Origin of the sequence: Chryseobacterium suipulveris (assembly GCF_022811685.1) — a bacterium.
Taxonomy (GTDB): Bacteria; Bacteroidota; Bacteroidia; order Flavobacteriales; family Weeksellaceae; genus Kaistella; species Kaistella suipulveris.
Genome location: NZ_CP094532.1, coordinates 1,954,301 through 2,415,673 on the forward strand (window position 1 = coordinate 1,954,301; position 461,373 = coordinate 2,415,673).

Annotated in this window: 419 protein-coding genes, 5 tRNA genes, 9 pseudogenes and 1 riboswitch (1 of these 434 running past the window's edge); of the genes and pseudogenes, 215 read left to right on the forward strand and 218 right to left on the reverse strand. The window is 39.6% G+C overall.

Annotated elements, in window-relative coordinates:
- Window positions 1-174: 174 nt before the first annotated feature.
- The 3 genes from MTP09_RS09185 to MTP09_RS09195 form a co-directional block, all read right to left on the reverse strand.
- Complete coding sequence (locus MTP09_RS09185) at window positions 175-2,508, reverse strand: ATP-dependent helicase (protein ID WP_243548119.1); 2,334 nt, start codon at window positions 2,506-2,508, stop codon at window positions 175-177.
- A 90-nt stretch (window positions 2,509-2,598) separates the two neighbouring features.
- Window positions 2,599-2,964: a response regulator gene (locus MTP09_RS09190; protein WP_243548120.1), complete on the reverse strand. Its 366-nt coding sequence runs from the start codon at window positions 2,962-2,964 to the stop codon at window positions 2,599-2,601.
- Between the two features lie 6 nt (window positions 2,965-2,970).
- Window positions 2,971-4,845: a PAS domain-containing sensor histidine kinase gene (locus tag MTP09_RS09195; RefSeq protein ID WP_243548121.1), complete on the reverse strand. Its 1,875-nt coding sequence runs from the start codon at window positions 4,843-4,845 to the stop codon at window positions 2,971-2,973.
- 210 nt (window positions 4,846-5,055) lie between these two features.
- Here MTP09_RS09195 and MTP09_RS09200 point away from each other — a divergent pair, with 210 nt between their 5' ends.
- Together MTP09_RS09200 and secG are read left to right on the forward strand one after the other, a co-directional pair.
- Window positions 5,056-5,310: a hypothetical protein gene (locus tag MTP09_RS09200; RefSeq protein WP_243548122.1), complete on the forward strand. Its 255-nt coding sequence runs from the start codon at window positions 5,056-5,058 to the stop codon at window positions 5,308-5,310.
- A 271-nt stretch (window positions 5,311-5,581) separates the two neighbouring features.
- Window positions 5,582-5,941: a preprotein translocase subunit SecG gene (secG, locus tag MTP09_RS09205; protein ID WP_243548123.1), complete on the forward strand. Its 360-nt coding sequence runs from the start codon at window positions 5,582-5,584 to the stop codon at window positions 5,939-5,941.
- 57 nt (window positions 5,942-5,998) lie between these two features.
- On the opposite strand, the gene MTP09_RS09210 is transcribed toward secG, so the two are convergent.
- The 3 genes from MTP09_RS09210 to recR form a co-directional block, all read right to left on the reverse strand.
- On the reverse strand, window positions 5,999-7,000 hold the full coding sequence (locus tag MTP09_RS09210) for a CgeB family protein (protein ID WP_243548124.1): 1,002 nt from the start codon (window positions 6,998-7,000) through the stop codon (window positions 5,999-6,001).
- A gap of 130 nt (window positions 7,001-7,130) precedes the next feature.
- The gene (locus MTP09_RS09215; protein WP_243548125.1) at window positions 7,131-7,949 is read right to left on the reverse strand and encodes a glycosyltransferase family 2 protein; all 819 of its coding nucleotides are present in this window, start codon (window positions 7,947-7,949) and stop codon (window positions 7,131-7,133) included.
- Between the two features lie 3 nt (window positions 7,950-7,952).
- Entirely contained in the window at window positions 7,953-8,564 is a 612-nt protein-coding gene (gene recR, locus MTP09_RS09220; protein ID WP_243548126.1) for a recombination mediator RecR, read from the reverse strand.
- A gap of 127 nt (window positions 8,565-8,691) precedes the next feature.
- Here recR and MTP09_RS09225 point away from each other — a divergent pair, with 127 nt between their 5' ends.
- Both MTP09_RS09225 and MTP09_RS09230 read left to right on the forward strand, forming a co-directional pair.
- Complete coding sequence (locus tag MTP09_RS09225; protein ID WP_243548127.1) at window positions 8,692-10,137, forward strand: aminoacyl-histidine dipeptidase; 1,446 nt, start codon at window positions 8,692-8,694, stop codon at window positions 10,135-10,137.
- A gap of 72 nt (window positions 10,138-10,209) precedes the next feature.
- Window positions 10,210-10,749 carry a DUF4256 domain-containing protein gene (locus tag MTP09_RS09230; protein WP_243548128.1) on the forward strand — a complete coding sequence of 180 codons (540 nt, stop codon included), beginning with the start codon at window positions 10,210-10,212 and terminating at the stop codon, window positions 10,747-10,749.
- 94 nt (window positions 10,750-10,843) lie between these two features.
- On the opposite strand, the gene MTP09_RS09235 is transcribed toward MTP09_RS09230, so the two are convergent.
- Together MTP09_RS09235 and MTP09_RS09240 are read right to left on the reverse strand one after the other, a co-directional pair.
- Window positions 10,844-11,179, reverse strand: a complete 336-nt coding sequence (locus tag MTP09_RS09235; RefSeq protein ID WP_243548129.1) for a 2Fe-2S iron-sulfur cluster-binding family protein — start codon at window positions 11,177-11,179, stop codon at window positions 10,844-10,846.
- Between the two features lie 102 nt (window positions 11,180-11,281).
- Window positions 11,282-12,334: an NAD(P)/FAD-dependent oxidoreductase gene (locus tag MTP09_RS09240; RefSeq protein WP_243548130.1), complete on the reverse strand. Its 1,053-nt coding sequence runs from the start codon at window positions 12,332-12,334 to the stop codon at window positions 11,282-11,284.
- Between the two features lie 145 nt (window positions 12,335-12,479).
- Between MTP09_RS09240 and MTP09_RS09245 the strand changes: the two genes are divergently transcribed.
- Window positions 12,480-13,247 carry a DUF3108 domain-containing protein gene (locus MTP09_RS09245; protein ID WP_243548131.1) on the forward strand — a complete coding sequence of 256 codons (768 nt, stop codon included), beginning with the start codon at window positions 12,480-12,482 and terminating at the stop codon, window positions 13,245-13,247.
- Between the two features lie 322 nt (window positions 13,248-13,569).
- Here the strand turns inward: MTP09_RS09245 and MTP09_RS09250 are convergent, their stop codons facing one another.
- The 4 genes from MTP09_RS09250 to MTP09_RS09265 all read right to left on the reverse strand — a co-directional run bounded on the left by MTP09_RS09250 (window position 13,570) and on the right by MTP09_RS09265 (window position 16,851).
- Window positions 13,570-14,199: a hypothetical protein gene (locus MTP09_RS09250; protein WP_243548132.1), complete on the reverse strand. Its 630-nt coding sequence runs from the start codon at window positions 14,197-14,199 to the stop codon at window positions 13,570-13,572.
- Window positions 14,200-14,324: 125 nt separating this feature from the next.
- A complete protein-coding gene (pheS, locus tag MTP09_RS09255) occupies window positions 14,325-15,332 on the reverse strand; it encodes a phenylalanine--tRNA ligase subunit alpha (RefSeq protein WP_243548133.1) in 1,008 nt (335 codons plus the stop codon).
- A gap of 46 nt (window positions 15,333-15,378) precedes the next feature.
- Window positions 15,379-15,951 (reverse strand): RdgB/HAM1 family non-canonical purine NTP pyrophosphatase, encoded by a 573-nt coding sequence (gene rdgB, locus MTP09_RS09260; RefSeq protein ID WP_243548134.1) that lies wholly within the window; start codon window positions 15,949-15,951, stop codon window positions 15,379-15,381.
- Between the two features lie 66 nt (window positions 15,952-16,017).
- Window positions 16,018-16,851: a CPBP family intramembrane glutamic endopeptidase gene (locus tag MTP09_RS09265; protein ID WP_243548135.1), complete on the reverse strand. Its 834-nt coding sequence runs from the start codon at window positions 16,849-16,851 to the stop codon at window positions 16,018-16,020.
- A gap of 141 nt (window positions 16,852-16,992) precedes the next feature.
- On the opposite strand from MTP09_RS09265, the gene MTP09_RS09270 reads away from it, so the two are divergent.
- The 6 genes from MTP09_RS09270 (at window position 16,993) to MTP09_RS09295 (ending at window position 24,569) form a co-directional block, all read left to right on the forward strand.
- Complete coding sequence (locus tag MTP09_RS09270; RefSeq protein ID WP_243548136.1) at window positions 16,993-18,588, forward strand: peptide chain release factor 3; 1,596 nt, start codon at window positions 16,993-16,995, stop codon at window positions 18,586-18,588.
- A 190-nt stretch (window positions 18,589-18,778) separates the two neighbouring features.
- Window positions 18,779-19,948, forward strand: a complete 1,170-nt coding sequence (locus MTP09_RS09275; protein WP_243548137.1) for a DUF4349 domain-containing protein — start codon at window positions 18,779-18,781, stop codon at window positions 19,946-19,948.
- A gap of 147 nt (window positions 19,949-20,095) precedes the next feature.
- A complete protein-coding gene (locus MTP09_RS09280) occupies window positions 20,096-20,953 on the forward strand; it encodes an alpha/beta hydrolase (protein WP_243548138.1) in 858 nt (285 codons plus the stop codon).
- Between the two features lie 297 nt (window positions 20,954-21,250).
- A complete protein-coding gene (locus MTP09_RS09285) occupies window positions 21,251-22,930 on the forward strand; it encodes a GEVED domain-containing protein (protein WP_243548139.1) in 1,680 nt (559 codons plus the stop codon).
- 89 nt (window positions 22,931-23,019) lie between these two features.
- On the forward strand, window positions 23,020-23,784 hold the full coding sequence (locus MTP09_RS09290) for an alpha/beta hydrolase (RefSeq protein WP_243548140.1): 765 nt from the start codon (window positions 23,020-23,022) through the stop codon (window positions 23,782-23,784).
- A gap of 227 nt (window positions 23,785-24,011) precedes the next feature.
- The gene (locus tag MTP09_RS09295; RefSeq protein WP_243548141.1) at window positions 24,012-24,569 is read left to right on the forward strand and encodes a 3'-5' exonuclease; all 558 of its coding nucleotides are present in this window, start codon (window positions 24,012-24,014) and stop codon (window positions 24,567-24,569) included.
- A 120-nt stretch (window positions 24,570-24,689) separates the two neighbouring features.
- On the opposite strand, the gene MTP09_RS09300 is transcribed toward MTP09_RS09295, so the two are convergent.
- Window positions 24,690-24,857, reverse strand: a complete 168-nt coding sequence (locus MTP09_RS09300) for a hypothetical protein (protein ID WP_243548142.1) — start codon at window positions 24,855-24,857, stop codon at window positions 24,690-24,692.
- Between the two features lie 415 nt (window positions 24,858-25,272).
- Here MTP09_RS09300 and MTP09_RS14455 point away from each other — a divergent pair, with 415 nt between their 5' ends.
- Entirely contained in the window at window positions 25,273-25,467 is a 195-nt protein-coding gene (locus tag MTP09_RS14455; protein ID WP_317618757.1) for a type II toxin-antitoxin system RelE/ParE family toxin, read from the forward strand.
- Window positions 25,442-25,774 carry a helix-turn-helix domain-containing protein gene (locus tag MTP09_RS09310; RefSeq protein ID WP_243548143.1) on the forward strand — a complete coding sequence of 111 codons (333 nt, stop codon included), beginning with the start codon at window positions 25,442-25,444 and terminating at the stop codon, window positions 25,772-25,774. Before MTP09_RS14455 ends, MTP09_RS09310 begins: the two co-directional genes overlap by 26 nt.
- 853 nt (window positions 25,775-26,627) lie before the next feature.
- Here the strand turns inward: MTP09_RS09310 and apaG are convergent.
- From apaG to MTP09_RS09340, 6 genes are all read right to left on the reverse strand, one after another.
- The gene (gene apaG / locus MTP09_RS09315; protein ID WP_243548144.1) at window positions 26,628-27,014 is read right to left on the reverse strand and encodes a Co2+/Mg2+ efflux protein ApaG; all 387 of its coding nucleotides are present in this window, start codon (window positions 27,012-27,014) and stop codon (window positions 26,628-26,630) included.
- 241 nt (window positions 27,015-27,255) lie between these two features.
- Complete coding sequence (gene odhB / locus MTP09_RS09320) at window positions 27,256-28,515, reverse strand: 2-oxoglutarate dehydrogenase complex dihydrolipoyllysine-residue succinyltransferase (protein ID WP_243548145.1); 1,260 nt, start codon at window positions 28,513-28,515, stop codon at window positions 27,256-27,258.
- 32 nt (window positions 28,516-28,547) lie between these two features.
- A complete protein-coding gene (locus MTP09_RS09325) occupies window positions 28,548-31,355 on the reverse strand; it encodes a 2-oxoglutarate dehydrogenase E1 component (protein ID WP_243548146.1) in 2,808 nt (935 codons plus the stop codon).
- A gap of 398 nt (window positions 31,356-31,753) precedes the next feature.
- Window positions 31,754-32,770 carry an SRPBCC family protein gene (locus MTP09_RS09330; RefSeq protein ID WP_243548147.1) on the reverse strand — a complete coding sequence of 339 codons (1,017 nt, stop codon included), beginning with the start codon at window positions 32,768-32,770 and terminating at the stop codon, window positions 31,754-31,756.
- A 181-nt stretch (window positions 32,771-32,951) separates the two neighbouring features.
- The gene (locus MTP09_RS09335; protein WP_243548148.1) at window positions 32,952-34,220 is read right to left on the reverse strand and encodes a glucose-1-phosphate adenylyltransferase; all 1,269 of its coding nucleotides are present in this window, start codon (window positions 34,218-34,220) and stop codon (window positions 32,952-32,954) included.
- 186 nt (window positions 34,221-34,406) lie between these two features.
- The gene (locus MTP09_RS09340; protein WP_243548149.1) at window positions 34,407-34,640 is read right to left on the reverse strand and encodes a hypothetical protein; all 234 of its coding nucleotides are present in this window, start codon (window positions 34,638-34,640) and stop codon (window positions 34,407-34,409) included.
- A gap of 303 nt (window positions 34,641-34,943) precedes the next feature.
- On the opposite strand from MTP09_RS09340, the gene MTP09_RS09345 reads away from it, so the two are divergent.
- Window positions 34,944-36,155, forward strand: coding sequence for a site-specific integrase (locus tag MTP09_RS09345; protein ID WP_243548150.1), 1,212 nt, complete (start codon window positions 34,944-34,946; stop codon window positions 36,153-36,155).
- Window positions 36,156-36,216: 61 nt separating this feature from the next.
- On the opposite strand, the gene MTP09_RS09350 is transcribed toward MTP09_RS09345, so the two are convergent.
- Window positions 36,217-36,498, reverse strand: coding sequence for a helix-turn-helix domain-containing protein (locus MTP09_RS09350; protein ID WP_243548151.1), 282 nt, complete (start codon window positions 36,496-36,498; stop codon window positions 36,217-36,219).
- Between the two features lie 170 nt (window positions 36,499-36,668).
- Between MTP09_RS09350 and MTP09_RS09355 the strand changes: the two genes are divergently transcribed.
- Window positions 36,669-37,304, forward strand: coding sequence for a metallophosphatase domain-containing protein (locus tag MTP09_RS09355; protein WP_243548152.1), 636 nt, complete (start codon window positions 36,669-36,671; stop codon window positions 37,302-37,304).
- Window positions 37,305-37,406: 102 nt separating this feature from the next.
- Here MTP09_RS09355 and MTP09_RS09360 read toward each other — a convergent pair whose 3' ends face one another.
- The 7 genes from MTP09_RS09360 to MTP09_RS09390 form a co-directional block, all read right to left on the reverse strand.
- On the reverse strand, window positions 37,407-38,411 hold the full coding sequence (locus MTP09_RS09360) for a nucleotidyl transferase AbiEii/AbiGii toxin family protein (protein ID WP_243548153.1): 1,005 nt from the start codon (window positions 38,409-38,411) through the stop codon (window positions 37,407-37,409).
- A gap of 1 nt (window position 38,412) precedes the next feature.
- Entirely contained in the window at window positions 38,413-39,015 is a 603-nt protein-coding gene (locus MTP09_RS09365; RefSeq protein WP_243548154.1) for a DUF6088 family protein, read from the reverse strand.
- Between the two features lie 222 nt (window positions 39,016-39,237).
- The gene (locus MTP09_RS09370) at window positions 39,238-39,828 is read right to left on the reverse strand and encodes a tetratricopeptide repeat protein (RefSeq protein ID WP_243548155.1); all 591 of its coding nucleotides are present in this window, start codon (window positions 39,826-39,828) and stop codon (window positions 39,238-39,240) included.
- A 64-nt stretch (window positions 39,829-39,892) separates the two neighbouring features.
- On the reverse strand, window positions 39,893-41,140 hold the full coding sequence (locus MTP09_RS09375; protein ID WP_243548156.1) for an McrC family protein: 1,248 nt from the start codon (window positions 41,138-41,140) through the stop codon (window positions 39,893-39,895).
- Window positions 41,133-43,214, reverse strand: coding sequence for an McrB family protein (locus MTP09_RS09380; protein ID WP_243548157.1), 2,082 nt, complete (start codon window positions 43,212-43,214; stop codon window positions 41,133-41,135). The genes MTP09_RS09375 and MTP09_RS09380 overlap by 8 nt, the downstream gene beginning before the upstream one ends.
- 311 nt (window positions 43,215-43,525) lie before the next feature.
- Window positions 43,526-44,461, reverse strand: coding sequence for a hypothetical protein (locus tag MTP09_RS09385; protein WP_243548158.1), 936 nt, complete (start codon window positions 44,459-44,461; stop codon window positions 43,526-43,528).
- Window positions 44,458-46,281, reverse strand: a complete 1,824-nt coding sequence (locus MTP09_RS09390; protein WP_243548159.1) for a hypothetical protein — start codon at window positions 46,279-46,281, stop codon at window positions 44,458-44,460. Before MTP09_RS09390 ends, MTP09_RS09385 begins: the two co-directional genes overlap by 4 nt.
- A gap of 184 nt (window positions 46,282-46,465) precedes the next feature.
- On the opposite strand from MTP09_RS09390, the gene MTP09_RS09395 reads away from it, so the two are divergent.
- The gene (locus tag MTP09_RS09395) at window positions 46,466-47,104 is read left to right on the forward strand and encodes a restriction endonuclease subunit S (RefSeq protein WP_243548160.1); all 639 of its coding nucleotides are present in this window, start codon (window positions 46,466-46,468) and stop codon (window positions 47,102-47,104) included.
- Here MTP09_RS09395 and MTP09_RS09400 read toward each other — a convergent pair.
- The gene (locus MTP09_RS09400) at window positions 47,043-47,573 is read right to left on the reverse strand and encodes a restriction endonuclease subunit S (RefSeq protein WP_243548161.1); all 531 of its coding nucleotides are present in this window, start codon (window positions 47,571-47,573) and stop codon (window positions 47,043-47,045) included. The two genes, MTP09_RS09395 and MTP09_RS09400, sit on opposite strands and share 62 nt — an antisense overlap.
- On the reverse strand, window positions 47,573-48,523 hold the full coding sequence (xerA, locus tag MTP09_RS09405) for a site-specific tyrosine recombinase/integron integrase (RefSeq protein ID WP_243548162.1): 951 nt from the start codon (window positions 48,521-48,523) through the stop codon (window positions 47,573-47,575). Before xerA ends, MTP09_RS09400 begins: the two co-directional genes overlap by 1 nt.
- Before the next feature lie 232 nt (window positions 48,524-48,755).
- Here xerA and MTP09_RS09410 point away from each other — a divergent pair, with 232 nt between their 5' ends.
- Window positions 48,756-49,322, forward strand: coding sequence for a restriction endonuclease subunit S (locus tag MTP09_RS09410; protein WP_243548163.1), 567 nt, complete (start codon window positions 48,756-48,758; stop codon window positions 49,320-49,322).
- Here MTP09_RS09410 and MTP09_RS09415 read toward each other — a convergent pair.
- The 18 genes and pseudogenes from MTP09_RS09415 to mce form a co-directional block, all read right to left on the reverse strand.
- Window positions 49,261-49,911 (reverse strand): restriction endonuclease subunit S, encoded by a 651-nt coding sequence (locus tag MTP09_RS09415; RefSeq protein WP_243548164.1) that lies wholly within the window; start codon window positions 49,909-49,911, stop codon window positions 49,261-49,263. The genes MTP09_RS09410 and MTP09_RS09415 overlap by 62 nt on opposite strands.
- A 168-nt stretch (window positions 49,912-50,079) precedes the next feature.
- Complete coding sequence (locus MTP09_RS09420; protein WP_243548165.1) at window positions 50,080-50,517, reverse strand: hypothetical protein; 438 nt, start codon at window positions 50,515-50,517, stop codon at window positions 50,080-50,082.
- Entirely contained in the window at window positions 50,517-51,209 is a 693-nt protein-coding gene (locus MTP09_RS09425) for a DUF3800 domain-containing protein (protein WP_243548166.1), read from the reverse strand. Before MTP09_RS09425 ends, MTP09_RS09420 begins: the two co-directional genes overlap by 1 nt.
- 2 nt (window positions 51,210-51,211) lie before the next feature.
- Complete coding sequence (locus MTP09_RS09430; protein ID WP_243548167.1) at window positions 51,212-52,846, reverse strand: HsdM family class I SAM-dependent methyltransferase; 1,635 nt, start codon at window positions 52,844-52,846, stop codon at window positions 51,212-51,214.
- A complete protein-coding gene (locus MTP09_RS09435; protein ID WP_243551629.1) occupies window positions 52,847-55,270 on the reverse strand; it encodes a DEAD/DEAH box helicase family protein in 2,424 nt (807 codons plus the stop codon).
- A gap of 177 nt (window positions 55,271-55,447) precedes the next feature.
- A pseudogene (locus MTP09_RS09440) lies at window positions 55,448-55,915 on the reverse strand (type I restriction endonuclease); the annotation flags it as partial.
- 233 nt (window positions 55,916-56,148) lie between these two features.
- Window positions 56,149-57,378: pseudogene (locus tag MTP09_RS14460) on the reverse strand (Shedu immune nuclease family protein).
- Window positions 57,379-57,669: 291 nt separating this feature from the next.
- A complete protein-coding gene (locus tag MTP09_RS09450; protein ID WP_243548168.1) occupies window positions 57,670-59,688 on the reverse strand; it encodes a UvrD-helicase domain-containing protein in 2,019 nt (672 codons plus the stop codon).
- A complete protein-coding gene (locus MTP09_RS09455) occupies window positions 59,672-61,435 on the reverse strand; it encodes an ATP-dependent nuclease (RefSeq protein WP_243548169.1) in 1,764 nt (587 codons plus the stop codon). Before MTP09_RS09455 ends, MTP09_RS09450 begins: the two co-directional genes overlap by 17 nt.
- A gap of 341 nt (window positions 61,436-61,776) precedes the next feature.
- Window positions 61,777-62,331 (reverse strand): hypothetical protein, encoded by a 555-nt coding sequence (locus tag MTP09_RS09460; protein ID WP_243548170.1) that lies wholly within the window; start codon window positions 62,329-62,331, stop codon window positions 61,777-61,779.
- Between the two features lies 1 nt (window position 62,332).
- A complete protein-coding gene (locus MTP09_RS09465) occupies window positions 62,333-63,244 on the reverse strand; it encodes a relaxase/mobilization nuclease domain-containing protein (RefSeq protein ID WP_243548171.1) in 912 nt (303 codons plus the stop codon).
- Window positions 63,237-63,719: a plasmid mobilization protein gene (locus MTP09_RS09470; protein ID WP_243548172.1), complete on the reverse strand. Its 483-nt coding sequence runs from the start codon at window positions 63,717-63,719 to the stop codon at window positions 63,237-63,239. The genes MTP09_RS09465 and MTP09_RS09470 overlap by 8 nt, the downstream gene beginning before the upstream one ends.
- A gap of 160 nt (window positions 63,720-63,879) precedes the next feature.
- The gene (locus MTP09_RS09475; protein ID WP_243548173.1) at window positions 63,880-64,812 is read right to left on the reverse strand and encodes a toprim domain-containing protein; all 933 of its coding nucleotides are present in this window, start codon (window positions 64,810-64,812) and stop codon (window positions 63,880-63,882) included.
- Window positions 64,813-65,084: 272 nt separating this feature from the next.
- Complete coding sequence (locus tag MTP09_RS09480) at window positions 65,085-66,239, reverse strand: virulence-associated E family protein (protein ID WP_243548174.1); 1,155 nt, start codon at window positions 66,237-66,239, stop codon at window positions 65,085-65,087.
- Between the two features lie 5 nt (window positions 66,240-66,244).
- Entirely contained in the window at window positions 66,245-66,595 is a 351-nt protein-coding gene (locus tag MTP09_RS09485; RefSeq protein ID WP_243548175.1) for a helix-turn-helix domain-containing protein, read from the reverse strand.
- Between the two features lie 255 nt (window positions 66,596-66,850).
- On the reverse strand, window positions 66,851-67,456 hold the full coding sequence (locus tag MTP09_RS09490; protein ID WP_243548176.1) for a hypothetical protein: 606 nt from the start codon (window positions 67,454-67,456) through the stop codon (window positions 66,851-66,853).
- Window positions 67,457-67,890: 434 nt separating this feature from the next.
- Window positions 67,891-67,964 (reverse strand) — tRNA-Ile (locus MTP09_RS09495).
- A 200-nt stretch (window positions 67,965-68,164) separates the two neighbouring features.
- Complete coding sequence (gene mce / locus MTP09_RS09500) at window positions 68,165-68,566, reverse strand: methylmalonyl-CoA epimerase (protein ID WP_243548177.1); 402 nt, start codon at window positions 68,564-68,566, stop codon at window positions 68,165-68,167.
- Window positions 68,567-68,655: 89 nt separating this feature from the next.
- On the opposite strand from mce, the gene rbfA reads away from it, so the two are divergent.
- The 6 genes from rbfA (at window position 68,656) to dnaJ (ending at window position 74,997) form a co-directional block, all read left to right on the forward strand.
- Window positions 68,656-69,018 (forward strand): 30S ribosome-binding factor RbfA, encoded by a 363-nt coding sequence (rbfA, locus tag MTP09_RS09505; RefSeq protein WP_243548178.1) that lies wholly within the window; start codon window positions 68,656-68,658, stop codon window positions 69,016-69,018.
- 15 nt (window positions 69,019-69,033) lie between these two features.
- Window positions 69,034-70,248: an ABC transporter permease gene (locus tag MTP09_RS09510; RefSeq protein WP_243548179.1), complete on the forward strand. Its 1,215-nt coding sequence runs from the start codon at window positions 69,034-69,036 to the stop codon at window positions 70,246-70,248.
- A gap of 76 nt (window positions 70,249-70,324) precedes the next feature.
- Complete coding sequence (locus MTP09_RS09515; RefSeq protein ID WP_243548180.1) at window positions 70,325-71,422, forward strand: endonuclease; 1,098 nt, start codon at window positions 70,325-70,327, stop codon at window positions 71,420-71,422.
- A gap of 108 nt (window positions 71,423-71,530) precedes the next feature.
- The gene (locus MTP09_RS09520; protein ID WP_243548181.1) at window positions 71,531-72,862 is read left to right on the forward strand and encodes an Nramp family divalent metal transporter; all 1,332 of its coding nucleotides are present in this window, start codon (window positions 71,531-71,533) and stop codon (window positions 72,860-72,862) included.
- 411 nt (window positions 72,863-73,273) lie between these two features.
- A complete protein-coding gene (locus MTP09_RS09525) occupies window positions 73,274-73,813 on the forward strand; it encodes a nucleotide exchange factor GrpE (RefSeq protein WP_243551631.1) in 540 nt (179 codons plus the stop codon).
- Window positions 73,814-73,884: 71 nt separating this feature from the next.
- On the forward strand, window positions 73,885-74,997 hold the full coding sequence (dnaJ, locus tag MTP09_RS09530) for a molecular chaperone DnaJ (protein ID WP_243548182.1): 1,113 nt from the start codon (window positions 73,885-73,887) through the stop codon (window positions 74,995-74,997).
- Between the two features lie 577 nt (window positions 74,998-75,574).
- On the opposite strand, the gene MTP09_RS09535 is transcribed toward dnaJ, so the two are convergent.
- The 5 genes from MTP09_RS09535 to glgP form a co-directional block, all read right to left on the reverse strand.
- Complete coding sequence (locus MTP09_RS09535; RefSeq protein WP_243548183.1) at window positions 75,575-76,255, reverse strand: DedA family protein; 681 nt, start codon at window positions 76,253-76,255, stop codon at window positions 75,575-75,577.
- Window positions 76,256-76,302: 47 nt separating this feature from the next.
- Window positions 76,303-77,286, reverse strand: coding sequence for a sterol desaturase family protein (locus tag MTP09_RS09540; RefSeq protein WP_243548184.1), 984 nt, complete (start codon window positions 77,284-77,286; stop codon window positions 76,303-76,305).
- Between the two features lie 346 nt (window positions 77,287-77,632).
- Entirely contained in the window at window positions 77,633-78,745 is a 1,113-nt protein-coding gene (gene prfB / locus MTP09_RS09545; RefSeq protein ID WP_243548185.1) for a peptide chain release factor 2, read from the reverse strand.
- Window positions 78,746-78,961: 216 nt separating this feature from the next.
- A complete protein-coding gene (locus tag MTP09_RS09550) occupies window positions 78,962-80,068 on the reverse strand; it encodes an NAD(P)/FAD-dependent oxidoreductase (protein ID WP_243548186.1) in 1,107 nt (368 codons plus the stop codon).
- Window positions 80,069-80,467: 399 nt separating this feature from the next.
- Entirely contained in the window at window positions 80,468-82,126 is a 1,659-nt protein-coding gene (gene glgP, locus MTP09_RS09555) for an alpha-glucan family phosphorylase (protein ID WP_243548187.1), read from the reverse strand.
- A 226-nt stretch (window positions 82,127-82,352) separates the two neighbouring features.
- On the opposite strand from glgP, the gene MTP09_RS09560 reads away from it, so the two are divergent.
- Window positions 82,353-83,150, forward strand: a complete 798-nt coding sequence (locus MTP09_RS09560; protein WP_243548188.1) for a hypothetical protein — start codon at window positions 82,353-82,355, stop codon at window positions 83,148-83,150.
- A gap of 21 nt (window positions 83,151-83,171) precedes the next feature.
- Here MTP09_RS09560 and MTP09_RS09565 read toward each other — a convergent pair whose 3' ends face one another.
- Window positions 83,172-84,578 (reverse strand): glycogen synthase, encoded by a 1,407-nt coding sequence (locus MTP09_RS09565; RefSeq protein WP_243548189.1) that lies wholly within the window; start codon window positions 84,576-84,578, stop codon window positions 83,172-83,174.
- Window positions 84,579-85,038: 460 nt separating this feature from the next.
- Window positions 85,039-86,940, reverse strand: a pseudogene (gene glgB, locus MTP09_RS09570) (1,4-alpha-glucan branching protein GlgB); the annotation flags it as partial.
- 242 nt (window positions 86,941-87,182) lie between these two features.
- On the opposite strand from glgB, the gene MTP09_RS09575 reads away from it, so the two are divergent.
- From MTP09_RS09575 to MTP09_RS14410, 6 genes are all read left to right on the forward strand, one after another.
- Window positions 87,183-87,920, forward strand: a complete 738-nt coding sequence (locus tag MTP09_RS09575; RefSeq protein WP_243548190.1) for a shikimate dehydrogenase family protein — start codon at window positions 87,183-87,185, stop codon at window positions 87,918-87,920.
- Between the two features lie 66 nt (window positions 87,921-87,986).
- On the forward strand, window positions 87,987-90,080 hold the full coding sequence (locus MTP09_RS09580; protein WP_243548191.1) for a DUF349 domain-containing protein: 2,094 nt from the start codon (window positions 87,987-87,989) through the stop codon (window positions 90,078-90,080).
- A 4-nt stretch (window positions 90,081-90,084) separates the two neighbouring features.
- Window positions 90,085-90,678 (forward strand): hypothetical protein, encoded by a 594-nt coding sequence (locus tag MTP09_RS09585; protein ID WP_243548192.1) that lies wholly within the window; start codon window positions 90,085-90,087, stop codon window positions 90,676-90,678.
- Between the two features lie 187 nt (window positions 90,679-90,865).
- Window positions 90,866-91,867 (forward strand): bifunctional diaminohydroxyphosphoribosylaminopyrimidine deaminase/5-amino-6-(5-phosphoribosylamino)uracil reductase RibD, encoded by a 1,002-nt coding sequence (gene ribD, locus MTP09_RS09590; protein ID WP_243551633.1) that lies wholly within the window; start codon window positions 90,866-90,868, stop codon window positions 91,865-91,867.
- A gap of 18 nt (window positions 91,868-91,885) precedes the next feature.
- Window positions 91,886-92,116 (forward strand): hypothetical protein, encoded by a 231-nt coding sequence (locus MTP09_RS09595; RefSeq protein WP_243548193.1) that lies wholly within the window; start codon window positions 91,886-91,888, stop codon window positions 92,114-92,116.
- 126 nt (window positions 92,117-92,242) lie between these two features.
- On the forward strand, window positions 92,243-92,374 hold the full coding sequence (locus MTP09_RS14410) for a hypothetical protein (RefSeq protein ID WP_263008865.1): 132 nt from the start codon (window positions 92,243-92,245) through the stop codon (window positions 92,372-92,374).
- A 24-nt stretch (window positions 92,375-92,398) separates the two neighbouring features.
- Here the strand turns inward: MTP09_RS14410 and MTP09_RS09600 are convergent, their stop codons facing one another.
- The gene (locus MTP09_RS09600; protein ID WP_243548194.1) at window positions 92,399-94,126 is read right to left on the reverse strand and encodes a tetratricopeptide repeat protein; all 1,728 of its coding nucleotides are present in this window, start codon (window positions 94,124-94,126) and stop codon (window positions 92,399-92,401) included.
- A gap of 198 nt (window positions 94,127-94,324) precedes the next feature.
- On the opposite strand from MTP09_RS09600, the gene MTP09_RS09605 reads away from it, so the two are divergent.
- The gene (locus tag MTP09_RS09605) at window positions 94,325-94,636 is read left to right on the forward strand and encodes a hypothetical protein (protein ID WP_243548195.1); all 312 of its coding nucleotides are present in this window, start codon (window positions 94,325-94,327) and stop codon (window positions 94,634-94,636) included.
- Window positions 94,637-94,823: 187 nt separating this feature from the next.
- The gene (locus MTP09_RS09610; RefSeq protein WP_243548196.1) at window positions 94,824-95,432 is read left to right on the forward strand and encodes a YigZ family protein; all 609 of its coding nucleotides are present in this window, start codon (window positions 94,824-94,826) and stop codon (window positions 95,430-95,432) included.
- Window positions 95,433-95,497: 65 nt separating this feature from the next.
- Here the strand turns inward: MTP09_RS09610 and MTP09_RS09615 are convergent, their stop codons facing one another.
- Window positions 95,498-96,184: a zinc metallopeptidase gene (locus MTP09_RS09615; protein ID WP_243548197.1), complete on the reverse strand. Its 687-nt coding sequence runs from the start codon at window positions 96,182-96,184 to the stop codon at window positions 95,498-95,500.
- Between the two features lie 111 nt (window positions 96,185-96,295).
- Between MTP09_RS09615 and MTP09_RS09620 the strand changes: the two genes are divergently transcribed.
- From MTP09_RS09620 to MTP09_RS09760, 30 genes are all read left to right on the forward strand, one after another.
- Window positions 96,296-97,420 (forward strand): GNAT family N-acetyltransferase, encoded by a 1,125-nt coding sequence (locus tag MTP09_RS09620; RefSeq protein ID WP_243548198.1) that lies wholly within the window; start codon window positions 96,296-96,298, stop codon window positions 97,418-97,420.
- 262 nt (window positions 97,421-97,682) lie between these two features.
- Window positions 97,683-97,871: a hypothetical protein gene (locus tag MTP09_RS09625; RefSeq protein WP_243548199.1), complete on the forward strand. Its 189-nt coding sequence runs from the start codon at window positions 97,683-97,685 to the stop codon at window positions 97,869-97,871.
- Window positions 97,872-97,991: 120 nt separating this feature from the next.
- Window positions 97,992-98,363 (forward strand): NADH-quinone oxidoreductase subunit A, encoded by a 372-nt coding sequence (locus tag MTP09_RS09630; RefSeq protein WP_243548200.1) that lies wholly within the window; start codon window positions 97,992-97,994, stop codon window positions 98,361-98,363.
- Between the two features lie 49 nt (window positions 98,364-98,412).
- The gene (locus MTP09_RS09635) at window positions 98,413-98,970 is read left to right on the forward strand and encodes an NADH-quinone oxidoreductase subunit B (protein ID WP_243548201.1); all 558 of its coding nucleotides are present in this window, start codon (window positions 98,413-98,415) and stop codon (window positions 98,968-98,970) included.
- A gap of 122 nt (window positions 98,971-99,092) precedes the next feature.
- Entirely contained in the window at window positions 99,093-99,587 is a 495-nt protein-coding gene (locus MTP09_RS09640; protein ID WP_243548202.1) for an NADH-quinone oxidoreductase subunit C, read from the forward strand.
- 47 nt (window positions 99,588-99,634) lie between these two features.
- Complete coding sequence (locus MTP09_RS09645) at window positions 99,635-100,858, forward strand: NADH-quinone oxidoreductase subunit D (protein WP_243548203.1); 1,224 nt, start codon at window positions 99,635-99,637, stop codon at window positions 100,856-100,858.
- A gap of 97 nt (window positions 100,859-100,955) precedes the next feature.
- On the forward strand, window positions 100,956-101,465 hold the full coding sequence (locus tag MTP09_RS09650; RefSeq protein ID WP_243548204.1) for an NADH-quinone oxidoreductase subunit NuoE family protein: 510 nt from the start codon (window positions 100,956-100,958) through the stop codon (window positions 101,463-101,465).
- Window positions 101,466-101,519: 54 nt separating this feature from the next.
- Window positions 101,520-102,875 carry an NADH-quinone oxidoreductase subunit NuoF gene (nuoF, locus tag MTP09_RS09655; protein ID WP_243548205.1) on the forward strand — a complete coding sequence of 452 codons (1,356 nt, stop codon included), beginning with the start codon at window positions 101,520-101,522 and terminating at the stop codon, window positions 102,873-102,875.
- A 19-nt stretch (window positions 102,876-102,894) separates the two neighbouring features.
- Window positions 102,895-103,041, forward strand: a complete 147-nt coding sequence (locus MTP09_RS14560; RefSeq protein ID WP_396022218.1) for a DUF2281 domain-containing protein — start codon at window positions 102,895-102,897, stop codon at window positions 103,039-103,041.
- Between the two features lie 396 nt (window positions 103,042-103,437).
- Entirely contained in the window at window positions 103,438-104,283 is an 846-nt protein-coding gene (locus MTP09_RS09660) for a hypothetical protein (protein ID WP_243548206.1), read from the forward strand.
- A 57-nt stretch (window positions 104,284-104,340) separates the two neighbouring features.
- Window positions 104,341-105,360, forward strand: a complete 1,020-nt coding sequence (locus MTP09_RS09665; RefSeq protein ID WP_243548207.1) for a 2Fe-2S iron-sulfur cluster-binding protein — start codon at window positions 104,341-104,343, stop codon at window positions 105,358-105,360.
- A 57-nt stretch (window positions 105,361-105,417) separates the two neighbouring features.
- Window positions 105,418-106,479: an NADH-quinone oxidoreductase subunit NuoH gene (gene nuoH, locus MTP09_RS09670; RefSeq protein WP_243548208.1), complete on the forward strand. Its 1,062-nt coding sequence runs from the start codon at window positions 105,418-105,420 to the stop codon at window positions 106,477-106,479.
- Between the two features lie 56 nt (window positions 106,480-106,535).
- Window positions 106,536-107,084: a NuoI/complex I 23 kDa subunit family protein gene (locus MTP09_RS09675; RefSeq protein ID WP_243548209.1), complete on the forward strand. Its 549-nt coding sequence runs from the start codon at window positions 106,536-106,538 to the stop codon at window positions 107,082-107,084.
- A 1-nt stretch (window position 107,085) separates the two neighbouring features.
- Window positions 107,086-107,580: an NADH-quinone oxidoreductase subunit J family protein gene (locus MTP09_RS09680; RefSeq protein ID WP_243548210.1), complete on the forward strand. Its 495-nt coding sequence runs from the start codon at window positions 107,086-107,088 to the stop codon at window positions 107,578-107,580.
- 4 nt (window positions 107,581-107,584) lie between these two features.
- Window positions 107,585-107,914 carry an NADH-quinone oxidoreductase subunit NuoK gene (nuoK, locus tag MTP09_RS09685; RefSeq protein ID WP_243548211.1) on the forward strand — a complete coding sequence of 110 codons (330 nt, stop codon included), beginning with the start codon at window positions 107,585-107,587 and terminating at the stop codon, window positions 107,912-107,914.
- Window positions 107,915-107,921: 7 nt separating this feature from the next.
- On the forward strand, window positions 107,922-109,817 hold the full coding sequence (nuoL, locus tag MTP09_RS09690) for an NADH-quinone oxidoreductase subunit L (protein WP_243548212.1): 1,896 nt from the start codon (window positions 107,922-107,924) through the stop codon (window positions 109,815-109,817).
- A 3-nt stretch (window positions 109,818-109,820) separates the two neighbouring features.
- A complete protein-coding gene (locus MTP09_RS09695; RefSeq protein WP_243548213.1) occupies window positions 109,821-111,314 on the forward strand; it encodes a complex I subunit 4 family protein in 1,494 nt (497 codons plus the stop codon).
- A gap of 125 nt (window positions 111,315-111,439) precedes the next feature.
- Window positions 111,440-112,819: an NADH-quinone oxidoreductase subunit N gene (locus tag MTP09_RS09700; RefSeq protein ID WP_243548214.1), complete on the forward strand. Its 1,380-nt coding sequence runs from the start codon at window positions 111,440-111,442 to the stop codon at window positions 112,817-112,819.
- Window positions 112,820-113,537: 718 nt separating this feature from the next.
- The gene (locus tag MTP09_RS09705) at window positions 113,538-114,488 is read left to right on the forward strand and encodes a T9SS type A sorting domain-containing protein (RefSeq protein WP_243548215.1); all 951 of its coding nucleotides are present in this window, start codon (window positions 113,538-113,540) and stop codon (window positions 114,486-114,488) included.
- Window positions 114,489-114,708: 220 nt separating this feature from the next.
- Window positions 114,709-115,305, forward strand: a complete 597-nt coding sequence (locus MTP09_RS09710; RefSeq protein ID WP_243548216.1) for a TetR/AcrR family transcriptional regulator — start codon at window positions 114,709-114,711, stop codon at window positions 115,303-115,305.
- Window positions 115,306-115,351: 46 nt separating this feature from the next.
- Window positions 115,352-116,599 carry a TolC family protein gene (locus MTP09_RS09715; RefSeq protein ID WP_243548217.1) on the forward strand — a complete coding sequence of 416 codons (1,248 nt, stop codon included), beginning with the start codon at window positions 115,352-115,354 and terminating at the stop codon, window positions 116,597-116,599.
- 119 nt (window positions 116,600-116,718) lie between these two features.
- Window positions 116,719-117,690, forward strand: a complete 972-nt coding sequence (locus MTP09_RS09720; protein WP_243548218.1) for an HlyD family secretion protein — start codon at window positions 116,719-116,721, stop codon at window positions 117,688-117,690.
- 269 nt (window positions 117,691-117,959) lie between these two features.
- Complete coding sequence (locus MTP09_RS09725) at window positions 117,960-118,886, forward strand: ABC transporter ATP-binding protein (protein WP_243548219.1); 927 nt, start codon at window positions 117,960-117,962, stop codon at window positions 118,884-118,886.
- Window positions 118,887-119,007: 121 nt separating this feature from the next.
- On the forward strand, window positions 119,008-119,736 hold the full coding sequence (locus MTP09_RS09730) for an ABC transporter ATP-binding protein (RefSeq protein ID WP_243551635.1): 729 nt from the start codon (window positions 119,008-119,010) through the stop codon (window positions 119,734-119,736).
- Window positions 119,737-119,903: 167 nt separating this feature from the next.
- Window positions 119,904-121,004, forward strand: coding sequence for an ABC transporter permease (locus MTP09_RS09735; RefSeq protein ID WP_243548220.1), 1,101 nt, complete (start codon window positions 119,904-119,906; stop codon window positions 121,002-121,004).
- A gap of 73 nt (window positions 121,005-121,077) precedes the next feature.
- A complete protein-coding gene (locus MTP09_RS09740) occupies window positions 121,078-122,199 on the forward strand; it encodes an ABC-2 transporter permease (protein ID WP_243548221.1) in 1,122 nt (373 codons plus the stop codon).
- Window positions 122,200-122,216: 17 nt separating this feature from the next.
- A complete protein-coding gene (locus MTP09_RS09745; protein WP_243548222.1) occupies window positions 122,217-122,627 on the forward strand; it encodes a hypothetical protein in 411 nt (136 codons plus the stop codon).
- Entirely contained in the window at window positions 122,614-122,988 is a 375-nt protein-coding gene (locus MTP09_RS09750; protein ID WP_243548223.1) for a hypothetical protein, read from the forward strand. The genes MTP09_RS09745 and MTP09_RS09750 overlap by 14 nt, the downstream gene beginning before the upstream one ends.
- Window positions 122,985-123,479, forward strand: coding sequence for an HMG-box domain-containing protein (locus MTP09_RS09755; protein ID WP_243548224.1), 495 nt, complete (start codon window positions 122,985-122,987; stop codon window positions 123,477-123,479). Before MTP09_RS09750 ends, MTP09_RS09755 begins: the two co-directional genes overlap by 4 nt.
- 91 nt (window positions 123,480-123,570) lie before the next feature.
- Window positions 123,571-123,948, forward strand: coding sequence for a hypothetical protein (locus MTP09_RS09760; RefSeq protein WP_243548225.1), 378 nt, complete (start codon window positions 123,571-123,573; stop codon window positions 123,946-123,948).
- Here the strand turns inward: MTP09_RS09760 and MTP09_RS09765 are convergent.
- The 6 genes from MTP09_RS09765 to MTP09_RS09790 form a co-directional block, all read right to left on the reverse strand.
- Window positions 123,895-124,254 carry a hypothetical protein gene (locus tag MTP09_RS09765; RefSeq protein ID WP_243548226.1) on the reverse strand — a complete coding sequence of 120 codons (360 nt, stop codon included), beginning with the start codon at window positions 124,252-124,254 and terminating at the stop codon, window positions 123,895-123,897. The two genes, MTP09_RS09760 and MTP09_RS09765, sit on opposite strands and share 54 nt — an antisense overlap.
- Before the next feature lie 35 nt (window positions 124,255-124,289).
- Complete coding sequence (locus MTP09_RS09770; RefSeq protein ID WP_243548227.1) at window positions 124,290-125,588, reverse strand: glycosyltransferase family protein; 1,299 nt, start codon at window positions 125,586-125,588, stop codon at window positions 124,290-124,292.
- A 66-nt stretch (window positions 125,589-125,654) separates the two neighbouring features.
- The gene (locus MTP09_RS09775) at window positions 125,655-128,207 is read right to left on the reverse strand and encodes a YfhO family protein (RefSeq protein WP_243548228.1); all 2,553 of its coding nucleotides are present in this window, start codon (window positions 128,205-128,207) and stop codon (window positions 125,655-125,657) included.
- Between the two features lie 49 nt (window positions 128,208-128,256).
- The gene (locus MTP09_RS09780) at window positions 128,257-128,481 is read right to left on the reverse strand and encodes a hypothetical protein (RefSeq protein ID WP_243548229.1); all 225 of its coding nucleotides are present in this window, start codon (window positions 128,479-128,481) and stop codon (window positions 128,257-128,259) included.
- A gap of 15 nt (window positions 128,482-128,496) precedes the next feature.
- Window positions 128,497-129,549: a DUF6263 family protein gene (locus tag MTP09_RS09785; RefSeq protein ID WP_243548230.1), complete on the reverse strand. Its 1,053-nt coding sequence runs from the start codon at window positions 129,547-129,549 to the stop codon at window positions 128,497-128,499.
- A gap of 306 nt (window positions 129,550-129,855) precedes the next feature.
- Window positions 129,856-130,326 carry an SRPBCC family protein gene (locus MTP09_RS09790; protein ID WP_243551638.1) on the reverse strand — a complete coding sequence of 157 codons (471 nt, stop codon included), beginning with the start codon at window positions 130,324-130,326 and terminating at the stop codon, window positions 129,856-129,858.
- 142 nt (window positions 130,327-130,468) lie between these two features.
- Here MTP09_RS09790 and MTP09_RS09795 point away from each other — a divergent pair, with 142 nt between their 5' ends.
- Window positions 130,469-132,610: a M3 family metallopeptidase gene (locus MTP09_RS09795; protein ID WP_243548231.1), complete on the forward strand. Its 2,142-nt coding sequence runs from the start codon at window positions 130,469-130,471 to the stop codon at window positions 132,608-132,610.
- Between the two features lie 16 nt (window positions 132,611-132,626).
- Here MTP09_RS09795 and MTP09_RS09800 read toward each other — a convergent pair whose 3' ends face one another.
- The 3 genes from MTP09_RS09800 to panD form a co-directional block, all read right to left on the reverse strand.
- Window positions 132,627-132,869 (reverse strand): VF530 family protein, encoded by a 243-nt coding sequence (locus MTP09_RS09800; protein WP_243548232.1) that lies wholly within the window; start codon window positions 132,867-132,869, stop codon window positions 132,627-132,629.
- Between the two features lie 187 nt (window positions 132,870-133,056).
- Complete coding sequence (locus tag MTP09_RS09805; protein WP_243548233.1) at window positions 133,057-134,085, reverse strand: lysylphosphatidylglycerol synthase transmembrane domain-containing protein; 1,029 nt, start codon at window positions 134,083-134,085, stop codon at window positions 133,057-133,059.
- A 10-nt stretch (window positions 134,086-134,095) separates the two neighbouring features.
- Window positions 134,096-134,446: an aspartate 1-decarboxylase gene (gene panD, locus MTP09_RS09810; RefSeq protein WP_243548234.1), complete on the reverse strand. Its 351-nt coding sequence runs from the start codon at window positions 134,444-134,446 to the stop codon at window positions 134,096-134,098.
- Between the two features lie 397 nt (window positions 134,447-134,843).
- On the opposite strand from panD, the gene MTP09_RS09815 reads away from it, so the two are divergent.
- On the forward strand, window positions 134,844-135,134 hold the full coding sequence (locus tag MTP09_RS09815; RefSeq protein ID WP_243548235.1) for an HU family DNA-binding protein: 291 nt from the start codon (window positions 134,844-134,846) through the stop codon (window positions 135,132-135,134).
- Between the two features lie 491 nt (window positions 135,135-135,625).
- On the opposite strand, the gene pdxH is transcribed toward MTP09_RS09815, so the two are convergent.
- Window positions 135,626-136,270: a pyridoxamine 5'-phosphate oxidase gene (pdxH, locus tag MTP09_RS09820; protein ID WP_243548236.1), complete on the reverse strand. Its 645-nt coding sequence runs from the start codon at window positions 136,268-136,270 to the stop codon at window positions 135,626-135,628.
- A 55-nt stretch (window positions 136,271-136,325) separates the two neighbouring features.
- Here pdxH and MTP09_RS09825 point away from each other — a divergent pair, with 55 nt between their 5' ends.
- Entirely contained in the window at window positions 136,326-136,874 is a 549-nt protein-coding gene (locus MTP09_RS09825) for a YqgE/AlgH family protein (protein WP_243548237.1), read from the forward strand.
- 234 nt (window positions 136,875-137,108) lie between these two features.
- On the opposite strand, the gene MTP09_RS09830 is transcribed toward MTP09_RS09825, so the two are convergent.
- From MTP09_RS09830 to MTP09_RS09865, 8 genes are all read right to left on the reverse strand, one after another.
- The gene (locus tag MTP09_RS09830; protein ID WP_396022254.1) at window positions 137,109-137,915 is read right to left on the reverse strand and encodes an aminotransferase class IV; all 807 of its coding nucleotides are present in this window, start codon (window positions 137,913-137,915) and stop codon (window positions 137,109-137,111) included.
- Window positions 137,916-137,986: 71 nt separating this feature from the next.
- Entirely contained in the window at window positions 137,987-138,373 is a 387-nt protein-coding gene (locus tag MTP09_RS09835; RefSeq protein ID WP_243548239.1) for an START-like domain-containing protein, read from the reverse strand.
- 281 nt (window positions 138,374-138,654) lie between these two features.
- Entirely contained in the window at window positions 138,655-139,830 is a 1,176-nt protein-coding gene (locus MTP09_RS09840) for an aspartate aminotransferase family protein (RefSeq protein WP_243548240.1), read from the reverse strand.
- 160 nt (window positions 139,831-139,990) lie between these two features.
- Window positions 139,991-141,736, reverse strand: a complete 1,746-nt coding sequence (locus MTP09_RS09845) for an OstA-like protein (RefSeq protein ID WP_243548241.1) — start codon at window positions 141,734-141,736, stop codon at window positions 139,991-139,993.
- Window positions 141,737-142,108: 372 nt separating this feature from the next.
- Window positions 142,109-142,582: a Fur family transcriptional regulator gene (locus MTP09_RS09850; RefSeq protein ID WP_243548242.1), complete on the reverse strand. Its 474-nt coding sequence runs from the start codon at window positions 142,580-142,582 to the stop codon at window positions 142,109-142,111.
- Between the two features lie 77 nt (window positions 142,583-142,659).
- The gene (locus MTP09_RS09855; RefSeq protein ID WP_243548243.1) at window positions 142,660-144,654 is read right to left on the reverse strand and encodes a KUP/HAK/KT family potassium transporter; all 1,995 of its coding nucleotides are present in this window, start codon (window positions 144,652-144,654) and stop codon (window positions 142,660-142,662) included.
- Between the two features lie 118 nt (window positions 144,655-144,772).
- Window positions 144,773-145,756, reverse strand: coding sequence for a pyruvate dehydrogenase complex E1 component subunit beta (locus MTP09_RS09860; RefSeq protein WP_243548244.1), 984 nt, complete (start codon window positions 145,754-145,756; stop codon window positions 144,773-144,775).
- Window positions 145,757-146,020: 264 nt separating this feature from the next.
- Window positions 146,021-146,665 carry a DUF6266 family protein gene (locus tag MTP09_RS09865; RefSeq protein ID WP_243547723.1) on the reverse strand — a complete coding sequence of 215 codons (645 nt, stop codon included), beginning with the start codon at window positions 146,663-146,665 and terminating at the stop codon, window positions 146,021-146,023.
- A gap of 481 nt (window positions 146,666-147,146) precedes the next feature.
- Here MTP09_RS09865 and MTP09_RS09870 point away from each other — a divergent pair, with 481 nt between their 5' ends.
- The 16 genes from MTP09_RS09870 (at window position 147,147) to MTP09_RS09940 (ending at window position 163,258) form a co-directional block, all read left to right on the forward strand.
- The gene (locus MTP09_RS09870; protein ID WP_243548245.1) at window positions 147,147-147,452 is read left to right on the forward strand and encodes a helix-turn-helix domain-containing protein; all 306 of its coding nucleotides are present in this window, start codon (window positions 147,147-147,149) and stop codon (window positions 147,450-147,452) included.
- 381 nt (window positions 147,453-147,833) lie between these two features.
- The gene (locus tag MTP09_RS09875) at window positions 147,834-148,310 is read left to right on the forward strand and encodes a hypothetical protein (RefSeq protein WP_243548246.1); all 477 of its coding nucleotides are present in this window, start codon (window positions 147,834-147,836) and stop codon (window positions 148,308-148,310) included.
- 4 nt (window positions 148,311-148,314) lie between these two features.
- Window positions 148,315-154,893, forward strand: coding sequence for an RHS repeat-associated core domain-containing protein (locus tag MTP09_RS09880; RefSeq protein ID WP_243548247.1), 6,579 nt, complete (start codon window positions 148,315-148,317; stop codon window positions 154,891-154,893).
- 3 nt (window positions 154,894-154,896) lie between these two features.
- Window positions 154,897-155,457: a hypothetical protein gene (locus tag MTP09_RS09885; RefSeq protein WP_243548248.1), complete on the forward strand. Its 561-nt coding sequence runs from the start codon at window positions 154,897-154,899 to the stop codon at window positions 155,455-155,457.
- Window positions 155,458-155,513: 56 nt separating this feature from the next.
- A complete protein-coding gene (locus MTP09_RS14565) occupies window positions 155,514-155,672 on the forward strand; it encodes a TNT domain-containing protein (RefSeq protein ID WP_396022255.1) in 159 nt (52 codons plus the stop codon).
- Entirely contained in the window at window positions 155,635-155,790 is a 156-nt protein-coding gene (locus tag MTP09_RS14570; RefSeq protein WP_396022219.1) for a glycohydrolase toxin TNT-related protein, read from the forward strand. The genes MTP09_RS14565 and MTP09_RS14570 overlap by 38 nt, the downstream gene beginning before the upstream one ends.
- Before the next feature lie 172 nt (window positions 155,791-155,962).
- A complete protein-coding gene (locus tag MTP09_RS09890) occupies window positions 155,963-156,235 on the forward strand; it encodes a hypothetical protein (RefSeq protein ID WP_243547757.1) in 273 nt (90 codons plus the stop codon).
- A 192-nt stretch (window positions 156,236-156,427) separates the two neighbouring features.
- On the forward strand, window positions 156,428-157,033 hold the full coding sequence (locus MTP09_RS09895; protein ID WP_243548249.1) for an REP-associated tyrosine transposase: 606 nt from the start codon (window positions 156,428-156,430) through the stop codon (window positions 157,031-157,033).
- Between the two features lie 176 nt (window positions 157,034-157,209).
- Entirely contained in the window at window positions 157,210-157,503 is a 294-nt protein-coding gene (locus MTP09_RS09900) for a hypothetical protein (RefSeq protein ID WP_243548250.1), read from the forward strand.
- A gap of 228 nt (window positions 157,504-157,731) precedes the next feature.
- Window positions 157,732-158,160, forward strand: a complete 429-nt coding sequence (locus tag MTP09_RS09905) for a hypothetical protein (protein WP_243548251.1) — start codon at window positions 157,732-157,734, stop codon at window positions 158,158-158,160.
- Window positions 158,161-158,356: 196 nt separating this feature from the next.
- Complete coding sequence (locus MTP09_RS14465) at window positions 158,357-159,277, forward strand: hypothetical protein (protein WP_317618780.1); 921 nt, start codon at window positions 158,357-158,359, stop codon at window positions 159,275-159,277.
- A 2-nt stretch (window positions 159,278-159,279) separates the two neighbouring features.
- On the forward strand, window positions 159,280-159,717 hold the full coding sequence (locus MTP09_RS09915; protein ID WP_243548252.1) for a hypothetical protein: 438 nt from the start codon (window positions 159,280-159,282) through the stop codon (window positions 159,715-159,717).
- A gap of 468 nt (window positions 159,718-160,185) precedes the next feature.
- Window positions 160,186-160,626, forward strand: coding sequence for a hypothetical protein (locus MTP09_RS09920; protein WP_243548253.1), 441 nt, complete (start codon window positions 160,186-160,188; stop codon window positions 160,624-160,626).
- Window positions 160,627-160,811: 185 nt separating this feature from the next.
- Window positions 160,812-161,666: an RHS repeat domain-containing protein gene (locus MTP09_RS14470; protein WP_317618759.1), complete on the forward strand. Its 855-nt coding sequence runs from the start codon at window positions 160,812-160,814 to the stop codon at window positions 161,664-161,666.
- A 267-nt stretch (window positions 161,667-161,933) separates the two neighbouring features.
- On the forward strand, window positions 161,934-162,209 hold the full coding sequence (locus MTP09_RS09930) for a hypothetical protein (RefSeq protein WP_243548254.1): 276 nt from the start codon (window positions 161,934-161,936) through the stop codon (window positions 162,207-162,209).
- Between the two features lie 116 nt (window positions 162,210-162,325).
- Window positions 162,326-163,258, forward strand: coding sequence for an IS256 family transposase, variant Zn-binding type (locus tag MTP09_RS09940; RefSeq protein WP_456237123.1), 933 nt, complete (start codon window positions 162,326-162,328; stop codon window positions 163,256-163,258).
- Between the two features lie 776 nt (window positions 163,259-164,034).
- On the opposite strand, the gene MTP09_RS09945 is transcribed toward MTP09_RS09940, so the two are convergent.
- The 3 genes from MTP09_RS09945 to MTP09_RS09955 all read right to left on the reverse strand — a co-directional run bounded on the left by MTP09_RS09945 (window position 164,035) and on the right by MTP09_RS09955 (window position 165,342).
- Complete coding sequence (locus MTP09_RS09945; protein WP_243548257.1) at window positions 164,035-164,211, reverse strand: hypothetical protein; 177 nt, start codon at window positions 164,209-164,211, stop codon at window positions 164,035-164,037.
- Window positions 164,212-164,367: 156 nt separating this feature from the next.
- Window positions 164,368-164,655, reverse strand: coding sequence for a hypothetical protein (locus MTP09_RS09950; protein ID WP_243548258.1), 288 nt, complete (start codon window positions 164,653-164,655; stop codon window positions 164,368-164,370).
- Window positions 164,656-164,922: 267 nt separating this feature from the next.
- On the reverse strand, window positions 164,923-165,342 hold the full coding sequence (locus MTP09_RS09955; RefSeq protein ID WP_243548259.1) for a DUF2147 domain-containing protein: 420 nt from the start codon (window positions 165,340-165,342) through the stop codon (window positions 164,923-164,925).
- A gap of 313 nt (window positions 165,343-165,655) precedes the next feature.
- Here MTP09_RS09955 and MTP09_RS09960 point away from each other — a divergent pair, with 313 nt between their 5' ends.
- Window positions 165,656-166,033, forward strand: a complete 378-nt coding sequence (locus MTP09_RS09960; protein WP_243548260.1) for a GxxExxY protein — start codon at window positions 165,656-165,658, stop codon at window positions 166,031-166,033.
- A 529-nt stretch (window positions 166,034-166,562) separates the two neighbouring features.
- Here MTP09_RS09960 and MTP09_RS09965 read toward each other — a convergent pair.
- Entirely contained in the window at window positions 166,563-168,485 is a 1,923-nt protein-coding gene (locus MTP09_RS09965; protein WP_243548261.1) for an LTA synthase family protein, read from the reverse strand.
- 340 nt (window positions 168,486-168,825) lie between these two features.
- Between MTP09_RS09965 and MTP09_RS09970 the strand changes: the two genes are divergently transcribed.
- The 4 genes from MTP09_RS09970 (at window position 168,826) to MTP09_RS09985 (ending at window position 171,579) form a co-directional block, all read left to right on the forward strand.
- Entirely contained in the window at window positions 168,826-169,542 is a 717-nt protein-coding gene (locus MTP09_RS09970; protein ID WP_243548262.1) for a CDP-alcohol phosphatidyltransferase family protein, read from the forward strand.
- 76 nt (window positions 169,543-169,618) lie between these two features.
- Complete coding sequence (locus tag MTP09_RS09975; RefSeq protein WP_243548263.1) at window positions 169,619-170,383, forward strand: 3'-5' exonuclease; 765 nt, start codon at window positions 169,619-169,621, stop codon at window positions 170,381-170,383.
- Between the two features lie 94 nt (window positions 170,384-170,477).
- Window positions 170,478-171,086, forward strand: a complete 609-nt coding sequence (locus MTP09_RS09980) for a fumarylacetoacetate hydrolase family protein (protein WP_243548264.1) — start codon at window positions 170,478-170,480, stop codon at window positions 171,084-171,086.
- Between the two features lie 58 nt (window positions 171,087-171,144).
- Window positions 171,145-171,579 (forward strand): universal stress protein, encoded by a 435-nt coding sequence (locus MTP09_RS09985; protein WP_243548265.1) that lies wholly within the window; start codon window positions 171,145-171,147, stop codon window positions 171,577-171,579.
- A 163-nt stretch (window positions 171,580-171,742) separates the two neighbouring features.
- On the opposite strand, the gene MTP09_RS09990 is transcribed toward MTP09_RS09985, so the two are convergent.
- Entirely contained in the window at window positions 171,743-171,979 is a 237-nt protein-coding gene (locus MTP09_RS09990; protein WP_243548266.1) for a hypothetical protein, read from the reverse strand.
- A gap of 42 nt (window positions 171,980-172,021) precedes the next feature.
- On the opposite strand from MTP09_RS09990, the gene MTP09_RS09995 reads away from it, so the two are divergent.
- The 3 genes from MTP09_RS09995 (at window position 172,022) to MTP09_RS10005 (ending at window position 174,272) form a co-directional block, all read left to right on the forward strand.
- Window positions 172,022-172,930, forward strand: coding sequence for a DUF6427 family protein (locus tag MTP09_RS09995; RefSeq protein WP_243548267.1), 909 nt, complete (start codon window positions 172,022-172,024; stop codon window positions 172,928-172,930).
- Window positions 172,931-172,935: 5 nt separating this feature from the next.
- The gene (locus tag MTP09_RS10000) at window positions 172,936-173,520 is read left to right on the forward strand and encodes a DUF3109 family protein (protein WP_243548268.1); all 585 of its coding nucleotides are present in this window, start codon (window positions 172,936-172,938) and stop codon (window positions 173,518-173,520) included.
- A 98-nt stretch (window positions 173,521-173,618) separates the two neighbouring features.
- Window positions 173,619-174,272 (forward strand): MgtC/SapB family protein, encoded by a 654-nt coding sequence (locus MTP09_RS10005; protein ID WP_243548269.1) that lies wholly within the window; start codon window positions 173,619-173,621, stop codon window positions 174,270-174,272.
- 61 nt (window positions 174,273-174,333) lie between these two features.
- On the opposite strand, the gene MTP09_RS10010 is transcribed toward MTP09_RS10005, so the two are convergent.
- The 4 genes from MTP09_RS10010 to MTP09_RS10025 form a co-directional block, all read right to left on the reverse strand.
- Window positions 174,334-175,668 carry a trigger factor gene (locus MTP09_RS10010; RefSeq protein ID WP_243548270.1) on the reverse strand — a complete coding sequence of 445 codons (1,335 nt, stop codon included), beginning with the start codon at window positions 175,666-175,668 and terminating at the stop codon, window positions 174,334-174,336.
- Window positions 175,669-175,745: 77 nt separating this feature from the next.
- Window positions 175,746-176,297, reverse strand: a complete 552-nt coding sequence (locus MTP09_RS10015; RefSeq protein WP_243548271.1) for a hypothetical protein — start codon at window positions 176,295-176,297, stop codon at window positions 175,746-175,748.
- 122 nt (window positions 176,298-176,419) lie between these two features.
- Entirely contained in the window at window positions 176,420-178,804 is a 2,385-nt protein-coding gene (locus tag MTP09_RS10020) for a TonB-dependent receptor (protein ID WP_243548272.1), read from the reverse strand.
- Window positions 178,805-179,047: 243 nt separating this feature from the next.
- A complete protein-coding gene (locus MTP09_RS10025) occupies window positions 179,048-179,404 on the reverse strand; it encodes a hypothetical protein (RefSeq protein ID WP_243548273.1) in 357 nt (118 codons plus the stop codon).
- Between the two features lie 94 nt (window positions 179,405-179,498).
- On the opposite strand from MTP09_RS10025, the gene pfkA reads away from it, so the two are divergent.
- Both pfkA and gap read left to right on the forward strand, forming a co-directional pair.
- Window positions 179,499-180,485: a 6-phosphofructokinase gene (gene pfkA, locus MTP09_RS10030; RefSeq protein WP_243548274.1), complete on the forward strand. Its 987-nt coding sequence runs from the start codon at window positions 179,499-179,501 to the stop codon at window positions 180,483-180,485.
- A gap of 42 nt (window positions 180,486-180,527) precedes the next feature.
- Complete coding sequence (gene gap, locus MTP09_RS10035) at window positions 180,528-181,532, forward strand: type I glyceraldehyde-3-phosphate dehydrogenase (protein ID WP_243548275.1); 1,005 nt, start codon at window positions 180,528-180,530, stop codon at window positions 181,530-181,532.
- Between the two features lie 314 nt (window positions 181,533-181,846).
- Here gap and MTP09_RS10040 read toward each other — a convergent pair whose 3' ends face one another.
- The 3 genes from MTP09_RS10040 to MTP09_RS10050 all read right to left on the reverse strand — a co-directional run bounded on the left by MTP09_RS10040 (window position 181,847) and on the right by MTP09_RS10050 (window position 182,864).
- Complete coding sequence (locus tag MTP09_RS10040) at window positions 181,847-182,092, reverse strand: type II toxin-antitoxin system RelE/ParE family toxin (RefSeq protein ID WP_317618781.1); 246 nt, start codon at window positions 182,090-182,092, stop codon at window positions 181,847-181,849.
- 34 nt (window positions 182,093-182,126) lie between these two features.
- Complete coding sequence (locus tag MTP09_RS10045) at window positions 182,127-182,351, reverse strand: hypothetical protein (RefSeq protein WP_243548276.1); 225 nt, start codon at window positions 182,349-182,351, stop codon at window positions 182,127-182,129.
- A gap of 207 nt (window positions 182,352-182,558) precedes the next feature.
- On the reverse strand, window positions 182,559-182,864 hold the full coding sequence (locus MTP09_RS10050) for an SIMPL domain-containing protein (RefSeq protein WP_243548277.1): 306 nt from the start codon (window positions 182,862-182,864) through the stop codon (window positions 182,559-182,561).
- A 658-nt stretch (window positions 182,865-183,522) separates the two neighbouring features.
- Between MTP09_RS10050 and MTP09_RS10055 the strand changes: the two genes are divergently transcribed.
- Both MTP09_RS10055 and MTP09_RS10060 read left to right on the forward strand, forming a co-directional pair.
- On the forward strand, window positions 183,523-184,038 hold the full coding sequence (locus tag MTP09_RS10055; RefSeq protein WP_243548278.1) for a DUF488 domain-containing protein: 516 nt from the start codon (window positions 183,523-183,525) through the stop codon (window positions 184,036-184,038).
- 395 nt (window positions 184,039-184,433) lie between these two features.
- Window positions 184,434-185,243 (forward strand): oxygenase MpaB family protein, encoded by an 810-nt coding sequence (locus MTP09_RS10060; RefSeq protein WP_396022256.1) that lies wholly within the window; start codon window positions 184,434-184,436, stop codon window positions 185,241-185,243.
- 59 nt (window positions 185,244-185,302) lie between these two features.
- On the opposite strand, the gene MTP09_RS10065 is transcribed toward MTP09_RS10060, so the two are convergent.
- On the reverse strand, window positions 185,303-188,164 hold the full coding sequence (locus MTP09_RS10065) for an alpha-amylase family glycosyl hydrolase (protein ID WP_243548280.1): 2,862 nt from the start codon (window positions 188,162-188,164) through the stop codon (window positions 185,303-185,305).
- Between the two features lie 111 nt (window positions 188,165-188,275).
- The gene (locus MTP09_RS10070; RefSeq protein ID WP_243548281.1) at window positions 188,276-188,992 is read right to left on the reverse strand and encodes a DUF4230 domain-containing protein; all 717 of its coding nucleotides are present in this window, start codon (window positions 188,990-188,992) and stop codon (window positions 188,276-188,278) included.
- A 149-nt stretch (window positions 188,993-189,141) separates the two neighbouring features.
- On the opposite strand from MTP09_RS10070, the pseudogene MTP09_RS10075 reads away from it, so the two are divergent.
- Window positions 189,142-189,441, forward strand: a pseudogene (locus tag MTP09_RS10075) (aquaporin); the annotation flags it as partial.
- 116 nt (window positions 189,442-189,557) lie between these two features.
- Here MTP09_RS10075 and MTP09_RS10080 read toward each other — a convergent pair.
- The 6 genes from MTP09_RS10080 to mutY form a co-directional block, all read right to left on the reverse strand.
- On the reverse strand, window positions 189,558-190,547 hold the full coding sequence (locus tag MTP09_RS10080) for an NAD(P)H-dependent flavin oxidoreductase (RefSeq protein ID WP_243548282.1): 990 nt from the start codon (window positions 190,545-190,547) through the stop codon (window positions 189,558-189,560).
- Between the two features lie 205 nt (window positions 190,548-190,752).
- Window positions 190,753-192,117 carry a peptidylprolyl isomerase gene (locus tag MTP09_RS10085; RefSeq protein WP_243548283.1) on the reverse strand — a complete coding sequence of 455 codons (1,365 nt, stop codon included), beginning with the start codon at window positions 192,115-192,117 and terminating at the stop codon, window positions 190,753-190,755.
- Window positions 192,118-192,183: 66 nt separating this feature from the next.
- Complete coding sequence (locus MTP09_RS10090; RefSeq protein ID WP_243548284.1) at window positions 192,184-194,013, reverse strand: peptidylprolyl isomerase; 1,830 nt, start codon at window positions 194,011-194,013, stop codon at window positions 192,184-192,186.
- Between the two features lie 612 nt (window positions 194,014-194,625).
- Window positions 194,626-195,546: a PfkB family carbohydrate kinase gene (locus MTP09_RS10095; protein WP_243548285.1), complete on the reverse strand. Its 921-nt coding sequence runs from the start codon at window positions 195,544-195,546 to the stop codon at window positions 194,626-194,628.
- Between the two features lie 78 nt (window positions 195,547-195,624).
- Window positions 195,625-196,179 carry a gliding motility lipoprotein GldD gene (gene gldD, locus MTP09_RS10100; RefSeq protein ID WP_243548286.1) on the reverse strand — a complete coding sequence of 185 codons (555 nt, stop codon included), beginning with the start codon at window positions 196,177-196,179 and terminating at the stop codon, window positions 195,625-195,627.
- 218 nt (window positions 196,180-196,397) lie between these two features.
- Window positions 196,398-197,429 (reverse strand): A/G-specific adenine glycosylase, encoded by a 1,032-nt coding sequence (mutY, locus tag MTP09_RS10105; RefSeq protein ID WP_243548287.1) that lies wholly within the window; start codon window positions 197,427-197,429, stop codon window positions 196,398-196,400.
- A 47-nt stretch (window positions 197,430-197,476) separates the two neighbouring features.
- On the opposite strand from mutY, the gene MTP09_RS10110 reads away from it, so the two are divergent.
- The 15 genes from MTP09_RS10110 (at window position 197,477) to MTP09_RS10180 (ending at window position 212,317) form a co-directional block, all read left to right on the forward strand.
- Complete coding sequence (locus tag MTP09_RS10110; protein ID WP_224135415.1) at window positions 197,477-197,767, forward strand: HU family DNA-binding protein; 291 nt, start codon at window positions 197,477-197,479, stop codon at window positions 197,765-197,767.
- A gap of 435 nt (window positions 197,768-198,202) precedes the next feature.
- Window positions 198,203-199,759, forward strand: a complete 1,557-nt coding sequence (locus MTP09_RS10115) for an Rne/Rng family ribonuclease (RefSeq protein WP_243548288.1) — start codon at window positions 198,203-198,205, stop codon at window positions 199,757-199,759.
- Between the two features lie 426 nt (window positions 199,760-200,185).
- Window positions 200,186-200,926, forward strand: coding sequence for an NUMOD4 domain-containing protein (locus MTP09_RS10120; RefSeq protein ID WP_243548289.1), 741 nt, complete (start codon window positions 200,186-200,188; stop codon window positions 200,924-200,926).
- A gap of 62 nt (window positions 200,927-200,988) precedes the next feature.
- Complete coding sequence (locus tag MTP09_RS10125; protein ID WP_243548290.1) at window positions 200,989-201,618, forward strand: NUDIX hydrolase; 630 nt, start codon at window positions 200,989-200,991, stop codon at window positions 201,616-201,618.
- A 26-nt stretch (window positions 201,619-201,644) separates the two neighbouring features.
- On the forward strand, window positions 201,645-202,445 hold the full coding sequence (locus tag MTP09_RS10130; protein WP_243548291.1) for a lysophospholipid acyltransferase family protein: 801 nt from the start codon (window positions 201,645-201,647) through the stop codon (window positions 202,443-202,445).
- A 120-nt stretch (window positions 202,446-202,565) separates the two neighbouring features.
- Window positions 202,566-203,015 (forward strand): hypothetical protein, encoded by a 450-nt coding sequence (locus MTP09_RS10135; RefSeq protein WP_243548292.1) that lies wholly within the window; start codon window positions 202,566-202,568, stop codon window positions 203,013-203,015.
- A gap of 5 nt (window positions 203,016-203,020) precedes the next feature.
- Entirely contained in the window at window positions 203,021-203,563 is a 543-nt protein-coding gene (locus MTP09_RS10140; RefSeq protein WP_243548293.1) for a hypothetical protein, read from the forward strand.
- Between the two features lie 536 nt (window positions 203,564-204,099).
- A complete protein-coding gene (locus MTP09_RS10145; protein ID WP_243548294.1) occupies window positions 204,100-205,287 on the forward strand; it encodes a homogentisate 1,2-dioxygenase in 1,188 nt (395 codons plus the stop codon).
- Between the two features lie 245 nt (window positions 205,288-205,532).
- A complete protein-coding gene (locus MTP09_RS10150) occupies window positions 205,533-206,813 on the forward strand; it encodes an acetyl-CoA hydrolase/transferase family protein (protein WP_243548295.1) in 1,281 nt (426 codons plus the stop codon).
- A 335-nt stretch (window positions 206,814-207,148) separates the two neighbouring features.
- Window positions 207,149-207,391 (forward strand): hypothetical protein, encoded by a 243-nt coding sequence (locus MTP09_RS10155; protein ID WP_243548296.1) that lies wholly within the window; start codon window positions 207,149-207,151, stop codon window positions 207,389-207,391.
- 216 nt (window positions 207,392-207,607) lie between these two features.
- Window positions 207,608-208,738 carry a 4-hydroxyphenylpyruvate dioxygenase gene (gene hppD / locus MTP09_RS10160; protein ID WP_243548297.1) on the forward strand — a complete coding sequence of 377 codons (1,131 nt, stop codon included), beginning with the start codon at window positions 207,608-207,610 and terminating at the stop codon, window positions 208,736-208,738.
- A 30-nt stretch (window positions 208,739-208,768) separates the two neighbouring features.
- Window positions 208,769-209,230 carry a hypothetical protein gene (locus MTP09_RS10165; protein ID WP_243548298.1) on the forward strand — a complete coding sequence of 154 codons (462 nt, stop codon included), beginning with the start codon at window positions 208,769-208,771 and terminating at the stop codon, window positions 209,228-209,230.
- Between the two features lie 60 nt (window positions 209,231-209,290).
- The gene (gene fahA, locus MTP09_RS10170) at window positions 209,291-210,538 is read left to right on the forward strand and encodes a fumarylacetoacetase (protein WP_243548299.1); all 1,248 of its coding nucleotides are present in this window, start codon (window positions 209,291-209,293) and stop codon (window positions 210,536-210,538) included.
- 24 nt (window positions 210,539-210,562) lie between these two features.
- Window positions 210,563-210,967, forward strand: coding sequence for a GxxExxY protein (locus MTP09_RS10175; RefSeq protein ID WP_243548300.1), 405 nt, complete (start codon window positions 210,563-210,565; stop codon window positions 210,965-210,967).
- Between the two features lie 528 nt (window positions 210,968-211,495).
- Entirely contained in the window at window positions 211,496-212,317 is an 822-nt protein-coding gene (locus MTP09_RS10180) for a flavin reductase family protein (protein ID WP_243548301.1), read from the forward strand.
- Here the strand turns inward: MTP09_RS10180 and MTP09_RS10185 are convergent.
- Window positions 212,309-213,160: an alpha/beta hydrolase family protein gene (locus tag MTP09_RS10185; RefSeq protein ID WP_243548302.1), complete on the reverse strand. Its 852-nt coding sequence runs from the start codon at window positions 213,158-213,160 to the stop codon at window positions 212,309-212,311. The two genes, MTP09_RS10180 and MTP09_RS10185, sit on opposite strands and share 9 nt — an antisense overlap.
- Before the next feature lie 107 nt (window positions 213,161-213,267).
- Here MTP09_RS10185 and MTP09_RS10190 point away from each other — a divergent pair, with 107 nt between their 5' ends.
- On the forward strand, window positions 213,268-213,756 hold the full coding sequence (locus MTP09_RS10190; protein WP_243548303.1) for a hypothetical protein: 489 nt from the start codon (window positions 213,268-213,270) through the stop codon (window positions 213,754-213,756).
- 140 nt (window positions 213,757-213,896) lie between these two features.
- On the opposite strand, the gene MTP09_RS10195 is transcribed toward MTP09_RS10190, so the two are convergent.
- The 11 genes from MTP09_RS10195 to MTP09_RS10245 all read right to left on the reverse strand — a co-directional run bounded on the left by MTP09_RS10195 (window position 213,897) and on the right by MTP09_RS10245 (window position 227,993).
- Entirely contained in the window at window positions 213,897-215,975 is a 2,079-nt protein-coding gene (locus MTP09_RS10195) for a M13 family metallopeptidase (RefSeq protein ID WP_243548304.1), read from the reverse strand.
- A 316-nt stretch (window positions 215,976-216,291) separates the two neighbouring features.
- Complete coding sequence (locus MTP09_RS10200; protein WP_243548305.1) at window positions 216,292-218,382, reverse strand: M13 family metallopeptidase; 2,091 nt, start codon at window positions 218,380-218,382, stop codon at window positions 216,292-216,294.
- A gap of 523 nt (window positions 218,383-218,905) precedes the next feature.
- Window positions 218,906-219,307 carry an HIRAN domain-containing protein gene (locus MTP09_RS10205; protein WP_243548306.1) on the reverse strand — a complete coding sequence of 134 codons (402 nt, stop codon included), beginning with the start codon at window positions 219,305-219,307 and terminating at the stop codon, window positions 218,906-218,908.
- Entirely contained in the window at window positions 219,288-220,076 is a 789-nt protein-coding gene (locus MTP09_RS10210; RefSeq protein ID WP_243548307.1) for a J domain-containing protein, read from the reverse strand. The genes MTP09_RS10205 and MTP09_RS10210 overlap by 20 nt, the downstream gene beginning before the upstream one ends.
- A 367-nt stretch (window positions 220,077-220,443) precedes the next feature.
- Window positions 220,444-223,581 (reverse strand): type I restriction endonuclease subunit R, encoded by a 3,138-nt coding sequence (locus tag MTP09_RS10215; protein WP_243548308.1) that lies wholly within the window; start codon window positions 223,579-223,581, stop codon window positions 220,444-220,446.
- A gap of 42 nt (window positions 223,582-223,623) precedes the next feature.
- Window positions 223,624-224,340, reverse strand: a complete 717-nt coding sequence (locus MTP09_RS10220; protein WP_243548309.1) for a transposase — start codon at window positions 224,338-224,340, stop codon at window positions 223,624-223,626.
- Between the two features lie 51 nt (window positions 224,341-224,391).
- Entirely contained in the window at window positions 224,392-224,538 is a 147-nt protein-coding gene (locus MTP09_RS10225; RefSeq protein ID WP_243548310.1) for a hypothetical protein, read from the reverse strand.
- A 17-nt stretch (window positions 224,539-224,555) separates the two neighbouring features.
- Window positions 224,556-224,753 carry a restriction endonuclease subunit S domain-containing protein gene (locus tag MTP09_RS10230; protein ID WP_243548311.1) on the reverse strand — a complete coding sequence of 66 codons (198 nt, stop codon included), beginning with the start codon at window positions 224,751-224,753 and terminating at the stop codon, window positions 224,556-224,558.
- A gap of 9 nt (window positions 224,754-224,762) precedes the next feature.
- On the reverse strand, window positions 224,763-225,863 hold the full coding sequence (locus MTP09_RS10235) for a restriction endonuclease subunit S (protein ID WP_243548312.1): 1,101 nt from the start codon (window positions 225,861-225,863) through the stop codon (window positions 224,763-224,765).
- On the reverse strand, window positions 225,847-227,445 hold the full coding sequence (locus tag MTP09_RS10240; protein ID WP_243548313.1) for a type I restriction-modification system subunit M: 1,599 nt from the start codon (window positions 227,443-227,445) through the stop codon (window positions 225,847-225,849). Before MTP09_RS10240 ends, MTP09_RS10235 begins: the two co-directional genes overlap by 17 nt.
- 314 nt (window positions 227,446-227,759) lie before the next feature.
- Window positions 227,760-227,993 (reverse strand): hypothetical protein, encoded by a 234-nt coding sequence (locus tag MTP09_RS10245; RefSeq protein WP_243548314.1) that lies wholly within the window; start codon window positions 227,991-227,993, stop codon window positions 227,760-227,762.
- 4 nt (window positions 227,994-227,997) lie between these two features.
- Between MTP09_RS10245 and MTP09_RS10250 the strand changes: the two genes are divergently transcribed.
- From MTP09_RS10250 to MTP09_RS10305, 13 genes and pseudogenes are all read left to right on the forward strand, one after another.
- Window positions 227,998-229,329 carry an MFS transporter gene (locus MTP09_RS10250; RefSeq protein ID WP_243548315.1) on the forward strand — a complete coding sequence of 444 codons (1,332 nt, stop codon included), beginning with the start codon at window positions 227,998-228,000 and terminating at the stop codon, window positions 229,327-229,329.
- Window positions 229,330-229,735: 406 nt separating this feature from the next.
- On the forward strand, window positions 229,736-230,611 hold the full coding sequence (locus MTP09_RS10255; protein WP_243548316.1) for a pirin family protein: 876 nt from the start codon (window positions 229,736-229,738) through the stop codon (window positions 230,609-230,611).
- Between the two features lie 240 nt (window positions 230,612-230,851).
- Window positions 230,852-232,363, forward strand: coding sequence for a catalase (locus MTP09_RS10260; protein WP_243548317.1), 1,512 nt, complete (start codon window positions 230,852-230,854; stop codon window positions 232,361-232,363).
- Window positions 232,364-232,487: 124 nt separating this feature from the next.
- The gene (locus tag MTP09_RS10265) at window positions 232,488-233,150 is read left to right on the forward strand and encodes an NAD(P)-dependent oxidoreductase (protein ID WP_243548318.1); all 663 of its coding nucleotides are present in this window, start codon (window positions 232,488-232,490) and stop codon (window positions 233,148-233,150) included.
- Window positions 233,151-233,247: 97 nt separating this feature from the next.
- Window positions 233,248-234,291, forward strand: a complete 1,044-nt coding sequence (locus MTP09_RS10270; RefSeq protein ID WP_243548319.1) for an Atu2307/SP_0267 family LLM class monooxygenase — start codon at window positions 233,248-233,250, stop codon at window positions 234,289-234,291.
- Between the two features lie 130 nt (window positions 234,292-234,421).
- Window positions 234,422-235,318, forward strand: a pseudogene (locus tag MTP09_RS10275) (pirin family protein); the annotation flags it as partial.
- Between the two features lie 99 nt (window positions 235,319-235,417).
- Complete coding sequence (locus MTP09_RS10280) at window positions 235,418-235,624, forward strand: GNAT family N-acetyltransferase (RefSeq protein WP_396022258.1); 207 nt, start codon at window positions 235,418-235,420, stop codon at window positions 235,622-235,624.
- 104 nt (window positions 235,625-235,728) lie between these two features.
- On the forward strand, window positions 235,729-237,294 hold the full coding sequence (locus MTP09_RS10285) for a sodium:solute symporter (protein WP_243548320.1): 1,566 nt from the start codon (window positions 235,729-235,731) through the stop codon (window positions 237,292-237,294).
- Between the two features lie 72 nt (window positions 237,295-237,366).
- A complete protein-coding gene (locus tag MTP09_RS10290; protein ID WP_243548321.1) occupies window positions 237,367-238,374 on the forward strand; it encodes an NHL domain-containing protein in 1,008 nt (335 codons plus the stop codon).
- 131 nt (window positions 238,375-238,505) lie between these two features.
- Window positions 238,506-238,643 carry a T9SS type A sorting domain-containing protein gene (locus MTP09_RS14575; RefSeq protein WP_396022220.1) on the forward strand — a complete coding sequence of 46 codons (138 nt, stop codon included), beginning with the start codon at window positions 238,506-238,508 and terminating at the stop codon, window positions 238,641-238,643.
- A 99-nt stretch (window positions 238,644-238,742) separates the two neighbouring features.
- Window positions 238,743-239,594: a transketolase gene (locus tag MTP09_RS10295; protein ID WP_243548322.1), complete on the forward strand. Its 852-nt coding sequence runs from the start codon at window positions 238,743-238,745 to the stop codon at window positions 239,592-239,594.
- A 113-nt stretch (window positions 239,595-239,707) separates the two neighbouring features.
- Entirely contained in the window at window positions 239,708-240,655 is a 948-nt protein-coding gene (locus tag MTP09_RS10300; protein ID WP_243548323.1) for a transketolase family protein, read from the forward strand.
- A 177-nt stretch (window positions 240,656-240,832) separates the two neighbouring features.
- Window positions 240,833-241,006: a hypothetical protein gene (locus tag MTP09_RS10305; RefSeq protein ID WP_243548324.1), complete on the forward strand. Its 174-nt coding sequence runs from the start codon at window positions 240,833-240,835 to the stop codon at window positions 241,004-241,006.
- A 54-nt stretch (window positions 241,007-241,060) separates the two neighbouring features.
- Here the strand turns inward: MTP09_RS10305 and MTP09_RS10310 are convergent, their stop codons facing one another.
- Window positions 241,061-242,089 (reverse strand): asparaginase, encoded by a 1,029-nt coding sequence (locus MTP09_RS10310; RefSeq protein ID WP_243548325.1) that lies wholly within the window; start codon window positions 242,087-242,089, stop codon window positions 241,061-241,063.
- Window positions 242,090-242,129: 40 nt separating this feature from the next.
- On the opposite strand from MTP09_RS10310, the gene MTP09_RS10315 reads away from it, so the two are divergent.
- A complete protein-coding gene (locus tag MTP09_RS10315; RefSeq protein ID WP_243548326.1) occupies window positions 242,130-242,804 on the forward strand; it encodes a TrmH family RNA methyltransferase in 675 nt (224 codons plus the stop codon).
- A 163-nt stretch (window positions 242,805-242,967) separates the two neighbouring features.
- Here MTP09_RS10315 and MTP09_RS10320 read toward each other — a convergent pair whose 3' ends face one another.
- Together MTP09_RS10320 and tsaD are read right to left on the reverse strand one after the other, a co-directional pair.
- On the reverse strand, window positions 242,968-243,663 hold the full coding sequence (locus MTP09_RS10320; protein WP_243548327.1) for an RsmE family RNA methyltransferase: 696 nt from the start codon (window positions 243,661-243,663) through the stop codon (window positions 242,968-242,970).
- A gap of 55 nt (window positions 243,664-243,718) precedes the next feature.
- The gene (gene tsaD, locus MTP09_RS10325; RefSeq protein ID WP_243548328.1) at window positions 243,719-244,771 is read right to left on the reverse strand and encodes a tRNA (adenosine(37)-N6)-threonylcarbamoyltransferase complex transferase subunit TsaD; all 1,053 of its coding nucleotides are present in this window, start codon (window positions 244,769-244,771) and stop codon (window positions 243,719-243,721) included.
- 2 nt (window positions 244,772-244,773) lie between these two features.
- On the opposite strand from tsaD, the gene MTP09_RS10330 reads away from it, so the two are divergent.
- The 21 genes from MTP09_RS10330 to MTP09_RS10430 all read left to right on the forward strand — a co-directional run bounded on the left by MTP09_RS10330 (window position 244,774) and on the right by MTP09_RS10430 (window position 273,337).
- The gene (locus tag MTP09_RS10330; protein WP_243548329.1) at window positions 244,774-249,552 is read left to right on the forward strand and encodes a translocation/assembly module TamB domain-containing protein; all 4,779 of its coding nucleotides are present in this window, start codon (window positions 244,774-244,776) and stop codon (window positions 249,550-249,552) included.
- A 132-nt stretch (window positions 249,553-249,684) separates the two neighbouring features.
- On the forward strand, window positions 249,685-250,155 hold the full coding sequence (locus MTP09_RS10335; RefSeq protein WP_243548330.1) for an Lrp/AsnC family transcriptional regulator: 471 nt from the start codon (window positions 249,685-249,687) through the stop codon (window positions 250,153-250,155).
- Between the two features lie 68 nt (window positions 250,156-250,223).
- Window positions 250,224-250,598: a hypothetical protein gene (locus MTP09_RS10340; RefSeq protein ID WP_243548331.1), complete on the forward strand. Its 375-nt coding sequence runs from the start codon at window positions 250,224-250,226 to the stop codon at window positions 250,596-250,598.
- Between the two features lie 11 nt (window positions 250,599-250,609).
- Window positions 250,610-251,041, forward strand: a complete 432-nt coding sequence (locus MTP09_RS10345) for an RrF2 family transcriptional regulator (protein ID WP_243548332.1) — start codon at window positions 250,610-250,612, stop codon at window positions 251,039-251,041.
- A 404-nt stretch (window positions 251,042-251,445) separates the two neighbouring features.
- Complete coding sequence (ric, locus tag MTP09_RS10350; RefSeq protein ID WP_243548333.1) at window positions 251,446-252,165, forward strand: iron-sulfur cluster repair di-iron protein; 720 nt, start codon at window positions 251,446-251,448, stop codon at window positions 252,163-252,165.
- Between the two features lie 370 nt (window positions 252,166-252,535).
- A complete protein-coding gene (locus MTP09_RS10355; protein ID WP_243548334.1) occupies window positions 252,536-253,036 on the forward strand; it encodes a type 2 periplasmic-binding domain-containing protein in 501 nt (166 codons plus the stop codon).
- A 66-nt stretch (window positions 253,037-253,102) separates the two neighbouring features.
- Complete coding sequence (locus MTP09_RS10360; protein ID WP_243548335.1) at window positions 253,103-253,825, forward strand: tyrosine-type recombinase/integrase; 723 nt, start codon at window positions 253,103-253,105, stop codon at window positions 253,823-253,825.
- A 2-nt stretch (window positions 253,826-253,827) separates the two neighbouring features.
- Window positions 253,828-254,565, forward strand: coding sequence for a hypothetical protein (locus MTP09_RS10365; protein ID WP_243548336.1), 738 nt, complete (start codon window positions 253,828-253,830; stop codon window positions 254,563-254,565).
- An 81-nt stretch (window positions 254,566-254,646) separates the two neighbouring features.
- Window positions 254,647-254,922 carry a helix-turn-helix domain-containing protein gene (locus MTP09_RS10370; RefSeq protein ID WP_243548337.1) on the forward strand — a complete coding sequence of 92 codons (276 nt, stop codon included), beginning with the start codon at window positions 254,647-254,649 and terminating at the stop codon, window positions 254,920-254,922.
- A 10-nt stretch (window positions 254,923-254,932) separates the two neighbouring features.
- Window positions 254,933-256,171: a primase-helicase family protein gene (locus MTP09_RS10375; RefSeq protein ID WP_243548338.1), complete on the forward strand. Its 1,239-nt coding sequence runs from the start codon at window positions 254,933-254,935 to the stop codon at window positions 256,169-256,171.
- 220 nt (window positions 256,172-256,391) lie between these two features.
- Entirely contained in the window at window positions 256,392-257,303 is a 912-nt protein-coding gene (locus MTP09_RS10380) for a toprim domain-containing protein (protein ID WP_243548339.1), read from the forward strand.
- A gap of 148 nt (window positions 257,304-257,451) precedes the next feature.
- On the forward strand, window positions 257,452-257,901 hold the full coding sequence (locus MTP09_RS10385) for a plasmid mobilization protein (protein ID WP_243548340.1): 450 nt from the start codon (window positions 257,452-257,454) through the stop codon (window positions 257,899-257,901).
- Complete coding sequence (locus MTP09_RS10390) at window positions 257,894-259,036, forward strand: relaxase/mobilization nuclease domain-containing protein (protein ID WP_243548341.1); 1,143 nt, start codon at window positions 257,894-257,896, stop codon at window positions 259,034-259,036. Before MTP09_RS10385 ends, MTP09_RS10390 begins: the two co-directional genes overlap by 8 nt.
- Before the next feature lie 25 nt (window positions 259,037-259,061).
- Entirely contained in the window at window positions 259,062-259,592 is a 531-nt protein-coding gene (locus MTP09_RS10395; protein ID WP_243548342.1) for a hypothetical protein, read from the forward strand.
- Between the two features lie 269 nt (window positions 259,593-259,861).
- Window positions 259,862-262,900 (forward strand): metallophosphoesterase, encoded by a 3,039-nt coding sequence (locus tag MTP09_RS10400; RefSeq protein ID WP_243548343.1) that lies wholly within the window; start codon window positions 259,862-259,864, stop codon window positions 262,898-262,900.
- A 179-nt stretch (window positions 262,901-263,079) separates the two neighbouring features.
- Window positions 263,080-263,238 carry a hypothetical protein gene (locus tag MTP09_RS10405; protein ID WP_243548344.1) on the forward strand — a complete coding sequence of 53 codons (159 nt, stop codon included), beginning with the start codon at window positions 263,080-263,082 and terminating at the stop codon, window positions 263,236-263,238.
- A gap of 64 nt (window positions 263,239-263,302) precedes the next feature.
- The gene (locus tag MTP09_RS10410; RefSeq protein WP_243548345.1) at window positions 263,303-266,005 is read left to right on the forward strand and encodes a class I SAM-dependent DNA methyltransferase; all 2,703 of its coding nucleotides are present in this window, start codon (window positions 263,303-263,305) and stop codon (window positions 266,003-266,005) included.
- Between the two features lie 50 nt (window positions 266,006-266,055).
- Complete coding sequence (locus MTP09_RS10415) at window positions 266,056-267,894, forward strand: hypothetical protein (RefSeq protein ID WP_243548346.1); 1,839 nt, start codon at window positions 266,056-266,058, stop codon at window positions 267,892-267,894.
- A 37-nt stretch (window positions 267,895-267,931) separates the two neighbouring features.
- The gene (locus tag MTP09_RS10420) at window positions 267,932-269,389 is read left to right on the forward strand and encodes an ATP-binding protein (RefSeq protein WP_243548347.1); all 1,458 of its coding nucleotides are present in this window, start codon (window positions 267,932-267,934) and stop codon (window positions 269,387-269,389) included.
- A 290-nt stretch (window positions 269,390-269,679) separates the two neighbouring features.
- Window positions 269,680-272,118: a DEAD/DEAH box helicase gene (locus MTP09_RS10425; protein ID WP_243548348.1), complete on the forward strand. Its 2,439-nt coding sequence runs from the start codon at window positions 269,680-269,682 to the stop codon at window positions 272,116-272,118.
- Window positions 272,119-272,137: 19 nt separating this feature from the next.
- A complete protein-coding gene (locus MTP09_RS10430) occupies window positions 272,138-273,337 on the forward strand; it encodes a GIY-YIG nuclease family protein (RefSeq protein WP_243548349.1) in 1,200 nt (399 codons plus the stop codon).
- 72 nt (window positions 273,338-273,409) lie between these two features.
- Here MTP09_RS10430 and MTP09_RS10435 read toward each other — a convergent pair.
- The 9 genes from MTP09_RS10435 to MTP09_RS10475 all read right to left on the reverse strand — a co-directional run bounded on the left by MTP09_RS10435 (window position 273,410) and on the right by MTP09_RS10475 (window position 283,922).
- Window positions 273,410-273,496: transfer RNA gene (locus tag MTP09_RS10435), tRNA-Ser, on the reverse strand.
- A 91-nt stretch (window positions 273,497-273,587) separates the two neighbouring features.
- A complete protein-coding gene (locus MTP09_RS10440) occupies window positions 273,588-274,622 on the reverse strand; it encodes an NAD(P)/FAD-dependent oxidoreductase (protein ID WP_243548350.1) in 1,035 nt (344 codons plus the stop codon).
- A 51-nt stretch (window positions 274,623-274,673) separates the two neighbouring features.
- A complete protein-coding gene (porN, locus tag MTP09_RS10445; RefSeq protein ID WP_243551644.1) occupies window positions 274,674-275,555 on the reverse strand; it encodes a type IX secretion system ring subunit PorN/GldN in 882 nt (293 codons plus the stop codon).
- Window positions 275,556-275,795: 240 nt separating this feature from the next.
- Complete coding sequence (porM, locus tag MTP09_RS10450) at window positions 275,796-277,370, reverse strand: type IX secretion system motor protein PorM/GldM (RefSeq protein ID WP_243548351.1); 1,575 nt, start codon at window positions 277,368-277,370, stop codon at window positions 275,796-275,798.
- A 50-nt stretch (window positions 277,371-277,420) separates the two neighbouring features.
- Window positions 277,421-278,107: a type IX secretion system motor protein PorL/GldL gene (porL, locus tag MTP09_RS10455; RefSeq protein WP_243548352.1), complete on the reverse strand. Its 687-nt coding sequence runs from the start codon at window positions 278,105-278,107 to the stop codon at window positions 277,421-277,423.
- Between the two features lie 56 nt (window positions 278,108-278,163).
- Window positions 278,164-279,591, reverse strand: a complete 1,428-nt coding sequence (gene porK, locus MTP09_RS10460; RefSeq protein WP_243548353.1) for a T9SS ring complex lipoprotein PorK/GldK — start codon at window positions 279,589-279,591, stop codon at window positions 278,164-278,166.
- A 105-nt stretch (window positions 279,592-279,696) separates the two neighbouring features.
- The gene (glmS, locus tag MTP09_RS10465) at window positions 279,697-281,550 is read right to left on the reverse strand and encodes a glutamine--fructose-6-phosphate transaminase (isomerizing) (RefSeq protein WP_243548354.1); all 1,854 of its coding nucleotides are present in this window, start codon (window positions 281,548-281,550) and stop codon (window positions 279,697-279,699) included.
- A 31-nt stretch (window positions 281,551-281,581) separates the two neighbouring features.
- On the reverse strand, window positions 281,582-283,135 hold the full coding sequence (locus MTP09_RS10470; RefSeq protein ID WP_243548355.1) for a DUF4270 family protein: 1,554 nt from the start codon (window positions 283,133-283,135) through the stop codon (window positions 281,582-281,584).
- A gap of 16 nt (window positions 283,136-283,151) precedes the next feature.
- Window positions 283,152-283,922 (reverse strand): glycogen/starch synthase, encoded by a 771-nt coding sequence (locus MTP09_RS10475; RefSeq protein ID WP_243548356.1) that lies wholly within the window; start codon window positions 283,920-283,922, stop codon window positions 283,152-283,154.
- A 190-nt stretch (window positions 283,923-284,112) separates the two neighbouring features.
- On the opposite strand from MTP09_RS10475, the gene panC reads away from it, so the two are divergent.
- Window positions 284,113-284,961, forward strand: coding sequence for a pantoate--beta-alanine ligase (gene panC / locus MTP09_RS10480; RefSeq protein ID WP_243548357.1), 849 nt, complete (start codon window positions 284,113-284,115; stop codon window positions 284,959-284,961).
- Between the two features lie 98 nt (window positions 284,962-285,059).
- Here the strand turns inward: panC and MTP09_RS10485 are convergent.
- The 3 genes from MTP09_RS10485 to MTP09_RS10495 all read right to left on the reverse strand — a co-directional run bounded on the left by MTP09_RS10485 (window position 285,060) and on the right by MTP09_RS10495 (window position 285,428).
- Window positions 285,060-285,132: transfer RNA gene (locus MTP09_RS10485), tRNA-Lys, on the reverse strand.
- Between the two features lie 104 nt (window positions 285,133-285,236).
- Window positions 285,237-285,319 (reverse strand) — tRNA-Leu (locus MTP09_RS10490).
- A gap of 36 nt (window positions 285,320-285,355) precedes the next feature.
- Window positions 285,356-285,428, reverse strand: a tRNA-Lys gene (locus MTP09_RS10495).
- 127 nt (window positions 285,429-285,555) lie between these two features.
- On the opposite strand from MTP09_RS10495, the gene MTP09_RS10500 reads away from it, so the two are divergent.
- A complete protein-coding gene (locus MTP09_RS10500) occupies window positions 285,556-286,092 on the forward strand; it encodes a shikimate kinase (RefSeq protein WP_243548358.1) in 537 nt (178 codons plus the stop codon).
- Here MTP09_RS10500 and MTP09_RS10505 read toward each other — a convergent pair.
- A complete protein-coding gene (locus MTP09_RS10505; protein ID WP_243548359.1) occupies window positions 286,058-286,492 on the reverse strand; it encodes an RNA-binding S4 domain-containing protein in 435 nt (144 codons plus the stop codon). The genes MTP09_RS10500 and MTP09_RS10505 overlap by 35 nt on opposite strands.
- 57 nt (window positions 286,493-286,549) lie before the next feature.
- Between MTP09_RS10505 and MTP09_RS10510 the strand changes: the two genes are divergently transcribed.
- A complete protein-coding gene (locus MTP09_RS10510; protein ID WP_243548360.1) occupies window positions 286,550-287,275 on the forward strand; it encodes a hypothetical protein in 726 nt (241 codons plus the stop codon).
- 58 nt (window positions 287,276-287,333) lie between these two features.
- On the opposite strand, the gene recO is transcribed toward MTP09_RS10510, so the two are convergent.
- The 4 genes from recO to MTP09_RS10530 are packed head-to-tail and all read right to left on the reverse strand — an operon-like array spanning window position 287,334 to window position 291,977.
- Window positions 287,334-288,026 carry a DNA repair protein RecO gene (recO, locus tag MTP09_RS10515; RefSeq protein ID WP_243548361.1) on the reverse strand — a complete coding sequence of 231 codons (693 nt, stop codon included), beginning with the start codon at window positions 288,024-288,026 and terminating at the stop codon, window positions 287,334-287,336.
- Window positions 288,026-290,260, reverse strand: coding sequence for a type IX secretion system anionic LPS delivery protein PorZ (gene porZ / locus MTP09_RS10520; RefSeq protein ID WP_243548362.1), 2,235 nt, complete (start codon window positions 290,258-290,260; stop codon window positions 288,026-288,028). The genes recO and porZ overlap by 1 nt, the downstream gene beginning before the upstream one ends.
- A gap of 3 nt (window positions 290,261-290,263) precedes the next feature.
- Window positions 290,264-291,214, reverse strand: a complete 951-nt coding sequence (locus MTP09_RS10525) for a bifunctional metallophosphatase/5'-nucleotidase (RefSeq protein ID WP_243548363.1) — start codon at window positions 291,212-291,214, stop codon at window positions 290,264-290,266.
- Window positions 291,207-291,977: a 5'-nucleotidase C-terminal domain-containing protein gene (locus MTP09_RS10530; protein WP_243548364.1), complete on the reverse strand. Its 771-nt coding sequence runs from the start codon at window positions 291,975-291,977 to the stop codon at window positions 291,207-291,209. Before MTP09_RS10530 ends, MTP09_RS10525 begins: the two co-directional genes overlap by 8 nt.
- Window positions 291,978-292,088: 111 nt before the next feature.
- Here MTP09_RS10530 and dapA point away from each other — a divergent pair, with 111 nt between their 5' ends.
- Window positions 292,089-292,961, forward strand: coding sequence for a 4-hydroxy-tetrahydrodipicolinate synthase (gene dapA, locus MTP09_RS10535; protein WP_243548365.1), 873 nt, complete (start codon window positions 292,089-292,091; stop codon window positions 292,959-292,961).
- Window positions 292,962-293,067: 106 nt separating this feature from the next.
- On the opposite strand, the gene MTP09_RS10540 is transcribed toward dapA, so the two are convergent.
- From MTP09_RS10540 to MTP09_RS10550, 3 genes are read right to left on the reverse strand one after another with little or no spacing between them, the layout of a single operon-like run.
- The gene (locus MTP09_RS10540) at window positions 293,068-293,802 is read right to left on the reverse strand and encodes an ABC transporter substrate-binding protein (RefSeq protein ID WP_243548366.1); all 735 of its coding nucleotides are present in this window, start codon (window positions 293,800-293,802) and stop codon (window positions 293,068-293,070) included.
- Window positions 293,803-293,855: 53 nt separating this feature from the next.
- On the reverse strand, window positions 293,856-295,208 hold the full coding sequence (gene mgtE / locus MTP09_RS10545; protein WP_243548367.1) for a magnesium transporter: 1,353 nt from the start codon (window positions 295,206-295,208) through the stop codon (window positions 293,856-293,858).
- 48 nt (window positions 295,209-295,256) lie between these two features.
- Window positions 295,257-295,862 carry a pyruvate decarboxylase gene (locus MTP09_RS10550; RefSeq protein ID WP_243548368.1) on the reverse strand — a complete coding sequence of 202 codons (606 nt, stop codon included), beginning with the start codon at window positions 295,860-295,862 and terminating at the stop codon, window positions 295,257-295,259.
- Between the two features lie 144 nt (window positions 295,863-296,006).
- On the opposite strand from MTP09_RS10550, the gene rpsO reads away from it, so the two are divergent.
- On the forward strand, window positions 296,007-296,276 hold the full coding sequence (gene rpsO / locus MTP09_RS10555) for a 30S ribosomal protein S15 (protein ID WP_243548369.1): 270 nt from the start codon (window positions 296,007-296,009) through the stop codon (window positions 296,274-296,276).
- A 99-nt stretch (window positions 296,277-296,375) separates the two neighbouring features.
- On the opposite strand, the gene MTP09_RS10560 is transcribed toward rpsO, so the two are convergent.
- Complete coding sequence (locus MTP09_RS10560; protein WP_243548370.1) at window positions 296,376-296,621, reverse strand: GlsB/YeaQ/YmgE family stress response membrane protein; 246 nt, start codon at window positions 296,619-296,621, stop codon at window positions 296,376-296,378.
- Between the two features lie 233 nt (window positions 296,622-296,854).
- Here MTP09_RS10560 and MTP09_RS10565 point away from each other — a divergent pair, with 233 nt between their 5' ends.
- A complete protein-coding gene (locus MTP09_RS10565) occupies window positions 296,855-299,065 on the forward strand; it encodes a polyribonucleotide nucleotidyltransferase (RefSeq protein ID WP_243548371.1) in 2,211 nt (736 codons plus the stop codon).
- A 91-nt stretch (window positions 299,066-299,156) separates the two neighbouring features.
- Here MTP09_RS10565 and alaS read toward each other — a convergent pair whose 3' ends face one another.
- Both alaS and MTP09_RS10575 read right to left on the reverse strand, forming a co-directional pair.
- Window positions 299,157-301,814 carry an alanine--tRNA ligase gene (gene alaS / locus MTP09_RS10570; protein WP_243551646.1) on the reverse strand — a complete coding sequence of 886 codons (2,658 nt, stop codon included), beginning with the start codon at window positions 301,812-301,814 and terminating at the stop codon, window positions 299,157-299,159.
- 325 nt (window positions 301,815-302,139) lie between these two features.
- Window positions 302,140-302,799, reverse strand: coding sequence for a YceI family protein (locus MTP09_RS10575; protein ID WP_243548372.1), 660 nt, complete (start codon window positions 302,797-302,799; stop codon window positions 302,140-302,142).
- Window positions 302,800-302,875: 76 nt separating this feature from the next.
- On the opposite strand from MTP09_RS10575, the gene MTP09_RS10580 reads away from it, so the two are divergent.
- The 3 genes from MTP09_RS10580 (at window position 302,876) to MTP09_RS10590 (ending at window position 307,386) form a co-directional block, all read left to right on the forward strand.
- The gene (locus MTP09_RS10580) at window positions 302,876-303,811 is read left to right on the forward strand and encodes a sulfate/molybdate ABC transporter ATP-binding protein (RefSeq protein WP_243548373.1); all 936 of its coding nucleotides are present in this window, start codon (window positions 302,876-302,878) and stop codon (window positions 303,809-303,811) included.
- Between the two features lie 304 nt (window positions 303,812-304,115).
- Entirely contained in the window at window positions 304,116-307,016 is a 2,901-nt protein-coding gene (locus MTP09_RS10585) for a proprotein convertase P-domain-containing protein (RefSeq protein WP_243548374.1), read from the forward strand.
- Window positions 307,017-307,083: 67 nt separating this feature from the next.
- Window positions 307,084-307,386, forward strand: a complete 303-nt coding sequence (locus tag MTP09_RS10590; RefSeq protein ID WP_243548375.1) for a hypothetical protein — start codon at window positions 307,084-307,086, stop codon at window positions 307,384-307,386.
- Between the two features lie 32 nt (window positions 307,387-307,418).
- Here MTP09_RS10590 and MTP09_RS10595 read toward each other — a convergent pair whose 3' ends face one another.
- Entirely contained in the window at window positions 307,419-307,751 is a 333-nt protein-coding gene (locus tag MTP09_RS10595) for a zinc ribbon domain-containing protein YjdM (protein WP_243548376.1), read from the reverse strand.
- 707 nt (window positions 307,752-308,458) lie between these two features.
- Between MTP09_RS10595 and MTP09_RS10600 the strand changes: the two genes are divergently transcribed.
- The 5 genes from MTP09_RS10600 to eptA all read left to right on the forward strand — a co-directional run bounded on the left by MTP09_RS10600 (window position 308,459) and on the right by eptA (window position 312,780).
- On the forward strand, window positions 308,459-308,794 hold the full coding sequence (locus tag MTP09_RS10600; protein ID WP_243548377.1) for a hypothetical protein: 336 nt from the start codon (window positions 308,459-308,461) through the stop codon (window positions 308,792-308,794).
- 65 nt (window positions 308,795-308,859) lie between these two features.
- Window positions 308,860-309,036 carry a hypothetical protein gene (locus MTP09_RS10605; protein ID WP_243548378.1) on the forward strand — a complete coding sequence of 59 codons (177 nt, stop codon included), beginning with the start codon at window positions 308,860-308,862 and terminating at the stop codon, window positions 309,034-309,036.
- A 180-nt stretch (window positions 309,037-309,216) separates the two neighbouring features.
- Window positions 309,217-310,422: an RsmB/NOP family class I SAM-dependent RNA methyltransferase gene (locus MTP09_RS10610; RefSeq protein ID WP_243548379.1), complete on the forward strand. Its 1,206-nt coding sequence runs from the start codon at window positions 309,217-309,219 to the stop codon at window positions 310,420-310,422.
- A 20-nt stretch (window positions 310,423-310,442) separates the two neighbouring features.
- Entirely contained in the window at window positions 310,443-311,276 is an 834-nt protein-coding gene (locus MTP09_RS10615) for a phosphatase PAP2 family protein (RefSeq protein ID WP_243548380.1), read from the forward strand.
- Window positions 311,263-312,780, forward strand: a complete 1,518-nt coding sequence (eptA, locus tag MTP09_RS10620) for a phosphoethanolamine--lipid A transferase EptA (RefSeq protein WP_243548381.1) — start codon at window positions 311,263-311,265, stop codon at window positions 312,778-312,780. Before MTP09_RS10615 ends, eptA begins: the two co-directional genes overlap by 14 nt.
- A 95-nt stretch (window positions 312,781-312,875) precedes the next feature.
- Here eptA and MTP09_RS10625 read toward each other — a convergent pair whose 3' ends face one another.
- Together MTP09_RS10625 and MTP09_RS10630 are read right to left on the reverse strand one after the other, a co-directional pair.
- A complete protein-coding gene (locus tag MTP09_RS10625) occupies window positions 312,876-313,658 on the reverse strand; it encodes a T9SS type A sorting domain-containing protein (RefSeq protein WP_243548382.1) in 783 nt (260 codons plus the stop codon).
- On the reverse strand, window positions 313,625-313,795 hold the full coding sequence (locus tag MTP09_RS10630; RefSeq protein WP_243548383.1) for a hypothetical protein: 171 nt from the start codon (window positions 313,793-313,795) through the stop codon (window positions 313,625-313,627). Before MTP09_RS10630 ends, MTP09_RS10625 begins: the two co-directional genes overlap by 34 nt.
- Window positions 313,796-314,138: 343 nt before the next feature.
- Here MTP09_RS10630 and asnB point away from each other — a divergent pair, with 343 nt between their 5' ends.
- The gene (asnB, locus tag MTP09_RS10635) at window positions 314,139-315,809 is read left to right on the forward strand and encodes an asparagine synthase B (protein WP_243548384.1); all 1,671 of its coding nucleotides are present in this window, start codon (window positions 314,139-314,141) and stop codon (window positions 315,807-315,809) included.
- Between the two features lie 805 nt (window positions 315,810-316,614).
- On the opposite strand, the pseudogene MTP09_RS14580 reads toward asnB, so the two are convergent.
- From MTP09_RS14580 to MTP09_RS10675, 8 genes and pseudogenes are all read right to left on the reverse strand, one after another.
- A pseudogene (locus tag MTP09_RS14580) lies at window positions 316,615-316,795 on the reverse strand (YkvA family protein); the annotation flags it as partial.
- Window positions 316,796-316,862: 67 nt separating this feature from the next.
- The gene (locus tag MTP09_RS10645; RefSeq protein WP_243548386.1) at window positions 316,863-318,110 is read right to left on the reverse strand and encodes a CinA family nicotinamide mononucleotide deamidase-related protein; all 1,248 of its coding nucleotides are present in this window, start codon (window positions 318,108-318,110) and stop codon (window positions 316,863-316,865) included.
- Window positions 318,111-318,357: 247 nt separating this feature from the next.
- Complete coding sequence (locus MTP09_RS10650; protein WP_243548387.1) at window positions 318,358-318,900, reverse strand: lipocalin family protein; 543 nt, start codon at window positions 318,898-318,900, stop codon at window positions 318,358-318,360.
- Between the two features lie 14 nt (window positions 318,901-318,914).
- Complete coding sequence (gene pdeM, locus MTP09_RS10655; RefSeq protein ID WP_243548388.1) at window positions 318,915-319,559, reverse strand: ligase-associated DNA damage response endonuclease PdeM; 645 nt, start codon at window positions 319,557-319,559, stop codon at window positions 318,915-318,917.
- Between the two features lie 168 nt (window positions 319,560-319,727).
- Window positions 319,728-322,178, reverse strand: coding sequence for a ligase-associated DNA damage response DEXH box helicase (locus MTP09_RS10660; protein WP_243548389.1), 2,451 nt, complete (start codon window positions 322,176-322,178; stop codon window positions 319,728-319,730).
- Between the two features lie 323 nt (window positions 322,179-322,501).
- Window positions 322,502-324,082 (reverse strand): ATP-dependent DNA ligase, encoded by a 1,581-nt coding sequence (locus MTP09_RS10665; protein WP_243548390.1) that lies wholly within the window; start codon window positions 324,080-324,082, stop codon window positions 322,502-322,504.
- The gene (locus MTP09_RS10670; protein ID WP_243548391.1) at window positions 324,079-325,137 is read right to left on the reverse strand and encodes a ligase-associated DNA damage response exonuclease; all 1,059 of its coding nucleotides are present in this window, start codon (window positions 325,135-325,137) and stop codon (window positions 324,079-324,081) included. Before MTP09_RS10670 ends, MTP09_RS10665 begins: the two co-directional genes overlap by 4 nt.
- A gap of 1 nt (window position 325,138) precedes the next feature.
- Window positions 325,139-326,344 carry an NAD(P)/FAD-dependent oxidoreductase gene (locus MTP09_RS10675; RefSeq protein WP_243548392.1) on the reverse strand — a complete coding sequence of 402 codons (1,206 nt, stop codon included), beginning with the start codon at window positions 326,342-326,344 and terminating at the stop codon, window positions 325,139-325,141.
- Window positions 326,345-326,661: 317 nt separating this feature from the next.
- Here MTP09_RS10675 and MTP09_RS10680 point away from each other — a divergent pair, with 317 nt between their 5' ends.
- Window positions 326,662-327,171 (forward strand): pyridoxamine 5'-phosphate oxidase family protein, encoded by a 510-nt coding sequence (locus tag MTP09_RS10680; protein WP_243548393.1) that lies wholly within the window; start codon window positions 326,662-326,664, stop codon window positions 327,169-327,171.
- Window positions 327,172-327,243: 72 nt separating this feature from the next.
- Here the strand turns inward: MTP09_RS10680 and MTP09_RS10685 are convergent, their stop codons facing one another.
- From MTP09_RS10685 to MTP09_RS10695, 3 genes are all read right to left on the reverse strand, one after another.
- On the reverse strand, window positions 327,244-328,080 hold the full coding sequence (locus MTP09_RS10685) for a dienelactone hydrolase family protein (protein WP_243548394.1): 837 nt from the start codon (window positions 328,078-328,080) through the stop codon (window positions 327,244-327,246).
- Between the two features lie 179 nt (window positions 328,081-328,259).
- A complete protein-coding gene (gene lipA, locus MTP09_RS10690; RefSeq protein WP_243548395.1) occupies window positions 328,260-329,126 on the reverse strand; it encodes a lipoyl synthase in 867 nt (288 codons plus the stop codon).
- Window positions 329,127-329,172: 46 nt separating this feature from the next.
- Window positions 329,173-329,730, reverse strand: a complete 558-nt coding sequence (locus MTP09_RS10695) for an RNA polymerase sigma factor (RefSeq protein ID WP_243548396.1) — start codon at window positions 329,728-329,730, stop codon at window positions 329,173-329,175.
- Window positions 329,731-329,897: 167 nt separating this feature from the next.
- Between MTP09_RS10695 and MTP09_RS10700 the strand changes: the two genes are divergently transcribed.
- Entirely contained in the window at window positions 329,898-330,194 is a 297-nt protein-coding gene (locus MTP09_RS10700) for a hypothetical protein (protein WP_243548397.1), read from the forward strand.
- Between the two features lie 48 nt (window positions 330,195-330,242).
- Window positions 330,243-330,383, forward strand: a complete 141-nt coding sequence (locus MTP09_RS10705; protein ID WP_243548398.1) for a DUF2683 family protein — start codon at window positions 330,243-330,245, stop codon at window positions 330,381-330,383.
- Between the two features lie 191 nt (window positions 330,384-330,574).
- On the opposite strand, the gene MTP09_RS10710 is transcribed toward MTP09_RS10705, so the two are convergent.
- The 6 genes and pseudogenes from MTP09_RS10710 to MTP09_RS10735 all read right to left on the reverse strand — a co-directional run bounded on the left by MTP09_RS10710 (window position 330,575) and on the right by MTP09_RS10735 (window position 335,537).
- The gene (locus tag MTP09_RS10710; RefSeq protein WP_243548399.1) at window positions 330,575-330,988 is read right to left on the reverse strand and encodes a cytochrome C; all 414 of its coding nucleotides are present in this window, start codon (window positions 330,986-330,988) and stop codon (window positions 330,575-330,577) included.
- 40 nt (window positions 330,989-331,028) lie between these two features.
- Window positions 331,029-331,289: a hypothetical protein gene (locus tag MTP09_RS10715; protein WP_243548400.1), complete on the reverse strand. Its 261-nt coding sequence runs from the start codon at window positions 331,287-331,289 to the stop codon at window positions 331,029-331,031.
- Between the two features lie 9 nt (window positions 331,290-331,298).
- Window positions 331,299-332,291 carry a cbb3-type cytochrome c oxidase subunit II gene (locus MTP09_RS10720; protein WP_243548401.1) on the reverse strand — a complete coding sequence of 331 codons (993 nt, stop codon included), beginning with the start codon at window positions 332,289-332,291 and terminating at the stop codon, window positions 331,299-331,301.
- 8 nt (window positions 332,292-332,299) lie between these two features.
- A complete protein-coding gene (locus MTP09_RS10725; RefSeq protein WP_243548402.1) occupies window positions 332,300-334,051 on the reverse strand; it encodes a cbb3-type cytochrome c oxidase subunit I in 1,752 nt (583 codons plus the stop codon).
- A gap of 48 nt (window positions 334,052-334,099) precedes the next feature.
- Window positions 334,100-334,534, reverse strand: a complete 435-nt coding sequence (locus tag MTP09_RS10730) for an RrF2 family transcriptional regulator (protein ID WP_243548403.1) — start codon at window positions 334,532-334,534, stop codon at window positions 334,100-334,102.
- Between the two features lie 125 nt (window positions 334,535-334,659).
- A pseudogene (locus tag MTP09_RS10735) lies at window positions 334,660-335,537 on the reverse strand (DUF72 domain-containing protein).
- Between the two features lie 149 nt (window positions 335,538-335,686).
- Between MTP09_RS10735 and MTP09_RS10740 the strand changes: the two are divergent.
- Complete coding sequence (locus MTP09_RS10740) at window positions 335,687-335,950, forward strand: DUF2024 family protein (protein ID WP_243548404.1); 264 nt, start codon at window positions 335,687-335,689, stop codon at window positions 335,948-335,950.
- 88 nt (window positions 335,951-336,038) lie between these two features.
- Here MTP09_RS10740 and MTP09_RS10745 read toward each other — a convergent pair whose 3' ends face one another.
- The 3 genes from MTP09_RS10745 to MTP09_RS10755 form a co-directional block, all read right to left on the reverse strand.
- A complete protein-coding gene (locus MTP09_RS10745) occupies window positions 336,039-338,375 on the reverse strand; it encodes a fibronectin type III domain-containing protein (protein WP_243548405.1) in 2,337 nt (778 codons plus the stop codon).
- A 242-nt stretch (window positions 338,376-338,617) separates the two neighbouring features.
- The gene (locus MTP09_RS10750; protein ID WP_243548406.1) at window positions 338,618-340,273 is read right to left on the reverse strand and encodes a ribonucleoside-diphosphate reductase subunit alpha; all 1,656 of its coding nucleotides are present in this window, start codon (window positions 340,271-340,273) and stop codon (window positions 338,618-338,620) included.
- Between the two features lie 475 nt (window positions 340,274-340,748).
- Window positions 340,749-341,723, reverse strand: coding sequence for a ribonucleotide-diphosphate reductase subunit beta (locus tag MTP09_RS10755; protein WP_243548407.1), 975 nt, complete (start codon window positions 341,721-341,723; stop codon window positions 340,749-340,751).
- Between the two features lie 422 nt (window positions 341,724-342,145).
- On the opposite strand from MTP09_RS10755, the gene MTP09_RS10760 reads away from it, so the two are divergent.
- The 4 genes from MTP09_RS10760 to MTP09_RS10775 all read left to right on the forward strand — a co-directional run bounded on the left by MTP09_RS10760 (window position 342,146) and on the right by MTP09_RS10775 (window position 347,142).
- Window positions 342,146-342,838 carry an ABC transporter ATP-binding protein gene (locus tag MTP09_RS10760; protein WP_243548408.1) on the forward strand — a complete coding sequence of 231 codons (693 nt, stop codon included), beginning with the start codon at window positions 342,146-342,148 and terminating at the stop codon, window positions 342,836-342,838.
- A 164-nt stretch (window positions 342,839-343,002) separates the two neighbouring features.
- The gene (locus MTP09_RS10765; protein ID WP_243548409.1) at window positions 343,003-344,232 is read left to right on the forward strand and encodes an ABC transporter permease; all 1,230 of its coding nucleotides are present in this window, start codon (window positions 343,003-343,005) and stop codon (window positions 344,230-344,232) included.
- 322 nt (window positions 344,233-344,554) lie between these two features.
- The gene (locus MTP09_RS10770; RefSeq protein WP_243548410.1) at window positions 344,555-345,826 is read left to right on the forward strand and encodes an ABC transporter permease; all 1,272 of its coding nucleotides are present in this window, start codon (window positions 344,555-344,557) and stop codon (window positions 345,824-345,826) included.
- 119 nt (window positions 345,827-345,945) lie between these two features.
- Complete coding sequence (locus tag MTP09_RS10775; protein ID WP_243548411.1) at window positions 345,946-347,142, forward strand: efflux RND transporter periplasmic adaptor subunit; 1,197 nt, start codon at window positions 345,946-345,948, stop codon at window positions 347,140-347,142.
- A 16-nt stretch (window positions 347,143-347,158) separates the two neighbouring features.
- Here MTP09_RS10775 and MTP09_RS10780 read toward each other — a convergent pair whose 3' ends face one another.
- From MTP09_RS10780 to lptB, 5 genes and pseudogenes are all read right to left on the reverse strand, one after another.
- Window positions 347,159-347,770, reverse strand: coding sequence for a hypothetical protein (locus MTP09_RS10780; RefSeq protein WP_243548412.1), 612 nt, complete (start codon window positions 347,768-347,770; stop codon window positions 347,159-347,161).
- Between the two features lie 179 nt (window positions 347,771-347,949).
- A complete protein-coding gene (locus MTP09_RS10785) occupies window positions 347,950-348,594 on the reverse strand; it encodes an HD domain-containing protein (protein WP_243548413.1) in 645 nt (214 codons plus the stop codon).
- 70 nt (window positions 348,595-348,664) lie between these two features.
- Entirely contained in the window at window positions 348,665-349,240 is a 576-nt protein-coding gene (locus MTP09_RS10790; RefSeq protein WP_243548414.1) for a hypothetical protein, read from the reverse strand.
- 100 nt (window positions 349,241-349,340) lie between these two features.
- Window positions 349,341-351,068 carry an ABC transporter ATP-binding protein gene (locus MTP09_RS10795; RefSeq protein ID WP_243551648.1) on the reverse strand — a complete coding sequence of 576 codons (1,728 nt, stop codon included), beginning with the start codon at window positions 351,066-351,068 and terminating at the stop codon, window positions 349,341-349,343.
- Between the two features lie 664 nt (window positions 351,069-351,732).
- Window positions 351,733-352,458 (reverse strand): annotated as a pseudogene (gene lptB / locus MTP09_RS10800) (LPS export ABC transporter ATP-binding protein); the annotation flags it as partial.
- Between the two features lie 127 nt (window positions 352,459-352,585).
- Here lptB and MTP09_RS10805 point away from each other — a divergent pair.
- Window positions 352,586-353,080, forward strand: coding sequence for an RNA polymerase sigma factor (locus MTP09_RS10805; RefSeq protein WP_243551650.1), 495 nt, complete (start codon window positions 352,586-352,588; stop codon window positions 353,078-353,080).
- Window positions 353,073-353,744, forward strand: a complete 672-nt coding sequence (locus tag MTP09_RS10810) for a beta-carotene 15,15'-monooxygenase (protein ID WP_243548416.1) — start codon at window positions 353,073-353,075, stop codon at window positions 353,742-353,744. Before MTP09_RS10805 ends, MTP09_RS10810 begins: the two co-directional genes overlap by 8 nt.
- A gap of 215 nt (window positions 353,745-353,959) precedes the next feature.
- Here the strand turns inward: MTP09_RS10810 and MTP09_RS10815 are convergent, their stop codons facing one another.
- The 13 genes from MTP09_RS10815 to MTP09_RS10875 all read right to left on the reverse strand — a co-directional run bounded on the left by MTP09_RS10815 (window position 353,960) and on the right by MTP09_RS10875 (window position 367,603).
- The gene (locus MTP09_RS10815; RefSeq protein ID WP_243548417.1) at window positions 353,960-354,391 is read right to left on the reverse strand and encodes a CBS domain-containing protein; all 432 of its coding nucleotides are present in this window, start codon (window positions 354,389-354,391) and stop codon (window positions 353,960-353,962) included.
- Between the two features lie 71 nt (window positions 354,392-354,462).
- Window positions 354,463-355,572, reverse strand: coding sequence for a 5-(carboxyamino)imidazole ribonucleotide synthase (locus MTP09_RS10820; RefSeq protein ID WP_243548418.1), 1,110 nt, complete (start codon window positions 355,570-355,572; stop codon window positions 354,463-354,465).
- A gap of 86 nt (window positions 355,573-355,658) precedes the next feature.
- The gene (gene gloA2, locus MTP09_RS10825) at window positions 355,659-356,036 is read right to left on the reverse strand and encodes an SMU1112c/YaeR family gloxylase I-like metalloprotein (protein WP_243548419.1); all 378 of its coding nucleotides are present in this window, start codon (window positions 356,034-356,036) and stop codon (window positions 355,659-355,661) included.
- A gap of 14 nt (window positions 356,037-356,050) precedes the next feature.
- A complete protein-coding gene (locus MTP09_RS10830; RefSeq protein ID WP_243548421.1) occupies window positions 356,051-357,031 on the reverse strand; it encodes a chorismate-binding protein in 981 nt (326 codons plus the stop codon).
- 140 nt (window positions 357,032-357,171) lie between these two features.
- Window positions 357,172-357,603 carry a PaaI family thioesterase gene (locus MTP09_RS10835; RefSeq protein ID WP_243548422.1) on the reverse strand — a complete coding sequence of 144 codons (432 nt, stop codon included), beginning with the start codon at window positions 357,601-357,603 and terminating at the stop codon, window positions 357,172-357,174.
- Window positions 357,604-357,770: 167 nt separating this feature from the next.
- Complete coding sequence (locus tag MTP09_RS10840) at window positions 357,771-358,343, reverse strand: 1-acyl-sn-glycerol-3-phosphate acyltransferase (protein WP_243548423.1); 573 nt, start codon at window positions 358,341-358,343, stop codon at window positions 357,771-357,773.
- Between the two features lie 334 nt (window positions 358,344-358,677).
- A complete protein-coding gene (locus MTP09_RS10845; protein WP_243548424.1) occupies window positions 358,678-360,351 on the reverse strand; it encodes a PspC domain-containing protein in 1,674 nt (557 codons plus the stop codon).
- 5 nt (window positions 360,352-360,356) lie between these two features.
- A complete protein-coding gene (locus tag MTP09_RS10850) occupies window positions 360,357-360,692 on the reverse strand; it encodes a PadR family transcriptional regulator (protein WP_243548425.1) in 336 nt (111 codons plus the stop codon).
- Between the two features lie 121 nt (window positions 360,693-360,813).
- Window positions 360,814-361,089 carry a PspC domain-containing protein gene (locus tag MTP09_RS10855; RefSeq protein WP_243548426.1) on the reverse strand — a complete coding sequence of 92 codons (276 nt, stop codon included), beginning with the start codon at window positions 361,087-361,089 and terminating at the stop codon, window positions 360,814-360,816.
- Window positions 361,090-361,302: 213 nt separating this feature from the next.
- A complete protein-coding gene (locus MTP09_RS10860; RefSeq protein ID WP_243548427.1) occupies window positions 361,303-363,666 on the reverse strand; it encodes a GEVED domain-containing protein in 2,364 nt (787 codons plus the stop codon).
- A gap of 178 nt (window positions 363,667-363,844) precedes the next feature.
- Window positions 363,845-366,205 carry a GEVED domain-containing protein gene (locus tag MTP09_RS10865; protein WP_243548428.1) on the reverse strand — a complete coding sequence of 787 codons (2,361 nt, stop codon included), beginning with the start codon at window positions 366,203-366,205 and terminating at the stop codon, window positions 363,845-363,847.
- 172 nt (window positions 366,206-366,377) lie between these two features.
- Window positions 366,378-366,677, reverse strand: a complete 300-nt coding sequence (locus MTP09_RS10870; protein ID WP_243548429.1) for a chaperone modulator CbpM — start codon at window positions 366,675-366,677, stop codon at window positions 366,378-366,380.
- Window positions 366,674-367,603, reverse strand: coding sequence for a DnaJ C-terminal domain-containing protein (locus tag MTP09_RS10875; protein WP_243548430.1), 930 nt, complete (start codon window positions 367,601-367,603; stop codon window positions 366,674-366,676). Before MTP09_RS10875 ends, MTP09_RS10870 begins: the two co-directional genes overlap by 4 nt.
- A 387-nt stretch (window positions 367,604-367,990) precedes the next feature.
- Between MTP09_RS10875 and MTP09_RS10880 the strand changes: the two genes are divergently transcribed.
- Window positions 367,991-370,024 carry a TonB-dependent receptor gene (locus MTP09_RS10880; protein WP_243548431.1) on the forward strand — a complete coding sequence of 678 codons (2,034 nt, stop codon included), beginning with the start codon at window positions 367,991-367,993 and terminating at the stop codon, window positions 370,022-370,024.
- 246 nt (window positions 370,025-370,270) lie between these two features.
- On the opposite strand, the gene MTP09_RS10885 is transcribed toward MTP09_RS10880, so the two are convergent.
- The 4 genes from MTP09_RS10885 to MTP09_RS10900 form a co-directional block, all read right to left on the reverse strand.
- Window positions 370,271-372,787 (reverse strand): M1 family metallopeptidase, encoded by a 2,517-nt coding sequence (locus MTP09_RS10885; protein WP_243548432.1) that lies wholly within the window; start codon window positions 372,785-372,787, stop codon window positions 370,271-370,273.
- 9 nt (window positions 372,788-372,796) lie between these two features.
- On the reverse strand, window positions 372,797-372,985 hold the full coding sequence (locus tag MTP09_RS10890; RefSeq protein ID WP_243548433.1) for a hypothetical protein: 189 nt from the start codon (window positions 372,983-372,985) through the stop codon (window positions 372,797-372,799).
- Between the two features lie 93 nt (window positions 372,986-373,078).
- Complete coding sequence (locus tag MTP09_RS10895; RefSeq protein ID WP_243548434.1) at window positions 373,079-373,306, reverse strand: hypothetical protein; 228 nt, start codon at window positions 373,304-373,306, stop codon at window positions 373,079-373,081.
- A 72-nt stretch (window positions 373,307-373,378) separates the two neighbouring features.
- Window positions 373,379-374,173 (reverse strand): thymidylate synthase, encoded by a 795-nt coding sequence (locus MTP09_RS10900; protein ID WP_243548435.1) that lies wholly within the window; start codon window positions 374,171-374,173, stop codon window positions 373,379-373,381.
- A gap of 442 nt (window positions 374,174-374,615) precedes the next feature.
- Between MTP09_RS10900 and MTP09_RS10905 the strand changes: the two genes are divergently transcribed.
- A complete protein-coding gene (locus tag MTP09_RS10905) occupies window positions 374,616-374,870 on the forward strand; it encodes a DUF2683 family protein (RefSeq protein ID WP_243548436.1) in 255 nt (84 codons plus the stop codon).
- Window positions 374,870-375,142, forward strand: a complete 273-nt coding sequence (locus tag MTP09_RS10910; protein WP_243548437.1) for a Txe/YoeB family addiction module toxin — start codon at window positions 374,870-374,872, stop codon at window positions 375,140-375,142. The genes MTP09_RS10905 and MTP09_RS10910 overlap by 1 nt, the downstream gene beginning before the upstream one ends.
- A gap of 25 nt (window positions 375,143-375,167) precedes the next feature.
- On the opposite strand, the gene MTP09_RS10915 is transcribed toward MTP09_RS10910, so the two are convergent.
- From MTP09_RS10915 to MTP09_RS10935, 5 genes are all read right to left on the reverse strand, one after another.
- Entirely contained in the window at window positions 375,168-375,608 is a 441-nt protein-coding gene (locus MTP09_RS10915; protein ID WP_243548438.1) for a GreA/GreB family elongation factor, read from the reverse strand.
- 255 nt (window positions 375,609-375,863) lie between these two features.
- Window positions 375,864-377,216 (reverse strand): alpha-amylase family glycosyl hydrolase, encoded by a 1,353-nt coding sequence (locus tag MTP09_RS10920; protein ID WP_243548439.1) that lies wholly within the window; start codon window positions 377,214-377,216, stop codon window positions 375,864-375,866.
- 115 nt (window positions 377,217-377,331) lie between these two features.
- Window positions 377,332-377,913 carry a plasmid pRiA4b ORF-3 family protein gene (locus MTP09_RS10925; RefSeq protein ID WP_243548440.1) on the reverse strand — a complete coding sequence of 194 codons (582 nt, stop codon included), beginning with the start codon at window positions 377,911-377,913 and terminating at the stop codon, window positions 377,332-377,334.
- Window positions 377,914-378,359: 446 nt separating this feature from the next.
- Window positions 378,360-379,394 (reverse strand): sensor histidine kinase, encoded by a 1,035-nt coding sequence (locus MTP09_RS10930; protein WP_243548441.1) that lies wholly within the window; start codon window positions 379,392-379,394, stop codon window positions 378,360-378,362.
- 36 nt (window positions 379,395-379,430) lie between these two features.
- Window positions 379,431-380,108: a response regulator transcription factor gene (locus MTP09_RS10935; protein ID WP_243548442.1), complete on the reverse strand. Its 678-nt coding sequence runs from the start codon at window positions 380,106-380,108 to the stop codon at window positions 379,431-379,433.
- A 190-nt stretch (window positions 380,109-380,298) separates the two neighbouring features.
- Here MTP09_RS10935 and MTP09_RS10940 point away from each other — a divergent pair, with 190 nt between their 5' ends.
- Window positions 380,299-382,851, forward strand: a complete 2,553-nt coding sequence (locus tag MTP09_RS10940) for a TonB-dependent receptor domain-containing protein (RefSeq protein ID WP_243548443.1) — start codon at window positions 380,299-380,301, stop codon at window positions 382,849-382,851.
- A 43-nt stretch (window positions 382,852-382,894) separates the two neighbouring features.
- The gene (locus tag MTP09_RS10945) at window positions 382,895-384,064 is read left to right on the forward strand and encodes a hypothetical protein (protein WP_243548444.1); all 1,170 of its coding nucleotides are present in this window, start codon (window positions 382,895-382,897) and stop codon (window positions 384,062-384,064) included.
- Between the two features lie 83 nt (window positions 384,065-384,147).
- Here the strand turns inward: MTP09_RS10945 and MTP09_RS10950 are convergent, their stop codons facing one another.
- The 4 genes from MTP09_RS10950 to MTP09_RS10965 form a co-directional block, all read right to left on the reverse strand.
- Entirely contained in the window at window positions 384,148-384,435 is a 288-nt protein-coding gene (locus MTP09_RS10950; RefSeq protein WP_243548445.1) for a barstar family protein, read from the reverse strand.
- Between the two features lie 140 nt (window positions 384,436-384,575).
- Complete coding sequence (locus MTP09_RS10955) at window positions 384,576-385,106, reverse strand: ribonuclease domain-containing protein (protein WP_243548446.1); 531 nt, start codon at window positions 385,104-385,106, stop codon at window positions 384,576-384,578.
- 77 nt (window positions 385,107-385,183) lie between these two features.
- A complete protein-coding gene (gene nadE, locus MTP09_RS10960; protein ID WP_243548447.1) occupies window positions 385,184-385,972 on the reverse strand; it encodes an NAD(+) synthase in 789 nt (262 codons plus the stop codon).
- 6 nt (window positions 385,973-385,978) lie between these two features.
- On the reverse strand, window positions 385,979-386,512 hold the full coding sequence (locus tag MTP09_RS10965) for a GNAT family N-acetyltransferase (RefSeq protein WP_243548448.1): 534 nt from the start codon (window positions 386,510-386,512) through the stop codon (window positions 385,979-385,981).
- 44 nt (window positions 386,513-386,556) lie between these two features.
- On the opposite strand from MTP09_RS10965, the gene gldB reads away from it, so the two are divergent.
- Window positions 386,557-387,537 (forward strand): gliding motility lipoprotein GldB, encoded by a 981-nt coding sequence (gene gldB / locus MTP09_RS10970; RefSeq protein WP_243548449.1) that lies wholly within the window; start codon window positions 386,557-386,559, stop codon window positions 387,535-387,537.
- A 78-nt stretch (window positions 387,538-387,615) separates the two neighbouring features.
- Window positions 387,616-387,942, forward strand: coding sequence for a gliding motility protein GldC (gldC, locus tag MTP09_RS10975; RefSeq protein WP_243548450.1), 327 nt, complete (start codon window positions 387,616-387,618; stop codon window positions 387,940-387,942).
- Window positions 387,943-388,015: 73 nt separating this feature from the next.
- On the opposite strand, the gene MTP09_RS10980 is transcribed toward gldC, so the two are convergent.
- On the reverse strand, window positions 388,016-389,458 hold the full coding sequence (locus MTP09_RS10980; protein WP_243548451.1) for a GLUG motif-containing protein: 1,443 nt from the start codon (window positions 389,456-389,458) through the stop codon (window positions 388,016-388,018).
- A 176-nt stretch (window positions 389,459-389,634) separates the two neighbouring features.
- On the opposite strand from MTP09_RS10980, the gene MTP09_RS10985 reads away from it, so the two are divergent.
- The 3 genes from MTP09_RS10985 (at window position 389,635) to MTP09_RS10995 (ending at window position 393,165) form a co-directional block, all read left to right on the forward strand.
- A complete protein-coding gene (locus tag MTP09_RS10985; RefSeq protein WP_243548452.1) occupies window positions 389,635-390,777 on the forward strand; it encodes a cystathionine gamma-synthase in 1,143 nt (380 codons plus the stop codon).
- Between the two features lie 136 nt (window positions 390,778-390,913).
- Window positions 390,914-391,834, forward strand: coding sequence for an ABC transporter ATP-binding protein (locus tag MTP09_RS10990; RefSeq protein ID WP_243548453.1), 921 nt, complete (start codon window positions 390,914-390,916; stop codon window positions 391,832-391,834).
- A gap of 14 nt (window positions 391,835-391,848) precedes the next feature.
- Window positions 391,849-393,165, forward strand: a complete 1,317-nt coding sequence (locus MTP09_RS10995) for an ABC transporter permease (protein ID WP_243548454.1) — start codon at window positions 391,849-391,851, stop codon at window positions 393,163-393,165.
- Between the two features lie 84 nt (window positions 393,166-393,249).
- Here the strand turns inward: MTP09_RS10995 and MTP09_RS11000 are convergent, their stop codons facing one another.
- The 8 genes from MTP09_RS11000 to MTP09_RS11035 form a co-directional block, all read right to left on the reverse strand.
- Window positions 393,250-393,906, reverse strand: coding sequence for a porin family protein (locus MTP09_RS11000; protein WP_243548455.1), 657 nt, complete (start codon window positions 393,904-393,906; stop codon window positions 393,250-393,252).
- 18 nt (window positions 393,907-393,924) lie between these two features.
- Complete coding sequence (sucD, locus tag MTP09_RS11005) at window positions 393,925-394,797, reverse strand: succinate--CoA ligase subunit alpha (RefSeq protein ID WP_243548456.1); 873 nt, start codon at window positions 394,795-394,797, stop codon at window positions 393,925-393,927.
- A gap of 85 nt (window positions 394,798-394,882) precedes the next feature.
- The gene (locus tag MTP09_RS11010) at window positions 394,883-395,785 is read right to left on the reverse strand and encodes a UDP-3-O-(3-hydroxymyristoyl)glucosamine N-acyltransferase (RefSeq protein WP_243548457.1); all 903 of its coding nucleotides are present in this window, start codon (window positions 395,783-395,785) and stop codon (window positions 394,883-394,885) included.
- 93 nt (window positions 395,786-395,878) lie between these two features.
- Complete coding sequence (efp, locus tag MTP09_RS11015; RefSeq protein ID WP_243548458.1) at window positions 395,879-396,442, reverse strand: elongation factor P; 564 nt, start codon at window positions 396,440-396,442, stop codon at window positions 395,879-395,881.
- A gap of 207 nt (window positions 396,443-396,649) precedes the next feature.
- A complete protein-coding gene (gene lpxA / locus MTP09_RS11020; protein WP_243548459.1) occupies window positions 396,650-397,438 on the reverse strand; it encodes an acyl-ACP--UDP-N-acetylglucosamine O-acyltransferase in 789 nt (262 codons plus the stop codon).
- Complete coding sequence (locus MTP09_RS11025) at window positions 397,439-398,836, reverse strand: bifunctional UDP-3-O-[3-hydroxymyristoyl] N-acetylglucosamine deacetylase/3-hydroxyacyl-ACP dehydratase (protein WP_243548460.1); 1,398 nt, start codon at window positions 398,834-398,836, stop codon at window positions 397,439-397,441. It lies immediately after the preceding gene.
- Complete coding sequence (gene lpxD, locus MTP09_RS11030) at window positions 398,829-399,860, reverse strand: UDP-3-O-(3-hydroxymyristoyl)glucosamine N-acyltransferase (RefSeq protein WP_243548461.1); 1,032 nt, start codon at window positions 399,858-399,860, stop codon at window positions 398,829-398,831. The genes MTP09_RS11025 and lpxD overlap by 8 nt, the downstream gene beginning before the upstream one ends.
- A 183-nt stretch (window positions 399,861-400,043) precedes the next feature.
- On the reverse strand, window positions 400,044-401,255 hold the full coding sequence (locus MTP09_RS11035; protein ID WP_243548462.1) for an HD domain-containing protein: 1,212 nt from the start codon (window positions 401,253-401,255) through the stop codon (window positions 400,044-400,046).
- Between the two features lie 370 nt (window positions 401,256-401,625).
- Between MTP09_RS11035 and porX the strand changes: the two genes are divergently transcribed.
- From porX to MTP09_RS11055, 4 genes are all read left to right on the forward strand, one after another.
- The gene (gene porX, locus MTP09_RS11040) at window positions 401,626-403,167 is read left to right on the forward strand and encodes a T9SS response regulator signal transducer PorX (RefSeq protein WP_243548463.1); all 1,542 of its coding nucleotides are present in this window, start codon (window positions 401,626-401,628) and stop codon (window positions 403,165-403,167) included.
- A 444-nt stretch (window positions 403,168-403,611) separates the two neighbouring features.
- Window positions 403,612-404,382, forward strand: coding sequence for an exodeoxyribonuclease III (locus MTP09_RS11045; RefSeq protein ID WP_243548464.1), 771 nt, complete (start codon window positions 403,612-403,614; stop codon window positions 404,380-404,382).
- Window positions 404,383-404,417: 35 nt separating this feature from the next.
- Window positions 404,418-404,981, forward strand: coding sequence for a hypothetical protein (locus tag MTP09_RS11050; protein WP_243548465.1), 564 nt, complete (start codon window positions 404,418-404,420; stop codon window positions 404,979-404,981).
- Entirely contained in the window at window positions 404,978-405,205 is a 228-nt protein-coding gene (locus MTP09_RS11055; protein ID WP_243548466.1) for a hypothetical protein, read from the forward strand. Before MTP09_RS11050 ends, MTP09_RS11055 begins: the two co-directional genes overlap by 4 nt.
- Before the next feature lie 199 nt (window positions 405,206-405,404).
- Here the strand turns inward: MTP09_RS11055 and MTP09_RS11060 are convergent, their stop codons facing one another.
- A complete protein-coding gene (locus MTP09_RS11060; protein WP_243548467.1) occupies window positions 405,405-405,788 on the reverse strand; it encodes a c-type cytochrome in 384 nt (127 codons plus the stop codon).
- Between the two features lie 144 nt (window positions 405,789-405,932).
- Between MTP09_RS11060 and MTP09_RS11065 the strand changes: the two genes are divergently transcribed.
- From MTP09_RS11065 to MTP09_RS11100, 8 genes are all read left to right on the forward strand, one after another.
- Window positions 405,933-406,427, forward strand: a complete 495-nt coding sequence (locus MTP09_RS11065) for a c-type cytochrome (protein ID WP_243548468.1) — start codon at window positions 405,933-405,935, stop codon at window positions 406,425-406,427.
- Between the two features lie 67 nt (window positions 406,428-406,494).
- Complete coding sequence (nosZ, locus tag MTP09_RS11070; RefSeq protein ID WP_243548469.1) at window positions 406,495-408,489, forward strand: Sec-dependent nitrous-oxide reductase; 1,995 nt, start codon at window positions 406,495-406,497, stop codon at window positions 408,487-408,489.
- Window positions 408,490-408,629: 140 nt separating this feature from the next.
- A complete protein-coding gene (locus MTP09_RS11075) occupies window positions 408,630-409,217 on the forward strand; it encodes a hypothetical protein (RefSeq protein ID WP_243548470.1) in 588 nt (195 codons plus the stop codon).
- A gap of 22 nt (window positions 409,218-409,239) precedes the next feature.
- On the forward strand, window positions 409,240-409,650 hold the full coding sequence (locus MTP09_RS11080; RefSeq protein WP_243548471.1) for a nitrous oxide reductase accessory protein NosL: 411 nt from the start codon (window positions 409,240-409,242) through the stop codon (window positions 409,648-409,650).
- 90 nt (window positions 409,651-409,740) lie between these two features.
- Window positions 409,741-410,985, forward strand: coding sequence for a nitrous oxide reductase family maturation protein NosD (nosD, locus tag MTP09_RS11085; RefSeq protein WP_243548472.1), 1,245 nt, complete (start codon window positions 409,741-409,743; stop codon window positions 410,983-410,985).
- A 74-nt stretch (window positions 410,986-411,059) separates the two neighbouring features.
- On the forward strand, window positions 411,060-411,773 hold the full coding sequence (locus MTP09_RS11090) for an ABC transporter ATP-binding protein (RefSeq protein WP_243548473.1): 714 nt from the start codon (window positions 411,060-411,062) through the stop codon (window positions 411,771-411,773).
- Window positions 411,770-412,537 carry an ABC transporter permease subunit gene (locus tag MTP09_RS11095; protein WP_243548474.1) on the forward strand — a complete coding sequence of 256 codons (768 nt, stop codon included), beginning with the start codon at window positions 411,770-411,772 and terminating at the stop codon, window positions 412,535-412,537. Before MTP09_RS11090 ends, MTP09_RS11095 begins: the two co-directional genes overlap by 4 nt.
- A 163-nt stretch (window positions 412,538-412,700) precedes the next feature.
- Complete coding sequence (locus tag MTP09_RS11100; RefSeq protein WP_243548475.1) at window positions 412,701-413,255, forward strand: fasciclin domain-containing protein; 555 nt, start codon at window positions 412,701-412,703, stop codon at window positions 413,253-413,255.
- Between the two features lie 89 nt (window positions 413,256-413,344).
- On the opposite strand, the gene MTP09_RS11105 is transcribed toward MTP09_RS11100, so the two are convergent.
- The gene (locus tag MTP09_RS11105; protein ID WP_243548476.1) at window positions 413,345-414,559 is read right to left on the reverse strand and encodes a hypothetical protein; all 1,215 of its coding nucleotides are present in this window, start codon (window positions 414,557-414,559) and stop codon (window positions 413,345-413,347) included.
- A complete protein-coding gene (locus MTP09_RS11110; RefSeq protein ID WP_243548477.1) occupies window positions 414,559-415,155 on the reverse strand; it encodes a Crp/Fnr family transcriptional regulator in 597 nt (198 codons plus the stop codon). Before MTP09_RS11110 ends, MTP09_RS11105 begins: the two co-directional genes overlap by 1 nt.
- 189 nt (window positions 415,156-415,344) lie before the next feature.
- On the opposite strand from MTP09_RS11110, the gene ppk1 reads away from it, so the two are divergent.
- The 3 genes from ppk1 to MTP09_RS11125 all read left to right on the forward strand — a co-directional run bounded on the left by ppk1 (window position 415,345) and on the right by MTP09_RS11125 (window position 420,674).
- Window positions 415,345-417,405 (forward strand): polyphosphate kinase 1, encoded by a 2,061-nt coding sequence (gene ppk1 / locus MTP09_RS11115; RefSeq protein ID WP_243548478.1) that lies wholly within the window; start codon window positions 415,345-415,347, stop codon window positions 417,403-417,405.
- A gap of 148 nt (window positions 417,406-417,553) precedes the next feature.
- Window positions 417,554-417,757, forward strand: a riboswitch (cobalamin riboswitch).
- A 30-nt stretch (window positions 417,758-417,787) separates the two neighbouring features.
- Window positions 417,788-419,614, forward strand: coding sequence for a TonB-dependent receptor plug domain-containing protein (locus tag MTP09_RS11120; RefSeq protein ID WP_243548479.1), 1,827 nt, complete (start codon window positions 417,788-417,790; stop codon window positions 419,612-419,614).
- 10 nt (window positions 419,615-419,624) lie between these two features.
- On the forward strand, window positions 419,625-420,674 hold the full coding sequence (locus tag MTP09_RS11125; protein WP_243548480.1) for an NHL repeat-containing protein: 1,050 nt from the start codon (window positions 419,625-419,627) through the stop codon (window positions 420,672-420,674).
- Between the two features lie 97 nt (window positions 420,675-420,771).
- Here MTP09_RS11125 and MTP09_RS11130 read toward each other — a convergent pair whose 3' ends face one another.
- Together MTP09_RS11130 and MTP09_RS11135 are read right to left on the reverse strand one after the other, a co-directional pair.
- On the reverse strand, window positions 420,772-422,193 hold the full coding sequence (locus MTP09_RS11130; RefSeq protein ID WP_243548481.1) for a CCA tRNA nucleotidyltransferase: 1,422 nt from the start codon (window positions 422,191-422,193) through the stop codon (window positions 420,772-420,774).
- Between the two features lie 381 nt (window positions 422,194-422,574).
- On the reverse strand, window positions 422,575-422,829 hold the full coding sequence (locus MTP09_RS11135; protein ID WP_243548482.1) for a hypothetical protein: 255 nt from the start codon (window positions 422,827-422,829) through the stop codon (window positions 422,575-422,577).
- A 217-nt stretch (window positions 422,830-423,046) separates the two neighbouring features.
- Between MTP09_RS11135 and MTP09_RS11140 the strand changes: the two genes are divergently transcribed.
- The 5 genes from MTP09_RS11140 (at window position 423,047) to MTP09_RS11155 (ending at window position 427,053) form a co-directional block, all read left to right on the forward strand.
- A complete protein-coding gene (locus MTP09_RS11140; protein WP_243548483.1) occupies window positions 423,047-423,505 on the forward strand; it encodes a GtrA family protein in 459 nt (152 codons plus the stop codon).
- Window positions 423,498-423,620 carry a hypothetical protein gene (locus tag MTP09_RS14415; RefSeq protein ID WP_263008866.1) on the forward strand — a complete coding sequence of 41 codons (123 nt, stop codon included), beginning with the start codon at window positions 423,498-423,500 and terminating at the stop codon, window positions 423,618-423,620. The genes MTP09_RS11140 and MTP09_RS14415 overlap by 8 nt, the downstream gene beginning before the upstream one ends.
- Window positions 423,621-423,783: 163 nt before the next feature.
- Entirely contained in the window at window positions 423,784-424,521 is a 738-nt protein-coding gene (locus MTP09_RS11145; RefSeq protein WP_243548484.1) for a lysophospholipid acyltransferase family protein, read from the forward strand.
- A 29-nt stretch (window positions 424,522-424,550) separates the two neighbouring features.
- A complete protein-coding gene (locus MTP09_RS11150; protein WP_243548485.1) occupies window positions 424,551-425,999 on the forward strand; it encodes an MFS transporter in 1,449 nt (482 codons plus the stop codon).
- Window positions 426,000-426,081: 82 nt separating this feature from the next.
- On the forward strand, window positions 426,082-427,053 hold the full coding sequence (locus tag MTP09_RS11155) for a DUF3810 domain-containing protein (RefSeq protein ID WP_317618760.1): 972 nt from the start codon (window positions 426,082-426,084) through the stop codon (window positions 427,051-427,053).
- A gap of 588 nt (window positions 427,054-427,641) precedes the next feature.
- Here the strand turns inward: MTP09_RS11155 and MTP09_RS11160 are convergent.
- The 5 genes from MTP09_RS11160 to MTP09_RS11180 all read right to left on the reverse strand — a co-directional run bounded on the left by MTP09_RS11160 (window position 427,642) and on the right by MTP09_RS11180 (window position 433,972).
- Window positions 427,642-428,247, reverse strand: a complete 606-nt coding sequence (locus MTP09_RS11160; RefSeq protein WP_185226546.1) for a hypothetical protein — start codon at window positions 428,245-428,247, stop codon at window positions 427,642-427,644.
- Window positions 428,237-431,437 (reverse strand): HsdM family class I SAM-dependent methyltransferase, encoded by a 3,201-nt coding sequence (locus MTP09_RS11165; RefSeq protein WP_185226547.1) that lies wholly within the window; start codon window positions 431,435-431,437, stop codon window positions 428,237-428,239. Before MTP09_RS11165 ends, MTP09_RS11160 begins: the two co-directional genes overlap by 11 nt.
- Window positions 431,438-431,549: 112 nt before the next feature.
- A complete protein-coding gene (locus MTP09_RS11170) occupies window positions 431,550-432,815 on the reverse strand; it encodes a site-specific integrase (protein ID WP_185226548.1) in 1,266 nt (421 codons plus the stop codon).
- Between the two features lie 15 nt (window positions 432,816-432,830).
- Window positions 432,831-433,520: a hypothetical protein gene (locus MTP09_RS11175; protein ID WP_185226549.1), complete on the reverse strand. Its 690-nt coding sequence runs from the start codon at window positions 433,518-433,520 to the stop codon at window positions 432,831-432,833.
- A gap of 2 nt (window positions 433,521-433,522) precedes the next feature.
- Window positions 433,523-433,972 carry a hypothetical protein gene (locus tag MTP09_RS11180; protein ID WP_088264813.1) on the reverse strand — a complete coding sequence of 150 codons (450 nt, stop codon included), beginning with the start codon at window positions 433,970-433,972 and terminating at the stop codon, window positions 433,523-433,525.
- A 133-nt stretch (window positions 433,973-434,105) separates the two neighbouring features.
- Here MTP09_RS11180 and MTP09_RS11185 point away from each other — a divergent pair, with 133 nt between their 5' ends.
- The 10 genes from MTP09_RS11185 to MTP09_RS11235 all read left to right on the forward strand — a co-directional run bounded on the left by MTP09_RS11185 (window position 434,106) and on the right by MTP09_RS11235 (window position 442,774).
- A complete protein-coding gene (locus tag MTP09_RS11185) occupies window positions 434,106-434,390 on the forward strand; it encodes a DUF3853 family protein (RefSeq protein WP_185284395.1) in 285 nt (94 codons plus the stop codon).
- On the forward strand, window positions 434,390-434,641 hold the full coding sequence (locus MTP09_RS11190; RefSeq protein WP_024564041.1) for a DUF3853 family protein: 252 nt from the start codon (window positions 434,390-434,392) through the stop codon (window positions 434,639-434,641). The genes MTP09_RS11185 and MTP09_RS11190 overlap by 1 nt, the downstream gene beginning before the upstream one ends.
- A gap of 2 nt (window positions 434,642-434,643) precedes the next feature.
- The gene (locus MTP09_RS11195) at window positions 434,644-435,354 is read left to right on the forward strand and encodes a ribonuclease H family protein (RefSeq protein WP_185226163.1); all 711 of its coding nucleotides are present in this window, start codon (window positions 434,644-434,646) and stop codon (window positions 435,352-435,354) included.
- Window positions 435,355-435,405: 51 nt separating this feature from the next.
- The gene (locus MTP09_RS11200) at window positions 435,406-435,633 is read left to right on the forward strand and encodes a hypothetical protein (protein ID WP_024564043.1); all 228 of its coding nucleotides are present in this window, start codon (window positions 435,406-435,408) and stop codon (window positions 435,631-435,633) included.
- Window positions 435,634-435,683: 50 nt separating this feature from the next.
- On the forward strand, window positions 435,684-436,808 hold the full coding sequence (locus MTP09_RS11205; RefSeq protein ID WP_024564044.1) for a hypothetical protein: 1,125 nt from the start codon (window positions 435,684-435,686) through the stop codon (window positions 436,806-436,808).
- A gap of 63 nt (window positions 436,809-436,871) precedes the next feature.
- Window positions 436,872-437,108: a hypothetical protein gene (locus MTP09_RS11210; protein WP_123903502.1), complete on the forward strand. Its 237-nt coding sequence runs from the start codon at window positions 436,872-436,874 to the stop codon at window positions 437,106-437,108.
- A gap of 115 nt (window positions 437,109-437,223) precedes the next feature.
- Complete coding sequence (locus MTP09_RS11215; RefSeq protein ID WP_024564046.1) at window positions 437,224-438,063, forward strand: toprim domain-containing protein; 840 nt, start codon at window positions 437,224-437,226, stop codon at window positions 438,061-438,063.
- Window positions 438,064-438,915: 852 nt separating this feature from the next.
- The gene (locus MTP09_RS11225) at window positions 438,916-440,454 is read left to right on the forward strand and encodes an IS1182 family transposase (protein ID WP_243548486.1); all 1,539 of its coding nucleotides are present in this window, start codon (window positions 438,916-438,918) and stop codon (window positions 440,452-440,454) included.
- 377 nt (window positions 440,455-440,831) lie between these two features.
- The gene (locus MTP09_RS11230; RefSeq protein ID WP_035572951.1) at window positions 440,832-441,611 is read left to right on the forward strand and encodes a tyrosine-type recombinase/integrase; all 780 of its coding nucleotides are present in this window, start codon (window positions 440,832-440,834) and stop codon (window positions 441,609-441,611) included.
- Entirely contained in the window at window positions 441,608-442,774 is a 1,167-nt protein-coding gene (locus MTP09_RS11235; protein ID WP_024564049.1) for an IS91 family transposase, read from the forward strand. Before MTP09_RS11230 ends, MTP09_RS11235 begins: the two co-directional genes overlap by 4 nt.
- 250 nt (window positions 442,775-443,024) lie before the next feature.
- Here MTP09_RS11235 and MTP09_RS11240 read toward each other — a convergent pair whose 3' ends face one another.
- Window positions 443,025-443,579 carry a hypothetical protein gene (locus tag MTP09_RS11240; protein ID WP_024566454.1) on the reverse strand — a complete coding sequence of 185 codons (555 nt, stop codon included), beginning with the start codon at window positions 443,577-443,579 and terminating at the stop codon, window positions 443,025-443,027.
- 132 nt (window positions 443,580-443,711) lie between these two features.
- Window positions 443,712-444,851: a prolyl oligopeptidase family serine peptidase gene (locus MTP09_RS11245; protein ID WP_069148669.1), complete on the reverse strand. Its 1,140-nt coding sequence runs from the start codon at window positions 444,849-444,851 to the stop codon at window positions 443,712-443,714.
- Window positions 444,852-445,192: 341 nt separating this feature from the next.
- On the opposite strand from MTP09_RS11245, the pseudogene MTP09_RS11250 reads away from it, so the two are divergent.
- From MTP09_RS11250 to MTP09_RS11260, 3 genes and pseudogenes are all read left to right on the forward strand, one after another.
- Window positions 445,193-445,321: pseudogene (locus MTP09_RS11250) on the forward strand (tyrosine-type recombinase/integrase); the annotation flags it as partial.
- A gap of 159 nt (window positions 445,322-445,480) precedes the next feature.
- Window positions 445,481-446,062 carry a tyrosine-type recombinase/integrase gene (locus tag MTP09_RS11255; protein WP_243548487.1) on the forward strand — a complete coding sequence of 194 codons (582 nt, stop codon included), beginning with the start codon at window positions 445,481-445,483 and terminating at the stop codon, window positions 446,060-446,062.
- Window positions 446,046-447,152, forward strand: coding sequence for an IS91 family transposase (locus MTP09_RS11260; protein WP_243548488.1), 1,107 nt, complete (start codon window positions 446,046-446,048; stop codon window positions 447,150-447,152). Before MTP09_RS11255 ends, MTP09_RS11260 begins: the two co-directional genes overlap by 17 nt.
- A 246-nt stretch (window positions 447,153-447,398) precedes the next feature.
- On the opposite strand, the gene MTP09_RS11265 is transcribed toward MTP09_RS11260, so the two are convergent.
- The 11 genes from MTP09_RS11265 to MTP09_RS11315 all read right to left on the reverse strand — a co-directional run bounded on the left by MTP09_RS11265 (window position 447,399) and on the right by MTP09_RS11315 (window position 460,023).
- On the reverse strand, window positions 447,399-448,262 hold the full coding sequence (locus MTP09_RS11265; RefSeq protein WP_003013318.1) for an aminoglycoside 6-adenylyltransferase AadS: 864 nt from the start codon (window positions 448,260-448,262) through the stop codon (window positions 447,399-447,401).
- Window positions 448,263-448,414: 152 nt separating this feature from the next.
- A complete protein-coding gene (locus MTP09_RS11270) occupies window positions 448,415-449,386 on the reverse strand; it encodes an aminoglycoside phosphotransferase family protein (protein ID WP_015431540.1) in 972 nt (323 codons plus the stop codon).
- A 178-nt stretch (window positions 449,387-449,564) separates the two neighbouring features.
- Window positions 449,565-451,151, reverse strand: a complete 1,587-nt coding sequence (gene abc-f, locus MTP09_RS11275) for a ribosomal protection-like ABC-F family protein (protein ID WP_243548489.1) — start codon at window positions 451,149-451,151, stop codon at window positions 449,565-449,567.
- Between the two features lie 302 nt (window positions 451,152-451,453).
- The gene (gene estT / locus MTP09_RS11280; protein WP_006744646.1) at window positions 451,454-452,368 is read right to left on the reverse strand and encodes a macrolide hydrolase EstT; all 915 of its coding nucleotides are present in this window, start codon (window positions 452,366-452,368) and stop codon (window positions 451,454-451,456) included.
- Between the two features lie 191 nt (window positions 452,369-452,559).
- Window positions 452,560-453,696, reverse strand: a complete 1,137-nt coding sequence (gene tet(X) / locus MTP09_RS11285; RefSeq protein ID WP_396022221.1) for a tetracycline-inactivating monooxygenase Tet(X) — start codon at window positions 453,694-453,696, stop codon at window positions 452,560-452,562.
- A gap of 23 nt (window positions 453,697-453,719) precedes the next feature.
- The gene (locus MTP09_RS11290) at window positions 453,720-454,097 is read right to left on the reverse strand and encodes a hypothetical protein (protein WP_044502095.1); all 378 of its coding nucleotides are present in this window, start codon (window positions 454,095-454,097) and stop codon (window positions 453,720-453,722) included.
- 570 nt (window positions 454,098-454,667) lie between these two features.
- Window positions 454,668-456,161 carry an IS91-like element ISCR2 family transposase gene (locus MTP09_RS11295; RefSeq protein ID WP_001120888.1) on the reverse strand — a complete coding sequence of 498 codons (1,494 nt, stop codon included), beginning with the start codon at window positions 456,159-456,161 and terminating at the stop codon, window positions 454,668-454,670.
- 111 nt (window positions 456,162-456,272) lie between these two features.
- Window positions 456,273-456,551, reverse strand: coding sequence for a LysR family transcriptional regulator (locus tag MTP09_RS11300; RefSeq protein ID WP_001100557.1), 279 nt, complete (start codon window positions 456,549-456,551; stop codon window positions 456,273-456,275).
- 54 nt (window positions 456,552-456,605) lie between these two features.
- Window positions 456,606-457,829, reverse strand: a complete 1,224-nt coding sequence (floR, locus tag MTP09_RS11305) for a chloramphenicol/florfenicol efflux MFS transporter FloR (protein WP_243548490.1) — start codon at window positions 457,827-457,829, stop codon at window positions 456,606-456,608.
- Window positions 457,822-458,736 (reverse strand): macrolide hydrolase EstT, encoded by a 915-nt coding sequence (gene estT, locus MTP09_RS11310; RefSeq protein ID WP_005842214.1) that lies wholly within the window; start codon window positions 458,734-458,736, stop codon window positions 457,822-457,824. The genes floR and estT (MTP09_RS11310) overlap by 8 nt, the downstream gene beginning before the upstream one ends.
- Before the next feature lie 120 nt (window positions 458,737-458,856).
- Window positions 458,857-460,023, reverse strand: a complete 1,167-nt coding sequence (locus tag MTP09_RS11315; protein WP_008651082.1) for a tetracycline-inactivating monooxygenase Tet(X2) — start codon at window positions 460,021-460,023, stop codon at window positions 458,857-458,859.
- Window positions 460,024-460,386: 363 nt separating this feature from the next.
- On the opposite strand from MTP09_RS11315, the gene MTP09_RS11320 reads away from it, so the two are divergent.
- Both MTP09_RS11320 and MTP09_RS11325 read left to right on the forward strand, forming a co-directional pair.
- Window positions 460,387-461,298: a tyrosine-type recombinase/integrase gene (locus MTP09_RS11320; RefSeq protein ID WP_243548491.1), complete on the forward strand. Its 912-nt coding sequence runs from the start codon at window positions 460,387-460,389 to the stop codon at window positions 461,296-461,298.
- Window positions 461,282-461,373, forward strand: partial view of an IS91 family transposase gene (locus MTP09_RS11325; RefSeq protein ID WP_243548492.1) — the beginning only. The gene runs 1,015 nt beyond the window's last position; 92 of the gene's 1,107 nt are visible here — the first part of the coding sequence; the start codon lies at window positions 461,282-461,284; the stop codon falls past the right edge of the window. The genes MTP09_RS11320 and MTP09_RS11325 overlap by 17 nt, the downstream gene beginning before the upstream one ends.

Below are 461,373 nucleotides of genomic sequence, written 5' to 3' on the forward strand. Positions count from 1 at the left end.
CAATATCTCGGTGTAAACACTACCACTCCCAAAAGCACACTGGATATCACCGCAAAAGACCCCACATATTTACACAAATTTAAACTAAAGGAGAAAAAAAGCCACGAACAAATGTTAGTAAAAAGGTCATTTTTCTAACATTAGTTTGTTAAAATCGAAATTCAAAAGCAAGCGCTAAATCTTCGTCAGTTTCGCAAACTTCAGGATCAAATTTTTCTCACCTTCGTGCTGGAATTTTACTTTTGCCTTGATGTTCTGCGGATCGGTTCCGTCGAGGAAGATGACTTCGCCGACACCGAAACGGTCATGGCGCACTTTGTCGCCCACTTCAATGTCCTGAGAGCTTTCGCCACTCGGATTGATGATTCTTGCGGTGGAAACTGGTTTGAGGTTTTTCCTGATTTTTGGTTCAGAATCGGTGCGCTCGATTTTCTTTTTGGGGTCGAGTTTTCTGAAGCTTCGCGCTTCAATCGGTGCATCGTCAAAAATATTTGACTTCAAACCGGAATGATTCACGAAACGGCTTTCTACAGCGGGATTGATGAACTCCAGATATTCTGCATCGACTTCGCTTAAGAATCTTGACGGTTCTGCATCGGTGATTTTGCCCCACTGAAAACGGGAAACGGCGTAAGTGAAAAAGGCCTGTTTTTCGGCTCTCGTCAAAGCCACGTAAAACAAGCGCCGTTCTTCTTCTAATTCTTCGCGGGTAGAAGAACTCATAAAACTTGGAAAAAGATTTTCTTCAAGTCCCACCAAATGCACAACAGGAAATTCCAAACCTTTAGAAAGGTGAATGGTCATTAATGAAACTTTGTCGGTTCCGTCATCTTCTTTATCCTTTTGCGTATCGGCAGAAAGCGCGATGTTCTCCAGGAAATTACTCAAACTCGGATCGCCTTCCTCCAACTGGTGCTGTTCCTCGATAAAACCCTGCATCGAGTTCATGAGTTCCTGCACGTTTTCCACGCGTGAGATTCCTTCGGGAGTTTGGTCGTCTTTCAGGAATTTAATCAGTCCGCTTCGTTTGGCGACTTCCATTGCGACTTGATAAACATTTTCAGTTTTCAGTAAAATCTGAAACGCCTTGATCATCGACCAGAAATCGGAAAGCTTGGTCAAAATCCCATTGTTCAGACCCAATTGCGGAGCATAAAAACCGAGATTGTTCAGAACCTGCGAAACAGAAATATTCTGCGAATCGGCAAAGACGATCAGTTTGTTTTGCGTGGTTTCGCCAATTCCACGAGCTGGATAATTGATGACTCTGAACAGCGCCTCACTATCGTTTTCATTGACTAAAAGCCGAAGATAGGCGATCAGATCCTTTACTTCTTTTCTTTGGTAAAACGACAGTCCGCCGTAAACTCGGTAAGGAATATTTTTCCGGCGGAGTGCGTCTTCAAAAGCTCTGGTTTGGGAATTGGTTCGGTAAAGAATTGCAAAATCAGTAAATTTTCTCTGTTGCGAATGGTGGAGTTCCCAGATATTTCCTGCCACGAAATTCGCCTCATCCGCATCGGACAATGCGCGGTAAACTTTGAGCTTCTCCCCTTCCTCATTATCGGAAAATACATTCTTCTTGAACTGCTGCACGTTTTTAGAAATAACCACATTTGCAGCATTCACGATGTTTTGGGTGGAACGGTAATTCTGTTCCAAAGAAACCGTTTTCGCGTCGGGATAATCTTTTTTGAAGTTAAGGATATTATAAATATTCGCACCACGGAAGGAATAAATCGACTGCGCATCATCACCTACGACACAAATATTTTCGAATTTCGAAGCCAAAGCTTTCACGATCAGGTATTGTGAATGGTTCGTATCCTGATACTCATCCACCAAAATATATCTGAAGCGATCTTGGTATTTTGCGAGAACCTCAGGAAATCGAGTCAGCAATTCATTGGTTTTCAATAATAAATCATCAAAATCCATCGCGCCGTTTCGGTAGCATTGCTCCACATATTTTTGGTAAATAATCCCTATGTGTTTCATATTCGTCCTTTCGTCCGCCTCGATGAGTTCGGGATTGTTGAAGTAGGCCTTTACGGTAATCAGATTATTTTTGTAGGTCGAAATTCTAGCTTGAACTTTCTTAGGTTTGTAAAGGTCAGAGTCGATGTTCAGCTCCTTCATCACCTTTTTGATGACGTTCAGCGAATCCTGGGAATCGTAAATCGTGAAGTTGGACGGGAATCCCAGATAATGTGCTTCCGCCCTCAGAATTCTCGCAAACACCGAGTGGAAAGTCCCCATCCAAAGTGATTTCGCCTCACTCTCTCCCACAACTTTTGCGATACGCTCCTTCATTTCCTTTGCTGCTTTATTGGTAAAAGTGAGCGCAAGAATATTGAACGGATCCACCAGATTGGTAATCAAATGAGCGATTCGCATCGTGAGAACGCGGGTTTTGCCGGAACCTGCCCCTGCAAGAACCATCAAAGGTCCTTCGAGAGTGGTTACGGCATCGTATTGGGCGTCATTGAGTCCTTTCAGGTAATCCATCTGTAATTTCGAATAAGCTACAAATTTAGGAAATTATACTGCGAACTCAAAGCAGCATATTTAGGGATGATGGATTTTGGCAAGAGTAATTTATGCAGTCAAATGCTGGATTTTGCTTACGATATCGTCGATATTGAAAGGTTTCGACACAAAAGCGTTCGCTCCCGAATCGATCGCCGTTTTTTCCAGACCGCGGCTTGCAGACATGATGATTACAGGAATATTTTTTGTGGCTTCTTTATTTTTAAGGGCTTTACAGATTTCGCGGCCGTCTTCATTATTCAGCCACATATCAAGGATAATCGCATCAGGTTTTGCGTCTTTCTCAACCCAGCTGAAAATTTCGGATCCCCTTTCGAAAGCCGTAACCTCAAATCCCTCAATATCGAGCATCAATCCCAAAGAATCGAGAATTGCCACATCGTCATCTACTATGATTATTTTCTTTGATTTCATTTTTTTCTAATTTTCCCTTTCACTTAACGGAAGTGAGAAAAAGAATGTTGAACCTTTACCTAATGTACTTTCTACCCAGATTTTTCCGTTGGATCGCTCGATAATCTGGGCGGCGATGAAAAGTCCCAATCCCAAACCGGGAATCGTGCTTTGTTCTTCTCCGCTTACTCGGTAATACTGTTCAAATACTTTGTCTTTTTTGTTGTCGGGGATTCCCAATCCGAAATCTCGAACGCTGAAAATCATGTTGGCTCCATCGTTTTCTGAACGTACAATGACTTCATCCGCATTTGGCGAATATTTCACCGCATTGGTTAAAAAGTTGGTAATCACCTGACTTACACGATGTTTGTCTGCATAAACCGTTCCAACGGAATTTTTTTCCACGGTAATTTTGTGTCGACTTGTGAGTTGCTGCTCTTCGACAATCTCATCTACGAGTTCAGCGATATTGAAATTATCCTCATTGAGCTGTATTTTTCCGCTGTTGATTTTGGTCACATCGAGAAGGTCGCCGATCAGCGAAGTGAGTTTCACCACCTGTTCATCCATTTTTTTCGCGTATTCGGCAGTTTTCGAATCGCCTTGCTTTGTCAACATGCGGTCGAGAACCTGAGCGTAAAGTTTAATACTGGTGAGTGGTGTTTTCAGTTCGTGGCTTGCAATTCCCAGGAAGGTGTCTTTTTGTGCCTGTAGAATTTTCAGTTCGTTGATATCGATACTGGTTCCGATCCACTGGTTCACGTTTCCATCCTCGTCGAGATCCGGAACAGCACGGGTCAGAAGCCAAATGTATTCGCCGCTTTTGTTTTTCGCGCGGTATTCAATTTCATAGTGGCTTTTTTTCTTTACGGCTTTTTTCCAAACTTTTTCAACTTTAGGCAAATCCTCGGGATGGATGAATATGCTGAAATTCTTAGCGCCGATAAAATCATCGGTAATATCGAAATACTCTTTCGCTCTTTCATTAAGGTAACTGAAGTTCCCGTTTGCAGCGGAAGTCCACACAATCTGTGGCATCGCTTCGGAGAGTCCTTTATATTTTGCTTCCGACAACCTTAGCTTCTCAGATTTTTCCTGAAGTTTCTTCCGCGAGTTCACCATGTCGGTTACGTTTACTGCCATATTCAGGATGGCATAAACTTCATTCCTATTGTTGCGGATGGGTTTATACGAAAAGTTATAAAAATAGGTTTGCAACTTCCCGTCAACTATCAAATCTGCTCGGTCTTCGGTTGCAGAATAGGTTTCACCTGTCGTGTAAACTTTTCGAAGCAAATCTATAAAAGGTTGTCCTTCCAGTTCGGGCACTGCTTTTTCGAGCGGCATTCCGATTACGGATCTGTCTTTACCCCAAGTTCGAAGCATTTTGTCGTTGGCAAGCTCCACGATCATATCTAACCCGCGATAGATCGCGATGGAATAATCGGCATTAAGAATGAGGTTTTTGAAACGGAGCTCACTGTCGGCAAGTTGTTCTTCAGACTTCACCTGCGACGTCACTTCGGTTGCTACAACACTTACTCCAATAATTTGATTTGCGTTATCATACACTGGCGAATAGACAAAATCGAAAAAATATTCCCCTAAAACCCCTTTTCTTTCAAGAAAGCAGGACACTTTATAGCCACGAAATGGTTTGCCTGTTTCGTACACTTCCAGCAAAATATCCGGAAACGCCTGATCTTTAATTTCGGGAAGTGCTTCAACCAAAGGAAGCCCAATAACCGAATCGTCTTTTCCCCAAATCTGGAGTATTTGCTCATTGGCAGACTCGATGACAAAATCTTTGCCCATCAACATCGCCAACGCAACAGGTGCCTGAGAAAACAGATTGATCAGCGATTCGGGTTTAATCTTTTCGTAATATTGATTATCCATATCCTTTTCTGCAAAAACAACCAAAAATACTAAAAAATTAATTTTATGAGAAGTTTTGTAGACAATATTACGTTGAAAAAATACGATTATCAGAACCGTGAACGATGAATTTACTGTTTCCTTATCAAACAATATAGAAATTTACCAACAACCAGCAAAAAAGGCACAGAAATTGTAAAAACAATTAGCATAACGCAAAAACACTTCCTTATGTCTGAAAATATACTTTCTGTAGAAGATCTAAGATTTTTAGAGAACCTGCATTCCCGCTTTGGTTTGGAATTTTTGAGATATGACGATTCCGGAATCCGCATCAACAATGATGAAATAATCGCAGACGATCTTTCAAAAGCAGACCATTATAACTTGTTAACAGAGATTTCTAAGAAACTGAAGTACCGCCTGAACTCGAATTTCCAAATGAATTTCTCAAGCGGTTTCCATTTCGATGTGGTTAGAGTTTAATGCTACAAAATTTCAAAACAAATGCCTTTTCAAACTTTGAAATCAGGCATTTTTTCGTTCTTGTTGTCATCAATAAGAATGCATTCAGAAATTGCCACGAAAAAACATTAGGCAAATAGGACTACTTGCCGGCATAACAAGTTTTCATTTAAGTAAGGATTATTTCCGTCTCTGAAATTTACGCAACATCATCAAGACTCAAAATTTTGTAGCGAGTAAAGAAATTCCGAAAAAATAACCTATATTTGCAAACTAAATTTCAGACTATACAATGAGTACAATATTTACACTGTTCATGGTTTTGATCATGATTGCGAGTATCCTACTAATTATCATCATTATGGCTCAAAACCCAAAAGGAGGTGGACTTTCCGGAACTTTTGGCGGAACTTCCTCTGCACAGTTTGGGGTACAGCGAACCAATGACTTCATGGAAAAAGCAACGTGGACTTTGGGAATCGTGATCGTAGCATTAATTTTGCTAAGCGTAATTTTGACTGCAAAACCAGTTCATACTTTCCAGCAAACAGCGCCCGCTAAAAAGGAAGCACCAGCTCCTCAAACAGCTCCTGCGACAAACAGCACAACAACTGCTCCCGCAAAAGAAGCTCCTGCAGCACCAGCAAAGTAAACACAACACCTATACATACAAAGAAGGCCTGATTTTTCAGGTCTTTTTTGTTGAAGGTTACTTATGTATCGTGGATTTGATTTTCCAGAATTCGTCCTGCTCTTTCAGAAAAAGACATTCAATCCAGGAATCAAGCGTCATCATTTCAAGGATTTCCGGTGAAATATTTACAAAGCCAGTTTCGAAAAACGCTTTCGGAATATTGATTTGATCCCTGTCTATAACCAAAATATTCTGGTCAGAATAAAACGGATAGTTTACAATATCATTATTAGTAGTAATGAGTTTTTTTCCGGAAGCCAATGCCTCAAAGGTCCTCATTGTCAAACCGTTTTGAAATGGCTTATTGACGTCCAGAACTGCAAAAGAGTCTCTATAAATTTCTGCAATTTCCTTGTGAGCAAGCTTTTTGAACTGTAATTTATTTACATCAAACTTCTTCAAATTCTTATCAAAAATCTTTTTTAACAGGAAAGCTGTTTTTCCCGGTGCGTAATAATAAAAGAATGTTTTCAGCCCCAACTTCTCACAAAAACGATTTACCTTTTCACCGATAAGGTAACGGTCTGTATGTGCGCTTCCAATAAAAGATAAATCAAATTTCGGTTTACCTGCCGGTTGCATTTTACCATAATCAGGTATGAAAAAAAGCGGTCTGAAATGGAGACCGTACTTTACCGCATCCTTTGGCTCGAAAGTGAAGTTTCTGTCGAAATAGGGATAAAGCTTCAATAATTTTGGGTATTCTTCAGCGGCATCATACGAATAAAAAATCTTGACGGCATTTGAATTCTGTCTCGAGAATTCATCCAGAAAGAAAAAAGGCACGGTCTCTCCTTTGATCAGGAGTAAAAAATCGTAATCCTTATTCCTGATCCGCTTCAGAATATTTTGGTAATAGGACTTGATTTTCGTATGGTACAAACTGCTTTTTACACGGATGATTCCTTTCGTGAAAACAGAATCCGACGGACGTTCGTTAAAGAAATCGACTTCCGCACCGAGTTCCTTCAAACGTTTTATCACGGCAATTTCGTAACTGAAAAAATTTGCCGTCAAAAAAAGTATTTTTTTCCCTTGAAGATTCATGATTTCCGAAAACGCTAATTTACCGGCAACGAAAGATTGCTTATGAAAACCCTATTCTTCCGGTAATAAGTATTCATTTTATTAAAGATTTATTTTGATTTTATTTCCCCAAAAATCTCAGGTAAGCATTTCTAATCAATCTTCCTATATATTTTGCACGGTAAAAAAGCCGATACAGCAAATATTCGACGGAGCTGATTCTTTGTTGCAAATACATTTCTTTTAGGTTTTTGATGAAACCTTTTTCCATTTCAGGAAGATTTGCAGAAAGTCCCGAAACCCCAAATGTTCTTTTTCCGCCTCCTGCAACGATCAATTCTTCATCTAAGATAAACATTTTATTGTGCCGGGAAACTTTCAGCCAGTAATTGATGTCTTCCGCATACCTTTGATTTCCATCAAAAAAGCCGGTATTTTCAAGCACATTTCTTTTGAACATAACAGTTGACGGTTGTGCTTCATTTCTGATCATCAGCTTCCTGAACGTAATTTCCGCCAATCCATTTTCGTTTACTTTATATGGGTAAAGGATTTTGTGTTTGCCTCGTTTTACCGCCAGGAAATCAATTCCCAATTTTTCATCCTCAAGAAAATAAATTTGTCTCTCCACCTTTTTCGGAAGCCATTCATCATCAGAATCCAGGAGCGCAATATAATCACCAGTTGCAACTTGGAGCGCAGTATTTCTTGCAGCTGAAACTCCTTTGTTTACCTGATTCTTGATTACAATATTTAGCTCCGGGTGATTCTTCTGGTAATCGGAAATCAGGACTTCACTCCCATCCGAAGATCCGTCATTAATAATAATGATTTCGAAATTCTCCGCACCATAGGTTTGATTGCGGACACTTTCTATCGCCTTGATAATTGTAGATTCCGCATTGTACACCGGGAGAATTACAGACACCAACTTCTTCATACCTTATCCTGCTTCATTATACGGCAACCTGTTCTGGATCGATCTTCCCAGGGAAATCTCATCTGCATACTCTAGCTCATCACCCACCGAAATTCCTCTCGCTATAGTTGAAAAAACCACATCGAAATTCTTGAACTTTTTATAAAGATAATAAGCAGTGGTATCTCCTTCCATCGTCGCGCTCAAGGCAAAAATCAGTTCTTTCACTACTCCTTCCTGCAGTTTTCTTTCAATGGACGAAATATTCAGTTGGTTGGGCCCGATTCCTTCCATCGGCGAAATTTTTCCACCGAGCACCAAATATTTGCCGCTGAATTTATTGGTATTTTCAATTGCCATGACATCGCGAACATCTTCTACAATACAAAGTATTTCATCAGTCCTTCTCGGGTTGCTGCAGATCTCGCACACTTCAGAATCGGAAAAATTATGACATTCTATGCAATAATTAATTTCCGTAACCAGCTTCACCAAAGAATTTCCCAAAGCAATCGCCTGGCTTTCCGGCTGTTTTAGAAGATGTAGCGCCAAACGCAGCGCAGATTTCCTGCCGATTCCCGGCAAACCGGAAATTTCCTCAACAGCTTTCGCCAAAACCTTACTCGGATAGTCCATCCTACAAAGGTAAAGATTTTCGCCAAGTCCAAAAAAATCTCACCACTCTGTTTTCATTAACGAAGAAATTTCCCAAAGATTTTTCAACCGTATTTTTTATTCTTAAATTTGAGGAAATAATTTAGAAATGGACATTACACAACTCGAACCCCAAATAATCTGGAAAAATTTTTCGGCATTAAACGCTGTTCCCAGACCTTCAAAAAAAGAAGAAAAAGTGATCGAATTCATCAAAAATTTTGGCGAGAATCTCGGACTCGAAACCCGTGTTGACGAAGTCGGGAACGTAATCATCAAGAAACCGGCGACTGCAGGAATGGAAAGCAGAAAACCGGTCGTGATGCAGTCGCACCTCGATATGGTTTGCCAAAAGAATAGCGATGTGAATTTTGATTTTGAAACCCAGGGAATTGAAATGGAAGTTGAGGGAGATTGGGTGAAAGCAAAAGGAACCACTTTGGGAGCAGACAACGGTTTGGGAGTTGCCGCAATTATGTCGGTTTTAGAAAGCAGCGATATTCCGCATCCCGCTTTGGAAGCACTTTTCACCATTGATGAAGAAACCGGAATGACCGGCGCGATGGGTTTGAAAGCAGGTGAACTACATGGTGAAATCCTGCTGAACCTCGATACCGAAGAAGATGACGAAATCGATATCGGTTGTGCAGGCGGAATCGACGTTACAGCCAGTCAAAACTATCCGCTGGAAGACGTAAAGGGAATGGTGGTGAGAATCGACATCAAAGGTTTGCAGGGAGGTCACTCCGGAATGGACATCCACAAAGGTTTCGGAAATGCCAATGTGATTTTGGGAAGACTGCTTTTCACCGGAGTGTACAACCAAAATATCCAGATGATTTCTATTGATGGAGGTGGTTTGCGAAACGCGATTCCGAGGGAAGCCAACGCAGTTCTTTCCGTAAGAAATTCCGTGGAGTTTATTGAGACTGCCAATGTTCTGAGAAAGGCAATACTGGAAGAATTTGCCGAAATTGAAAAGGATCTGCAGATCAATATCGAAACATTTTCGACTCCCGAAAAAGCAATTTCCGAAGAAGATTCAAAGAAAATTATTTTTGCGTTGAAAGCCGCACACAACGGAGTTTATCGAATGTCGCCCGATGTTGCCGATTTGGTGGAAGCATCGAACAATGTTGCTAGAGTTGAGCTGCAACACGGCGAATTGAAAATCCTCAACCTTTCCCGCTCATCGGTGGAATCTACGAAATTTGCAGTTGCGGAACAGTTGAAATCCGTTTTTGAATTGGCGGGAATGAACGTTGAATTCAGCGGTTCCTATCCGGGATGGAAACCAAGACCAGGTTCCGAAATCGTAAAATTAATGGAGAAAATCTACGAAAAAGATTTCGGCGCAAAACCTCATGTAGTCGCTTGTCACGCCGGACTGGAGTGCGGAATTATCGGCGCCAATTATCCTGAAATGGAAATGGTGAGTTTCGGACCGACCATTCGCGGAGCACACTCACCGGATGAAAAAGCGAATATTCCTTCCGTACAGAAGTTCTGGGGATTTTTGAAAGAGATTTTAGCAGATATTCCTTCGAAGAATTAATAATGAAAAATTAACAATGAAAAATGCAGTTGAAATTTAGTTTTGAACTGCATTTTTTTTAACAAGATAATTATGAAAACGTTAAACGAATTGCTTTCTATCCTAAAATCCCGTTTCGAGAACAACATGAACCGCCACCCAAAAATTAAATGGGAAGATGTCCAAAAGAAACTGGAACAAAACCCAAAAAAGTTGGAATCCCTTCAGCAAATGGAGGAAACCGGCGGCGAACCAGATGTTGTGGATTTTGACGAAAAATCGGGATCATTCATCTTTTTCGACTGTTCGGCTGAAAGTCCGAAAGAAAGAAGGAGTTGGTGCTATGACCGCGAAGCACTCGACAAAAGAAAGGAACACAAACCTAAGAATAACGCGGCGGATGCTGCAAAATCAATGGGAATCGAAATTCTGGATGAGCAAGATTACCGTTTTCTTCAAACTTTGGGCGCGTTCGACCAGAAGACTTCAAGCTGGCTGAAAACGCCGGAAAACATTAGAAAATTGGGAGGTGCGATTTTTGGAGATTACCGTTACGGAACCGTTTTCATTTACCACAACGGTGCGGATTCCTATTATGCGGCAAGAGGTTTTAGGGGAAAATTGTTGGTTTGAGAAACCATAGGAATAAATTCCAATGTAATAATATCTGTCGTTGCGTTTTGGAATGAATTCCAAAGCTATAATATCGGTCGTTGCTCCGCAACTGTTATGGATAGGGAGCGATTTCCACTTCGAGTCCGTCGAGTTCTTCGCTGATGTGGATTTGGCAACCGAGTCGGGAATTGTCCTGAACATGGAATGCTTCCGCCAACATTGCGTCTTCCTCCGCTCCCATTTCGGTTAGTTTTTCGCCACCATTCACTACATAAACCTGACACGAAGCACACATCGCCATTCCGCCGCAAACTCCAATGGTTCCTTCTTCCGCCAATTCGTAGGAACGAATGACTTCCATTAAGTTCATCGACATATCGGTCGGCGCGACAACTTCGTGCAGTTCGCCGTTTCGGTCAATGATTTTGAGATTGATATCTAAAGACATTTTTTTTAGGTTTGATGTTTGATGTTTGGTGTTTGAAGTTGAATACTCACAAAAATTCACCCGAAGGAATTCTCTCGAAGGAAATTCACTTATTCACATGTATTAATCAATTTTCATCACCACAGCTTTCTCGGCTTCTTTTCTGCTGCCGTCGAAACCGTCAACTCCGCTTACCGTGGTATATTTCAACACATATTTTTTACCCGGATTCAGCATGTTGTACACACTTTGACACATCAAAGTCGCTTCGTGAAAACCGCATAAAATCAGTTTCAGTTTTCCAGGGTAGGTATTTACGTCGCCGATTGCGTAAACTCCCGGAATATTGGTTTGGTAATCCAGTGCATTATTAACTACGATCGCGTTCTTTTCAATTTCCAGACCCCAGTTTGCAATATCGCCCAATTTTGGAGTAAGCCCGAAAAGTGGAATGAAGTAGTCGGTTTCTACATCGAAAGTTTCGCCTTCTTTTTCTACGGTAATGGCGGTAAGTTTTCCTTCACCTTTTAAACCAGTCACTTCAGCCGGAGTAATCAAATTGATTTTCCCCTGATTCTTCAGTTCCTGTACTTTTTCTACAGAGTCCAAAGCACCACGAAATTCATTTCTACGGTGGATTAAAGTTACTTCATCAGCAACATTGGCCAGGAAAATACTCCAGTCGAGTGCGGAATCTCCTCCTCCTGCGATTACCACCTTCTTTCCACGGAAATTCTCGGGTTCCTTCACGAAATACTCTACCCCATTTTCTTCGTAATCACCAATGTTTTCGATCGTCGGTTTTCTTGGCTCAAAAGTTCCGAGTCCTCCTGCGATTGCGACGGCTTTTGCACGGTGAACTGTTCCTTTGTTGGTCACCACCTCGAAAGTTCCGTCTTCCAGTTTGGTTAAAGTTTGGGCAGTTTCCGCCAAAGTAAACCCGGGTTGGAACTGCTTGATCTGCTCCATTAGATTATCGATCAATTCACCCGCATTAATTGAAGGATAACCGGGAATATCGAAGATAGGTTTCTTGGGATAAAGTTCGGTAAGCTGACCTCCAGGTTGTGGAAGTGCGTCGATAATATGGCACTTCATCTTCAGTAAACCCGCTTCAAAAACGGCGAAAAGTCCGGTTGGACCGGCTCCTATAATCAATATATCTGTGGAAATCATTTAATGGTTCTTTAGCAAAAATTAATCGTGCAAATTTAATAAAAATAAAAGAACGGCGGACTGCATAACACTGACAATTCTCAATATGAAGACCAATGTGGTGAATGATTTATATTTGTGGCAAATTTTTTGCAAAACTATGACCATGAGAAAGATTTTAAGTGTTTTAGCGGCTTTGTTTTTCGCTTTGGGATTTTCCCAGAAACTCGACAATATCCAATCCGGTGAAGAGTTAAATTACCGGATTCATTATGGTTTGCTTAATGCAGGTACGGCGACTTTGACCACTTTGCAGACGACTTACAAAGGACAGCCGCATTTTTATGTTCGCGGTTATGGCAAGACAACGGGTGCAGTCCGTGCTTTTTTCAAAGTTGAAGATGTTTATGAAAGTTTCATCAACACCAATACCGGTTTACCGAGCTTTTATGTGAGAAATGTAAAAGAAGGCGGTTACACCCAACATTTGGAAACGGTTTTTAACCACAACAACCAAACCTTGATTCTGACAGATAAGGAAACTAATGTCTCTAAAAATTTAAACTCTGTAAAAGGAGTCCAGGATATGCTTTCTGCATTTTATTACCTGCGAAGTTTGGACAGGAGTGACCTGAAAGTGGGAAGTGTAAAAAAACTGAATGTTTGGATTGACGACGAGATGTTCCCGTTTCAGCTGCGGGTTGCAGGAGTTGAAAACGTGCGAACCAAATTTGGCACAATCAGCGCTTTGAAAATCGTGCCGCAAGTAATCAGCGGGAGGGTTTTTAAAGATAAAGAAGGCGTAACATTATGGGTGACCAACGACCGGAATTATGTGCCGGTTCTTATCCAGGCGCAATTGGCGGTCGGTTCCCTTAAAGCGAGCATTGATTCCTACAAGAATGTGAAATATCCTCTAAATTTTTCGAGATAGTTAAAATAACAAAAATCCGTTTCAGTTTAAGAAACGGATTTTTTTATTTAAGGACTGGTCTTTTAAAAAAATTACAGAATAGAACTCTGTAATTTTCGTTTAAATGACCGTTTGTGTTTTTAGAATCTTTTAGTGATTTCTTTGGTACAAAGTAACGGCGGATTTATCAGTTAACAATACAAATTCTCTGGAAATACTTCGCTATCCTTGTAGAGATTTGTCTACAAGAACTAAGCGTACACGAAATAAAATGATACGGCACAATGCTGAATAGTGGTTGTTTACCGTATTTACAATACTGTCTATTTCTTTTTTAAACAAATCAGGAGTGATGGTTCTCCCGTGTTTTTACAATAATTACGGTGCTGTCTTTCACTGCTTCTTTTCCCTTGATCGCATCACCAATTCTCCCAAACAGCCCTTTCTTTTTTACGAAATCAGTATAAACCATAGTTTCTACCTTAAACGGCTCAATACTTGGAACAAAATCATACTTTGTCAAGGTTGGAAGCTTTTCACGGATTTTGAAATCAGACTTTGTTGAAACCTGTTGAGTGGAATCAATCTGAACTTTCAGTTGTTCAAATTGTGCTGAGTCTCTCTTGATCTTCGTAACAACATTTTTCAGCCGAGGGTTCTTGTTTTTTAGAATTTCAATGCTGTCTAAGTTTTTGGTAAACTGGTTTACCGACTGAAAAAATAATTCCAGGTTTTTCTTGTCTTTGCTTTCAAGATATTTCTGATAATGGCCGTGAGAATGAAGAAGCTCTTTTTGGGAATTGTCGGTCAGTTTCTGCAGCAATTGCAGGTTATTGAGTTGGCTATGGATAAAGGAAAGGTTTTTCTTACCGAGATACTCGTTATAAAACAAGCCCGCTAAGACAATCTGAATGAGCAAGATACAAACGATTAAGGAATAATGTACTACCCTCCTGTACTTAAAACTCTGCATTTATTAAAACAGCAATTTTGAACCTCTTTCTACAAATTAAAGAAAAAAAACAATTAATAAAGTAAAAATAAAAAAAATCCTGCATGTTTTTTATTTGCAGGATTGTAATTATTATGAAAATCATTCTAAAAGTTAAACTGTTCCAGCATCCGCTTGTCGTTTTCGAAGAACATTCGGATGTCGCTCATTTGGTAAAGAAGCATTACGATTCGCTCGATTCCCATTCCGAAAGCGTAACCCGAATATTTATCGGCATCGATGTTGACATTTTTCAAAACAGCGGGATCCACCATTCCGCATCCCATAATTTCAAGCCAACCCGTTCCTTTGGTGATTCGGTAATCGGTTTCGGAATTCAGTCCCCAATACACATCGACTTCCGCACTTGGTTCTGTGAATGGGAAATAAGAAGGCCGCATTCTGATTTTTGACTTCCCAAAAAGTTCGGTGGTAAAAAACTGTATGGTCTGCTTCAAATCTGCAAAACTCACCTTCTCATCGATATAAAGTCCCTCAATTTGATGGAAGATGCAGTGTGACCTTGAAGAAATTGCCTCGTTTCGGAAAACCCTTCCCGGGGAAAGAATCCTGATCGGCGGTTGGTTTTCTTCCATATAACGAATCTGCACCGAAGAAGTGTGCGTCCTGAGCAAAATATCGGGATTCGTTTCGATAAAGAACGTGTCCTGCATATCTCTCGCCGGATGATATTCCGGAAGATTCAGCGCGGTAAAATTATGCCAGTCGTCTTCGATTTCGGGTCCGTCAGCAACTGCGAAACCAATGGATTTAAAGATTTCGATGATTCGGTTCTTCACCAAATTGATGGGATGCCTTGTTCCTAATTCCGACGGAAATCCAGGTCTCGTTAAATCCTCTTTTTCAACGATAATGTTAGAAGCGGTCGCGTTTTTAAGCTCGTCGAGTTTGGATTCCACTGCCTGTTTCAGCGTATTGATTTTCTGACCGAATTCCTTTTTCTGGTCATTCGGAACCTCTTTGAACTTGGCAAAAATATCGTTAAGGATTCCTTTTTTTCCATTGAACTTAATGCGGAACTGCTCAATCTCCTCTTTATTCGAAGAAGTAAAGTTGGCTACCTCAACCAATAATTCGTCAATCTTTTCTAACATTTCTTTAAATAATTGAATGGCAAAAGTACAATTTTTCGCACGAAATTTAGTGCTTGATAAAGTCTAAAAATTGGTCGATCGCATTTTTCCTATGACTTATTTTGTTTTTTTCTTCCGGCTTCATTTCCGCAAAAGTGATCTCGTGATCTTCGGGTACAAAGATCGGATCGTAGCCGAAACCTTTTTCACCACGGATGTTTTCGGTGAGGTTGCCGTAAACTCTCCCCTCGAAATAATGTGTTCCGGATTCGTCAACAAGACACATCACCGTTACAAAATATGCTTTTCGGTTATTTTCGTCTTTAAGCTCATCCAGAACTTTTGCCATATTTTTTCCGAAATCGTGATTTCCTGCGTAACGGGCAGAATAAATCCCTGGTCTTCCATCAAGAGCTTCCACCACCAAACCTGAGTCGTCGCCGAGTGAGGGTTTCCCTGTTTTTTCGAAACAGTATTTCGCCTTGATCAAAGCATTTTCGTGAAAAGTAGAACCGTCTTCAACAATCTCGTCGTGAATATCGTAATCCGTGAGCGAAGTAACCTTGAATTCATTTCCCAGAATCTGCTGGATTTCTTCTTTCTTGTGTTCGTTGTGGGTAGCGATGAGAATTTCCTTCATTTATAGTGAATAATTAAGAATTAAAAATGAATAATTTGGGGATCGGTAGTTTCGATTTTGGCAACATCAACTTTCGGAATAATGAACGCGGTATTTCTTCATAAAGAGATAGCAGAAAAAGGAAAATAGCACAATTCCAATTGCTAAAATCGCATACTGTGAAATGTGGAAAGTCTCGGAAAAACTCTCAGTATTTCCATAGAAAATCAAAATTGATGAACAGAGGTTATTGAAAGCGTGCAGCAAAATCGGCATCAGTAGAGATTTAGTCTTATAATAAACCAATCCCAAGACGCAGCCCAGAAAAACCGCGCCCACAAATTGCCAAGGATTTCCGTGCACAATCCCGAAAACGACAGACGAAATCAAAATTGCAGACATCGGTTTCATCCCTTTGTTAATGAGCCCTTTCTGGATAATTCCCCTGAAAACGATCTCTTCAAAAACTGGCGCCATAATCACTGCAAGCACAATCATTGTGGCTTTGTCTTTCGTCATCTGTTCCATCATCCTCGAGAAAAAATCGTAGTACGGACCGAAGAATGAACCTGTTACTGGAATCTGCGAGGTAATGAATTCCGCGATAAACATCATTCCGAGCATCATCGGAAAAATAAGCAGATAGGTGACGAAATTGGTTGATGATAAATTAAAGTTCAGCTTCCTACCCGTTTGCGGACGGTACACAAAATAATCAAAAGCGAAGATCGCCCCCAAGAATCCGGCGGCGTTCGCAATCATTAAATATAAATCCTGGTACTGAAAATTCTCTTTAAATACAAACATCGCGAAAACGTTGAAAGTCGCAACAATCACGCTTCCCACGATCATTCCGCCGATTAAAGCCATTGCACCTTTCCAGTCGAAGATGAATTTTTTGTTTGGAGAAACCTCTGGCATTGAAAATAATTTCCCACAAATATAATTTTTTTTAACCACCCCGTCAATTCCTTCGTCATTGACACCCCTCGAATGGAAGGGAATGAAACCCGCTTTCAAATCTCACAAAAAAACACGATTTTTGCACCCATAAAAATCAGTATGTCAGATTTAATCAAAGAAATAGAGAAAAGGAAAACTTTCGGAATCATCGCGCACCCCGATGCTGGAAAAACCACTTTAACCGAAAAATTGTTGCTCTTCGGAGGAGCGATTCAGGAAGCGGGCGCAGTGAAATCCAACAAAATAAAAAAGGGGGCGACTTCCGACTTTATGGAAATCGAGCGACAGCGCGGAATTTCTGTGGCAACCTCGGTTTTGGCGTTTGAATATAAAGGAAGAAAAATCAACATCCTCGATACTCCCGGTCACAAGGATTTTGCGGAGGATACCTACAGAACTTTAACTGCGGTAGATTCCGTAATCGTCGTGGTGGACGTTGCCAAAGGTGTGGAGGAACAAACCGAAAAACTCGTACAGGTTTGCCGGATGAGGAATATCCCGATGATCGTCTTCATCAACAAACTCGACCGTGAAGGAAAAGATGCTTTCGATTTATTGGATGAGGTTGAACAGAAATTAGGTTTGACAGTGGTTCCGCTTTCTCTGCCGATTGGGATGGGAAGCGACTTTCAGGGAATTTACAATATTTGGGAAAACAACATCCAACTCTTCCTGGAAGAGAAGAAACAAAAAGTTGGTGAATCCATCAAGTTTGACGATCTCAATGATCCGAAAATTGACGAACTGATTGGCGAAAAAGCCGCTTCAACTTTAAGAGAAGAACTGGAGCTGATCCATTCCGTGTATCCAGAATTTAACCGCGAAGATTATATGAACGGTGATTTGCAGCCCGTATTTTTTGGTTCGGCGCTGAATAATTTTGGAGTAAGAGAATTGCTTGATGCCTTCATCGAAATCGCACCAATGCCGCAACCAAAGGAAAGCGACGCCAGAATTGTGAAACCAGAGGAAAAAAACTTCAGCGGTTTTGTGTTTAAAATCCACGCGAATATGGATCCGAAACACCGTGACCGTCTCGCTTTCGTGAAGATTGTTTCGGGAACCTTCAAGAGAAATGAAAATTATCTTTTGGTAAGGGAAGGCAAAAAAATGAAGTTCTCCTCTCCTAACGCTTTTTTCGCGGACAAAAAAGAAATTGTTGACGAAAGTTTTCCGGGAGATATTGTGGGACTTCACGACACCGGGAATTTCAGGATCGGCGATACATTGACAGCTGGAGAAAAAATCCAGTTCAAGGGAATCCCGAGTTTCTCGCCTGAACATTTCAGATACATTAACAACGATGATCCACTAAAGGCGAAACAGCTTGCGAAAGGAATCGACCAGTTGATGGATGAAGGTGTGGCACAGCTTTTCACACTGGAAATGAACGGCAGAAAAGTGATCGGAACAGTTGGCGCGCTACAGTTTGAGGTGATCCAATACCGACTCGAACACGAGTACGGAGCGAAATGTACGTATGAACCGCTCTCCATCCACAAAGCGTGTTGGATCGAGGCGGACGAAAAATCGGAAGAGTTCAAAGAATTTGCCCGCTTGAAACAGCGATTCATGGCAAGAGATAAATATGGACAACTGGTTTTCCTCGCGGATTCGTCATTTACCATTCACATGACCCAGGAGAAGTTTCCGAATGTGAAGCTGCATTTCATCAGCGAATTCAGTTATGAGTGATTTGATGGGTGATGAGCGATATTAAATAAATGAAATCTTCAAAGTCTTTTGGAGATTTTTTTTGTAAACTTCAGGCAAAACAATTTCCAAAACGCTGCTTTCCTGAACATTGAAATCAAAGGATTTACTTTTCATGATGGATGGGAATACATTTTGATTCCTTAATTTAGTTTTAACATTAAACCAAAAAATGAAGAATTTTTTTCTAATACCCGTCGTTGCTCTTGCAGCGGTTTCTTGCGACAAAACCACGATTCAGCAAACGACCGACAATATTAAAAGAGCCGATTCCCTTTTTACCAAAGCCAATGACGGGCTGAAAACATTGGACTCCATCTCGAAAACCATCAACAAATCGGATGGAATCACCAGAAAAGTTATCATCCCAGAAATCGAAAAGCAGAAAAAAGCGATCGATTCCACAATCAAATCAGGGGGCTGGAAAATTGATTCCATTAATAAAGAAATCGAGAAAATCACCAAAAACGTAAAAACCGGAACCGCGGTGGTAAAAACTTTGGACTCTGCGAAAAATGCTTTGAACAAGGGAGAAAATCCGCTCGTCGTACTGACAAAAACTGCCGACAAGATTCTAAAACAGACGAAGACTACAGAGCAAACTCCTCAACCTCAACCTCAACCTCAACCTCAACCTCAATCTCAACCTCAATCTCAACCTCAACCTCAAGTTCAACCGCAGGTTCAACCGGAGAAAAATCCTTTGGTAAAAAATGCGAAACTGGAAGTTCAGATAGAAAATCTCTCGGACTCGAAAGCGATTTTAAGACAGAGAATCCGTGACAACAATGCTGATTTGGTTTCTGAAAATTTCAGCCAGAACGAGGGAATCCAGAAAGAATTCATTACCGTGAAAGTTCCGCTTCAGAATTTTGAAAACCTGGTGAGCGGAATTTCGGGATTGGGCGAAGTTCGGATGAAAAATACCTCCACCGAAGGAACAGACTATGTTTACGGACAAATGTGCGATGTGGAAATCACCTTGACTCAGAACGAAAAAATCGCAGACATTCCTCCTGCGAAAGAAGAAAAAACCGAAACTTTCGGCGACAAATCTTCGGGCGCGTTCATGAGCGGCTTCAAAGTACTCGGCGACGGATTACTCTTTCTGCTCCCTTTTTGGCCGCTGTTCCTCATCGTCGGACTCATCTGGTTTTTCATCAATAGAAATAGAAGGAAAAGGGAACAGAGGGAATTGGAAAGGCAGCAAAAACTGCGTCGCGATCACTCTTTTGACACAGCTGTAAAGAACGATTCACCCGAAACAACTTCGGAAAACACGACGGAAAATAAAGGAGAAAACGACGAACCCGACTACTCGAAATATCTGCCGAAAAAATAAACATTATGGCTTTCCAAAAAAGGAAAGCCATTTTTGTTGAAATTGGGAAATAAATTTTTCATTTCATATCTTCGTTACTGATTTTGCCGAACGTCGCAATTGGCTCGAAATATAATTCGGAAAAATATTCGTCCGGAAAAGACCTTTATGAAAATAGATCTGTACACCGTCATTGCAATTATTGCCTTTATCACCCTTTTTATTGGGTTGGTTATCTATTTTTTTCAGCATAAATTTTTCTTTCATCCCGAAAAACTTCCTCCCGATTTTAAATTTGCATACGACCACCTTAAAGCCGAAGAAGTCACTGTCGAACCAGAACCGGGAGCGAAAATCAATTATCTTCACTTTATTGTTGACCATCCGAAAGGGGTCGTTATTTACCTGAAAGGCAATACCAAAAGCATCAAAGGTTGGGGAAAATTTGCCATCGATTTTACACGGCTCGGTTACGAAGTGATTATGATGGATTACCGCGGATTCGGGAAAAGCACCGGCAAACGTACTGTTGAAGCCATGAAGCGAGACTCGCAGTTTATTTACGACCTTGCCAAGAAAGAATACTCAGAAGAAAAAATAATCGTTTATGGGCGAAGTCTTGGTTCTGGTTTTGCTGCACGACTCGCTTCCAGGAACAATCCGCGAATGTTGATTCTCACCTCACCACTTTATTCACTGTTGAGGACAATTCATCGCTATCTTCCATTTATGCCTGCAAAACCGTTCCTTAGATACAATATTCCGACCTTTCAGTATTTGAAAAGTGTTCGCTGCCCTATCAAAATCATTCACGGAAGCGACGACAATCTGGTTCCTCTCAGTACTGCAGCAGATTTGTCAGAAATCAATCCCGAACTGACGCGACTTTACGTCATTCTACGTGCGGGACATATCAACATTCATCAGTTTGAGGAATACCATCGGGTGATGGAGGAAATTTTCGAGGAGCGAAAAGTAATCATCGATGCAGAAAAAACGAGTCTGGGTTATTCGCACCGAAAATAAGCTGGAAAACCATAATTAATTTTGTTCTTTCGTAGGTACTATTTCTTATTACAGGTACTTATTTCTATTTTTTTGGTACTTGAGATTACGCTCTCAATAACCTCATTCAAGAATATATTAAAATTATTCAGAAATCAATAGAAATTTTCAATATTAAATTTTCACAATACCTTACTTCGTATTATAATTTATTGTACTTTTATCATTAATTCTCAGAAAAAAATATTCTTTTTTAAACAATCAAGGGAAGATGCCGAAAATCCCGAAAAGAGTAGGTAAAACCAAATTACTTGTTTTATGAAAAATTTTTTACTTTCGATGAAGTCGTTACTTCTCATGGTCTGCATTTCAATCTTTGCAGCCAATTCTGTAAATGGGCAGGTCCTGCTACATGACAATGGACCTGTATTCAATGTACCCGGCCCACCGCAATTAAGTGTCTTACAGACAAACATCGGACTATCTGTTTACGGGCCAAATGCATCAAAAACTGCTGGATATACTGTAGCAGATGATTTCGTTCTGACCGCCGCGACGGACATTGGTCATTTTGAGTTTTACTCTTATCAAACTGGCGCAACCTCTGCAACAATTAATGCGGTTTATCTCCGAATTTACAATGGAAGTCCGGCAAGTGGAGGAACAGTAGTTTGGGGCGATCTTACGACCAATAGACTTTCATCTGCTGTATTAACTGGTGGATACAGAGTTCTGGACACCAACCAAACTGACACAACAAGACAGCTTCAACTGATCAAAGCAAACACTCCCGGACTAAACTTGGCAGCTGGAACTTATTGGGTGGAAGTACAATTTGGGGGATCAGCAACCAGTGGTCCATGGGCACCGCCAATCACCATCACAGGACAAACTACCACCGGAAACGGACTGCAATACGATCCGGCTGCAGCCACTTTTAATCCGTTAAATGACGGCACTTTCCAACAAGGGTTACCATTTAGAGTTTATGGACCTATGACAGCATGTACAGGTGTTCCAAATGGTGGTACTGCAGTTGTGACTCCAACTGAAGGAATGCCTGGCTCTGCCTACGTCGTTTCTGCGACCGGATATTCAGAAAATCCCGGACTTTCTTACCAATGGCAGTCCAATACCAACAATGCCGGTTGGATTAATGAAGGATCGGCAACCAGCTCTTATGCTGCTTATAATGCTACCGCACCTGCAAACATGGGCGATGCAGTGCAATGGAGATTGCAGGTAACCTGTACCGCAACCAGTGATGTTGCCTACTCTACAGTAGCAAATTTCACTGTTGCCCTCGTTTATTGTACACCAACCGCGACTACTAATGACGCAACAGGTTTGACCAATGTGACGTTCAATACTATCAATAACACTACTGCTTCTACAGCAGCTTATTCCAATTATTCGGCAATGACCACTACGGTAATGCCTGGATCTACCCATAATTTAAGTGTCCTGGTAAATACCGCGGGTAATTACACTGTAAAGACAAAAGCATGGATAGACTGGAGCGGAAATGATCAAAACTTCACCAGTGCAACTGCTTATGATTTAGGAACCATTGTAAATAATGCTAATGGAGCTCCGAGTTTGAGTCCGGTTGCCATAACAATTCCTGCGGGACAAGCTGCCGGTTCGTACAGAATGAGAATCCGTGCTGTATATGGTTCAACCGCTGTTCCTGTTCCTTGTGGAAATCAAAACTGGAGTGAAGCGGAAGACTACACCATCATCGTTGGTTCACTTGCAGTGAATGACAGTGGACTAAATCAAGCCGTTCAAATTTATCCTAACCCAGTTGTCGATGTGCTCAACGTGAAAGGATTTAATTTGAAAACTGTTCAGATATTTGACATCAGTGGTAAAAAAGTTGATGTAAAAATTGACGGAAACGTGATTAACACTAGTAAACTTCAAACCGGAGCATATGTGATTCAAATGACAGATGCTAACGGAAATGTAGTTACCAGAAGGTTTAACAAAAAATAAATTTCTTTCAATTATCAATTCTCAACATGCGGCTTTGTGCCGCATGTTTTTTATTCCCATATTTCTCAATTCTTCCGTAAATTTGTCAAATGTCCGAACTCATCAAATATTTTCAAGAGAAGGTGGTTTTTTTACCGGTAGTTTTGCCGGATCACCACACTTTCGATTTTGATGAAAACTTCGAAGAACATCTTCTCGAAACCCCCTTTGACGGAAAAATAAACATCCTTCATTTTAAGATTAATGAGCCAAAAGGTGTGATTCTCTATTTCCACGGAAATGCAGATAACCTCCACCGTTGGGGAAGAATCGCAGTAGAGTTCACCAAGTTTGGCTACGATGTTCTCGTGATGGATTACCGTGGCTACGGAAAAAGCACCGGTCCCAGAAATGAAAAATTCCTGTATTCCGACGCACAGTTTTTCTATGATTTTGGTAAAGAAAAATATGGCGAAGAAAACATCGTTGTGTACGGAAGAAGTTTAGGTGGTGCATTTGCTACAAAAGTTGCTGGTGAAAACTACCCGAAAATGGTGATTCTCGAAGCAACTTTCTACAATCTTCAAGACATTGTAAACCGATGGTTACCCGGAAAAGTAACGGACCGAGTTTCGCCGAAAATGACTTACCATTTCCTTTCAAATGAAAATATCCTTAAAGTAAAAGTTCCTCTATATCATTTTCACGGAACGAAGGATTTCACCGTACCACTGAAATCGGGCAGAAAACTTTTTGAAGCTTTTAAAAACAGACATCCAAAAATCCCCAAAAAATTTATCGAAATCAAAGGTGGAACCCACGATGATTTAATTAAATTTGAAGAATTTAAAACGGAACTGGGAAAAATCCTTTAGAAGTACGAATTACGGAATACGAATAACGAAATAGAAAATACGAGGTACGAACTTGAAACCTGAAACCTGAAATGCGAAGCATTCACGAACTCAAATAAAAAAAATAAGAAAATTGTGAGTAAACTCGAAACTCGAAACAAACTTCAAACAACTTCAAACAATTTCAAATATTATCAAATATTATCAAACAATCTCAAATAACCTCAAATAACCTCAAACCCCCTCGAATGCTCGATTTCTGCGCCATCGATTTTGAAACCGCCACTCAAGAACGGAATTCCGCCTGTGAAATGGGAATCTGCGTCGTGGAAAACGGCGAGATTGTGAAGACAGAAACCTGGCTGATCAAACCGCCGAGTTTCCCTTACTTTCACCCACGAAACATCGAGGTGCACGGAATTACTCCAGAAGATGTTGTGGATGCACCGACTTTTGAAGACATTTGGCACGAAGCCGAAAATTTGATGTACGGAAATTTGATGATTGCGCACAATGCCGCATTTGATGCGGGGGTTTTGCGTGGGTGTCTCGATTATTACGGTTTCTTCAAACCGAAACTCAATTACCTTTGCTCTATTTCTTTGGCGAAAAAATCCTGGAAAAACCTACCAAGATATGGACTGAAAACTTTAGCAGATCACCATCACATTTCCTTTAACCACCATCGTGCAGGAGCCGACGCCGAAGTCTGTGCAAAAATCTCACTTCTGGCGTTCCAAAATTTAATGGTTACCAGAAATGAGGAAGTTCAGGAAGTGATGAAGAAAAGCGTGAAGTTACTTTAGTCCAAATTGTTATATTCAATATTTTCCGGCTGAAGCACCTCTTCGTTTTTCACCTGGTAAGGAATATTTTGCAGGATGTATTCCAGCTATAATGGCCACTTTTTTTCCGGTGCACTGGATTCAGTTCTGCAGATTCACGAGTTCGCCCTGAAGCAATTTCAGCTCTTCCTCGTAATAATACTTTTCGAGTGCCGCGTCGTATTCTGGATTACTTTCGCGATTTCTTTCCAGAAAATCCAACAGTTCCGTCTTCGAGCTGATGTTTTGAAAATCTACTTTTCCTGTCATTTGTATTTCTTTTTTACCTATTTAAAGTTAGTCAGAAATCAAAAAAAATCGGAAACAGAAGGAGATGATTTTTGGCATTTTTCAAGAGAAAAAAGTGGATAGGAAAGTTTTGCGCAATTCTTAATTTCGGAATTTTAATTAAATAGCTGATTGCTTTTGAAACACCTTCTATAAAATAGATTTACCTGTTAGCAGAAATCGCATCCAAGAACAACGCTAAAAAATCTCAAAAAAAAATTGTATTCAGATAACTTTTAAGTTAACTTTGCATGATGAATTTTGAGAGGCAAATAATTTTCCATAAACAGTATTTTGTTGAGTTTTATTTGGAACAAGACGAAAAAGTGCAGGAGAAAATTGAATTTGTTTTCAAAATTGTTCGAACAGTTCAAAATGTTCCAAAGAAGTTTTTACTATGGCTGAAACTGACGGACTTTATGAAATAAAGGTTGAATTCAAAAGCAACATTTACCGAATTTTTTGTTGTTTTGACAAAGGTAATTTAGTCGTTTTGTTCAATGCTTTTCAAAAGAAAACTCAAAAGACACCAAAAAAAGAAATTGCTTTGGCTCTTAAACTGAAAGATGAATATTTTAATTCAAAAAATTAGAAAAATGGAAAATAAGATAAAACAAGCGAAAAGTTTTGATGAATTATTGGACATCAAATACGGCAAAATTGGAACTGAAAAGCGTGATCATTTTGAGGAAAAAGCACAATATTTTGTGATTAGCGAAATGCTTAAAGAATCTCGCAGGGAATCAAAAATGACTCAAGAACAACTCGCTGAGAAAGTGGGAACCAAAAAAAGTTACATTTCAAGATTAGAAAACGGAAAATGCGACATTCAACTTTCTACGCTTTACAGAATTTTTGAGTTTGGACTTGGAAAAAAAATCAATTTGCTAATTAGCTAAAAAAAGGACTTCTGCAAATATCGTAACTGTTGCCGACGCTCCTCCCCTCTCCGAAGTTTGCAACTTCGGAGGTTTAGTTTAGTATTTGACAATTTTCGCACGTGGGAGTTGGGAAACTTGTGTATATTTACATATAGATGGCAATCATGTACAGATCAATTACCAAATATCAATTGAATAGCTTAGCGCTCCTCGCCATAATAATTTCTTGCAGCCCATTAGTGAAACAAGAAAAGAAATTTTACGTAACAGAAATTTATGAACAAGGATTTTTACTTACAAAAGATGATTCAATACAGATCGAGAACATAAAATTCAAAACAAGAAAATTGCTGATAGCTGCGAGCTTCATAAATTAAGTTGCATTATAGACGGAGGATATCAAAATGCAGAATTTAGGAACGGAATAAATAATTTTCGAAATATTATTTTCAATAATTTCAATCTTCCAAAAAACAGCAAGGAAAGTTCAAATAAATTACATATAATCATTGGAAAAAATGACAAAATAGTCATATGCCATTGAAAACACGAAAGATGAAAGAGTCAGAAATGAGCTCGAAAGAATCCTTAATCTGCCTGAAACAAAGCAATGGCAATCGGCAAGTTTTAACCGTAAGAATTTAGAATATAATCTTAAACTAAGCGTAGAAATAACTAATAAATAACCTTATAGCAACATGGAGTTACAAGAGTGGACAAAATCATACGAATATATTATTTTGCTACCTTCAAGTTCGAGGTGAGAAGATAAAGTAATAAAAATGCTAAAAAAACAACCTCCCCAGAATCACTTCCGAGGAGGTTTATATTTTTTTGGCCAATAGTTTTATGGAGCAACGAATTCCAACCATCAATTACTCAAAACCTCCGCAACCAAATTGAATTTCGGGATTTCGATTTCCAGATCTTCGTTGGTTAGAAGGTTTTTGCAGTAGTAGGTTCCGCTCATGCTTCCGACGCCGGAACGCAGCATCACGTTTGAGAAATACCGGAACTTGTCACGGGGTCTGATTTCGGGAGTCATGCCGATTACGCCTTCACCGGTAACTTCGGTAAAGCCGAAACCAACATCGTAAATGAGCCACTTTCTCCTAAGAAGTCGGATCGGTGTGTCGCCCAAATTTTCGATCGTCACATTATAACGAAAAACGAATCGGTTTTCTGCCGGAAAACTGTTTTTAAAATCATACTCGGGAATCACGGAAACTCTGATGTCGAAAGTAGTGGTTGAGAACATGTCTTTGCGTTTTCAGGTATCAATACAAAAATCCCGCCTTTTTGGAGCGGGATTCAAAATATTTAAAAAAATCTTAGAGCCAGTTTAAATTTTCTAAATAAACCTAAATTTGATTACCCCGACCCTAAAAGGCGCAAATTTAGGTTTATTTTGCATGAAATTTTCCCTCCCTTTAGGGATGGGGTAAAGGAAATTTCCAAAATAATATTCTAAACTAAATTTAGACTGGACTTAATTTTTGTTAAAGTTCGAGCGCTTTTCTTTCGTCGCCACCCATCAAAATCTCAACCGGATTGTCGATTCCTTCTTTCACTGCAACCAGGAAACCTACGGATTCTCTGCCGTCGATAATTCTGTGGTCATAAGACATTGCAACGTACATCATTGGTCGGATCACCACTTGTCCGTCCACTGCAACCGGTCTTTGGATAATGTTGTGCATTCCCAAAATCGCAGATTGCGGCGGATTGATAATCGGCGTTGAAAGCATGGATCCGAAAACGCCACCGTTGGTCACGGTGAAAGTTCCGCCGGTCATTTCGTCCACCGTGATTTTTCCGTCTCTCACTCTTTCCGCAAGTTCTTTGATATTAGCTTCTACCCCTCTGAAAGACATTGTTTCGGCGTTTCTCAAAACGGGAACCATCAAACCTTTCGGCCCGGAAACCGCGATGGAGATATCGCAGAAATCATAATTGATTTTGAAGTCGCCGTCGATCGAAGCGTTTACATCTGGATACATTTGGAGCGCTCTTGTCACCGCTTTGGTGAAGAATGACATGAATCCCAAACCAACTCCATGTTTAGCGGCGAATTCGTCTTTATATTGTTTTCTGATTCTGAAGATTTCAGACATATCCACTTCGTTGAACGTTGTCAGCATCGCAGTTTCGTTTTTCACGGAAACTAATCTTGCTGCCAATTTTCTTCTCAGAACTGAAAGTTTGGTCGTGGTAGAAGCTCTGGAACCCGAAGTTGCAGAAACCGCTCCCATTGCAGGAACTGCCGCAGTTTGAGCATCTTCCTTAGTGATTCTACCATCTCTTCCCGAACCAGAAACCTGTGCTGGATCGATGCCTTTTTCATCCAAGATTTTCTTAGCTGCAGGTGAAGGGGTTCCCGTTGCATATGTCGCCGGTTTCTCTTCTTTCTTAGCTTCCTGCACGATGGCTGGTTTTTCCACCACTTTCGCTTCCGCTTTCGGAGCTTCCGAATTTTCAGTTTTCGGAGCTTCCTTGGTTTCTGCTGTCGTAGGTTTTGCAGCGTCCATATCGATCAGGCAAACAACCTGACCTACCTGCACCACTTCGCCTTCTTCGGCTTTCAATGTGATTACACCGCTTTGTTCTGCCGGAAGTTCGAGGGTTGCCTTGTCGGAATCAACTTCTGCAATTGGCTGGTCCTTTTCAACGTAATCGCCGTCTTTAACCAACCATGATGCGATTTCAACTTCTGTGATGGATTCTCCCGGTGAAGGGACTTTCATTTCTAATATTGACATCGTGAATATTTTTGTTTAAAATTTAATGTTTATTAAGCTGTTACCGGTCTTTTTGCGGGAGCATCGTTTGTGTCGAAAACTCTGTTGATGATCGCGTTTTGGTTTCTTTCGAACATCTTGTGGCTTCCCGGAGCTGGAGATCCGCTCGGAACCGGTGCGATTACCTGGATATCGGTATTTCTGAAATTCTTCAGGATATAGGTCCAAGCTCCCATATTTTCCGGCTCTTCCTGAACCCAAAGCAACTGTTTGCGATTACCGTATTTTGCAAGGACTTCCTCAATCTTATCCATCTGAAGCGGATACAGCTGTTCAAATCTTACAAGTGCGATCGTATCGCAGTTCAGCTCCTCTCTTTTCGCGAGAAGTTCGTAATAGATTTTACCCGAACAAAGCACCAGTTTTTCAACTTTATCCGGATTTACTGCGGTATCGTCGAGGATTGGCTGGAATTGTCCGTTTGCAAAATCTTCCAATGGAGAAACCACTTTCGGATGACGAAGCAACGATTTCGGAGTCATCACCACCAAAGGTTTTCTGAAATTCCACTTCATCTGTCTTCTCAACAAATGGAAATAGTTTGCAGGAGTGGTCGCATTTGCCACGGTCATATTCTCGTTCGCACAAAGCGTAAGGAATCTTTCCAAACGTGCAGAAGAGTGTTCCGCTCCCTGTCCTTCAAATCCGTGCGGAAGTAGCATTACCAAACCATTCTGGATTTTCCATTTTTCTTCTGCGGCAACCAAATACTGGTCAACAATAATCTGAGCGCCGTTCATAAAGTCACCGAACTGCGCTTCCCAAATCGTCAAAGTGTTTGGTGAAGCCATCGCGTAACCGTAATCAAAACCAAGCACACCGTATTCTGAAAGGTGCGAGTTGAAGATATTGAAACGGCTTTCGGAAACGTGTTGCAGAGGAACATATTCTTCCTCCGTATCTTCAGTTTTCACCACTGCATGACGGTGAGAGAACGTACCTCTTTCCACATCTTCCCCGGAAATACGAACGTTGTTTCCTTCGTTTAATAAAGTTGCATAAGCCAACCATTCTCCTAAAGCCCAATCCAAAGCATTGGTTTCGATAGCTTTCAATCTTGCTTCGAAAAGACGGGTGATTTTGCTGATGAATTTTTTATCTTTTGGTAAAGTTGACATCTGTACCGCCAACTCTTTCAGTTTGTTCAGATCGAAACCTGTGTTGACAGGATTCAGCATTTCTCCTTTCGGACACATCGGGAAATCCTTCCAGTTGTCTGCCATGAAGATATCCATCGTGTTTTTCTCGATTTCTTTGGAAGCATCGAAATCCGCATCCAGCAAATGCTTGAACTTGGTTTCCATTTCCCTCAGAATTTCATCGGAAACTACGCCTTCCTTAATCAGTGCAGTTTTATAGATTTCCCGTGGATTCGGGTGTTTTGAGATTACTTTGTAAAGGTTCGGCTGGGTAAATCTCGGTTCGTCACCTTCGTTGTGGCCATATTTTCTGTAGCCCAACAAATCGATATACACATCCTTACCAAAAGTCGCACGGAAATCCGCAGCAAATCTGATCGCGTGTACCACCGCTTCCACATCATCCGCATTCACGTGCATCACAGGAGATTCGGTTACTTTCGCGATGTCGGTACAATAGTTTGACGAACGTGCATCTAAATAATTGGTGGTGAAAGAAACTTGGTTATTCACCACGATATGAACAGTTCCACCAGTTTTGTAACCGTCGAGCGTCATCATCTGTGCCACTTCGTAAACGATTCCCTGTCCAGCAATCGCACCGTCTCCGTGGATAACGATCGGAAGAACTTTTTTGTAGTCTTTGTATTTGTCGTCAACTTTTGCACGGCAAATTCCCTCAACCAAAGCCGCAACCGTTTCCAGGTGCGATGGATTCGGAGTCAGGTTAATTGCAACCTGTTCGCCGTTTTCGGTGGTAATGATTTTTGATGAACCCAAATGGTATTTCACGTCCCCAGAAAATACATCTTCCTCGAATTCCTTTCCTTCGAATTCAGAGAAAATCTGCTTGTAGGATTTCCCGAAAATATTGGTCAGAACGTTCAATCGACCTCTGTGCGCCATTCCGAGTACGACCTCATCAACTCCCAATTGCGAAGATCTGGTGATCAACTGATCCAATGCAGGGATTAATGATTCATTCCCTTCAAGTGAAAATCTCTTCTGCCCAACAAATTTGGTATGAAGATAATTTTCGAAAGCTACCGCCTGATTAAGTTTTTCAAGGATTTCGGTTTTTTCTGTAGCACTTAGCTGTGGTCGGTTTTCATTGACCTGAAGCCATTTTCTGATGTAGAGTTTTTCCTCCACATTGTTAATGTGCATGTATTCCGTACCAATGGATTTGCAATAGATTTTTTCCAGTCGGTTTACAATTTCCTGCAAAGTTGCTGCAGCAGGCATTCCGATTTCTGTGGCGGAATTAAATTTGGTGTTTAAGTCAGCTTTGCTGAGCCCGAAATTTTCAATAGCCAAAGTCGGTTCATAATGTCTTCGCTCACGAACAGGATTGGTGTTGGTGAAAAGGTGACCGCGGTGTCTGTATGCCTGAATCAGGTTCAGAATATTGAATTCCTTCTGGATATCGTTTGGAATTTGTCCGCTTGCAGCTTGTTGGTTGGCAAACTGAACTGCATTTTGCGGGGCAGAAACGGTTTTGTTTTCCCCAATTTCGTCACCGTAGCTCTCTAAAGCAAAATCAAATCCCTGGAAAAATGCTTTCCAGGAAGGCTCTAAAGAATCGGGATATTTTTGGTATTGTTGGTATAAGTCCTCTATTAACTGCGAGTGAGCAGCATTCAGAAACGAAAATTTGTCCATTACATTCTGGTTAACCGTTGAATTTTATTTAAAACACAAATTTAACAAAAAAAAGTGAAGTACTAAAGCCGAAAACGGGCTAAATAATTGGGATAGATTTTAGGTATGAAATCGAGGAAAATTGTTTCTTCAAAATTGGATGCTTCGGAATTTTTCATCGCAACGACGCAAAGAAAATTTTATTATAAACTTCATACTTTAAAGGAACGCAAAGACACTTCGTTTAGCAATAGTTCATTTCTTTTCTATTTAAAGAGATTCGTTTAATCTTAAAATAAACCTGAATTTGATCACCCCGACCCTAAAAGGAGCAAATTCAGGTTTATTTTGAAGGTAATTTTCCGCCCTTTAGGGTTGGGGTAAAGAAAATTTCCGACATAATTACAATTATTGAAATTCTATTTGAAAACAGGGAGCGACAGTTTCATTACGGTTTGATTTTCAGTGTCTGGTTCTTCGAGGAAGGTCTGCTGCAAATCGCCAGTTCTCATCGTATCTCTTTTTGCTTTGAGAAGGAGTTGCTGGATGGATTTTATTCTTCCTGCGTAGTTTCCACGGTAATAAAGGACGTAGTTTTTGGAGCCATTCAAAGTTCGGAAACTGAAACTGTTGTCGGAAACGCCCTCTCTTTTCGAAAGCGGAATTCCGTAGAAATATGACACCTCTTTGTCCTTGAAATTGTCGGCATCGGTGATCAGCACGGGTTCTCCGTATTCGTCGTCGCGTTTTCCCAAATCCATCGTCACATAGTTTTTCACCTTATTGTGGCTCATCACGATATTTTTGAAGAGGGCATCTTTGGCGTTTTTGGTGGTGACATTAATTCCGAGCAGCAACTGGCTGTCCTGGTTTTCGACCATCAAACTGTCGAATTTCAGGTTTTGTCGCTGCTCCTCTTTATCGACTTTATTTCCTAAAAGAAGATAGAGGTTCTTCATACTTTTCCCGATGTTGTCGGCAAGATAATCTTCGGTAAGCAAATTCAGCGACCTTTTCAGAAGCGGTTGTTTCGGAGTGTGGATGAACCAAATCACCCTGGTTTTGTTGTTTTCTGGTTTGAATTTTACATCAATTAGATAAGGTGTGTTTTTCCCGCCCTCGAAAAGCTGATAACGGATGGTCTGAAGCGGATTCTCGTATCTCAGGAAAAAATCGCCGAAACGGTCGTTATCTTTCCGGTCCTTATAACTTAGCGAACTCCCCTTTCCTTCATAAGGTGAAAAATACTGGATCGACAAATCGGGATTATCGGAAAAAAAAGTGTTCCATCGTGTAAAATTCTGCAGATTGCTGAACTGCGGAAAAACCTTCTCCACAGGATAAGCGATTTCTTTCTCGACGGTAAAGTTCTTACTTTCATCGACAAAAGTCATGGAAACCGTGTAAGCAGCCGCAAGTAAAAGGAGAATGAGCACCCCAAATTTGATCCAACGCATGCGCAAAAATAAGCAAAACTGAGCGAAAAAAAGTATAAAGTAGGAAGACCGAAGACGGAAGATGGAAGACGAAAGCGTATAAAACGAAAAAATAAACCTGAATTTGTCACCCCGTCTAAAGCGAGCAAATTCAGGTTTAATTAGTTGATGCCTCTTAGATTTACGGAATAATCGTTCCAGGTGTGATGACTGCGTTTTTCTTTACGACCACGATGCCGTCCTTGATGGAGTGGGTTTCGAAATCACCGTCGGGAATATGTTTTCCACCGATGATACGCACATTATCGCCAATGCGGCAGTTTTTGTCGAGGATGGCTTTTTCGATATAGCAGTATTTGCCGACACCGAGATTCGGTTTCCCTTCTTTGTCGTTTTCGATAATCTCATTGGTGTCTTGATAATAATCGGCACCCATCATATAAGAATTGATGATGGTACTTCCACGATCTACCCTGCTTCGGTTTCCAACGATGGAGTTTTCGATTTTGTCGGCCATCACGATGCAGCCGTCGCCGAAAATGGCCTTGCTCACGTACGAACCCAAAATTTTCGATGGCGGAAGCATTCTCGCTCTCGTGTAAACAGGCGCTTTCGTGAAAAGGTTGAATTTCGGAAAATCCCTTGTCAGATCAAGATTGGCGTCGAAGAAAGATTGGATGGTTCCAATGTCCGTCCAATAACCGTCGTATTGAAAGCTGAGTGTTTTGTATTTCCCGATTCCGTTTGGAATGAGTTCGCCACCGAAATCGTCGCCCGGATCTTCGGCAAACATTTTCTTCAAAACGTTCTTGCTAAAAACGTAGATTCCCATTGAAGCAAGGAATTCCTTCCCTTCGTTTCGGCTTTTTTCAGAAACTTCAGATTTCCAGTCGCCCAACAAATCGGCTGAAGGTTTTTCGATAAAGGAAGTGATATTTCCCTCGTCGTCGGATTTCAGGATTCCGAAACCGGTCGCGTCGTGTGCGTTCACAGGAATCGTCGCGATGGTAATGTCGCCATCGTTTTTACAGTGGAAATCGATCATTTCGCGGAAATCCATCTGGTAAAGCTGGTCTCCCGAAAGAATCAAAATATAGTCGTAATCGTACTTGTCGAGGTGTTTCATCGACTGTCTCACAGCATCCGCAGTTCCTTGGTACCACTGATCGTTTTCCACGTTTTGTTCAGCTGCCAAAATATCCACAAAACCTTTACTAAAGATATCGAAGTGAAACGAATTCTTAATATGCGAATTCAAAGAAGCCGAGTTAAACTGAGTTAAAACCAAAATCCTGTTGTACCCCGAATTGAGGCAGTTGGAAATCGGAATATCGACCAACCTGTATTTTCCCGCAATCGGAACGGCTGGTTTGGAACGTGAATAAGTAAGTGGAAAAAGACGAGTACCTCTTCCACCGCCGAGAACTATTGAGATTACGCTGGGTTTCATAAAAGTTTCTTTGTGTTTAGCGTGCAATTTTTACGCATAACAATATTACTGAATTTTACGTCGCAATCAAAATATATTGTCTCATAAAATTGGAATAAGTGGGAAGATTAAGGAAAGTTAATGTGAGAGTGGAAAGGTTGAGCTTGAGGTTGAGCTTGAGCTTGAGGTTAAGCTTTAATAGAAGCACTAAAACAAAGCTTGATAGTTTTTCTTTTCCAAAATATTTCTAAGTACGATCACAAAATCAGAATTGGCTTCGGTACGTTGTTCCCAAGACATTTCGGGGTCTAAAAGAATTTCTTTTACCATTACAATCATCTCGGGCGCATTATCATATTTCCCAGAAAAAAAGTGTACAGCATTTACTTTTCTAAATCCATGAAAAGAGCCATCTTCTTTCTTAATGGTCAACCGATCCACATAATAATCTTTGAATGATCAGTTTTGTTCTACTCATGTTGCATTCGACCAAAAATAAGAAGACACCTACATCGCTGCAAGTGTCTGATTTAGAGAGCGTGGCCCAGCTTGGGCTCGAACCAAGGACTTACTGATTATGAGTCATTTAATTTATTTTTTATTATACTTTACATTGTTTTATTATACTTTATTTTTAACTGATTTTCAATACTTTACAAGATATTGTTTCTTATTCTAATTTACTTTTCTTTATATTTGCAGTGCAAATGTTCGTCAAATGTTCGTCAAAAAAAAGTATAAATAATGACCACTTTTCAGTTTACTTTAAAGAATAATGCTAAATCAAATGGTGAAAAAAGTATCATTATCTCCATCATCAAAGACCGAAAAAACACAAGTTTGTCCATCAGACATTCCTGTAAAGAAGAACAGTGGAGTTATGAAACGGAACGCGTCAAAAAAAATCATCCAAATTCTGAGAAAATTAACAAGTTTATTGACAAGTATAAGGTCATCATTTCAAATGCAATTGACAATCTTGAAGATGAAAACATCCCATACACTTTGCAGGATGTGATCTATGAAATCAAAAACTACAAAGGCGATGTAAAAGCGGTTTCTTATACCGATTTTCAGGAAAACATTATTGAAAATTTGAAAAAATCGGACAAGATTGGAACTGCGAGAGTAGAAAGAGATACGCTTAATTCTCTGCAAAATTTCTTTGGTAAAGATCAAATCGGATTTAATGAAATACGATATCTGTCACTTAAAAATTACGAAGCCCATTGCATTGCTAAAGGCAACAAGCCAGCAACTATTGGAATCAGAATGCGAACTATCCGAAATGTGTTCAATCAGGCAATCAAAGGAAAAGTAATCAAAGAAAAGCAATACCCTTTCAAAGATTACAAAATCTCTCAAATAAAAAGCACGAGCAAGAAAGAATTTCTCACCAAAACGGAAATCAAATCATTGAACGCCTATGAACCAGCAGATCAATATGAAGAGTTCGCAAAAGATATGTTCCTTTTCAGTTATTATTCAAGAGGAATAAATTTTATCGATTTGATACAGCTTGAAAAAAACTCTGTAGCAAACAAAATCATATCATATTACAGAGAGAAGACTGGCGTTGCGGTAAAATTCAAGTTAAATGATACGACAGAAAAAATTATTGAAAAATACATGTCTGAACAGGAGTCAAAATATATTTTCAACATCCTGAAAACCAATAATCCTTCAAAGACCTATTTGAAAAATAAATCACAGAAATACCTCACTGTTTACGTCAATAAATATCTGAAAAATATAATGACGAAGTTAGAAATTAATAAGAACATCACCTATTACTGCGCCAGACATTCGTTTGCCACAGCCCTAAAGTTTGAGAATGTTTCAATTGAAATCATCCGGGAAGCACTTGGACATAAAGACATTAATTCAACTATGTCTTACTTAAATTCTTTACCGGATGCGAAACTGGATAAGATTATTGAAGATGTTATCAAGTAGAAAATTAAATTATCTTTTGCGAAATTTACTCTTGAAATTTCGTGAAGCTTCCTCAAGAATTTCAACCATTGTTTTTAGAACGGTAATTATTTAACCAATTGTCAATATCTTTTCGGCTAAACAATAGCATTTTTCCTATTTTTATGAAAGGCATATCGAGTGTTGATTTCATTTTGTAAACGGTGGATCTACTGACACCAAAATACATAGCTAATTCTCCAGTTGCCATCAATTGATCAGTGTAATTTTCTTCAATCGCTGTCTGTGTTTGTTGAAGTAATTGTTGAAGCAAGACTTCGATTTTTTGTAATCGTTCGTTTATTAACTCAAAAGAATTTTCCATAATTTATTTGATTTAGATTGATTAATTATAATGACTACTCCATTCTGTACCATACTGCCGTCATTGGTTCTCATAACAAAATTAGCAGATATTTGCGACAAAAAGCATTTGTAATAATGTTCTTTAATCCAGAACGCTTACATTTGATTTTTCTTCTTTATTTTAGACCTATGAAGTTCCTTTTTATCTCCGATACGCACTCAAGACACAGAAGACTAACCAGTTTGCCTGAAGCTGATGTAATTATTCATGCCGGAGATATTTCGAAAGTTGGCAAAGAATACGAAGTGGAAGATTTTGTGGACTGGTTTTCTAATCTGAATTATCAGCACAAAATTCTCATTGCCGGGAATCATGATTTCTTTTTTGAAAGGGAAACGAACGAGAATATTCAGCATATTCTGAATGACAATATCATTTACTTGCACAATTCGCAGGTTGAAATTGAAGGAATAAGAATTTGGGGATCTCCCTATACTCCAAGATTTTTCAACTGGGCTTTTAATCTCCACCGGGGAACTGATCTTGAAAAGAATTGGCAACAGATTCCAATTGATACGGATATTTTAGTAACGCATGGTCCACCATTTGGAATTTTAGACCGAACAGTTTCCGGGTTGAATGTCGGTTGTAAAGAGCTGATGAAAAAAGTTAAAGAAGTTCAACCAAAATATCATTTATTCGGGCATATTCACGAAGGCTACGGAATGCTACAAAGTGAAAAAACCACTTTTATCAATGGCAGCGTTTTGAATGAGCGATATGAATTGGTAAACTCACCGATACTGTTTGAATTGGAGAAATAAAGCGGTTTTCAAAATTTTCCAGTTTTTCACTACTTGACAAGTTCTGTTCAAAAAATTTGGGCGTTCAATGACAATGAACAGGTAAAAATATTGAACATTAGTTTAATTTTTATGGTTATTCAGTTTGTCATTAATTTCATTCATCGTTTCAATTAAAACTTGAAAACTGGGGCTTTCGCCGACAATCATATTGACTTGCATGATTCTGTAATCATTTTCCCAATCAGCAATTACATCATCAGGTGGAATAGTGTTGATAAATCCTTTTTTGTGGTTTTCATAATTAATCCATTTGGAGCGATTCATTTTCTCTCTGAAAACAACTATCTTTTCAAAAAGTTCATCATCCTCTAAAGCGTTTTTTCCAAATTCGGTGTGATATAACTGAAATAAGTCGAATAAATGACGGCTCATTCTTTCAGTTCTTATTTTTTCAGTTGGTTTTGAAAACTCCTCGTGAAGCAAAAGAATTTTTTCTAAAAATGTTTTTGTCGGGACAGTAACTAAAACTTCAAATGGTGGTAATAAAAACGGAGCATCTTTATAATAGTTTTCGATAAATGATTGCACTACTTTTTTCTCGGAAGGTTCGGTCAATGCTCTCGCCCCCATTTCAATCAGGACTTTCTGTTGAACATAACTTTCTTGGGGAATTACACTTTTATAGACCAATTCTAAATGATTGGGATCACTGAGATCATCCACTATTTCTGAAAATTTGATTTCGTAATCCGAGTCGTTAATACCCAATTTTTCAAGTTGGTGAATCAGTTCTTCTCGAAAATCTGAGATTACAAATTTTCCTGCCGTTTTACGCAGTTTCTTCATTTGCGTTTTTGTTTCGGGATCATCTGTAAATCCTAACAGATTTTTATCTATAATCAAATCGACATCTTCAGAAAATCGCTCAATAATCTGATATGCCTTGCTTAACGATGTTCCCCCTTTGAAAATAATTTGGTCTTTATATTTCGACTGAAAAACTGCGCGTAAAACCATACAAACCCACCAATCTTTCTCTATCGCAAATGGCGCATAACCTGTATATAAAGCCAATTGGTTTAGCGTTTCAATCCTTTGTTCTTTGGTAAGTTGCTGATGCCACATTTTATGATTGATATATATTCTTTATTCTTTTTTGAATCCAAACGGGTGCGTATTTTAATTGAGAAAGCAGGACTTTTTCATCTAATTTCTTAATATAAACAGTGAGTTTTTCTTCAAAATCGTCCGAAATATTTTTTTCACCCGTAATTTTGTATGCCTGAATAATAAGTTGAAGTAAATCATCCTTAACTGCCAAATTCCTTGGCGCTGTTTTTTTGAATTTTATGATACTTTTACCGATCTTTATCTCTCTTTGAGCACCGTCTGTAAGATAAACTGCGTGAAGCGGAATTTGGGTAGAAAGTCCCAATAAGTACATCGCCATAATTCCTGTAGGTGCAATTCTGGCCTTATCTCTTTTGGCGATTTCTTTGGCAATTTCTTCAATACTTGGATATATTACTCCCAAAAGTTTGTCCACCTTCGGAACCAAATAAATTCCGTGCGCCAAACGTTGCAATTTTCCCTGCTCCTCCAAACGACGAAGAATCTGCCGAATATTTTCAGCAGAACCAAATTTTTGAAAATCTTCTGCGAAATATATTTTTCCCTTTGAAGATTTTCTTATCTTATTTTCTATTTGATTATGAGTGTTTTGTATCACTTTCTTCAAAATTATCTGTCACAAATTTAGTAAATATTAGTGACAAAACATGAAGGTTATTTAGTGTAATTTACCATACAATTAATCTAAAATGGAAAATCCAGGAAAAAGATTTCCCAAAGGATAAAGATGTAATGAACTCGCCTGACATAGCACTGAAAATAACAATCTATAAATGGTCATAACCAATCATTTTTTTTTGATAGACTACAATAAATTCTACTAAAATTCTTTTTTGAGTTCCCGTAATTGGTTTAACAAAATACCTCGAAGTTCCCTATCCTCCTCTTTTTTAAGCAATTTCTGAATCTCGATAAATTTTTGACTTCCATTCTTGAATTTTTCCGAATTTACAAATTCTTCCAACCAACAGGAAAAATCAGAAAGATTTGCATTATTACTTCTATACTTGAAATCTACCAAGTACTCCGGTATATCAATATTTGAGTTTTCATATTTTTCAATGGGAATGAGTGCTTTATCAAAAAACTTATCAAGAATGTAAGTGTTGGAGCAAAATGATCTAAAAATCATTTGTTCTGCTTGTTTGATTTTTCCAGATTTTAAGAGAATGATTGCCAGTTCAAACAGGAAATCAGGAAAACCAGCATCATCCGGAAAATTCTTGTGGAACCAGTTCAAATATCTAAGACCGCCTGACCAATCCTGAAGCTTAATATAATATTGTGGCGGCAAATACCGAAGACCACGACTGTCATCATAGAAACCTCCCCATCTTCTTTTGTCTGCCGACAATTCTGATTTTATTTTTTTAATTTTTAGCTTTATTTTTTCTGCTTGTTTTTCTGTCATGCTGTAAAAACTTTTTATTGATAAATGCTTTGCCAAGTAATACTGCTTTCTAAAGAAAAATTTATTACGGACAATTCAAAAAAGCATCTACCGTTGAGTGAATTTTGTTTTGCCAATCAGTAACTTTCTGAATTGGTTCAATAAATATTAAACTACAGTTCTTTTCTGACATTAAATCTTCCTCTTGACTGCTGACATAATTGCCACTTTTGATTGTTGTAGAATGTCCTGGATAAATCAAACCAGTTTTCGATCCATTGTAGTAGCGGTGGTAAACATACATTTGTCTTAAATCATTTGGGGAAGGATTGAAATCGCCTAAATTCTTCCATTTCGTATCTAAAATTGCCACCTCTTCCGTCACTTTATTCTTAATTATTATGTCCGCCTGCATTTTACTGTAATATCCATCTGATGGTTTCCAGAATTTTCGTGATTTTTGGGCTGAGACAGAACAGTTTTTTAATCTTCTTTTTAATGTAATAAAAACGAATTGCTCCCAAAGCACATTCATATTAAACATTAGGGCTATTACATCATTTCTGCCTTTGCTTATATCCGGATGCCAATTCAACAGGAGAAGCTGAGCTATTTTTACAGCAGTTTTATAATCTGCATTTTTTCTGTCGAATCTAATTCTCTCGAATGTAATTTCAGTAACCTTTATATCATCCAACTCAGGAAAATTCAGAAATAATGAACCAATTCTACTTTGCAAAGCCACATTCGAATTGAGTTTAGAAATAAGTTTTAATCCCTTATACAGAATTTTTAGGATAAGGTGGTCATTACTGTAATGAGTATGTTTAGTGTAAAACCTTTCTTGATGTGAAAGATTATGACTGATATTTTTCGCAAAATGAATCTGACCTTTTAACGCTCTAATATTGCCTTCAGTATGGACATATTTTTTTATCAATCCTTTTTGCAACAGTCTTTCAAGCTCATTTACGAACAATTCAAAATACAAATCCAAAATAGAATTTTTTCTTACTGACAATGTTGAGCTACCGCTTTGTTTTACTTCAAATCCCCAAATGGTTTGAATCATTCCGATCAGAATTGCTCTCCATTCTTCTTCACCGTCTTTATCAGCTTTAGGTAAAACTTCAATTGAATATTTTCCGACCTGCAAAACACCAACATATTCATTAAACTGCACACCATCCCTGATCAGAGAAAAGAACGGGCTATAGCTTCCGTAATATTTCTCTAACTGCAAATGAACATTTTTCGGCAATCGGTTTGCACCTGAATGAACGAAAATTTTCTCATGTTCAAAAACCGTTATTCTATTGATATCGCTAATCAATGTCTTGTTTCATTAACAGTTTAATTGCCTTCTCAAAATCCATTATTACCCGGTTACCTTTCCACATTATTTCATAATCTGGATTAATACGGTAATCCACTATTTCAAAACTTTCTTTTTCAGCATAGTTCTGAAAATCCGCATAATCGAAATCCGCAAATTCGGATACTTCTTTGTCACTTCTAACAAATCCCTGTCCTAAAATTAATCCGATTTTTCCGTAATCACCAAAAAAATACTCCTGTAACAAAGGAATTATATTTTTGTAGAATGACTCCAACAATGTTTCTTCATTTTTGTTTAGAAAATAAGCATGACCAATGCTGTGATCCCTGTCAATCAATTTTTCAATCCTATTATTGATGGTGTGCATGATTCTGTACAATTCAAACCCATGAACAACATCCTGCAACCCCGCTAAATCATATTTTGGAGGCATTTCTTCAAATGAAAATCTTCGTCTCAATGCAGTATCAAGGGCTTCAACACTTCTATCTGCTGTATTCATTGTTCCAATAATGTAAAGATTGCCCGGAACACCAAATTTGGACTTACTATACGGCAAAGTAACCTGCAGGGCTTCTGTATTTCCAGCTCTTTTATCTTCCTCAATCAAAGTTATTAATTCTCCAAATATCTGGGATACATTTCCTCTGTTAATCTCATCAATAATCAAGACAAATAATGGCACACTTTCGACAGATGCGCTTTGATTGCTTTGATTGTTTTTTAGTTTGTTATTTATATAATTTAAAACTGCCCAATATGCCGTGGAATTGGAACCACCAATAGCTCCCCTGAATTCTTTATCAATATTTTTTACTGCAGACAAATCAGGTAATGCCAGATATAATTTCTTTACGCGATTGTAGGATACAGTATAATCCCTGCTATTTGATTTAGAAGGTTGGACTTTTAGATTTCCGTTTGCTGTAACATCTAACATTTTCATACCCATTCCTGCGGTTTGTATTGGGAGGACAAGAACTTTATCTTTTGAAAGCATCGCTGTTGTTTCAGAAATTAGCTCTGCCCAAGCATCATCAAACCCATATTCGGCTGTTTGAGCTCCTGAGTCCGGTTTTGCTTCGGCTGCTTTCTGTGCGAGCTTCTTGAAAATACCGTCCTGTATTTCATACACAATACTGCGTTTTCCATCTTCATCTTCCTCTATTTCCGGTTTTATTCCTTCTATAAAATCTTCATAACTCATACTCTGGTGAAAGGTTGTAAAAACTATTTTACCTTCTTTCACCAATCGGTCGTATTCTTGCTTTACCGCTCTTCTTTCTTGTGAAAAATCAAAATCAGGTGATATGATTTGGATTGCTTTATTAATGCTATTGTACGTTTTACCAGTTCCGGGTGGTCCAAAAAGAATTTGATTCAGCGGTTGCTTTTCAATAATTCCCTCTTCAATTTCTTCTGGTTTTACATCCTCTTCTTCTTCCAGGTCTTCTTCAAGTTTTTCTAGCGGTTTGTATTTTTCGAAGCGCTCATACATTTTCTTAATCATCTGCTCCTGTTCATGCAGTGTGAAACGTCTTGCAACAAAATCCGGATACTTCTCTTTCATCTTGTCAATTGCAGATTCTACGATTGGAAAAATCTTTTCTAAAGTCGCACTCATATCATCTTTGAACTCATCAAATTCAGAGTATTTTGCACCGGAATAAACTCCAAAGAATTCCATTTTATTAGTATCCGGTCCAATATAGACTAAAGGAAAAGTGTCTTTTACCTCTGCTTTAATGCTTCTTATCAGTTCAAGTGCATATTCGTTTTGCTTATCATGCGGTTTCTTCGTTTGGTTAAACTGCACATAAAACTCAATCTTTTTAGGACGCATATCAATAACAAGATTGATGAGATCACCCGAAGAACCGGGATATGCAACAGGAATAAACCAAAAAGTAGTGGAAAAATATTTTGATTTTTCGGTACCAATGAAATAGTTCAGCTCCGCTCCTTTAGTTGCTTTCTGTCTGACTGAAAAGGTGAAATTTGGATCTGCTTCATTTTTACTTTTCAGATAATTAAAAAACTGTAGCTGAAGGTCTTTGTATTTGCTCATTTTTGTAATTTCAATTATTGCTTATTTCTTGATTAGGATACCGATAGTTAATAACAAACCTAAAGCAGGAGAGTGAGTAATGTGAACATATGCTCTAAAACTTTTAGTTGCAAAATTATTCAATTCAACATTCGCATTGTAAACCTGCTTTAAATCCATTTCCCATTCTTTATTAGTTGAACTTCTAATAAACCAAATAATGATTTTACGACATATTCATAACCTGCCAGACTGTAAAAATTGGCAACAGGTGATACAAGTTGTATAAAATCTAAAAAATTGATTTGGGGCTTAGTTTTTTTGTACATATATTAAATGATTCCTAATTCAGTAAGTATATCTTTTTTCATTTTACTTAAAGGTCTTCTGTCAAAATTAGCTTCGTCAACATAAGTTCCAAAAGCTAACCTATAAATTTCTTCTCGATCTACCTTTCTATTCAGTATTTGGTTGTAAAGGATTTCTAAATATTTATCAGAATAAATGTCCTTCAATTTCTTAAGATCTTTGATTTCATCTTCATGAGCTTTATAAACTTCTTCTATTTTAAATGCTTCTATACTTTTTTCTGTTAACGGATTATTAGCGATTACCTTGAAGGAAAAGTTAATTAGATCTTTATAATCATAACTAAATCTGAAATCTAATTTCTCTATTTGAGGATTATTTAAATATGGATGAAAATGCTCCGAAATATTAAACTCTTTATTTCCCTTTATTCCACTATTACAAACATTACAACTGGGTATTAAATTAAAAAACGATACAGCAAAGAGTGGAAAATCAGATTGAGAGAACCAATGATCAAAAGTAGGCCTTGTTATTTGTTCATGATTAGTACCCAAAACGGTCTTAGTATACATACGATTACAATAAGGACATGTTGGAATGTCTAAATTTTTAGCTAAATCATAACGATTATAAAAAGAATAATTATCCCAGCTTTCATAATCACAGATCTTCCTAATAGAGTCTTTCTGTTTCTTAGATTTAAACAAATATTTAAGCGAGTCTAATTCTGCTGGATTCCCAATCAAAACCTTTCTTAAATTATCTTCATTGTTGAGAAAAGCCTTAACAACACTATGGATACCATCGACATGTTTTACGAACGTAATGTTTGAAAATGGTTTGGTATCGGTAAACCATCTCCCATTTAATTTTCTTTTAATTATATAACGCCAATATTTATAATGTATCTCTTTTGCATACTCTATTTTGGCTAAACTGACATCAATATAATTCATAAATTCTCTAACTTGTTGTTGAGCAAATTAATTTCATTGCTTATTATTCTCTTTTGGAATTCGGAATCACCTTCGAGTTCGGAAATCATCTCTGATAACTTGATTTTCAAAATTCTTTCATCAATGATTTCAATAATTTTTTTATAAAAACTAAGTTTTTCATAATAATCTTCATTTCTCCTTTTTGTTTTCTTATTAACGTTTATCCAGGCAATAATTTCCTCTATTTTATTCTTTGCAAAATCTCCCATTAATCCGTCATGAATAAAGAAAGACTCTGCAAGCAATTCTGAAATATTTGCCCCAAAAGTATTCTTATTAAAATTCGTTGATAATTCTGTAAATCCATCTGAATTTTTATCAAGAAAAATAATATTATCCGCTGGCAAGTCTGACAAAGCTAATGGATCATGTGTAGTAAATATTATTTGAAGATTCTTATCTTGAAAAATTTCTGGAATAATTTCAATTAAAAGGTTAACATATTTTTTCTTCCATGTTGGGTGAAAAGCAATATCAGCTTCATCTAATAGTATAATATAATCGTTTATTTCGTTGAATTTATTTCTCCCTTGGTAATCAACATATATATTGTTTCCGATGTTAAAAGCGATTTGATTCAACTGCGAAAATAATTCAAACATTGTTTGTTCGCCAGTGCTTAATTGAATGTTCGTACTCAATTCTAAAATTGGATAATCTTCGTAAGTAAAATATTTTCTAAAGGAAAAAATAAAATTTTGAAAAAGATCAAGAAACTCAATAGCATTCTCTCTTGGAATATAAAATTCTGTCCAATTTTTGTAATTTTCTTGTTTGTCAATAATACCAATCAAGGATTCTGTAAAACTTTTTATTTCATCAACTGGTAACAAGATAGGATCTGAATTCGATGTCGGTTTTATATATGCATTGTCTAAAAACCAATAAAAAGCTTCTTTGTACGATTCTTGCTCAATCATTTCAGAAACATTTCCGTTTACATAACCTTCACTTAAATATTTATTACCAGAATAATCTAGTATTTGTTTGATTTTTAAAATCACACAATTAATTATTTCAGCTTTTAACCTAATTCTATATTTAAGGAGATTGAATTCATCATTTGTTCTAATTTCATCAACCTCTGTTAAATTAAGTCTGTCTAATTCTAATTGTTCAAGAGTTTGAACTTCTTTATTTTTTATATTATCAAGTTCTCTAAAAAATTGTAAAAAAGCCCTTGAAATATTCCAATCGTCATCTTTCAGTTTAAGTAATTTTACTTTAACAAAATTTAGATCAGGCAATCCTAATTCAATTAATCGATAATAAAGGGACTCTCTCTTATGCAGTTTGAATAGATTTTTTAAAAATTCTGAATGATGAATTTCAAGCATTTCATTAAGCCCAACTTGATCATGTCTTAATTCCTCGCTGATCTGTGAATATTTAGATATATTTAAGACTGTATCTTTAATATTATTTTCTGGATCATAACTTAAAAAAGGTGTATAATATATTTTAAGATAGTTTGTTGTGGATACTTCTTTTCCATCGTTATCAATTCCATTAAGATCACTATCTCTAATGGTTTTCAATAAGGTAGTCTTTCCTGCACCATTTTTACCGACGATTGCAGAAACCAAATGAATTTTTCCAAACAGGTTTTCAATATAGTTTTCATTGATTTCAAGTGTTGCCGAATAATCATAAGGATCACTCTCATTATATTCAATTTGTGAAAAATATTGTCCGCCAAAATTCAAATTTATTTCGGTATGATTCTCTCCGAAAATGTATGGAAGGCTGTTTGGATAAATTGAAATTGAGGAAATCATTATTTTTATTATTTGCAGCGTGAATTCGAAAATAAGAAAAACAAGCAACATTTTTAAGTTTTAGTTCAAGAATCGTGTAAATGATAATTTAGAAGCTCTGGCGAAAACCATTTACGATTATTGGTTTGTTCAGTTCGATTTTCCTGATGAAAATGGAAAACCATACAAATCGTCTGAAGGAAAAATGGTTTATAATAAGGTTTTGAAAAGAGAGATTCCTGAAGGATGGGAGGTTAAGACAATTGGAGATTATTGCAAATCTACTGGTGGATTTGCCTTTAAATCCAGCTGGTGGACAGATCAAGGTTATCCTGTCATTAAAATTAAAGATATTCAAGAAAATTACAAAATCAATCTGGAGGATTTAGCGTATGTTAATTTAACAGATAAGCGTATTGATGATAAATTTAAAGCTAAACCTGGTGACATCCTTATTGCAATGACTGGAGCAACCGTAGGAAAGTATGCTATGGTTCCTTTCACCGAAATGCCATTGTATGTTAATCAGCGAGTTGGTTATTTTAATTTGGGTGATAAGCCAGAAGAAAACCTACCGTTTTTAATTAATTCCTTAAATCAAAGATACTTTAGAGAAGCGGTTTTTATGTTAGCAAAGGGAGCAGCACAGCCAAATATCAGTAATGAACAAATCAATAATATTCAATTAATACTTCCAAAAGCGGATATTATTAAATCATATAATAAAATATTTGAGTCTTACTACTTAAAAAATCTGCTCAATCAGCAACAAAACCAACAACTTACGCAACTTCGAGACTGGCTTCTCCCAATGCTGATGAATGGTCAAGTTTCAGTGAAGTAAAAGTTTTTCTTTGTGGTAAATTATCATTTAGCTGGTTGTTTGCAGAAATTTTCTTGTCAATTTTCTCTAAAATATCTGAAATGAGTTTTTGTATCTTAATTTCTGGCAGTTGTAATTCGAGATCGTAATAACTGTTGAAAGTCATACTTGGAACGCCAGTTCCTGTATTTAGATTTTCCAAGTTAAGACCTTTTAAATAGTAATACAAAAAATAGGGAGCAACTAATTCTTCGTTGATTTCAGTATAATAAAGAGTATCAACGGTCCAAAAAGGTTTGTTTGTATATTGTATGTTATGCAATGACCCCTTTCTTGGAAGTAGAATACTTGGCTTATCATAAACATATTCATCAACATACCGCATTAATCCACCGCTACCATAAACAGGAATTTTTCCGTCAGCTAATGATTTGTGGTCTTTGCCGTTTTTTATTTTTAGCAATTGGCTAAGTTTATATTTTTTCATCATTAGCCAATAAATTTACGATGAGCAATTTTTACATTTCCCTGATTTACCATTGCGTAATGCAATGTGGTGTCAATCTTCATATGCCCAAGCAACTTTTGCACTTGTTCAATGGGCATTCCTTTATCAATAGCTAATGTCGCAAGTGTTCTTCTGAATTTGTGGGGATGAACTTTCTCAATATTACATTTAATTCCGAGCTTTTTAAGCCGGGTTTCAATAGCACCAATTGTAAGTCTGGTGTGTGGTTTTGCAAGTGATACAAAAAGTGCATTATTACTGTCAGCACGACTTTCAAGATATTTTTTGAGATGGATTTTGGTGCGAGCGTCAAAATAAACAATTCTTTGGCAATTTCCTTTTCCTAAAACAATACATTCTCGCTCATGGAAATCAATGTCGGTAATATTCAGTCTTACCAGTTCGCCAACACGCATTCCTGTTGAACTGAGTAATTCTATCAATGCCAAATCCCTTATTTCTGTACAATTATCGCGGAGCGTTTCTATTTGCTCGTCAGACAAAATTTCCTTTACCTGTCTTCCGCTTTTTACTTTGTGAATCCTTCGTACAGGGCTTTTTACGATGTAATTTTCATCCTCAAGCCATGAGAAAAAAGAAGAAAATATCCTTCGTATATTATCAATGGTAACTTTGCTTGAATTTTTAAGTTCCTGATAATTTGCAAGATAGAATCTCAAATCATTGGTTGAAATCTCAACCACATTTTTCTTGATTTCATTGAATAGATGCCCAATAGTCGAAGTATAATATTTTAATGATTTTTCAGAACATCCTTCAACTTTTTTTGAAGAAATAAAAAGTGATAGAAGTTTTGGATTGTCGAGGATTTTGTTATCGTATTCAGGATGATAATTACTGATTGTTTTATTTTGAAGTATCGAGCAAAGTACCTGATTAAGAATTTCCATTTGTTGTTCGTTGATAATCATTTGCATCGCATTCTTAATCTCGTTGATAAAATTGTTGTTCATAAAGTTGGGTTAAAATCCCGCAAATTGCATGAACGCTTATAATATTTTGTCTGTTTTTGGATATAGTTATCAACAAAGATAGATAAATGATAATTTAGAAGCCTTGGCAAAGACTATTTATGATTATTGGTTCGTCCAGTTCGATTTTCCCGATGAAAACGGAAAGCCTTACAAGTCTTCGGGTGGAAAAATGGTTTATAATAATGTTTTGAAAAGAGAAATTCCCGAAGGTTGGGAAGTTAACACAGTTGGTGAATTTTCAAATGTAAAAAAAGGAACCCTGATTACGGAAAAAAACGCAAAAACAAATGGTAGTGTAAAAGTCGTTTCAGCAGGGATTGGTTTTTCTTATTTCCACGATAAAAGTAATTTTCCGGCAAATACAATTACTGTCAGTGCTTCAGGAGCAAATGCGGGTTTTGTAAATTTTTGGAGAGAGCCAATTTTCGCATGCGATTGCACAACTATCAGAGGGGAGAATGATTATGCAACCTTTTATATTTTACAATTTTTAAAATCAGTGCAGGAGTTTATTTATTCGCAAGCGCATGGCTCAGCACAACCACATGTTTATCCAAAAGATATTGAGAATTTGGAAATTGTTTTGCCGACAAAAAAAATATTGGAGCAATTTGGAAAAGCCATTATTCAAATGAATGACAAAATAACAAATGACCAGCAACAAAACCAGCAACTTACGCAGCTTCGAGACTGGCTCCTTCCAATGCTGATGAACGGACAGGTAACAGTGAAGTAAAAGCAGAATTTGTCTTTTTCATTTGCGATAAATTATCATTTATCTTATTATTTACTTCAATTTTTTTCTCTAAAACTGATAAAATAGAGCTGATTTTCTTTTGAGTAGAGAGGGCTGGCAAATGAAGTGGAAAAGCTTTAATAATATCAATTGGCAAAGTGCATCTTTGTCCACTACCACCTGCATTGTTCTCAAAATATTCTTTTGCTTGCTTCGTTTTAAACCAATAATGAAGAAATCTACCGTCCAGTACATCTTCAAAAGGTGTAATTAATGAAAGATGATAGCCTAAAACAACATCGTCAAAATCTTGTGAAATAAAAGTTGAAATACCAATATCATCTCTTTTTTCACTATCCTTTGTTATTGCAACTTGTCCTTTCCTTAAAATAAACTTTTCAAATTCGTTTTCGTTGCACGAAGCAATCATAAAGTTTTCAGCTTTGTCCGCATCAATGAACGAATTTTTGTAAACATCGGTATAATTGCAGAGACGAACGGAAATTTCGTCTGCTTTCGTTTTCTTATCAACATTGCTTAATTTGACATCTGCAACTTCACCGAGTTTAACCGCTCTCCATCTATTCATAATTACACTAATATTGTTTTTAATGCTGATAACTTGAATGTTATATAATTAATTAAATGTTAAAGTTATTGTTTTTGCACAAAGTTTGCATATATTTGCAGTGTTCTTTACCCTTGGTCTGGAACCTACAAAGGTCTTAAACGTTGAACCAGTTAATCAACGTTTTTTTTATTTTCGATAATCAGGACTTGCCAAAATCTTTTCAAGATTCTCGTCATTGTTTACTTCATAAGCCGTTACAAATCTCGCTTTCAAAGGATTAAAAATAATAATTACCACAATGTAATTATTCTTTACCAATGCTACTCTTCTGCTGCTTTCATAACTTCCCGTTTTGCTGTTCCAGCCTTCCTTTAGTATGGCGTCGGGATCTTGCAAGGTGTCTTTTATCCAAAAAATTTTTTCCAAACGGTTTAGCGACAGAATAGATTTGTCTTTCTTCCTCCTATTGTCACTTTCGAAAAAGCAATGATCAAACATTTGGTCAAAAAACTGAACCAAAATCCCATCAAATGTCATAATCTTTTTTTGACAGTATTCTGTCTTCCAAATCTCGCGCAGTTCTTCTTCAGAGAAATTCTGAGGTTTAATTTTTTTGTATTTCATCACCAACCGCCCTGCAAATTAATCTTAAACACATTAAATTTCTCTTCATTTTTTGGTGTATGCTGTATTGTATATCTTAAATGAGATTCTACATACTGAATCAGGGCATTTTTCGCCTCGCTTTGTGTTTTTTGGTTCACTTTCGCTGTCGCAATCCCAGTCAATAAATCAGCGAGCTGAATACCCAAGCTTTGATTGGAAGGCAATCCCTGAACCAATCTCACATCGGAAAAGAAATTGGCTTTGTCCAGAAATCTTTCAAGTTCTTTTAGTCTGCCTTTATTACGATTCTTTTTTAGGTCTAAATAGACATCATATAAGTTGAAATCATAAATCCATGTCTTAATCATCTGATAATAAAACTTGTAAAAACTCAATTCAGCATCGCTATTATGAAACTTTATTAAATCCACTTTATCAGATTGTACAAGGATTACACGAAATCGGAGATATTTTGAATCAAAAAAATAATCGATAATTTCTTTGTAAAGCGGTAAATATTTTGGTGTCACCTTATTCCATTTCAGTTCTCCCTTTACACCGTATTTTCTTTTTATAGAGTTTACGTCTTCTTTAAACTTTGTCCTCATTTCCGATGGAAGCCAAACACCACCAATACCGATAAATGAATGTTCATCTTTTTTATTTAGTGCCTCAAGACAACTTTCGTCACAATAAATTTCGAAATTCATATCTACTTATTGAATTTGATGTTCTGTAAATTTTTTTTAATCTCCAAATCCAACGCATTACCTTCCGCAAAGAGTTCGTTCAGTTTGGTTTCAAAACCATTCAGTTTTTCTGCGAATTCTTCGGCGGTAATTTCGATATACTCAATCTTTACTTCAAAATATTGTCCTGCGGAAAAACTGTAGTTTTTAGCTTTTATTTCTTCTACAGAAACCACAACGCTTAAATCTTCTACCGCTTCTTTTGCATGGAAAGTTTCTACAATTTTTCTTTCTTCTTCACGGGTAAGAACGGTACGCTGGTTTTTTCCGTCTTTAACAGTTTCGCCCAACTTACTGGCATCCATCAAAACAACTTGGTCTTTACCAGCTTCCTTGTCAATAAAAAGAACAGATACATTGGTTCCTGTACTTGCGAAAATATTACTCGGCATACTTACGACACCGCGCAACCAACCTTTATCAATCAATCTCTCGCGGATTTTCTTTTCTATGCCACTTTGCGCAGTAATAAATCCTGTAGGAACTACAATCGCCGCTTTTCCCTGATCATTCAGGCTGTACATAATGTGCTGAATAAAGAGAAGATAAATCGCCATAGATTCTTTCTTAGTCTTTGGCACATTGGGAATTCCCGCAAAAAAACGCTCTTTGAAACGGTCGGTATCCAAATCTTCCCTGAAATCTGAAAAATCTAATTTAAACGGAGGATTTGAAACAATATAATCGAACTTATGTTTTTCCAGATAATAAGGTTCTGCTATAGTGTTGGTCTTGATTACATTGGGAATACTATGCGTAAGGTTGTTCAAAATGAGGTTTAGACGCAACATCGTGCTCGATTTTTGCGAAATATCTTCAGAGTAAATTGTACAACGATCTTCGCCAATGTTGTGCGCCAAAGACATTAATAGCGAACCTGAGCCAACACTCGGATCGTAACACTTTACTTTTTTCACATCGCCTTCCACCAAAATATCTGCAATAATTCTGGAAACAGCATTTGGCGTATAATATTCGGCATATTTTCCACCAGAATCCGAGTTGTAATCTTTGATTAGGTATTCGAAAATATCTTTGAAGAAATCATACTTTTCCGTGAAATAATTTTCAAAACTTTCTTCAAAACTAAATTCAAATAATTTATTGATTAATGCTTTGCAGAATCCATCTCGTTGTGAAGAATCGGTAATGTAATTACTCAGCTCATCAAAAAGTTTGTCTTTCGCTCCTGAAAATGACTTAATGGAGAATACATCTGCATTCTCTATACTGATGTCTCGCAAAGTATCATCAAAGGTTTTTGCAAAATCTTCGCTGTTTTGACTGTTGTACAGATGCGAAATGAGTTGATGAGGCTTCAATCGTGGCACATTTTCATCCAGCAAATCCATTAATAAGTCGTAATGTTTCGCTTGGATTGCCTTTAGGTTTTCATAAAATGAATTGTTATCGCCGAGTTCAGGTTTTAGTTTCTTTACCTCAAAGCGGAATTTGTCATTCAAGAATTTATATAAAAAAACTTGTGTAATAATTTTGAATTCGTTTCCATCGTTACCCAAACCATAGTTTGCACAAACACTTTTCAGGCTGTCGATTAGCTGTTTGGTTTTGGTAGTATATGTAATATCCTGTGTCATTTATCTATTTCCGTAAAGTTGAAAGTATTCCCTTCCAATTAAATTGCTAATATTTTGTCTGGTTGTTGCATCAATATCCAGTTTTTCTTTTACAACAAACTGTTCTGCAACCAATCTTACAAGGTATCTGTCGAACCAGGCTTCATTATCAATAATATTTTCCTGTCCATCCAGTTTTTCTTCAATTTCCTGTCGCACTTGCATCAACGCTCGGTGCAATTGCATTTCTTTGATGCTGAGATTCCCTTTTTCCGTAAGGCGTTTATGAATACGCACATACTTGTCATCATTTTGGTATTTTGCCTTTAGCAGGCTATTTTTACGATTAAGTTCTTTTGCTTCGTCATAAATCTTACGAAGCAACTGCATATTTTCTACCATGTCTTCCTGATTGGTTTCAGAAAGGTTTTTCTTTTTGAAAATTCTTTCGAGCTCTTCCTTCAGATTAATGAAGTGTGGATCTGCTGTGTCTATATTCTGCACCAAAGCTTCGCGTGTTTTCCTTAGTTGGTCTTTATATTCATCAGCAAGTTTAAGTTCCTCTTCTCCAACTTTTATGAATTGAAATACAATGTCTTCTAAAGCCGTGTTCAGCAAGTTTTGAGTTTCATTGCCGCTGTCAAGATTTTCGATCAGGTTCATGTTGTCCAAACGATTCTGAGCTTCAATCAATAAACTGTTCAGAATTTGGAAATCAACAAGTTCGCCGAAACCCTCAAATCCATTAATTGCGATTAGATTTTTAAGTTCTTTTGCAGTTCGAAGAGCTTTTACTAACGCCAAAAGTTCCTTCTTATCGGTAATTTGCTCTATCTGTTGTGAGAAAATTTCGCGATTTTCCGTTTCATAGTGAAAAAGCGTTTCTTTAATTTCATTGATTTCTGCCCGTATTTCATCTTCCGATTTGAAGAGAAACGAATACATTTCCATTTCATCTCCCAACTGTTCCTGTAATTCTTGGAAATACAGATGGTTTGTACGGTCAAAAGCTTTTGAAATATCCGCAAAATCTACCACATAACCATATTGATAGTTTTTGTAAGGCCTGTTTACTCGTGTTAAAGTTTGCAACAAATTATGATCCTGAATTACTCTTGCCAAATACAACTTTTTTAAGCGCTTTGCATCAAAACCTGTGAGCAACATATTGTAAACAAAAAGCAAATCGATCTTTCCGCTTTTATATGCTTCAATAAGGTCTTTTCTTATTTGTTTATCATTTTCATCATGTAGAATTAGCGCAGCTGTAAGTTTTTCTTTTTTTCGTTTTCCATAAGGTTCTCTCTCATCTGCAACCATTGGCAGCTTATCTGCTTCAATTTCCTGTACTCCGTATTTTTCCTCAAAAAGTTGAAACAACATTTTCGCCTGTTTTGAAGAATCACAAACCACCATTCCTCCCAAAGTTTCATCTTGCCAATAATCTCTGAAAGAAGTCAGATCATCCGTAATATAATCCAATAAACCTTGGGCGAAGCGACGGTCGGCATAAACATCTGACGCTTTTACATCACCTTTCAAAACTTTAATTTGCTCCATTACGGCTTTCATTTCCATTTTGAAAGTTCCTTCAATTTCCTCCCGAATTAACCGCAAAGTATATCCATCGGCAATTGACCTGTTGTAATAGTATTTATGAAAATAGTTACCAAAAAGTAATTTTGAATCATATTCTTTCGCAACTTCCCTCAGCAATGGTGTTCCAGTAAGAGCAATCTTAACAGCTTTCTTATCTGAATTAATAAGGTTTGCGAGATAGTTTCCTTTTGGATTGTAACTTCGGTGTGCCTCATCTAAAAAGAAAACTCGCTGTATATTAATGTCATAACCGATTGCTTCTGCAACAGTTGCGTCCTCACTAAATTTCTGAATATTTACAACCGTAATTTCAGACTGACCACTATCATTATGAATAGCGCCAACTACTTTTAAATCTGCAATAAACTCCTGACGTGAATTTACCTTATTTACCTTTAAACCACGTTTTATAAATTCATTTGAAGCCTGAATCAGCAAATCCAAACGGTCAACAATAAAATAAAATTTGGGAATTATATTTTGCTTCTGATAATAGTCTGTAAGATGTTTTACATTATAATAAGCAAGTGCGGTTTTACCCGAACCTTGTGTATGCCAAATGATTCCTTTTGTTTTCCCTTCATCTAATTTTGAAGCTATTGCCATCGTTGCAAATACCTGCGGATAACGCATAATATGCTTTTGCAGTCCACTTTCTTCACGGACGTAAGCAATAGAATAACGCAACATAAAAGCAAAACGTTCACGGCTGAACAGAGAAGTTAGAATGCGGTTTGTCGGAGAATGCGGTTCTTTGTTAATCTTAAACTCAGGGCTATGCTTGATTACCAGTAAGTTATTATCTTTTAGAACATGAGTTTCCTGTTCATCAGAAATATCTTTCAATGGTTGCTTTACAGGATATTCAGGATCTTCCCTGAAATAATTGAAATGAAGATCTGAGTACGTAGAAGTTGCATAGAAAGCTCCAAAAACAGGTTCTACAATACCATCTTCGTAATTCATGTTGTTGGAAAACACCATTAACTGTGTGATGTTGGCAAACTTCCTGAAATGCTTTCTCTTAAACCGAGAGTTTATTCGGCTTCGTTCTGCTAAAACTCCTTCTTTATTATGGGGTTTCTTGACTTCCACAAAAGCTAAAGGCAAGCCGTTTATCAGAATGGTAATATCTGGGCGAAATTCTTCATCTCCATTTTTGCAAGTCAGTTCAGTTGTGACATGAAAACTATTATTATTGAAATTCTTGAAATCGATAAGCTTTATTCCCGAAGTTGCAGTTAATCGCTGATAAAATTTTTCGCCGATGTCTTCATAATCCAGTTCAAGGCTGATTTCATCAAGCAACCTCTTTAATTCTTCTACAGAAGCATTTGGATTGATTCTCGAAACACTCTCAATAAAAATTTCTTCAAAAATATTGGTATCTTCTCTTCTGATCTGTTTGGAAAACGGAATATATTTGTATCCCAACTTTAGCAGATGAAGCAAAGCAGGAATTTTTACGCGTGAATTTTCGTTGAAAGACATCCGTTTTTCTAATGATTAAAACGATAAAGATAAGAAATTCTAAGAATTCTTTTGCAAAGCTCGTTAAGGGAAAATTACTATTGAAAAGTAGGTATTTCTTCTTGTTTAAATACCTCCCATCATTGTAATAAAAAAACCTAATAAATAACTATAAAAGAGATTGAATATTGTGGTTTTTTACAAACATTTCATAGAAATCGAGGGTTCTGCAACGGCTAATGTTACCAGCCGTTTTATTTTTCAATTTTTATTGTGTCTAATAGGTTTTTCAATCTTTCAAGCAATTCGTCATATAAAACAAATTCAATATCCTTAAGACTTTCTCTTAGATTTTTAAATTGATTTCGCTTCTTGTTGGTGTCAAGTTGGTTAGTGTGCCCAATTACTATTATGGCTCTTGGATTAATAATATTCACATTCAGCCCCTCTTAAGTTTCTGTTTCTGTTTCGATTTTTATCGCTTTGGCATAACTCAACGCATTTTCCTTTGATTTTTGTAAGTAATCAGATACTTGCGATATAACCATAGAAACTTCTTTGCTCCAAAACCAGGTTTTGTGACTATTGTCATGTTGTATTAGGGGTGTACCACTTTTCTTAAGTTCATAAAAGTCAATATAACCATAAATGTCAACTAACACCAAGTCTGGATATTTTGTAATTCCAGTTGCAATATTTTTATAGTCAATTTTGTGAACATATCTAGTGTCAAATAAAGTAATGTAATCATCAAAGAATTTTTGCCATTCACTTTCGGCAGGATTGTCGTTTAATAGTTTTTCGTATTTCTGAATTATCTCTTGCAAGCTCAAGATTTGTGCATTTTTCAACAAACCTGCAGTCATTTTTTTTACTATATGACTTGCCTTAAACTTTCTGGTCGCCTTTACGTAAAAATTGCCTATTAGTTCAATTTCAGTTGATGTAAGCTTTTCAATCAGCTTGTCATTAAGATTTCTAAGAATTAAATCTTTGTTATTGTTAGTTTCTGTGAAATCAAAATTTATTGCAGGAAAAATTTCAACGATTAAATTTTTTATTAAAATCTTTTTAGTGTCATTGCAAGCTCGTTGTTCCTGGTTAATGCTTGTCAGTAGTTGTTCTAAATCAGCATAATTAATAACTAATGTTTTATTCTTTTTTTCAGACTTTTTATCTTTTGATAAAAGCAGGGCATCTATTTCTTTATTTTTAAAATTATACTTAAAAAAGTTGTTTAAACTATTTTCTGAAAACCCATAACCAAAAGGACTTATAAAGTTTGGAAAATCGTTAATATTGTCAATTATTAGTTTTTTTATTTCTTCGCCTTCAAATTCGTATTCAATTTGTTTACTATTCTTTTTGTAGATAAGTATTTTTTCATTTTTATCGTCTTCTTTGTTTTGTCTGTAAACGCTTGTAACTTTACCCTTAATGTCTTCAAAGATTAAAAGTTTTTTAGTTTCTTGGATTTGCTTCATTTGTTAGACGCTGTTTGTGTAGTGTCCTGAAATAGGATGCCATTTTGGTTAGTAATTAATTATATTTTCCATTTCTTAAAGTTAAAAAATTGTGATTGAATGTGAAAAACTCTTTTCCACAACTTACTTAACATGGATATTAGCTCGACAAAAAGCAACATCATTCGACGGACAATAAATAAAAACCACTATTAAATTACTTCAAAAGAAGTTGAATTTGTGTTTTTCTAGAGTTTCAAAAAAACAGAGGATTGCGCAACGATTACCCTTGTTGTTAGCAGCAGCTGTTATTTATTCAACTTTTTTTATTATCCAAGTATCAGTACATAATCCATTTAGTTGCGTATTAATTCTGTCTTGATGGATAGCAATGCAAAGCAAGTCTGTTGGTCTTGAAAAACCGACATAAACCATTTTTGTAGATTGTTTAACTCTATCACTAACAGTCGATTGTATTTGCGTTCCTAGGAATTGATCTTTTAGTCGTTGAGATTCATATGATTTAGCATTTGTACCTCGTCCATCTTGTTGAAAATATGATTCCAAATATAAAGTCGCACAATGTGTTTGTCCTTTTACTGCGTGAACGCTTGTAATTTCAATTTCAAGACCATCTTCTTTGTAATGATTGGTAAGGGTTGAAAAATCGTTATTTTCAACAGAAACATCTTCTATATCATTGTTAATAAAGTCATTACTTGCAGAAATGTTTTTATCAAAAATAGCAAGTAAAGTCGGAATGTATTCTCTTATGCTACTGCAAACTTCATCTGTTTTTTCTTGGATTATACCGATACACCAATTGTAAAGGTTCAAGTTTAGTTCATCGTATTTTTTAATATCTTCTTCGTGAATAAAATCAATTAATTTTTTCTTTGTGTATAGTCTGTTGTCTACGGTATTGATGTTTTCCAAACGCAAAATTTTCAGGAAAGCGTTCAAAATATTTTTACGCAAAGGTTCTAATGTAGTCTTTTTCTCATAATACATTAGATAACTTTTCAAATTATTATAATCTTGCTTTGGTTTACCTTTCTCTTTGTTGAAACCTTTGTAATAATCTTCTAAACGTAGCTTAGCTACATTATTTCTACTATCTACATCTTCTTTCCATTCTGTATTCCAACAGACAACTTTGATAGGCTTTTCTGAATTGACTAAATTATTTTCACGTACAATTTGAGCAAAATAAGGAATGATGTTTCCGATCGTATTATCTTCAAAAACCAAAATATGTGGTTTTATACTGCACTCGTACTTTCCAACAATATCAAAAGTAGAATCGCTGTACAAAGCAAATTTTTTGACTACATCTGCAATAGGCTTGCTCAATCTCTGACTCCCGTTAAGTCTTAAAACCTCTGTTCTGTCTTGCCAAATATCTGTTGCTTTAACTGAATTGTAGATTGCTTGGTTTTTATCGCCTATTCGCTGAATTTTAGAACCGCAGTTTCCTTCTTCAAAAAATACCTTTTCCAGCAAATTGTATTGATGTTTGTCCATATCTTGCATTTCGTCCACAAACACGATAGCAAAACGTTTTTTCAAAATAGTTTTGATATGAGGAATTTTATGCAAATAAATATCCGCTAAAAAATAGGCATCATCAAAATGTAAAGCGCCTTCTTTTTGCATTATATTATACTTGAATTTAATAAGCCATTCCCGTATTCTGTTTTTCTCATTGTCTGAGAAGTCTTGCCAATTTCTCCCTCTTCTCGGTTTTGTAATTTGTAAATTATTTCCATTTATAGAACTTACCAATTTGGTTTCATTATTCTGAAAAGATAATCTGAACGAAAATTGACACTTATTTCCAATTAGGAAATACTTGGCGTTTTTTTGCTCCTGAACTGTAAAATTGCTTAGGTTGAATTTTAAATATTTTGTTATAGCCTCATCGTAAATCTCATTATCAATTCTATTTGGTTTCTTCTTGAATTTTGAAACGTAATACGGAATTGCCAAAAATTCATCAACGAAACTTTGAATTGTTCCAATGAAATTGGGATATGAAAAAAGTTTTGGGCAATGCTTTTGTATTTTTTCTTTAATCTCGTCAATAGCTGCATTGGTATGCGATAAAACCAAAATACCAGAACCATCGGTAAAGGGAAGTTTTTTTTCTAAAATAATCAACTTTGCTAATAATGCTGTTGTTTTTCCACTTCCTGGGACAGCCTGTAAATCTATGGTGTTGAGATTGCGAATAAATGCCCTGCGTTCATCGTCAAAAGTTTTGCCCGCAGGTAAAAGTAGCTGTTCGGCATATTGAATATCCTCTTCTGTTATGTTAACATCTTGCGGCATATTTTATCGCTTTTACAAGGTAATTAACCGTTTCGTTAGTATCGTCAATATTTAGAATTGTACGAACTTCTTTTGTCAAATCTTCATCAATAACATTTGCAATCTGATAAGCAATTTCAGTTTTTTTTAATCCTTTGTTGATTAACTTTTTTGCCAACTCTAATTCAAAATCCGCTTCCCAATCCGTTCCTGTGTGTTCAGCTTTTACTGAATTCTTAAAAACAGTTGTTAAACTTGCTGACTTAAACAATGAATATTCCAACGTCCAATTTGGCGCAGTAAAATATTGTACGTTGTTTTCAGATTTACGATCTTTTGCTATTAGTGCGGTTTGGATTTCTTGTTGAATGGTATTTATATTTCGCTTTACAAAATTATCTCCATTTTTTTCGTATTCTCTAACATCAGAATCAGTAATTACAGCTACTGGAATTTCCATATTGGGTTCTGCTTGGCGCAAGTAAATTTTTGCATAGTGGTCAAATCCTGTGTGTCCAATGTTCACAATAGAAACACCTTTTTCAGTCAAATTTATTCCCAGTGCTTTTGCAATACTTGGGATTAAAATTTCTTCCGCCCAACCCTCGACTAAAATCACACCTTTGGCAAAAAACATATTGGATTTTGTGGTATCCAGAAACTTTTCCAAGAACTTGTAATCGTCTGGATTTAATTTAGTGTAATCTTTACCCATTGGGAAAGCATTTGTATTATTGCAAATAATTAAGTTCTCCAACTTTACTTTGGAAGCCAAATTCGGACTATGGGTTGTAAGAATGAGTTGAATGTTTTCCTGCTTTTGAAGTGCTTCAATCACCTGCATTTGTGCTTGCGGATGTAAATGTGCTTCCAATTCTTCCACCAAGCCCAAACGTAAACCACTCCAATTTGATTTGTTCAAATGAAGTAATTCTGCAGCCATAAACAAACGGTTCAATGTCCCTAAGCCGGGGTTTATTTCTTCTTTTAAAGACAAAGCAAGTTTTTCAAGTATGCTTTTTATATCGTTTGATGTTGCACCAAACTCGGTTTCGTAATCAATTCCGTAAAAATCTTTGATGTAGCCGTCAATTTTATCTTTTATCTGTTTACCAACTTTTGGTTGCCCTTCTTCATCAAGTTCGTTGAAAAAGCTTTCTAATTCAGTTTTAAGCCCCGAAAAAATTTTCAATAACTCGTTATCGTTTTCTTTCCCTTTAAACGCTTCATCACCCAATAGAATTTGAGATAAACGGGAATTTCGTTTTGCAATCAATTCATTTTCGGCATCTCGTAAAGGTTTTAAGTACGTGGCTTTCAGATATTCTTTAGCTTCTGCAGTCAGTAAATAGCCCTCTTCATCAACACCTGCTTTTACATCGCTTGGCAAAATTTTATCCACTTGCCGTTTTACATCGTAATTGAGTTTCAAAAATGGTTTAGCTTCTTCACCTGTGCCGTTCCAGCCCAACCATTCTGTAAAATTCTTAGCTTCATTGGGCGTTAAACTGTCAAAAATTAGTTCAATGCGGAAACGAGATGAGTTAGTGTAAAAGTCTTTGTCGTCAACTCGTATATAATCGTAGCTATGAGTTTTCAACACTAATTTTATTGCATCAATTATGGCAGTTTTGCCCGAATCGTTTTCGCCAATTATTACATTCAAACCTTTGGTTAGGTTTAAATCTAAATGGGGTGAGGAGAGGTCTATTTCGCCAGTTGTACCAAATTTTCTAAAATTCCAAAGTTTAATATTCGATAAATGCATTTTTTGATGAAAAATTTTCACTTGATTTATAGGTTAATATACTTGCTGCTAACATTAGACTAAGTTCCGTTACTACAATTCATTCGTTTTATTCAAAGATAATTTTTTATCAATAAAACTGAAGCAATGAACTTTAACTTAATAAAGTGTTTTTGTTCTGTTAAATTTGCTGCAACGCCATCTGCTTCATAATTCGGAAAATCAAAATACTCTAAACTTACATTCGTGCTTAACAAATACAAACAAAAGAATGAGGACTTTCATCCTCATTCCATTCGTAGTCTTAGGTATAGCAGTTCCTCAATGTTATGTAAAGATAATAATTTTTGTTTATACAAGGATCACCTACTCTCAAACCCCTTCTTAAACTTCATAAACTCTCTACCTTCTTTCGGATAAGCCTTCATCCATTTATTCATCATATCGGTGTTATACTGTAGTTGCTCAAAATCTTTCACTTTGTAAATCGAACGACCATCATCCCTGATTTCCTCCAGGATCTGCTGTCGGATTTCGGTTTTGGTGCGAATGCTTTCAGAAAACCATTTTCTTGATATTGTGCCTAAACCAACTATAGTCAGTACCGTTAGAACCATCATCACTGAAGAATAATATTTCCGAAAATCTTTCCTGTTGAGTTGATCTTTCAGACCATCAACCGAGGCTTGCGTTTCAGGGGAATGCACTAAATAAACCGTCTTAGGAATTTCGTCCGCTATTTGTTTGATATGGGTTTCCACTTGTTTGAGTTCGGTCAATAATCCGTTCATAACCGTTATGATTTCCGTTTGTTTTTTGACAAATTCTTGGATGCTTGAAGCGTTTTTCTCATTAGACTGAATTACTTTATTCAGTAATTCAAATCCATCATTTTGTGGTGTATCTTTATTTTCCATTTTATCTGAATTTTCGTTTTTTCTTTTTTAATAATTCATCGTCGGGTGCTGCAGTGTAGGTGGGTTTCATGAATTCTCCTATCATGTTTTCAATCTGTTTTATTGCTGATGGTGATTTCTTCGATTCGTCATTTTGAAAATCACGGCCTGTATTCTGACCGAAACTCCGTGATTTCTCAAAGTTCTCTTCAAGTTTCAGTTTGATGTCTTTTATCTTGAGTTTGTTCGTGATTTCAGAAAGTTTGTAGCCGGGTTTGTAAATCCGTTCGGTTTGGTGGTTGATGTCTTCAAACCTCACAATCCGCATTCCCGAAATTCCGTCTTTTACATTGTTTGAAAGCGTCACTCGGAAACCGAGATTTCTCATATTCTCAATCAGTTCTTCAAAGTTTTTTGATTTTTGAAGACAAGAATTCAGCGCATTAAACATCTGCCGTTTCTTTTCTATCCCGATTTCAATATCGGTTTTAAGATTAAGTTCCTTGCAGACTTCGCGAACCGCTTTTCCAAAGATTTCTCCAACCTTGTGCGCTTTTATGGTATTGATGCCGTCCGTATTTACTCTGTTCACGATGAAATGAATATGCTTTTGCTTGGTGGAAGAATGAATGTCCAATACCATCTGATTATCATCTGTCACGCCGATTTTCTTTAGTGCTTTTAATGCGATGTCGGTCAGTTGATCGTTGGTGAGTTTGTCGCCAATCGACTTCTCGGGAGAAATATATCCGGTCAAAGCCCAGTTCTTGACATTTTTGTTTCTGTCTGCGACGGCTTTCATTTCCTTGAACTGCAATGCAGGATCCCGACTCATCAGATTGTTCTGATACACGCGTTCCGCAGTTCCCTTGTCATTGCCGTTATATTCAATGGCAATTTTGGTGATTCGTCTCGTGGTGGCACTGTTATTCATTGGAACTTTGATTTTCGGTTTCTTCAGAATTTTGCCTGTTCATTTTCTCATAGAGGTATCGGTAAATCAAATCCGTGACTTCTTCAATTTTCCGAAGAACGACTTTCGTATGATCCAGTTTTGAAAACTCACGATGTCGGAGAAGATTTTTAATTCTGATGAAATTGTTACCGTATTCAAGCAATAACTTGTCGGTTGCAAATTCCTTGATTTTAAGTTCTGTTTCGGTCAAAATTAAGCGGACATATTTTGAAATTCTCAGATTGTATAGCGTGGCTTTTTTTTCAATTTCCAGAAACTCTTTTTCCGTTAATCTTGTCGAAATTGTTCGGGTTAATTGATTGGCAGTTTTCTTTTTCAGACCACCTTTTCTGCCGATGGTCTGGAAGTATTTTTTTCTTTTTTCTAAAGCAGATTTCTGTTCCTCCTGTTTGGTGATTTCACGGATGAAATCTTCCCACGGGTCTTTTTCCATTTTGTGTTGTTTAATTTTTTTGTGTTAAATATTGTTGTGTTGTTTATTTCAATTGAAGCGGTTTTAAAAACGTTTTCGACGACAGGAGAAAACCAAAAAGTTCCAATTTTGCAGTAAGTGCGCAGCGCTTATTGTAAACATTGGGTAATTTTTGCACTAACTATCTGCCGATTTTACGTGCACTATTTTTATGCAGGTCTTCAATTTCTCTACCTGCGTTTATTTTACGTATGTTCCCAACAGTTATAAACTCGTTCAGGTCTTTATGATTCGGGTAAAGAATGCGGCAGTCTTCGGCTTCAGGAAATCTTCTGTTTAATATTTCGGTGACTTCATTTCCGGTTCGGTCGTTGTCCAAATAGAGTTCAATATTGGGATACGATTTGACCAAATCTGTCGCCCGGTTAATCATCGAAACGGAGTTTAGTATCAGGTAATCTGATGTTGATTTTTCAAGATGCTGTTCCAGAATTTTGAAAGAAAGATAATCGGTGAAGCCTTCAAAAATTCGTAAAGTTTGGGATTGATTTTGTGAAGTTTCTGACTGACTTTTGATGGAGGTAATGTCTTTTTTACCAAGGCAGACTTTGACGTGAGGGTTTCGGATTTCATATCCTCCGGAATCATTTTTGAATCCGATTCCGAAATAATTTCTTTCGTTGAGTTCGTAATGGATTTCTTTCAGTTCCGAGATTTGCGATTCCAGTTTTCTGCTTTTCAGGTAGTGAATTAAAGATGGATTCTCTACCGCTTTTAGTTCCAGAATCTGATAGTTGGATTTCGGAGATTGATTCACATCTTTTTCAACTCGTTGAATTGGTTTTGAATAATCAAACCGTTCCAGATATTCAAGTGCTTCGGAAACGCTGCATCGCTTTATGGATTGAACAATGGAAACATTGTCGTATTTCTTTCCGGTCCCGAAATCGAACGCCGTATTTTTGTTGTAATCTACCGAAAGACTTGGCGTCCGTTCTTCACGGTCAATGGCAAAGTAAAAAGCAGTTCTGTGGTTTTCTTTGCTTGGGAAAAGAGAAAAACTTTCAAGGATTTCTCTGATGCTGATGTTGTCGTTGGCTTTTTTGCAATTCATAATGTTGTGTTTTTGTGTTTTGATTTAATTCTATAGAGTTTTTTTCATTTTTGGCTACCTACTTACCTAAGTCTTTGTTCATCAAAGATTGAAGGCATTTTCTTCCTTACCTTTAGTTACCATCCTACCTTCTTTCTTTTTAATCTTATGTTTAGGTAATTAGGTAAGAAGAAATAATTGATACCTACCTTATATAAATGCTTTATTAATGGGGATTTGAGGCTGTTTTAGGTAACAGGTAAGAGAATGTGTGATTTTTGAATTTTTTATAATTATTCCTTTTTTCTTCGGATGAGATAACCGTAAACTTGCCGTTTAGGATGTTTGATTCTTTCATATTTCAAACCTGTAAGTGCTTTTCCGATTCTGATAATGTTCAGTCGAACACCGAGCGCGTTATTCATTGCGAGCATAATGTCGGAAGGTGTGAGGAATTCGCTTTGCAGTTCCGATTTTTCAAAATGAGTCAAAATGATTTCCTGTTCGAGCGTCACTTGCTTGAACCAGTCATTACGTTTTTCGTTTTCTAAAATGTCTTCCGCCGTGAGTTCGGGGTTGTAATTTTTTCTTTCAAAAGCATTGTAGTATGCTTGAGCCCAAACTTTTTCAATATCAATTTCCGTGGAATAGTTGAAATCGATACTTAAAACTTCAAAAATCTGCCATCGGACACTCCCTGTTTCGTCGGTCAGAAAATCAAAACGGTTCGTGGATCCGCAGAACGAAGCTGTTCGGTGCATCAGCGAAGATTTTCGGTCATAGGGTAATCTCGCATTGACTGTGTTTTTTGAAATGAAGGATTTCAGAATATTGACATCAGTTTTCGACATCACCGAAAGTTCATCGATATTGACCAATATATTTTTGCAGAGCGCTATCAGTCCGTCTTTATCTACGCCGATATCTTCAATGAAATATTTTTCCAAACTTGCCGGAATAAGGAATCTTAAGTAAGTGGTTTTTCCACTATTCTGCGCGGTGTTGTACAAAACTAAACACTGCTTGTTGATATAGCCTGTCTTTAAGGCGCAAATCACCGTTCTTGTAATCCACTTTTCAAAATGTTTCTGAAAGAAAATGTCATCCGTAGTTTTGACGAAACTGCTCAGTTTTTTGATATGATCTTCTCCGTCCCATTTTGGTAGATTTTCAAAATATTCCTGCAATGGATTGTATCTCAAAATCAAATGGCTGCGCATCAGGATTTCCAGTTTGCCCAGCGTGATGTTGATTCCGGCCTGAATCAGTTCGATATACAGGGAATTGAGATTAAGTTCCGTCCAGTCTGTATTTTCCGTTCTGATTTCGAATTCGAGCGCAATCTCGTTGTACCTGATTTTGTATTTCTTTTCAATATATTTGATGATGCGGTCGAAAACAGTGGTGGAACTTGAACTGGATTTATACAGGTCGCTGTCGTTTTTCATACCAGTTATTTTTTCCACTTTTCAACAATCTCGTTTTCGAAATCATCGTAATCAGAATTTTCATCAATGTTTTTGTCTTCAGTCGAATTTGACAGAAGATAGGCTTCCAAATCTTCCTTTCGGAAGTATAGTTTCTTTTGGCCTTTCTTCTTAAAGGCTTTCAGTTTTCCGTGAAATTTCAACTGATATAAGTAATCAGGATCGAGGTTTAGAAAAAGTGCGGCTTCTTCTTTAGAATAAATTGTCTTTGCACTCAGCGCTAACAACTGTAAAACTTTTGTGGTAAATTCCTTTTGCGAATCTACCAGCACGGAAACTTGGGTTTCCAATAAATGTAATCTTTCTTGGTCTTTCATGTTGTTGAATTTTGTTGTGACCAAGATATCCTGAGAGCATTGCCATGCCTAAAAGCAACTTAAATAGTTTTTGTAAAATAAAGAATCCTAAAGAAAAATGCTTTCAATAGGACATTTAGGTTTATGATATTTTAGAATGATGGAGATTAAAAGCGATGAAAATTTACTTTTATACATCTGTATTCCAAGACAATGGAAAAATAAAAATTAATGAAGAAAAGGATTTGTTGAATTAAATTTTGTCAGTAAAGCGACTCAACTCACGTATTTTGAAAAATTTTGAGCATTAATAGGATTCTCAACAGGATTGTTGTGCTTGTCTTTTGCTACAACCAATTCGTTGATAATCTTAACTGCTTCGACTTGGGAAATAGAAATTTCACCGTTCTCTTTCTCTTTACATTTCTCCATCAAATTAGTATAGATAGAGAAAAAATCGAGAATTGGCTGAACACTTACCCCATTTCTTGCAGTTTTAGTAAAAGTGATTTTACCACTTTTTCTTTTACGAAGCAGAAAATCTTCCAGAATGCTTTCAGAGTCTTTACTGATGAAATAATTACTCATTACATCTGCCAGAATTAGATTAGAGTTATTCTTGATATCAAAAATAAAATCTGATTTTTTCAGAAGTTCATTGCTTTCCTTTGTAAATTGATGAATTTCACCTGCTACTTCTTTGTGCTGCTGCAACTCTTCTAAAATGATTCCTTTAGAATCACGAATCTCCCTTTTTAATTCTTCAGTCTGAAGTACACCTGCTTCATCGGAAGCTTCACTAAAAACAAAGCGTTCATTATATTTCTTTTTCTGAAATATTTTATAAGCAGAATAAGGTTTAAAAGGGTGATCCATCTTCACTTCAAACAGAATCAGACAAATTACCTGAAGTATGATGTAAAAAAATATCGAGGTCAGCTGGAGATTACTTTGCTTAATTTCTTCCAATAAGGATAAACCCCAAAAAGACGAAAGCAGAAAAGAAGCGATGCACAAACTAAAAACGATAATGAAACGGTCGTTGTTCCAGTCGTTATACCAGTTTCTTTTCTCAGTAGCAAAATAGTTAATGAAAAAAGGGCTTATTGCAAACCAAAGTCTTCCTAAAATGTAAATCGGAAAAAAAATGGTAAGCAAGAGAACCAATAAATAAGCAACTAAATATAGAATACCCAATTTTCTTTACTAAAAAATAATACCACAAAAATATGTAGAAATAAACCTAAAATGTTCGTCAAATGTTCGTCGATTTAAAAAATAAGGGATTCTACATTGCTGCAAAATCCCTTAAAAAGTGGCCCAGCTTGGGCTCGAACCAAGGACTTACTGATTATGAGTCAGTTACTCTAACCAACTGAGTTACAAGGCCTTACGAATTTTTATTCTAAAAAAATTCTAAAAAATATTTACCACTTTATCTTTCCTTCTTAATCTCCAAAAAACTCTTCAGGCGACCTGATTATGAGTCAGTTACTCTAACCAACTGAGTTACAAGGCCTGCAATAGTATTAAAATATTACTTTTTCATTGGGTGTGCAAAAATAAACTTTTTTGCGGTGAACACAAAAATTATCTGGGTTTTTCTTGGCAGATTTCTACCAGCACACCGTTGGTAGATTTTGGATGAAGAAAAACTACAAGCTTATTGTCGGCACCGTCTTTCGGTTCCTCGGAAATAAATATGAATCCGGAGTTCTTTAACCTCTCAATTTCCTCGTAAATATCCTCTACGCCGAACGCGATATGGTGAATTCCCTCCCCCTTTTTATCGATAAACTTAGCAATCGGGCTTTCCGGATTGGTGGCTTCCAAAAGCTCAATTTTGCTTTCACCCACTTCGTAAAAAGAAGTAGTAACACCTTCTCTTTCCACGGATTCCTGCTTGTAGCTGTTCTTTCCTAAAAGTTTGGCAAATAAATCATCCGACGTTCCTAAGGATTTTACGGCAATACCAAGGTGCTCAATTTTCATATCATCAAAAAAATAAAAACTTTAATTAACTTCAATCTTCAGACTCGTGTCTTCGGACTTCTTTCAAACAAAAATACTAAATTTGCGGCATGAACGAAAGCAACAGACAAAGAAAAGTCGCACAGATCATACAGGAAGACTTCGCAGAGCTTTTCCGCAAACAGGCGGCAGAAAGTAAGCAAAGTTTTTTGGTGACCGTTTCGGATGCTAAAGTCACAGCAGATTTGAGCATCGCCAAAATCTATCTCAGCATTTTTCCGCAGGAGTTCCGTAACACCATTATGAAGGAAATCGAGGAAAACAAATCCCACTACCGAAACTTCATCGGACAGAAAATGGCGAAACAGGTAAGGATCATTCCCGAACTGCAGTTCTACCTCGACACCTCGCTCGACGATGTGGAAAGAATTGAACGTGAACTGAAAGGCGAAGGCGACAATCCGGTACTTTAATCCAAAAGAAAATTCTTGAAAAACACGGCATTCTACATCGCGACGCGCTACCTCCTTGCCAAAAAAGGAAGTACGGCAGTTACGTTTATTACGTGGCTTGCTGCTTTGGCAATGATGGTTGCGGTGACCGCAATGTTTATCATTATTTCGGTGTTCTCCGGTTTGGAAGATTTGAACCAGGACCTGATTGCGAACCTTCACGCCGACATCACTGTCACAAGCAAACAAGGTAAAACACTCTCAGACATTGACAAAGCCATAAATACGCTGAATTCTAACCCTGAAATTGCGCATTTCTCCAAGGTTATTAACGAGAAAGTTTATATCAGCTTTAGAGAGAATGGCGATATTGCAAACCTTCGCGCCGTGGATTCCGCTTACATCTTTGTAAACCCAATCCATAAAAGCATTTTCTACGGATCTTACCCAAGTTTCAAGTATTCAAACGAGGTGCTGCTCGAAAACAAGCTCGACAACCGCTTAAGCATTCCGGTCGGAACCGAATCGCCTTATTCCGCTGTATTGATGATGCCAAAACCGGGAACTGGAATCATCAGTAAAGAGGAGGATATTTTCAACAGGAAGGATATTTTCGCATCCGGCGTATTTCCTGGCAATGACCAACTCGACAATACGATTATTGCTCCACTGGAACTGGCGCAGGAACTGCTGAACCTCCCAAAAAAATCTGCATATCAAATTGTCATCAAACTGAAAAATCCAGAAAATGCAGATGTGGTAAAGGCAACGCTTGAATCCCAGCTCGGAAATAAGTACGAACTAAAAACCAAGGAAGAAGAGAATGCCGCGTTCTGGAAGATGATCAATATCGAGAAACTCTTTATTTATCTTATTTTCGCGCTCGTTATTTTTATTACCACTTTTAATTTGGCAGGCGCGATTATTATCCTTCAGCTCGACAAAAAAGAACAGGCAAAATCTCTGATTTCTCTAGGAATGAATATGCGGTCACTGCGCAATATCTATTTCTACACCGGGATTCTGATCGTGATCTTTGGTGTCGTATGCGGTCTGGTCTTGGGCAGCATCATCAGTTATCTACAGATAGAGACTGGCTTTTTCAAGGCGGGCTCCAATATCGATCTTGCTTTTCCGGTAAGAATCCGCCTGATTAATTATCTTATCGTTGCAGGAACAGCAGCAGCATTCGGATTCACAATTTCATGGGCTTTTTCTAAAATCAATAAGAGCTACTTCAAAAACTTTTAATGAAATTTTAAGTACAGTTGAAATTTTGCAGTATAGATTTTTCTATAACTTTGCCTAAAATTTTCAACTCGTTCTTATGAAAAAGACACTCCTTTTTATTTGCACTGTATTCTCTACAGGATTCGCCTTTTCGCAGATTCCTCCAGGATATTATAATGGTACAGAGACTTTAACAGGATACGCGCTTAAAACAAAACTCAACCAGATTATCTCAAACGGCGCCCTTGATTTGGGGTATTCAGGATTATGGACTACTTATTACACATCGGATCGGGATAAATATTATGAAAACAATCAGACATTGCTCGACATGTACTCTGAAAAGCCAAACGGACCCGATGCCTATGAATATATTGTGGGCACTAATCAGTGCGGAAGCTCCAATCAAAATGTAGAGGGTTATTGTTATAACAGAGAGCACTCCCTACCCAAAAGCTACTTTGGCGGCCAAGTTGCTCCCATGGCAAATGACGCACACTTTGTAATTCCTTCTGATTATTTTGTAAACAGCAATCGGGGAAATTACCCCTACGGAGAAATCGCTTCAGCAAGTTGGACTTCCACCAACGGAACGAAAATAGGACCAAGCACATTCCCCGGATATGCAGGTACGGTTTTCGAACCCATCAATGAATTTAAAGGAGATATTGCCAGAATGCAACTTTATTTCATTACAAGATATGAGGATAAATTGGCGTCATTTGCTCAGTACCAAACTTCATCAAGCCCACTTGACGGAACAACTGACCGTGGATTTAAGCAATGGTACATCAACCTGCTTTTGAAATGGGCTGCACAAGATCCTGTTTCCCAACGAGAAATTGACAGAAACAATGCAGTTTACGCAAGACAGAAAAACAGAAATCCATTCATCGACCATCCGGAATGGATAAGTATGATCTGGACTTCAACTCTTTCAACACAAGACATTTCACGTTTCGACAGAACACTTACTGTTTTCCCAAACCCAGTGCGAAACGGGCAGCTTCATCTTTCCGGCTACGAACTTGACAAGGTGAATGCGATTCAGATTTATACTATTGACGGAAAATTAGTTCAAACCGTCAATCAGAATATGAAAAATTCAAATACCGTTGGTTTAAAAAGTTTAGAAAAAGGAATCTACTTTCTGAAAACCAACACAAACCAATCGGTAAAGTTCATCGTAGAGTAAATTTTGGTTAAAGGAATCCCGGCAATTTTCCGGGATTTTTTATGCAAAAATTTTTCAGGATTAGAAAATGTTATGTATTTTTGTTAGATTATTCTAACATTAATTAAATTGACGTCGAACATTTTCAGAAAACCTTGGAGAAAGAGCCGGACTTCGAACTCGCTTCCGGAAGTTTTTTCCAGTATCCATGTGCCGAAAGATGCGGGATTCTGTCGGAAACTCTTCGCTTTCGTCGGTCCAGGTTTGATGATTGCCGTCGGTTATATGGATCCCGGAAACTGGGCGACAGATATTGCAGGTGGGGCACAATTTGGTTATACCCTGCTTTCCGTAATTCTGATTTCAAATATTTTCGCGATGATTCTTCAGCATCTTTCGTTGAAATTGGGAATCGTCGCCGAAAGGGATTTGGCGCAAGCTTGCCGCGACCATTTTCATCCGACCACCAATTTTATTCTTTGGATTTTCTGCGAAATTGCCATCGCCGCTTGTGATTTGGCAGAAGTGATCGGTTCCGCAATTGCGCTGAACCTTCTGTTCGGGATTCCTTTAACTTGGGGAGTTGTGATTACCGTAATCGATGTGTTCCTCATATTATTTCTTCAGGCAAAAGGATTCCGCATTATAGAGAGTATCGTCGCAGGATTGATATTGATCATTCTCATCTGTTTCGGTTACGAAATAATCCTCAGTAAACCCGATCTTTTCCCGATCCTCCACGGACTTGTCCCACAAAAAGAAGTGGTGACCAATCCCTCAATGCTCTATATCGCCATCGGAATTTTGGGAGCGACCGTGATGCCGCACAATCTTTATCTACACAGCAGTATCGTACAAACCAGAAATTACGAACGAACCGATTCGGGTAAAAAAGAGGCGATCAAATTTGCAACCATCGACAGCACACTTTCCCTTTTCCTCGCGTTCTTCATCAATGCTGCCATTCTGATTATTGCAGCAGCGACTTTCCACACCACAGGAAACCGCGATGTTGCCGATATTCACGATGCCCACAAAATGCTTACCCCAATTCTGGGAACCACTTTCGCAAGTATTTTCTTCGCCATCGCACTACTCGCTTCCGGACAAAACTCGACACTTACGGGAACTTTAGCCGGACAAATCGTGATGGAAGGATTTCTCAATATTCGCTTAAAACCTTGGTTAAGACGGCTCATCACGAGATTAATCGCAGTAATTCCCGCGCTGATCGTCACCATTCTTTACGGTGAAAAAGGCACCACGGAACTTTTGGTTTTGAGCCAGGTGATTCTTTCGATGCAGCTGAGTTTTGCGGTAGTTCCTTTGGTAATGTTCACCAATTCCAAACCCAAAATGGGAAGATTTGCCAACAAACTTTGGTTAAAGGTTTTGGCTGGAATCATCACGGTAATCATTATCATTCTTAATGGAATTCTATTAATCCAGGAACTCTTTTGATTCACTCTTAGTTCTTTTTTCCTACGTAAAGTCACAAGGAAATGTAAAATTCTTTGATTGCATTTGTCAATAACGCAAAGCCATTTCATTTAGCTAAGAATAAGTTACTACTATTGATCTGTTATTCGATTTTTTTAACCGCAAAGACTCTCAATGATTAACTAATTATTTAGATAGCAAAGATGACGAATAAATTCGTTTTAAAGCTTTCGTTTAATCAAATTCGCTTGCGAATGATTTCTATGCACTCTAAATATTTTACCTTTTGTCTAAAAACTTTGCGTTTCAGAATAACATTATCGCATTAGTAATTTAATGGTTAAAACAAGGAACTTTAAATATACTGCCGAATTGTCCTAAAAAATCCTTTGGCAAAATCTTTGCGAAATGCAGCTTATAAAATGTATGATTATGTCAGAAAACAAGGATTTACACGAAGAAAACCTGAACCAGGAGCAGGAATTCAACCAAGATAATCAGGAAGAAGTTACCGAAAATGTGACAGCGGAACCTACTGCAGAAGAACTTTTGGCAGAAGAAAAAGACCGCTACATCCGTCTATTTGCCGAGTTCGAAAACTACAAGAAAAGAACTGCGAAGGAGAAAATGGAGTTCTTCCAGTACGCCAATCAGGATATGATGATTTCAATGCTTGACGTTCTCGACGATTTCGAGCGTGCGCTGAAAGAAATTGCAAAAACTGGAAATGAAGCAGATTTGCGAGGCGTGGAACTCATCTACCAAAAATTCAAAAACAAACTGGGCGAGAAAGGTCTGAAGAAAATGGAAGTGAATCCTGCTGACGATTTCGACGTGGATTTCCATGAAGCAGTGACCCAAATTCCAGCGCCATCACCTGAACTGAAAGGTAAAATCGTAGATGTAATCGAAACCGGATATACCTTAAACGACAAGGTAATCCGCTTTGCCAAAGTAGTTACAGGAAGTTAAGAAACTCAATCGCGAAAGAACTTTGCCGACATTGGTGAAGTTTTTATGCATCAATAATTTCAAGAAAAGGGATGTCAAAAAGAGACTATTATGAAGTGCTGGAAGTTTCCAAAAGCGCTTCAGCCGAAGAAATAAAAAAGGCCTATAGAAAAATGGCCTTAAAATACCACCCGGATAAAAATCCAGGCGACACTGTAGCTGAAGAAAAATTCAAGGAAGCTGCAGAAGCTTACGAGGTTTTGAGCGACGGCAACAAACGCGCAAGGTACGACCAATTCGGACACGCCGGAATGGGCGGAAACGGCGGTTTCGGTGCTGGCGGAATGAATATGGAGGATATTTTCGCACAGTTCGGAAATATTTTTGGCGGCCATTTCGGCGGCGGTTTTGGCGGTTTCGGTGGAGCGCAAACCCAGCAACTCAGAGGAAGCAATCTTCGGGTAAGAATCAAGCTCAACCTTGAGGAAATGGTGAACGGAACCCAGAAAACCATCAAGGTTAAAAAACTGAAACTCGCTCCAGGCACAACCTCAAGAACTTGTTCGGCCTGTAACGGAAGCGGAGTCCAGATCAAAGTGATGAACACGATGTTTGGACAGATGCAATCGCAGACTCACTGCGGAACTTGCCAAGGAATCGGGAAAGTTGCCGACAAAATCCCTGCAGGCGCCAATTCGCAAGGTTTGATTAAGGAGGATGAGGAAGTAACTATCAATATTCCTGCAGGAGCGAGAGACGGAATCCAGCTGAATGTGCGCGGAAAAGGCAACGACGCTCCTTTCGGCGGAAATCCTGGAGATTTGCTTGTGGTGGTTGAGGAAGAAGTGGACAACACCATCAAGCGTGAAGGCGACAACCTGCATCAGGAACTCTATATTTCCTTTGCGGAAGCAGCTTTGGGAACACAGAAAGAAATCCCGACCGTCGGTGGAAAAGTAAAAATCAAGGTCGATGCAGGAACACAGTCCGGAAAAATCCTTCGGCTTTCGGGAAAAGGTTTACCGAGTATCGACAGTTACGGAAAAGGCGATATGTTCGTGCACATCAATGTTTGGACGCCGCTAAACCTGTCTCCTGAACAGAAACAGTTTTTTGAAAGCCAGCTTGAAAACGGAGCGATGGTCGCAGAACCGTCGGGTAAGGAAAAAACTTTTTTCGACAAGGTCAGAGATTTGTTTAATTGAATAACTGAAAAAATTAAGAATATGGGAGCTTCGTAATGGAGCTCTTTTTTTGTTTACTAATTTGCTCGTCCGCTCTTATTGGTTTTTTTCTAACACACTTTTTTGTATCACAAAGTTCCCGAAGTATTTTCACAAAGGACACAAAGTGTACGCAGCTTTTACACAAAGCTATTTCTTACAAAAAAATAAATTCCAAAAACAAAGATTGAGCGCAACACACCCATTTAATAAAATATTCACAAACAAAAACAAAATAAATTCGATAATTTTAAATTATTTTATAACTTTACTGATAAATTAACAAAAAAAACAATCATGAAAAACAACTATTCGACTCATTCAACCGCAAAACAGGAAGATAATTATCTGAGCAATTACTCAAAATCCCGAAAATTGTTTGGGATCCGAAATCGCGTGAGCGATGGTAGCGGAAATCCTTTTTGTTTTTGGCCAGGAAAAGGAAGGGGAAACAAAAAGATTGCAGCGGACGTAGCGACCCGAGGTGCTGGTTTTGCGGAAGCGAGGGACACGCCCAAAAAAAAGCAACCTTATTCAGATTGCTTGGTATTGATCAGGATTACTCCTCGGTTTTTGGTTCCTCTTTTTTCCCGAAGAAAAATTTGATGATGATCGGCAATGTCGTGATCAGTACGATGATGATGATGATCAATTCGAGGTGGGCTTTAAGCTCGATCCCGAACTGGTTTCTGAAGAGCGAGTCGAGATAGTGGCCTGCGAAAATCAGCGAGAACGACCACAGAAATGCACCGATAATATTGTCGATGAGGAATCTGCCTTTGTCCATTTTCACAATTCCTGCAACGATGGGCGTAAAAGTTCGCACAATCGGGAGAAATCTCGCCATAATCACCGCAAGCGCGCCGTGCTGCTCAAAAAAATCGTGTGCCTGATAAAGATATTTCTTTTTGAAAAGGAAGGAATCCTCTCTTTTGTAGAGCGCGGGTCCCGTTTTGCGGCCGAACCAGTAACCGACCTCGTTTCCGATGATTGCAGCGATTGCAACGCAGGTCGCCAAAATTGCAGTATCAAGAAAATCGCTTCCTGTTGAACCAAAGGTTTCGTTGATCAGCTCCACCGCGTAAATCCCTGAAACGAAAAGAAGACTGTCGCCGGGAAGAAAGAATCCCACAAATAAACCGGTTTCTGCGAAAACTATAAATAAAATGAGCCAGAAACCGCCCATCTTAATGTAAAATTCAGGATTGAGTAAATCCTTCCAACTCTCGAAATGTTCCATATCGGCAAAGATATGAAAAGCGCTGTTTTTTAAGGAAAAACTATTTGTTAAAATTTCGTAAAGTTGGTGTTTCCTTTTTGTAAAACCGAGATTCTTTCGTCCTTTCCGTCATGTTTCCAACCGGGCGCCTTGAAGATGTAGGATAATTTCGATTTCAGGTCGGGCGCGTTTTTCACGTCTTTCACCATATTCCCAAATTCATCAAAAACGATATGGAAAACGTTGTAGGTACTGATATTGTGCAGAATTCCGTAATCGTGCTTCGTTGATTTTTCCGCTTGATACGTTCCGAAAAGATGGTCCCAAATCATTAGGATCCCACCGTAGTTCTTGTCGAGTTCCTCAATCTGTCTTGAATGATGGACACGGTGATTGGACGGCGAATTGAAAATCCTGTCGAACCAGCCGAGTTTTCCGATCGCGTCGGTATGCGGCCAGAACTGAAAGATCAGGTTAAACTGATGCATCATCGCAATCATCAACGGATGAAAACCAAGGATCACAAACGGAATGTACCAAATATCGCGGTAAATAATTTCGAACCAACCCTGCCTTAAAGCAATCGCAAAACTGAGATGCTTCGCCGAATGGTGATTGACGTGACCTGTCCAGAACAAACGAACTTTATGACTCAACCGATGGTGCCAGTAAAAACCGAAATCCTGAACAATCATGACCAAAATCCAAAGCCACCAATGCTCGAGATTCCATTGCAGAGAAAGCAGGTTCGATAAATCACCGACCGCAAAAAGATCAGTCAGCCGAAAGTTATTGTAAAACCAAAAGAAGTACGAAAGCGAAACCGCCTTCATCCCAAAATCGAGGAAAACCGCACCCAAACCAAGACCGATGCTGGAAAGCTCATCCTTAATCAGTTTTTTCGTGAAAAGTTTCTGCGGAATCTGATACAGCAAACTTTCCCCAAGGATCAGGAGGATGAACCCGGGAATAAAATACGTGACCGGATCTGTAAAATCCAGCGGACTGAACAAACCGAGACCGTTGAAAAACTGGGTGATCTGAGTTTCCATTCGGGAGATGATTGCGGTTGCTAATTTAGGTTTTTAAAAATACTAAAAAAGTTGCCACGAATGCACGAATAAAATTACTGCACTCAGTTCGTCTAATCTGCGATTTCGGGTAGTGAAAAAAGGCGATCTCTAAAAAACGCAAAGCTTTCTGCTTTATGCTAAGGTTGCAAAGTTTTATTCGCCAAAGGCGAATGGATGAAGCGACTTATCTGCGCAATCTCTGAAAACTGCGAGAGAAAAAAAAGTTGCCACGAATGCACGAATCAAAATCATTCGTGTATTAGTGGCTGATAAATCTTAAATAAGAGATTGTCGCGTCTTTCGTTCCTCTCTCCTCGCGATGACCTTACAATTCAAAGTCATCCTCCGAAACCGCCGTTCCATCCGCCATCAGGAAAGCTTTCAGAAACGGCGTGAGATCACCGTTCATCACTCCGTCCACATCCGAAGTTTCGTAGCCAGAACGCACGTCTTTCACGAGTTTGTAGGGATGCATCACGTAATTTCGGATTTGGCTTCCCCACTCGATTTTCATTTTTCCTGCCTCGATTTCGTTTCTTGCTTTCATCCTTTCCTCCAATTCGATTTCGTAAAGCCGCGAACGGAGGAGCTGCATCGCCTTCTCCTTATTCTGAAGCTGCGAACGGCTCTCCGAGTTTTCAATGATGATTCCGGTCGGTGCGTGACGAAGACGAACTGCGGTTTCTACCTTGTTCACGTTTTGTCCACCCGCTCCTGAACTCCGCATCGTTTCAAAAGAAATATCTGCAGGATTGATATTGATCTCAATGGTATCGTCAACCAACGGATACACATAAACCGAAACAAAACTCGTGTGTCTTTTAGCATTCGAGTCAAACGGCGAGATTCTCACCAAACGATGCACTCCATTTTCACCGCGCAGATAACCGAACGCAAATTCGCCGTCGATTTCGAGCGTCACGGTTTTCACCCCCGCTACATCGCCTTCCTGGAAATTCAGTTCACGCAGTTTGTAGCCCTGCTTTTCCGCCCACATCGAGTACATCCGCATCAGCATTGAAGCCCAGTCGCAACTCTCGGTTCCACCCGCTCCTGCCGTGATTTGCAGTACTGCAGAAAGTTCGTCGCCCTCGTTTGACAGCATATTTTTAAACTCCAGATCCTCGATTTTTTCCAACAGAACGGGAAACGCTTGCTCTAGTTCCTTTTCCGAATCGGGATCTTCTTTGGCGAAATCCATCAAAACCTGGACATCCTCAAAACGTGAAAAAATCTCCTCATAATCATCCACCCACTTTTTCTTGGAGCGGAGCTGCTTCATAAAGGATTCTGCCTCTTTGGGATTGTCCCAAAATTCGGGTGCCGCCGTTTTTTCCTCGTCGTTGGCAATTTCGATCTTCTTTTTCTCGATCTGCAGGAATTTATACAGGTCGGCAATTCTGGACTGCGCGTCTTTGATTTGGTCGCTGTTAATCATTCTGCAAAAATAAGTTAATTTGAAAATGTGGCAATTTGATAATTTGGAAATTTGACGTTTGTGTGTTTAGGGTAAGAAGGTCTAAATTTATTCTAAAAGTTCAATGTTTCCTTCTTTCCTTCAAGACCTGCAAGCTCAATATGATCTTAAGTTATTGAATTTAAGAAATATCACAGAAAATGGGAAGGTTTTGTGGAATGCTTAAAGCTTCCTTAATCAAATCAGTTCCGCCACAATTTCCCCGATTTTGGGAGCAAGCGCAACTCCCATTCCCGAAAGTCGAACCGCACAGATTTTCCGCTGAGAAAGTTTTTCCACAATCGGCGACTTCTCCGCTCCCATCGCCATAATCCCGCTCCATCGGTTGGTAATCGTGAAATCCTGAGTGGGTAGAATTACCTTCCTCAAAAAATCTTCGAGATGGTTCTGAATATTATCGGAAGTGGACATCTCTCCCGTTTCTTCACCTTTAAAGTCGAGATTTCTCGCACCTCCCAAAAGAACTCGGTTTCCCAGATTTCTGAAATAATAGAACCCTTCATCGTAATGAAAAGTTCCGTTTAACTTTAAATGTTCAATGGGATCGGTCAGTAGGATTTGTCCGCGAGCTGGAACCAAATCAATTTCCGGGAGCAAATCTTTGGCAAAAGCATTGGTCGCAATGACGAGTTTTTCCGCCTCAATCTCGAAATTGCAAGTTTTTACTTTCGCACTGTTTTCATCTTCCGACAGTTCGGAAATTTCGGTTCCAAACAGAAATTCAACCCCAAGATTCTGACATTTTTCTAAAAGCTTGCTCAATAACTTTCCCGAATGGAGCGCACCTTCCAATGGATTTTCAATCAAGTATTTTGAATTTCCCAATCCAAATTCATCAATTTTTTTCTGGTTTAATGAATAGGTTTTCTCCAATCCTGTCACGGTTTTCAGGTGTTCGTTTACTACATCGATTTTCGACAGAGCAGCATCATCATTCAAAATTTCATAACCGCCACACATTTCGAAATCAATTTCGGAATGATCAAAAGTGTGCTGAATCTTCTTTAAACCCTCAAAACGCATTTTGACCAGCTCCAAAGTTTTTTCCCAACCCATTTTTTCGGAATCGGCGATCACTTCGGTCAAACTCCCAAAACACGCAAAACCTGCATTTCTCGTGGAAGCACCTGTAGGAACCGAATTGCGCTCGATCACCAAAACCGATTTATGCGGAAATTCTTCCTTAATCGCGACCGCGCTCCACAAACCCGTGAAACCTGCTCCGATAATGATGATGTCGCGCTTTCTGTAAAAAGTCTGGAGTTCCCAAATGCTTGGATTCATTGCTTTTTATTTTGATTAAAAGTAGGGAATTTTCCTGATTTGGAGGTGAATTGCAGAAAAGTTATTTTCTCCACAGCAAAGTTTTTGTGAATATTTATCTGATGTTGAAATGTTGTATTGCGGAGTATACTCGAAACTGTTTAAGTTTTGGCTAAAGCCAGTTGGAGATGTTGATAATTATCCACGGCTTAAAAGCCGTGGCAATTGATATAAAAGCCGTGGCAAATGATTAGGTAACTGCAAAGAAAAAGCGCCACTAATGCACGAAAAAAAAACATTCGTAAATTCGGGACGAAAAAATATTTGCAGCCAATGCAAAAAAAAAGGACCCACTTTTTTTTAGTGAGCCCCTCTATTTTTTGTGGAAAGATCGCGATCTGTCCGCATATACGGAAATGCTTAGTTATTGTAGATTTCCTTATAATATTCATCCGCCATTCTGTCGGAATTGAATTTATTCTGCACATCTTCCATTGCAGTTTGCTGGATTTTTCTCCACTTGTCCGGATTGTCGTAGTAAGTCGGGATGATCTCGTTTTCTAAAACATTGTAGATATTTTCAAGATCGAAATTGTCCTGATCGTAAACGCTCATCGTGTTGTAATCCGCTTGAGGAGTTACAAAACCGTTGACACCGTTGTTGGCAAATTCAGGAATCCATCCGTCGTCGGTTGAAAGGTTTACGGAACCGTTCATTGCGGCCGTCATTCCCGAAGTTCCAGACGCTTCTCTCGGAACACGCGGATTGTTGAGCCATAAATCGGATCCTTGCTTCAAAGATTTGCTTAATGAAAGTTCATATCCCGTAAGCACCGCCATATTTTTGTAGTACTTGCTTTCCTCCACCAAAAGGTTGAATGTGGAAATCGCCGCATAATCCATCGGGTAAGGTTTTCCTGCCCAAATAATCTGTACAGGATATTTCGGATTGTTGAGTAACCTCTCGAAACGTGCTTTATCGCTCAATAGCAAGTCTGCTCTTTTGTAACCCGCAAATCTTCTTGCCCAAACAATGGTGAAAACATTCGGATCGAAAAGATTTCCGGTTTGGTCGGCAACGATTCTGAACAGGCGCTTCTTCAAATGTTTTTTTCTAAAATCGAAGAGCATATCGTCACCTTCATCTTTTGCGCTGTACAAAGGTTTATCTGACCAATATTTGAATTCCTGTGCATTGGTAATCGCCTTGATATCGCAGATTCCAGGATATTTGCTCCACATCAGTCGGGAAACAACGCCGTGAAGTTGGGAAACTCCATTAGCAATTCTCGCCATTCTCAAAGCGCAAAGCGAGTGGTTGAAACGGTCGTCCTCTACTCCTTCGATGGTTTTCACCTCATCAATCGTTAAACCAGAGAAGTAAGACATATCGTGGCACATAAAGATATTGTGTTTCTCATTTCCAGCTTCTTCAGGAGTGTGCGTGGTGAACACGAGTTTTTCTTTCACTTTTGCCAAATCGCCACCGAATTTCTTCAGCAGATAAAACGCTGCAGGAAGTCCGTGAGCTTCGTTTAAATGGTAAACATCTCTTTCAAGGTTTAAAACATCCAACAGTTTCGCACCGCCTTTTCCGAGAAGGATGTACTGCGCGATTTTGGTCGATTCATTCGCGTCGTATAAACGGTGACAAATTGTTTTGGAGATGTGGTCGTTTTCCGTAACGTCCGTTGAAAGGAAAAACATCGGTGCAGTATGGAAAACTTCCGGATCAAGGTACCAAACCTTTACCCAAACCGGCGCCGAGTGAATCTCGATCTGGAATTTAATTCCCGTATCCTGCAGAAAGGAATACATTTTTTTCGTCCAGGTCGGCTGCAAAGTCTGGTCGTGGTTTCTTGCCTGATCGTAGTAGCCGAACTTCCACAGAATGCCGATTCCAACCAAATCCTGCTTTAGGTTGTATGCACTTCTCATGTGAGAACCGGCAAGGAAACCGAGTCCGCCGGAATATATTTTTAATGCCTGATCAATGGCAAACTCCATCGAAAAATAAGCAACTTTCTTAGAATAATCGGGGTTGATGCTGAACGGCATCTCGAAATTTTTGAAATCCATCTTCTTCAATATTTGAAGTGGCAAATTTACTTAAATTAATCCTTTTACTAAAGTTAACTTTTATCAGCTATTTTGGACTTTTGAGCGTAAATTAAACGGTTACAGCGAATTACAAAAACCGCGGTTTAATATTAAATCAACTTTAATTTTTAGAAGAAATGATTTTTGTATCGTTTTTTTGTTTAATTTTAGAATCGTAAAATATTGATTTTCAAAATTTAGGGTGATGAAAAAGATATTTTCCGAAGAAGATCTGGTCAAGAACCTGTCACTTTATTACATGAACCGGCATTTGAAGAAAAAGCCGATAGAGAAGTATCACCGCGAAATAGACCAGAGCAAGCTCCACGACCGCGAGAAATACCGGAAAAAATCCGAGATTCTTTTGCTCAACTCTTTCCTCCACCACTTCCCCGAAGTTCAGTTTGAAAACCTCACCTGCGAAAGCCCCGACTTCATCGCCAAACTCAATGACAAAAAAATCGGCATCGAACTTACTGAAGTAATCAACCATCTGGAAATAAAAAAAGTAGAAAGTCAGTTGAATAAAATTTTCCGCACTGCAGAGCGACTGCTCGAAAACGAAGACACCCCGAAATTCCGTGGTGTTTATTTTTTGGAATTCCACAACCTCTCCAAAATCGATTTGCTGGAAAAACAGGACGACGTGGTGCAAAACATCGTGAAATGTATTCAAAGAGGTAAAGCTTTCGGCTGCGTAAAAAAAGTCAGAAAGTCTCCACACCGAAGAAATGTGTTCATCACCCACGATTTCAACCTTGGTCTTTTCGACGGGTTATGTTCCGAAAAAATCATCGAGCTCATCGAAAAGAAAAACCAGAAATTCCCTTACTACGACCGAAGTGTGGACGAATGTTGGCTGATCATTGTTTCCGACATGAATTCTTTGGCATCGCGGTACACCTTTATCCAAAACAAGGAAAACCTGCAAAAAATCCAGTCGCCTTTCGACAGAATCATCCATGTGGAAAACCTTTGCGGAAATCTGACGAAGATCAAATAATCAGGCTACTTCCTATTGAAATTATCTTTGATAAAGATGAAGATATTTCTCCGCCGACTTTTCCCAGGAAAAATCATAATCCATATTCGAGTGAACGAGCGAATCCATTAAACCCTTGTCGTGGTAAATATGGAGCGCACGATGAATCGCGTGCACCGCATCTTCTGCAGACGCCGCTCCGAAATTGATCCCGCTTCCTCCCGTGGAAATATCTTCAACCGTGTCGCGCAAACCGCCTGTGTAACGCACAATCGGAACCGTACCGTAACGCATCGCATACATTTGGTTCAATCCGCAAGGTTCAACTCTTGACGGCATCAGGAGGAAATCCGAAGATGCATAAATCTTATGCGAAAGAAATTCCTTGTAACCCAAATCCAGAGCGAAGTTGGAATAGGAATAACTCAAATCTTTCAATTGGTTTTCAACGTGTTTTTCTCCTGAACCAAGGATCATAATATTGAGCCCGCCATACGTTTCCTGAATGCTTTTCCATACGATGTCGGGAAGAAGATCTGCTCCTTTTTCGCCCGCAAATCTTCCGATAAAGCTCACCAAAGGCAAATCGGGATTCAGTCCGTATTCTGTGCAAAGTTCCTTTTTGTTTCTCCACTTTCCTTCCAAAGCGTTTTCCTTTGAATAATTAAATTCGAGGAAGGCATCAGTATTTGGATCCCAAACTTCGGTATCGATTCCGTTAATAATCCCGTAAGCTTTCGCGTGTTCCCGCTGAACAAGTGATTCCAAACCTCTCAAACTGTGGAAAAGCTCATCGAGATAACCTTCGGAAACCGCGTTGAAAGCGTGGCAGCATTTCAGCATCGCCGCTAACGGATTGATCCATCCGTTCCAATCGAGCAAGCCGATTTTGTCACCGCGAAACCACGGAAAATATTCCGCCATTTCCCAACGCATCTGTCCTTGATATTCGCCATTATGGATGGTTCCGATGGTTTTCACCCCGCTCAGAAATTTGAATTCGGGGCAATTTTCAATCATAAACGGAACTAAACCTGTGTGATAATCGTGGCAATGGAGCACATCGGGTTTGATTTTCATCGCCGTCAACCAATGCAGAACTCCATGCTGAAAAGCGAGAAACTGTTGGCTCTCGTCCCAGTAACCGTAAGGATTGTCGCGGTCGAGAAGTCCTGGAATCTTTACCAGATAAAGATCAAAACCTAAAACTTTCGAACGTTCCTTCATCACGGTCACCTCAAAAGTGTGGAAACTCTGATGAATCCAACCATTGAAAACGATTTCAAACTCGTGGTCGTGGACAAATGGACGGTTGTACCAAGGCATGATCACACTCGCTTCAACGCCATCGTTTTTATTCAGGTATTTTGGCAAAGCTCCTACCACATCGGCAAGTCCGCCCACTTTCGCGACAGGATAACATTCCATGGAGAGGTTGAAGATTTTCATTCTTGATAGATTTCAGATTTCAGATTTCAGATAGAATCCAGTATTCGTAGGACAGGGATTTCAGATTTTATGAAACTTATTTCTTTCCTGCGATTTTCTTCATTGCGGTTGCCGCTTCATCGGTTGCCTTTTTCAGACGCGAGGTTTTTGGTTGTGCAGATTCAGTTGTCGGCAGTTCTGTTTTCTTCGGAGTCGCAACCCGTGTTCTCGTTGGTTTCTTTTCCAGAGTTAATGGTGGGATGTCTTCTTTCGGTTCACTCAGAGCTTTTACCACCGGTTTTCGAACTGGTTTTGGTTTTTCTGCGGTTGCCGTTTTGGTTGTTGCCGTTTTTGCGGGAGCTTTTGCCACGGTTTTCTTGGCTGCGATCTGTTTTACTGGCTCATCTTTTTTTACTGAAACTTTTTTTGTCGTTTTCGGTTTAGCGGAAGTCTTGGATTTTGCAACTTTCTTCTTCGCTGTTTTTTTCTGTCTTAAAATCACTCCCGCAAGTGGTGGCAATTGTAGGATAATCGCATTTGGTCGGTACATCCATTCGTCGTCTTCCTCATCCACAATTTCGGCGTTTACTCCGCTTCCCGCATATTTTTCATCGTCAGAATTCAGAACAATTTCCCAGTTGGTTCCTTCATTTACGCCGATCTTATAATCAAAAACTCGGGGTGTCAAATTCAAAACGACCATCAACACATCGTCCTCTTCCTTACCTTTTCTCAGATAAATGTAGATGGAATTATTGCCGTCATTTGCTTCCACCCATTCCAAACCATCGGGATTGAAATTGTTTTCGTAAAGTGCCGTTTCGTGGGTATAAAGGTGATTCAAGTCTTTCACGAATTCCTGCATTCCTTTGTGGACAGGATATTGCAACAGATGCCAATCAAGACTTCGGTTAAAATTCCACTCGTTCGTTTGTGCAAATTCATTGCCCATAAAAATCAGTTTCGCACCGGGATGCGTAAACATGTAGGTGTAAAGCGCGCGGAGATTTGCAAATTTCTGCCATTCATCTCCCGGCATTTTATAGATCAAGCTTGCCTTTCCGTGAACCACTTCGTCGTGGGAAAGCGGCATCATATAGTTTTCGTTGTAAACGTACATGGAACCGAAAGTAAGCTTGTTGTGGTGGTATTTTCTGTTGATGGGGTCTTCTTTAAAGTATTTAAGGGTATCGTGCATCCAACCCATCATCCATTTCATTCCGAAGCCGATTCCGCCGTCGTGAACAGGTTTGGTAAGCATCGGAAAATCTGAACTTTCCTCTGCAATGGTCATGATGTCGGGAAACTCTTTATAAACAGCTTTGTTGAATTCCTGCAGAAAATCTTTCGCCTCTAAATTCACATTTCCACCGAACATATTGGGTTCCCATTCCCCTTCGTTTCTCGAATAATCGAGGTGCAGCATAGAAGTCACCGCATCCACACGAAGTCCGTCCGCATGATAACGTTCAAGCCAGAACATCGCGTTAGAAATCAAAAAAGATTTTACTTCAGGTCTTCCGTAATTGAATATATGCGATTTCCAGTCGGGATGGAAACCTTTTCTCGGGTCTTCATGTTCATAAAGAAAAGTACCGTCGAAGAAATGGAGTCCATTTGCATCACCAGGAAAATGCGACGGAACCCAGTCGAGAATTACGCCGATTCCGTTTTTGTGGAGCTCGTCGATCAGGAACATTAAATCCTGCGGCGAACCGAAACGCGAAGTTGCAGCAAAGAAACCCGTTACTTGGTAACCCCAACTCGGATCGTACGGATATTCCATCACGGGCATAAATTCCACGTGGGTAAATTCCATTTCCTTTAAATAAGGAACGAGCCGCTCAGCGATTTCTCTGTAGTTGAAAAATCTTTCAGGATCGTCGGTTCCGCGCATCCATGAACCGAGATGCATCTCGTAAACTGACATTGGTGCTTTCAGGGAATTTTTTTTCCATCTTTCAGCCATCCAGTTTTCATCACCCCACTCAAACCAGGTTGTAGAAATCAATGATCCCGCCTGAACACTCTGCTCCCAACTCAAAGCGAACGGATCTCCCTTTTCCAAGAGAACGCCCTTGTTGGTGCGGATTGCGTATTTGTAAACATTCCCCCAGTTAAGATCAGCAATAAAACCCTCCCAAATTCCCGATCCATCCCATCTTGGATAAAGTTTGTGCGCTTCCGAATGCCAGTTGTTGAAATTCCCAATCACGGAAACCTCTTCTGCATGCGGTGCCCAAACTGCGAAGTAAGCACCTTTCACACCATCGACTTCTATGGTGTGCGAACCGAATTTATCGTAGAGTTTGTAATGTTTCCCTTCGCGGAAAAGGTAAATGTCGTGCTCGGTAAACAGGGAGTGAGGTTGGACAATTTTCATGGCAGCAAATCTTATTATTCTTACGAAAGTAAATTACTTAATTGCGCATCAAATATATTTAAAATAAAGATATTCACGATAGAATTCGGTGGAAAATATTGCTGATGTAACCCTTATAATGATGAAATATAAAAATTAAAAACTGAGGGTCGAACCCATCTTCGAGATTTCCATGACCTTCATCGGTAAAAAATCATGCTGAGATTCAAATTTCACAAAGTCTTTTTCCCTAATTTTGAACCATGGAAAATCCAAGAAAATTCGGCATTGTCGGAAAGAATATCTCCTACTCTTTTTCGAAAAAATATTTTGAGAACAAGTTCAAAAACCTGATGCTTAATAATCACTCCTACGAAATTTTTGATCTCGACGATATTTCGAAGGTTGACGAAATTTTCAAAACCGCAGATCTTGCAGGACTCAACGTCACGATTCCCTACAAGGAAAAAGTCATTCCCTATCTCGATGAATTGAGCGATGAAGCTGAAAAAATCGGTGCAGTAAACTGTATCGTCATCAATGACGGAATTAAAAAGGGCTTCAACACCGATGTGGATGGATTTGAAAAAACTTTGCTGCTTCACAAGAAGGACCACCATCAATCGGCTTTAATTTTAGGAAACGGCGGCGCTGCGAAAGCAGTCAAATATGTTCTCGAAAAATACGGAATTCCGTACGTCACGGTGACTCGAAACGGTGAGTTGAATTACACCGATCTGACTGCAGAAATCGTCAACGAACATCCTTTAATCATCCAGTGTACTCCTGTCGGAACTTTCCCAAATGTGGACGACTGCCTCGATTTTCCGTTCGATGGAATTACTGCAAACCATCTGATCATCGACCTTATCTACAATCCAAGTTACACCCGATTTATTAAAAATGCGGCTGAAAAAGGAGCGAAAACTGCAAACGGATTCTACATGCTCGAGAAGCAGGCAGAAAAAAATTGGGAAATTTGGAACTTTCAGAAAAAATAGGTTAAATTAGTGCTCTGTTTAATGAATAACAGATAAAACACCTGCTCAATCACTTAATAGTTTGCCATGATCACAGAAGATTCAATCTCTGACAACAACGAGAAAAAACCAATTTCCGAAGAGGTTTTAAATGAAAACACTCCTGAAAATCCCGAAACTACGGATTCGGAAACTCCAACAACTGAACCTGAAACAGAACCCATTTCAGAGAACCAGGAAACGGTAGAAGAACAGCCGCAACCAGAAAATCAGGCGGATGTTGACACCCAAAAATCCACCGTAATTTCGGAGGAAAAAGTACTTTCCGAGATCGACCGAAGCAAAGCCGACGACGGAAATCCGCATCCCGACGAAGACAAGAAAACACAGCAGGATGTCGATACCCAAAAATCAACCGTGATTCCGCAGGAAAAAGTTTTGTCAGAAATCGATCCTGAAAAAGCCGACGACGGTGAACCGCACGAAGAACATCACGACGAACTAGATGCAGTTGCCGCACTTACTTTGCCCGAAACGCTGAAGGAAATGGAAACCATCATTAATAAAGAAGATGCAGGTGCACATTCCCGAAAATTCAACCAGTTGAAAGAGCAGGCAAACCATTTGGTCAACGAGGAAACCGAAGAAAAAAAATCGGAGTTTGTTGCTGCAGGAAATACGGAAGAAAATTTCAATTTCGAGCACGCCGCATTAGCGAAAATTTCAGGCCTTGTCAATATTTTCCGTGAGAAGAGTGACGAGTTCCACAAAATACAGCAGGAAAACCAATCCAAGAACCTTGAGGAAAGACAGGGAATCATCGAAAAGCTGAAAACCCTCTATACCAATACTGAAGCGGGAACCAACCTCTTTAAAGCCATCAGAGAAATCAAGGAAGAATGGAAAAATGCAGGACAGGTTGCGAAATCGGAGTTTAAATTGCTAAACAACAACTATTTCCACCATCTGAACCAATTCTACGAAATGCTCAACATGAACCGCGAGTACATGGAGCAGGAATATGCGCACAACCTTGAGAAAAGACAGCATATCATCGATCGTGCAAAGGAACTGGAAAATGAGTCTTCCGTACAAAAAGCGTTAAACGAATTGCAATATCTGCACAAGCTTTGGAAAGAAGAAGCTGAACCAGTCGCCGAAGAATTCAGGGAAAAAACCTGGGAGGAATTCAGGGAAATTTCCAACAGAATCCACGAAAGAAAAGGGGAACTCACCGAACAGATCGAAAAAGAGCAAAACGAAAACCTCGAAAAGAAAAACAAAATCATCGAGGAGATCAAGAAACTCACTTCGCCTGAAAAAGCTCCGAATCACAACTACTGGCAAAATGCCATCAAGAAAATCGAGGACCTCAGAACAGAATTTCTGAAACTGGGAAGCGTGCCGAGAAAGATTTCGAACCAAAACTGGAACGAATTCAAAACGCACCTCAGAACCTTTAATACCACTAAAAACGAGTTTTATAAAGGGCTGAAAAATTCGCAGCAAACCAACCTTGATGAAAAACTGAAACTCATCCAAACCGCGAAAGACAATATGCTTTCCGAGGATTGGGACATCACCGTTCCGCTCTTCAAAAAATTGCAGGACGACTGGAAGAAAATCGGCCACGTTCCGAGAAGCATGACCAACAAAGTTTGGGACGATTTCCGTGAAGCGTGCAACACTTTCTTCAACAACTACCGTGAAAAAACCAACACGGTAAACGATAACTGGAAGGAAAATTATAAGCACAAAAAAGAACTTCTGGAAGAACTGAAGCAAGTTGGAAGTGAAGACGGCAGTGTGGAAAGAATTGAGGAAATCAAGAACAAATGGAACAGCATCGGGAAAGTTCCGCGCGACAAAATCTCCATCAATTCTGAATTTAACAAGACCCTGAAGGAAAAACTGAAACTCAACAAAATCAGCGAGTACGACCTGAAGGAAGAAGGACTTTCTGAAAACCAGGTGACCGATAAAGCGCGAAAAATCAAAAACCAAATTGCAGACCTGGAAGCAGAAATCAGCAAGCTGGAAAACAATCTGGGCTTCTTCAGCAATTCGAGCAGAGAAAACCCTTTACTGAAAGATACTTTCGACAAAATCGACGAGAAAAAATCACAGCTTGAAAACATGAAGCAGTCGCTGCATCAAATCCTTTCGGGCGAAAACCAATAATATCATGACCAAAAAGATCTTCCTTTTGTTGTTGACAGGATTCCTGACCTTCTTCCATGCGCAGGAGGAAAAAGACTTGCTGTCGATCCCAAATCCGATCGAGTACGACGGAACCGAGTTTTTTCTGACAAGAGCTAAGCAGCGCTCCAAAACATTGTTCCAACAACAGTACATTCCGAAGGACGAGGAGATCGAGAATTTTAACCAAATCATTGATTTTTCGTTTTTCAATAAGGAAATCGACATGGAACTTGCTGTAAGACAAAAGGTTGAAATGGTGCAGCAAAGACAAAAAGAGGACAAAATCGCCAAAGTAAACGTTACCGAAAATCCCGACGGCACGGAATACATCGTGGATTTCTATATTTCTGAAACACCGGAAAAAGGCGATCCTTTCGTGGAGTACAACATCTACAGATTCAAGAGTTTCGACAAAGGAGGCGAGAAAAGTTTCCTGATGCTTTCTTATGCAAAAAGAATTTACGGAGATATAAAATCAGCTGCGAAATCGCTCGCAAAACAGCGAGACCACTTGATGACGGCGATGATTGAGTATAAAATCCCGGATATAAAAGTTCCCGCAACTCCTGTAAAATAAAGCAAAAACACTCGACAGAAGTTGAGTGTTTGTTTTTTAATGACGACCTTAGAAACCATTTGGATTTAATTTAAAAAAGGTAATGCATCGGAAATTTCCTTTACCCCATCACTAAAGGGTGGAAAATTTCCATCCAAACAAGAAGCTCTTAATTACAAAAAAGCAAAACAAAGTGGAAAAATTCTACATGAAACGCTGCATCGAACTCGCGCAGAAAGCGTTGGGAAACACTTATCCGAATCCGCTCGTGGGAAGCGTAATCGTGTACGACGGAAAAATCATCGGTGAAGGTTACCACAAAAAAGCGGGAGAACCTCATGCGGAAATCAACGCCATCAATTCGGTGGAAACCCCCGAACAGTTGAAGGATTCCACGATATATGTCTCGCTTGAACCCTGTTCACATTATGGAAAAACTCCGCCATGTGCTAATAAAATTGTCGAAATCGGTTTCAAAAAAGTGGTGATCGGGATTCTGGATCCGCACGAGAAAGTCAACGGAAAAGGTAAAAAGATATTGGAAGATGCAGGAATAGAAGTCGTTTCAGGAGTTTTGGAGCAGGAATGTTGGGAACTCAATAAAAGATTTTTTACCTTCCACGAGAAAAAAAGACCGTACTTGATCCTGAAATGGGCAGAATCTGCAGACGGATTCATGGACAAAGATTTCAAGCCGTACCAAATCGGAAATCCGTTGACCAAGCACGTGGTGCATCAAACTAGAAGCGAGGAACACGCGATCTTGGTGGGAACAAATACGGCGCTACACGACAATCCGACTTTGACAACGAGAGCAATTGCAGGAAGAAACCCTGTAAGAATCCTGATTGATTTTGACCTGAAAGTTCCCCGAAATTTCAACATCTTTAATGATGAGTCAAGAACAATGGTATTCAATTCGACGAAAAGCTCGGAGGAAGAAAATGTGAAATTCATCAAAACCAATAAAGAAAATTTTCTGGAAAACCTGATGGCGAAATTGTACGAAAACCAAATCATTTCCGTATTGGTCGAAGGTGGAAGCTACACACTGCAACAGTTTCTCGATGCGGATTTGTGGGATGAGGTCATTATCATCAAAAACGAAAACCTAAACCTTGAAGAAGGAACAAGATCGCCTGAATTCAATTTGAACCCAATTGATATTCAGGAATTTAGAGACAACAAGATTCTTTATTTTAAGAAATAATTTACGTATTTTTGTGAGATGACGAGAGCAGAATTTATTGAGCAGAACAAGCATCTTTTTTGGTACATCCGAAAAGACAAACTGCAGAACATCAGCAACGAAGTTCTGGTGGAATTCGTCTTTAATCATGGCACTTGGGAAAACGTGAAGGATCTCATCAGAATTATAGGGTACGACGAGCTTAAAAAAATTTACGATCACACGACGGGCAGGAAGATTGGGAATTATTATAGATGCCTGATCTTCTGACGCTTGCTGCAATGAAGGCCTTTGCTTTGAGAAAAAGAGCAAAGTGGAAAGATTATGTGGATTTATATTTTCTTTTGAAGAACCAAGGAGTTATTTGGAACAGAATTCGCGGAAAAAGTATTTAAAATGCAGTTAAGTTATTTTGAAAACATCAACTACGATGAAGAAGTTACCTTCCAGATCGAGAACCCACCCACCGAAAAAGAAATCAAAGAGTTTCTGGTCGAAGCCAGCATTTCTGATTTACCTAAACTTTAGCGTGAAAACCCTAATCTTTAAAAACTAAGGTTTACTGATAATCTGCGCCAGTTCGTCATAGCGGTCGCCGAGTTTTTTCTTCATCCTTTGGTTGGATTTTTTTACGGCGTCGGTCGTAATTCCAAGCAGTTGCGAGATTTCGGTATTGTTAAAGTCCAACTTTTTCAGAAGAATAATTCTGTAGTTCGAATCGGTGAGATCGGGAAACTCACTTTGCAGCTGGTTATAAAATTCCGGATGTACTTTGCGGAATTCCCTCTTAAAATTTTCCCAGTTTTCATCGGTCATCAAGTGGGATTCCAAAAGTTTTGAAAGGTGTCCCTGCTCTTCTTCCAGGTAAAAGGATTTCGAGTTTCTGATTTTTTCAATTTCAGATTTCAGCCGGTTGATCTGTACATTCTTGTTCTTCAGGAATTCCACCTGGTTATCGAGGTTTTCCTGCGTTTCCGACAGTTTCTTCTCAAACTTAAGCTTATCCATTTCGAGTCCGAGTACTTTCTGCTTGTACATCAGTTCACGGTTTAGCAGCTTCTTCCGGGAATTGGCGAAGATAAATCCTGCAAGCACCAAAGAAAAAAAGATGAGACCGAGGTAGATGTTGCGCAACATCGCTGATTTTTCTTGCTGATAATGCGCTTCTTTATTCGCCTGCTCCAATTTCGATTTTTGCATCAGAAGATGGGCGTTGTTCAGCGCTTGGTCTCCATCTGTTTTCTTTAAATTATGCTCAAGTTCGGAAATTCGCTTAAAACCATGCAATTCTGCTTCCCTGTTGTTCTGGTTTCGATAAACCTCAGTGAGCAACTGCTGAATCTTAATTTCGTTGATCTGGAAATAAGACTTGGACTGTGCGGTTTTCAGGGCTTTTTTTAATACAGTTTCCGCTTCGGTATAATTGTTTTCCTGAATCAGGACTTCACCCAGCAACGTTTGCGCAAACATCGTGTTCTGCAATTCCGAAAGACGTTCGGAAATCATAATGTCTTCGAGAATCAACTTTTTTGCCCTGGAAGTTTCTCCCCTCTTAGCATAAATCACCGAAAGATTCCCGATTGCTTTTGCATAGCGCATCTCGTCATTCACTTTTTTGGCGACCCTACTCGCTTCTTCAAAATATTTTTCTGCATTGTCAAATTGCTCCCGCTCCAGATAAATACGTCCCAAAGCGTCAAGAATAGTGGCGTATTCTGCATGTTTATTTCTGGTTAAGGATTTTGCTTTTTCAAGCGCGTCTTTGGATGCGTCGGAATCGCCAATTGTCCCCAAATAATAACCCAACCATTTGTAGGAATCCTGCGGACGGATCTGTTTTTCCACGGGATTGGTCTCCAAAAGATGGCTGCCTTTCATGAAATAAGGTAGCGCTCTTTCCATGCTTCTGTATTTGTAAAGATACTTTGCATAAGAAATATTAGCAACAGTTTCCAGTTCGGGGCTGATTTTCTCTGACTGTTTGATTGCGTTTTCAAAAAGATGCGTGCTCTGGGAATTGATCTTATCAACACAGTTTGAAATTTCTTCTGCGTGAAGTATTTTGTATATGACCTGAAAACCTGGATTCCCATTGTTTTTAATAGCCGAAAGATTTCGGTTTGCCGAAACAGTGTCGCATTTGAAATCGGGATATTCATTCAGTAGCTTACCCAGTAATTCGGAATTGGGTTTTTTGTCTTTCGAAATTTCAACGTTCTGGGCACGAACAAGAAGCCCTGAAAATAGTAAAACGAGAAAGAGACAGTAGTTTTTGACCATTAATAATAGAAGAAATTTCAAGCTTCTAAAGTAATGAAAATCGTAAAAACTGAATATTAACTTTTTTAGAACACAGAATTCTCCCCAATAACGTGGTTTTCAAACTCTTGATAGGAATTGTCCCCCATTTGTCCACCCCTAAAATTAGTTTCGTATTTATTTCATTGCTAATTTTCATGTACAAAAACACTAACTGCCATGAAATACATTTTAAATGACACCCACAAAACTGTCGATGCGGGATCTGAGTACGAGTTTGTAAAGTGGATGAGAAAGAACGACAAGCGGTACTGGGAAAGCAACAGAGAGTTTATGAAGGAATACTCTTTCCAGAAATACTATTTTGAAAAGAAAACGATTAGATTCAACAGCGAGAAGGATTTTGTGGAAGATCTGGTCGAAAACGGGCTTCTTCAGATTGAAGCCGAAACAAAGAACAATAAAAGTATCTGGGAACTTCTAAATAAACTTATCAGGAAACACTTTTATAAACAACTGATATTTCATTAGTTACCATTTGTCCACCTATTTGTCCACCCCTATTTTTTGCATTTTTTTAACAATTGATAATAAATTTGAAATAACAAAAACACATGCTATGAACTTTTCTATTATTGAAGGGTAAAAACTACTAACCAAAAAGACTGCTTTCACTTGCGGTCTTTTTTTATGGGCGGGAATTCGATATTTTTGCGAAATGGAATTCTCTTACGACACGATTGCCAAACCTGTTGAAAACATTCTTTTAAAGGAAAAGGGAAGCAAGTTTATCGGTTATGCATTTCCTGTGTGTGATGAAGTTGAGCTGAAGAAAGCTTTAGAAAAAGTCCGGGAAGAGCACCCGAAAGCAACCCACCATTGCTACGCTTTCCGTCTCGGAATTAATGGAGAGAACTATCGTGCAAATGACGACGGAGAACCATCTGGAAGTGCGGGTTTACCCATTTATAACCAGCTCCTGGCAAATCATCTTACGAATATTTTGTTGATTGTCGTGCGCTATTACGGCGGGACCAAGCTCGGTGTTTCGGGTTTGGTGAAGGCCTATAAAGAATCTGCCAAAATGACTTTGGAAGAGGCGGAAATCATCACCAAAGAACTCGAAACGACTTTAGAAATCTCTTTCAGTTTCAATCAGCAGAATGTGATTTTCACTTTGCTAAATAGACTTGACGGGAAAATCATCGACTTTGTGTCCGATGAAAAATGCAGAATTACCGCAAGAATAAGGACTTCCCAAAAAGAAAACATCTCGGAACAACTGTCTGAGATGCAGAATATTTCGTTTGAATTTCAAGACCTTTGATTAAATTAGTTTCAAAAATTTCGTAATTCGTATTTTGAATTTAATATTTCGTACTTCGTACTTCCCTAATCTCTTCTTCCGCTCAGCATTGACGCGAAATAAATGAGTTGCGCAAGTGAACCAAGAGCAGCAACCACGTACGTTCTTGCAGCCCATTTCAGTGAATCCTGTGCAGCTTCATGTTCGCTTCTGTCGAGTGTTCCTGAAGTTTCAAGCCATTTCAAGGCGCGGTTACTTGCATCATATTCCACCGGCAAAGTCACAAATGCAAAAGCTGTAGTTACCGCGAAAAGGATTACACCGATGGTTAAAAGCGTTTTGCTTCCACTTGAAGCCATCACCACGATTCCCGCCATCAGTACAAATTGCAGCAATCTTGAAGAGATGTTTACGATCGGAACCATTTTTGAGCGAAGTTGCAACATTGAGTATCCAACCGCGTGCTGAACAGCGTGACCGCATTCGTGAGCGGCAACTGCGGCTGCAGCAGCATTTCTCTGCATATATACTTCTTCTGAAAGGTTTACTGTTTTGTCGGCAGGATTGTAGTGGTCGGTCAGTTTACCCGGAACCGAAATCACCTGTACATCATTGATATTGTTGTCTCTCAACATTTTTTCGGCGATCTCTTTCCCCGACATTCCGTTTCTCAATCTCACCTGTGAGTAGTGTGCAAATTTAGATTTCAGCCGATTCTGAACGATCATGCTGACAATGAAAATTACACCGATAATCAAATAATAACTCCCCATTTTCTTTCTATTTTTATTGATATAAATTGCCCTATTTTAGAAGTAAAAAACGTGCCAAAGTTTTGAAATTTCCATTTATCATCTATCTTTGTTCAATCTAATTTTGAGCTGATGTCAACGATTGATGTAAGAGAAGTAAAATCTCCGGATGATTTAAGAAATTTCATCAGATTTCCCATGGAACTTTACAAATATAATAAAAATTACGTTCCACCATTAATCAACGATGAAAAAAACGTCTGGAATCCCAAGGAAAATCCGGCACTCAATTATTCTGAAGCCAAACAGTTTTTAGCTTTTAAGGATGGTCAAGTTGTGGGACGTGTTGCAGCCATCATTAATCACAAAGAAGAAAAAGAACTGGGAATCAGCAAGGTTCGTTTCGGATGGCTCGATTTCATTGATGATTTAGAAGTATCAAAAGCTCTGATCGACACTGTCATAAGTTTTGCAAAAGAGAAAAATATCAGCAAAATTGAGGGACCAATGGGTTTCACGAACCTTGACAAAGCGGGAATGCTCATCATGGGATTCGACAGATTGGCAACAATGATCGGACTCTATAATTTCGAATACTATCCTCAACATCTCGAGAAACTCGGTCTTACTAAAGAAAAAGAATGGGTAGAGTTTGAGATTATGTTCCCGGAAGTGCTTCCCGAAAAAGTCGAAAAATTCAGTTCTCTGATTGCGGAGAAATATAAGCTAAAGGTCCTCCACTTTAAAAACAAGAAAGAAATCGAACCGCTGATCGACGCAATGTTTGACCTTCTCGACAAAACCTACAGCTCGCTCTCGACCTACACTCCGATTACCGAGGAACAGAAAAAAACGTACAGGGAAAAGTATTTCCCCTTTATCAACAAGGATTACATCATCTGCATTGAGGACGAGAACCATCAGCTGATTTCCTTCGCGATTACGATGCCATCTTATTCGAAAGCGTTACAGAAAGCCAACGGAAAACTTTTCCCATTCGGATGGTGGCATTTTCTTCAGGCAGGGAAAAAGAACGACAGAGCAAATTTTTACCTGATCGGAATCCACCCCGAATTTCAACGCCGTGGAGTGACTGCAATTATTTTCAAGGAAATTTTCGAGCGGTTCTCCAAAATGGGAATAAAATACACAGAAACAAATCCCGAACTGGAGGAAAACAAGAGCATCCAGCTTCTTTGGCAGGACTACAATCCGGTAAACCATAAACGAAGGAGGACGTATTCGATGGAGCTGTGAGAATGTGAGTTTTTTCACATGAATTACTTCGTGTGAATTTGCTACGCAGTGAATTCTTTCAGGTGAATTTCTTTGAGTGAATCAATTTTGAGATGAAATTTGCTTCATCTATTTTGACGAAACTCGACCACTTGAAACCTGAAACTTGAAATGCGAAGCATTCACGAACTCAAATAAAAAAAATAGAAAAAATTGTGAGTAAACCTGAAACCTGAAACGTCCAACTTCAAACCTAAAACTTCAAACCTCAAATCCTTCTTTCATGAAAAAACACCTCTACTTCTACATCGCAATGATTGCACTGTTCATCGGCTACAATCAGTTTTTCCAGGTGCAGGACGAGAAAACCAACGCGCTGATTAACATCGTGTTTGCAAGTTTCCTATTTCTTTACATCGGATACGTGGCGTTCGTGATTCTGAAAAAGATGAAAAATGCCAGAAAGAATTAACTAATTTTTAACAATTCTAAATTAATCTCGCCACTTTTTTTACTGACTTTTTTCAGTTCGCCTATTTCCTATATTGTAGTTTAATTCGTAAATTTGCAGATTAAGTAAAAGAATCTGTTTATGAATATTCCAGAAAACTATATCCCGATTATCATTCAGTTTATTGTCGGATCCGGTTTTGTTTTGCTTTCAATTATAGGCACCCACTTTTTGGGGCCTTCACGCCGCAAATCTGCTGTCAAAAAAAATGAAAGTTTCGAATGTGGTGTGGAAGTCGAGGGTAACGCGAGAACCCCGTTTTCTGTGAAGTATTTTCTTACCGCGGTACTTTTCGTACTTTTTGATGTGGAAATTGTATTCTTTTATCCTTACGCAGTAAACATCCGCGAATTCGGTGTAGCTGGATTCTTCGCGGTTTTCATGTTTATCGCGGTTTTCTTCATCGCTTTCCTTTACGTGTGGAAACGCGGCGCCCTCGATTGGGACAGATAGAAACAATGAAGATGGTTGTATAAGTTGATCAATTAAATCAGAAAAAATTATGTCAGATAACAAGCCAGTAGTTAGAATGGATGCAGAAGCTCCTGAAGGTTTTTCGGGAGAAGGATTTTTTGCAACCAAGTTGAGCAGCGTGATCGGAATGGCGAGAAAATATTCGCTTTGGCCACTTCCTTTCGCAACTTCATGTTGTGGAATTGAATTCATGGCGGTTCTGAACCCGACTTACGATGCTTCCCGTTTTGGGATGGAAAGAAACTCTTTCTCGCCAAGACAAGCAGATATGTTGATGGTTTGCGGAACGATCTCGAAAAAATTGGGTCCCGTGTTGAAGCAGGTTTACACGCAGATGGCGGAACCGAAGTGGGTAATCGCCGTTGGTGCATGTGCTTCAAGTGGAGGAATATTCGACACCTACTCCGTTCTTCAGGGAATCGATAAGATTATTCCCGTTGACGTGTACGTACCAGGATGTCCGCCAAGACCAGAACAGATTATCGAGGGAGTAATGCAGGTTCAGGCACTTTGCGAAAGCGAGAGCATCAGAAGAAGAGACACTCCTGAATACAGAGCACTCCTGGAATCCTACGGAATAGAATAATTTGGAAATGTGAAAATGCGGGAATTTGAAGATTGATTCCCGCGATTTTTGATTAAAATTAAATAAAATTTGGGTGAAATAATTTTCAAGTTAGCTCATCTTCAAATTTTCAAATAAACGAAATGACAAACGAATTTGTTTTAGAAGCCATCACCAGAGAATTCCCGGAGTCTGTGATTTCACATTCAGAACCTTATGGATTTCTTACCTTGGAAATCAAGAAGGACGATATCAAAAAGGTGATCCATTACCTCAGAGATTCTTCACTGGAAATAAAATTCCTGACCGACATCTGCGGAATCCACTATCCTGAAAATCCCGAAAAGGAACTCGGCGTGATCTACCACCTCCACAATATGATGACCAATTTCAGGATTCGCCTGAAAACCTTTATGCCAAGAGAAAATGCTGAAGTCGATTCGATGACCGACCTTTATGCAGGTGCAAACTGGATGGAAAGAGAAACCTTCGACTTCTTCGGAATCAAGTTTAAGGGGCATCCCGATTTAAGGGTAATTCTGAACGACCCGGAACTCGGCTATCACCCGATGCTGAAGGAATACCGCCTCGAAGACGGAACCAGAACCGACAAAGACGACAAAATGTTCGGAAGATAACCACTTAAAATTGCTGAACGCAGACCGCTGAAAGCAGAAAGCATATTATGAAAGACAACGCACTCTCCAACATACTGAACCAGTACGATTCCAAAGAGCAGATCGACGGACAGCTCTATACCCTGAATCTCGGTCCGACCCACCCCGCAACACACGGAATCTTCCAGAACGTCCTCACAATGGATGGTGAAAGAATTCTGCATTCCGAGCAAACGGTGGGATATATTCACCGCGCTTTCGAGAAAATCTCAGAAAGAAGAAATTTCACGCAGATCACCACACTTACCGACCGAATGAATTACTGTTCCGCGCCAATCAACAATATTGGGTGGCACATGACGGTGGAAAAACTCATCGGTTGCGAAACTCCAAAAAGAGTAGATTATATGCGTGTCATCATGATGGAACTCGCAAGAATTGCGGACCACATGGTTTGCAACGGAGTAATCGCGATGGATGCAGGTGCAATTACGGGACTCACCTATCTCTTCCGTGAAAGGGAGGCAATCTACGAAATGTACGAGCAGATCTGCGGCGCAAGAATGACGACCAATATGGGAAGAATCGGTGGATTCGAGAGAGACTTTTCGCCGAAATTCCATGAGCTGCTTCAAACATGGTTAAAGAAATTCCCAAGGATTTGGGGCGAATTCTGTAAACTGAACGAAAGAAACAGAATCTTTATGGACAGAACCATTAACGCCGGTCCAATCTCCGCGGAAAGAGCTTTGAGCTATGGTTTTACAGGTCCAAACCTTCGTGCGACAGGTGTAGATTATGATGTGCGGGTTGCAAGTCCTTATTCTTCTTATGACGATTTCGATTTCATTATTCCGGTAGGAACTTCCGGCGATACTTATGACCGCTTCATGGTGCGCCAACAGGAAGTTTGGGAAAGTTTGAAAATTATCGAGCAAGCATATAAAAATTTACCAGATGGTCCTTTCCATGCGGATGTACCTGAATTCTACCTTCCCGAGAAAGCAGATGTCTATACCAAAATGGAGGCACTGATATACCACTTCAAAATCGTGATGGCAGAAACCGAAATTCCGACAGGAGAAGTTTACCACTGTGTTGAAGGAGGAAACGGCGAGTTAGGTTTCTATTTGGTGAGCGACGGTGGAAGAAGTCCATACAGACTGCATTTCCGAAGACCGTGCTTCATTTATTACCAAGCATATCCGGAAATGATTCAGGGAGCATTAATTTCGGACGCAATTGTGACGATGTGCTCGATGAATGTGATTGCAGGGGAACTGGACGCATAAAATGAGATGTCAGATATCAGACAACAGATATCAGACATTAATAAAATAATAAAGAAAAATCTGACATTTGAAATCTGATGTCTGAAATCTATAGAAGATGAGCGAAACAATAGCTTTCAAACCTGAGACTTTAGAGCAGGTACATAAAATTATCACAAGATATCCTGAAGGACGGCAGAAATCCGCACTTATTCCGGTGCTGCATTTGGCGCAGAAAGAATTCGGCGGCTGGCTTGACGTTCCCGTGATGGATTATGTTGCCGAAGTCCTGAACATCAAACCGATCGAAGTGTATGAAGTGGCAACTTTCTACACCATGTTCAATATGAAGCCCGTCGGGAAATATGTTCTCGAAGTTTGCAGAACCGGACCATGCATGGTTTCCGGAAGCAACAAAATCCTGGATCACATCCGAACGAAGCTGAACATCAAAGACGGTGAAACAACTGCTGACGGACTTTTCACGCTGAAAGTGGCGGAATGTCTCGGAGCGTGCGGTTACGCACCGATGATGCAGATCGGAAAATTTTATCATGAAAATTTAACCACAGAAAAAGTGGACGAAATCCTGGAACTTTGCAGACAGGGAGCGCTTGCTTTGGATTAATAAATTAATATAAATGCATGAAGCGTCAAGCAGATTGCAATAAGCATAGAGAAAATGAGTAAAAAACTTTTACTTAAAGACGCACACATCGAGGGAATCCGCTACTTCGACGTTTACCGCAAACAAGGCGGCTACGAGGCGGTGGAAAAAGCCCTGAAAATGACCCCGGAAGCAATTGTGGAAGAAGTAAAAACTTCGGGACTTCGCGGTCGTGGTGGTGCAGGTTTCCCAACGGGAATGAAATGGAGTTTCCTGGCAAAACCAGAAGGTGTTCCAAGATATTTGGTAGTAAATGCCGACGAATCCGAACCGGGGACTTTCAAGGATCGTTACCTCATGGAATTCCTTCCCCACATTTTGGTCGAGGGAATGATCATCTCCTCTTTCGCATTGGGAGCAAATACTTCGTATATCTACATCCGCGGTGAATATTCCTGGATTCCCGATATTTTGGAGGAAGCCATCGAAGAAGCAAAGAAAAACGGATTCCTCGGAAAAAATATTCTGGGAACCGGTTACGATCTTGAAATCTACGTGCAGCGTGGAGCGGGAGCATACATCTGCGGTGAAGAAACCGCGCTTCTTGAATCTCTGGAAGGCAAAAGAGGAAACCCAAGGTTGAAACCACCATTCCCAGCTGTGAAAGGACTTTGGGAATCCCCTACCGTTGTAAATAACGTTGAAACGATTGCAGCAGTAGTTCCGATCATCAACATTACAGGAGCAGAATATGCGAAAATCGGTGTAGGAAGATCAACAGGAACCAAACTGATTTCAGCGTGCGGAAACATCAATAAACCGGGAGTTTATGAAATCGATATGACCATCACTGTTGAGGAATTTATCTATTCCGACGAGTATTGTGGTGGAATTAAAGATGGCAAGAAACTTAAAGCATGTATTCCGGGAGGAAGTTCGGTTCCAATTTTGCCAGCAAATCTCTTGCTAAAAACCATTAACGGCGAACCACGATATATGAACTACGAATCACTTGCTGACGGCGGTTTCGCTACAGGAACCATGATGGGATCAGGTGGTTTTGAAGTTCTGGACGAAGACCAGTGCATCGTGGAACACACCATGACTTTGGCAAGATTCTACGCCCACGAAAGCTGCGGACAATGCACGCCATGTCGCGAAGGAACTCCGTGGATGTATAAAATCCTTAAAAAAATAGAAAACGGCGAGGGAACAATGGCAGACATCGACCTTCTTTGGGACATCCAGAGAAAGATCGAAGGAAACACGATTTGTCCGCTCGGTGATGCGGCAGCATGGCCAGTTGCATCGGCTATCCGCCACTTCAGAGATGAGTTCGAATGGCACATCAACAATCCTGAATCGCAGACAAGGAATTACGGATTGGCAAATTATGCAGATCCAATCCCTGTTCCTGCAAAAGCAGAGTGAATAATTAAAAGTTAAAATAATGGAATCGCTCCTTCATCAAAAAATATCGGACAAGATCAAAGAAATTCCCGAATATCTGTTGGAAGAATTATCTGATTTCATTGACTTTTTGATGATAAAGAAAATAAAAAAGACTGGGCAAAAAACCTTTCGGAAAATCAAATAAAGAATATTCAGGAAGGTTTAGAAGACATCAAAAATAATAATGTTTTTTCCCACGAATCGGTAATGGAAGAAATGGCGGAATATATTAAGTCAAAAAAATGACGAAGGTCTGGTCAGGAAAAGCAAAGAAGTAGTTCAGAAATGTAATTGATTATCTTTTTGAAAAATGGACAATTAATGAAGTTCAAAAATTTAACCACAAAGTTTCTGAATTAGTGAAAAATATTGCAGACAATACTGCATTTTGTCCAAAATCAAGAATGACGGATCTTAGGAAATGTTTAATCGACAAAAACAATTCTTTGGTCTATTTATTTAAAAACGAGATTATTAATATCGTGGCACTTATCGATAATAAATCTTCTCACCCCTATTGAAAAAAAGTTTATTAATAAAGATGAAGAAGATCTTTGGAGTGGTGTTGATGTTGATTGGATTGAGCAGTTATAGTCAAACAGAAAATACGGTGACAACCGAAATTAATAAGGAGATAAAAAATCCATTAACCAAAAAAGGACAGGTTTTTATTTTCTACGGTTGGAACAGAGCAGCGTTCACAAATTCCGACATCCATTTTTCCGGAAACGGGTATGATTTCCAGCTGGACAATGTCGTTGCACACGATCGGCCTACGAAATTCGGATTGGTTTATTTCGATCCGTCATGGTTTACCGTGACCCAGTACAATTTCAGGTTGGGTTATTTTATCAAAGATAACTTGGCGCTCGTTCTGGGAATCGACCACATGAAATATGTAATGGATCAGGATCAGACGGTGAAGTTTTCCGGACATATTTCGGATCCTGTTTATGCGGGAACGGTTCAGAACGGACAGGTAAATCTTGCAGATGAAAAATTCCTGACCTTCGAGCATACCGACGGACTGAATTATGAAAACCTGGGGTTGGAAAAATACCGCTCACTTTCAAACAGTAAAAACATCGATATTGTTTGGGGATACGGTGGCGGATTGGGAGTGATGTTTCCAAAGAGCAACGTGAAACTTTTCGGAAACGAAAGAAGCGACCGTTTTCATGTCGCAGGATTTGGAACCGATTTAAGAACAAGTTTAAATGCAGTCTTCTGGAAACACATTATGTTGAGAGTTGAGGCAAAAGCAGGATATATCAATATGTTCGACATCAAGACGACTTTGAACAACAAACCCGACAAAGCGAGACAGGACTTTATGTTCGGACAGGTTATGGCGGGATTTGGATATACCTTTAATACGAAAAAATAATTTTATTTAATTAAAAATAAAGCCAATTGCAAAAAGCAAAAAGCTAAAAGCAATATTATGAGCGAAGAAGTAAAAAAATTCAAGATAACCATTGACGGACAGGAAGTAGAGGTGCTTCCTGGAACTTCTATTCTTGAAGCGGCGCGACAAATCGGAGGACAATCTGTTCCGCCTGCAATGTGCTACTACAAACCACTCGAAACGAGCGGCGGAAGATGCAGAACTTGTCTGGTGGAGGTTTCCAAAGGTTCGGATGCAGATCCGCGACCAATGCCAAAATTGGTGGCAAGCTGCAGAACCAACGTGATGGACGGAATGGAAGTAAAAAACGTAACCTCCGAAAAAACTCAGGAAGCAAGAAAAGGCGTTACCGAATTTCTGCTGATCAATCACCCACTCGATTGCCCAATCTGCGATCAGGCGGGAGAATGCCATCTCCAGGATTTGAGTTACGAGCACGGTCTTGAAACGACGAGAACAGAATTCACCAGAAGAACATTCGAACCAGAAGATATCGGTCCTTACATTAAACTCAACATGAACCGTTGCATTCTTTGTGCAAGATGCGTTCTTGTTGCCAATCAGCTCACAGAAGAAAGAGAGCACGGAATCCTTTTCAGAGGCGACCACGCAGAAATTTCTACCTATCTGAACAAAGCGTTGGAAAACGACTTCATCGGAAACGTGATCGACGTGTGTCCTGTAGGTGCTTTGACCGACAGAACTTCGCGGTTTGCAAGCAGAGTGTGGTTTACCAAGCCAGTGAACGCAACTTGCAGCTGTGACAAATGTTCAGGAAAAGCCGTACTGTGGATGAAGGGAGACGAAATCATTCGGGTAACTGCAAGAAAAGACCAGTACGACGAAGTGGAAGAATGGATATGTAACGACTGTCGTTTCCACAAAAAAGATTTGAAATTATGGAACGTGGAAGGACCGAGACACATCGACCGACACTCCGTAATCTCGCTCAACCATTACGAAAAACCAAAAGAATATTTCCGACAGATCGACAATCCAGACGCCAAGGAAATTTCTGAAAGCGACGAAAACCAAAAAGGAGACAAAATAATCTGATCATTAAATAAAGACTGTTACTTTCACCCGTAAAGTTTCAGTTTCAAGAAAAAGAATATGGAATTATTAACATTCAAGATAATTTTAGTTGTTGCCCTGTTTGCAGTTTCATTGGGAGTTGCAGCGTACTCAACTTGGGGCGAGAGAAAAGTTGCGGCAATACTTCAGGACAGGATCGGACCCAACAGAACAGGACCGTTCGGAATCCTGCAACCGTTGGCAGATGGTGGAAAACTCTTCTTTAAAGAAGGATTCATCCCCGCAAATGCCGACAAATTCCTTTTCTATGTAGGACCCGCAATCACCATGTTTATCTCGCTGATCACCGGTGCGGTTATCCCGTGGGGAAAATCGCTGAACATCGGCGGAACTTCATTCGACATCCAAGTTGCCAATATCGATGTAGGTGTACTTTACCTGATCGGAATGGTTTCGGTCGGAGTTTACGGAATGATGATCGGAGGTTGGGCTTCAAACAACAAATATTCACTCATCGGTGCGATCCGTGCTTCATCACAGATGATTTCATATGAATTGGCGATGGGACTTTCTCTTTTGGCAATTATTCTGATGGCGGGAAGTCTCGATCTTCATTTCATCACCTCCTCACAGGGAACTGGGAAAATCTGGGGAATTATTCCTGCAGATGGAATGAACTGGAACATCTTCTACCAACCATTGGCATTCATCATCTTCTTTGTTGCTGCAATGGCGGAAACGAACCGACACCCATTCGATTTGCCTGAATGTGAATCTGAATTGGTCAACGGATATATGACGGAATATTCCTCCATGAACTTCGGTCAGTACATGTTCGGTGAATATGTAAATATGTTTATCTCGAATGCGCTGATTGCAACTTTGTTTTTCGGGGGATTCAATTACCCTGGAATCAACTGGGTCTCAGAAAACTGGGGCGAAAACGCAGCAGGAATCATCAGTATTTTGGCAATGTTGGCAAAAGTGATTTTCGGAATCGTGGTCTTCATGTGGATTCGTTGGACGATCCCGAGATTCCGATATGACCAATTGATGCACCTTGGCTGGAAAACATTAATTCCGCTTGCATTATTGAATTTAGTAGTAACAGCAGCAGTGATTATTTTCTTTGCCGCTTAAATTAGAATAAAGTTTTACTGCCGGAAGTAATAACCGACGGCAAAAACCTGAACAATATGAAACTTACCAACAGATCAAAAGTGGTCTCGAACAAGGAAATGACCTTCATGGAGAAGCTTTACCTTCCTGAAATCGTGAAGGGAATGGTGATCACTTTGAGACACGCGATAGAAGGGCCGAAAGGAAAAGTTTTCGCCTATCCTGAAGTGAAGAAACCGAGAGCCAAAGTTTGGCGCGGACTCCACGTGTTGAAACGTGACGAGGAAGGAAGGGAAAGATGTACTGCATGCGGACTTTGCGCAGTTGCCTGTCCTGCAGAAGCAATTACCATGACCGCCGCGGAAAGAACAAAGGACGAAATGCACCTTTATCGCGAAGAAAAATACGCATCGGTTTACGAGATCAATATGCTTCGTTGCATTTTCTGCGGAATGTGTGAGGAAGCGTGTCCGAAATCCGCAATCTACCTTACCGACAGATTGGTGGATGTGGAAACCAACCGCGGAAGTTTCATCTACGGAAAAGACAAACTTGTGGAAAAGATCAACGAGAGAATCGACATCACCGCAAGACAGAGCGAACTGCAAAAAAAATCAGTAAAATAGTATGGAACAGATCATATTTTTCTTCATCGCGTTTTTGGCTGTAGCGAGTGCTTTTTTCTTCGTGTTCGGCAAAAATCCGATTTACTCGATTCTTTCATTAATCGTAACCTTCTTTTCGATCGCAGCACTTTACATTTTACTCAATGCCCAGTTCCTGGGAATCGTTCAGATCATCGTTTATGCGGGTGCGATCATGGTTTTGTTCCTTTACATATTAATGATGCTGAACCTCAACAAAGCTGATGAAAGCCGAAAACAGAACATCATGAAGTTCATCGGCGTTTTCACCGCGGGATTGCTGTTGATCGGTATTTTGGGAGCGTTCCGTGGAATGCAGACAGGAACTATCGCAGGAAATGTGGATTCAAGTGTAGGTTTGACGAAGAACCTTGGAAGATTATTGTTCAACGAATATGTATTGCCATTCGAGCTTGCCTCGATCCTGATTCTCGCGGGAATCGTGGGTGCGGTACTGATCGGTAAAAAAGATTTATAGAATTATGGGAGAAATGAATTCATTTATACAGTCCGTTCCGCTGGAGTATTTCTTGATACTCAGCACGGTACTGTTTTGTCTCGGTGTTTTGGGCGTACTGGTTCGCAAGAATGCCATCATTATTTTGGGTTGTGTGGAACTGATGCTGAATTCTGTAAACCTGATGCTCGCAGCTTTTTCCAGCTATAAAGGCGACGGAAACGGACAAATCCTGGTATTCTTCATCATGGTCGTTGCGGCGGCGGAAGTTGCGGTAGGTTTGGCGATTATCGCAATGATCTACCGAAACACAAAATCAGTGGACATTAGTATTTTTAATAAATTAAGAGGATAAATAACGGATGGAAAATTTAGTTTACGCAATTATACTTTTGCCATTATTCGGGTTTCTGTTCAGCGGACTTTTCGGGAAACAGTTGCCAAAAGCAGTGGTAGGAGGTGTAGCAACACTCGTAGTATTTGCATCTTTCTGTATTGCTTTAAGCATCTTCATGAAATTTGATTCAGAAAGTCCTGCAAGAATTATCCGCGCTTTCGAATGGTTTAGAGTGAACGGAATCCAGGTGAATTTCGGGTTCCACATCGACCAGCTTTCTTTGATGATGATTTTGATTATCACGGGTATCGGATCGCTGATTCACTTCTACTCCATCGGTTACATGAGCCATGACAAAGGTTTTCACCGTTTCTTCGCTTACCTGAATCTGTTTGTTTTCTCCATGCTTTTATTGGTAATGGGAAGCAACTATCTGATTCTCTTTATCGGTTGGGAAGGTGTTGGACTTTGTTCTTACCTGTTGATCGGTTTCTGGTACAAAAACCTGGAATACGGTGCTGCAGCGAGAAAGGCGTTTATTATGAACAGAATCGGTGACCTTGCAATGATCATCGGGATCTGTATGATTGCCTATCAAACCAATGCAGTGGATTTCTTGTCGGTAGCTCAGAATTCATCAAAATTCGAACTCGATTCACCAATCATCATTTTCATCACGGCAAGTTTGTTTATCGGAGCAGTCGGCAAATCGGCGCAGATTCCTTTATTCACTTGGCTTCCTGATGCAATGGCGGGTCCGACTCCAGTTTCTGCACTCATTCACGCGGCGACGATGGTTACAGCGGGGATTTATCTGGTGGTTCGTTCAAACTTCCTTTACTCGCTCGCTCCAACCACGATGGACGGAATCCTGTTTGTGGGATTACTAACTGCGTTGGTTGCTGCCTTTATCGGTTTAAGACAGAACGACATCAAGAAAGTTCTTGCCTACTCCACAGTTTCGCAATTGGGCTTCATGTTTGTTGCAGTGGGAGTTGGCGCCTATACAACCGCAATGTTCCATTTGATGACGCACGCTTTTTTCAAGGCGTTGCTGTTCCTCGGTTCTGGATCTGTGATTCACGCGATGAGCGGCGAACAGGACATGAGATTTATGGGCGGGTTAAAGGATAAAATTAAGATCACGCACATTACTTTCCTCATCGGAACATTGGCAATTTCGGGATTCCCATTCCTTTCAGGAATGATTTCCAAAGACGAAATCCTGACCAACACTTTTGGTAAAAATCCGATGATTTGGGTAATTCTTTTCATCGTTGCGACACTTACGGCGATTTATATGTTCAGAGCTTACTACCTTACTTTCCATGGGGAATTCCGAGGAAGTGAGGAACAGAGAAAACACCTACACGAAAGTCCGACCAATATGACTTTGCCGCTGATTGTACTGGCAATCCTTTCTGTGATCGGTGGTTTCATTAACCTTCCGCATTTCATTGGTCATGGTCATTATGCAAAACTTGCTGATTGGTTGAAATCCATCTATGTTTACGATGTAAAACTTCCTGAAGTTGCCTTTAATACCGAGATGGTTTTGGTGGCATTAACGGTACTGATGTTATTCACCGTTTGGTTCTTCGTGAAAAAAACCTACGTGGACAAAAAGAAAATGGCTTTGGCAGACGAGAAATACACTGGTTGGGAACGGCTTTCGAACAGAAAACTTCTTTTCGACGAATTCTACAATGCGACCTTTGTGAAGTTTGTGGAAGGACTCGGTGTTGCTGGTAATATGTTCGACAAAGCAATTCTCGCAAGATTTGTGAACTTCATCGGATGGGGAGCTGAAGATTCGGGACGGGCTGCAAAACGGCTCCAGAACGGAAACGTGGAAAACTACGTGCTGATCATGTCTTTGGCCATCGGAATAATCTTAATTGTTAACTTTTTATTACAATAATAAATGTCGTATCTGTTATTAACATTGCTGCTTTTGCCACTCGCAGGTTCGTTGTTGGTATTCGCGTGGAAAAATTCCGCAAGTAAGTTTTTGGCGTTGGGAATCGCACTGGCTGAAATGTTCCTCACTTTTTACATGCTTTCGGGATTTGATTTCAAGCCCACTGTAGATGGAGTTTTGCAGAACGAAATCAATTATCCGTGGTCGAACTTTATCAAGAGTAACCTCCATTTCGGAATCGACGGGATGACGATGCTTTTCCTGTTGCTCACCAATATTTTGTCGGCACTGATTATTCTTTCTTCCTTTAACGAAAAACCTGGCTACAGAAATACTTTCTACGGACTGATTCTGCTGATGCAGTTTGGTTTGATCGGTGTTTTCACGGCGTATGACGGTTTGTTGTTCTATATTTTCTGGGAAATCACTTTGATCCCGATCTGGTTGATCGCGGGAATTTGGGGACAGGAAAACAAGAAAATTCAGTTCACGACCAAGTTCTTTGTTTACACCTTTGTCGGTTCGCTTTTCATGTTGGTCGGATTGATCTATGTTTACACCCATTCTGCTTCGTTTGCACTGACCGATCTTTATAATGCAGATTTGAATGCGTCACAACAAACTGTGGTATTCTGGTTCATCTTCTTCGCGTTTGCAGTGAAGTTACCAATTTTCCCATTCCACTCTTGGCAACCCGACACTTATACTTATTCACCAACACAGGGATCGATGCTGCTTTCAGGAATTATGCTGAAAATGGCGGTGTATGGATTGCTGAGATATTTGTTGCCGATTACTCCGGTTCCGGTTTTAGGAATTTCCGGACAGATTGTGATGGTCCTTGCCATTATCGGAGTTGTACACGGTGCTTTGATTGCAGTTATTCAAAATGATTCAAAACGGCTGGTTGCCTACTCTTCCCTTTCCCACGTTGGATTGATGACTGCGGGAATTATGGCGTCAGCAATTTTGACGGTGAAAGGTAATCTATTCATCGAAGGTGCGGAAGGAGCTTTGGTTCAGGCATTTGCACACGGAATCAACGTGGTGGGACTTTTCTATGCATGTGATATTCTTTATAAAAGATTTAAAACAAGAGATATCCGCAAGATGGGTGGTTTGGCGAGAGTAGCTCCGAAATTTGCCGTTCTATTTATGGTGATTTTGCTCGGTTCTATCGCTTTGCCTTTAACCAATGGTTTTGTGGGAGAATTCATTCTGATTAAATCCATTTTCGATTACAGTACGATTGCTGCGGTGATCGCGGGAACTACGATGATCTTTTCATCAGTTTACCTTTTCAGATTTTACGGAAAAGCGATGTTTGGAGAAGGTGACGAAAGCATCCTTTCTTCCGTCGGAGATTTGACAGATGTGGAGTTTTCGGTAATGGCAAGTTTGGTGGTATTCGTGATCCTGCTTGGAGTTTTCCCGCAACCGATTATCGAAATGGTGGGCTCTTCACTGAAGTTTATCTTCACTTCGATGATGAACTAAAAAATATATCGGAGGATTTTTAGAAAAAGAACCTCTGAAAAATAAAGATTAAAAACATTAAAAAATAAGGGAATCTGCATCAGCAACCGCAAAGCTGAAACCGATTTCGACAAAATAATAATTCAATGAGCGTTTTAATAATTGTATTCATTACCGCCATCGTTGCATTGTTTGCCGGCGTTTTCGAACAGGGTAAATTTTCGAGATACATTGGTATTCTGGGGTTGATCATCGCATTTTATGTGAGTTTCCTTCCGGAACATTCGTTTTTCCTTCAGTACAAATCCATGTTCGAATTTGGGCTGAACGCTGCGTTGTTCACCAAAATCGCCATCGTAATCCTCATCCTGCTTTTCTTTTTGGGAAGTTTTGCCTTTACCAACCACCGTCGTCATCAGTCGGAGCTTTATGCTTTGATGATGTTTTCTTTATGTGGCGCAATCGTGATGTTTGGATTCCAGAATATTGTGACGCTCTTCCTGGGAATTGAGATTCTTTCGATCCCGCTCTACGTTTTGGCGGGTTCCAACAAGAATGATTTGCGCTCCAACGAAGCGTCTGTGAAATATTTCCTGATGGGTGCATTTGCGACAGGATTCCTACTCTTCGGAATAGCTTTGGTTTACGGAAGCTCAGGAAGTTTCGACCTCTACAAAATCCACGAATACGGAATTGCGCAAGGCAACAATACTTTGTTTATAATGGGTGCAATTCTGATGCTTTGTGCGCTCGCGTTCAAAACTTCAATGGCTCCGTTCCACATGTGGAGTCCCGACGTTTATCAGGGATCACCATCTTTAATCACGGCATTTATGATGTCGGTAGTGAAGATTGCCGCTTTCTACGCTTTCTTTAAAATAATGACAATCGCATTTACAGGAATTACCGGCGACTGGATCAATATCGTGGGAGTAATGATTATCATTACGTTGTTCCTTGCAAACGTAATGGGATTGGCGCAAAGTAATGCAAAGAGAATGTTGGCGTATTCTTCCGTTTCGCATGTTGGTTATCTGGGATTGATTTTCTTCGGGATGAACAGTCTTTCTTCCTACAATCTCGCGTTCTACCTTTTCGCATATTCCTTGGCGACAGTTGGCGTGATGATGACCTTAATCTGGGTTGAAAAACTTAAAAGAGAAACCTCCTACAGCGCCTTCAACGGTTTGGGACACACCGAACCGATTCTTGCAGTAACTGCTGCGGTATCATTGCTCTCAATGGCAGGAATTCCGTTAACAGCAGGGTTTATGGGGAAATTTGCAGTCTTCGCACAGGCAATTGAAAAGGCGCCGTTCCTGGTATTGGTTGCAATTTTAGGTTCAGCACTTTCGATCGCGTATTATTTAAGAATCATCATGGCGATGTTCTTCCCAAAAGAAAGCAGCTTCAAAACCGCAGAAAAAGTAACGCTCACCTACAATATTGTTGCAGTGTTCATCGTGGTTGCGCTCATCGCGATCGGTATTTTCCCGGATCTCTTTGCAAAGCAGTTTGGTCTGTAAGAAACAGTAAGAAAAATTTCAAACCCTTTCAATTTTTTTGGAAGGGTTTATTATTCCCCTCTTTTTAAAGAGGGGTGGATTCCGAGCTTGCGAGGAAGACGGGGTGTTCTTGCAATTAGAAACATAAAATATTTTCAGGAGCAACACATTCCCGAGTCAGCGAGGAAGACGGGGTATTTTTTCAATATGAAACTAAAATTACATGAGGAACAACACATTCAGAGATTCTTACAACTACTCCACCCGCTTTCCACTGCAATTCCTCGCTCCTCCTTCGTCGTCGCTGCGTGATTTTCGTTGCAAAACGACAACGGAATTTCGACGATTCCATAAAATAATAAATATCATAGAGTCATTCGGGGCTAGGATTTAAGTTGGTTGTATTTCGAAAAGCCCAAATGCAAATAATCCGCAAAAATATAGCGCAACAATTCTAGCGTAAGAAGTATTTCTACAAACATTGCGCTCCTACTGAGCGCAACAATTCAACCGTTAACAATATTTCTACAAATATTGCGCTCCGTAGTAGCGCAATATTTTGGGATCACAAATCTTCTACAAAGATCGCGCTCCTACGGAGCGCAACTATTCGATCGTGAACATTATTCTACAAAGATAGCGCTCCTACGGAGCGCCCCGCTCAATCACCTTTCTTGCTCATTTCAAAAATCACTCAGAATTTTATTAACTTTGATTAAACCTTATAAAAAATATCAATATGAAAATTATCTCTACACATTCACAAAATCCGACTCCTCATCCTTTTTCAACAGTAACAAATCGGTTTTGGCTCAGCGTTTTCACAGCTTTTCTGCTGTTAGTTGCCAACAGTTCCATGAAAGCTCAAACCAGCGTGGTCGTTCCCGACGATAACCAGGGAACGTCGTTCATAGGACCGTATGCAAATGCGGGAAGAACGCTGCAGCTGCTTATTGACAATACATTGCTTACCTCACTCAACGGAAAACACATCAAGTCAATTTCTTTTAGATTACCAGCAAGTACAGCCACAAGTTGGCCGACTACGGACTTAACTTATAACAACTACGAAGTTTATTTGAGTGACAGTGTAGAACCTGCAGACAGACAGCTTGTCTTTGCCAATAATGTAGTCGGAACACAAACACAGGTACGAACCGGTCCATTGGTAATTCCAGCAGGAGCACTTACTGTTGGCTCGAATCCAAATGATTTCAGCTTTCAGATCAACTTTGATCAAACATGGCTATACGAAGGAACCAATCTCTTGATCGAGATCCGCCACAGCGGAAGCGGAATTTCATCCAGAACTGTTCACGCAGCGGGAACAAGCGCTCCGGGTTATGGCACACTCTACTCTGCTTGTTGGCAGTCAACAGCTTCTGTTTTGCAGGGCAATTTCTCTTATGTGCAGATTACCGCTGAAGAAAGTCTTGGAACAAGTACAGTTACAATTGACTCAGAGCTTCAGATATTTCCAAATCCAGTGAGAGACATGATCCAGATAAAATCAAATCTTCAAATTGCCTCTTATGAAATTTACAATGTGAACGGGCAGATTATCACTTCGAACCTGATGAGATTGAACAATTCTAAAATCGATGCGAGTCAACTTCCTAAAGGCATTTATCTACTTAAACTAACTGATACAAAAGGAAACACCCAAATTTCGAAATTTATCAAAAATTGATATTAACTTTTCACGGGTAATAAGAACCATCTGAATTTGAAATTTTAGATGGTTTTATTTTTTTAGACATTGCATTTATTAATCTTTTGCCGACATCAAGTTCACGATGATTAGCTCAGCAAATCAAAATTAGACCAATTCTAAATTAATCATTTGATTAAATAAATTGTTTAAATCAAAAAATTTATTCATAACTTTGTTTCATCAAATCAGAAATGTAATGGAGACCCAAGAAATATCAACCGAAGACAAAATCCTTTTAGCGGCATCCAAAGTCTTTAACGAAAAGGGATTCTCAGGAACAAGGACAAGAGATATTGCTGATGAAGCAGGGATTAACCTCGCTCTTCTCAACTATTATTTTCGAAGCAAAGAAAAACTTTTTGAGCAGGTAATGAAGGTAAAAATCGTTCTTCTCTTCGGGCAGATTATACCGATTGTAACGAATCAAAAAACTTCCTTGGATGAAAAAATAGATTTGGCGACCGAGAAATATTTCGAAATTCTTTCCAAGAATCCAAACCTTCCGTTGTTCATTATCAGCGAAATTCAGAAGAAAAATTCTGATATCACCACTTATCTGCCAATAGAAAAAGTGGTGAAGGACGCCCATATCATTAAACAGATCCAGGAAAGAAAACCCGATGCAAATCCTTTTCACTTTCTGATCAATTATTTAAGTATGACCGTTTTTCCGTTTGTAGCAAGACCAATCTTAAACGGATTCAATGTAATGAACGAAGTAGAGTTCAAAACCTTCGTCAATGAACGTCGTAAATTGATTCCCGTTTGGATTAAAGCAATGCTGGATAGTTAGTGGGGGATAAAAAACTCGATTAAAACACAAAATCTAAGTTAGAAAAATGAAAAAACTAAAATATTTGTTGATGTTGGTTTTCTTCTCTGTCAATGCACAAACATTGACCATCGAAGAAGCTTATTCTTTGGCAAAGCAAAATTATCCCCTGATCAAACGCAACGATCTGATTGCAAAAACCAAGCAGTACAACATCGAAAATGCATCAAAGGGTTGGCTTCCGCAGATTAATGTTATTGGACAGGCAACTTATCAGAATGAAGTAACTCAACTTCCCATCTCGCTGCCAAATATGACGATAGAACCTTTAAGCAAAGACCAATACAAAGTATTTGCTGATGTCCAGCAAACCATTTATGATGGCGGAATGATTTCAAACCAAAAGAAAATGGCCGAAATCAATTCAGAAATCGAAATGCAGAAAACTGAAGTGGAAACCGATAAACTGGAAGAACGAATCAATCAAATGTTTTTCGGAGCACTTCAAATGGATGAACAGATTCAACAGGTGGAACTCACAAAAACTGATATTGAAAATGCCTTGAAAAAAGCGGAAGCTCAACTGAAATACGGCGTTATTTTTCGAAGTAATGTAGATGTTTTGAAAGCCCAACTTATCAATCTGGAACAGAAAAAAATTGAACTTCAAACCGTAAAGAAAAGTTTTCTGGATATGCTTTCGGTCTTCATCGCGAGAAACCTTGATGAAAACACTCAACTTCAGAAACCAGAAAGAATTTTAGTCGAAAATCAAAATAACCGTCCGGAACTGAAACTGTTCGATCTACAGAAACAGGCACTGGAGCAACAAAAATCCATTATCAATTCTAAGAATCTACCGAAACTTGGAGCTTTTGCTCAAGGCGGATACGGCAAACCGGGGTTCAATATGTTGAAAAATGAATTTGATGTATTCTACATCGGTGGAATCCGGCTTAATATCCCAATCACAGGACTTTATACAAAAAAAAATGATTTGGCTTTAATTGATATTCAGCAGCAGGAAATTGAAGTTCAACGGGAAAACTTCCTGTTCAACCAGCAGTTTCAGACTTTACAAAATAACAATGAACTCGATAAGATTCAGCAACTTATCGAAAAAGACAGCGAACTGATTACCCTTCGAGAAAGCATCAAAAAAGCATCTCTCGCCCAATTGGAAAACGGCGTTATCACCACCAGCGATTACTTGCGCGAAGTAAACGAACTCGACCGCGCCAAAAACCAAAAAATCTTGCATGAAATACAATATCTGTTGACCCTGTATAATTTGAAAGCACAACTTAATAATTAAGATACAAGATACAAGGCAAAAGAATCAAGATAAAAGAAAGAAGGCAAAAGACCAAAGTACCAGTTGCAGCGCAACGAACGATATTTTAACCTTCGAATTCATTCCAAAAACAAGAAAATATGAAAAAATTAATAATACTTCCCCTGTTTTTGTCAATCTTCGCCTGCAAAAATTCAGGACACGATTACGATGCTTCCGGAACCTTCGAAGCCGATGAAGTAATGGTTACCGCCAAAGCCAACGGCACCATTCTCGAACTGAATGTGGAAGAAGGTATGCAGCTCGACAAAAATCAAAAAGTTGGACTCATCGACCCGAAAAGTGTGGAACTGCAGAAAGAACAGGTGATTGAAACCATTGGAGCAATCGAACAGAAAACCGGTTCGGCTGATCCACAAATTCAGGTGTTACAGTCGCAGATCAGTTCTCAGCGTGCGAATATATCGGTATTGAATGAGCAGTTGAGAAATGCCGTTCGTGAACGCAACAGAATTTCAAACCTTGTAAAAGCCGATGCAGCCACAAAAAAACAACTGGATGATGCGAACGGACAGGTTGATGTGATTCAGAAACAGATTGCTGCGGCTCAAACCCAACTTTCTACGCTCAATTCACAGATTGTCGCTGCAAGGGAAAATGTTTCGATACAAAACCGTGCGGTTTTAAGCGAAAGAAAACCAACCTCAAAAAGAGTGGAGCAGTTTGATGAACAACTGAAAAACAACAGCATCGAATCTCCGATTTCAGGAATGGTTTTGACTAAATATTCCAATGCAGGTGAATTTGCAACCATCGGAAAACCGATTTTCAAAGTGGCAAGTTTGGATATAATGACTTTAAAAACCTTCATCACCGGTGACCAATTGGCGAAAGTAAAAACCGGACAACAGGTAAAAGTGCTGATTGATTCCGGTGACGGAAACACCAAAGAACTTCCCGGAACCATTTATTGGATTAGTTCAAAAGCAGAATTCACTCCAAAAACCATCCAAACCAAAAATGAAAGAGCCAACCTCGTTTACGCCGCAAAAATCCACGTGAAAAACGACGGCTTTCTGAAAATCGGAATGTATGGCGATGTGAAGTTTTAGAAGATGGAAGTCGGAAGACCGTAGACCGAAGAAAAAATTGAATAATTAAAAATGACCTAGGAGATTTTTGCGTGAAGAAATTTGAAAACATTTTCGTTAAGAAATTTCCACTGTTTGAGTGGCGGCAAAAATTTTTCTTAATCCAACAAAGTGAGTTTCCGCCCGAGTTTTGGAAATTTTAGAAAATGATTACAAATTTTAGCAAAAAGATCCAAGTCTTGAATTTTTGATTCTTTTGTTACAAGACAAAAGAATGGAAAAATATAGATATGAAAAGCATAGTAGTACATCACCTCACCAAAACCTACGGCAAGAAAAACGAAAAAGTTCTTGCAGTGGATAATGTAAGTTTCGATGTAAATCCGGGAGAAATCTTCGGACTCATCGGTCCCGATGGTGCCGGAAAAACTTCTATTTTCAGAATGCTGACTACAGTAATTCTTGCGGACAGCGGCTCTGCAACCATTGAAGGTCTCGATATGGTAAAAGACTTCAAAGAAATCCGAAAAATTCTGGGTTATATGCCGGGAAGATTTTCCCTTTATCAGGATTTATCTGTAGAAGAAAATCTTGAGTTTTTTGCGAGTGTTTTCAATACGACCATTGAGGAAAATTATGATTTGATTAAAGACATCTATGTTCAGATACAACCATTCAAAGACCGAAAAGCAGGCAAACTTTCGGGCGGGATGAAGCAAAAACTGGCTTTAAGTTGTGCTCTCATTCACAAACCAAAAGTGCTGTTTCTGGACGAACCGACAACCGGAGTTGATCCCGTTTCAAGAAAAGAATTCTGGGAAATGCTGAAACGACTGAAAACACAGGGAATCACGATGGTTGTGGCAACTCCTTATATGGATGAGGCAGCAATGTGCGACAGAATTGCGCTGATTCAGGAAGGAAATATCCTGCAGATTGACACTCCGGAAAACATCAGCAACTCCTTCCCAGACTTACTTTACGAAATAAAAGCCGGAAGAACTTCGGATGTATTAAAAGCACTTGAAGATTTTGAACATAAGAAAAATGTATATGCTTTCGGAGAATTTGTTCACCTTACCGCGGAGCAAAACGAAAAATTTAGTTTAGAAGAAATCAAAAATTTCCTTGAGGAAAAAGGATTTGAAAATATTGAAATTAATAAGGTGAAAGCGAGTATTGAAGATAGTTTCATTAGACTGCTGTCAATCCCCTAAATCCCCAAAGGGGACTTTAATGACCGTCCAAAAATATTTCAAAAAATAACAAGAAGTGACTAACACCCAATTCAAACAGGATTCAACCGCAGCTCCCCCTTCGGGGGAAAGGGGGAAAGCCATTGTCGCCGACAACATCACCAAAGTTTTTGGCGACTTCACTGCGGTGGATCACATCAGTTTTGAGGTGAAAAAGGGTGAAATTTTCGGATTCCTCGGTGCAAACGGTGCAGGAAAAACCACGGCAATGCGTATGTTTTGCGGGCTTTCAGTTCCAACATCAGGAAAAGCAACCGTTGCCGGGTTTGATGTCTATAAAGAAACCGAAAGTATCAAGAAGAGCATCGGTTATATGAGTCAGAAATTTTCACTTTACGGAAATCTCACGGTGAAAGAAAACCTGGAATTCTTCGGTGGAATCTACGGAATCGGAAGAAAAGAACTGAAAGAAAAAAGCGCTGAACTCATCCAAAAATTAAGTTTGGAAAACGAGAAAAACAAATTGGTTTCGGAACTTCCGCTGGGTTGGAAACAGAAACTCGCTTTTTCAGTAGCTATTTTCCATAATCCTGAAATTGTATTCCTAGACGAACCAACCGGAGGTGTGGATCCTGTAACAAGACGGCAATTTTGGAGTATGATTTATGAAGCTGCCGACCGTGGAATCACGACTTTTGTAACCACACACTATATGGACGAAGCAGAATACTGCGACCGGGTTTCAATTATGGTGGATGGAAAAATATCCGCGCTTGATACACCCGCAAACCTGAAAAAACAATTTGAAACCGATTCGATGGATGATGTGTTCTATCAATTGGCGCGTGGCGCAAAACGAAGTGCAGATTAATTTAAACCACAAAAGAAACAAAAGAAAATCATTATGTAAAGTCATTTAAAAGAATGAGAAAGTTTGAAATCAAAGATTTCAATTTTGTGAATTTTTTAAAACGCAGTCAGTTCCATCTCTAAATCTTTTGTGCATTTTGTGGTTTTGAAATTTTGAGTTAAGAAAAAATGAAACAGTTATTAACCTTCGTAAAAAAAGAATTCTGGCACGTTCTGCGCGACAGAAGAACTTTGCTTATCCTTTTCGGGATGCCGATCGTGCAGGTTCTGTTGTTCGGATTTGCGCTCAGCACCGAGGTTAAAAACACGAAAATTGGAGTATTAGACCACGACAAATCTCAGAATTCCCTCGAACTGATTTCGAAAATAAACTCCAACCAATATTTTGAGGTTGACAAGAATCTGAAATCCATCAACGAAACTGAAGATGCTTTCAAAACCGGGCATATCAAAATGATTCTGGTGATTCCCGATGATTTTTCTGAGAACTTTATGTTGGGTAAAAAAGGACAACTTCAGTTAATTACCGATGGAACCGACATCAACCTTGCCAATCAGATTATCAATTTCATGAATAATATTGTGCTGGATTTATATGGCCAAACAACGGCACAACCGATGTCCGGCGCAATTCCTGAAATCAGAATGCTTTACAATCCTCAACTGAAAGGTGCACCTAATTTCGTTCCCGGAGTGATGGCATTAATTCTCTTAATCATCTGCGTTTTGATGACGGCCATCGCCATCGTAAGAGAAAAAGAAACTGGGACAATGGAAGTTTTATTGGTATCACCGATGAAACCATCCATCATCATCTTGGCAAAAGCAATTCCGTATTTCATCCTGTCGATGATTATATTGATTTCAATTATCGTACTGAGTGTCACACTTTTAGAACTGCCAATCAAAGGAAATCTGCTCCTGCTTTTTATTGTAAGTGTCATTTTCATCATCACTAACCTGCTCATCGGAATTTTGATTTCCATTATGACCGATTCGCAACAGAATGCAATGCTCATTTCCCTTGTAGGAACCATGTTGCCAACGGTAATGCTCAGCGGATTTATGTTCCCGATCGAAAATATGCCGCCACCTTTACAGGTTGTTGCCAACGTCATTCCAGCAAAATGGTATTACGAAATTGTAAAAAACATCATGATAAAAGGAACCGGAATCGAAGTCATCTGGAAACATATTTTAGTCCTTTCAGGAACAATGATTCTGCTCTTTGCGCTTGCTGTGAAAAAGTTTAAAATTAGATTAGAATAAGACCGAAGACGGAAATCTGATGTCCGAAGAAAACTGCGGTCTTCGGACTATCGTCTTCAAACATCTTAACGAAATGCGAACACTCCTCATACTCATCCGAAAAGAATTCCTGCAAATATTCAGGAACAAAGCAATTTTGGCAATTATTTTCGTGATGCCGGTGGTTCAGCTGTTGGTACTTCCACTTGCAGCCAGCTACGAAATCAAGGATGTTAAAGTGGCGATTGTCGACCACGACAAATCCACTTACTCACGTGAACTGATTCGGAAAGTTACCGGTTCCGGCTATTTCAAAATTACGGATTACGGAGAAAATTACGCCAAAGCATACAGCGATGTCGAGACCGAAAAAGCCGACCTCATCATCGAAATCCCAAACAATTTCGAGAAGAATTTGGTAAAAGAAAACCAGGAAAAAGTCCTTTTAGCCATCAATGCCATCAACGGAACAAAAGCCGGACTGTCAGGAAGTTATTTAGCGCAAATTCTACAAGATTTTAACCAGCAGATTCAGGTAAAAATGACGCCGCAAGTCGAAACCGCAAAGAAAACTTCCGGCCTGGAAATCATCCCAAAATTCTGGTTCAACGAGCATTATAATTACCGTTTATCACTCGTTCCGGGCATCCTCGCATTCCTCGTAACGCTTATTGGTGGTTATCTTACCGCCCTCAACATCGTGGAGGAAAAAGAAATCGGCACCATCGAGCAAATCAACGTATCGCCCATCAAAAAAAGCCACTTCATCCTCGGGAAACTCATTCCTTTCTGGCTTTTGGCAATGCTGGCGTTCACCATCGGCTTATTCGTGACGATTTTCATTTACAACATCGAAATGCAGGGCAACCTCCTCTTGCTCTACTTTTTTGTCGCGGTCTATATGATCGCACTTTTAGGCATGGGACTTCTCGTGTCGGTTTACAGCGAAACGCAGCAGCAGTCGATGTTCGTGGTCTTTTTCTTCATGATGATTTTCATCCTGATGAGCGGACTTTTCACCCCAATCGAAAGCATGACCGATTGGGCAAAATGGATCGCCTACGCAAATCCAGTAACTTACGGCGTAGATGCAATCCGACTCATCATGCTCAAAAACAGTGGTTTCAACGATTTGTTGCTACACTTTGGAGTCATTACACTCATGGGAGCAATTTTCATCGTGTGGTCGGTTTTGAGATACAGAAAAACAAGTTAATTAACAAACTCAAAAATATGAAAGGAAAAAACAACATCGCAATCGGATTCCTTGCCATGGCAGTATTCATGACATACGGATTTCTGCTGATTTACCTTCGCGACTTTGCTCCGGGTAAAGAAGAATGGATTAATTCCTACAGTGTAGGAAAACACTTCGAGGCGCGTCTTGCACACGTTCACGGCAACCTTTTCGCCTTTTTGAACATCGTTATTGGTTATCTTCTGATTCATTTCCGCAATCAGTTGGCGAATGTAACTACCATTTCGTGGCTTGCTTTGATTGGACTTTTGATGCCACTCGGAATTTTAGCCGAAATCTATCTCGGTTTACCGCCAATTTTTGTTCTGATTGGAGCCATCTCAATGACGGCATCTGTAGTTTGGCTGGGAATTTCTTTCTTTAAAATAAAAAATGATGAAAAATAAAATTTTAGCTTTTGCCATATTATTCTTTGGATTACTCACACTATTCTTAAGTAGTTCCATAATCTTCGACATGTTTGGGATTCGTGAGAAAGAGGGCAATTATGTTCTGGCGGTAGTTTGGGCAAATTTCATTGCTTCAATCATCTATATTTCTGCTGCTTACGCTTTGTTTACCAACGGGAGATGGGCAAAAACTTCACTTATAATTGCGGTAATTGTCCTAATAATTGGCTATATTGCGTTGTTCGTGCATATCAATTCCGGTGGACTTTACGAAACAAAAACCATCGGAGCGATGGCATTCAGAATTATTTTAACTTTAACATTTTTAATACTAACCCATAAATTTAATAAGAAATGAAAAAGTTCATTATCCCTGCAATCATCGGTATTGCAGTGCTGACTTCATGTGAAAAGAAACAAACAGAAGAGGTAGATCACTCAGAGCACACTGCACAAACAGAGCAGGTTGCCACAGATGATCATGCAGATCATGCAGAAAATGCAGAAAATGCAGACACCAGCGTTGCATTAGAACTTGATAACGGTAATAAATGGAAAACCAACGCCGAAATGTTGCCTTTTATTCAGGAGCAGGAAAGATTGCTTGAAGCTTATGATGACGACAAAGACGGCTATAAAGTATTGGCAACCAACCTGAAAGCAGCAAATGAAAAACTGATTAAAAGCTGTACCATGACCGGAAAATCCCACGATGTATTGCACGTTTGGCTCACCGAACACATGAAAAACATCGACCTTCTATCCAAAGCAGCCACCAAAGAAGAAGCCGACAAACTAACCGACGTGTTGGAACACTCGATGGAAACTTACCATCAGTATTTTAATTAGATTTTTTGCAAACCCAAGATGTTTGATGACTTCAAAACCTTCAGAGAATTTTTTTTTCTGAAGGTTTTACTTAAAATCATTAATTGCCCATATGAAAAAGATTATCACTTTGCTGATTTTTTCATTAGTAACAGTTTCTGCCTGCAAAAAAAATAACGAAGTGAAAGCATCTGAAAATATTTCGACACTGCAGTTAGACAACGGTAAAAAATGGAGGATGAATGCGGAAATGAAAGCATACATTCAAAAAACCGAATATTTGCTCAACAGTTACGACGGCAAAAGCGATTACAGAATTTTAGCAAGAGACCTCAGTGAAACCAATGATCACTTTCTGAAAAGGTGCCCAATAAAAGAAACAACACGACAAGTGATGCACGAATGGTTGAAGCTGCTTATCGAAAAGACGGACAAGCTAGCAAAAGCAGAAGGCGGTGATCAGATGCGCCAAAAAAGTAATAAAAGCTAATGAAATAGCGCTGAACCAAGGATTGAACGAAAAAACCAATCCGAACATAAAAGAAAAAGTCATCCCAAAAGCACACGCGACGAGGTGAATCATTCTTTTTTCAAGTGAAGAATGTGTGAAATATAAAATAGTCAGTGCACCGATACTTGTAATATTTCCAAAAGCGGGTTTGTCGAAAAACCAACCAACGAAAAGACACAAACCGACGCACAGTCCCGCCAAAAACGGAAAATGCCAAAGCCGTTCTGTCTCCCGAATTTCAACGAAAGATTTCAGGTGGTGGTTGAGTTTGTGGTATTTCATCATACTTTGTCGAATCTAAAAAAACAAGAATTTGAAAACTAAATCAATTCCACCAGTTTTTTCGTCAGATTCCATCGGGAAAACTGATCGATATTTTGGGTGGAAGATGCTGTTTTTCCATTCTTCCAGTCGTTGAATTTCGCAAGGATAAATTGCTTCAAGTCATGAGAATCTGAATACGAAAAATGTTTCCCTGCATTAGTTTCATCGAGGATTTTCTTCACATCGCTTTCTTCGGGACCGAAGGAAACTATATGCTTTCCCGTTTGCAGGTATTCAAAAATTTTTCCTGGAATAATGCCTTTTGATTGTTCATCAGGAAAATTGGTAATGAGCAGTAAATCAGAATTCCGCATTTCGTGATTAGCTTCGGAATGAGAAAAGTATCCCAAATTATTAACAGAGTTTTTCAGTGAAGTTCTATTGAGTTCCTCTAAAATTTTGTCGTCAATTCTTCCAACAAATTTCAGCTGAAACTGGTTCTTGAAATCTTCATTCTCATTAATGATTTCGGTCAGAACTTTCCACAAAATATCGGGATTTCTGAGCTGCTCCAAAACGCCGATATAACTCAAAGTAAATTTTGTTTGACGGTTTGAGGGTTTGAAAGTTTGAGGGTTTTCGGAAAAAAGATCACCATCAAAACCATTGGTAATGCAAAACGCATTCGCTCCCTTTTTTCTGAAATTTTCGGCGTCGGTAAAACTTGTGGCTAAAGTGATGTCTGCGTTTTCGAAGACTTTTTTTTCTAAACTTCGGTGTTTTTGGTCGGAAGATTTGGTCAGCTTCAAATGTTTGTAGTAGGAAATCTCCGTCCACGGATCACGGAAATCGGCAATCCATTTCAATTGAGGGAATTCCTTCTTCAACTCCAATCCAATTAAATGCAGAGAATGAGGCGGTCCCGTTGTGACCAATGCGTCGAAATGGTTTTCTTTTAAATATTTTTTCAGGATAGTTACTGATGGCTTCACCCAGAAAACCCGTGCGTCGGGAATGAAGAAATTTCCGCGGACCCAGATCGAAAGTCTGGATTTCCAGGACTGGTTTTTCCCGACATCGAACTGTCCCGCCTTGAATTTCTTGTTGTCTTTCCCAAAAAATTCAGCGATTTGGTACGGTTCCCAGATTTTGGTTTTGATGATGTCTAAATCAGGGGAAACCTCCTGTTCCAACGTTTCGTCAATAATCGGATAACTTGGATTTTCGGGAATAAACACCGTCGGTTTGCAACCGAATTCAGGAAGATACTTTGCGAACTTTAACCACCGCTGAACACCTGGACCACCCGATGGCGGCCAATAGTAAGTGATGATAAGAATTCTTTTTTGTTCCAAGTTTCAGGTTTCAAGTTCCAAGTTGCAATTGGTGCAATGGTTGCAATCGGTGCAAATGGTTAATAATTAGGTGCTTTGAGGATTTCTATTTTTGTAAAGCCAATAGATTCCGCCCAAACTCAGCAGCAAAAATAAACCAAACGCAATCATCGAAATCATTTTCCCCTTTGAAATTACGGCGGGTTCGAAAATCATTTTCACCACGTGGTTTCCGGCGGGAACGTGAACTGCCCTCAACAAATAATTGGCTTTGATATACGGAACCTCCTTGTCATCGACCAGCATTTTCCAACCTTTCGGATAATAAATTTCAGATATTACGGCGAGTTGCGGAGTTTTCGATTGGGTTTTGAATTCCAGTTCGTTGGCTTGATATTTCGTCAGATTAATTATCGCCGCAGAATCCTGCTGCAAAGGTTTTCCGTCGAAATAACTTTTGTCGTCTTTCGAAACAATCGCGGTTTGCTTCGTATCGACTTCACCAATCTGCTTAATTTCCTCATTCGGATTATCGACAAACTTCACGTCAGAAACGAACCACGCATTTCCGTTCGCACCTGCATTAATAAGAGCTTCAGGTTTTTGTGCATCCCCGAAAATCATGTATTTCGTGTTCAGCATATTCAGAATTTTCGGAACTTTTACCGTGTCCATTTTGCTGAAATATTCGTTGATCAAATCATCATACCTTCTGAGTTTCACCGCGTGATAACCGCCGATCGAAGATTTAAAGTAAGAGGTATTTGTCTCGCCAAACGTTCCCAAAACCTGGTTGTAAATTCGGTAATGCGTCTTGTCTTTTTCGGCGATGGTTTCCAAAGTTTTATTGACATTGGCATTGTCCAAAAGCGACCGCAAGTTGGCATTATCGCCCACTTTCTGCATCAGCAAATCCGAGTTTTCAGTCTGGAAAGGATTTTCAGTAAAGGTCTTGTCGATGAAGTTGGTGTCGTTCAAATACCGTTTGTTCACGCTCCACAAATCAAACAAACTCACCACTCCGATAATGATCAGCGCAATGTTCTGATTCATTTTTCCCTTTAAACTTAAAAATAGAACTCCCGCTGTAATTCCCACATAAACAATGGCTTTAATCGCATCAATTCTGAACATTTTGAACCTTTCATCCACCAGGAAATCCAGAAGATAAGGGGGAAGATATGTTTTTTCGTTGGACGTGTAGAATCCTAAAAGCGATTTTCCGAAGAACAAAAGAATCAGCGTAATTCCCAAAACGGAAGCGGAAACGTAGGTTAAGATTTTCTTTTTGTAATCGTCGGTAAGGACATTTTCCTGCTTCGTTTCCGTTTCCGAACTGGAGTTAAAAAATCGGTAAAGTCCGACAATCGCGATCAGTGGGAAAAGCAATTCCACCACAACCAGAATCGAACTCGGCGCACGGAACTTGTTGTAAAACGGCACGAAGTCGATGAAGAAATCGGAAAGTGCCATAAAGTTACTTCCCCACGCTAAGGAAATAGTGAGAACCGATGCCGCCAAAATCCAGTATCTGTATTTTTTCCAGCCAAAGAAAAAACCAAGAATCGCGAGAAAAACTACCACTGCTCCTTGATAAGCTGGCCCCGAAGTTCCGGGTTGTTCTCCCCAATAAGTGAGCGACGAAAATCCTTTTGAGATCCTGTCCATCTCGGATTGCGAGGAAACGTTTTCCTGCACCATTTCCTGAACGCGGCTCATCATTCGGTCGGAACCTTCCTCGTTGCTTGCTCCTCCCATCAATCTTGGGATGAAAAGGTTCAGCGTTTCGAGTTTTCCGTAGCTCCACATCAGCATCGATTCCTTGTCCATCCCCGATTTTCCCGAGGTGTGTTTTTCATGGTCGAGGATTTGCTTTCCACGCACAGTTTCGGTCACATACTCGGAGTTTGCCATAATTCTTTGCGAATTCATTCCGACTCCTAAAATCATTGCCAAAGCCAAAATTCCGTTTGAAATCCCAAAATGTTTCCACGAGATTTTTCCCTTGAACGCGCGGAACAGTTCGGAAAGGAACAAAAATCCTAACGCAAGGAAAAGGTAATATGTCATCTGCGGATGGTTTGCTGCAACCTGAAGTCCCATAAACAGAGCGGTTACAATGAATCCGAGTATATATTTTTTGCGGATATAAACAAGAAGAATTCCTGCCAAAAGTGGCGCAAAATAGGCAACCGTGTGGATTTTCCCATTATGTCCCGCTGCAAGTGCAATGTAAAAATAGGTGGAAAGTCCGAAGAATGTCGCTCCCAAAATCGCGTATTTCCAGTTTCTCACGGCAACCAGACCGAGCAGGAAAAATCCTGAAAAAAGCAGGAAAAAATAGTTTGCGGGTTTCGGCAGAAAGTTCAACAGGTCATCCACTTTTTTGATTACATCGCCGCGAAACTGCGCTCCCATTTGGTATGTCGGCATTCCGCCAAACATCGAGTCGCTCCAATACGTTTCTTCGCCGTTCTGCGCCCTGTAATCGAGCAATTCTTTTGCACCGCCTTTGTACTGCACAATATCGTGCTGAAAAAGTTGCTTCCCAGTGATCACAGGGTTTGCATAAACTACCGCGATGATGATGAACAGGACGATGCTGCCGATAATAAAAAATAAGTTTCTGTTTTTAGCCATAGGTTTTTCTTGCGAAAACCCTTTCAGCGGTTTTCACTGAAAGGGTTTGTTATTTTTTCGAGAGATCTTCTTCTTTCACCTCCTCATAATCCACAGTTTCGGCATCCCAGTTGAGTTTGGAATCCAGATTTTTCTTGGTTTTCTGCGCCGTCACATTTCCGTCATTCTGCTGTTTCGGAAATTTGTAGAACGCAGTGAAAAACATCCGCTTCAGGATATTCCAAAGGAAGAAAATGATAATCGTAGCGAGGATGAGTTCTAAAACGTACTTCACTTGAGCTTTACAAATTTAGGGATTAACTATTACAGTCGAGTTCGACGAGGTTTTCATCGTTTGCGACTGCTTTCCGTCCGAAAGTGTTTCCGACTGGGTGGTTTTCACGTTCACCACCTGATTTTTGATCCAACCCGAATTTTGGTCGAGTTTAATGGTTCCGCTTTGCGAAAGTTCAGAACTCATCGAGCGAGTTACACCTTCGTGTGTTGCTTTGTCAGATTTCTTGGGAATTCCTCCTGAAACCGAAATTTCAGCGATTCCGTTGGCTACACTTTTCAGAACGTAGTTGGTGGTCAGTTTAACTTTTCCGTCGGGAGTTGCGTTTTCAGATTCGCTCCACTTCTCGCCAATCTTCACCCCTTTTTCTGGGAATAACAAAAGGTTTTTGGTAAACTGTTCCTTGAGCATTTTCTCGTTGAAACTTTCCTTGAAGCTGTTTACAAATTCGGTTTTCTGTTTCGCGTCTTTAATCACGCCGTTCAACGAACTGGAAACCTTTGTGTAAATCGGGTCAAATCCAGTGATAGAAATTACTTTACCGTTTTGGTCCATCTTCATTTTGAGTGAATTTCCGACCAAAGCTTTGTTGACTTTCCACATCATTTTCAGTTGTTCTTCTTTCGGTTCCGCTTCTTTGGTATCTACCGCGATGGTTTTCCCTTTTGCAGTTTGCGCATTTCTTTTTCCCAAAAGGTTGATGGTAATATCATAAACTCTATTGGCAAAATCATTCACCATAAAGCCCATTTCATCGGTCGTTTCGCTGGTTCCACTTTGGGTTTGTCCGTTCGGTGCGGTTAAGGTTTGCACATCTTTCTGGATGGTTTTCAAAGGATAGGATTTTCCTTTTTCAAGGTTAAAGGTTTGTCGGTAAACCCCCGCCGAATCGTAGATCGCAAGAACAGGAACTGCAGCTGTCGCCGTCTCTGATTTCGCAGAATCTGCTGGAACTTCCACAGTAACGGTTTTGCCTGTTTCGGGATCGACTTTGGTGATGGTTTTTGTTTCTTTTTTGCACGAAACCAGTGCTATGGATAAAAGCGCGACGGCTGTGATTTTTTTCATTGAATCTAAGATATTTTTTTCTGTACGACTTCGTTTTTTGAAATCACGCAAATTTAAGGTAATTATTTTTAGCTGTGCTTTGTTGCGCTTTAGTTTAACTAAATTTTAAAGGTTTTCGTTCGGCTGCGAAATGATCTTAAAGATTATACTAATGATGAGGGTTTTTCTTGCCACAAATGCACGAATTTCACTTCCTGTAACTATTCCTTCAAGGTTTCCAAAACCTTGAAGGATTGTTTAACGTTTCACCAACGACTATAAAAAAAACGGACTTTTGTCCGTTTACTTATTGAAGTTTTCAGTGTTTTACTTCTCCTGCTCTACGATGGATTTCAGTTTTTTCAGTCCGCTTCCGTAGGATTTTTCCATTTGGCTGTCCATCATCAATTTCATCAGGTTCATCGGGTAATCCAGCTCGCAATCCATCGTCCAGGTTACTTTGGTTTGGTTTCCTTCGGGACTCAGGATCAGGTCGGAAGTGGCGTCGCTTTCAAACGGTTTCACGAATACCATTTTGGTGGACTGTTTCTGATTCGGAACCAATGCTGTAATTTCGTGGCAACCTTGTCCAGATTCTTTGTTTCCGTTCCAACAGTACTTATCGCCCACTTCACCCGAAGTTCCGCTGTAGTCGAGTTGAAGTCCAGGATCCATTTCTAGCCACGGATTCCATTGGTTGAACGCCTTCATCGAACTCATGTGCGGATAAATTTTTTCAATAGGAGCATTGATCACCGTCGATGTTTCAAAATGATACTTTTTGCCCACCGCAAACATCGCGATCACCGCTAAGCAACGATTGCCAAAAGAAAGTATAGGAATTTTTTCATAATAGTTTAATTTTTAAAGCAAAGGTAAATTTAATTTTTGAGTAAATTTGTACAGTGCTTGTGAACAAAGCATTTTTAATCAAGATACTATGAACAATCCCCTTTTACAAAAATTCAACACTCCTTATCATACCGCACCTTTTAACGAGATTAAAGAAGAGCACTATCTTCCCGCATTTCAGGAACTGATTAAAATTTCAGAGAAAGAAATCGACGAGATCGTCAATAATCCAGAGGAACCCACTTTTTCAAACGTGATCGAAGCACTCGCTTTTTCGGGCGAAAAATTGGATGTGGTTTCCAACATTTTCTTTAACCTTAATTCCGCGGAAACCAACGACGAAATACAGAAAATCGCTCAGGAAGTTTCACCGATGCTCACCGAATTTTCAGCGAAGATTTCACAAAACGAAAAACTTTTCGCAAAAATCAAAAAGGTTTATGATGAGTGGAATTCCCCTCCTTTGGAGGGGTGGTCGAGCCAAAGGCGAGATCGGGGTGGTTCTAAAGAATTAACCGAAGAACAGCAAATGCTCCTCAACGAAACCTACAAAGGTTTTGTAAGAAGCGGCGCACTTCTGAACGAAGCTGACAAAGAGCGGTTCAAGGAAATCTCGATTGAACTGTCGAAAAAATCGCTACAGTTTGGGCAAAATGTTCTGGCGGAAACCAACAATTATTTTAAACACATTACCGACGAAAAAGAATTGGCAGGAATTCCCGAACCGATTCTGCAACAATACCGCGAAGAAGCGAAAGAACGAATGCTCGACGGATTTGTGGTGACTTTGCAATATCCAAGTTATATTCCGCTGATGACTTATGCCGAAAACCGTGAGTTGAGGAAAGAACTTGCTTTAGCCAATGGAAAAAAGGGTTTCCAAAATAATGAGTTTGACAACCAGAACCTCATCAAAGAAATCATTAAACTTAAGCAGGAAAAAGCCCAACTTCTCGGCTATCACTCGTTTGCCGATTTTGTTCTGGAAGAAAGAATGGCGAAATCCCCGGTGAAAGTCAACGAATTTCTGAACGAACTTTTGGTAAAGGCAAAACCTTACGCCGAAAAAGAGATTTCGGAATTAAGGCAACTCGCAAAAACCGATGGAATCGAACAAATGGAAAGTTACGACCACGCTTTCTACGCCGAAAAACTTCGCAAACAAAAATTCGACCTGAACGACGAGGAACTGAAACCATATTTCGAACTTGAAAAAGTGCAGGAAGCCGTTTTCAGTTTGGCAAAAAAACTATTCGGACTCGATTTTGTGGAAGTGAGCAATATTCCCAAGTATCATGCGGAGGTGAAAACGTATGAAATTTTTGAAGAACCAAGTAAAAAGAGCCAAGAGCCAAGTGAAAATCCGGCAATCGGTAATCAGCAATTAGCAGAGCCGAAAGCCGAAAGCCGTTTGCTGAAAGCAATTTTATACGTCGACTACCATCCACGAAAAGGAAAACGCGCAGGAGCTTGGATGACGAGTTTTAAAAACCAATTTAAGAAAGATGGCGAAAATTCCCGACCGCATATTTCGGTGGTGTGCAACTTTTCGAAGCCAACCGCCGATACACCGAGCTTGCTGACTTTCCAGGAAGTAACGACCCTTTTCCACGAATTCGGTCACGCTTTGCACGGAATTTTAGCAGATACCGTTTATCCGAATCTTTCGGGAACTTCGGTGAAATGGGATTTTGTGGAGCTACCTTCGCAGTTTCTCGAGAATTACTGTTACGAACCCGAGTTCTTGAAAACTTTTGCCAAACATTGTCAAACGGGAGAAGTTTTGCCAGATGAAAAAATTCAGAAGATCTCTGATTCCAAAAATTTTATGGAAGGTTACCAAACTTTAAGACAACTCGGTTTTGGAATTCTTGATCTTGCTTACCACACAAATCCTGAAAAAGTTGGCGATATCAAAACCTTTGAAGTAGATGAAACCAAAGCAACAAATCTTTACCCTTCAAATCCTGAAACCGTGATGAGCACGAGCTTTTCACATATTTTTCAGGGTGGCTATTCTGCGGGATATTATTCCTACAAATGGGCAGAAGTTTTGGATGCAGATGCTTTTCAGTACTTTAAGGAAAACGGAATCTTCAACCCAGAAATCGCGGCGAAATACAAAATTTTACTTTCCTCGGGCGGAACGAAAGATCCGATGGAACTGTATAAGAATTTCAGAGGAAGCGAACCGAAAGTGGAGAGTTTGCTGAAACGTGCTTTTGGGTAATTGTAAAGAAAAACCCTTATGAATTGTTGGAACTTTTCTTTTTCTGACGCAACACGTAAAGGTAGAGACTTTCGACTTTTGCTCGCGCCCACGGTGTTTTTCGTAGAAACTTCAAAGAAGAACTGATACTGGGATTGTCAGTAAAACATCTGATGTTGATTTGTTTGCCCAAATCTTCGAAACCATTGTAATACTCAACTAATTCTTCCAAAATAGCATCTAATCTTTTGCCGTGTAGAGGGTCTTTTGAATTTAGCATTATTTTTAAAACAATTTAGAGAATGTTTAAATATTCAAAATAAACCTAAATTTGATTACCCCGACCCTAAAAGGAGCAAATTCAGGTTTATTTTGAAGGAAATTTTCCGCCCTTTAGGGTCGGGGTAAAGAAAATTTCCGATATAATATTTTCTTGAATGAAATTTAAATGGTCTCTTAGTCGGTTATTATTTAACATTTCTTGCCTTCGCCAAAACAGGAATCGAGATCACGCCCATCACGATCATAATGACCAACTGCATCGTGTGTGAAATGAAAGCGTAAGAAAGTCCAAATTCGCCGCCTTCCTCCGGATTTTTCCCCATCGAGAGAAAGAGCGCCATAATTCCCAGTTTCAAGGCAAAGTGGAACGCACCGATTCCGCCGGAAGCGGGAACCATCATTCCCAAAGTTCCGACAACGATGATGAAGAAACCGTCAGCAATCGTAAAATTGGAAGTTTCAGGAAGTGAGAAACAAACGAGATATGCCGCAAGATAATAGCAGATCCAAATCGCGACAGAAAGCCATATAAACTTAAATTTCTGCTTTAATTTAAAGATGGAAGTCAACCCGTGGAAAATTCCTTTCCCGAAATCGACCACTTTTCTGTAGAGAGCAAATTTTTCTAAATTCTTCCTTAAGATAAACATCAAAATTCCCACAACCAAAGCGATTCCGATAATGATGTACAACAAATTTCCCGTTTCGGGTTCAGCCGAATTTCCTTTTTCCTGGGTTACATATTTGTAGAAAGCGAGAATCGCGTCGTATTTAAAAATCAAAGTCAGTCCCAAAAAACCGCCCATGCAAACCAAATCCACCACTCTTTCGAGAATGATGGTGCCGAATGATTTTTCCACGGGAACTTTCTCCACTCCGAAAAGTGCGGTCGAACGCGCCAGTTCACCGCTTCTGGGAATGGTGAGGTTCATTAAATAACCGAAAGAAATCGTCCAAAACGAGTTGGAATTAGAGATTTTATAACCGAGTGGTTCCAAAAGCAGATTCCACCGAACGGCACGAAACCAGTACGCCAAAATCCCGAAAACCGCAGCAGCGAACACCCAGAAATAATTGGCTTTCGCGAAATATCCCGCAATCTTTTTAAACTCCAAACCGCGCACAGCCAACCACATAAAAAAAATCGCAATAGCCAGAGAAACTGCGATGGTGAGAAACGTTTTAAGTGGACTTGATTTTTTGCTTTCTTCCAAAATAAGAGGATTAAGTCAGGAGATTGGTTTTCTCGTCGGGGAAAATAATTTTGGGCTGGAAAGTTTTCGCTTCTTCAGGCGTTATCTGCGCATACGAGATGATGATGATGATGTCGCCTTTCTGCACGCGTCTTGCAGCAGGTCCGTTCAAGCAGATTTCGCCCGATTTTCTTTTTCCCTTGATTGCATAGGTATCGAATCTTTCGCCATTGTTGACGTTCACGATATAAACCCTTTCCCCAACCATGATTCCTGAAGCTTCCAAAAGGTCTTCGTCGATGGTGATGCTCCCAATATAATTAAGGTCGGATTCGGTTACACGAACGCGGTGAATCTTCGACTTGAACACTTCAATTAACATGGCGCAAATTTAACCATTTAAATCAAAAACAAAGTTTTTTTTATGTTTTTTGCAGATAAATATAGAATTTGAAATTACGAAACACATAATCTATCAGCAGCTTATGCCAATTAATCACAAAGAAACGCGAAAAAACACCATTCTTTTCACATCAGATTAAATAATTCGTAATTATCAAAACATTTATTAACCAATCACAAACATTCGATGGATAAAGGGATTGGCACGAAATTAGCTTCGGGGAACATTGATTATCAGCAAAAAGTGCAATTTAGAACTTTTCGTTAATTCTATGAATATTATCAATTTTTAATTAAATTTTCGTAAAAGATTTGCACAATATGAAAATTGTTTTATATTTGCTATAGCATTAAAACTAACCTTAATAATTAATATTATGAACAAGTCTGAATTAATCGACGCGATCGCAAAGGATGCGAACATCACAAAAGTTGCGGCTAAGGCTGCTCTTGAATCTTTCATCTCTAACGTAACTTCTACGTTGAAGAAAAAAGACGGAAAAGTTTCTTTGGTAGGTTTCGGTACTTTCTCTGTAGCTGAAAGAGCTGCAAGACAAGGAATTAACCCTGCAACTAAAAAACCGATTAAAATTGCTGCTAAGAAAGTTGCCAAGTTCAAAGCTGGTGCTGATTTAGCTGGAGCAGTTATGGGAGGAAAGAAAAAATAATCCCCATTCAATGACAATTCAGCCCCGTCGAAAGATGGGGTTTTTTTTTGGTTTGAGGTTTGAACGCTGGTTTCAGGTTTCAGGTTTACTCACAATTTTTTCTATTTTTTTTATTTTGAGTTCGTGAATGCTTCGCTTTTCAAGTTTCAGGTTTCAGGTTTCGCACTGTGAATTCGACTCTGCTCAATCATCGCAAGAAAATTCACTATGAAGTAAATTCACTGCAAAGCAGATTCACTCAAAAATTTCCTTTACCCCATCCCTAAAGGGAGGAAATTTTTTTCGCCAACCAACTATCACTTATCGCTTATCACTCATCACCTATCAAACTCACCCACTCTTCTACTCAACTACTCTCTAACTAAACCACTCTCCTAAAAAACCACCCCGATCTCGTCTTCGACGAGACCACCCCTCCAAAGGAGGGGAATTTCCAACTCCCAACTGAACCACTGAACAACTGAACCACTCACTCTCCAACTCACTACTCCTCACGGTGCAAGTCGAGAAATTTTCCAATCGAAATCTGATTGAAGTTCGTAAATAATTCTGTCGTGGAGGCGGTTTGGTCTTCCCTGCCAAAATTCGATTTCATAAGGTGTGGCGAGAAAACCACCCCAGTTTTCGGGTCGCGGAATCTCTTTGCCTTCGAACTGTTTTTCTAAATCTTTGAGTTTTTCTTCAAGAAATTCTCTGTTTGGGATCACCTGACTTTGCGGAGAAACAACCGCGCCGAGTTGGCTTCCAACCGGTCTCGACTGAAAATAACCGTCGCTGATGTTTACGGGAACTCTCTCCAGTTCGGCTTTGATGATGATCTGTCTTTCCAAAGCGGGCCAGAAGAAATGCAGGCAAGCTTTATGCGTATTTTCGATGGCTTTTCCTTTTCGACTTTCGTAGTTGGTGTAGAAGATGAAACCGTTCCAGTCGTAAGCTTTCAGCAAAACCATCCGTGTTCGCGGACAACCATCTTCTTCCAAAGTAGAAACCGCCATCGCATTGGCTTCGGAAATCATCGGGTGTTCCTTCGCGTCGAGAAACCAGTCACGAAACTGCTCCATCGGGTTTTCTTTGATTTGATTTTCAAGAAGTTGGGACTTTTCGTAAACTTTTCTGTTGTCGTGCAGGTTTTCCATTGATATTTTTATTACATTTGGTACAAAGGTTCTTCAAACAACCCTGTTTATTGAAATGAATTATTCTTACAAAGGTAAAATATTAATTTCCACCCCCGATATTTCAGGCGACATATTTTCGCGCTCCGTCGTATTGGTAATCGACCATAATGAAAATGGAGCGTTTGGACTGATCCTCAACAAAAAGAACGACAGGATGAGTTCACGGCTTTTGGAGATTTTCGGGTTTAAAGTAGATGTTTACGAAGGCGGCCCCGTTGAAAACGACAAGATCTTCTTTATCTGCAAATCCGATAAAGTCACCGATAACTATTCTGAAATCACTGATGATTTCTATTTAACGGAAGATATTGAAAATGTGGTTTCTGCTATTATCGAACAAAGAATTTCGGTGAACGGCATCAAAGTTTTTTCTGGTTATTCAGGTTGGGCTGCACAACAGCTCGAAGGCGAAATCCACCGAAAAATGTGGACCGTGGTCGATGTTTACAATTTAGATCACACCACGCCGAACGATCACGGATTGTGGAAAAACATTATGCAAAACCTCGGCGGCGAGTTTCTTTTATGGGCAAACGCTCCGCAGGATGTGACGATGAATTAAAAAGTTATGCAAAGCGCAAAAACTTTAACAAAACTTTAACAACCAAACCTACAATTTAAGACTAATCCCTCCGTTATTATTGGACAAAAAAACTAAAACCCGGTCAATGACTTATAAATGGTTGTTTATCGGGTTTGTCAATTGTACAAGAGACAAGGGAAAAGAAACAAGATAAAAGGCAAAAGACACAAGATAAAAACCGAAAGACAGGATAAAGTAAACTTACGACTTTCGTTATTGAAAACTTGCTTTCCACTCATTAATCATCTCCGAAAACCTTTCCTTTCCAAAAGTTTTGTTTCTGATTTTGGTAACTGGTGAAATTCCCTTCGTGTCAGAAACCATCAGGATTTCCTCCGCTTTCTGCGATTCGAAACCGATCATCTCGCTTTCCACAATCTGCGCAAGGTTTCGCTGATGTACGAAAGTCACAAAGTTTTCCATCAATGGAGAAATATAGGCACCTTCCGTTTGTTTTGGGATTTTAATCAGATTTCCTTCGAGAAAAAGAAGGTTTCCAAAAATACTTCTCGCGATTCTTTTGTTGGGATTCAGTAGGATTACATCATCCAGATCATTTTCTTTCGCATAGATTTCCGCATAAATATTTTCGGGACAGTGAACGCGGATATTGCTCAGCAAATTGGTGTTCACATTGATTTCCTTGATCATATCCATTTCAAAATCTTTCTGTAGTGAAATCACATCGCCAATTTTTTTGACATCAAAATAATACGAAACTTCAGCTTTGGAAAGCAATTCCTCTGTAAAATTCCGATACGCGACAAAACGGATAATTCCATTGAAAATCCCTTTATCAATGATGTTTTCCTGAAAAAGCCGCTCGAAAAATTCCAGCGTATAACTCAGCGGAATGTTCATTCGCATCTTCCGCATCGATGCCATTAGGAAAAAATAGCATTCTTCCGCCATGATCAGTTTCGAGTTGCGCACAAAGAACGAAACTTCCACCGCGTCACCCGAAAGAAACGCCCTGTTTATCGCCTGAAATTCACCAGAAGTAAAAAATGGATTCAAAATAAATGCAAGGTTTTTATAAAAAAATAATGAACGAAAACTCGTCCATCATGTTTATTCGTTTTTAGAAATGGTTATGCCGCACCGAGCTTAATCTGCAGATTCTCAATCAGGTTCTCCCAGTAAAGCTGGTTTTCAGTTTCGTCGCCCGGATCGCAGAAATCGGTCACGTTCAGCGACAGATCTTCGGTAATCTCGTCGATCACGATCGTCATCTCAAAAAAATTCTTCGTTCCCTCGTCTTCCTCCCATCGGAAACGCACAAAACTCTCGGGTTTATATCTGATCAGGGTCGCCTTTTCGGCAGGTCCGCTGTTCCAGCTAAAAAAGAAATCGTCGCCTTTCTCCACAACCTCGTCCGCAAACCATTCAGAAAGTCCTTCCGCACTCGCCATGTATTCGTACAAAATCTCTGATTGGCAGTGCATTGGGAATTCGTAATGTACTTTCGTTTTCGTCATATTGCTCACTTTTTAATGTGCCGCAATATATAAATTTATTTCTGATTTACACAAACTATTTCCGCCAAAAGAATCAAAACAATTAGGAGCAGAACAGTGGGATCTTCTCACACTTGCAGTCCCGCTCTCCACTGTATCTTTTTTGGCAGTCGGTTACTGTTTGAAGTAAAAATCTGGGGAATGCCAAAAAAGGATGCCGTTCCGATCGGGGCTAAAAACAAAGGGCAGGATTCCTTTCCACCGAAAAATCGCTCCTCAGATGACTTAGAACAAAAAGAAAATTACCGCTCCTCCAAACACTCCAGAATAATTTCACAACCCTTTCTGATCTCCTCTTCCGAAATTGTCAGCGGTGGCGAAATCCTTAGATATTCATTTCTGTAGAGTTGCCAGAAAACGATCAATCCCTTTTCCATGCAGCGTTTCGCAACATCCAGGGTGTATTCGGGTGAACCGAGATTTACAGCGAGCATCAAACCTCTACCGTTGATATTTTTAATTTTTGGGTGAACCAAAAGTTCGCGGAAGAGTTTTTCTTTTTGGTCAACTTCTTCCATCAAACCACTTTCCAAAACTTCTTTGAGCGTGGTGTAACTTGCAGCGGCAATCAGAGGATTCCCACCGAAAGTCGTGATATGTCCCAACTTCGGCGAGTGAGAAAGCGTCTCCATTATTTCACGGGAACTCATAAAGGCACCGACAGGAACTCCGCCTCCCATTCCTTTACCCATCACCAAAATATCGGGAACTATCCCATAATGCTCGAATGCGAAAAGTTTTCCCGTTCTGCCGAATCCTGGTTGAATTTCGTCAAGAATCAATAATGCACCAACTTCCTCACATCTCTTTTTCAGTTTTTTAAGGTAATCGCTTTCAGGGACCAGAAATCCTGCCGCTCCCTGAATCGTTTCCAAAATAACGCAAGCTGTTTTTTCTGTAATTTTTTCTAAGTCTTTTTCTTCATTAAACTCAATGAAATTAACCATCGGCAACAGCGGACGAAACTCACGTTTATGATACTCATTCCCCGAAACCGACAAAGCTCCGTGTGTATTTCCGTGATAGGAATTCTGAAAGGAAATGATTTCCTCCCTTCCCGTAAATCTTTTTGCCAGCTTCAACGAACCGTCGATCGCTTCCGCGCCAGAATTGACTAAATAAGTCACCTCCAAAGGTTGCGGAGTCGCATCTGCCAAAAGTTTGCAGAGTTTCACGGGCATTTCCTGGGCATATTCTCCGTAAACCATAACGTGCAAATATTTCTCTGCCTGAGTTTTGATGGCGTCAACAATCTTCGGATGCGAATGCCCCAAAGTATTTGCCGAAACTCCCGCCACGAAATCGAGATACGCTTTCCCATCGGTTCCGTAGATATAGCTTCCCTCCGCTTTTGCCACTTCGAAACCTGCGGCGAATTGGGTGGTTTGAGCTTGGTATTTGAAAAAATGATCTTTCATAGTTATAAATTGTTGCAATGGTTGCGAGTTTCGAGTTTCAGGTTTCAAGTTTCAAGTTTTAGGAGTAGCGTTCGATATTTCATAATTCACTAAAGTTGCAATCACTTGCTGAATGCCGATTGCTACATTGGTAAATTGCTAAATTGTTACATTAGAAAAATTACTTCCGCACCCGTTTCGGCTTCTTGGCTTCCTCTTTAGCTTTGGCATCGTCGATGGCTTTTTGGGCGGCATCGTATAATTTATCGTCGGATTCGTATTTCACTTCTTCGTAATCTGGTGTGTCGAGGAAGATGTCCTGCCATTTTCGTAGGCGGTCTTTGGTGTTCCAATTGAAATCGGGGAAGAATCTTTTTTCACGGGAAATCATACTCATCGGATAGATGTCGGTTCTTGCACCGATGTTGCACGAAATAATCTGAACCTTTCGGTCTTCAAACTCGGCTTCGATTGTTCCGCAGGTGGAGAGTGCAACTCCGATTCTTTCGGTTTCCTTGGTCTTTTCGTTCTGGTCATCCGCATAAGTGATTGCCTGTGCGTTTCCGATGACTTTGGCAAGTTTAATCTCGTTCTGGTCGTAATAAACGGTCATTAACCGACCTTTGACCTGATTGAATTCGTCCTTCAAGTTCAGTGAATCTGCTTTACTGATGGCAAAAGCATTTCCCACCACTTTCAGCGAATCGATGAATTCCTTTTCGGTGTCGAAGTAGGCCTCAATCTTATCTCCTGTCACCTGTTTCTCACCACTCCACGCGATTGGTTTCCCGAAGAGGTGCATAATTCCGTCGGTTTCATTGAAACTCAAAGAGTCCGCACGAACCTGGATATTGGATTTGAACATTCTGGCTTTTCTGTACGCGCGTAGGAAACTCTTTTTCTTCTGGGGATTTTTCTCGTCAATTTTTTGATAGGCCAAAAGTCGCTGCGCTGAAAAATACATCGAATCTTTTTCGAGAATCTTTACTGCATAAGGTTTTTCGGTCATCATCGCAGAATCTTTCTTTTCATAGATTTCGCCGTAACCACCTTTCATGTAACGCTGTTCTTTTGGATCACGCAAAGTCACGTTTCCTTTGGCTTTCCCAAATCCTGTGATCTGGTTGAAATACATGTCGTCGCCGGTAAGAACCTTGCCGTTGTAGTGGATTCTGGAGTTTTTCTTCAGATACACTTCCTTGGAATTCATATTGTAGGAACCACGTTCGGTATAGACTAAATTGGCTGGATTCTTTTTATTGGTAATGGTCGTCGGTCCAAAAAAATCTGCAGTATTGGTGATTTGGTTTTGTTTGATATTGGTTCCTTCCACCGTGTAATCAGGATTATTGATTTTCACATTTCCGGTGAAGTCGATCATTCGGGTATTCAAATCATAGGTTGCCGATTTGGTGTACATCGTATTGTTGGCGTCAGAAATTGTTCCGCCTGTATTGAAGTACGCCTTGTTGGAAACCCTGTCGTAATACATTGTTTCCGTTTTGATGGTTTGATGGGGATCGGTAAGCACCACATTTTTTCGGGCGATTCCTTTCTGTGTATTTCCGTCGTATTCCATTTCGCCAGAAGTGATCACGGAACCGTCGGCATTTTGGAGCTTCACGTTTCCAATAGCTTTCACGAAATTCTGGGATTCATAAAAAATGACCTCATCGGCAGAAAGCAACGAACCTTGATGCTCAAACTGCACATTTCCCGAGAAAAACGGATTCCCGTTGTATTTGTCGGGAGTTTTCTGAAAAAAATCGGAGTGGATAAGCCGTACTTTTTCACCCTGTTGCGCATTTTGCGGTGTGTTGAAATAGGGATCCTTTACCAAAACATCTTTCGGCTGCGTGGTAATCTGTGAAAAGTTACTAATTCCAATAAAAATGAATATAAAACTTAACGCTTTAGTGAAACTCAATTTTCTCTTTATTTTTAACGCAAAGTTCGCAAAGATTTTTTTTAACATTAGACTGCTAAACTATAAACTATTAAGTACGCAAAGGCGTTAACACTTAGCAAAGTACGCAAAGAAAAGCCAAAACGATTTTTAGATAAGATGAAAAACCTTTGCATTAATCTTTTTTGGTTCCGTAGTAGTAAAACAAGTACGAAACTTAACGCTTTAGTGAAACGCAATTTTCTTTTTATTTTTAACGCAAAGTTCGCAAAGATTTTTTTTAACATTAGACTGCTAAACTATAAACTATTAAGTACGCAAAGGCGTTAACACTTAGCAAAGTACGCAAAGAAAAGCCAAAACGATTTTTAGATAAAATGAAAAAACTTTGCATTAATCTTTTTTGGTTCCGTAGAAGTAAAGTGAGTGGGAATCAATATTTACGCCAAAAGCTTCCTCAATCGCCTCCTTGATTCCCTGGATTCGGGGATCGCAGAATTCGATGATTTCCTGGATTTCTTTGTCGGAATCTTTTTTATAGATCACGAGGTGGTCGTGCTGCTTGTCGAAGTAGGATTTTTCGTAGGACGAAGAAGTTAACGTCTTCTCGCCGAACTGGTGCTTCCTGATCAGTCCTGCATCCAGGAAGATTTCGATCGTGTTATAAATCGTCGCCTTCGAAACGTGGTATTTCTTCTGCATCATCAGCAGGTACAGGTCATCTACATTGAAATGATGCTCCATATTGTAGATTTCTTCCAGGATCGTGTATCTTTCGGGAGTATTCCTGAAACCTTTGTCCTGAAGGTATTGCCTTAAAACTTCTTTTATCGTGGTGAGGTTGAGCTCTTTCTGTTTCGGATCCATTAGTTATAATCTAATGCAAATTTATTGAAAATTTTCGGGAACTGATTCTGAGAACTTTACCGCAAAATTAGATTGATTTACGAATCATAATACTTGAAATGCTGCTGCTGGATTTTTTTGGAAAGTCCCATTTGGTCGAGCAACGGAGCAGATTCAACCACGACATTGTGCGGTGAAACTCCCCACGCTTTGAAGTCGTCGCTGCCGATATATTTTACGAAGTGGTAAATGTTCAGCGTAATTTTCTCCTTCACTGTAAGCAAAGTATCGTTGATATAGGTATTGTCGATAATCACATATTTCAGATCAGGCGGAATATTGTGCGCTCTCAGCGAAGGATGTGGACTTCTGCTCGGAATCACACCTTCCTCCATCAAGTCTTCCAAAACCTGGTCGAAATAGTCGTTGATTCTGCGGTCAATCTTAAACCCGAGAAGGAAATTCACACTGTAAATCGTTCCCGGCATAATTTCGTCAACGGTATATTTAAAGGTGAACGGATCTTCCTGATTAATGATGTTCAGGATGAAATAGTGATCTGCCCTTTTCGGCTGTTTCCGCATGATGGAGTAAATGATTTTCGCCTCGATCTCATCCTCCCGTTTTGCACGGCTCAGGAAAGCGAGATTGGTTGCGTATTTCGGGATACTCTCGTCGAGCTTTAGATCTTTAATGGTAGAAACGTATTTATCCAGCTTTACAAATTTGATGAACTTGCCCTTGATTTGGCGACCGTTATACCAAGCATACATACAGACCGCGATGAATCCGCCCAAAACCATGGTAAGCCAACCTCCATCGAAAAACTTGATGACGTTTGCATAGAAGAATCCCAATTCGATACACAGATAAACCACGATAAACGCAATCGCAAAATATTTGAACTTCTTGATTCTTCCCAACCAGAAGAAGAGCAAGACCGTGGTCATCAGCATCGTCACGGTTATCGTCAAACCATAAGCTGCTTCCATTGCCTCCGATTTTTTGAAGAACAGCACGACCACGAAACACATGAACATCAACCCCCAGTTGACTCTTGGGATATACATCTGACCTTTGATTCCTGAAGGATAATCAATCTGCTGGTTTGGCCAGAATGTGACCGACATCGCCTCCGAAAACATGGTGAAAGAACCCGTAATCACTGACTGACTCGCGATAATTGCCGCCGCTGTCGCCAAAATTACCCCCGGAAGAATTGCCCATTCCGGCAGAATCCCAAAGATTGGATTAATTCCCTGCGCAACCTGCTCGTGGTTATCAAGCAGCCACGCTCCCTGTCCCAAATAATTGAGGATCAGCATGATTTTAACGAAAGTCCAGCTCACCCGGATATTTTGTTTCCCGCAGTGACCGAGGTCGGAATACAGCGCTTCCGCACCTGTTGTACACAGGAAAACCGCACCCATGATGATGATCGCACTTGGTGAGTGTGTGATCAAATTGTATGCGTAATATGGATTGAAAGCTTTGAGGATCTCAATATGGTCGAAGATGTGGAGCGATCCGGAAACACCCAGTGTCAGAAACCAGATGACCATCACGGGACCGAAAAACTTCCCGATGAACGCTGTACCAAACTGCTGAACGATAAAAACGATAAACAGAATAATCAGTGTAATCGCTACAACAGGAGTATGCGGACTGAAGATTTTGAGACCTTCCACCGCCGACATTACGGTAAGCGACGGCGTGATCACACTATCTGCAACCAATGTTGAAGCGCCGATAATCGCAATCAGATACAGCCATTTTTTTCGAAGCCGTTTGACGAGTGAGTACAGAGAAAGTATTCCGCCCTCCCCTTTGTTGTCGGCTCGCAATGCGATCAGTACATATTTAATGGTGGTCTGCATTGTCAATGTCCAGATGATGCAGGAAAGTGCACCCTCGATGTACTCTTCGAAATGCAATGCAGCGCCACCGCCTTTGTAAGCATTCACGATCGCCTTCATTACATACAGCGGTGAGGTACCGATATCGCCAAAAACAATTCCAAGCGAGACGAGAACTCCTATTGCTGAAAGTTTTTTGGTATCAAAATAACGACCGCCTTCTACAACTTCTGCCATGACAAACAGTTTAAATGAAGGTGCAAATTTATATCAAAAATAGTTCGCTTGAATGTATTTGCTAAAAAACTTTAATCTGAAAGAGAAAACCGCCTCTTTGTGGAGACGGTTTCTGTTTTTATGCTTTAATGTACATTGCTTTCTTAAGTTCCTCTTTCACTTTATCAAGTTTTGGGAACCACTCTGCAAAGAGTGCTGAAGAGTATGGAGCAGGTGCATCAGGAGTGGTGATTCTCTTGATCGGCGCATCGAGGTAATCGAACGCTTTCTGCTGAACCATGTAGGTAATCTCTGAAGAAACGGATCCAAACGGCCACGCTTCCTCCAAAATCACCAAGCGGTTGGTTTTCTTTACTGAATTCAAGATGGTGTCATAATCCAACGGACGCACTGTTCTAAGATCGATCACCTCCACTGAGATTCCTTCTTTTTCTAAATCTTCCGCTGCCTGGATCGCGAGCTTCATAATTTTTCCAAAAGAAACCAGAGTCACGTCTTTACCTTCTTTCTTAATGTCGGCTTTACCGAGCGGGATGTAGTATTCTTCTTCAGGGATTTCCATTTTGTCGCCATACATCTGCTCGGATTCCATAAAGATTACGGGATCGTTGTCCTGGATTGCGGTTTTCAGCAAACCTTTCGCATCGTAAGGATTGGAAGGAACTACCACTTTAAGACCCGGACAGTTCGCATACCACGATTCCAAAGCTTGCGAGTGCGTCGCTCCCAACTGACCTGCAGAAGCAGTAGGACCACGGAACACGATAGGGCAATTCCACTGACCACCGCTCATCTGTCGGATTTTTGCCGCGTTATTGATAATCTGGTCGATCCCCACCAAAGAGAAGTTGAAGGTCATAAATTCCACAATCGGGCGGTTTCCGTTCATTGCCGAACCCACCGCGATTCCCGAGAAACCGAGTTCCGCAATCGGCGTGTCGATCACCCTTTTCGGGCCGAACTCGTCGAGCATTCCTTTTGAAGCTTTGTAGGCACCGTTGTATTCTGCCACTTCCTCACCCATTAGATAAATTGATTGGTCTTTACGCATTTCCTCGCTCATTGCCTGTGCAATCACTTCGCGAAAAGTATATTCTGCCATATCTGTTTGAAAAATTAGACTACAAAAGTACGGAATTTTTGTGACCTACATTATGAAATTGGTCATGAAAAGCGGAAATAAGAGAAACTACATCGATGCCACACCAACGTTTCTTAATTTGGATGGACATTTCATAAGAAGTTATAACCTACAATAAAACGTATCTATTCAAGAGAATTTTATTGACACTCTCGCTGATACAAAATGATCCGGCAAAATGAGTTCAATGCTTTTGCCGGATCAAGGGGGCTGTACACCGCCCTACTAACTTACCACCACGCTGCCCGCATAGATGGAGTTGGATACCGCAGAATCGTCGTCTGCAAGGAAGGCGAGCCAGACGTGCACGGTCTTTCCGGACCAGTCGGGAGTGAGCGGCGCTGTAAAGGTGCCCTCGAGCCGGGTTGCGACATTCTCCATGAAGACCGATGTGTTTTCGCCCTCGGCAGCATAGAGGATCTGTGCGCGGTCGGTCTGCAAGACAGGGTTGCCACCGGAGTTGTCCATCCACTGCAGCGTGAACGAGTTTGCAGCAGCGGAAGTGAGCCCTGTGGCGATTGCCTGCGTTCGGCTACCCCTTGCGAAACTGATGTCGCCATAGACAGGGACGACCTGCATCAGTGTGTAGTCGAGTTCGAACGCGTTGAGCAGATTCGCCATCGCCATGTTGTAGGGCGACTTCATCCCGATCTTTCTTCCAAAGTACTTCGTGGCGAAGTGCTTGTAGGAGGTTAGAAAACTGTACGCCTCCCTCATCCTCTGCTGTACGAGCAGCTGTCGGGGGTTGGTTGTCTGCCCCTGCTTTCTGGGGCGGTGCCGGAGGATTTCTGTACCTCCCACGTTGGCTACAACTAAACGGCCGGTGCGGCCGTAGGAGCCGGATAGTAGTGAGTTAGATAATTTTCCCATCTTTTTAAATTTTGGGGGTTAATACTGGGGTAAAGGTAGGGCGGCAAGTTGCGGGTTTCTTTCCTCTTTCCGCTTTTTTCCGAAACTTTCCATTACGTGTCAGTATATTGTTGATTATCAGTAGATTCCTATACTTTTCGTTGTTTTTCTTTATCCTTTGCTTATCCCTTGTTTATCCTTTGCTTATCCTTTGCTTATCCTTCCGCTATCCTTCCGCTATGCTTTGTATATCTTTCCGCTATTTTTTTCTATGGCAGATTGGGAGGGATTGAACGCGCCTGGTGGCGCATTCGTACAGGATTGGTGGAAATTTTTGGGGATTGAGATGGGATTTAGATTGGATATAGAATGGATTTAGAATGGATTGGAATAGATTGAATGCGCCTCGTGGCGCATTCCCACAAATGGGTGAAAACACCGTTAAAAGACGGTAGTTTCGTATGGATAAAGTCCTTAATTTCGAATGTTCAAACTAACGACCATGGAGACTATAATATCATTTAGCGTGGCGCAGCTTGAACAATTGCGCAGGGAGCAGGAACTGCTGTTGCGGAGGATTAGCAATGGGGCTTTCCCCCTGGACGAGACGATGATTGTGGACGAGGTGGAGGTAGCCAAATTCCTGAACGTAACCGACCGGACGATGCGCACCTACAGAAAGGAACGCTTCTTCCGCTATATCAAGATCAGGGGACGGATCCTCTATCTGAAGCCGCTTCTTTTTGAGGATTTGGTGCGGCTGAGTATGGCCGGTGAAAGACCCGCCCACCCCAAAAGACCGCATTAAAATGACTGAATACCCCGTAATGTATATAATACACGTATTTATCTATTTTTCAGTAGCTTAAGATAACATTCACGCAAAATATTTTGAAATCTTCCTTTATTTTTTACATAGGTAGAAAAATTGAAAACGTTTCGCTTTACATCCAATTTTTTTATGTAATATCGACATATTCTACTTGTATTAGCTTACAATGAAAAACAGCTGTTTAACTTTTTCGGTTTTTTACCACCATTAATTAATAAAAAAATAGAATTGTACGAATTGTTTCTAACAAAAACATTGATTGGTAGCATGTTAGAGATATTGAGAAAGCTAAAAGAATAAAAAAATTAAATTTTGCTTAAAAGTTGTAAAAATATGTTAATTTCAAAAAAAAAAAATATGAGAAGAGCTATCCAATTTTTTGCAATTGTTTCAAGTACTTTGTTTTTCTCTCAGCGTCCTCAGATTGCAATTGCGCAACCTCCCGCAGCTGATCCAAGTGTTGTTATTTTTGCTTACGATGATTCGGGAAATCAAATCTTTCGAGGCCCAGACGGAATAGTTTGTGTATCCTGCAGGCCTTCCGAACAAACACCTTCCTCTGTTTCAGAAATTGTGGCAAACAATATTAAAGCGGGACCTGTGCCAGTTAAGGATAATCTGACTGTAATTTGGGACTTGAGTATTCAGGACTACATTGTTAGTATTGAGCTACTACCGTACAATGCTTTTACGATTTACGAAGCGGTTAATATCAGATCTTTACCTTCCAATTCATATGTTTTCAAAATGGGGCATCTTCCTTACGGTGTATACTACCTCCGTTTCAACTTATCTGATGGAGGTGTTTATAACAGGACTGTAACCAAAAATTAATGTGATGAAAAAGATTTATTTTGTTTTATTAATTACATTAGGCATTTTACATTATGCCCAACCATCTGTTCATGATACTCAAGGAAATATCGAAGTAAATGTTGATGGCCAGCTTCAATATACCCTACCTATTGAAACACCACCAGGAATAAAAAGTGTTGCTCCGCAAATAAATCTTATTTATACAAGCGGAACAGGCACTGGGATTGCTGGTTATGGCTGGAATATTTCAGGATTGACCAGTATCTCCCGTATGGGTAAAACTATTGAAAAAGACGGTGAGTTTCAAGGTATTAGATTCAACAACAATGATTTTTATAGCTTTAACGGTCAAAGACTTATCTATAAAAGCGGCGGAAGCGGACCCGTAAATACTGGGGTGAATGGTGCTCTTTCGACAACTGAGAAATACTCCAATATTAAAGTTAAAGCGGTAGGTTCGGTTACCGGACAGGAATGGCAAGGTCCTGAATATTGGGAAGTAACATTTGAGGATGGTTCACAGGCTTGGTATGGCGCTACCACAAATGGGGCAAGTAGCGCGCGTACTCCCTTGGAATATAATATTGTAAAATGGAAGGATGCACAGGGAAATTATATTACCTACAATTATTTACTCTCAAATAATGTATCGGTGATCTCTTCCATACAATGGGGAGGAAATGAGGAACTGGGGAAACCCCACTTTAATACCATTTCTTTTAACTATATCGGAAGAGACTTAAAGGAGAACGCCTATTTAAATGGGATACAGTTCGTTCAAGATAAATTGTTAAAGAGTGTTGTCGTATCTTCCAGTGGCAGTCAGTTTAAAAAATATGTTGTTAGTTATAATAATGATATCGTAAATAATGACAATAATAAAGTTGTGGGCTATCAGTTTGCAGACACTATAAAGGTATTTAATTCGCAAAATGAAGCAGCTAATCCCGCAACATTCTCTACCAAAAAACTATCGACCAGCATGCAGGAAAAATCTTTCGTAGATTTTAGCGATGTTGTCGGATCCGGTGATTACAATGGTGATGGTTTGATAGACTTTATTTTAAAGCAAACCGCCCAAAATGGCAAACCCGAAGGATATTATTTATATTTTGACAAATTAAATAATGAGTCGTCACCATTTTTATATCTGGGACCTTCTTCAGATTTTTCGAGTTTTGCAAATTTTACCATCAAGCCGTCCAACAATATCGTTAAAGCGAGACAAGGTTTAGTCACTATAAAAAATATAGATAGTCCATCAAATCCACAAAGTAACGGCGGGATAGAGATAAAGTGCTATTCCATTAATCTCGATCCTGCCTTGTTGAACACTTTAAATAACCCTCTTGTTTTAGAGCACTCCAAATTTATCAATCCGACTGACTATTTGGCTGGTTCTTCTTATCCCCAGTTCCCACCGGCAAATTATGGATACTATATAAAATCCGATGCCATGAGTCCCAAAGATATTGATGTGAATTTAGACGGGGTTTCGGAATTGATTTTTACGTTATATGATAAGGGTTATTACAAGCGACAAAATCCATATCCGTATGAATGGGTGACTGTGGAATTAGGATACCGATACGTGATTATTGACCAGGACGACTTCGCCTCCAATACATTTACAAAAATAAACACGCCAACCACTACCAACGCGCTGGAATCTGCATTCGCAATGGACTTTGACAATGATAAAGTATTGGATATAATAAAAATTGAAGCCCCAAATTATAATAATTATGAAAGTACGAATGTAACATATTACACAAGAAATAAGTATTCCAATGCAGTTTTACAACGGAGCGTAAATACTCCGGTTAATGTGGTATCGCAATATTTCGTAAAAAAAATTGGAAATAGTGGCAACTACAAATATGTTTTAACACTCAAACAACGACATTCTATTAAGGGTCTCAGAAATGAAGTAAAGTTTGGCGATTTAAACGGAGACGGAAATATTGAAATAATAACGCCTTTAGAAAAAAATCTTGGATCTGATAGTCATATTGCAGGATATTCATTCTATTTAAATAACGGGAAAACTTTATCGGAATCATTTCAGGGTTTTATTGAATATTACAATAGCAATTACATACAGAACGGCTACTATGAAAAGTCCCACAATGGTATCATTGACATTGATAATGATGGCAAGGCAGATTTTTTGAGTCTTTATGCAGGTTATAATACACAGGGAAGCGGTTTCAGTAATTTAATTCTTACTAAATTAAACGAATTTCAATATGATCCAACCAACATCCAATTCAAATGGTCATATAAGCTGACAAGCCTCTTGACCAACCATAGAGGAGGAAATGCGATTTTTCCGATATACGGAGATTTTAGAATAAACAATACCAATTCAAAAATATTGTTTATTTCGAATTCACTCGCCAATTCCAATGACAGAAAAATTATTAGCTACTTCCATTATAATTTGGGAAGCGATAAAAATATTTCCGCAATAAATCAAGGCGGTATAACTACCTCTATCAACTACAAAGAGTTGGACCCATCTGTAAACAGCAATTTTTACGCACCTGCTAAAGTTGAGCAATATCCCTATATGGAGCTGGATAGACTTCCGCAGACATTTGCGGTTTCCCAAATAACGCAGGCCGGAAGGAAGCAGGATTTCCGCTATAGAGGCATGATCACGCATTTGCATGGAAGAGGTATGGTTGGTTTTCGCCAAACAGCACGTAGCTCTTGGTATGCGGATGGCTTGGAAAACACTAAAGTATGGAGCGGAATAGAGATTGACCCATTAAACGACTCTGTACCTACTAAAGAATGGAGCGTAAGACCAAATAATGAAGATCAAATTTTCGATTTGTCGGTTAATAATTCGCAAATTCTAACCCTAAAGCAAACTACCTATCAAATAGACCTGGTTACAGGAATTGCCTATAATGCTATAAAGGCCATAGTGCCTAAGACAAATATTACAAAAGATTTCCAAAAAAATATAACGTATGAAACCACCATTACCTACGACCAATTTTATCTGCCCAAATTAACCGAAACTACAATTAACGGAAGTTTTGCCAAGAAAACGACCGAATTAAATTATATCCACAATCAGTCAGGCGAAGGTAAAAACTATTTTATAGGGAGACCAGATTACAAAATAGAAAGAGTGGACGCCTACGGTGACACAAAATGGGCTAAGGAAGTCTATACCTATAATAACAACCTCCTTGAAACTCTCACGAAATTTGATAACAACACTGTGAGTTGGATTAGGGAAAAATATTATTATGATGAGGGCTCTGCACAAGGCTTTGGAAATATCACAAAAAAGGAAATAACTAATTACGTAGATGCGCAAATCATTTCCAGCCAAGCTCAGTACGAACCAAAAGGAAGGTTCGTCATCAGGAAGACTGACAATCTGGGACTACAGACCAATTATACATACAACGACTGGGGACAAATCCTAACAGAATCAGATGTCTTCGGCAATATCGTCACCAACAGTTATGATAATTGGGGAAAACCAACCGCATCTACCAGCACCCTCTCAGGAACCACAACTTATGACTATTATAGAGATAGTTCATATAATCTAAGGACGACTCAGAACAATCCCGATGGGAGCATAGCCATAAAGTTTGTCAATGCACTTGGGCAAAACTATAAAACGGTTACAAAAGCTTTTGAACAAAATAAATATGTGTCCAAAGAAACAAAATATGATAATATAGGCAGAATAACTTATGAAAGCATTCCCTATTTTGAGAATAGCATTTCATCTAATTACGCAAGCTCCTACGGTAGTATAATTAGTTATAATGACAGTTTTTTTCCTGCGAAAGTTACCGCTAAAGAGCCATATAATGGAAAGGAGATTGAAACAGCAGTATCGGGAAGAGTGACTACGACAACCGAAAAGAACGGATATTTGCGAACCTATACAAAAACTGCAGATGCACTTGGGAATACCATAAACTCTTCTGACCCAGGCGGAAATATAATTTTCGAATACAATGCAAATGGCCAGCAAACCAAGGCATCTTATGGGGGAAATATTGTTAAGACCTCATATGATGAATGGGGCAGAAAGTCGGCTTTCTATGATCCAGCAAATGGCGAATATTCTTATGAATATACTGGTGCAGGCGATATTCGAAAGGAAATTAGCAAGAATGGATACAAAAAATATACTTATAGGTCAAATGGTTTGCTGGATTCCGTAGAAGAAAGATCGAATGACAATGTCGCAACCGTTAAAAATTACAGTTTTTCCTATAACCAATACTGGCAGATAGCGGCCAAATCCGGTACGTCAAACGGAAAATCTTACACGACCGCTTACGGATATTACTCCAATGGCAGATTTTGGGGGTCAACAGAATATTTAGAAGGAAGGGAATTCCGTAATTGGGATACGGTTTATGATTCCTATGGAAACATCAAGAGTTATAAAAAGCAAATCGTATCGAACGGAGTTACCACTTCTGTAGAGATTGAAAACTTTTACAGCCCCTGGGACGGTTCACTATATCAGGTAAAGGAAAAGGGAAATGGAAAATTATTATGGGAACTACAATCTACTAATGCGAAGGGACAGGTTGAAAATGCCAAACTCGGTGCCACGCAGATTACCAATACTTATTCACAGTTAGGATATATATCTACTGCCAAGCACATTTCGCCAATCGATACCATAATTAACAACTATTATATTTTCGAGGGACAAAAAAATGAGCTATCTCTTCGGTATAACTATATTTCGGGACTTAATGAAACTTTCGGTTACGATAACAATAACCGACTCACCAGCTGGACCAACCCTAAAACAGGACAGACATCCTATAACACCTATGATGAAAAAGGAAGAATTACCGCCAATGACCAAATAGGTAATATAGGATTCAATATTGGCGGAAATGTTTATCGTGCTTCGAACATCAAGCTCAACGCCAACGGGATGGCAAATTATGGCATCGGTGGGCAGAACATCTTGCTTCAGAACATTAAGTACAATGAAAATAACGACCCAGTAAAAATAAGGGGCCGCCAAAACGACTACGCTTTCGAGTACGGTCTTAGTGCAAACAGGCAGGTGATGTACTATGGCGGCAAATTTGAAAACAATCAGAACGCAAGCTTCACAAAGTACTACAGCGAGGATGCTAGTTTTGAAATTAAGCGCAACAAGTGGGGCCAAGAAAAACACGTAATCTACGTTGGGGGTTCGCCTTATGAGAGCAATATCGTTTATATCAGAAGCTTTGGTAGCTCCACCACATCTGTACATTTCCTGCACAAGGACTACTTGGGCAACATCCTGGCTATTGTGAGTGAGGGCGGATATCCTGTGGAAAGGAGACATTATGACGCGTGGGGGAAATTAACCAGTCTAAGAATTGCGGGTGGATTATATGACCCAGACAATTATACTGGGGAACTTTTGGTAGATCGCGGATATACGAGCCACGAACTGCTGATGGGGGTACAGCTGATCCATATGAACGGCAGACTGTATGACCCCCTACTACGGAGGTTCCTTAATGCGGACGAGAATATCCAGGACCCCTTTAATACCCAGAATTACAACAAGTATGGCTATGTAATGAATAATCCATTGCTGTATAACGACCCGAGCGGGGAGTTTTGGGTTGCAGGTTTCTTTCTTACTTACATTGGCCCAGCTATATATGCGGCCATTGTAGGAGCAGGAATTGGTGCGGCCATTTATGTTGCAAAGGGATTGTTTACCAATAACTGGAGTTGGGGTGGCTTTGCAAAATCTGTCCTGTTGGGTGCTGTCTCGGGATTTGCTACGGGTGGTTTAGCCAATGTTTTTAGCGCGACAGGTTTTTTTGCCACCACAGGAGTCGGTGCTCTGACGGGCGGACTTGGAGGAGGAATTGACGCACTATTTAATGGCACCGATTTCCTAAAGGGAGTGTTGAGGGGAGCGGCATTTGGGGGTTCAATAGCTGGAATAAGTTGGGGGATTGCTAAAATTGTCAAAGCCGCTACAATAAGTGCAGGGAATCATGAGTACAGACTATCGGATAGTCCAATTAACGATATTGGAAATGGTTCGGAAAATGTTAAATATTCATATGGAACTATTCAGGAATTTCAAGATGCTTATGGAGGTTTAGGGAACTATGGAGTCAGAAATATATATCTAAAAACTCCAGAAGGATATGGTGTTGCTGCTGATGGTCTTTTTTACAAAAAGTCTTGGTGGGATAACCTTTGGGGGTTAGAAAGGAATGTGGCAAAAGGAGAAATTTTAGGAGTAACTTTCCCTTCAAACGATATTTATATGTCGAAAGCTGCGTTTGCTTCCAAGTCTCAATTTGTTGATACGATAACTCACGAGACGGCACATGTCATTCTGCAAAACTCTAAAAGCGCGGCGCTAGCAGCAAGTGGAGTTAGTACAAACATGGGAATGTATGCAAGATATCTTGATAATAATGGTCATGTTTCTATAAGAAAGATGTCGATTGAGTTATTCAACAAGAATCCATGGTTAAAACTTCCATGGCGTATTCCATTATATTATTTTCAAAATTCTCAACCCGCATTGGATAAGTTACTTACCCCTTTAATAAAACCCTTTAATTTTTAATTTATGAAAAAGGTAATTTTAGTGATAGTTTCTACTTTGTTTCTGTTTTCCTGCAAGAATCAGCCAGTAAATGAATTGATAATCCATCCATCAATTAATAAAACTGATTCATTACTCATATTAAATATTAAGAACGATTCAGATCTGGATTTAATGGTTGAATTTCCTTATTTATCTAATTTCTACTATAAAGATGAGATAGATGCAAGTTCATCGGAACTCGTTTCCTTGCATCAATCTTTCGCTATTATTTCTGATTATAGGGACACATCAATTTTTAAAAACTCCAAATGCAAGTTAGTTCAACAATATCTGGATTTGAAAGATTCAATTCAACCCAAATTTTTAGAAAAAAGAAGTGAGAAAAAATATTATTTAAAAATCAAAAGATATAGAAGCGGGAAAACTATTGTTTTTCAAGATGACAATTTTAGTTTTGTATTTAATCTCTTAAAGGAAGGTGACAAACAAAAAATATCAAGTTTTCGTAATTACAGTTGTAACGGCTATAAATATTTCACAGGAACTTTTAAGTTCTTTCCTAGCGAAATTACTTTACCGTAATACTTATAATTGTACAATTTTGTTAGAAAATTGCATTAAGGAAAGGATAAGATGAAATTAATCTCACATTAAAGCCAGGATCGTATGTTGACCGCTTTGGATCAGAAGGTGGAAAATTCGTATCACCAGCAGGAATAGATTGTGGAGCAAGGGCTTTGCCACCAGGAAGTTTTAACAATGATTATTATTTATATAAAGTCCAATGTGCCTATTGACGTTAAGGCGTCTATAGTTACTCCGTATTTTGGAAATCCAGGATTAGGGACACAATACAGATTTTCAGAGCCTATATTTAAATTGATTGAAAAGGGAATATTAGTAAGAGTTCCGTAGATATGAAAACAGAATATATAACAACAATTACTGAATCGGAATCCTTTATTTTTGAAAGAACTTGGTTTGAAACTCTAAATTCACAAAAACAAATAATACAAGTAAGACCTGAATTTGGGAATGGAGTTAAAATACATTACCGATTTGATAATAACGGAAATTATATTGGAAAATGGTAGTAAAAATTGAAGATGTTAAAAATGTCTACAGAAATATTATTTCTGGTTTAATTACTTTAGAAGAAGCTGACAGATGGGCATGGAAATTAATCACAGAAAATGATAAAAATAATTTGTTTTATGATGATTTAAATGATGAAAAAATCATATGGAAAATGGTCATTTATCTCTATGGTATTGATATACCCGATCTTCAAACTAATATTCCACAAAGGACTAAAGAAGATATCCTGTTTTTTTTAAAATCAAATAATATTATCATTTAACAGGTTAACATTCTCGCTGCTTCTTGGGGTAAATCATTTCAGTATGGATAAGATGAAATTAATCTCACATTAAAGCCAAGATCGTATATTGACCGCTTTGGATCAGAAGGTGGAAAATTCGTATCACCAGCTGCAAAGTCTCCCGACTTTTGAGCCAACAAAAAAATCTCTATCTTTGAGCAAAGCAATGCCATGAAAGAGGGATACATTATCAGAGATCAAGAAAAACCGCACTTCATTACATGTACCATTGTAGATTGGATCGACATTTTTTCCAGAAAAATATATCGTGATATTATTATTGACTGTCTCAACTTCTGTATCAAGAATAAGGGAATGGTGGTTTTTGGATATGTGGTCATGAGCAACCACATCCACCTGGTCGTGCAGTCGGAAACCAACCAACTCTCCGACCTGATCCGTGACTTTAAAAAGTTCACGGCAAAACAGATTTTAGAAACCCTACATACCGAACCCGAAAGCAGACGGGACTGGATTTTGGAACGATTTGCAAAGCCAACAGAAACCCACTCGAGGAATAAAAACTTTCAGGTTTGGCAGTATGGAAACCATGCCGAAGAAATATTTACCCTAAAGTTTATGAGGGACAAGTTGAACTACATCCACCTAAATCCCGTACGCGCAGGAATTGTTGAAAAGGCAAACCACTACCTGTATTCTTCCGCCACCAATTATTCTACCGACAAAGGACTTGTGGAAGTTGAAATTGCGGAAAATCCGGTAATCGATCCATTGGGAAAAAACGAGTTTTGGAAATACAATAATTATGATGAATAGAAAGGTCGGTGGCTCAAAGTCGGGAGACTTTGCGCAGCGGGGACTTTGCGCAGCGGGGGATATAATATTTATCAAAAAGCAGGCTCAATGAATGATAAAGATGGAGTTTTTGAAATTGGTGTTAAAAATGATGGAGTTATTGATCATAGATTTTTTAGACCTAACAAAAAGAAAAAATGAAATATTTAGTTGTTGCCGCTTCCTTAAATGGAACCGGAATTAGAGACAAGTATAACGGCGGATACGTTGATATAAAAAAATTAGGTTTATCCGTTGATACTATTAATCGTATTGAACAATGGCTATTAAATTACGAAGATGAGCACTATAATGGATTTTCTGACGGGTGTAATGTTGATAAACTTGATAAAGAAGGATTAGAGATTGCTAAAATTGTTAACGAAGAATTGTCAGATGTCAAGATAGAATATTTTTCAGATGCTAGAATGACAACAGAAATATTATTGTGAAAATATATATCCAAACGAGAGCAATATGAAAAAAAGCACTTCAACAAACACTCGATGATAATCATGGCCCACATTGGGAAGCTGGTCCAATTCAAACAAATCCAGATGGAAGTCCAAAATTGAATAATTTTGGTTGGCCAAAATTACGAAACAAAACAAAGTCTAAAAGAGATTACTAACCTACATATGGAAACCAGAATACAACGAATGATTAGATGCAAAACAAACATGAAAAAGCATCTTAGCCAAATGAATTATCTGTGTTCATTTTCAGTAATGGAGGAAACGCTGCTATCTATCGAAAAAACAGATGAGGTTTGTGAAAAGTATAAGGTTTTTTCTAAAAATGTAAAAGAATCTAAAATATTTGAGAGCAACAAAATTGATATTATTGATATTATTAAACAAATTTCTAACTCTGATTGCGAATGCTTCTTAATTTCAGAGTTCTCTTTCGATAGTGGATTGCTTATCCTTCCTTCAATACAATTTTTTAATTCTTCCTTTAACTTCCAAGATTTAGATTTTTATAGAGTAACGTTGGTATGTACAAATTTTTCTAATGCAATTACATTTTGGGAAGTTGAAGAATCTGAGAGTAGTGTACAAGTTGAAATTGTAGGTACAGAATGGTTTGATTTATTAAGAATATTATAAAGAAAAATTCAAAACGATAGGAATCGATGGTATGAGGACGCATTTTTGTCAGTCTATCAATTAGAAGAGGATTATAATGAAATAGAAAAAGTTATTAGCGAGGGTGATTACCAAAAAATGGACATATTACTTAATAAGCCAGAAGGCAAAAAGATAGCATAACTCGGGAATGTACGACTTCGGGGCGAGGAACTATATGCCCGATCTGGGGAGGTGGTTCAACGTCGATCCTTTGGCAGAGTTAAGCCCCGATTTATCACCTTTCAGATATGCTTTTAACAACCCGGTATCTGTAACCGATCCTACAGGAATGTATGAAGATGATAACTATGGTGGAGGGGACTATTATCATGATTCGGATAGAGGATATGATTTTCCGGGATCATTTGATTTTGATTTTCATTGGAGTAATGCGGGAGGTACAAATTCTACGTTTGATGATATTATAAATTTTAGATGGGGAATGGATTTCGCTATCCGCAGTGGATTTCACGATGGTAGCGGATCTTATGGTGATTCTATGGAAGATATAGCACAGGAGCACGGCTCTAATGATATGATGAATGATGCGGTACAAGATCCTTATCCTAACCAGCAAGGACCGGGACCGAGAAGAGGGTCTCCATCTCCAACACCAATAAATAATAAGGGAAATGGACAAATATATCCAAACCATCATACTCCACTGCCAAGTCCCGCTTTGGTAATGATGGACAGTCCTTGGGATATTTTAGGGATATTAATTGCCAACAGTGAACCAAAGAACAGATATGCTGCTTATGCTTTAGGCGCAGCTGCCATTATTTTAAGCAAAGGAAGAGCGGCGGATGACGTGTTAAAAGGGGAGGCTAAAGGAAGTTTATCAGGAACAAAAAATGCGTTAATTAAAGTAAAGTCCGAAATAGGATTAACCCCTTCACAAACTTTGCCTAAAGCTGTAGGTAAATATGGAAGTCCAAAACGAGGAACCCCAGTAAAAGGATATAGATTAGACCCAGCCCATCCAAATGCTCCTGCTGGTTCACCAGAACAGTTTCCCCATATTAATTATTGGGATTATACATTGGGTAAAAAAGGTAAAGGAGGTATTAAAGGTGCTATACCAATAAAAAACTAAATATGGAAAACTTTAAGAAAGAATTATTTAAAAAAGAATATGGTATTGATTTTCCTCCTTATTTCAAGATAAGCGAAGACAAATGTCATGAAATAAAGTATAATATCATTCATAAATTCAAATTGATTCAAGATGATTTTGAAAAGAGTCTAAGAAAGAAGCAGCTATTTTTTAATTTAATAAATGCAGAAAATGAGAATTTCAATTTTTGTAATGTTTTAAAAAATATCCAAATCACAATAGGAAGTCGCTTGTATGTTAATTGGGACAATTTTCAGACAATAGATAAGTTTTCTTCTGAAGATTTTTGTAAATATTTTAATGATATTTGGTTTCCTTCTGCTGATGATATTGATATTTTTGATGATAAATTAAATTGGATAATATCAATTCGTCACGATGGTGCTATATTTTACATTGAAAGTTGTCAAACTAATTAAATCAAAATAATTATGCTTTCAACAGATAGAAAATTCCATTTTATAGGGGAATTAACCTTTTCTGTGGGGAATATTTGGCGGCAGAACGTGGACAGAAGGACGACTAACGTACAATGTAGATGCTGATGGTAAGATAACAGGAATAGCACCTCTTGCGGGTACAGTTCCTATTGGACCAGCGGGAGCTTTTAAAAGTATTGTTAAACCTGTACATGGAAATTCATTAAAAAGCTTAAAACCAACTTGGGGCTATGAACTATATGATAAAGCTGGAAATTTTCTTAAAAATGGAATAACTTCAAAAGTAGATCCGCTTACTCGATATACAAAAGCTTTTATGGCCGATAAAGTGATGAAACCAGTGAAACTTTTTGAAAATAGGCTGAAAGCTTGGCAATGGGAGTTTAAGAAAAATCAAGTCAATAGAGGTCCTTTGAATAAAAATATGCATTAATTTATTTTATAATAATGATAAAGTTTTTTTTAGCAACAGAATATCCTACATTTAGTACTACAACAGAGGGGTATAAAGTTATTGAAAAGCAAGGAAACGAATTTCAGAAATTGCTTTGGGGAGAAAATGGCTTAGAGGAAAGACTTTCTTCAGTTAATACTCATAACTTTGAAGGCAATATTGATTTGGTGTTATTTGAATTTTATTTAAATCCTATTGATAATTTAGCAATAAAGATAGACAAAAAACCAATTGATTACAGACAGAATGAAAAAGCGTTAGGAATTCGTATTAGCATAACAAATGATAATTTTTTTAATTTGAAAGAAGATAAGATAAAGTTACTACTGGGTTTGATGATAGAAAAGGTCAACTTATTAAATGATTTTATTAAAAGTAAGAAAATAGAGTTCAATGTAGTGTCATTTCGAAATTTTTTAGTTGAAATAAAATGAATATTTATTTCATAGGAAATTTATATTATAATCTATGTTCTAAAGCCTAGGAGTTATGTGCGGGAAAGTGATGTGTTTAAAATAATGAGTGCCACAGAAATTACCCTTTTTGTGTCATAATCTTCCAAGAATCGGAATTTAGTGCCACGGCAAGCCCGCTGAACTATAAGTTTGGAGGCAAGGAGTTGCAGGAGTCTGGAATCTACGACTTCGGGGCGAGGAACTATATGCCCGATCTGGGGAGGTGGTTCAATTCGGATCCTTTGGCAGAATTAAGCCCCGACCTAACGCCTTACAGGTTTGGGTTTAACAACCCTCTGTCTTTTACTGACCCAACTGGGATGTATGAGGACGGCTATGGGGACTACGACGACTATGGGGATGATTACGCAGGGCATTTTGACATTGATTTTTATCCTGCCGGATGGGAATATGGTCATAGCGACCTTTGGAATATCATTAATTTTAAATGGACGCTGGATATTGACATTGCTTTAGGCACGGGAGACGGATATGCGGGAGATGATTATTTTGCAGACAACATGAATGATGGCCATATGTATGAATTGATGGACGACGCGACTCAAGATCCTTATTATGATCAGGAAGGACCCGGACCGAAAAGAACTAATGCCACTCCAATAAGGCAAACATGGAATTATTTAGCTGATAATATTATATCAAAACCTATTGAGGGTATTCAGATTATAGGTTACATATTTTATGGAGGCTTTTACGCATTACCTAAAGAAGCCATTAAGAAAGAAAGAATTGAAAATCTTCATGTAAAAATGGATATTATTACATGGGGTTTTAAAAATGGTGTCCCATATAAAAATGTTTATAAAGATAATATTAATATGACTGAATCTGAACAGTTTGAGGCCTTTGTAAGACCAAGTGTTGAAGCAACAACAGCACCTCTTTCCTTTGGAATTAATTTTGTTAATAATAAATTAGTAAATAGGGCATTAAATTTTGGGGTGAAAACAAGTGTCAAAAAAGGTATTTATGAATCTGCGCCAAAAAGGAAAAAATGATAGACTTTATTTTCGGTTATTTCGGTATGTTTGTTCGATGGATTTTCGTTTATAGATGTAATACAAAAAAGATGCAACAATCCTACTGTGAAAATCTCAAAGAGGAAGAAGTTAAAGATAATTTAGCAGGGCTATTCTTGATACCTTTATTTGTGATAATAGGAATTATTCTTTATTTGATAGATAGATAGTTTACTTGATTGGAATTGGTTGGAGGGCGCTAGAAATCCTGACGCAGACAATGTATTTGAAAAGATAGTTTTGGCGATGCTAGATATCATTAATGGTGATTTCAGAATTGATAGTGATTTAAAAGGTGATGGAGATGGTGGTATTGAAAATGATATGTTTCACGATATGGCGCAGGATCATATATTTGGTACGGGCGATAATGATGGAGGATTGAATGCGGAAGACGGAGAAGGTCCGGGACCAAAATTGAAACCCGCTTCTGCTTATGATTATTCTAAAGAAATAATCCCGGGAAAAATGACCGATGACTGGAATTATATTTGTGATTTAATAGTCAAAAATAGTTGGTAAAATTCTTTGTAATACCGATTATTAGATGCGATTACAAAAGTTTATTGAACTTTGTTTCAATAAATTTTTTTTATGTCTGAAAAATCAAAAAAAATCGTTGTTGGTGTTGTGGAAGTTTGGATACCATTTCGTGGGGAAAACAGAAAGGCAAGAGGCGGTTCAAGTGTAAGAACTGCGGGATTTACTTTACGCTTGAAAACAAATCCGTAAGTTTAAAAAATAAAGAGATTTGGTTCAGGAAGTGGATCATAGGTCGACAAACTTACGAGCAGATTTCAATTGAATCCGGATATTTGATCAGTACGCTCCAACGATATTTTAACCTTATGCTGGCAAAGGCTCCACAGCTGAGTTACAGTCAGAACAAGGAAGTCTATCTTTTGATTGACGCCACATATTTTTCCAATGAAATCTGTCTTGTCGTTTTTAGGGACGATGTCTTCAAACAAACCCAACTTTACAGAATAACCGATGGTGAACACTTTGAAGAACTTAGGGAAGATCTTCAAAATATTCTTGATTTGGGTGTAAAAATTGGTGGGATTACGTGCGACGGAGATAAATCCCTGATTAAGGCTATTAGAAAGGTATGCCCGAAAGTTCCGATGCAGAGATGCCTGGTGCATATCCAGAGAATGTGCAAGATATGGCTTTCCGCACATCCTAAAACAAGGGCAGGATTCGAGCTCCGAGAGATTGCGTGTAAACTTCACTTTATCGACTGCGAGTCAAAAAAGCAATATTGGATACGGGAGCTTGTGGATTGGTTCGAGCAGCACAAAGAGTTTATCAATGAAAAATCTTACAATGAGGAAACAGGAAGGTATTGGTATACTCACAAGATGGTGAGGCGAAGTTTTTCAGTGATCAAAAAGGCGCTTCCAAATATGTTCACCTTTCTACAGAATCCTAAGATACCGAAAACCACCAATGGTCTGGAATCCTTCTTCGGACATCTGAAAGGCAATCTGAATATTCATAGAGGACTTACTAAAAGTAGGCGCAAAAAATTCATTCAATGGTATCTTTTCTATAAAAACCAGAAGTGATGAAAGGTTTTTTAGCCATTTGGCTGTTCCGATAATTTATTAAAAAGGATGGTCGAAACCATCCCTCTAAACTATCGTTTACAGCGTCAGTTGTATTGCTGGCGAGTTGCACCTCTGCATGGCTCGCTTCCTCTTCCAACCAACAGCCGAATATTACAAATTATTTTTTAAAAAAACACCAACTATTTTTGACCACATTACCATATTTTAAATGGGAATAACGGAAACCCTTTTAGTAGATTTGGAGAAGTATTGTCAAGAGATTGGAGTGCAGCTTCCGTAGGAGATAGATTTGACATTGTTACTTCTGCAGCTCCAGTCCTACGACCCTTAAAGCTAGGAAAACTTGTATTAAATACTACTGCACGTGCAGAAAATGCTATTCAACTTACATTTCGTAGCGATATTTCTGCCGCAAAATTTTATAAACTAATGAATTGTAGGTCTCCCTATTCGCTGGACAGATTTATACCCTTTGCTTTTGTAAAAATATAAAATATTTCTGCTTTTACGCCAATTATATGAAAAAGATCGAAGTCTTATAAACTTTAACAATAAGTTATAATAATCCCGCTCACTTTTGCGAGCAACATTATCAAAATTGGTCATGGAAAGCAGAAATGAAATAAAACCAAAATCACATTTTTTTTAACAATCATCCAAAAGTAGATCAATCTTATTTAACTAAATCAAAATATAAAAACAGTAAAAAAGGTTATACCCAACGCATAACCCTTTCAGAAAAAATCTAATAATATGTTTCGTTCAGAGTCGTTCTATTCCAACACTTTGATATCTAAAACAAGATCACCTGCAACTGTGCCATTCCCGGAGACACTTTTAACAACAGCAATCCCTTTCTTGCCGGTGTGGGTTGCAAACTTCATAACATCTCCAACCGCAAGTTCATGATTTGCAGAAATTCCGCCTGTGAACCCTCCTAGTTTCTCCACCAGTTGTGTTCCATTAGAGATATTAGCAAATTATCCTTCGCTTAAAGTATTTGTCTTTGAAATAGAGTTATGGTTCAAATGCCCCCATTTGTTAAATCCATAATTTGGGTTGTAAACAAAATCATAAGCTATTCCGCCGCCTTGGTAAGGATTACACTATGCTAAAAGTTCATACGGTGATGCTAAAAAATTTTGGTGGATATTGTTAAAGAAAAATCCAAAATCAATTTCACCCTGATTTTGGTAAGCTTCCTGCTTGCTGTACACTTTACCAGTGTACATATTGATGTACGTCCCATTTTGAGAGTGCTGGTTTCCTATCTTAACATCATTGTAGCTTTTCATTTTAGGACCAGGAACAGGTGTTGTTGTTGGATCCTCGTCATTACTTCTCCCGCACGATGAAAATGAAACTCCAACAATGAGTAAAGCCAGGAGAAACATTTTAGTTTTTTTGCAATTGTCTTCATAATTCTTTTTTTATTGGTTAAATGATTAAAATTTATGAGTCAAAAATGCAAGCTTCTCGGCGAGTCTTTAAATCAAATTATGCGAAATGATGGTTTCAGTAAGTGAATTGTAAGTGAACGAAATCCTAAAGAATAGGTCGCTGATGAATAAAAATATTGAATGCAAAAATTGAAAAACGATAACAAAAAAATCCGCCTCACTTTTGCGAGGCGGATTCTGCATTGGTCAATGCACTATAATTTAGTTTACTTTATGCCAAGTCTGGGTTCTGCCGATGAGTGAGAAACCAACGTAACCTCTCACATTCAGCTTATCGCCGTCTCGGGAAATGTTGCACTTGTAAGTTTTGCCAGTTTTTGGATCGGTGATGGTTCCCCCGCTGAACTCTGCTCCATCTTTTTTCAGTCCACGAACCACTTCCATTCCCAGGATTGGTTTTCCTTTACGGTCGTCTTTACAGCCAGTACAGTTTGGATCTGCTGGCTTGATGAGAAGCTGGATAACTTTTCCGTAATATTTTCCGTCAGATTTCTTGGTGATTTCTACGATGGATTTTGCCTGTCCCGTTTCATCGTCGATGGTTTTCCATTTTCCTTCGATCTGGGCATAAGAAAGTGTTGCGAAAAAGAGGGCAACAAAAGCGAAAGCTATTTTTTTCATTTTATAAATAATTTAATTTTTAGGTTGGATAAAAGTAACCAAAAAAAGTTAAACGGCAAATATTTCGTTATTCGCTTCATAACTTATCAATGAATTGAAAGGATGATTGGAAATTAAACAATCATTTAAACATCATGGTTGTAACCTCTCATTAAAAATCTCGCAATGCAAAACAAGGAAAATTATATTCTGCACCGCGCATATTTTTAAGACAAACAAAGGCGCTTGTGCTTAGCTATGATATACAAAGAAGGAAAAATCAACTATCAATTTTTATGATTAATTTTGATTAATAACCAATTAAGAAAACAACATGACTGAAAATGAAATCTCAAAAATCGTATTTGAACTCGGTTTGAAAATCCATAGGAAACTTGGAGTTGGACTCTACGAAAGGGTTTATGAAGAGTGTTTGATGTATGAACTAACAAAAGCAGGACTAAAAGCCGAAAGACAGAAATTCCAAGCAATTCAGTATGAAGAATTGTTTTTCGAGAGAGCTTACCGAATGGATATTCTTGTTGAAGATAAAGTCGTAATAGATTTAAAATCTGTTGAATTTATTAGCGATTCGGATAAGAAACAACTCAACAACTATCTCAGATTAGGCAACTATAAATTAGGAATGATTCTTAATTTTAACAGCCCTTTATTTAAGGACGGCGTTAAGAGGATTGCAAACGGATTATGACGCGCACCTTTACTTTTTCCCTTTGTCTGTCTGAAAAATAAGCGTTAGCGCCTTTGTTTAGCTTATAAGCAGCATAAAATTTAAGTAAATCCTTGTTTTTCCTTGCGAGAATTCCTGCACGATTAATAGATTTCGTAATTCAATGAATGAACATGGAACGCTTAATATCTCGCAAAGCTATACAAGGATAATTATTCTACCTCCTTCATATTTTTAAGACAGACAAAGGCGCTTGCGCTTAGCCAAGATAGACAATGACTCTATTCTGCACTTTTTCCCTTTGTCTGCCTGAAAAATAAGCGTTAGCGCCTTTGTTTAGCTTAAAAACAGCATAAAATTTAAGTAAATCCTTGTTTTTCCTTGCGAGAATTCCTGCAAGATTAATAGATTTCGTAATTCAATGAATGAACATGCAACGCTTAATATCTCGCAAAGCTATACAAGGATAATTATTCTACCTCCTTCATATTTTTAAGACAGACAAAGGCGCTTGCGCTTAGCCAAGATAGACAATTACTCTATTCTGTACTTATTGCAGCTTCCGATTAATCACCCGATACATATAATCCTGATACCAAGCTTTGCACAGGAGGATTCCCCGCTCGATTTCGGGACCGCCGACTTTACCCACAAGGTTTTTCTCTAAATTTTTGTCGCCGATATCGTAAATTCCCGTCACATTTTTTCCGTCGAAACGATAAATGTAGTTCCCGATCATAAACTGCTCCTGAATCGAATCGGAGTTTACGATCAAATAGTTTTTGTCTTCGGAAACCAAACTTCTGCCCCAACTTCGGATGGGATTGTTGTAGCCGATCAAGTCAGCCAAAGTCGGGTAAATGTCCATTTGCTGAGCCGGCTCCGTAATTTCACCGTGAAGATTATATTTTGGGTTTGGAGAGTAGAAAAGAATCGGCACCGCATAACGGTTCATCGCTTTTTCGTATTCAGGATAGGCGACCTGATTCGTATGGTCCGCAACGAAAACAAAAATCGTGTTGCTGTACCACGGCATTTTCTCGGCGGTCTCGAAAAATTTTTTCAGGGAATAATCGGTGTAGCCGATCGGTTCGTGAATCTCGAGCGGACCTTTCTTAAATTTTCCTTTGTACTGTTCGGGAACTTTAAACGGATGGTGCGACGAAACGGAAAACATCGTCGCCATAAACGGAGATTTTTTGGAGTTTAAATTTTTCGCGAAATACTGGAAAAACGGCTCGTCCCAAATTCCCCACATTCCATCGAAATCCTTGTCGTTATTGTACTCGTTTTTACCGTAATAATGCTGAAAACCGAGAATATTCCCGAATCCCAGAAATCCCATCGAACCATTCGGAGCACCGTGGAAAAAAGAAGTGTCGTATCCCAACTCATTCGTCACTGAGACGATCGACTGTATTTTCTGGTTCGCGTAAGGCGATCCCGTGAAAGCATCGGTCAAACTTGGAATCCCCGCAAGAACCGAACTCATCCCGTGAATCGACTGTCTTCCGTTGGCAAAAGCATTGATGGCAATCAAACTCTTGGAAGCGAGCGAATCGAAAAACGGCGTGTATGAAACAAAATCCTTGATACCGGTATTTCTGTTAAACGCCCCAGAATATTCTTTCGCAAAACTTTCGAGAATGAAAATCACAATGTTCGGTTTCGGCGACACCTCTTCCCTTTTGTAAAGTTTATAGGGGTGAATATTTTCATCAATGAATTTTTGATCCACGAAATGCACTTCCTCAAAATTATTGGTATCGATTGTCCTGAAAAACGAGAACACACTGTTCAGAACGATATTTGCCTGAAGCGGATTTTTCACAAACTTATTGGCATCCACCAAATTAATCGGCCGCGTTGAATGTTTGAAATCACCTCGGATTCCTCCCACTACCAAAGTTGCGGTAATGCAGAGCGTCACGACAGAACCCACAAAATACACCCATTTCTTAACGGGATTGAATTCCGTAACCGTTACTTTTTTGTAGAGAAATACCCAGAACATCATCAAGACGATGTACCATAAAATCACAAATGGATGCTCAATAACCGAAGTAAAAAAAACTTTACCCAGATTGTTTTCGTGCTGTGCGACATGCATTGCGGCGGTCGTCAATCTTGCCTGCGAAAATTTATAATACACGAAATCACCGAAATTCATTCCGTAGGCGATGCCGTTCATAATGAAATACACCCAAAACAGGAATTTCTGATAATAAGGTTTTGTGTTAATGACCAAAGGCAGCAAACTCAGCAAGATGAAGAGTGCGTTCACATAGAAAATCGCAGTCATATCGAAAGCGACGCCGTGAAAAGCCAGCCCAAAATAATCAGAAACCGAATCAACCTTTATTAAATCTTTGTTGAAAAACCAAAACAAAAGCCGAGCAATCTGGTAAAAGAAAAATGCCAGAAAAAGACGGTAAACCAATGCCAAAACCTCCTGTAATCTAAGTTCCTTCATTTATTTTCTGTGAAATGAGTGTGCAAATTTACATTAAATTAAGATTAGGTTGATGATGGGTTTATTTTGATTCAATTTGGTGCAAATGGTGTAGTGGGTGCAGAGTTGTTGCAGTGGTTGCAGTGGTTGCAATTGTTTCGAGTTCCGAGTTTCAGGTTTCAAGTTTCAGGAGGTGTGTTCGATATTTCATAATTCACTGTAGTTGCAGTTACTTGCCGATTGCCGATTGCCGACTGCTGACTGCTGACTGCTGACTGCCGAAAGCTGACTGCTTAATTGCTACATTGCTAAATTACTACATTGCTAAATTGCTACATTAAAAAACCTTATTTTTGCGGGTATGAATTTCATTAAGAATAATCTTGCGAACGCGTTTACGCTCGCCAATCTTATTTCGGGGAGCGTCGGTGTGATCCACCTGTTGAACGGCGATTATAAAACCACCGCGACCTGCATTGTGCTCTCGCTGGTTCTGGATTTTTTTGACGGTTTTGTCGCACGCGCGATGAAATCGGATTCCAACCTTGGTGCGCAACTGGATTCGCTTGCAGACATGGTGAGTTTCGGACTTCTTCCTGGTTTGGCGATGTATAAAATGTTGGAGCCGTTCGGAAACAGTTTGCTGGGAATGAATCTTCCTTTTGAAATTAAATATCTCGGACTGTTCATCACCATTTTTTCCTGTTTGCGGCTTGCAATTTTTAACCTGGATGAGGAACAGAAATATTATTTTAAAGGTTTGAACACTCCATCGAACACCATCTTGATTTTTGGGCTGTACTTCGTTGACCAATACTCAGGTTTTTTCGGTGGGATCACCTCAAATCCGATCCTTTTGGTTTTGCTCACCATCATCAGTTCGTGGCTTTTGGTATCGCCCATCAAGATGATTGCAATGAAATTCAAATCGATGAAATTACAGGATAATTATCCAAAATTAGCATTATTGGTAGGTGCAATCTTAATTCTCGCGCTGTTCCAATTGGCAGGAATTCCGTTGGTGATAGTTTATTACATTCTGGTTTCATTAATATTTCAAGAAAGCTTCGGCAAGTAAGCCCCAATTCCAATTTGATCTTAAGGTTGAATTTGAATTAGCACATTTCCAAATTAGCACATTCTCAAATTAAGCAATGAATTTAAAACTCCACAAACCCCTCTGCATTTTCGATCTGGAAACTACAGGAACCAACGTCGGCAAAGACCGCATCGTAGAAATCTGCATCCTTAAAGTAAATCCCGACGCTTCGCGTGAGAGCAAAACCTGGCTCGTCAATCCCGAAATGTACATTCCGAAAGAAGCGAGCGCCGTACACGGAATTTTTGATGAAGATGTGAAAGACGCGCCGAAATTCAAAGAAATTGCACCGAAGATTATGGAGATGATTTCCGGCAGTGATCTGGGCGGATTTAATTCCAACCGTTTTGATGTGCCGCTTTTGGCGGAGGAACTTCTCCGTGCCGAAATCGATTTTGACCTCAGCAAATTCCGAATGATAGACGCGCAAACCATTTACCATAAAATGGAACCCAGAAATCTCACCGCCGCCTACAATTTCTATTGTGGCAAAACTTTGGAAAATGCCCATTCTGCGGAAGCGGATGTTTTGGCAACCTTCGAGGTACTCGATGCGCAGGTTGGCTTTTATGAGGAACTTCCGAATGAAGTTGCGGGATTGAGCGAATTTTCCTTCCACAATAAATTTGCGGATTTGGCGGGATTCATCGCATTCGACGACGACGGTAAGGAAATCTTCACCTTCGGTAAATACAAAGGACAAAGAGTAAAAGACGTTTTCCAGAAAGATTTGGGCTATTTTGGCTGGATCCAAAACGCCGACTTTCCGCTTTACACGAAAAAGGTTTTGACGGGAATACAGCTGCGGTCAAGATTTTAATTTGAAAATTTGGTAATTTGGTAATTTGAAAATTGATACATTTCAAATTGCTAATTGCTACATTGGTACATTGTTAAATTGATACATTAATTAAATGAAAATCATCTGCATCGGTAGAAACTACGCCGAACACGCGAAAGAACTCGGAAATGAAATTCCCGAAAAACCCGTGATCTTTATGAAACCCGATACCGCGGTGTTGAAAAAAGGATCCGATTTCTATATTCCCGAATTTTCTGACGACATCCATTACGAACTCGAGGTGGTGCTGAAAATCTCAAAGGGAGGAAAATACATCCAGGAAGAAAATGCCGCAAATTATTATGACGAAATCGGTTTGGGAATCGACTTCACGGCGCGGGATTTACAGGCAAAGCTGAAAGAAAAAGGACTTCCGTGGGAACTGGCAAAAGGATTCGACGGAAGTGCAGTAGTTTCCGAATTCTTCAAGAAAGAAGATTTTGATTTGAAGAACCTCAACTTTTCATTAATGAAGAACAAAGAAAAAGTTCAGGATGGAAATACTTCGCTGATGCTTTTTACACCCGAAAAAATTATTGCATTTGTTTCCCAATATTTCACACTGAGAGTTGGTGATCTGATTTTCACGGGAACCCCGAAAGGAGTGGGAAAAGTTTCGGAGAACGATATTTTGGAGGCGTTTCTGGAGGACAAAAAAGTTCTGGACCTTAGAATTCAATAAAAGTTAACTTGGGAGTTTTCGAAAAAATCCCTAACTTTAGTGAACAAAATTTTTAGTCATGATCAACATTATCTTACCTGTAGATTTTTCCGAGGCAACCGACAAACTTGTTGATGGTGCCGTAAAATTTGCCAAAGAAACAGGCGGCAAGATCTGCCTGATCCACGTTGCACCTTCCGATATTGGTTTTGCGATCGGAGACATGGGATTCCAGTATTTCCCTGAAGTTGAGCAGAACGAAATTAAGCAGGAACTCCTGCAACTCAACAATATCGAGCAGCAAATCATTGCACACGGCGTGGACTGCGAACACCTGCTAAAACAAGGAGTTGCAGGCGACATCATCCTGGAATACGCCAACAGCGTAAACGCGGGCTATATCGTGATGGGTTCACATGGACGAAGCAATATGTACGATGTTTTCGTGGGAAGCTTGACCAAAGAACTGACCCGAAGATCGCAGATCCCAGTTTTGGTGATTCCGATTCATTGAGAAATTCCTAAAGGTTTTTCAAAAAAAAACTAATTTAGATTACCCCATCCCTAAAGGGAGCAAATTAGTTTTTTTCGAAAAATCTTTCATACCCGATCGACGTACTAAAACACAAATCCCGAAGAAAATTCTTCGGGATTTTTATAGTAAGAAAGGGTATCAATTATTTATTTTCTTTTCTCATTATATTGGGGTCGTAATAAGGATGCTTTCCTTCCGTCGGCGAATAATATTCCTTGTCTTTGTCGCCACCCAAAGTAACTACCAAAACGTAGCACCAGTAGCAAAACAACACAGTTCCAGCGATGAAGAGCAACCAGTTTACGATGTTGCCTGCAAAATCAAAAAAACCGTATGACCATTTGAACAGATCGCTTAAGAATAACCAGAAAGACGTCATTATTTTCCTTTTTTAAATTAACTTTGCACAAATTTATAAAAAATGTTCCGATTACTTTCAAAAGAAAGCAATATTTTTTCAGTTCCTGTTTATATTGGTATTCTTCTGTTGATTGTTATCGGATTTAATTTTCTGGATTTCAACACTTTAGATATCGTTTCAGCGATCGTGACTTTTGCAGGTGTTGCTTTGGGATATTTCTGTTTTAATGCGATTGCGCTCAATTACCAAACCCATCTTCCGCTTTTTCTGTACACGGCTGTGATTTTCGCACTTTATCCTGGAGATTTGGATATCGGAATCGCGGTTTCGCTTTTCACCAACTCCATCATTCTATTGTTATTGACGGACACCGATATGTCGGTTCGGAAAAATTCGTATATCCTGATCGGAGCGATTTTGGCTGTGAATTTCATTTTTCTTCCCACAACTTGGCCGATGTGCTTCTTCGTTATCATGCATATTATCGGAACTTCCGACAGAATTGGGCTGCATTTTTTCAGGTTGTTTTTTGGCATTTTCCTTATTGCAATTTCGTATTTTGGGATCGCCTATTTTCTGGGAATGAATTCCTGGAATCCCGATTATTTTCCGTTTAGGAATTTCAAGCCGATGACGGATTTTTCTACTCTGCTGATTCTTCTTCCGATATTGTTAATGTTGATTTATGCTGTTCTCGACCACTTTAACCATTACAATAAAAAGAGTCCGACCAGTAAATTCAAATATACTTTCCTGTTGGTTTTTATGCTCGCTCAGCTGATTACCATCATCCTCTACATGGGAAAAACGTACGAATACCTGCTCCTCGTCGCGCTTCCTGTTTCCATTATTTTAAGCAGAATGTTGAAATTCCTACCCAGATACTGGATGCGTGAACTCGGTTTGTGGCTGGTTATTATATGCCTGGTTCTCTTCAAACTGGCCAGTTTTTATCACTTTAATATTTAAATGAAATGATTCAAATCGATAATAAATTAATTTCCGAAGATATTTTTTCCGAAGAATTCGTGTGCAACCTGAGTAAATGTAAAGGAGCATGTTGCGTGGAAGGCGATGTAGGCGCACCTTTAGACAAGCACGAAACCGAAATCCTCGACCGCATCTTCGAAAAAGTAAAACCTTACCTCAGAAAAGAAGGCGTCGAAGCCATCGAGCAGCAAGGAACATGGACGATCGATCCGATGGACGGTGATTTCGTTACTCCGATGGTGAACGGAAACGAGTGCGCCTACGTAATTTTCGATGAAAAAGGAATCACCAAATGCGGCATCGAAAAAGCGTACGAAGACGGCGCCGTCGATTGGCAAAAACCTATTTCGTGTCATATTTATCCGATCCGTGTCAACGAATATTCGACTTTCACAGCGTTAAACTACCACGAATGGTCGATTTGCAGCGATGCCTGTACTTTGGGAAAAGAACTGCAGGTTCCCGTTTATAAATTCCTTAAAACCCCGTTAATCAGAAAATACGGCGAGGAATTCTACACCACGCTTTGCGAAGCTGCGGAGGAATGGAACAGGGAGTTTAACTCTTAATTAATAATGAATAATGAATAATGAATAATGAAGAATTAAGAATTAAGAATTATTGGAGATTTGCTGTTTGACAAATTTTATTACCTTTAAATAAAAAAATGTCGGAGCACTTTGAACTTTTTGACCTTTACAAAGCAGTTTTTGCCATTATCGCAGGTTTGATTTTAGGTTTCGAGCGGGAAATGAAGGAAAAATCCGCGGGGTTGAAAACCATCACCGTCATCTGTCTCGGTTCTACCCTATTCTCGATCCTTTCCTACAAGTTTGCGGGTGAACACGGCGATCCCACCCGAATCGCGTCGTATATTGTAGGCGGAATCGGTTTTCTTGGAGCAGGCGTAATTTTCAAACAGGGACTGAATGTGCACGGATTGACCACCGCGGGAATTATTTGGATCACTTCCGCAATCGGAATGGCGATCGGTTTTGGGGAAATTTCTATGGCTTTTATTTTTCTGATTCTGGCGCTCGCTGTCATTTATTCGGCACAGTATATTTCGGACCATTTCCTTCCCCAACATCATAACAAGGTCTTGAAAATAAAATTTGCCGATGAAGATTTTGGCGGTGCCAAGAAAAGGATATTAGAAGAGCTTTCGAAAATCTGTAAAGAAATGAGCGAAATCGGTTTACACAAGGAAGGTGCCGAAGTTCAGGTAACACTCGACATCCACATCGACAATAAAAAAATCGTGAAACTGGAGGAATATCTTTCAGAAAATACAAAAATCGAGTCGTTCAGTTATCACTAAAAACAAATCCGCCCCATTTCTGAGGCGGATTCTATTTTCAATTTGCTGAATGCAGCAGAATTTATTTCTTCAATTCTTCCAAAAACTCGTCGTGGGAAATTTTGGTTTCTTTCTTGATCGCTTTCTCCAGGATCACATCTTTCAGTTTCGCCATTGCAACTTCAGAAGAAATCTGACGAACCTGCTCCTGGTCTTTCAGCATTTCCACAGCATATTTCTGGATTTCTTCATCACCCAAATGGTGGATTCCGTAGATCGCCAACTGGTTTCTTACCAACTGTTCCGCTTGCGCCAAAATATCAGCATAATCCAATTTGATGTCGTTGTCGTTCATCAGTTTTCCTTCGAGGATCTGGTATTTCAAAACGTTCTTTTCAGCTTCCAGAACTTCTTTTGCCTGCTCTTCGGTTTGAATATTTTCGTTGTTGAAAATCAACCATTTTGTAAGGAAAGTTTCTGGTAATTTCACCTCTTCTTTTTGGTTGATCTGTTCCAAAACTTTGTTTACGAAATGTACATCGGCATTCTGCTGGAAATACTCGTCAAGCTCAGTTTTCACCTTAGCTTTCAGTTCTTCTTCGGATTTGATATTTCCTTCACCATAAACCTTGTCGAACAAGTCCTGATCCAATTTAGCCAAATCCAGACCGTAGAAATCTTTCACTTTCACTTCCAATTCGTTGTGGTGAAGGTGCTCTACTTCATCTTTACTGAAACCTAATTCTTTCGCCAATTCCTCGTTTTTCTGGAGGTCTTCCTTGGTTACTTTCACAGTTCCTTCCATCGCCAAATCTTTCACCAGTTTGAAAGCTTCCTTTCTATCAGCGTTTACTACAGTATTTTTCGGATGGTGGTGGTGTTCACCTTCTGCATCAGCTTCTACGATTTGGGTAATTTCTAAAGCAACGTGGGAATCTTTTCCGATTTTTTCCTGTGGAACCTGCGTCGCAAAACGCTTCTGCATATTCTCGATGCTTTGGTTGATTTCCTTGTCAGAAGCTTCTACCTTGAAGTGCGGAGCTTCATATTTTGAAAGGTCAACAGTGAATTCTGGTTCGTAACCCACCTCGAACGCTACCGAAAGTTGCTCTGCATTGTGGTTGAAATCGTCCACTGGTTGCGGTACAGGTTGACCTACCAAACGGAGTTTGTTCTCGTTGATATAGTTGTTCAGCGCATCAGAAACCTGCTTGTTGATTTCTTCAAAAGCAATTCCCGCCTCATATTGTTTTCTCACCATACTCAATGGCACTTTCCCTTTTCTGAATCCTGGAACCTGCGCATTTTTCGCAAAGTTCAGGAGTTGCTTTTCAACTTTATCTTTGTAGTCCGCCTTATCTAAAGTCACTGTAAGTAATGCACTTACATCATCATGTTTGGTCGCTGTAACGTTCATTATTGATTAAAATTTAGGTTGCAAAAATAGGAATTTTTTTTGATTTTTTGGCAAGAAAAATCGGATCAAATAACTGCTTAATTCTTAACCCCAAAAGTGGCCACCGCATCGGTTTCGCCACCGATTGCGGATCCGAAAACTGTTCCCGTTTGCTGCTCACTCACCGAAACCGCATCGTGGATCAGCTTCACTACCAGTTCGGGATTCGCAGAATTCTCCGCTTTCAGCACTTGCCATTTGGTTTGGAGACCGAGTTTGTTTCCGTCGGTCCTGGTAGAATGTTCATCATCAATCCTCGTCAAATCAATTTGGGAACCATGAAATTCAAAGATGAGGAAATGCTCGTCTTTCGCGGCAATGATGCTTTCGGTTTCGTCTTCGTTTCCGTTCAGGAAAACGATTTCGACAGTGTAGGATTTTCCATCGGTCAGTTTAATGACGGGATGGGTGGTCGAATTCATCGTGTAATTATAAGTCTGCACAATTCCCGTCGCGTCGTCTTTGATGTTGAGGATGATGTTGGAAATATCTTCCTGTGAAAGGACGTCCAGATCTTCATCGGCTCTACTGCACGCGAAAAGAAAGATTGCTATGGTTAAGAAAAGGGTGAAATATTTTGAGATTTTCATTTTATTTAAGGGTATTTGAGGTTGTTTGAGGTTTGAGGTTGTTTGAAGTTTCAAGTTCTAAGTTTCAGGTTTCAGATTCCGACTTCCTTCCATCATCCATCTTCCGACTTCGGACTTCCAACTTAAAAGCTATACTTCACATTCACGATAACATTTCTCCCCATTTCGTAGGAGAAAAATCGAAGTCGGTTCAGATAATCCTTGTAATTCACATTGAAGAGGTTGGTCACATTGACTCCCGCAGAAAAATTCTTACTAAGGTTTATCCCCGTCTGAATTCCCCAAAGTGAGTAACCTTTCGGCGGCGTCGATAAATCCAGGGTTTTCTCCACCTGAACTCCGTTTTCGTAGATATTCACGGTTGGATTGTATTTTGGGAAACGGTTCTGAGAAAGGAATGTTCGGTTTTCTATTTTGAAATAAAAGTCATTCCACTCCGCTTTTGAAAATTCCAGACTGTTGGAAAAATTCGGCGGCATCATCAGAATCAGCGGTTGGTTGTGCGTCTGGTCCTGTCCGTACACATACGAAAATCTTCCTTTGTAATTGAAGTTGGAATTGATTTTCAAACTGGCGTCAAAATCAAGCCCATACATTTTTGCATCGACCTGCATATAGCTCCAAACAGGGAAAACGCCGAGAATGGTGTTTTGAATTCCCGTCGGAACTTCGGTGATGAAATTCTTTGTCAAAAACAAATACGGATTCACCGAAATATGCAAACCCTGAAGTACAGGGAGTTTCGCATCGACATTTAAGTTAAACTGGTGTCCATCCTCATTTTTCATTCCCATATTTCCCACCTCGATAATCGCCGCGGAATGATGAAGTCCGTCTGCAAAAAGTTCAGCAATATTCGGTGTTCTGCCCACTTTTGCGTAATTAAATTTCACGTCAAAATTTGAAGAAGGTTTGTATTCGATTCCTGCATTGAACGACAGGTTTCCGAAATTCAGAATCGGATTCGTGAAGACTCTGTTTCCTTCCGTCTTTACATAAAACTGTGAAAAATCCTGCTGATAAAGATTTTCCCAGGTATTCAGATCGTACCATTTTTTTACATTATATTTTGTGAGATCATAACGTAAACCCGCTTCAACATTGAAGTGTGGAGTAACTTTATATTTAAAGACTGAGTAAATCCCTCCTGAATATTTGGAATAATTCGGAACAAGCCGTCTCGCCTGAGTTTCGGGAGTCGAGTAATTGTATTGGTAAAGCAAATCAACCCCGGTTTCCAAATTCCAAAGCGGACGCTCAATTAAGTTATTGAGATTAAACTGATTGGTAAACAGCTCCAAATCTAGCGAAGCCACATCGTAAAGCTCACCGCGACGAACATCATACTCCTTTCTGTGGTTGTACTGAAAACTGTAATCCGCCGAGATTTTTCCCAGATGCTCAAACCTTTTGAATCCCGAAATTTTGGCAATATGATGCTGAACGTCCTGTTTCGGATTCTCAATAGAATACGAGAATTCTCTTTGATAGATAGGGATATCCGTTGTTAGTGCTTTATAAAAATCCTCCAGGTTTCCCATATCGGAACCTCTGTAGATCCCGATTTGCTGATTCGTCACACTGTAATCCATCGAAAGTCCCTGCAGAAAAGAATTATGCTGAAGTGTGAATGCGAACGAATTTGCATTTAACCCAGTGTTCATCAGGTTGTAATCGGGAGTGTTCAGGTCGCCGATTCTTTTGTAGCCACCGTTGGTTTTCACTGCCCAACCATTTTGCCAGGTTTTCACAAGGTTCAAATCGAAGCCAATTCCTTTTCCATTCGAGATTCCCGAAAGGTTTGCCGCACCTTTCAGCGTGTCTTTTCTCGGAAAAATCTGCGGTTCCATCACCACTACTCCACCGATGGCGTCGCTTCCGTATTTCAAAGCGGATGCGCCTTTAATCACGTCGATATGTTCAAAACTGTTGATGTCCACATTCGGCGCGTGTTCCACTCCCCATTCCTGTTCCGCCATTTTCACCCCGTTATTGATGATGGGAACTCTGCTTCCGTAAAGTCCATGAATAACAGGTTTCGCGATATTGTTTCCAGTTTTCAGTGCGCCAACTCCAGAGATATTTGACAACACGTTGCCCAGATTCTCGGTGGCATTTCGGGAAATTGCTTTTTTGTCGAGCGTTTTTACAATCATCGAGGCGTTGCTGTTGTGCGGTCGGTGTATGGTCACTGTTTCAAGGTCCTCGATATGGTGCTCCAGATTCAAGGTGAGATTCAAATCCTTGTCGACGGTGAGTTGCTCGGTAAAATTTTCACATTCTTCGTGAGTGGCGGTCAAGATATAAGTTCCCTGTTTTATATTTTTAAAGATGAAGTTTCCATTGGTATCGGAAGTTGCCGAGTAATTTCCAATTTTTATTAAAGCGTTGTTTAATGGTACTTTGTCGTGGAAATCGATGATTTTCCCTTTGACCTCGAAAGTTTTCTGTGCGTAAGAAAAAGCCAGTCCAAAAAAAACCAGACATATATTAATAATGAATTTCATTAAAATTAAATTTTAGGAGAATAAATACGAAAATGCCAAGGTTTGATGCAAAACCTTTAACAAACATTTTCAAAAAAAACTTTAATTGAGTGCCTGTTTAAATTCTATTCATAAAAGAAATATGATGTCGGAAATTTTCTTTACCCCACCCTAAAGGGAGGAAAATTTCCTTCAAAATAAACCTTAATTTGCTCCTTTTAGGGTCGCGGTAATCAAATTCAGGTTTATTTTGAAATTTAAACACTAAATGAAATCTGCAGGCGGACCACGCAGCTGGAAATAAACAGGTTGAAGTTTTGCAAACCGTTGCTGGTAAGCAAAAACCTGCTCTTTAAATATGGAAAATTCAACGAATGAAAAACTGAATTCCTGCGGGACAAGCGATTTTCCCTCGTGAAAAATGTGGCAGGAAAGACAGTCGGTGAAACTCGAAATACAAGGTGACTGGGTAAAGGTTTTTTCGGTTTTCTGAAAATGGAAATCCTTAAAAACCTCTCCGCTTCCGTGGTTGTGGAGATTTTGTGAAAATAGCGCCACAAAAAGATACACCGCCGAAAACAGCAATGCAATAATTCTTTTAGTGGAATTCTTTCTGAACATCCCGCAAAGCTATGGAATTTTTGGCTAATCTTAACGCCGAAAACATTTAATTAATTGATGAAGATTTCGTAAATTTGTGGTGAAATTTTTACAGATGAAAGAAAGCGAGGTAAAGAAGATTGCCGTGTTCACTTCAGGCGGTGACGCACCGGGAATGAATGCGGCGTTAAGAGCTGTCGTAAGAACTGCAAGTTTCTATAACATAGAATGTTACGGAATCAGGGAGGGGTACAATGGGATGATCAACAACGACTTCATCAAAATGGGAGCTCGATCTGTGAAGAACATCATCACCGAAGGTGGAACGATCCTGAAATCAGCACGATCACTAGAATTCAAAACCAAAGAAGGACGCCAAAAAGCATACGACAATTTAGTTGCACGTGGAATCGACGCACTGGTTTGCATCGGTGGTGACGGAACTTTTACAGGAGCCAAAGTCTTCAGCGAAGAGTTCGGAATCCGCGTAATCGGCGTACCCGGAACAATCGACAACGATATTTTCGGGACCGACAACACCATTGGTTACGACACCGCACTGAACACCGCAATGGACGCGATCGACAAAATCCGTGATACGGCAACTTCGCACAACCGCGTTTTCTTCGTGGAAGTGATGGGACGCGACGCAGGTTTTATCGCATTAAACAGTGGACTTGCAACAGGAGCGCTCGACATTTTAATCCCAGAAAGAAAAGACAGCATTGAGGAACTGTTCGAGACTTTTGAAAAAGCGGAAAAAGCTGGAAAATCCTCAAGCATCGTCGTAGTTGCAGAAGGTGAAAAGCTTGGAAGCATCTATGACATTGCAAAGGCGACCAAAAATGGATTTCCCGATTACGACATCCGCGTCGTGGTTTTAGGCCACATCCAGCGTGGTGGATCGCCAAGCTGTGCCGACAGAGTTTTAGCAAGCCGACTCGGTTACGGTGCAGTAATCGGTTTAATGAACGGACAAAACCAGGTGATGGCAGGAATGCAGTCGAACCGATTGGTTTACACGCCGATCGAGGAAGCCATCAAGAAACATAACGAAATCGACCAGGATCTGCTGAAAATCTCAGAAATTCTGGCGATATAAAGAATTTAACCAAAACAACAAATTTAATTTAAAATAAAAATTATGTCAACAATCAAAGTAGGAATCAACGGATTCGGTAGAATTGGGCGACTTGTTTTCAGAGCAATGTCGGAAAGAGAAAACATCGAAGTGGTGGGAATCAACGACCTCATCAATGCCGAATACATGGCGTATATGCTGAAGTATGATTCTGTACACGGACAATTCCCAGGTGAAGTTTCTGTGGAAGGAAACGACCTGATCGTCAATGGAAAAAGAATCAGAGTAACCGCAGAAAAAGATCCTAACAACTTGAAATGGAACGAAGTAGGCGCTGAATATATCGTGGAATCTACAGGATTATTCCTTTCCAAAGACCTTGCACAGGGACACATCAACGCGGGTGCGAAAAAAGTTCTGCTTTCCGCTCCATCAAAAGACGACACCCCAATGTTCGTAATGGGAGTAAACCACAAAGATTTGACTCCAGATACTTTAATTTTCTCCAACGCGTCTTGTACCACCAACTGTCTTGCTCCGTTGGCAAAAGTACTTCACGACAACTTCGGAATCGTGGAAGGTTTGATGACCACGATCCACGCTACAACCGCAACCCAGAAAACTGTTGACGGACCTTCAATGAAAGACTGGAGAGGTGGCCGTTCCGCGCTGAATAACATCATCCCATCTTCAACTGGTGCAGCAAAAGCGGTAGGAAAAGTAATCCCTTCACTGAACGGAAAATTGACCGGAATGTCGTTTAGAGTACCGACTGCAGACGTTTCTGTAGTGGATTTGACCGCACGTCTTGAAAAGCCAACTTCTTACGAAGAAATCTGCGCGGCAGTAAAAGCGGCTTCAGAAGGCGAACTGAAAGGAATTTTGGGCTACACCGAAGATGCGGTAGTTTCCCAGGATTTCGTGGGCGAAAAGAGAACTTCGGTATTCGACAAAGACGCGGGAATCATGCTTTCGCCAACCTTCGTGAAAGTGGTTTCCTGGTACGACAACGAAATGGGTTACTCCAACAAACTCACCGACTTATTGGTACACTCCGCATCGATCTAAGCATCGATCCGCAATACAAAAACCTCCTGAAAACTCGGGAGGTTTTTTGTTTGTAAGTGTCGACGATTTCCGAGTCATTGCGGGCAGAACGAATTTGAGCGCGGCAATCTCATCGTTTCATTAATTTGGGCAATCCCCTCTACTTTCCAAAGCAGCACCTCGGGTCGGGCTGTACACTGCAATCTTTTTTTCCAGCACCAAAAATCCCCATCCAAAAAAAAGGATTTCCGTTTCCATCCCTATTGCGGGGAGCGGCGTGGAATCGGAAAATTAGGTAGTATGAATTTTCGTTTAGAAAAAAATACGCCGCTTCTTTACTTGATTTTCAGAGTTGTACCCTCTCTGTTTCCGTCCCAAATCGTCAAGACTTTTATCTGTTTTGCATCGTATTCATAGAACAGGAGATAATCCCTGACAATTCTGACCCTCACATTTTCAAATTCAGTTTTTCTACCGATTGTAGGGTTTTCGGCTACTTGACTTAAAGTATCGATTATCAGCTTATTAAGTTTTATGCTGTAGCTTTTGGATTTATTCCTCGCAATCCAATTAGCAAGGATTTCTTTTCTTTCGAGATTGGTTTTTCAGTCCAATTTATTTTTCGCTTAGCCACTCGTCAATTTCTTTATTTGACTGTTCTTCAGTAAGAACTTTATCATCTTTGGCTTCGAGAATTCTTTTTCGTTGTGCGGTGCTTATTCGATACTCGCCTTTTTCTAACTCAAAATCTAAAAACCTTTGGATTTCTTCGATAATACGAACTTCTTTGAGTTTCGTAATTTTATTTATCAAATCAATTTTTAATTCTGCTGTGTCCATACCTGACATTTTCTTCAAATTTAAAAATTAAATTCCATTTTTTAAGAGTTCGGAACGGATTTCTGATCGCTGAAAGAAATTGAAGAAAAGGGTTTCATCGAAATTAAATGCAAACCGACACAGAATACCATTTCTTGTCACAAAAAATATTATTTGTTGGTTCACCAAAAGTAGAATTATAGAAGTTTTGCAAACATTAATCTTTTTTTATTCAAGCTGATATTTTACATTTACCTGAACCTCAAATTTTACTTTTTGGAATTCTGTATAGATAGGGTTTTCTGCTTTGCTTCCGTAAAGACTAGCCATTCCTCTAATTCTTACTCCGGGAACTTGTCCCTGTAAAGCGTTTGAAACCGTATTAACGTCCGAGATATAAATTGCCTTACCTATTTTCTGATTTAATGGCTTAGCAAGTCTTTGAGCGGTTATTTTAGATTTTTCTACCGCTATTGATTTTAGTTCGAGCAATAAATCAGCTCCTTTTGAATACTCGGTTTTTTCAATATTCACATTTGAAATCCCAACATTTTCCAGTTCGGCTAAAACTTTTCAAGCGGTAAAAGCATTATGTACAAGTAAAGAATACATTTTACTTTTTATCACGTTCTGACCTTTCAAAAAATACTGTTTAAAATTACTGGATAAATCTAATAAGGATAAATCTTTGTCGGTGTTAATATTTAGTTTCTTCAAAGTTGATTCTAAAAGCCGCTCTTGCTCCTCAACTGATTTTCTGTTCTTAGAGTCAGCTTCATTCAGGTTTATCGAAACGACAATCCTCTCAGGAACAACCAGAGAGTTTTGCACTCGTTTCAACAAAGGGTTGGTCGATGAAGTTTTTTTGGGCGTAAGTAAAATTCACACAAAAGATGATTATCGTAAGTAGTATTATTTTCTTCATAGTTTTTAGATTTTTTTTAATAATCGAACACAGCTTCCAAATATACACACAACTCTTTTTCCAAAAAACCAATATCCCTCAATTCATAATCAAAAAAAAGCCAATCCTTCTTCGGCTCAATCCTTGCTGCAAATACCATAATCTTCCTTTTGTCTTTTGCCTTTTGCCTTTTATCTTTTATCTTTAATCTTTTGTCTTTTGTCTTTTGCCTTTTGTCTTTTCCCTTTTATCTTTAATCTTTTGCCTTTTGTCTTTAACCTTGCCGCAATGAAAACCATCTTCACCATCGGTCATTCCAACCACCCTTTCGAAACGTTTCTCGAAATGTTGAAATCCTTTGAAATAGAAGTTTTGGCCGATATCAGAAGATATACTGGTTCCAGAAAATATCCGTATTTTAACAAAGATGTTCTGGAAAAAAACTTGCCCGAAAACGGAATTGCGTATCTTCACCTCGAAGATTTGGGAGGAAGGAGAAAAGTGCAGCCCAACTCGCACAACACCGCATGGAAACTGGATTCCTTCAAAGGTTATGCGGACTATATGGAAACCGAAAGTTTCAGGAACGCCGTCAAGGAACTGGAAAAAATCGCAACAACGAAAAAATTGTGCTATATGTGTTCAGAAGCGGTTTGGTGGAGCTGTCACCGATCAATGGTTTCAGACTACTTGAAAAACGATGGATGGAATGTTCAGCATATTATGGGAATCGCAAAAAGCCAGGAACATCCCTACACAAAACCCGCAAAAATAGAAAACGGAAAATTAGTTTATACCGCATGATGAAAGCAAAACCGACCTTTTTTGAAAGCGACCATTTCCAACAATTCTGGAATTCAGGAAACGGGAAGGAGCTTCTCGATTGGGCAGAACTAAGACCCGACATCAACCGTTTTGAAAAATTCGCCCACCTTTTCCATCAAGTTGATGAAGACGGCGACGATGCAGTAAAAGACACCTACCTGAAACTTCCTTATCACGAAGCTTCGGCGTTGGTCAAGAAATATTCTCAAACTCCAGTTACCGATTCAGATGAAGCTCCCGAAAGCATCAGAAAAATGTTTCTTCAAATGCAGGAAATTCCCAATTGGTTCGACGAAAATCTGGCCAACAAAGGTGCGAGATTCTGTATGAGAACAGGAACCAACGCTTTGATCATCCTTCGCGATTTCACTTTGATGGGTGGTTATGATTTCGGCTACCTGAACAAACCGCTCATCTTCACGGGTGCTTTGAAAAAAGGTGCAGTAAAAAGATTGAAGGACACCCTCGAATTCTGGGTGCACGTGACGAGGGAAAACGCATTGAAAGTGAATTCTGATGCGTACCAGCTCATCGTGCGGACACGTTTGATGCATTCCTATGCAAGATTGACCATCAATAAAAAAGCAGAAAACTGGAATGCGGAAAAATGGGGAGAACCGATAAATCATTGGGATATGATTGCGACCTACACTGGTTTTTCGCTAGTGTTTATGCAGGGTTTGAAAAAATTGGGAATTAAGATTTCTGAGGAGGAAGAACGCGGCGTTTTTCACCTGTGGAAATATGTCGGATATCTTTTGGGAATTCCCGCTGAAAATCTTCCTGAAAACAAACGGGAGGCGACAGAACAGCTTTATTTATGGAGTTCCACGCAGGACAAAGCCGATGGTGATTCTGCCCAACTTGCGAAAGCACTTTTAGACGAAAACCTGACCAACACGATCTATCCTTTTCAGTTTCAAAGAAAACTTCTGCTTCGACTTCACCAAAGTATGAACCGCTTTCTCCTCGACCAGGAAGTAAATGACCGGCTGAAAATCCCGCAGGTTTCTTTTCCGTCGTTTTTCCCAAAAATTGTGATCCGTGCAAACCGAATTTCAGAAAGGATTTTTGACATCAAAAAACCGGACGGCTACCAAAAACTCGTCGATTTCGGCAACAAAAACCAGATGAAGGTTTTGGACGACTACATCAAACACACCCCGAAAGATTTTCATTACTAAACAAAAAAAAAAGCGGCCCGCAAATCTGCGAGCCGTTTTATTAATGATATAGATTGCACTTACTTCACAATCATTTTTGCTACTGCCATTCCTTTGTCGGATTTCAACTGGATCAGATAGATTCCAGAGCTTAGTCCGTTTACTGAAATGGTTTCGTCGCCTTTTGACTTGCTCACTTTCTGTGATTTCACCAACTTTCCTCCAAGATCATAAATTGCCAACGTTCCATTATCTGCATTACTGTAACGGATATTCGCAACGCCATTGGTTACAGGATTTTGCAGAACTGTTAAGCTCACTGCATTTTTCACAGTTTCGGTTTCTTCTGTCGCCAAAGCGGAACCGTCACCAAAGATTCGGAATCCACCTGCTTCGATGGTGATTGGAGCCGTAGTATCAGAAACAAAGAACGAAGTATTATCCATCAAATTAAACCAGGTCTTGTTCCCGATCGGGAAGTTAGGAACGATATTCTGGGTTGAAGTGGTAAAGTTTGCCAAAATCACCACATTCTGTAAAGCACTTGCTGCAGCGGTATTGGTGATGTAGATTCTCGGCATCAGGTTTCCAGATTCCACGGTGAAGTTTTTGGTGTTGAAAACTTCGTTTGAAAGACGGATTGCCAAGATTTTTGCCCAAGTGTCGTAAACCGATTTTCTGGCAGTATCGACATCATAACCCAATCCGAAAGCGGACGGTTTAGGATCAAGTTTACAGTCTCCAGGAATTGAATCGGAATCGGTATTTACTGTTCCGTTTACACAAGTGAAGATACTCTTGTCAAAACCGAGTTCCGCAAACTGCCAAATCATTTTCGGACCAGGAACGGTAAGGAAAACCGCACCGTAAGATTTCTGTCTCTCTAAAGCTGCGGCCAAAGTGTTTGCACCAGCTGCACCAAAGTTCAGATTCTTGTACATGATTCGTTCCTCGTCATGACTTTCTCCGTAACTTAAAGCTCTTCTCTCGCTGAATCCGTGTGCGGTGTATTTTACTCTGTTGAAGTTACTTCCTGTCGCATAACCCATCGTGTTCTGGTTATAAGGATTGGTTTGCTTGTCCCACATCATCACTCCTTTTCCTTCACCAATTTTGTAGTTCGCCCACTGCGCTTCTTCAGAATCGGTACCCAAGTGTTCGAAGATAATATAAGAAGTAGGATCCCAACTCCACTGATAATCTGCGTAAGCTTTCAAAATATTAACCCGGTCCTGCTGATAATTATTGGTACACGCATCGTCTCCCGCAGTACAGTTTTGGGTGAAACCTTTGGTCAAATCCCAACGGAAACCGTCAACTTTATATTCTTTGATCCACTGTTCCAAAACTCGGTTCACATAATATTTCGTTTCTGCTTTGGAGTGGTTGAAATCATTAAATACACCGTAAGAGTGCGTTGCAACCTGGTTGAAATATGGGTTAGAAGCAGAAGGATCGCCATAACCATCACCATCCGGATCGTTCATCCACATTCTTACAAGCGGGCTTCTTCCTGTCGCGTGGTTAAGAGCAATGTCAAGAATTACCGCAATACCGTTTTGGTGACATACATCGATAAATTCCTTGAATTTTTCTGGCGTCCCGTAAGCTTTGTCTAAAGCATTGTGGAAGCCGGTGTTATAACCCCAAGAATTATTTCCGTCAAATTCCATTACAGGCATTAATTCAACCGCGTTGATGTTGAGTGTCTTTAAATAAGCAATCTTATCGATTAACGATTGCCAAGTTTGCTGTGCAGTAAAGTCACGAACCAAGAGTTCATACACAATAAGGTTTTCTTTAGCAGGTTTCGCAAAATTGGTCACCACCCAAGGATAAGCCGGCTTCTGAGTCTGTACCACCGAAACCTCAAAGTCCTGTCCTGCAGGATATGGTGGAAGATTCGGGTAAACCGTGGCGTTCTGGTTAATCCACTGGTCATCATAAGGCGATAAAACTAAAGTAGAATAAGGATCTGCAACTCTGGTTCCATCCGCAATTCTGTACTGAAAAGTATAGATTTGTTGAGGAGTAAGTCCACTTACCTCGATCCAGTAAAGGTTGGTATTAGTAGTATCTCTCTTCATGAGATAATTTCCGCTCACCGTCCAGTTATTGAAACTTCCAATTACGTGTACGTAAGGTTTTCCAGGAGCATAAAGAGCGAGTCCTACTTTAGTTGGATCATTCGGATCGTAATTAATTCCCTGTCTCATATAAGCAGGCATTGGCGCAGAATCTACGGGAATTGAAAGTGAAACGGTAAAAGATTTTGTAACTACTGTTCCGTCTGCAGCGTTGGTTGCAACGACATCAATAGTTGCATCCTGAGTAACCGTGTAACCATAGCTTAATGAAGTTGAAGCTGCAGAACTCGAATAAACTGGTGTTCCGTTCGCTTTTATAACATAATTCGCAGGCATTGAAGCTGTTCCTGTGATGTTAACTACCGTTCCGGAGGAAACAATATTGGTACTTCCAGCAAGCGGATTGGTCAGGTTAAACTGGAATCTCCCCACATTCAGCATAATATCCTGCGACTGTACTGAACCGTTGAGTGTTTTTACCAGAAAACCGATCTTTGACAAAGGATTAGGTCGGTTTCCGTAAAAGGACTTCACCGTATTCATGGTAAAAGTGTAGGTACCCATTCCAGCGGAACTGGAAACGTAGGTCAGTTTGTTTGCGGCATTGGATGCAGTCCAGGTTCCGTTGGTTGGTGCATCCATACTCACATTGTTGGAGTCAAAAGACCAAGCCCACAAATAAAGAGCGTGGCTGCTTCCCACACCGAAAGCTGTTTCGTTAACAGTAAAAGTTACTGAAATTGCATCTGTTTCGTCAAAACTAGGCGGATTCACCGAATAAGTGATCGTCTGCTGTGCTACAGCGAAAAACGGCAGAATAATCGCTACAATTAATGAATAAAAATATTTCATCATATCAAAAAGGTTTAAGTGTGTAAAATTAGCAAAAGTTCTGATAATAAACGAAAAATGTTTTTACGAAAAGTCTAAAATCTTAAACGCATCCTAAAAAATATTTAAAAAAAATCAATTCGGCTTAAAGTCAATCATTCCCTTATTTTCTGAAATCGCAGATGGGTTTTCGAGGAAGAAGTTTTTAGTTTGCAAAAGTTCAGTGAGGAGCATCCGCATCTGTTCCGCCGCAACTTCTGGCAGGTGAGATTTCTTAGCTGCTTCAATCACCTGCTTCTTACCGTTCTGCTGGATTTTTGCCAAGTCGTCTTTGCTGAAAAGATTGAAAAACTGTTCCTCGATATTGTAATATTTGTAATCGGTTTCTGTGGAAAGGATTTCTGGTGCAGGAAAATTCAACAGCTTCACTTTTCGGTTTTGTTCATCAACTTCCCATTTGAATTTTTCGAAATCGTAACCCACCAAAACTTTTGCCTGAACGATAACGAGCGCCTTTTTTTTGGTCGGGATGAAATTTAAAAGTTTGTTCGTTTCCTCGTAATTGTAGATTTCATTAAAATGTCCTTCTGCAGAAACCACCTTGAAAACCTTTCGCATACTTTCAGCGATGGTGTGCGAACTTTCATTGATTATCGGTGCTTGCGCTTTTAAACTTCCACTTGCCAAGAAAGCAATCACCCCACCCAAAACTAACCCCAGAAGAAGCATCACCAAAATCAGAATTCCGCTGCTCGCAGTATTGGGTTGAAGCATTTGGTAGATCAGGTAAGCCAGGAAGAAAACTGTAGCTCCCGCAACAGTCCATAATATGAAGCGATATTTTTTCAGCATTTTCAGATTTTTTACAAAGTTACTGAATTATCGGTTTTTAATCAGCTCAACCGAAATTCAACCACACATTGTTTTTAATTTAAAATTAATTGTAGCAAATTTTGATGGGAAAAAAATTCTAAATTTGAATAAACTTTAAAAAATAAATTATGTCAGAAAAATTAGCAGCTGAATTTTTCGGCACGTTTTGGTTGGTTTTCGGTGGTTGCGGTTCTGCAATCTTTGCATCCCAAATTGCTCCTGCTGCAGGAAGCGGACAAATCGGAATCCTCCTTCTTGGGGTCGCTTTGGCTTTTGGTTTAACGGTGCTCACGATGGCTTATGCAGTGGGACACATTTCTGACGGACATTTTAACCCCGCAGTTTCTTTCGGATTATTGGCGGGAGGAAGATTTTCCGGAAAAGAACTTTTACCAATTGCAGGTGCTGTTGTAGGTGGAATCATCTACAAAATGCTTCTGCAGAGAGACGATCACGAAGTAGTTGCTTAGAAAATTCAAAATAACAAAACGGGCATCATGATTATGGTGCCCGTTTTTTTGATTTTTAGTTGAACTTCTGAAATCTACCATTCGAAAACTGTCGCTTCTCGATATTCTTTCAGCAAATTTTCAAAAACTTTTTCCACGGGAAGAATTTCGTCGATCAAAGCAGAAACCTGCCCGATTTCGAGTTCGCCTTCTTCCAGGTCGCCTTCGAACATACCGCGTTTTGCCCTGGCTCTTCCTAAGGTTTCCTTGAGCGCTTCTACATTTCTGCCCGATTCGTATAGTTTTTCAAGGTCGTGGAAGAACTTATTTTTAACCAAACGAACAGGAGCAAGCTCTTTCAAAGTCAGTTGTGTATCGCCTTCGTTGAGTGAAATGACTTTGTTTTTAAAGTTTTCGTGGGAACTTGCCTCAACAGTCGCTGCGAACCGGGAACCGATCTGAACTCCGTCTGCACCGAGAATCATCGCGGCTTTCATCTGTGAACCGAGCGCAATTCCTCCTGCAGCGATGAGTGGTTTTGAGACATGCTTTCTAACGTTGGGAATCAGGCAAAGTGTCGTGGTTTCGTCTCTTCCGTTATGTCCTCCTGCTTCGAAACCTTCCGCAACGATGGCATCAACTCCGGCTTCTTCACACTTCAAGGCAAACTTCGTTGATGAGACAACATGGGCGACTTTCAGTCCTTCCTTCTGTAAAGTTTCGGTGTATGTTTTGGGATTTCCTGCGGAGGTGAAAACGATCTTCACGCCTTCTTCCAAAATAATATCGATGATTTCCTCCAGATTTGGGTAAAGCATCGGAACATTGACCCCGAAAGGTTTATCGGTCGCGGCTTTACATTTCTGGATGTTTTCGCGAAGAATGTCGGGATACATACTCCCGGCTCCGATCAATCCCAAACCGCCATTTTTCGAAACTGCCGAAGCTAATCTCCATCCGGAATGCCAAATCATCCCGCCCTGAATAATGGGATATTTAATTTTAAAAAGTTGGTTGATCCTATTTTGGTTCTCGTTCATCACTTTCAGTTTTTTGGCAGCGCCAAATCCTATAAAATTGCTCATATGGTAAAATTAGGGAAATGTGGGAAAATAGCAAAGAAAGACGAAATGAAAAATCTGGAATTATAAATTATGAATTCTGAATTTTGCATCTCAAATTTATTGTCGCAGGATTGAATCTTCTGACCACCCCGTCTTCAATTGCGTTGAAGACACCCCTCCAAAGGAGAGGAATTAAAAATCCCCGTCGTAAAACAGGGATTTGAGTTTATCTCGAGGCAGTGTCTTTTCGCCAGTCGGTTTTGAATGTACAGTTTTTGTATCGGTCGTTGATGGAAATAAAGACGTTCGGGAGTTTTTCCTTCACCCACTTTTCGACCATCTCGTTTTTAACTTTATTTAAAGCCATCTGTCTGATCCTGTCGTAATCAGTGGTAATGTCCATTTGGTGGGCATCGATCGTATCGTCGATTTTCACGATGGAAACCACTTTCCCGTGCTGCGTTTCATCCTGGAAAACATCGGTGATATCGCCTTTGTGCAAACCTGCGATATGGTAGGAAATTGTCGGCGGAAGATTCAGTTTTTCGATCTTGTCAGAACCGTCTTCTGCGGTCACAATTCCTGCATTGAATTTGGTTTTCTTGTCGTCAGAAAACCTGTACGCCGCTTCCTTGAATGTCAGTTTTCCAGTGGTGATCAATGTTCGGATACTGTCGAGTTCTTTTTTGGCTGATGCAATTTCATCGGCGTTCGGTTCGGCTTTCAAGAGAATATGTCGTGCGTCGTATTGCTTACCGCTTTTCTTGACGAGCTGAATCAAGTGGTAACCAAACTCGGATTCCACAGGATCGGAAAGTTCGCCTTCCTGCAGATTGAGCGCGGCAGCTTCGAATGGCTTCACCATTTTTCCTTTAGAAATATTTTTATAGAGTCCACCATTTGCAGCGGAACCAGGATCTTCGGAATAAATTCTTGCCTGGCTTTCGAAAGATTCTCCCGCCAAAATATCGCTTTTAATCTTGTTGAGTTTGGCGATGATTTCATTTTTGTGCGCATCTGTAAGCTTAGGATTCATCACGATCTGGGAAAGACTCACTTCGTCTTTCACCATCGGAAGTTGGTATTTGTAGGTATTGAAGAAATCGGTCACCTCGTTTGGTGTCACGTCGGCTTTATCGGTGATTCTGCCGTATTTCATCTGACCGTAATAATTGTCGGTATCGATCTTCTCGATTGCGTTTTTCATTTCGTAGGAAGTACGGAACTTGTACGCGGCGAGCATCGTTTTTTCGTCCGGGAACTGACCAAGAATCTGGTTGTATTTCGCAGTTGCATTTTCCTTGATTGCTGCAGAACGGTTTTCGATCAGCGTATCTCTTTTCGCTTCGTAAATCATCAGTTTGTTGCTCACGATACTTTCAAGAAACTCGCATTTATCAGAGATTTTTGCTCCCTGCTGTTGTGCGTAATTTGCCTGATCCTCGATATCGGATTCCAAAATAATTTCGTCACCTACAACTGCCGCAATTCCGTCAACCAAATCGCCGGGTTTCAGCTGGGCATTGATTTTCGTACCGAAAAATCCCAGAAGAATTGTCAAGATAAAGGCGAATTTTAAATTCCTGTTCATATCCATTTTTTAAACGATTTGCAAAATTATCATTCTCACCGAGATAATCCGCATCTTTTCTTATAATTATTTCTTAAAATTCTTTTCGAGCCCGCTGATGAAACCCGGCTGCACCACGATTTTGGTTTTTGCTTTTTGGGTGGCGATGGTTTCGCGGAGTTTTTGTTCAGTTACCGCATCTTTCAGCATTTCCGAAGCTTCCTCCTGAGTCATTTGTGCCGGTGAAAGAATTTTGTCGATCGCGATCACGAGGTTTCTCTCACCCATTTTCGTATGATGGATTCCTGTCTTAAACGGAACTTTGTACTTGGTGAAGACTTCTGCCTCTTCCTCCATTTCGCCTTTTTCGAAGTTTACGAGGATTTGTTTTTTGTCGTTCAGTTTTCCGTAATATTTGGTTTTCAGGGATTCCCAGTTTTTAGGATCTTTGATCTCTTTCTCGATTTCTTTGATCAGTTTTTCGTCAGAAATAATCGCCACTCTACCATCGGCTCTGTTTCCCCACATGTACTTCGACTTGTTCTCGTTGTAGTATTTGGTGAGCCATTCAGGATGTTTCGCAATTTCTTCGTTCAGGTATTTCGAGAAAATATAGTCGGAGTACAGTCCTTTTCGGAATTCGTCCAATTCTTTCTTAATGTCTTTCTGTGAACTGAAATCCTCACTGTAGAACCTCATCAAATCCTGTCCGTTCACTCCTACAAGCGATTCGCTCCAAATTGCAGCGGGAAGTTTTTCTGCCTCCGCTTTTTTGTCGCCGATCATTTTGCGGATGTCGCCAACTGTCGTTTTATGTTTTTTGTATTGGTAAAGAACTGAATTGTCTTTCGCCAGATTGAAATTCTGGTACGATTTCTTTACATTCTGAAACTCGGGAAACTCCTTATAAGTGGGATCCGATTTCAGATAAGCAAGCATTTTGTCCTGTAAAACTTCACCGTAAAGCGACGAGTTCATATCGCGGATATAGAAATCGCGGTTCTTGTCGGTCAATACATAAGGTTCCACATTGTAGATATTGAAAACGAAATATTTATCACCATAAACCAACGGTTCAGGAGTGTAGTAACCTTTCTGCTTTCCTTTGAAGAGTGCATAAACCTCATCGGGAAGTGTTGGCGAACCCATCACCACTCCGCCGTTTTCTTTTTCGTGTTCGTTGGCTCCGTAAAGTTTTGCCACTTCCTGAAAAGTTTTTCCTGCCTTTAAATCTGCATAGATTTTAGTTTTAGTCGCTTCCGAATTTTCATCTTTTGGAAAAGAAATCGTCCCGAAAACCAAATAACCGAGCGACGGTCGAGAATTCAGAACTTTGGCAAAAGCAACAAATCTCGGCGTGTCGTAAAGTTTAGTGAAAGAATTATTGGGAAGCGTTTTCACTTCAGAATAAATGCTGTTGTCCAATCCGCCTGGTTTTACATAGAATGCTTCAGGATTTCCTTTTGAGTATTTGGAAATGGCATCCTCGATTTTCATTTTGCCAGATTTTACGTCGCTGTAAATCTGCTGGTAATTATTGGTATCGCCTTCGGTTTTCTGAACAAAAAATACCTGCACCTGCTTCTCGGTCTGCAGATCCTTCATATAACCGTTCAGCACAGGATCGATCACCTGTTTCGGAAAGAAAAATTTCGCACGGAGCTCTCCTTCTCTCGTCATCATTTTTTCACGGAAAGCAGCGGTAGTGTCCACTTTCATATCGGCGGCAAACTGCTGCAGCAAATGGAAATCTTCCGTCGCCGAAATTGTTTTTTCGATTCCGTTGTTTTCCAGTCCGTACTGGTATTCTTTCTTAAACTGCTCCAGCGAAATACTGTCTTTCCCGATGATCAGATACTGGGCATTCAAAAAAGTTCCAACGCTCATCAGCAGCATTAATCCAAGTATTTTTTTCATTATTTCTTTCTTCCTTTTTCTACTATTTTTTGTTAAATGAATGATTAAGTTTTCAAAATAAACCTAAATTTGATTACCCCGACCCTAAAAGGAGCAAATTCAGGTTTATTTTGAAGGAAATTTTTCGCCCTTTAGGGTTGGGTAAAGAAAATTTCCGATATAATATTTTTGTTAAATGAATGAGATTTCCGTTTCACACAGCATCAACGGATTTGAAGACAAAAAATTATCTTAATTAATTCCCATTAAATCTCTGCTTTAAGAATTATCGTAAAAAATAAACCTGAACTTGCACTATTGATGCAAATTCGGGTTTATTTTTACAATTTAAAACCTACTTTTATTTTGTACATCTATTTCTTTGTATATCTTTAATAAACGATAGCGCCTTTGTTTAGCTTTTATTTGAAGCATTAAAATTAATTAAACTTTGTTTGGCTTTGTGAGTTTCATTTCTCGCAAGGTGCGCAACGAAATATTCTAATAAAAGACCGCATAGTTTTAAGATAAACAATGGCACTTCGTTTAACAGTGATAAACAAAGTTCCCATTATAACTTGTTTTTTTACTGATGTGAATTATATTCAAAATGCACAGGTAATTCAATCATATTTAAACCTCAACTTCGAAAGTCGTCAGATCTTTGAAGTTCTTGATTCTCGCGATCATTTCTCCTTCCTCGATTTCCTGAAGTTTTTCGGTACCGAATTTTTCAACCGCGAAAGAAGCCATCGCCGAACCAACGATCAGTGCAGACTTCATCGTTTCGAAATCGAATTCCTCCCGCTTTGCAAGATATGCCGCAAAACCTCCCGCGAAAGTATCTCCCGCTCCTGTCGGATCGAAAACATCTTCTAGAGGAAGTGCAGGAATCGCAAAGATTTTTCCGTCGTGGAACAGCAATGCGCCGTGTTCACCTTTTTTGATGATCACATAACTTGGGCCCATTTTGTGGATTTTCTTCGCTGCCTTTACCAAAGAATATTCACCAGAAAGCTGTCTTGCTTCCTCGTCGTTAATCGTGATCACGTCGGTTCTGGCAATCATCTGCATTAAAGTATCCCACGCTGTATCCATCCAGAAATTCATCGTGTCAAGAATGACCAATTTCGGACGGTGGTTCATTTTATCAAGCACGGAAAGTTGCACTCCCGGATGAAGGTTTCCGAGCAAGAGCACATCCGCATCCTGCATGGAATCAGGAATTTTTGGGTCAAAGTTTTCCAAAACATTCACTTCGGTCACCAAAGTGTCTCTGGAATTCAGATCGTTGTGGTATTTCCCGCTCCAAAAAAAGGTTTTCCCGTCTTTCACAATTTCGATTCCCTCGATATTGATGCCTCTTTCGGAAAGCATATCCAGATCCGACTGCGGAAAATCGCCACCAACAATGGAAACGATTCCCGAAGGAACTTTGAGGATTGACGAAGCAAGGGTGATGTACGTTGCAGCACCACCTAAGATTTTATCGGTTTTTCCGAACGGGGTCTCAATCGCGTCGAATGCAACCGAACCAACAACTAATAGTTTCATTTATATTGTTTTTTATTTGACTTTGTTTGATATAGTTTGACTTTGTTTGACATGGTTTGCTTAATCTCGACTCCCGACTTATTTCCACTGGAAAGTATCGATTAAATGGAGCAAATCTTTTTTAATATAATCAACTGCAGGTGCCAATGAATCAGGTTTCGGACGGGTGTTGAAATACAGATTCGCGGTCACATAATGTCTCGTGGAATCGGTCACAAAAAACTGAAGATTGGATGCCGATGGTCCCTTTAACTCATAAAAATTTCCGAAAACTTTTCGTTCAGGATAGCTGAAAGACTTCGTGTCGATCGAGGTTGCCTTAACGGTGTGCTCATAAACCATCTTCTCGGATTCCTTCACGTGGAGGTCAAAATCATTCTTTACCGGAAAATAAGTGAGGAAAACTTTCGCCCTCATTTTCGGGTAAGAAATATAGTACCAGCAATTTTCTTTCGCATTCTCAATTTTAGCGAAATCGGAATACTCAAACCTGAAACCGCACGGCGACGAGTACTGCTGGTATTTCGCTTCCGGATATTCCAACCGCAGCTCACCCGATGGTTTCGGTTTCGCATCTTTGGCGCAGGAAAACAGGGAAAATCCTAAAAAAGTGAAAATGAGTTTTTTAAACATTGCGCAAAAATACAAATTAGATTTAAAACTTGGGATGATGGATTTCAGATTTCGAAAAGTTGCGCAAGCATCAATAGAAAAAGATTTAGGAACCTCAAGATTTTTTGCATTATCAATCATTTAATTCTACTAGATTCCTAAATCTCCGCAAGGACTCAAAATGAGTTACTGCCGTTTGCTTTTTAGATGAAGGAAAAGGCAAAATGTTAAATGGGTTTCTACACATTTTCAGCAAGATAATTCTCCAAAGATTTTGGGAAGGACTTCAAAGCCGCGTCGTCCTGAGAAGAGATTCGGAAACCGTTTTTAACAGCAAATTCTTCAAAGCCCTTTTTCGAGTTTAATGACACTTTATAGAAATGGATCGTCAGATTTTTGTGGGTCAGTTTATGGTTGACCGTTTTTTGGTGCGTGATGTAGTTTTCAAATTCATCGGGGATTTCTGTGGGAAATTCGTAGAGCTTTTTCCAGATGAAGCCATCGTTCCTTTGTCGGATCAGGAAGCGGTCTTTGAATTCAACAAAATAGTAAGTCAACTCAAGATCGGTTGGCTTTACTTTCTTTGATTTCACAGGGAAATTCTGAATATTGCCAGTATTGAAAGCAATGCAGTTTTTATTTAAAGGACAGATTTCACATTTCGGATTTTTCGGTTTGCAGATTTCGGAACCCAGATCCATCATCGCCTCGTTGAAATGGCCAGCTTCGTTTTTGGGCATCATCATCAATGCCAGTTCAGAGAAATAATTGAATGCCTTTGAATTGGAAATGTCGAAATCATCGGCAAAAACCCTAGATAAAACCCGGTAGAAATTGCCATCAACCGCTGGAATTTTTTCATTAAAGCAAATACTTGAAATGGCTGCAGCAGTATATTTCCCGACTCCCTTTAATTTTAGAATGTCGTCGTAGTTTTCGGGGAATTTTCCATTAAAATCTTCTATGATCTGTTTCGCCGCTTTGTGTAGATTTAATGCTCTGGAATAATAGCCGAGTCCTTTCCAATAAAGTAAAACCTCGTCTGTATCGGCATTTGCTAAAGTTTCTAAATCCGGGAAACGTTTGATGAAGTTTTTGTAATGGTTCAAACCCTGCTCGATTCTGGTCTGCTGAAAAATAATTTCGCAAATCCAGATTTTGTAGGGATCTTTGGTTTTTCGGAAAGGCAAATCTCTGCCGCTGATTTCGTACCAAGCCAAAAGTTTCTCACCAACGTGAAGAAAATCAGCATTTTGTTTTTTCGGTTTCAAAAAATGTTCTTATATTTGCACACCAAAAATATAAATAAATACAGGAAATGACAAAGGCAGAATTGGTAAACACCATCTCGAATAAATTGGGAACCGAAAAGAATGAGACTCAGAAAGTTGTAGAAGCATTTATGCAGGAAATCAGAACCTCAATGTACAATGGCGACAATGTTTATTTAAGAGGTTTCGGATCATTCATCATCAAAACCAGAGCAGCAAAAACGGGGAGAAACATCTCTAAGAACACCGCAATCGAAATCCCGGCTCACAATATCCCAGCTTTCAAACCTTCGAAAACTTTCGTGGAAAAAGTAAAAGCAAAAGTTGCAGTAAAATAAAGCACTGAGAATATATAACTTATTTAATAAAATTTTTAAATTATGCCAAGCGGAAAGAAAAGAAAAAGACACAAGGTTGCAACCCACAAGAGAAAGAAAAGAAGGAGAGCAAACAGACATAAGAAAAAATAATCGCTCCGCGATTCTCAATATATAATATAGTTGGTGTTTTTATGGATATAAAAGGTCACCGACTATATTTTTGTTTTTAATAAGATTAGGGAATTAAGAAAAATTAAGGAATTAAGAGATTAAGCAATTAAGGAATTACTAACTTTTATTTTCTTGATATTCAAACCTAACTTTTAAAGGCAACAAATTACGGAAATTGATATTCTATTAATAATTTCCCATTAACAAAAAACAATTAAGATGAAAGGATTTCGGTAATTTCTTAATCTCTTAATTCCTTAATCTCTTAATTATAAATTAGCAATGAAGAAAGAACTGATTATATCACATGAAGATGAGCAATCCAAAATTGCCCTGCTCGAAGACGGACGGCTTTTTGAACTCCATGAACAGGAGGACAAATCCGACTTCGTGGTGGGCGACTTATTTATCGGCAAGGTAAGGAAACTCGCACCCAACCTCAACGCGGCATTCGTAAACATCGGCTACGAAAAGGACGCGTTCCTGCACTACCAGGATTTGGGACCGCAGTTTATGACGTACAAAAAATTCCTGAAGGACACCGTCACCAAAAAACAGCAAACCTCATCGCTGAAAAATTTCGAAATCCAGAAGGAAATCAACAAGAACGGCACCGTTGACAAAGTCATCGCCAAAGACGAAAGCGTACTGCTTCAGATTACCAAAGAACCCATCTCCACCAAAGGTCCGAGAATCTCAACGCAGATTTCTTTGACGGGAAGATTCCTGGTTCTGATCCCGTTTGACAAAAGCGTTTCCATTTCGAAGAAAATCAACAACAGCGAAGAAAAAGAGCGGCTTCGAACACTGATCGAAAGCATTAAACCGGAAGGTTTCGGCGTGATCATCAGAACCGTGGCTGAAGGAAAAAAAGTGGCAGAACTCCACAACGATATGAACCAATTGGTTCAGAAATGGGAAACCGCGTTCAAAAACATCCAGAAAAATAAAGTTCCGAGCAGAGTCCTGAACGAAGAAGACAAAGCGTCGGCAATCCTGCGCGACAACTTCAATGCAGACTATGTTTCGATCATCTGTGACGACGAACAGATGGTGAACGATATGAGAAACTACCTGGAAGTGATCGCTCCCGAAAAGAAAAACATCGTGCAGTTCTACGACAAACCTACTCCACTTCTGGAATATTACAACGTAGAGAAACAGCTGAAACAGAGCTTCGGGAAACACGTCAATATTTCCGGTTCCAAAGGTGCGTATCTCGTGATTGAACATACGGAAGCACTTCACGTGGTGGATGTGAACTCGGGTCCGAACATCAACTCGGCTCCTTCCAACAGAGACCACGCGCTGAATGTGAATAAAATGGCGGCAACCGAAATCGCACGCCAACTCCGACTGAGAGATATGGGTGGAATCATTGTGATCGACTTCATCGATATGACAAACCCCGAACACCGAAAAGAACTGTACGAACACCTGAAAAACGAAATGAAGCGCGACAAAGCGCGACACAAAATCCTGCCGCCGAGCAAGTTTGGACTCATCCAGATTACGCGTCAAAGAACGCGACCCGAAAAACAAATCGAAACCAAAGAAGAAAATCCCAACGCATCGGGCGAAATCCTCGCACCAATCGTGGTTGTGGAAAGAATGGAAGAAGTAATCCGAAATATGATGCAGAAAGAAAAAGGCCGACTCTTCCTGCACGTGCATCCGTTTGTGGAGGCGTACCTCACGAAAGGTTTGGTAAGCATCCAGACCAAATGGTACTTGCGCTACAAAAAATGGGTAACGATCATTCCCCGTGATTCCTTTAAATATTTAGAGTACAAACTCGTGAATGCGAAGAAGGAGGAACTGGTGAGTTATTCGAATTAAGATGGAAGTCCGAAGACGGAAGACGGAAGACAGAAGACCGAGGTCCGAAGACGGACGGAAGTTTCAAAAATAATAAAGCTCCTGAATTTTTTCGGGAGTTTTTTTGTGGACAAAAAAGAGGAGTTTGCGGAGAATGCTTGGTTTTTTTTGCCACAAATGCACGAATTTCAATTGACCATCAGTTAGTTCCTCCTTCATCAATCCGTCTTTGACGGAAAAACTTTGCTCACTTAATAAAGAGATTCAAAAAGAAATCTTTGCGGTTATTTCTCTTTATAAAATTGCGGAAATGAAGCATATATCTTATTTTGCCACGAATGCACGAATATTTAATTACTAAAAGTTGAAATTTAATTTCAAGTGATTCATTAACGACTTCATAAATCCTTTTACGTTAACAAGCGATTTGTTTCAAATTCCTTATTTTTGATTCTGCTAAATGAAAAAGAGATGATGCATAAAGAGATTTGGGAACCCATCGAGTTCGATTTCGTTTATATCGACAACAACCGCTACGAGATTTCAAACTTTGGAAGGGTGAGAAGTTTCAACAGATCTTCCGACGGAAAAATCCTGAAAGGTTCTACAACCGAAGGTTACAATATCTTCCGATTCAAATTTCACAAAGCCAAAACTCCAGAGTTTATCGAGCTTACCGATTTCATGAAATCAGAAATCGCCGACCTGAAAAAAGAGTACAAACTGAAACCTACCAGTTCCACCTTTAAACAGATCGAGAAAAAATCCGTGAAGCTGAGCAAGATTCTTGCAAAGAACCTTAAACAGCGCACAATACACCACCATTTTCTGGTTCACCGAAAAGTTGCAGAAATTTTTATTCCTAAGGAAAGCGAAGACCAAACCATCGTCGCGCACCTCGATTTCAACAAGCAAAACAACAAATCATCCAACCTGAAATGGATGACTCCCGAAGAAAATGCGAAGCATCAACAAAAAAGTCCTTATGTGATCGCCGAACAAAACATTAGAAAAACCAGAAAAAGAAAAAGCGGCGCGAAACTGGATGTAACTCAGGTGATGCTCATCAAAAAGCAGCTGAAACGCGGAATCCCAAACCGACGGATCGCCAAAAACTTCAACGTTTCCGAAATGCAGATCCACCGAATCAAGACTGGTGAAAACTGGGGACATATCGAAGTCAGCTGAACCAACGAAACTTTAACTTTCCTTTAAAACACTTTCAATACGCATTTCCGTAAATTTGTGGTATGGAAATTTTTGGAAGAGATTTACTGCAGAAAATCAAGGAAGCGGAACTCCACGGTGAAAATGCGCACGCCATTTATTCGCCTCCTTACCGACCGCTTTTCACCTACGAGGAAATCCTCACGAAAAACCCCAAATTTGCCGCCGTCAATATTCTGCTATACCTGAAGGACAACGAATGGTGGTTTCCGCTTATTGTGAGAAGTACCAACGAACACGACCGACACAGCGGACAGATCTCGCTTCCTGGCGGAAAAAAAGAGGAAAGCGATGTCGATTTTGCAGCGACCGCAAAACGGGAAACCTCCGAAGAAATGGGAATCGACGAGCATTACGTGAGAATCATCCGCGAACTGTCGCCGATCTATATTCCGCCGAGCAATTTCTATGTTCGTCCGTATATTTCATACACGAAGAAAAATCCGAAATTCATCCTTCAGGAAACCGAAGCGGTCGAGCTGATCGAGTTCCCCGTTTCATCATTGCTGAATCTCATCGAAAAGCCAGAAATGATGGCACTCCCAAGTTCACGCGGTGTGCAAGTTCCCGTCATCAATTTCAACAATTATTTGGTTTGGGGAGCGACTTCAATGATTTTAAGTGAATTCAGCCAATTATTGAAAAATTTGTAAATTCGCAGATTATGTGTAATTGATCAATGGCGAAGAAAAACATCTTTACCGACGCGTTCGGAACCCTGTACTTCCTGAAACGCACCATCATTTTCGTACTGGGAATTGTTTCTTACCGAAGGTTCAACGGTTTCAACAAACTGAAGATCACGGGAACCGAACATCTTGTGGACTTACCCGATTCCAACGTACTTTTCGTGTCGAACCACCAAACTTATTTCGCAGATGTTGCAGCGATGTATCACGCTTTCTGTGCGGTAAACAACGGCTATCTCAACACCATTAAAAACCCGATTTATCTGCTGAATCCAAAAGTCGATTTCTATTACGTTGCCGCGGAAGAGACGATGAATAAAGGATTGATGACCAAACTTTTCAAATTGGCGGGAGCGGTGACGGTGAAAAGAACTTGGCGCGCAGAAGGTCAGAATGTCAACCGAATGGTCGATCTCACCGAGGTTGAAAATATTATGAAAGCGCTCGACAACGGTTGGGTGATCACTTTTCCGCAGGGAACAACTTCCGCATTTGCGCAGGGAAGAAAAGGAACCGCGAAACTGGTGAAAAATCAGCGGCCGATTGTGGTTCCGATAAAGATCAACGGATTCCGAAGAGCTTTCGACAAAAAAGGATTGCGCGTGAAAGTTACCGGAGTGCGACCAACAATGGAATTTAAGAAACCTCTGGATATCGATTACGACCACGACGACGCACAAACGATTCTGCACAAAATAATGGTTGCCATCGAACAGACCGAAGATTTCAACCTTTTACACGAATACGACCTCGAACTAAAATCACAAAAATCTGAAGAGAAGACTACTTAAATTGGGTTAAAACTGATTCCGTAGAAAATAATTTTACATAAGAATGTCAATCTTTCATTGCGTTTACACCCAGTTTGGTGGAATTTTTGAACTCACTTTTTACATTAAAAATCTTTAAAAATGAAAAAAATCATCGCGCTCTTCGTTTTTGCAGTTCTCTTAGTTTCGTGCAACTCCCACAAGAAATATTCGGATTTCGACTACAGTTTCTCCCGAAGCGGCGGTTATGCACCAACTTACGAAAACTTCCTGATCAAGGGAAACAACGCCCATTATTCATTTGAAGGGCAAGGAAAAAATATTAAAAAAGATTTCAAGGTAACCAACGAAGAAATCGGCAGAATCGAAAAGGCGCTCACCGACAATAAATTCCGCACGATCCGTGAAGACCTGAAGAAAGTGTACGACAATGTCACCACTTCGATCAACGTGAAAGTCGGCAATAATTCGGGAAGCAAGAACGACGGTTCATTTATTATGGAAAACGACCGTCAACGTTGGGAAAATATTGTGAATACATTCCGCCAACTGATTGACTCAAAAATCGGGAGTACCGCCGAAACCAAATAACTGAAATGACGCTATTCCCGGGATTCCTACAATACGCCGAAAACAAAACCCGTGTTCTTGTTTTTTCTTCAAATACTTCAGCTGCCGATCTTTTGAAAAGTGTGCTGAATTTCAACGGAAAGGATTTTGATTTTTTTTCGGGAGAAGGAAGCACGGATTTTAACGACAGTGATTTCGTCATTTTTGAAACTGAAGATTCAAACGAAGCTTCAGATTTTAATCCAAACATTGTTTTGGTGACGGAAGAAATTGCTGCAGAAAAACTACAACCCGTTCTCGAAAATATTGTTGCGGGAGGCGTTCTCATCTATCCTGTAGAATTCTCCGACGTTGTGGAAAGCACCTCCAACTATTTCCGAAAACTTCCTTTCGAGAAAATCCAGTTTGAAACTTCTGGCGACAACTTCATTATTAAAACGGAAATCGGCGACATTCCTTTAAATTCTAAAAACCAACAACAGCTTCTCAACATTAACGGAATCAAAATTCTCGCACAGCAATTCGGTGTAATGGAAAGCGAGTTTTACGAAGCGGCGATGGAGTTTTAGGAAAAAGCTCTATAGTTTTTGAATCTCGTCTTACTCAAAAACCACAAAGTTTTTCTTGTGAAAGTATCATATTTCGAAGCCAAAGAACTTGTTGAGTAAGCGTTCGCTTCATCAATCCATCTTTGATGGAAAAATCTTTGCCCACTAAAGAAATAAGTTGAATCTCAAAAAACTTTGCGTTTTACTTTTAGCAGCTTTCCACCATTTTTTCAGTATTTCTCACTTTTATGAGGTCAAACGTATTAAAGAGACAAATTCATAAAACCACAAAAGCCGCAAAAGAATAGTGCTTAAATACTATACCTAAAGAGTTTCAAATTATGCTTTAGCAGATAACAAAAGAAAAAATCTTCGATTTTTTGAACTTTTGTGTCATCAAAGATTATTATGGTTCAACTTAATAATTATTATTTGACAGCAAGCTATTGCAACTTTTGTGGTTAAGATTTTATGCGTTTGACTTGTCACTTTTATTTAATGGTTTTCCCATTGCCGAGAAAAATCGTATTTTTACGTGAATCAATAAAAGGAGTATAATGAGATACCACCAATCGGGAAAAATCCCCCAGAAGAGACACACCGTTTTCAAGTCCGACAACGACAAATTTTATTACGAGCAGCTTTTTGGCACCGAAGGTTTCCACGGGATTTCTTCGCTTCTTTACCATATTCACCGACCAACGCAGATCAAATCCATCAGCAAACCAAAAGATGTGACCCCGAAAATCGCGGTCGATAAAAACGTGACTCCAAGAATGTTTAAAGGGATGAACGTAACTGCCGAAGACGACTTCCTCGACAGCAGAAAAATCCTGATGCTGAACAACGACCTGAAAATGGGACTTGCAAAGCCAAAAAAATCCACCGACTACTTCTATAAAAACGCGGAATGCGACGAGCTTCTTTTCATCCACGAAGGAAGCGGGACGCTGAAAACTTTCGTTGGAGAACTGAAATTTTCTGTTGGCGATTATCTGATTATTCCACGCGGAACGATTTACCAGGTGGAGCTCGACACCGAAAAAAATGTGATGCTCGTTTTAGAAGCACACTCCCCGATTTATACACCGAAACGTTACCGAAACGAATTCGGGCAGCTTCTGGAACATTCCCCATTTTGTGAAAGAGATATCGAAGCCCCGACTTTTGTAGAGCCAAAAGACGAGCAGGGAGAATTTTTAATTAAAGTAAAAAAGGAAAACCAAATTTGGGATTTCATCTATGCGACGCATCCTTTCGATGTGGTTGGATGGGACGGATATTTTTACCCCTATAAATTCAACATCAAAAACTTCGAACCGATTACGGGGCGGGTTCATTTGCCGCCGCCGATTCACCAAAATTTCGAAGGACACAATTTCGTGGTATGCTCTTTTGTAGCGCGACTTTACGATTATCATCCGCTTGCGATTCCTGCTCCGTACAACCACTCCAATATCGATTCCGACGAAGTTCTCTTCTACACCGAAGGAGATTTCATGAGCAGGAACCACATCGATTTGATGGATTTCACGCTGCATCCGGGTGGAATTGTTCACGGTCCACATCCAGGTGCGATGGAACGGAGTATCGGCAAAAAATTTACTGAAGAATATGCGGTGATGGTCGATCCTTTCCGCCCATTAAAATTAACGGAAGAAGCTTTGAAAGTGGAAGACAAAACCTATTACGCTTCCTGGCTTGAAACGCCTGAAAATCATTTGGGAGACCGCAGTCAGGAATAGGTTGAGGTTAAGGTTGAGGTTAAGGTTGAGGTTGAGGTTGAGGTTGAGCAATCTATTGAAAACAAAAAGGTTCAGGGTTTTTCTGAATCTTTTTTTGATATTGAGATTTTCTAAATTTTCTATTTTAAACATAAGATTCTCCGAGCAATCAACCATTAATTGACAAAATTCATCTTTCAAACCTTGGTTAAAAATTGTATTTTTGGGAACATTATAAGGTTAAATTCAAATAAAAAAATACTGGAATGATTAATTACGTAAGCGCTGAAGAAGCCGTATCGTTGGTTAAAAGTGGCGACAGAATTTTCGGACACGGCAGTGCGTGTACCCCAAATCTTTTCTACGATGAACTCGCAAAGCAATCTTCGCGGCTGAAAGATGTGGAGCTCGTCTCGATCACGCAACAAGGCAATGTGGAAATCGCAAAACCTGAGTATAAAGACAGTTTCTTTGTGAAGTCGCTTTTCACTTCTACTCCGGTTCGTGAAGCGGTAAACAGCGAGAGAGGGGATTTTGTGCCGATCTTTTTGAGTGAAATCCCTTTCCTTTTCAAAAACGGAATCCTTCCGCTGGATGTGGCAATGGTGACGGTTTCACCACCCGACAGTCACGGTTACTGCTCGTTGGGAACTTCGGTGGACGTGGCGAGAGGAGCGGTAGATACTGCAAAAAAAATCATCGCAATCGTAAATCCGAAAATGCCGAGAACTCACGGCGACGGAATGATCCACTACAGCAGAATCCACAAAATGGTTTGGAATGATGAGGAGTTGATGACCTTAGATTACGGCGCGAAAGTAACCGATATCGAAATGCAGATCGGTAAAAACGTAGCCGAACTTGTTGACGACAAGGCGACATTACAAATGGGAATCGGAACTATTCCTGATGCGGTTTTGAAATGTCTCGGAAACCACAAAGACCTCGGAGTACATACGGAAATGTTGAGCGACGGTATTATCGATTTGATTCTAAACGACGTGGTGAACAATAAATTCAAAGGAACCCACCTGAACAGAACCATTACGAGTTTCTGTTTCGGAACGAAAAAGCTGTACGATTTTGTGGACAACAATCCTTCCATCGCGTTTATGGATGTGCAGCACGTGAACTTCCCGATCAATATTATGAAGAACAAGAAAATGCACGCCATCAATTCTGCAATCGAAATCGATTTGACGGGACAGGTTTGTGCTGACTCGATCGGAACTTACCAGTTCTCGGGAATCGGCGGACAAATGGACTTCATGCGTGGAGCCGCACTTTCAGAAGGCGGAAAACCAATTATGGCAATCTCGTCCCGAACCAACAAAGGCGTTCCGAGAATCGTTCCTTTCCTGAAACAAGGAGCGGGAGTGGTGACGACGAGAGGACACATTCATTACGTTTGTACCGAGTACGGAACCGTAAACCTTTACGGAAAGAGTTTAAGGGAACGTGCAAAAGCACTCATCGGAATTGCGCATCCGGATGACAGAGAAGCGCTTGACAGAGCAGCTTTTGAAAGGTTTAAATGTGAGCTTTAGTTTTTTCATAAATAATCCCGGAAGATCATTCTCCGGGATTTTTTCTTACGGATTGAAAATAGGACTTTAAACTTCTTTAGTTTTATTTATCTTTATTCAACCAAATTCAGATGAATGAACGATTTTGAAAATTTGATGAATTTTGCCCAGAAAGAATTCAGCTTCAACGAAAATGAAATCCGAATGATTGGCAATTTTTTCCAGAAGGAAACTTTCAAAAAAAAATGAAACCATTTTACATGCGGCTGAAATTTGCCAAAAGATATACTTCGTCAACAATGTAATTTTGCGAACATTCCACACCAATCAGAACGGACAGAAATTTACCCGTCTGATTGTCCCCGAAAATAATTTCTGCACGATTCTGCTCAGTTTTTTCCGAAAAAATCGAAAGTCCCGCTACAATTCAGGCGTTGGAAAACATTGAAGCAATAAGCATAAAACAGGGAGATTTTCAGGACTTCATTGCCAAATCTACCAACGCGAAAAATATGTACACCAAGATCTGGAGGATTTTCAGAATTACCAAATCCGAAGAATTGAGTTTCTCACCCAATTTACACCGCAGGAAAAAGTAGAAATCTTTCTGAAAGAAAACAGCGAGTGGAAAACCCGGCTGAAAGACAAAATCAACGCGTCGTATCTGCAGATCACGCCCGAAACCTACTCGCGATGCAAGAAGATTGTAAAATCCTGAGCGGATGAGTGCGTTTAATTTTTGTGACTTCAACCTTTAACAAAACGCAAAATTTTTCTTATCTTGGCGAAAGTAAATTTCTTATAAAAAAAGTATAATGTCAACACTCACTTTCGCTGAAAAAATCGCACAGGCAGAGAATTTCCTGCCCATCAATGGAACGGACTACATCGAATTCTATGTCGGAAACGCAAAACAGGCAGCACATTACTACAAAACCGCGTTCGGTTTTCAGTCGGTTGCTTATGCAGGTCCCGAAACCGGAGTTCGCGACCGCGCTTCCTATGTTGTGCAACAAGGGAAAATCCGTTTGGTTTTAACTTCAGGTTTAAAGTCGGATTCACCGATTTGCGAGCACCAGAAAAAACATGGCGACGGTGTGAAAATCCTTGCACTTTGGGTAGATGACGCCTATTCTGCATTTGAGGAAACCGTAAAACGTGGCGGAAAACCTTACATGGAGCCAAAAACCATCACCGATGAATTTGGCGAGGTGCGCATGTCGGGAATCTATACTTACGGTGAAACCGTGCACATGTTTATCGAAAGAAAAAACTACACCGGACCTTTTATGCCCGGTTACGAAAAATGGGAAAGCGACTACAATCCATCCGATGTGGGACTTCTGTATGTTGATCACTGCGTAGGAAACGTGGGTTGGGACAGAATGCTTCCTGTGGTAAAATGGTACGAAGATGTGATGGGGTTTGTAAACATCCTGAGTTTTGACGACAAGCAAATCAACACCGAATATTCCGCTTTGATGTCGAAAGTGATGAGTAACGGAAACGGTTACGCAAAATTCCCGATCAACGAACCCGCCGAAGGAAAGAAAAAATCCCAGGTTGAGGAATACCTTGACTTCTACGAAGAAGAAGGAGTTCAACACATCGCGGTTGCAACTAAAGACATCATCAAAACCGTGACTGAACTGAAAGCAAGAGGTGTAGAATTTTTGTCGGCTCCACCTGAAGCTTACTACGAAATGATTCCTGAACGAGTGGGTGAAATCGACGAAGACATCAAAAAACTTGCAGACCTTGGAATTTTGGTGGATTGCGACGAGGAAGGTTACCTGCTCCAGATTTTCACCAAACCGGTTGAAGACCGACCTACCCTTTTCTACGAAATCATCGAGAGACACGGCGCACAAAGTTTCGGCGCTGGAAACTTCAAGGCGCTGTTTGAAGCACTGGAAAGAGAACAGGCGAAAAGAGGGAATCTTTAATCCAAAAACCGTTTTAATCTACCATTCTTAATGAAGAAGAAGCTTTTCGCGTTCACACTTTTTTTACTCTTTTTCGGTTTAAAGGCGCAGTATGCATCGTTAAATGAAATCCTTAACCGGCTTGAAGAAAGACGCGGCATTAAACAGGATCTGCAGAACATCAACCTTGACGACACCAAGTTTGTTTTGATCAAAGATTTCGCCGACCATACCGAAAGAAACTTCATCGTGTTGAAAGGAAACAAGGCGACCTACGTGGAAATGTTTGACGACAAATCCAACGGAGAAACCACTTCGAATGTCTTTTCCGGCGATGTGGTGCGGTCCAAACACAATATCATCTCATTAAGAGCTGATAAGCTGGAAGGTCAGAAAATTCCGATTCCGGTAACCAAGACTCTGCTTCTGACAAAACAGAAAAAAATCGTTTACCTGATCGACGTCAATTCCAAAGAACGGTGGATTGAGGAAAGTGCGGTTAACAGAAAATAAGTCCCAAAAAGGTTCAGTCCTGTTCAGTGGGATTGAACCTTCAACTTTAAATAAACAATTATGAAATCTTTCGTGAATTATCCTGAAAATTCAGATTTTTCAATCCATAATATTCCTTTTGGTGTTGCAGTATTTAACAAAGAATATATCGCCTGCTGTACAAGAATTGGCGATATGGTGATTGATTTGGCAACACTTTACGACTATGGTTTTTTTGACGATATCGAAGGTTTGGACGACAATGTTTTCGAGGCCTATACTTTAAACGAATTCATCGAACTCGGAAAACCTGTTACGAATGCCGTTCGCGAGAGAATCCAGGAACTTTTGGATGAAGAGTCCAAACTGGCGAGAGACGAAAAAACCATTGAAGAGTGCTTCTATAACCTGGATCAGGTGAAAATGATGATGCCGGTTCACGTTCCGAACTATACCGATTTTTACAGCAGCATCGAGCATGCGACGAATGTGGGGAAAATGTTCCGCGATCCTGCAAACGCGCTGCTTCCGAACTGGAAACACCTTCCGGTGGGATATCACGGTAGAGCTTCGTCAATTGTGGTTTCGGGATCTGAAATTCATCGCCCGAAAGGTCAGATGAAACCTGCAGATGCGGAAAAACCAATTTTCGGACCTTCAAAACAACTCGACTTTGAGCTGGAAATGGCATTTATCGTCAACAAAAATACCGAGATGGGTGAAAGTATTTCAACCGCTGAAGCTGAAGACGCCATTTTCGGAATGGTTCTGTTTAATGACTGGTCTGCACGAGATATCCAGAGTTGGGAATATGTTCCGCTCGGACCGTTTCTCGGTAAAAATTTCGGAAGTTCCGTTTCACCTTGGGTGGTGACTTTGGAAGCTTTGAATCCGTTCCGGGTTTCGTCGCCGACGCAAGACCCTGAGGTTTTGGATTATCTGAAATTTGAGGGTGACAAGAATTTCGACATCAATCTCGAAGTCTATCTGCAACCAGAAAATGGCGATGAAAACCTGATCTGCAAATCCAACTACAAATTTATGTACTGGAATATGGCACAGCAATTGGCGCACCACACCGTGAATGGCTGTAATGTGGAAGTAGGCGATATGTACGCATCGGGAACGATTTCAGGTAAAGACGAAAATTCTTTTGGTTCAATGCTCGAACTGACTTGGCGCGGACAAAACCCATTGAAACTCAACAATAGGACTGAAAGAAAATTCATCGAAGACAATGACACGGTCATCATGCGCGGTTACGCTGAGAAAAACGGAGTCCGTGTAGGTTTCGGTGAGGTTTCAGGAAAAATCTTGCCTGCTAACTAGTACTAACAATCAAAAACTAATACAATGACACAAGCAGACATTGACCAACTGACTTATAAAATTAATGGTGCACTCATAGAAGTTCACAAAATAATGGGACCTGGGCTTTTGGAAAGTGTTTATCAAAAATGTTTGGAAGAAGAATTCAGATTGAGGGGAATTGAATTTGTTTCACAAATGAAAGTTGCCATTTCCTATAAAGGAAAAGAACTATTTTGCGATTTTTTCTGTGATTTCCTAATTGAAGACTGTATCGTGATCGAAATAAAATCGGTTTCAGAATTCAGTGATATTCATCGGGCGCAAATATTAAATTATATCAATCTGATGAAAAAACCAAAAGGAATTTTGGTTAATTTCAATGTTAAAAATATTATGCATCAAGGACACGAAACTTATGTGAATGATTATTACAGAAGGTTGTATTAAAGATTAAACCACAAAGTCACAAAGAATATTGTTTGATTTTTATGACTTTGCAGTTAGCAACAAAAGAATTCAAATTATTTTTCTGATGTATTTTTCAGAATTATGATGCCGGATTTTCTTTGTGACTTTGTGGTTAAAAAAAGTATAATTCTTAGTTTAGATTTTCTGACTGATTCTAAAGAATTATGACTACAAATTTTTTATTTTGTTCCTTAGTGGTTTATGGTTCTAAATAATTAAATGTTTAAAATAAAGAATACTACAGAAAGTTGTATTAAAAATTAAAACCACAAAGTCACAAAGAATGTTTTTCATTTTTGTAATATTATCGTAAGACAAATATTTCCTCAAATCTGATTTTCTGACTTTTTTTCAGAATTTAGATTAGAGATTTCTTCTTTGTGACTTTGTGGTTAAACAGCGAAATTCTTAGTTTCGATTTTTTGACTGATTCTAAGGAATTTTAATGTCTTTTTTTCTTTGTGACTTTGTGGTTTATTCTCCTTATAAATTTGATGGTTTAAAAAAATGAAAACAATTTCCCCTAAAGATTTAAATAATTTACAACTTCAAACACTTTTGCAGACGGCGATTGCACCACGTCCGATTGCATTGGCTTCAACTGTCGATAAAGACGGAAATGTGAATTTGAGCCCGTTCAGTTTTTTCAATCTGTTCAGCTCTAATCCGCCGGTGGTGATTTTCTCGCCCGCAAGAAGAGTGCGCGACAATACCACGAAACACACGTTAGAAAACGTTCTGGAAGTTCCCGAAGTCGTGATCGGAATTGTAAATTTCAAAATCGTGCAGCAGATTTCTTTGGCCTCAACCGAATACGAGAAGGAAGTCAATGAGTTTACAAAATCGGGATTGACCATGAAAGAAGCCGATTTGGTAAAACCGAAACTCATCGAAGAATGCCCTGTAAATCTCGAATGTAAAGTCCTTGAAGTAAAACATTTAGGGACTGAAGGCGGCGCAGGAAATTTAGTGATTTGCGAAGTCATCAAGATTCATGTTCTCGAAGAATATCTGAACGATTCAGGGAGTCTCGACCAGCTCAAACTTGATTTGGTGGCACGTCTCGGTGGAAACTGGTACTCACGAAATAATGAGAATAACCTGTTCGAAGTTCCGAAACCTTTAGTAACAAAAGGAATCGGTTTCGATTTGTTGCCTGATGAAATCAAGTTCAGCAAAGTATTTACAGGCAACGATTTGGGAATGTTGGCCAACGTGGAACAGCTTCCAGAAGGGAATTTTTGCCCCGAAGAATCGACACACACTGAAGCGCAGAAACACCTTCTTGAAAGCAGAATCGAGGAAGCTTGGAAAACTCTCCTAAAGTAAATCGAAATTATTATTCAAGAAAATGATTATTTCTTGAACTGCTTTTTGCAAGTCTTTTGGCATAAGATCTTCTGTCCACGGTTCCTTTGCGCCGAAAGTGTGATTGGCGTTTTCGAGAATCGCGAGCTCTGAATTTTTGCACCAATCATTGAGTAGAAAAGCTTCATTGTCTTTCACCGCTTCATCGTCAGTTCCTTGAATTATCAAAAAAGGTTTCTCTAAATGCTGTGCTGCATACTGAATGTTGAAACGCTGTTCATTGGCTTTGTAATCTTCAAAAAACTGGAAATAATGCGGCATCATCTGTTTTGTTCTGCCGTTTTCGGAATACATCACCCCTGATTTTTCCCACTCTTCCATTCTTTCGCCAGAAGGAAAACGGTACCCGAAATGGCTCACTCCCGCCAAAGTTACTAACGCTTTAATTCTTTCGTCTTCAAATGCTTTGATGACAGAAATTCCGCCGCCGCGACTGTGACCGATGATGGCGGTTTTGTTTTTGTCGATTTTCGGATTATCGTAGAAATGGTCGAGAACCGCATCGTAATCCGACATTTCCTTGGTAAAATTGTTATTTCCAAAAGCTTCAAGATCGCCAAATTCTGAGGGACTTTCCACCGTGGTTCCGTTGTGCGAGAAATTAAACTTCACAAAGAAGAAACCTGCTTCAGCAAATTTTTCCGCCATTAAATTCCATGCACCCCAATCTTTGTATCCTTTGTAACCATGGGCAAAAATCACGAGCGGGAGTTTTTCGGAAGTTTCGGGATAGAAAGCGTCTGCAAGGAAATCCTTAGTTTCAGGATTTTTGATGATGGTGTTTTTTTCTTTTACGATATTCATGAATTAAAGATAATGAAAAAATGAAATCTTGATTTGAATCATCTTTCGGAGATTATAAAATGTCTAATTTTATCCGAGTTAAAGTTTAACTTTATCTCATTATCACGATGAAAAAAATTTATCTATTATTACTGCTTTCATTTTCAAGTCTTGTTTTTTCTCAGAACAACGAGGTGAAATTTAATCTTGCAAAGTTGCTTGATCTAAGTTATGAAAGAAAACTTTCGCATCATTTCTCGGCGGGAATGCATCTGGGAACGGGAATTGTCAGGCAACAGGATGTGAGAAACCGTTTATTTTTAAAATCATTTGGACGGTACTATTTCTTAAACAATCAGGATTTCAGCAAACTTTACACACAGTTTTCGGTGGTTTATTTTCACGACGAATATTTTCCTTCGAAAGATCCAAACATCAGTCATTCCGTTGGATTATACGACGAGTTAGGAATTACAGGTGGAATAGGCTACAAGTTTTTAATCATAAAAAAATTTACGATTGATATTTATGCAGATCTCGGAATTGAGTTGCTGCATCCTAAAGCATTACTTCCACTCGTTGCCGATGGCGGATTAAATTTTGGGTACCGATTTTAGAAAATAATTAGTGCTAATATGAAATTTTTATTTTTATTTTTTTCATACTTAATTTTCTGTTTTCCATACACTTATTGATAAAGTTCAAAATTTAAGTATAAAAACCCCTCTCTGCAAAAGAAAGGGATTTGTTTATTATTTTACCAAATTTTAATTCTTTCATTCGGCGCTTTATACAGCTTGTCGCCTGGTTTGATGTCGAACGCTTTATAGAAAGAGTCCAGATTGACCAACGGTCCGAAACTTCTGAAATATCCCGGCGAATGCGGGTCGGTCTTCACGAGGTTTACCATAAACTGGTCGGTTGATTTGGTGCGCCAAACGGTTGCCCAACTCATAAAGAATCGCTGATCCTGATTGTAACCGCTGATTTTTCCTGGGTCACCGTGGTCTTTCAAATACATTTGAAGTGCGGTATGTGCAACTGCAACTCCACCTAAATCCGCAATATTTTCGCCGCTGGTGAATTTCCCATTTACGAAACTTCCTTTTACTGGCTCATATTTATCGTATTGAGCGGCAAGTTGTGCCACTTTTGCGTCGAAGTTTTTTCGGTCTGCGTCGGTCCACCAATTGTTAAGGTTTCCGTCGCCATCGAATCTGGAGCCAGAATCATCAAAACCGTGGGAAATTTCATGACCGATTACCGCACCAATTCCACCAAAATTTACCGCTGGATCTGCCTTAAAGTTGAAAAACGGCGGCTGAAGAATCGCAGCAGGAAACACGATTTCGTTGTTGGAGCCGCTGTAATAAGCGTTCACCGTTTGAGGCGACATTCCCCATTCAGTTTTGTCAACTGGTTTGCCTATTTTCGCTAAGTTTCTCTGGTAATTCCATTTCGAGATTTTGTCGCGGTTGGCGTAGTAAGTTCCACCTTGCGAAGGGGCAACTAACTGAAGTTTCGAGTAATCTCTCCACTTGTCGGGATAAGCGATTTTTACACCAAATTTTAAGAGTTTTTCCTGCGCCTTCACTTTGGTTGTTGCCGACATCCAATCCAAATTATCGATATGTGCTTTGAATGCTTTCTTCAGATAACTGATGTAATCCTCCATTTTAGTTTTAGCTTCAGCAGGAAAATATTTTTCCACATATAATTTCCCGAAAGCTTCACCTAAAGTTCCGTTGACCACAGAAAGTCCACGCTTTTCCATCGATCGTTGCTCTTTCTGACCCTGAAGATATTTGGAGTAGAAATCGAATTTCATCGTGTCGAGTTTGGTGTCCAGATTGGTCGCATTGTCGTTCAGCAGCTGGAACTTCATATACTCCTTGATGAGCGGAAGTGTTCTTTCGTTCATCCATTTGTCCATATTTTGGTAATATTTGAGCTCGGTTACAATTACCTTGTCTGTGTTTACTCCTGCACTCTTAAGATATGCTGGTAAATCGACGTGAGTAACGAGTGTTGAAAGTTCCTTAACCGATTTCGGGTTGTAGCGCAGATTCGCATTTCTCCCCTGTTCCAAAGTCAATAAATCTGCGGCAAGCTGCTTTTCAAATGCCACGACGCGCATTGCTGTCTGCTTCGAAGTTTTGTCGCCCAACACATCAAACATTGACGCTACATAATCGGTATATGCCGCTAAAGTCTTGGTATTGGCTTCGTTCTCTTTCTGATAATAATCTTTACCCAAACCTAAAGACGGACCACCGAGATAAACCGCGTTCATTACGGAGTTTTTCATATCTGCACTTACTCTCCATTGGTAAAGCGGATTGTCGCCACTCTTTGTCGCCTCGATCAAATACTTTTGCAGATCAGCGACCGATTTCAGGTTATCGATTTTCGCAATTTCTGGTTTAATGGGGTTGAGTCCGTCTGCATCTCTTTTGTTCCAGTCCACAAAACTTTCGTAGAGCGCCTGGATTTTCTGACCCTCTGAATTGGGGGCAAATTTTTCTGAAAGGATTTTATACAGGATGTCGAGTGATGCATTGTCAACTTCTTCCCTTAAAACATTGAAACTTCCCCAACTTGTCTTGTCGGAAGGAATTTCGGTGGTCTTCATCCAGTTTCCATTCACATAATTGTAGAAATCATTTTGCGGGCGAACCGAGGTGTCCATATATGAAAGGTTGATTCCCTCATCTTTTACGGATGGGTTTGATGGAGCGTTCTGTTCTGTTTTGGTTTCGGCAGTTTTTGCTGTCGTGCAGGAATTCAGAAATACAATTCCCGAAAGCGCCAGTAAGCTGATGGTGATCTTTTTCATTTAAATCTATTTAAGTCTGTTTCAAATATAATGAATTTCAGGGAAAAGCTTGCTGAACAAGTAAGACGCATTTTTAATCTAACCACAAAAGTCACAAAAGCGCAGAAAATCCAACTGGTCTTCTTCAAGCAGGGAATTTTTTCTTTTTTATCTGTTTTGAAATTCTTTAGATATAGTTATTACTTTGTGACTTTTGTGGTTTTAATGAGTTTGATGTGACTTGCAAAAAAAAAGGAAACCTCATAGGTTTTCGAAACCTATGAGGTTTAGGAATTTCAAAAAAAATCACCCAAAATTAATTGAGTGATTTAATTGTTTACCAGATCTTGATTCTGTCTTCTGGTTTTTTGTAATGTTTATCTCCCTGCTTTACATCAAACGCGTTGTAGAAAGCATCGGTGTTTACAAGCGGTCCAAATGCGCGATACAATCCTGGTGCGTGTTCGTTGGTCTTGATTTGGTTAATGAGCGCTGCTTCTTTTTGCAAAGTTCTCCAAACAGTTGCCCAACTCATAAAGAACCGCTGACTCTGTGTGTAACCACTGATCAAACCAGGGTTTCCGTGATCTTTAAGATACATTTGTAGTGCGTCGTAAGAAATATTCACACCTCCCAAATCTGCAATATTTTCACCATTGGTAAATTCACCGTTTACAAAAGTTCCTTTTACAGGTTCATACGTGTTGTACTGTGCAGCGAGGGATTTTGTGGCTTTCTCGAAATTGGCTTTGTCCTCTGCAGTCCACCAATCAACCAGATTTCCATCTGCGTCAAACTGTGCTCCTGAATCATCGAAACCGTGCGTCATTTCGTGACCAATCACCGCTCCGATTCCACCGAAGTTTACGGCAGCATCGGCATTTGGATTAAAGAACGGCGGTTGCAGAATAGCAGCTGGGAACACAATCTCGTTGTTCAGAGGATTGTAATATGCGTTCACCGTTTGCGGCGTCATTCCCCATTCTGTGCGGTCCACAGGTTTTCCGATTTTATCCAGATCCTTTTGATATTGCCAAGCGGTAACATTTTGGAGATTCTTGTACAAAGTTCCTCCGTTTGCTTCCGATTGAATCTGGAGTTTGGAGTAATCTTTCCATTTGTCGGGATAAGCAACTTTCACCGTAAACTTGTTGAGTTTGTTCATTGCTTTTTCCTTCGTAACTGGCGACATCCAAGTAAGATTATTGATGTGGGAAGCGAAACTTTTCTTTAGATAACCGATGAGTTCCACCATCTGTGCTTTCGCTTCTGAAGGGAAATATTTGTCCACATACAGTTTTCCAAACGCTTCACCCAAAGTTCCGTTGATCAGCTGGTACGCTCTTTTGTTTTGCGCCCTTTGTTCCTGCTGTCCGTTCAGATATTTTCCGTAGAAGGCAAACTTCTTGTCATCCAGATCTTTCGACAAATAACTTGCGCTTCCCGAAAGCAAATGATATTTCATATAATCTTTAATCAAAGGAATATTTTTAGCAGCGATGAACTTGTCTAAATTCTTGTAATATTTCAGTTCACCCACAATAACTTTATCGCTATTCACGCCAACAGAAGTCAGATATTTCGGTAAGTCAATATTCTTCACCAAAGTTTTCAGCTGCGGCATCGTCTGTGGATTATACTGCAAAGTGGCGTCACGAATCTGCTCGTTGGTCAAAAAAGTTTGCGCCATACTCTTCTCGAAATTCACGATATTTTGCGCCACCGCTGCAGAGTTTTTATATGCTAAAACATCCAGCATTCCTGCAACGAATTTGGTATATTCCGCTAAAGTTTCGGTATTTTTCGGATTCACTTTTTGGTAATAATCCCTTCCCAAACCTAAGGAAGCGTCACCCAAATAAACCGCATTCATTTTAGAATCTTTTAAATCGGGATAAACCGCCCACGAATAAAAAGGATTTTCACCGTTTTTGGTCGCTTCGATCAAATAATTCTGCAGATCGGCAACAGATTTTATCGCATCAATTTTTGCCAAATCAGACTTGATGGGCGAAATTCCATCCGCGTTTCTCTTACCCATATCCATATAGGTTGCGTACAGATCCTGGATCTTCTTGCCTTCGCTTCCCTCCGCAAATTTATCGTTGAGCAGCGAGTTGAGAATCGTCATCGAGTTGTTGTCGGTATCTTCAGCCAATTTGTTGAAGCTTCCCCACGTTGATTTGTCTGCGGGGATTTTAGCCGTTTTCATCCAACTTCCGTTCACGTAATTGTAGAAGTCATCTTGCGGACGAACCGACTTGTCCATTGTCGATAGATCCAGACCTTTTTCTTGAATTGTGGCTACTTCTTTCACCGGAGTTTCAGGAGTTTGAGGGGTTTGTGGCGGTGTCGAAACTTTGGTTGCACAGGAATTCAGTGCGATAATTCCAGCCAAAGCGAGGATACCGATATTGAGTTTTTTCATTGAGAATGATGTTTAATTTGCGATAAGTCTAATGTTGCTAAAAAGTGTTACAGAAAATATTTGATGATGGAAATTACTTTCAGAAATGCTGCTGCTCATTTATCGTTCAATAGTTGCATTTAACTGCAATTATAAGATCGTTATCAAGATCTAAACCTCAACATTGTAGTGATTAATAAAACCCAATTTTCCTCTCTTCACTTTTCCAACACGTTGAAATTTATCTTTGTTTCCATAATTGCAAGATTTGATGATGCAAAGATTGTTCGCCATAACGACAAAGGATGTCGCGATAAAAAAATATTGAAGCGGATGGTCAATTTGCTACGCAGTGAATTTCTACGAGTGAATTTCTGCGAGTGAATTTATTTTCCCAACCTGAAACTTGAAATGCAAAGCATTCACGAACTCAATTTAAAAAATAAATAAAATTGTGAGTAAACCTGCAACTTGAAACTTGGAACTCGAAACTTGGAACAACTGCAACACCTTGCACCAACTGCACCCTGCACCAACCCCGCATCTACGCCTTAATACTCGTCTCAATCTCGATTTCCAGCCAATTGTTCTGCTCGTTCCATTTTTTGGAAACCACTTTGGTGCTGAATTCTTTCCCCGCATCCATTAAGCGTGCGATGACTTCATTCTGCGTTCTCGGCAAATAACCTATTTTGCTGTCGTCGAGAAAAAGGGCAACTGCGAATTTATCGTATTTGTTTTCGGGTTCGCGAACCATCTGAAGACGCATGTCTTTCTTGACCAATGGCTCAAATTCCTCGGGTTCGTAATACATGGTTCCGGCAACTTTGGTTTCGAGCACCACAATATCGCGGAGCAGTACGTTCAGGTTGAGCGTTCCTGCACCGAGCAAAGTCGCCATTCCCTTTGCGGGTTGGATCAGAAAATTATTGTCCGCCATGGTCATGGATCATTTTTTCAAATTTAGCGATTAATTCCTGAAGGTAAACATCGTGTTGCTCGATCTCCGCCTCTATTTTTGCGGTTTCTGCGGAAATGAGCTCGTTGTCATTGAGGAGCGTTTCAATCGTGTAGGGAAAAGTGTTCTTTAATGCCAAGGTTTTTTCATCGAGTGCACGAATGCTTTCTTTAAGGAAATCAACCTTTTTCTGAAGTTCTTCCTCGCTTTGTTCGTCGGCAGGTTTCAGATGAGCGAGAACATCGGCGTACACAATTTCTATAGATTTCAGCGTGTCGATGTCTCCCGCAACATAAGCGTCGCGAACACGGAGCCACAATTCCTGCAGCTGCTCTGTGTTTTCTGCCACCACATCGGGATGCAGTTTTTTCGCCAGTTGGCGGTACGTTTCTTTCAGTTCTGTGGGATCGGCAATGAACACGAGATTTTTTAAATAATCTTGTGCCGCAACAACTTGTTCTTTCTGTTTCAGGATGGCTTCTCTTTGCTCGGTCATTTCCACCAGTACTTTTGCATTAATCAAAGCGATGCTCGGAACTTCCTTCTTGTTGATGGCAGCATTGAACTCCTCTATTTTCCGCTGCATTGCCTTTATTTCCAGCTGAAGGTTCAGCAGATCGATTCTGCGGTTTCCGATTTTGGTCATGAACCTTGCTTCCAGTTCACTTTTTCCCGTCCCAGAAAGATAGCGGTATTTCTCATCCTTTTCGATGAAGGTGTTGGTGAGGAGGTGGAGTTGGTCGCTAAGATTATTCATTTGATATTCTTCAATTTAATTAAAAAGTGGTTTTTAGACAAATGTCAAAAGTGAATTTGGGGCGCGGTGAATTTCTTTGAGTGAATTTCTACGAGTCAATTTTTTCACTACCTCAAACTTGAAATGCGAAGCATTCACGAACTCAATTTAAAAAATAAATAAAATTGTGAGTAAACTTGAAACTTGAAATGCGAAGCATTCACGAACTCAAATAAAAAAATAAAAAAAATTGTGAGTAAACTTGAAACATGAAACTTGGGACTTAAACCAATTGCACCTCTGAACCATTGCAATCTTTAATCTTATACTTTCTTCACTCTGCTGTTAAAAAACTGGTGAAACTTCTCGATCCATTCATGTATCGTTGTTATTCTCTATACCTCCTAAAATTCTCCGCCTGCTCAAAAATCTCCTTATACACTTCATCTCTCGTTACCGGTGGATATTTGTGTTCAGCGAGTTTCAGGATGAGATCGACTTTCAGTTCGGCCTTGATGTCTTCGCGTTCGCTCCAGTCGGTGTATTTGGCTTTATCGTCAACGATTATCTTGATGTCTTTTGCTAAAGCAATCAAGCTTTCTTCGGAATACTCGAATTTATACTTGTCGCGGATGTCTTTCAGAATGTCGTAAAATGACTTTTCTTCGAAATCGATTCCCATTTTCTCGAATGAGTACTTTTCTTCTTTCAAATCACGGAGTAAATCTGCCATTTGTCCGGCCAAATCATCCAAAACATCATTCGCCAAAACCATATCTTCACTTCGTTCATTGTATTTATCGACAATATTCTGGAGGCGTTTGCTGAAATCGACTCCCTTAATCTTATTGACTTTCTTGAAATCATCAATGGCCATTTTCAAAAGCCGCTGCAGAATTTTGATTTTGGTATTCGGCAGTTTTATGCGATTGATTCGCTCCAAATATTCTTCCCCGAAAATATCAATCTTTTCCCCTGCATTTTCATCCATTTTAAAAACTTCTTCCACACCGTCGCTTTGAATGGCTTCTTCCACCATTTTCGCAACTCTGGCATTCATTTGTGCAATATCGGGAGCTTCCTTTTTGGTCAGTTTGTAAATAATGGAACGGATCGCCGTGAAATAATGAATCTCATCCACTTCTTCCCTGCTGAACGCATCGGATGAACAGCAAATATTATAGGCCTCCTTCATTTTCTTCACGATGCGCATAAAGCGTTTTTCCAAATCTTCGGTGGTCTGCACAAATTCAGCGGCGAGATTCAGGTTTTCCAGTTTCTGAACCGGACTTCCCTCAAAGTAAGGTTTCGAATTAAAATGATGGAACAGTTTTCTCAGCAAATCCAACTGGTCTTTCACAATCGCAATGGCTTTTTCGATATCCTCAAATTCATTTTGATCGGCATTGTTGAATTTAGCCAATGCAAAGTTCATATTGTTTTTGATGCCGATATAATCAATCACCAAACCTTTATCTTTTCCTTTGAACTTTCTGTTGACGCGGGAAATGGTCTGAATCAATGAATGTTCCTGAATCGGTTTATCAATATAGATGCTGTCCAGAAACGGCACATCAAATCCTGTTAACCACATATCGACGACAATCGCAATTTTGAAATTAGATTTCTCCTGCTTAAACTGACGGTCGAGCTCCTTGCGGTCATCTTTAGTACCCAAAAGTTTGTAAAGGTCTTCATCATCATCTTTATCCCGCGTCATCACCATATTGACTTTCGCAATCGGTTTCAGGGTTTTCTTTTCTTTTTCTGTCAGTTCTGCACCGTCTTCATGCGGTTTTATTTCTCCCCATTCCGGACGAAGCTCCAAAAGTTTTTTATAAAACGCATATGCAATTTCACGGCTCGAGGTAACAAACATCGCCTTTCCGCAAACGGTTGCTCCTTCTTTTACACGACCTTCATAATGATTCACAAAGTCATTTGCCACAGCTCTCAACCGGTCATCATCTCCCAAAACAGCATTTAGTCCGGTGGTGGCTTTTTTACTTTCCTCCACTTGGTATTCACTGGAACCTTCGGCAACGCACATATTGTAGTAATCCTCAATCTCTTTCAGTTTCTGCGATTCCAAAATTACTTTTGCGGCTCTGCCTTCATAAACAATGCGCACCGTAATTTCGTCCTGCACCGATTCGTTCATCGTGTAAGCATCAACCACTTCACCAAAAACTTCCATCGTTTTATCAATTGGTGTTCCGGTAAAACCAACATAAGTTGCATTCGGTAATGATTGATGAAGATAATACGCAAAACCATATCCGGTGCGCACTTCATCCTCCGTAATTTTCAGTTTTTTATCGAGGTTGATTTGCGAACGGTGGGCTTCATCCGAAATACAGACAATATTGCTACGCTCCGAAAGCAGTTCGGTATCTTCGGTGAACTTGTGAATGGTGGTGAGAAAAACGCCTCCACTTTCCCTGCCTTTCAGTTGGTTTCTGAGATCTTCACGAGAACTGACACTCACAATATGATTGTCGCCAATAAAAGCTTTGGCATTGGTAAATGTTTCCGAAAGCTGGTCGTCCAGATCGGTGCGGTCGGTAATCAGGATGATGGTTGGACTTGCCATTTCCGTACTGCGCATCAAAAGCCGCGAAAGATAAAGCATCGTATAACTTTTGCCGCAACCTGTCGCTCCGAAATAGGTTCCGCCTTTTCCGTCACCTTCGGGTTTTCGGTGGTTCAGGATGTTGTGATACAGTTTCCGTGAAGCGTAATACTGCGGATATCGGCAAACGATTTTCTCTTGCTTCTTACTCGTATCCGGGAAATAAATAAAATTCTGAATCACATCCCGAAGCCGGTTTTTGTTGAACAGTCCTTTCACCATCGTATAAAGCGAGGCAATCCCGTCTTTGGAAATCGTTTCATCGCTTTCTGCTCTGCGCCAACCGTAGAAAAATTCATACGGCGCAAACATAGAGCCCGCCTTGTTGTTCACGCCATCGCTGAGTACCAGAAACGCATTGTATTTCAGCAGTTCGGGAATATCACGTTTGTAGCGTACCGTGAGCTGTTTGTAGGCATCGTGAATGGTGGTGTTTTCCTGAATCGCGGTTTTGAACTCGAAAATTACCAAAGGAATTCCGTTGATGTACAGAATGCCGTCGGGAATTCTTTTCTCGCTGCCTTTTATTTCCAGGTGGTTCACAAAACGGTAGATGTTCTCATCTTTTTCTGAGTAATCAATCAGCTGAATGAACAAATCTTTTTTGGAAGCGTCTTCTCTTTTCTGGGTAAAACCGTCTGAAATTAAACGGATGATATCCCGGTTGCTTTCATACAGTGCCGAAGCCGAAAAATATTCCAGTTTCAGAATAATCTGTTGGATTTCGTTGGGCGTGATATCGTGGTATTGGCTGTACAGAAAGTTTTTCAGGTCGTCTTTCAGCAGCACTTCTTCCAGCGTTTTATGAATCTGCAACCCCGAAGTATGCGGAATACCCTGCTCCTCTAAAAGAGCAATAACGCTTTGTTCTAACTGGGCTTCGGTGAATTTCATTAGCACGTAATTTTATTTATATTCTTTTCCATAGAATAATTTTCATGAGAAGAATTTATCATCTTTCCAATTTTTAGGATTGTTGATAATATAATTTTTGATCCTTTCAAATTCGCCATCATCACGAACAATATGGTCGTGAAATCGGGATTGCCATCCGAATACAATATCATTCTCGTTCGCGTATTTTGTTATGGCAGATTTCAAACTGCCTATTGCAACAGATAATAAACCTTTGCGTTTTGAAATATCCTGCATTTTTTTGTTGACGATGTTTTCTGGATTTATTTCGGAAATTTCGTTTTTTTTCGTTTCGTCAATTTCGATTAATAAATGTAAATGGTTGGGCATGATGATATATTCAATCACGTTTGCATACCGATTGTGATTTGCCAAATTGATTATGCAATCATTGGTATAATTTGCAATTTCCGTCGGCTGTAGAAACGGCGCATGCGCCGTTTCATTTTCGTGCGCCGTTTCATTTCTATGCGCCGTTTCATTTCCATGCGCCGTTTCATTTCCATGCGCCGTTTCGTTTTCGTGCGCCGTTTCATTTCCATGCGCCGTTTCGTTTTCGTGCGCCGTTTCGTTTGGAATCGGGGCATGCCCCGATTCTACGCGCCCCGTTTGTACAATTTCCCCAAAATAATGCATCCGATATTTGGTGCAAATGGTAATGAAATAAATGCCGCCATTGTAATCGTGCCATTTGGCACGTGCAGATCCAATTCGATATTTATTTCGGAATTTTTCCATTTTTTATTTTGTTGTTTTAATTGCGTTTGATTGATTTGTTTTTGATTTTTTTCATTTTTGTAGAAACGGGGCATGCCCCGTTTCTACAAAAATCCCCGTTTCTACAAAAATCCCCGTTTCTACAAAAATCCCCGTTTCTACAAAAATCCCCGTTTCTACAAAAATCAACCCCGTTCCACGACAAACGTTATTAATCATAAAATCATTTTTTATTTTTAATTCTCCACCGCCATCTTACCCAGCAGCAGACTTTTTAATTCTTCTAGTTTTTGGTTTTGTCTTGTCAGTGACTCAAGTTTATCAATTATTTTATGAAAGCCTGATTTCAAAATAATTTCTTTAGGTGGATTTATTATTTTTATTTCTTCAATAATATTTTTGCTGATATTTTCTTGCGCACCTCCATTTGCCATTGCTTTTATTTAAATTTGTTTGTTTAAAAGAGAATAATAAAGAAAGCTTGCTTCATCGTAAGAATTACAAATCATTGCGCAACAAGCTTGGTTCGTCGTAGTTTCAAATTTTAAAAATCCTAATTGACTTGCAGTTGCACCATACATTGCCATAAGTACAGCGTTTTTAGGAATCAATTTCGTAGAACTATTTCTAAAACCTAATGTTGAAATATATTCTTCTGCCTCAATTATGATGTTATTCGAAATTTCGCCAGTTTTTATCCAAGGAATATCATTTGAATTCCAGTAATCTAAATTATCTCTACTAGGTGTAGCTCCGTTTTTCATTTCCTTACAAAAGTGCTTTACTGACACGACTTTCCACCCCTCTGGAATTTCCTTTCCCAGTTCCTCATTATAAACCATTGCACCGCCGGAGGATTTGTAACCCGTCATTGCGAGCGGTAGCGTGGCAATTTCGTTGTATGGACTTTGTGGTTCCGCTACCATTGAGATTGCTTCGTCGTTCGTTCCTCGCTCCTCGCAATGACGCTGGACTGGAAACTCAAAATCCTCGAACCAATGCCGGTAAATGGTTTGCGCGGTTTCTTCCAGTTTTTCGCAAAGTCGGTTGTTCAGTTGGATGCGCTGTTCTACGGTTTGGTATTCGGCAACGAGTTCTTTTTGTTTTTCAAGTGTCGGCAAAGGAAATTCCATATTCAAGAAATCTTCCCATTCCAAACTTCCCCGCACTCCACCAACTGCCAGAAAACAGGCTTCACGGTCAAACTCGCTTCGTGAAAACCACATCATAAGATATTCTGGGAACAGCTGTTGCTCATCCATAATCTCAAAAACAGGATAAGCCGCAGAAATAATGGCGGGTTCATCTTCCTTCCATAAAGCAACCGGCATTTTCTTATCTCGACGAACCTGCATTGTACTGCACGCAAACTGATTTTTTCTGATGATTTTATAAGTTGACATATCCGTTCCCACCGTATTGGCAACTGATGGAATGAAAACTTTATTGATGGTAAGACCACTAAGGTTTTTCACTTCCAGATTTCGGTTTCGTTCATCTACCAAACGCACATAGTCGCCTAACCTTCTATAATTCGACTGCATAACCTAACTGTTCAAATACTTTTAATAATTCGGCGTTGCTTTTCTGTTCGGCTTTCAGCAGCTCCACCAGTTCGGTTTGCAGTACACTCATCTTTTCGTGATAATCCACATTTTCATCACGGTTCACAAACTCAATATATTTGCTCGGAACCAAAGAATAATCTTTGGCTTTTATTTCTTCGGTGGTGGCGGAATAGCAGTATTCGGGGATGTTGTGATAAACCACCCCGCTCTTCGAGCACCCCTCCAAAGGAGGGGAATTTCCTACTGTTTGCCAATTGTGGTAGGTTTCCGTTATTTTTTGGATGTCTTCTTCAGAAAACTGGATGTATTTTTTCTCAAAAGGAATACCCATTTCCCTAAGATCCATAAACAATACTTCCTCTTTTCGGTCACGGTAACGGCGAACCTCATTTCCTTTTTCCACCGTGCGCTGCGTCTTATTTTTATTAATAATCCACATGGTAACACTAATATTGGTGGTATAAAACATATTCTGTGGTAGGATGACAATGGCTTCTACTAGTCCGTTGTCCACTAATGCTTTGCGGATGGCTTTTTCAGTACCGTCACCACTCAAAGCACCGTTTGCCAGAATAAAACCTGCCACACCGTTTTCCGAAAGCTTGGAAACCATGTGCAGAATCCAACCGTAATTAGCGTTACTTGTTGGCGGAACTTCGTAACCGTTCCATCTTGGATCATCCGTCAGTTCATTCGTGGCGCGCCAGTCTTTTTGGTTAAAAGGAGGATTCGCCATAATGAAGTCGGCTTTCAAATCCTTGTGCTGGTCGTTGGAGAAAGTATCGGCGGCAATATCACCCAAATTGGCAGAAATCCCGCGAATCGCCAAATTCATTTTAGCCAGTTTGTAAGTGGCATTTGTATATTCCTGTCCGTACACGGAAATCTGTTTTTTGTTTCCCTGATGTTCATTCACAAACTTGATACTCTGCACAAACATTCCGCCTGAACCGCAACACGGATCATAAATCTTGCCTTCAAAAGGTTCAATCATTTCGGCAATCAGGTTAACAATCGATTTCGGGGTGTAGAATTCTCCTTTTCCCTTGCCTTCTGCCAAAGCAAAATTGGAAAGAAAATATTCATACACTCTTCCTACCAAATCGTGCTCTTTATCGGCAATGGTGTTAATCTGATTAATGGTATCGAGCAACGCAGAAAGTTTGCTCACATCCAGTCCCAATCGGGAAAAGTAATTATCGGGAAGTGCACCTTTCAGCGCAGGATTATTCTGTTCAATCGTAAAAAGTGCAGTATCGATTTTCAGGGCAATGTCCTGCTGTTTTGCGTGTTGCATAATATAACTCCAACGCGCTTCTTCCGGCAGGTAGAACACATTTTTCATGGTGTAGAATTCCACCATATCGGCAAACTGTTCTTTACCTTCGGCAATAAGTTCCTGCCGTCTTTCTTCAAAGGTATCTCCTGCAAATTTCAGGAAGATTAAACTGAGAACGATGTGTTTATATTCAGCAGATTCCACCGAACCCCGCAATTTGTTGGCGGAATCCCATAATGTTTCTTCGATGCTTTTGGATTTGGTTGTTTTCTTGGCCATATATATTTTAAGTAATCTTTCAAAAATAAGGATTTTTATCCTCTTTTAGCTTATTTTATTGAAACGAATACAAAATAAAATAGAGTCTGCGCAGAAAGCAAAATCTTGAAGAAGTGCACTAACAAGAAGATTTACAATATATATATGCACAGAAAATGAAATCAGAAAAATTTACTTTGCACTTTTGCGTGCAATTTTTTTCAAACGCACTTCTTATCGAATTATTTGAACCATTTGAACCATCTGCAACAATTGCAACAACTGCAACCACATACCGTCAATAGTCAATCCGCTTCGCTGTGAATTTCTGCGAGTCAATTTCTTTGAGTGAATTTTATTTCCTGAGACTTGAAACTTGGAACAACTATAACAACCTGCACCCATTGCAACAACTGCAACACCTTGCACCCACTGCACCCTGCACCAACTTCCACCAACTTGACCAACTCTCGGCTCACTTTTTGCTGCAAGGGAAACATGCCCGATTCTGCACAAATCTTCGATACCGCGACGAAAAGAATATTGCCGTTGATTTTAGCAACGGCCATTTTTATGCAGATGTTAGATTCGACTATTCTGAACACATCGCTTCCGGCGATCGCGAAAGAACTGAGAGAGTCTCCGCTTGATATGCAGAACGCGATCGTCAGTTATGTTTTGACTTTGGCGCTGTTTATGCCGGTTTCGGGATTTTTGGCGGATAAGTTTGGAACGAAAAAGATCTTTATCTTTTCGTTGTTGGTATTCAGTTTGGGTTCGTTGCTGTGTGCGTTGTCGCAGAATCTCACCCACCTTGTCGTGTCGCGGGTTGTGCAGGGAATCGGCGGAAGTTTGATGACTCCCGTTGGAAGATTGGCACTCATCAAAACCTTTGACAAAAACGAAATCTTACGCGCGCTGAACTTTGCGATTGTCCCCGCCTTAATCGGCCCGGTTCTCGGACCGCTTGTCGGCGGCTATCTCGTAGATTATCTTTCGTGGCACTGGATTTTCCTCATCAATATTCCGATCGGTTTGCTGGGAATTTTTCTAAGCATGCGCTTTATGCCGGATTACAAATCCTCCACCATTAAGTTTGATTTAAAAGGGTTCCTGATTTTCGCGTCGGCTTCCCTATTTCTGTCGATCGCACTTGAAAGTTTCGGGACGGCGAAAAACACGACACCGGTTCTTTTGATATTTATCCTGGGATTCCTAATGATTTATTTCTATTACCGGCACGCTAAAAAAACAGACAACCCTATTTTTCCTCTGAATCTCTTCCAGGTAAGAACTTTTAGAGTCGGTATTTTGGGAAATCTTGCCACGAGATTGGGAATCAGCGCCATCCCCTTGCTTTTGCCATTAATGGTACAGATCGCTTATCAGGAAACGGCGGTAGTTTCGGGATGGATTGTCGCACCGATGGCTTTGACGGCGATGTTCGGGAAATCATTTGTGGTAAAAATCCTCAATCACTTCGGTTATCGCAGGACTTTGATGACCAACACCTTCATTATCGGAATCCTGATCTGTATGCTCGGAATTCCGGGAATCAACACTTCGATTTATTGGTTCATCCCGATTATTGCGGTTCTGGGATTCTTTAACTCGATACAATTTACCTCGATGAACACGATTGCAATTGCAGATTTACGCCATTCCCACACCAGCAGCGGAAATTCCTTACTTGCAGTCAACCAGCAACTCGCGATCGGTTTTGGGATTGCTTTGGGACTCGTCGTGCTCAAACTTTTCGAGCGCAGTTCAGGATCAGTCGGTGGCGACATTCATCTCGCATTCCGTTACACGTTTTTTGTCGTAGGATCACTGACGTTTTTATCCGGATTCGTTTTCCGGCGACTGCATTTCCGTGACGGCGACAATATGAAGTCGGAAGGATAAGCGGCTTCGCGGTGAATTCGCTATGCTGTCAATGGTCAATTCGCTTCGCGGTGAATTTCTGCGAGTGAATTTATTTTCCCAACCTGAAACTTGAAATGCAAAGCATTCACGAACTCAATTTAAAAAATAAATAAAATTGTGAGTAAACCTGCAACTTGAAACTTGGAACTTGAAACCAGCATCAACAACTGCAACAATTGCACCCATTGCACCAATCTGCACCTTGCACCCTGCACCAATTGCAACAACCTGCACCTCGCACCAACCTGCACCTCTGAACCACTGAACCCACCCACCAACTCTCCAACTCTCCAACTCTACAACACTCACCCTCCCTTCTTACCCTACATCAATGTTTTTGCATTTTACTTGAAGTACTTTTGTAACATTAATAATGAGAGAAAAAATGGCAACAAAAAAAGTAGAAATCATCGTGCAGCCGAGAACCCCACATTTCGTGGGCGACGGCTTTAGAGTGCATAACTTCATTCCGAGCGGCTATCATTTGGATATGAAGAGAACGGATCCGTTCATCATGTTGGATTACAATTCGAAGTTTCATTTTTCGGGAACCGACACTCCGCGGGGAGTCGGCGTTCACCCACACCGCGGATTTGAAACCGTGACCATCGCTTATCAGGGAAAAGTGGAACACCACGATTCTGCCGGTGGCGGCGGAATTATCGGACAGGGAGATGTGCAGTGGATGACTGCTGCAAGCGGCGTTCTTCACAAAGAATTCCACGAAACGGAGTGGGCAAAAGAAGGCGGGATTTTCCAGATGGTGCAGCTGTGGGTAAACCTCCCGGCAAAAGATAAAATGAGCCCGCCAAAATACCAGGCGATCGCCAACGAAGAGATGACGAAAGTGGATTTGGGCGAAAACGGGCACATCGAAATCATCGCGGGAAATTATCAGGATCAAAAAGGACCTGCATCGACTTTCACGCCGGTGAATCTGATGAACGCCAAACTGAAAAAAGGAGGAACAGCAGAGTTCAGTTTCCCTGCGAATTTCAATACTGGAGCATTGGTAATCGAAGGCAGCATCACGGTAAACGGCGAAGAAAAAGTCGCGACCGACCATTTCGTGCTGTTCGAAAATGAAGGCGAAACTTTCACCATCGAAGCTCCGGAAGATTCCATCGTGCTCATCATCAGCGGAGAACCGATCAACGAACCGATTTTTCCACACGGACCTTTCGTGATGAACACCCGTGAAGAAATCATTCAGGCATTCGACGACTTTAATAATGGAAAGTTTGGCTATCTGGAAGATTGACGATTAATACATCAGAAACCGACGTCGGCATTTTGAAATCTTTAACGAAAAGATATTCAGGATGCCGACTTTTTAATTTAACAGGAATTTAACGGTTGCCAAGCGTCGTGATTCCACCAAATATCTGTAAATTCATCTTTCGAAAAGACAATGATATTAATATGTTTTATCTATTAACTTTAATTTTTGCTATTGATAAAATCTAAATACCTTTACCTTACAATTGAAAAATCAAATATTATGGATGACAAGAAAAAACTGACAAGACAAACCGGAGCACCAGTTGGTGACAATCAGAATGCAATGACAGCCGGGCCAAGAGGTCCGATGTTGCTTCAGGATGCATGGTTTATTGAAAAAATGGCGAACTTCGACAGAGAAGTAATTCCTGAAAGAAGAATGCACGCCAAAGGTTCGGGAGCGTTCGGAACTTTTACCGTTACGCACGATATAACGCAATATACAAGAGCAAATATCTTCAGCGAAATCGGTAAGAAAACAGAAATGTTTGCACGTTTCTCAACGGTTGCCGGCGAAAGAGGTGCTGCTGATGCAGAAAGAGACATCCGTGGTTTCGCTCTTAAATTTTATACTGACGAAGGAATTTGGGATTTAGTTGGAAACAACACGCCGGTATTTTTCTTCCGAGACCCGATGAAATTCCCTGATCTAAATCACGCCGTAAAACGCGACCCAAAAACCAATATGAGAAGTGCCCAGAATAACTGGGATTTCTGGACGTTATTGCCGGAATCGCTTCATCAGGTTACTATTATTATGAGCGACCGCGGAATTCCAAAAGGATACCGCCATATGCACGGTTTTGGCAGCCACACCTACTCTTTCATCAATAAAAATAATGTAAGATATTGGGTAAAATTCCATTTCCGCACGCAACAGGGAATTGAAAACCTGTCCGATGAAGAAGCAGCGAAAATCGTTGGTATGGACAGAGAATCTTCACAACGCGACTTATTTGAAGCCATTGAAAGAGGCGATTTCCCAAAATGGAATTTATTCGTTCAGATTATGACGGAGGAGCAGGCAAAAACCTATCGTTTCCATCCATTTGATTTAACGAAAGTTTGGTCTAAAAAAGACTTCCCGCTGATTCCGGTTGGAGAATTCGAACTCAATAAAAATCCGGATAATTACTTCCAAGATGTGGAGCAAGCCGCATTCAACCCGATGAATATTGTTCCGGGTATCGGTTTCTCTCCCGATAAAATGCTTCAGGGCAGACTTTTTTCTTACGGCGATGCACAGCGTTACAGATTGGGCGTGAACCATTTCCAAATTCCTGTGAACAAACCGAGATGTCCTTATCACGCGTTCCACAGAGACGGGCAAATGCGTGTTGATGCCAACTATGGCGATGCAAAGCATTATAATCCAAACAGTTATGGAGAGTGGCAGGAACAGCCAGAGCATAAAGAACCACCATTAGAACTGGAAGGTTCGGCCTATGCACACAATTTCCGTGATGATGATACCGATTATTTCACGCAGCCGGGCGATTTATTCAGAATCATTAAGGCCGATGGAAAAGCAGATTTGCTTTTCAAAAATACGGCAGCCCAAGTTGGTGGAGCGGAAAAGTTTGTGCAGATTCGCCACATCCGCAACTGTTACAAAGCCGATCCGGAATACGGAACGGGCGTTGCTGAAGCACTTGGGCTGACCATGGATGAAGTGGATAACTTCGATATGTCTCCTTACGACAGATGGGCACCAAGACCAACCAACGGATAATTTACTTAATCCATAATAAAACCTCCTTTTTCGGGAGGTTTTTTGTGCTCAAAAAAACTTAACATACATCAACACTTTCCGGATTTTGTTTGGTTAATTTTGTATCAATAAATTACAAATCATTATGAAAATAGCATTAATCGGCGCTACAGGATATGTAGGAAGCGCCATCTTAAACGAGCTTGCCAACAGAAATTACGAAGTAACCGCAATCGCCAGAAATACGGATAAAATTAACAATGAAAACGAAAATATCACAAAAAGAAACGCTGATATTTTCAATACCGAAGAACTCACTGAAATTCTCAACGGAAGTGATGTGGTGGTAAGTGCCTACAATCCGGGATGGGCAAATCCTAATATTCACAACGATTATATGAAAGGTGCAGAAAGTATTCAGAAAGCAGTTGAGAAGTCGGATGCGAACCGATTAATCGTTATCGGCGGTGCCGGAACCATGAAGATTGACGGAAATTACATCGTTGACGGCCCTGATTTTCCAAAAGAAATATATCCCGGAGCAAGCGCAGTGAAAAAATATTTCGTTGAAAATCTAAGTAAAAACGAAACGCTTGATTGGGAATTTTTCTCACCTGCCATTGAAATGAATATGTTCAGCGAAGATAAAGACCGCGGCAGAACCGGTGCATACCGCTACGGAAACGACACACCGGTTTTCGATAATGAAGGCCGTTCCAGACATTCGGTAGAGGATTTGGCTGTAGCGATTGTCGATGAAATCGAGAAGAAGCAGTTTGTGAGAAAGCAGTTTACCGCAGCTTACTAGATTACGAAATACAAAATACAAAACGCAACTAATTCCAATAAATAAAGAAGTCTGTTTTTACTTCGGTCTTCGGACTGCTGACTTCCACCTTTAAAATATGAAAAATATAGAATTCGGTCTTATGACCTTCGCAGATATGGCGCCGGAAACTGTTTCCGAAAAAGGTACAAACGCCCACCAAAGAATACAGAATTTACTGGAGGAAGTAAAACTCGCCGATGAACTCGGGATCGATGTTTTCGGTTTGGGAGAACATCACCGCGATGATTATTCGGTTTCTTCGCCAACTACAGTTTTGGGGGCAGCAGCAGCCATTACAAAAGATATTAAACTATCGAGCGCAGTGACGGTTTTAAGCTCCGATGATCCGGTGCGTGTGTATCAGCAGTTCGCAACCATTGACCTGATTTCGGGTGGTAGAGCCGAAATTATGGCAGGAAGAGGTTCATTTATCGAAAGTTTTCCTTTATTCGGATACGATTTGGGAGATTATAACGAACTGTTTGAAGAAAAACTGGAACTTCTTCTGGAAATCAATAAATCAGAGAAAGTAAACTGGAGCGGAAAACTACGTGCACCAATTCACAATCTTGGGGTTTATCCGAGAGCGGTAGAAGGTGAAATCCCAGTTTGGCTGGCTGCAGGCGGAACACCATCGTCGGCAGTTCGCGCTGCAAAACTGAAATTGCCTTTAATGCTTGCGATTATTGGTGGAATGCCGGAAAATTTCATTCCGTTCATCAATTTGTATAAGAAAACGGCTTTGGAAAGCGGAACTTCTGCGGAAGATTTACAGGTTGGCATCAACAATCACGTATTCATCGGGGAAAATGATGAAGAAATTGCTGATGCTTTCTTCCCGCATTATGCACAGATGATGGACCGTGTTGGAAGAAGCCGCGGTTGGCAGCCAATGTCCCGACAACAGTTTGAATTTATGAGAAGCAAACGTGGTTCACTAATAGTAGGAAGCGTAGAAAAGGTTATTGATAAAATAGTGTTGGAGCACGAAATGTTCGGATTCACAAGATTTATGGCGCATACAAGTCTGGGAACGGTTCCTCATGAACTAACGATGAAATCTATAGAACTTTACGGAAATGAAGTGATTCCTGAAGTGAAGAGAAGATTGGGATTGTAGCTTGAAGTTGGAAGCACGAAGCACGAAGTTTCAAGTAACAAATAATCATAAATTCGGTTACACTATTAGAAATTTTTGAAACTTCTAAATAGTTTTTCCTTAAATTGTAAAATCAAAACCAACACATACAATGTCAAACATCGAATTAATTATCGAAGAAAAAGCTGCTGATATTGGAAATTTTCTGGTTGGCAGACTGCTTCCTTTCCGCGAAAAAAGAGCGGTGGGTCCTTTTGTTTTTATTGATCATATGGGTCCTGCAAAACTTTCGGATTATCAGAATCTGGATGTTCCGCCGCATCCGCACATCGGGCTTTCAACCTTGACGTATCTTTTTGAAGGTTCCATTTTCCATCGCGACAGCATCGGAAGCGCCATCGAAATTCAGCCGGGAGCAGTAAACTGGATGACCGCCGGAAAAGGTGTCGTTCATTCCGAAAGAACTCCAGAGTATTTAAGAAGTTCAGATAAATCGCTGCACGGATTCCAGATTTGGGTGGGACTTCCGAAGGAACTTGAGAACATGAATCCGGAATTTCATCATACTGAAGCTTCAGAAATTCCAACATGGGACGAAAACGGAGTTCAGTATAAATTGATTGCGGGAGAAGCTTTCGACAAAAAATCGCCGGTTCCGGTATATAGCAAAATGTTTTTCATTGAAATCAAAAATAAGGAAAAGGTGAAAATCAATCTTGGTCAACATCTTTTCGGTGAAGTAGCGATGTACATTTTGGATGGAACGGTGAATATTGAAGGACATGAATTCGGCTCCAAACAACTTTTAGTTGCTAAAAATGCGACACTTTGTGAGTTTGAGATCAATGAAAACTCTACCGTATATCTTTTTGGTGGAGAACCGTTTCCGGAACAAAGGCATATTTTTTGGAACTTTGTAAGTTCGGACCGAGAGACGATAGAACAGGCAAAACTTGATTGGCACGAACAAAATTATGATGCTTTACCGAAAGTCGTTGGCGATGAGGAAGAGTTTGTTCCTTTGCCAAAAGCAATCTTAAAACAAAAAATAGAGCAAAAAAATAATAATATGACAGAAATAAAACATCACAACAACGAAAAAAATGGCGAGTTTGAAATTTACTATGAAGGTGAAAAAGCCGGGAAAATGACTTACACTTGGGCAGGAGAAGACAAGTTCATCATCGACCATACCGAAGTTGATCCAAAGTTTGGCGGACAAGGATTGGCAAAACAACTGGTTTTGGCAGGAGCTGCTTATGCAAAAGAAAATAACAAAAAAGTGATCCCGCTTTGTCCTTACGCAAAATCAGTTTTCGAAAAAAATCAGAACATCCAGGATGTGCTGTCTTAGAAGAAGATTTTACAGAGAACAATTTCGAACGCGCCAATCGGCGCGTTCCTGCGTATTTCCAAAAAAAACTATATTTGTTGGATTTTTAAAAAATAAACTTTTTGATGAGTTCCACATCCATACTATTACTCTGCGTCTTCCTCTACTTTGTCGGATTATTAATCATCGCCTATTTCGCGAGCCGCGGATCCGACAACCAGTCTTTCTTCATCGGAAACAAGAAAAGTAAATGGTGGCTCGTTGCTTTCGGGATGATTGGAACGAGTTTGAGCGGTGTTACATTTATTTCAGTTCCGGGTACTGTCGGAAAAATGACCGGAACCGAATACATCTATGGCGGCTTCGAGTACTACATGATGGTTTTAGGATTTTTTGTGGGCTACTTTGTCGTCGCATTCATACTGCTTCCGCTGTATTATCGGATGAATCTGACTTCGATCTACACTTATTTGGGCAAAAGATTTAATGTGGAAGCACACAAAATCGGCTCGCTGTTTTTCATTATTTCAAGATCGATTGGCGCTACAGCGCGACTTTATTTGGTGGTGAATGTTTTACAGATTTTCCTTCTTCAGGATCTTGGCGTTCCGTTTTGGGTAACTTCCGCGGTGATTTTGCTGATGGTATTGCTCTACACATTTGAAGGCGGTGTAAAAACCATCGTGATAACCGATACGTTACAGACTTCATTTATGATCTTAAGTTTGATCGGATGTATTGTGTATATTCTGTCGCACCTCGATTTATCGGCAACTCAGGCCTACTCTATTCTTGCAGAAAAACAATATACTCATCTGCTGAATACTGACATCAATTCCAAAACCCATTTCCTGAAAACCTTTTTCGGCGGAATGTTCATAACCATTGCAATGACCGGATTGGATCAGGAAATGATGCAGAAAAACATCTCGGTGGACAACTTGAAAAACTCCAAGAAAAATATGATTACGTTTGCGGGAACGCTACTTTTCGTGAACCTTGCTTTCTTATTTTTAGGCGGTTTGCTTTATTTATTTGCGATGGAAAACGGCGCAGTTTATCAGCAGATTACCAATTTAGTGAACGGTCAGGAAACAATTTCCAATGTTTTTGGATTTAAGGATGCTGCAGGAAACGTGAACAATATTATGGGTGATGACCTGTTCCCGGCGCTCTCTCTTCACGGCTATTTTCCGCTGGCGATTGCAGTGATTTTCCTGATCGGCTTGACTTCGGCACTTTTTCCTTCTGCAGATGGCGCGCTTACAGCCGTAACAAGCTCTTATTGTGTTGATTTATTGGGAATTAATGAAGACCAAACCAAAACCGAACAGCAGAAAAAACGTTTAAGAATGCGGGTTCACCTCACTTTTACAGTGATTTTCTTCATTCTGATTATGATTTTCAAAGCTATCAACGACAAGTCGATTGTATATTTGATTATGGAAGTTGCCGGCTACACTTACGGACCGCTTCTGGGACTTTTCGCCTTCGGAATTTTTACCAAATACCAGATCAACAGAAAAGGTTGGATTCTCGCCGTAACTCTTTTGGCACCGGTGGTAACCTACCTTCTGAACCAGCTCGTCATCAATTATACCGACTACCGAATCGGAGTAGAACTGATTATTATCAATGGTTTGCTGACGTTTATCGGATTGTGGATGATCCGACACAAAAACAGAAGTTAAAAAATACCTAAAAATCGGGATGGTTTTATCCCGATTTTTTTTTGACTTTTACCCAAACAAAAACCTCGCATTATGAGAATTATTTTTACAATTATTCTGATAATTTTACTTAGTTCGCTAAAAACACATGCGCAAATCGTTTCAACCTATGCCGGAACAGGAGGAATAGGAAATCAAGACGGACCAAGACTTACTGCAACTTTTCTAGCTATTAATTATATTACTGTTGATAATCAGGGAAATGTTTACGTGTCTGATTATCAAGGTCATAAAATAAGAAAAATTTCGACAGACGGAATGGTTTCTACTTTGGCTGGAACTGGTGTTCAAGGCGATATTAATGGCTCAGGTTCTTCTGCGCGGCTCAGATTTCCTACAGGAATTGACGTTGATAGCGAAGGGAATGTGTACTTCGCTGATAGTGGAAATTTTAAGATCAAGAAAATAACTCCATCCGGCTTTGTCACTACAGTTTCAGGCAGCGGTGTAATGGGCGATTTAGACGGTGCGCCAAATCTTGCGAAGTTTAATTTATTGTATGACCTCAAGGTTGATCATAATGGAAATATTTTCGTCGCTGATTATGAAGCTAATAAAGTAAAAAAAATAATCCCGGACGGTACCGTCTCTACTTACGCCGGAACAGGAGTTTTAGGAGAAACCAACGGCCCGGCTCTTTCTGCAATGCTCAACAATCCACGCGGTATAGCGGTGGATAATCTGGGAAACGTCTTTTTTTCGGAACTTCGAAAAATTAGAAAAATCTCTGCAGACGGAATTGTTTCTGACTTTGCCGGAAGTGGCAATTTCTCTAATACACCAATTGATGGTTCCGGAGATATGGCCACTTTTAATAATCCGAGAACTTTAGATATTGATTCCCAGGGAAATATTTATGCAGGAGAACAGGGACACACAAGAATCAGAAAAATCACACCACAAAGATTTGTCTCCACATATGCCGGTACAGGAGCTGTGGGTAATGCAGACGGACCTGCAAATATGGCAACCTTTAGAAATCCGAACGGAGTAACCGTATTTCAGGACACCACTCTTTATATCGCCGACGAAGGCAACTGAAAGGTACGTAAAATTGAATCCACTATTATGAGCACCTCGGAGCCATTTGGTAAATCTATACGTGTTGGGCAAATGGAAAAAATATTTTTATAAATTCTGAAAAGAAAATAAATTCGGTTTCTGTTTATGACATGACTGGAAAAAAAATTAAATCTCAATTGATCAATCGTCAGTCTGCGCTTATCCTGATGGATCAACCCGGAGTTTACATTGTAGAAATCATTACAGGAAATGGCGAAGTTTTTTCAACTAAAATAATTTTCCATTAAAGATTCACTAATTTAACATTCAATCCGTCAACCGACGGATTTTTCATTTCCAAAACCGCTTAAAAAATCGTAAATTCGCGTGCAAATAAATCAACTATAATGAGTAAAAGTATTGAGGAGTTAAAATCTCTTACAACACAAATCAGAAGGGACATTCTGCGAATGGTTCACGCCGTGAATTCCGGTCATCCCGGCGGAAGTTTGGGCTGCACCGAATTCTTCACTGCACTTTACGGAAAGGTGATGAACTACAAATTGCCATTTACCATGGAAGGCAAAAACGAAGACCTTTTCTTTCTTTCCAACGGACACATTTCGCCCGTGTTCTACTCCACTTTGGCAAGATTCGGGTTTTTTCCGGTGGATGAACTCAGAACGTTCAGAAAACTCGATTCCAGATTACAGGGACACCCCACCACACACGAAGGACTTCCTGGAGTGCGCGTTGCATCCGGTTCTTTGGGACAGGGACTTTCTGTAGCCATCGGTGCCGCTCTTGGAAAAAAATTAGACGGAGATTCTTCTTTAGTTTACACGCTTCACGGCGACGGTGAACTTCAGGAAGGCCAGATTTGGGAAGCACTGATGTTTGCCGCAGCAAAAAAAGTGGACAATATAATTTCCACCATTGATGCCAACAACCGACAAATCGACGGAGACGTGGACGACGTGCTTAGTTTGGGAGATTTACACGCAAAACTTGAAGCTTTCGGATGGACGGTTCTGAACGAGAAAAACGGAAACGACCTTGAAGCCGTAATCGCCATCCTCGAAAAAGCAAAAACCGAAACCGGAAAAGGAAAACCTGTCGCCATCATCCTGAATACCGAAATGGGTTATGGAGTTGATTATATGATGGGAACGCACGCTTGGCACGGAAAAGCGCCGAACGACGAACAGTTGGAAAGCGCATTCAAACAGCTGTATCTGGAAGCACCGGCGGACTATTGATAAGTGGTTCAGTGGACAAGTGGTTCAGTGGTTCAGTAATTTATTTTAACTCAAAAAATGGCTTTTTAAGTACGGAAACTGTTCAGGATACTTATGAAAGCCGAAAGCAAAACATGAAATATACTTATACAGAAAAAAAAGATACACGAAGCGGTTTCGGAGCAGGACTTGCCGAACTTGCAGATAAAAACCCGAATGTGGTGGCACTTTGCGCAGACCTCATCGGTTCCCTAAAGATGGAGAAGTTCATCGAAAAAGCACCGGAAAGATTCTTCCAGGTGGGAATTGCAGAAGCGAATATGATGGGAATCGCGGCCGGTTTAACCATCAACGGAAAAATTCCTTTTACCGGAACTTTTGCCAATTTCTCAACCTCCAGAGTTTATGACCAGATTCGTCAGTCGATTGCTTATTCCGGAAAAAATGTGAAGATTTGTGCTTCCCACGCTGGTTTAACGTTGGGTGAAGACGGCGCAACGCACCAAGTTTTGGAAGACATCGGCATGATGAAAATGCTTCCCGGAATGGTCGTTATCAATCCTTGCGATTATAACCAGACGAAAGCCGCAACCATCGCCATCGCCGATTATGAAGGTCCGGTTTATCTGCGTTTCGGAAGACCTACGGTACCGGTTTTTATGCCGGAAGATATGCCGTTTGAAATCGGAAAAGGAATTCTGCTTCAGGAAGGAAAAGACGTAACGATCGTAGCAACCGGACATTTGGTTTGGGAATCATTAGTTGCCGCAGATGAACTGGAAAAAGAAGGAATCTCCTGCGAAGTAATTAACATTCACACCATCAAACCTTTGGATGAAGAAATTATCCTCAAGTCGGTAGAAAAAACCGGAAAAATCGTAACCGCCGAAGAACACAATTATTTGGGCGGATTGGGCGAATCTGTTGCAGGAATGCTTTCCAGAAGAAGACCAACCCCACAGGAATTTGTAGCCGTAAATGATACTTTCGGTGAATCTGCAACTCCGGCAGAATTGATGAAGAAATACAAAATCGACGCTGCCGCAGTGAAAGAGGCGGTGAAAAGAATTTTGGCAAGATAATAATTCAGGAAACCTCATAGGTTTTGGAAACCTATGAGGTTTAACCAATCGACAAAGCACGCTTTCCGGCGTGTTTTTCTTGTTTATCAGAAAAAGTACCAGTATTCATCTTATATGTCCTATTAATTGACATTCATATCCGATAATTTCGTCCGGTAAATTTTTAACTAACTCATCATGACGGACAAAACATCAAAAATCTGGAAAACCGCTTTGGCTTCGTTAGCACTATTTTTCAGCATGAATCTATCGGCTCAGGAAACCGCTGCACCTGAATTTCAAAACCCACCAATGAACTTTGAAACCCTCGTCGGAACCGGCGGCGGATTTGTCCAGGTATTGCTGTTCTAATTACATAGATGATATTTCAAAAACCGCAAAGATTTCCTTTGCGGTTTTTAATTCCTAAACTCCAAATTTCCCTGTAACCTCTCCTCTCATATTTTGCACAAAAAGTTCAGAAAATGGTTCAGAATAATTTGGGTTGTCCAAAAGGTGCATCGCCTTGGTAATCGCACTTTCCGCAGTGATGTCGTTTCCACTTATCGCCCCGATCTTAGTAAAAATATTTGAGTTACTGTACTTCCCAAAACTGATTCCGCCCGAAACGCACTGCGAAATCACCACGATCTCAGTCCCGTTTTTCCGCAATTGCTGTAACGTTTTTCTTGTCTTTTCCGTATTGAAAATCGTTCCCGAGCCGAAAACCTGCAGCACCAAAACCTTCACCTTCGGAATCTCGGAAAAGTGTTCCAGATGCATTCCCGGGAAAATCCGCCAGAACAGCACATCCGTCGAAATATGGTCATCCACTTCAAATTTCGAATCGGGATTCGGTCGCCAAAGAAAATCCTTCTCCACATTCAGATGAACCCCGCTCTGTCCCAAAACCGGGTAATTCGGAGTTTGGTACGCGTCAAAATACTCTGCCGAATATTTCAATGTACGGTTTCCACGAAGCAGTTTGTATTCGAAATATACCGCAACTTCCTGAATGACGGCTTCATCGTTTTCGTACAAACTTGCATAATAAAGACTCGTCAAAAGATTCTCTTTCGCATCAGTCCGTAAATCTCCGATTGGCAATTGCGAACCCGTAAGAATCACAGGTTTTCTCAAATTCTTCAACATAAAACTCAGTGCAGAAGCAGTGTACGACATCGTATCTGTTCCGTGAAGAATAAGAAATCCGTCGTATTGGTCGTAGTTTTTTCCGATATAATTGGCAATGATTTTCCATTCGTTCGGACCCATGTCGGAAGAATCGAGCGGCTTTTTAAAAGGGTGTACCGAAACTTCGCACTCAATCAGTTTCATCTCCGGAATCTTTTTGAAAATATTCGAAAAATCAAACGGAACCAAACTTCCTGATTCATAATCTTTTTCCATCCCGATCGTTCCGCCGGTGTAGATGAGGAGCACTTTACGTTTCATGATCTCAAAAATACGTTAATTTGTACTGATTTAAAAATGTATGGAAAACTTAGTGCGCACTTTTGAATTTCTGAAGAAGTTCCTCACTCATGAACGGCTCGCAAAAATTGAACATTTTTCTGCTGAAAGTTCGGATTTCTTACTTCCTGTGATGGAAGATGTGTACCAGTACCGAAATGCTGCAGCGATCATACGTTCGGTAGAAGCATGTGGATTTCATAAAGTGGTAGCGATGGAGGCCAGAAATATATTCGATCCCAATCTCACCGTTACCAAGGGTGCCGAGAACTGGGTGGAAGCTGAAAAAATGCCCCATTCTTTAGATTCATTACAAGAAATTCGCAGTAGAGGCTATAAAATCGTAGCAGTATCGCCAGAGAAAAATGCCACGATGCTCCCGGATTTTAGAATTACAGAACCGGTTGCTTTAGTTTTTGGCACAGAATGGCAAGGAGTTACCGATGATTTTCTTGAGTTCTGCGACGAAACACTCGCGATCCCGATGTACGGTTTTACCCAGAGTTTTAATGTTTCAGTAGCGGCAGCAATCTGTTGTTATGATTTAAAACAGAAACTGCTTCATTCCGGAATCAATTATAAATTAAGTGATGAAAAACGACTGGAATTAATGATTAAGTGGGCGGTAAACTCGATTCCGAGTGGAAAAGAGATTTTGAGGAAATTTTTGGGACAAGATTCTAATGTGACAATGTAGCAATGAGCTTTCGGCAATCGGCATTCAGCTTTGGGAAGTTTGCAGCAATTTGAGAAAACGTGAATCTTGAAACTTCAAATTTGATCCTCAAACTTCAAACTTTAAACTTCAAACCCATACTATGATATCTGAAATCTGAAATCTAAAACCGCCGAAGTCGAATTCACCATTCACTTTTGAAATAGTTCCACGCTGCTACAAATATTCCCGCCGTTTCTGTTCTTAACCGTTGCTCACCCAGCGAAACCGCCCGAATTCCTTTCTCGGTAAGCAGTTTGATTTCGTTCGGCGAAAAATCTCCTTCCGGTCCGATCAGGAAAATAAGATGTTCTGCAGCATCAATTTCTTTGAGGTTGGTTCTTTCGAAATGTTCATCGCAATGGGCAACGTAAGTGTTTTCAGTTGGGATATTTTTAATGAAATCCTGCAGTTTTACCAAGTCATTCAAGACCGGGAAATGAAACCGCTGACTTTGCTTTGAAGCTGAAATTGCCTGTTTCCTCAGCTTTTCTATATTGATATTTCGTCTTTCGGATTTTTCGGTATTGAGGAAAGTAATTTCCGAAATCCCCATTTCGGTCGCCTTTTCCACGAAAAACTCAATCCGGTCGATGTTTTTTGTCGGTGCGATTGCAATGTGAAGTTTTGGCGAAAAATCAGGCAGGTTTTCTTTGATGTCAGAAACATTGAGCATTACTTTTTTTCCTTCGAAAACCAGAGTTCCTTTGGCAAGGTTTCCTTTTCCGTCGGTTACGAAAATTTCTTCGCCTTCACGCATTCGGAGCACTTTAACGATGTGTTGCTGTTCATCGTCATTAATAATGACTTTCGGAAAAATTTCGCCAAAAAAAAGTTTCATTGATGTGGATTCAAGTTGTTGCAGTTGTTGCAATTGTTACAGATTGTTACAGTTGTTAAATCTTCGGACTTCCGTCTTCTGTCACCTGACTTTCTAACTCGTATCGCGCTGTCGCGGAAACTGAGAGATCCGCAAATTCGCCACGCTGTAATTTCAGTTGTGCGACCATCGCGATCATTGCGGCATTATCTGTCGTGTATTCAAACTTAGGAATGTAGATATTCCAGCCGAGTTTTTCCTCATTCTTTTTCATTGCTTCCCTTAAACCCGAGTTCGCAGAAACTCCCCCTGCAATTGCAATGTCTTTAATGTCCAAATCTTTCGCGGCTTTCTCCAGTTTTTCCATCAGTATTTCAACGATGGTTTTCTGAACGGAAGCGCACAAATCGTCGATATTTTCCTTGATGAAATCAGGATTGTTTTTTAACTCTTTTTGTATGAAGTACAGCACCGAAGTCTTCACTCCGCTGAAGGAATAGTCATAGTTTTCTAACCGCGGTTTATTAAATTTAAATAAATTTTCGTTGCCTTTTTTTGCCAATCTGTCAACAATAGGACCTGCAGGATAATCGAGACCGAAAACTTTCCCGATTTTGTCGAAAGCTTCGCCTGCAGCATCATCAGTGGTTTTACCGATGATTTCCATATCGAAATAGTCTTTAACCAAAACAATCATTGTGTGTCCACCAGAAACCGTCAAACATAGAAACGGGAATTTTGGGGGCATAATATTTGCATCTTCGATGAAATGGGCTAAAATGTGGGCTTGAAGATGGTTAACCTCGATTAAAGGGACATTTAAACTCATTGCCAGCGATTTGGCAAAAGAAGTTCCCACGAGCAGCGAACCCAAAAGTCCGGGACCGCGCGTGAATCCAATGGCAGAAATATCTTTTTGTTGTATATTTGCTTTGTTGACTGCTTTTTCGACAACGGGGATCATGTTTTGCTGATGGGCGCGAGAAGCAAGTTCGGGTACGACTCCGCCATATTCCCGGTGGATTTCCTGGTTTGCCGCAATGTTGGAGAGGATTTTGTTCCCACGGATTACAGCTGCAGAGGTATCGTCGCAGGAAGATTCGATCCCTAAAATTATAGACTCGTTCATAAATGGCAAATTTAGAGAATAATAACGATAAGGAAAACAATAAATCTGTTGCGGAAAACATCGGTAATTCGGTGCAGAAAGGCGTGGAAAATGTGCAGGATGCAGTAAAACAAACTGTGCAGGATGCTGCGAATCTCGCCTCGGACGCTATTACTCATCCCGTGGATACTGCAGGTGAATTTGTTGAGCAAGCCGCAAAAGATGTCACGAGTTACAAATGGTGGGCGAAACTTTTGCTCGTGCTGTTTTGGACCGGTTTATTTCTTTTTATCACTTTCGTAGTAGTCATCAATCTTCCATCAACCAAAAACTGGGCAGCTCAACGGGTGATCAAAATGCTTAACCAGGACCTGAAAACCCAAATGGCTTTCGACAGTGTGGATGTAAATTATTTTGGGGATATCACGATTCATAATGTCGCGATCAAAGACAACCGAAATTATCCCTTTCTGAAAGCCAAAAAATTATACGCTGATTCCGACTGGTTCTCGATTATTTCAAATTCCAGGAATCTGAAGTTTCAATCGATGGCTTTGAATCAGATGGATTTGAAAGTCATTACTTATAAAGGCGACAGTATTTCGAATTTCGTGCGCTACATCGATCTTTTTGATGACGGTAAAGCGCCCGATCCGACCCGTCCTCCGTTTGAACTGAAAACGAGGGTTTTTGTCAACGATTCCAAAATTTCCATCGTCAACCAAAATCACGAAGGCTACGAAGGAAAATGGTTGATGGCAGACAACGTGAATTTGATTGTTCCCGAACTGAAGGTGAACGGCTCCAACGTTTTTGCGCAGATCAACAACATGCGATTTACCACCGAAAGATGGGGCAAAAAGCACTTTGTCGATACCTTTTCAGGCGACCTTTCGCTGACAAAAGAATTTCTTTCCCTCAAAGATTTGACTTTAAATACCGACCATTCGCTTTTGCAGGGCGACATTAAATTCAACCTGAACAACGGTTCGTGGGCAGATTTTACCAATCGCGTTGCTTGGGATATGAATTTGATGAAAGGAAGCCAGATCAGCGGTTACGACATCAGTTATTTTGTGACCAATTGGGACAATTACAAACCCGTGAACATTTCAGGGAAAATGACGGGGCCATTAAATAAATTCTACCTCGAAGACTTCCTCATCAGAAATCCAGATGTAAATATCAGGACACAAACGATGAAGATTTCGAATATTCTGGACGGGAATTTTCAGATCGAGTCCAACACTATTTCCACCGATTTTACCTACAAAGATTTAAAGGCGATGCTGCCGACTTTCATTTCCGAGAAGATGAAAAATTTTGCGGATGATTTCGGAAGGATGAAGTTCGACGGAGCAGCACGCGTAAATCCGAAGCAGGTGTATGTTCCCAATGGACGACTGTTCACTGGAATCGGACAGGCAAGAATTTCACAATTCTATCTCGATGATTATAGCACCAATCTTCCTAAATATCGAGGGTTTGCTGAAGTCAATGATCTCAATACTTCTGTGATTACGAAAAGTAAGGAAGTTGGTTTGATTTCAGGAAAGTTTAATCTTCAAGGTCAAAGCTTTGATGTCAATACCATGCGTTTGAGAACGACTTCCGAAATTTCGAAGATTGAAATTATGGACAAGGTCATTAACAACGTTTATCTCGACGGACTTCTTGACCATAGAAAATATACGGGAACTGTAAATGTAAACGACGAACAGGCAAAAGCTAATGTGAAAGGACTGATCGATTTTAGCACCAAGAAACTTTTCGCAGACGTTGTTGCGGATGTGAAATACCTGAATATCAATTATTTCACCGGAGCAAAAGGAAACCAGATTGTGAGCGGACTTGTTGACGGAAAAATTTCAATGACGAACATCAATGACCTGAATCTGGACGCCGATTTGAAGAATGTGAATTTTGCAAATGCCACCCAAAAATATGTTATTCCAAATGCTAAAGTCAAAGCATTTTTCGAAAATGGAAACAGAATCGTCTCTGTTGACGCACCTGGAGCGGTAAACGGAAAGATTGCGGGCAGGTTCAACCTCGGTGATTTGGGAGGAATGATTGAGAACGGGATCGGAAAAATCTTGGTTGGTCCGCCTCCGAGAAAAATTTACCGAGGTCAGAGTTTCAATATGGATTTTGATGTGAAACAGGGGCTGGTTAATTATTTTGAGCCGAATGTGCACTTGCCGAAAGGCGCGACGGTGAACGGTTCCTATGACGGAAATTCCAATAACCTCGTATTGAATATCGACGCTGAAACCTTAAAATATGTGATGACCAAAAAAGAGGAAATCACGGAAGCCGACAAAGCGCTCGCAAAAGCAAATCCTGACTATAAAATTACCGATAAGGACAAGAAAACCAAAGACAGCGCGATGATCGACAACCTCATGGTGAGGATTAACACTGCGAATCTCAGCGAGCAGATTTTTGCGAAGATTGATAGGGTTGAATACGACAAGAATATCCTGAAAGATATTACCTTAAGCGGTAGAAACGAAAACAATAAAGTTTTACATATTGCAACCAATTTCAAGCACGGAACTCCTGAGGAAGAAATAAAGCAGGAGCTTAAAGAATACGCTGTAAACCTTAACCAAACCACAAATTCAGCTGGAGATTATGTGTTCCGCTTCGAGCCGACTTCGGTGAAGTTTAATGATGTAGTTTGGAATATCGATACCGATCCCGAACTGAATCACTCCATTACCTACCGAAAAAAACAGGGCGATTTCCTGATACAGAATCTTCGCGTTTATTCTGATGACAGTTCGCTTTTCGTACGACAGTCCGTTTTCAAATCTGCGAAAGATTTCTCGGCGGAAGGCGAGGTGAAAAATATGGATATCGCCAAAGTTTTTGCTTTAACAAAGAGTGAAAACAGTATGGATATTAAAGGAATCGCAAACGGAACCTTTGATATCAAGATGAACAAAAACAATCTGGAACCCGTGATCGATATGGATATTACCAATATCTTTATGAACGGAAAAGCGATGGGCAAAGTTCTGGTTTCGGCTAAAAACAGTGCGGTCCCAAACGTTTTCGATGTTGATGTAAAGGTGATCGGATCCGACGCAATCGGCGACAATAATCTGCATTTAACGGGAACCATTAATAATAACACCGCTTCACCGACGCTTGATCTCACCGCGGAAATGCGGGATTTCGACCTTGCTTTCACCCAGGAGTTTGTGAAGGGAATATTCGGCAACCTTCGTGGGAAGGCTTCAGGAGATTTGAAAATTGGCGGTAAGATGAACGATGTGGATTACAGCGGCGATATTGCACTGAAACAGTTCGGTTTGAAACTGAATTTCACTGGCGTAGATTATTCGTTCGACGATACGGTGATTTCGCTTTCAAGAGGTTTGGCGATTCTGAACGACATCGGAGTGAAAGATGGAAGGAGCAATTCGAAGGGATCGATTTCAGGGGCGATACAGTTTGAAACGCTTTCGTCAATGGGCGTCAACCTCGTGATGAGGGCCGATAATCTTTTACTCTTGAACACTACCCAAAAAGATTTCGATCTGTTCTGGGGAAGAATTTATGGAAACGGGACGCTGTATGTTGATGGACCTGTTTCCGCACTCAATATTTCAACTCCTGAAATGCGGGCGCTCAATAACTCGATGTTCACCTTTAATTCCAACTCCACTTCCAATGTTGAGGAATTTAAGATGCTTCGGTTCCTGAAAAGGGACGATGCGGGAATTATTTCCGTGGAGGACAAGAAATCTTCGGGAGCCAATATGAATATTGATTTTACGCTCTCTTTAGACAAAGGTACAACGGTGAACGTTTTGGTTGGCGACGATGTGGGAGATATTTCGGTACGCGGAAATGCCGACAAACTCCGGTTTGTGATGAGCAGAACGGGAGCAATTTCGATGAACGGCAATTATTTTGTTGATAACGGAACATTTGTTTCAAAGGCGATACTTAACAGAACTTTCCATATCACCAAAGGAAGCAGTATTCGGTGGGATGGTGATGCGATGGCGCCTGAACTCGACATCGACGCGACTTATCTCAGAACAGTTACGAATGCTGGACAATATTTAAATATGAAAAGCTTACAGCCAGTAAACGTTCTTCTTTCCACAAAAATAACTCAAACCCTCAATAATCCAAAAATAGAACTTGGAGTTTCAGCGCAGGATGTTTCGAGTAACGTGCGGGAAACTTTAGCCCAAAGAATGAGTAACGAGGATGAAAAAGTGATCCAATTTGGTTCTGTCTTGGTGCTTAACAGCTTCAATGTCGGTAACTCTGCCTTCGACATCAATCTCGGAAACACGCTCGAAACTTCGGGTTACAATATGCTATTCAAACAGCTCGGTTCTGTTTTGAATACCATTAGCAACGAATTTCAGGTAGACTTAAATTATCTTCGCGGAGATACCAATTCGAATACCGGCGACAGAGCGAATGCAAGTGTCAGCTTTGCGCTTTCACCAAGAGTTAAGGTAAAAACAGGACTTGGAGTGCCGATCTCTAAAACAGAAAATACCAACACCAATTATCTTTCCGGAGAAGGAATTATTGAATACGATTGGTCCAAGAATAACGACGGGAGCCGACTTCTTCGCGCGTACTCGAAACCGTCAAATATTGGGTTGACCGGAGCTGGAGCTGGAAACGCGGGAGCCAACCAAAGTTACGGAGTGGGTGTGGTTTATAGCAAAAGTTTTAATACGATATTTAAAAGAAAAGAAAAAGATAAGCAAAAGAAAAGTTCAGAATCGAAAAAAGATTCAATCAAAAATGATTCGATAAAGTAACAATTTCAATGCATTCCATAAAAGTTTAGTTAAAAGTTGTTAATACTTTATGATTTTTTTTCATTTTAATATTTTTTTGTAAATTTGCCGATAAATTCGAATAAGTATAAGAAAATTATAAAAAATATAAAAATGAATTATCAACTGGACGAAATAGATAAGAAGATTCTTGACTTTCTCGTAGAAAACACAAGAATGCCGTTTACGGAAATCGCAAAACAAATGGATGTTTCCGCAGGTACGATCCACGTGAGAGTAAAGAAAATGGAAGACGCTGGAATCATACTTGGTTCGTCATTAAACATCGATTACGCGAAATTAGACTATCATTTCACAGCTTTTATTGGGATTCTTTTAACAAAATCCAACAGAACACAGGATGTTTTGAAAGAGCTTTCAACAATTCCAAACGTAATCGAGGCAAGCGTAATCTCAGGAAAATACAATATCTTCTGCAAAGTTAGAGCTAAAAACACCGAAGACGCGAAGAGAATCATCTACCAAATCGACGACATCCAGGATGTGATGAGAACGGAAAGTATGATCTCGATGGAAGAATATCTTTCTGACAAGAACCGATTAATCGACGCAGTATCCATCTAAACTGATACTTCTCAGCAAATAATAAAACTTTTGGAGCAGTTCAAAAGTTTTTTTTTAATTTTATATATATGAATAACGAGTTTGCCAACGAAAGTCCGAAAAAGGATTTGGGTTTCATTTTGTCGCTTTTTGCCCTTCTTTTCTTTACGATGATGGGAATCGGGATTGATGCCGATGAATACTCGCAACATACCGAGGTCAATATTCCGGAGTGGTATTTCTACCTGATCTTTACCATCGATTTCCTGATGGTTTTGGGATTGGTGCTGATTTTTTTCTACAGAAAAATTGGTGTATTTCTGTTTCCTGCGGCATTGGTAGGACATTTTATCAGTCATAGTTATTTCCTTTCCACCTTCCTCTATACCGATGTAACCAATATGTTTCTGTTTATCGGCGTAGGTTTGCTCGCCATAATTCCGAAATGGCAGTTTTTTAAATAAATCAGTTCGTTATGTTTTCCAAAGCTTGTGAATACGCCTTAAAGGCGACCATCTATATCGCCCAGCAAAGCCACCGCAATCATCGGGTGAATGTGAAGGAGGTTTCTGACGCGGTAAATGCGCCGGTCGCGTTCACTGCAAAAATTCTGCAGCAGCTTTGCCGGGATAGTATTCTAGAATCCAACCGGGGAAAGCAGGGCGGCTTTATCTTTGAAGAAAAAAAACAGAAAAAAATCAAAATTTTCGATGTCATCCGTTTGATTGACGGCGACGGAATCTTTACCGACTGCGGTTTGGGGCTCCACAAATGTTCGTCGGAAAACCCGTGTCCCGTTCACAACGATTTCAGCGTGATCCGAAACGGTTTGCTGGAAATGACCCAGAAATATTCCTTCTACGACTTGGCCGTAAAGACCGAGAATGGTTTGGCTTGGCTTAAGTAGTCAGTATTTTATTCATACAAACTCTTCTCTTCTTTAAATTGATTGACTTATCCCGGAATTGTGTCTTTGTTTATCTAAAATAAGCGATAGCGCCCTTGTCTATCTTTTTATTGGAGCAATTAAGAAAGTTAAACTTTGTTTGGCTTTGCGAGTATTTTTTCTCGCAAGGATCGCAAAGAAACTTTTTAACTAAAAACTGCATAGTTTTAAGATAAACGAAGGCACGTCGTTTAGCAATGACAGACAAGGTCATCACGAAAACCTAATAATTAGCCGATTGTATTTTTTTCTAAAGTCGAACTGTGATTAAATTAATGATTTTTGTCACTAATTTAATTCGGATAGTTTTATCTTATTTAAGAATTAATTGTTATATTTGTATAAGAATTTAAATCAGAATTATAATGTTGACTCAAGAAAAAACCATTGGCGATTATGTCGCGGAAGATTACAGAACTGCCGAAGTCTTCAAAAAATATAATATCGATTTCTGCTGCAAAGGCGGACGAACAATCGAGGAAGCCGCTGAAAAGAAAAATATCGACGCCGGCAAAATTTATCAGGATCTCGAAAAAATTGGTGAAAGAACAGATTCTTCCAATATCGACTTTAAATCCTGGCCGCTTGATTTATTGGCAGATTATGTAGAAAAAACGCATCACCGCTATGTCGAGGAAAAATCATTAATGATCATCCCTTATCTCGAAAAATTATGCAAAGTGCACGGTGACCGACATCCTGAATTATTCGAGATCACCAAACTGTTCAAGGAAAGTGCAGGAGATTTGGCGGCACACATGAAGAAGGAAGAACTCATTTTGTTCCCGTTCATCAAGAAAATGGTTGATGCGGAAAGAAAAGGAGAAAGTGTGGAAAGAAAGCAGTTCAGCACCGTGGAAGATCCAATCGAGGCGATGAAGGATGACCATTCGTTAGAAGGAGAGCGTTTCGAAAAAATCAGCGAGTTAACCAACGGTTACCAAATTCCAGCGGACGGTTGCGGAACTTATCAGGTGACTTTCAAGATGATCGAAGAATTCGCGAACGACCTACACAAGCACATCCACTTAGAAAATAACATTCTTTTCCCGAAAGCAATCGCTTTGGAGAAAACCCTTAACTAAATTCACTGTTTTTTTGAAATCCGCTTTAGTAAACTCTGGAGCGGATTTTTTGTTATGCTTGTATAAAAAAAGACTGTTGTTTTATCGCAACTGTCTTCATTGCAGAGAGGAAGGGATTAACTTCGTTTTTCCCGAAGAGTGTGTTTCAAAACTTACAGAACAAGAATTTGTCATATTTTTTGTTCCCCAAAGTATTGCTAAAATAAATTTTTGACAACTTCGGAGAACAAAAAAACCGCTGATTACCCAGCGGTTCTGTAAGTTTTGCAGAGAGGAAGGGAAATGAACCTTTCTAGAATCAGCATTCCTTTTCATATATAAATATACTACTAATCAATAATTTATCTATATTTGCATAGATGGATATAACTTGTTTTTATATTTAATTATAGAAGTAGTAGCACCTAAATTAGCACCTGTGAATTTCACCTTTAAACTTAAAGAACCCAAATCAGATAAATTGACTTTAATATACTTTCGTGCATACTTTGGCAATGAAAGAAAAAATTTCATTTATTCCACTGGTGAAAATATCTTGGCTTCAGAGTGGGATTTTAAGAATAGACAACCAAATGACCTTAATGGCAGAACCGCCAAATCGGATAACCATCGAACTATAAAAAAACAATTAGACAGGTATAGTTCCACTTTTACCGAAATTGTAAATCGATACAAGAACATTAATGAGCAACTCACTACTGACGCACTGAGACAGAGATTTGACGAAGAATTCAAAAAAGTAAAAGTTAAGGATGATTTTTTTCGTCTATATGAACAATTCATTGAAGAAAAAGAAAGTGACTACACAGGAAAGGGAATCTCCAAATCCACAAAAACACGATATGAATTTAATAAAAATCTTTTGCAATAATTTCAGGATAAAACAAAAATCAAACTTAGTCTTTCTAGTTTAGATGAGAAAATCTATAACCGATTTTTGAAATACTGTATTGAAGTTAAAGATCATTCTGCAAACACCATACATCGAGATGTGGGAATGCTCAAAACATTCCTTTATTGGGCATTAAATAATAAGTACACTTACAATAATGATTTTATTCAGTTTAAGAAACCACCAAAGTTTAGAACCGATGAAATTGCGTTGAATTATCAGCAGGTTGAGCAAATATATAATCACGACTTTTCGAAGAATAAAAAGCTCGAAAGAGTACGAGACTTGTTTGTGTTTGGTTGTACATCGGGAATGCGTTTTGGAAATTATTCTGCAATTTCAAGAGAAGATATTCAAGATGGATTCATTAGGGTAATTGATCTAAAAAGCAAGTCTAAAAGCTTGGCAATTCCTCTTAATAGTATTTCGAAAGCAATCTTGGAAAAATATGATTATGAATTGCCTCGAATCAGTAATCAAAAGATGAATGAGTATATAAAAGATGTATTCAAGGAATTGGAGTTCACAGAAGACATCAAAAAAACTATGAAATACGGTGACGAATTGGTCGAAAAAACTTCAAAATTTTGGGAGAGAATTTCTTCCCATACCGCAAGAAGAAGCTTTATAACAATAATGAAAAACAATCGCGTCCCAGACAAAGTAATTATGTCGTACACTGGACATACGAGTTTGGAGGTTTTCAACACTTATTATAGACCGAGTGAAGAAGATAAAATTAATTATATGAACGAAGTTTTTAAGTAGTAATGGATAATAACAAAAAAATATACGGAAAGTGGTTGCCTTGGGATGAAATACTTGCCATTCCTTTCTTGATTTTTTCGAGGGTCAGAGGAAAAAATATCAGAACGTTATTACATGAAAAAATTCTAAAAGCACAAAAAATTGCTGAAGTCACTGAAGTTACAATAAAAGATAGAGATGAATATTTGCTGGAATATGAAAGCCTAGATAATTTCTTTGCAATTCACTTCAGAAATATAGAGAAATCAAGAAATCACACATTTGAGGGAATGATTGACTACTGTTTAAATCAATACAAGAGAGAATCTTTTCGAAATCTTACCGCAAGCAGAATCGTAATTCTTGAAGAAAATTTTCTTAAAGGTGCTGAAAAAACACTTAAGCTTTATTTTTTATTGGATAAAAAAGTACATCGCAAATTAGTATTGAAAGATATTTTGATTGGTGAGAATACAGAAACAAAACTCAAAAAATTTCTAACTGACAAAAGGTTTATTGACGAGAATCAAAATTTAATTGTAGATAATAAATCATTATTCATTCGCCTGCACAAATTATTGCAGGATGAGGCTTACATTAATACCGAATATAATGCGAATACTATTATGGATATAATGGATCGCGAATACAACTCCATCTTTGATAAGGGCACTTTTTCTAGAGCCATTGCAAGAAGTCTAAGTGATAGTGAAAAAAAGATGCAGGAAGAATTATTAAAAGCACTGAAAATCAAAGATTAAACTTTACGAAATTGAGTAAAATTGCATAAATAAATTTTACTCCAAAATATTTTTGTTGGCATAATTAGAAAAGTACAAATTATGCAAACAAATCCATTCCAAACAATTCTAGATGAGTTGGACGAAGTAAAACAACTTCTCTACTCTATCCGAAAAGAACCGGAACTTGAACTAAAGAAAAGGTTCTACTCAATGAGAGAGTCCGCATCAATTCTGAAAGTGGACTATCAGACCATAAGATCACATATTCTTAAAGGGAATATCAAAGCTGAAAAAATCGGGAGATTCTACCGAATTAATCATCTTGATTTGATGTCCGCGTTAGACGACGTAAAATCTCTGAAATACAAACGTTAAACTTCACACGATGAAAAAAGAACAGAATCACCCTGTTCCATACATTCGTGTGGGGACAGTGTATTATAAGATTATTCAGAAACCACAAATTTCCGGTGATAAGATTTCTACCTTAACGCGCTGGTCTCGTGAAACCATTATTCAAGACCATGAGCGAAATTATTTGGTTAAAATCCCAAAATATGATGGTTTTTGTTGCATTCCTGACAATTTGAATTTCAAGCAAAACGTAGAAAATTTTTATAACATCTACAATGAAATTCCTTTCCAACCGGTCGTTGCAAAAGTTACTATAGATGACATTCCATTTCCTTTACAGTTTTTAGAACACATTTTTGGAAAACAGATAGACCTCGGTCTTGATTATCTGAAAATCCTATTGATTAACCCAACACAAATTCTTCCAATTTTATGTTTGGTAAGCAAAGAAAGAGCAACAGGAAAAACCACTTTCATAAAATGGCTTAAGGAAATTTTCGGACTAAATATTACTTACATTAAAGGAGATTCCTTTAATAGTCAATTCAATTCAGACTGGGCTTCTATGCTTCTAATCGCAATTGATGAAGTGTTTTTTGACCGAAAAGAAATCACCGAGCGCTTGAAATATCTTTCAACGACAAACAAAGATAAACTTGAGAATAAGGGTAAAGACCGAGAGGAAATTGACTTCTTTGGAAAGTTTATTCTCTGCAGTAACAATGAGGATAATTTCATTCAAATAGATGAAAACGAAATCAGATTTTGGATTTTGAAAATCAATCCAATTAAGACAGAGAACACAGAATTTCTCAATAATCTTAAAAAGGAAATTCCATTATTCCTAAAATATCTTATTGATAGGTCATTCTATTCCCAAAAAAAGAGCCGAATGTGGTTCGCTCCTCAAGACATCAAAACCAAAGCACTTCAGAAACTTGTCTTCCGAAATAACAACAAACTAGAATCAAAAGTTATAGAACTTCTTTTTGAATTCTTTGAATCAATCGATGATACCACTATTAATGTTGCTCCGCAGGACATTTTGAATATGCTTAACCGAATGTTTAGACTAACATACTTCACGAGAAATGATGTCCGCAATGTTTTGAAAGAACATTGGAAATTGACAGCTCAATCCAATTCCCTCGCATACATCCGATATGATATCGACCATGCAGGTGTTTTTTATCAGAACAATGCAAAAGGGAGATATTTTACTATTGAAAAGGACTTTATCCTCAAAAAGTATGATGATTTGATGAAGTAATTGCTATTGAAAAGAAAAACAATCAGTTATGGTTCATCAAAACCCTCATCAAAATCATTTAACCTGTTTTTTGATGACAAAATGATGAATAGAAATAAACCAATTTGATGAAATGATGAAGTACTGATGACGTGATAATCATTTAAAGCCCAACTGATTACAAAACTATGTCATCAAATCATCAAAATAGAAACAGCTTTTAATTAATAAAAACAAAACAATGAATTGCAAACAGGCAAACGAAAATATCAGCATCAGGGAAATCTTGGAGAGCTTTTCTCTTTTCCCGAGCAAAGACAACCGAAGAACCGCTTTTTATCTTGCTTTTGACCGTGAGGAAAAAACACCAAGTCTTTCGGTGAACTATAAAAAGAACACCGCATTTGATTTTGGAACAGGAGCGAAATACGACAATGTTTCCTTGGTTCAAGGAGTCAAAAAATGTTCGGTTTCCGAAGCGTTGGAATATTTGAAAAGATTTGATTATTCAATTCCGACAAATCAGAAAATTGAAACAGATAATTTCAAACCAAAATCAGGATATCAGATTTTCGAAATCAAGGAAGTCGAACATCCAAGTTTGATAGAATATCTAAAATCAAGAAAACTCGATTCCCTGAAATCCGAACTCAAAGAAATCCATTATGAACTAAACGGAAGGAATTACTTCGGATTGGGATTCAAAAATGATTCGGACGGATTCGAAATGAGAAATCCATACATCAAACTTTGCTTGGGAAAAAAAGACCTCACTTCCATAAAAAATCAATCCAAAACTTTAAGGATTTTTGAAGGATTTGCAGATTATCTGTCGTTCAAAATTTTGGAAAAATCACTCGAAAAAGAACCTTCGGATTACATCATTTTGAATTCCGTAACGATGATTTCAAAAGTCAAAAATCAACTCGAAAATTATCAAAATATTGAACTCTTTTTGGACAATGACAGGACAGGAGATTCCGTAACTGAAATCCTCAAAAAACAAAATTCCAATGTTTCTGATGAACGGATTTTATTCAAAAATCACAAAGACTTAAATGAGTTTTTAATCAGTGGGAACCTGCGTGAAATGGATATAGGTTTAGAAGAAAGAGACCTGCGTGAAATAACGACTCGCAAAATCGGCAGATAGGTTGTGCAAAAAGTACCCTACGTCCGACCATTAGCGTGTCGTCGGTAGGGATTTTTGATTTTCTCCTGCCGTCGAAAATACTTTTTTGAACTAAAAATTCGGATAGTAAACAAGATGATTTACAATTTTAACATTAAATACAAATATTATGGAAAATGATTTTTTAACCGATTTTGTACAACGAATATCGAAAGAAGAAGAGATGAGAAATGCAGAAAAAAAACGAAAAGAATTCTTTAGAGAAATTGGTAGAAAAGGTGGTCTCCGGAAAAAGACATCCACTCATTTTTTGAGAAAATTCACTGTGAGATTTACAGAAAATGAATTCGAAGAAATTCAGAAGTTATCCAAAAAACATAGCCTTAAAATCTCGGAATATATAAGGTTGGTTTTGACGGAAAAAGAATTAAAAATAAATGAATTTAGAACGGATGAAACCTTATTGTCATATGCCAATAACTTTACGCATATCAAAAATCTATTGCGACATCGTGAATGGAATGTTTTTGAAAACAAAAAAATCATTCTTCAAGAAATTGAAAAAGTGACCGAATTGATGCGTAGATATCTAATTGAAAAACTTATTGAAAATGAATAACTCTTGCACAACAAGACGAATTTCTTCCATCGCAATTGAATACAATGGTAATGATAAAGGTTTTGCAAAAATGGTTTATTCCCAAAATTTATTGGGTAAAACTCCTGAGCAGATCTTTCAAGAAATGAAGATGGTTGCCGATAGAAATGAAAATGTTTATAAATGGGCATTAACAGGATATGTTTCAGTTCCGCACTTTGCAAATAATATTTCAGCAGACAAACTCACTGAAATCACTTTGCAAGCGTTAAGAAAAATGGGAATGACCGACCACAATCAAGCAATCTTAGATTCGCACAATTCAACCAAAAATTTTCATATCCACTTCATCGTTAACCGTATCCAAACCAATGGAAAATGCTCGATTAAATCCGCAAAATGTGGAGATAGATTTGGAAAGGAATTGAGAGCGATTTTACGTGAACACGGTATCAAAACAGATGTTGAAATTGGAATAGAAAAAAAAGCAGAAATGCTGGAGAATTTGAAAGATTGTCTTCAGTCTTCAAACAATTTCGAGCAACTTGTTTTTCAAATGAACTCATTAGGGTTTCGTGTAACATTATCAGAAAATGAAAAAATTGGAATTTCAGGAATGCGGATCGTTCATCACGATGATATCAACGATCAGACTGAACGAATATACCTTCCAGGATTTACATTAAGTCAAATTACCAATAAATTGAAAATTGCAGAAATGAAGGAAATCTTCAAGGTGAAGTCTTTTATTTCGAAAAATTTGAATATCGAATCACTTATTGATTTGAGAGAACGAGCAGAAAAAGAAAACTTACAAATAAAAGTCAAATATTCAACTTCAATAGGAAAACTTCAAATCGAAAAACTTTGGATAAAGCCAATAAGTAATAATAAATCAGGATTTTTCTGTGATAAAAAAATGGGCTTTGAATTGTCGGAAATAGACCCAGGTTTATCCAAGAAATTTATTGAAAATATGAATTTGGAAATTTCAACAAATCAATATGAAAATACCAAGGAACAAAGTGTGATTTCTACTTTGGAAGAACTAATCAAAGGTCTTATCAAACCAAATTATGTTTCAGCTGATGATAGTTTGCTCAAGAAGAAGAGAAAGTCAATTTATGACGATGAAAGTCGTCATTTTAGAAGATAATTAACAAAAAAAAAAATACAATCAAATGGAAAATTCAGAACAAAAACCAAATCCAACCGAACTACTAGCAAATTTACTTGAAGAATTAAAAAAGAATAATAACAATAATTCTAACTTAAAGCGGGACATACAGCGATTGAGAATCATTAAAGCATTTATTTCAAAAAAGACTGATTCTCTTAGAGAAGTACTTGAAACTCTACCAAAGACAATTGAATTACAGTTTTCCGAATCCAGCAAGAGCCAACTTGAACAACTAAATCGAAAATCTCATATATTGAAAATAGTTGTGATAAGTTCCGTAGTGTATTTCCTTATGTCCTTAATCTATCTGTTTTATCTTAAAAAAATGTCGTATGGATGGTATTCAGAAGCGATTAAATCCAAAAAAGAGTTTCTGATTGATTTAGAAAAAGAAAATAGAACTGTAGTTTCAACGGAATATTTAGACAATTTGGAAAACAACACAAAAATGATGAAGGAATTCATAAAAAGGAATCCAAAAGATGGCAGTAAATTATTGAATTTTAAAGAAGGATTTGATTCGAGAAAGTAAAAATAAATCAAACCTTTTTTGACAACTTTGTATTAGAAGAAATTAAATCGAGTCTTTTTTTGCTGTTATAATGTAAATTCGAGGATTAATGACTTTTCTTCATGCAAAAGCGAAATTGTTTTTATCAATTTAACAAGCGAAATTTTTACTATTTTTGGATATAACATATCAGATACTATAAATTAATAACTCGTTGATTATCAATTTATATATTTAATATTGTGTAAAAAATCAATTAAAAAAAATATAAAATCAACCTAATTATTACTATGAAAATTGGAATTCTACATTTAACTGACTTGCACATACATAAAGAAATACATGAAGAAAGAATTGAAAAACTTGTAAGAGCAATAGAATATGATATTAAGCAGATATCTAATCTTTATATTGTATTTTCAGGTGATATTGTTAATTATGGAAGAGAATCAGAGTATGAAAATGCTAAATTATTCCTTAAAGAGCTTTTAGAAAAAGTAAAATGCAACAAAAGCCTACTTCAAATAGAGGTTGTTGCTGTTCCAGGGAATCATGATTGTTGTTTTGACAATGAGAAAAAAACAAGAAAATCAATAATTAATGACTGTAAAACTGATTTTATTGAGGAAGAAGATTATTTTATAGATGCAATGGCTGTTCAAGCTGATTTTTGGAATTTTTTATCAGAAGTTACAAGCTTCAAAGAAAAAAATCAAATTGCATATAAATACGAATTCAGACCTCATATAGATTTTAGAGTAACATTTAACTGTTATAATACAAGCTGGCTAACTGAAATCCATGAAAAACAAGGAAGTCTGATTGTTCCTGAAAACAAATTTCTTGACAACGAAAATGAAGAGTATGTAATCTCTGTCTTTCATCATCCAATTGATTGGTTATCTGCAAATACAAAAAGAAACAACAAACAAAGATTTGAAGAACACCTAATAAACAGCTCTAATCTAGTAATTTATGGGCATGAACATGATAAAGGTAAATCCAAAGGAATAATTCAGCAAAAACAAAATGTGGTATTCTGCGGAGGAAAAGCATTTGATAAAAAAGAAATCATCGAAACAGGATTTTCATTTTATGAAATTGATTTGAATGATAAATCAATAAATATAAAGACATACAATTACGATGGAAAAATTTATTCTATAGAATTTGAAGATAAACATAAAATTGTTGCAAAAAATAAACGTGAATTTATCCTAAGAGATGAGTTTGAAAAAGAAATTACAAAACTAAACATTCCGTTAAAGCATTCAAAGAAAGAAAATCTGGTTCTATCTGATGTATTTGTATATCCCGATTTGGAACCATTAGTAGATGACGATACGGTACAATATCCAAATTCTTCCGAATTAATAGAAAAAATTAAAGAAGAAAAGAATAGCAATATATTAATTGAAGGAGCTGATCAATCAGGAAAAACCACTCTTTTATTTGTATTATATAAAAGGTTTTATGAAATGGGATTTACACCCATATATCTGCGAGGAAAACATTGCAAGGAAACCAATGTTAAAACCTTGGTAAAGAAGTCCCTTAAAGAACAATATAATAACAATAATGTTGATTTGTTTTTTCAGCAAGAAACGAAAATACTTTTGCTAGATAATTTTCATAAATCTGAGTTAAATTCAAAATATAAAAAGAAATTGATTGACTCCATCAATGAAAACTTTCAATTTGTATTTCTTACGTCAGATAATATGTATAGTACAAAAAATGTAACAGAAGAAGCTACAAGTTTAAAAGATTATTCCAAGTTTAAATTATTGCCATTGGGTTATGAAAAAAGAAGCGAATTAATTGAACAGTGGTTATTGATTGGTGAAAATGAACTTACAATCCAAGAAGAAGTGTTATTAGAAGAAGTAAAATTGAGGTTTAATGAAATTGATGCATTAATAGGCAATAGATTAATGCCGTCTTATCCTATTTTTATTTTGACATTGCTTCAAAGTTTGGAAGAAAACTTACAGAACTTTTCGCAGACATCTTATGCAAATATATATCTCGTACTTATTAAGGCAGGTTTATTAAAAGAGGGCATGAAAGACAATATTTTAACAAGTCTATTAAATATCTTAAAAGAGCTTGCGTTTTACTTGTATAATGATTTAAAAAGCACAGTTTTTAAAGCTAAAGATTTTGAGGAATTCATTACGCAGTATTCAGAAAAATATTTTAGACATCAAAAATTAACTTCAGATAAGATATTAAGTGTTCTATGTAACTCTAATATTTTAAAGGTTGATGATGAATATTATAGTTTTTCCTACAAATACATATTTTATTTTCTAATAGCTCAAAAAATTTCTTCTGAAATAGAAAAACATCAAGAACTTATATATGATTTATGTAATAAAATTCATCTAGAAGTAAATGCTAATATATTGATTTTCCTTTCTCATCATTCAAAAGCGCAAATATTGATAGACAATATTGTACTTACAAGTGAGATACCGTTTGAAAATTTCAGCCCTCTAAGTTTAAATAAAGATGACGAATTTGTAAAATTTATTACAGAGTTTACAAATGAAATTAAAGATGAAATAATTGAAGAAATTAATCCAAAAGAAGAGGTCAAAAGAGATCTTCGAAAAAAGGATGTACTTGAAAGAAAAAATCTAAAAAATGAGGAAGAAAATGAAGATCAAGATCAAGCAAATGAAAGCGTGTTACCCGAACAGGTAATTGAAATGAATCAAGCGTTTAGAACAGTAAAAATAATTGGTCAAATTGTTAAAAATCAAAGTGGTGATTTTGAAAAAGAAAAACTCATAAAACTTGTAGAAGCAGCTTATAATACCATGTTTCGCTTTCTCGGTTTTTATTCCGAGATATTAGTCAAAGACAAAGATTTATTAATTGAAGCTATTGTTGAGAATATTAAGGAAAAAGAAAACAAAAAATGGCAGCGTACTACAGATGTAAAAGCAATTGAAAGAGCAGTTAAAAAGATGCTTCAGTTTATCTCTTGGAGAATTTGCGTTGACAGCATGACCAATTTAATGTTTTCAGTTGGCACAAAAGGTCAAAATGAGTTGTTCGAAAAAGTTAATTTAAATATAGATTCAACTGCCTCAAAATTGGTAACTTTTGCAATTAAAACTTACTACGATAAAATAGACACAAAGGAACTCTCCAAATTATTTGAAGATGTGAGAGATAATTATCTTGCGCAATGTATTCTTCGTGAGTACATTAAAAGATATTTATACACAAATTTTGTGGAAAGAAAAAAGAGAGACCAGATTATACAAATTGCTGGATTCAATAAGCAAAGATTAATCGGGAGGATGAAAAGCCATTGATAAAAGCTGTCCTGTCAAAATTTGGAAAAATTATGGACGGGTTAGTTTATTTCGGAAGAACCTGGATTGCACCACAAAAGCCATTTTGTTTTCAAAAATTTTACAAATCAAAAATATTTCTTGACAGAATTTCGTTTTCATCCTCAAAAAATTACATTATAAAAACCATCCTCGAAAAATTGGATAAGTTACTGCCATCCGAGATTATCGAAAAACCCACTCCACCAAAACCAACGAAAGCCGAAATCAAAAAAATGGAAATCAAAGAAATGCAGGACTACTTTATCAAAAAATATATGCGCGGCATGAACCCACTCATCACAAACAAACTCAAATAATTTTCCTCTCCTCCCTTCAATTTCCTATCTTTGAAGTTACGCCAAAAAAACGGCTTCAAAATCAATGACTTCAAAAGAAATAGAACTCAATCTCGCCAAAATCACGGAAAATTTAATTCCGGAAGAATTTATTTATGACTTTCTTCTCGCTTTTGGGATTTCCAAAACTTCGGTTGCTCGACTGAAAAAAGGAGATTTCAATATGTCGAAAGTGGAGGGCGAACTTTTGTATAAAGGAAAAATTTTCTTCAGAAGAGGCAAGGCAGGTTCTATGAAATCGGAGTCTGAAAATTTGGCAAACGATGAACGAATTCTGAAACAAAATCCACGGTTCATCATTCTTACCGATTATGAAAATTTGGTTGCCAAAGATTTAAAAACCAAAGTCAATAAAGAATTTCCGATTGCGGAACTTTCCAAACATTTTGCGTTTTTCCTTCCGTTGACAGGAGCGGAAATCTATAAGTCGACCAACGATAACAAAGCCGACCGAGACGCTTCCTACGAATTGGCAAAACTCTACGACATCCTCATCGAAGACAATGCGGAACTTTTGCACGGAAATTCGCATCAACTCAATATTTTTCTTTCCCGATTGCTGTTTTGCTTCTTTGCGGAAGACACAGGAATTTTCGAAACAGAAGGAATGTTTTCGGATTCCATTGCGAATCACACCAAAGAAAATGGTTCCGATGTGCATCTTTTTTTTACCGATTTGTTTAAAAAACTCAACAGTAAATCAGGCGATTTTCCTGCATACATTTCCGATTTTCCTTATGTAAATGGCGGACTTTTCCGAGACGATATTATTTGTCCGAAATTTTCCCGAAAATCGAGGGAAATTTTATTGAATTGCGGAAACCTGAATTGGGACGAAATCAATCCCGATATTTTTGGCTCGATGATTCAGGCGGTTGCAGACCCCGAAGAACGAAGCGATTTGGGAATGCACTACACTTCCGTTCCCAATATTCTGAAACTGATAAAGCCGTTGTTTTTGGACGAACTGTACGAGGAATTCGAGAAAAACTTCAACAATTCCAATGGTTTGCAGAAACTCATCCACCGAATGTCGAAGATTAAGTTTTTCGACCCTGCTTGTGGAAGCGGAAACTTTCTCATCATCACCTACAAGGAAATCCGAAATTTGGAGATAAAAATCATCAAGCGAATTATTGATTTAATTCCCGAAGGACACACCATTCCATTGCAGTTTACCGCGATAAAACTCTCACAGTTTCACGGCATCGAGATTAAGGATTTTGCGCACGAAATGGCGTTGCTTTCCCTTTGGCTTTCGGAGCATCAGATGAACAAGGTTTTTGAAACCGAATTGATGGATTACGGAAGGTCTGAACCGATTTTACCTTTAAAGGAATCGGGAAATATTGTTTGTGGAAATGCGGCGAGAATGGATTGGGAAAAGGTTTGTCCGAGAAAGGAAAATGACGAAATCTATGTGATTGGAAATCCGCCGTATTTGGGAGCGAGAGTTCAAGATGCTTTACAAAAAGAAGATATTGAAATCAATTTCAAAAAAGAGAAAGGTGTAAACAACTTGGATTATATTTCCATTTGGTTTTATAAAGGCGCAAAATTTATTGAAGAATTTAATGCGGAATTGGCTTTTGTTTCTACAAATTCGGTTTGTCAAGGTGAGCAAGTTTCGCTTTTATGGCCAAGAATTCTAAATGAGAATATCGAAATTAGTTTCGCTCATCATTCTTTTAAATGGAATAATAATGCAAAGAAAAATGCAGGAGTAACCGTGATTATTTTGGGTTTAAGAAATAAATCAACCAAACAAAAATATCTTTATACTGAAAACATCAGAAAAGAAGCAAAAAATATCAATGCTTATCTTTTAGATGCAAATGAAGAAACCTATATTTTTCCAAGAACAAAACCACTTGCAGATATTTCTGAAATGAATTTCGGAAGCATGCCAAATGACGGCGGAAATTTAATTTTGAACTCTTTAGAATTTCAAAAATTTAAAGAAGAATTTGGAGAATCAGAGGCAATAAAAAAGTTTGCAGGTGCAGACGATTTTTTAAATGGAAATGATAGATACTGCATTTGGTTAGATGAAGAAAATTATGAAGATTATCTAAACAATTATTTTATTAAAAATCGTTTAGAAGCGGTAAAAGAAATTAGAAATAAAAGCAGTAGAGAAGCGACAAGAAAATTAGCAAAAAATTTTTTTGCATTCGGTGAAGTTCGTCACAAGGATTCAGATTCTTTAATAATTCCAAGGCATTCATCAGAAAATCGAGAATATATTCCGATAGGATTTTTAAATTCTGAAACTATAATTGGAGATTCTGCTTTGGCAGTTTACGACGCACAACCTTGGCTTTTCGGCGTTCTCCACTCCAAAATGCATATGGTTTGGGTAGATGCAGTTGGCGGAAAATTAGAAACACGATATCGCTATTCCGCAAAACTCTGCTACAACACTTTTCCATTCCCGCCCATCACCGAAAAAGACAAACACCACATCAGCCAATATGTTTTTGCGGTTTTGGACGAGCGTTCCAAATTCCCCGAAAAAACAATGGCGTGGCTCTACAATCCCGACACCATGCCAAAAGCATTGAAAAAAGCCCACCAAGATTTGGATTTGGCAATCGAGCGAATTTACAGACTCCGCCCTTTCGAAAGCGATGCCGAACGATTGGAGTTTTTGTTTAAAATGTATGATGAGATGACGAAGAGGGATACGTTGTTTGCGAAGAGTAAGAAGACTAAAAAACAGCAATGAAAACGATTAGTTTTCAAATAGGATATTTCCTAAAAAATTGAAGTTGAGAGATGATTGTAATTCAAGAAGTATATGACAAAATTGAAAATCTTATTTTGGAAGGCAAAACGATTTCTGAAATAAAGAGTTATTTATTTGATATTAAGTATAGACTAATTGAATCACAAGAGTTGCAAAATATTCAATTTATTCAGTGGGAAATTGATGCATTATCATTCAATATTTCAAAAAACAAATTGTCAGGATGCCTTTTTGGGACAGATGAGAAAGGTATGCAGACTGAATATCCATGCATTGCAAAATTCGGTTCAGAGTTTTTTGATTATGTGAAGGAACGTTTGAACGCATGTAAATCCCCTTTCCTAAAGACCTCCTATTCGCATTTGTTGTGGCTAAGTCCTGCAAAAAATATATCCTTTGCAAAAATTGCTATTGATTCTTATTTGGAGTCTGTTTCTATTGTTGAAAATTTTGACCGACTTTTTCCTAATGAACTTTATGGCCTACAGATATGTGATATTTTTTCAAATCTATTTCCATTATCAAGTTCTGTAAAGTACAGAACTGACGAAGTAAAGTCCGAAATAAAAAGGTTAATAAAGACTTTTCCTTTAACCTCTTCTTCTAGATTTGCGATTAGTCTTGACTTATCAGAAATAATGTTGCAAAACAAAAAGTTTTTTCAAAGTAAAGATTTTATAGGAATTGCAAAAGTATTAGAAAATTTAGCAAAGCAAAAACTTCCAGATAAAAAGGACCAAGCAATTAACTTATTTGAAAAAATAATTAGGATTAAGAAAAAACAGAATGTGCAATATGTTGATTATCATAGAAGAATTGCAAATTTGTGGTATCTCAAATCCAATGAAAAAGGTTTGGAAAAAGTTGTTCAGTGCAGATATCTAGAAATCTCAATCTTGTTGTACAAAGAATTGAAGGACAAAAAAAGACTGCAATTTTTAGAAAAAAGATTTAACGAGCTTAAAAAGGATATTCAATTAATCACCATTTCGGAAGAGATAGATGTCACTGAACATAGTAAGGCTCTGCAAAAATTTGCAAGTGAAATTACTTCAGGAAATACTGAAAGTATCATTCATACTTTGATGAATAATGATTTACTTTATCCAAAATTTTCTCAACTTGAATTACAGTTTGAGAAAGATAAAGGTAAATATTTTTTTAAAGAACTTTTTTCAAATTCAGTATTAGATGCAAATGGCAATACTGTGCAACATTATGAAGATGAAGCAGAGAAAAAGAAGTTTGAAATTCTAAAACTATTTAGTTGGCATTTGCAATTTTATACTATTCCATTGCTCCATTATATTTTTTTGGAGTCAGTTAAAAAGCAAAAACTTAAAACAAAATCAATACTTGAATATTTGAATAGAAATTCTTGGTTTGGAACTGAATTAATGATTTCAGCAAATGGTCAACGTGAAAGGCCATACAATTGGCTTTCGCTAATTGCGCCCGCATTGAATGAGTTTTTTGTTAATTTAGAATATTATTTAACCAGTCCAACTGTCATTCCTAATTATATTCTATGCATTGATAGTCTATCTACAAAAATTGAAGGAATCATTCGTGATATTTGTGAATTTCAAGGAATTTCTCCTTTTGAGTTTAAAGATGATGGTAAAGGAAGGACAGTTTCAATGCAAAAAGATATTCATAAATTACTAAACGAAGAAGAAATTGTAAATTTAATCTCACAAGACGATTTGTTATTTTTGAAGTATGTACTGATTGAAAAAGTTGGATTAAACTTAAGGCATCGAGTTGCACATTCATTAATGACTTTTTACGAATACCACATTGAGCAAATGTATTTACTGATAGTTTGTGTTTTAAAACTTGGAAAATATGATTTTGTCAGTAAGTGAAAAATTATTTAATATTTAAGCAGATAAAATTTTATTTATGAACGTAGCCGTTTCTAAAATAAACACGATAGTAACTTTGGAATACCTCCAAACTCACGCAGAGAACCAATACTTTGAAAGAAAGGGAATTGGCGAAAAGGAAACCAAACCTTCCAAAATTGCAGAAGAACTCATCGGAATGCTCAATGCAGACGGAGGGATTGTTGCTTTTGGTGTGACAAATAATGGTGACATTCAAGACCTTTCCGATATTGAAAACGAGTTGGATAAGTACAGAACTTTGGTTTTCGAATATATTCATCCTGCCTGTAATATTGAGTTAGAAGAAATTGTGGTGGAAGGAAAAAAGATTTTTCTTTATCATGTAGAGCAAGATGCAGAACGAATTTTTTCAAGAAAAGACAACGATAAAATTTATTTACGAGTTATTGATACCAATCGTGAATTAACTCGTGACCAAGTAAAGAAATTGGAATACGACAAAGGAATCCGAAAATTTGAGGAAGAAATTGCGAGAGATTTTGAAGAATCCGACCTTGACCAACAATTGCTTGCAGAGTATAAAGAGAAAATTAATTATCGAGGAGATGTCATCGATTTGCTATCTGCAAGACATTTAACCAAAAAGCAACAGGACAAAATTGGTTTCAAAAATGCGGCGGTTTTATTGTTTTCAAAAGACCCTGAAAAATATATTCCTTCCGCTTCGGTACGCTACATTCGGTATGAAGGAACGGAAGCATTATCGGGTACAAAGCATAATGTGGTAAAAGACGAACGTTTTGAAGATAATATTCCGAATCTTATTGATACCGTAAAATCGTTTTTAAGGACTTCGCTAAAAGATTATTATTTTCTAAATATCGAGACAGGAAAATTCAATAAAGTGCCTGAATATCCTGAAGATGCTTGGTTGGAAGGTGTTGTCAACGCACTTTGTCACCGTTCTTATAATGTGCAAGGAAGCGCGGTTTATATCAAACATTTTGATGACAGGATAGAAATTAGCAATAGTGGTCCGTTGCCTGCGCAAGTAACCGTTGAAAATATCAAAACAGAAAGGTTTGCAAGAAATCCACGAGTTGCAAGAACTTTGGAGGATTTAGGATATGTAAGACAACTTAATGAAGGTGTTTCAAGGATTTATGAATCGATGGAGAAATCAATGCTTTCCAAACCCGAATATAGGGAAGTGAACAATAATGTTTACTTGACATTGCGGAATAAGATTAGCGGACATTCCAAAACCATTTCCCAAAATGTTATGGAAGCAATTGAGAACGATTGGGATAATTATAACGAGACACAAATAAAGATTCTACAATTTTTGTTTTTGAAGAATAAAGCAACTTTGGCAGATTTTATAGAAAATATTGGAGCAAACGAAAAAACGATTAGAAGATATTTGAACTCATTTGTGGAACTAGGAATTATGGAGAAACTTAGTGAGAAACAGAGGGATATAAATGCCTTATATGTTTTGAAAAAAGAATAAGGAACTTTTTATTTCTATTAAGAGACAGTTTTTGCTCTTCGCAATTGCCTTATTATAAAAGGCAAAATGTCTTTTAAGGAATTTCTCGCTTTAATTAAGGGACAAGGTTTTCTATGATAAAAACCGTAAATTTATTGGCATAAAATGCATTAAGGGACATTTTAACACTACTAAGGGACAAAGAAAATAATCTGTAAAACGTTGATAATCAGTATTAAAACAATTTTAAAGAACATTTTGCTACCATTAAGGGACAAGGTTTTAAAGTAAATTTTTAGAAAAAAAACTAAATGAAATTAACTCAACAACTGCAAGATAAAATAGACGAACTTGGTCTGAAAAAAGAAAACATCCTTTATCTCACGATGCAGGGAGAGTATATGCACGAAATCAGAATCGGTGAGAAAGACGTTGAATATCGTGATTTGACCGAACATTATTTATCAAGAATTTTCAAGAAAGATAAGTCGGGAAAATATGTTTCGATGAAGCCGATTACGCATATTTTATTTCAGCAAGGTTACAGCACCACAAGTCCAAGAATGCTGATTGAATGTAAAGGTTGGGTCATCAACGGAAAGAATTATCCTTCCGATGCTGATTTTTCTAATTATGCGAGATATTCCGATTCCATCAATTTAATTTTAGGAAAAATTGAATATGATTCCGTGAAGTTTTCTGTACTCATTCCTGCAAAACCAAAAGAGAAAAAAGTTCGTGAAAAAGTGGAAATCAATCACCCTGAATATTTGAAGCCAATCAATTTAGTTGAAGTAGAATACGCAAGAACAGGGAAAAGCAAATCCACCGATGAATTGGGAATGCGCGAAATGCAAAGAAAAGCGTACAAAGCAAGAAGCGCACAATATCTACTTTTGAAAGCGCCACCTGCGTCGGGAAAATCGAGGGCGTTGATGTTTATTGCTTTAGATAAACTGATAAATCAGGGAGTGAAAAAAGTAATTGTCGCAGTTCCTGAACGTTCCATTGGAAGTTCGTTCAGTCCGACCGATTTGGTGAAATTTGGATTTTTTGCCAATTGGGAACTCAATCCGAGATTCAATCTTTGTACGGCGGGAAGTGACAAAAGCAAAGTAAAAGCATTCATCAGTTTCTTGGAAAGTGATGAACGGATTTTGATTTGTACACACGCGACACTACGTTTCGCATACGAAGGAATTCAGCCAAAAGATTTGAATGATTGTCTTATCGCCATTGATGAATTCCACCACGTTTCTGCTGATGGCGAAAACATTTTGGGTGAAGTTTTGCGAAGCATTATGAAAAACTCCAATGCGCATATTGTGGCGATGACGGGTTCTTATTTCCGTGGCGACAGTGTTCCTGTTTTACTCCCCGAAGATGAAGCGAAATTCACGAAAGTCACTTACAATTATTACGAGCAATTAAATGGTTACGATTATTTAAAATCTTTAGGAATTGGTTATCATTTCTATCGTGGAAGATATTGGGTAAAAGATGAAGAGAAGGAAATTTCAGCCCTTGAAGAAATTTTGGATGAAGACAAAAAAACAATTATTCATATTCCAAGCGTAAATTCTGCGGAATCTTCCAAACAAAAATATGAGGAAGTTAACCATATAGTTGACTGCATTGGTGAAATGGAATTTCAGGATGAAGAAACCAAAATCATGTATGTGAAAAGTAGGCGTACAGGACGGATTCTGAAAATTGCCGATTTGGTAAACGACGACCCGAAAAGCCGTGATAAAGTAGTCGCTTATCTTCGTGGAGTTTCAAAACCTGAAGACATTGATATGATTATCGCTTTGGGAATGGCAAAAGAAGGCTTTGATTGGCCTTTTTGCGAACATGCTTTAACGATTGGGTATAGAGGTTCGCTTACTGAAATTATTCAGATTATTGGTCGTGCAACACGCGATTCAGAAAATAAAACTCACGCGCAATTCACAAATCTTATTGCTTCTCCAGATGCGGAAGATGACGATGTGAAAGTTGCTGTAAACAATATGTTGAAAGCGATTACCGCTTCACTATTAATGGAGCAGGTTCTTGCACCGAATTTTAAATTCAAGCCAAAAGATGATGAATCTGAGGATTTGGATTATGATTTAGACGGTGTGGATGGCACTTTAAAAATTGAAGGTTTTAAACTTCCGACTTCTCAAAGAGCAAAAGATATTATCGAAAGCGATTTGAATGATTTAAAGGCAAAAATTCTTCAAGACGACACTATGTTAAAAGCAATGCCAGGAAATCTTGAGCCAGAAGTTATTAACACGGTCTTAATTCCAAAGATCATTCGAGAAACCTATCCTGATTTATCCGAAGAAGATGTGGAAGCAGTAAGACAACACGTGGTGGTAGATTCAGTGATAAAGGCAGGTTCTGTTGTGGAAGAAGGTGGCAAAAAGTTCATCAAAATGGCGGGAAGTTTTGTGAATATTGATGATATTCATATTGACTTGATTGATTCTATAAATCCATTCCAAAGAGCATTTGAGATTTTGTCTAAAAATGTAACTGTAAGAATGTTGAAAGCAATTCAAGATACCATTAATATCACAAAAGTTGAAATGACTGAAGACGAAGCCAAAATTCTTTGGCCAAAAATATTGGAGTTTAGAAAAAGCACTGGAGAAGCACCAAATTTGCAATCATTCGACCCAAAAGAAGTGAGAATGGCGGAAGCATTATTGTTTTTGCAGGAATTAAAGCGTAGAAAAATGCAAGAGGAATCCAATTAATTGGTAATGTTGTGAGAAAATGAAATTAAGTTTAGACGATATTTTCAATAGCGACGAATTTGGTTTGTTGGATATAAAACCAAAAGCTTCTGCAGTTAAAACAGAGGAAGACCGGCTATTGGATTCTTTTCAGGAAATCAATTCATTTTTCGAAAAAAACAATCGCGAACCTTCCACAAATTCGATGTCGGAATATGGTTTAAAGTCGAGATTAAAATCAATCCGAACAAATGAAAAGCATAAAATAACTTTAAAGCCATTTGATAAACACAATCTCTTAGGTGAGGTTAAAATGCCCGAAATTTCTGTTGTTGATATTTTGAATGATGATGAGTTCGGATTGTTAGATACGGATGCGGATTTGTCGATTCATACCTTTAAGCATACTCCGAAACAGGAAGAAAGGGCAAAAACTGATTTTCTTGCACAGCGTAAACCAATGTCTGAAAAAGAGTTTGCTAAATATGAAAAGATGTTTCAGCAGGTTCACCGTGAATTAAGGGAAGGAAAAAGAAAATTACTGCCTGGAAATGCAGAGGAAGAGAACCTTAAAGAAGGTAATTTCTATTTAATTGACGGTATTTTAGCTTATCTTGAAGTTTCTGATGCCGAAAGAGTTCTGAAGGAAAATAAATCTGGTGACAGAGTACGCTTAGAAGGAAGAACGGTAACGATTTTTGAAAATGCAACGATTTCCAATATGTTGATTAGATCGTTAGGAAAAGCTGTTTTGAAGAACGGAAAACTCATCACCGAACCGACTGAAAAAACCGAAGAAGATCTATTCAAAAATGCCGGATTGGTTTCCGAAGAAGATGTCAAAAGTGGTTGGATTTATATTCTTAAATCAAAATCTAAAAATCCCAAAATCTCCCAAATTAAAGACCTTTATAAAATTGGATTCTCAACCACCAATGTTGAGGACAGAATAAAAAATGCTTCAAAAGAAGCGACTTATTTATTTGATGATGTAGAAATAGTTGATAAATACATTTGCTACAATCTAAATACACAAAATTTTGAAAACTTAATTCACCGATTCTTCGGAAACTGCTGTTTGAATATTGATATATACAATGACAAAAAGCAAAGGCTTACTCCAAGGGAATGGTTTGTAGTTCCTTTATCAATAATCAACGAAGTTATTAATTTGATCATTTCAGGAGGAATTGTGAATTATAGTTATGATGTGGAGCAGAAAAAGTTGGTGTATAAATAAGATGTAATTAGCACCTAAATTAGCACCTTTAAAATAAAAACCCCATAAACATTGCGTTTATGGGTTTTTTTGCAGAGAGGAAGGGATTCGAACCCTCGATACAGTTACCCATATACCAACTTTCCAGGCTGGCTCCTTCAACCACTCGGACACCTCTCTAATTGAAGACTGCAAAAATAATGTTTTTAAACGATTTTAGAAAATTATTCCGGTAAAATTAACCAAATACGACTATTTGACCTGGCTCAATTCAAAAGTTGAATCTCTTCACGTCAACTTCAGCGGGTAATGGTTCGTCTTTTTCAATATGATCAAACAAAACTTTAGAGAAGTAACAACCGCTGAGAATTCCCCTCGCTCCTAACCCATTAAAAACGTAATAGTTTTCATGGTTTTCAAGATTACCTAAAATCGGTCTTCTGTCCCTCACCGTCGGTCGAAATCCAAATTCGGTTTCCAAAACCTCAAAATCATAAGGATAAAATTCAGCAAGACCTTCTATAAGCTGTTCTTTTGCAGAATCATCTACTTTAGGATAAAACTGATGTCGATCATAAGTACCGCCGTAATAATAGGAGCCATCCTGACTGGGAAAAAGGAAGTGCTTCTTCTTTAAGGTAACTTTTGTGGAAAGTGGTTGAGATAAGGCGACTTTCAGGTGGTGACCTTTATTGGGCTGAACAGGAATATCTTTAAAAAATGGGTTTTCTTTCACCTTCATTCCTTCGCAGAAGACAATATTCTTGAAAGTTAATTCCCCATAAGTATTTTGACGAAGTATATTGTAGTTGAATTTTTCTTCTATGAGGTACCCGTTACATCTTAAAAAGCTTTTAAAATCGTTAAAAAACCCAGATACGTCAAGCCGTGCAGAATGATTGACGACACCTGATTCATATTCGTTATGAATATTTTCAATTTTCTCGAATGTGGGATTCAAGAAATCTTTTAAATCGTCATTAGTACTTTTAGAAAGCCACAACTCCTTTTCCTTTTCATCGTGGAAAATCCGGTGAATCCGTTGATCGACAAGATAATTCACTCCAGTATACTTTTCGATTTCTTTAAGAGTATCTTTCAGAAAAACAATCTGTTCCTTGGCAAGCCAGAAAGTGGTGAACTTCTTTAACACCACCGGATTGATAATCCCTGCAGAAACTTCTGACGCACTCTTTTGTGAATCAGAAAAATTGACAAAAGACTTTTTGTTTTTAATCAGTTGGTGGGCAAAAAACAAACCTGCGAAACCGCTTCCAACAATTATATAATCAACATTTTTCATCATAAAAAAACCTGAGTAAATATACTCAGGTTTTTGGTTATTTTCAAGTGAAAATTAATAGTTCCACATATCGTTCTCCATCTGTAGGATCTGTGCTTTCAGTCTTTCACTTTCTTCGAGCTGCGCATCGGCATCTTTTGGAATATAATCCTTAATCACACCATTTCCTAAACCATTATCTGTTTTGTAGATAACGGTAGAGAATCTTCTTGCATTCAGCAAATCATCAAAGCTGAGGTCAGATGAAAGGTTTTTGCTATTGAAAACGATAGAGTTAGCTAGTACATTTCTTGCATCTGGATAATATACCCAGAACAGATCAATTAACTCGTCTTTACCTACCAACGGCGTCACTCCATCAGGTCCGAACAGACCCATTGTTGTAGGATCCTGACCCATTGCTGCAATTCCGAGCAAACGGTATTTCATCTGGCTGTCTCTTCTGTCGATATACCACATTCCTTTGATCTTAAGAAGCTTAACATTTTCCGTTTTAGTTTCATAAACGTTGGTAAATTCCTTTTTTTCAGCTTCAGTTAACTTGCCTGTTTCATTTAAACGATCAATTCCTGCGTCACTCATCCTTACACTTTTGATCCTGCTTTCGATTGCTTCAGGACTCAATCTGGTCGTAAACAATTCGTCATCATATACTTCTTTGATTCTGCCGTCATTGATCGCATCGAAAAGGATTTGGTAGAGGGATTTATTTTGCGACACCAAACCATCTTCATTATGGTAATAAGGTTGGTTGATCTTATCATTCATATCAATAATCTCCCATACCACCACACTTTTTAAGATGTCTTTATCTTCAATAAAGCCATACTCCAGCGGAACGATTTTGTTGGAAACCATTGAATCACCCTTTTTGATAAGTCCCATATCTCTATACTTTCTAAAGGAAGAGGGGGATTTGGCATTCAATATTGACATTGAATTGATTGGGGTATCATCTTCTACTACTCCGCCCACAGGAGCCGCAGGAATCTCTGCTACAGGAGCTTGTTCCGGTTCCTTCTTAGCAACTTTAGTGGTTTTGGCTTTACTCCTTTTCTTGGTGCTTTTTTTCTTGGTTTGCGCTCCTACCGAAATAAAGCTTAATGCGAGGATTACTAATATGAATTTTTTCATTGTCTATCTATATATGACGTGTTTATCAAGTCAATAACGTAATTATTGTACGTTTATTATTACTGGTGGTATCTGTTTTAATGCTTGCCCACCAAGTCCCGTTGCGGTCGCTTGGATATTGTAAACTGCAGCGATATCACCCGATCTTAAATTTTTGGTTAATGCAGCTACAGAGCTCATTGAACTTCCATTCACCAGCATTGCCGCTCTTCCTGGAACTTTAAACAAGAAACTGTTTACAGTGAAGCTAACTGGGAAGTCGAAATCTGGCATTGCCACCGATACATTCTGGTTAGGAATAGAACTTGCCGGCATTGCAACAACATTTTTACCCTGAACCTGTCCTTGTGGTGGCGGTACATTTTTCACTCTAAAATCAAACGCTTGTGAAATAACTCCTCCTTTAGGATCTCTACCTGATATTGTCAATTTAACTGTATTTCCTGCTCCTGGAGAAACGATCCACTTACCACCGCTTCCACTAACTGATGCTCCTGCTGCAGAAAGTGAGATTCCCGACATATCTGCTCCAAGAATAGAACCTGAAACAGGGTTTGGCAATCCACGGTAAAGTACGTTCATCTTGTCTGCAGTTATAATTGCACCTTTTTGGGCTTTCAGTTCCTGTGCTCCCGCGATTACCTTGTAAGTATGGTCGTAAGGAAGCTCAATAACTTTTCCGTTAACATCAGTAAAAGATATTTTACCGCTGAACTTATGGTCTCCTACTGCACCTGTATTAAGTTTTGCAACACCTTGTCCATTCTGCACAGTAAGTCCAGGCATCGAAAGTCCGGGTACATTGCTCGAATAATTTCCGATCGCCACTTTTGCTTCTGCAGGTTCACCCTGTACAACAGTTGCAGGTGCAGAAACAATTGCTTGGTAAGCATCAAATTTGATATCTGCATCCACTTTTTCCTGAAGCATACTCATCAATGCGTCAGATTGTATGTTTCGTGCTTCTGATTGCACCACTTCTAAATTGGAGAGTGCAGCAATCAGCGGTTGGCCATAGAATTTATACTGCAACCAGCTCTTGTTATTCCTTTTAACTTTTTCACCTTTTGCCCATTCTGTAATCAGAGTTTTATTTGCCCTGTCAACAATTGGTTTCATATCCGGATTGTTTCCGAAGGTTTGAGTGATATAAGTTTTTAGGTTCTCAACTTTTTGCTTTAGATCAGCAGAAATTTTTGATGGTGAGTTTTCATCACCTTTATTAAAAAAAGTTTTTGATGAAGGTTCTGTATTATTGAGTGCAACAAAATTATCAGTGACAGTAAGTTTTGGGTCATAACCCGCATCTTTTTTCAAATTGGTTTTTATGCCTTCAATAAAACTAACCAAATCATTTGCCTTCACTTTCAAGCCACGGTAATCTTCCAATGGTTTAGAGTAAGTCTCCGGCGTGTTTTCTGCCTTTGCTTCCAAAGTTTTCTCAAAAATCTTATCATTTTTCTCTTCGACTAAAGCTCGTGTGTCGGTTAGAGTTTGATTTGTATCGTTATAAGAACGGATGATTTCCTGGTCGATCTGCATTGCCAGCATCGCAATGAAGACGAGGTACATCAGGTTGATCATCTTCTGACGAGGTGTCTGTTTTCCTTGTGCCATTTTCAGTAAATTTTGTTAATAGTTTAAACTTTTAAATAATGGTTAGGAAATTAAGATTTCATTGCACTAAGCATTCCGCCGTAAACTCTGTTAAGATTATTGAGGTTAGAAGTTAATCCTGATAATTCTTCGTTGAATTTTTCTGAATGAGCTGCAGATCTCTTCATATCTTCCACGTATTTTTTGCTGTATTCTGTTTGTTCTTTACCGTGTGCCAATTGTAAAGCATAAAGTGCATTCATACTTTCTAAATGACTTGCAGCCAACATCAATTGGTCGTTGTACTTGCTTGTAGAAGTAGATACGTCAACTGTTTGATTGATTTGGTCAACAGAATTTGAAAATTTGTCGATCCCAGTTCTCAACCTTTCGAAAAGGCTAACGTCTAGTTTAGCGTCTGCAAGCATTTTGTCTAATTTGTCTGAAAGTGAAGTTTCCAATTCTTTAATTTCAGCAGACTGAATACCAAGGGTTGAGTGCTTTGGATTTGGTGCTGCGCTCTTATCCAACAATTCCGGATAAACGTTTTCCCATGCGTAAGACTCTTCTACTTTAGGTGCATCAAATGCGAAGATGGTAAAGATAATTGCTTCAGTAATAAGTCCGATCGCCAATACCATATTACCTGATAGTGGTCCCAAGCTCCAGTGCGTAAGTTTGAAAAGTGCACCCAAAATTACGATTGCTGCTCCGATAGAGTAGATGAAGTTGTAAGTTGCTTCTTTAGTTTTAAACATGTTTTTTGATTTTTAATAGTTAAAATTATTTTTTTAATGTCTCTTATATAAGCTTATTATCTTGTTTTTCTTTTAAATTTTGCAGCTCCTTCCGGAATATCCTGTACGGTTCTGAATCCAATATAGCTTCTTGCGGAATCTTTTCTTTCATAGTCTCTGTATCCCGTCATCAATAGATAACCAACATCTTTCCAGGATCCTCCACGAACAGTTTTTCTCGGTTCTCTATACGCCTGGCTTGACAGATATGGATTCAAGGTCGATGCGAAGTTATAGGTTGAGTTGTTGTAAGGAGATTCGGTCCATTCAGCAACGTTTCCAGCCATATCATACAGTCCGTACCCATTTTTTGGGAATTTTTTCACAGGTGCAGTATAAGTATAGGTTCCTTTTTTCTCATCCTCAATATAATTACCTCTCTTCGGTTTGAAGTTAGCCAAATAACATCCTCTATCGTCTTGCAGGTATGGACCTCCCCACGGATAAGGGGCATTAGACCTTCCACCTCTTGCAGCATATTCCCACTCTGCTTCGGTTGGCAATCTAAAGGCCATTGCTTTTTGTTTCTTCTTTTTAAGAGATTCGTTATAGTCTGATTTTCTTTTCGTCTTATAGTTACAGAATGCTCTCGCCTGATCCCACGTTACCCCAACGATCGGATAATTTTTATATGCACTGTGCCAAAAATACCCATCATATAATGGTTCATTGTAGGCATAGTTAAAATCTTTGATCCAGACAGTGGTATCGGGATAAATGGCGATGCTTTCTTTTTTCAAATATTGCGTGCCTCTGGATTTATCTTTTACTGCAGAATCGATATCTTCCCAGTTATATGCATATTTTAATTTTCTCGAGTCAATGATTCTTTCATTATTGATTCTTTCTGCAGCGGGCAAGTACATAGATTCTAATATTTCTGCATACTGCGCATCTGGATAATCTGAAGTTTTCCATTTCAAAGGCACGGACCAATCTAACTTTTTTGATTCGTTGTAACCATCACGACCGCCTTGCGACTCCATAAATTCCTGATACGCATTTTTGGTGTCCCCCGCTTTTTTTGAGGCATAAGCATAATCCCCAATCGATGCACCGGTTCCTGTTCCACCACCGCCTTCACCAGCAGCTTCTGCAAGCAAAGTACGGGCAATTGAGTCACGAACATAGTTGATGAAAAGTCTATATTCAGCATTAGTCGTCTCGGTTTCATCCATAAAGAAAGAAGAAACAGTAACTGTTTTAAGAGTTGCTTTTTCGGGAGTATTGGTGAAATCCTGATCCGCAAGTCCCATCACATAAGAACCAGCGGGAATCGCTACCATTCCGTATGGTCTTTCGGCAAGGAAAGACTTTTTGCTTCCGGTTGGCACTAATTCTCCTTTGGACTTCGCACCGGGTCTTCCGGCAGAAGAACCTCCTCCTTTTGAGCAGGAAGAAATCACAAGAGATGCAGATATTAATACAAAGAATATTCGTTTCATACTATGATTGAAATTAAGCGGTAAATATATGATTTTTTTATAAAAACAATTACAAATTTTTTGCAAAACGCAAAAAGATTAAGATTATTTTGCTGATGATAATTTTTATTCTACAGTTACAGATTTAGCTAAATTTCTTGGCTGATCTACGTTGGCTCCGCGCATTACCGCAATATAGTAAGCAAGCAGTTGCAGCGGAACCGATGCAACAATTGGAGAGAAACATTCTGATGTCTCCGGGAATTCGATTACATAGTCCGCCATTGATGCTACCTGAGTATCTCCCTTGTTGACTACTGCAATAACCTTCCCTTTTCTCGCCTTAATTTCCTGAACATTACTTACAATCTTATCGTAATGCCCCTGTTTAGGAGCGATAATCACAATCGGCATATTTTCATCTATCAATGCAATTGGCCCGTGTTTCATCTCCGCCGCTGGGTATCCTTCCGCGTGAATATATGAGATTTCTTTCAATTTCAGTGCACCTTCCAAAGCTGCAGGGAAATTGTAACCTCGACCCAAATATAGGAAGTTTTGTGCATTTACAAAGTTTTTTGCGATTTCTTTGGTGATTTCGTGTGTGCTTTCCAGAACTTCTTCAACTCTCTTCGGAATTGCATCCAATTCAGAAATCAATCTCATAAACTCCTGGTTGCTCAAGTTCCCGTTGTGTTTTCCGAGTTTTAAAGCGATCAAAGACAGTATTGTTAGCTGTGCCGTAAACGCCTTTGTAGAAGCTACTCCGATTTCAGGGCCGGCATGAGTATATGATCCGGCATCGGTAACTCTCGCGATTGACGAATCAACCACGTTACAGATTCCGTAGATGAAGGCGCCTTTTTCTTTGGCCATTTTAATTGCAGCCATCGTATCTGCCGTTTCACCGGACTGTGAAATTGCGATTACTATATCTTTCTCTGTAATGATAGGGTTTCTGTACCGGAATTCTGAAGCATATTCAACCTCAACAGGAATTCTTGCAAATTCCTCAATCAGATACTCCCCGATCAAACCGGCATGCCAAGAGGTGCCGCAAGCAATAATGGTGATTTTCTGCGCCTGGTTTATTCTTTCTAAGTGATCCCAAATTCCGGCCATTTTAATTATCCCTTCATCTACAAGCAATCTGCCTCTCAAAGTATCATGAATTGATTTTGGTTGCTCAAATATTTCTTTAAGCATGAAGTGTTCGTACCCGCCTTTTTCAATCTGTTCCAAATTCAGCTTCAATTCCTGGATTTGAGGGGTGATTTTTTCGTTATTTGTGATATTTCTAATTTCCACACCATTCTCAAGAGAAATTGTTGCCATGTGACCTTCTTCAAGATATACTGCCTCTTTAGTAAATTCCACAAACGGTGAAGCGTCTGAAGCAATAAAATATTCGTTTTCTCCCAAACCTATTGCTAATGGTGACCCTAATCTCGCGACAACAAGTAGACCCGGAAAGTCGTCATGCATCACTGTAATAGCATAAGCTCCATAAACTTCGTTCAGAGCATATCTAACCGCAGTTTGGAAATCCAGAGCCGTGTCGGTATCCATAAAATACTGGATCAGGTTCACTAAAACTTCGGTATCTGTTTCTGAGTGAAAAACAAACCCCTTCTCCACAAGCATTGTCTTGATGGTATCATAATTTTCAATGATACCGTTATGCACTAAAGCAATTTTGCCGTTATTGGAAAGATGCGGGTGCGAATTTCTGTCACTTGGTGCACCGTGGGTTGCCCAGCGAGTATGTCCCATTCCCACATGAGCTTTTCCTTCAAGGTCTTTCGAAATGGCAACCAAATCGTCAACTTTACCTTTTGTTTTAGCCGAATAAAATGGTTCGTTGTTCGAATCAAGAACAATTCCCGCACTGTCATATCCTCTGTATTCTAACCTGCGCAATCCGTTAATTACGATTTTATATGCGTCCTGAAAACCTGTATAACCTACAATTCCACACATTTTTTTCTTTGTATTTATTGATTAATAATTTTTATTTCTTGCCGTAAGTCAATATTAATTTTGCGCTCCTTTCGTTGTTGGCATCACTTCCTACAAGTACTGCACGATGGGGTGTGAATGCTCTATTATTGAAATTTTGCGCGTAGGTAGGATACTTCAAGCCCATCAAGCTGCCGTAGGTGTCTAAAGTATAGTTCCCTACATTAAGGTTAAACCTAATAAATTGTTTTGGCGTATTATCCTTTTCTATAATGTTTTTTAATGACTGCGTAATTCCTATATCATAATAAGTCGGATTCTTATCTAAATCATAAGTTTTCACAAGACTGTAAACCCCGGTATATGCAAGCGCCGACATATCTTCAAGATAAGTCTTCAAATCCTTCTGCCTTACTACAAAATAAGATGGTTTTTCATATTTGTTGTTCCATGATTCCGTGTCGGTGTAAATTCGGAGTTTCGCGGATATGATACCAATTTTTTCATTTAGATATCTGTTTCTTATTCCAGCGATGGTTGAGTCAGGAATCTTCAAACCGATTCCAGGACCGCCCATTCCCTGGATAAAAATTTTAGGTGAACCGATAATAGTATCCTGTACAGCCAATGCAGTTTCTGCAGGAGTTCCTACTCTACCGTAATAGATGTTATTGAAATGTGCATTACCAGCTCCTAAATGTAAGGCAAAATCGGCTTTTTCGCGAGTAGTGGTTCCATCAGCAACTTTATCTTTCTTGAAATAAAGATTTATGACTATGGATGCCGGATCAAAATAAAAAATATATCCATCATCTTCCTGAACCGATAACTGGATCCCGCGAAAGTATCTGATAAAAGATGCTGCGTCAGCAAGTTCAGGAGATTTTCCTTTGAGAATAATTCTGTTTTGGAAGAATGTGCTGTCCAATGGAATCCTCAATGAGGCATCTCTTGTAAAAAGTTCCGAATTATCAGATTTCTTGGTAATCTTTACAGAACTGATATTGCCGTCAAATGTCTTCGAGCCGATTTGGCTTGCCAAAGTCACGCCCCTGTTCGAAAACGACTCATCACCAGGCCCTCCCAAAAAGCTTCCCACTTCGTGAATCTTGATATTAAAAATAGTTTTTCCATTTATCTTGGTTCGGCCGTATTTTTTTACGGGATAGGTTGATACCACTTTTTTTGAAGCGACATCTCCATCGGGATAAATATAGTCTTCATTTGTCGTCGTGGTGACAGAGTCAGATGCATACTGTGGCTTGATTACCAGGACAGCTGAATCGAGAATTGGATTTGTACCAAAATCGGGAGCGTATTCCGCTAAACGAACCTGACTGATATAAGATGACTTTTGAAGTCCAAACTGAGGTTCGCTAAAGGCACCCAACGTTGCAGTCGTAGTTCGCGCTGCATCAGTTCTTAAACTGTCCCCGTTATTTACCGTAAAAGCAATCAGCGGATAGGAGGTTTCTGCACCTTGCACACCATTCTGAAAAAATTGTGAACCGAGACGATCTGCATCCGATTCACAATTCCATAAAATTAAGCTTCCTATTACCAATGTTGCAGTAATATTGAATAACTTTTGAATATTTTTCGTCATTAAAAATTAAGTTGATTTAATACAGTTGATCGATTGATTCCGCACTTAGGTATTCGGATTTCTCGGTTTTGGTCTTGTCGAAAGCCTTCCCTAAATCGTCATGAAGAAATTCGTCGCCTTTTACCACCACATTTACCATGTCCATACTTTCTGCAACGAACTTATGGAATGTTGGTTTTTTAAACGCTTTTAGGGATTGAATATTGTCGAATTTCATTTTTTCTTCAACAGTGTCCGGTAGTGCTGCGTCTTCCTCATTATAAACGGAGAGAATTATTTTGGAATCATTGAAATATGAATCTGTCTTATAGAAAGTTTTCAGGTAAATAGGAACAAACGCAGCCATCCATCCATTAAGATGAATAACATCCGGCACCCAGTTCAATTTTTTGATGGTTTCGATAACTCCCCGTGCAAAGAAAATTGCCCGCTCATCGTTATCTTCGAAAGGTTTCCCTTCATCATCGAAATAATATTGCTTTCGCTTGAAGTACTCCTCGTTATCGATAAAATATACCTGAAGCCGCTCCCCTGGAAGTGACGCCACCTTTATAATCAGTGGCTGATCGAGATCATTAATAATAATATTCATTCCCGAAAGACGAATCACCTCGTGGAGCTGAAACTTTCTTTCGCTAATCTGTCCGAATCTTGGCATAAAAACCCGAACATCATTGCCTTCCTGATGCATCTTAAGCGCCATCTTACTCACCATTGTCGCCATATTGCTGTCTTCCTGATAAGGAAACATCTCTGTGGTTACATATAATATCTTTTGGTTCGGCATAAATTCTTCGTACTTCTTAGTTAGGCGCAGAATATACTGCAGTGCAAAATTACAAAATTTTAAACTAATATTTTCTAATTAACATTTTTTAATACGGGCAAAGAAAAAAAGAATAATAAAAGAAAATTCCAGTTGATCACGCTTGTTTTCTGTAAGATTTTTCTATTTTTACATTACATTAAAATAAACGATGGAAGTTTTCAGAAACCGCAAAGACCTTTCAAATTATATTGAGCGACAGAGAGAAATGGGAAAAAAAATTGGGTTTGCACCTACAATGGGCGCACTCCACAAAGGACACCTCTCCCTATACGAAGCCGCACATAAAGAAAATGACTTGGTCATCAGTTCAATTTTTGTGAATCCTACCCAGTTTAATAACCAGAAAGATTTGGAAACCTACCCCAGAAATGTTGAGAAAGACATCTCAATGCTGGAACAAACCGGTTGGGTTGACGCTGTATATATCCCCGAAGTTGCCGACATTTATCCAAATGGTATAGAAAGTAAGGAATACAACTTCGGTGGACTTGAGACGGAAATGGAAGGCAAACACAGACCTGGACATTTCAACGGAGTCGGAACGGTGGTCGAAGAGCTTTTCAGGCAAGTAAAACCAGATAACGCCTACTTTGGCGAAAAAGACTTCCAGCAACTTCTCATCATCAAGAAACTTACCGAAAACCTCAGCTTGCCGATAAAAATCCACGGAGTCCCTATTTATCGAGAAGCAAACGGACTTGCAATGAGTTCCCGAAACGAGCGGTTAAGCATTTCACAAAAAGAAGCGGCAAAAGTAATCCACGAAACTTTGGTAAAAGTGAACGACTGGTTCCGAGTACTGACCATCCCTGAAATCAACCAACGTGTGAAAGACATTTTTGAAAACCAGAAAGGAATGGTCCTCGAATACTTCGAAATTGCGAATGAGAAAACGCTAAAGGAAACAGATTTTTTTTACAAAGATCAAAATTATCGCGCCTTCATCGTAGTTTTTGTGGGCGAGGTACGGCTGATTGACAACATGCATCTTGACTGATGGCTGACAAAAACGTCAAGAGCCCTCAAAAGAGAGCTCTTGAACACCAAATCACAAAATATTAATATGAAAAAAATTTACTATTCCAAGTAAATTTGTGACCTGGCTGGGATTCGAACCCAGGACCCATACATTAAAAGTGTATTGCTCTACCAGCTGAGCTACCAGGTCATCGTTAATTAATAATTTGAAAACTAAGAATTAACAATTTATTTTTTTGAAATTAATAAACGAAAAATTCTTCATTCTTCATTATTAATTTTTCATTCATTTCGTGCCTGCGACTGGACTCGAACCAGCACATCCGTAGGAAACCACCCCCTCAAGATGGCGTGTCTACCAATTTCACCACGCAGGCAAAAAAAAACCGTAAAACCTACGGAATTTTTGCTTGTGACCTGGCTGGGATTCGAACCCAGGACCCATACATTAAAAGTGTATTGCTCTACCAGCTGAGCTACCAGGTCGGCCACTTTTTTCAGCGAGAGGAAGACTTTAAGAATGCCGCCTCATCACTTGTTTAAAAAGTGGTGCAAAGATAGCGCTTTTTTTAAAATCTCAAAATTTTTTTAGTAATTTGTGAAAAATTCAAAAATGAAAATTTCTGTCATTGGTTATATGGGAAGCGGTAAATCACACATTTCCAAAATTTTGAGCAAAAAATTAAACTGTAAATTAATCGATTTGGACAGGGAAATTATGAGTCAAAATAAAATGAAAATCTCCGAAATTTTCAACACAAAAGGTGAAATTTACTTTAGAAAGCAAGAAAGAGCCGTTTTAGGTGATATTTTGCACGCACCGGAAAACCTTGTGATAAGTTTAGGAGGAGGCACACCTGCTTACTACGACAATATGGAATTGATTAACCAAAATTCGGAAAGCATCTTTCTAAGAACATCTATAAAAAGTTTGACAGAACGCCTTTTAAAGCACAAAGAAAAAAGACCGCTAATCGCGAAAATACCAGATGCTGATCTGCCTGAATTTATTGGGAAACATCTTTTCGAGAGAAACGTTTATTACAATCAGTCCAAGTATATTGTCGATACCGACGGGAAGACTCCTGAAGAAATTGTGAACGAGATCGTCGCTCTCATTCACTTTCAGAATCTGAATCCAAATCGCTGAAAAACAAATCCCAGTCGCTATCTTCAGCTAAATTATCGCTGCTGATGAAGTCTTCCATACTTCGGCGGTCTTTTTTGGTAGGTCTCCCCTCCCCTTTGTTGCGGTAGTAATCCTGCGAAATTTTCCGTAATTTGAGAATTTCGTACTGCTCTTTCTCAGTACGATCTTCGATATATAGCGGTACGAGCTTTGCCCCTAATCTGTTTGCCGGGATCTGCAAAATGAGTAACTTATAAGTTATTTGGTTTTTTCTGACGGCTAAAACATCCCCCACTTTAACTTCTTTTGAGGATTTCACGGGTTGACCTGCAATCGACACCCTGTTCTTCTTAATTTCCTCAGAGGCAATATTCCGCGTCTTATAAAACCTCACGCACCATAAAAATTTATCAATTCTCATAATTTATTTATACTTTTGCCCCATAAAAATTTTAGCAATTTAATGATAATATTAAATATGAAAAAACCATTTCTGTTTCTTGCCGTGGTTTCCATAGCACTTATTTCTTGTAAAAAGGACACCCCTGTAGACGAAACCGCGCCGGAAGTAAGTATTGAAACCCAAAACAGTTATGACGACCAAGCCGCAGTAGAATTTTTGCAAACCCACTATTTTAATGCAAAAGGAAAAGTAGAGGAATTGAAAGAAGGAGATACCACCAATGTGAAACTTGCTAATCTTAATCCAATTACACTGCCTTCTGGCGTTGTATATGTAGTAAGACCGGGAGCACAACCGAATCCAGGGACCACGATCGGCTCTTCAGACATTATTCGACTTATGGGAGTGAGTACTACTTATGTGGCGACTAACGAAAGTGATAAAGTAAAATTCAGAAGCCCCGCTAATTTTTCCAACCCTATTGCAATCTCCGGAATGCCTGAAGTAGACCCATCTTATTTTTACGTAAAGAAAATAGTATTGGAAGCGGGAGCCACTGATATCCAGAAACAGAGAAGTTATTATGAAATAGAGGGATTCAAAGAGGGACTGATGAAATTTAAGTCGTTTGATATTCCTGATGAAACTAACTACAATCTTCAGGGACTAATTATTGTTCCTTCCAGAGCGGCGTTTGCGAGGGACCCGCATTTCAATTACACGGGGATTTCCTACAGAAACAGGAGTTTTATTTTTAACGTCCAAGTGTATAAAACTACGGAAGCACCTGATCCTCGGTAAATTTTTGCAAAATAATATAGAAGCTCCTTTTTTTAGGGAGCTTTTTTTGCAGTAAACTTTAGGAATAAATATCCCGCAATACCGACAATGAATTTGGCACTTTAAAGCCGTTAAAATGCCACTGGTAATAAATGATTAGGGAGTCCAGAAACAGATTTCTTTCAGAGCGTGTTAGCTTTTCTTGGTAAGGATCATCTGCGATTAAAAGTTTCTTCCAGATATTAGAAATATCCTCATCAAATACCTGAGCAGAATTCTCGTCAGTGAATGTTCCGGATTCCGAATGCAAATATTTGCTGTTCTGAAATAGAGGCGAAATCCCCAAAATTCTCAGGAATCTAAACAACAGGATTATATATAAACCAGAATTATTATCCTGAATCTTCTTACAGAAAAATTCAATTTCCTGAAATGCTTGGGGAAAATGACTTTCTTCCCGCAAGATCTGATTGAGGAAATCTGCAACAAAGAAAAGCACAGAGCTGAGTCTTACATCATCCACAGCGTATTCGGGAACAATTCCGTCAATTTTCGTCACTGTTGAAATTGCCGAAGAATCCTTATTGGGAATTGCAAGAGAAATCTTCAAACGGCTCAAAGGAAAAAGATATGGCTTCTTCTTATTCTTTGGCGAATAAATCCCTTTAACAAAAAAACTTCCGTACCCTTTTTCTTTAGAGAAGCAATGAAGCACGGCATCATAGTCGCCATATTTTACATAAGACAAAAGGAAACAATCCCTGTTCTCCATTAATTTACTACTGCAATCTTGGCTGTTGCAGTATCCGTTCCATCGGCGTTGGTCATCAGAACAAAATAAATTCCTGAAGCTACTCTTACTCCTCTTTGGTTATTGAGATTCCATTCATAATAACCACCTCTCGATACGGCTTGGTGAACGAGATTTCCGGCCGCATCCGTAATTCTGATATTTGTTTTTTCAGCCAATCCCCTAATTCTTACATTCCCTTTGTATTTGGAATACACAACGGGATTTGGATAAACCAGTACATCACCGAAATTTTCCGAGACATCCTGCACATCTCCTTGGTAAACTACGACACCATCTAATGTAACGAAATAGACCTTCCCTGTCTTATTATCAACCTTAATATCGGTCACGCTGTTGGTTGGCAACGGTGAGTTTTCTCTTGTAAAATGATGGATTGTTTGTTCTCCAGTCGAACTTAGGTAAAAGACACCGCCATCATCAATCGAAATCCATTTCTGATTCCCTCCATCAACTTCGATACTTAGAATGCTGCTGTCTCTAAACAATTCTTCACCTAAGCCATTTTCTTCTATGATAATAGGTTCTGCTTTAGGATTGTCTTCATTGATTGCAGATGAGGGGTTTTGCAAAATACGGAGACCTACCCTGGTTCCGATCCAAACATCGTTATTCTTATCGATACTTGCAGCTACAACTCCGTCTGCAGGAAGGTTGTTGGTTTTACGAATAATTTTGAACCTGTCATCTCCCAATGAGGACGGCGTATTCTTGTAATCATAAATAATTAAACCGCCTCCATTAAAAAATGGTGAAGGTATGAACAAAATTCCCTCTTTGGAAAAAGGTCGCTGTACAGCACCGGAATTCACAACACCCACTAAACTAAAACTGTCAAGTGAAGGATTATAATAATAAAATCCTGAATTACCATCCTGGAGAGCAGAAACTGATACAAAAAGCTGATTATTTTCGTCAAATGTTATTCCTCCTACACGGTTCACCCAACCTCCAGAACTGGCATAAATATTTTTATATTCATCATTCTCCATTCTGTATATTCCTTTCTGTCCATCATAAGAAGAGTAGTTTACAAAAAATATTTCAGATGGTTTTGCCGGATTAATTGCGGCGTCCAATACATTGAGTGGTCCTGGAAAAGTCTTAAAAAAATCAGGATATATCCATTTTGTGCCATCGAAATGATAATATCCAAAATAATTGTAAAGCGGATCATTATACGCATCTCTACCTCCAGTTGAAATTACAATTTGACTTCCCTGGACATTGATTTTGTAAGACATATTATTATAAGGTCCGTCTGGTTTTATATGTTCTCCGGAATCACTGATTATACCAGAATCTACAGATCCTCCATAAATTTTCGAATCAACATATATTCCCGTATTGTAAATAGGGGAACCTGTCCTCTCTTTAATACTCGCACCAGAAAAATTAAAAACAGTAATTTCCTGCAATCCGCTCACAGTGAAATCGGAATCAGTGATTACAATGTCTTTTACTTCCCAGAAACTTTTAGTCAAAGTGACAAAAGAAGCTCCCGTTCCGTAATAAACTGAATTCTTATTTGAAAAAACCAACATTTCGCTGTTACCCGCAATATGTGTGAAATTTCCTGCCTGAACTAGATTCCATGTAGAATAAACAGGAAATGAAACGTCAATTTCGTGAGATTTTAATCCTGTTGCTGTTATTACATAAACTTTATTGTCTCTAATTACAGCTTCTCGCGCAGCTTCGTAAATTCCGCTATTGATGAAAAATGCGGATTCTGCAAATTCCTTTCTGTCCAGTCTAAAAACAGAAACTCCGTAACCTGCAGAAACTACCGCCAAATTTCCATTAATCGAAATATGGTTGATCTTTTTGGAACCCGAATAACCAGTTGCTATAGGAATATCAACAACATAGGTAATACCTTCAGGTGTAATTACATCCATCGCGCCACTTTTATAGCCGACGAGACCAATTTTTGTTGCAGGATTATAGTCAAATGCGGTAATCTTTACTTCATGTAGTCCGTTCGCTTTCGATAACTTGGTGATTTCGCCTGTTGCCGGTGTGTAAAAGAAAATCCCATTTTCCGTGGCTGCAATCAATTTTCCATTATCTTCACGAATTGCCAAAACATTATTGTAAGAAAACAGGTCGCTCCATCTGCTGGATGTAATAGTCTGTGCGAAGACATGTACCGAGCAAACTATCAATAAAAAAGGAAGTATTTTTTTCATCATCTTTTAAACTATAATTCTATCATCTATAACATGGTTACTCCATGAAATATTTTTCACGTTTTTGTTTTTATCGAAATAAAAATCGATTTTCCCCAAAAGAAGTCCCGCCCAACCTACTTGGTTGACCAAAACATTTGCCCCATTTTTGTTGGTAAAGGATTGCGGTTCAGGTAAAAAAGTATGAGTATGGCCTCCCAAAATCAGGTCGATACCGCTTGTTTTCGCAGCGAGGATTTTATCTGAAACTTTGGTCGGAACATCCTTAAATTCGTAGCCAAGGTGCGAAAGACAGATCACCATGTCGCATTTCTTCTCGTTTCGAAGAAGATCCGCATAATGCTGTGCAATCTCGATTGGGTCTTGGTAGACAGTTTCTCCGTAGCTTTTCTTTCCAACCAAACCTGCCAATTCGATTCCGACACCGAAAATCCCAACCTTGATTCCACCCTTGTCAAAAACTTTGTAAGGAACGGTTTGCCCATCTAAAATGGTATTCTTAAAATCATAATTGGAGCAGATGAACGGAAATTTCGCATTGGGCAATACTTTCTTAAAACCCTCCAAACCATTGTCGAAATCGTGGTTCCCCATCGTCGCGGCGTCATATCCCATCATCGACATCAGCTTGAATTCCAGTTCGCCACCAAAAAAGTTAAAGTACGGCGTTCCCTGAAAAATATCGCCCGAATCGAGCAAGAGGATATTGTTTTCTTCTTTTCTGAATTTCTGAATCAAAGCGGCTCTTCTTGCAAAACCTCCCTGATTTGGATTTCTGCTGTAGCTCGAATCAAACGGTTCAATCCGGCTGTGCTGATCATTGGTATGAAGAATAGTCAACTTTTTTGCGGAATTCTTCTCGACAATTTTGAGATTTTCCGCCAAAAGCAAATTCGGCACAAGTGTCATCGCCAAAGTTCCGCCACCAATCGTTTTCAGGAATTGCTTTCTATTCATTGGTCTTGTTTTTCTTGTTTTTAAAAAGTAGGCGGATATCTTTCGGAGGTACGATTTCAGAATTCGCTCGGAATTTTTCGATGAAGAGCTCCCTCAACTTTATTCCTGTCGAGATCAGCTCACCTTTACCAAAATAAGCCATATTGTCGCCACCTAACGCCAAATAATCCGATGTCGCGATATAGTAATTTTTCGCCGGCTCCACTTCCTTCCCGTTGATGAGTTCCTTTACCGACATTCCGTTGTCGGTCTCGATATAAAGTCGGGAGACAGGATTGTTTTTCTGTGTTCTGGCATAATAATCGTAAAGCCCCTTCAGATCTGAACCTTTCATTTTTACGATCATCACTTCATTTTCAAACGGCATTACTTCGTAAATATGCTTCATCAAAATATCGCCTTTACCAATCGTGGAACGGATTCCGCCCACATTGATCACTGCCGCGTCAACTCCGCCAGGAATTCCGTTTTTCTTCGCCCAGTCATCCGCACCTTCAAAGGTGTAATCCGCCAAAAGATTTCCAAGGTTACTGTTGTCTCCCTGCTTGTTCAAATCCACCGCGGTGTACGAAATCTTTGTATTCATCTTTCCCTCAAGCTCCACTTTATACGGTTCGATGACCTTTTTAAAAGCAGGATCTTCAGGCAAATCCGTGGTCAATAAAATATTTTTCTCAGTAGCTGCATTCGCGACCGACAAAGCAGTTCTGCATGAAGTGAGCGCCAGGAAAGCCAAAACAGGAATCAGAAATCTGTTCTTCATTAGATAAAATCTTGAGTTGCAAATATAAAGATATGAATATAAACTTGTCTTTTTTTTTCACAAATTCTCTCATTAAATTTTGTAATTTTGAAAACATTAATTCAATTAAAAATGAGCATTTTAAAAGGAGTGGGTGTTGCGTTGGTAACGCCTTTCAATGAGGATTTATCGGTTGATTACGATTCAATGACCAAACTGGTGGATTACAATATTGCAAACGGGACCAATTACCTCGTGGTTTTGGGAACTACCGCAGAAGCTGCAACACTTTCAGCAGAAGATAAAAAGCAGGTAACCGAACATATCGTGAAGATCAACAACGGACGCGTTCCCCTGGTTTTGGGAATCGGCGGAAACAATACTTTGGAAGTAAAAAAACAGATCGAGGAAACCGATCTTTCCGCATTCGAAGCGGTGCTATCTGTGTCGCCATATTACAACAAACCCAATCAGGAAGGACTTTACCAACATTATAAAATTTTGGCGGGAACTGGCAAGAAAATCATCATCTACAATGTTCCATCCAGAACGGGGCAAAATATCGAGCCGTCTACAACGCTGCGTTTGGCAAAAGACTTCCCGAACCTGTACATGATCAAGGAAGCTGCACCGAACATTCTGCAGTACTTTGATATTTTAAGGCAAAAACCTGAAGGATTCAATCTCGTTTCGGGAGATGATGAATATACTTTACCGGTAACTTTAGCCGGTGGAAACGGTGTGATTTCCGTAATCGGACAGGGTTACCCGAAAGAATTCTCAACAATGGTGCAGCTCGCTTTCGACGGAAAAGTGAAGGAAGCATACGAAATCCACAACAAGTTGGTCGAAATTACCCGACTGATTTTCGCGGAAGGAAATCCTGCGGGAATCAAAACTGTTTTGGCAGAAAAGGGAATCATCAAGAATTATCTGCGACTTCCACTGGTTGCGGCGAGTGCAGGTTTGCAGGAAAGAATTAAACAGGAAATGGCGAAGATTTAGCCAATATTAAGCTCAAAGTACTTCCAAAATGGATTGCCACCAATGCACGAGTATTTGTAATTCGTGCATTGACTACGTCGAATCTTCGATTTCCTGGCATTTTTGATTAAAGTTTTGTGGCAACAATTTTTAGCAAGTCATCAAAATACTTCTCGCGTTTCGCCAAATGCGTTCCGAACCATGAGAAAGCTTCACCATCGACCAACATTATTTTCTTGCCCGCAAGCAATTCCTGTAATTCGTCGATATGTTTTTGCTGAAAGGGAAACGGTTCCGAAGAAAGAAAAATACAGTCCGCTTCCTTCATTTCTTCCACTGAAATTTCGGGATATCTTTTTCTGTTTTTAAAAATATTTTCAAACCCAAGCTTCGTTAGAACATCACTAATGAATGTATCTCCACCAACCGTCATATAGGGATTTTTCCAGATCAGATAACAAACTTTTAGTGGAGTTTTTGGCGGAGCAACATTCATCACCTCCTGAATTTTCAGATTGAAGAGTTGCGCCTTTTCCGCCATTCCCAAATGGTTGCCCAACATTTTCAGGAAATAGTAATTGTCTTCTAAATTCCCGACGTTGGTCACCCAAACTTTGAAATCTTTTGCCAGTTCCTCTACCTGTAATTTTTCGTTTTCTTCCTTATTGGCAATGATGAAATCGGGGTTGATGGACTTTATTTTTTCAATGTTCAGGTTTTTTGTACCACCGATGACCTCTACCTCTCTCACCAAATTTTTCGGGTGAATGCAGAATTTGGTTCTTCCCACAATTTGATTTTTGGTCAGTCCAAAATCAAAAAGCGTCTCTGTAATACTCGGAACCAGTGAAATAATTTTCATGAGGAAATCTCGAAAATCCAAAGATAACAATCATTAAACAAACGAAACTGCTTTTACAATAATTTTCCGGTGAGGAAAAGTCCGGCAATCGAGAAGTAGATAATCAGTCCGGTCACATCCACCAAAGTAGCGACAAACGGCGCAGAAGAAGTTGCAGGATCAAGGTTGAACCTTTTCAGAATAAAGGGAACCATCGAACCCGAAAGCGTTCCCCAAAGGACGATCATTGCTAGAGAAATTCCAGCACTTATCCCCACAAAAAGCCAATTCTGACCGTAATCAAACCATCCCATTTTATGCCAGATCATGATTCTGAGGAAACCGATAATCCCAAGAAAAGCACCGAGAACAAATCCTGTCACCAGTTCCTTGCGCATCACCCTCCACCAGTCTTTAATCGTAATTTCCTGAAGCGCCATCGCACGAATGATCAGCGTTGCCGCCTGCGAACCGGAGTTACCGCCACTGGAAATAATCAGCGGGATAAAGAGTGCCAAAACCACAGCTTTTTCGATTTCATTTTCGTAGAAACCCATGACAGAAGCAGTGATCAGCTGCAGAAAGAAAAGCACAATCAGCCAAAGTCCACGCTTCTTGATCATTTCGAACCAATGGGTTTGAATGTAGGGATCATCAAGCGCTTCAACCCCACCGAATTTCTGGATGTCTTCGGTATTCTGTTGTTCGATCTGGTCGAGAATGTCGTCGATCGTTACGATCCCTACCAAAACTCCAGCTTCGGTAACAATCGGAAGTGCGGTTCTGTCATATTTTTCGAAATACTGTACCGCGTCCTCTTTGGAAGTTGTCGTCGTAATCGCCACAAAATGATTGTCGGTAATATCCGAGACCAGATCATCCTCTTCCGCCAGAAGCAGCGAACCGAGTGCGATGTCGTCGATCAGGCGGTTTCTTTCATCGACCACGTAAAGGTGGTTCATCGTTTCCACCTTTTTGCCGACTTTTTTTATTTGCTGAAGACACCTTTTCACCGTCCATTCTTTTCGGATCTGGATGTAGTACGGCGTCATCAACCTCGCAATGGAATCCGCATCGTAACCCAAAAGTTTTAGGGCAATTCTCCTTTCCTGAGGATTGAGGTGGTTGATGGAATACTTGATGAGTTCGTCGGGAAAATCCTCGAAAAGTGCAGTCCTGTCATCCGGAGTCATTGCGTTCAGAATTTCAGAAACCTCTTCGCTGCCGATATTTCTAATCGTATCTTCCTGGAAATCGGGATCAAGGTGCGAAAAAACTTCCGCTTTGTACTGTTTCGGAACTTTCAGGAACGACAAAACCCGTTCTTTAACGGGAAGTTCGCTCAGCGTTTCTGCGATATCTGCCGGATTGAAAATGAGTTCCTGGGTTTCCACAGCAATTTGATAAGAACTGCAAAAATAGCTCAAAATCTTAAAGATTCCGAATTATCAAGGGTGTTTAAAGTTAAAGCATCGTTAATTCTCGATTGGCGGTACGATATCTTTTCGGATTTTCCGCAAATTTTTTCCAAGATTTTTCATGGCACCGTTTGTACCGATTTTAATGGAGTTCTCGGCGGAACCTAAAAGTCGCGCATTTTTTCTGTAGGTGTCGTAATCGGTTTCGGTGATGAAATTGCCTTTTGCGTCGTACAGTTTCAAACTCACCACGACCTGGTTCGAGAAAACATATTTCCCCAATCCCACTTTGAAGAACTTCACTTTGGGAACCACCGCCAAATCTGCGTTATTATTTTCACAAAATTCTCTGATGGACTGAACTTCGGAGGAATCAAAAGGAATATTGGCGTCAACTCTGAGCATTCGGTAATTCCTGAATTTTGCGACCTGGTCTGAAACTGCAGAAAAAAATGAAGAATAGGTAGGTTCCTGAATTTCCGGAATGTCGGGGAAAACTTCAGGATTGAAGTAAATCACCTTCTGAACCTTCGCGTCCCTGTTGAAAATACCCTGTGCTTTTGCCGGATGACAACCGGTAAAAACAGCAAGGATCAGAACTGAAAGTATAGGAAGGAAATAGTTTTTTTTCATTATTCTGTATTGTTGCAAAAATACTGCCATTCAGCGGATTTTCAAAGAAAATTTTAAGATTTTTTTAACACAATTTTCTGTGGCTTTAAAAACTTAACCGACAAAGTTTTTCGAGATTAAAAAAATAGTTGTACTTTTGCACCCGTTACATAATAATCATTAAATAATATTGGAATGTACTTAACAACCGACAAGAAGAAAGAAATCTTCGCAAAACACGGAAAGTCTGATGCAGACACAGGAAGCGCGGAAGGACAAGTTGCCCTTTTCACCTTCAGAATCAACCACTTATCCCAACACCTTAAAAAGAACCAAAAAGATTTCAACACTGAAAAATCTTTGGTGAAACTGGTAGGTAAAAGAAAAAGACTGTTGGATTATCTTAAAAACAAAGATATCAACCGTTACAGAGCGATTATCGCTGAACTTGGTTTGAGAAAATAATCTTCCGAAAGAATTGAAAAAAGCAACTCAGAAATGGGTTGCTTTTTTTTATAAACCTAACAAGTTTCAAAAACTTGTTAGGTTTTAATTTTATTAAGATTAAACTGCCTTACCTCTCGTAAATAAATTCACGATTGCGAGCAAAACAATTGAGCCAACTGCTCCTGTAAGAATCTGACCGATAATTTCTGTACCGAAAGTGGTTCCTAACAACCAATATCCGATAAAACCACCCACGATTCCTACTACGATATTTCCGATTAATCCAAGACTTCCGCCTTTAAAAATTTGTGCACCAAGCCAACCTGCGATGGCTCCGATAATAAGTGTCCATAAAATTCCCATAATAATATTTTTTAATGATTTATGAACGAAGATTCCAATATTATGCCATAACTAACAATCGAACCTGAAAATCTCAAACAACGTCAAAGCAATCCAAACGAACTCAAACCAACTCAAACTCCTTCAAACCACCGTCGGCTAAACCAAGATTTTTCCGTATCTTTGCCCACGAAAATTTAAAGAGATTAAATATTAACCGCACTCAATACGGAGTGCTTAGACGAAACAATTTTATGAATGCTCCACAAGCAATTATTGAAAAATTTCAATTAAAAGACGGGAGAGAAATCTCCATTGAGACTGGACGTCTCGCGAAACAAGCGAACGGTTCAGTAGTCGTAAAATGTGGCGGAACAATGCTTTTAGCAACTGTTGTAGCCAACAAAGACGCAAATCCGGGGGTGGATTTCCTTCCACTTACGGTTGATTACAGAGAAAAATTCTACGCAGGGGGAAAAATCCCTGGAAATTTCTTCAGAAGAGAAGCAAGACCTTCCGACGAAGAAATCTTAACGATGAGATTGGTGGACAGAGTTCTTCGACCGCTTTTCCCTGAAGATTTCCACGCTGAAGTTCAGGTGATGATTTCCCTGATTTCTTATGACAAAGAAGCAATGCCGGAAGATTTGGCTGGATTAGCCGCTTCTGCTGCGATCGCAATTACCGACATTCCTTTCAACGGACCGATGTCTGAAGTAAGAGTGGTAAGAATCGACGGACAGCTTTCCGTAAACCCAAGTTTTGAAAACCTGAAATTGGCGGACCTCGATATTATGGTCGGAGCAACAAAAGACTCAATCGTAATGGTAGAAGGAATTATGGACGAAGTTTCTGAGCAGGAAATGATCGAAGCCATCCAATATGCCCACGACGAAATCAAAGTTCAGATCGCCGCTCAGGAAAGATTGGCGGAAAGAGTTGGGAAAGCGTTCCCAAAAAGAGAGTACTCGCACGAAGAACACAACGAGGAAATCCGCGAAAAAGTTTGGAGAGAAACTTATGATAAAGTTTATGCTGTAGCAAAAACCCCATCTGCAAAAGAAGAAAGACACGACAACTTCGCAGCGGTTCTGGAGGAATTCCTTTCACAATATTCTGAAGAAGAAAGAGCCGAAGTTGAGCCATTCGCGAAAATCTACTACCACGACGTAGAAAAAGAGGCGATGCGCCAAATGATCCTGAACGACAAAATCCGTCTGGATGGACGTGACCCGCAAACAATCCGCCCGATCTGGTCAGAAATCGACTATCTTCCGGGAGCTCACGGTTCTGCAATTTTCACCAGAGGTGAAACGCAATCGTTGACAGCAGTAACTTTAGGTTCCATTAAAGATGCAAATATGGTGGATTCGGTAGCTTCCCAACACGACGAGAAATTCTTCCTCCACTACAACTTCCCTCCGTTCTCAACCGGTGAAGCAAGACCATTGAGAGGAACTTCAAGAAGAGAAGTTGGTCACGGAAACCTTGCTCAGAGAGCACTCCAGAATATGATTCCTGAAGAAAACCCATACACAGTTCGTGTTGTTTCCGATATTTTGGAATCGAACGGTTCATCGTCAATGGCGACAGTTTGTGCAGGAACTTTGGCTTTGATGGACGCGGGAATCCAGATCAAGAAACCGGTTTCCGGAATCGCGATGGGATTGATTACCGATCCGAAGTCGGGCAAATTCACCGTACTTTCTGATATTCTTGGTGACGAAGACCACCTTGGAGATATGGACTTCAAAGTGACCGGAACTGCGGACGGAATCACGGCTTGCCAAATGGACATCAAAATCCAGGGATTGACGATGGATATTATGACCACCGCTTTGAACCAGGCAAAAGAAGGCCGTCTCCACATCCTTGGTGAAATCCTGAAAACCATCGACAAACCAAGAGCCGACGTGAAACCGCACGCTCCGAAAATGGAAGTTCTGGAAATCCCGAAAGACTTCATCGGTGCAGTGATCGGACCTGGTGGAAAAATCATCCAGCAGATGCAGAAAGATTTCGATACCGTAATTGCAATCGAAGAAATCGGCGAGATTGGAAGAATCGAAATTTCCGGTGTAAGCAGAGAAAGCATCAATGCAACCATCGCTGCAATTAATGAAATTACTTTCGTTCCGGTTGTAGGTGAAGTTTATAAAGGAAAAGTGGTGAAAGTGATGGACTTCGGTGCATTCGTAGCAATCGCTAAAGGAACCGAAGGTCTTCTTCACATTTCTGAAATCGAATGGAAAAGATTAGACAAAGTTCCTTATAAAGAAGGCGACGAAGTGGAAGTGAAATTTATGGGTTACGACGACCGTAAGAAAATGAAACTTTCAAGAAAAGTACTTTTACCAAGACCACCAAGACCAGAAGGAAAACCAAGACAGGACCGACCTGAAAGACAGGATCGCCCTCAAAACAACGAGGGACAAAAACCTGAAGGTGCAAACAACGAAGGATAATTAATTCCCTAAACATAGAAATCCCGCTTCGAAGCGGGATTTTTTATTATTTATAACCTTCAAAGATTTAGAATCCTTGAAGATTATTTGATTACAGTTCCAACGCTTTTGCTACCGCTGCATCAATTCCCGACAGATTTTTCCCACCCGCAGTTGCGAAGCCAGGATTTCCGCCGCCACCGCCCTGGATTTCTTTAGCCAGTTCTTTTACAATATTTCCGGCGTGGTATTTTCCGTCCAGATCATCGGAAACTCCTACAGTGATCATCGGCTTTTCTCCCGCATCGGAAATGATTACAGTTATCGAAGTCGGGACTTCTTTTTTCAGCTGGAACACGATGTCTTTCACGCTTCCCGCATCTAAGGAAACTTTTTTAATCAACAGTTTTTTATCTCCGCTTTCTGTAAATTCGTTTTTCCAGTTTGCGGTTTGGGATTTTGTCTTTTCCGCTTTTAGGGATTCGATTTCGGATTTCAACGAGGTGTTTTCCTCCAATAGTTTCTCAACCGATTTCGCGAGATCTTTAGACTTTAATAAAGATGAAATTTCTTTCAGCTGGTTCTCAAGATTAATAAAATACTCCGAAGACTTGTCCCCAGAAATCGCCTCGATTCGGCGGATTCCCGCTGCAGTGGAACTTTCAGTCTGAATTTTGAAATGTCCGATTTCGCCTGTTGATTTCACGTGGGTTCCTCCGCAAAGTTCTTTTGAGCTTCCAAACTGGATCATTCGCACTTTGTCTCCGTATTTTTCACCGAAAAGCATCATCGCGCCTTTCTCAGTAGCTTCGGCAATCGGCAAATCACGGAATTCCTCCAACGAAATATTTTCCTTGATTTTGGAATTCACCTTATTCTCTACCAACTTCAGTTCGTCCTCGCTCATTTTCGAGAAATGCGAGAAGTCGAAACGCAGATAATCGGGGCCCACGAAAGAACCTTTCTGCTCAACATGGGTTCCCAAAACTTCACGCAGCGCTTCGTGCAGCAAATGCGTCACGGAATGGTTTGCCTGGGTATTTTTTCTGTCGGCGTGATTCACCTTCGCAAAGAAAACGACACCCGCATCTTTCGGCAACTCTTTGATCAAAGAAACAATCAGGTTGTTTTCTTTTTTTGTGTCTAAAACTTCGATGATATCCGAACAGTTCGTCACATCGAAAACACTTGGATTCGCGATGTCGAAACCTTCGGTATAACTTGGAATGAGGATTCCGCGGTCGCCGATTTGTCCACCACCTTCTGGATAGAACGGAGATTTCGCCAAAACGATCTGGTAAAACTCGCCGTCTTTGTTCTCGATTTTTCGATATCTGGTGATATAGGTTTCCACTTCGGTTTGGTCGTAGCCGACGAAGATTTCTGGTTTTTCTTCGAGAATTTCCCAATCGTACACTTTCTGTGCGGAAGATTTTTTGGATCGCTGTTTCTGCTTTTCCATCTCCTCGTCGAAACCTTTTTCATCCACGGTTAACTGCTTTTCTTCTGCAATGATCCGCGACAAATCCGCAGGAAAACCGTAAGTATCGTAGAGTTCGAAAACCTCAGTTCCAGGGAGTGTCTTCTCCCCTTTTGCAATGGTTTCATTAATAATGAGGTCGATTCTTTTCAGACCGTGTTCAATGGTTTTCAGGAATGAGGTTTCTTCTTCCTTAATCACTTCGGTCACTAATTTCTCTTGTTTAATGAGTTCTGGGAAAAATGTTCCCATCTCATTTTTAAGGACAGCGACAAGTTCATAAAGAAACGGCTCCTTCATCCCCAAAAATCGATAGGAATACGAAATCGCGCGACGAAGAATTCTGCGGATCACGTAACCTGCTCCACCGTTCGAAGGAAGCTGTCCATCGGCAATTGCAAAAGCAATGGCACGAATATGATCGACCACGACTCGGATCGCGATGTCTTTTTCGTTTTCTAAAATCCCTTCGTATTTCTTGCCCGAAAGTTCCTCCACTTTTGAAATTAAAGGGGTGAAAACGTCGGTATCGTAATTTGATTTTTTTCCCTGTAATGCCATACAAAGACGCTCAAATCCCATTCCTGTATCGACGTGCTGTTTCGGGAGTTTTTCGAGCGATCCGTCTGCTTTTCTGTTGAACTCCATAAATACGAGGTTCCAGATTTCCACCACTTGCGGATGGTCGTTATTGACCAAATCCAGACCGGAGATTTTTGCTTTTTCTTCTTCCGAACGCAGATCCACGTGGATTTCGGAACATGGACCGCAAGGACCGCTTTCGCCCATTTCCCAGAAATTATCTTTTTTATTTCCGTTAATGATGCGGTTTTCGGCGATATGTTCCTTCCAGAAATTGTAGGCATCGGAATCTCTTTCGAGATTTTCAGCAGCGTCTCCTTCAAAGATCGTCACATACAGGTTTTCTTTTGGGATTTTGTAAACTTCCGTCAACAGCTGCCAAGCAAATTCGATCGCCTCTTTTTTGAAATAATCTCCGAAAGACCAATTCCCCAACATTTCAAACATCGTGTGGTGATAGGTATCGCGACCTACATCATCCAAATCGTTGTGTTTCCCCGAAACGCGGAGACATTTCTGCGTGTCGGCAATGCGAACACTGGACGGTTCTTTGTAACCCAGGAAGTAATCCTTGAATTGCGTCATCCCCGAATTGGAGAACATCAGCGTTGGATCGTCTTTCAGACCAATCGGTGCGGAAGGTACAATCTGGTGTCCTTTTTCTTTAAAGTAATCTAAAAATTGCTGGCGTATCTGTTGTGAAGTCATATCTATTGCTTTCTGCTGTCGGCTTCCGATAATTATCGGAACTGCTGTCAGCATTTGGTAAGTGTGCAAATTTAGTGATTTTTTGGATGATTTGTATTTAGAAATATTGCTTTAATCCTTCTGTAACATATTCCAAACTTTATTAAATTTTCGATTTTCTAAATAAACCTAAATTTGATTACCCCGACCCTAAAAGGAGCAAATTTAGGTTTATTTAGAACGCAATTCTCAGTTCTCTGCGGTGACCCGAGTTTTTTTTCAATAAAAAATCCGCCCCATAAAAAACGAGATGGATTCACATCAATATTAACTTAACTAATTCTTTCTATTTCTTTTCCATCGCCTTGATCAGGATCTGCACATTCACCTCATCTTTGATGACACCGTTTGCTACCGGCATCTGGAATTTCACCCCAAACTCTTCGCGGTTGATGTCTTTCGGTTCTGTTGCGATGCTCACTTCGCCTTCTTTCACGGAAACGTTGGCATTAAACTGCACAGGTTTAGTAATCCCCTTGATCGTCAAATTTCCGTCTAAAGTTGTGTTATAATCACCAGTATCATTGTTGGTCACCTTGGTAATTTCGTAGGAAGCGGTCGGGAATTTTTCTACCTCGAAGAAGTCGCCACTTTTCAGGTGGCCTTCGAGTTTTGCTTTTTGTTCCGCATCATCCTTCATATCGACATTTTCGAGCGAAGCCATATCTGCCACGAATTTTCCGCTTTCGAGTTTTCCATCTTTCACGGTGATGTCGCCGCTTTCAAACTTGATCGTACCGAAATGGCTTGTATTATCACTTTTCACGACTTTATAACCTTTCCACTCGATTTTGCTGTTGAGCGTATCGATTACGTAACCGCTACCTTCGGTTGTCGTGGTAACTTCAGTGGTTTCGCTGGTCACAGGTTTGTCTTTACCGCAAGAAATGAGAACACCGCCTGCAATTAATGCTGAAAGCGCAGTTGTTGAAATTATTTTTTTCATCAGGAACAAAGTTTTATAACAGTCGCTAAAATAACAAAAAAAACCGAATTAACCGTAAATATCTTATTTTTGCAGGATGCTTTTAGAAATCAGCCATTTATTTTTTTCGTATTCTGAAGAGAAGCCGCTTTTTCAAAATCTCAATTTAAGGATTGATGAAGGAAAAACCATTGCACTTGCCGGTGAAAGCGGATGCGGAAAATCGACATTAATCAGCTTGATTTATGGCTTGCTCGATTGGGGAAAAGGAGAGATTATCTTTGATGGACAAAAGCTTTTCGGCCCGAAGAAAAACATCGTTCCGGGAGAAAGCGGGATGAAACTTGTGGCCCAGAATTATGATTTGATGCCGTATGCAACCGTTGCAGAAAATGTCGGAAAGTTTCTTTCGAATATTAATTTGGACGAAAAAAAGCAAACCGTGAAAGAACTTCTGGAAGTGGTGGGTTTGACGGAATATGAAAATGTGCTCCCAAAATATCTGAGCGGCGGGCAACAGCAACGGGTTTCGATTGCGCGCGCTCTTTCGGTGATGCCGAAACTTCTTTTGCTGGACGAACCTTTCAGCAATATCGATTATTCGCGGAAAGTTGAACTTCGCGAACGGCTTTTTAAGTATGTGAAGGAAAAGAAAATTTCATTAATCATCTCCACTCACGAAATTCAGGAAGTGATGCCGTGGCTGGACCAAATCGTGGTGCTGCAGGATGGAAGATTAATCCAAAACGACGCCCCGGAAGAAACGTACCGAAATCCGTACAACGAATATGTAGCACGGCTTTTCGGCGAGGTGAATGTTTTTAACGATGAAGAAAAGAAAGCATTTGGAGTCGAGAAAAGCTTCTACTTCCCTACCGAAATCAAAATTGCAGAAAACGGGCTTAAAGCTGAAGTTGTTGAAAGCAGATTCGGCGGAAACCACTATTGGAACAAGATTTCGGCAAACGGCAAAACCTTGACTGTTTTTAGCGAACATCAACTGAAAGATTCTGTACATCTTTTGTTCAAATAAAATTGGATTTCTTTTTTGAAAATCGAAAAATATTTGTATCTTTATTCCTCCCAAATAAGGAAATTTTTGGTTAATTCTCTTTCTGCCTTTAAGACGAAATTAGCTCGATGCACTCGACAACCAGTCTTTAGAAATGGAACCCTGTCCAAATCTTTCCTTTTTTTTTATTTCCTAAAGAACTGTGCTAAACCATTGTGTTTTCTGCTGTTTTTTGATTTGCTTTATATTTTAAAGCATAAAAAATCATGAACTTTTGAAAAAAAACCGTAATTTAGAGCACTTTAATTTAACCCAAAATATTTCTATGAAAACAAAATTTTACCGTCTGCTAACGCTCGCTGCATTCCTCACGGTTGCTTTGTTCAGCGCGCAAGATGCAAAGGGACCAACCTTCATCGGTACTGCCGACAAAATGTTTGTTGCTCCCGCAATTTCCACGCTGAAGAATCCTGAGGTCTTCGTGAGTGTGGAAAAAGAAATGAAAGACCGACGTTTCTACAAACACGAAATCGTACCGGGAAAAGACCCGCAGAAAACTGACGACCATTTCGTACTGAACCGTCACGAACTTGAAGGAAAGATCCCCGGAAAAACGCCAAGTCTTGTTTTTGATGCGGCTGCTTCTACTTCGCAACCAACAGACCCTGCCTTAGCAGTGGGACCCGATCACGTATTTGTGGTATTCAACACCGGTTTCATTATTTATGACAAAAACGGAACTGCTTTGACCGGTCAATTGACCCCATCAAACATTTTCGGAACCAACGGGTGCTGCGACCTTACTGCTTCTTATGACCATGTTGCTCAAAGATGGGTTGTATCGCTTCTTGGAAATGGTGCTTATGTTGCTGTTTCGAAAACCAGCAATCCTGTAACTACTCAATGGAATGTTTACCAGTATTCGGCAGTGAACGACTACCAGAAACTTTCTGTGTGGAGCGACGGATATTATATGACAGACAACACCTCATCAACCAACAAGATTTATGCTTTCGAAAGAGAAAAAATGCTTGCAGGTGATCCGGCAGCAAAAATCCTTGCGTTTCCTTTACCGGGAATCGTAACTTCAGGATTTTTCAGCCCACAATTTCTGACACTTTCTGATACCAACGCACCGTCTCCAGGAAATGTGCCTGTAGTCTATATGCAGGATGATGCTTGGAGCGGAGTATCGCAGGATCATATCAAATTATGGAATCTTAATGTAAACTGGGCAACTCCAGCGAGTTCGACCATTTCTCAACCAGTTCAGATTAACATCCAACCTTTTATTGGTGTTTTTGACGGAGGAAGTTTTTATAATTTGGTGCAGCCGAATGGAGGAGCAACGATTGATGCGCTTCAGGCAACTATCATGAATCAGGCGCAGTTCAGAAAATTTGCGACCCATAACTCCGCAGTATTCAATTTCGTGGTTGACACAGATGCCTCTGCCGCAAAAAGAGCGGGAATCAGATGGATTGAACTTCGACAGTCGGGAGACGGACAACCTTGGTCGCTCTATCAAGAAGGAACCTATACTGCAGCCGCAGGAAAACATGCATGGAACGCAAGTTTGATTATGGATATGCAGGGAAATATCGGTATGGGATATACCGCAATGGGCGGAACAGCAAATAAGTTTGTCGGTTCCTACTATACTGGCCGAAAAGCCAATGATCCACTTGGAACAATGACTATTGCTGAAACCATCATCAAAGAAGGAAACGCAAATATTCCTGGAGGAAGATATGGTGACTACTCAAAAATCGACATCGACCCATCCGACAACAAGACGATGTGGTACGACACCGAATACATGAATAACGGCAGAAAAAACGTGATCGGTGTTTTCAAGATCGCGCCTAACTATTTGAAAGATGTAGGCGTGGTGAGTATTGATACTCCGGTAACCGGAGCTTTAACCAATGCTGAAACTGTAAAAGTTAAAATCTATAATTTCGGTGAAAACCCACAATCTAACATTCCGGTTTCGTTCAAAGTTAATGGTGCCACAATTGCCACAGAAACCTATACAGGAACTATCGCGCCAGCTGCAACTGTTGACTATACCTTTACTGCAAAAGCAAATCTCAGCACTGAAGGACAGACTTATGCAATCGCGGCGGAAACTTCTCTCGCAGGTGACGAAGACCTTACCAATAATGGTATTACTAAAAACGTAACTCACGTCTTCCAATGGGATGCGAGCATGGACGAAATCACAGCTCCAGTTTCCGGCGGATTCCTGAACTCACAACCGATCAAGGTGAAAGTTTCCAACAAAGGAACACAAACCATTACCAGTCTTCCTGTTGCTTATAATGTGGACGGCGGATCATGGGTGAACGAAACCATCACAACCCCGATTCCTGCAGGTGGAACATTTGATTACACTTTCACTGCACCGTTTAATTTCTCGCAGATCAAATCCTACAATGTGACCGCGAAAACGATGCTACCAAATGATTCTGTTCCAACCAATGACGAGATCAGCAAAACGGTTGTGAATTCTGCTTGCTACACCTCTACCAATAATACCCAATACCCGATTGGACCAGGTTCCGGTGTGGTAACGAATTCAGTAATCAGCCAAACCGGTATTGGTAATATTACTAAGGTTAAAGTAAAAGTGAACCTTACACACACCTGGGTTGGAGATGTTGAAATGAAATTAATCGGACCAGACAATACCGAGGTAATGCTTGCCAACAGAAGAGGTTCTTCTGGAGACAACTACACGAATACCATTTTTGATGACGATGCTACAACTGCCATTTCTTCTGGAACCCCTCCTTTTACGGGAACATTCAAGCCAGAGTCACCACTTTCTGCTTTCAACGGAAAACCAATCACCGGAAACTGGACACTGAGAATCACCGACAAAGCAAACGGGGACGGAGGACAGTTACTAAACTGGTCACTGGAACCATGTTCCGATGCAGTACTTGCAGTTTCCCAAACCGATGTTGATAGCAATAAAGTGCAGGTAGTGAACGTTGGAAACAACAAATTCAAAGTGATATTGAAAGACAAAGCCATTACCGGAAACGTTAACATGAACCTGTATAACGGTGCAGGACAACAAGTTTTGGTTAAGAGACTAAACAAAACTACCGGCGAATACTCTACAGAATTCGATATGTCGTATGCTCCGAAAGGACTTTACATCGTTAAGCTTTCCGACGGAACCAACAACTTCTCGAAGAAAATTCTGGTAAAATAATTAATGTGAAATACTAACCAAAGAAGCTGCTGAGAAATTCAGCAGCTTTTTTTTAAAACCTATTGAGATGAAAATAGTAATATTGTGTTCCCTGTTTACAGTATTTTCCTGCACAACAATTTCGCAGAACACAGTCAGCACAAATCCTGGTCCGGAAAAATTTACGGAAATGACCGCCATTAAGAAAGACAAATGCCAGTTTCTGCTGAAAGATCAGTCGCAGCAACAATACGAAGTTCAGAACATCACCTCAAGAATTGTGGGACTGAAAGACGGCCAAAAAGTTTGGATTACGTACCAACCATTAAGAAGAATGTCTCAATGCGGCGCACAACCGATTGAGATCACGGAAGTTTATCAGGGAAAATAAAAACAGAAAACCGGAGCAAAACTTCGGTTTTTTTATGCTTTCTTCACAAATTCAGATTTCAGCGCCATCGAACCGAAACCGTCGATTTTGCAGTCGATATTGTGGTCGGAATCTGGGCGGAGACGGATGTTCTTCACCTTTGTTCCCGCTTTCACCGGTTTGGGCGCACCTTTCACCGGCAAATCTTTAATCACCGTCACGGAATCGCCATTTTGCAGCTCATTTCCGTTTGAATCAAAAACTTTCTCGGCACTGTCGGTCTCCTTTGGATCCCACTCTTGGAAACATTGGGAGCAAACCATCAGATTATCCTGCTCATAAGTAAACTCCGATTGGCATTTCGGGCAAAGTAGTGTGTCGCTCATTTTTTTCTTTTTTGCAAAAATAGGACTTTAATTTTAGTGGAAACCGCTTCAAAGAGATTATGAAATTATTTTGCCACTATAATCTTGCCACTAATGCACGAATGAAAAATCCAAAATAATAAACCGCAAAGATTTTCTTTCAAGACTCAAAATAAAGTTAAACAAAGATTGCGGATAAATCCGTTGATTAACCTCGCTTCAATAATTCGGTTTACCGGGGAAATTTTGTGTGGTTTCTCTCGCGGATTGCGGGGATTACGCTGATCTTATTTTATTTGCCACTAATGCACGAATGATGATTTCAAAACTTTTATCGCAAAGATTTCATTTTCATCATTCAAATTTTAGTCGAGAAGAGTCTTCGGATAAATCCGTTGATTAGCGCGCTTCATCAATTCGCTTTAGCGGATAAGACTTTGCCATCTTAAAATAAAGAATGATTTAGATAATTCTTTGCAGTTTATATTCTCGCAGATTGCGGGGATTGCAGGGATTGCGCTGATCGTGAACTTTGGCAAAGTTGATAACCTCAATAGTTGAAATCTAAAAGATAATTATTACATCAATCAAATGTTAACAATTTTATAAAAACGGTAGATTTTACCTTGAAACAAATTAATCTTGAATTACACTCAATAAAATTTATATTTCATCATCAATTTCCACCTGTTCGCCATGTAAAACCTCAATGAGTAGCATTAAAAAAATTGCTTTATTTTCTGCTGCCGGTTCTTCTTTCCGTGAATGCATTTGCCCAAAAAGACAGAACTCAAGACAGTTTGCAAAATATTCTGAAGAAAAACCCCAGCGATATTTATACACAGAAATCACTATTGTACCACTATGTGAAAAAAGCAGATACCGCACTGCTAAAAAGAGAACTCGCAAAAGCTGGTGAAACTTTTAAAAATAATGAGGATTACTCGCAGTTTGTGAAGGTCAACACAGTGTATATCGACATCATCAAAGGGAACACGGAACTTGCCACAAAAAAATCGGTGAATTTGAAAAGCACCTTTCGCCGAACAAAAATTTTCCTCTAACAACGTTTACCATAAACTCCATTAAAGGATATCTGCAGACCCGCGAAGGAAACCATCAACTTGCATTGGAAAATTACGAGAAAATCACCAATACCATTAATGAAAACAAGCTGGAAAAGAAGCATTTCGTAACCGATTACCTGAACTATGGAAACACGCTAATTGGTTTAGGACAGTACGAGAAAGCACTGCAAATCCTTTTCGAAACCGTATCTACCAAACGGGAAATAATATACTACTAAAAATAATCATTCACATATCGTTCCAAAGCCGCCACTCGCGGCTTTGCTTTTTTTCACATTCCACACAAAATTCCAGCAAACTCCTACCCTTCCAATTCCCGCCCCAACTTCCACCCAAAAACCCTATTTTTGCAGAAATTTGCAGAAAGCTGATTGCCGACTGCCGAAAGCATATAACAAATGGAACTCATCCACCGCAACCTCCTGATCGGGATCCACGACTCGCTGCAGGAAACCTTCTTCGAAAAAAATAAATACGCCGACAAAGTCATCGAGCGGCTCCTGAAATCCCACAAAAAATGGGGAAGCCAGGACAGAGCCGTGGTTTCGGAGATTTTCTATAATATTATCCGTTGGAAAAGACGATTGGAGTATTATATGGGAGAAGGCGTGAAACCAGGCAATATCTACAAGTTGATTTTGGCGTATCTGCTGTGGAGCAAAACCCATTACAAAAAATTTGAGGAGTTTGAGGGAATCAAGATTGCCGATATTCTGACTAAACTCAAGAAAGGAACCGTTCCCACCAAAGCCATCGAATACTCGATTCCCGACTGGCTCGCCGAAACTTTAGAAAAAGAACTCGGCAAAAACTGGGAGAAGGAAATGGACGCGCTTAACGAACAGGCGCCGACAATCCTTCGTGCAAACACCTTGAAGACGACGCCGAAACATCTCGTGGAAGAACTGAAGGAAGAAAACGTTCAAAGTTTCCAGATCAGAAACTATCCCGACGCAGTGCAGCTCGAGGAGAAGAAAAACGTGTTCCTCACCTCTGCTTTTAAGGAAGGTTTGTTTGAAGTTCAGGATGCTTCCTCGCAGAAAATCGGCGAATTCCTCGATGTGAAGGAAGGAATGCGCGTCGTAGATGCTTGCGCAGGTGCAGGTGGAAAAACTTTGCATTTGGCGGCATTGATGAAAAACAAGGGACAAATCATCGCCCTCGATATTTTCGAGTGGAAACTGGCGGAACTGAAACGCCGCGCCAAAAGAGCCGGAGCTCACAATATTGAAACACGATTCATCGAAGACAATAAAGTCATCAAGCGGCTTCACGAAAAAGCAGACCGTCTCCTGATCGACGCGCCGTGTTCAGGTTTGGGAGTGCTGAAGAGAAACCCCGACTCCAAATGGAAAATTGACCAGGACTTCATCGACAGAATTAAAGGCGAACAGCAGCAAATCCTGCAGGACTACTCGAAAATGTTGAAGAAAGGCGGAAAAATGATTTATGCGACCTGCTCCATTTTACCCTCAGAAAACAACAAACAGGTTGAAGTTTTTCTGAAAAACAATCCTGAATTCCAGTTAGTAAAAGACCAGAAGATAATGCCGAGTGAAGGTTTCGACGGATTTTATATGGCGCTGATCGAAAGAACTCAATAATCTGTAATTTGGCCAAAATAATGCTTATGAACAATACAGTAACCGACAACTATGACAAGCTGAAATATTCGCTTTTTATTTTGCCTCTGCTTTTGTTGGCCGCCATTGCATTTTATCTTTATTCGCAACATTCGCTTTCCACAGAGGGTTATATCAACATTCAGAAAGACTGGTTCTATTCCATGAATGGCGAACTGTCACAATTCCCCGAAACGGAATTCAACCTCACGCAGATCGGCGACTCGCTGATTTCTCTTTCATTGTTGGCGGTTTTTGTCATTTATGCCCCTAAAATTTGGGAAGCCGTAGTGTCTGCATCACTGGTTTCTTTACTTTTCTCTCAACTGTTCAAGAAACTATTTTCCGTTCCGCGACCGGCTGCAGCTTTCGACAACAGCACTTTCGAGATTATCGGCAAAACGTTGAACGGACACAGCAGTTTACCATCGGGACATTCCATCACCATTTTCACGATGCTCACTGTTTTGATGTTCGGTTTTATGCCGCAAAAACTTCTTCTAAAAATCTTTTGGTTCATCCCGTTTATCATCTTAGGATTGGTTTTGGTTCTCACCAGAGTCGGCGTTGGAGCACACTACCCGCTCGACACCATCATTGGCGGAATTATCGGCTATATCTCAGGAATTTCAGGAATCTTCATCAGCAGGAAATATAAAATCTTCAGCTGGATCGGCAACCGAAAATTTTACCCGATTTTTATGGTGTTGTTCCTGGTTTGTGCCATCATAACCATTATTAAAATTACAGAAAACAACTTGCCCGTTTTTTACTGTTCCACTTTCAGTCTGCTTGTCGCACTGTTTTTAATCACCCGAAAATATGTTCAAAAATAATATCAGTTTACTGCGCTTTTCGCTGATTATGAGTGTGATTAATTTTGCACTTTTTCACTACCCATTTTTTAAGTACGTTTTCACAAACCTCGACTACAAAAGCTTTAACGGTGTTTTAATGATCGTGAGCTTAATCATTTTGATGGTGGTCGCAAACGCGTTTGTGTACTACCTTTTTCTCTTTATTTCACAACCTGTCGGAAAATTTCTGATGGTTCTCACCTTCATCATCAGTTCGATATCGGTGTATTTCATCAACACTTATGGCGTGATTATCGACGAAAGTATGATCGGGAATGTCTTTAACACCAAATACAGCGAGGCAAGCAGTTTCTTCTCCTGGAAATTTGTGGCGTATGTCATCTTTTTTGGAATCCTACCCTCTATTTATATTATTAAGGCAAAAATCATTAAACCGACCGTAAAAAGGTTTTTCATCAATATTGGTTTAACGCTCCTATTTATGTTGGTCGCAGTTTTCATCAATGCGGCAAACTGGCTATGGATCGACAAAAACTCCAAGCAACTCGGCGGTTTGGCAATGCCGTGGTCTTATTCGGTAAATGCTGCCCTTTTCCAAATCCATAAATACAAGGAGAACAAAAAGGAAATCCTGCTTCCAAATGCAACCATCAAAGACAAAAAGAAATCGGTGGTCGTACTGGTAATCGGTGAATCAGCCAGAAGCCAAAACTTCTCTCTTTATGGTTACGGAAAAAACACCAACCCGCTTCTTTCCAAAACGGAGAATGTTTTTCATTTTAATGCAACTTCGTGTGCAACCTACACAACGGCGGGAGTGAAATGCATTCTCGAACACAAAGATACGGGTGATCTCTATGAAATTCTGCCGAATTATCTCGACAGAAACGGTGTAGATGTCGTTTGGCGCACCACCAATTGGGGAGAACCGCCTGTACACATCAAAAATTACCAGACGACGGAAGTTCTTTCGCGCGACTGTAAAACCAACTGCAACTACGATGAAATCCTGCTCACCAATCTCAAAGAGCAGATTCTTTCAAGCACCAAAGACAAATTCCTGATCATCTTGCATACCAGTACAAGTCACGGACCGACCTACAGCAAGAAATATCCTGCGAGATTCGAAACTTTCAAGCCAGTCTGCAACAGTGTGGAATTGGGGCAATGTTCGCAGGAAGAGCTGATCAATGCTTACGACAACACGATTGTTTATACTGATTATCTGCTTCACAAAATCATCGAGGATCTGAAACAACTCAACGGATTTGAAAGCACGATGATGTTTGTCTCTGACCACGGTGAATCATTGGGCGAGAAAAATCTCTATATGCACGGCGTTCCGATGAGTTTTGCACCAAAGGAACAAATCGAAATCCCCTTCATTGTTTGGGTAAGCGAAAATTCTAAAAAACTGAAACCCAACAATAATCTTTCCCAAAATCATGTTTTCCACAGCGTTTTAAATTTCCTTGGAATAGAAAGCCCGATCTATGATGAGAAGATGAATATTTTTGAATAGGTTGAGGTTACGGTTAAGGTTGAGGTTGAGGTTGAGAAAAAAACAAACCCGTTCAGGAATTGCTGAAAGGGTTTGTTGTTATTACAATTTGTCTTTTAATTCTTGATAAACTTGGAAGTTATAATTCCATTCTCTGTTTGAAGTTTAATGATATACAATCCTTTTGCAAGGTTTGAGACCTGTATTTTCTTCACATTATTTTCAGTTGCGGTAAGCATCTTTCCACTGAGATCGTATATCTCGACTTTTGTAATTTTTTGGTCCGTCTGAATGTTCAGGATATCTGATGTCGGGTTTGGATAAAGCGTCGCAATGAAAGTTTTAGACTCTCCCGTACCAAGAATGAATGTCTGGGTTACAGTGATTGTTTTAGATGGTACTCCAGTTCCCGAAAACAATACGCTTGCAGATCGGTTACTTCCAGTGTCGTTGGTTGTTGGAGCCATGATGATTTTAGCATTGAAAATTATAAAGGTATCCTGTCCGTCGGTAACGCATTTAACCTTTGGATTTCCCGAAAAATAATCACCCGCAAGTTGACTCACCCAAACCGCATTACCGCTGCTGTCTATTTTGAGAAGGAAAGACTGAGCATTTGGTGTAGAGGCAATCGTTGTGCTACCCGCACTAATGCTACCGGAAAACTGACCGTAAACATAGATGTTCTCAGATGAATCTACATGTGCGTATCTGGGAGTGATAATTCCTTTATTACCAGCATTGAATGTCTTTGCCCATACATTAGAACCATCTGAAACTGCTAATTTCAGAACAAAAAGATCATCCAAACCAACAGGATTTGCCGATAATCCGTTAATTCCAATTTCAGAAGAGTTCGTCGTGCCTACTGCAAATGGCTGTCGGTAGTTTCTACCCAAGACAACATATTGCCCTTCTTAGAATTGAGCTGCATCAACCTTGTATTGAGCGGTGCAGTCTGTGCATTTATGCTGATTCCTGTCGCAAGTGTAAAACTTAAGAGCAAAACACTGTAAGCTAATAGATTTATTCTCATTTAAAAAATATTTACTACCCGCAAATATTAAAATTGATCTTACAAAAAATAAACTGAAGTATTAAACTTTATTAAAAGCTCCACATTCTCTCAACTTAAAAAATTTAACCAAAAATAGGTGGAAAAACAATCCATTCCTTTAATTATTTCTAAATATCATATAATTATAATATTTTTTAAACTTTTTGAAAATAATTATTTCATTACATAAACATTCTCTTTATTATTGCATCATAATTTTAACAAACAAAACTTTAGTTCCGAAACTTCTACTGAAACGAACTTGAAACTTCTTGCCTGCTGCAAGCAGGGAAACTCGGAACTTGAAACAAAAAATTGATTTATGTGCGGAATAGTATGCCTGTTTGATGCAAAACAAAAAACCGAAACCTTAAGACCACAGATACTCGAAATGTCGAAGAAGATCCGCCACCGCGGTCCCGACTGGAGCGGAATCTTCCAAAACGAAAAAGTAATTTTCTCCCATGAACGACTGGCGATTGTGGATCCCACTTCTGGGAAACAGCCGCTTTTTACCAAAGATGGAAAAGTGGTTCTCGCCGTAAATGGTGAAATCTACAACCACCAGGAACTGAGAAAGGAATTCCCCGATTACGAATTCCTGACCAACTCCGACTGCGAGGTGATTCTCGCCCTTTACCGAAAATATGGAAAGGACTTTCTCGAAAAACTCAACGGGATTTTCGCCTTTGCCTTATACGACATTGAAAACGACATCTACCTCATCGGTCGCGACCACATGGGAATCTGCCCGCTTTACCAAGGGTGGGACAGAAACGGAAATTACTACGTCGCATCCGAACTCAAAGCGCTGGAAGGAGTGTGCAAAACCATCGAAGTATTTCTTCCCGGTCATTTTCTTTACAGCAAAGACGGTTTCGAAACGCAGCAATGGTACCACCGCGACTGGCAGGATTTCGAAAATGTCAAGGACAACGAAACCGATATTTCAGGAATCAGAAAAGCACTCGAGGATGCGGTTCACCGCCAGTTGATGACCGATGTTCCGTATGGAGTTTTGCTTTCGGGCGGACTGGATTCTTCCATCATCGCGGCCGTTACGGCAAAATACGCACGAAACAGAATTGAGAGCGGCGACACTCAGGAAGCGTGGTATCCGCGGCTGCACAGTTTCGCGGTGGGCTTGAAAGGTTCACCCGATTTGGTGGCGGCCCAGAAAGCGGCGGATCATATCGGCTCCATCCACCACGAAATCCACTTCACGGTTCAGGAAGGACTGGATGCGGTGAAAGACGTTATCTACCACCTCGAAACTTATGATGTAACGACGGTTCGCGCTTCAACGCCGATGTATCTTTTGGCGAGAGTCATCAAATCGATGGGAATCAAAATGGTACTTTCAGGCGAAGGCAGTGACGAACTTTTTGGTGGCTACCTCTATTACCATAAAGCTCCGAACGCGAAAGAATTCCATGAGGAAACCGTGAGAAAACTTGGTAAGCTGCATCTTTACGATTGTTTAAGGGCCAACAAAGCATTGATGAGTTGGGGTGTTGAAGGACGCGTTCCCTTCCTCGACAAAGAGTTTATCGACGTTGCGATGACCATCAATCCAAAAGACAAAATGGTGGACAAACCCACGGAAAAAATGGAGAAATGGGTATTGAGAAAAGCATTCGAAGATCTGCTTCCTGACTCCATCGTTTGGCGCCAAAAAGAGCAGTTCAGCGACGGTGTCGGCTATTCATGGATCGACTCCCTAAAAGCAAAAGCCGAAGAAGAAGTTTCCGACGAAATGATGGCGAACGCAAGATTCCGTTTCCCGCTGAACACCCCGCAAAACAAAGAAGAATACCGCTACAGAACCATTTTCGAGGAACTCTTCCCAAGCGAAACCGCCGCAGCGACGGTTCCATCAGTTCCATCGGTTGCCTGTTCCACTCCTATCGCCTTAGAATGGGACGAAGCATTCAAAAAAATGAACGATCCAAGCGGAAGAGCTGTGGTTTCTGTTCATGAGGATTCGTACTAAAAGTCCGAGGTCCGATGACGGAAAATGGTGAGTTGGTGAATTGGAGTGTGGGTGAGTCAATAAATGAGTAATGGGTGATCGATAAGTCGTGAATGGCAGTTCGCTGCGCTGTGAATTTCTTCGAGTGAATTTCTATGTGCAATCTGAAAATTTTGGAACTAAAACTAAAACAATATAGGTTTCATAGGGTTTCAAGCGCACATCGTCGTGAAAAACTTTCATATCGGATAAATGACTGTCCATAATTTATTGTTTATAATTGACGCTAATGTCAAAGTGCATAACGACAAAACATGACGGTTTTCTGTAAGTTTTTTTTGAAAACTTTTTTGCATTAAGACTTTTTTAAAAACTTGTAATTTCCAATAAGTTTCCTATTACGTAGGGATGTAAATATTGCCTGTGATTCTACGTGGAAAGTTGACTAAAACGAATTATGAAGTGCACACTTAATTAGCGGATTTATCCACAATCTTTGCTTAACTAAATCTGGATGGTGAAAAATAATCTTTGAGTTTGAATTTTTATGAAGAAATCATTTGTGCATTAGTGGCAAAAATGCAGCGCTCGCTTAATCAGCAAATTTATTTGCAATCTTCGCTTAACTCAATGTGAAGCGTGAAAGTGAATCTTTGCGGTTAAAGAATTCCAAATTCACATGCCTATTCTTATTAAGCTTATTTCCAGAATTTTAAATAAAAAAAAACCACCACAAAGACATAGATTAAAATTATCGGCAAAGCGTAAAACCATTTCTTCTGAAGTTTTTCATTGTCTTCAGATTTCGTTTTAAGGTCTTCAATGATTTCTTTCGGGATTAATGAAATGGTAATTTTAATTAAAACAGGAACCAATATCAAGTCATCTAATAGTCCTAAAACTGGGATGAAGTCAGGGATCAGATCAATCGGGCTTAGTAAATATCCTACCGTAACTGCTGCAAAAATCTTGGCTAAAAGTGGCGTCCTTTTATCAAACAAAGCGAGATAAACGGGAATGGCGTTGCTTTTCAGCTCCCTTGCTTTTTCTTTGAGTTTCTGTAGAAGTGCCATTTCAATGGTGCACCAAAATTGCTACCAAATCCTGTAAAACCCGCTGTGAAACGAAATTCGCAAAATCATTGCGCTCGAAATGCGGCAGGTAAAGTCGGTTGGTTTTTTCAAAATCTTTCACTCGAATCGAATAATAAACCGTTCCAATTTCGTTATTAAATTCATCAGAATTCGGACCCGAAACTCCCGTCGTGGAAAGCGAAATATCGGTTTTGAATAATCCTTGGCAACCCAAACTCATTTCCTGCGCAACTTCTTCGGAGACAACTGTTTTGTCCGCAATCGTTTGTTCGGAAACGCCTAGAATTTCTACTTTTTTGTGATAGTCATAGGGAATAATTCCACCCAGAAAATATGTTGAACTTCCCGAAACCGAAGTAATCAACCGCGCCAATTCTCCGCCGGTACAGCTTTCCGCGGTAGAGAGAGTGAGTTTTTTTTCAGTCAAAATTTCTTTCAGAATCTCCTGAATATCGTTACCGTCCCAGGAAATCACTTTTTCCGAAATATAGGGTTTGAGTTTTTCGATCCGCAAATCCATTTCTTTTTCAAGTTCCTTTTCATCAGTTCCGCTTCCTGTGATTCGCAGTTTGATGCGGTTCCCAATCGGAAGATAAGAAAGCGAAATATTTTCAGGGAGCGCAAGTTCCCAATCTTCGATGGTTTGCGACAATAAGCTTTCGGGAACATCGACCACCGAAACAATCCTCGTTAGAATATGGTTGAGCGAAAATTTCCTGGCGAGAAAGGGAATTATTCTGTCTTTGATTAAAGGTTTCACTTCGTAAGGAACTCCTGGAAGACAAAAAGCAATCTTCCCGTTTTCTTCGATCATCATGCAGGGAGCGGTTCCGTTTTCGTTTTGGATAACTTTCGCTTTCGACAAAACCACCGCCTGATTATTATTGATTTCCAAAAGATGTTCGCGCTTTCTTTTGATGAGCAGTTTTTTCAAATGCTCGAAAGTTTCTTCATCCAAAACCAGTTCGTCATTGAAAAATTGAGCGTACGCAGCTTTGGTTTTGTCGTCTTTCGTAGGTCCAATTCCACCTGTAGTAATCACCAAATCCGCCATTTCAAAAGCAGATTTCAAAGCAGCGACAATCGTATCGACCTCATCAGAAACCGTAAAAATCTGCAACACCGGAATTCCGATTTTCTTCAGTTCCGATGCAATAAAATTAGAATTGGTATCGATGGTATTTCCCGACAAAATTTCGTCACCGATCGTGATGAGTGCTGCCTTCATAAAAAACTTTCCACAAATTTCGGCTTTATTTGAAAACTGTGATTCAATAATCAAAAAAAATTGCCACTAATGCACGAATTTTAATCCATAAATAGGAAAATTAATACTGCAATTTTTTTTTGACCACAAGTCACAAAGGAATAAGTTGAATAATGCAGCTATTCAAAAGAACAAAAAACGTATATTTCAACATAGCTTCTATGGCTAAAATTGTACTGAAAAAAATTCGTGCATTAGTGGCAAAAATTTATTGAGCGTGTTCCACCCAAATCAGGTTTTCCGTTTTGTAGCCGAGTTTTTTGGCTTTTTCTAAAAACCGTTGTTTAAAACTTTCAGGAATGGTTTTCTCACGCGAAAGAATCCACAGATAATCCAGATTATTTCCAGCAACCAAGGCATATTGGTAATTTTCCTCGATATCAATCACGTTGTAACCTGCCCAAATCGGTTTGAAAAAAGAAACCTTCAAACGTGCTTCTGTAGGTTCATTGACGAATTTTGCCTCACCAATGCTTTCTTTCCATTTGTTTTTCACGTAATCGAAACCTTTGTTATCGACTTTGATATTTCCGTTTTCTTTCAAAGAATAAGTGGCGGTGACGTTGTTCATATTTCTTTCGAAACGGTAATCAAAACGCGCAATTTCATACCATTTCCCAAGATATTTTTTAGAATCGAAATTCTGAACAGCTTTTGCACCGTCAGGAATTCCCACCGAACATGAATTAAAAATGAGCAGACCTAAAATTCCCAAAGAAACGGGAACCGCAATTTTTGTAAAATTTTTCATAGAATATTTTTCACCTAAACTTCAAAAACAGTGCCTTTTGTAAATGCGATATATTTAAAATTGTCTTTAAGTGTCTTGGTGTCCAAACCTGTAAATTTGCTGAACGCAGGTAAAATAATCTGATTTTCAGAAATTGCAAAACACGACAACTTCACCGCCTGTTTCGCTTTTCCGTAAAAGACAATTCCGGGATGAATATGACCTGAAATCGTGAATTTTTCATTGCCATTTTCAGGTTCGTGAATAAAAGTAAACGGCGGAATTTCGATAGAATTTTCAACACAATCAATGCAGTTTTCATGATAAAATTTTTCAGAAATTCGGTCGTGATTTCCTTTCACCAAAATAATTTTCAAGTGTGAAAAACGGTTTCGCCATTCGCAGAAAATTTCCAGATCGCTGTTTTCTCCGGCGTGAAATAAATCGCCGACAATCATAATTTTTTCAGCTTCAAACTGAAGGATTAGCTTTTCGAGCACTATCAAATCATCCAACAAAATTTCCGACGAAACCGCAATTCCATATTTACGGAAATGCGCCGATTTTCCAACATGCAAATCACTGATAATCAACATTTTTTCACGTTCCCAAAAGATGGCTTTTTGGTTGGTGAAAATCAAGGTTTCATTCTGGATAATTTTTGAAAGGGTTTGAATCATTCTTAAATGGAAATTTCTATTGTAATGCTGAAATTTCTTGACAGGGATTAAATATTATTTGTTTTAAAATTTAAAATTATTTACACTAAAAAATGTGATTAACGATTAATCTTGAAATGTGACAAATCTTAACATGCGATGAATCTTGACACGCGATAAATCGCGTCTCTACGACCGGCGTTTCATCGATTCCTTCTGCATTCGCAAAATTTTCGCATCCAAATCTTCACTTGACAAACTTTGGCGCAAACTGTCCACTTTTATGGGAAAACTTAACGGCGTAAAAGCGTTCGCAAATTTCAGAATAATTTTGGAATTCTCGATTCTTTTGAATGCTTCCATCAAACGGTGTTCGTCGATTTGTTGGTTGAAAACTTCGGTATAGGCTTGCTTCAGCAATAAATTTTCGGGATTGTAATCTTCCAGCACATTGAAAATTAAACCCGAACTTGCCTGCAAACTTTTATTGTTTTTCTGAATTCCGGGATAATTCTGAACCACCATTCCCGAAATCACGGCGATATCGCGGAATTTTCTTCTTGCCATTTCCGTCGCGTTTACGCTGCTCAAGACATCCTGAATTAAATTTTCTTTGGATAAAATTTTCTTTAAATTCTCTTCATTAATTGGGATTTCCTGCGAACTCAACAGTTCAAAACCGTAATCGTTCATCGCCATAGAAAACGAAATCGGAGTGATCTTCGAAATCCTGAAAGCAATCAAAGCCGACATCACTTCATGAATCAGTCTGCCTTCAAACGGATAGATGAAAAGATGGTGTCCATCGCGGGTTTCAATCATTTCAACCAAAAATTCATCATCTTTCGGAATGTGCGAATTTTCTTCCTGATCTGCCAAAAGCGGATGCAGAAATTTCAGTTCTTTTTCTGAAGATTTCGCCTGTAAAGAATCCGAAAGTTTCATCCTTAAAAACTGACTCAAATAAGAAGTCAACGGCAATCTTCCACCTAAATAACTCGGAATCTGCGCCTTACCTTTTGAATTTCTTACATAAACCGTCATTTCCTTGATGTGCGAAATCTCCAAAACGCGACCTGCCAAAATAAATCTATCGTCGGGTTTTAGTCGTGAAATAAAATATTCCTCAATCATCCCGATATAACCACCGCCGACAAATTTTACCTTAAGCATTGAATCACTGACAATTACACCAATATTCATTCGGTGAAGCATCGCAATTCTGCGGTTGATAACTTTATAGATTCCGTCTTCGATGACCACTTTATGGTATTCCTGATAATTTTTCAAAGCACCGCCACCAACGGTGATGAATTGGAGCAAACTTGCCCATTCTTCCTCAGAAATTTCCCGAAACGCAAAAGTATTTTTGATTTGATTAAAAAGCTTTTTTTCCTCAAAACCGTCTCCAACCGCCAAAGTCATCAGAAACTGAACAAGCACATCAAACGTCATCACCTGCGGAATTCGGGGCTCGATTACTTTCTGTTTGATGGCTTCCTTCAACGCCGAAACCTCGATTAATTCAAGAGAATGGGTAGGAACAAAATAAATTTTTGAAGTTTCAAAAGGTGAATGACCGCTTCTTCCGGCACGTTGCAAAAATCGCGCAACACCTTTACTCGAACCGATTTGAATTACGGTATCAACAGGTTTAAAATCCACACCCAAATCCAAAGAGGAGGTAGAAATCGCGGCTTTTAAATAGCCGGAACTCAAATTTTCCTCGATCCAAATCCTGAGTTCGCGGTCGATAGAACTGTGATGAATCGCGATTTGTCCGGCAAAGTCGGGATGTTCTTTCAACAGCATTTGGTACCACATTTCCGCCTGACTTCGCGTATTGGTAAAAACCAAAGTCGTCTTGCTTTCCAAAATAATCGGTACGACTTTATCGACGAGTTTCGCGCCTAAATGTCCTGCCCACGGAAGAATTTCAACTTCGTCGGGAAAAACCGGCAGAATGTCGATTTTCTTTTTTTCTTTCGCGACTACTTTTGTTTTTCTGATTTTATACGGAATTAAAACTTCCATCGCCTCATCGAGATTGCCGATGGTTGCAGTGATTCCCCAAATTTTCACATTTTTCTGATATGCCAAAATCTGCGACAAAGCGAGTTCCACCAAAACGCCGCGTTTCGAGCCGAGAAGTTCGTGCCACTCATCAACTGCGACACATTTTAGATTTTTAAAAAACCTCTGATTATTTTTTTGAGCCAAAAGCAGCTGCAAACTTTCGGGAGTGATGATGAGAATTTCGGGCATTTTCTTGGTCTGCGAAACCCGTTCAGATTGTGGCGTGTCTCCGTTTCTTACGGCAACTTTCCAGTCGAGACCAATTTCGTCGATCGCTTCTGTCATTGCCTTTGCAATATCTTTTGCCAAAGCTCGAAGCGGCGTGATCCACAATAATTTTAAGCCGTCCTTATAATTTTCGGGATGGTTCAGAAAGTCAATAATCACTGCCAAAAACACAGAAAAAGTTTTCCCAAAACCAGTTGGAGCAATGACCATTCCGCTGTAATTTTTTCCAAATTTTTCCCAGGTTTCCTGCTGAAAACCGAAAGGCGCAAAACCTTTTTCATCCAGCCAATTTTGGATGATTTTGAAACCTTCGGTATTTTGGAAATTTTCGGGCATATTCTTGCTTTTGAATTTTTTTACTTATGCATTTTAGTCGATGTTTGTCTTTAATAATCGATAGCGCCTTCGTTTTGCTTTTGGCTGGAGCATAATAATAAAACAATTAAACTTGGTTTGGCTTTGCGAGTAATATTTCTCGCAAAGATCGCGAAGAGATATTTTAACAAAAAACCGCATATTTTAAGATAAACAATGGCACTTCGTTTAACAATGCTACACAAAGTCTCTTATAAAACCTTCTAATTCAACCTAAATAAATATTAAGCTAAATGTACTGGCTGATTGTGATGAACTAAGAAAATTCTCATTTGAAAATAATCTTAGCGAATCAGTTTTTTCACTTCATCAATATCGTCTATTTCATCCACCGTTTTATCTCGTCGCCAACGAACGATTCTCGGGAAACGCAATGCTACTCCACTTTTGTGGCGGTTGCTGAAACCAATTCCTTCAAAGGCAATTTCAAAAACCAGTTCGGGTTTCACCGTTCGAACCGGCCCGAATTTTTCCAGAGAATTTTTCGTCACAAACTTGCTGACTTCCATAATTTCCTTGTCGGTAAGTCCAGAATATGCTTTTGCGATCGTTACCAATTGATCTTCTTTTTTCACGGCGAAAGTGTAGTCGGTGTAATAACCGCTCCTTCTTCCGCTGCCTTTTTGGGCGTAAATCAAAACGGCATCGATTGTTAAGGGATCGACTTTCCATTTCCACCAGTCGCCTTTTTTTCTTCCTGAATGATAAAGCGAATCTTTCTGTTTCAACATCAAACCTTCGCTGTTGTTTTCTCTTGATTGGGAGCGGATTTCGGTTAATTCATCCCAATTTTCAAACTGAATTTTTTCAGAAATCCTAATGTTTTCGTGGGGATTTTCAGTGACCAATTTTTCAAGGATTGCTCTTCTTTCCGACAAAGGTTTTTCACGTAAATCTTCTCCATTAAATTCCAAAACATCGTAAACAAAGGCTTTCACGGGAATTTCCTTCAGCATTTTTGCAGTGATGGTTTTTCGGTTGAGCCGTTTTTGTAATTCATTGAAATTTAAAACTTCATCATTCATCACCGCCAAAATTTCACCATCCAAAACGAAATTTCCGTTGAAATTTTCCATTGCGGAAACCAATTCGGGAAACTGCGGCGTCACCAATTCTTCTCCACGCGACCAAAGAAAAATTTCGTTATTTCTTTTAATTAACTGTCCGCGAATTCCATCCCATTTGTATTCCGCTTGCCAATTTTCGGGAGCTCCAAGTTCGTGAATCTCTTTATCAATCGGATAAGCCAGACAAAACGGATACGGTTTTGAATTATCGGGATTAATGTTTTTTCCCTGAATTAAATCTTCAAAATTAACTTCATCCAAATTCCATTTTCCCATAATACTGTGCATCAGCTGATTGGAGTCAATCTCGGAATATTTCGACAACGCATTGATTAAGAGTTTTTTGGAAACGCCAATCCGAAAACTTCCGCCAATTAATTTGTTGAAGATAAAACGTTCGGTATAATCCAAACCGTTCCAACTTTCGAGAACATATCTTTTCTTTTCGTCATCGGTTTTATCCTTTAAATCAATGAGTTCCGACATCCATTGCGATAAAGATTTATCAATTTCGGTTTCGGGAGGCGGTAAAATTAGGGACAAAGTTTCGCCCAAATCTCCCACGGAAGAATAACTTTCCAGAAAAAGCCATTCGGGAAGCTGAATAATTTCCAACGCCCATAATTTTAAAAGATTCGTATTCACGGGTCTTTTCGGACGTTTTCCGGTGAACAATGCAAGAAACCAAAGTTTGTCATTTTCGGGAGCGGTTTGTAGGTAATGAACCATCGCATCGATTTTTGCGTTGGTTTTATTGGTGCTTTCCAGTGATGATATGAGTTGGGCGAAATATTTCAAATTTTACTGTCGGCTTTCAGCGTTCCGCTTTCGGCACTTGTTTTGGGGTTTTCAAGAATTTCTTTTTCTTCGGTTTCTTCGTCGCCGAAAATGGTTTTTACAGGTTCGGCACTGATTCCGATTTCATTCAGGTATTTTGCAAAAACCTCTGTTTGTCCGTGTGTGACGTGAACTTTCTCGGCACCCGTTGCTTTTACGGTTTCGAGAAGTCCGTTCCAATCGGCGTGATCGGAAACGGCAAAACCTGCATCCGCAGAACGCCATCTTCGGGAACCTCGAACCTGCATCCAGCCTGAACAGATACCTGTCGCTCGGTTCGGAATTTTCCTGATTAAATTAGAATCCAGCAAAGCAGGCGGAAGAATCACAATTTCCTGATCGAGTTTTTTTAAATCATCATTAAAGTAAACAGTTTCATAATCAGGAAGTTGAATTCCAGAAGATTCAATCGCCTCATTAATTTTCGCGATGGAATGGTGGACAAAAATTTTTCCGTAACCTTCCAAAGATTTCATAATCCGCTGCGCTTTTCCTAATGAATAGCCGATGAATACAGAGGTTTTTCCCTGTTCGCGATTTTTCGATACCCACGTTTTCATCTGTTCGGAATACTGATCGGGAGAAAGCCAATTATAAATCGGCAAACCGAAAGTACTTTCGGTAATGAATTCGTTGCATCTCACCAATTCAAAAGGAGTGGAAAGTCCGTCATCCTGAACTTTGTAATCGCCTGAAAACACGGTAACAAAACCTTTGTATTCCATCCTAATCTGCGCGGAACCAACGATGTGTCCCGCAGGAAAAAATGAAACTTTCACTCCATTGATATTGAGTTCTTCACCATATTCCACACTTTGAACTTCAATATCTTCACTGATTCTGTGCTTTAAAATGGGTTTGGTAAAATGGTGGCACAAATATTTTTTCATTCCCCATCTTGCGTGATCGCCGTGTGCGTGGGAAATCACCGCCAAATCAACGGGACGCCACGGATCGATGTAGAACTTTCCAGGGACGCAGTAAATGCCTTTGTTGGTGAATTCGACGAGTTTCATATTATCTACCGAATTTAAAAAATTCTGTCAAGAGATGCTTCCTGTTTTTCATAAAATCAGACGTCATTTCCATTCCTGTGACGGAAAAAGTGATGCCGTTTCCGCCAAAACCTAAAACGAAATAGGAATTCTTGAAATTTTTGTGTGTTCCGATATAAGGAAGTCCATCTTTGGTTTCGCCGAAAGTTCCTGCCCAAGTAAAATCGGTGTAAAACTGAAAATCGGGCAAAATTTTCTTTAAGTTTTTAAGGATTTCCTTTTCCTTTTTTGTGAGTAATTCGTCGCGTTTTTGGGGGTTCTGAAAATCTTCGTCGCCACCGCCGATTAATAAGCGGTTGTCGTCGGTTGTCCGCATATAAAGGTATGGTTCATCGGTATTCCAAAAAAGAGTGTTGTTTAAACTTCCTAATTTTTTTGGTTCGATTTCAGAAACGATGGCGTAAGTGCTTTTCAGTTTTACGAAACTTTCCTTAATTAAATTTTTGCTTTCGTAGCCGATACAGTAAATGATTTTCTTTGCCTTTATTTTGTGATTTTCGGTGGTGAAAACTTCGTTAAATGTTTTGTGGTATTTCACAGATTTCATTTCGGTTTTGTCGAAAATTTTCAGTCCTTTTTTGGCATTAAATTCCAACAGTTCGTGTGCAAATTTAAAAGCATCGATACTTGCTCCCTGTTCGGAAAGAATCCCGCCAAAAGTTTTTTGAAGACCGAATTTTTTCCAAATCTGTTCAGGTTCGAGCCATCTTACTTTGAAACCGTATTTCTTTCTCGCTTCAAATTCTTTTTTGAGCCAGGAAACATCTTTCTTCTTTGCAGCAAAATAAAGCGAATCTTTTTTGGTGAAACCCGCTTTCGATTTGATTTCTTTGGAAATTTTTGCGAGCTGATCGATGGATTCCGAACAGGCTTTATAGCTTTCAACCGCACCTTTTTCACCAATTTTTTGGATGAGTTCGTAAAGCGGAACATCGATTTCGTACTGCAGCATGGAAGTGGTTGCTGAAGTGCTTCCGTTGGAAACTTCCCGTTTGTCGATGAGGATGGTTTTGTGGCCGTCTTTCACCATTTGATGCGCAATTAAGCTTCCTGTGATTCCGCCGCCGATAATGAGGACGTCGCAGGATTCGTCGTTTTTCAGGGAGGGATAGGATGAAATGATTCCGTTTTTTACGAGCCAGAAAGGTTCGTTTGATTTGAGATCCATACGTTTATTTCTGTCAGTGTTTACAAAAACTGCGCCTTAAATATATCTTTAACAACTATGAACTTAAAAATTATCGATAAAAATGTTTTAAGATTTATTTAACAGATGAAAACCAAATTTTAATGTTATGGTTTAATTGTTGTTTGGAAGAAATAGTTTCCGTCGAAAGAGAAACTGAATGAACTTTTAGTCCCGATTGAAGCGGCATCCTTTTGCGTAACGAAGTGCAGCAAAAGATAAAGCGGAAAGCGGTCCGAAAGTGGAAGAAAGCAAAAACCTTGTTACTCCAAATAAAAACCAACACAAAAAATATTATTATGTCAACAGAAAATTTAAGCCAAAAAGAAGCGATAGCCAAATTGAAAGAGCTTTCGGAAAGCGCAAGAATGTGTATGTTCTGCACCAATCTGGAAACGTTGCCAATTGCGGCGCGACCGATGAGTCTGCGCGAAACCGACGAGGATGGAAACCTGTGGTTCCTGAGCAGTGCGGACAGCAACAAGAATTTTGAAATTGCGGAAGACAACCGTGTTCAGCTGCTTTTTATGAATAATTCGAATTCGGAATATCTTTCGGTTTTCGGTAAAGCGTTTGTTTATCGCGATAAAGCCACGATTGAGGAAAAATGGACGCCGCTTGCAAGCGCGTGGTTCGAGGAAGGAAAGGACGATCCGAAGGTTTCGGTGATTCGGGTGACGCCCGATGAAACGTATTATTGGGACACGAAAGCAGGGAAACTGGTGTCTTTTCTGACTTTTGCTGCGGCTGCAATTTCAGGAAAAAAGACCGACAACAGCGATGGAGTCGAAGGAAAGCTCCATATATAAAAAAATTTCGGGCGTGATTAAGTTGCGCCCGATTTTTTTGTGAATGTGATTTTTTCGCCTTTTTAAGGAATATTATTTGAAAATCTCCGCCAGAAACTTCTTCATTTCCTCCCAGGATTTTTCGTCGGCATCTTTATTATAGCCGATCTGCAGATTAAATTTCTTTCCCATTTCGGTTGCATCAGGATTGGTGAAAGAATGCAGTGCACCTGGATAATTCACGAATTTGTATTTGGTTCCTGCGCTGTCCATTTCTTTTTTGAACGCTTCAATTTCCTTTGCGGGAACAAAAGAATCCGCTTCACCATTCAGCACGAGATACTGTACTTTTTTGTTTTTTGCACGGATTCCCGTTTCAAGATTCCCATGGAAACTCACGACACCTCTGAAATCGTCAGAAATCCTGCCCATATTCAGCGCCTGAGCTCCACCAAAACAGTAGCCGATGATCGCCATTTTGCTGTAATCTGCTTTTTCAGAAAGAATTACCTGATGTTTCGCCGCATCAAACATTCTTCTCGCATCGATCGGAACTTCATAGAAATGCGAAGAAAGTTTGTTGGCTTCTTCGGGATTATCGACCACTTTGGAGTCGCCGTAGTAATCAACTCCCACCGCGAAATATCCGAGTTCGGCAAGTTGCTTCACGCGTCTTTTGGCATAATCGTTCAAACCCCACCATTCGGGAAGTACGAAAACTACTGGCAAAACTCCCTTTAAATCTGGATTATAGGCAGCAAACGAGCGATGGGTAACTCCGTTGATTTCTGTTTTCAACTCTTCGGTTTTGATGTTGCCGGATGTTTCATGATTGCTTGTAGTTACCGCATTTTCAGAGGTAGTTTTTTCTTTACAGGCAAAAGAGAAAAGAAAAACGAGGGCAAAAGTGCAGATTCGGAATGTTTTCATAATTATTTCTTTTTGAATGGGTTTTTAAAGATAATTAATTTTTTGGATTAATGTTTTTAAAAAAGATCACAAAAGATTACCACTAATGCACGAATTGATTAATAAAATGGCTTCATCTAATCTGTGATTTGTATAGAAGACAATCCTTTATTTAGGCAAATCGTGGTTTGTCCGTACGGTTAATGAATGTGCTTTTCTGCGTGGTAGGAGCTTCTCACCAAAGGTGAACTTTCCACATGTCGGAAACCGAGCTGTCGCGCAAAATCCCCGAATTCATTGAATTCTTCAGGAGTAATGAATTTCTTCACCGGAAGATGTTTCTTCGTCGGCTGCAGATATTGCCCGATTGTGATCACATCGACATTCGCTTTTCGGATGTCTTCGATCGTTTCGAAAACTTCGTCTTTTTCTTCGCCCAAACCGAGCATCAAACCGGTTTTGGTTCGTCGCTGTCCCGCTTCTTTCAGGTATTTCAGCACCTCTAAACTTCTTTCATATTTCGCCTGGATACGAACTTCACGGGTTAATCTTTTCACCGTTTCCATATTGTGCGAAATGACTTCGGGAGCAACTTCGATCATTCTGTCAAGATGTTTGTGGATTCCCTGAAAATCTGGAATCAACGTTTCCATTGTAGTTCCTGGAGAAATTCTTCTCACGGCGTTCACCGTTTCCGCCCAAAGAATGGAACCCATGTCTTTCAAATCGTCGCGGTCAACCGAAGTGAACACGGCATGCTTGATTTTCATTAACTTAATGGAACGCGCCACTTTTTCAGGTTCGTCCCAGTTGACGTCGAGTGGTTTTCCTGTTTTCACCCCGCAGAAACCGCAGCTTCTGGTGCAGATATTTCCCAGAATCATAAAGGTTGCCGTACCTTCTCCCCAACATTCGCCCATATTCGGACAGCTTCCGCTTTGGCAAATGGTGTTGAGTTTATATTTATCGACCAAAGTTCGCAGCTCGCGGTAATTTTTCCCAGTGGGAAGTTTTACTCGGATCCATTTGGGTTTTTGGCTTAAAGTTTCGGTGGTATTTTCTGGCATTTTTCTTTTGGTAAACGACAAATTTACGAATTAAAATATTAGCGGATCAGTCGTTGAATTCGGTATCTTTCAGTAACTCGGCCAGTACTTTTTTGGCGCGCATAATCCGCACTTTCGTATTGGCGACGGTGAGGTTCAGTTCCTCGGCGATTTCTTTGATGCTTTTTTCTTCAAAAAAACGTAACCTTATGATATCCTGATAATTGGAATCCAAGCTTTCGATCACGGCAAGGATTTGTTTCTGGTCTTCTTCGGAAATCAACAGTTCTTCGGGAGAGCGGGCAAACTGGTTTTTTATTCCCTCAAAATTATCGAAAGCGTCCTCATTTTCGCGCGCTTTTTTCCGCCAGTAATCGATGACCGTATTTTGAGCGATGGTTAGGACCCACGTCTTGAACTGGAAATTCGGGTCATACATCTCGAGTTTTGCGAGGACTTTAGAAAAAACGGAAACCGTGATTTCGTCGGCAACATTTTCGTCCTGCACCTTCTTCATCACAAAACTGAAAACATCCACCCAAAAAGCGTTGATGAGCTTGGTTTGTGCTTTCTGGTCTTTTAGTTTTGCAAGAGAGATGAGGGAAAGGAGCTGGTTTTTTTCCATTTGAGCAAAGATAGGGAAACATTTAAATTTAAGGGATTAAGAAATTAAGAGATTAGGAGATTAGGAAATTAGTAACTGATTTATTTCATGAAGATTTATGGATGTTCTGAAAATTCACTAACTTTAATTTTCCTACTATTGCAAAAAATATTTAAACATACAAAATTATGGGCGCTAAGAAAAAATATAAAAAACAGCTTTTGAAATCATTGAAAAACCTTGCATTTTCTGAACATCACCTGCTGGAAACGATGACAAACCTGATGCTTCTGAAGGAAATGAAAAAGAACAACATCACTTTCGAGAAGGGCGATACCTTTTCGTTTGAGGACAATATCTTCGACTACAGCGCGGATAAAAACATCAGAAAAATTGCGGCATTAAGAAAGAAAATGCTGAAAACAATGAACAAGATCGTAGACAAAAACAGCTTCAAGGACAAACAGATCGAGTTTTTGGCTTAAAATTTTCAAACAAAAATCCGCACTGTTGAATCTGAAAATCATCTCAAAATGGAAACTGTAAATATCACCGCTCAGATTACCGATAAATCCCAGATGGATGCATTGAAGGCGTTTCTCAAAGCATTAAAGATTAAGTTTGAGATTGAAAAAAAAGAAGAAAAACCTTACAATCCAGAGTTTTTTCAATGATTTCTGAAAGTCGGGCTCAATATGAAAGAGGAGAATATACAAGGGTAAAACCCGAAGATGTTGCACCGCATCGTGTACTAAGTTCAGGACGAAATTGTTAAGATCTACTCTTTGAGGAGACATTACGAATAAAATAAGAAAACGGCTTCAGTAACAGTTCTGAAGCCGTTTTCACAATTAAAAAATGAAAACTAATATGGATGTCCGTTAAAGTAAGTAATCCCGTAATAGGCGCCCCAAGCTGCGATGAGGATGATGATCACCCACATCCAAACAGGGACTGTCTGCGGCGTTTCGCTTCCTTCGATCACGAAGCTTTTCTGGCTGTCTTTGTCATAGGAATTGATCATCAGCGGAAAAGAGCCGTCCACAATATCATTTTCCTTTAATCCTTCGATACTGATCGAGGGACCGTTTTTCACCGTGAACTTGATCTTTCTGATTCCTTCCCTTCCTTTCGGGGATTTGCTGATGATTTTCAGCACGTGGTCACCGTCGGCCAGCTTCGAGGTGTCGAAATCGAAAACAATCGGCGTCTCGAGTTCGGCAATCGGTTTGGGATCGTCGTCGATGAATAAAAGGACTGAGGTTTTATCTTTGGTCATTGCATTACTGGTTGAGGTTGAGGTAAAGGAACTACAATGGTTATTCTAAAAAAGTGTACTTGATGTGGTTTTTGTCTTTTTCGCCCGGCTTCACGATATATTTTATCGAATAAATCAAGGTATAAACCGTAATCAAAGCGATGACCGCCACAATGAGCCAATCCCATCTGCTGTCGGGACCTGTTCCGTGTGTGAAACCCTGAGTTAACCGAGGTTGCTGCTGTTTACACGCTTCACAGGCGAAAGCAAGTTCCGCAACAAAAAGGAAAATAACGGCGATGATATATTTAAGGTTTTTCATAATAAGTTTTTATTTGATTTCGTCCATTATTTTTTTCACTTCTTCGGCGGTCACTTTTTTACCCTGATTTCCCCAACTCGTTCTTTCGTGGTTGATGAGCGCGGCAACCATTTCAGGAGTAAAGTTTGCTGCAGTTCCCACATCGGTCATCGTCGCATATTCTGGTCGGGCGTCGTAACCTTTCATAATGATGGTGACGTATAGCTTCAAATCTTCACCCAAAACGATCGGACTTCCTTTCAAAGGAGGGAACGCTCCAGCCAAACCTTCACCGTTTGCTTGGTGACACGCGACACAGTTGGCGTTGTAAATATCTCCTCCATCTGGTAATGCATCTCCACCTCCACTTGCGGCAACTGCCTTTTCCTTCTGCTTGTAAAGAAACTCTGGAGTCGGAGTTCCGTCGGGAAGTTTAACCTGTTTCAGTGCCTGAAGATAGGCAACGAGGTTCAGCGCGTCTTTTGTGGCTACGATTTTCTTATTCTTATTTCTTAGGAATTTGGCAGGAACTTTTACTTCGATATCGCCTTTTTCAACAAAGTCTTTTTCCACAAAAAGCCACGGATAAGCAGGCATCACCGATTGTTCCACAACTGCTCTCGGTTGGTAAAGGTGCAGCAAATGCCAGTCGATACTTGGCTGTCTTTCGCCGATATTCGTCAAGTCGGGACCTGTACGTTCGGAACCTAAAAGATTTGCAGTATTTTGCCATACGTCCATTCTTTCATTCATGGCATAATCTGCAGGAAGGTTTGGTCGGTTTCCGAAGGGTTTGTCCATATCGATACCTCTCACTTGTTGGGTGTGACAGGCGATACAGCCGTTTTCCACATACAGTGCTTTTCCGGCTTTCTGTTCTTTGGTTAAAGGTTTTGCATCAGGAAGCGGTTTGTAAACCTGCTGATTCTGAATGGCGGGTAAAATCGCGATATTCAGCGTGAGGAACAGGAAAAACAGCAACGCGGTCCAGAAAAGCAGTTTATGATTATTATAGAATTCCATGTTTGTCTTTATTTGGTTGGGATAAATTCGGTGTTCTGAAGTTGTTTCTTGGCTTCAAGAATTTCCGCGGGAGTTCTCGGGATCACCACGTCCTGTTTTTTGTTCACCATTTTATAAAAATTGTAGGCGAAAACAAAGTGCGAAATCCACATCATCGTTCCACCAATCGCCCTCCATAACCAGTATGGTGCCATCATCACCACACTTTCGATGAATGGTTTTTTCGCCATCCAAAGCAACCCTTTTTCTGTTGAGCCGATCATTAACGACATTATATAAATCATTAAACCTATTAAAGCCAGCCAGAAATGAATTCCCACCCAGAATTTCGGCGGTTCCTTTCCAGTAAGTCGCGGAACGAGCGTGTACGTAAACGCCCACAACATGAAGGTAATGATTCCGTACATCGTCATGTGCGAATGCGCCACGGTGAAGTCGGTGAAGTGCCAAATTAAATTGGTAAATCTGAATGCTTCCACCGTTCCCTGAAGCGAACCCGTGAAGTAGAAAATAATCCCGATCAGATAAAAAGGCAAAGTGTAGCTCGATTTCAGCTGATACCAAGCTCCATTGAAAGTGAGGATGAAGTTAGTGGAACCCGCAACAACAGGAATCACCATTCCAACGCTCGCTACGATGGCTACAGTCTGCATCCACCAAGGAATCGCGCTGAAAATAAAATGGTGACTTCCGATCAATGTATAAAATAGAATTTGTGTCCAGAATGCTAAAATCCCTAAACTGTATGAATAAATCGGTTTGTTAAGTTGCTGTGGCAGAAAGTAATACATGAGTCCGAGACTAAGGAACATGAACCACATTCCCACTCCTTGGTGCATATAATAACCCTGGATAATGGTTTCCGCCAAACCTTCTTGCCAAAACGGAAGATAGGCAACGAGCAGAATTACAATCACATACATCACCGCTGAAACGATATACCAGTTGGAAACGTAGATTTCCTTGGTTTTGCGCATCGCGATGGTTTTCAGGAAATTGTATAAAGATATCCCGATTCCTGCTGCAAAAAGCGCCATGATCGGCCAAATGTATTCTCTATATTCACCTCCTGCATTATTGATTCCCGCCATCAAAGACAGCGAACCTAAAATAACTGCGGTGTTCATCAGGATTAAAGTGTACCACCCTAATTTTAAACTGAAAATATCGACGTTGCTTACTCGCGGAATTACATAATAAGACAGACCGACCATCGCAAAGGAAGCCCATCCCCAAAAAACGAGATTGGTGTGAACGGGACGAAGTCTGCCGAAACTGAGCCAGCTCACATGATCCGCATCGGGTGCGACAAACTTGATTCCCAGATATTCACCCACTGAAGTTCCCACGATCAGCCATAAAACGGAAAAACCCAGAAAATAAAGAATGAGTTTTGCCGACTGTGGCGAAATATACTGCTGCGGAATCCCTCCCCTTTTGTGTGGGATCACCCGGATTTCCTCCACCGTATTGACATTGCTGATAATTCCCTTTTCATCAGATGGCGGCAAATTCCCTGAAAGTTCGTTTTCGGGAAGCCGGTACTCCATTTCCTTTCGGCGCTGCTCATACCGCTGAACCTCTTCGGGAGAAAGCGACTTGATCTTTTTCTGCATTTCCAGGAGTTCGCGTCGGCTTTTCAGTTCCCTGTAATTTCCATAGGTTTTGATGATGGCAATCACCAAACCCGCCAAAATCGGCAGCAAAATCAGCACGAGGGTAATCTGAATTCCCGACTCGCCAAATAATGAGTTGTTCATAAAGTAAAAGTTAGAGGATGTTTTTATCCTTTATTATGGTAAAAAAAACTATCTTTTCAAATAAGAGCTTCCGACAGCGACGTCTTCTGCCAATGCACGAAGCGTCGTTTTCTCGAGAGCTTCACGGATTTCTGCGCGAATGCCGACAAATTTATGGTGCAGCGGACAAGGTTTCTCAGCATTGCATTTCTGCAGTCCCAAGCTGCAATCTTCCAGCAAACTATTGCCATCAAGCGCGAAAACGATGTTCCAAAGCTTCACCCTTTCCAAATCGGAACCATCAACAAAGAAGCCGCCATTCGGACCTTTCATGGAACGGATGACGTTCGTCTTCGACAATTTCTGCAGAATCTTGGCGGTAAACGCTTCGGGAGAATCAATTGATTTCGCGATTTCTTTCTGGCTGACTTTCCTGTCTTTCAGCGACTGCTTCGCGATATAGATCGATGCCCTGATTCCGTATTCACACGATTTAGAAAACATTCTTTTTTAATAGCACTAAATTATTGAACAATGCGCAATAAAGGACTTTTTTATCTTTTATTTCATCTATGAAGATTATCGGTAAAACCGATAATGAAGATTCACAAAACAAATAAAAGATTATTTCAGAACTTATTCTTCACGTCCGCCATTATAGGAATATGGATATTTGTCCCGAATTCCTTGTTGATTCTCTCGATAAAATAAGCCGAAAGAAGCGGCGAAGCTTTCTCGATATTCTGGTGGACAAAGAAGTCAAGTTTTTCCAGTCCTTCTGCTTTCCATTTTTTGATCCGTTCGATCCAGTCGTCTAACCTTGTGTAGTCGCTTTCCGCATTTGCACCCACACAAATGCAACAGGAGTCGTCAAACACATGTGGAGCATATCCCTTCGTCCGGCGGTATCTACAATGATATTGGTGATGCTGTGTTCTTCAAAAAGCTGCATCGCCTTCTCGAAAACCTCCTTGTCGGAAAACCATTTTTCGTTTCTAAGCTCGATCGCCAAAGGAATTTCTTTAGGCCATTCTTTCACAAATTTGTCGATTCGGTCAAAATCTTTGGGTTGGAAGTTATCGTGAAGCTGCAGGAAAACCGTTCCCAATTTTTCATCAAAGTTCATCACCGAGGTTGCAAACTGTGTAACCACGTCCGTAATATTCAGCAACCTCCTGTAGTGCGAAACAGTGTTGGTAATTTTTGGGAAGAACTTGAAATTCTCGGGAGTCTTCTCTTTCCAAGTCAGCACCTGTTCAGGAGAGGGCATCCCGTAGAAAGTCGCATTCAGCTCGATGGAGTTGAACTGTGTCGCGTAATAGGTGAGCTCATCCTTTGTTCCTTTTGGATAAAAACCTTTAAGGTCGGTCTTGTTCCATTTTGCACAACCGATATTGATCTCCAAACCCTTCGATTTAGATTTCTTGAGGATTTCCGCAGTTCTCGGATGATCTTCAGGAAGGGAGAAATCGATTTTTGAGGGGTCGTCAACTTGTCCGAATTTCATGTTTCTTAACTTAAATGTTCACGTCATAAAAATACGGATTTTTCGACTTTAATTAAAAACAGAATAATCGCTTTTAAAAAAAATTAACAAGAAAAGGACAAAAACATCCGATTTATATTTTCTAACTTTACACCACAAAATACCATCTTATGAAAACAGCAGTTTGGGACACTTATGTGAAAAAACAAAATGGAGAAACGATGCATTTCGACCTCATCGTACCCGAAGAAATGACCGATCAGCAAACCATTTTCGGCTACGCAAAAGATTACCTGAAAAGCAAGAACCAGCCCTACGAAAACTTCGGTGCGGAACAGAGCAGGTTCTGCCACATCGAATCAGCAAAACCTTCAGTACAGGACGAAATCAAGAAGAAAGGGTACTATATTGTAGAAATGGAGGGATGTGATTAAAGAAATCCTCAACAATCTTATTAAAGAAATTCCATAAAAAAAGCGACAGTATAAAACTGCCGCTTCTTTTTTATTCTTTCGAAGTAGATTAGTTCTTAATCGCTTTAAACGATTTCACTGATCCATCCTCATAATGAAGTGTTACAAGATACATTCCTGATTTCAGATCCGAAAGTTCAATTCTTGCAGCCGGCTTCATTGATTTCACCTGTCTTCCTGAAATATCGGATACCGTAATGTTTTTCAATCCTTTGGTATCGGAAATATTCAGGTGGTCTTTGAACGGGTTCGGATAAATCGCTACGTTTGCTTTCGCAGTATTATCGGTTGCCATGATGGCTGCTACTTCAATCGTAATATTGTCAACTCCTAAATAATTCTGATCCGCATCAGAGTATGCATTAAAACCAAAATAATAAACCCCTGTAGTTGTCGGTGTAAAAGTTTTCGTTACAGTTGTTGCAGTGTTTCCGGTAATGTTAGGATGATCATTCAAGAGATTTGTCATTCCCGCAACAGTTGCAGTACTACCATAAGACACTTTCATTTTCTCTGTATATCCTCCACCAACGTACGTGTAGGTAATCTTGTACTCCGTACCACCTGTCAGGTTAATACCAGCTGTATAGAACCAGCTGTTTGCTGCACTGGTTGTGCTATAATTATACACCAACCATTTGCCCGGTAAATTAGCAGCACCGTTGTTATAGATTCTCCATGGGTTACCGCTTGTAGAAGTCGCTGTGGTACAGTTAGGAAGGTTTGGAACAGCAGCGTCTTCAAAATTTAAAGAATACGGAACTGAATAAGCCGCAGGACATTCAGTTGTAAATAGCGTACTATCGGTCCAAGAACTTTTTTCTGTTGGGGAGCAGATTGCACGCAACCAAACATAGTAATTAGTTCCTGCTGTAAGTCCTGAAATTAACTGAGATGTTCCGCTTACATTTTCGAAGCTTGGAACGGTGGTATCAGTTGGAGCAACTCCGGTTGTGTTGTAGTAGACATCATATCCTGTCGGTGTTGATCCCGCTGCTGGAGTCCAGATTACAGTTGCATCAGTTTGTGTTGAAGTCGCAGAGGTAATTGTCGGAATCAGACAAGCCGGAGCAGCATCAATGCTTATATCGTCAAGATAAAGATACGCCATATCTGCGTCGGAATGCGCATTAAATCCGAAATAATAAGTTCCGGAAGTAGTTGGCGTGAAATACGCAGTTTCAAGTGTAGATCCAGCTTGTGTAATAGTCACATAATCTGCAATTTCTGTCATGGCTGTATTTATAGGAGAGGTTCCGGCTGCAAGCTTCATTTTTTCCTGGTAACCTACATCCGAACTACCAACTCTGAATCTGATCATGTATTTGGTTCCGGCGGTTAGATTCATTCCCTGTGTATAAAACCAGGCATTTGCGGCATTAGTGGTATTATAGGAATATCTCAAAGTTTTGCCCGCTGAAAATCCGAATGTTGGATTGGCTAAAGTATAAGTTACCCAGTTGTTACCGGTTCCGGCATTCTGAACGGTGTGACAAGCAGGTATTGCAGGAGGTGTCACACTTTCAAAATTCTGAGCGTATGGTAATGTTGCTACTCCACAAAGCGTTGTGAAAGTAAGTGGAGAAGATGACCAGCTGCTGATATCAGAGCTTGAACATGCCGATCTTACCCAAACATAATACATCTTGTTACTCAACAAACCAGTAAGATTCTGAGATAATCCTGTAACTCCCGAAAAACTTGGTGTCGTAGCGGATGTAGGAGCGGTGTTTACATCACTGTAATAAACGTCATACCCGTTTGCAGGAGGCGTGGTAGAAGCTGTCCAGTTAACTGTTGCAGAATTGCTTGTAACCGAAGTCGCATTAAGCCCTGTAGGTGCATAACATGTTGCAACCTGGGATAAAACTACATCGTCAATAGTTAAATACCAGTCAGCAGCATTGGTATTATTACCTGTTATCCTAAACTTGAAGTTAGATCCAGTCGGCACTGCACCCGCAGCAATGGTTCCGGAAAATGAAGTACATAATGTAGAATGCGTGTTGATTTCAACCTGGCTACCAATCAAATTATAGGTTGTACCACCATCCGCAGAATACTCTACTCGCATATTGCCGCTCACGTTTGGAGACGTCGTGCTGAATCCTCTGGTAGAATATTTGAAAGAAACCGCTATTTCATTTCCGTTGGAATTTGCAGAGGTGTACACTGCATTCGCAGTAATGTTTGTAGTAGTGCCGTAAAGATTCTTTCTTATGGCAGCTGTTCCGGTACAAGGATACCCCGTAACAGTAGTACGTAAGAATCCGGTGTAAGTCCACCCAGCAGGTGTAGTCGTTCCCTCAAACCCCTCATTCACTGAGATTTGAGCACTCGCGGTGATTCCCAAAGCAATCATACAAGTCAGTAATAGTTTTTTCATAAAATAAAAATTAAGATTTCGTCAAATATATAGATTCTTTCTATATTATGCAACTTTTACATAAAATCACCTGATATACCGTAAAGATGTTTAACATTAAATTAATATTGTTAAAGTATATCAAAAAAAAAAAAAAAAAACCGTTTTACCAATAGTAAAACGGTCATATGAATTTTTCTCGTTCCTAAACTAATAAGTTATCAACTTCTCCCGTTATTACAACAACTTATTTCTGTAAAGCATTACGCCTCACAACTCGAGCACGTCACAAAGTTCACCATCATTTCTTTGGAAACCGACGAACTTCTTTGGTAATACAGCGTTTTCACTCCCTTCTTCCAAGCTTCGATATAGAGGTAGTTCACATCTTTCACAGGCATTGTCGATGGGATCTGCAGGTTCAGCGACTGCGCCTGATCGATGTATTGTTGTCTTTGTGCTGCCTGAGAAATAATCTCCATCGGCGAAATTTCTTTGAAGGTCTTAAACACCGCTTTTTCTTCATCGGTCAGTTCAGTCAAATGCTGTACAGAACCGTGGTTGAGCATAATAGCTCTCCAGGTTTCCTCGTTGTCGAGTCCCTTTTCTTCTAAAAGCTTTGCGAGGTACTTGTTCTTTCTCATAAAGTTTCCTTTCGCCAAACCTGCTTTGTAATAGTTGGAAGCGAACGGCTCAATTCCTGGCGAAGTCTGCCCCAGAATTGCAGACGATGAAGTAGTCGGCGCGATCGCCATCACCGTCGTGTTGCGCATTCCGTAACCTTTCATCAGTTCGGGTTCGCCATAAATATTGGCCAATTCCTGCGATGCCTGAATCGATTGTTCCTTGATCTGTCTGAAAGCACGCGCATTGAACTGCGTCGCTTCAAAACTTTCAAAAGAAATCATATTTTTCTGAAGGTAAGAATGGTAACCTAAAACTCCCAAACCAAGCGCTCTGTGACGGATCGCGAAGTTTCTCGCCCCTTGAAGATAATAATTCCCCTCCGTTTTCTCGATGAATTCAGATAGAACAGCGTCCAAGAAATAAATGGCAAGCTTCACCGCGTTCGTATCTTTCCACTCGTCATAAAGTTCAAGGTTCATCGAAGAAAGGCAGCAGATAAAACTCTCATCTTTCGACGAAGGCAGCATAATTTCTGAGCACAGATTGCTCGCGTTCACCATCATCGCGTTGTCTTTGTAAACTTGCGGCTTGTTTCGGTTCACGTTGTCGGTGAAGAAGATATACGGCAAACCTTTCTGCTGTCGGCTTTCCAAAACTCGCGCCCAGATTTTCCGCTTGTCGATATCGCCGTCGATCATATCCTGCATCCAGTAATCAGGAACGCAGACTCCCGTAAACAGGTTCTGGATCGGACTCCCAATATCTTTAATCGAAAGAAATTCCTCAATATCTCCGTGATCAATATCCAGATAAGCCGCAAAAGCACCTCGGCGAACACCTCCCTGCGAAACCACGTCCATCGCGGTGTCGTAGAGTTTCATAAAGGAAACTGCACCCGAAGATTTCCCGTTGTCGGTCACCGCGGTTCCACGGTTTCTAAGCTCGCCGAAATACCCCGACGTTCCACCCCCGATTTTCGTCTGCATGATCACTTCGCCCAATTTGTGGGTAATCCCCTCAATATTGTCGGGAATATGCACGTTGAAGCACGAAATCGGCAAACCGCGCTGCGTTCCCATATTTGCCCAAACCGGCGACGAAAAAGAAATCCATCCTTTCGTAATCATCTCCTCGAAAGCGGGTTGCAGCTCGGGTTTGTACAGCCGTTTCGCGGCGGCGGTTGTAATTCTTTCAATAGCGCCTTTCACGGTTTCCCCTTTCAGCAGGTAGCCGCGGTTCAGCATTTGCTCGGACTCCTCGTTGAGCCACCAAATATCGTTGTGTTCTTCCATAACTGTATTTTTGTCATTGCGAGCAAAGTGAAGCAGTCTCACAATTAATAAACTTATTTTCTTAGATCCCAAATCCTGTTCCCCGGTCTGAAATCTGACATCTGAAATCTGACATCTGAAATATATCTTTGGAGCAAGAAGGTTGTCGCTTCTTTGCAAATCCAGTCCCGCTTTCCGTTGCAATTCCTCGCTCCTCCTTCGTCGTCGCTGCGGGATTTTCACTGCAATCGGGGCTATTTTTGGAGGTGCGGTACTTCCTCCGACTTTTTTAAAGACCTAACAGGTTTTGAAAACCTGTTAGGTCTTTTCGGTGCGTTCCAGCGTGCTATTGCTGTCGCGCTTTCAGCGCTCCGCAATTAATATCGATTTTATATCGCTTCTGCGAAGCGATGGACAAATCACGATTTGTCCCTACAGAACTTGGTTCTTTTGCCTTGTTTCTTGTTTCTTTTTCCTTGGCTCTTTTACCTAGCTCTTAAAACAAATCATTCTCCGTAATACTCTTATCGTGTTTCGTGTAATCTACAGGTCTTTTCGCAAAGAAATCGTCGAGCGAATTGGCGAAAACCTCCTCCTCGAACCACATCATCGGTCGGTATTGTTCAGGAGTTACGTTGTAGCGCGTTTTCATACCGATTTTCTTCAGTGAGTCATCGACACGGTATTTCATAAAGTTCAGCAAATCTTCCTTGGTGAAATTGTCGATTTCGCCAAGTTCGAAAATCCAGTCGAGGATTTCTTCTTCCACCGTAATCGAGTGGTCAACCAAAGTGTAGATATCTTCAATGTCGGAATCGGTCAGCAATTCTGGCTGCTCTTCACGGATTTTGTTGATCAGATAAATCCCTGCATTGGCGTGGATCTGCTCATCAACAGAAGTCCACGCGATAATGTTGGATACGTTTTTCATATACCCTTTAAACCTCGTAAAAGAAAGGATGATCGCAAACTGCGAAAACAGGGAAACGTTTTCAATGAGGATCGAGAACAGCAATAGTGCGGAAACATATTCTTTCGGTGTGGTAGAATTGGCGTGTTTCAGCACATTCGACAAGAAGTCGATTCTTTTCTTGATGGCGGGAATCTCGATTACATTCAGGAACTCGTCGTTGTAACCGAGAACTTCCAGCAAACGCGAGTACGCTTCAGAATGACGGAACTCACACTCCGCGAAAGTTGCTCCCAAACCGTTCAGTTCCGGTTTCGGCATGTGGTTGTAGAGGTTCCCCCAGAAAGTCTTTACAGAAACTTCGATTTGGGCGATTGCCAAAAGAGCGTGTTTCACCGCGATCTGCTCGTGCGGCTCCATCTGCGATTTAAAATCCTGAACATCCGCAGTGAAATCAATTTCAGAATGCACCCAGAATGACTTGTTGATCGCGTCCACAAACTGGAGCACCTCCGGATATTCGAATGGTTTATAACTTACCCTTTTGTCAAAAATTCCCATACTAAGAAGTTTACAATGTTAATGATTAATGATGGTGTGGATAAAATGCTGCGGATATATATTTTACTGATAATCAAATCTTTAAAATAAATCCTTATCCACATTTTTCCGAACCGTAATCCGGAAGTGTGAACCACAAAAATAGAAAATGAAACCTCATAAAGAAAGCCGCAAATATTAAATCTCTGACTTTGAACACCAAAAGTTTTCCACAGTCACACAGAAGATGCATCACTATTAAGTTTGCCGAAATTCGGAAGCAAATAACGCCATATCATCGCAAAAACCATTAAACGATATTTGTAAAATACCGTATTAATAGTAATTATCAATTAAACGAATCATTTAATTAAAACAAAATTTGATTAACTGTAACAATCAAATATTTTCAAATACTAATTTTTATAAACAGCAATCACTTAATGTTAGTAATTAAGGACCTCCACAAATCCTACGACACGGGAAAAAGTAAACTTCATGTTTTGAAGGGCATCAACCTTGAAATTGGTGAAGGCGAATTTGTCTCGATCATGGGAAGCTCCGGTTCAGGAAAATCAACCTTGCTCAATATCATCGGGATTTTAGACGAGAAAGACTCGGGAACTTATGAACTCGACGGAATCCCAATCGAACACCTCTCCGAAGTTAAAGCCGCGGAATACCGAAGCAGATTTCTGGGTTTCATCTTCCAGTCGTTTAATTTGATCGGCTACAAAACCGCGCTGGAAAACGTGGCGCTCCCACTCTACTATCAGAATGTTTCCCGAAGAGAACGCAACGAGAAAGCGCTGGAATACCTCGAAAAAGTAGGGCTGAAAGATTGGGCGAATCATTTGCCAAACGAACTTTCCGGTGGACAAAAACAGAGAGTCGCGATCGCAAGAGCTTTGGTAACCAACCCGAAAATTATTCTTGCCGACGAACCGACAGGAGCTTTGGATTCCAAAACCACTTACGACATTATGAAAATCCTACAGGAAATCAACCGTGAAGGCAAAACGATCATCGTCGTCACCCACGAACCGGATGTCGCCGCAGAAACCAAAAGAAATGTGGTCCTGAAAGACGGAATCATCGAAAGCGACCAGGTAATTGAACAAAGAGTATTGGCGTGAAAAAGAGCCAAGGGAAAAGGGAAAAGAGCCAAGAACCAAGAACCAGGAGCCAATATCAAAATACAAGCAAATAGTAAAATATCAAAATAAATCCGAGTCAATTTCAGCAGTATTAATCCATTAAACATGGCTCTTTTTACTTGTTTCTTGACTCTTTCTAAGTTATGTTTGATCTCGACCGATGGCAGGAAATTTTCAGTTCGATCCGGAGTAATATTCTTCGGACGGTGCTCTCTGGTTTTACCGTAGCGCTCGGTCTCTATATTTTCATCGTACTTTTCGGAATTGGTAAAGGTTTGCAGAATGCTTTCTCCGAAGGATTTACAAGGGATGCACAAAACCTCATCACCATTTCCACAGGTAAAACGACGATTGCGTACAACGGATTGCAGTCGGATCGAGAAGTTACCCTCAACAACAAGGATTACGACGCCATCATCAACTCCGATACGGAAAAGGTGCAGTATTCCACTCCGAGATTATCTACCAGCTTAATGGTAAAATACGGCAAGGAAAGCGGAAATTATCAAATCAGCGGCGCAAACCAGGACGAGGTAAAAATCGAAAACCGCAAACTCCTGAACGGAAGATTTATATCACCCGGCGATCTCGACCGAAGAGCAAATGTAGCCGTAATCGGAAGAATGGTTCAGCGCGACCTCATCAAAAACGGCGATCCTGTCGGAAAAGATGTTGAAATCAACGGCAGTATTTTTAAAGTAATCGGTGTTTTTTCCGACGACGGCGGAGATTGGGATGAAAGAATGATCAGCATTCCCATCACAACCTTACAGCAAATGAAGAAAAGTTCGGACACTGTAAGCACCGTTTTCATCGCCTACAACGAGAATCTGAAACCCGAAGACGCGATCAAATACAGCGACCGACTGAAAAAAGAAATCAAGACCAGAAAAAGCGTTTCTCCCGACGATGAAAATGCAGTTTATGTAAACAACCGTGCTGAAGGATTGAAAGATTCCTTCCTGTTCCTTTTCGTCATCACGCTGATCGTGGGCTTTATCGGGATGGGAACTTTATTGGCAGGAATCATCGGGATCAGCAACATCATGGTATATATCGTGAAGGAAAGAACCCAGGAAATCGGCGTCCGTAAAGCTATCGGCGCAAAACCGAAAAGCATCGTCGCGCTGATTATGCAGGAAAGTATAGTCATCACCGTAATCTCAGGATTGATCGGTGTTGCATTGGGAGTTTTGACTTTAAATTTAATTGGAGAAAGTTTAGAAAAATATTTCATCAAGGAGCCGAGTGTCGGTTGGGGATTAATCATCGCCGCATTCTTCAGCTTGGTAATTTCGGGGCTCATCGCAGGATTTGTTCCCGCCTACAAAGCCAGCAAAATTAAGCCGATCGAGGCGTTGAGAGCGGAATGATGAGCGGGTGAGTCGGAGAGTTGGAGTGTTGGTGAGTATAAGTGTGAGTGAGTCAAACTTTATCCAATAACAAATAATTGCAGAAATTCCGATTGTGAAACATTAAAAAAGAAAAGAAGAACAAAAAATAGAAAGCATATCAACTCGAAACCTGAAACCTGAAATGCGAAGCATTCACGAACTCAAAAAAAAATAAAAAAATTGTGAGTAAACCTGAAACCTGAAACTCGAAACTCGAAACTCGAAACTCGTATCTCGTATCTCGTATCTCGTATCTCTTAACCCGAAACTTCAAACCTCAAACCTCAAACCCCAAATCTCTATGAACATCATCTTCAAACTCGACACGTGGCAGGAGATTTACCATTCTTTAAAGAATAACAAGCTCCGCACCTTCCTCACCATGATTGGGGTTGGTTGGGGAATGTTCCTCTTTGTGAGTTTGCTCGGTGCGGCAAAGGGAATGGAAAACGGCTTCAACAAACTGTTTTCGGGATTCGCTACGAACTCTATTTTTATGTGGGCACAGAATACCACGATTCCTTATGACGGTTTTCCGAAGGGAAGAAAAACAGAAATCCGGCTTTCCGACATTGATTTATTGGAAAAGAAAATTCCGCAAATCGACTATATCTCGCCACAAAATTCAAGGGGAAATTTCGGCAGTCCACCAGAACAAATGTCGCGAAACGGAAAAACCGCATCATATACTTTGACTGGTGATTACCCGATTGGCAACAAGATTTCGGAGAAGAAACTGATCTACGGAAGATACATTAATGACGCCGATGTTTCGGGAAATAAAAACGTTGCGGTGATTGGCGAGGAGATTTACAAGAACTTTTTCGACGCCAAAAAAAATGAAGACCCGATCGGGAAATCCTTTAACATCAAAGGAATATTCTTTAACGTCATCGGTGTCTTTAAAGTAAAACAGGGAGGAGGCGGAATGAATAATGACAAAACCGTATTCATCCCACTTTCGACCTACACGAAAATGTACAATGACGGCGACAAAGTCGGATTTTTCGCCATCGTGAGTAAACCCGATGCAGACTTAAATGTGGTGGAAGAAAACGCCAAATCCACCCTCAAAGAAAAGTATCGCATTTCACCTGAAGACACCAATGCTTTCGGAAGTTTCAACCTTGGCAGAGAATTCGGAAAACTCACGGGATTTTTGACGGGGATGCAGCTTTTAACCATCATCGTGGGAACACTGACCATTTTGGCGGGAGTGATTGCGATCTCGAACATCCTTTTAATTACCGTAAAAGAAAGAACCAAAGAAATCGGAATCCGACGTGCTTTAGGCGCAAAACCATCAGAAGTACGAAACCAGATTCTATTGGAAAGTGTGGTCATCACGCTCACTTCGGGACTGTTGGGATTTATGTTCGGAATTCTATTGTTAATGGTCATCAGCTTTTTTACCAAAGATCAGGACTCGTTTCCGTTTTACAATCCCACCGTAAACTACGGACAGGTTTTTGCGGCAATGGCGGTGATGGTCGTTCTGGGATTGATTATCGGAATGATTCCCGCGCAGCGAGCGGTGAAGATTCGGCCGATTGAAGCGTTGAGGAGCGAATGATAAAAGTGAATGGTGAATTTGACTTTGTCAGTGAATGGTGAATTATCTTGTGGCACCATCCGTTAAATAAAACACCAATTCAATAATAAATTGTAGAAAATATTAAAGAAATAAAATTTATGAAAAAGAAGTTTACCTGGAAAAAAGCGTTGTACATATTTCTGGGACTGATATTTGCGATTGCCCTGTTTTCCGGGATTGGATACCTGATTAAGTCCAACTCGAAGGAAAGCGAATCGTTTCTGACCAAAAAACCCGTCATCAGAACGATGGACGACAAAGTGATGGCGACCGGAAAAATCGTTCCGCGCGAAGAGATCGAAATCAAACCGAACATGTCGGGAATCATCGACAAGGTTCTGGTTACTGAAGGCGACAAAGTTACGGCTGGTCAACTGGTGGCGACTTTGCGCATCGTTCCAAACGTTCAGAACGTGAATGCCGCACAACAGGAAATCAATAATGCAAATGTGCAGATCGGCAATGCGAGAATCAATGTCGATACGCAGCAGAAACAGTTTGCGATGCAGCAGCGGCTTTATTCGCAGGGAGTGATTTCGAAACAGGAATATCTTTCGGCACAACAGCAACTTCAGAATACGCAGCAAATCCTCAGAAACGCCCAACAACAGCTACAAACAGCGCAGAAAAACCTGATGATCGCAAGAACCGGCGCAACTCCCGAGCTTGCTGGTTTGGCGACCACGCAAATCCGTTCCAAAGCCAACGGAACCGTGTTGGAAGTTCCCGTAAAAGTTGGAAGCCAGGTAATCGAAGCGAACTCCTTTAACGCAGGAACCACGATCTGCTCCATTGCCGATTTGAATTCACTGATTTTTCAGGGAACGATCGACGAAGCACAAGCTGGAAAACTGAAAGAAGGAATGGATATGAACGTGCTGATTGGCGCGCTCCAAAACAAATCTTTCCCGGGAAGAGTCACGATGATCGCACCAAAAGGGAAGGACGAAAACGGCACGATCAAATTCCCAATCGAGGGCGATGTCTTCAACAAAACCGACGAATACATCAGAGCAGGATTTTCTGCCAACGGCGAAATTATCCTGAGTTCGCAGAAAAACGCGATGCTTTTGGAGGAATCGCTCATTCAGTACGAAAAGGTCAACGGACAGGATTCGCCTTTCGTGGAAGTGAAGCAACCCGACGGAAAATTCAAGAAAGTAAAAGTAAAACTCGGCGCGAGCGACGGAATCAATGTTCAAATCCTTTCCGGCTTAACTAAAGACTCCGAAGTAAAAGTTTGGAATCCGAGCGACAAAGACAAGGAAGCGCTGAAAGAGAAGAAAAATAAATAAGTAGAAAATCCCAAAATCAGTTCGGGATTTTTGTTTTGCTTTTTCTAAAGAGTAACGCAAGATTGAGGAAAAGAAGCAAAAGATCCAGTGTAATCCAAACCGAAGCTTTCACGTTTTCGAGGTTGGAATCGGTGATGCGCTCCTTTGCAATTGCTGAAAGTTTGGCGCTTTGGTTAATGTAGTTTTTCACCTCGATAATCTGGTCGACATTTTTGTTGGGAACCGCGTGTTGCGAAAAATACACCTGGTTTTTCTTGCCCATAAATCCACTCAGCCAAAACTGGTCGGAAGCTTTCATATCGAGATACGCAATCCGGAAATAGTTGCTTCGGATTTTGCCCAAATGTTCGATCTGATACTGATTTTCCGATGGCAAGCTGTCATTAACCTTTATCAAATAAAAATCAAGCGGCATCGGCAACTGATTAATCACCTGCACCGTCAAAGAATCTGTTTTGAAGGAACTTAAACTTCTTTTCGTAAAAAGGTAGATAAAAACGGCAGAAGAAATAACCACCACTGCAATCCTGAATACTTTCGCAATCGTCCTGAAACTTCCCGTTCTAATCACCGAGAAGAACAGCGCAAGACAAAGCAGGATAAACAGCAGGAAAAAGAGGTAAAACATACGCAAATATAGAGAAAAAACTTCGCTCGAAAAGGTTAGAGATTCGGGTTTCGCGTTGGACAGACAAATTAAAAGCGAAGCTAATTCACTCGTCAGAAATTCACTCGAAGAAATTCACCAGAAAATTTTCTCCAACTCACCATCCCGATAGCTATCGGGACATCTACTCTCCCACACAATCACTCCACCCTCCATTCCCTATAAAACTCATCCAGGAACTTCAGCATAAAATCATGGCGTTCCTGCGCGAGTTCCTTCCCTTTCGCCGTATTCATCAAATCCTTTAGCAATAAGAGTTTTTCATAAAAATGATTGATGGTGGTCCCTTCATTTTTCTTGTATTCTTCCTTCGTCATATTCAGTTTCGGGGGAAGATTTGGGTCGTACATCAGATTATTTTTAAAGCCACCAAAATTGAAAGTCCGTGCAATTCCGATTGCTCCGATTGCGTCGATTCGGTCTGCATCCTGCACGATTTTTAGTTCGATGGGAATTTCTTCAGGAACTTCTCCCCTGTTTTTAAACGAGATATTTTTAATGATAAACAAAACCTGCTGAATAATATCCTCGGAAACATTTTGACTTTCCAGGAAATCGCGTGAAATTTTCAAGGCAAGATTTTCGTCACCATGATGGAATTTTGAATCTGCAATATCATGAAGCAAGGCAGAAAGTTCCACCACTTCCTGATTACAGTTTTCAGTTTCTGCAATCTTTCGTGAAAGTTTCCACACGCGTTCGATGTGAAACCAGTCGTGTCCCGCTTCCGCACCGTGCAGCTTTTCTTTGACGAAGGAAATTGTTTTTTCGATGAGCTGAGTCATAGTTTGGTTTTTGGGAACTTCAGGAAACCTCATAGGTTTTGAAAACCTATGAGGTTTAGCGTTTTGCAAATTATTTCTTGACTTCCACAAACTGGTAAACCATCCCATTTTTTGGATTAAAAATCACCGTACTCGAATTTGGGAAACGCTTGATTTTGTAGTATTCGATATTTTTATCGTTTTTAATGTCATCAAGAAAGCTTGTGTCGATCGTATTTGCGGGAAGAAATCTTTCAAAAAAAGTCAGCTTCTCCACAATCGTGGCACCGTCGATTTTTTCGAATTCCTTTTTAGATTGCGCTTCGTTGGTCGTCGGTTGTTCCACCAAAGTTTTCAAAAGCAAATCCTTGTCGGAAGTTTTGTACTTAAAGACATAGAAAGGCGTCCCGTTCGGAAAAGCTACTTTTCTGCCCGTTTCATTCTCAAGCAAAAGATTGCTGGAATTCGGGAATATGCTGTCAAACGCTATTGTTTCGGCATTGACAATTTTGTTCAGCTGTTCGTTCACCGTTTCCTTCACCATTTCGGTGGCTTTCTCCTGCGCCTTTTCCTTTGCGGTGGTTACGGTCTGGTTTACCGTTTCTTCAATCTTGTTGCAGGAAAACAATGCAGTGACCGCTATAATTCCTAAAAATATTTTTTTCATTAATAATCAGTTTTGATTAAGTTTTTCGATGCTAAAAAACAGTTTACGTTTGTTTGAAAAATTCCATCCAAAAATAAGACATTCGCACAATCGCGGCAATTTAATTTTCGCGATAAGAGCTCACCAGTTTGTCGAGATTCAGACTCCTTGCGGAAGCGTCGAAAATCTCTCGGTATGTTCCATTCAAACTGATCAGTTCGTCGTGGGTACCCTTTTCTACAACTTCGCCTTTCTTCATCACATAAATCGTGTCGGAATCGAGAATCTGGGAAAGCGAGTGAGAAATAATAATCACGGTTCTGCCTTCTTTGATTGCATCAAGCGAGTTCTTGATCTGTTCCGTTGCAATCGCATCTAGACTTGCAGTTGGTTCATCCAAGAAAATAATCGGTGGATCTTTCAGGAAAAGCCGCGCAATTGCAATCCGCTGCTGTTGACCGCCTGAAAGCTGTGTCGCGTCGTGTCTGTATTTTTCGGGGAGGTCGAGAATCTGGTCGTGAAGATAGGCCTTTTTCGCTGCAGCTTCGATCTCTTCGAAACTGGCATTCATATTTCCATAGCGGATATTGTCCTCAATACTTCCCTGAAAAATATGGTTTCTCTGCAAAACCAAACCAATATCGTCGCGAAGAAAAGTATTGTCGTAATCGTTAAGATTCACACCATCCAATAGGATTTCGCCAGAATCGGGCAGGTAAAATTTGCATAGAAGATTAATCACCGTCGATTTTCCTGCTCCGCTCAAACCAACGAGTGCCGTAGTTTTTCCGTTTTCAATGGTCATTGAAACATCGCGGAGTGCTTTTGTTCCGTTCGGATAAGTGAAATCCACATTTCTTAACTCAAATTTTCCCTGGATGTCTTTTTCAATGAAAGTTCCGTTCGGTTCGGTTTCTTCGTCGGCATTCAAAATATCGAAATATCCTTCCGCATAAATCATCGCATCGTTCATGTCGTCATAAATTCGGTGAAGTTGACGGATCGGCGCAGAAACATTGTTGAAAAGCAAAATATGGAGCATAATTGCACCAATCGTCATTTGCTGATCGAGAACCAGATATACGGTGAGCAAAATAATGAGCACCACGCCAAACTGTTCGATAAAGGTTTTCAGTCCGTCGTAAATAAAGTTGGTTCTTCTTGTAAACATCTGACTTTCCATCAGTTGCATTTGGAGATCGTATTGTTTTTTTCCTTCAAATTTCTCTCTGATAAAACTTTTAATTACCATGATGGAATTAATGAGATTCAGCAACCCCGACGTTTTCTGCTCTCGCTGATTTCTAAGTGTACGCCGAACTCCCGAAAGTTTTTTTGCCTGGAGCGAACTCACGTAAAAATAAATCGGCACCACAAAAGTGGAAACCAAACCCACATACACATTCTGCATATACATAATGACCAAAGCGATAATTGCATTGGAAAACAGCGGAAGAATATCGATAAAGAAATTCTGAACGAGACGGGTTAAACTTTCAATCCCTCTGTCAATACGGATTTGCAGCTTACCTGATTCGTGGTTCTCATCATTAAAGTAGGCGACTCTGTAAGTCAAAATCTTGTCGATCGCCGATTGTGCCAAAACGGAACTTACATTGATCCGTATTTTTTCACCGTAGAATTTCTGACCGAAGTTGATGAAGATATTCAACAGTTCTTTTCCCAATAAAATGGCAGAAATTACGATTAACACGTGGATTCCTTCCTGCATCGGATGCGGAAGTTTGGTGAGTTCCGTAACCTCATCTACCGTATATTTCAGCACGAGTGGATTAACCTGCGCCATTAACGCACCCAAAAAAGTGAGCGCCAAAGTTCCATAGATCATCAATCGGTAAGGTTTGATGAACGGAATCAGCTGCTGGTAAATGTGGTAAAGCGTAATGGTTCTGTTGAAAGGTTTCGCCATAGTTTTGGGAATTGAAAAAACTTTCAATTCTCTAATTTAGCAAAAATGTGACCATTGTTGAAGCTTTCGGCAATCGGCTTTCTGCTTTTTGCTTTTTGCTTTCTGCTTTCTGCAAACTGCTATAAAAGAAATCCCCAAAATTCAAGTATCTACTTGAATAAGATAAATTCAAAACTACCCCGTCTTCGCCGCAGGCAAATCCACCCCTTCAGAGAAGGGGAATTGATGGGGAATCGTTGGGAAGCTTTTAAGCATCAAAACGGTAACTGGTCAGAAAATGCAGTTCGGGTTTGCTTGCGACTTTCCCGTCCGATTCCGCCTGTTCGATGGAATAAGTGGAATTGATTTCCTTCTTTTGGAAAAGAAATGCATTGTTTGCATTCTTGTCAACAACATTGGCAAAGATATGCTCGATTTCAGAGTTGGAAAGCGAGGCGAAACTGATGTCCTCAAATCCGTAAAACAAACGGAGATTGTCTTCACCGGAAAATTTTTCATCCACAAAACTTTGAAACTGACTTTTGGAATCGAAATTTCCTGCCCAAATATTATAGACAAAAGATTTCTTTTTCGGCTTGTTAAGAATATCCTGGTACACGAAATTTTCGCCGAGATACGCTTCGCGAACCTGCGGATCTTTCGCCAAATCTGCAGGAAGTCCCTCTTTCAGGATTCTTCCCTCAAACATAATGTAGGTTTTATGCGTAATCGCCAAAGTTTGCTGCACATTGTGGTCGGTAATCAGGATGCCGATATTCTTATCGACCAAGCTTCGCACAATTTTCTGGATGTCTTCTACCGCAATCGGGTCAACTCCCGCAAAAGGTTCATCAAGCAAAATAAAGTTTGGACTTGTTGCAAGACAGCGCGCGATTTCCGTTCTTCTTCTTTCGCCACCGGAAAGAAGGTCGCCACGGTTTTTTCGAACATGCTGCAAAGAAAACTCCTCGATCAGTTCATCGCATTTCATCTGCTGTTCGCGCTTCGAAAGATTGGTGAGCTGCAACACCCCGAGAATATTATCTTCCACGGAAAGTTTTCGGAAAACGGAAGCTTCCTGCGCCAAATAACCGATTCCCTTCTGTGCACGGTGATACATCGCATCGGAAGTAATGTCTTTATTATCAAGAAAAATCTTCCCGGAAGTGGGCTTCACCAAACCTACAATCATGTAGAACGAGGTCGTTTTTCCCGCACCGTTCGGACCAAGAAGTCCGACAATCTCGCCCTGTGAAACCTCCACCGAAACACCTTTTACCACTTTCTTGGGGCCGTATTCCTTAATCAAATTTTCTCCGCGTAGAATCATGGGGCAAAGATAGGAAAAGTTTCAAGTTTCATGTTTCATGTTTCAAGATGTGCATTAAAACTTGGGACTTGAAAACCTGAAACTTGAAACAAAAATTCTTAAATTCGCTTCCGTAAAAATGAAAGTTTTGAACGCAAAAGAGAAAGAGTTTGCCCAATTGATCCGCGATAATCAAGGTTTGATTATCAAGGTTTCCCGGCTTTACACCAACTCCAGAGAAGACGAGGAAGATCTTTTCCAGGAGATTGTGTTACAGCTTTGGCGTTCCTACGACACATTTAAAGGACAGAGCAAGATTTCGACCTGGATGTACCGAGTTGCGCTGAATACCGCGATTACGCTGTTCCGAAAGAAAACAAAATCCCCACAAACAGACGAGTTACAGGATTTTCACTACAAAGATTTTTTGGAGGATGACGAAGAAAAACAGCAGCAAATCTCGACACTCTATAAAGTGATCAAAATGCTCCCAAATGTCGAAAGAGCTATTGTGACGATGTATCTTGACGATCTGCCGTACCGCGATATTGCGGAAAACCTCGGGATTACGGAAGTGAACGCCCGCGTGAAAATGAACCGACTGAAAAAAACCTTAAAAGAACTGATGGAAAAACATGCCTGAATTTGATTTAGATAATTTGAAGAAAACTTGGCAGGAACAGGAGGTTCAGCCAAAATATGACGGCGCACAAATTGAGCAGATGCTGAACAAATCGTCGCGGAATTACGTGAAATATATCCTGTGGATCAGCATTGCGGAGTTTCTGGTGATTCTGGCAATGAATTCCTACTATGTTTTCCTGGGTGATGATTCAGACAGTTTCATGAATATTCTAAGTAAACTCGGAGTACAAAACACCAACCAACTCGAAGCCGACTATGCCCATCTTTACTTTGTATTGAAAGTGATCAGCTTGCTTCTGACGGGCGTTTTCGTTGTTTTGTTTTGGCAAAACTACAAGAGAATCAATGTGGAATCAAACCTTAAAAAACTGATTCTGCAAATCATCAAATTCAAAAAAACAGTCAACCTGTTTATTTTTGCGAATATCTTTATGATCTTCCTGTTTATGGGAATTCTGACCTACTTTACGTTCTCGGTTTTATCGGACCAGAATATTCAGCTCACGAATCCGACCATGATTGGGTTTACAGTTGGGATTATTGTAACGATGGTTCTTTGCGTTGCATTAATCTGGATTTATTACCGAATCGCATACGGAATCATCCTCAAACGGCTCGGCAAGAATTTAGCTGAACTGAGGAAAATAGAGGAAAGCGAATAATGAAACCAGAATTTGCTTCGTGGTGAATTTTCGCAAGTGAATTTCTGCGAGTGAATTGGCTTCGCCGTGAATTTTTTCAAGTCAATTTGTTTCGCGGTGAATTATTTCATGTGAATTTTGATCAGAAAAAAATTTCAAATTATCGCCAATCACTCATACTCATTCTTCACTCACCCACTCTCCATCCCGATAGCTATCGGGACACCCACACAAAACTACCCGCTAATATAATTCTTCAGATACTTCACTAATTCCTTTTGCTGATGAACCTGTTCACGGATGAGGTCTTTGATGGAGATCACGCCGATCATTTCTGTTCCGTCGGTTACGGGGAGATATTGCACGTTGTAGTCCGACATCGTCTGCATGCAGTGATCAAGGGTGTCGAGCATTTTGAGTTGCGGTAAATCGATGGTCATCACGTCTTTTACTTTTGTGTCGTGCGAATGTCGGTCTTTGAGGATGACGTTTCGAGAGTAGTTTCTTTCGGTAAAAATACCGTGATATTTCTCGGAATCACGCACTACGACAGAACCCACGTTGTTGTCGGCCATTATCTTAAGTGCTTCTAAAACGGTTCCTTCGGGATCAATGGTGAGGTGATTGAAACCACCTTTTCTGGCGAAAATTGTAGCAACGTTACTCATGACAAAAAATTTAATGTACTAAAGTTAATACATTTTTTTATAATGAATGCCGATGAAAATTTAATGAGAAATTATTGCGAAACGACCTTAATCATTGACTTTATTTCGATCAGTTTTTCTAAGAGCTCCTCACGGGAATCTGCCAAAACATTGATGTGTCCCATCTTTCGCCCAGGTTTGGTTTCGGTTTTTCCGTAGAGATGGACGTAGGTTTTTGGCAATTTCAGTACTTCCTCTAAACCGTCGTACTTAGCTTTTCCGTGGTGATTTTCTTCACCGACGAGATTGAGCATTCCCGAAAATCCGAAGTTTTCAGTATCTCCAAGCGGAAGATTTTTTAGAACCCGGTACATTTGCTCAAACTGCGAGTTGGCGTTTCCTTCCTGTGTTTGATGTCCCGAATTGTGTAGTCGCGGCGCAGTTTCATTCAGCCAAACTTTCCCGTTTTTGTCGAGGAATAATTCGATGGCGAAAAGTCCGGCAGAAGCAGCCGCGTCGATGAACTGTTGAGAAATTTCTTCAATCTGTCGCTGAACGTCCTCTGAAATTTCTGCAGGACAGATATTGAAATCCAGTAAATTGAGTTTGGGATCGGCAACCATTTCCGTTACAGGAAAAGTTTTGGTTTCGCCATTTTCGTTTTTTGCCACAATTACCGAAAGTTCCTTGTCAATATCCACCAAATTTTCCAAAACGGAAGGTACATTCCAAAGTTTCTCCAGATCTTTTTCGTCGCGGATGACTTGAACTCCTTTCCCGTCGTAACCACCGGTATTCATTTTCTGGACAAAGGGAAGTGGAAAACTGACCTCGCTCTTATTCTCAATAATCTGAAACTCGGGACTTGGAATTCCGTGTTTTTTGTAAAATTCCTTTTGAAGGATTTTCTGTTGAATGGTTTTGATAATTTCGGGATTTGGGATGACCTTGATTCCACATTCCTGCAACTCGAAAAGCGCATCCACATTCACATGCTCGATTTCGATGGAGACCACGTCTTTTCCTTTCCCAAAATTGAAAACGGTTTCGTAATCATCAAAACTTCCATGGGTAAAATCTGAAATTTTTGAACACGGTGCATCTTCAGCTGGATCAAGGGTAAACCATTGGTCATCGTATTTCAGTCCATTCTGAATGAGCATTCTTCCGAGTTGTCCGCCGCCGAGAATTCCGATTTTCATAATTTTAGTTTGAGGTTGTTTGATGAAGGGGTTAGATTTGATATGGTTTGATAAAGTTTGAAAGGATTTGATATAGTTTGAAAAGGTTACTCTTCATAAAATTCTATTGGCAAATCGTCTGGATCCTGGGTAAAGAAAAACTTTTTATTGGTAAATTCATCGATTCGAATTTCTTCACAAGCCAACCCTTTTTCATTTAGTTCTTCTCTTTTATCTTCCACATTTCTTACCGAAAACGCCAAATGCCGTAAACCGCAGCTTTCAGGTCGTGATGGACGTTTTGGCGGATCTGGAAACGAAAACAGTTCGATTACATAATGATCGCCAATTGCCAAATCGAGTTTCCAGGAATCGCGCTCTTTTCTGTAAACTTCACGCAAGATATTTAGACCTAAAATTTCGGTGTAAAATCTTTTGGAAGTTTCGTAGTTGGAGCAGATAATGGCGATATGGTGGAGTTTCATTACTCGTTTGAAGTTTAAGGTTTGAAGTTTGAAGAGGTTTCAAAACTTAGGTTTTTCAGAATCGCTTCAGACTTCAGTTCGGTTTCGCGCCACTCTTTTTCGGGGGAACTTTCTGCCGTGATTCCGCCACCGACATAGATTAACGCCGCATTTCGGAAAATTTCCGCGCAACGCAAATTTACAAAATATTGAATGCTTTCGTCAGTCTCGACCTTAATGTAACCTGCGTAGAAATTTCTCGGGTGAAGTTCAAAATTCTTGATCGCATTTTTACAAAAATCTTTCGGAATCCCACAAACAGCAGGAGTTGGATGAAGTTCTGATATTAATTTTTCTAAATCTTTCGCATTAATTTTTGCCTTAAAATCATTTCTTAAGTGCTTGATGTTTCCCGAAATATGGTCGTAAGTTTCGGACTGTTCGACATCTTCGGAAAAATTCTTTAAAATATTTTTAATGAATTCGGTTACGGGTTTTTGTTCCTCGATTTCTTTGTCAGTCCAGGTTTCATTTACAGGAATTGTTCCCGCCAAACTCATGGTTTCAAATGCGGAGGTTTTCTTGTTGAATCTTCCTAAAAGCTCTGAAAAAGCTCCGATCCAGGATTTTCCGTCTTTAATGAAAAAGTAAACGAACGCATTCGGATAAGATTCACATAAATTCAAAAAGGATTGTGTGAAGTTGAGCTGTCCGTTTTCAAACTCAAGAGATTTCCTTCTCGAAATCACCAGTTTTGAAAGCTGGTTTTCTTTAATAAACTCAATAACCTTTTCCAGTTTGTGATGGTAATCTTCCTGATTTTCTGTTTTAAACTCGAGAAATTCGGTCGAAATCCAGCCGCTGAAAATATCTTGGTTGAAATTGGTTTTCTCAACTGTTCCCTTAAAACCGATAATTTCGCACTGATCAAACGATACAAACGAAACCGATTTCTGGTCTGAAATTTCATTCACCGTGAAAATGGACTCGGAAAAAGGTAATCGGAAGTAGAGCATTGTTGTAAATAAATAAACTTATAATTAAACCACCCCGTCTTCATCTCCGATGAAGACACCCCTCCAAAGGAGGGGAATTCTACCCCGGCTTCAACAAAGTTGAAGACACCCCTATATTGGAGTGGAATCGCTGCAACCATTTATTCTGGTCGCGGAATAATATTGTTGGTCATCGTAGTGTGGTTGATCAGGTGACCTTTCTCGTCGCGGATCTCGATTTCGGAAACGTGCATCGTGTTTCCTTTTCTAATGAATCGCGCAGTTCCAGTGACGATTCCCTCTTTTTTGCTTCGCAAATGGTTGGAGTTGATATTGGTTCCAACGGGTACCACTTTCTTGGTATCAATGTGGATCACGGAAAGACAGGAACCCAGCGTTTCTGCCAAAACGCAGCTCGCTCCACCGTGCAGAATTCCGTAGGGTTGGTGAACTTTCGGTGTTACAGGCATCGTCGCAGAAAGTGAATCTTCGGTCACTTCGGTGAAGACGATTCCCAAGGTTTTGCCAAGATTTTCGCCGCCCCAGTTGTTGAGTTGGTGTAGGATTTCTTCTTTGTTTTCTGATATGTTCATTTTTACTTATTAAGTTTCATAATATTAAACCACCCCCGTCTTCATCTTCGATGAAGCCACCCCTCCGAAGGAGGGGAATTCCACCCAGGCTTCATCTTCGATGAAGCCCCCCTCCATGGGAGAGGAATTGTGCCGCTCGAAGTCTTCCGACTTCCATCTTCCCACTCTCAATAAATCTGCGGGTTCCAGTTTTCGGGAACTTTCGGTACAATGTCGTTTTTTACGTAGTAATCCTGGATTTCCTGCATGATTTCTTCAAACGGGACCGACGCGATTTTTTCGTAGGGAATTTTGTAGCCGAGATAGATAATCTTTCTCTTGAAATCGCCTGCTGCAAGTACGATTGGAACTTTCGCGGCTAAAGCCATGTGGTAAAAACCTTTGCGCCACTTCGGCACCCAGCTTCTGGTTCCTTCTGGTGTGATGACCAAACTGAAATCTTCTTTCTCGAACTGTTTCGCAACGAAATTTACCAAATCGTTTTTCTGGGAACGGTCGATACCAATTCCGCCGAATCCCTTTACCAATCCGCCGTACCAAGCTTTTGTGTGGGCATCTTTGATAATGATTTTCAGAGGTTTTTCGAGCGCCCAGTAAGAGAAATTCCCGAGAAGGTATTCCATATTATGGGTATGTGGTGCTACGACGAGGATGCAGCGGTTCAGGTTGTTGGCATCGCCCTGTAAGACTATTTTCCAGCCGAGAAGTTTCAGGATGAGTTTTCCGAGGAGTTTCTTCATTGGGAAGTGAAAACTTTTGATGGTTTCTAACAAAAAAGTATAACCCAACTGAATCGGTTATACTTTACAAATATACTGAAATTAATATTCGGTCTAAAACAAACTGCTGATGAAATCCATAACCTTGATCACGATTTCGATAACAAACTGTACCATGATTAAATTTTTTGGGGTTAACTGCCTTTGTCGAAATTAACAGCACTAAGTTAAGCTATATTTTGATTACTGCGAAACTCTACAATGTTAATTTTAATTAAAATTTCCAAACGGTGAACAAGCGAAAAGCAGATTTTTCAGAAGATGTGAAGAGTCTGCTTTTGCTCATCCACTCTCATTATTTTGTTTTAATGATGATTTCTTTCTTGCCGTCTTTCACGGTGATGTCGATATCTTTCAGGTCTTTCTTGTCGATTTTTTTCATGATGATCTCGCCTTCTTCCTTGCTCACTTTTTTGCCATTAACGATGATGGAATCGTGGTCGTTAGAAGAAATCACCACCGAATTGCCTCCCGAAGTTGCCGTAACCGATGAATTGTTGGAGCTGTTGTCTTCTTCCGCATCGTCGTCATTTACCGAGAATCCTCTTTCGTCGTTCAAAGCGATCACCTTCATGTTTTTAGGAACCACCAACTGGTAATCTACACTGTAATCTCTGAATCGGTAATCGTAAGGATATGCAAAATAGTTGGGCAGCAGAATTTTGTTGTCGATGATTTCTACGGGAACCTGCATTTTCAAAGGAAGATTGTATCCTTCAGCATTTTTCTTGATTTCAAGATAAGGAGCTTTCACATCCATTCTTTTTACATCGAGGTCCGGGTAATCTGACTTATAGATCATTTTCTTGTCGGAATACACATTGTCCCAATACGCTTTGAAGTTGGCTGGAATGGTCACTTTTTTTACATCTACCAAAATGGAGTCGGAAGTGGTGTTAATGGCTACATTTTCGGTTTCATCATTGTTTCCGCTGTACTGAGATTTGAATTTGAGTGCATTGAAGCCAGTCGCTGCAACCAATCCGATCCAGAGCAAAACCAGTCCGCCGATCACGTAACCCGTATTGTTGAGCCGCGTTTTTGGTGAGAAGAGCTTCATCGCGAGGTAACAGAAAATCAACGCAGGGATGAAGAGTGTAAGGAATGACACCGCAATCGCCAGAAAACCAAGGTTATTATCCTGCAGATAGAATCCTAAATTATCGAAGAAGTTGATATTGCTTGTACCCGCAACTCCGAATATTGCAAACGAGCTGATCAGCAACGAAATCCCGATGATTGCGAAGATTGCGCCCAAAAAATACCGGATCACATTCCAAAGTCCGTTTCCTGCATTATTAATATAAGGTTTGTTGTTGTTATAGATTTCGCCCACTCTTTGTGTGGATTCGTTGGCAAACTGCACGATTTTGTTGGATTCTTCCTTAATGTTGTCGAAATTCATTGGCTTGCCTTTCATTTTAAGAAAGTCTGCTGCGCTTTCTGCTTTTGGCATTACCAACCAAAGGATGATGTAGAGAAAAACCAGAAGCATCGGTGAGCCGGGAAGCGGGAAGAGGATCAGGAAAATTCCCACCCAGATTGCGCGCATTGCAGCGATGTCCATTCCCACGTAGTGAGCGAGACCTGCACAAACTCCCGCAATTTTTTGTCTTTCAGGATCGCGGAACAGTTGCTTTTGTCCGGCGCTGGAATAGGTTTTCTGCTGTTTCTTTGAGGACGATGTTTTGTCAGAAAAATAAGCTTCTTCCTGTTCTTCGATGATTTCGGGTTTCCCGATTTGGGCGATTACTTTTTCAACATCGGTATCGTTGATCACTTCGCGTTTTCCGAGGGAATCCTTGAAGATTTCGACCATTCTGATTTCGATGTCGTGCATCACCTCGTCTGCTTCGTTCACGTCGAGCGAGCTTCTAAGTGCAGCAAGGTAGTCGCTGAGCTTGATATATGCGTGTTCCTCGATGGTGAAGGAGAAACCGGCTAATCCTATTGAGAGTGTCTTGTTCATTGTACTTAGTTTATAGTTTTTTGGGTGATTTGGTTTACGGAGTTGGTCAATTCGTTCCAGGTATTGAGCAGTTCGGCGAGGAAGAGTTTTCCTTTGTCGGTGATCTGGTAATACTTTCTCGGCGGTCCTCCTGTGGATTCTTCCCATCGGTAGGAGAGAAACTCGGCGTTTTTCAGTCGTGTCAAGAGTGGATAGAGTGTACCTTCCACCACATCCAGTTTTCCTTTCTTGAGTTCGTCGATCAGGTCGGAAACGTACATTTCTTTTTGGTCAATCAAACTCAGGATGCAGAATTCCAGAATTCCTTTCCGCATTTGCGCTTTGGTGTTTTCTGTGTTCATTATTTATAAGCTATTAGTTGTGTTAAACATTTTCGTCATTCCTCTTTTGAATGGTATTAGCAAAGATATATTAAATTTTTAGTAATATGCAATGCAAAGTAGCGTCTCAAAAAAAATTCTTTTACCTGACTTCAAATTCTAATAAGTTGCTTGCTTTTGGCAAAACGATCCATAAAATAACATAAGCGATTACCACAAAAGAAGTTGAAATTCCAGCAGAAAATATTCCGAAGAAAGCTAAAGAAAACCAGATAATTCTAATGACAGATACATCAAGTTTATAATATTTAGCGAGTCCGGAACAAACTCCTGCGATTCTTCTGTTTTTTACATCACGGGTTAATTTTGCTTTAATGCCTGCAAAATACTGGTTTTGGTTTTGCTGATAAGTGTTCATTTTTTGATAGGTTTATGATTTCTTATACAAAGATATATATAAAATTCAGTATTGTGTAATACAAAGTAGTGAAATATTTTAAGTTTTAGTGTAAAACACTGATTATCAATGTTAAAATTTTATGTCGATATTTCGAAATTAATGACACGAAGCTCTTAACACCAAAAAACCACCCCGAAAACGAGGTGGTTCATTATTAAGATCTAAAAAGATTTACTTCTTGATCGCTTTCACAGTCTTCACTGATCCGTCTTCCATATGAAGCGTTACAATGTAAAGTCCTGCGTTAAGTGATGAAAGGTTAAGTTCAGTACTTGGTTTCATGTTCTTCACAGTTCTTCCTGATACATCGGTGATGGTGATCGATTTCACTCCTTTTACATCAGAGATTTTTAACACATCGTGGAAAGGGTTAGGATAAACAGAAACCCTGTCTTTGTTCGCTGTTGAAACGGCCAATGAAGGATCAATTACATTTACAGTATAATCCTCAACCTGCCCAAAACTAGATCCTGTTGTAACGCAGGCATTGCCCCAGTTTGTAAGATTCGGTTCTGTATTTGGTCCTGCTGTTCCGTAATACGCAGATTTTACCCTCATTCTTGTTACACCAAATTTTGCATCAGCAGGAACGGCAATTGTGCCTGTTGCAGGTGTACCAGCAATACCATCTGATCCAAGTACATGAATGAAATTTGCAGCGTCGGTAAAGTATTTTTCACCAGCGTCATTAAAGTCGCCGTCCTGATTCCAGTCGATAAATACTGAGAAGCAGTGACGGAAAGAAGCACCATCTGTATTCGCATTCAATGATATTGGGTAAGAATTGCCGGGTACCACCTGTGCAGTCAAATTCAGGAACTGTTCGTATGCCGGTGTTCCGCCGACTACGTTGCTTGTGGTATTATTAATGCCAGCAAATGTCACGTTGGTAGTTGGTTCTACAGTACTGTAACCCGGTGTTGGACTGCAGTAGGAAAGAGGACCTGCGGTAAAGGAGACCTCTGTACATCCAGCAGCGTCACCCACTGAGTTAGTCGGTACTACTTTTAAATAATAGGTTGTTCCGTTAGTTAATAAAGTGCTGTAGGAAGTTCCTGTCACCAAGGTACCGTTCAGAATTTCTGTTCCACCTGCTGTAGTTCCCAGGTATAGCTTGTAACCTGAAGCGTTTGGTGCTGCTGTCCAGGTAAATGTGGTATTAGCAGAAATCATGGATCCTTCTGTTGGAGCTGTTACAGTGGTGCATGCTGGAGCTGTTGCCGGTGGAGTGATATTCAATGTGTAATCTTCCACCTGTCCGTTGCCTATATCACCGCAAGGATCAGAAAGTGCGGTCGTTACAGAGGTAGTTGAGCTGTTGAAATTATACTTAATTCTCATTCTTCTGTCTCCTGTGATACCGTCCGGTACAGCAATAGTTCCGCTAAGACTTACCGTTGCGCCTGTTCCACCTACAAACGGAGCAGTTGTAAAGTATTGTTCTCCAGCGTCGTTGAAGCTTCCGTTATTATTCCAGTCAACAAATACAGACATTCCAAACCTGTTGGTTCCAAGTCCTGTTCCCTGCACTGCAAGAGTCATATTGTTGGCACCTGTAACATTAAATACGGTGCTGCTGAAGTCTTCATAAGCCGGTGAACCGACAGTCGCCGAAGAGGTGTGTGCAGCGCCACCGTTTACCGCTACCGAAGAAATAGGATAAGTTGCAGCAGGCGCTGTGCTGACAATAGGACCGCAATAGGAAATGCTGGAATTGGTGCTGAACGTTATTTCTGAACATCCTGTTGCATCACCTGCCAAGTTATGTGGGGTTACACTTGCAAAATAACTTCCGTTTACAGGAATAGTTGCATCATAATGGGTTGCACCCTGAACATCTATATCCAGAATATTATTTCCGCCGGATGCAGTTCCCACTTTTAGTTTGTATCCTACTGCTGTCGGAACTGCATTCCACTGGAAGTTTACGTTACCGCCTGAAACTGTCGCTCCGTTTGCAGGATAAGTAAGTGACGCACATACGGGTGGAGTTGTTACCACCTCCTGAGAAATATTGATGTCGTCAACAAAAATATTGCCAGTTGTTGTTCCAGAGCGCACGAACCATACTCCGACTCCATAAACTTTTCCTGGTTGCAGCGATCCGGATGGAATTGTCCCAGTCAAAGTTGCACATGTCGTAATCGCCGTGGCATTAAGAACAGCCGGAGTGCCAAATGTCATTATCGACCAGTTATTGGCTTCTGGATTGTAAATGAAGTAAGCCAAGTTTAATGTCCCTGTAATAGTTGCTGCCTTTTTGTAGTGCACTGAAACATCAACTTTCTGTCCGTTTCCGGATTGTGAAATGGTAGAAAGATCAACCATAAAGCCGGTTTGTGTAACAGTAGAGCTAATTGCCAATTGCCCTCCGTTCACACCGTTACACGCAGCCGCAGTGGTTCTTGATCCTCCACCAAACTGCTTGTAAGTGGTGGTGTTGTAACCGGGATCTTCAAAATCACCGATGTAGCTGTATTGGGCGTGCGCACCAATACCTAATGCCATAAGCATTGATAGTAAAAGTTTTTTCATGTTTTAATAATTTTATTGTATTAGCGCAAATATAATAAGATTCCATCAAGCAAACAATATTTTTTTTGCTTTTTTATCAAAAACTTTCACTTCATTACTTAGAATGCTTTTATTGAAAAAAGCAAACAAAAGAACCACCCCGAAACTGAGGTGGTTCATTATTAAGGATTAACAAGTTTTATTTCTTGATTGCTTTCACAGTTTTCACTGATCCGTCTTCCATATGGAGAGAAACAATGTAAAGTCCTGCGTTGAGTGAAGAGAGGTTAAGTTCTGCACTTGGCTTCATAGTCTTCACTGTTCTTCCAGAAACATCAGTGATGCTGATTGATTTCACTCCTTTTACATCAGAGATTTTCAATACATCATGGAATGGGTTAGGATAAACAGAAACTTTGTCTTTATCAACATTAGAAACCGCCATTCCTGGTCCAACCACTTTCAGAGAGTAATCTTCTGCCTGACCGAAGCTTCCACTGGTTGCGCAAGGATCAGCAAAACCATTTCCAGCAGTTGGAACTGCAGCGCTGTACTCTTTCTTAACTCTCATTCTTGTAACTCCAAGTTTTGCATCAGCAGGAACAGTGATATTGCCTACAACAGGAGTACCTGTACCAGTAGAGTTATTCAAGAAGATCGATCCATCACCAAAGTAAACTTCACCTGCATCATCTAATTTACCATTTTGATTCCAGTCGATAAATACCACATAGTAGTTACTATAAGGACCATCAGAGTTTCCGTTCAAACTGATTGGGTATGTTCCACTTTGCTCAACTAAACCTTGAATCGCGGTAAAGTCTTCATGCGCCGCTCCACCAGTTGCCGCAGAAGTAGTATTATTGATGTTAGCAAAAGTCACATTTGAAATAGGTTCAACAAACGGATAGCTAAGAGGTCCACAGTACACAACAGCACCTGCTGTGAAAGAAATTTCTGTACAACCTGTTGCATCACCTGCAGCATTATAAGGCACTACCTTCACATAGTAAGTTACTCCCGAAGTGAATGCACCTGTGTAAGAAGTAGTTGAAACCACGGTTCCATTTGCCACATCAGTTCCACCAGAAGTTGTACCGATATATACTTTATATCCTTGAGCACCAGTTACGGCATTCCAAGTAATAGGATTGTTTGCAGGCACATTCGTAGCACCGTTTGTTGGAGCAGTAATTGTGGCGCAGGCAGGAGGTGCCGTTGGAGCTGCAACTTTGATGATGTAATCTTCAACCTGACCATTGATCATATTCGCGCATCCTGATGTCAGAGGCGAGTTGATTGAAGTACCTGAGAAGTTGTACTTAACCCTCATTGTTACATTTCCAGGAGCTGCTGTTCCAGGCACTGCAACATTGCCGATCAATTCGATTGGGTTATCGGCAACACCAGCTTTTCTAACCATGGTCGCAGTAGTATTAAAATATTCCTCACCTGCATCTAAGAAGTCGCCATCATTGTTCCAGTCAATAAATACGGACATTGCCCAACCGTTAGCAGGGTTACCGTTAGTGGTACCTAGAACAGTAAGCGGATATGTTGAACCAGGATTTACTTCAGGAATTGCAACACCTGTTGTGAAATCCTGATGAACAGGGAATGTGCCAATCGTAGTTGCAGTAGGATCCGAAGTATTAGTCATCCCCGCAAAGTTAACCGACTTGATCGGTGCGATAGCGGAAGGCGCCGTGGAGGTAAGCGGACCACAATGTGCAACATTTGCATTAGTGTTAAACATAATTTCTGTACATCCGGTTGCATCTCCTAGGGTGTTCGTTGGAACAACTTTCAGATAAAAAGTTGAGTTAGTTGCAAGTTGCACATCAACATAATTTGCGCCTGAGATTGTACCTGAATAAACATCTGATGCTCCTGAAGAAGAACCAATTGACACCTTATAAGCACCTGCTTGATCAACCGCATTCCAAGAAACCCTTACGTTACCACCAGAAATTGTGGACCCAGCGGTTGGTGCAGTTACAGTAGCACATCCAGGCACTCCCGTAGGAATATCCTGAACAAAGTTGATATCATCTACAAAGAAGTTCCCGGTAGATGTTCCAGATCTTCTTACCCAAACACCGAAACCATAAGTTTTCGATGGACTAAGTACACCAGCAGGAATTGTTGCTGTTAACGACGCACAACTTGTTGTAGCAGCCGCAGTCATCGTAACGGGAGTACCAATTTCAAAAATTGACCAAGAGTTCGATCCTGCGTCAAATACAAAATACGCCAAACTTGCTGTTCCTGTAAGTGTAGCTCCCTTTTTCCAGTTGGCGGTCAAAGTCAGCTTTTGGCCATTACTGGTCTGGTTGATTGCATCCGACATCACCATCCAACCACTTTGAGTTACACTGGCACTAATGGCGGTTTGTCCTCCCCAAGCACCGTTACAGGCAGCAGCAGCAACGATAGTACCGCCTCCAAATTGCCCGTAAGCACCATTTGCTCCTTGATCTTCAAAGTCACCTGTGAAATTGAACTGTGCATTCGCGCCTATACCTAAGGCAAGAAAGCACGAGAGTAAAAGTTTTTTCATAATGATTTAATTTTGTTAACTTTTCAAAAATAATAAAAATAATTAGATTCAACCAACAAATCTTAAAAGATTTATCATAATATTTAAATACTTTTCTATAATATCGCCAAAACCCCTTTAAATACCATCTGTTAACTGTACCTCAATGCAGTATCTGGTCACAAGTCAGTTGCTAATCATCCAAAAATTCGCCAAAAAAAGGAGACCTCGCGCTTAACCTGCGGTTTTCCTCTCTTAATTTTTCCACTTTTTTCAAAAGCTCACTGATAATTTCTAAACCCGGCAGATTCACTTCCAGGTCATAATGCCAGTTCGCAAAACGTTCAAATACAGGAAGTTCTTCATAAAGAAGATATTTCACACCGTTATCGGTCTCCGTTTTTAGAAGTCCTGATTCTTCCAGCGAATCAAAAAAAGTGATTTCTATATTGTAGATTTTCACCAACTCTTCTCTCGAGATTCTTTCGTTCATTTCTTTAGATTTTTAAGTTCGCCGAAAAGTTCTTTTTCTTTTTCCGTTAAATGCGTCGGAAGTTTGACCGTATAGGTCACGAACAAATCGCCATACTCTCCTTCTTTTTTATATACAGGAAAACCTTTCCCTTTCAATCTTACCTTCGTGCCATTTTGCGTTTCGGGTTTTACTTTGAGCATTACGTTTCCTTCCAAAGTTGGCACGGTAACTTCGCCACCCAACACAGCGGTGTAAAGGTCAATTTCTATGTTGGAACCCAAGTCGTTTCCGTTTCTTTTGAAATGCTGGTCTTCTTTGATATTAAACGTGATGTAGAGGTCGCCGTTTGGTCCGCCATTAAAACCTGGATTTCCGTGACCTTTAAGTTTGATTTTCTGTCCGTCGGAAATTCCGGCAGGAATTGTAATTCTAACTTTCTTTCCATTGATTTCAAATGTTTGTTGATGTGTTTTTGCGGCATCTTTTAGGTGCAGATTCAGCTCAGCGGAAATATCCTGTCCTTTAAATTTCCCAGATGCACTTCCTCTGGAGCTACCGCCAAAACTTTGTCCGCTTCCGCCAAACATACTTTGGAAGAAATCTGAGAAGTCTTCACCTCCATCGAAATCACCACCGGAAAATCCTCCAAAGTTTCCACCGTAACTTCCACTTTGTTGATATTGCCGCTGCTGCTGTTGAGCTTTTTCGTACTCTTCACCATGTTTCCAATGTTCGCCGTATTTGTCATACTTTTCCCTGTTTTCAGCATTGCTCAATACTTCATTAGCTTCATTGATTTCTTTAAATTTCTTTTCGGCCTCCTTGTCTCCCGGATTTACGTCCGGATGGTATTTTCTTGCAAGTTTACGGTACGCTTTCTTGATTTCATCGGCGGTTGCTTTCTTGTCAACACCCAATATTTTGTAATAATCTATATACGCCATCAGACAAAAACATTTACCCAAATTTAATGAATATAATTTTAAATAACTGAATTTCTTTTGATATTAGAATTTATCCTTTTCCCATTCAATAACCAGGAACCACCATTCAATAATTGTCAAAGTCCTTCTGATAGCTTAAATGCGAAATTTGTATTTACATCAACAAAATCGGTGTTTTAACGCGAATTAGCTGAACTTCAATAACTTTACTTACTTTTCATTACAAAACCTTTAAAAATAATGGCTATGAAAACTTTTCTACTATTCTGCACATTGTTTCTAATCGTCCCACAGCAGACAATCCTTGAGTTTCCTCAGGAATTCACTACGGCAAATCCCGCAACTGAAAAAATCGAATGTTTGATAAATTGCTAATTTTACAAAGCAATGCCGGGAAAAAACTTACGCTTTCTTTTATTATTTCTGATTTCCATTTTAGCTTCGGGACAAAGTGACAGTACCGCATTAATTGCTGAAATCACCATCGATGCGTATAAAAAACCTACAAAATTCATTACCTCAACGAAATCGGTTGCCATCTCCGGAAGTAATTTTCAGAATCAGAATAGTCCCGACCGACTTTTGGAAAGCATCAATCTTTTGGCCGGAACCAGAATGGAGGAACGTTCACCGGGAAGTTACCGGCTTTCCGTTCGTGGCAGCACTTTGCGCTCTCCTTTTGGGGTGAGGAATATCAAAGTTTATCTCGACGATTTCATTCTTTCCGATGCCACAGGAAATACCTATCTAAATTTAATTGACCCAGAACTCATCAGCAAAACCGAAATTTATAAAGGTCCAGAAAGTGGTGATTTTGGCGCAGTAACGGGTGGAACTGTTTTGCTAAAAACTTCAGATTCAGAAACTAAAACTTTAGGTGTAACCGCCGGAAGTTATGGTCTTTTCAAAGAAAACCTAAATTATTCCAAGAATTTTGTAAAGCATTATCTACAGGTTTTTCAAAGTTATCACACTACCGATTCCTACCGTGAACAGTCGGCAATCAACAGAAAAAGCATTTTTCTGAAAGACCGCTGGAACTATCTTGAAAATCATCAGTTGAACCTGATGTTCCTTTTCACAGATTTGCATTATGAAACTCCGGGCGGACTCACTTTCGCGCAAATGCAGGCAAACAGAAAACAGTCGAGACCGGCAACTTCTGCACTTCCGGGAGCGAAAGAGCAAAACGCGGGAATTTTCAACAAGACTATTCTTGCAGGAATTTCACATCAGTTTCCATTGGCTGAAAATCTCTCACATTTTCTCGTTGTTCAGGGTGCTTATACCGATTTGCGAAATCCGTTCATTACCAATTATGAAAAAAGATTTGAGAATAATTTTGCACTCAGAACGCATCTTAATTTTGAAAAAAACACAGAACAATGGTTTCTGCAAACGAGATTAGGTTTGGAAACCGGCTTCAACAAAGGCATTGTGAAAAATTATGATAACGCAAGAGGAACGCCGACCAATCCACAGAATTTTGATGAAATAAAAACCAACAGCGAATTTGTTTTTCTTTCACAAAAGGCAGATTTCAAGGAAAAAATATTTATGGAAGCTTCACTGAGTTTGAATTCGATGAAATATGACTGGCAAAATCTTTATCCCAGTTTAGAAAACGGAACGATGAAATTCAAAGATCAATGGTTACCGAACTTTGGAATTTCCTGGTTAATTAAAGATGGTTTTTCGGTTCGTGGAAAAATTGGAAAAGGAAGTTCGGCGCCAACTTCGGAGGAAATCCGTTCATCAACGCAGCAAATTAATCTGGAACTCGCCCCGGAATACGGTTGGAATAAGGAAATCGGCATCCGAAAACAATTTAAAAACATCCTCTTTTTGGAAGGAAATTATTTTGATTTCCGTTTGAAGGATGCGATTGTAAGCAAACAAAACGAAAATGGACAGGAATATTTCGTGAATGCGGGAGGAACCGTTCAGAAAGGTTTTGAAGTGATTGCCGAAACCAAGAATTTCACCTTTAATTCAAAGATATTAAATCAAGTAAAGTTTTGGGTTTCTGGAAGTTTTTATGATTTTAAGTTTGAAAATTACCGAAAAAATAATGAAGTTTATTCCGGAAATCAAATTACGGGAACGCCTTCTGCAATGCTTCAAAGCGTGATTAATATGAAATTTTTCAACACCATTTCAGTAGATTATTCAAATTTTTATACATCAAAAATTTACTTGAATGACGCCAATTCTGTGGAAAGCGAACCGAGTTTTGTAGGAAATATGGTGTTCAGATATCCTTTGAATTTCGAAAAAATAAAACTGAATTTCGATCTCCAGATTCAGAATTTATACAATACCGATTATGTTTTGGGCTATGATATCAACGCTTTTGGTGGAAGATATTACAATTCGGCTGCATTCAGAAATTTTAATATCGGAATGGCCGTAAACTTTTGATTTTCCCTTTATTTTTCGTATTTTGTTAGAAACCAAAATAAGAGAAATATGAAGAAACTAATTGCGATTGGAATTTTGGCAATGTTTGTTGGCATCTGTAAATCCAAACAAAACGAAAGCTGAATCTGAGACAGATGAGCACGACCATTAAGAAAAAGTCCTGAAAAAATCAGGACTTTTTCTTTGATTTCAATGATTTCAGAATTGAAATACGTTTCGATACTTCCTTCCGAAATTTTATCAGATTTAATGAGCTGAATATTCCACGATCGCCTTGTTGATCAAATCAATCTGCTGATTAATGGTCGCGCTTGAAGGATTGGCTTTCAATACCCGCATTTTTTTGGCGAGTCCGTCTTTCAGGATTTGCACGATCATCATTTTTGCTTGCGGATTTTGGCCGATCTGTCCTTTTACCTGGGTTAAAACCTTGGTAAGATTTGACGTCGCCTTTAGATTGTCCGAACTCATAATCCAGTTGAACGCATCTTCTGCAGAAGCTCCCAATTCAGGGTTTTGGAATTTGATGAACGGGTAAAACGCTGCCGTCGATGCGATTGCAGGCATTTGCTTTTCAATTTTGTTTTTGACGATAGTCGGCAAAAGCTGCGCAATCAGTTCATCATTCGCACCTTCCAAATCGATTTTGTCGGCAAGTGCGGAAACCCTTGATGGATCGATCGCCGCAATCGCGCCCAATGACGCACCTTTCACGGAATTGGAAACCGATGACATTCCCTTCTCAAAAAGCGGAAGGTATTTTTTGTCCTTTGTTTTTGCTAGAGCCGTGATTGCCGATGACTGCACCAAAGTTTTCGGGTCGTTCGAAGCCATTTTTTCCACTTCGGCAAGTGCCGCTTTCTGCTGGTCGGTTTTCGAAAGATCGAAACCGCTCAACGCTTTCATTCTGATTCTGAAATTTTGGTCCTTGATTGCGGCGACCAAGGTTTTCAGCGAAGCGGCATTTTTGGTCGAGTTTTCGGCTGCATTTTCAACGGCTTTATATCTGCTCAAGAATTCTTTCGAGTTGGAATACTGCGTGAAATACTGATCCGCTGTTTTGTTGTCGGTAATTTCGGCGAGCAAAAGTCCGTCAGCATCGATATTGACCAAATCAGGATTTTTAGAAACCGGGAAGCTGAACTCATTTCTGCTCTTCGCGGAAACCCAAACATTTTTACGCGTCGGTTTGCCATTTTCGTAAACATCGATCGCTAAAGGAAACTGAAAGTACTGACTCTGGTTTTGGTTAATGGAAACTGTCACCGTTTTTTTCACGGGTTCATAAGTCGTGGTGTACGAAAGTTTCGGATGTCCGCTTCCGTAAAACCATTGGTTGAAGAACCAGTTCAGATCCTTCCCCGAAATTTTTTCCAGAGAAAGCCGGAGCTGCTGCGCTTCTCCGGTTCCGTACTCGTTGGTTTTCAGGTAGTCGTTCAACCCTGTAAAAAAGGCGTCGTCACCCAAATAGTTTCTGAGCATGTGGAGGATATTTCCGCCTTTGTTATACGAAACTCCGTCGAACATATCCTCTTTTGAATGGTAGTTGAAGCGAACCAGATCTTTCGAAATATTCGATGGATCGCGGAAGTATCCTTCCCGGGTTTTCATCAAAGTATAATCGGCGAAGTCTTTCCCGTATTTGTACTCGTTCCAAAGGTATTCGGAATAGTTGGCGAAGGACTCGTTAACCGTGAGGTTTGACCACGATTCCGTCGTTACCAGATCGCCAAACCAGTGGTGGAACAACTCGTGAGAAATCACGTCCTCCCAACGGTTTTCGTCGATCAGGTCGCCCGGTTTTTGCTGCGCCATATCGGAATGAAGAGTTGCCGTCGTGTTTTCCATCGCACCTGATACGTAATCTCTTGCGGTGATTTGCGCATACTTGTTCCACGGATAATCGTATTTCAAAAGTTTGGAAAAGAACTCGATCATTTCGGGCGTGTTGCCAAAAATCTGTTTTGCGTACGGTTCATATTCCTTTTCCACATAATAATCTACGGGAATATTTCGCCATTTATCCTTAACCACGGCATAATCGCCAACTCCCATAAAGAAAAGGTAAGGCGCGTGTTTCTTGTTCATCACCCAGTAATCGGTGCGCATTCCGCCGGATTCTTTGGTGGAAGATTTCAATTCGCCGTTGGATAAAGTGATGTATTTATCGGGAACGGTCATGTAAATTTCCTGGGTGGTTTTCTGGTTGGGTTTGTCGATGGTTGGGAACCAAGCCGAACTTGCCTCCGTTTCACCCTGCGTCCAAATTTGGGTAGGTTTGTCGGGATCTTTTCCCTGCGCATTGATGAAGTACAGTCCTTTTGCGTCCATAATTGCCGCACTTCCCTTCTGTGTCACCTCATTTGGTCTCGCTGTGTATTTGATATAGACGGTATAATCCTGATTTCGGTTATAGGTCTTATCAAGACTGATTCTGAGCATATCGTTCTTATAGTCGTACTTCAAAGCAGACTTTGCTCCGTTTTTGTCTAATGAAACTTCGTGGATCAGCATTGCTTTCGCATCCAGAACCAGCGAATCCGAAGGATAGAAATAAGGCGACGCGGAAATCCAAGCTTCCCCGTTCATCTGCTCCTTCTGGAAATCGAAATTCACCTTGAGTTTGGTGTGCTTCAGCTCGGTCGTTTTGGTGTGCGTTGCTCTGTACACCTCGGTTCTGCCCGAAGTTTCGGTTTGAGCGAATGAATTTTCCGATGTCATTAAAGCACCGAGAAACAGTGCGGCGATAAGGATTTTTTTCATTTATCTTTTCTAATTTTCAAATGATGATTTTCGAAATACAGCATCCAACAATTCCTTTGAGTGTTCAACATACCGTCCTTCTTCAAAGTCTTTTTCGCTTTGGTCAATTAATTTCTTGAACGCTTCCGAACTTTCAATTTCTTCCCATGAATAGGTTTTGTCCTCCTCAACTATCTCAACGGATGCGATTCCTTTCAATTGTGAAAGAAGCTTATTTAGGAAAGGCAGGTCGGCGTATTCGTTTAAGTTCAGTCTAATTTCAATTTGTTGAATTTCATCCAAAGTTAAAAATTATTTCTGTTTGGGACTGATCAGGATGTCGAAGATATCGTTCACAATACTTTCGTACTCGCCTTTCTTCAGCTGTTCCTTGCTTTTGTGGAACGCCTTTTTCAGTTCGCTTTCAGGGTTTTCTTCATCGATCATTTCCACGGATTCCACGCCTTTGATCTGCATCAAAACCTCCCGAAGTTTCTCGGCATCAGTGTTTTGTGCGATATTGATTTTAAGTGATTTCATTGAATTATATGTAGTATTTGATGCAGTTTAGTTACAAAAAAAGTGAAGGCGAATCTTCACTTTTAAATATCTTTAAACCGCAACAGGAGCTTTTATTCCTGGATAAGGTTCATAATTCTCCAACGTGAAATCCTCGTAATCGAAACCGAAAATATCTTTAATTTCAGGGTTCAGCTTCATTGTTGGTAAAGCTTTCGGAGTTCTCGACAGTTGCTTCTGAACCTGCTCAAAATGGTTGTTGTAGATATGCACATCGCCGAAAGTGTGCACGTAATCGCCCACTTCCAAACCGCAAACCTGCGCAACCATCATGCATAAAAGCGCATAACTCGCAATATTGAACGGCACGCCGAGAAATACATCCGCGCTTCTTTGGTACAGTTGCAGCGAAAGTTTTCCTTCCGAAACATAAAACTGAAACAAAGCGTGACACGGCGCTAAAGCCATATTCGGAATTTCTGCGGGATTCCACGCGGAAACGATCAACCTTCTGGAATCGGGGTTCCTCTTGATTTCGTTGATCACGTCAACAATCTGATCGACAACTTTCCCGTCTTTTCCTTCCCAACTTCGCCATTGCGCACCATAAACAGGACCGAGGTTTCCGTCTTTATCTGCCCATTCGTTCCAGATCGAAACGCCATTATCAGTTAGATATTTAATGTTGGTATCGCCTTTCAAAAACCAAAGCAACTCGTAAATAATCGACTTCAGATGCACTTTCTTGGTCGTTACCAAAGGAAAACCTTTCGACAGATCATAACGCAACTGGTATCCGAAAACGCTTCGTGTTCCAGTTCCTGTTCTGTCGGTTTTGTCGGTTCCGTTAACGAGAATATGCTGTAGTAAGTCGAGATAGTTTTGCATTTTAAGAATTTGAAGTTTGGGGTTTGAGGTTGTTGCGCTCAAAAATACCAAATATTTTTAAGAGCTTGACAAAGATTTTTGCAATTTTGCTATCCTTGCATTTCTGTCTTAGAAAAATAGCAAATAATGTCTTTCTTGGGTTCTGCACTTGGAGAAAAAATGAATTTGGCATTTTCTGGATTCGTGGAAATTTTTCTCGCAACGCACGCAAAGAAAATTTTACTAAATAACTTCATATTTTATGGGCGCAAAGGCATTTCCCTGCCTTTCGGCAGACAGGATTTCGCAAAGACAAACCAAGATTCAATAATAAAGTGTTTATCGACTTATGTCAAATCGATATATTGGTTTTTAATGGATACTTCATCACAGAATTTAATTCCAAAAACATGTACATATATCGGTACATGTTTTGTATCTTTGTTTAAAAATTGTTGAAAAAATGAAAACAATCACCGTAAGCGACTTTAGAAAAGATATCAAGAAATATGCGGAACTTGCCGAGACAGAAAAAATAATTGTCAACAGAGGCAGCGGAAAAGCATTTCTGGTAGTCCCTATACAAACAGTTGTTGATGAAGGATACAGCAAAGAATTTATTGAAAGGATTCTTTTGGCAGAACAGCAAATCAAGGAGGGAAAATCCACCAAAATCACATCTGAAAAAGAACTCAGCGAATTTTTAAATGACCTGTGATGTATCACCTTGAAATCTCAGACCTCGCGAAAAGACATATAGCTGAATTCAAGAAATCAGACACCCAAAGTTTCAAGAAAGTCAGCAAACTTCTCAACGAACTTGTACATCATCCTACAACTGGAACAGGACAACCCGAAATGCTGAAAGGGAATTTCGCAAATTACTGGTCACGCCGAATTAACAAAAAAGATCGTCTTGTGTACCGAATAGTCGCGGAAATTGTTGAAGTTTTTGTATTGCAGGCAAAAGGACATTATCTCGAAAAATAAATCTCAGCTCGAAAAATCCGAGAATTTACCAAATTCCCAGAACCGATTGCGCTAAACCATTAACGATAATTTTTTCGCCCTCCTTCTTTCCGTGCATTGCTTTCGCTAACGGACTTTCTGTGGAAATTACGAATATTTTTTCTCCGCTAAAAGTAATTTCGCCCAAAGAAACGGCGATGAAAAACCTGCCCTTTTCTGTCTCGACGATGCTGCCGAAACCTACAGTTTTATGTGGAACCGGATTGATTGTTTTCAGGAGCGTTTCGGATTTCATGTTTTCGTTCAGCTGAATTTGGAGGTTGTTGATTTCCTGCTGAACCATTTCGCGCCCGGTTTCATATTTGTCGCCCATCGAACTTTTGGTCTCGTTGTTGGATTCGCGGGTTTCTGAAATAAGTCTTTCCAGATTTCTGATTTTCTCGGAAATCTTTTCTTGGACGAGATTGAGGATTTCGGTTTTGTTCATTCAAGTTGTTTAAAGTAAATACATAATCATTTTTTTTCTACCACAAAAGTTACAAAAGACTAATGAAAGAAGTCTTTCAAAAGGCGAAAAGAAGAAATTCCTATAGGTTAAGCTTTTATGGACTTTTCGAAAACTTCGCAGTATTATTATCTTTTGGTGCTTATGCGGTTACAATTTACATTAAGCGAGTGCATTGTTAAAAAAAACCTTCAAGCAATTTGAAAACTTGAAGGTTTGAAATTTATGAGATATTTTTTATTTCTTGAAAACGGCATATCCCGAAACAGGGAGTGAAAATCCTTTATCCTGACTGAAATCCCTCTTGCTTGATGAAAATGCGTCGAAGAAAACACCGTTCAGCTGATCGTCGACAATTCTGAAATCCACAAATTTCTTGGATAAGTTGAGAACGGTAAGAACTTCATGTTTTCCATTTTTGCGAACGTAAGCTAAGATGCTGTCGTCGTCGGTTGTTTTCAGAATGTAGGTGGTCACTTCAGGATCGCCTCCTCTCAATGCGGGATTCAAAGATTTCAGATTCAGCAATGTTTTATAGAAAGCTTGCAGCTCGTTCTTACCTGTCCACGGAATCGGGTCTTTCTCGAAAAACTCCAACCGTTTGGTTTTGAGTGGCAATTCCTGTCCGTTATAGATCAGCGGAACTCCGTTCCAGGTAATTGAAAAGACCGCCAAAGGTTGCGCGAACACGCCGAATTTTTCATACTCGGTTCCGTTCCAGGTATTTTCGTCATGATTGGTGGTAAACCAAGCCCTCATCGAACGATCGCCGATATTGGAATATTTTAGAAGAAGATCTTTCAGATCGGCCAAAGAAACTTTACCTTCATTGAACTCCTTTGTTTTGTGCATCCAGGTCCAGATATAACTTGCGTCGAAGACTTTTCCGTAATCAGGGTTTTCGAGTTCGTCGAATTCGCCAAGCCAGAACAAAGGTTTCACCGCATCCACTTGTGGTCTTGCTTCCTGCCAGAAATCTACTTCCACCCACGCTGCAAGATCACAACGGAAACCGTCGATATTGGTTTCGCGAACCCAGAATTTCATCGCGTCGATCATCGCTGCTCTCATTGCGGGATTTTTATAGTCGAGTTCGATGATGTCGTCCATTCCCGACGCAATCTGGAAATCGTTGGTTTTTGGATCTTTCAGGTAAAAATCGGGATTGGTTTTAGTCCAAGTATGATCCCATCCTGTGTGATTCGCCACCCAGTCGATGATGACCTTGAAACCGAGCCGGTGCGCTTCATTCACCATGTGTTTGAAATCGTCCATCGTTCCGAATTCGGGATTGATGGAGGTGTAATCTGCAGCTGCGTAAGGACTTCCCAAAGTTCCTTTTTTGTTTTTTTGCGCGATGGGTGTGATCGGCATAAACCACAGAGTTTTCACGCCCATTTCTTTCAGTCGCGGCATATGTTTTTCGAATGCGCGGAAAGTTCCTTCGGGAGTGTACTGTCTCACATTAACTTCGTAGATATTGGTGGTGTGTTTCCACTCGCTCGGATTTTCCATTGTTTTGGCGCTTTTTTGTGAGGTGCAGGAAAGGATTCCCATACCGATGATTGCTAAAAGGATTATTTTTTTCATTGTGGCGATTTATGGCAAATTTATCGCTTTTAATTTTAATTCTAAAGAAAACGGAGATGACAAAAAACAAGAATGCCCCGAAAATTCAGGGCATCTGTTTATGGTGAAATATTTCTTATTCGTCGTCTACCTCGTCATCGAAACTGTCATCTGCGAAATCTTCTTCCTCATCGTAGTTTTCATCGTCTTCATCTTCAAAACCTTCTGAATCGAAATCGTCGTCGAAACTTCCGAAATCATCGTCCATCAATGGCATTGCAGAATTCTTTGCCGATCTTTTTCCGCCCGATTTGCTCGGCGCTTTCAGCGGCATATTGCCAAAACGGAAAACGGTGATCGGGTAATTTACGGCAGGTTTCTCGTCAACGATTTCCACGAGTTCGCAGAAGAATTCCCAAAGATCCATAAACCCGTACTGGAAATGGATTTTGTCGCCCACTTTCTCGAATGCCTCGTCGATGTACACATCGCTCATAATTTCGCCGTCGCCATCGTCGCTCATATCTTCGAGGGGAACAGTTTTCACAACAACACCTTCTTCATCGAGAATGTTGAACAGAGACAAATCCTCGCCAAGCAACGAGAACGCGCTCTTAATCCCCAAATGAAGGTTCCACAGATTCTGCTTTCCCTTGATTTCTACATCACGAAAAATATCGTCTTTGGTATCTAAAATGATGCGGATTTTGTAAACCATTTTTACTTTAATGAATTTGCAGTTAGTTTTTTTAGATTCGTTTTTCGGCTACAAATATAAAACAATTGAGATTGGACAAAAAAATATTTTCACCGCTTTTTTTCTGAAAAGTTTTGGCTAAATTCCTGCCCTAAATCAGTTACTTTTTTGAAATTTTGAAATAAACCTAAGCTTGATTACATCTTCTCTAAGTAAACGCAAAGTTCAATTCTAATCTATCTCAATTTTAAGACGACAAAGATTTCCCGCTACAGCGAAATGATGAAGCGGTCATTTAGTAAAAATATATCTTTGCGAACCTTGTGAGAAAAAAATACTCACAAAGCCAAACAAAGCTAAATTATTTTTCTTGCTCCAGTTTTAAGATAAACGAAGGCGCTAATGCTCATTAAAGATACACAAAGATATAAATCACAACAGGTTCTTTCAAATCAAAATCAAACAGCTCAGTTGCTTTTTTCCAACATAAATTGGAATTTCGTTCCTTGAAGATAGGTACTTTCTACAGAAATATTTTCGCTGTGTGCCTCCATAATATGCTTTACGATCGCCAATCCCAATCCTGAACCGCCGTCGTTCCGGTTCCGGCTGGATTCCACACGGTAAAATCTTTCGAAGATCCTCGGCAATGCTTCGGGTTTTATTCCCATTCCGTTGTCTTCCACTTCGATCATTACCTTGTTCTTCAACACGCTGGTTCGCACGATAATTCTTGCCTGTTCCCTGTTTGCATAATGAATTGCATTGGAGACAAGGTTGATCAGCACCTGCGAAATTTTCTGTTTGTCGGCGTTTACAAATACTTGCGGAGTGGCGCTTTGCAGTGAGACTTTTGCATTTTTTCTCTGGGCTTCGAGATCCAGAAGGTCGATAATTTCTTTAATCAAATTATTAATGTCAAAACGACTTACATTCAAGGTAATCTCGCCCGATTCGAACTGGTTGATCATATCGAGATCCTGCACGATATTCAGCAACCGTTCCACCGATTTGTCGATGCGTTCCAAATATTTGTCGCGGATGGCGAGGTTTTCAATTCCACCGTCCATTAAAGTTTCCACATATCCCTGAATTGAAAAAAGCGGGGTCTTCATTTCGTGGGAAACGTTCCCGATGTACTCTTTCCGGTAGGTTTCCATTTCCTTCATCGTGTCGATTTCGGTGGCATTTTTCTGGCTCATTTCCGAAACCCTTTCTCCAAGTTCCTGAAAATTCAGCCCGCTTTCATCTTCCTGGATAATGGTTTCGGGAAGGATGGACGAGATTTTACGGATCTGTCTTTTACCGTAAAAGTTGAGCAGGAAGTCGATCACGAAATAATTGATGACCAAGAAAACAACCGAACTGATTCCGATCGTGGCATAAAATTCAGTGTCGGTGTCGGAAAAGTCGTCTTTCACCGAATCGAAGATGTACACGACCATTAACATGACCGCTGTGAGAATCAAAGATGCAAAAAAAGTGAACCGCTGAAACTTCATACGTTGTGCATTCCCAGTTTTGTGGGATTCACAAAGTTACACAACTAATTTGTAACCGATCCCTTTCAAGGTCTGAATGGCGTTGATCCCCAATTTCTCGCGGAGCCGTCGGATGTGTACGTCGATGGTTCTTTCGCCTACGATCACATCGTTTCCCCAAACTTTTTCGAGGATTTCCTCGCGTTTGAAAACTTTGTCGGTATTTGAAGCCAATAGATAAAGGAGGTCGAATTCTTTCTTCGGGAGCAGGAATTGCTGGTTGTTTTTGGTAACGCGGAAATTGTCTTTATCGATCACCAAATCCCCAATTTCAATAGTTTTCGACGAATCCGAAACCTGTGAAGTAAGCTGCAGTAACGCATTGACTTTAGAAATGAGCACTTTTGGTTTGATGAGCTTCACAATATAGTCGTTAGCTCCTGCCTGAAAACCTGCGAGTTGGGAAAACTCCTCGCTTCTTGCGGAAAGAAAGACGATGAGGGTTTTGCTGAGTTCCTTGATCTTCCTTAAATCCTGGCAGGTTTCGATCCCGTCTTTCTCGGGCATCATCACATCGAGCAGGATCAGGTCGGGAATGATTTCTTTGGCTTTTTCGATTCCTTCGTTCCCGTTGTTTGCAGTGTACACCATGTAACCTTCTTTTTCGAGATTGTATGAAAGGAGTTCGAGAATATCCATTTCATCATCAATCAAAAGAATTTTTTTCTGAATCATTTCTACTTTTTAACCTCTCAAAGTTAGTCATATTTAACATTCGAAATCCGGCCAAAAATAAAGTTCACAGAAAATTAACATTCGTTGTGAGTTCTTAAAGATTTATTAAAGAAGATTTAAAGTTGGCAAAACACCTTTCCGTTTTGATCTCCGTTTCTTTGCCTGAGGAAAAAGTAAAGTGAAATCCACTATGAAAGTAAACAAGCTGACTATCGCGGTTTTATTTTTAACCGCTTCATCATCAGTAATCTACGCTCAGCAAAAAAAGAGCGACACCATTCACAAAGAAAAGAAGATCGAAGGGGTAACCATTCAGGGAGCCACCAAGAAAGGAACCGAGAGCAACATCATCAACCTTCAAAGGAAATCAGTTGAAGTCATTGAAAGAGTTGGCTCGGTGCAGTTGGAGAAACAGGGAATCGGCGATGTTTCAGTTGCGGTCACGAAAGCTACAGGCGCACAAAAGCAGGAAGGAAGCGGGCAGGTTTTTATTCGAGGTCTTGGAGACAGAAACAACTCAACCACGATGAATGGACTACCAATCCCAGCGAACGACCCAATTTACAAAAATATTGATCTGAGCATCATCAAGACCGACATGATTGATTTTGTGGGGCTCGAAAAAGTATATAACCCAAAATTATGGGGAGACATGTCGGGTGCAAATGTTGATGTTGTTTCTAAAATTTATACCGGAAAACCTTATTTTAAAGTTAATCTGGGTTCTTCTGTTAATCTTAATGCAATAAAGAAGCACAATTTCTTTCTTCAGGACGGACCAGAATATTTCGGTTTCACCCAGATTATTCAGCCCACCAACAACAGCTTCATTAACAACGGATATGTGTTCAATACTTCATGGGCAAATAAAGAAGTTTTAAACCCAATCAACTCTTCACTGGGAATCGATTTTGGCAGGACTTTCAATATTGGCAATACGGGAAGACTAAGCTTGTTTGGCTTCGGATCCTTTGATAACAATTACGCTTACAAGGATGGCATCACCCGATCTGTGGACATGGAAGGAAATCCGACAAAAGATCTTTTCGGAACTGAATTCGCCTACGGAACCAACACCACAGGTTTGCTAAACCTTAATTACAGACTTAATGCGAACCATAATCTGAAATTGGTGACCAACTACATCCACACTTCAGAACAGAAACTTGAGAATTATTCAGGATACATTCGAGACACCAATGAAAATCGCACACAGGAAACCGCAATGCTCCGAAGAGCGAACTACAAGACGAATGACCTGTTTATCAACCAACTTTCAGGTGAGCACACCATCACTTCACCGTTAAAGCTATTCTGGAATATTGGCTACAATAGATTGGACAGCAGAAGACCTGACAGAATGCAGAATATCTCTGTTTTCAATTTCACAGAAGACAGCAATTATTTTGCGGCAAGTAATCCCGGAGCAAACAACAGATATTTCGACAAACTTGTGGAAGACGACGTAGTAGGTAATCTACATGCAGATTATCAGTTCACCGAAAACTTAAAACTTACACTGGGCTATAACGGGAGATACAAGCAAAGTGACTTCAAGGCAACACAATTCAACCTTAGGGTTAATGCTTCACCCAAAACCTACTATTTGAATCCTGCAGATTACGGAAGTTTCTTCAACTCGAATAACTATAATGCAGGTTTATTTGATATTGTAACCTTCCGTGGAGACATTAAATGGAATCCCGAAACGGCGCTAACTCCGCAATCTTATTATTCTGACGTTATTAATAATGCAGGTTTCGCAAATGTAGAATATAAGTTAAGTGAGAAATTTACCGGCCAATTAGGGGTAAGATACGACAACCTTGATCAGAAAATGACCTACAGCACTGCAATCAAAGAGGGTCAGGTGGACAAGAAATACTCAAAAATATTGCCTGCTTTGAACTTGAAATACAGTGTTAACGACAGCAATAATCTGAGGTTTTCAGTCTCAAAAACCTATACAACACCACTTCTTTTGGAAGTAGCACCCTATGAATATGAGGAAGTTGATGAATTAAGTTTCGGTAACCCGGCACTTTACCCTTCAGATAACTATAACGCCGACCTAAAATGGGAATGGTTCCCGAAGAGGGGTGAAGTAATTTCGATAACCGCTTTTGGAAAATATATCCAGAACCCTATCTCGAGAGTTACAGTAAACTCTTCCTCTAACTCGGTTTCATTTGTGAACATCGGAGATACCGGAACTGTCTTTGGGGCGGAAGTTGAAGTCAGAAAGGATCTGTTCGAAATGGGAAACACTAAACTATACACTTTCCTTAATGCAACATACCTTAATACAAGCCAGGAGTTGAGCAGAGAAAAAGTTTCGACAGAAACCAACACTTCCTACGGATATACCATATCAATCGACCCTTCGAAATCAAAAGATAAAATGCAGGGAGCATCTGATTTTCTTGCGAATGTAAATTTGGGTCTGGAGAAAAAATGGGGAGAAAAGAACTCGATGGACTTTGTGGTTTCATACTCGCATATTTCCGACAACATTTACGCAATCGGTTATGCAAAAAAAGGAAACCTTGTTGACAAAGCCATAAACATGCTTGACGCTGTGATGAAATTTAACCTAAGTAACGGCGTAGGCATTTCTCTAAGTGGCAAAAATCTACTGAACCCTAGTTTCAAGAGAGTGCAGGATAACACAAATGGAGAAGTTACCGTTCGCGACCATAAAAAAGGTATTATTCTCGGAATGGGTGTCTCCTATCAATTTTAATAAAAGTAATATTTAAACAAAATCAAAACAAAAAGTAAAAGTTATGAAAAAGAATCATCTAAAAGTAATGGCAGTAGCAGCATTGGTTTCTTCTACATTTGCCTTAGAATCGTGCAGGAAAGACGATCCGGCTCCTTCCCAACCAACATTAACAGGTATCGCAGCCAACTTCAACGATTTCAAAGGTGAAGTAAAGGCAGGGGAAAAAGTAACCCTGGATCCAACTAAGGTTTACAAACTTACCGGTGGGGTTCACGTTAAAGAAGGTGGAGAACTCATCATTCCTGCAGGAACAAAAATCGAATCTACCGCTGGAACCGCTGCTTACATTACCGTGGAACAAGGTGGTAAAATCTTTGCAAACGGAACTTCAAGCTCACCTGTAGTTTTCACTTCTCCTACAGGAACAGCTGGAAGCTGGGGCGGAATCGTAATTTGCGGTAGAGCACCAATCAATAAAGGGACTACTGCAAATGCAGAAGTAGGTAACGCTACTTATGGTGGAACCAACGCCGCTGATAACTCCGGTTCATTAACCTATGTAAGAATTGAACATTCAGGAGCTATCTTCACAGGTGAAAAAGAATTCAACGGACTTTCTTTATTCGGAGTTGGTAATGGAACAAAGATCGAAAATATTTCAATCCTTAACGGAGCAGACGACGGTATCGAATTCTTCGGAGGTACGGTGAATGTTTCCAACATTATCTCTGTAGGAAACGAAGACGATGCTTTCGACTGGACTGAAGGATGGAAAGGAACCGCAACAAACATCTACACAAAAAGAAGAGCAAATGGAATAGGCAACAGAGGTATCGAAGCCGACAACAATGCTGACAACAACAACGCAGAACCAAGATCAAACCCAACCATTAAAAACGGAACCTTCATTGGGGATCCAGCTTTTTCAGGAGAATCGGACGGTTTCAAACTAAGAGTGGGAACTTACGCAACCATTGACAATGTTGTTCTTTCAAACTGGAAAACAGGTATCAACATTGAGCATGATGCTTCAGTCGCTTATTTTAACGGATCAGGAAAAATCACTAATGTGAAATTCGACAATGTTACAACTAAAGCTTCTGTAAAAGCAAGTTCCGGCAGTCCTTCTGCAACTTTGCAAGACAACACTTATGTTGAAAACGCAAATGCAAACGGAGCCGGAAATGGACTGGCGGTACCGACTTGGGCAGGAACTTGGGGCGGACTGTAACCTACAATCATTTAACACTAAATTAAATAAACCGCAGGACTATTTCCTGCGGTTTTCCTATTTTTCAAAGTAAAAATTCTTCACTACTCCTCATCCTCATACTGCTCCAGATAATAAGTAAAGGTAAAATCATCCAGCTCGTCATCGGCATCTTCGAGCGTCGTCAGCAAATCCTCGAAAGTTTCCAGCTGCTCCACACTCATATTCACAAACTCGATGTGAAGCGGAAGTTCCACAAATCCCGTGATGGAATCAAAAAGCGCGTCGAGGTTGTCTCCAAAATAATCGGGAAGCGCGAGCTTCTCTTTTAACTGGGTATAGAAATCTTCGTAATCGCCGATGTCGGTAAAGTCGATGTATATTTCTTTCATGTTGGTTTGAGGGTATTTGAGGTGGTTTGATGTTGTTTGAAGTGGTTTGAGATGGTTTGAGATGGTTTGAAGTGGTTTGACAAAAGTGATCAGCGCAATTTCAAATTTATCAAATCCCTCAAACAATATCAAACAAAGAGTTATTGTTTCTGAAAAATTCTATAATGATCTTTAGTCAGCCACACGTCGCCGTTTTTGGTAAAGACGATTCGGTCGGCTTGTCGGTGCCCGCATTCGTAATTCACGTCTGCTTCGAAATATTGGTCACCTTTCGGCAATGTTTTTTCACGGTTCGAAAACCGGTCGCCGCCAATCACTCTTCCCGGCAATACATCGCAGAGGTTTCCTTTTGATGGAACCCATCCCTGGTTTCTTGCCTCAGATTTGGTGATGTAGTATTCTGGAAGTCGTCGGTTTTCCTTTACATAGGCGATGACTTGGGTTTCTTCCGCCAACTGATCGGTGCTGGAAGAATTCCGAGAATTCGCGGATCGGGAATTGCTCTTTCTAAAATCCTGATTTCTTTGAGGTTCATTCACCTGAACTTGCTGCGAAGATTCGGCTGGATTTTTCTTTTCAATTTTATAGTTGTTGAAAAGATACATTGCCAAAAATGCACTAAGCAAACCAATGATGAAGAAAAGGAAGAGTTTTACATTTTGTCTGTTCATTATTTATTGTATTTAAAGACCACCCCGTCAAAAATTTTCTGCGAAAATTTTCGCCACCCCTCCAAAGGAGGGGAATTTTATCGCCATTGTTCCGGGATATCGCAAATCGGAATCGGCTGGATCTTGTGTTGTGCGGCTTTGTTCATTCTTTTAAAAATCTGGTACACTTCCAAATCGCGTCCGCTGTAATCGGATTCGGATTTTGTGCCCCACTCTTTCTGGATTTTTTCCAGTTCGGGATAAGTAGCACCGATTTGCTGTTCGTCGGTTCTTTCCGCATCCCAAAGTCCGTCGGTTGGAATGGCGTTTTGAATCGATTCCACGAGATTCAGTGCTCTTGCCAATTCATAAACTTCTGTTTTGTAGAGATCGGCGATTGGCGACACATCTACTCCACCGTCTCCGTATTTGGTGAAAAATCCGATTCCGAAATCTTCAACCTTATTCCCTGTTCCGCAAACCAAAAGCGAATTAATCTGTCCGTAATAATACAGCGTCAACATCCGCAAACGGCTTCTGGTATTGGCAAACGCAAGTTTTTCGGCGGGGAATTCCTCATCCTTGACATCGAAAGTCTTGTAAAGTTCCTCGAACGCGGGAGTAAGATTTACGCTGATTGCTTTCGAATTGGGAAATCGTTGGGTGATATCGTTCATGTGTTCCCACGCTCGGTTGACCTGGTCTTCTTTTTGGCGAATCGGCATTTCGATCATCAAAAGATCGAGACCGGTCATCGCACAAAGTGTTGAAACTACGCCCGAATCTACACCACCAGAAACTCCGAGTACATAACCTTTTACGCCGGCTTTCGCTGCATAATCTTTCAGCCACGAAACGATATGGTCGATCACTTTTTCAGTTTGCATCTTTTCTTATTTTTCTAAATTATTTTTGAGTTCATACCAGTAGCATAAACCGTCGTGCTCCATAAATTCATCCGTTTTCTTAAATCCAAGTTTCTCTAAAGTATGAATTGATGAACTATTTTCGGAATGAGCGTGCGCGAAAATTTCGTCCAGTCCCATTTTCCCGAAACCAAAATTCAGCCATGCTTTTGCCGATTCGGTCGCGTAACCTTTACCCCAAAATTCTGGTAAAAACCGATATCCCAAATCGTAGAAACCTGTTCGATTGTTAATGGGTTCCGTAATCAGTTTTAATCCCGACCAACCGATGAGCTGTCCGCACTCTTTTTCGATCACCGCAAATCTGCCAATTCCGTTTTCTCTGTACTGATTTTGTATGATTTCTATGTTTTTCCGGGTTTCAGCAATATCACTTATTGGTTCCACACCCACATATCTCATCACTTCCGCATTTTTATCCAAAAGAAAAAGCCGTTCAGCATCATCTTTTTCAAGTGCTTTCAAGATAAGTCGCTCAGTTTCTATGGGTTCTATTTCCATTAATTTCAGTATTTTTGTAAACCTCAAAAACAGATGTAAAAATAATGAAGTTTTTTAGATATTTCCTGATTTTTTTGACCATCACTTTCACTTTCAGTTCCTGTAAAAAGGAGACCGAAAACCATTGGAAAACCGAAATCAAAAATCCGGCGGCAAAAGTGGAAGTGACCGATATTTCAAAAGAACTTTACGATCAGAACATTTCTTTGGAGCAATTTAAGCAGAAATATCCGTGGTTTCAGGGGACGGTTTCCGATGAAGATTTTTCAGCGAGAAGAGAAGATGAAGGTGAGCAGAAAATCTACAAGGAAGCAATCGCAAAAATCGATGTGGCTAAACTGAACCGCGAATTGACCGATCTTTTTTCAAGGATAAAAAACTACTTCCCTGAATTTAAGGAACCTAAAGTTTTCCTTTACTCATCGGCTTTACAAAGCGCGTTGGATCCCATTTTTCATCAGCAGGAGCAAAATTTTCTTTTCATCGACATTACCGGATTTATGGGCGAAAACAATCCCAACTACAAAGGAATGGACGAATATTGGCAAAAGTCGATGAACCCTCAGAATATTGTTCCAAAAGTTTCAGGAATTCTGGCAGAATATTTCGTTCCGAGAAATGCAGACCACCAGAAATTCATCGACGAGCTGGTTTATCAGGGAAAAATTATGACGCTGCAGGATGCGTTCCTCCCCGATTTCCCCGACTATCTGAAAATGAATTATACCCAAAAACAATACGAATGGGCACTTGGAAACGAAGCCAATGTTTGGAATTATTTTGTGGAGAACAACCTTGCCTTCAGTGACGACACTCGACTTGGCGAAAGATTCATCAAACCGGGACCGTTTTCAAAATTCTATACCGAAGTCGATAACGAGTCTTCCCCACAAATCGGAATTTTCACCGGATGGGAAATCTGCAGGAAATTCTACAGCGAACATCCGAACACAAAATTGACCGACTTCCTCAAAATGAATGCGCAGGACATCTTTAACCAAAGTAATTATAAACCAAAAAATTAATTTAACAATTTATCAATCTACCAATTTACCAATCGTAATTGTTACATTGTTAAATTCTTACATTGCTACATTAGAATTATGAGAAAAACCCAGATTACCATAGACGTCGAACTTGACGAAAACCACGTTCCCGAAAACATGACCTGGAACGCACAGGACGGCGGAATCGAAAAAGAACCCACGAAAGCTACCATGATTTCAGTGTGGGATGATAGAAAAAACGAGGCATTGCGAATTGATCTTTGGACAAAAGATATGCAGGTGGACCACATGAAAATGTTCATCCATCAGGTTTTACTGTCACTGAGCAACACTTATGAAAGAGCAACCGGCGAGGAAGACGTTGCCGACTGGCTCGAAGATATGGCGGAAGAATTTGCACAGAAAGCCGCGATTAAAATGTAATCGCTGTCTTACAATCAAAAAACATGCTGTTTCCAAATGAAACAGCATTTCTTTTAATGGGTAAAACTCGTCGCTACTTTCTGATGAATTTGTGCGCGCTTGTCTGATTTCCGGTTTGGAGCAGCAGGATATAGTTTCCTTTTGACAAATCAGAAAGGTTGATTTTTCCGCCAGTTAAGATTCCTGACTTCACGATTCTTCCTGAGAAATCGGCAATTCTGTAAGATGAAGTTTTTTCTTTGGAATCCACATAAATCAAATCAGTTACTACTGTCGGATATACGGTAACTTTCGCAGCTGAAGCCGTATTTGACGCTGACAATAATTCTTCAAAATCAAGAATCGGGTAACCGTCATTCTTAGAGGCATCGTAATACCAAACCGCAGTTGGTCTCGATGCGTTCAACAAATCTGCCAATTGCTGAGATTTCATTTCCGCTGTTGTTTTCCCTGTAATATCGTAAGTTGCAGGTGGACCTTCAAACATTCCCACTGCATCAAGCGGTGCATTCGTATAATCGGAATAAACATTTTCTACCGTCATAAACTGGGTGAAACCGGCGAAACCACCGCTTGCTGTGACATTCGAAACAGTTCCTGTAGAATATACATTTTTGGTAATCGCATTTGCTTGCGGCCCTCCGTAAAATCCACCCACTCTTTCAGAGGATGCGAAAACATCTGATCTTGTGTACGAATCAGTAATTACATTATCTCTACCCGGTCCAAAAGCCATCGTACTAAATCCTGCAAATCCACCCACGATGTATTGACCAGAAACAATTCCCTTTGAATATGATTTAGTAATGTTTGTCTTATCCCAAAGTGTTCCCACCAATCCGCCGATTTGGTTAACTCCCGTTACTGAACCTTCAGCTGACGAGTTGCTGATGGACGAATTGGTCAAAAGTCCGCCAACTAAACCACCCGCATTGTAGCCGGTTACAGAAATGTTTACATTTTTCGCGTGGCAGTTGTTCATGATACTGTTCGTAGAAAGATTGCCGACAATACTTCCAGTCGTATCTTTCGCAGAAATTGTCACGTTTTCGGCAGTGAGGTTCTCAATGCTTCCATTGAACATCTGACCAACAAAACCTACGAAATCTCCATCAGGAAGATTGATGAAGATATTGGAAACCTTTTTGTTGTTCCCCTTTATGATTCCCGAGAAAGGAAACTGATAACTTTTGCCGATCGGCATCCACAAATGCACCCCAAAATCAAGATCAGCACCGATGGTCACTGTTTTTCCGGCGAAATTATTTCCGGCATTCACAATTTTTGCCAAACCTGCAACCTGTGCTGCAGTGGTCAATGTAAATTCCGTCGCAGTACCGTTATACCACGATTCATCGGCATTGTCCTGCCACAAAGTCGTCGGTGCTTTCTGAAAAAATTCCTGATTTCCCGGCGAAACCGGCGTTAGAAAAGTTACTTTTTCGCCTTCGTTTGGCGCTTTTATATTTTGAGCGAAAACAACGCTCCCTGTGCTGACAGCAAAAGCCGCCAACATCAATTTTTCTTTGATAAAATTTTTATTAGATTAAGCGCCGAAAATACAACAATCCCGCAAAACGGGCAAATATTATTCAGCAAATAACAGTTCGGAGTTCCAAAATTCTGATTGCAAATTTCGCATCCCAATTCTTAATCTGCTATCTTTGCAGTTATTATTAAAAACATTCAGCAATGAACTTCAATACCAAAGTAATCCACGGTGGGCAACACCACGAATCGGCAACAGGTTCCGTAAATGTTCCTGTATTCCTAACCTCAACTTTTGCGCAGAAATCTCCGGGAATCCATTCCGGTTACGAGTATTCCAGAGCGGCAAATCCGACAAGACAGGCATTGGAAGACAGTTTGGCATCCATCGAAAACGGAGCGAGAGGTTTGGCTTTCGGTTCGGGACTGGCTGCGATCGACTGCGTTTTGAAATTACTGAATCCCGGCGACGAAGTGATTGCTGTAGATGATTTGTACGGCGGAACTTACCGTATGTTCACCCGACTTTTTGAAAAATACAATCTGAAATTTACCTTCGTAAATTTTGATGATGTTTCGAAAATTTCTGATCTGATTACGGATAAAACTCGCTTAATCTGGTTGGAAACCCCAACAAATCCTTTAATGAAATTGGTTGATATTAAAGCCGTAACCGATTTGGTGAAAGGAAAAGATATTTTGGTTGCAGTCGACAACACTTTTGCAACACCTTATATTCAGCGTCCGTTGGATTTGGGAGCAGATATCGTGATGCATTCCGCGACAAAATATTTAGGCGGACATTCCGATGTGATTGCAGGTGCACTGATTGCAAAAGATGCCGAACTGGGCGAAAAACTTCACTTCATCCAGTTTGCAAGCGGCGGAATTCTCGGTCCGCACGATTCTTATTTAGTTTTAAGAGGGATTAAAACATTGGCTTTGAGAATGCAGAGACATTCCGACAACGGTTACGAAATCGCGAAATACCTTGAAAATCATCCTGCAGTGGACAAAGTTTTCTATCCACGATTAAAATCCCATCCACAACACGAACTGGCTTTAAGACAAATGAGCGAGAGCGGAGGAATGGTTTCCTTCACCTTTAAATCAGGGAAAAAAGAAGACGCCATCAAATTCTTGGAAAGGTTGAAAGTCTTCACGCTGGCTGAAAGTTTGGGCGGTGTGGAATCTCTTGCGAATCACCCCGCATTGATGACTCACGCATCAATTCCTGCCGACAAACGTGCAGAATTGGGAATCAGCGACGACTTGGTTCGACTAAGCGTAGGAATCGAAGACAAAGAGGATCTGATTGCCGATTTGGAAAGAGCATTTAATTCATAAAAAACTTCCAATTTGATCTGCGAAAAAGACGGTACGGTTCCGTCTTTTTTACTTTAATTCAAGACAGCGAGTTGGTTCTCATAAAACACAACCGTAACTTTTAGACACATTTTTTTACTAATCAAGAAAAATAAAAATGCTTAAAGCCGAACACGTCACCAAAACCTATAACGCAGGAAAAAAACTCGCATTGGAAGATTTTTCAATCGACGTTCCGGAAGGAAGTATTTATGGGCTCCTTGGACCAAATGGTGCCGGAAAAACCACCTTCATCCGCATTATTAACCAAATTACGCAGCAGGATTCCGGCGAAGTTTTTATCAACGGTAAAAAACTGAATCCCGAACACATCAAAGAGATCGGCTACATGCCGGAAGAACGCGGACTGTATAAAAATATGACCGTGGGTGACCAGATTCTTTATTTCGGCGAACTGAAAGGAATGTCGAAAAACGACGCGCTGAATCAGGCAAAATACTGGTTCGAGCAATTGCAGATTGACCAGTGGTGGAAAAAGAAACTGAGCGAGCTTTCCAAAGGAATGGCACAAAAAATTCAGTTTGTTGTGACCGTTTTGCACAGACCGAAACTGTTGATTCTTGACGAACCGTTTTCCGGTTTTGACCCCGTGAATGCAAACCTCATCAAAGACCAGATCCTGAAACTGAAAAATCAGGGTACAACGATTATCCTTTCAACACACCGGATGGAAAGTGTAGAAGAGATGTGCGATTATGTCGCACTGATCAACAAAGCAAAAAAAGTTCTGGACGGAAAAGTTTTCGATGTGCGTGAAAAATTCAAGAAAAATATTTTCGGAGTGACTCTTTCTGAGGTGAATGACGCTAACTTCGATGTTTTCAGAAATCAGTTCAACATCGAGCATTTTTCTACCGAAAACCAGTTGCTATCATTTGACATTACCAACGGGAGCGAACAAAATGTTTTGCTGACCGAATTGATGAAAGTGGGAAAAATACGTTCCTTCGACGAAAGAATTCCAAGTATGAACGAGGTGTTCATCAATGCCGTTTCCAATGACGAAACCCACCATTAATTAAGAAAAAATTTATGAAAAATATATTTCTGATTACCCGCCGCGAATATCTGACGCAGGTCAAGAAAAAATCCTTCGTCATTCTCACTCTTCTGGCGCCGATTATGATGATTGGTTTTGGAGCGCTGATCGCTTTTATGTTTAAAGCCAACGAGAGTTCGAACACCTTCAATGTGATCGACAAGAGCGGAATATTTGTGAATGAATTGAAAAGCGACAAAGCAATCAAATATGTTTTTGTGTCGAAAGAAAATGAGAGAGCGCTCACTTCAACCTTAAAAGAAATGACCGGAATCGACGGATTGCTGATCATTCCAGAGCTCAAAAACAATAATTTCGACGAACTTGAAAATAACGCTCAGCTGCTGATCAACAAAAAAATCGGTTTCGACACTAAAACAAACTTGGTGGCGGATTTGTCGAGGATCATTAAGAAAGAGAAAATCAAAACCCTGGGAATTTCTGAAAATCAGATTAAAGACCTTGACAAGAATTTCAGTTTGAAAACAACCAACGTAGTCGATGAAAAAGGTGCGGATGACAGCTTGTCTTTCGGTGTAAAATCAGGATTGAGTATGGTTTTGATGTATGCTGTTTTTATGTTTATCATCATTTACGGAGTTCGTGTAATGCGGAGTGTTTTGGAGGAAAAAAACAACCGCGTTGTAGAAATCATTATCTCGTCGGTAAAACCTTTTGAACTGATGATGGGGAAAATTCTGGGAGTGACTTTGGTGGCATTAACGCAGTTCAGCATCTGGATAACAATGTCGGTAATTGGCGCACTTTTTCTGAATACAGGTTTTGGAGCAATGCAGTCCCAAATTCCGGGCGGTGAAGAATCTGCCGAAATGATCCAGAAGTTTGACTTTAAGCAGACCGCAACCGAAGTTTCACATATCTTGCTGGATATGAATTTCCCGTTGATTATTTTTGTCTTTATCGTTTTCTTTCTTCTTGGCTATATTTTTTACAGTTCAATGTATGCCGCAATTGGTTCTGCTGTTGATAATGAGACGGAAACACAGCAGTTTACTTTATTTGCGATCATTCCATTGATGCTGGGAATGTACGGTAGCTTCACGATCATGAATAATCCGGAAGGTCCGCTTGGTTTTTGGCTCTCTATCGTTCCGTTCACTTCGCCGGTCGCGATGATTGCACGAATTCCTTTTGGAGTACCGGTTTGGCAAATTGCATTGTCGATTATTCTTCTTTTGCTTTCAACGTTATTAATGGTGTATATCGCTGCAAAAATTTACCGCGTTGGAATTTTGAAGTACGGAAACAAAGCAAGCGCAAAAGAACTGTGGAAGTGGATCAGGAGCTAATTTGGCGGAATTGTCAACTGACTAAGTAAAAGAAAAAGCCCCGCGAAGTAATTCTTGCGGGGCTTCTTAGTATAAATGATCTCTTTAATCAAAAATATAGCTCAAACCAACACTCAGAACTTGTTCTGACTTCTTTTTGGCGAGGTTGGGATCCTTCATCAATCCGGGGTAGGTATTGCTTAACCCCAAATCGTAGCGACCGGTAAGTTCCAATTTTCTTTTATAAGAATAACCTAAGCCAAATCCAAGTGCAAAATTGAATGACGCAGCTTTACCGTGTACAAGCTCACCGTTGATCACCTGACCTTCTACCGTGTATCTTTGCGGTGCATTTTTGATAGTTTGACCTATTAAAAAATTAAATTTCGGACCCGCCATTGCAAAAAATTCTGATTCGGCTTCCGAAAAGAACCCTTTGAAATAGATGGGAACGCTGATGTAACTGTTTCCGTAAATGGCATTATAATCGGGTGAGTTTTTCGCGTTTTTATCTTTCCCAGATTCACCCGCTCCAAGATACTCCAGCTCAGGCTGAATATAAAACTGGTCGCTGCTATCAATAGGAATTACCGCCAAGAGTCCGCCATAAACGGAATATCTCGCTCCAGAAGGATTATGCGCATTACTCACTCTGGAATAAGTTGCTCCGCCAGTGATTCCGTATCTCGTGCTTCTGAAATCAATCTGTGCACTCAACATCAGGGAAGCCGACATTGCAATTCCGAAAACAATTTTTTTCATTCTATTTGTGTCTAATTTTTATCCCAAAACCTGGGCAACGGTCGAACCGATTTCTGCCGGTGAATCTACAACGTAGATTCCGTTTTCGCGCATGATCGCCATTTTCGCCTGTGCGGTATCGTCTGCTCCACCTACGATTGCTCCTGCGTGTCCCATTGTTCTACCTTTTGGTGCGGTTTGTCCCGCGATAAATCCTACTACAGGTTTTGTGGAACCGCTTGCTTTGTACCATCTCGCTGCTTCAGCTTCCAAGCTTCCGCCGATTTCGCCGATCATTACTACCGCTTCGGTTTCAGGGTCGTTGATGAACAGTTCGAGTGCTTCTTTGGTAGTGGTTCCGATGATTGGGTCACCACCAATTCCGATTGCGGTTGAAACTCCGTAACCTGCCTTAACAACTTGATCTGCAGCTTCGTAAGTTAAAGTTCCTGATTTGGAAACAATGCCTACTTTTCCTTTTTTGAAAACGAAACCAGGCATAATTCCGATTTTAGCTTCATCAGAAGTGATGATTCCCGGACAGTTTGGACCGATCAGTCGGCAGTCTCTGTCAGCAATATAAGATTTTACTTTTACCATATCCTCCACAGGAATTCCTTCCGTAATACAAACGATTACTTTAATTCCGGAATCTGCCGCTTCCATAATCGCGTCAGCTGCAAAAGCCGGCGGTACGAAGATGATGGAAACATTGGCTCCCGCTTTTTCCACTGCATCTGCAACGGTGTTGAAAACCGGTTTCCCCAAATGTTCAGAACCACCTTTTCCCGGGGTAACTCCACCCACAACATTGGTTCCGTACTCAATCATCTGACCGGCGTGGAAAGTTCCTTCATTTCCTGTAAAACCCTGTACGATTACTTTTGAATCTTTGTTTACTAATACTGACATTTTTTATTTTTTATAATTTATTCGTTGAATTTTAATATCTACAAAAATACTTAATAAAATTTGATTATTTTGAATTGGAAAGAATCTATTTCAAATTCTTAATCTTCACCTCTTTCCTTAAATAATCCCGGAATTCCTCGGCAAGCGGACCAAAATAGGTTCCTTTTTTCAGGTCGCGGTTCACACCGGATTTTGCAAGAAGAACGGTTCCGCTCGCGACGCGCACTCCTGAAGCCATCCCAACCTGTCCCCAAATCGTAACTTCATCCTCGATGATGCAACAACCTGCAATTCCGGTTTGTGACGCAATCAGCACTTTTTTTCCGATTACCGTATCATGCCCAATCTGGATTTGGTTATCCAACACCGAACCTTCACCAATAACGGTAGAATCGGTAACTCCGCGGTCAATCGTGCAACAGTTTCCGATTTCCACATTATTTTCGATAACGACATTTCCCACCGAAATCAACCGGTCGAAATTCCCGTTCAGCTTTCTGTAATAAAAAGCGTCACCTCCCACAACCGTATTTGCCTGAATAATGACATTGTCGCCGATTACGGTTCTGTCACCAATCACCACATTTGGAAAAATTATACAGTTCTTGCCTATTTTCACATCATTCCCGATAACTGCAGAAGGATGTATTTTGGTTCCGTCTCCAATTTCGGTATTGTGAAGCTCTTCGGTGAAGTTATAGATTCTGGTAAAATGCTGGTTAATTTTGTTAAAATCCCTAAAAGGATCATCCGAAATAAGCAGTGCTTTTCCTTCGGGACAATCCACTTCCTTGTCGATCAGTATTACCGTTGCAGGTGAATTGAGTGCCTTTTCATAATATTTCGGATGGTTCACGAAAACGATTTCACCCGGTTTCACCATATGGATTTCATTGGTTCCCAACACGGGAAAGTTCTCATCACCTACATATTTTGCACCGATGATCTCCGAAATTTGTTTGAGCGTTTGGGGATGTTTAAAAATCATTTCCTATTTGTTTAAAAAGTTTCAGGTTCCAAGTTTCAAGTTTTGACTTTAGTATGGAACTTGAAACACGAAACCCGAAACAAAATATTTGACTTATTTTACTCTTTCTAAGTAACTTCCGTCTTCGGTGTTGACCTTAATTTTATCTCCAGCTTCGATGAACAGGGGAACCATCACGCGTGCTCCAGTTTCTACAATCGCATTTTTCAAAGCGTTGGTTGCAGTGTTTCCTTTTACTCCTGGATCAGCTTCAACCACGTCGAGATAAACTGTCGGAGGAATTTCAGCAGAAAGTGGAGATTCGTCGGCTTCCTTCAAGATAATGGTTACCTCTTCTCCCGGCTTCATAAACTGTGCGTTTTCGATCATATCTTTGTTGATGTAGATCTGCGAAAATTCATCATTGTTCATAAAGTGGAAACCATTGTCGTCATCATAAAGGTACTGGAATTTACGGGTGATCACTTTCACCTCGTCAATTCTGTGACCTGCCGAGAAAGTATTGTCGATCACTTTCCCGTTGGTTACCGATTTTAGTTTAGTCCTTACGAAAGCCGGTCCTTTTCCAGGTTTCACGTGAAGGAATTCAATAACTTTGAAGATATCGTTGCTGTATTCAATACAAAGTCCTTTTCTGATATCGTTGCTTGTTGCCATCTATATATGTTTAAATTTTATTAAGTTTGAGGTTTGAGGTTTGACATTTGACGTTTGAAGTTTCGGGTTTTAGGTACTCACAATTTTTTCTATTTTTTTTATTTGAGTTCGTGAATGCTTCGCATTTCAAGTTTCAAGTTCCAGGTTTTAAGCACACTCCAACTCACCCACTCTCCAACTCACCTACACTCCGACTCACAGACTCTCCTACTCTTTCCCCGGTCCGTATCCTTTTACGATTCCGCGTGGTGAGTTTCTGATGAATTCCAGAATTTCGTCGCGTTCCGCAGTTGGGAGCATTTCTTTTTCGATAAAGCTTGACGCTTGAGAAACGTTCATTTTCATCTGGAAGATTGCCCGATAAATTTTCTGGATTTCAAATATTTTTTCGTTGGTAAAGCCCCTTCGTCTCAATCCCACGGAATTTATTCCCGCATAAGACATCGGCTCTCTCGCTACTTTGATGTAGGGTGGAATATCTTTTCTTACCAAAGTTCCCCCCGAAATCATCACGTGTTTGCCGATTTTTCCGAACTGGTGCACTGCGGAAAGTCCGCCCATTACCGTAAAATCTCCGATCTCAACATGACCCGCGATTCCACATCCGTTCACGATGATTACATTGTTTCCGATCACGCAGTCATGCGCGATGTGCGAAGTTGCCATGATCAGACAATCCTTCCCGATTTTGGTATAACCGAGCGCCTTGGTTCCACGGTTTACGGTAACACATTCTCTGATCGTGGTGCCGTCTCCGATAATTACTTGAGTATCTTCACCATCGAATTTCAAATCCTGCGGAATTGCAGAGATTACCGTTCCCGGAAAAATCCTGCAGTTTTTACCGATTCTCGCACCGTCCATGATAGTTACATTCGGTCCGATCCAGGTTCCTTCGCCAATTTCCACATCACCTGCGATGGTGGTAAATGGTTCTACGATGACGTTTTTCTTGATTTTCGCACGTTTGTCAACGGCGGCTAACTGATGTACCATTTAGTCGGGTTTGTTTTTAGCAACCTGGGCCATCAATTCTGCTTCTACCACTACGCTGTCGCCAACATAGCCAAATCCCTGCATGTGTACAATTCCTCTTCTGATGGGGGTTATGAGTTCGATTTTAAATACCATGGTATCACCGGGAACCACCTTTTTCTTGAATTTTACTTTATCAATCTTAATGAAATAGGTTGAGTAATTTTCCGGATCAGGAACGCTCGCCAAAACCAAAATTCCGCCGGTTTGCGCCAAAGCTTCCACCTGTAGAACTCCCGGCATAACCGGTTCTTTCGGAAAGTGTCCCACGAAAAACGGCTCGTTGAAAGTGACGTTTTTCAAACCGACCACATGCTTATCTGAAAGTTCCAAAACCTTGTCGATCAACAGGAACGGATAACGGTGCGGCATCAAACGCATAATCCCATTGATGTCGAACACCGGTTCTTTGTTGATATCGATATCGGGAACGTTTTTCTTTTTCTGAAGTTTCCACTGGCGGTTCAGTTTTTTTGCGAATTGGGTATTCACAAAATGGCCTGGTTTATTGGCAATCACTTTCCCTTTAATCTTAACGCCAACCAAAGCCAAATCACCGATCACGTCGAGTAATTTATGACGTGCTGCCTCGTTTGGGTAATTGAGCGTAAGATTATCTAAAATCCCGTTCGGTCGGATTGCGACATTATCTTTGTTAAAAGCTTTTTTGAGTTTTTCCGCAGTATCTGGAGTAAGTTCTTTGTCAACGTAAACAATCGCGTTGGAAATATCGCCACCTTTGATCAAACCTGCATCCAGAAGCATTTCCAGCTCATGAAGGAAACTGAAAGTTCGTGCGGTTGCAATCTCCTCCTTAAATTCAGAGATATCTTTTAAGGTCGCGTTCTGTGTACCGAGAACTTTCGTACCGAAATCCACCATCGTGGTCACTTCATAAGTATCGGAAGGAATAATGGTCAACTCCGATCCAGTCGCCGGATCCACATAATTGAGGACTTCCTTGATCACGAGATATTCTCTTGCCGCGTTCTGTTCTTCGATTCCTGCCTTTTCGATTGCTTCAACAAAGAATTTGGAAGAACCGTCCATAATCGGTGGTTCCGCACTGTTGATTTCGAGAATCGCATTGTCGATATCGCACCCAACCAACGCAGCGAGAACGTGTTCGCAGGTGTGGATTCTAACGCCCAATTTTTCAAGCGTAGTTCCGCGTTCTGTGGTTGTGACGTAGTTTACGTCAGCTTCCACATGAGGAGTTCCCTCTAAATCGGTTCTCACGAACACAAAACCTGTATTCTCTTTTGCCGGTTTCATCGTGAGCGTTACTTCATGACCGGTATGCAAACCGATTCCTGATAACGAAACCTCCTCTTTTAAAGTTTTTTGTTTATCACTCATTAGTTTTATCTTTTGAGTTGAGCTCAAGCGTATTAATTCTTTTTATAATATCGGTAAAATTCCTGAAATGCACGTAGTTTCTGCGGTATTCTCCTGCGTTGATTGCGGGTGAACCATACAGAATTTCGCCATCTTTAGCATTGGAATTCACTCCACTCTGCGCCTGGATTTTTACCTGATTTCCTATTTGAATGTGGCCTACAATTCCGACCTGTCCTCCGATCATATTCCAGTCGCCGATTACGGTGGAACCTGCGATTCCCGCCTGTGCAGCGATCACGTTGTTTTCACCAATTTTTACATTATGTGCAATCTGGATAAGGTTGTCGATTTTCGTGCCTTTCCCAATAATGGTCGAACCGATTGTTCCTCGGTCGATACTGCAGTTGGAACCGATTTCCACATTGTCGTGGATGACCACATTTCCCAATTGCGGAATTTTTTGGTAACCGTCCTTCGTGGGCTGAAAACCAAACCCGTCCGAACCAACCACTGTGTTGGAATGAATGATGCAGTTGTCGCCAATTGCACAATAATCGTAAATCCGCACACCGCTATATAACACGCAGTTCTTGCCGATTTTTACATTTTTACCGATATAAACGTGGGGATAAATCTGGGTTCCGTCGCCGATTCTCACTTTTTCTGAAACGCAGGTAAAAGCACCCACATACACATTTTCGCCGACCACTGAAGTCTCATGGAACACTGCGCCGTCTTCAATTCCCGATTTTCTACCCTGCATTTCTTTGTAGAGGTTCATCAGAATCTGGAACGAGAGATAGGCGTCTTCAACTGCGATGATGGTTTTGGAGTAACTTTCCTTGGTCAAAAGTTTTTCAGAAACGATGAGCACCGAACATTTCGAGGAGTCGATATAGTCTGCAAATCTTTCCTGGGCGACAAAAGAAAGATGGCCTGCTTCGCCACTTTCGATTGGGGAAACTCCCGTGATCACGGCATTTTCGTCCCCGATGATTTTCCCGTTGATAAAACCTGCAATTTGAGATGCACTGAATTCCATATCGTGCAAAGATAAGAAATTATGATTTACGCAAGATGTTTTCAGCGTTTTAGCCCTAAAATTTTTAACCAAAAAAAGCTGAAAAATGATTTTATTCGCTGTCGATCCAGGTTCGTGAAAATCACAACTATGAAACGAGATTGCTTTGACAACCTGTTCGTTAATTAATAGCAGATTTCAAAATCAGATTTCTCTTGGAAACGAAAGAATATACTTCGTGTTCAGCTGCGTAATTGACGAGGAAAGTATTTGATTTTCAGAATTTTCAAGTGTGATTTTTGTTCCGTTTTTCAGAAGCAGGTAAATCGGCTGTTTTTCGGAATTGTACGGAAGCAGACTTCTTGAAATTTCATCCACCAATTTATTTCCGTTTTCAATTCCAAATTTTTCATTGGTTTTTTCCACTTTTTCTTGAATAAATGCTTCATCAAAAGACTTCGATGAAATCATAGTTTTCGGGAAATTTCTCTGAATCACGCATTTACATAAATAAGACAAAATAAAATCCTCATTTTTCGTCCAAAATTTCATCGCCTGAATCACGTCGTTGTCGTCGAGTTCGGTAAATCTTCGGATGTCTTCTTCGGTAGCTCTCTCAAAATCGTTCTTGTAGAGAAAATATTTCAAATTTTCAGAAGCAGGTAAGTCTTTTCCGAGAGAAACGAGTTTTTTAGCTCTGTCTAAAATTTTAACCAATAGATGTTCCGCCAAAGCCGAAGTTTTGTGATAGTAAACCTGCCAATACATGAACATTCTCGCCGTGAGGAAATTTTCAATCGAGTAAATTCCTTTCGCGTCAATCACCAATTCATCATTAGAAACATTCATCATCGAAATGATTCGTTGCGTGTTGATATTTCCTTCGGAAACGCCGCTGTAGAAACTGTCCCGCTTTAAATAATCGAGTCGGTCAACATCGAGTTGGGAAGAAATTAGTTGGTTAAAAAACTTTCTATGATATTTTCCCTGAAACATTTCCATCCCCATTGAAAGTTCGCCGCCAAATTCCCCGTTCATTTTATTCATCAGCAAAAGCGACAGTTTTTCGTGATGCCAATCGTCCATCAACATATTTTCCAGAGCGTGGGAAAACGGACCGTGACCAATATCGTGCAACAAAATCGCCAACATCGCCGACTTTTCCTCTTCTTTGGAAATCGCGACACCTTTCATCTTCAACGTTTCCAGCGCGGTAAACATCAGATGCATCGCTCCTAACGCGTGATGGAATCTCGTGTGCGTCGCTCCAGGAAAGATCAAATTCAGCAATCCAGTCTGCGAAATCCTACGCAACCTCTGAAAATAGGCATGCTCAATGACATCGAACAAAATTTCGTGGGGAATGGAAATAAATCCGTGAACAGGATCATTGATGATTTTGAATTTGTTGGTCACGTTGTTATGAATGATAAGTGATGAGTGATGAATGATAATTGATTGAATGCGACGTTTGATGTTTAGGCAAATATAAACTTTTTATTATTCGGAATAGATGAGTTGGAAAAAGTTGGGAACCAATTCATAAACTGTCTTTCATACAAATAAAGTCAGTTGACTGACTTTTTTAATAGAAAATAAGTCAGTCGAGTGACTTATTTTTGATGATGACTTTTAATTCGGTATTCTGAAGATTTTAATTTAACTAAAATTTAACGTGCATTTAAAAAAATCTTGGCAAAATATGGTTGTATTTTTGATGACTTCTTTGGTGGCAAAATCTCTTGCTGTACCAATAAAATTAAACTAATAATATTAAAAGAAATATATGTCGAAACTGATTTGGATTGATGATGAAGTGGATTTGCTGAAACCCCATATCGTATTTTTAGAGAATAAAGGTTATTCGGTTTCGCCCGTAAACAATGTCAACGAGGCGCTCGAAATGATCGAGAAAGAAAATTTTCAGCTCGCACTCCTCGACGAAAATATGCCAGGAATTACAGGACTGGAAGCAATTCCGATGATTAAGAACATCGATTCTGCCATTAAAATTGTGATGGTGACGAAAAATGAAGAGGAGCTGATTATGGAACAGGCGATCGGTTCCCAAATCGCCGACTACATCCTGAAACCCGTGAATCCGAACCAGGTTCTGCTCTCGCTGAAAAAGAATCTTCATGAGGACACTTTGGTGGAGCAGAAAACGATTCTCGAATACCAACAGGAATTCCGCAACCTTTCGATGGAGCTTTCGTATTTGAAGACTTACCAGGAATGGGCGGAATACTACAAGAAAATTTTGAACTGGGAAATTAAGTTCGATAAGGTTTTCGACAACGAATTTTCGGATTTGCTGCAAAGCCAAAAAGAGGAAGCGAACATCCAGTTCTCCAAATTCATCGAAAGAAACTACGAAGACTGGCTTCATGGCGGCGACAAACCGATGATGAGCCATACTTTATTTAAAGATAAGGTTAAAGCCGAAGTTGAGAAGGAAAAAGTTTTGCTTTTGATGATCGACAACCTTCGCTACGACCAGTGGAAAGTGATCGAGCCGCTCTTCACAAGGTTTTATAACAAGACTTCGGAGGATTACTATTTCAGTATTTTGCCGACCGCGACTCAGTACGCGAGAAATTCTTTTTTTGCAGGATTGATGCCGTCGGAAATCGAGAAAAGGTTTCCGCAGTTTTGGTTCAACGACAATGAGGAAGGCAACAAAAACGAGCACGAAAGAGACTTTTTGGAGGACCAGATGAAACGTTTGGGACTGTCGTCAAAATCAATGAAATACCTGAAAATCCTGAACGCCGATTTCGAAAGGAAAATTTTCGACGATTTCAACCAGCATAAAAACAATGATTTGTTGGTGATCGTTTACAACTTTATCGATATTCTGTCGCACGCGAAAACCGACAATGTGATTGTGAATCAGCTCATTCGCGACGACAAGACTTTCCGCTCGCTCACCTACAACTGGTTTGAGAATTCTTCATTAATGAAAATCATCAAAGCGGCTGCAGAAAGTGGTTTCAAACTCGTGATCACTACCGATCACGGAACAATTTATGTGAAAAAACCAAGCAAAGTTGTGGGCGACAGAGAAACCTCGACCAACATCCGCTACAAAACAGGAAGAAGCTTAACCTACGAAAACAACGATGTTTGGGCCATTTCAAATCCTGAAAAGCTGTTCTTGCCTAAAGGAAATTTAAGTTCGAAGTATATTTTTGCTAAGAATAATATCTTTTTAGCATACCCGAAGAACTACAACCATTTTGTGAATTATTATAAAGACACCTATCAACACGGCGGAATTTCATTGGAGGAATGTATCATTCCGATCAGCATTTTGGAACCCAAATAGTTTTTTTTCATAGTTTATTTGATTTGGGTTTCTGGGCGGAAAAGATTTTTAATTTTTTCCGCCTTTTATTTTAAAAGTTTGACGTTTGGAGTTTCGAGTTTCAGGTTTACTCACAATTTTTTCTATTTTTTTTTATTTGAGTTCGTGAATGCTTCGCATTTCAAGTTTCAAGTTTCGCGAGACAGGGTTCAAGATTAGGGGTTCAAGTAATTTCTCGCATATTATTGGGATTTCGCAGATTTTTCGATATTATCCAAAAAACAATGCGACACAGAAGAGCGGGTTGATTTTCACATCATTATCTTTTAGTTATATAATTTGGGGAAAGCTTTAACCACCCCGTCAAAAAATTTTTTTAAATTTTTAGACACCCCTCCAAAGGAGGGGAATAGCCCGACATCAAATAAGAATACGTCAAGTGTAATTTTTGTCTATTTTTGAATTATGAAAATTATCTCCTACAACGTCAACGGAATTCGTGCCGCTTTTACCAAAGATTTTGTCGGTTGGCTGAAAGTTGCCGATCCAGACGTTATCTGCATTCAGGAAAGCAAGGCGGGAAACGACCAGATCGACATCGAAGCGTTTGAAAAAATCGGTTTCCACAGTTACTGGCATTCCGCACAGAGAAAAGGTTATTCTGGTGTCGGAATTGCTTCCAAGGTAAAACCCAACCACGTGGAATTTGGTTGCGGGATTGAGAGCTACGACAGCGAAGGAAGGATTATCCGCGCTGATTTTGACGGTTTCTCGGTGATCTCGGTTTATGTTCCTTCCGCTTCGAATATTGACCGATTAGATTTCAAGATGCAGTTTTGCTACGATTTCCTGGCGTATATCAAGAACTTAAAAAAGACCATTCCAAATCTGATTATTTCGGGAGATTTCAATATCTGCCACAAACCGATCGACATCCACAATCCTGAAGGTTTAAAGAATGTGTCCGGCTTTCTTCCAATAGAAAGAGAGTGGCTCACTAAATTTATCGACGAATGCGAACTGATCGACAGCTTCCGCTATTTCAACGATCAACCCGACAATTACTCGTGGTGGAGTTACCGCCAAAATTCACGTGAAAGGAACAAAGGTTGGCGTTTGGATTACAATTTCGTGTCGTATTCGTTGAAGGATGAACTTTTGCGCGCGGTGATTCTGAAGGAGGTTTTTCACTCGGATCATTGTCCTGTACTTGTTGAATTAACTGAAAATGGCTAATTGAGCGACAAAGATATTATCTAAGATTTGCAGCAATGAACACCATATTCCAGAAACTGAAAGAGGACCTAAAACAGCATCCAAGTATTTCTGGAACCTATCTGGGATTGGTTGAGGAATGGAAGAACAGCCATTACCAAAACTTAAGTGAAATCATCAACAATGAACTTTCTAAGAGTGAAATTCTAAAAAACGACAAGGCGTTTGAGTTGGGAAAAACCATTTCTTCGATAACTTTAAAACGTTTTTATGAGGACAAATTTTCTGAAAGCGCCAAAACCGACCTGCGATTCATCAAAACACTGGATAAACTCTGTATTTTCTTGGGGTATGAAAATCTGAACGAATTTATTTCGATGCAAAAAAGAAGTGGGACGGTCCAAAAACTCAATGATCAAACTTCTTCTCATGATGATTTCATACGGATCATTCAAAATTGCAGACAGCAGGAATTCGATTGTATAGCGAAGCTTCCCGAAATAAATTTGCTCCAAGTAAGTGAGTTTGTATTTGAAAATTCGCCGTATTACCAAAGAATCCGTGGATACTTGCATGACCTGCAAAAAGGGATTTCACCCTTATTACCAAAAACAACATGAGTAATTATGAGTTTATCGATATCAGTCTTCAATTAGAGGAAGAAGAAAGAAAAATAATCTCGACAAGTGAGTTTTGGAATCTTACAGTCCGGGACAGTAAGAACGACCACTATCATTACCACATCATGAATAACCAAACCTATTTTCTAAAGAAAATCGCCAATGTTTGGAAGATTTGGGACAATTACAACCCAAACACTCAGGAACTGGTTAAAATAAAATAAAGGCGACCCTCTCGAGAAACCCTTACTTTATTTTGTGTTGTAAGAACCTTTTTTAGTGATGCAAAATTATCGAAATTTCAAAAGGTAATCTATTTCAAATCAGAACTTATCTTAATCTCAAATCTTTCACAACATTTTCAAGACTCCAAAAAAAAAATCGGCCCTGAAAGAACCGACTAAAAGATATCTTTTATAATTTTTATTTTTTCAGGGTAAGAATGTACTCTACCATTTTCTTTGCTGTTTCCTTGCTCATTCCAGCGTGGGGAGTCATCGGGATTTCGCCCCAGTTTCCTTTACCGCCGTCGATGATCTTTCCTGCAAGCATATCAATATCGGCTTCGGTATATTTATCCGCCACTTCCTGGTAACTTGGTCCCACAACTTTGGCATCCACTTTATGGCAAGTTAGGCAGTCTGCACCTTCGATCAGCGCTAAACCTTCATGCTTTCCTGCAGCTGCGGAATCTACTGTTGCTACAGCTGGTTCCTCAAGCATCACGTTGCTTTCTTTTCCTGTATCCACTTTTTTACTGCACGAGATTACAGATAAAAAAACACCGACAATTAAAAATTTATTCATAACTTTAGCAAATTAAGTACGCAAATCTACTAAAAAATTTCTAATTTTAAAACTCACGACAAAAGTCATATTCACAGTATGACTGCGATCATATAACCTCACAATCAAATCTTGGTACTTTTGACCTATATAAATTATTAAAATATGAAATCCTTAAAAACAATTGCATTTGCAACACTTGCCTTCGCTTTATTTTCTTGCGGTGGCGACAAGAAAACAGACTCAATCCCAACTGCTTCGAGCGAGACCTCTGCAACCACAGAAACTACAACTACAGCTTCTGGACCTGCAGATTATGACCCAAAAAGAGGTCTTGGTCCGCACGAAAACGTGGATGTGAGCAAATTTGACCCTGCAATGGCAGCTGCCGGTAAGAAAATCGCTGATGTAAAATGTACTTCATGCCACAAACCAACAGAAGAAAAATTGGTTGGTCCAGGTTGGAAAGGCGTTACCCAAAGACAGACTCCTGAGTGGATCATGAACTTTATCTCTAACCCAGATCCGATGATCGACGTGGATCCTGAGTTACAAAAACAGCTGGAACTTTGTTTGGTGAGAATGCCTAACCAAGGTTTGAACGATACTGAGGCAAGAGAAATCTTGGAGTACATGCGAGAAATCGATGGTGCGAAGTAATTAAAATAAGGTTGCCGTTTCGTGGCGACCTTTCCTTTTACTATTGTAAAGACAAAACTCAAAATATATGAAGACTATTAAGAAATTTGGATTTGTAGCATTGGCTGCAATGGCTATCGTGGGCTGTAAACCGAAAGGTACCGAAACAGCGGTAAGCGGTGATGCTGCAGAAAAGGTGTATGTAGCACCTGGAAAACATGACGAAGTTTATAATTTCGTGAGTGGTGGTTTCAACGGACAGATCTCCGTTATCGGTTTACCGAGCGGTAGAACACTGAAGATTATCCCTGTATTCTCTCAACATCCTGAAAACGGATACGGATACAGCGAAGAAACCAAGCCAATGCTTGAAACTTCCCACGGTTTCGTTCCTTGGGATGACCAACACCACCTTTCTCTGTCTCAAACCAATGGTGAGATCGACGGAAGATGGCTGTTTGCAAACGCCAACAACACCCCGAGAGTTGCGCGTCTTGACTTGAAAACTTTCAAGACTGTTGAAATCCTTGAAATCCCGAACTCCGCAGGTAACCACTCCTCTCCTTTCCTTACCGAAAACACAGAGTATGTAGTTGCCGGAACACGTTTCGCAGTTCCTGCTGATGGAAAAGGTGACGTACCGATCGAGTCCTTCAAACAAAATTTTAAAGGATATCTTTCATTCATCGGTATTAATAAAGACAGCGGCGAAATGGACATTTCCTTCCAAATCGAAGCTCCTGGATTTAACTTTGACCTTTCTCACGCAGGGAAAAACAAATCCCATGGATGGTTCTTCTTCTCTTGCTACAACTCTGAGCAGGCAAATACACTCCTTGAAGTGAACGCGTCGCAAAACGACAAAGACTTCATCATGGCCGTAAACTGGAAAAAAGCGGAAGAATACCTGAAAGCTGGAAAAGGCAAGAAAGTTCCAGTAGAATATGCACATAACAAATGGGACGAATCCAAGCATATGGCGACTTCAACCATTAAGAAAGAAGTTACCGTATTGAGCGCGGAGGAACTGAAAGATATCTGCTATCTTATTCCTTGTCCTAAATCACCTCACGGTTGCGACGTTGACCCAACTGGTGAATATATCGTAGGTTCAGGTAAATTGGCAGCGTTGATTCCTGTTTTCAGTTTTGATAAAATTCAGAAAGCGATTGCCGCAAAAGATTTCTCTGGAGAATTTGACGGTATTCCTATCATTAAATACGAATCAGCTCTTCACGGCGAAGTTCAAAAACCAGGTTTAGGCCCTCTCCACACCGAATTTGATGGTAAAGGAAATGCCTATACTTCACACTTTGTATCTTCTGAAGTGGTGAAATGGGACATCAAGACTTTGAAAGTTCTTGACAGACAGCCAACTTTCTACTCAGTAGGTCACTTAATGGTTGTAGGTGGAGACTCTAAGAAACCTTACGGAAAATACTTGGTAGCTTATAACAAAATTACCAAAGACAGATATTTACCAACTGGACCTGAATTGACACAGTCCGCACAGCTTTTCGACATCAGTGGTGATAAAATGAAACTCCTGTTAGACTTCCCAACGATTGGTGAACCGCACTACGCACAAGCTGGACCAGCAGATTTATTCACCAAAAACCAGGTTAAGTTCTACAAAATTGCAGAGAACCAGCACCCTTATGCAACCAAAGGTGAAGCTGAAAGTAAAGTGGTACGTGAAGGCAACAAGGTACATGTCTATATGACTTCAATTCGTTCGCACTTTGCACCAGACAATATTGAAGGAATCAGAGTTGGCGACGAAGTTTACTTCCACGTGACCAACCTTGAACAAGACTGGGATGTACCTCACGGATTTGCAATCAAAGGTGCTAAAAATGCTGAATTGCTAATAATGCCAGGTGAAACCTGCACACTGAAATGGGTACCTGATAGACCAGGAATGTTCCCGATGTTCTGTACAGACTTCTGCTCCGCACTACACCAAGAAATGCAGGGTTACGTGAGAGTGTCACCTGCAGGAAGCAACACCCCACTCATCTATTCTTTGAACAATAAGAAAGATAATGCTCAAGGACCAGTGAAACAAGGTGAAACCAAATAAAACTATAGAAAGGGCGGTGTTTCACCGCTCTTTTTTCTTTCGCTGATTAATATCATTTTGTAATAAATATCACACAAGAATTCCAAGGAAATCTCTAAATTTATTAATCAAAATAATCATCAGCAATAAAATCTCAAACAATGAAAAATAATTCATTAACCAAGTTATCACGAGTTTTACTTGCAGTATGCGGTATCGCACTTGCAGTGAGCATCTTCACCCCAATCTGGTCCATCTACCTTAATGCACCGCAATATCCGGAAGGTTTGGCTATGTTTCTGCATGCCAACAAAGTTTCTGGCGAGTATGAAATCATCAACGGACTGAACCACTATATCGGGATGAAGGAAATCCATGCCGACGAATTCTGGGAATTTAAAATTTTACCGTATGCATTGGGCGGATTTGCACTACTTTGTCTGCTTGCGGCAGCTCTCAACAAAAGAGCGCTCCTTTATCTAGTTACAGGACTTTTCCTTTTGTTCGGAATTGGTTTCATGGCTGACTTCTACTACTGGCTCTACGATTACGGGCACAATCTGAATCCAAACGCAGCCATCGTAGTTCCTGGAATGTCTTACCAACCGCCATTATTTGGCTACAAACAGCTCCTGAACTTCGAAGTGTGGTCGTATCCGAACATCGGCGGGATTATTATGATCGCTGTTGCCGTAATTTTGTGTATCTTAGCATTTCTTGAATTTAGAAAAGCGAAAAAAGCTGCTTAACATTAAAAGTAAAAATGAAATTATGAAGTTATTCAGAAGTTTAATTCTATCGGGAGCATTGCTCGCACTCGCATGTTGTGCGAAAAGCGGTCCACAGGAAATCGCCACCGGTAAAGATCAGTGCGACAATTGTAAAATGACGATCACTGAAGCAAAGTATGCCACACAACTCACCACCGAAAAAGGGCGAAACTACAAGTTTGACGACATCAGCTGCTTGCAGAGTTACGAAACATCAAACCCGGACAAAGCGACGAACGCTACTTCTTATGTCGCCGATTTCCCAAGTGGTCAGTTCATCGATCTAAAAACTGCAACATTGATCACCGGAGGAACCATAAAAAGTCCGATGGGAGGCAACACTCAGGCATTTAAAGATAAAGCCGCTGCCCAAAAAGCAGCCGAGGAATTAGGCGCAAACATCGTACAGTAACCCTCTTTTTCCCAATTGCACATAAGGGTAATTAAGCTTTTATTGAATGATAAAATCCTGATTACCCTTATTTTTATGTAATTTGCTGAAATGATTTTAAACAAAACAATAAAGCTGATCTTGCTGCTCGTTCCGGTTTTCGTCTTTACCAAAGATTTGAAGGTCGGGAAAAATGAGCAGTACACCACCATCAAATCTGCACTCGCCGCTGCTGAAAACGGGGATCGGATTCTGGTGGAAAAAGGCGTTTACAAAGAAGGAACCATCGACATAACCAAATCGGTAAGTTTAATCGGGATCGACCGACCTGTACTCGACGGTGAGTTTAAGGGAGAGATCATCACCTTTCGCGATGCAGACAAGATTCTTTTGCAAGGATTCAAACTCATCAATGCCGGAAAAGATGAAATTAAGAGTATTGCCGCGGTTCATATTTACACCAGTGCCGATTCCGTAATCATAGACAATATTTTCGAGAATAACTACTTCGGAATTTATGTACAGCGGGGATTGCGCTGCCTGATTCAAAACAACAAAATCACCACCACGAGAGGAACCTCACAGGAAAACATCGGCGACGGAATCCACCTTCTTGGAAGTACCGAAATCTGGGTGAAACACAACTTTATCAGCGGACATAAAGACGGAATCTACCTTGAGAAAAACATGCGCTGCTATATTTTCAAGAATCTTTCCAGAAATAATCTGCGATACGGACTGCACTTTATGTTTTCCAATGACAGCGTTTATACCGGAAATGTATTCGACAACAACGGAGCGGGAGTTGCGGTGATGTATGCGATGAATGTGAGCATGTTCAGCAACAAATTTATCAACAACTGGGGCGACAGTGTTTACGGACTTTTGCTCAAAGAAATCTCGTTCAGTAAGATCAAAGACAATATCTTCGAAAACAATACCACGGGAATTTTTGCCGACGGAGCCACGAAAATCGACTATTACAATAACCAGTTCGAGGACAACGGATGGGCTCTGAAAATCAATTCCAACTGTATGGAAAACAGGATTTCGAGGAACAACTTCATCAACAATACTTTCGATGTGAGCACCAACGGAACTGTGGTGATGAACGACTTTAAACAAAATTATTGGGACAAGTATGAAGGTTACGACCTCAACAAAGACAAAATCGGCGACATCCCGTTTCACCCACTTAGTTTTTATGCGGTTTTGGTGGAACAGAATCCATCGGTGATGCTACTTTTCCGAACGTTCTTTGTAGATTTAATGGACCGGATGGAAAAAATAATCCCGAGTTTGACCCCCGAAAGTTTTGTGGACGACGAACCATTGATGAACCCTGTGAAAATATAGATAATAGACATCGATTTCAGACAACAGACTTTATCAGAAGTCTCGTGTCTGATTTCTGAAATCTAAAAAAGATTATGATTGAGATAAAGAATCTTTCCAAGAAATTCCAAAAGTTTAAGGCGTTAAACGATATTAATATTCAGTTTAGCCAGGGACATTCCGTTGCGCTCATCGGACCGAACGGCTGTGGAAAAACCACGATGATCAAATGCATTCTAGGACTGAATGTGGTGGAAGAAGGCGACATCATTGTGAACGGCGAAAGTGTAAAAGATCATTACCAATACCGCGAAAACATCGGTTACATGCCGCAAATCGGGCGATATCCTGAGAATATGACGATCGAGGAAACGATCAGAATGATCAAAGATACGCGGAAGAATAAAACCGCAGTACTCGATACCGAACTGCTCGAAGCTTTCGAACTTGAAAAAATTTATGACAAAAAAATGCGGACGCTTTCCGGCGGAACCACGCAGAAAGTAAGTGCGGTATTGGCGTTTATGTTTGACCCAAACATCATCATCCTCGATGAACCCACTGCAGGACTCGATCCGCTCGCTTCGGAGATTCTGAAAAACAAAATCATCAAGGAAAAAAATAAGGGGAAACTTATCATCATCACTTCCCACCTTTTGAGCGAGCTCGACGACATCATCAGCGAAATCGTTTTTATGAATGAGGGGAAAGTGATTGTGCATCAATCCGTAGCCGATCTTCAATCCGAAACCAACACCACGAAAATATCGGAAGGAATTATCTCAATTTTAAAAGGAATGAAAAAATGAACAGGATAGCAAGATTTATTTTATTCGATATACTCAAAAACAAGATCGTGATTTTTTACACGGTACTTCTGTTCATCATTTCCTGGTCGGTTTTGGGGCTTGAATCCAACTTTACCAAAGCCACGCTGAGTTTGCTGAACATCGTACTTTTGGTGGTTCCGCTCGTGAGTATTATTTTCTCGACGATTTATGTGTACAACAGCAGTCAGTTCGTGGAGCTGCTTCTGAGCCAACCCGTTCCGCGCAGTAAAGTATGGTTTAATATCTTCCTCGGTTTGTCAACTGCGCTTACTTTGGCTTTTCTGCTTGGTTGCGGAATTCCTATTTTGCTGTATTCGTCGATTCAAACTGGCGCATCCTTAATTATCATCGGAATCTTTCTGTCGGTAATTTTTACTGCATTAGCGATGCTTGCCTCGATTTCTACCAGAGACCGCGCAAAAGGAATTGGGATTTCTATTTTCATCTGGATGTTTTTTGCCATTATTTACGACGGCATTTTGCTGATCCTGATGTTCCAGTTTGCAGATTTCCCGATTGAAGGAATTATGTCGGCACTTACCGCAGTAAACCCGATCGGTTTGTCGAGGATTTTCGTGCTTCTCCAGCTGGACGTCGCTGCAATGCTCGGACAAGCAGGTGCGATTTTCAAGCAGGTTTTCGGTTCCGGTGGCGGAATGGGAATTTCGATCGCTGTACTGTCAATCTGGGCAATTTTCCCTTTTTTGTGGTCATTGATCAAATTCAACAAGAAGGATCTGTAGCAAAAAATTTCAGGGAAATTTCTAATGATAAATATCAGATAATCAGACGAATACTTTATGATTACAGTCATAAGGAAGCTCGTTTTTTCAGCTTACCTTTATCTTAAAATTCAAGGGGGTTACTTTGAATTGCATTATTAAGTTAAAACAAAAACCTAATCCAATGAAAAAATCATTTCTAATTCTCGCTCTGGCTTCAATGGCCATCATTTCGTGCAAGAAAAATGAAACTGCAACAACAAGTTCTTCTACTGCGACCACTGAAGCTGTTGGTTCAGGTCAGGAAGCTGTGGTCGATTCAGACAGCGCACCGGATATCGTAAAACTGGCGGTATCGAATAAAGATCTGTCCACGCTGGTTACCGCAGTACAAAAAGCGGGTCTCACTACTTCGCTCAGCAACGCTGGTCCATTCACAGTTTTTGCACCGACTAACGAAGCTTTCGACAAACTGCCGAAAGGCACTGTTGACGATTTGCTGAAACCTGAAAACAATAACAAACTCAACGACATTCTCGGTCACCACACTTATGTTGGCGTAATCAAAACCGACCAAATGAACGACGGGCAAAACCTTGGAATGGTGGACGGAAAAACCATCACCATCAAAATGGTGGACGGAAAACCAACCATTAACGGAAATGTAAACATCATCGCTTCCGTACCTGCAGCAAACGGAATTGTACACGTTGTGGACGGCGTAATTTTGCCACAGTAAAAAGAAACTCATAGTTTATTAAATTTAATGTTGAAACGGCTTCCAAGTAATTTTGGAAGCCGTTTTTCTAGGATTGAAACAAAGCAAGATTAAGGTTCTTTACGAGTTTTGAGACTAACAAAAATCACCAACAGCGAAACCAGCATCAGCAGTGAAATGACCAAAAGCGTTTGGCTTGCGTAGGGAATCGCCATGTACGTGATTGAAAAAACGCCCATAATCCCCAACATCGCCTCATTAAGGAAAATACCGAGGAGAAGGAGTTTCAGCCCCATCAACAGCGATTTGGTGATGTTGAATAAATTGGTCGCCAAAATCTGGTTGATGAGAAAAGTTGCGATACACATGAGCAAAACCAGGTGCAGATAAGCGATCACCACATTTCGGAAACCAAAAGCAAACTGACTCACCGCCGGAATATTGGAACCCAGCTGAAGCGCGATCTTCGCGGCAAAAGCGAAACCTGAATAGATCAGAACAAAACGGTGCATCGGCGACCATTTCAAGACGAGGTTGGTCCAGTTTCTCTTTACAAAAAGATAAAGCATGACCGCACCAATGGTTTGTCCGATCGTTGCAATCACTATCAAAACAAAAATATAAACCGGCATTTTCAGCCACAACACAGAAAGTCCGTAACCGATGAGACAGCCGACAAACATTAACCAAAAAAGGATTTTGTTCTCCCGGTCAGAAATCGGTGAACCCACTTCCTTCATCGAATACAGCAAAAATCCGATGCATGAAAAAATAAAGAAACCATTGTACTGGAAATGGAGATAATAATATTCAGAAGCCAGGAACATGTTCTGCGTCATCGTTTTGGTTGCTCCCATATAACCGAGGTGGAAAACGCCGAACGAGGAGATCACCATAAAAAACAGTCCGCCCAAAAACCATGGGATCGACGCGTCACGAATCCCTTTGGAATCTCTCCAGAAAGTCCAGGCAAAAATAAAACCGGTAACAATCGCGATGGTAGAAAAGCCAGTCGACATCCAGAAATATCCCCCATAACTAAAGGTGAACAGCATCCCAAACGACGCCACGACATTGGCAAGAATCAGATTCCGATATTTTGTAAGGTTCACTGTCTCCTTCACTTTACCCAAATAAATTACCGCCAAAACATAAATCGCATTGGAAATCCAGCCATAGAAAGCGAAGTGAGAGTGGGCGTGCTGCATAAACTTCTGCTCCACAAAAGGAAGCGAATAGGCGATTTTATAGCGCATGATGACTCCCAAAAGAGCCACCAGAAAAAAGTTAAAGACAGAAAATTTCAGCCAGAAAGATTTATTCATCAGTAATAGATTTTATGGTTGATCAGTTCGATTTTTTGTTCCTTCTCCATTTTTTTTACAGTGCGGATCACCGTTTCAATTGCCAATCCTGTAGAGTTTGCCATTTCTTTTCGGGTAACGTGGATGATGGTTTTTTCGCAGGGTTCCACACCGATTTCGCGTTTGTAGTTCTTCAGGAAATTCAGGATTCTCTCGTTTGGATTCTGATGGACGATGGATTTCAGCTTGATGGTTTTATTATAGGCCTTTCTCGCAATCTGTTTCGTAAATCTAATGAGAATTTCGGGATTATTCATCATGAACTCCTGAAAAAGCGGCTCCGAAAATCTGAAAATTTCGGCAGACTCGCTGTTGATTAGCGCGCTACTCGGATATCTTTCCTGCAACAAAAACGGCGGCTCGCCCAAAAACTGGTATTCCGAGATTTTGTCAATCAGGAATTCCTTGCCTTCAGAATCTGTGTTGTACACCTTTACTTCGCCTTCAGTAAGGTAAAAAAGGCAAACCGCCCGCTCGTCTTCACGGAAAAGGTGATCCTTTCGCTTGAGTCGGAAACGGGGAATATTGTTTTTCAGCAGAAGCTCTCGGGAAAACATATGGAATTTTTCCCAAATTTATTAAAAAATACCAATCTGTCCGAATTAAAGGTGGAGAAATTTTGAGGATGAGTGATGAACGATGAATAATGAATGGTGAATTTTGAATTGTTTCCAATATTAATTTTTCGAAAACATTTCGTGCGATAACCATAAATTCAATATTTTTGAGGAAATCTATATTGCTTTATGCCGAACCAGTTTAACCCGAGAGATATTACGTGGCTTGCCTTTAACGAAAGAGTGATGCAGGAAGCGATGGACGAGAATGTTCCGCTTCATCTGCGGATCCGTTTTCTGGGGATTTTCTCCAATAATCTCGACGAGTTTTTCAGGGTGAGAGTTGCCGGTCTGAAACGTGCGATGGACTTTAAAGACAAGTTCATCACCGAATCTTTTTATCAGCTACCGACGAAGATTCTGCAAAATATCAATGAAATCGTCATCAAGCAGCAACAGGATTTCGATAAGACCTGGAAGAAGATCCAGATCGAAATGGCGGAGCAGAAAGTCTTCATCAGAACCGCAAAAACACTGACCGACGAACAGAAAAAATTTGTGAGAAAATATTTCGATGAAGTGGTGGAAAGCAACGTGATCCCGATTCTTCTTCACGAAAATGTTCCGATGCCTTATTTAAGGGACAAATCCCTCTACCTCGGAATTGCGATGCGCCGCAAAGAATGGCAGTACGAAAGCAAATTTGCCATTATCGAAATTCCGTCGAGAATTGTGGGCAGATTTGTGCTACTTCCGTCCGATGACAAAGACGAGAAAAACGTTATGCTGCTCGAAGATGTGATCACCTTCAACCTTCCGCATATTTTCTCGTATTTCGGGTATGATGATTTCGAGGCCAACTGTTTCAAAGTGACCAAAGATGCCGAATTTGATTTAGACAACGACATTAAAACCACTCTTGCCGAAAAAATACAAAAAGGCATTAAAGCCCGACGAAAAGGGAAACCGACACGTTTCGTCTTCGACAAGGAAATGGACAAAGCACTGCTTGAATTCCTCATCCGCAAACTGAGTTTAACGAAAAGAGACAGCATTATTCCTGGTGGAAAAATTCATAACTTCCGTCATTTTATGGATTTCCCCGATGTCTTCAAAAGCTATAAAAACCCTGTTGAAAGAACATCTTTCGACCACCCCGAATTTGTTGGAAAAAGAGTGACCGACGTAATTCAGAAACACGACGTACTCCTCACCTTTCCATATCACACCTACACTCCCGTTATCGATTTGATGCGGGAAGCAGCGATGGATCCCGACGTGAAAACCATCCAGATCACGGCATACCGATTGGCGAGTAATTCAAAAATCGTGAACGCGCTGATTAACGCCGCAAGAAACGGAAAAGAAGTAACCGTAATGCTCGAACTCCGCGCAAGATTCGATGAAGAAAGCAATCTGGAATGGAAAGAAATTCTGGAGCAGGAAAGCGTGAAAGTTCTGGTCGGAATTCCTAACAAAAAAGTCCACGCCAAGCTCTGCGTCATCAAGAAAAGAGCCCACGGAAAAACGATCCAGTATGGTTTTGTAAGCACAGGAAACTTCAACGAAAAAACCGCAAGGATTTACGGCGACCATTTGCTAATGACTGCTGACAGAGGAATCATGGCAGACATTAACAAAGTGTTCAACGTGTTGAGAAAACCAAAAGACGACATTATGCCCGCGTTGAAAACCTGCAAAAATTTGTTGGTTTGTCCGCAGTTTATGCGCGAAAAAATCGTGTACCACATCGATCGCGAAATCGAGGAAGCAAAGGCGGGGCGAAAAGCCGAGATGATTATCAAAGTTAATTCGCTGAGCGACCGAAACCTCATCATCAAACTTTATGAAGCCGCAAAAGCAGGAGTAGTCGTAAAAATGATCGTCCGCGGAATTTACTGCGCCGTGAACCAGAAGGAATTCAAACAAAAAATCCAGGCGATCAGCATTGTTGACGAATATCTGGAACACGCGAGAGTAATGTATTTCTACAACAAGGGCAATGAAGACATCTATATTTCCTCCGCCGACTGGATGACGCGAAACCTCGACTACCGAATTGAAGCCGCCGCAAGAATCAACCAGAAAAGTTTAAAGAAAGAGATTAAAGACATTCTTGAAATACAGCTGAGCGACAACGTAAAAGCCAGAATTCTCGACAAGCGAATGAGCAACCGTTATGTGGAAACTGGCAAGACCGAAATCCGCTCGCAGATTGAAACGTATAAATATTTGAAAGGGAAAGGTTGATAAAACTTAGTTGGTTGTAGGTGCAGATGGGTGCAGTTGGTTGCAATTGGTGCGTTTTGGTTCCCATTTTTCATTATTAATTATTCATTATTAATTCCGATTTCGTAATTCCCTGTCTGCCGATAGGCAGGGTATTTCGTATTTCGTATTTAAAACCTTATCTTTGCCCTACTTTCAGAAAAGGGAATCGCGTGAAATCCGCGGACTGTCCCCGCAACTGTAAATCACGAAAAAGTCTGAAGTCCGAAGACGGAAGACGCAAGTAAAATTTTCAACAAACAATCCATTGCGAAAAGCGAGAAGGAGTTGAAATGTGAAAGTCAGGAGACCTTGCTGAAAGTTAACTTTAAATTAAAAAACTTTCGGAGGAAAAGTTCTGACAATGACTAAAACTGACCTTTTTTCGGCGGCCTTTCTGCTTTTTTCTTTTTGGGGTTTTGCTCAAGAGAAAACGATTGACACGGTTTACATTTTCGACAATCAGTTAAATAGCTCCAAAAAAGTTCTAAAAATATCAAAATTAGAGCAGGCAGATTTATTAAAAAATTCGACGAATCTTTCAGAAGTTCTGCGCTTTCAATCACCGATTTATATTAAAGAAAACGGTCGTGGAATGGTTTCCTCACCTTCTTTCCGTGGAACTACGGCGCAACAAACCGCATTTATTTGGAACGGAATTAATGTGAATTCACAATTTTTAGGACAAGGCGATATTAATAATTTGAACCTTCTTGGTTATGACAATCTGCAAGTAAAATCAGGCGGCGGAAGTGTAATTTACGGCAGCTCTGCAATCGGCGGAACGATTCACTTAAATAATGAGTTGACTTTTAATAAAGGTTTTCATAACAGTTTATTTGCAGAATATGGTTCCTTTAAAACTTTGAATACATTTTTAAAATCCTCTTACAGCGACGAAAAAATCAGCGTGAAAGTTTCAGGAAATTACGTGGAAAGCGAAAACGACTATGAAGTTCCCGAAAAAAACTACATCAATCTGAACGGACAATACCGCAGCAAAACTTTCAACCTGGGTTTCGGCTACAAAATCAATCAGAAAAACACCGTTTCTTGGCAAACGCAATTGTACAGCGGAATTCAACATTACCCTGTTTTTTCTGAATATGCCACAAAAACGAAATATTTAACCAACAATTTCAGGAGTTTGGCGAGTTGGGATTTTAAATCTATGAAAGTGCAGAACATTTTGCGGCTCGCTTTTCTTGAGGAAGAATTTCAGTATTTCGCCTACATAGACCGACCAAAAAGCAGCGGCGGAACAGGAAAAAGTTACATTGCGAAAAATGATTTCAATTATGTATTCAACGACAAAATTGCCTTAAACCTCATCGCTGAATATCAGTTAAACAAAGCGGAAGGTTACCAATCGGGAATCAAAGACGTGAGTAGAAATGCAGGTTCGTTTGCGGGTTTGCTCCGTTGGATTCCGAATCAAAAATTCTATTTTGAAATAGGTGCAAAAAAAGATTTTGTGGAGAAAATTGAAAGTCCGTTTATTTATTCTTTTTCGGGAAAATTTAAAGCAACTGATTGGTATTCTGCTGTTTTCAACTTTTCTAAAAATTTCAGGTATCCCAGTTTCAACGATTTGTATTGGAAACCGGGCGGAAATTTAAACTTGAAATCTGAAGTTTCGCATCAAGCAGAATTAGGAAATAATTTTGCACATAAAGGTTTCAAGCTCAACCTCACTCCTTATTATATGAGGATTGAAAATATGATTCGTTGGTTGCCGACTTCGGTGGGAATTGCGTCACCGATCAACACCAGCAAAGTTGAAAGTTACGGTTTAGAATCTCAACTCGATTTTGAAAAAACTTTTGGAAAAAACAAAGCAAAAATTTCAGCGGGATATGTTTTCACGCATTCAAAAGATTTGGAAACCAATCAATTTCTCACTTACGTCCCGAAATATAAAATCTTTGGAAATGCTTCCTACGGTTATGATTTCGCGGAAATATTTTTACAGGGAATGTATAATGGACTGACTTTCACCACTTCCGATGAAAAATTGAGCAGTGCTATTCAACCCTATTTTGTGATGAATGCAGGATTAAATTTCACGGTTCTAAAAATCTATTGTTTAGGTTTTAAGGTAAATAATGTGTTTGACGAAATCTACGAAACAACCGCTTATTTTCCTCTGCCAAAAAGAAATTACAGCGCTAACTTATTCATTAACTTTTAAATATTTAAAAATGAAAATTTCAAAAATTTTAACTCTTGTTCTTGCGGGAACTTTACTCTTCAACATTTCTTGTAGAAACGACGACCCAATTCCTGCTCCAACTCCAAAAGGTGCATACGAAAACGGAATTTTGATTGCGAACGAGGGCGGATTTTTAACTCCTACAGCTTCGGTAAGCTTTATCTCAAACGATTTATCGAAATTGGAAAACAATATTTTTAGCACCAACAACAGTAATGCTGTTTTGGGAAATGTGTTTCAATCCGTTGGATTTAAAGGTGATAATGCCTTTTTGGTAACAAACGTTCCTAATAAAATTGAAATTGTTAACAGATACACTTTCAAAAAAACGGGAACAATCACGGCAAACCTGGACGAAGCACGATATATCGCATTTTCAGGAAACAACACTTATGTTACCAACAACAACTTCTTTGATGTAAGAAAAGTGAATATTTACGATAATTCCAATGCCTTTGTGAAGAGCATCAATTTTGACCGTTATGCAGAAAAAATCGTTTCTGCTGATGGATTTGTTTATGTGCAAACCGACGGTGTAACTTATGATGCGAATTATAATGAGCTTCCTACAGGCCACACGATTTCCAGAATTAATCCTGCCACAAACAATGTGGATAAAACCATCACTTTAACGGACGACACCATTATTCGTGATATGATTGCAGATAATTCCAATGTGTATGTTTTGAGTTCGGATTACAGCAATTCGTACATTTATAAAATTGATGCAAAAACGGGAACAGCTGCACAAACCAAATTAGCAGGAGTTTCAGGTGCCCTAAAATTGGCGGTTGACAACGGAAAAATATATTTCTTGACTTCAGGAAAAAAATTGTATTCCTATAACGGAACCGCTGCAACTGCAATGTTTGATGTAACGACAAGTCATGTTTACGGTTTCAATGTGATTGATGACAAAGTATTTGTTTCGGACCCTTCTTTTTCAAAAGATAATGACGTAAGAATTTACAATCTTTCAGGAAATCTTCTTAAAACCATTACGACAGGAATCGGAACCAACGGTTTTTACAAGAATTAAGGTTTATTAATTGTTTAACAGAAAACCCTTTCTAACACTATGTTAGAAAGGGTTTTCAATTTTAAGGAAACCTAACAAGTTTTAAAACTTGTTAGGTTTAGTTTATTTTCAAGCCTAAAAGTTTCGCTTCTTCAATCACAAAACTTCTCGCTTCTTCTTTATCGTTGGTAATTTCGCCTTCCAGAATTGCTTCTTTTACTTTTTCTTTTAGGATTCCGATTTCGCGGCTTGGTTGCAGGTTAAACATTTCCATGATTTCTTCTCCCGAAATCGGGGGCTGAAAATTGCGGATGCTGTCTTTTTCCTCAACTTCCTTGATTTTTTGGGCAACGTATTCGAAATTCTTTTTGAATTTTTCCTGTTTCGAGGAATTTTTGGTGGTGATGTCGGCTTTGCAAAGCGTGAACAAATCTTCCAAATCTTCACCCGAATCAAAAAGCAATCTTCTCAAAGCAGAATCCGAAGTTCCATCATCTATTAATGCGATGGGTCTTGATGAAAGTTTCACCAATTTTTGAACATATTTCATGTCGCTCCCAAGAGGGAGTTTCAAGCGGTAGAAAAGATTCTTTACCATTTTTGAACCCAAAAATTCATGCCCGTGAAAAGTCCAGCCATTTTTTTTGTCGAACTTTTTTGTCGGTGCTTTTCCGATGTCGTGAAGCAACGCCGCCCAACGAAGCCAAAGGTTGTCGGTATTTTTAGAAATATTGTCAACCACTTCCAAAGTGTGCCAAAAATTGTCTTTGTGGGTTTGTCCTTCCACTTCTTCGATTCCTTTTAAAGCGGTGAGTTCGGGTATGATTAAAGGTAAAAGTCCTGTTTGTTCCATTAGTTTTAAACCGACGGACGGTTTTTCGGAAAGCATGATTTTGTTGAATTCTACCATAATTCTTTCCATGGAAACGATTTTGATTCTTTCGGCTTCTTTTTTTATGGCTTCAAGGGAATTTTCTTCAATCTGAAAATTTAAAGTCGCGGCGAAACGAATGGCTCTCATCATTCTTAGAGGATCGTCGGAATAGGTTTGCAAAGGTTCAAGCGGCGTTCTGATGATTTTGTTTTGGAGGTCCGAAATTCCATCGAAAGGATCAATCAATTCGCCGAAATTCTCCTTGTTCAGCGAAATTGCCAACGCATTGATGGTGAAATCCCTTCGTTTTTGATCGTCTTCCAAAGTTCCTGTTTCTACCGAAGGTTTCCGGGAATCTTCGGAATAGCTTTCCTTTCGTGCACCGACGAATTCCAGGTCGAGTCCGTTATGTTTAAACATTGCGGTACCGTAGGTTTTGAACACCGAAACTTTTAGTTTTGGATTGATTTCTTGGGCGATTTTCTTTGCGAGGTAAATCCCTGAACTTTCAGTTACAAAATCGATGTCGGTCGGCATTTGTCTTTTCATCAGCAAATCGCGCACAAATCCACCGACGATGTACACCGACTGATTGTTCTGCTGTGCAACTGCGGAAACCAATTTGAAAAGTTTAAAGTTTTTATTTTGCTTGAGGTTGATAACCATAAATAAGATTCGGTGCCAGAATTTTTGCAAAGATATTCCAATAAAAAGAAAAACCCATATTTCTATGAGTTGGAGTGTTGAGAAGCGGGATTATTTTCAGGATATTTTTTGCAAAAAACTCGTGTTCTTGTCTGCTACAAAGACTTTTTTTTCAATGGACTAAAAAAAATAACTTACCTTGTTTTGCTTTACGAGTATATTTTTTCTCGCAAAGTTCGCAACGAAATAATTTATTATCAAGCTGCATATTTTAAGCTAAACAAAGGCGCTATCGCTTAAGAAGGATATACAAAATTTTTGTAAGAAATTGATTGTTAAGCAAGAATATTTATTTTCTGAAACCATAACAAGTCTTTGCACAATATCGGAATATTGTCAATTTTATCGGATCTCTTTTTCAGCATCCTGCAAAAGCCAGTCGCCGATTTCGTCTTCGAGGTATTCCGTCTGCTGTTTGATGGCGTTCAGAAAATCGTCGGGTATATTGGAAATATCGCTGTTTTCGAGGTTCCACAATTCATCCGACATCAATTCGTACTCAGAATAAATTCTTTTGAACCGCGGACTGCTTTTTTCGAGTTCTTCAATTTTTGCCTGTTGCGGCCTGAATTTTCTGTATGGTCTTGTATTTTTCATTTTTAGTTTTGTGATTGCTTAATTAAAAAACATCAATTAAATGTACTGTTCAAGATAAAAATCACGCTCGCAATTTATTGAAAATGAAAAATTTATCAGGTAGTGCTCTTGTTTCAATGATTAAAATTAAAAATAAAAATGAATGAAAAAAATATTTTAACAGATATTAAAAATGTTTAACATTAAGTTCTAAATTTGTCGTCGGAAGTATATTTTAATGAAAGCACTATTACTAAAGCAGCGACAGGTTTTCTTCTTCATCATTGCAGGTGCATTGAGTGCTGTTGTCGAGATCGGGTCTTTCAAGATATTTAGTGTTTATCTTCCGCAGCTGTTTTCTCAGGAGACCAATTTTAACGGGATCCACTTTCCGCTGAGTAATGTTTTTTCCACCACCTGCGGAATTATCACCAACTATTTTCTGAGCATCTGGTTTGTTTTCGAACGCGGGAAGCACTCGAAGAAAAGGGAGTTTGCGTACTTTATGTTCGTTTCGTTCCTTTCCACAATTTTGAGCTTGACCTTCTTCCAGATATTTTTTAGATATGTGTTTAAAGAGCATTTCGATGCGGGATTCTTCGTATTCAGCCAGGAAATGCTGAGCAAGATTTCAGCAATTCTATTGGTTTCGGCACTGAATTATTCGGTGAAGAAGAGGGTGATTTTTAATGGATGAGATGAAGGACGAAGGACGAAGGACGAAGGACGAAGGACGAATTACGAATTACGAAATGCGAAGATGGAAGACAGGAAACGGAAGTGAGCTTTGGGAGAGTTGTTCTGAAAAATAAACTACTTTTGTTTTTAGCCCCGATGGAAGCGGCATCCTTTTTTGGCATTCTCGCCATTTCAACTTCGTGCAGGAACCGACTGCCAAAAAAGATACAGCGGACAGCGGGACCGAAATTGTGAGAAGCGAAAAATAGCTTGCTACTGAAAAAAGAAACTTTGTAAATGACTAAACTTCTTAATTATATTTGGCGCGGATGGATGATAATTCTGGGAGCCGTGCTCACCATTCTACTTGGAATCCCCGTGCTGATTCTTTCGATCAGGAAAGAACATTATAAGTACGCATATAGATTTATTCGAGTGTGGTGTTACGGGATGTTTTATGGGATGGGTTTTCGGTATGACCTGAAAAATCTGACTGAGAAAAAGATCGAAAAATACCGGCAGTATGTCTTTATCTCAAACCATACCTCGATTATGGATGTGATGTTGCCGTGTATTCTGATGCCGCATCATCCGCTGTGTTATGTGGGAAAAAAGGAACTGGTGAAAATTCCGATTTTTGGGACGATCTATAAGAGAATCTGCGTGATGGTCGATAGAAGTTCCGCGAAAAGCCGCGCCGATGTGTACCGAAGATGCGCCGAAAGAATGCAGGAAGGACAGAGCATCGTGATTTTTCCCGAAGGCGGCGTTCCCGATGACACCTCGATTTTGCTCGACAGTTTTAAAGACGGCGCGTTTATCCTCTCCTCAAAGCACAATGCGCCGATTGCGGTGTTTACTTTTGTGGGCTTGAAGGAAATGTTCCCATTTGATAATTCGAAAGGCCACCCTGGAAAAGTGAAGGTTTTTTTCAACGATATTTTGGAGCCCGACAGATCTGCCGCTGAACTGAAATCTATTGCCTACGGCGAAATAAAAAATGTTCTGGAAAACCAAATGGGGAACAGAAAATAGTTATATTTGTTTTTAAGAAATCATTAATAATGTACGCAAACTATTCTAAGCAAACCAATTGGGCGCAATTCGTTCCGTTGGTTACCGTATTTTTCTTTTGGGGATTCGTTGCAGCGAGTAACGATATTTTAATTCCCGTTTTCAAGAAGGCATTCAACCTCACACAGAGCCAGAGCCAGTATGTTGCAGTGGCTTTCTATGTCGCATATACAGTCGGTTCGCTGATCTATATGTTTATTTCAAAAGCACTGAAGCAGGATTTGATCAACAAAATCGGTTACAAAAACGGTTTGATTACTGGACTTTTGATTTCAGCAGCGGGAACATTACTTTTTTATCCCGCAGCAAATATGGGCTCGTTTCCATTGATGATTTCGGGACTGTTTACGGTGGGACTTGGATTTTCGCTGCAGCAGATTGTAGCAAATCCTTTGGCAATCGAAGTCGGACCAGTAGAAACTGGATCTCAACGTTTGACGATGGCAGGAGGAATCAATAATTTGGGAACCACGATTGGACCGTTGATCGTGGCATTTGCGATTTTTGGTTCCGCAACCGCTTCGAATACGGATGCAAGCATTGAGTCCGTAAAAATCCCCTATCTTGTTTTGGGAGCGGCTTTTGTTTTGGTGGCGGTACTTTTGAAGTTTTCGTCGCTGCCGCAAGTGACGCCGACCATTAAAGAAAATACTGACGATTCAGTTCCAGCAGAACACCGAGATTCCGCACTGAAATATCCACAGTTGGTGATGGGAATGATCGCCATTTTCGTTTATGTGGGAGTAGAAGTTGCAACCGCGGCAAACCTTCCTGCGTATATGGAAAAATCTTTAGGATTCGAGACGAAAGATGTTGCACCTTACATCTCTTTATACTGGGCATCCTTAATGATCGGAAGATGGACCGGAGCGGTTGAAGCATTTGATTTCAACGCGGGGATCAAGAAGATTCTTAGGTTTTTGGCGCCTTATCTCGCGTTCGGAGTTTTCCTTTTGGTAAACGCGATTGCGAAACACGACCTTTCGCATTTCTATATTTATGGTGTAATTATTTTGGTGATGATTGTTTGCGATATCCTGAGTAAAGGAAATCCTGCGAGAATGCTCCTGATCTTTTCACTGATGGGAATTTTGGCGCTCGTCATCGGAATGCTGACTACAGGTATGACTTCAGTTTATGCGTTTACGAGTGTAGGTTTGTTCTGCTCCACTTTGTGGCCGTGTATTTTTGCTTTGGCGATCAACGGACTTGGTAAGCATACGAATCAAGGGTCAGGATTCCTGATTATGATGATTATGGGTGGTGGAATTATTTCGTGGATCCAGGGAATGCTTGCCGATGCGACCAACATCCACTTCAGCTATATTGTGGGAGTGCTTTGTTTTGCGTATCTTGCTTTCTACGCGATTCGGGTTCCTGGAATTTTGAAATCTCAGGGAATTGAACTGGGCAATTTAGATTCAAAAGGTGGCCATTAAAACAAATAAAATATTCAGAAGAAAGAGTTTTTGGGCGGGTTTATTACTTGCCCAATTTCTTTTGTTTTTTGTACTGTCAAAAGTGCCGACGGCGGTTTACAAATTTGAAAATTTCTTTGAGTTTCAGAAAGGTCTCCATCAAAAGTTATTTTCATTTTTACCGTTTTCTGTGGGCGATGTGTTCTATGTTCTGCTGGGAATTGTAACGGTTTTTCTCATCATTAAAATTATTAATAAAAAAAGCAGAAATTCAGGTTTGATTAAGTTTTTGGTATTGTTAAATGTGCTCTATTTCACCTACCAGATATTTTGGGGAATGCTTTATTTTCAAAAGCCGCTGATCGAAAAACTTCCGCAGAAAGAACCTGATGTTGAAGCAATGAAAGCTTTAGCTTTGAAGTACCTCGAACAATGCAAACAAACCAGGTATTTAGTTGACGAGGACCGATACGGCGTTTTTAAAGTGTATCGAAAAAAGGCGCTAAAATCTGAAATTCTGAAGCAGCAAGCCGTACTTCCACAATTTATTAATGATAAAAAAGCGGGCGTAATCAATTCCTTCAAACCCAGTTTATTTAAAGGCGTGATGAGCTACACGGGAATTTTGGGATACTACAACCCGTTTACCGCGGAAGCGAACTACAATTCGGAACTGCCGTCGACTTATCTTCCGTTCACACTCGCGCACGAAAGCGCGCACCAGCTCGGGTATGCGCGTGAGCAGGAAGCAAACTTTATCGGCTACCTGATCGGGAAAAATTCAACCAACGACGAGTTGCGGTACAGCACGGAATATTTTGTCTTAAAATCTTTACTGAACGCCATAGCAAGCGAAGATGAAAAATTCGTAAAATCAATCATCAACCAATATTCTGAGGAAATGAAACGGGACCGATTTGCCGAAAGAATGTTTAACAGGCGACATGCTGGTTTCCTCGATGCGTTTTTCGGATTCACCAACGACCTTTTCCTGAAAAGCAATCAGCAGGAAGGAAGTGTCACGTATTCGTACTTCGTGGATTTACTCCTTCGATACGAATCTTCAGCTCAATAGTGTAAAAAAAGAATCGCATCTTGCGATACGATTCTAAAAACACAAATGATGAAAAAAAATTTATTGCCTCCATAACAACAGGGGTCATTATTTCAGCGATGTAAAAGTAACACTAATATTTCTAATTTCAAAATTATTTTTTCAAATATGTAGAAAATTATCTACAAAGTTAGTTTTGGTTTTTCATTCATCAGATTTTGATTATCTTTTTATGTTTTATAAAAGATAGCAACATATATCAGTAATGATTAGTCCCGTTTGTTACCAATAAAGACAAAAAAAAGCAATCCTTGAAATAGCAATAATTTACTTTAATGACGATACTTTTTTGGAATCCTAAAACAAATGAACCGAAATCAACATAATCAAAAAAAATAGACAATTTCACCACGGTCTATCTTAAACAAAAAATTCCAACATTTAGTTGGAATTTTGTAGCGAAGACGGGAGTATCTTTATATCACAATAAAACACAGTAAATAATTAAAAAACAGATTATTAGCGGTTTATGAAATTTTATAACCAATCAAAAACCAATAGATATGTTTAGATAATCCCTGTTTTAGTCCCTGATTTTTTAAGTAGGGACTAATTTTGATTATTTGTAAAGTCAAAAATCAAATGCTTAAGAATTCCAATTTTGGAATGATTGGATTCATAATAGGATTTTATAAGATTGTGAGATTCAAGGTTTAGCACTTCAGAGTTTCTTTTATCTTTTATTAAAAGAGAGTTAATCCCGTTTTTAGTTTCGTCAGCATTACCTTCAAGTAAATACCCTAACATACAACCCATTGGATATTTTTCAGAAAGATACCTTTGCATTCCTTCCTTGATATAAGATCTTTTCAGTTTGGAGTCTTTTTCTTTTAGTCTTTTAGCTTCCATGTAGTAATGAAACCTTTGCTCTTTCCATATTTTAAAGTAAACGAAATCAATTCTCGGTAATTTATCTGCAAAACCTTTTGTCTGATTTTCTGCATTAGAAAACAGCTTATTTTCAGTTTTACAAGTAATGCCTTTATCTATAGAAAATTGACTTTCATTGACATAATAACATAATAATTCTGAAAAATCATTTTCAAGCCAATCGGTTTGATATTTCTTTTCTACAATGGCTAAATTGTATGCATTAACAACTAATTCTATACAATCATCCTCAAAAGCCCTTCTGTAAATCTCACTAAGCTTCATCGTGTACTCCGTTTAAAATTTCAAGAATTAATTCGGAGGCATCTTCAAAAGCCATTGATTGAGACCAAAATCTACGTTGATTAGGACGAATGATATAAATGTCATCCCCTCTTTTGTAATTGAGTTTTTTTCTGAAATATATGTTTTTCGCTTTCTGTTCCCACAAATATTGGTCAAGTCTCATTAATTCATCACCAATGTTTTCATTAGAGATAGAAATTTCTTTTTTAGTTTTCTCGTGGGATATTTTTATCATCATCAAAGGCGATGATTTTAAACCTTTTAGATTGTAAACAGTTGCATTTGCAAATACATTTTGTCCTTCAAGAAATTCATTGAGTTCTGAAGATATTATTTGAGCGTATTCTTCAGGTTGTTTTTCGGTCGCAGGTAAAATTGCTTTTGACTTTTCCTGATTATGAAATAAATCTAAGTTATACAATATTGCATCTGATACTAATACTTTTTCATATTCTTCAAAGTTGAAACCATTAAGAATTGTAGAATCAATATTTTCATTAATGAAATTTTTCAAATCCTGTTCTTCAAAATCATTATTTAAAAAAGATTTTGATTTCATTTTGATTAAAAGTTCTTTTGTAGCCTCTATAATCTTCAATCCTTGTTCATCATTTAACGAAAAAGGAATTGACAAATATTCATTCTTCATTATTTGCTCGCGTTCAATTCCATACGATGAAATTGTCATAAACAAATAATAAGTGCTAAATTTTGAATTGAAAAAACTCAATAACTTATAAAGCTCATCAATTTTACTTTCATTTGTGTAAAAGCCATAAACACCATCTCTAAACGAACATTGATTTTCAATAAATGAAGCACAAACACTATTGTTTTCAAGACCTTTCTTTAAAATAATGTGAGGATTAATATATGCGTCAATATCTCCCAATCTTCTAAAAGCAGTTAATTGTTCAATTTCTGTAATGTTATTTACGTTGTAAAATTCTTTATAAAAATTAATAGCTTTAGATGTTTTTATTGCATTTCTTACAGAATTTAGTTTTTCGTTTGGTGTAAAATATTTATTTACACACTCCGCATCCAAATAATCCAACGATGTAAGTGTTTCGGAATATTTAGGAGTGTCCTTTTTTTGTGTAAGCAATTGAAATCCAACTCCAGATTTAATATTATTGTCAACAATAAAATTCTCGACTGTTTGAAACTTTGAGTTATTCAATTTTTTTATTAAATTCCAATCATTCATTCCTCCCCACATTGCCACTTTCCAGATTTTGGTATCTGGCTTTTGGCATTCTTCTCTTGGAATATATTTAATATCAGTCGAATCTATTGACAATCCTTCAATAACATTAGACCTTACCCAAGTTTTTGGAGCATAGTAAACAATAGTATCATTTCGATTATCAGGCTGATGATTTTTGTAAAATACAATACTTATTGGACCTGTTGCATCTCCGAACAATTGTCCGCCGAAATTCTTTTTAGCTTTACGTAAGATTGAAAAGTTAAAAACTTTTTCTACATAGCATTGATTAAAAAGCCATTCTCTGAAATTCTTGTAAGTTCCTCTTGTATTGGTTAAGACCTTTGTGTTAAATATTAATGCAATTTCACCATGAGGAGCAAAGAAAGTTGCCTTATGTAAAAATGGCAATACCTTTTCTTTTGCAAAATTTTCTTTATTACAATAATTTCTAATCGTATCTAATAAGTTCTTATCGCCAAAAGGAGGATTTCCTACAACAAGCCGAAAGTTCTGCAATTCATCTATTGATGACAAGTCAGAAATAGTATCCCGACAAAAAAGGTTTCGACCTTTCTTCTGCTCATTCTTTTCCTTTGGGTCGTTTACTAAATAAGGTAAACGATAATTTTTATTTTGCCATAGATTTTTAGGGTCTAATTTATCAACCAAAGCCAAATACAAACTAAACGCAGCAACTTTTATTGCTTGTGGATGAATTTCAATTCCAAAAATATTTTCTTTTAATAGCTTAACTAAAGTGTCAAAGTCCGAAAGGTTATCAATGCTATGAGCATTTTCATAACGTTTAACCAATCGTTTGAAGCTCTCAACCAAGAAAATTCCAGAACCGCAACTTGGATCCAATGTTTTCACATTATATTCTGTTTCTCCATTATTTACTGGAAGTTTTTCATTTAAAATAAACTCAACTAATGATGGTGGTGTATAGTAAGTGCCAGAATTTTCTTTTAATGTAGGATCGGTTTCAGCTAAGAAATTTTCATAAATTTCACTTAGTAACTCAATTTGTATTATTTTGAAATTAAAAAGCCTAAATTGCCTCCAATCATCAAAGAACTGTGCGTTATAGTTTTTTTCGTTCCCACGAATGAAACAAGTTTTAATTATTTGAAGCTGTTCTCTTGAAATATTTTCGCCTTGTTCTAATGTAAATACATTACCATTGAAATGATTTTCAAGTCGTTTGAATAAATCATAAGTAGCTGTTACATCGTCTAAAATATCAAAGTATGATTCAGCATCTTTTTTGATTTGACTATAAAAATCCTTTTCAGCAGCACCTCTGTCTTCAAGATATAAAAGGAACAGTGACCGTAGAATAATTCTATGAATGAAATCTATTTCTAACCCTTGACTCCTTAAATATTCAGCCGTATTAACCAAACTGGTTACTAAATATTTATCAACTCTTTTTTGTAAATTTATTTTATCCCGAACAATTTTCGCGTCTTCTAAAGTCCAGATAATTCCTGTATCGATGGCAATTCTAGAAAATAGCTTATTGAGTTCTTGCAACTGTTGTTTGTCGGAATATTGATAGGAATTAATTTCAATTTCTTGTAACTCATTTTTGTAATCAAAATCATCTTTGGTTACTATAAGTGGTTTTTCAGAGCAATTGTAGATACGGATTTCCGTTTCCGAATATACATACAGAAACAATACTTTTTTGTAGTTCCAAATTTTACGTTGTGTTTCAGCAATGTCTTTTAAATATATTTCATCATTGAAATTTGCAACTTTTTTCAGAAAAACAGCAGGAAAACTATTATTGGTTTCTTCGTCTGTATTGAAATAAATTAAATCAACACCAAAATCTTTTTCTTTTACTTCATTTAGGATAACAGCTTCACTATCCGATAGTTTTTCACTATCGGATTGAATAGACTTTGCTCTACCTAAATCAAGAAATTCAAGAATATCAAGTGTTGCCATATTACTACATACAATTAGTACACAATCTTCAAAGATACTTTAAACTTATTAAAAAAAACTTTTCTTTCAAGGAATTTTTGTTCATTCACTTATTAGGCGAGAAAGATTTTCGTTAAAAAGAATCAAACTTCTCCATAGCTGTTGCTTTTATTTCATCAGCAATATCAATATATGGCTTCATTGCCTTATAATCACTATGTCCTGTCCATTTCATAACCACTTGAGGTGGAATTCCCAAAGACAAAGCATTGCAAACAAAGGTTCTCCTACCTGCATGAGTACTCATAAGTGAATATTTTGGTAAAACTTCTTCAATCCTTTCATTACCTTTAAAATAAGTTTGGGTAACTAGTTCATCTATCTCAGCTAATTCAGCTAGTTCTTTTAAATAATCGTTCATTTTTTGATTACTGATTACAGGCAAAGCTTTATTATGCTCAAATTCTACATCGATATATTTGTTTAGAAGTTTTCGGCTATAACTATTCAATTCTATTATCAAATTATCTGCTGTTTTGAGTGTTGTTATCTCTAAGTAACCGTCCTTTACATCAGATCTTTTCAAATTAAACACATCCGAATATCTCAATCCCGTAAAGCATTGAAATAAAAAAACATCTCTTATTTTTTCAAGATAGCTTTTATCCGTAGGTATTTCATATTCAGTAAATCTCTTTAACTCAGACTTGTTCAAAAAAATGATTTTCTTTTGAACATTTTTAATTTTTGGTTTAAACTTTTCAAACTCTCCACTTTTTGTATAACCTTTCTTCATAGCCCATTTCAAAAACCACTTCAATGCAGCAAGCTCTTTTGAAATTGTTGAATTCTTGTGATTCTTCCCTTCTAAATATCGCTGATAATTTGAAAGATATTGCTCATTAAATTTCTCAAACGAAATATCATGGTCAAATTCTTCCAATACTTTTTTCTGCGTTTTCATTTTTTGAAGAGTCCTGAAATTCCATTGACTGTTAATTGATTCTTCATTAACAAACATATCATATATCACAAAAAAATTCTTTTCAGATTTCAGTTCTTCCTTAGGCGTTCTTCCAATCTCAACATTAAACCATTCCCTAAACTGGTCTTGGTTAGGTATCAAATCATCAATTTCATATTTCTGAAAAGTTTTCTCACAAGCGGATTCAAATAACTGTATCTTTCTATTTATAACACTTGCCGAGACTTTTTTGTTTCCATGAGTTGTATTTGCTTTACAGCGTTGTGTTTCTGTGCTCCATTTTTGTACTTCTACCCTATATCCCAAATTGAAAGCCACAATGTTGCCATCCCACTTAATGCGATATCGCAGTTTTGCAGTAGGGTTGTCTTTTTCCCTATCAAGAAGAAATTGAGCGTGATATTTTATATTCATATTAGAAAAAATTGATTATCTACTTTCAATAGAACCCAATTTAAAGTCCCGTATTGACACTCCTTCTGCTTTTATCAAGTCATCTAAGGAGTATTTTAAAGTTTTTATAAGTTGGTTATCGGCATAAATATTTATTGTTTTGGACAATGTTGAAGAAGTTGTTTGTTCTGAACCGCCTTTATGGGTATAGATTTTTAAAGAGAAATATAAAACAGGCTCGCTGGTTTCAATAAATTCAATGGGCTTTAATGAATTTTCTGATAATCCTGCTTCATTTCTATAATTTGTAAACTCTTGGGAAATCTTCATTAACTCATTGAAAGATTTATAATTAAAGCCTCCCGCTTCATCTTTCCAATTATTCTTTCCCATTGTATTTGTAACAACTGAAATTTCCGTAATACTTTTACTAACAATCTGTTCTAAATTTCCATTATTCACTTTTACAATACGAAGCCACATGTTTTGATTGTATTTCTCAAAGTCCCCCGCATTTACTATCTCAATTTTCAACTTTCTTTGAGTTTTTATCAAATCTGCTTTTTCATCTTCTATTTTCTTATTTTCTTTTTCCTGATATTTTGTAAAAACCTTTTGTGCGATTTCTCCATCTCTACTTTTCCAATTATTAAAAGCATTTTTCTTCTGCTGAGCAATCACGATTCCCCCAAATAAAATAGCACTAATTATTAAAATCCTCTTCATAGTTATTTTTTTAAAATTTCAAGAAGTATAGTAACCTGTCTCATGCTGTCCGATAGTTGCTCTTGACTGGTTTTCAATCTTTCTGTTAGTTCTTTTTGTATTTCTTGATAGCCTTTTTGAAGTTCTATCATATTAGAAAACTCGCTATGCGAAATAGTAACATTTCCACTAATATTTCCATTAATGTTGCTGTTTACATTATTTCCTGAGCCATTATTATTAATGTTTTGGTTGTTTGTTTTTAGCATTTCACCAGATTCCGAAATAAACCACTCCGGATTCAAATCGGGATAAGTGTATAGTATTTTTTCAATAGTATCTGAGTTGAGTCCCGAGTTGTTTTTTATAGCTCTGCCAATTAAACCAACAGACAAACCAGCTTCAACAGTGATTTTATTGGGGTTTAACCCTTTGTAGGTCATGTAATTTTGCAATCTTTCAGTTATAGTCATCTTTAAAATTTTTTTGTTTTTGAGATTAAAATATAGATATATTTCAATATTTATTCTATATTTGCAATACAAATATAGTTAAATATATACAAATAAGTATTTTTTTAGAATAAATTACAATAAAAATTTCAAAATGGAAGATTATAATAGACCAATTTGGCAATTGACCATAGGAGAATTTGTGGAAATTTTAGATGCCAGAAAACAAGAATCATCAGAACCCCCCCCACAAGAAAAGGTATTTAATGAAAAGTATGTTTACGGTCTTTCTGGATTAGCAAGAATATTGGGATGCTCTAAAAATCATGCAGGAAAATTGAAAAGTAAGGGAATTTTTGATGAAGCCATCATTCAAAATGGGAGAAAAATTATCATTGATTCGGAAAAAGCATTAGAACTTTTTAAAGATAACAGCTGATGGAAAACATAACCCCACAAACACCTCTTTGCAATCTGACCGTAAAAGAATTTTTAGAGATATCTAAAAATTTAAATTCTGAAAATATGTATGAATACGGTTTAAAAGGTTTGGCAAAAATTCTGGGCTGTTCCATTTCAAAAGCATCCAAGATTAAATCTTCAGGAATTTTGGATGAAGCCATCATTCAGAAAGGAAACATCATCATCATCGACAAGAAAAAGGCTATAGAACTTTTTGCAAGCAGTTAGAAATGTATTACTTGGAACTTATCGACCGATTTTGGGACTTCAATCAGAAGGCAAGACTTGGCTCTTCGGCAATTTCGCTCTATCTGTACCTTTTGAAATTAGGAAAGGACAACGATAGTTATAAGGTCGTTATTTCCGATGTTGCACTCGGTAATGCATTGGGAATAACTAGAAAAACCGTAAAACCGACCAAAGATAAACTTCGCGAGTTGGGTCTTGTTGAATTTGAGTCCAAAAGTGGATTTCCTTGTAATTACAGAATTCTGTTAAATTACTTATCTGATATTCCCATACTGGAGAAAATAGAGAAGGAAAAAATCGAAAAAGTACCAAGTTTGGAGATTGTTGAAAAACATGAAACTTTAAAGAGAAGCGATTCGTCCAAGGAAGTTGTTCCCAAAATCAGTAAATCTAGTGATAAAGTTTCCATTACTGATACTTCCAAAAGCAGCAAGTCAAAAATTATTCCCGAATTGGAAGAATTTATTCAGTTTGCAACAACTTTAGAGGATTATCAGCCTCTTTTGGACTCTGTAATTGAAGAAAAATATCATTCGTGGTTAGAAAACGACTGGCGGAATAGTTCTGGAAGACCCATTTCCAACTGGAAATCCTCATTAAAAAGTATCCTGCCCTATTTGAAGAATAGTCAAAATGATGATACAGTTTCCGTCGATTCCATTCCAAATATCAAACGACCGAAAACATCATGAAATCAATAAAAAGTCGATTTCATTTCTAACAAATCGTAAAAACTTAAAACAATGAAAATATCTGACTTAAAACCTGGTCAAAAAGTAACCATCAATAAAATATCTTACGAATATCTGGGTATCCAGAAAGTGAGGATCCCCAATATAGGAGAAGCCGAAAAAAGGGTGTTCAAAGCAACTGGTGTTGATTCCTACAAACACTACAATCTCATTGATGGAGACAAAACACTGAAAAGTGAGAAAATAAAACTAGTAAAGAAAACTGTTCGAACCAAATAATTACCATCTGAAATCAGGAAATAAGAAATCAGGAACATTAAGAATAGAAAATGTCTTTATCTGAAAAAGATTTGCGCCATGTCCGAAAGAAGTTTGAGGACAAGGGAGAAAAAGTTCCCGACAAGATTCGGCTGGGAAATCATTTCGTGGACGACTTTATTTTTGATGACCAACAAGCGGCGGACATCCCAATCAATGCGCTTCGAGTCATTTTCAATATCGTTGCAATTATCGGCAATGAACAGTTTCGTCCCGAAGACCGTCCGAAGCAACTTTCCCTATTTGATGAAGAATTTGAAACAGAAAATAACATTTTCGCCTCCATCAAAATCCGGAACAGTAAAATTTCTCCGAGTGGTTCCACAAAGCAGGTTGTGGATGCCTATGAGTTTCTCGCCAAATTTAAGATGGGATGGTACAAATCGCTTAATTCAAAAGGGAAAGAAATCAAAACATTTGGCGGACTTATTTCTACGCCAACCTATGACCAAAGAGGTTTTACCACATTTCTAATTAGCAGTTACTGGCTGAAAAAATTATTGGTTATTCCCGAATATAATTATGTACTCTATCATCTGGTGTATAATATCAGAAACAACAAACACATTATTTTCTCCATCTGGCTTTCAAAAATTCCCGAATCGGGAACAATGCTGAAGCTGGGTAATTTCAATAAAAAGTTTGGGTTAAATTATAAAAATACCAAAGATTTCTGCTTCAAATTTCTAAAGCCCATCAAAATCAATCTCGACAGATACAATAGTTTTTCTTTCCAATACAGGTATGAAAAGGATTCCATATTTATTGTTCCTATCTTAACCAAAGGATTTTCTCATCCATTTGAAGAAGCAAAAAAACTTATAGAATCAAACCAAGAGAATTTTAACCAAAGTCATAAAATTAACCGAAGATTGCTCTATTTCAAAAAACGATATAGATTAGACGAAGCCGAAACAGTCCAGTTTTTCCATCAATACGAAAATATACCGCAGACAAGGGAACTGATTGAAAGAGCCTTCAAGGAATTTATTAGGAACTGCAGAATGAGAAAGATAGCATCGACCGACTTTAAAGGTCAAAAATTTCTTATTGAAATTCAGGCACACATAAAGCATTTGTATAGAAATACAAAAATGGGAGAAATATTCCCTAATGGCTATCCGATGATTGTCTGATTTCGGAATTGCACTCACCACCAATTCGGAATTGCACTCACTAAAGTTAAAGAAATGTTAAAAATGAACAAAATAACAGCATCGAATTCGGAATTGCACTCACCCGAAGATTTAGAAAACACAAAAATTGTGGATAACCTAGCTGTTTTGTGGATAACTACGGTTATCAGAATAAATGGAAAAATCGATTCGGAATTGCACTCACCCCAAAACAGGCTTTATTTCGGAATTGCACTCACCCAAATTTCGGAATTGAACTCACTAGTTTTCGGAATTGAACTCACCGAAAAACACCATTAAATCCTTTGTGGCAAAAGAAGAATGCCGTTTGCTAAAAGTAATATAAAAATAAATTAAAAGTCTTTTTTATTTAAAAGGGAAATGTGGATAAGTAATTTGCATTAAAAGAAAAAAAATGAATTGCGAAAAAGTCAAGCAAAACGTCGGAATTCGGGCGGTTTTGGAGTCGTTCGGGCTGTTTCCGGTCAAAGAAAATCCGAAAACTGCGTTTTATTTTGCGTTGGACCGGGAGGAAAAAATTCCAAGTCTGGCGGTCGATTTTGTCAAAAACAAGGCGTTCGATTTTGGAAATGGAAAAAGTTACGATGTGATTTCAATTGTCCAACAGATAAAGAAATGTTCCGTTTCAGAAGCATTGAAATGCCTTTCAACATTGGATTTTAGAGTTCAAAATGAAATAAAATATCACGAAACTACTGGTCAAACATGCAATCAGATTTTAGAAATCAAAGAAATCCAGCATCCTGCATTAATTCAGTATCTGAAGTCCCGAAGAGTTTTTGAGCAAAAGCATAGGGTTAAGGAAATTCACTACGAATTGAAAGGAAGAAAATATTTCGGAATTGGATTTCAGAATAAGTCCGGAGGTTTTGAGATTCGCAATCCACAGTCAAAAATATGTTTGGGAAAAAAGGATGTGACGTTGATTGTTAATGATAACAATCTCAAGAACGAGATTCTCATATTTGAGGGCTTTTTCGATTATCTGACCTACCGAAATTTAGACAAATCAGATAATTCAAACTGTGATTACTTGACTTTAAATTCAACTGCAATGTTTTTCAAGGTGGAAGAAAAACTGAAACAATATGAGAAAATTTCACTTTTTCTAGACAATGATAAGAATGGGAAATCGGTTAAATTAAAAATTAAAAGTCAATACAAAAATGTAGAGGATTGCTCTTTAATTTATCATAATTTTAAGGACTTGAACGAGTGGTTTTGTAATATTTGATCAGTTTAAATCATTGGAGAAACCATTTTCCAATGAATTTCCTTTAGTTTTCCATTAACAACCACGTCCATTGATTAAGTTTCCCAACTGCGGTTGGGCTTTTACGTTTGCAAATGTAGGACGGCACCACCCACACAAAAAAATCTTTTTGGGTTTCTAAAAAAATTCTTTCCACAAGCTCCAACAATTTTTCCAGACACTCCTAAATCCTTCGGACAAAAAGATTTCAAGCCCGATTCGGAATTTTCTGCCTTTATCCAGCGGAACCGAATCGGGTTTTGTATGGATGGTGCCGTCCTATGTTCATGGGCAAAGAAAAAGCCGGAACCTCAGTTGTACGAATCAAATCAACCATAGACGTTCTTTGAAATCAACGGAAAAACAATAAAAATCCAGCAAAAAATACTGTTTTCTAACTTAATATAAAAAAAGAAAAATGCCGAGTGTCCTCGATACCAAATCAATTCACTCCCAACATTTGACCTTTGACAAAACAAAAATTAACAAAATATTAACATTTTAAAATTTAAGATTATGAACACAATCGTAGGTAGAATTACCAAAAATGCAGAAATCAACACCTTGAAAAACGATAAACAGGTCGTAAACTTTTCGGTAGCACCCAATGACTAAATTACTAAAAAAAGTGGAATTGAAAAGCATATGCGGCTAAATATTTAGGCTTTTCAATTCAAGACTTCATCCCGCATTTTGCCAATACAATGTGCTTGTTGCACAACTCCTTTTCCAAAGTTAAACTATTTTTTGATGGTGAAGGTTTTTTGTTAAAAAAAATAACACAAAATATTGTTATCCAGTTGGTTATGTTACTTGTTTGTCGTAAATTAGCATATGCAAGGACGAAAAGATTTTACCCCGAAACTGTTTTATGAGCTGAGCTTAGACCGTTTGGTTCCCGCAGATAACCTTTATCGCAAAGTAAACCAAGAATTGGATTTGCATTTCTTGTATCAATCTACCCAAAAATATTATGGCACAGAAGGCCAGCAGAGCATTGATCCAGTGGTTTTCTTCAAGATACTTTTAGTAGGCTATCTCAACAACATTAACAGCGATCGGGCTTTACTGCGCTACTGCAGCAACAGTCTGGATGTGCGTCTTTTTCTGGGCTATGACCTGGACGAGGATCTTCCATGGCATTCTACCCTGAGCCGTACGAGGCAGCTCTTTGGCGAGGAACTTTTTCTGGAGCTCTTCCGAAAAGTGCTTTCGCTGTGTGTGCAGAAAGGTATGGTTCGGGGCAAACGCATAGCCGTAGACTCCGCCTTCATCAAAGCCAATGCAAGCATGGATTCCTTGGTGGAGAAAGAAGTTTTAGAAGACGCTTCCGCCTTCGTGGATGAGTTGGAGGAGAACAGTGAATACAAGGTGACCACTGCGCGAAAAAAGCTGGTGGATCGTCACCATAACTGGAAACGTGAAGCCTATAAAGATATGCCCGGCAATACGAAAACTGAACGCAAAGATGAAGATGGGAATGAAATACGCCCTAAGTTTTTGAGCAATCACACGCATTACAGCCCCACAGATCCCGATGCGAAAATCTCTGTAAAACCCGGAAAAGCACGCCAGCTGAATTATTCCGGACAGCTGGCTGTAGATGATGCGCACCATCTCATTACCGGCGCGTGCGCCAGCACAGCGGGGAGTAAAGATTCTGCGATTTTACCCGATATTATGAATCAGACACTCGAAAATCTGTCTCTAAACCAAATACAGATTGATGAAGTCCTGGCCGATGCCGGATACAGCAGCGGCGAGGCCTTAAAGTACTGCAAAGAGAAAGGAATCAACGCCTATGTGCCCAACTTCGGACAGTATAAACCCGAACGCGAAGGATTTTATTACAACAAATCCGAAAACCGTTACGAATGCCAAAAGCCCGGCGGAAACCATGCCGTATTGCTCTTCAAAGGCACCAAAACCGACAGCAAAGGCTACTCGAAGAACATTTACCGAAGTTCAGAAAAGGACTGCGGCAAATGTCCCTTACGGGCGGAATGCTGCGGAAAGGTCACGAAGTTCAAGAAACTGGATGACAGCATCTACAAACCACTGTACGATGAAATGCACGAAAAACTCAACCGAAATCCCAATTACACGCGGTTCTTAACCAAACGCCGAAGCTCGCGCGTAGAGCCGGTGCTGGGAACCCTCATCAACCATCATAACATGAAAAGAGTGAATACCCGAGGAATAAAAAATGCCAACAAACACGTTCTGATGGCTGCCCTCACCTACAATCTGAAGAAATACCTGAAGTTCTTCACCCGAAAAGTGCACCGCAATGCCCAAATCATGAACCTTCCGAAGGGGAAGTTTTGGTTTTGGCAGAACCTCATTCCCAACGCTTCAATAACCTCCATCTAAGCCACCCTAAAATCCAAAAAACTCTCACCGCTAAAAACAACAACCTCTCTTAAATCGCCTTAAAAGAGGTTGGTTTTTATAGACTTTTCACAACTTAAGGCAGAAAGATCTGGGTTGTGCAACGGTTACCAATGTTGAACTAAACCTTCGGTAGCTTTCTCAGCGCTATATTTAGTTACTTTGTAAAACTAATTAAAAATCAGTAAAATGGCAACAAAAAAAAGAGTGTAGAAGAGCTTAGAGAAAACAAGATCATCAATCAGGCAAAGCGCGAAGTTCCGGGATTTGCGGAGCTTTTGCATAGGTTTGAACGTACGGTTTCTGTATTGGGAAGAAGCCAAAGTACCTTTCAAAATTACTCCAGACACGTCGCTGCGGTGTCGCTACATTTCGGAAAAATTCCTACAGAATTGGATCCCGAGCAAATTCACGATTACCTTTTTTACCTTCAGAAAAAATCAAAATCACCTTCACAGTCGTATTTTAAACACACCGTTTACGGACTTCGATTTCTGCTTAAATCGGAAGGTTTGAGCTATGATTATTTGAGTCTTCCGGAAATTAAAAGAGAGAAAAAACTGCCTGTAGTGCTTAGTAAACAGGAGGTTTGGCAGATGTTGTCCGGCTGTAAACTTTTAAAACATAAAATTTTGATCGGCATTCTTTACGGCTGCGGATTGCGCTGTATGGAAGTTCGAAATCTCCGTTTGTGCGACTTAGATTTTGGTCGAAAACAACTCAAAGTGGTTCAGGGAAAAGGCAAAAAAGACCGCTATTTACCACTTTCCGAACATCTGATTCGTGGGCTCAAAAAGTATATCGAAGCGGAAAAACCGGAAGATTATCTCTTTGGAGAACCTCGTGGAGGGCGTGCTGGTGGCGATTTCGATTCCCGTTACTCCCAGCGCGGCGTTCAGTGGGCGGTAAAGCAGGCATCAAAAACGGCAAATATCCTGAAAGAAGTGAGTGTCCATACGCTTCGGCACAGTTTTGCGACGCATCTTCTGGAAGATGGGATGGATATTTTGAGCATCAAAAATCTTCTCGGTCACGAAAGTATCGATACCACGCTGGTTTATCTTCAAATTGCCCAGCTTTCAACCCAAAAACTCTTTTCACCGCTCGATACCCTTTTTTCAGAATTTGGGAAAAAATGAGCGGTTTAAAAACCTCAAAAAAACAGTCAGTTCAACCTCAATCTCAACCTCAATACGAAGTCGCCGATGTTTTAAACAAATTAGGTTCAAAATTGGAAGATTTAGGACTTAATTCTTGGCAATTACGAACACTTTCAGCGTTGAAAAAATGCCGTACCTCTGCTTTGGGTGGTCATATTGACGCTTGTGATGAATGTGGAAATGTAAGCATCAGTTACAACTCCTGCCGAAACCGTCATTGCCCAAAATGTCAGAGCAAAAACCGAGAGCAATGGATTGAAAATCGGGAAACCGAACTGCTTCCGGTACCTTATTTCCACGTGGTTTTTACGCTTCCTGATGTATTGAACAAAACCGCGCTTCACGAGCCCAAAATGTTGTACGATTTTTTATTTGAATCTGCCTGGGAAACGCTTCAAACGTTTGGTGAAAATCGAGGTTTAAAAATGGGAATGATTGCTGTTTTGCACACTTGGGGGCAGAATCTGAGCCTTCATCCGCATTTGCACTGCATTGTTCCGGGCGGTGGAGTGGATGAAAGCGGAGCTTGGAAAAATCTACGTTCAGACGGCAAATTTTTGTTTCCGGTAAAGGCTTTGAGTAAAGTTTTCAGGGCTAAATTTTGTGAGAAATTAAAAGATAAAAACTTTGAAGAGTATACCAAAATCAGGCAAAATCTGTGGGAAAAGTCTTGGGTTGTTTACGCCAAAAAGCCTTTTGGAAGCCCAAAATCTGTGGTAGAATATTTGGGCAGATACACGCATAAAATCGCCATCAGCAACCAGAGAATCAGGAAAATTGACGCGGAAACGGTAACTTTTTCTTACAAAGATTACCGCCAAAAAGGCATCAAAAAGCAGATGGTTTTGAGCCATGAAGAGTTTATCCGCCGTTTTGTGATGCATATTTTACCGAAAAGATTTGTAAAAATCCGTCATTATGGTTTTTTGAGCAGCACCTGGAAGCGTATCAAACTTAAAAATCTACAACAAAATTTAGGCATCCAGCCCAAAGAAAAGCTTCCGCCAAAAGCTTTTCAGCCGAAATGTACGTGTTGTAAAGATGGAAATCTTGTGACGATTGCCACGTTCGATCTACGAGGTCCGCCAAGTTGGTTTTTGGAGATGAGCCGAAATTTACCTGCTCCTAAATCTGCATTTTAGCGGATTTGGGTAAGGGAAATGTTAACCTAACGTGAAGGAAAGCACGATAAAACCAAGAAAAACTCGCCAAAATCACCCACAAAAAAAGAGACTCTTCTCAAAGTCTCTTGTATCTCTAAAAATCTTTTGTCGATAAACCCATAGTGTGGGAAAATACCCAACCAAAAGCTGCCGAAGGTTCCGTTCAACAGGGTTTTCATTGTTCGTGCTGCGCACGCAACGAAAACTTAGCTATTATCTGCCGTATTTTTCATTTCTTTTTAATACATACTTGTGAAATTCCTGTCCAGTAGCAAGTTCCAGAACCAAGTTTTTTGAACTGTTGCGAATGTAATTTTTTAAGATTTAATTGTTTGTCAATAATTGTGGCTAAAAATTGAGCCTTTCTTCGACATTCATTTGGTTCAATTGTTTTTGATTCACTTTCTGGATAGACTTCATCAAAACCCTTGTTAAGAATGATTTTATTTTCTGTCACTGTAAAATTTAGTATATCGCCATCTAGATAAAAGTCACCACAATTAATTTTGTCATCCTCATTTTTCAATTGTAATATTCCATTATTCTTAAGGTCATTTATAATTATTTTCGCAATATTCTTATTTATTCTCTTTGTTTTGGTTATGTCCCTTTTACTTTTTTGTTTATGAAATTTTGAATTGATAGTTCCAGAAAATTTTTTATTATTTTTTTCTCTTAATATTACATTTTGCTCTCTTCCACAAAATGATATTTCATAAATCCTATTTTGTGAACTTACAGTGTTAAATAAAAATATCAGAATTACTACAGCGAATCTCTTCATAATATGGCAGATAACGGTTACGTATTGGCGATGGTGCGGCTTTAACGCGGACTTTTTCTTATTATAAAATAATCTGCGGAATATCAAAAATAATTAAAATTGCGATTCCTCCGCGCTATTGCCAATACGATGTTATCTGGCGTTTTTATTTTCAATTAATTCTTTCAGCAAGTTTTCTAGAACTTCATTTCCGTTTTGTTGATAGATAATTCCGTGGTCACCATTTGCTATAGATTCAAAATGCCAATTCCTTGACTTGTTTGTGTTATATATTTTTTCTACATCATCAAACTTAAAAACAGAATCATCTTTTGTATGGATTTCATAAAAAGGTTTATCGAAATTGAAATTAATATTTCCAATCTCTAATTTAGGATTAGCAGAAATCGCATAAAAACCTGTAAAAATACTTGGTCTTTGAGAAGCAAACCAAAAAGTTGCTGTGCCACCATTTGACATTCCTCCCAAATAAATATTTTTTTTATCTATATTATAAGTAGATTTAACTTGAGTCAGAATTTTATAGATGTTCTGAAAAGCCTTTTTTTGATTCATCCAGCCAAAATCTTTCTTACCAAATGGATAAATAATTATGGAATTAAAATGGTCTGCAACTTTAAAAATTGGTTCTTGCGTTATTTCAGGTTTATCAAAATTGAAATTTTCTGTCGAATTAATTCCTCCGTGTAGATATATTATCGCTTTTGTAGGTTTATTAGCGTTGTAATTTTTGGGAACAAAGACTAAATATGGAACATTGATATTTTCCGCGCTTGAATAATATAATGCAAAGCCAGAATTGGCGGTATTAAATTTTGATCTTTTTTTTTGAATAGCATTCTTTGTTATAGTGGAAACCCATTTTTTAGATTTTGCTTCTTCAATTAATTTTTTATCTGCAAATTTATTTTGCATAGTGTTGATAATTGAAGCCCATTTTTCTGTGCTTTTTAATTCCTTGAAATTTTTATCTTTTTTAATAAAATCTATTTCTCCATCTTTTAATCCTAAACCTTTTTCAGCAGCAACATTAAGCCAGTTTAAAGCATCTTCGTCTTTTTTACAATTGACAGCAGAAAGAGAAGCATAGTAATAGTCGTATATGGTACCTTGATTACTATCTATTAATAGAGGTTTAAATATTTCATAAGCGTTACAAAAATCTTTTTTGCTTACAAATTCTTCTGCTTTCGCTATTTGTTGTTCATAATTTTGAGCAAAAGAGAAACTAATAAGTAAAGTTGCTAAAATTGTAAAAATTGTTCTTTTCATACTTTTTTTTAAAATGACAGATAACGTGCCGCGTATTGGCGATGGGCGGGATTTTTAGCGCAAAAGTTCAAACGAAGGACGAATGTTGAACCTTGCACAAATGTCCAATCGAAGCCGTTCAGCCCGCCTATTGCCAATACGATGTTGAACTAAACCTCCGGTAGCTTTCCCATTCACCGTTTTAGTAATTTTGTTTTTATTAAACCCTAAAAAACATATAAAATGGCTACAAAAAAAAATCTCCGGAGGAGTTAAGGACTAACAAGTTTCTCAATCGTGCCTCTAGCGAAGTTAACGGTTTTGCCGAACTCCTGCAACGCTTTGAAAGAAATATTTCCATTCTGGGCAGAAGCAAACGAACCTTTGATAATTATTCCAGGCATGTTGCCGCCTTAGCGCTTCATTTCGGTAAAATCCCTACCGAATTAGACCCGGAAGACATCAAAGATTATCTCTTTGAACTTCAAAAGCGATCAAAAACCCCTTCTCAGTCGTACTTTAAACATACTGTTTACGGGCTGCGTTTCCTGCTGAAAACCGAAGGCCTACCTTACAGCTACCTCCATCTTCCCGCCATTCCAAGAGTCAAGAAACTTCCTGTGATCCTGAGTCGGGAAGAGATCTGGCGTATGCTTCAAACAGCAGAACTCCTGAAACACAAACTGCTCATCGGGCTCATCTACGGCTGCGGACTCCGGTGTATGGAAGTACGGAATATCGAACTCCGGCACTTGGATTTTGACCGAAAGATGCTTCACATTGTACAGGGAAAAGGCCGAAAAGACCGTTATGTTCCGCTTTCCGAGCATTTAATCCGTGGCCTGAAAACTTTTATCAAAATTGAAAATCCGGATCAGTATTTATTTAACGGAAATCAAAACAGGAATGTTGAAGAGATTGATACGCCAAATCCAAGCAGTAAAGATTTTGATTCCCGCTACAGTCAGCGCGGTGTGCAGTGGGCAATTAAAACCATCTCCAAAAAAGCCGGAATCACCAAAGAAGTCCACACCCATACTTTGCGACACAGCTTTGCCACGCATTTGCTGGAAGACGGTGTTCCGATCATCATGGTCCAGAAACTTATGGGCCATGAAAGAATTGAATCGACCATGGAATACCTTCATGTCTGCCAGCTGTCGGATCAGCAACCGCACAGTCCTTTGGATACCGTTTTCGCTTTATGCCGCAAAAATGGAAACCCGAACTAAGGGCGGAACTGTAGCGGAAGTTCTCCGCAAAATCAATTTACCGGCCCAGAACTTTACAGCTCATCAGGAGAAAACATTGCGGGCTTTGTCGTATTGCCGGACTTCCGCTTTGGGTGGACATATTGATGCGTGTGACGGCTGCGGAAATCTTTCCATCAGTTACAATTCCTGCCGGAACAGGCACTGCCCGCAGTGTCAGGGACACAAAAAGGAAGAGTGGATCCAGAAGCGCGAACAGGATTTACTCCCGTGCAGTTATTACCATCTGGTTTTTACGCTTCCTGAAGAACTGAACGGTTTGGCCATTGCCAATCCCACACTCACTTACAAAACCCTGTTTGAAGCGGCGTGGGCGACTTTAAACCAGTTTGGCAAAACCGAAGGAATCCAACTGGGAATGATTGCCATTTTACACACCTGGGGGCAGAACCTGAGCCTGCATCCGCATCTGCACTGCATTGTTCCGGGCGGTGGAATCAATAAACAGGGAAAATGGAAAAAGAAAGTACGGACGGATAAATATCTCTTCTCCGTAAAAGCGATGAGCAAAGTGTTCCGGGCAAAGTTTGTGGCTTCATTAAGGGCTTGTGGAATTACCGACCGGGATTTAATAGACAAACTCTTCTCCAAAAACTGGGTCGTTTATGCAAAACGTCCTTTTGGCGGCCCCAAACAGGTGATCGAATACTTAGGCAGATACACCCACAAAGTCGCCATCAGTAATCACCGGATCAAGGAAGTTACGGATAAAGAAATCCGTTTTGGCTACAAAGATTACCGCAAAGGCGGGGAGAAAAAGGAAATGACTTTATCAAATGTGGAGTTTATCAGGCGCTTCAGTCTGCATATCCTGCCCAAAAGGTTTGTGCGGATCCGCCATTACGGAATCCTGAGCAGCAGCTGGAAGCGTGGGAAGCTGCAGAGTTTACAGTCAGATTTAAACATCCGGATTCCGGAAGCAAAACCCAAGACTTTGCTCAATAAATGCCGGTGCTGCAAGGAAGGAAATCTGGTGACCATCGCCATTTTCGGGCAACGTGGTCCGCCACAGGATTTTCTTTTCGTCACCCAAACTTTCTCTGCGAAATAAACTTTGTGGGTAAGGGAAATTATATGCTGAAACGAAAAATCACAGCATTTAAACCCTACAAAGTGCCACTTCTGCCCACAAAAAAAGCAGTACTTCTAAAAAAACTGCTTTGTACCTCTAAATTCTAAAAACGATAACTCCATAAGGTTACCAACTGCTGGCAAAAAGCTACCGGAGCTTCCGTTCAACGGGCTTTCATTTCTTGTCTTTCAGACAAAACGAAAGCTTAGTTATTGTACAACGTAGTTATGTTTTGGGTTTTAGTCCAGCTAAATATTTTCGTATGTCATTTTCTAATTTATCCGGGTATTTGTACTCTAATTTTTTTGACAATTCAGTTCCTATTTCTGAAACTAAATCAGTCATTGAAAATAGAGCAGTCCAATTTTCCTTTATATCGCTCCCTGAAAATGTTTGTTCTGTTTTAGCCCACATTTCCTGGTTAAGATACTTTTTGAAAAGCCGTCCATATTTATTGGTCGTTATGTTCCAATTGTGTTCACTTGCAATGTGCCATTCAATTAAAGGAATTAAATATTCTGTGCGAATAACGGTTTCCGACATAAATTTCGCATAGAATATTTCATCTCTCACAAGACACTTTGCCACGTAAGTTGTGTCCCACCAAAAATCGTTTATTAGATTTTGAAACTCTTTTTCAGACGGTTTTTTGATAATGGAAATTTGATAAGTTGGTTTCAGCATTTGCTTTGTAATACCATCTTTATCAATTAAAATTTTATAACCAATATCCCAATCTTCTGGTAATTCTTTCTCTTGCGTTTCCTTTATAAATTTTGATTTGCTGTAAAGTTTAAAATCTACTTTCACACCGTCTTCATAAAGTAGCATTTTCATTGCGTGTTTATGGTTAAAACAACTTTCGTCTTCTTCAATCATAGCAATTGGATTTCCGAATTTAAGCGTCCAGCTTTTGTCTGAAATGTAATTTGTATTATCCTCAAAAACAAATTCAATGTCTAAATCACTAAATTCGTCAACAAGTGCTAAAGGATTTACAAGTGAACTTGTCAGAAGAAGAACTCTTACATCTTCGTTTTTCTCCGACCATTCTATAATTGTTCTTAACTTTTCTTCTCTGACTTTCATTTTGTTTGGTTCGGTTTTACTATGTCGTACAACGGTTTGGGGCTTTGCGAGGGCGGGGATTTTCAGCAGAAAATCTCGACCGAAGCACTAAGCTACAAATATAGCGAAAATCTCCAACGGAGTATTTTCGCCCCGCTCTTGCAAAACCCTTGTTACCTGCTGGCTGTGTTTTTAGGTTTGGATATTATGTTATCAACTTCTTTTTTCAGATAGTTTAAGTTGATTTTGTATTCTTCCGAATTGAGTTCGTCAAATTGTAATTGTTCGATAAACTCAAAAATATCTTGAAGTTTTCTACTTGTCAGATAATATTGTAAAACCGTTTCATTGATTTGATAATCAGGATTGAGTTCATAATATCTTTTGATAAACAAATCAAAATAAGGTTGCTGATAAATGCTGAAAATATCGGCTTCGGGTGGTGCAAACTTTATTCCTTCCCAATCCAAAAGATATAATTTTTGTTTGTCTGTGATAAGATTCCAATGATGAATATCTGTATGACATAAACAATATTTTAAATCTTTTTCCTTTAAAGCATTTGATAAATTATACCATTCGTTGATTTGATTTTTTATAATTGAAAGATTAGGTTGCAGTACCGTTTTGATTTCCGTTTTTAGTTGGTCAAGGTTTTTGTCTATCCAATTGTTTAGTTTAGAAATAAACGAAAGGTCAAATGTTTCAGAAATCTGCGAAAGGTCAAAAGGAGTTTTTTTTAAATGATGTAACTGACTGACAATTTCGGCTAATTGAGTTATTTGTTCTTTGGTTAAATTTTTTTCTCCAACTGTTTCTCCTTTAATGTAATCAAACAAAACATATATATAATTTTCATCTTCGCACCTAAAATCATCAGATTGCGTTTTAATCAATCGAATGATTTTTCCTTTCAGCAGAGTTTGATTATCAAGCCAATCCACAATGGGAAGATAAAGGTCGATGTGTTCCGTTAAATAAGAAGTTGATTTTCGACTTTTTTCATAAACTTTTAAAAAATAAAAATGCTCGTTTTCATCTTCTATTTTATAAGCCAAAGAAGCCCAACCACCTTTTTGTTTAGAAATTGTGTTTGTTTTGATAAGATATTTTTGTTGCAATGTTTTTATCAATGTTTCAACCATTTTATTTTGTCGGATTTTTGGTTTCAGCTTGCAGGTAACGGTTCGCGGCTTTGCGTTCGGGCGGGATTTTTAGCACTGCACTTGATACGAAGAACCACAGTTCAAATTTAGCACAAATTTTCATACGGAGAACGTCCCCCCGCCTGACGCAAAACCGATGTTAGCGGCTGTACTTTTGTCAGAGTTGAATTGTCCGTTCTATGTTTGTCTGCTCTAAAAAGGTTTCATCGTGCGAAACCACAATCAATGTCCCCCGATATTCGTTAATAGCTCTTGTCAAGATTTCAATGTTTTGTATGTCCAGATTGTTGGTTGGCTCGTCCAAAATAATAATGTCAGGCGATTGATTATTGATTGTTAAACAACACAACATTAAACGCATTTTTTCTCCGCCACTCAAAGCGTTGCAAGATTTGTCCCAATCTTCTTTGGTAAACAAAAATCGGTTAAGCCTGATTTTGATTTCGTGTTCCTGTAATGCCGAAGTATTGAATTGTTCGGCTTGTTCGTAAACTTTCAGTTTGTCGTCAATCAGCGAATAGTCTTGGTCAATATAAACCGATTTGTTGTCTGCTCTGTAAACTTTTCCTGTTTGTGGTTCTATGTTGCCTAAAATCAGTTTTATCAAGGTTGTTTTACCTGAACCGTTTTTGCCTTTTAAAGCAATGCGTTCGCCACTTGTGATTTTAAAATTTAGGTTTTCTGTCCAAAGCGGTTGTGTGTCGTAACTGAAATTGAGGTCATTAGCCGTAAATAGAATTTTGCCTTTGTGCAATGCAGAATTGTCAAAGCCGAATTTCATTTTGTCAATGTCTGGCAACGAAGAACGTAGTTCCTGCAATTCCTGTGAAACACTACCGATTTTTTCAGTGTGAACACTTTTCATTTTTGATGTGCTGTTTTCGGCATTGTTTCGTAATGTGTTCATCATAATTCGGGCAACACCTGCTTTTTCCTGTTTCTTTTTTCCACGACTATCCAAACGATTTTGTCGTTCAATTGTTTTTCGCTCCTTTTCTTTTGCCTTTCTAAGTGCTTTTTCTTTACTCTGAATATCTTGGCTTAAAGCATTTTGTTCAATTTCTTTTTGCTCCTTATAAAATTCATAGTTTCCGCCATAAACTTTAATTTCATTTCTGTTGAGCTCATAAATAGGATTTAATAATTGAAGTAACTCTCGGTCGTGGCTAACGATTATAAAAGTTGCTCTTGAAGTTTGAACGAAATCGTATAGTAAGTCTCTACTGGATTTGTCCAGATGATTACTGGGTTCATCTAATAAAACAAATGATGGTTGATGAATAAATAAACCAGCAAGAAAGACTTTTGTTTTTTGTCCTCCACTTAATTCGCTCAATTTTTGAGATAGTGATAAATCAGATATATCCCAATAGCTTAGGGCTTCTTGACATTTTTCTTCTATTGTCCAATCGTCATTTAAAAGACTATAATTCTTTTCATCTACACTTCCGCTTAAAATTTTGTGTAAAGCATTGAGCTTAGTTTCAACTTGTAAGGCTTGTGCAATGGTTAACTTATTAAACTGACCGAAAATTTGAGGAATATAGTAAGGTTTAGCCTGGGAAGTAATTTGACCTTCATCAGGTTTTAAATCCTTAGCGATAAGTTTTAACAAAGTGGATTTTCCAACGCCATTATTGCCAATTAATGCAATTTTATCGGATTGGTTTACTGTCATACTTAAATTAGTAAACAGCGTATTTTTATTGGGATGTGAATAGGATAAATTTTGAATCGTAAGCATAATTAATTTCTTTTTGAGTTTAACAAAAGTGGGAACCCAATTTTTTGAGCTGATTGTTAGATTGTCTAAGAAATTAATTTTTACATTTTCCGCTTACTTTTTATTTATGGTACAAATATAATGTTTTTTCTGAATTACCTTGTTTCGTATTGCCGATAACGGTTAGTATATGAAAAGTAGGCGATTTCGAAGTGCCAAATTTTCGGTTAAGCACAAAGTATAATACGAGCCAAAAGCCTTGAATTTACTACTGTTTCGCCTATTTTTTATATACATTGTTAGCGGGTCGTTGTTTTTGTTTATCAGTCATTTATGTGTTTTTCTATTCCATCAATAATTGATTTCCAATCATCAACGTGTAATTCGTGTCCTGTACCTTCAAGGGTGATTAGATTTGAACCTTTTATTTTTTCTAGTAAAAAACCTGCATTCTTATAATGCCAAATTTTGTCGTCTGTTCCGTGGATAATTAAGGTGGGTTGTTTGATTTCGTTTAATCTGTTCCAATATTCTTCACCACCTTGCAATGCAGCGTGATTGAACATACTTATATAATTGTTGGCTCTATTGAACTCAGCTCTTATCAGTTTTTCACTTCTTTGTTTGTCAAATTGTTTCTTGCCACTCATTAATTCTGCACCCTGAATTAAATAGTTTACCACACTGTCTTCATTTGTCCAATTGACTGTACCTGCTTTACTATGGAAATCTAAAATACTCGTGTCCATTTCAGGTATAGTTGGGTCTGAGTCTCCCCAAGGGCCTGATGACATAAGAGTTAAGGAGTTAACTCTGTCGGCAAACTTTATTGATGCTATTTGAGAAATTAGTCCGCCCAAAGAAATCCCCACAAAATGTGCTTTGTCAATCTTGTAGCCATCCAATATTGAAATAGCGTCATTAGTTAAGTCAACAATATCGTATGGAGTAGAACCTGGTTCATAATTAGTGGATTTTCCTACATCTCTGTTGTCGTAACGAATAACAAAAAATCCTTTTTCAGATAATTGTTGGCAAAATTCAGTGTCCCAATACAGCATTGATACGGTTGCACCTGCTACCAAAAGGATTGCTGGATTTTTCTTATTTCCAAAACTTTCCGTACAGAGTTCAATGCCGTTTGTTTTAATTATTTTCTCTTTCATTTCTGTTTTCCTTTGTTTGCAACTGATTATTATCAGTCCTAAAATTAATATCCAAAGTAGTTTTTTTTTCATTTATCAATGTTTAACTGTTATGCTGGTATCTTTCACAATGCCCGCTAACGTTTGGCAAATTGGCGATGGAGCCGACTTTTAGCACAAATGTTGAATAGAATTACTAATCTTCAACATTGCACAAAAGTTCAATAGAAGTACTTCACCGGCTCTATTGCCAATTTGTTTGTTATGTGCCGTTTTATTCCATTTTATACATTTAACAATTGCTGAAACGTAAAGTCGGGTTTAAACATTTCAATTTCGTTTTGAGTTGATTCTTCTTGTGCTTCTTTGCCATAAGCAAACATTTGCTGTTCATAATTTTCAATAGCCTCTTCAATGCTGTTAAATTTCCCATTGGTCAGATTATCCGACAATATCAAGGCATCCATCAACCCACTGTTTACGCCTTGTCCTGCAAAAGGAGGCATCAAATGAGCAGCATCTCCAATCATCGTTATGGGTAATGGACGCTTACTTTTCCAAGACTTATCTAAGGGAAATATTCGTGTCGCTAACCCTACAAAAGATGATGTCAAACGAATCAGTTCTTTGTAGCGTTCGTCCCAATCGGAAAATTTTTTCAGGAGAAAATCAACGACACTATTTCTGTCTTGAAAATCTACCCGCGTTTTGCTTTTCCATTCATCAGGTGTTTTAAAACTTATTCCAAAATGCAATGCACCATTATTATTAGGATTCGCAAATAATAAATTACCTTGATGAGCAGCCATTAGCCGGTTTCCATTGCAAAGCTGAAAAAATCCAGGACAGTTCACCTCCGGTTGATGAATATCGGCTTGTATATTGAAAGTACCTGTTTCTTCAACTTCCGTGTCGGTAACAAATTTTCTTACTTTAGACATTCCACCATTGGCAATAATAACCAGATCTGCTGTTTCACTCGATTTATCCTCAAAAGTTAGTATCCACTTCTCCTTATCAGGTTCAAGGGTAACAAGTTTTCTATCCCAAATGACGGTATCATTTTGTAAACTATTTAATAGGATAGTCCTTAAGTCATTTCTGTTTATTTCAGGATTGTCAAAACGATTTTCGGGTCTTACATTTTTTGTGGTTAAAATATTGCCCTTTTCATCAACAATATTTACACCCATTGGTAAAGCTAAGTCATAATAAGTTTGTAACAATCCCGCTCTTTTCATTGCTTCCTGTCCCGAATCCCTGTGCAGATCAAGTGTCCCACCAAAAATCCTTGCATCTTGGTCTTTGTCTCTCTCGTAAACTGTAATGTCCACGCCGTTTTGCTGTAACAATCTCGCCATTGTTAATCCAACAGGCCCGGCACCAATTATTGTAATTTTTTTATGTTTTAGTAAAGTCATATTCTTGTTCGCTGGTTTTAATGTCAACTAATGTCTGTCAATTTAATCACTTTGTTTTTTTTAAATTCAAACACGGATTTTCCTGATAACTTTAGCTTTTGCCCTTTTTTTAAGCCGTTCGGAAAGTCAATTGCTAAAATTGCTGTATAATCAATTTCTATTTCAGTGCTGTTGTCAAAATGCCTAAACGATTTAACTGTCTGTGTTCTCTTTGCAAAGTATGTTTTTGCTGTTTCTGCCTGTTGTTTAAACGCTGTTAACCCTTTCAGCGATAAACTTATATCATTATTTTGAATGTTTTCAAAAACAATATTATCGTCAAGGTCTGCAACCATTTTTTTGATATCAAATTGGTTGTATCCATCGATGTAGTTATTGATGATGTTTACTCTGTCGGTCATATTTTGTAATTATTTATCGGTTACATATTGGTGTTGTCTGTAGGTTGTTCTACGATAATTGCCAACTTTTAACTTCTATACGAAGGAACATGTTGGGATACTTGAACTTTCGATTTAGCGCCAACACGAGCAAACCGAAGTTAGCACCTACTCTCTATTCAGCATATTTTTTAAAAATACTTGTGGCAATGTGTCCGCCAAAACCAAAAGTATTACTCATTGCGTAATTCACTTGCCGTTGTTGTGATTGGTGTAACGTCAAGTTAAATATATCCCTATATTCAGGTTCAATATCTACCGAATTGATTGTTGGCGGAACAATGTTATTCTGAACAACGTATAGGAAGAATAAACGCCCTTTTCACCCAAGTCCAACAGCTTTGGACCGCAGTTGACTCTTTCGACACCCCTGCGATGCAACCCAATCCGGCTGACGGGGAGCCAGCAACGCTGAAAATTTACCCTCCTCTTTCCCACTAGCGGCTCCTTTTCCGACAACCAGCACGGCGGATCCCTGCCGCGGCGCTGTGAACGCAGCATTTTGATTGGTATCGTTGGCCTTCAGGCTCGTCAGTCAAACAGACCCAGGAGCAGCTCAGCCGGTGGCGCCCGGCTTTCGGGTAACGCCCTGGTCCCGCTGGTTTCGGCTTTGTGCTTCAGGTGATCAAGGATCTGCTTGATCACTATAGGGTCTTCAATGCAGGCGATGACTTTCATGGCGCCGCCGCAGCCGCTGCAGGTCTCGATGTCGATATTGAAAACACGCTTGAGCCGTTGCGCCCATGTCATCGACGCTCGCCGTTGTGCTGGTGTTGCCGGTTCATCAGCCACCCTGACCTTGTTGCCCCTGCCCCGTTTTGCCGGCGTGACCAACGCCCGGTGCCGACTGTTGGGTGCGAACACCCCGTGGAAGCGGGTTAGGTTGACTCTGGGCTTCGGTACCAGGGCGGCCAGCCTTGCAATGAAATCCAATGGTTCGAAAATGACGTGCGTGGTGCCGTCCCGGTACGGCGTCTTGAGCTGGTAGCGCACGTTGCCGCCTCGTGTTAACGACAGCCGCTTCTCGGATACCGCCGGGCGGCTGATGTACCGGCACAGCCGTTCGAGCTTCTTGCGTTCATCGGCCCTGGCCGCCACGCCGGCGTGCAGGCTGGACCCGGCTACCTTGCCAATCCCGTCACCGAACGGATCACCACTGGTCGGCAGAGTTTGCAAAGTGAACACCTTTCGCCCCGCCTGTGAACCGACAGCGATACGGTAAGTGATCGAGTGCCCCAGCAGGGGTGTCATCGGGTCGTCATCCACCGCATCCGAGGCCAGATAGCTGTTTTCGACATCCCGTTCCAGCAGGCCTTGCCGTTCCAGATAGCGACCCACCCGGTGGGCGATGGTGTGCGTCAGCTGGGTGAGCTCTGGGCTGGTCGGCGCCTTGACCCAGCGGAAACGCGCTGAGCCGTGGGATTGCTCGACATACACACCGTCGAGAAACAGCATGTGGAAGTGAACATTCAGATTGAGCGCCGATCCAAAACGCTGGATCAGGGTGACCGCGCCCGTCTTGGCCACTTGGTGGGTATGGCCCGCTTTCTTGACCAGGTGCGTGGCAATGACGCGGTAAACGATGCCCAGCACCCACCCCATGATCTCGGGCCGGCTGGCAAACAGGAAACGCAGCTGAAACGGGAAGCTCAACACCCACTGACGCATGGGTTGTTCAGGCAGTACTTCATCAACCAGCAAGGCGGCACTTTCGGCCATCCGCCGCGCCCCACAGCTCGGGCAGAAACCGCGACGCTTACAGCTGAAAGCGACCAGGTGCTCGGCGTGGCAAGACTCGCAGCGAACCCGTAGAAAGCCATGCTCCAGCCGCCCGCATTGGAGAAATTCTTCAAATTCCCGTTGCACATAGCCCGGCAATTCCTTTCCCTGCTCTGCCATAAGCGCAGCGAATGCCGGGTAATACTCGTCAACGATCTGATAGAGAAGGGTTTGCTCGGGTCGGTGGCTCTGGTAACGACCAGTATCCCGATCCCGGCTGGCCGTCCTGGCCGCCACATGAGGCATGTTCCGCGTCCTTGCAATACTGTGTTTACATACAGTCTATCGCTTAGCGGAAAGTTCTTTTACCCTCAGCCGAAATGCCTGCCGTTGCTAGACATTGCCAGCCAGTGCCCGTCACTCCGCGGTCTTCACTGCGTGATCGAGTTGATCGACACCCGCCGTGACACGCTCCATGAAGTGCCTGCCTGCGTCTGTTAGCCGAACGCCCCGCGCATGGCGCTCAAATAGCAGGACACCAAGGTTATCCTCCAGCGCTTTCACACGCGCGCTGACGCTCGACTGGCTGATACCAAGTGCCTTGGCCGCATGCCGAAAATTCAGATGCTCGGCGACGGCGATGAACTGAACAAGGGAAATGAGCGGTATCCTGCCAGACAGGATACCGACATTCACGAGGTTTCGATGGTTAGTGCGCCGCATCGGAGCGGGCCTGCTACCAGTCGTCGGTTAGACGACTGGCGACTTCTCGGTGGCAGCCCCACGGAGCCGAAGGAGCACCAGCCCCAACGAAACCAGTACCGCCATCGCCGTGGCGTAACAGATCACGGGCCACGCTGTGTCACCGTTTAAAAGTGCCACCGCCAATGTCCCGACAATGCTGACTATCAGGCTTTGAACGCAGAAGTAGAACGCGACCGCTGATCCCGCGATGTCGTCGAACTCTGCCAAAGCGCCGTTCGCGGTAACGGACACCGTGAAGACAATACCGACCGCGACAACCCACATCGGTAGGATGAAGGTGAGGAATGACGGCGAGCCGTAAAGTTCGCCGATCCCCAACAGGACCGCTCCGCAAACAAGCAACGCCATCCCACGCGCCACGCATCCTGCGATGCCCCATCTGGCGACAAAGGACTTCGCGAAACGGGTTGTCACGATCATTACAAGCCCGACAGTGGCGAAGGCAAAGCTGAATCCGATCTCGGAATATTCCGCTTGGCCTATGAGCACACGGGGAGCCGTCGAGAAGAAGACGAAGAAGGTGCCCATACCGGCGCTAAAGCCGACAGTGTAAACCCAAAAAGCCGGACTCGCGAAGATCGGCAAGACAGATCGGCGCGTCTTGACTTGATCCAGAGGGCGGGTTTCGTGCCACCTGAAACCCGCATTTAGGAGTGCGAGCATCGCCAGTATAGCCAAAGTAATGAATATCGCCTGCCATCCCAAGAACTCGCCGATCAATGCTCCGGCGATAGGGCCGAGCGCAGGCACGAACGCCAGCATCGAACTGAAAAGGCCGTAGATGACGACACCCTCAGGACGGTTGGCATAAACGTCGCGAACCGTCGCGAACGTCGCCACCAGCATGGCCGACGCGCCCACTGCTTGAAGTAGACGGAAAGCGACAAAGGCCGGTGCAGTTGAAGACCAAGCTGCTCCCAGAGACGCAATGACGAAAGCCGTTGCGCCCGCAAGTAGAATTGGCCGTCGCCCGATTCTGTCTGAGAGCGGACCAAAAATCACCTGGCCCACGCCGAGCATCACCATATAGAGGCTCAACGTGAGTTGGATCATAGCGGGCGTCGTGTTCAGGATGCCGGGCATCGCTGGAACGACAGGGAGATAAATATCCATCGCCAGTGAAGCGAGGATGTCGAAAGGAGCCATCAGCAGCAGTGCTGCCGGCAGCGTATAGGCCCACGCGGGGCGTTGTTTTTGTTTATCAGTCATTTATGTGTTTTTCTATTCCATCAATAATTGATTTCCAATCATCAACGTGTAATTCGTGTCCTGTACCTTCAAGGGTGATTAGATTTGAACCTTTTATTTTTTCTTGTAAAAAACCTGCATTCTTATAATGCCAAATTTTGTCGTCTGTTCCGTGGATAATTAAGGTGGGTTGTTTGATTTCGTTTAATCTGTTCCAATATTCTTCACCACCTTGCAATGCAGCGTGATTGAACATACTTATATAATTGTTGGCTCTATTGAACTCAGCTCTTATCAGTTTTTCACTTCTTTGTTTGTCAAATTGTTTCTTGCCACTCATTAATTCTGCACCCTGAATTAAATAGTTTACCACACTGTCTTCATTTGTCCAATTGACTGTACCTGCTTTACTATGGAAATCTAAAATACTCGTGTCCATTTCAGGTATAGTTGGGTCTGAGTCTCCCCAAGGGCCTGATGACATAAGAGTTAAGGAGTTAACTCTGTCGGCAAACTTTATTGATGCTATTTGAGAAATTAGTCCGCCCAAAGAAATCCCCACAAAATGTGCTTTGTCAATCTTGTAGCCATCCAATATTGAAATAGCGTCATTAGTTAAGTCAACAATATCGTATGGAGTAGAACCTGGTTCATAATTAGTGGATTTTCCTACATCTCTGTTGTCGTAACGAATAACAAAAAATCCTTTTTCAGATAATTGTTGGCAAAATTCAGTGTCCCAATACAGCATTGATACGGTTGCACCTGCTACCAAAAGGATTGCTGGATTTTTCTTATTTCCAAAACTTTCCGTACAGAGTTCAATGCCGTTTGTTTTAATTATTTTCTCTTTCATTTCTGTTTTCCTTTGTTTGCAACTGATTATTATCAGTCCTAAAATTAATATCCAAAGTAGTTTTTTTTTCATTTATCAATGTTTAACTGTTATGCTGGTATCTTTCACAATGCCCGCTAACATCTGTTTTAACGAAACGAATATACGGAAAATTTCGCTTAACCAACCCTTTATGTGCCGTTTTATTCCATTTTATACATTTAACAATTGCTGAAACGTAAAGTCGGGTTTAAACATTTCAATTTCGTTTTGAGTTGATTCTTCTTGTGCTTCTTTGCCATAGATAAACATTTGCTGTTCATAATTTTTAACAGCCTCTTCAATGCTATTAAATTTTCCATCGGCTAGATTATCAGACAATATCAAGGCATCCACCAACCCACTATTTACTCCCTGCCCTGCAAAAGGCGGCATCAAATGTGCGGCATCCCCAATCATTGTTATGGGTAATGGGCGCTTGCTTTTCCAAGGCTTTTCTAAAGGAAATATCCGTGTAGCCAATCCTACAAATGACAACGTCGTATGAATCAATTCTTTGTAGCGTTCGTCCCAATCGGAAAATTCTTTCAGAAGAAAATCAACGACACTATTTCTGTTTTGAAAATCTACCTGCGTTTGGTTTTTCCATTCATCAGGTGTTTTAAAACTTATTCCAAAATGCAATGCACCATTATTATTGGGGTTAGCAAATAATAAATTACCTTGGTGAGATGCCATTAGCCGGTTTCCATTGCATAGCTGAAAAAATCCAGGACAGTTTATCTCTGGTTGATGAATATCGGCTTGTATATTGAAAGTACCTGTTTCTTCAACTTCCGTGTCGGTAACAAATTTTCTTACCTTGGACATCCCGCCATTGGCAAGAATAACCAAATCTGCTGTTTCACTCGGTTTATTCTCAAAAGTTAGTGTCCACTTCTTCTTACCAGGTTCAAGCATAACAAGTTTTCTATCCCAAATAACCGTGTCGTTTTCTAAACTATTCAACAAGATAGCCCTTAAGTCATTTCTGTTTATTTCAGGATTGTCAAATCGATTTTCGGGCTTTACATTTTTTGTGGATAAAATATTGCCTTTTTCATCAGCAATATTTACACCCATTGGTAAGGCTAAGTCATAATAAGTTTGTAACAATCCCGCTTTTTTCATTGCTTCCTGACCTGAACCTTTGTGTAGGTCAAGGGTTCCACCAAAAATTCTTGCCTCTCGGTCGTTGTCTCTTTCGTAAACTGAAACGTCTATGCCGTTTTGCTGTAATAATTTTGCCATAGTCAGTCCAACGGGTCCACCACCAATTATTGCAACGTTCTTATCACTAAGTAAATTCATTTGTTTGTCTGTATCTATTCGCATTGTCATTCAAAAATGGCACATAACGGAAAAAGTATTGGCGAAGAACGGGCTACTTTGCACACAATTTCAAAGGGAAACCGACTTTGAGCAAAAATTTTTTCCTTTTGCTAATATACGAGAAAAAGTAAAAGGAAAAATTTTTTGCGGATATTGCTAACTGAGTTCTCAAAGACAGTATTCACCCCGTTTTTTGCCAATACACTGTTGAACTAAACCTCCGGTAGCTTTTCCGATTCGCCGTTTTAGTAATTTTGTTTTTTTAACAATCAAAACATTTACTATGGCTACAAAAAAAAATCTCCGGAGGATTTAAGAACGAACAAAATTCTGAACCGTGCCTCAAGCGAAGTTAACGGTTTTGCCGAACTCTTGCAACGCTTTGAAAGAAATATTTCAATCCTGGGCAGGAGCCCCAGAACCTTTGATAATTATTCCCGGCATGTCGCGGCACTCGCGCTGCACTTCGGAACTTTGCCTACGGAACTAGATCCTGAACAGGTGAAAGATTACTTGTTTGAACTCCAGCAACGCTCCAAAACACCTTCCCAAACGTACTTCAAACATACCGTTTACGGACTCCGCTTTCTGCTGAAGACCGAAGGTTTGCCCTACAGCTACCTCCACCTTCCCGCCATTCCAAAAGTCAAGAAACTTCCTGTGATCCTGAGTCGGGAAGAGATCTGGCGTATGCTTCAGGCCGCCGAACTCCTGAAACACAAACTGCTCATCGGGCTCATCTACGGCTGCGGACTGCGCTGCATGGAAGTGCGGAATATTGAACTTCAGCATATGGACTTCGACCGGAAAATGCTGCATATCGTGCAGGGAAAAGGCCGGAAAGACCGTTATGTTCCGCTTTCCGAGCATTTAATCCGTGGCCTGAAAACTTTTATCAAAATTGAAAATCCGGTTCAGTATTTATTCAATGGAAATCAAAACAGAAATATTGAAGAGATTGATTTAAAAACAGATCAAAGCGCTTTACAAAAACCTGATTTTGATTCCCGCTACAGCCAGCGCGGCGTGCAGTGGGTGATTAAAACCATCTCAAAAAAAGCCGGAATCACCAAAGAAGTCCACACCCATACTTTGCGGCACAGCTACGCCACGCATCTGCTGGAAGACGGCGTTCCGATCATTATGGTTCAAAAACTTCTGGGCCATGAAAGAATTGAATCGACCATGGAATATTTGCATGTCTGTCAGCTGTCGGATCAGCAACCGCACAGTCCTTTGGATACCGTTTTCGCTTTATGCCGCAAAAATGGAAGCCCGAAGTAAGGGCAGAAGTGTAGCCGACGTTCTGCGCGCAGTCAGTTTATCAACTCAGAATTTTACGGTTCATCAGGAAAAAAC

Coding starts and splice junctions, on each gene's coding strand:
- MTP09_RS09185 (WP_243548119.1), bottom strand. CDS start 2,508: ATGGATTACCTGAAAGGACTCAATGACGCCCAATACGATGCCGTAACC.
- MTP09_RS09190 (WP_243548120.1), bottom strand. CDS start 2,964: ATGAAATCAAAGAAAATAATCATAGTAGATGACGATGTGGCAATTCTC.
- MTP09_RS09195 (WP_243548121.1), bottom strand. CDS start 4,845: ATGGATAATCAATATTACGAAAAGATTAAACCCGAATCGCTGATCAAT.
- MTP09_RS09200 (WP_243548122.1), top strand. CDS start 5,056: ATGTCTGAAAATATACTTTCTGTAGAAGATCTAAGATTTTTAGAGAAC.
- secG (WP_243548123.1), top strand. CDS start 5,582: ATGAGTACAATATTTACACTGTTCATGGTTTTGATCATGATTGCGAGT.
- MTP09_RS09215 (WP_243548125.1), bottom strand. CDS start 7,949: ATGAAGAAGTTGGTGTCTGTAATTCTCCCGGTGTACAATGCGGAATCT.
- recR (WP_243548126.1), bottom strand. CDS start 8,564: ATGGACTATCCGAGTAAGGTTTTGGCGAAAGCTGTTGAGGAAATTTCC.
- MTP09_RS09225 (WP_243548127.1), top strand. CDS start 8,692: ATGGACATTACACAACTCGAACCCCAAATAATCTGGAAAAATTTTTCG.
- MTP09_RS09230 (WP_243548128.1), top strand. CDS start 10,210: ATGAAAACGTTAAACGAATTGCTTTCTATCCTAAAATCCCGTTTCGAG.
- MTP09_RS09235 (WP_243548129.1), bottom strand. CDS start 11,179: ATGTCTTTAGATATCAATCTCAAAATCATTGACCGAAACGGCGAACTG.
- MTP09_RS09240 (WP_243548130.1), bottom strand. CDS start 12,334: ATGATTTCCACAGATATATTGATTATAGGAGCCGGTCCAACCGGACTT.
- MTP09_RS09245 (WP_243548131.1), top strand. CDS start 12,480: ATGAGAAAGATTTTAAGTGTTTTAGCGGCTTTGTTTTTCGCTTTGGGA.
- MTP09_RS09250 (WP_243548132.1), bottom strand. CDS start 14,199: ATGCAGAGTTTTAAGTACAGGAGGGTAGTACATTATTCCTTAATCGTT.
- pheS (WP_243548133.1), bottom strand. CDS start 15,332: ATGTTAGAAAAGATTGACGAATTATTGGTTGAGGTAGCCAACTTTACT.
- rdgB (WP_243548134.1), bottom strand. CDS start 15,951: ATGAAGGAAATTCTCATCGCTACCCACAACGAACACAAGAAAGAAGAA.
- MTP09_RS09265 (WP_243548135.1), bottom strand. CDS start 16,851: ATGCCAGAGGTTTCTCCAAACAAAAAATTCATCTTCGACTGGAAAGGT.
- MTP09_RS09270 (WP_243548136.1), top strand. CDS start 16,993: ATGTCAGATTTAATCAAAGAAATAGAGAAAAGGAAAACTTTCGGAATC.
- MTP09_RS09275 (WP_243548137.1), top strand. CDS start 18,779: ATGAAGAATTTTTTTCTAATACCCGTCGTTGCTCTTGCAGCGGTTTCT.
- MTP09_RS09280 (WP_243548138.1), top strand. CDS start 20,096: ATGAAAATAGATCTGTACACCGTCATTGCAATTATTGCCTTTATCACC.
- MTP09_RS09285 (WP_243548139.1), top strand. CDS start 21,251: ATGAAAAATTTTTTACTTTCGATGAAGTCGTTACTTCTCATGGTCTGC.
- MTP09_RS09290 (WP_243548140.1), top strand. CDS start 23,020: ATGTCCGAACTCATCAAATATTTTCAAGAGAAGGTGGTTTTTTTACCG.
- MTP09_RS09295 (WP_243548141.1), top strand. CDS start 24,012: ATGCTCGATTTCTGCGCCATCGATTTTGAAACCGCCACTCAAGAACGG.
- MTP09_RS09300 (WP_243548142.1), bottom strand. CDS start 24,857: ATGACAGGAAAAGTAGATTTTCAAAACATCAGCTCGAAGACGGAACTG.
- MTP09_RS14455 (WP_317618757.1), top strand. CDS start 25,273: ATGGCTGAAACTGACGGACTTTATGAAATAAAGGTTGAATTCAAAAGC.
- MTP09_RS09310 (WP_243548143.1), top strand. CDS start 25,442: ATGAATATTTTAATTCAAAAAATTAGAAAAATGGAAAATAAGATAAAA.
- apaG (WP_243548144.1), bottom strand. CDS start 27,014: ATGTTCTCAACCACTACTTTCGACATCAGAGTTTCCGTGATTCCCGAG.
- odhB (WP_243548145.1), bottom strand. CDS start 28,515: ATGTCAATATTAGAAATGAAAGTCCCTTCACCGGGAGAATCCATCACA.
- MTP09_RS09325 (WP_243548146.1), bottom strand. CDS start 31,355: ATGGACAAATTTTCGTTTCTGAATGCTGCTCACTCGCAGTTAATAGAG.
- MTP09_RS09335 (WP_243548148.1), bottom strand. CDS start 34,220: ATGAAACCCAGCGTAATCTCAATAGTTCTCGGCGGTGGAAGAGGTACT.
- MTP09_RS09345 (WP_243548150.1), top strand. CDS start 34,944: ATGACCACTTTTCAGTTTACTTTAAAGAATAATGCTAAATCAAATGGT.
- MTP09_RS09350 (WP_243548151.1), bottom strand. CDS start 36,498: ATGGAAAATTCTTTTGAGTTAATAAACGAACGATTACAAAAAATCGAA.
- MTP09_RS09355 (WP_243548152.1), top strand. CDS start 36,669: ATGAAGTTCCTTTTTATCTCCGATACGCACTCAAGACACAGAAGACTA.
- MTP09_RS09360 (WP_243548153.1), bottom strand. CDS start 38,411: ATGTGGCATCAGCAACTTACCAAAGAACAAAGGATTGAAACGCTAAAC.
- MTP09_RS09370 (WP_243548155.1), bottom strand. CDS start 39,828: ATGACAGAAAAACAAGCAGAAAAAATAAAGCTAAAAATTAAAAAAATA.
- MTP09_RS09380 (WP_243548157.1), bottom strand. CDS start 43,214: ATGAGCAAATACAAAGACCTTCAGCTACAGTTTTTTAATTATCTGAAA.
- MTP09_RS09385 (WP_243548158.1), bottom strand. CDS start 44,461: ATGAATTATATTGATGTCAGTTTAGCCAAAATAGAGTATGCAAAAGAG.
- MTP09_RS09390 (WP_243548159.1), bottom strand. CDS start 46,281: ATGATTTCCTCAATTTCAATTTATCCAAACAGCCTTCCATACATTTTC.
- MTP09_RS09395 (WP_243548160.1), top strand. CDS start 46,466: ATGGTTTATAATAAGGTTTTGAAAAGAGAGATTCCTGAAGGATGGGAG.
- MTP09_RS09400 (WP_243548161.1), bottom strand. CDS start 47,573: ATGATGAAAAAATATAAACTTAGCCAATTGCTAAAAATAAAAAACGGC.
- xerA (WP_243548162.1), bottom strand. CDS start 48,523: ATGATTATCAACGAACAACAAATGGAAATTCTTAATCAGGTACTTTGC.
- MTP09_RS09410 (WP_243548163.1), top strand. CDS start 48,756: ATGGTTTATAATAATGTTTTGAAAAGAGAAATTCCCGAAGGTTGGGAA.
- MTP09_RS09415 (WP_243548164.1), bottom strand. CDS start 49,911: ATGAATAGATGGAGAGCGGTTAAACTCGGTGAAGTTGCAGATGTCAAA.
- MTP09_RS09420 (WP_243548165.1), bottom strand. CDS start 50,517: ATGAAATACAAAAAAATTAAACCTCAGAATTTCTCTGAAGAAGAACTG.
- MTP09_RS09425 (WP_243548166.1), bottom strand. CDS start 51,209: ATGAATTTCGAAATTTATTGTGACGAAAGTTGTCTTGAGGCACTAAAT.
- MTP09_RS09430 (WP_243548167.1), bottom strand. CDS start 52,846: ATGACACAGGATATTACATATACTACCAAAACCAAACAGCTAATCGAC.
- MTP09_RS09450 (WP_243548168.1), bottom strand. CDS start 59,688: ATGCCGCAAGATGTTAACATAACAGAAGAGGATATTCAATATGCCGAA.
- MTP09_RS09455 (WP_243548169.1), bottom strand. CDS start 61,435: ATGCATTTATCGAATATTAAACTTTGGAATTTTAGAAAATTTGGTACA.
- MTP09_RS09460 (WP_243548170.1), bottom strand. CDS start 62,331: ATGGAAAATAAAGATACACCACAAAATGATGGATTTGAATTACTGAAT.
- MTP09_RS09465 (WP_243548171.1), bottom strand. CDS start 63,244: ATGAATAACAGTGCCACCACGAGACGAATCACCAAAATTGCCATTGAA.
- MTP09_RS09470 (WP_243548172.1), bottom strand. CDS start 63,719: ATGGAAAAAGACCCGTGGGAAGATTTCATCCGTGAAATCACCAAACAG.
- MTP09_RS09475 (WP_243548173.1), bottom strand. CDS start 64,812: ATGAATTGCAAAAAAGCCAACGACAACATCAGCATCAGAGAAATCCTT.
- MTP09_RS09480 (WP_243548174.1), bottom strand. CDS start 66,239: ATGAAAAACGACAGCGACCTGTATAAATCCAGTTCAAGTTCCACCACT.
- MTP09_RS09485 (WP_243548175.1), bottom strand. CDS start 66,595: ATGAAAGACCAAGAAAGATTACATTTATTGGAAACCCAAGTTTCCGTG.
- mce (WP_243548177.1), bottom strand. CDS start 68,566: ATGAAAATTGAGCACCTTGGTATTGCCGTAAAATCCTTAGGAACGTCG.
- rbfA (WP_243548178.1), top strand. CDS start 68,656: ATGAACGAAAGCAACAGACAAAGAAAAGTCGCACAGATCATACAGGAA.
- MTP09_RS09515 (WP_243548180.1), top strand. CDS start 70,325: ATGAAAAAGACACTCCTTTTTATTTGCACTGTATTCTCTACAGGATTC.
- MTP09_RS09525 (WP_243551631.1), top strand. CDS start 73,274: ATGTCAGAAAACAAGGATTTACACGAAGAAAACCTGAACCAGGAGCAG.
- dnaJ (WP_243548182.1), top strand. CDS start 73,885: ATGTCAAAAAGAGACTATTATGAAGTGCTGGAAGTTTCCAAAAGCGCT.
- MTP09_RS09535 (WP_243548183.1), bottom strand. CDS start 76,255: ATGGAACATTTCGAGAGTTGGAAGGATTTACTCAATCCTGAATTTTAC.
- MTP09_RS09540 (WP_243548184.1), bottom strand. CDS start 77,286: ATGGAAACTCAGATCACCCAGTTTTTCAACGGTCTCGGTTTGTTCAGT.
- prfB (WP_243548185.1), bottom strand. CDS start 78,745: ATGATTAACAGCGACCAAATCAAAGACGCGCAGTCCAGAATTGCCGAC.
- MTP09_RS09550 (WP_243548186.1), bottom strand. CDS start 80,068: ATGAATCCAAGCATTTGGGAACTCCAGACTTTTTACAGAAAGCGCGAC.
- glgP (WP_243548187.1), bottom strand. CDS start 82,126: ATGGATTTCAAAAATTTCGAGATGCCGTTCAGCATCAACCCCGATTAT.
- MTP09_RS09560 (WP_243548188.1), top strand. CDS start 82,353: ATGAAAAAGATATTTTCCGAAGAAGATCTGGTCAAGAACCTGTCACTT.
- MTP09_RS09565 (WP_243548189.1), bottom strand. CDS start 84,578: ATGAAAATCTTCAACCTCTCCATGGAATGTTATCCTGTCGCGAAAGTG.
- MTP09_RS09575 (WP_243548190.1), top strand. CDS start 87,183: ATGGAAAATCCAAGAAAATTCGGCATTGTCGGAAAGAATATCTCCTAC.
- MTP09_RS09580 (WP_243548191.1), top strand. CDS start 87,987: ATGATCACAGAAGATTCAATCTCTGACAACAACGAGAAAAAACCAATT.
- MTP09_RS09585 (WP_243548192.1), top strand. CDS start 90,085: ATGACCAAAAAGATCTTCCTTTTGTTGTTGACAGGATTCCTGACCTTC.
- ribD (WP_243551633.1), top strand. CDS start 90,866: ATGAAACGCTGCATCGAACTCGCGCAGAAAGCGTTGGGAAACACTTAT.
- MTP09_RS09595 (WP_243548193.1), top strand. CDS start 91,886: ATGACGAGAGCAGAATTTATTGAGCAGAACAAGCATCTTTTTTGGTAC.
- MTP09_RS14410 (WP_263008865.1), top strand. CDS start 92,243: ATGCAGTTAAGTTATTTTGAAAACATCAACTACGATGAAGAAGTTACC.
- MTP09_RS09600 (WP_243548194.1), bottom strand. CDS start 94,126: ATGGTCAAAAACTACTGTCTCTTTCTCGTTTTACTATTTTCAGGGCTT.
- MTP09_RS09605 (WP_243548195.1), top strand. CDS start 94,325: ATGAAATACATTTTAAATGACACCCACAAAACTGTCGATGCGGGATCT.
- MTP09_RS09610 (WP_243548196.1), top strand. CDS start 94,824: ATGGAATTCTCTTACGACACGATTGCCAAACCTGTTGAAAACATTCTT.
- MTP09_RS09615 (WP_243548197.1), bottom strand. CDS start 96,184: ATGGGGAGTTATTATTTGATTATCGGTGTAATTTTCATTGTCAGCATG.
- MTP09_RS09620 (WP_243548198.1), top strand. CDS start 96,296: ATGTCAACGATTGATGTAAGAGAAGTAAAATCTCCGGATGATTTAAGA.
- MTP09_RS09625 (WP_243548199.1), top strand. CDS start 97,683: ATGAAAAAACACCTCTACTTCTACATCGCAATGATTGCACTGTTCATC.
- MTP09_RS09630 (WP_243548200.1), top strand. CDS start 97,992: ATGAATATTCCAGAAAACTATATCCCGATTATCATTCAGTTTATTGTC.
- MTP09_RS09635 (WP_243548201.1), top strand. CDS start 98,413: ATGTCAGATAACAAGCCAGTAGTTAGAATGGATGCAGAAGCTCCTGAA.
- MTP09_RS09640 (WP_243548202.1), top strand. CDS start 99,093: ATGACAAACGAATTTGTTTTAGAAGCCATCACCAGAGAATTCCCGGAG.
- MTP09_RS09645 (WP_243548203.1), top strand. CDS start 99,635: ATGAAAGACAACGCACTCTCCAACATACTGAACCAGTACGATTCCAAA.
- MTP09_RS09650 (WP_243548204.1), top strand. CDS start 100,956: ATGAGCGAAACAATAGCTTTCAAACCTGAGACTTTAGAGCAGGTACAT.
- nuoF (WP_243548205.1), top strand. CDS start 101,520: ATGAGTAAAAAACTTTTACTTAAAGACGCACACATCGAGGGAATCCGC.
- MTP09_RS14560 (WP_396022218.1), top strand. CDS start 102,895: ATGGAATCGCTCCTTCATCAAAAAATATCGGACAAGATCAAAGAAATT.
- MTP09_RS09660 (WP_243548206.1), top strand. CDS start 103,438: ATGAAGAAGATCTTTGGAGTGGTGTTGATGTTGATTGGATTGAGCAGT.
- MTP09_RS09665 (WP_243548207.1), top strand. CDS start 104,341: ATGAGCGAAGAAGTAAAAAAATTCAAGATAACCATTGACGGACAGGAA.
- nuoH (WP_243548208.1), top strand. CDS start 105,418: ATGGAATTATTAACATTCAAGATAATTTTAGTTGTTGCCCTGTTTGCA.
- MTP09_RS09675 (WP_243548209.1), top strand. CDS start 106,536: ATGAAACTTACCAACAGATCAAAAGTGGTCTCGAACAAGGAAATGACC.
- MTP09_RS09680 (WP_243548210.1), top strand. CDS start 107,086: ATGGAACAGATCATATTTTTCTTCATCGCGTTTTTGGCTGTAGCGAGT.
- nuoK (WP_243548211.1), top strand. CDS start 107,585: ATGGGAGAAATGAATTCATTTATACAGTCCGTTCCGCTGGAGTATTTC.
- nuoL (WP_243548212.1), top strand. CDS start 107,922: ATGGAAAATTTAGTTTACGCAATTATACTTTTGCCATTATTCGGGTTT.
- MTP09_RS09695 (WP_243548213.1), top strand. CDS start 109,821: ATGTCGTATCTGTTATTAACATTGCTGCTTTTGCCACTCGCAGGTTCG.
- MTP09_RS09700 (WP_243548214.1), top strand. CDS start 111,440: ATGAGCGTTTTAATAATTGTATTCATTACCGCCATCGTTGCATTGTTT.
- MTP09_RS09705 (WP_243548215.1), top strand. CDS start 113,538: ATGAAAATTATCTCTACACATTCACAAAATCCGACTCCTCATCCTTTT.
- MTP09_RS09710 (WP_243548216.1), top strand. CDS start 114,709: ATGGAGACCCAAGAAATATCAACCGAAGACAAAATCCTTTTAGCGGCA.
- MTP09_RS09715 (WP_243548217.1), top strand. CDS start 115,352: ATGAAAAAACTAAAATATTTGTTGATGTTGGTTTTCTTCTCTGTCAAT.
- MTP09_RS09720 (WP_243548218.1), top strand. CDS start 116,719: ATGAAAAAATTAATAATACTTCCCCTGTTTTTGTCAATCTTCGCCTGC.
- MTP09_RS09725 (WP_243548219.1), top strand. CDS start 117,960: ATGAAAAGCATAGTAGTACATCACCTCACCAAAACCTACGGCAAGAAA.
- MTP09_RS09735 (WP_243548220.1), top strand. CDS start 119,904: ATGAAACAGTTATTAACCTTCGTAAAAAAAGAATTCTGGCACGTTCTG.
- MTP09_RS09740 (WP_243548221.1), top strand. CDS start 121,078: ATGCGAACACTCCTCATACTCATCCGAAAAGAATTCCTGCAAATATTC.
- MTP09_RS09745 (WP_243548222.1), top strand. CDS start 122,217: ATGAAAGGAAAAAACAACATCGCAATCGGATTCCTTGCCATGGCAGTA.
- MTP09_RS09750 (WP_243548223.1), top strand. CDS start 122,614: ATGATGAAAAATAAAATTTTAGCTTTTGCCATATTATTCTTTGGATTA.
- MTP09_RS09755 (WP_243548224.1), top strand. CDS start 122,985: ATGAAAAAGTTCATTATCCCTGCAATCATCGGTATTGCAGTGCTGACT.
- MTP09_RS09760 (WP_243548225.1), top strand. CDS start 123,571: ATGAAAAAGATTATCACTTTGCTGATTTTTTCATTAGTAACAGTTTCT.
- MTP09_RS09765 (WP_243548226.1), bottom strand. CDS start 124,254: ATGATGAAATACCACAAACTCAACCACCACCTGAAATCTTTCGTTGAA.
- MTP09_RS09775 (WP_243548228.1), bottom strand. CDS start 128,207: ATGGCTAAAAACAGAAACTTATTTTTTATTATCGGCAGCATCGTCCTG.
- MTP09_RS09785 (WP_243548230.1), bottom strand. CDS start 129,549: ATGAAAAAAATCACAGCCGTCGCGCTTTTATCCATAGCACTGGTTTCG.
- MTP09_RS09790 (WP_243551638.1), bottom strand. CDS start 130,326: ATGTTTGCGGTGGGCAAAAAGTATCATTTTGAAACATCGACGGTGATC.
- MTP09_RS09795 (WP_243548231.1), top strand. CDS start 130,469: ATGAACAATCCCCTTTTACAAAAATTCAACACTCCTTATCATACCGCA.
- MTP09_RS09800 (WP_243548232.1), bottom strand. CDS start 132,869: ATGCTAAATTCAAAAGACCCTCTACACGGCAAAAGATTAGATGCTATT.
- panD (WP_243548234.1), bottom strand. CDS start 134,446: ATGTTAATTGAAGTGTTCAAGTCGAAGATTCACCGCGTTCGTGTAACC.
- MTP09_RS09815 (WP_243548235.1), top strand. CDS start 134,844: ATGAACAAGTCTGAATTAATCGACGCGATCGCAAAGGATGCGAACATC.
- pdxH (WP_243548236.1), bottom strand. CDS start 136,270: ATGGAAAACCTGCACGACAACAGAAAAGTTTACGAAAAGTCCCAACTT.
- MTP09_RS09825 (WP_243548237.1), top strand. CDS start 136,326: ATGAATTATTCTTACAAAGGTAAAATATTAATTTCCACCCCCGATATT.
- MTP09_RS09835 (WP_243548239.1), bottom strand. CDS start 138,373: ATGACGAAAACGAAAGTACATTACGAATTCCCAATGCACTGCCAATCA.
- MTP09_RS09840 (WP_243548240.1), bottom strand. CDS start 139,830: ATGAAAGATCATTTTTTCAAATACCAAGCTCAAACCACCCAATTCGCC.
- MTP09_RS09850 (WP_243548242.1), bottom strand. CDS start 142,582: ATGGATCCGAAACAGAAAGAGCTCAACCTCACCACGATAAAAGAAGTT.
- MTP09_RS09855 (WP_243548243.1), bottom strand. CDS start 144,654: ATGGCAGAAGTTGTAGAAGGCGGTCGTTATTTTGATACCAAAAAACTT.
- MTP09_RS09860 (WP_243548244.1), bottom strand. CDS start 145,756: ATGGCAGAATATACTTTTCGCGAAGTGATTGCACAGGCAATGAGCGAG.
- MTP09_RS09865 (WP_243547723.1), bottom strand. CDS start 146,665: ATGGGAAAATTATCTAACTCACTACTATCCGGCTCCTACGGCCGCACC.
- MTP09_RS09870 (WP_243548245.1), top strand. CDS start 147,147: ATGGAGACTATAATATCATTTAGCGTGGCGCAGCTTGAACAATTGCGC.
- MTP09_RS09875 (WP_243548246.1), top strand. CDS start 147,834: ATGAGAAGAGCTATCCAATTTTTTGCAATTGTTTCAAGTACTTTGTTT.
- MTP09_RS09880 (WP_243548247.1), top strand. CDS start 148,315: ATGAAAAAGATTTATTTTGTTTTATTAATTACATTAGGCATTTTACAT.
- MTP09_RS09885 (WP_243548248.1), top strand. CDS start 154,897: ATGAAAAAGGTAATTTTAGTGATAGTTTCTACTTTGTTTCTGTTTTCC.
- MTP09_RS14570 (WP_396022219.1), top strand. CDS start 155,635: ATGATTATTATTTATATAAAGTCCAATGTGCCTATTGACGTTAAGGCG.
- MTP09_RS09890 (WP_243547757.1), top strand. CDS start 155,963: ATGGTAGTAAAAATTGAAGATGTTAAAAATGTCTACAGAAATATTATT.
- MTP09_RS09895 (WP_243548249.1), top strand. CDS start 156,428: ATGAAAGAGGGATACATTATCAGAGATCAAGAAAAACCGCACTTCATT.
- MTP09_RS09900 (WP_243548250.1), top strand. CDS start 157,210: ATGAAATATTTAGTTGTTGCCGCTTCCTTAAATGGAACCGGAATTAGA.
- MTP09_RS09905 (WP_243548251.1), top strand. CDS start 157,732: ATGAAAAAGCATCTTAGCCAAATGAATTATCTGTGTTCATTTTCAGTA.
- MTP09_RS14465 (WP_317618780.1), top strand. CDS start 158,357: ATGCCCGATCTGGGGAGGTGGTTCAACGTCGATCCTTTGGCAGAGTTA.
- MTP09_RS09915 (WP_243548252.1), top strand. CDS start 159,280: ATGGAAAACTTTAAGAAAGAATTATTTAAAAAAGAATATGGTATTGAT.
- MTP09_RS09920 (WP_243548253.1), top strand. CDS start 160,186: ATGATAAAGTTTTTTTTAGCAACAGAATATCCTACATTTAGTACTACA.
- MTP09_RS09930 (WP_243548254.1), top strand. CDS start 161,934: ATGCTAGATATCATTAATGGTGATTTCAGAATTGATAGTGATTTAAAA.
- MTP09_RS09950 (WP_243548258.1), bottom strand. CDS start 164,655: ATGTTTCTCCTGGCTTTACTCATTGTTGGAGTTTCATTTTCATCGTGC.
- MTP09_RS09955 (WP_243548259.1), bottom strand. CDS start 165,342: ATGAAAAAAATAGCTTTCGCTTTTGTTGCCCTCTTTTTCGCAACACTT.
- MTP09_RS09960 (WP_243548260.1), top strand. CDS start 165,656: ATGACTGAAAATGAAATCTCAAAAATCGTATTTGAACTCGGTTTGAAA.
- MTP09_RS09965 (WP_243548261.1), bottom strand. CDS start 168,485: ATGAAGGAACTTAGATTACAGGAGGTTTTGGCATTGGTTTACCGTCTT.
- MTP09_RS09970 (WP_243548262.1), top strand. CDS start 168,826: ATGAATTTCATTAAGAATAATCTTGCGAACGCGTTTACGCTCGCCAAT.
- MTP09_RS09975 (WP_243548263.1), top strand. CDS start 169,619: ATGAATTTAAAACTCCACAAACCCCTCTGCATTTTCGATCTGGAAACT.
- MTP09_RS09980 (WP_243548264.1), top strand. CDS start 170,478: ATGAAAATCATCTGCATCGGTAGAAACTACGCCGAACACGCGAAAGAA.
- MTP09_RS09985 (WP_243548265.1), top strand. CDS start 171,145: ATGATCAACATTATCTTACCTGTAGATTTTTCCGAGGCAACCGACAAA.
- MTP09_RS09990 (WP_243548266.1), bottom strand. CDS start 171,979: ATGACGTCTTTCTGGTTATTCTTAAGCGATCTGTTCAAATGGTCATAC.
- MTP09_RS09995 (WP_243548267.1), top strand. CDS start 172,022: ATGTTCCGATTACTTTCAAAAGAAAGCAATATTTTTTCAGTTCCTGTT.
- MTP09_RS10000 (WP_243548268.1), top strand. CDS start 172,936: ATGATTCAAATCGATAATAAATTAATTTCCGAAGATATTTTTTCCGAA.
- MTP09_RS10005 (WP_243548269.1), top strand. CDS start 173,619: ATGTCGGAGCACTTTGAACTTTTTGACCTTTACAAAGCAGTTTTTGCC.
- MTP09_RS10010 (WP_243548270.1), bottom strand. CDS start 175,668: ATGAACGTTACAGCGACCAAACATGATGATGTAAGTGCATTACTTACA.
- MTP09_RS10015 (WP_243548271.1), bottom strand. CDS start 176,297: ATGAAAATCTCAAAATATTTCACCCTTTTCTTAACCATAGCAATCTTT.
- MTP09_RS10020 (WP_243548272.1), bottom strand. CDS start 178,804: ATGAAATTCATTATTAATATATGTCTGGTTTTTTTTGGACTGGCTTTT.
- MTP09_RS10025 (WP_243548273.1), bottom strand. CDS start 179,404: ATGTTCAGAAAGAATTCCACTAAAAGAATTATTGCATTGCTGTTTTCG.
- pfkA (WP_243548274.1), top strand. CDS start 179,499: ATGAAAGAAAGCGAGGTAAAGAAGATTGCCGTGTTCACTTCAGGCGGT.
- gap (WP_243548275.1), top strand. CDS start 180,528: ATGTCAACAATCAAAGTAGGAATCAACGGATTCGGTAGAATTGGGCGA.
- MTP09_RS10045 (WP_243548276.1), bottom strand. CDS start 182,351: ATGGACACAGCAGAATTAAAAATTGATTTGATAAATAAAATTACGAAA.
- MTP09_RS10055 (WP_243548278.1), top strand. CDS start 183,523: ATGAAAACCATCTTCACCATCGGTCATTCCAACCACCCTTTCGAAACG.
- MTP09_RS10060 (WP_396022256.1), top strand. CDS start 184,434: ATGGGTGGTTATGATTTCGGCTACCTGAACAAACCGCTCATCTTCACG.
- MTP09_RS10065 (WP_243548280.1), bottom strand. CDS start 188,164: ATGATGAAATATTTTTATTCATTAATTGTAGCGATTATTCTGCCGTTT.
- MTP09_RS10070 (WP_243548281.1), bottom strand. CDS start 188,992: ATGCTGAAAAAATATCGCTTCATATTATGGACTGTTGCGGGAGCTACA.
- MTP09_RS10080 (WP_243548282.1), bottom strand. CDS start 190,547: ATGAGCAATTTTATAGGATTTGGCGCTGCCAAAAAACTGAAAGTGATG.
- MTP09_RS10085 (WP_243548283.1), bottom strand. CDS start 192,117: ATGAACAGGAATTTAAAATTCGCCTTTATCTTGACAATTCTTCTGGGA.
- MTP09_RS10090 (WP_243548284.1), bottom strand. CDS start 194,013: ATGAAAAAAATACTTGGATTAATGCTGCTGATGAGCGTTGGAACTTTT.
- MTP09_RS10095 (WP_243548285.1), bottom strand. CDS start 195,546: ATGAAACTATTAGTTGTTGGTTCGGTTGCATTCGACGCGATTGAGACC.
- gldD (WP_243548286.1), bottom strand. CDS start 196,179: ATGTTTAAAAAACTCATTTTCACTTTTTTAGGATTTTCCCTGTTTTCC.
- MTP09_RS10110 (WP_224135415.1), top strand. CDS start 197,477: ATGACAAAGGCAGAATTGGTAAACACCATCTCGAATAAATTGGGAACC.
- MTP09_RS10115 (WP_243548288.1), top strand. CDS start 198,203: ATGAAGAAAGAACTGATTATATCACATGAAGATGAGCAATCCAAAATT.
- MTP09_RS10125 (WP_243548290.1), top strand. CDS start 200,989: ATGGAAATTTTTGGAAGAGATTTACTGCAGAAAATCAAGGAAGCGGAA.
- MTP09_RS10130 (WP_243548291.1), top strand. CDS start 201,645: ATGGCGAAGAAAAACATCTTTACCGACGCGTTCGGAACCCTGTACTTC.
- MTP09_RS10135 (WP_243548292.1), top strand. CDS start 202,566: ATGAAAAAAATCATCGCGCTCTTCGTTTTTGCAGTTCTCTTAGTTTCG.
- MTP09_RS10140 (WP_243548293.1), top strand. CDS start 203,021: ATGACGCTATTCCCGGGATTCCTACAATACGCCGAAAACAAAACCCGT.
- MTP09_RS10145 (WP_243548294.1), top strand. CDS start 204,100: ATGAGATACCACCAATCGGGAAAAATCCCCCAGAAGAGACACACCGTT.
- MTP09_RS10150 (WP_243548295.1), top strand. CDS start 205,533: ATGATTAATTACGTAAGCGCTGAAGAAGCCGTATCGTTGGTTAAAAGT.
- hppD (WP_243548297.1), top strand. CDS start 207,608: ATGTCAACACTCACTTTCGCTGAAAAAATCGCACAGGCAGAGAATTTC.
- MTP09_RS10165 (WP_243548298.1), top strand. CDS start 208,769: ATGAAGAAGAAGCTTTTCGCGTTCACACTTTTTTTACTCTTTTTCGGT.
- fahA (WP_243548299.1), top strand. CDS start 209,291: ATGAAATCTTTCGTGAATTATCCTGAAAATTCAGATTTTTCAATCCAT.
- MTP09_RS10175 (WP_243548300.1), top strand. CDS start 210,563: ATGACACAAGCAGACATTGACCAACTGACTTATAAAATTAATGGTGCA.
- MTP09_RS10180 (WP_243548301.1), top strand. CDS start 211,496: ATGAAAACAATTTCCCCTAAAGATTTAAATAATTTACAACTTCAAACA.
- MTP09_RS10185 (WP_243548302.1), bottom strand. CDS start 213,160: ATGAATATCGTAAAAGAAAAAAACACCATCATCAAAAATCCTGAAACT.
- MTP09_RS10190 (WP_243548303.1), top strand. CDS start 213,268: ATGAAAAAAATTTATCTATTATTACTGCTTTCATTTTCAAGTCTTGTT.
- MTP09_RS10195 (WP_243548304.1), bottom strand. CDS start 215,975: ATGAAAAAGATCACCATCAGCTTACTGGCGCTTTCGGGAATTGTATTT.
- MTP09_RS10200 (WP_243548305.1), bottom strand. CDS start 218,382: ATGAAAAAACTCAATATCGGTATCCTCGCTTTGGCTGGAATTATCGCA.
- MTP09_RS10205 (WP_243548306.1), bottom strand. CDS start 219,307: ATGACCATGGCGGACAATAATTTTCTGATCCAACCCGCAAAGGGAATG.
- MTP09_RS10210 (WP_243548307.1), bottom strand. CDS start 220,076: ATGAATAATCTTAGCGACCAACTCCACCTCCTCACCAACACCTTCATC.
- MTP09_RS10215 (WP_243548308.1), bottom strand. CDS start 223,581: ATGAAATTCACCGAAGCCCAGTTAGAACAAAGCGTTATTGCTCTTTTA.
- MTP09_RS10220 (WP_243548309.1), bottom strand. CDS start 224,340: ATGGAAAAATTCCGAAATAAATATCGAATTGGATCTGCACGTGCCAAA.
- MTP09_RS10225 (WP_243548310.1), bottom strand. CDS start 224,538: ATGATTAATAACGTTTGTCGTGGAACGGGGTTGATTTTTGTAGAAACG.
- MTP09_RS10230 (WP_243548311.1), bottom strand. CDS start 224,753: ATGGCAAATGGAGGTGCGCAAGAAAATATCAGCAAAAATATTATTGAA.
- MTP09_RS10235 (WP_243548312.1), bottom strand. CDS start 225,863: ATGCAGTCGAATTATAGAAGGTTAGGCGACTATGTGCGTTTGGTAGAT.
- MTP09_RS10240 (WP_243548313.1), bottom strand. CDS start 227,445: ATGGCCAAGAAAACAACCAAATCCAAAAGCATCGAAGAAACATTATGG.
- MTP09_RS10245 (WP_243548314.1), bottom strand. CDS start 227,993: ATGGCCGTTGCTAAAATCAACGGCAATATTCTTTTCGTCGCGGTATCG.
- MTP09_RS10250 (WP_243548315.1), top strand. CDS start 227,998: ATGCAGATGTTAGATTCGACTATTCTGAACACATCGCTTCCGGCGATC.
- MTP09_RS10255 (WP_243548316.1), top strand. CDS start 229,736: ATGGCAACAAAAAAAGTAGAAATCATCGTGCAGCCGAGAACCCCACAT.
- MTP09_RS10260 (WP_243548317.1), top strand. CDS start 230,852: ATGGATGACAAGAAAAAACTGACAAGACAAACCGGAGCACCAGTTGGT.
- MTP09_RS10265 (WP_243548318.1), top strand. CDS start 232,488: ATGAAAATAGCATTAATCGGCGCTACAGGATATGTAGGAAGCGCCATC.
- MTP09_RS10270 (WP_243548319.1), top strand. CDS start 233,248: ATGAAAAATATAGAATTCGGTCTTATGACCTTCGCAGATATGGCGCCG.
- MTP09_RS10280 (WP_396022258.1), top strand. CDS start 235,418: ATGACTTACACTTGGGCAGGAGAAGACAAGTTCATCATCGACCATACC.
- MTP09_RS10285 (WP_243548320.1), top strand. CDS start 235,729: ATGAGTTCCACATCCATACTATTACTCTGCGTCTTCCTCTACTTTGTC.
- MTP09_RS10290 (WP_243548321.1), top strand. CDS start 237,367: ATGAGAATTATTTTTACAATTATTCTGATAATTTTACTTAGTTCGCTA.
- MTP09_RS14575 (WP_396022220.1), top strand. CDS start 238,506: ATGACTGGAAAAAAAATTAAATCTCAATTGATCAATCGTCAGTCTGCG.
- MTP09_RS10295 (WP_243548322.1), top strand. CDS start 238,743: ATGAGTAAAAGTATTGAGGAGTTAAAATCTCTTACAACACAAATCAGA.
- MTP09_RS10300 (WP_243548323.1), top strand. CDS start 239,708: ATGAAATATACTTATACAGAAAAAAAAGATACACGAAGCGGTTTCGGA.
- MTP09_RS10305 (WP_243548324.1), top strand. CDS start 240,833: ATGACGGACAAAACATCAAAAATCTGGAAAACCGCTTTGGCTTCGTTA.
- MTP09_RS10310 (WP_243548325.1), bottom strand. CDS start 242,089: ATGAAACGTAAAGTGCTCCTCATCTACACCGGCGGAACGATCGGGATG.
- MTP09_RS10315 (WP_243548326.1), top strand. CDS start 242,130: ATGGAAAACTTAGTGCGCACTTTTGAATTTCTGAAGAAGTTCCTCACT.
- MTP09_RS10320 (WP_243548327.1), bottom strand. CDS start 243,663: ATGAAACTTTTTTTTGGCGAAATTTTTCCGAAAGTCATTATTAATGAC.
- tsaD (WP_243548328.1), bottom strand. CDS start 244,771: ATGAACGAGTCTATAATTTTAGGGATCGAATCTTCCTGCGACGATACC.
- MTP09_RS10330 (WP_243548329.1), top strand. CDS start 244,774: ATGGCAAATTTAGAGAATAATAACGATAAGGAAAACAATAAATCTGTT.
- MTP09_RS10335 (WP_243548330.1), top strand. CDS start 249,685: ATGAATTATCAACTGGACGAAATAGATAAGAAGATTCTTGACTTTCTC.
- MTP09_RS10340 (WP_243548331.1), top strand. CDS start 250,224: ATGAATAACGAGTTTGCCAACGAAAGTCCGAAAAAGGATTTGGGTTTC.
- MTP09_RS10345 (WP_243548332.1), top strand. CDS start 250,610: ATGTTTTCCAAAGCTTGTGAATACGCCTTAAAGGCGACCATCTATATC.
- ric (WP_243548333.1), top strand. CDS start 251,446: ATGTTGACTCAAGAAAAAACCATTGGCGATTATGTCGCGGAAGATTAC.
- MTP09_RS10365 (WP_243548336.1), top strand. CDS start 253,828: ATGGATAATAACAAAAAAATATACGGAAAGTGGTTGCCTTGGGATGAA.
- MTP09_RS10370 (WP_243548337.1), top strand. CDS start 254,647: ATGCAAACAAATCCATTCCAAACAATTCTAGATGAGTTGGACGAAGTA.
- MTP09_RS10375 (WP_243548338.1), top strand. CDS start 254,933: ATGAAAAAAGAACAGAATCACCCTGTTCCATACATTCGTGTGGGGACA.
- MTP09_RS10380 (WP_243548339.1), top strand. CDS start 256,392: ATGAATTGCAAACAGGCAAACGAAAATATCAGCATCAGGGAAATCTTG.
- MTP09_RS10385 (WP_243548340.1), top strand. CDS start 257,452: ATGGAAAATGATTTTTTAACCGATTTTGTACAACGAATATCGAAAGAA.
- MTP09_RS10390 (WP_243548341.1), top strand. CDS start 257,894: ATGAATAACTCTTGCACAACAAGACGAATTTCTTCCATCGCAATTGAA.
- MTP09_RS10395 (WP_243548342.1), top strand. CDS start 259,062: ATGGAAAATTCAGAACAAAAACCAAATCCAACCGAACTACTAGCAAAT.
- MTP09_RS10400 (WP_243548343.1), top strand. CDS start 259,862: ATGAAAATTGGAATTCTACATTTAACTGACTTGCACATACATAAAGAA.
- MTP09_RS10410 (WP_243548345.1), top strand. CDS start 263,303: ATGACTTCAAAAGAAATAGAACTCAATCTCGCCAAAATCACGGAAAAT.
- MTP09_RS10415 (WP_243548346.1), top strand. CDS start 266,056: ATGATTGTAATTCAAGAAGTATATGACAAAATTGAAAATCTTATTTTG.
- MTP09_RS10420 (WP_243548347.1), top strand. CDS start 267,932: ATGAACGTAGCCGTTTCTAAAATAAACACGATAGTAACTTTGGAATAC.
- MTP09_RS10425 (WP_243548348.1), top strand. CDS start 269,680: ATGAAATTAACTCAACAACTGCAAGATAAAATAGACGAACTTGGTCTG.
- MTP09_RS10430 (WP_243548349.1), top strand. CDS start 272,138: ATGAAATTAAGTTTAGACGATATTTTCAATAGCGACGAATTTGGTTTG.
- MTP09_RS10440 (WP_243548350.1), bottom strand. CDS start 274,622: ATGATGAAAAATGTTGATTATATAATTGTTGGAAGCGGTTTCGCAGGT.
- porN (WP_243551644.1), bottom strand. CDS start 275,555: ATGTCAATATTGAATGCCAAATCCCCCTCTTCCTTTAGAAAGTATAGA.
- porM (WP_243548351.1), bottom strand. CDS start 277,370: ATGGCACAAGGAAAACAGACACCTCGTCAGAAGATGATCAACCTGATG.
- porL (WP_243548352.1), bottom strand. CDS start 278,107: ATGTTTAAAACTAAAGAAGCAACTTACAACTTCATCTACTCTATCGGA.
- porK (WP_243548353.1), bottom strand. CDS start 279,591: ATGAAACGAATATTCTTTGTATTAATATCTGCATCTCTTGTGATTTCT.
- glmS (WP_243548354.1), bottom strand. CDS start 281,550: ATGTGTGGAATTGTAGGTTATACAGGTTTTCAGGACGCATATAAAATC.
- MTP09_RS10470 (WP_243548355.1), bottom strand. CDS start 283,135: ATGACGAAAAATATTCAAAAGTTATTCAATATTACTGCAACATTGGTA.
- MTP09_RS10475 (WP_243548356.1), bottom strand. CDS start 283,922: ATGCCGAACCAAAAGATATTATATGTAACCACAGAGATGTTTCCTTAT.
- panC (WP_243548357.1), top strand. CDS start 284,113: ATGGAAGTTTTCAGAAACCGCAAAGACCTTTCAAATTATATTGAGCGA.
- MTP09_RS10500 (WP_243548358.1), top strand. CDS start 285,556: ATGAAAATTTCTGTCATTGGTTATATGGGAAGCGGTAAATCACACATT.
- MTP09_RS10505 (WP_243548359.1), bottom strand. CDS start 286,492: ATGAGAATTGATAAATTTTTATGGTGCGTGAGGTTTTATAAGACGCGG.
- MTP09_RS10510 (WP_243548360.1), top strand. CDS start 286,550: ATGAAAAAACCATTTCTGTTTCTTGCCGTGGTTTCCATAGCACTTATT.
- recO (WP_243548361.1), bottom strand. CDS start 288,026: ATGGAGAACAGGGATTGTTTCCTTTTGTCTTATGTAAAATATGGCGAC.
- porZ (WP_243548362.1), bottom strand. CDS start 290,260: ATGATGAAAAAAATACTTCCTTTTTTATTGATAGTTTGCTCGGTACAT.
- MTP09_RS10525 (WP_243548363.1), bottom strand. CDS start 291,214: ATGAATAGAAAGCAATTCCTGAAAACGATTGGTGGCGGAACTTTGGCG.
- MTP09_RS10530 (WP_243548364.1), bottom strand. CDS start 291,977: ATGAAGAACAGATTTCTGATTCCTGTTTTGGCTTTCCTGGCGCTCACT.
- dapA (WP_243548365.1), top strand. CDS start 292,089: ATGAGCATTTTAAAAGGAGTGGGTGTTGCGTTGGTAACGCCTTTCAAT.
- MTP09_RS10540 (WP_243548366.1), bottom strand. CDS start 293,802: ATGAAAATTATTTCACTGGTTCCGAGTATTACAGAGACGCTTTTTGAT.
- MTP09_RS10550 (WP_243548368.1), bottom strand. CDS start 295,862: ATGGCAGTATTTTTGCAACAATACAGAATAATGAAAAAAAACTATTTC.
- rpsO (WP_243548369.1), top strand. CDS start 296,007: ATGTACTTAACAACCGACAAGAAGAAAGAAATCTTCGCAAAACACGGA.
- MTP09_RS10560 (WP_243548370.1), bottom strand. CDS start 296,621: ATGGGAATTTTATGGACACTTATTATCGGAGCCATCGCAGGTTGGCTT.
- MTP09_RS10565 (WP_243548371.1), top strand. CDS start 296,855: ATGAATGCTCCACAAGCAATTATTGAAAAATTTCAATTAAAAGACGGG.
- alaS (WP_243551646.1), bottom strand. CDS start 301,814: ATGACTTCACAACAGATACGCCAGCAATTTTTAGATTACTTTAAAGAA.
- MTP09_RS10575 (WP_243548372.1), bottom strand. CDS start 302,799: ATGAAAAAAATAATTTCAACAACTGCGCTTTCAGCATTAATTGCAGGC.
- MTP09_RS10580 (WP_243548373.1), top strand. CDS start 302,876: ATGCTTTTAGAAATCAGCCATTTATTTTTTTCGTATTCTGAAGAGAAG.
- MTP09_RS10585 (WP_243548374.1), top strand. CDS start 304,116: ATGAAAACAAAATTTTACCGTCTGCTAACGCTCGCTGCATTCCTCACG.
- MTP09_RS10590 (WP_243548375.1), top strand. CDS start 307,084: ATGAAAATAGTAATATTGTGTTCCCTGTTTACAGTATTTTCCTGCACA.
- MTP09_RS10595 (WP_243548376.1), bottom strand. CDS start 307,751: ATGAGCGACACACTACTTTGCCCGAAATGCCAATCGGAGTTTACTTAT.
- MTP09_RS10610 (WP_243548379.1), top strand. CDS start 309,217: ATGGAACTCATCCACCGCAACCTCCTGATCGGGATCCACGACTCGCTG.
- MTP09_RS10615 (WP_243548380.1), top strand. CDS start 310,443: ATGCTTATGAACAATACAGTAACCGACAACTATGACAAGCTGAAATAT.
- eptA (WP_243548381.1), top strand. CDS start 311,263: ATGTTCAAAAATAATATCAGTTTACTGCGCTTTTCGCTGATTATGAGT.
- MTP09_RS10630 (WP_243548383.1), bottom strand. CDS start 313,795: ATGAGAATAAATCTATTAGCTTACAGTGTTTTGCTCTTAAGTTTTACA.
- asnB (WP_243548384.1), top strand. CDS start 314,139: ATGTGCGGAATAGTATGCCTGTTTGATGCAAAACAAAAAACCGAAACC.
- MTP09_RS10645 (WP_243548386.1), bottom strand. CDS start 318,110: ATGAAGGCAGCACTCATCACGATCGGTGACGAAATTTTGTCGGGAAAT.
- MTP09_RS10650 (WP_243548387.1), bottom strand. CDS start 318,900: ATGAAAAATTTTACAAAAATTGCGGTTCCCGTTTCTTTGGGAATTTTA.
- pdeM (WP_243548388.1), bottom strand. CDS start 319,559: ATGATTCAAACCCTTTCAAAAATTATCCAGAATGAAACCTTGATTTTC.
- MTP09_RS10660 (WP_243548389.1), bottom strand. CDS start 322,178: ATGCCCGAAAATTTCCAAAATACCGAAGGTTTCAAAATCATCCAAAAT.
- MTP09_RS10670 (WP_243548391.1), bottom strand. CDS start 325,137: ATGAAACTCGTCGAATTCACCAACAAAGGCATTTACTGCGTCCCTGGA.
- MTP09_RS10675 (WP_243548392.1), bottom strand. CDS start 326,344: ATGGATCTCAAATCAAACGAACCTTTCTGGCTCGTAAAAAACGGAATC.
- MTP09_RS10680 (WP_243548393.1), top strand. CDS start 326,662: ATGTCAACAGAAAATTTAAGCCAAAAAGAAGCGATAGCCAAATTGAAA.
- MTP09_RS10685 (WP_243548394.1), bottom strand. CDS start 328,080: ATGAAAACATTCCGAATCTGCACTTTTGCCCTCGTTTTTCTTTTCTCT.
- lipA (WP_243548395.1), bottom strand. CDS start 329,126: ATGCCAGAAAATACCACCGAAACTTTAAGCCAAAAACCCAAATGGATC.
- MTP09_RS10695 (WP_243548396.1), bottom strand. CDS start 329,730: ATGGAAAAAAACCAGCTCCTTTCCCTCATCTCTCTTGCAAAACTAAAA.
- MTP09_RS10700 (WP_243548397.1), top strand. CDS start 329,898: ATGGGCGCTAAGAAAAAATATAAAAAACAGCTTTTGAAATCATTGAAA.
- MTP09_RS10705 (WP_243548398.1), top strand. CDS start 330,243: ATGGAAACTGTAAATATCACCGCTCAGATTACCGATAAATCCCAGATG.
- MTP09_RS10710 (WP_243548399.1), bottom strand. CDS start 330,988: ATGACCAAAGATAAAACCTCAGTCCTTTTATTCATCGACGACGATCCC.
- MTP09_RS10715 (WP_243548400.1), bottom strand. CDS start 331,289: ATGAAAAACCTTAAATATATCATCGCCGTTATTTTCCTTTTTGTTGCG.
- MTP09_RS10720 (WP_243548401.1), bottom strand. CDS start 332,291: ATGGAATTCTATAATAATCATAAACTGCTTTTCTGGACCGCGTTGCTG.
- MTP09_RS10725 (WP_243548402.1), bottom strand. CDS start 334,051: ATGAACAACTCATTATTTGGCGAGTCGGGAATTCAGATTACCCTCGTG.
- MTP09_RS10730 (WP_243548403.1), bottom strand. CDS start 334,534: ATGTTTTCTAAATCGTGTGAATACGGAATCAGGGCATCGATCTATATC.
- MTP09_RS10740 (WP_243548404.1), top strand. CDS start 335,687: ATGAAAACAGCAGTTTGGGACACTTATGTGAAAAAACAAAATGGAGAA.
- MTP09_RS10745 (WP_243548405.1), bottom strand. CDS start 338,375: ATGAAAAAACTATTACTGACTTGTATGATTGCTTTGGGAATCACCGCG.
- MTP09_RS10750 (WP_243548406.1), bottom strand. CDS start 340,273: ATGGAAGAACACAACGATATTTGGTGGCTCAACGAGGAGTCCGAGCAA.
- MTP09_RS10755 (WP_243548407.1), bottom strand. CDS start 341,723: ATGGGAATTTTTGACAAAAGGGTAAGTTATAAACCATTCGAATATCCG.
- MTP09_RS10760 (WP_243548408.1), top strand. CDS start 342,146: ATGTTAGTAATTAAGGACCTCCACAAATCCTACGACACGGGAAAAAGT.
- MTP09_RS10765 (WP_243548409.1), top strand. CDS start 343,003: ATGTTTGATCTCGACCGATGGCAGGAAATTTTCAGTTCGATCCGGAGT.
- MTP09_RS10770 (WP_243548410.1), top strand. CDS start 344,555: ATGAACATCATCTTCAAACTCGACACGTGGCAGGAGATTTACCATTCT.
- MTP09_RS10775 (WP_243548411.1), top strand. CDS start 345,946: ATGAAAAAGAAGTTTACCTGGAAAAAAGCGTTGTACATATTTCTGGGA.
- MTP09_RS10780 (WP_243548412.1), bottom strand. CDS start 347,770: ATGTTTTACCTCTTTTTCCTGCTGTTTATCCTGCTTTGTCTTGCGCTG.
- MTP09_RS10785 (WP_243548413.1), bottom strand. CDS start 348,594: ATGACTCAGCTCATCGAAAAAACAATTTCCTTCGTCAAAGAAAAGCTG.
- MTP09_RS10790 (WP_243548414.1), bottom strand. CDS start 349,240: ATGAAAAAAATATTTTTAGGAATTATAGCGGTCACTGCATTGTTTTCC.
- MTP09_RS10795 (WP_243551648.1), bottom strand. CDS start 351,068: ATGATCTATGGAACTTTGGCGCTCACTTTTTTGGGTGCGTTAATGGCG.
- MTP09_RS10810 (WP_243548416.1), top strand. CDS start 353,073: ATGCCTGAATTTGATTTAGATAATTTGAAGAAAACTTGGCAGGAACAG.
- MTP09_RS10815 (WP_243548417.1), bottom strand. CDS start 354,391: ATGAGTAACGTTGCTACAATTTTCGCCAGAAAAGGTGGTTTCAATCAC.
- MTP09_RS10820 (WP_243548418.1), bottom strand. CDS start 355,572: ATGAAAATCGGAATTCTCGGCGGCGGACAACTCGGAAGAATGCTCATT.
- gloA2 (WP_243548419.1), bottom strand. CDS start 356,036: ATGAAACTCCACCATATCGCCATTATCTGCTCCAACTACGAAACTTCC.
- MTP09_RS10830 (WP_243548421.1), bottom strand. CDS start 357,031: ATGCTCTACTTCCGATTACCTTTTTCCGAGTCCATTTTCACGGTGAAT.
- MTP09_RS10835 (WP_243548422.1), bottom strand. CDS start 357,603: ATGAACATATCAGAAAACAAAGAAGAAATCCTACACCAACTCAACAAC.
- MTP09_RS10840 (WP_243548423.1), bottom strand. CDS start 358,343: ATGAAGAAACTCCTCGGAAAACTCATCCTGAAACTTCTCGGCTGGAAA.
- MTP09_RS10845 (WP_243548424.1), bottom strand. CDS start 360,351: ATGAACAAGACACTCTCAATAGGATTAGCCGGTTTCTCCTTCACCATC.
- MTP09_RS10850 (WP_243548425.1), bottom strand. CDS start 360,692: ATGAACACAGAAAACACCAAAGCGCAAATGCGGAAAGGAATTCTGGAA.
- MTP09_RS10855 (WP_243548426.1), bottom strand. CDS start 361,089: ATGAACACTTATCAGCAAAACCAAAACCAGTATTTTGCAGGCATTAAA.
- MTP09_RS10860 (WP_243548427.1), bottom strand. CDS start 363,666: ATGAAAAAACTTTTACTATCAATGCTTATGGCATTAGGTATTGGTGCG.
- MTP09_RS10865 (WP_243548428.1), bottom strand. CDS start 366,205: ATGAAAAAACTTTTACTCTCGTGCTTTCTTGCCTTAGGTATAGGCGCG.
- MTP09_RS10870 (WP_243548429.1), bottom strand. CDS start 366,677: ATGAACGAAAGAATCTCGAGAGAAGAGTTGGTGAAAATCTACAATATA.
- MTP09_RS10875 (WP_243548430.1), bottom strand. CDS start 367,603: ATGGCGTATATAGATTATTACAAAATATTGGGTGTTGACAAGAAAGCA.
- MTP09_RS10880 (WP_243548431.1), top strand. CDS start 367,991: ATGCCGGGAAAAAACTTACGCTTTCTTTTATTATTTCTGATTTCCATT.
- MTP09_RS10885 (WP_243548432.1), bottom strand. CDS start 372,787: ATGAAAAAAATCCTTATCGCCGCACTGTTTCTCGGTGCTTTAATGACA.
- MTP09_RS10895 (WP_243548434.1), bottom strand. CDS start 373,306: ATGAAATCACTTAAAATCAATATCGCACAAAACACTGATGCCGAGAAA.
- MTP09_RS10900 (WP_243548435.1), bottom strand. CDS start 374,173: ATGCAAAACTATCTCGACTTACTACAGCATATTCTCGTTAACGGAACC.
- MTP09_RS10905 (WP_243548436.1), top strand. CDS start 374,616: ATGAAAACAATCACCGTAAGCGACTTTAGAAAAGATATCAAGAAATAT.
- MTP09_RS10910 (WP_243548437.1), top strand. CDS start 374,870: ATGTATCACCTTGAAATCTCAGACCTCGCGAAAAGACATATAGCTGAA.
- MTP09_RS10915 (WP_243548438.1), bottom strand. CDS start 375,608: ATGAACAAAACCGAAATCCTCAATCTCGTCCAAGAAAAGATTTCCGAG.
- MTP09_RS10920 (WP_243548439.1), bottom strand. CDS start 377,216: ATGAAAAAAATAATCCTTTTAGCAATCATCGGTATGGGAATCCTTTCC.
- MTP09_RS10925 (WP_243548440.1), bottom strand. CDS start 377,913: ATGGTTTACAAAATCCGCATCATTTTAGATACCAAAGACGATATTTTT.
- MTP09_RS10930 (WP_243548441.1), bottom strand. CDS start 379,394: ATGAAGTTTCAGCGGTTCACTTTTTTTGCATCTTTGATTCTCACAGCG.
- MTP09_RS10935 (WP_243548442.1), bottom strand. CDS start 380,108: ATGATTCAGAAAAAAATTCTTTTGATTGATGATGAAATGGATATTCTC.
- MTP09_RS10940 (WP_243548443.1), top strand. CDS start 380,299: ATGAAAGTAAACAAGCTGACTATCGCGGTTTTATTTTTAACCGCTTCA.
- MTP09_RS10945 (WP_243548444.1), top strand. CDS start 382,895: ATGAAAAAGAATCATCTAAAAGTAATGGCAGTAGCAGCATTGGTTTCT.
- MTP09_RS10950 (WP_243548445.1), bottom strand. CDS start 384,435: ATGAAAGAAATATACATCGACTTTACCGACATCGGCGATTACGAAGAT.
- MTP09_RS10955 (WP_243548446.1), bottom strand. CDS start 385,106: ATGAACAGACAAAATGTAAAACTCTTCCTTTTCTTCATCATTGGTTTG.
- nadE (WP_243548447.1), bottom strand. CDS start 385,972: ATGCAAACTGAAAAAGTGATCGACCATATCGTTTCGTGGCTGAAAGAT.
- MTP09_RS10965 (WP_243548448.1), bottom strand. CDS start 386,512: ATGGAAATAGAACCCATAGAAACTGAGCGACTTATCTTGAAAGCACTT.
- gldB (WP_243548449.1), top strand. CDS start 386,557: ATGAAGTTTTTTAGATATTTCCTGATTTTTTTGACCATCACTTTCACT.
- gldC (WP_243548450.1), top strand. CDS start 387,616: ATGAGAAAAACCCAGATTACCATAGACGTCGAACTTGACGAAAACCAC.
- MTP09_RS10980 (WP_243548451.1), bottom strand. CDS start 389,458: ATGTTGGCGGCTTTTGCTGTCAGCACAGGGAGCGTTGTTTTCGCTCAA.
- MTP09_RS10985 (WP_243548452.1), top strand. CDS start 389,635: ATGAACTTCAATACCAAAGTAATCCACGGTGGGCAACACCACGAATCG.
- MTP09_RS10990 (WP_243548453.1), top strand. CDS start 390,914: ATGCTTAAAGCCGAACACGTCACCAAAACCTATAACGCAGGAAAAAAA.
- MTP09_RS10995 (WP_243548454.1), top strand. CDS start 391,849: ATGAAAAATATATTTCTGATTACCCGCCGCGAATATCTGACGCAGGTC.
- MTP09_RS11000 (WP_243548455.1), bottom strand. CDS start 393,906: ATGAAAAAAATTGTTTTCGGAATTGCAATGTCGGCTTCCCTGATGTTG.
- sucD (WP_243548456.1), bottom strand. CDS start 394,797: ATGTCAGTATTAGTAAACAAAGATTCAAAAGTAATCGTACAGGGTTTT.
- MTP09_RS11010 (WP_243548457.1), bottom strand. CDS start 395,785: ATGATTTTTAAACATCCCCAAACGCTCAAACAAATTTCGGAGATCATC.
- efp (WP_243548458.1), bottom strand. CDS start 396,442: ATGGCAACAAGCAACGATATCAGAAAAGGACTTTGTATTGAATACAGC.
- lpxA (WP_243548459.1), bottom strand. CDS start 397,438: ATGGTACATCAGTTAGCCGCCGTTGACAAACGTGCGAAAATCAAGAAA.
- MTP09_RS11025 (WP_243548460.1), bottom strand. CDS start 398,836: ATGAGTGATAAACAAAAAACTTTAAAAGAGGAGGTTTCGTTATCAGGA.
- lpxD (WP_243548461.1), bottom strand. CDS start 399,860: ATGGAATTCAGTGCATCTCAAATTGCAGGTTTTATCAACGGGAAAATC.
- porX (WP_243548463.1), top strand. CDS start 401,626: ATGTCGAAACTGATTTGGATTGATGATGAAGTGGATTTGCTGAAACCC.
- MTP09_RS11045 (WP_243548464.1), top strand. CDS start 403,612: ATGAAAATTATCTCCTACAACGTCAACGGAATTCGTGCCGCTTTTACC.
- MTP09_RS11050 (WP_243548465.1), top strand. CDS start 404,418: ATGAACACCATATTCCAGAAACTGAAAGAGGACCTAAAACAGCATCCA.
- MTP09_RS11055 (WP_243548466.1), top strand. CDS start 404,978: ATGAGTAATTATGAGTTTATCGATATCAGTCTTCAATTAGAGGAAGAA.
- MTP09_RS11060 (WP_243548467.1), bottom strand. CDS start 405,788: ATGAATAAATTTTTAATTGTCGGTGTTTTTTTATCTGTAATCTCGTGC.
- MTP09_RS11065 (WP_243548468.1), top strand. CDS start 405,933: ATGAAATCCTTAAAAACAATTGCATTTGCAACACTTGCCTTCGCTTTA.
- nosZ (WP_243548469.1), top strand. CDS start 406,495: ATGAAGACTATTAAGAAATTTGGATTTGTAGCATTGGCTGCAATGGCT.
- MTP09_RS11075 (WP_243548470.1), top strand. CDS start 408,630: ATGAAAAATAATTCATTAACCAAGTTATCACGAGTTTTACTTGCAGTA.
- MTP09_RS11080 (WP_243548471.1), top strand. CDS start 409,240: ATGAAGTTATTCAGAAGTTTAATTCTATCGGGAGCATTGCTCGCACTC.
- nosD (WP_243548472.1), top strand. CDS start 409,741: ATGATTTTAAACAAAACAATAAAGCTGATCTTGCTGCTCGTTCCGGTT.
- MTP09_RS11090 (WP_243548473.1), top strand. CDS start 411,060: ATGATTGAGATAAAGAATCTTTCCAAGAAATTCCAAAAGTTTAAGGCG.
- MTP09_RS11095 (WP_243548474.1), top strand. CDS start 411,770: ATGAACAGGATAGCAAGATTTATTTTATTCGATATACTCAAAAACAAG.
- MTP09_RS11100 (WP_243548475.1), top strand. CDS start 412,701: ATGAAAAAATCATTTCTAATTCTCGCTCTGGCTTCAATGGCCATCATT.
- MTP09_RS11105 (WP_243548476.1), bottom strand. CDS start 414,559: ATGAATAAATCTTTCTGGCTGAAATTTTCTGTCTTTAACTTTTTTCTG.
- MTP09_RS11110 (WP_243548477.1), bottom strand. CDS start 415,155: ATGTTTTCCCGAGAGCTTCTGCTGAAAAACAATATTCCCCGTTTCCGA.
- ppk1 (WP_243548478.1), top strand. CDS start 415,345: ATGCCGAACCAGTTTAACCCGAGAGATATTACGTGGCTTGCCTTTAAC.
- MTP09_RS11120 (WP_243548479.1), top strand. CDS start 417,788: ATGACTAAAACTGACCTTTTTTCGGCGGCCTTTCTGCTTTTTTCTTTT.
- MTP09_RS11125 (WP_243548480.1), top strand. CDS start 419,625: ATGAAAATTTCAAAAATTTTAACTCTTGTTCTTGCGGGAACTTTACTC.
- MTP09_RS11130 (WP_243548481.1), bottom strand. CDS start 422,193: ATGGTTATCAACCTCAAGCAAAATAAAAACTTTAAACTTTTCAAATTG.
- MTP09_RS11135 (WP_243548482.1), bottom strand. CDS start 422,829: ATGAAAAATACAAGACCATACAGAAAATTCAGGCCGCAACAGGCAAAA.
- MTP09_RS11140 (WP_243548483.1), top strand. CDS start 423,047: ATGAAAGCACTATTACTAAAGCAGCGACAGGTTTTCTTCTTCATCATT.
- MTP09_RS14415 (WP_263008866.1), top strand. CDS start 423,498: ATGGATGAGATGAAGGACGAAGGACGAAGGACGAAGGACGAAGGACGA.
- MTP09_RS11145 (WP_243548484.1), top strand. CDS start 423,784: ATGACTAAACTTCTTAATTATATTTGGCGCGGATGGATGATAATTCTG.
- MTP09_RS11150 (WP_243548485.1), top strand. CDS start 424,551: ATGTACGCAAACTATTCTAAGCAAACCAATTGGGCGCAATTCGTTCCG.
- MTP09_RS11160 (WP_185226546.1), bottom strand. CDS start 428,247: ATGAAGCTTAGTGAGATTTACAGAAGGGCTTTTGAGGATGATTGTATA.
- MTP09_RS11165 (WP_185226547.1), bottom strand. CDS start 431,437: ATGGCAACACTTGATATTCTTGAATTTCTTGATTTAGGTAGAGCAAAG.
- MTP09_RS11170 (WP_185226548.1), bottom strand. CDS start 432,815: ATGAATATAAAATATCACGCTCAATTTCTTCTTGATAGGGAAAAAGAC.
- MTP09_RS11175 (WP_185226549.1), bottom strand. CDS start 433,520: ATGAAGAGGATTTTAATAATTAGTGCTATTTTATTTGGGGGAATCGTG.
- MTP09_RS11180 (WP_088264813.1), bottom strand. CDS start 433,972: ATGACTATAACTGAAAGATTGCAAAATTACATGACCTACAAAGGGTTA.
- MTP09_RS11185 (WP_185284395.1), top strand. CDS start 434,106: ATGGAAGATTATAATAGACCAATTTGGCAATTGACCATAGGAGAATTT.
- MTP09_RS11190 (WP_024564041.1), top strand. CDS start 434,390: ATGGAAAACATAACCCCACAAACACCTCTTTGCAATCTGACCGTAAAA.
- MTP09_RS11195 (WP_185226163.1), top strand. CDS start 434,644: ATGTATTACTTGGAACTTATCGACCGATTTTGGGACTTCAATCAGAAG.
- MTP09_RS11200 (WP_024564043.1), top strand. CDS start 435,406: ATGAAAATATCTGACTTAAAACCTGGTCAAAAAGTAACCATCAATAAA.
- MTP09_RS11205 (WP_024564044.1), top strand. CDS start 435,684: ATGTCTTTATCTGAAAAAGATTTGCGCCATGTCCGAAAGAAGTTTGAG.
- MTP09_RS11210 (WP_123903502.1), top strand. CDS start 436,872: ATGAACAAAATAACAGCATCGAATTCGGAATTGCACTCACCCGAAGAT.
- MTP09_RS11215 (WP_024564046.1), top strand. CDS start 437,224: ATGAATTGCGAAAAAGTCAAGCAAAACGTCGGAATTCGGGCGGTTTTG.
- MTP09_RS11225 (WP_243548486.1), top strand. CDS start 438,916: ATGCAAGGACGAAAAGATTTTACCCCGAAACTGTTTTATGAGCTGAGC.
- MTP09_RS11235 (WP_024564049.1), top strand. CDS start 441,608: ATGAGCGGTTTAAAAACCTCAAAAAAACAGTCAGTTCAACCTCAATCT.
- MTP09_RS11240 (WP_024566454.1), bottom strand. CDS start 443,579: ATGAAGAGATTCGCTGTAGTAATTCTGATATTTTTATTTAACACTGTA.
- MTP09_RS11245 (WP_069148669.1), bottom strand. CDS start 444,851: ATGAAAAGAACAATTTTTACAATTTTAGCAACTTTACTTATTAGTTTC.
- MTP09_RS11255 (WP_243548487.1), top strand. CDS start 445,481: ATGCTTCAAACAGCAGAACTCCTGAAACACAAACTGCTCATCGGGCTC.
- MTP09_RS11260 (WP_243548488.1), top strand. CDS start 446,046: ATGGAAACCCGAACTAAGGGCGGAACTGTAGCGGAAGTTCTCCGCAAA.
- MTP09_RS11265 (WP_003013318.1), bottom strand. CDS start 448,262: ATGAAAGTCAGAGAAGAAAAGTTAAGAACAATTATAGAATGGTCGGAG.
- MTP09_RS11270 (WP_015431540.1), bottom strand. CDS start 449,386: ATGGTTGAAACATTGATAAAAACATTGCAACAAAAATATCTTATCAAA.
- abc-f (WP_243548489.1), bottom strand. CDS start 451,151: ATGCTTACGATTCAAAATTTATCCTATTCACATCCCAATAAAAATACG.
- estT (WP_006744646.1), bottom strand. CDS start 452,368: ATGAAAAAAAAACTACTTTGGATATTAATTTTAGGACTGATAATAATC.
- MTP09_RS11290 (WP_044502095.1), bottom strand. CDS start 454,097: ATGACCGACAGAGTAAACATCATCAATAACTACATCGATGGATACAAC.
- MTP09_RS11295 (WP_001120888.1), bottom strand. CDS start 456,161: ATGCCTCATGTGGCGGCCAGGACGGCCAGCCGGGATCGGGATACTGGT.
- floR (WP_243548490.1), bottom strand. CDS start 457,829: ATGACTGATAAACAAAAACAACGCCCCGCGTGGGCCTATACGCTGCCG.
- estT (WP_005842214.1), bottom strand. CDS start 458,736: ATGAAAAAAAAACTACTTTGGATATTAATTTTAGGACTGATAATAATC.
- MTP09_RS11315 (WP_008651082.1), bottom strand. CDS start 460,023: ATGACAATGCGAATAGATACAGACAAACAAATGAATTTACTTAGTGAT.